The organism is Ancylobacter sp. SL191, assembly GCF_026625645.1.
Lineage (GTDB): Bacteria > Pseudomonadota > Alphaproteobacteria > Rhizobiales > Xanthobacteraceae > Ancylobacter.
In genome coordinates, this window is the sequence record NZ_CP113056.1 from 1,492,501 (window position 1) to 1,830,000 (window position 337,500).

Consider the following 337,500-nt stretch of genomic DNA (forward strand, 5'->3'; position numbering starts at 1 on the left):
TACCAAACCTAACCAAACTCCGAATACCTGGAAGTACTGCGCGGGAGACAGACGGCGGGTGCTAACGTCCGTCGTCGAGAGGGAAACAACCCTGACCTACAGCTAAGGCCCCCAAGTCGTGGTTAAGTGTGAAAGGATGTGAGAGTCCGAAAACAACCAGGAGGTTGGCTTAGAAGCAGCCATCCTTTAAAGAAAGCGTAACAGCTCACTGGTCTAGGATTCTTGCGCCGAAAATGTAACGGGGCTCAAACCACGCGCCGAAGCTTAGGGTTTGCCTTCGGGCAAGCGGTAGCGGAGCGTTCCGTAAGCCTGCGAAGGAGGACCCGTGAGGGCCTCTGGAGGTATCGGAAGTGCGAATGCTGACATGAGTAACGACAAACAGTGTGAGAGACACTGTCGCCGAAAGTCCAAGGGTTCCTGCGTAAAGCTAATCTGCGCAGGGTTAGCCGGCCCCTAAGGCGAGGCCGAAAGGCGTAGTCGATGGGAATCAGGTGAATATTCCTGAGCCTGTGGGTAGTGACGAATCCCGTGTGTTGTCAGACGAATTGGTTCTGTTCTGGCTTCGAAGGGGTTCCAGGAAATAGCTCCCACATTATAGACCGTACCCGAAACCGACACAGGTGGACTGGTAGAGTATACCAAGGCGCTTGAGAGAACTATGCTGAAGGAACTCGGCAATTTACCTCCGTAACTTCGGGATAAGGAGGCCTTCCACTTGGGCAACCAGGTGGGAGGGGCACAGACCAGGGGGTGGCAACTGTTTAGCAAAAACACAGGGCTCTGCGAAATCGCAAGATGACGTATAGGGTCTGACGCCTGCCCGGTGCCGGAAGGTTAAGAGGAGAGGTGCAAGCTTTGAATCGAAGCCCCGGTAAACGGCGGCCGTAACTATAACGGTCCTAAGGTAGCGAAATTCCTTGTCGGGTAAGTTCCGACCTGCACGAATGGCGTAATGACTTCCCCGCTGTCTCCAGCATAGACTCAGTGAAATTGAATTCCCCGTGAAGATGCGGGGTTCCTGCGGTCAGACGGAAAGACCCCGTGCACCTTTACTGCAACTTTGCACTGGCATTCGTGTCGGTATGTGTAGGATAGGTGGTAGGCTTTGAAGCGAGGGCGCCAGCTCTCGTGGAGCCATCCTTGAAATACCACCCTTATAGATATGGATGTCTAACCGCGGCCCGTTATCCGGGTCCGGGACATTGCATGGTGGGCAGTTTGACTGGGGCGGTCGCCTCCCAAAGAGTAACGGAGGCGCGCGATGGTGGGCTCAGAGCGGTCGGAAATCGCTCGTCGAGTGCAATGGCATAAGCCCGCCTGACTGTGAGACTGACACGTCGAACAGAGTCGAAAGACGGCCATAGTGATCCGGTGGTCCCACGTGGACGGGCCATCGCTCAACGAATAAAAGGTACGCCGGGGATAACAGGCTGATGATGCCCAAGAGTCCATATCGACGGCATCGTTTGGCACCTCGATGTCGGCTCATCACATCCTGGGGCTGGAGCAGGTCCCAAGGGTTCGGCTGTTCGCCGATTAAAGTGGTACGTGAGCTGGGTTCAGAACGTCGTGAGACAGTTCGGTCCCTATCTGCCGTGGGTGCAGGAATATTGAGAGGATTTGTCCCTAGTACGAGAGGACCGGGATGAACGTACCTCTGGTGGAGCTGTTGTGGCGCCAGCCGCAGTGCAGCGTAGCTATGTACGGTCGGGATAACCGCTGAAAGCATCTAAGCGGGAAACCCACCTCAAAACGAGTATTCCCTTGAGAACCGTGGAAGACGACCACGTTGATAGGCCGGGTGTGTAAGTATGGCAACATATTGAGCTTACCGGTACTAATCGTTCGATTGGCTTGATCGTTCTCATCCTCGATGTCCATCATCAGGATCAAAGAACTGAAGACCAGAATGGGCGCTACGCCCCTTGCTTCGCAAATGCTGTGTTTCGCCGGCCTGGTGGCTATGGCGAGGAGCCCCAACCCGATCCCATCCCGAACTCGGCCGTTAAACTCCTCAGCGCCGATGGTACTATGTCTTAAGACCTGGGAGAGTAGGTCGCTGCCAGGCCTGCAAAACACAGCAACAGCTTCTTCGCAAACCAACCAAAACGCCGCCCGCGCAGAAATGCCGGGCGGCGTTTTTGCGTGCGCTAATGGCGAAAGTGGGGGGCGAGGGCAGCTCGAGCCGCGCGACCGGTTCGCCGCCGGTCAATATCACCTCTCAATGCGAGGCTGCCGGACGCGCCCTTGGCCTCCGGGCGCCTCCGAAAGACCGCCCCCTCTGCTGGACCGACCATCACGCCGTGCGATCGCCAAGGCGCTGCCGTCTGATCCGGCCTTGCCGGGCCCGCGTAATCTCCCCATGACCTCCGTCCTTCCTCATTCGCACGTTCCGCCGATGCGGCGCGTGGCATTGTGGCGAGAACGCCGGCTAATGATCCTCGGGCTCGCCCTAATCCCGCTGCTCGGGATGGCTATGCTCGCGTTTATGTCGCCGCTCACCCTGCTCAACACCGCCGCCCGGTTCGGGGCCTATGATCGCGTGACCGGAATCGCCTATGGCGCCGATCCGCGCCAGCGGCTCGATGTCTACCGGCCGCGCGGGGAGGGGCCGCATCCGGTCGCCGTGTTCTTCTATGGCGGCAGCTGGCAGGAGGGCGACCGGGCGCTTTACCGCTTTGTCGGCGCCGCGCTGGCGAGCCGGGGCATCCTTACCCTGATTCCCGATTATCGCGTCTATCCGCAGGTGCGCTTCCCGGAGTTTCTCGATGATGCGGCGGCGTCGGTGCGCTGGGCGCGCAACCATGCGTCGGCGCAAGGCGGGGATCCCGACCGTCTCGTGCTCCTCGGCCATTCGGCCGGGGCGCATATTGCCGCGATGCTGGCGCTCGATCCGCAATGGCTGGAGAGCGTCGGGCTCAGCCCGCGCGACCTTGCCGGGATGGCGGGTCTCGCCGGTCCCTATGATTTCCTGCCGCTGAAAGATCCGGTGCTGCAGATCATTTTCGGGCCGGAGACCAAGCGCGACCGCACCCAGCCGATCAATTTCGTCGCGCCTGACGCTCCGCCCCTGCTGCTGATCGCCGGTGCCAAGGACCGAACGGTCGATCCCGGCAACAGTACGCGGCTCGCCGAGCGCGCCGCCCGGGTCGGGGCGCAGGCGCGCGCGGTGATCTATCCAAACCTCGATCACCGCACGATTCTGGGCACGCTGTCGCCGCTGCTGCGGCCGCTGGCGCCGGTACTCTATGACATGACGCGCTTTGTCGACACGGTCACCACCAAGGCAAAAGCCGGCTAAGTGTCGTCCGCGTGACCCCTTCAGCTCCGCGCATTGCCGCCGCTGGCGCCGCGCCGGCGCGCGCCGAGAACATTGCGGATCGAGAAGCTGGAATGGATGCGCAGCACGCCGGGAAGCGTCGACAATATGTCGGTGTGGATGCGCTCGAAATCGCCGGCGTTCTGCGCCTCGACCCGCAGCAGGTAATCCGAGCCGCCGGTCATCAGATAGCATTCGCGGATCTCGGGATGGCGGCGCACCGCCGCCTCGAAGCGGTTCAGGTAGTCCTCGGTCTGCCGCTCCAGGGTGATGTTGACGATGACCGCCAGCGCCGGCTCGCCGGCATTATGGTCGATCAGCGCGGTGTAGCCGCGAATGACGCCGGCGCGCTCCAGAAGGCGGATGCGGCGCAGGCAGGTGGAGGGCGACAGGCCCACCTCCGCCGCCAGCTTGGCATTGCTCATGCGGGCATTGAGGCGCAGCAGGCGCAGAAGATTATGGTCGGTGGCGTCGAGCGTGGCCATGGGTGTCGTGGGCGATCCTGCGAAAGTCTCGCAGATTATGCCGTTCTTGCGCGCCAAATGAAACAAGCGTGCATCAAATGACCGCCTCTTGCTGATATCGCGCGGTATCCTGTCGGTATTCTTTTCAGCGGGCCTCGGCGATTGGCGGGCGCCCACGGGTCGCATGAGGCGAAGACCATGTCGCGTGAGACGTATGTGACGTCCGATTGGGACATCGCGCCCGGCCAGCTCACCATCGATCTCGGGGCGCTGCGGCGCAATTACGCGGCGCTCGCCCGGCGTGCAGCGCCGGCGCGGGTGGCCGGCGTTGTGAAGGCCAATGCCTACGGGCTTGGGGCTAACCTCGTTGCGCCGGCGCTCTATGCGCAGGGCTGCCGGGATTTCTTCGTCGCCCAATTCTCCGAGGCGCTGGCGCTGCGGCCGCTCCTTCCCGCCGATGCGGCGGTCTATGTGCTGAACGGCATCGCCCCCGGCGCGGAAGAGGCGGCGCGGGCGGCCGGTGTCATTCCCGTTCTCAATTGTCTCGAGCAGGTCGATGCCTGGTCGGCGCTTGCCCGCGCCCGCGGCGTTGAACTGCCGGCGCTGATCCAGCTCGACAGCGGCATGTCCCGCCTCGGCCTCGCGCCTTATGAGGTGGAGGCGCTCGCCGCCGCCCCCGCGCGCCTCGCCGGGGTGCGCCTGCTTTATGTGATGAGCCACCTCGCCAGCGCGGATGAGCCGGCCAGTGTGCAGAATGGCGAGCAGCTCGGCGCGATGAACCGGCTGGCGGCGGCCTTTGCCGGCGTACCGCTGTGCTTTGCCAATTCCGGTGGCATCTTCCTCGATCCGGCCTTTCGCGGCGCGCTGGTGCGGCCGGGCATCGCGCTGTATGGCGCGGCGCCGACGGCCGGCGTGCCGAACCCGATGGAGCCGGTGGTGCGGCTGGACATCCGCGTCGTGCAGAGCCGCAGCGTGCCGGCCGGTGCGAAGGTCGGCTATGGCGGCGCGCATGTGGCGGAGGCGCCGATGCGGTTGGCGACGCTGGCGGCGGGCTATGCCGACGGCATTCCGCGCCATCTCAGTGGCTGCGGCGCGCTCTATCTCGGCGAGACCCGCCTGCCCATGATCGGCCGTGTCTCCATGGACAGCCTGACGGTCGATATTTCCGCCTTGCCCGAGGGCGCGGTGAGCGCCGGGCAGATGCTGGAATTCATCGGCCCGCACCAGACGCTCGATCAGATCGCGGCGGCGGCCGGCACCATTTCCTATGAGATACTGACCCGCCTCGGCACGCGCTACCAGCGCCGTTATGCCGGGGCCGAGGCTGCGTGACACCGAGCGGAAGCACATCATGAAGATCGTCATTCTCGGCGCCGGGGTCATCGGCGTCACCACCGCCTACTATCTCGCCCGCGACGGCCATGAGGTCACGGTGCTGGACCGCCAGCCCGGTCCGGCGCTGGAGACCAGCTACGCCAATGCCGGCGAGGTCTCGCCCGGCTATTCCTCCCCCTGGGCGGCGCCGGGCATTCCGGTGAAGGCGATGAAGTGGCTGTTCATGAAGCACGCCCCGCTCATCATCCAGCCGCGCATGGATGTGGCGACGCTGCGCTGGATGGCGCAGATGCTGCGCAACTGCACGGCCGAGCGCTACGCGGTGAACAAGGGCCGCATGGTCCGCCTCGCCGAATATAGCCGCGACTGCCTGATGGAGATGCGGGCGGCGACCGGCATTTCCTATGACGAGCGGATGCAGGGCACGCTGCAGGTGTTCCGCACCCAGAAGCAGATCGACGGCATCGGCAAGGATATCGAGGTGCTGAAGGCCGACGGCGTCGCCTTCGAGCTGCTCGACCCCGCCGGCTGCGTCGCCGCCGAGCCGGGGCTCGCCCCGTCGCGGCACAAGATCGTCGGCGGCCTGCGCCTGCCGGGCGACGAGACCGGCGACTGCTTCAAGTTCACCAGCGCGCTGGCGACGCTGTGCGAGGGGCTCGGCGTCACCTTCCGCTACAATGTCGGCATTGACGGGCTGCGCGTCGAGGGCGGTCGCATCGCCGCCGTGCGCACGGGGCAAGGCGAGGTGGCCGGCGATGTCGTCGTCGCCGCGCTCGGCAGCTACACGCCGGCGCTGCTCGCCCCGCTCGGGCTCGACCTGCCGATCTACCCGGTAAAGGGCTATTCCATCACCGTGCCGATCGTCGATGCGGCGCGCGCGCCGGTCTCCACCGTGATGGACGAGACCTACAAGATCGCCATCACGCGCCTCGGCGACCGCATCCGCGTCGGCGGCATGGCGGAAATCGCCGGCTTCAACCACGATCTCTCCCCCGCGCGCCGGGCGACGCTGGAGCATTCGGTCGAGGATCTCTTCGGCGGCGCCGGTGACCAGTCGCAGGCGACCTTCTGGACCGGGCTGCGGCCGATGACGCCGGACGGGACGCCGATCATCGGGCCGACGCGGGTGCCGAACCTGTTCATCAATGCCGGCCACGGCACGCTCGGCTGGACCATGTCCTGCGGCTCGGGCCGGGTGCTGGCCGACCTCGTCTCCGGCCGCAAGCCGGCGATCGAGGCGGGCGATCTGGCGCTGTCGCGCTACGCCTGAGGCCGGCGCGGCGCGGGAGAGTTTCTTTAAAAGAAAAATTTATTCCATCTGATTGACCGGCGAACGCGCCGCGCCTACAAGCGTCCTAGAACCAATCTCTAGGGAGCGCTCCCGCATGTGCGGCATCGTTGGCCTGTTCCTCAAGGATCCGAAGCTGGAGCCGGAGCTCGGCGCCCTGCTGTCGGATATGCTGGACATCATGTGCGACCGCGGGCCGGATTCGGCCGGCTTCGCCGTTTATGGCGCGGGCACGCCGGGCTTCGTGAAGCTCACGCTGCGCGGCCCGGCCGGCACCGACTTCGCCGCCATCGGCGCGCAGATCGGCCATCCCATCCTGCCGCGTGATACTCATGCGGTGCTGAGCGTACCGGTGGCGGAAGAGGGGCTCGTGCGCGCCGCCCTCGCGCGCATCGCCCCGGAGCTGCGCGTCGTCGGCGCCGGTAGCCGGATGGAGCTCTACAAGGAAGTCGGCCTGCCGCTCGACGTCGCCCGCCGCTTCAAGCTGGAGACCATGGCCGGCACCCACGCCATCGGCCATACCCGCATGGCGACCGAGAGCGCCGTGACCACGGATGGCGCCCACCCCTTCTCCACCGGCCCGGACCAGTGCCTCGTGCATAATGGCTCGCTGTCGAACCATGCCGGCGTGCGCCGCCGCCTCGCCCGCGAGGGTGTGAAGGTCGACACCGAGAACGATAGCGAGGTCGCCGCCGCCTACCTCACCTACCGCATGCGCGGGGGTGACAGTCTGGGCGAGGCGCTGGAGCATTCGCTGGGCGATCTCGACGGCTTCTACACCTTCGTCGTCGGCACCGAGAGCGGCTTCGGCGTGCTGCGCGATCCCATCGCCTGCAAGCCGGCGGTGATGGCCGAGACCGACAGCTATGTCGCCTTCGGCTCGGAATACCGCGCGCTCGCCAACCTGCCGGGCATCGGCACCGCCCGGCTGTTCGAGCCGGAGCCGGCCAAGGTCTATTTCTGGGACCGCGCCGCATGAACGCCCTGAACCGCGCCATTCCCCGCGTCCCGGACGAGAGCACCGTGAACTTCGATCTTGCCACCGCGCCGCTGCGCGAGCTGAACGCCGCCCTGCACAAGCTGACGGCTGAAAGCAACGAGACCTATTGGAAGGTCGCCAACCCCGCCGGCCTGCACGCCATCGCGGCCGGCCTCAACGCCCCCGTCACCGTCGAGATCGACGGCCCCGTGGGCTATTACTGCGCCGGCATGAACAAGCTGGCCCGCGTCATCGTCAACGGCAATGCCGGTGTCGGCGTCGCCGAGAACATGATGAGCGGCTTCGTCCATGTGAAGGGCGATGCCAGCCAGGCGGCGGGCGCCACGGGCGTCGGCGGCATGCTGGTGATCGACGGCAACGCCTCGGCGCGCTGCGGCATCTCCATGAAGGGCATCGACATTCTGGTGAAGGGCTCGATCGGCCATATGAGCGCCTTCATGGCGCAGGCCGGTTCGCTCGTCGTGCTGGGCGATGCCGGCGAAGCGCTGGGCGACAGCCTCTATGAGGCCAAGCTCTTCGTGCGCGGCTCGGTCGCCTCGCTCGGCGCCGACTGCATCGAGAAGGAGATGCGCGAGGAGCACAAGGCGCTGCTGGCCGAGAAGCTCACCGCCGCCGGCATTCTCGGCGAGGTCGATATCGGCGAGTTCCGCCGCTATGGCTCGGCCCGCACCCTCTACCATTTCCACGTCGACAACGTGTCGAGCTACTGAGGGGCGCGCCATGACCGACCACAGCAACACCCCCCGCACCACCCCGCGCGTCTCCGCCACCTTCGACGAGTACACGCTCTCGGAGATCCGCCGCGCGGCCGCGACCGGCATCTATGACATTCGCGGCGCCGGCGCGAAGCGCAAGCTGCCGCATTTCGACGACCTGCTGTTCCTCGGCGCGTCCATGTCGCGCTACCCGCTGGAAGGCTATCGCGAGCGCTGCGACACCTCGGTCGTGCTCGGCACGCGCTTCGCCAAGAAGCCGATCGAGCTGAAGATCCCGATCACCATTGCCGGCATGAGCTTCGGTTCGCTCTCGGCCAATGCCAAGGAAGCGCTCGGGCGCGGCGCCTCGGCCATGGGCACCTCGACCACCACGGGCGATGGCGGCATGACCAATGAGGAGCGGGGCCACTCGACCCAGCTCGTCTACCAGTATCTGCCCTCGCGCTATGGCATGAACCCGGACGATCTGCGCCGGGCCGACGCCATCGAGGTCGTGGTCGGGCAGGGCGCCAAGCCCGGCGGCGGCGGCATGCTGCTCGGCCAGAAGATCACCGAGCGCGTCGCCAAGATGCGAACCCTGCCGCAGGGCATCGACCAGCGCTCCGCCTGCCGCCACCCGGACTGGACCGGGCCGGACGATCTTGAGATCAAGATCGAGGAACTGCGCGAGATCACCGACTGGGAGAAGCCGATCTATGTGAAGGTCGGCGCGGCGCGCCCCTATTACGACACGGCCCTCGCCGTGAAGTCGGGCGCCGATGTGGTGGTGGTCGATGGCATGCAGGGCGGCACCGCCGCCACGCAGGAAATCTTCATCGAGCATGTCGGCATTCCCACACTCGCCGCCGTGCGTCAGGCGGTGAAGGCGCTGCAGGATCTCGGCATGCACCGCAAGGTGCAGCTCATCGTCTCTGGCGGCATCCGCAACGGCGCGGATGTGGCCAAGGCTCTGGCGCTCGGCGCGGATGCCGTCGCCATCGGCACCGCGGCCCTCGTCGCCCTCGGCGACAATGACCCCCATTATGCCACCGAGTACGAGGCCCTGGGCACCAAGCCCGGCGCCTATGACGACTGGCACGAGGGCCGCGACCCGGCCGGCATCACCACGCAGGATCCGGCGCTGATGGCGCGGCTCGACCCCGTTGCCGCCGGTCGCCGCCTCGCCAATTACCTCGCCGTGCTGACGCTGGAGTGCCAGACCATCGCCCGCGCCTGCGGCAAGAGCCACGTCCACAATCTGGAGCCGGAAGATCTGGTGGCGCTCACCATCGAGGCCGCGGCCATGGCCAATGTGCCGCTCGCCGGGACCAACTGGATCCCGGGCGCCAACGGCAGCTTCTGACCCGACCTCACCCCGCGCCACGGCGCGGGGTTTGCATTCCATACCACCTCAACGAGCCCCAAAGGGGCCGGGGAACAGCACGCAACCGGATTGCATCCATGGCCAGCGATTACACCGACCTGAAGCACGCCGCCAATGAACTTGGCATCAAGTACTTCCTCATCTCCTATGTCGATCTGTTCGGCGGGCTGAGGGCCAAGCTGGTTCCCGCCGCCGCCATTGGCGGCATGCAGAAGGCCGGCGCGGGCTTCGCCGGCTTCGCGACCTGGCTAGACATGAGCCCGGCCGATGCCGACCTGTTCGCCGTGCCGGACGCGTCGAGCCTCATCCAGCTTCCCTGGAAGCCGGAAGTGGGCTGGCTCGCCTCCGACCTGGTGATGAATGACGAGCTGGTGGCGCAGGCGCCGCGCAATGTGCTGAAGCGCACCATGCTCGCCTCCGAGTCGGTCGGCTACCACATGAAGACCGGCGTGGAGTGCGAGTTCTTCCTCACCAATGCCGACGGCACCAAGATCTCCGACGGCGCCGACACCGCGACCAAGCCCTGCTACGACCAGTCCGCCCTGATGCGCCGTTACGAGGTCATCAAGGAGATCTGCGACAGCATGCTCACGCTCGGCTGGCGCCCCTACCAGAACGACCATGAGGACGCGAACGGCCAGTTCGAGATGAACTGGGACTTCGCCGATGCGCTGGTGACGGCTGACCGCCACGTCTTCTTCAAATACATGGCGCGCTCCATCGCCGAGAAGCACGGCTTCCGCGCCACCTTCATGCCCAAGCCCTTCATCGACCTCACCGGCTCGGGCTGCCACATGCACACCTCGCTGTGGAATGGCGACGAGAACCTGTTCGCTGACGAGGATGGCGAGCTCGGCGTTTCCGACCTCTGCTACAATTTCATCGGCGGCCTGATCCATTCGGCCGACGCCATGTGCGCCTTCACCAACCCGACGGTGAATTCCTACAAGCGTATCAACGCCCCGCGCACCATCTCCGGCGCTACCTGGGCGCCGAACACGGTGACCTATACCGGCAATAACCGCACCCACATGATCCGCATTCCCGATGGCGGGCGGCTCGAGCTGCGCCTGCCGGACGGCGCGGCCAACCCCTATCTCGCCCCGGCGGCGATGCTGGCGGCCGGTCTCGACGGCATCCAGAACCAGCGCGATCCGGGCAAGCGGCTCGACATCAACATGTACACGGACGGCCACAAGGTGCGCGGCGCCAAGAAGCTGCCGCTCAACCTGCTCGACGCCATCCGCGCGCTTGAGAAGTCGTCCGTGCTGCGCAACGCGCTCGGCGCGCCGCTGGTCGATGGCTACATCAAGCTGAAGAACGAGGAATGGAACGCCTATTCGCGCCATCTCACCCAGTGGGAGCGGGACAACACGCTGGATATCTGACCCGCTTTACCGGGCGGGGACACGACAGAGCGGCGCTCGGGGGAAACCCCGGGCGCCGTTTTCGTTTGGGAGCGGCGACAGCTTCGCGCAAGGGAATGAATCGAAAAACGGGTCGAGCGCATGCCTGGCGCCGTGTGGGCTGGGCAGTATCAGAACCCGTCTTCCATCGTATGGATCGCCCATGTCCTTTAAAAACCTGCCGTTGATCGGCAAGATTTCGTCGCTTCTCCTGCTGCTGGCCGCCTTCGCCTCCGGACTGATTTATTTCGCCGGATCCCAGATGCAGGATATCGATGACGGCTATAGCGACGCGCTTGAGGGCCCGGCCCGTGCGACCATCGCCAGCGCCCGCGCCAACCGCTTCGTGGTCTGGTACAATCAGGCCGTCTACCAGTCCATTACCTCCGTCTCGAACGAGGACAACCAGCGCGCCATCGATGTGCAGAAGCAGGCCATTGAGAGCTTCCACAAGCGCATGGAAGCGGTGAAGACCTTCTATCCGGCCAAGACCGCCGCCGTGGACGAGCTGGTTGGACGCTTCGATCAGATGATCTCCGGTCCGTGCGGCGATATCGTCAAGCGCGCCAATGCCAGCACCAACGCCGAAGAGAATACGGCGCTCGGCATCCAGTACACCGACACCTGCATTCCGATCTCGCGCGGCATCGTCGCCGATGTCGCCAAATTCGTTGAGAGCAACGAACAGTACATGCAGGATCTCGCGGCGACACTGGGCGAGGAGACCCGCAGCACCGTCACCACGGTCTATGCCGGCACCGCTGGCGCGCTGCTCCTCGTCCTGCTCATCGCCTTCTTCGTCACCCGCCTCGGCATCGTCCGCCCGATCACCGGCCTCAGCCAGACGCTGAGCGAACTGGCCGAAGGCAAGTTCGACATGACCATCACCGGCACTGAGCGCAAGGATGAGATCGGCCGCATGGCCAAGGCCGCCGAGGCGCTGCGCGCTGCGTTGGAGCAGGCCGAGCGCGACCGCGAGGAGGCCCGCATGGCCGAGCTGCGCGCCGCCCAGCGCGTGGTCGCCGAGCGCAACGCCATCGCCGACGATTTCGAGGTGAAGATGGGCGCGCTGGCCGACCAGTTCGCCAGCTCTTCAGGTGAGGTCTCCGTCGCCGCCCGCAACCTCTCGGCCACCGCCGAGGAGACCTCGCGCCAGGCCGTCGCCGTGACCAATGCCGCCTCGGAAGCCTCGACCAATGTGCAGACCGTGGCGAGCGCCACCGAGGAAATGAGCTCCTCGATCCGCGAGATCGGTTCGCAGGTGACGCAGGCCGCCAACATCGCCGTGTCCGGCTCGGACGAGGTGAACCGCGCCGCCAGTGAGATCCGCGAACTGTCCGAGGCCGCCAACAAGATCGGCGAAGTGGTCAACCTGATCACCGACATCGCCGGCCAGACCAACCTGCTCGCGCTCAACGCCACCATCGAGGCGGCGCGCGCCGGAGAGGCGGGCCGCGGCTTCGCGGTGGTCGCGCAGGAGGTCAAGCAGCTTGCCGAGCAGACCGCCCGCGCCACGCAGGAAATCGGCGTGAAGGTGCAGGGCATCCAGCAGTCCACCAGCCGCACGGTGACCTCGATCGAGAAGATCGTCGGCACCATCACCCAGATCCGCGACGTCACCTCGATGATCGCCGCGGCGGTGGAAGAGCAGACCGCCGCCACGCAGGAGATCGCCAGCAACACCCATATGGCGGCGAATGGCACCGGCGCGGTGAACGACAACATCGCCGGCGTCGGCCGCTCGGCGGAGATGACGGGGGCGGCTTCGACCCAGCTTTCCTCGCTGTCGAACTCGCTCTCGGCGCAGGCCGGCGACCTCCAGCGCGAGGTGGCGGACTTCGTGCGCAACCTGCGCGCCGGCTGATCGCTCCGCGCGTCACCTAAAAACAAACCGCCCCGCAGCGACGCGGGGCGGTTTTCGTTTGCGCGGCGCGCGCTCGACGGCCGGGCGGCTAGGGCGCGAGCGACAGTTTGGCGCAAGGCAAGAGAGCGACAAACGGGCCGAGCGCCGTGCCCGGCGTCGGGTCGGCCGGGCAGGGTTGAAATCCGCCCCGCACCCCCACTGGATCGCCCATGTCCTTCAAGAACATGCCACTCATCGGCAAGATCTCTTCACTCCTGTTGCTGCTGGCCGCCTTCGCTTCCGGACTGATCTACTTTGCCGGCACCCAGATGCAGGACATCGATAACTCCTATAGCGAGGCGATCGAGGGCCCAACTCGTGCGACAATCGCCAGCGCCCGCGCCAACCGCTTCGTGGTCTGGTACAATCAGGCCGTCTACCAGTCCATTACCTCCGTCTCGAACGAGGACAACCAGCGCGCCATCGATGTGCAGAAGCAGGCCATTGAGAGCTTCCACAAGCGCATGGAAGCGGTGAAGACCTTCTATCCGGCCAAGACCGCCGCCGTGGACGAGCTGGTTGGACGCTTCGATCAGATGATCTCCGGTCCGTGCGGCGATATCGTCAAGCGCGCCAATGCCAGCACCAACGCCGAAGAGAATACGGCGCTCGGCATTCAATACACAAATACCTGCATCCCGATCTCGCGCGGCATCGTCGCCGACGTCGCCAAATTCGTTGATAGCAACGAACAGTATCTTGAGGATGTGGCCACGAAGCTGAACGAGGAGACTCGCAGCACCTTGACGCTGGTCTATGCCGGCACCGCGGGCGCGCTGCTCCTCGTCCTGCTCATCGCCTTCTTCGTCACCCGCCTCGGCATCGTCCGCCCGATCACCGGCCTCAGCCAGACGCTGAGCGAACTGGCCGAAGGCAAGTTCGACATGACCGTTGCTGGCACCGACCGCAAGGACGAGATCGGCCGCATGGCCCAGGCCGCCGAGGCGCTGCGCCGGGCGCTTGAGGAAGCCGAGAAGGCGCGCGAGGAGGCCCGCATGGCCGAGCTGCGCGCCGCCCAGCGCGTGGTCGCCGAGCGCAACGCCATCGCCGACGATTTCGAGGTTAAGATGGGCGCGCTGGCCGACCAGTTCGCCACCTCTTCCGGTGAGGTCTCCGTCGCCGCCCGCAACCTCTCGGCCACCGCCGAGGAGACCTCGCGCCAGGCTGTCGCCGTGACCAATGCCGCCTCGGAAGCCTCAACCAATGTGCAGACCGTGGCCAGCGCCACCGAGGAGATGAGCTCCTCGATCCGCGAGATCGGTTCGCAGGTGACGCAGGCCGCCAACATCGCCGTGTCCGGTTCGGACGAGGTGGGCCGTGCCGCCAACGAGATCCGCGAACTCTCGGATGCCGCCAACAAGATCGGCGAAGTGGTGAAACTCATCACCGACATCGCCGGCCAGACCAACCTGCTCTCGCTCAACGCCACCATCGAGGCGGCGCGTGCCGGCGATGCCGGTCGCGGCTTCGGCGTGGTCGCGCAGGAGGTCAAGCAGCTCGCCGAGCAGACCGCCCGCGCCACGCAGGAAATCGCCTCCAAGGTGCAGGACATCCAGCAGGCGACGAGCCGCACCGTGACCTCGATCGAGAAGATCGTCGGCACCATCACCCAGATCCGCGACGTCACCTCGATGATCGCCGCGGCGGTGGAAGAGCAGACCGCCGCCACGCAGGAGATCGCCAGCAACACCCATATGGCGGCGAATGGCACTGGCGCGGTGAACGACAACATCGCCGGCGTCGGCCGCTCGGCGGAGATGACGGGGGCGGCCTCGACCCAGCTTTCCTCGCTGTCGAACTCGCTCTCGGCGCAGGCCGGCGACCTCCAGCGCGAGGTGGCGGACTTCGTGCGCAACCTGCGCGCCGGCTGATCGCTCCGCGCGTCACCTAAAAACAAACCGCCCCGCAGCGACGCGGGGCGGTTTTCGTTTGAGGGTCGGTGAGGAGAGGGCGCCGGGCCCTCCCTCAGACCCGTCCCTCAGAACCGGACGCTCAGCCGTGCGTTGAAGCCGTTCTCGCTGACGCCGTCGCCATACTGGCCGGTATAGGCGATGCCGAGCGTCGCGGTGGCGCTGATCAGCATGTCGAGCCCGGCCTCGATCACCGCCGCGTCTTCCGCGATCGGCGCGCCGGTGACGGTGAAGGCGTCGGAACCGGCAAAGGCCTGCGTCACCGTCGGGTCAATGTCGCCAAAGGCGTGCCGCCAGCCCAGCGCGCCGCGCAGCGTCGCCGCCGTCGAGCCGAAGGCGATCTCCTTGGCAAGGCGCACGCCCAGCGTGGTGAAGGTCGTGTCCATGGTCTGCGAGTCGCCCGTCAAGGCCGCCGCGCCGCCCTCTTCCGTGTAGCCGTCCTGATGCAGGCTGACATAAGAGAGGTTGGCGAAGGGCTCGAAGGCGATGCCGGCCGCGTCGATCCGGTAGCCGAGTTCGCCGAAGGCCTGCACCGTCCCGGCGTCATAATCCGCCGACAGGCTGTCGGAATAGCCGGTGAAGGCGACCGAGCGGTTGGTCGAGATGTCCTGCCACGTATAGGCAAGGCCGGTGCGCAGCGCGAGCGGGCCCCAGGCGTTGCCGCCATAAAGGCCGATATGCCAGTTGTCGCTGGAACCCGAGGAGTTGCGGCCCGAGATCGAGAAGTCGGTGTAGCTGTAGCCGCCGGCCACGCCGAGGCGCCAGCCGTCGCCGACCAGCGTGTCGGCGCCGATCAGGAAGCCGCCGGTGGAATCGGAGACGCCGGCGGCGTTGGAATTGCCGTCCATCTCGCCCCAATTGCCGAAGGCGGTCGACCACAGCGCGAAGCGCTCCACCGGCGCGAGGGTGGGCGTCGCCTTCACCGGCATGGCGAGATCGGCGGCGACCTTCACGGGCGAGGGCGCGGCATAGGCCAGCGCGCCGCTCGAGGTCTCGACCACATTGACCACCGTGCCGGCGGAGGCCCCGACACCGCCCTGCGCCGCCCGCAGCCGGTCATTCAGCGCGCCGCGGATGAGCGAGGACTGTTCCATGAACAGGCTCTGCGTCGAGGCATGCACCTCGCCGGAGAGCTGGTCATAGGCCCATTGCGCCTCGCTGGCCGAGGTGAGGAACAGGAGCGAATTGTACAGCGCCAGCGAGGCCCCCGTCTGCGGCAGCGTGCCCAGCGCCGCCGAGGTGGCGATCTGGTTCGGCGTCACCGCGACGCTGGTGAAGGCGTTGTCGGAGGCCGAGATCACCACATTGATGCCGTTGGCGAGATCGTTCACGTCCACGGTCAGGAACAGCGAATCCGTGGTCACCGCGCCGAAGGCCCCGACCACGCCGCCGGTCGCGGCGACGATGGTGTAGACCTGCGCCGACTTGTAGCTCGCCTGCGGGTCCAGCGCGACGAGGTTCACCGTCGCCCCGTTCAGGAAAGCCTGGCCGGAGGCAGTGATGAGGTCGCTATTGCCGGCGCCGTCCAGCTCCACGACATAGATCGAGCCGGCCGCGAAATTCACATCGCCGGTGACGACCAGGGTGCCGATCGAGTTGCCCGGCGTCACCGTGCCACCCGCCGCCACGGTGAGCGACTGCATCGTGCCATTGCCGCCGAGAGTCGCGCCGCTGCCGACGGTGACTGCGAGATCGGGAATGGCCGCATTGAGCTTCACCGTGCCGCCGATCACATCCAGCGTGCCCTCGAAGTCCGGGGAATCGACGGTGAAATTGGTTACGCCGGCGAGGTGGCGGATGGCGCCGCCGGTGCCGGACAGCTCGTTATTGAAGGTGAGCCCGGTGCTGGTGTGGTTGAACACTAACGTTGCGTCGCCCGCGCCGAAGAACACGCCATTGGTGCCGAGCACCGTGCCCGGCGCGACCGGAGCCTCGCCTTCGGCGGCGCCGATATTGAGCACGCCGACGGAGCCGACCTCATTGGCGATATGCACGAGATTCGCCGCGGTCAGCGTCGCGCCGTTCTGAACGGTGACGGTGCCGTCGCCCCTGAAGCCGACCCGGAAGTTGCCGGAGAAGCCGTCGCGGGAGAGTACCTGGAACACGGTGCCTTCGCCCGTCAGCAGCAGCGTGCCGATCGACCCGGCATCGACGCCGACGCCAGCCGTATAGGCGGTGGCCACGGCGCCGTCCGACACGGTCGCGGCGCCATAACCGCCATCGCCATTGCCGGTGCCGCCGATATAGATGCTCAGCCAGTTGTGCCAGATCGTGCCGGCGCCGGTGACGGTGAGTGTGGTGACCGCCGCCGTGCCCGCGCCACCGATATAGGTCGCGTCGGCGTTCAGCGTGGCGCCGTTGCTGATGAGCGAGGTCGCGCCTTCATCCGGGCTGAAATAGCCGGCGGCCGCGTCCCAGTCCACGGGAGGCGTGGTGTTGCTTGTGCCGAGCAGCATGGTGGTGCCCGGCCCGGTGACGGTGATCGTCGCGCCGAGGCCGGCATAGATGCTGCCGTCATAGGTCTGGAAGCTGGCGCCGTTCTCGACGGTGAGCGAGCCGGTCGCCCCTTCACCGCGCCCCACATTGACGCCGCCCGTATTGTACCAGGTCGTGCCGGTGCCGGTGACGGTCAGTGAGCCCGTGCCCGACATCGGTGCCGGTGCCCGCGCAAAGACAAACCCGCCGCCGCCAATGTTCAGGGTCTCGCCATTGGTGACAACAGCTCCGCCGGAGACGGTGACGCTGCCCGTACCGATGGGGCCGATATTCGTCGTGTACAGATTGTCCCAGGTGGTGCCCACGCCGTCTATCGTGACGGTGCCATTGCCGGTCTCGTACTCACCGATCGTGACGTTGTTGGTATTCAACGTCCCGCCGCTTGAGAGCTGCAGCGTGCCGGTGCCCGACTGGCCGACGATGACGTAGTCGCTCTCGTCGGTCCAAGTGGAACCCGTGCCGCTGATGATGACCGTGCCGGTCGAGCCCTGGTCCTGACCGATGATGCCGCCATAGGGATCGGAGACGAAGCCGACCACACCGAGGGTCGTCATCGTCACGCCCGGAGCGATGGTCAGCGTGCCGCTCTCGCCATCGGCGATACCGACATAGGCGGCATAGAAGGTTTCCGTCGCGCTGAGCGTCTCGCTCTGCCCCGGTGGGGGGGCGCTGACGTACAGAGTGTCATAGCCGTTGGCGAAAGCGGCTGCGCTCGACAGAGAGCAAGCAATCAGCGCGGTGGACGCGAGCAGCGTCCTCCGGAAATCGAACTTGGACATTGCACCCCCGCTCCCCGCCTTTTTCTGGCAGGTGAGTACCTAGACCGGCGTGGCCGGCCAACCCGCCCCTGCCGCCAGAGCACCCCAGTGCCCCAGAGGAAGAGTCCTCTTGCCGTAACATTCAGCAATATTCGAACGGTACCAATATGCCCCGACGCATCAAGAGGGGGAAAACTTCCCTAGGGAACCCTAGGGGCAAAGAAGCCGACGAGTGTGGCGTGGCTGCACCACCCTGGATAGCAGCTTCGTTCGCCCGCACGCCCTGTTGCTGGCCCTTTCAACGCGCCGGAGCGGGCTCGGCGCGCGGCGCGGTGGAGCCGGCGAAGCGCCGGGCCCCGGCGACGCAGGCGACGATGCCGAGCGTCACCGCCAGCATGGTCGCGTTCACCGCCTCGCCGAGCAGCAGCCCGGCCAACGCCAGGCCGAAGAACGGCTGGAGCAGCTGCAACTGGCCGACCGCGGCGATGCCGCCACGCGCGAGGCCGCGATACCAGAAGATGAAGCCAATCAGCATGGAGAACAGCGAGACATAGGCAAGCCCCGCCCAGGCGCTCACCGGCACCTGCGCCAGCGAGGCCGGCCACAAAGAAGCGGTCAGCACCAGCATCAGCGGTAGTGCCAGGACCAGCGCCCAGGAAATGACCTGCCAGCCGCCGAGCCGGCGCGAGAGGCGGGCGCCTTCCGCATAGCCGAGGCCGCAGACGATGATCGCCGCCAGCATCAGCGCATCCCCCAGCGGCGCGGCGCCGACGCCTTCGCGCAGGGCGAAGCCGACCACCAGCGCGCTGCCGAGCAGCGAGAACAGCCAGAAGGCCGGGCGCGGCCGCTCGCCGCCGCGCAGCACGCCGAACAAGGCGGTGGAGAGCGGCAGCAGGCCGATGAAGACCACGGAATGGGCGGAGGTGATGTGCTGCAGAGCCAGCGCGGTGAGCAGCGGGAAGCCGACGACCACGCCGAGCGCGACGACCAGCAGCGGCACGATGTCCGCCCGCGCCGGCCGGCGCTCGCGCAGCAGCACGAGAAGGCCGAGCGCCAGCAGCCCGGCGATGCTCGCCCGCGCGGTGGTGAGGAAGACGGGATCGAAGGCGAGCACGGCGGCGCGCGTCGCCGGCAGCGAGCCGGAGAAGATCACCATGCCGGTGAAGCCGCTGATCCAGCCGCCCGTCCTGTCGCTCGTCCCGACGCTTGCGCTCACCGTCATCATTCGCTCCCTGGCCTCGAAGCGTCATGCGCCGTGCGGCGTGGACGCTCCAGAGACGGTCCCATACAGTTGACAAGAACTGTATGGGTGTCGGGGGCAGTACGCATGGCGGCGACGCGGATCGAGGCGGTGATGGCGGCTCTGCGCGGGCGGATCGGGCCGCGCGGCCTTGCCGCCGGGGCGAAGCTGCCCTCGGTGCGGGCGCAGGCGCGGGCGATGAAGGTCTCGGTCTCCACCGTGGTCGAGGCCTATGAACGGCTCGCCGCCGAGGGCGTCATTCAGGCGCGGCCCGGCTCGGGCTTCTATGTGACGGGTGTGGCGGCGTCGGCGGGACTGGCGATCCCCGGTCCGCCGCGCGAGCGCGAGGTCGACCCGCTCTGGATCTCCCGCCAGTCGCTGGAGGCCGGCGAGGCGGTGCTGAAGCCCGGCTGCGGCTGGCTGCCGGCGTCGTGGATGCATGAGGCGGGGCTGCGGCGCGCCTTGCGGAGCCTTGCCCGCGCGCAGGCGGCGACGCTGACCGACTACGCCACGCCGCTCGGTCTGCCGGCGCTGCGCGAGGTTCTGGCCCGTCGCCTCGCGGTGAGCGGCATCGAGGCGGGGCCGGAGCAGATCCTGCTCACCGAGTCCGGCACGCAGGCCATCGACCTGATCGGGCGGCTGCTGCTGGAGCCGGGCGCCACGGTGCTGGTGGACGATCCCTGCTATTTCAACTTCCACGCGCTGCTGGCGGCGCATCGGGTGAATGTGGTGGGCGTGCCCTACACGCCGAACGGGCCGGATGTGGAGGCGTTCGAGCAGGCGCTCGCCACCCATGCGCCGCGCCTCTACATCACCAATTCGGCGATCCACAATCCGACCGGCGCGGTGCTCTCCCCGGTCGTCGCCCATCGGGTGCTGAAGCTCGCCGAGCGGGCGGACCTGCTCATCGTCGAGGACGACATCTTCGCCGATTTCGAACCGACGCCGGCGCCGCGCCTCGCCGCTTTTGATGGCCTCGCGCGGGTGATCCACATTGGCAGCTTCTCCAAGACGCTCTCGGCCTCGGTGCGCTGCGGCTATATCGCGGCGCGGCCGGACTTCATCGACGCGCTGGCGGATCTGAAGATCGCCACCAGCTTCGGCGGCGGGCGGCTCGCCTCCGAACTGCTGCTCGCCGCGCTCACCGATGGCGGCTACCGCAAGCATATGGAAAGCGTGCGCGCCCGGCTTGCCGTGGCGATGGCGCGGAGCGTCGACCGGCTGGAACCGCTCGGCATCACGCCCTGGCTGGTGCCGCGCGCCGGCATGTTCCTGTGGTGCCGGCTGCCGGAGGGGCGCGACGCGGCGAGCCTCGCCCGCGCCTGCCTCAAGGAGGGTGTCGTACTCGCGCCCGGCAATGCGTTCAGCCGGGGCCAGACCGCCAGCGGCTTCCTGCGCTTCAACGTGGCGCAGACGCTGGATGAGCGCGTCTTCGCGGCGCTCGCGCGAGGGCTCAGCGACTAACCCGCCATCGCATCCAGTTCGGTGACGGCGGCGGCGAGGCGGGCGAGGTTTTCGCCCGTATAGGTGCGGTAGTCGAAATCAATGGTCGAGTGCATTTCCGAGACCATGCTCCATAAGGCCTCGCGCAGCAGCGAGGCGACCAGCATGGCCTGCAATTTCAGCATCAGTGCGTCATCCGGCGCGCGGTCGTAATAGAGGCCGAGCATGTCCGCCCGCTGGGCGGCGTCGAAGCCATTGTTCGAGGCGAGGCCGCCGAGATCGAACAGCGGCGTGTTGAAGCCGGCATAGTCCCAGTCGATCAGCCAGAGCCGCGCGCCGTCGTCGATGAAATTGGCCGGTAACAGGTCGTTATGACCGAACACGATCTCGCTCGGCCCGACCAGCGTCTCGACCCGCGCGGCCAGCGCGGCATAGGCCGGCAGGTCGTCCTTCAGCCGGTGGTCGCCGTCGCGCAGCGCGTGGAGATAGGAGCGCAGCACGTGGAAGGTCCAGAAGGCCAGCGCCGGCCCGCGCAGATGGCGGGTGACCTCTATATGGGCGCGGCGCACCAGTTCGACGACGCGCGGCAGGTTCGCCCGCACATCGGCCTCGCCATAGGTCCGGCCCTCGATGAAGTCGATGACCAGCAGCCCCGGCTCGGCATGGCGCAGGCGAGGGGAGATGCCTGCCGCCTCCGCCGCGCGGGCGGCGGCGAGCTCGTTGAAGCGCATGACATTGTGGCGGGGAATGTCGTCGCCGAGCCGCACGACGTATTTCGCCCCGTCATCCTCCACCACGAAATTGGTGTTGGTGATGCCCCCGCCGAGCGGGCGCGGCTCGACGCGGGAGCCCCAGATCGGCAAGGCGCGGATGCGGTCGGCGGCGGTGGTCATGGCGGGCTATCCGGTGGGCGAGAGAGGATGCGTGCTGGCGCCAGGCGAGGCAATCGGCGTGCCGCGCCTGAGCCACCCGAGCGCCGTCATGGCCGGGCTTGGCCCGGCCATCCACGACGTGGGCTGGTCGCCAAGCGGAAGTCGTGGATGCCTGGCCCAAGGCCGGGCATGACGTTGCTCTCTCAGCTGAAAATGCGTGCATTCTCCGGGTCGTAGAGCGCGCCGAGATGGAGCTTGGCCGGCACGCGCTCGCCGGCGACTTCCAGCTCATAGCTGCCGGTGAGCAGGAAATCATCGTCGAGCCCGCCTTCCGGCCGGCGTACATAGCCATAGCCGATGGGCAGGCCGACCGTCGGCCCGAAGCCGGCCGAGGCGAGCCAGCCCATGCGCACGCCGTCGCGGTAGATGGTCTCGCGCCCGAGCAGGATGATGGCGGGGGCCGCCACGGTGAAGCCGGCGAGGCGCTTGGTGAGCGGCTGCGCGGCCTTGGCCTCCAGCGCCTCGCGGCCGATGAAGGGCAGGCCGGAGCCGAGCTTCACCGCCCAGCCGAGCCCGGCCTCGATCGGCGAATGGTCCGGCCCGACATCCGAGCCCGAGGCCCAGTAACCCTTTTCCAGCCGCAGGCTTTCCAGCGCGCGGTAGCCGATATTGGTGATGGTGAATTCCGCCCCCGCCGCCATCAGCGCCTCATAGACGCTGGCGGTGAATTCGGTCGGCATGTGCAGCTCATAGCCGAGCTCGCCGGCATAGGTGAGGCGCAGCGCCCGCACCGGCGCGCCGGCGAGGCGGATCTCGCGCAGCGACGCATAGGGGAAGCCGGTATTCGACACATCGTCGCCGGTGAGCTTTTCCAGGAGCGCCCGGCTGTTCGGGCCGATCAGCGTCAGCACGCCATAGGCCGAGGTGATGTCGATGAGATGGGCGTCGAGTTCCTCGGGTATGTTGCGGCGGATCCAGTCGAAGTCATGGGTCGCCGCGCCGGTGCCGGCGATCAGGTAGTAGGAGGTCGGCGACAGCCGGGCGACGGTGATGTCGCATTCGATGCCGCCGCGCCGGTTCAGCATGGGCGCGTAGGTGACGGAACCCACGGGGCCCGCCACATCCGCCGCGCTGATGATCGACAGCGCCGCCTCGGCATCGCGGCCAACAGCCAGGAACTTGGCGAAGGAGCTCTGGTCGAGGATGGCGAGCGAGGCGCGGGCGGCGCGGTTCTCGCGCGCCACCGCATCCGCCCAGTTCGGCCGGCCATAGGTGTAGATGTCCTTTGCCGTTTCGCCATCCGCCGCGAACCAGTTCGGCCGCTCCCAGCCGAGCTTCTCGCCAAACACCGCGCCCTGCGCGGCCAGCCGGTCATAGAGCGGGGAGCGGCGCAGCGGGCGCCCGCTGGCGTGCTCCTCATGCGGCCAGGCAATGGTGTAGTGCTTGCCATAGGCTTCCAGCGTGCGGGCTCGCACCCAGGCGACATCCTGATGGTTGCGGCCGAAGCGGAGAATATCGACGGGGGAGAGGTCATAGGGCGGGCGGCCATCGCCGGCGATCCATTCCGCCAGCGCCTTGCCGGCGCCGCCGCCCGAGGCGATGCCGAAGGCGTTGAAGCCGGCGCCGACATAGAAGCCGGTCAGCTCCGGCGCCTGGCCGAGAATGAAATTGCCGTCCGGCGTGAAGCTCTCCGGGCCGTTGATGAGTTCCTTGACGCCCGCCGTCTCCAGCGCCGGCACGCGGCCGAGCGCCAGCTCCATGATCGGCTCGAAATGATCGAAGTTCGAGGGCAGGAGCTGGAAGTTGAAGCCCTCGGGAATGCCGCCCTCGGCCCAGGGAAGTGGGTTCGGCTCATAGCCGCCCATGACGAGGCCGCCGACCTCTTCCTTGTAATAGGTCAGCCGATCGGGATCGCGCAGGGTCGGCAGGTCCGGCGTCACGCCCTCGATCCGCTCCGTCACCATGTACTGGTGCTGCACCGAGACGAGGGGGACATTGACGCCGGCCATGGCGCCGACCTCGCGCGCCCATTGCCCGGCGCAGTTCACCACGATCTCGCAGGCGATGTCGCCGCGGGTCGTGCGCACCGTGGTGACGCGGCCCTTCTCGACCGTGAGGCCGGTGACGGTGGTGTCCTCGCAGATGGTGACGCCGTTCATCCGCGCGCCCTTGGCGAGCGAGGCGGTGATGTCGGAAGGGTTGGCCTGCCCGTCGGTCGGCAGGAAGGCGGCGCCGACGACATCGGACACATCCATCAGCGGCCAGAGCTTCTGCGCCTCCAGCGGGGTGAGCAGGTGCATCTCCAGCCCGAAGGAGCGGGCGGTGGTGGCCTGGCGCTTCACCTCGGTCCAGCGCTCTTCATTGCAGGCGAGGCGCAGGCCGCCATTCATCTTCCAGCCGGTGGCAAGGCCTGTCTCGGCCTCCAGCGTGCGGTAGAGCTTCACGCTCTCGCCGAGCAGCTGGGTGATGCCGGCATTGGAGCGCAGCTGCCCGACAAGGCCGGCGGCGTGGAAGGTGGAGCCGGAGGTGAGCTTGTGCTTCTCGACCAGCACCGTGTCGCGATAGCCCATCTTGCCGAGGTGATAGGCGGTGGAGGCACCGATGATGCCGCCACCGATGATGACGATGCGGGCCTGGATGGGGACGGCGGACATCGCGGGGCTTTCCTGCTGCGAAGGATGCCGGAAGGGTCGGGCGAGGCAGCGGGGTATGTCAACACATTTCCACACAATGCCACATGATTTGTGGGTTTGGTGGAGGTGTGTTGGTCTTCACGGCGCGGTGCAGGACGGCACGGCGCGGCGCCCGCTCCTCGTCCCCGGTCCCTTGCCCCCGTCCCTTGCCCGCGCCCCTCGTCCGTTGTCATCCCGGACGGCCAAAGGCCGATCCGGGATCGCGTGCCGCCTTGGTCACACCGTCCCCGCCCCAACGCCGTCATCCCCGGACTTGATCCGGGGATCCACGACTTGGGGCCGTGCGCGGCGAGCCAAGTCGTGGATGGCCGGGCCAAGCCCGGCCATGACGGTGTGCGGGGGATGAGAGCGTCATGCGATCCCGGCTCTCCGGCTTCGCCTGCGGCCGGGATGACGAATGGACGACCCCGCACCAAAACCCCCGCGCCGCATCGCGGCCGGGGCTCTGCGCCGTTCCCATCCGCCCGTGGAAGGGCGCGCGGGGCACCGGGGCGGACGCCAACGGCGGCCGCCTGCACCTTTGTTTTGAAAGGTGGTGCAAGCCTTCACTCAGCCAACCGACACGCCGTCCCCGGCGCCCCGCACGCGGTGTTTTCTGGCTTGCTTCGGGAGGCCCCTGGAGGAGTCAGACTTGCTATCCTCCACTGAAGGCGGCGCCCACGCGCTTGAAGGCGCGTAGCATCCCGCCCGTGAACGGCGCTACGCCGCACGGGAACACCCGACTTGGGCCGCGACGCCTCCGGGTGCGTTACTCCCGCCGACGCCGCCACCGCCCCCATCCCCCACGCCGGCCGCTCCGGACGCACCCCTCGGTGAGGACAGGTGCGGGCAGGATGACGGAGATTGGGGTGAATGTCTAGGTTTATTTTCCTAGGCAGATCTCTCGCCACGCCGGTGCGTCGGCGCCTCTGCCCATCGCCGCGCCTGTAACCGTCATCCCGGACGGCCGCAGGCCGATCCGGGATCGCGTCCTGCCCCATAGAGCGCCGTCATCCCCGGGCTTGGCCCGGGATCCACGACTTGGCCGGGCGCGACAGCGGCAAGTCGTTGATGGCCGGGTCAAGCCCGGCCATGACGTCGTTAAGGGTGGCGGCGTCGCCCCCGAGGTTGGCCACCCGTTCCGTCCCCGCGCGTCCCGCCCTCACCCCGTCATCCCCGGACTTGATCCGGGGATCCACGACTTGGGGCCGTGCGCGGCGAGCCAAGTCGTGGATGGCCGGGTCAAGCCCGGCCATGACGGTGTGCGGGGGGATGAGCGCGTCGGATGACGATCCCGTCTCTCCGGCTTCGCGGAGCCTGCCCTTGGGCTTGCCAAAGGCAAGACCCGAGGGGCCGGGATGACGACGGGTGGGGCCGGAATGACGGCAGGGCGGCAACGCGTGACGCCGGCCCCATTATGCAGCGCCATCCCGGACGGCCGAAGGCCGAGCCGGGATCGGGGGTCTTTCCTCACACCCGCTAACTTGATGCGGCGGTCCGCCGCTCACCCCCGCCCCTCCGGCAGCAGGATCGCGACCTCGGCCGCCGCGCATTGGGCGATGAAGCTGTCGGGGGGCGGCAGGTCGGTGACGATGGCGTCGACCGCGGCCAGCGGGCAGACGGTGACGGAGGCCTCGCGGCCGAACTTGCTGTGGTCGGCGATGACCCAGGTTTGCTCGGCCTGCGCCATGGCGGCGCGGGAGAATTCCGCCTCGAACAGATGGAAGTCGGCCAGCGCGCCGTCGCTGGTGATGGCGCCGACCGACAGGAGGGCGTAGCGCAGCTTGAACTGGCCGATGAAGGCGATGGCCGAGGCACCGAAGGCCGCCGCGTCCTCCCCGCCGAGCTCGCCGCCGGCCATGAAGACGCGGTTACCGTTGCGCGAGGCGAGGCGGTAGGCGATGTGGGCGGAATGGGTGACGATGGTCAGCCGCGCGCGGGCGGTCAGCGCGTCCGCGACATAGGCGGAGGTGGTGCCATTGTCGAGAAACAGGCTGTCGCCATCCTCGATCCGCGCCGCCACCAGCCGGGCGATGGCGAGCTTGGCCTCGCGGTTCACCTGCATGCGGCGCTGGAAGGGCGGCTCCTCGGCGCGCTCGGGCACCATCACCCCGCCATGGAAGCGCAGCAGCTCGCCCTCCGCGATCAGCGGCTCGATGCTGCGCCGGATGGTCTCGGTGGAGACGCCGAGCCGCACCGCCAGCTCGGTGATCGAGCAGCTGCCCGTGCCGCGCACGATCTGCATCAGCTCGCTGCGACGCTTCGCGGACATGGGCAGCTCCCGCCTGTGTGATCCTCTCACCTGAATGCCACGAAATCCCACAGCCACGCCATGAAAAGCCGAGGCTTGCGGGCGGTGTGCGCGCGGTTTTGCGGGCCCCTTGGCCGCAGGCCGCCGCTCGGTCTGTTCATGGCGAGAAAATGCGTTTCTCTTGGAGAAATATTCTTGACAGCCTCGCGGGTGGGTGCAAGCATCCTCATTGTGAGCCTGAACCGTGGCCGTGCATTCGTCCGGTGGCGGTGGCTTGTTTCCAGTGAAACTGTCCAGCGTCCTGCCGTCCGCCTCGTGGAACGAAGGTTTCCTCTGCCATGACCGCTGCCTTTCCGCGCAATTCCATTCTGAACGAGCGGCATATCGCGCTCGGCACCAAGTTTGAATCTTCCTGGAACGGGATGCCGCTGCCGCAATTCTATGCAACCGATCCTTATGAGGAAGTCGCCACGATCCGCTCCAAGGCCGGGCTGATCGATGTGTCGTCCCTCAACCTCGTCAACGTCTCCGGCCCGGAGGCCGAGGCGCTGCTCAACGCTGTGCTGACCTCGGACATCGCCAAGATGAAGCCGGGCCAGTCGGCCATCAGCAACATCGTCGACGATGAAGGCTCGCTGATCGACGACGTGCTGGTCTATCGCAACGGCCCGCAGGATTTCCGCCTGTCGCATGGCTCGGGCAAGCTGGAGGAGGTGCTGGCGCAGTTCAGCGCCGGGCGCGACGTGACGGTGGCCAATGATGGCGACACCCATGTGCTCTCGCTGCAGGGCCCGCTGGCGCTGGAGATCCTCAAGCCCTACGCCTCGATCGACCTGACGACGCTGAAGTACTTCGAGCATGCCCCCGCCATCCTGTTCGGCCGCGAGGTGACGCTGGCGCGCGGCGGCTATTCGGCCGAGCGCGGCTATGAGGTGTTCTCCAAGGCGGCCGACACCGTGTTCATCTGGGACGCGATCCTGGAAGCCGGCAAGCCTTATGGCGCCATGCCGGTGTCCTGGCAGAGCCTCGACATTGTCCGCGTCGAGGGGGCGCTGCTGTTCTTCCCCTATGACATGCCGAAGGGCGACGAGACCCCCTGGGAGGTCGGTGCCGACTGGACGGTGGATCTCGACAAGCCGGCCTTCCGTGGCAAGGAGGCGCTGATCCGCCGGAAAGCCGAGGCGCGCGTCGTGCAGCGTGGCATGGAGATCGACCATCACGAGCAGATCGAGCCCGGCGCCAAGCTGTTCAAGGACGGCGTGGAGGTCGGCTCGCTGAACTCCTCGATCTATAGCCGGCACCTCATGCGCTCCATCGCGCTGGTGCATGTGGTGCCGGAACTGGGCGCCTTCGGCACCGAGTTCGAGGTGGTCGGCCCGCAGGGCAGCTTCACCGGCCGGCTGGTGAAGACCCCGTTCTACGACCCGCTGCGCCTGCGCACCCATCCGCTCGAGGAGCGGTGAGGCTTTTTTGCAGCGTCATCCCGGACGGCCAAAGGCCGATCCGGGATCGTCGGCAGAAGGGAGAGCGATCCCGGCTCTGCGCGGCTCTTCGGCCGGGATGACGCCATGGGATGCGACAAGGCCGGAGCTCCTATGCTCCGGCCTTGTCGTTTCAGCCGGTCCGCGCCCGCTTACGCCCGCACGCGGCTCTTGGTCGGGTCGTAATGCGGGAAGGGGACGATGCTGGCCGTGATGCGCTTGGCGTGGCCGTCGAGCTTGCCAATCTCGACGCTCTCCGCTCCCGCTGCGCTGACATCGAGCCTCGCCAGCGCGATGATGTGGCCGAGCGTCGGCGAGCGGGTGGCGCTGGTGACGACGCCGACCTGCGCGCGCCCGTTGAAGATCGGGTCGCCATGGCCGACCGGCTCGTTGCTGGCGATGGCGAGGCCGACCAGCTTCTTTGAGGGATGCTCGCGCCGGCGGGCGAGCGCGGCCTTGCCGATGAAGTCGTCCTCCTTGGAGGCGGGCACGGTGAAGCCGATGCCGGCCTCGAACGGGTCGGTCTGATCGCAGAACTCATAGCCGGCAAAGGCGAGCCCGGCCTCGATGCGGACCATGTCGAGGGCGAGGAGGCCGAGCGGCTCCAGCCCATAAGGCGCGCCCGCAGTGATGATCGCGTCCCACAGCTCCGCGCCGCGGTTCGGATGGCACCAGATCTCGAAGCCGAGCTCACCGGTATAGCCGGTGCGCGAGACCATGACGGGGATATCCGCCCCGGTCTCGGAGGTCACCTTGCCGATGGTGAAGCGGAACCATTTCAGCTCATCGGCGCTCGGCTGGTGCGCGGGGGTGGTGAGGATGGCGCGCAGGATATCGCGCGATTTCGGGCCCTGAAGCGCGAGATTGTGCAGCTGGTCGGTGGAGGATTTCACCACGGCGTGGAGGCCGTGTTTCGCCGCCAGCTCCCGCAGCCAGACGCCGCAATAATCATCGCCGCAGACTAGGCGGAAATTGTTCTCGCCGAGCCGGAATACCGTGCCGTCGTCCAGCATGCCGCCATGCTCGTAGCACAGCGCGGTATAGACCACCTGCCCGACGGCGAGCTTGCGGATGTCGCGGGTGACGGCGAGTTGCACCAGCCGCTCGGCATCCGGGCCGAGGATCTCGAATTTGCGCAACGCCGACAGGTCCATCACCACGGCGCGCTCGCGGCAGGCCCAGTATTCCTCGATCGGGCCTCCGGCGTTGAAGCAGTCCGGCAGCCAGAAGCCCTTATACTCGCTGAATTTGCGCGTCAGCGCCGAGGTTCGGGCGTGGAAGGCGGTCTCGCGCGTCAGCCGCGGGGCGGAATCGGGCGTCATGCGGTGGGCGATCCCTCTGGAGAAGCTGTTGGCGCCGTCATAGACGCGCACATGGATGTCGGTCGGGTGCCAGGCATTGGAGGCGTCGATATCGTCGGCGCAGGAGGAGGAGGCGCAGACGAGATCGGTGAGCGCGCGCAGCAGCACATAGTCGCCCGGCCGCGACCAGGGCTCGTCCATGCCGATGCGGTCGCCCGGCGAGACGAAGGTGTTGTAGAAGAAATTGACCGCCGGCCAGCCCATTTTCGGCGCGATGCCATAGGGCGCGAGCGCGCGGTTGAAATTGTCCGTGCAGTTGTCGTGCCCGGGATAGCCCATATCGTCGTAATATTTGGCGTTGCAGGCCAGCATGAAGGTGTCGTGCCGGCCGACCGTGTCGCGGATCACCTCGACCAGAGTGGTCTGGTCCTCGTCGAAATATTTCGAGTGCAGGCCGGGGCCGGGGCTGGCCGAGCCCATCAGCGTGCGGGTGGTGGTCGGGTCCAGCCCCTTCTCGCGGCCGGCGCGAAGCTTGGCGGCGTCGAAGGCGAGGAAATCCGAGCATTGCTGCCCGTCCACGTCGATGATCTGGATGTAGTCGCCGGCCTTCACCTCATAGGCGCTGGCCGAGGCGGCGCGGATGCGCAGATCGAGCGTGGGTTCCGCGAGCGGCGGGGGCACCGTGCCGCTGGAGGGCGCGGCGGGCTCGATCTCGACGATCAGGTCGGTCGGCGCGTCCTGCGCGGCCGGGTCCATCGGCCCGCCCGGCGCGATAAGCACGCAGCGCAGAGGAGCGGGGGCGGTGAGGCTGACCGCGCTGCCCGGCGCGGCATGCGCGCCGAAGAGGGAGAACGCCGCCGCGCCGGCGCCGAGAACGGCGCGGGCTGATTCCGGCAGCGTCTCCGCCAGCGTCGCCGCCAACGTCTCGGGCGCGGGGGTGAGATCGCCGAGCGGGCCATCCAGTCCCGCGACGACGAGGAGGCCGGGCTGGCCACCCTCGGGGTCGAGAATATGGGCGCGGTCGCCGGGCTTCAGCTCGAAGCTGATGAAGCCGCCTCCTTGTGCCACATGGCGCAGCCGCGCGGGATTGATCCGCCGCGCCGCCGTGCCGGCCGACCCCGGCGGGATGTTGCCGAGCTGGATGTTCATGGCGTTTCCTCCCGCGGGGCGACGTCGGCCTATTCGGCCGCCACCGCCGGTGGATTGATGAAGGCCTCGAAGGAATCATCCAGCGCTTCCAGCCACTTGGTGTGGTGCGGCGGCGCCTGGTTGCCGGTCATGATCGAGGTGTAGGAATTGTCCCGGTAGCCCATGATGTCACGCTCCTTGTCGTGCTCCCACACCTTGAACAGGGCGGCGGCAGCGTCGAGGTCAAACATCGGGTAGTCGGTGGCCGGGATCAGCTCCTTCATATAGTCGGTCTGGAAGTCGATGGCGTCGAAGGCGGTCTCAATGGTGCCTTCCTTCGCCAGCCAGCGGGCGATGTCGGCGGCGATGTCGGCATCCGAGGGCAGGGTGATGCGGCCGAGGATGATGTCGCGCACATACCAGGCCTGCGCGTCGAACATGTTGAACGTGTAGTACTGGTCCTGCATGCCGAGATAGAACAGCTTGTGGTTCGTCTCCCACATCACGCCCTTGTAGAGATCGGGCGGGTTCATGCGGTTGGCGCTCTTCAGTCGCATCTCGTCCGGCAGGAACGGGTAGTGGTGCAGATAGCCGGTGCACAGGATCACCGCATCGACGTCCGTGCTGGTGCCGTCGATGAAATGCGCCGTGCGGCCGTCGAACTTCTCCAGCAGCGGCTTCTCGGTGAAGCAGCTCGGCCATTTGAAGTTGGAGCGGCGGGTGCGGTAGCTGAAGGTGATCGACTTGGCGCCGTATTTGTAGCACTGGCTGGCAATGTCCTCGGCCGAATAGGACGAGCCGACGACCAAGAGATCCTTGCCGACGAACTCGTCGGCGGCGCGGAAGTCATGGGCGTGCATGACGCGGCCGGGGAACATCTCGATGCCCGGAAAATGCGGCACGTTCGGCGTCGAGAAATGGCCGCTGGCGACCACGACATAATCGAACACCTCGGAATAGAGGTGGTCCGTCACATGGTCCTTCACCGTGAGGGTGAACTTGCCGGTCTCGTCGGAGTAATCGACCCAGCGCACCGGCGAGTTGAAGCGCACGCTCGGCTTCAGCCCGGCCTTCTCGACCCGGCCCATGATGTAGTCATGCAGCACGGCGCGCGGCGGGTAGGAGGGGATCGGCCGGCCGAAATGCTCCTCGAAGCTGTAGTCGGAGAATTCCAGGCATTCCTTCGGGCCGTTCGACCAGAGATAGCGGTACATCGAGCCGTGGACCGGCTCGCCATACTGGTCGAGCCCGGTGCGCCAGGTATAGTTCCAGATGCCGCCCCAGTCGGACTGCTTCTCGAAGCAGACGAATTCGGGCACTTCCGCCCCCTTCTTCTGCGCGGACTGGAAGGCTCGAAGCATGGCCATGCCCGACGGGCCGGCACCGATAATGGCGACGCGGATGCTCATGTGCGTGTTCCCGTTGTCCTGGTCGACACTGGTCTCTGGACGGTTCTCTGGAGGTGCCGGTTGACCCGTCCTTAGGGCGGCGGGCCTTTTGCCGGTCTTTGTGCAAAGCCTCGCTGATATTTCTTTCTTGTCAATATAGTTTCCTGATGAGAATTTGGCGGGCGTCGCGCCGCCGCGATCATCAGCGCGCCTAAACAATGAGCAGGCGCGCTCCTTGACGGCCAAAGTTTCCTGAGAAACACTTCTGTTTATCGCAAGGAAACTTTTTGCCTCCCGTTTGAGGCATGTTCCGGGCGAGCATCCTTCGTGCCAATCGGCTCGCGAGACCGCTCCCATGCTGATTTCCAACATCAAGAGCCGGCCCGTTTATGAGCGCCTGGCGATTGACGGTGCCGGGCGCCGCCATCTGGTGCTGAGCGACGCGCCGCGCCCGCTCGGCGCGGTGATCGACGGCAGCGAGAGCGCCGGCGCGCCGCTGGCCTATTGGGTGGTGGCCGGCACCTCCGCCGTCGACGGCCAGCCGCAGGCGGGCGCTGCCGGCAATGCGACGGAGGTCGAGACCCGCGCCTTCCGCGCCGCCGCCCATCTGTTCGACCGGCTCACCCATCGGCTCGGGCAGGAGACGGTGGGCCTGCGGCTCTACGCGGTGGGCGAGGAGGGCTTCATCTGGGAAGTCGCGAAGCTCGCCCGCGCCGCCGGGCTGGAAACCGAGGAATGCCGCACCGCCCATGCCGGCTCGCTGCGCCGCCGGGTGTTCTGCGTCCATTGCAAGACCATCACCGAGGGCGTGACCACCAGCCTCGCCGCCTGCGCCGGCTGCGGCGCGCAGCTCGTGGTGCGCGACCATTTCTCCCGGACCCATGCCGCCTTCATGGGCGTGCAGGCCGATGCCGAGGCGCCGGGCGACCTGCCCCCGGTGGAGGAGCTGTTTCCATGACCGCCACGCCCAAAGGACCGACCATCGCCCTGCGGGTGGCGGCCGTCACCCCGCTCTCGCCGACGCTGAAGGCCTTCACCTTCGTGCCCGCCGCTGGCGGCCTCGTGCCGCCCTCAGGGCCGGGCGCGCATCTGCGCCTGTTCCTGCGCGACGGCGGCAAGCTCCACAAGAACGCCTATTCGCTGATCGCCAACCCGGCCGATCGCAGCCATCTGTCGATCATCGTGCGCCGCGTCGCCGCCTCGAAGGGCGGTTCGGCCTTCCTGCATGAGCAGCTGGGCGAGGGCGATGTGATCGAGGCGGGGCTGCCGGCCAACCTGTTCCCGGTGACCCGCACCGCGCGCCGCCATCTCATGGTCAGCGGCGGCATCGGGGTGACGCCCTTCCTCGCCTATATCGCGGCCTTCGCGGCGGAGGGCACGCCCTGGGAACTGCATCATTTCTGCCGGCCGGATGAGCGTGAGGTGTTCGCCGCGCTGCTCGCCCCTTATGCCGGGGGCAGTCTCCACATCCATTGCGACGGCACGCTGGACGGGCTCGACGCGGCGCTGCGGCGCCAGCCGCTCGGCACGCATCTTTATACCTGCGGGCCGGAAAGCCTGATGGGCGCGGTCTTGGGGCAGGCGCAGGCGCTTGGCTGGCCCAAGGTGCGGCTGCATTCGGAATCCTTCGGCGGGGCGGTGGCGGGCGGCGCGCCCTTCATCGCCGTGCTGAAGCGTTCCGGCATCGAGGTCGCGGTGGATGCCGAGACCGGGCTGCTCGACGCCATCGAGGCGGCGGGCGTCGAGGCGCCGTGCCTGTGCCGGGGCGGGGCCTGCGGCCAGTGCCTCATTGAGGTGGCCGACGGCGTGCCGGAGCATCGCGACCATTTCCTCGACGCGGAGGAGCGCGCCTCCAACCGCTTCATCATGACCTGCGTGTCGCGTTCGCGAACGCCGCGCCTCGTCCTCGACCTCTGACGGCAACGGAGACCCGCCATGAACATTCCGTTCAAGCCGAACGAGACCTTCCGGGACGATTACAGCTACGCCAATTCGGACGCGGCGGTGCTGCGCTTCCCGTTCCCGTTCCCCGAGGACACTTACATGTACTCGGTGAATATCGAGCCGCATGTGCCGGGCGGGCCGACCCCGGCCTTCGACAACCCGTTCGATGTCGACGAGCACTATGTCGCCGAATGCCGCGAGCGGGCGAAGGTGCTGGAGCAGGATCCCAGCCGCTGCAAGGTGCTGCCGCACATGATGGCGGCGGAATGGGACACGCTGGAGCTCATCATGGAGAGCTTCGCGGCATCCTATCCCGAGCACTTCACCCTGACCCGCGAGGGCACCAGCTGGACCTGGGAGAACCGCCCGCTCGGCATCCGCGACAGCTTCACCTTCGGTGACGCCTCCACCCTTCCGCTGCCGCCTTTCGAGTACATCACCCGGCAGGCGCAGGGCGACTTCACCCTGCAGGACCAGCGCGAGGACAATCTGTTCATCGATGGCGGCATGGTGACGACGCAGGCCGACTGGTCGATGGACTTCAATGTCGGCATGACCTTCCACCAATGGCACGGGCCGGTGCCGCTGGCGCATGAGAAGGGCGTGTTCGACCGCGCGCTGAAATTCCTGCTGCGGCTCCAGTTCGGCGCGCCGGTGCGCCGGCTTAACTGGACGATGACGGTCAATCCGCGGCTCGACACCAGCCCGGAGAACTACCCGCAATGGGGCCCGGACCGCACCACGCTGACGCCCGACAACGTCGCCCGCAAGCTGCATCTGCGGGTGGAGTTGCAGACGCTGTTCCGGCTGCCGCGCTCCAATGCCATTCTTTTCGGCATCCGCTGCTACCTGTGCAGCATCGAGGATCTCGCCCGCGTCGAGCTGTGGGGCAAGCGCCTGCACCGCGTGCTGCGCGACCTGCATCCCGACATCGCCGACTATAAGGGCACGACGCGCTACCGCGAGATGGCGGTGGCCTATCTCGCGCCCTTCGACGACGGTGCCGCGCTGCCCACGGGTACGGCGCCGCGCCAGTCCATCCTGACGCCTCGGGGCTGAGCCTTCATGCGGATGCCCCTGCGGAGCATGACCCGGCCGCCGGCCGCGCCGGAGGGCGAGGTTCGGGTGGACGAGACCGTTGCCGTTATCAACGCCGCGATCGCGGCGGCGGCGCCCGCGTCCCCGGCGGCGCCGTCGAGCGAGCCGCGCGTCGCCAACCTCACCGTCGAGCAGGCCATCGGTGCGCAGATCCGCCAGCACCGCAAGCGGCTCGACATCACCAGCGCCGAGCTCGCCGCCACCGCCCGGATCTCGCCCGGCATGATCTCGAAGATCGAGAACGGGCAGATCTCCTCCTCGCTGGCGACGCTGACCGCCATCGCCAGCGCGCTGAACGTACCCATCGCCTCATTGTTCGCCGGCTATGACGACCGGCGCGACTGCTCCTTCGTCAAGGCCGGGCAGGGCGCGGCGACCGAGCGGCGCGGCACCAAGGCCGGGCACATCTATGAGCTGCTGGCGCAATCGCTGGGCACCGATGTGGCGATGGAGCCCTTCCTCATCACCTTGCCGGAGGGCGCCGCGCCATATTCGGCCTTCCGCCATAGCGGGGTGGAACTGATCTACATGCTCACCGGCTCGGTCGGCTACCGCCACGCCGACAAGCTCTATCACCTGGAGCCGGGCGACACGCTCTACTTCGACGCCTCCGTGCAGCACGGGCCGGAGGAACTCTATGCGCTGCCGATGAGCTACCTGTCGATCATCGTCTACCCGAAGGAGTGAGCGCCGGGGCGCCTGCCCGCACCCGGCCCGCCTGGGTGGCCCGCAATTTGCCTCTCAAGAAAGAGATGTTCCTCTAAGGACACTTTGACGACGAAAGACCGTCTCCACGAACGATCCTTTGACGACGCGTTGCCTCCAAAAATCCATCCGAGGGAATAAGCACGATGCGCGTTCACCGTCTTCTCAAGGCCGCTATCCTGGGCGGCATGCTGGCCGCCTCCAGCCTCACCGCTCCGCTGGTCGCCCAGGCGCAGGAATCCAAGGATCCGATCATCATCGCCCTGCATGACTGGACCGGGCAGCACATCACCTCGCACATCGCCGGTGAGCTGCTGAAGGCCAAGGGCTACAAGGTCGACTACGTCACCATCGACTATCTCACCGGCCTCACCGCCATGGAGAATGGCGACGTGACGGTGATGACCGAGCTGTGGGCGACCACGGCCGGCGACGCGATGAAGGCGTCGGACGCCACCGGCAAGACCGAGAATCTCGGCCCGCTCGGCCCGGCGGCCAAGGAAGAGTGGTGGTATCCGCTCTACATGAAGGAGAAGTGCCCCGGCTTGCCGGACTGGAAGGCGCTGCTGAAGTGCGGCGAGGCCTTCTCCGCGCCGGAAACCGCGCCCAAGGGCCGCTATCTCGGCATGGAAGCGACCTGGGGCGGGCATGACCCCGAGCGGATCGAGGCGCTGGGCCTGCCTTTCGTGGCGGTCGATGCCGGCACGGAATCGGCGATGTTCGCCGAGCTGAAGTCGGCCTATGAGCGCAAGGCGCCGATCATGCTGTGGGTTTACTCGCCGCACTGGGTGCCCTCCGTCTTCGAGGGCGAGTGGGTGCAGTTCCCCGAATATACCGCCGCCTGCTACACCGACCCGAAATGGGGCATCAATCCCGACAAGGCGTTCGACTGCGGCAAGCCGCATGGCGACATCTTCAAATACACCTCCGCCGAGACCAAGAAGAAGTGGCCCGGCGCCTATGCCGTGCTGAAGAAGCTGAAGGTCGACGGGCCGGAGCTGAACCTCATGGTCAAGGAAGTCGACGTCGACGGCAAGCCGCTCGACGAGGTGGTCGCTGCCTATGTGACCAAGCACAAGGCCGAATACTGATCCCGGCCGATCGGACCCGGCCGGCACAGCGCCGGCCGGCCTGAGCGCGGATGCCGCCGCCCGCGAGCGGCGGCATCGACCCCGCCGTACCGACCACAGATGAGGGCCCCATGGCCATGGTTTCGCTCGCCCAGGGGGCGCCCGCCCAAGGTTCAGCCCCGCAGGCGCCGGCACTCCCGACCGGCAAGGCCCGGCTCGCGGCCGATGCGCCGCCCGCCCTGGTCTGCCGTAATCTGTGGAAGGTGTATGGCGCCAACGCCGAGACCTTCCTGCGCGAAAACCCGGAAGCGACGCCCGCCGAAATGCGCGCCGCCGGCCTGTTCGCCGCCGTGCGCGACGCGACGCTGGAAATCCGCCAGGGCGAGATCTTCATCATCATGGGCCTGTCCGGCTCGGGCAAATCCACCATCGTGCGCTGCCTCTCGCGCCTCGTGGAGCCCACCGCCGGCGTGGTCTTCTACGAGCACCAGAACCTCCTGCGCATGAGCCCGGACGAGCTGATCCAGCTGCGCCGGCATAAAATGGGCATGGTGTTCCAGAACTTCGCCCTGCTGCCCAACCGCACCGTGCTCGGCAATGTCGCCTTCCCGCTGGAAGTGCAGGGCGTGGGCAAGGAGGAGCGCGAGGAGCGCGCCCGCAAGGTGATCGACCTCGTCGGCCTCACCGAGCGCGCCGGGCACTACCCGCGCGAGCTGTCCGGCGGCCAGCAGCAGCGCGTTGGCATTGCCCGCTCGCTCGCCGCCGAGCCGGCGCTGTGGTTCCTCGACGAGCCGTTCTCCGCGCTCGATCCGCTGATCCGCCACGAGATGCAGAACGAGTTCCTGCGCCTGCAGCGCATGCTTTCCAAGACCATCGTCTTCATCACCCATGATTTCGACGAGGCCATCCGCCTCGGCGACCGCATCGCCATCATGAAGGACGGCGTCATCATTCAGGTTGGCACGCCCGAGGAACTGGTGCTGAAGCCGGCCTCCGACTATGTCGCCGCCTTCACCCGCCATGTCGCCCGCGCCAAGGTGCTGACCGCTGGCGGCGTCTGCGTGCCGGTGACGCCCGGCGAGCCGCTCGGCCCGGTGGTGCCCGCGCAGGCGCTGCTGGCCGAGGTGGCGGCGACGGTGCTTGCCGCCGACGCCCCGGCCGCCGTGGTCGACGCCGACGGCGCGCTGCTCGGTAAGCTGGACCGGGCGAGCCTCATCGCCGATCTCGTCGGGAGCAGCCAGTGAGCGAGGTCGCGCTGCCGCAGAGCCGGGCGCTGGCCCGCATCCCCACCGGCTGGATCGTTGCCGGTCTGGTCGCGCTCGCCGTGCTGGTGCCCTATGCGGCGCCACAGACCTTCGCCTGGGCCAAGGCCTACCCGGCGGCGTGGATCGTGCCGGTGAGCGACTGGCTGAAGGCCTTCCTCTACTGGCTGGCGCGCGACCTCTCCTTCGGCCTGTTCACCTTCAAGGAGATGACCCGCTTCATCTCCGGCCTGTTCGGCTATGCGCTCGCCGTGCCCAAGGCGCTGCTCTCCACCGGCATCACCTTCGGCGACGAGGCCGGCGCGCTGCATATTCCCCGCCTCTCCTGGGCCGGGCTGATCGTCGCCGTCACGGTGTGGAGCTATCTGCTGGGCGGGCTGCGCCTCGCCATCCTCGGCTTTGTCGGCTTCACCTACATTCTGGTCTTCGGCCAGTGGGACAGCGCCATGGTGACGCTGTCGCAGGTGCTGCTCGCCGTGCTCTGCGGCGTCGCCGGCGGCATCGGGCTCGGCATCCTCGCCTACCGCGTGCCGCGGCTGGAGAGCGCGGTGGTCGCCGCGCTCGACTTCATGCAGACCGTGCCGACCTTCGCCTATCTCGTGCCGCTGGTCTTCCTGGTCGGCGTCGGCCCGGTCTCCGGCATGCTGGCGACCATCCTCTACGCCATGCCGCCCATGGTGCGCGTGACCATGATGGCGCTGAAGCGCGTGCCGCCGGAGCTGGACGAACTCGCGCGCATGACCGGCTGCCAGCCGCGCCAGGTGCTGTGGAAGGTGCTGGTGCCCTCCGCCCGCGACGACCTGCTGGTCGGCGTCAACCAGGTCATCATGCTCACGCTGAACATGATCATCATCGCCGCCATGATCGGCGCCGGCGGCCTCGGCTTCGACGTGCTGAACGCGCTGCGTCAGGCCAACGGCCTCGGCAAGGGGCTAGAGGCGGGCCTCGCCGTGGTGGCGCTCGCCATCGTGCTCGACCGGATGAGCCGCGCGCTGGTGGAGCTGCGCCCGGTGCATGGCGCCGCCGCCACCCGCCGGCGCCAGCTCTTCTGGGCCGGCCTTGCCGCGCTGATCGCCTTCACCGTGCTCTCCCTCGCCTTTCCCGCGCTTGAGGCGCTGCCGGCCGAGTACCGGATCTCCACCGGCTCGATGTGGTCGGATGTGGTGAGCTGGGTGAACGTCAACCTGTTCTCCACCGCCGACGCGCTGCGCACCTTCCTGCTGCTCTACATCCTCGTGCCGGTGAAGACCTTCCTGATCGGCTTCCCGTGGATCGGCCTGCTGGCGGTGGTCGGCGGCGGGGCGTGGGCGCTGGGCGGCTGGCGCTTCGGTCTCGGCATGGCGGCGCTCATGGCCTTCATCCCGATGGCGGGCCTGTGGGAGCGCGGCATGACGACGATCTATCTGTGCTCGATTTCCGTCATCATCGCCACGCTGATCGGCCTGCCGCTCGGCTTCCTCGGCAGCCGCTCGGAGCGCATGCACCATTTCCTCGGGGCGATGTGCGACACGCTGCAGACGCTGCCTTCCTTCGTCTATCTGCTGCCGGTGGTGATGCTGTTCCGCATCGGCGACGTCTCGGCGCTGGTGGCGATCGTGCTCTACGCCATGGTGCCGGCGATCCGCTTCACCGACCATGGCCTGCGCCGCGTGCCGCCGAGCCTGCAGGAGGCCGGCACCATGGCCGGCTGCACCGGCGCCCAGCGCCTCGCCAAGGTCGAGCTGCCCTATGCGCTGCCGGAGATCATGCTGGGGGTGAACCAGGTGATCATGATGGCGCTGTCCATGCTGGTGGTATCGTCCTTCGTCGGCACCAATGATCTCGGTAAGCAGATCCAGGTGGCCATCTCGCAGGCCGATCCCGGCAAGGGGCTCTCCGCCGGCCTCGCCATCGCCTTTCTCGGCATCATCGCCGACCGCATGATCGGCCGCTGGGTCGCCAATCGCCGCGCCCGTCTGGGGTGACCGACGGGCGGTGCGGGTCTCCGCTGGAACCGGGACAGACGGTCGTCGGACATCTATGAAAAGATGTCCTTGCTGATTTTTGCATGGACGCCCCAGTTTCCGTCGGCCACCTGGGTCACGCCGAAATCCACCGCGACCGACATCAGCGAGATCGCCTCGTCCTCGTCGAGACCATAGCGTTCCATCAGGAACTTGCGGGCGGCACGGAAGGCGCTGCGCAGGGCGCGGCTCAGCGAGGAGCGCTTGAAAACCTCGGACTGGGCGTTGCGCCCGAGCTCGCGCAGGTAGTTCGTATAGCTGAAGCCATGCAGCAGCCAGGCGTCGGGCGTCTCGATCAGCGGGGCGCCGAGCCCGTTCAGGAAGGATTTCTCGGTCTCCCCGCGCTTGTGCAGCACGAGGCGGACCTCGCCGGTCAGCGAGCATTCCAGCGCCGTGCCGCTGATCTCGCCGTCGCCCTGGGCGAGATGGGGGTCGCCAATGGACAGCAGAGCGCCGGGCACAGCCACGGGCAGATAGACGGAGGAACCCTTGCCGGCGCGCCAATTGTCGATATTGCCGCCGAAATAGCCGGGCGGCACCGAATCCACCATGTCGCTCTCGCGGGGAGCCACCGCGATGAAACCGAAATGCGGGCGGACGGGAATTCGCACGCCCGTCAGCACCTTCTCGCGCTTCTCGATCCGGCTGTGATCGACGGGGACGCCGGGATAGTCGATGGTTTCGTGCACCACGCCGAACGGGTCGATCTGCGGGGCCCAGCGGAAGGAATAGACCGCCTCTGCGAACCCGCTCTCGCCAGCGGCATCGGTGCGGTAGATGGTGATGACCTCGCGCTTGCGCGGCTCGTCCAGAACATCGTCATGGTGAAAGCCCCACGCCGCCGCCGCGTTGGAGCCAAACGCATAGCCGGCATAGGCCGGGTTTGCGCTCGGGCGGGGCTTCAGGTCGAGAATCTCCACCTCCAGCACGTCGCCCGGCTCGGCGCCGTGAACGAAGATCGGGCCGGTGCAGATATGCACGCCGAAGCCCTCGCCGGCGCCACGTCCGAAAATGGAGGCGTTGACCGGCCCGGCGCCGCGACGGTCGACGGCCTTGTAGTCGGCGGTCCAGCGAAACACGCTCTCCGCGCCGGGATCGCCCGCGATCATGCGCTCATGATCGTCATAGGCGTGCTGCGTCAGGGTCTCGATGGTCACCTGCGCGCCGGAGCGCACGCGCAGGGCGGGGGGAATGGTGCGCGAGAGATAGCCCCAATGCACCGTATCGCGCGACACAGGCAGGTGATGATGACCGGGCTCGACGAGCTCGCGCGGGCGCACCGGTGCCGGAAGGTCCGGGGCATCGGCGCCGATGGCCGCCGCCGGCGCGGGACGGACAGGGCGTGAGCCGGAATGCATGGGGCGGCCCCGCGTCCACCGGGTTTCCACCGTCGCGCCGGAGGACTTGCGGTAGTCGCGCGGTGAGATGCCATAGGCCGCGCTGAACACACGGCTGAAATGCGCCTGATCCGCGAAGCCCCAGCGGAAGCCGATCTCGGCGATGGAGCGGTCCGCATGCTGGGGGTTCACCAGGTCGAGCCGGCACTGCTCCAGCCGGCGGTGACGCACATGATCGGAGAAGGAGCGGTCCTGCCCCTCGAACAGCCGCTGGATATAGCGGGCGGACAGGCCTTCCGCGCTGGCGATATCGTTCACCGTCAGCTCCGGTTCACGCAGGCGCGCCTCGATCTGGGCGCAGATGCGGGCGAAATGCGCGGCCTGCACCTGGGTCGCGTTATCCTCCTCTGGCCGCGCCTCCGCCAGCAGCGCGGAAAGGACGAGTTCGGTGATCGCCGGCTCCGCGGCCATCACGTCGCCATCCTCCATCACCGCGAAATGCGCGGCCAGCGCCCGCATCAGCGGCCGGGCGACGGCCGCCGAAACGGTCTCGCCGAGCACCAGCGTCGGCACGGTCGCGGCGCGACCAAACCGGCCCACCAGCCGCTCGCGGGGCAGACACAGCAGCAGGAGCTCGAAATCGTTGCGGAACTGGACCGAAAAGGGCATGGCCGGGTCGCACACCCAGAGGTCGCCATCGGCGAATTCGGCGGCGCGTCGGCCGGAGTCGGTGAGGTGACCGCGCCCATAGGTCACGAAGCCGATGAGAATCGCCGCCTCGCTCCCCTGCGGCTCCCGTGACTTCGGCGAGGCCTTGGCCACGGCCGCCAGATTCTGCGCGCTGGAGCGCAGCAGGGCAAAGGTCGCCTGCGTGGGCGAGCGCTTGATCGAAACTTCGCCGAAATGGAAGGCGTCGGCATGGGTACGTTGCGCGGCGAGACCCAGCGAGGCCAGCGTCTCGCGCCATGCCGCCTCCTGCTTGGAGGCCGGAAAGGCGTTGATCGAGATGGGAACGGCTCGGTTCATGGCAGCGAAACTCATGGGCGAAGGAATGGCGCAGGCGGCGCCCGATCTCCAGTGAAGCACTTTGACGAATGGCGCACAAAAACTTGTCGCGGTGCGAGGCGCCGGCGGTGCACAAATCCTCGTCAACTTGAATTAAATATCTGAATTATATCGATATTTATGAACATCGGGGCTGTGCTACCTCCGCCTCTTCTGTGCACTTGCCTCTTTAGGGGCATTGCCGATGCCGCGCCGCAGCGGCTTAGTGGCGCCCGATCACGGCGCCGCATGTGGCGCCATCCGGACAAGGGGAACAACAATGGATCGTCGTGGATTCCTGGGCGCCGGTCTGGCGGGTACGGCCGCCGTCGCCACCATTGCCGCGCCGCATGTCGCGCGCGCCCAGCAGAGCTTCAGCTGGAAGATGACTAACGCCTATGGTCCGGGGGCGCCCTTCTATGTCACCGGGCCCGGCAGCCCGACCTATTTCTGCGATCTGGTCGGCAAGATGTCCGGCGGGCGGCTCACCATCCAGCATTTCGCCGCCGGCGAGCTGATCCCGGCGCTGGAAGGCTTCGACGCCGTCTCCTCCGGTACGGTCGAGATGAACGCCGCCAACTCCTATTTCTGGGCCGGCAAGGTGCCGGCCGCGCAGTTCTTCACCTGCGTGCCGTTCGGCCTGAACTTTCAGGGCCAGAACGCCTGGATCTATCACGGCGGCGGCCTCGCCCTGTGGGAGGAGCTCTACGCGCCGTTCAACCTCGTGCCGATGCCGCTCGGCAATACCGGCGTGCAGATGTCCGGCTGGTTCCGCAAGCCGATCGAGAAGGTCGAGGATTTCAAGGGCCTGAAGATGCGCATCCCCGGCCTTGCCGGGAAGGTCTATGCGCAGCTCGGCGTCGATGTGAAGCTGCTGCCCGGCGGCGAAATCTTCCCGGCGCTGGAGCGCGGCGTGATCGACGCGGCCGAGTTTGTCGGCCCCTATCAGGATCGCCGCCTCGGCCTGCAGAAGGCGGCCAAGTACTATTACACCACCGGGTGGCACGAGCCGAACAACGTCACCGAACTGGTCATCAACAAGGCCGCCTGGGAAAGCCTGCCGGACGACCTGAAGGAAATCGTGCGCGCCGCCGCCATGGCCTGCAATGTGCTGAGCCACACCTGGTGCGAAGCGGTGAACGGCGAGGCGATGACCGACCTCGTGAAGAACCAGGGCGTGATCGCCGGACCGCTCCCGGCCGATGTGGTCGCCAAGCTGCGCGAGGTTACCAAGACCACGCTCGACGGCATGGCCGCTGCCGATCCGAAGGTGAAGAAGGTCTACGACTCCTTCAGCAAGTTCGCGGCCGAGCACAGCCAGTGGGCCGGGCTCTCGGAGGCCGTGTATCAGACGCAGATCCGCAAGGGCTCATGAGTTCGGATTCATGACCTCAATGCTCGAAAAATGCGCCCGTGGCCTCGACGTGATCGTCGAGGCCTGTGGCTGGGTCGCGGCATGGACGGGCTTCGCGCTCGTCCTCGTCATGGCCGGCAATGTGCTGATGCGCTACGCCTTCAACACCGGCTCGGTGGCCATGCAGGAGTTGGAGTGGCACCTGATGTCGCCGCTCACCCTGCTCTGCATCGCCTACACCATCAAACATGAAGGCCATGTGCGGGTGGACATCCTGTTCGCCCGGCTGCCCCCGCGCGTGCAGCAGGGGATCGACCTGTTCTCGGCCCTCGCGGTCGTGGCGCTCTCGGTCATCATCATCCTTCTGTCCTGGCGCTATGTGGCCCAGTCCTACCGGATCAGCGAGGGCTCGCCCGACCCCGGCGGTCTGCCCTACCGCTTCATCCTCAAGGCGATGATTCCCGCGGGTTTCGCGCTGCTGCTGCTGCAGAGCCTGTCGGCCACGGCCCGCGCGCTTGCCGCCCTTCTTTCCCCGGTCCGCATTCCACCGGCGCAGCCGCCGGAGCAGGTTTCCGCCAATGCCCTATAATGAGATTTTGGCGATCGCCTGCATCGCGTCTTTCTTCGTCATGCTGTTCGTCGGTGTGCCGGTGGCGCTCACCCTGGCGATCAGTGGCTTCTTTTTCGGCTGGCTCGGCTTTGGCACCACGCTGTTCAGCCTGCTGCCGGCGCGTATCTATGGTGTCACGGCCAACTACACGCTGATCGCCATCCCGCTTTTCGTCTTCATGGGCGTGATGCTGGAGAAGTCGCGCCTCGCCGATGAACTGATGGAGGTGATCGGCCATCTCTCCGGCAGCCTGCGCGGCGGCATGGGGCTCGGCATCATCCTGGTCGGCATGATGATGGGCGCGACCACCGGCATTGTCGGCGCCACCATCGTGACGCTCGGCTTGCTGACCCTGCCGACGCTGCTGCGGCGCGGCTATGACAAGAGCCTGTCCTGCGGGGCGATCTGCGCGTCGGGCACGCTCGGCCAGCTGATCCCGCCCTCGACCATCCTGATCCTGCTCGCAGACATTCTCGGCGAGTCGGTGGGCACGCTGTTCGCGGCCGCGCTGATGCCCGGTTTGCTGCTCACCGGCATTTTCTGCGCCTACATGCTCGCCGTCGGCATCTTCTGGCCGGAAAAGGTGCCGGCCATTCCGCTCGAGGAGCGGCGGGCCATGCCGCGCAAGGAGCTGTGGCTGAAGGCGCTGAAGGTCGGCCTGCCGCCGATCGGTCTGGTGCTGGCCGTGCTCGGCTCGATCATTGGCGGCATCGCCGCGCCGACGGAAGCCGCCAGCATGGGCGCGCTCGGCTCCATCCTCGTCGCCGCGGTCGCCGGCCGGTTCACGCTGAAGACGCTGGTGGACACGGTGCAATCGACCGCACGCATCACCGCCATGATGTTCTTCGTGCTGATCTGCTCGCAGGTCTTCGCCCTCTCCTTCCGCGGACTTGGCGGCGAGCGACTGGTGCATGATGCCTTCGCGCTGGTGCCCGGCGGGACGGACGGCATCCTGATCTTCATGCTGCTCATCATCTTCGTGCTCGGCTTCTTCATCGAGTGGATCGAGATCAGCTACATCGTGGTGCCGATGTTCCTGCCGCTGATGCAGCACGCCGGCGTGGATCTCGTCTGGGCGGCGGCGCTGATCGCCACCGTGCTTCAGACCTCGTTCCTGACGCCTCCCTTCGGCTGGGCGCTGTTCTACCTGCGCGGCGTCGCCCCGCCCGAGGTGCGCACCGCCGACATCTACCGTGGCGTCCTGCCCTTCATCGGGCTGCAGCTGATCGCGGTCGCCCTCGTCTTCACCTTCCCCGCGGTGGCCACCTGGCTGCCCAAGGCGATCGGCTGGTAAAGGGCGCGTGACATGCTGAACACGGTTCGTGCCCGCCGGGGCATGGTGACCTCGCCGCACCATCTGGCGAGCGAGGCGGGGCTGCGCGTGCTGCGCGAAGGCGGCAATGCGGTCGAGGCCACGGTAGCCATGGCCGCCGCCCTGGCAGTGGTCTACCCGCACATGACGGCGATTGGCGGCGATGGCTTCTGGCTTATTGGCGCATCGGGTGAAACGCCGGTCGGCATTGATGCCTGTAGCCGCGCCGCCGGTGCGGCGACGCCGCAGCTTTATGCGCAGGCGGGGCTGACGGCGATCCCGCAGCGCGGACCGCTGGCCGCCAACACGACCGCCGGCACCGTCGGCGGCTGGGGCGAGGCGTTGCGGGTGAGCGGCGAGCGCGGCGGGCGGCTGCCGCTGTCACGCCTTCTGGAGGACGCGGTCTGGCACGCCCGCAATGGCTTCGCCGTCACCGCCAGCCAGAGCCAGCTGACGGCCGACAAGCTGCCGGAACTCGCGGATGTGTCGGGCTTTGCCGACGTCTTCCTGGCGGACGGCGCGGCCCCGGCGACGGGCGCGACGATGACGCTGCCGGCGCTGGGCGAGACGCTGGAGCGCCTCGGCCGCGAGGGCCCGGAGAGCTTCTACCGTGGCACGCTCGCTCGCGACATCGCCCATGATCTGGCCGCCGCCGGCTCGCCGGTGACGCGCGATGATCTCGCCGCCTGCCACGCCACGCGCGTCACCCCGCTGCAGGTCGACCTGCCCGGCGTCCGGCTGTTCAACTTCCCGCCGCCGACGCAGGGGCTGGCCTCGCTGATGATCCTCGGGATTTTCAGCCGGCTCGGCGTGCGAGAGGCCGAAGGCTTCGCCCATCTGCATGGGCTGATCGAGGCGACCAAACAGGCCTTCCTGGTGCGCGACCGCGTGGTCGGTGACCCTGATACGATGAGCGAGGATCCGCGCGCCTTTCTGGCCGGTGACGTGCTCGATCGTCTCGCCGCCCGGATCGACTCCGGGCGAGCCCTGCCTTGGCCAGCGCCGCCCTCGGCGGGCGACACCGTATGGCTGGGGGCGATTGATGGGAACGGATTGGCGGCGAGCTTCATCCAGAGCATCTATTTCGAGTTCGGATCCGGCGTCGTTCTGCCCCAAACGGGCATCGTCTGGCAGAATCGCGGATCGAGCTTTGCCCTTGCGGGCGACGGGCCGCGCATGCTCGCGCCCGGCCGCAAGCCGTTCCACACGCTGAACCCGGCCATGGCGCAGTTCGCGGACGGGCGGCACATGGTCTATGGCACGATGGGCGGCGAAGGACAGCCGCAGACGCAAGCGGCGCTGTTCTCGCGCTATGGCCTGTTCGGTCAGGAACTTCAGGCGGCCATCACCGCGCCGCGCTGGTTGCTTGGCCGCACCTGGGGCGCGGAGACCGTGACGCTCAAGCTGGAGGATCGCTTCCCGCCGGACCTTATCGCGGCGCTGCGCAGTGCCGGGCACGATGTGGAGATGGTGCCTGCCTTCGACGCGATGATGGGCCATGCGGGCGCCATCGTCCGCCGCGCGGATGGAACGCTCGACGGTGCCGGAGACCCGCGCAGCGACGGCGCCGCTATGGGGTTTTGATCGGACCGAAGCCGATCAGCCTGGCTCGGATACCCTCGCGAATTGATGCATAGGCGGGCCTCGCAATTGTCCGGCTGTGCTGAGTGGAGTGCCTGTCCGACTGCCGGCAGAGCGGGCGACGTCCATCGACCTTGCCCGCCGTTACCCGGGCTGCCGATCAGTTGGAACGCTCGTCCCTCTCGATCTGCACCGGACCGCGCTCATTCACATAGGTGTTGCGGCCCTCGACGATCGGGGCGCGCGGCGTGAAGGGGCGTCTTCCGTTTGAGTTCCAGCCGGCGACGCAGCGCGCGTTGCCCCCGCTCTTCGCCGCCACCGACCCGGCCGCCCGAGACGGCGCCTATTCCCGGCTTGACCGATCGAGGGGAACGCACGGCTCTTCCACCGAAGAGGCGCCGCCCGCGCAGGCGCTGGCTGCTGCCGTCGCAGGGCGGTTGAGGGAACCGTCCGAGACTCTTACCGGGGTAAGGTTCTCGTAGAGACCACCCACGCGCTGAACCGGCAAGAGGAACGACTTCAGGCAGCGGAAGCCTTGCGGATGCTGATCGAGCGGATCGTGCTCACGCCCGGCGATGAACGAGGCGAGATGTTCGCGGCATTGCACGGCGAACGGCGCACCATCCTCGAATGGACCGAGCGCCAGGCCATCGGAAAGACCGCTAAAACAACAAAACCCGCAGCCGAGGCTGCGGGTTTGTCTGTATCAGTGGTTGCGGGGGTGCGCAGTCACCGATACCGACACTCGCTGGAAGTAGCTGTATAGCGGCATAGAAGCTAAGTATGAGGTTGCGTTGCCCTACCCTCAGTCGCTTCCTGAACGCTACGGTTCAAGGGCATGAACCACCTCGACGCAGAAGCCGTCGACGACAAAACTCGATTTAGCGGATTCCGGCGACCGAGCTCTTGCTCGACGGGCCCCGCTCCAGACCGTCGACAAGATGTCCGGTTGCCTGACAGCACGATCGCGCCTGCGTAGGAGCTCGTACCAAGAAAGCCAGGCGGCGCTCTGATTCTGACGCTCTGGCCCTGAGAACCGTGCGGCATTCTTGGTCAGAATGAAAATCCGGATTGCCTGAACCTCGCCGGCCAATGACGGAGGCGCCCCCAAGCGAGACGCTGTTTCGCGTGGTGAGAGACCGCTGGAGAGCTCGGCCAATTTGGCGATCCAGTTATTTCCCTCCTTTGACAGATTGGTGAAGCGGCTCTCGCGCTCGGCCAACGAGTTCTCAAAGGTATCCTGCCATTTGAGCTGGAATACTCCCATCGTTCCGCACTGCCGATCAATGAGCACGGCGTCGATGTCGGTATCGATGTTGCCTCCACGTCGTAACTTGACCGTAGTGGGCGCAAACCAGAAGCGCGGCTCTGGAAAGGCCACCTGAAGGTCGCTGCGGAACTGCGTCTCCCGCGCACCGACGGCACGGTCCCAGTCCGGCCTGAATCTCCGGCGCAGCTTCGCTGTAATCCATCCGAAGGGGTTGTTGAGGCCGCCAAAAACAGGTTCATGCCAGAAGGTGTCTCCCGCGCGCACGAGCAGGGCTTGCGGGCAATCCAATGTGCGTCGAATCTCCGGAAGATCGTCTGGTGTTACTGACAGCACGTCCAATAGGACAGCCGCCGTCGCGTCATCCAAGTCAAGCAGACCACCCCATTCCTTCTTCAGGGTTCGTTCCTCCGCATGGATAGTCAAAGCCGTACTGGGAACGGAGGGATCCTTCGCCAGGAGTGTCGTGACGAAAGCGGCGTGCTTGAAGCAGCGCGCTATACCCGCGACGACGACTCTCCTGTACTCACCGAAGGTGAGTGGCCCAAGACGCGCAGAATTTGGCAGGCAGTCGCTTCCTGGCAGCGTGGCGGCCCGAAGTTCGGCCTCGAACTCGAAGCATTCTTCCAGTTCGCGCGACGACGAGTATCGGATGCCAAACAGCGGATCCGACTGCGCTCGCGCTCTCAACTCGGCGGCAATGGCTTCGCCGTAGCGTTGATGAAATGCCTCAAGGATGGGGCGCTGCTGAAACTGAACTCTTTTAGAGTGCCACTGTATTGCGTCCCGGTCGAGAGCTTCGAGATCCTGCCCGTGAATGCGAAATCGAAGTTGGTTTGCGCTGACGACTTCGACCGTAGCTAGATCGCGTCGGACCAGTTGCGCGTACCGCCTGAGAAGAGTGACGAGGCCGCAGCGGCGGATGAAGCCCATGGCCCACGCGGTGCGCTCTGGCACGGATCGGTCCCACATCATGCCGGGCCCTGCCATCGCTGTCGGGCCGAGTAGATCGAAGGCGTGAGCCAGTCCCGTCCACACGAGGTCGAGATGGCCGGGCGCTCCGGGAATCTGCCTGCCAGGGTCGAACGCCCGCGCATAACCGACCAAGTCGGCTTCGCGGATGACCTCGAGAAGCAGCAGCCGCTCGAAGCCGCGACAGCTCTCCTTGAATGCCGTCTCATTCGCGGTGATCTGATCAATCACATCGATGAGCAATTGCGGCAGATTGACCATCAGTGCTCCGTCCGCATTGGTCGCCTCCTTCCGGCGACGGGTTACGAGGCGGCGAATCGTTCGCGGTGCTTGAGCAGATACGCGGGATGGGGCCAGATGTCGGGGGACTTGGGGAGGTGGATGCGGTCGCCCGCCTGGCCGAAGAGCTGCCGGAACTCCGGCGGCACCTTGTTGTGCGAGACCAGTAGGCGATAGTCGTCGGTCAATGAAATCAGGTGTCGATCGAATAACCAGTGGACCGTGCCACAAAGGGCAATTCCGTTTTGGACGACGTCTGGTCCACCTTCGGCTACTGGCCAAACATGGGCGGCTTGCACCTCCGAGCGGCCCCCACCGTTGACGATGCGGAGCCGGGTGACTGCGCAGGTGTCTTCGTAGGCGTCGATGACGACCCTACGGAAGCCCGCGTCCCGCACGATCCGGCTGGTAAGGGCCTGATCAATCTGCCACTCGCGCTCCGCTGGCCCAGCATCCACTAGACCGGCACGAATTTCTCGCAGATATGCCGGGTCGATTCCGAGCCGACTAGCATTAGCCGGCGCGAGCGTGTCTTCCAAACCTACAGTGATGAGCCTTGCGAAATCGGCTTCAGAGATCAGCCGTACCGATCGACCACGCAGATAGACGCCTACCTGCGTGGTTGGCATTTCCCGAAGGGTCTGCTCGGCGTAATGCCCTTCGCGCCGCCACGCCACTGGTCGGTCGAATTCCAAATAGTCGCTCAGCCGGGCAAAGCTCAGCGCTGGTGATCTCGGATCCGGCTCTACAGCTGTGACGCGGGCGGTCGCGAAGTAGGCCAAGTTGCCTCCGTCCGCTCGCGGTCGCCTCAGCACGACCCAATCGCCAACGGTCTGCGTAACCAGGCTCAGATAGCGGCGCGGAAACTGATAGTGACGCATGAGATCGTCATCGTATCCTGAGCGTGGCTTTGTATCGAAGATCGCCTTCATGCCGAATTTGTCATGCCCAAGATGCTTCGAAGTCGCGTGTCCAGCCCGGCGCCAGATCTCGTCTCACATTCCCAGATCACCTCCGACCGCCACCCGGCGGCCTTCAGCGCTTCAAGCACGGTCTGGTCTCGTGCCCTGTTACGATCGATTTTCAAGGTCCAGAACTCGACGTTGCTTCCGGGTAGCTTCGCCCGCGGGCACCCCGCGTGACCATGCCAGAAGCAGCCGTGCACAAATATCGCGAGGCGGTGTCGAGGAAAGACGATATCGGGCGTTCCCGGCAGATCCCGCCTGTGCAACCGAAACCGAAAGCCCATTGCATGCGCCGCCCGTCGTACGCGAAGTTCGGGCGCCGTATCTCGCCGCCCGACCCGCGACATATTCAAGCTTCGCTGTTCCGGACTAACAGTATCCATTAATTTGCCGGCATATCTACGAAGTCTAGCCCGATGCGAGAAAGATGCTGTCCCGTAGAGTGAAGCACCCGTGTCGCGTTGAGGCTCCGAAGTTGATCGACCACCTCGAACCGTTCCTCAACAAGTTCTCGGCTGCCGCCGTGCTGCCCGACAAGGCGCGAAGCTCGGAAAAATGTTCGACCCTCCTCGCTGGTGATGCGCCCCTCGTCCGTTGCGAACAGGAACTCGTAGACTGGCTGCCCCATGCCGTTTACCAGCTTGAAAACCTTCTGCTGACCCTCCAGCTCCAGAAAAACATGGTTGGCGCGCGAAGCTTCGTTCAGAGCGCTGCTGACAGATTCAAAGGGTAAGAGTCGTAATGCAACCACAGCCGTCAGCGGATGGATTTCGTGAGCCCAGGCCTGTTGCTCGCCTGGCTTTCGTGCCACGAGATCGCAAGCCGGTGAGGCGGCGACCCAATAGCCGCTGCCATCGTTGTTCCTGAAAATGGTGCCAGTGGTGATATGCGACCTGCGAAAGCGTTCAGTCGAAAGAAAGCTATTCAAACGAAACAAAACGTCTGATTGGTTTATCTTTCCCGTGGTCCGCGCAAGCGTCGCCGCGCCTCTTACCATTTCGGCTTTGCCGACTTGTGGCCAGGACTGCGTGGTCCAGCCGATGCTCCGCAGCTCTCCGAGCAGTGCATGACTGGCGAGATCGATAATCTTGGAATCCGTCGACAGACGTCGCCGGATCCCATCGACGATTTTGTCAACGATGCTCATCAGCGGTACTCGGACATCCGGGCTTTTATCCAAGTCCAAGGTGCCGAGCGCTTGAAGCAGATAGTACCAAAGAGCGGTCTGGGTCTCGGGTTCGCTGAGATGCTCGTCTTCCGTCGCGAGCGCCTCAAGCTCCAGCACATTTTGAATTTCAGAAATGATGATCTGAATTAGGTTCGGGCGCCATGCTAGCAGCGCTTTACCAAGGCACGCCATGATCCCGTATGGATCGGTTGGGTCCTCGGCCAGATCATCTCGCTTCTGCAGGATCGCGATGAACGAATTATGTGATTGAACCCATCTGACACCATCTACCGATCCTCCGACAGCGCGTCGCCGAGGTTCGCCCGCCCACTTGCCTGCATGGCGGGCCATTTCCCGATGGATCATAGCCTTGATGATATCCGCCGTAGCGATCCTGGGTACTTCCAGATCCGTCAACTCCTTCTGCGCCGCTTCTCGCACGGCCTTCGGGATGTCCTTGAACTCTTGACGGGCAGCAAAGGCCATTACCGCCTCCTGCATGGGCTCCGGTAGCTTCTGGGCGTCCGACAGCCGGTCCCAATGCTCCTGTGCCTCGCCGGTAAGGGCTCCAGGAAGACCGGTCCAATCTCCCGCGAGGCTGGACAGAACAGACAACCAGACTTCGTCTTGCTTTGGATCGGCAGTGTAAACAACGACGGTATTGAAGTGCTTTGAGCTTGCAAGTTGTCTTAGAACAGATATAGCTCGCTCATTATCTCCTTCGGCAGGACCAAGATTGTAATCAAGGATAATCAGATCACTCTTGCGAAAGAGTTCAGTTTTTACGTCATCTATTTCATTTTCAATGTCACAGATCATATGCCGCGCTCGAAACCCCTCGTAGAGTGTTAGAGCGCGATCTTTTTGTTTAAACTTCGACGTGCCATCCTCGCCCTTGATCATATCGGCAAGGCTCGGAAACTCGTCGTCTATCATCAGCACGGTGCGTAGAGGCTTCGTTTCGAAGGTCTCTTTGACCGCGGCGGCATATGCCCCATCAGCCATTCGCCACTACCCCCTTGAACTCAATGATGAAATTGGCCCCGTCGAGAACAGCGGGATCGTTCCGCTCTGCGTACCGGATCTTGTGTCCGGCTACAGCCAAATTTGCTCGACTGAGATAAAGTCCCACGCCGCGTCCTGATCGGCGTCGCGAGAAAAAGATGTCGAAAAGCCGCGCAACGTCTTCCGGGTCGACACCAGGCCCCGAGTCTCCAACAATGACGAGGCCATCCTTAAAGTCTATTTTGATCTGACGTTCTAGCGACAGGGACGACCAGTAAACGGCATTGTTGATAAGGTTGATGAAGACCGGAAAAATTCGCGACGGAATATCCGTGATTTCGATACCGCGAAATGATTTTGTGACTGAAAATTCAATTCTCTGTTCAGTAAAGACGCGTGAGAAAAATTCCTCTAAATACAACGCAATTTTTTCGCCGGAGATGCGTTCACGGGTACGATATCCGCCGATTTTTAGCGGCGAAAGGAACCGAAGCCGATCTGCCAATCCGAGGTGTGCCCTGAGTGCAGCTTCGTAAGCATTGGTGTTCCTGCAAGCCGCTGGAAGCTTATTGAGGTTCCGGCGGACTTCGGATTCCAGCGTTTCGAATTCATGTCCGATAATTTCGACGGTAATCCCAATCTGGGCGACAGCTCTGATATCTCGAAGCTGATCTTCCAGTTCGGCCCGATCATCCTCAGTAATGGCATAGGCTCCCTCTATATCTATCCCATCAATTAATTGATCAAGCGTGGCAATAAATGATCGGTATTTTCCTGCAAAAATTTCTCCTAATTCAGTGCGATTAACGTCGATGAGATTAAGCAAACTAAGAAGGTTTGTGTTCGTCACCGTTCCGTTGAGCACATGTCCTACTCGCCGTTCTAGTTCACCTTGGTCTGTCGCCTGATGATTGCGCCAGATTTGCCGAAGGTGGTTCATCCGCTCGTCGATCGCCGCAGCGTGTTCGTCAAGCTGAACCGTGATTGAGCCACCCTGCTCTCTAAGGCGTCGGGCCAAAACCTCATGCGGCGCTTCTCCGCCTAGGGTACTATCAACCTCTGCAGTCAACTGCGCCAGCTCTTGAATCCGGTCGAGGAGCGCCTGATAGTCGTCTCGGTAGAGTCGCCACTGCTCTTCCAGGTCACCGAGCCTTGCGAGGGGGATCGGTGGCCGCAGGTTTTCACTAATGGTCCTAACATCCCGGAAGCGCGCAGCCAGTACAGTTGCTTGCACCCTGTCCTTCGATACAAGCGTGTCCTTCGCAAGCGCCACGAGGCTGTCAGCCCGCTTGATGGCTTCGTCAAGGGGCGCGGATTGTTCACGCAGGAACTGGCGCATTCCTTTGCGGCGTCGAGTCCTTGCTCTGTCCGCAGCTTCCTTCTGAAGCGCCTTTCGTTCCATGATACCGGGTAGTACTTCGTGCCTTAGAGCGGAGTCCGATCCAAAGTACTTCCTTGCCGCATCCTTGAGAAATTCGACGACTAGGAGCCGCATTTCACGGAACGCCCTATTGTCTACGAGGCCTTCACGTCCCGCCTTGTCTCGGAGGGCTGGATTTCCAACGCGGGTCACGCCGATACGCCCGAAACTCCGCCGGTGGGCCCAAAACTCCCGGCCGGCATTCTTGCTGCGGCGCTCTTCCATGCCGAGGAAGTCGGCGTCGGGACGGCCGTATGGCATGACCCTCAGATAGTCCCTATAAAGTGAGACGCCAGCATAATGTTTCGCTTGGGCTTCGATCAGTGCATGTTGCGTCTCGCTATGGGTAGATCGGCGCTCATCGACCTCGAATGTGCCGATAGCGAACTTGAATGGACCGAGCTTGTCCCGCCCTCGCATCGGAGGAGGAAATTTCGGCACGAACGTTTTGATACCTAGATCTTGGCCGTACGCTACGATGCGGCCAGAGAAAGTTCCTCGTTCGTCAAATTCTCCATCGATGTAGTGCTCAAGATCCCGCAAGCCATCTATACCGAATACATCTGAAGCGCCTATTATCCTAGCGTTGTTCTCGCCGCGATGGATGTACACCTCGTAGTCGAAATCTGGACGACTTTCCGAATAAGGATCTGTAAAGCCAGTTAATGTCTGTCGTAGCCGATCCTTGACCTCTTCCACTTCATCGCCGCTTTCCTGAGGTCGCACCCAAACCCCTAGCTCATGGTTCAGATCGATCATGAACATCGCGGTGCCGTGTTCTGCGAGCCCGAGAAAGACAGGCCACTCCTCGAGATGGCGGCGTGTAAGCGCCATACTCTGCCAGGAATCGCGGATAGTCTCAGACGTGGTTACGGTCGCTCCGTGGCGCCTTTCGTATTCTGAGAAGCGCTGCCATCCGGCAGTCAGTCGCTCCCCCCGCTCGCTTCCTGGCCCTCCAAGGTTCGAGCTCAAAGTTTCTAGGAGGCTCGCTAATCCAACGGTTACGGCCTCGGGCGACGAGAACTGCTCAACGGGCAACCGAATGTCGTCCAAAGCGATGAATGGGTTCTCGAATAGCCTCCAGTCGACAGCGACGACGATGAAGTCCGACGTTGCCTTCTTGGATACTAGGATGGTGCACGGTGCCAAAAACGCGACCGACAGCCGACCAATTCCCTTTTCTCCTTGGCGTGGCCTGAGCGGGAGGCCCAAAGTCTCCGGCGAACTCTCGTCGAATTCCTCGATCTTGCTTTCCGTGCCGATCACCAGCCAACGCCGAACTACGTCGTCGTAGTCCATGCCGACCCCGTCGTCGAAGATCGCAGCGATATTAGGCTGGCCATCGAAGACGTGCAGCGAGACGTTTCGGGCATACGCGTCGTAAGCGTTCTTCCAGAGCTCGCTTATGGCCGTCGGAGCATCGGCAATCTGGCCGCGACCCAAGTGATCGATCGTACGCGCTCTTGTCTGGAATGCGACGCCGTTAGTCATGCGGCTTGATCGACGTCTGCGGGGGCTTTCCGATATTCCCGAACGGCGTCCCTGAGCGGAGTGAGCAGCTTTTCCGCCATGAGTACTGGTACGGCGTTTCCGACTTGTACGCCGCCCGCCATGATGCCGCCATCGAACGTGTACCAATCGGGAAACGACTGGATGCGTGCGGCCTGTCGCAATGTGATGCCGTGGTGCTCCGTAGGATGCACAAACCTCCCCTTGGAAGGATTGATGCAGGCGGTCGTCATCGTAGGGGCAGGGGCACGAGGATCGATCCGTCCGTAGACATCGTGGTGCCCCTTATGTTCCTTGTGGCAGGGTAGGGTACGACCGGAGTCGCGCCGGGACCCGCCGTTTTCCGGTGTCCGTTTGAACGTCTCGATCAATTCTTCGCCGTGGTTCATGTGCACGTCGTTCAGGTCTCCGGCTAAGGCGGGAGAGCTGAAGGCGACAGAAGCAGTCCGCCATTCCGGCAGGCCCAACTCGTTTCCGGGCGGACCGTTTGATGCTGCAGGGGGCCAGTTGGGAGCAGACGCGATACGCGTTCGGTCGAAGCCTAACAGGAAGACCCTGCGGCGATTCTGCGGTACGCCGTAGTCCCGCGCGTTGAGAACGGCGGGATCGAGGACCGCGTAATTGGCCGCATCGGCGAGCTCGTAGAATGCGGACAAGAACTTGGCGTGCTTTGGCCACAGTAAGCCAGGTACATTTTCGACGAGGAAGAACAGTGGTCGGAGAACTCTTACGTACTCAAAATATCGGAGCAGGAGCGAGTTTCTCGGATCGTCGACGCCAGCGTCGTTGAGGCGATGGGCTGAGAAGCCTTGGCACGGCGGCCCACCTAGGAGAATGTCACAGCCCGAGGCGGCAAGTACCGTTTCGTCCCTTACCGTTTGCGGCTCAAGATGCGTGATGTCCACCGGAAAGATGCGTGCCTTCGTGAGGCCTGTGGTGATGAGGTTGGCGGTGTAGGAGGCACAAGCATACTTGTTATTCTCGACGGCTGCGACCACCTCTATACCGGCAAGATGAGCTCCCAAGGAGAACCCGCCAGCTCCGGCGAATAGGTCGCACGCTCGCACCGGCTCAGCATGAGGCCGCTCCGGTGGCTGCTGATCGCTCAAGGCACTATGAACGCCCGACACTCGCCCCTCTTGAAATCCTTCGCGTTAGTTTTCAGAGATCAGTAGCGGGAATTCTCGCGATGCGCGAGGGGCATTTCAGGCGCCGTCAAGGAGCTGAGTGTGATTTAGCATTAATAGGCGGGATCGGTTCGATCGCGTCGCGATCGCGTGTCTGCTCGTGAATGACCACCATTAGCAAGGATGGTGGCGTTTTCGAGCGTAACGTTTGAACCAGGATGGGCGGCGCAGGCCGCTGCTTCAGCGAGAGGATGCGGACTTGCCTCCGAACGGATTCAACGAAAACAGGCTCCCTTTGCATTGGATTAAAGCGGGGCACGCGTCGGCTATCTATCGTCGCGTATAGTGCGGGATCGCGTCTTCCGCTACATGGTGCTGCACGCCTACGATGACCGCTGCGCCATCAGCACCTTGAAACTCATCAATGGTGGCGGGCGGGCCGAGGTCGCAGCGGCTCATATTCAGCCCGTTCAGGCGAACGGACCGGATATCGTCAGCAACGGATTGGCTCTGTCAGGTACGGCGCACTGGATGTTCGATCGCGGGTTAATCAGCCTGTCGGATGATCTCAACGTGCTGGTCTCACGGCATGCCAACGATCCTGATGGCGTGCGCGCCTTTATCAACCGGAGCGGACGCGCCATTGTCCCGCAACGGGCGTTCGAGCGTCCGCATCCCCACTTCTTGCGTTGGCATCGCGAGCACTGTTTCAAGCAGTGAAGCCGACAGCATCGGGACAGTGCAACTGCATCAAGCGCGCAACATCCCTGCGGATGCGCCGCAACTCCGGCCAAGGGAAATGCCGCCCCTCAGCGCCATCCGCCCCGACGGCGATCAGCACGTCGAGCTTCGCGGAGAGGCCGCGCAGAGACGTCGCGTTTGCCGCAAAGAGCCTCGCAATCAGTCGCTCTTCATCGGCGGATGCCGCCGCCTCTTTCTGCCGGGTGACGGAATAGCCGATGGCGCGGTCTGCGTCGTCCCAACGCTGCTGATGTGCGCGCAGCACTGCGGCGACTTCGGCGCGCCGCGTGCAAAGCGCCGGCACATCACCCGCAAGCTCATCGAACTGCCACAAGGAGTTGATGCGCACCGGTGATGGCAGTTCGGCTGCAGCCAGAACCGCCTGCGGAAAGCCGATAGTCCGCGCGAGTTCGGACTCCAGACGTTGCTGTTTCCGGCACAGAGCGAGCGTGCGCCGATGCGCCGCGCGCCACGCCTTCCACGCCATGACGGCGGCATCCGTCGTGCCGCCATCCTGCGGTGCGGCTGCAGCCGCACTCTTGAAGGAAGAGCCGCCGACCGTCGCCAGGGCGGCAGAGAGAAGGTCCCTCCGGGATGGTCGGGACAGACTCATGCTAATCTCAGAATCAGCCATGATCCGAGCTCCAGACAGCTTGGGTTGTGGTCAGGCCAAGTGGAGCGTTGCAACCGCTCCGCTTGGCCGCTTCACTGCAGGGCAGCGAAGAAGACGAGTCTGAATCGCCGAGAAATTATGTCAAGGTATAAATTTGCTAACGTCTGAACAGGTTCGAATGGCGCGCGCGGCGCTGCGATGGGGCGTACGTGATCTCGCCAACCATGCCGGCATAACTGCTGCGACGGTGACACGGATCGAGAACGACTACGCCGCTCACGCAAGCACGCTTTTGGCCATTCGAGCGGCGTTTGAAGCCGCCGGCATCGAGTTTATTCCAGAGAATGGCGGCGGCGCCGGTGTGCGCTTCCGCAAGCCGTCAGCGCCGGCCTAGGCCTCAGCGACCGCGGCTCCTGCGCAAGATCGCTGCGACTTCAGTGCGATTCGGCGGCAGTTCCTTTGCAGCTTTTCCGCACCGCGACTGCCAGTCTTGAGCAGGGCACCGATAGCCGCTTCGCTTCAGGCAAGGCGCTGAATGGCGACGTCGCTGCCCACGTGGCGGCGCCTGCCCCAGTTTGGCATCGCATTTCCGGCGGGTCTGACGAACAGCCGGTAGCGCTCGGCACCCACGGCGCGTTTTCTGCCGCTCTGTCATAGTATATCAGCGATGTGGCGTGATCTCATTTGGGCCCGGGAAAGCGAGACAGCTTGAGGGCAGGATAAAAGCCCGCACATTGCGCGGCGGTCGGGTCGTTGCGTTTGCTGATTATTTATCTGATTTCGACACATTGCGCCGTCCGACAGCAACGTGCGGGCTTCTCGGGAAGCTTGTTGACTGAACGCTTCGCCGCACATTGTCTTGGTCCGATACCCCCTGCAGGGCATCGCCCCCTGGTTTCGGATCGCGGGGCCTGCCACTTCTGGGGCGTAGCCGAACGAACGGCTTCTCGGCAGAAACGCCGCCCCTAACCGAGGCGAGTCGCCTCTCCATAACGTGCCTGCACTGACCGCCGATGCCCCGTACGAGCTTCGCGCGCATGCTGGTGAAGTTCTGCCAGCAGCGTGCCACGACCGTCCTGTCGCCTCGCGACGCCGACCTGTTCCAGAACTGGCTGCTCGATCTCCTCGCCGCGCGCGTGCCACCGCCCATGACCGAGCGCGATTATGACTGGCATGCGATCGCTCAAGCCTGCGATGTGGATCATGCTGATCTGCAGCGAGCCGGCCCCGTGCTGGCGCCTGGCCTTGATGCGCTGCGCCGTGAATTGGCGCGCCGCGGCCACGTCACGGTGAAGCGTGCCGCGGCGCGCCGGGCACGGTCCGGCTCGGAGCGGGGCGCGCTCCATCGTGATGCCGACCACCTGGACGCTGCGCCGCGCCGACGCGGCCCTCGCGCGAAGCCCAATGTCGAGTTTCCCGAGAGCGACGGCCGGCCCTGGACCGACCCGCCCTCATTCGCCGATGCGCTCGATCTTCACATGCGCCGCCATGGCGACACTGCGGTGCATCTCGCACGTGTCCTTGAGGCGAGCGCCGCTCGGGTCGATGCCACGGCACTCAATCTGTGGCGCCGCGGCGTGAAGGTGCCCCGCGCCTCACGAAGCCTCGCGGCGCTGGAGCTCATAGAGCGGCGCTACCGCCTGCCGCCGGGCTACTTCCGCTCGAAGCTGCCGAACGGAGATCGCTGCACCTCGGCGGGGACCATTGCCGGCATCAGCCGCGCGGAGAGACGACGCCTCGCCTGGCACCTGCCGCATGATTTTGATCGGCGCCCGTTGAGGGAGAGGGAGGAGATCCTTGAGTGGGTGCAGCGCGTGGTGATTTCGGGGACGACCGACTATCGGCGCTTCCAGGCTGCCGCCATGAAGCAGCGCTACTCGATCCGCTTTCCCGGCCTGCTCGATCAATCCTCCCGGCCGCGCGGGCTGTACCGGTTTTGCCGGGAAGAGGATGGATCGCTGCCGGATCCGGACCTCGCGAGTGCGGCGCTCGATGCGCCGGCCCAGCTGGCCGAGGAGATGGCCGATCTCGTCCGGTTCAAGACGGCGACGCTGACGGCCTTCGGCTATCAGCGCAGCGGCGTCTGGGGAGAGGAGACGGCGTCCCAGAAGGTCGAGCATCTCGGTCTGATGTTCGGTGCGCTGGCAGCCTCACCCAGCGGCGCGGTCCATGGCTTCGGCGTGCCGCTGGAGAATCTGAGCTTCAGCCTTCTGGTCTTCCCGATCGTGTGGGACTGGTACATCCAATGGCGGGAGCGTCGGCGCGGCTTCTACACCGCGTGGGAAGTCGACATGCTGCGGATCGCTGCCGCGCTCACCCGCGCCGAGACGGGCTGGCTGCGGCAGAACCCGCAGTTGGCCGAGCGCATCCGTCCTATTCCCAATCTGATCACCGAGCGCGACGTTGCCGCTGCCCGTGCTGACTGGGACGCAGCCTGCGAGCAGATGCATCGCCATGGCCTCGCCCGCGCACGGGAGGTGCAGCGCGTAGCCCGTATACATCGTGACCCCTTCGAGCCGATCATCGCGGTGCTGGAGGCGGACAGCCCGGTCGCCGAGTATCGCAAGATCACTGAGGAGATCCTGCGGCTGATGCCGGACGAGAAGCGCTACCCGCGCGCGGCGGCCGAGGCGGTGCGGGCCTTCCTCATGCTGCGGCTCGGCCTGCATCTCGGGCTGCGGCAGAAGAACCTGCGTCAACTCCTCGTCTGTCCGCGCGGCCGGCTACCAACCTCGGAGCGCCGCCTCGCGGAGATGAAGCGTGGCGAGTTGCGCTGGAGCGAGCGCGACCAGGGATGGGAGGTGCTCATCCCCTCCGTCGCCTTCAAGAACGCGAATTCGTCCTTCTTCGGCAGTAAGCCGTTCCGGCTGATCCTGCCGGACCTCGGCGGCCTCTATCACTATCTGGAGGCCTATATCGACCGACACCGCCGGGTGCTGCTGAAACATGCAGCCGACCCGGGCACGCTGTTCGTCAAGACGGTGAAGCTGACCAGCAAGGATCCCGCCTACTGCCAGAACACCTTTTATGAGGCCTGGCGCCTGGCGATCCAACGCTATGGCATCCACAACCCCTACACCGGCCGCGGTGCCATCAAGGGCCTGCTGCCGCACGGGCCGCACAATGTTCGCGACGTGCTCGCGACTCACATCCTGAAGAAAACCGGCTCCTATGAGCAGGCGAGCTACGCCATCCAGGACACGCCGGAGATGGTCGCCAAGCACTACGGGCGCTTCCTGCCCCAGGACAAGGCCGCCCTCGCGGCGCAGATCCTCAACAAGGTGTGGGAAGCGGCGTGAGGGTAGAACGCCTGATGCGCGAATCTCGTCGCCGTCCGCTCTGCGCGAGGGCGCACTGCCGCATGGGCGATCCGCTCCCGCGGCAGGGCAGAGGCGGGCAGCGCCGTAAGGGAAGTTTGACGAGCCGCTCATTCGAGACAGGAATGGCGCATTCGACGCCCTTGCCTTGACCGGGGCGCTTGTAACGCCTCAGTCAACGCATCCCATTTACACGTGATGGTGTCCTTTTCGCCGCACGACCATCGTTTGGGGCTTTCCCGTGCGCTAGGGAAGGTCTTCGGTCGTTCCCGAGCCTTTCCGGCTCGGGATTTTCGGACGCAATGACTCTCAAGCGGCACAGGAACAACCCCAAGGCACTCGGACCGTTAGCCGGACCGGAGACGGCGCTGGCCCGCGCCAAACGTGCCGAAGAGGCGGTTCTGGGTCTTGCCCGGATCATCGGTCGCCAGATCGCCCGCGAGCAGTTTGATCGGCACATCGCGTTGGAGCGGAAGGTCCGGAGGAAACGTTCGAAGGGCGAGGAGGTGTAATTCCAGCTTTGCTCATAAACAAATTATACGTATAATTCTGGCATTCAATCTGAAAGGATGCCCGCCATGGCGAGAGTCGGCTCCCTTGAATTCCAGCGCAAGTTCGGCGAGTTCCAGCATCAGGCCCAGCGCGAGCCCGTGGAGATCACGCGGCACGGACGCCGCGAGTTCGTGCTGATGTCCGCTGACCATTATGACTGGCTACGGGCCGCCGCGCAGCGGACCCACCGCACGGCCGACGCCATCGATGTGGTGATCGACGCGGTGGAGCGCGCAGAGATGGACGCCGAGCACGCGCACCTGAACGACCTTTTGAAGTAAAGCGCTCGCCGTGGCGTTTCCTCAGCCAAAACCCGGCCTCATCCTCCGCTATGATTACCTTTGGACGCACGAGGCGGCTGCCGGCCGCGATCAAGGCAAGGATCGCCCGACCTGCCTCGTCGCCGCGACCGATTCCCTTGTCCGCCCTCGCTATGTAGTCTTGCTGCCGATCACCCATACGCCGCCGTCCGGCGATACGGTGGGGATCGAGATCCCGGCGAAGGTGAAAGAGGCTATCGGCCTCGACAGCGAGCCGAGTTGGGTGATCGTATCGGAGCACAATATCGACGAATGGCCGAATGGCGGGCTGTCGCCGGTTCCTGGCAAGCCGGGTGAGTTCAGCTACGGATTCATCCCGCCAGGGCTGTTCGCGAAAATCAGGGCCAGCTTCCTCGAACTGGCACGAGCGAAGAAAAGTGGTGCCGTCCGCCGCTGACCATGGAGACACGAAAGGAAGGTCTATGACCCGCGTCGCGCTCTATGCCCGCTATTCCTCAGATCATCAGCGGGAAAACTCAATCGAAGATCAGCTTCGCCTCTGCCGGGAGCAGGCAAGGCGCGAGACGTGGAACGTGGTCGCCACTTACAAGGACGCAGGGATTTCCGGTTCGAGCATGATTCTGCGACCTGGCATCCAGATGCTGTTGCAGGACGCGCAGGCGGGACAGTTCAATGTGGTGATGGCCGAGGCGATGGATCGCATCAGCCGCGACCAGGCCGACATTGCGACGCTCTTCAAGCACCTCAAATTCGCCGGCGTGCCGATCGTCACATTGGCCGAAGGCGAGATCAGCGAATTGCATGTCGGCCTGAAGGGCACGATGAACGCGCTGTTCCTCAAGGACCTTGCCGCAAAGACGCATCGCGGCCTCCGTGGTCGTATCGAGGACGGCAAGTCGGGCGGTGGGCTCTGCTACGGCTACAAGGTGGTGAAGAAGCTCGACACATACGGCAATCCCGTTCGGGGAGACCGTGAGATCGACGAGGTCGAAGCCAACATTGTTCGACGTGTGTTTCGCGAGTTCGCGGATGGTGTAGGTCCGCGCACAATTGCGCGCCGACTGAACGAGGAGGGCATTCCCGGCCCGAGCGGCAAACTGTGGAGCGACACAACGATCCGCGGTCACGTCAAGCGCGGAACCGGCCTCGTAAACAATGAGCTTTATGTCGGCCGCTTGCTCTGGAACCGGCTTCGATATGTCAAAGACCCGTCAACCGGGAAGCGCGTCTCGCGAATGAATCCGCGCTCGGAGTGGATCGTCAAGGACGTCCCCGAGCTCCGCATCGTCGACGACGAGCTGTGGCAAGCCGTGCGCGAGCGGCAAGGCGAGATCAACGAGAAGTACGTGAATGTCACTGAGGCGATCCGTGATCACCATATCAAGAATCGACTGAACGGGGGACGCCGGCCGAAATCGTTGCTCTCGGGGCTGATATTCTGCGGCTGCTGTGGTGGCCCATACTCGATGCGCGGATCCGACCGCTTCGCCTGCTCAAACCACGTCAGCAAGGGTAGCTGCTCCAACAGCCGGACTATCCCACGCGAGGAGTTGGAGCGCCGCGTGCTGGCCGGTCTCAAAGGCCGGATGATGGCACCTGAGGTCGCGGCAGAGGCGATGCGTGCTTATGCCGAAGAGACGAACCGGCTCAATCGGGAACGCCGCTCGAATGGCGACGCCTGGAAAGCAGAGCTGGTCAAGGTGGAGAAGCAGATCAGGGGCATCATCGAGGCCATCAAGGCTGGCATGTTCCACGAGAGCATGAAGGTTGAAATGGACGCGTTGGAGGCCCGAAAGAAGGAGCTTTCGGAGCTGCTGGTCGATGTTCCCAGCGACGTGCCGGACATGCTGGCGAGGGCCTCGGTCATCTATGCGAGCAAGGTCGCGACTCTGACCCACGCGCTGAACAGGCCGGAAGAAAGGCCTCAGGCATCGGAAGCTTTGCGGATGCTGATTGAGCGGATCGTGCTCACGCCCGGCAATGAACGAGGCGAGATGTTCGCGGCGCTGCACGGCGAACTGCGCACCATCCTCGAATGGACCGAGCGCCAGGCCATCGGAAAAACCGGTAAAACAACAAAACCCGCAGCCGAGGCTGCGGGTTTGTCGGTATCAGTGGTTGCGGGGGCAGGATTTGAACCTGCGGCCTTCAGGTTATGAGCCTGACGAGCTACCGGGCTGCTCCACCCCGCGTCAGAGCCGGGGGCACCAGGGCGCCGCCGACGCCGGGTATCTAGCAATCCGCATGGGCAATTGAAAGGGGGGCGGCGTCGTTTTTGTCATCGCGCCGTCGCAGCCTGTGCCAAGATGGCGGCCAAACCGTTGCGCCGCAAGGACAAAGCGAGATGAGCGAAACTGTGCATGGCCGCCCTGCGTCGGCCGATACCCTGCCGCCCGCGCCCTCTCCCACGGAATTCGCGGGGCCGTTCGCCCAGGCCGCCGGGGAGGCGGAGGCGGCTCTGGGGCTGGAAGACCCGGTGCGGGCGGTGCATGAGCTGCGCAAGGCGTTCAAGCGGCTGCGGGCGCTGCTGCGGCTGATCGGCGGCGAGCATCGCGATGAAGCTAAGGCGTTGCGCGCGGCGCTGGGGGAGGTGGCGCGCCGGCTGGCGGGCGCGCGTGACACGCAGGCGCGGCGGGACGCGCTGGCTGATCTCGCGGCAAAATCATACCTCACACCGGCGGCGCATCGCGCGGCGGCCCGGGCGCTGGCGGCCGGCGGTGCGCATGAGGCGGTGGGGCTTGCGCCGCACCGGGAAGATCTTACCGCTCTCGTTGTCGCCTGCCGGGAGGCGGGGCCGCGTTTTGCCGCCCGCATGGACCGATCCGCGCTGCTGCGCGCCCTGCGCGACGAATATGCCCGCGGCCGGCGGCTTGTCCGCTCGATCGATCCCGGCGATCCCGAGAGCCTGCATGAGCTGCGCAAGGCGGTGGTGGCGCAGCGCTACCAGATGGAGCTGGTAAGCGAGGCCTGGCCGGCGCTCGGCAAGCTGTGGGTGGCTGAGCTGCAAAGGCTGCGCGACAAGCTCGGCAAGCATCAGGATCTCGCCGTGCTCGCCGCCGAACTCGCCGCTTTGCCGGCAGGGCGGCAAAGCTGGCGCCAGCCGCTGACCGATGCCATCGCCGCGCGGCAGGCCCGGCTGGTGCTCTCCGCGCTGCGGCTGCACCGCAGGCTGTTCGCGGAGACGCCCCGCGCCTTCCGGCGCCGCCTCAAGGTTTATTTGAAAGCTGTATCCGAAAAGGAATAAAAGGACGGCGTCGGCACCTCGCCTCCCGGAGTGCGTCCATGTTTGTCCGCCAGATGCATTACCTCGTCGCCCTGTCGCGCGAGAAGCATTTCGGCCGCGCCGCGCAGGCCTGCAACGTCACCCAGCCCACGCTCTCCGCCGGCATCCGCAAGCTCGAAGAGGAACTGGGGCTGCCCATCGTGGTGCGCGGCCACCGTTTTCTCGGCTTCACCGCCGAGGGCGAGCGCGTGCTGGCCTGGGCGCGGCAGATCGCGGCGGATTATGAGAGCCTGCGGCAGGAGCGGGCGGAGACCGGGGCGCGGCTCTCCGGCACGCTGCGGCTCGGCGCCATACCGGCCGCCACCGCCGCCGCGCCGGCGCTGCTGGCGCCGTTCCGCGACCGCTTTCCCGAGGTGAAGGTGCAGATGCTCACGCTGAGCTCGGCGGCGATCCAGCGCGGTCTCGACGAGCTCGATCTCGATGCCGGCATCACCTATCTGGAGAACGAGCCGCTGAACCGGGTGCGGCGGCTGCCGCTCTATGTCGAGCGCTACGTCTTCGTGACGCGGGCGGAGGAGCCGCTGGCGCGCCGCCGGTCGCTGCGCTGGGAGGAGGCCGCCCGGCAGCCGCTCTGCCTGCTCACGCCGGACATGCAGAACCGCCGCATCATCGACCATGTGATGGCGGAGGCCGGGCTCGCCTCGCAGCCGGCGATCGAGACCAACTCCTTCATGGGCGTGTGGTCCTTCGTGCGGCGCGGGCCGTGGACCAGCATCGTGCCGGAGGCGAGTTTCCGTGGTCTTGGCGATGCCGGCGATCTCGTCGCGGTGCCGCTGGTCGATCCCGTGCATGTACAACCGGTGGGTCTGGTGCTGACGGAGCGCGATCCGCTCAGTCCTGTGGCCGGCGCTTTGCTGAAATTCGCGCGTTCTTGGCGGAATGGCGAGGCTGGAGATGCAGATTTACTTGAGACTGATTTGAAATAGACGTTCTTCATCGGCGCCGTCTATCAATCGTTGCTTCCTTTCGATTTGCGCGCCGGCGCCCCGGCGGGCAGTCTCCCCCCATCGGTCCGGGGCGGTTCGCAGAGCTGATCCGGCCGATGTGGAGGATGCCCGCCGCACAGCGCTCCGATCCAGCGGCAAGCTGGAGCGCCTGCCGGTACCTAAGTCTTTGATGGCTTGAAGGGTCTGCCGTGCGCACGGCGGAAGCGTCCCCGCTTACCCCAGGAGAGGAGACGCCCCCATGGCGAAGGTTCTGTGCGTTCTTTACGATGATCCGATCGACGGCTACCCGACCAGCTATGCCCGCGACGACCTGCCGAAGATCGACCATTATCCCGGCGGCCAGACGCTCCCCACCCCGAAGGCGATCGACTTCACGCCCGGCACGCTGCTCGGCTCGGTCTCCGGCGAGCTCGGCCTGCGCAAGTACCTGGAATCGCAGGGCCACACGCTGGTCGTGACCTCCGACAAGGACGGCCCGAACTCGGTGTTCGAGAGGGAACTGGTCGACGCCGATGTGGTGATCTCCCAGCCCTTCTGGCCGGCCTATCTGACGCCCGAGCGCATCGCCAAGGCGAAGAACCTCAAGCTCGCGCTCACCGCCGGCATCGGTTCGGACCATGTCGACCTGCAGGCGGCGATCGACCGCAACATCACGGTGGCGGAAGTCACCTACTGCAACTCGATCAGCGTCGCCGAGCATGTGGTGATGATGATCCTCGGCCTCGTGCGTAACTACATCCCCTCGCATGACTGGGCCCGCAAGGGCGGCTGGAACATCGCCGATTGCGTGGCGCATTCCTATGATCTGGAAGCGATGAGCGTCGGCACCGTCGCCGCCGGCCGCATCGGCCTCGCCGTGCTGCGCCGCCTCGCGCCCTTCGACGTGAAGCTGCACTACACCGACCGTCATCGCCTGCCGGAAGCGGTGGAGAAGGAGCTGAACCTCACCTTCCACGCCACGCGCGAGGAGATGTACCCGCATTGCGACGTGGTGACGCTCAACTGTCCGTTGCACCCCGAAACCGAGCACATGATCAATGACGAGACGCTGAAGCTGTTCAAGCGCGGCGCCTATATCGTCAACACGGCGCGCGGCAAGCTGTGCGACCGCGACGCCATTGCCCGCGCCATCGAGAGCGGGCAGCTGGCGGGCTATGCGGGCGACGTGTGGTTCCCGCAGCCGGCGCCGCAGGATCACCCCTGGCGCACGATGAAGTGGAACGGCATGACGCCGCATATTTCCGGCACCTCGCTGACCGCCCAGACCCGTTATGCGGCCGGCACGCGCGAGATCCTCGAATGCTTCTTCGAGGGCCGGGCGATCCGCGACGAGTACCTGATCGTGCAGGGCGGCGCGCTCGCCGGCACCGGGGCGCATTCCTACTCCAAGGGCAATGCCACCGGCGGCTCGGAAGAGGCCGCGAAGTTCAAGAAGGCGGGCTGACCCTCCGCCTCGACGGGCGGTGCTGGACGCGGCGCCGCCCGCTTCAATACTGACGGCGCCGTCCCTTCGGCGCCGTCGCCCCCCGAATTTCCTCTCGGCGCCGGCCCGCGCAAGGCTGGCGCCTTTCTTTTTGGGCGCGCATGTGCGTCATCCCGGCCGAGCGCAGCGAAGAGCCGGGATCGCTCGCCATTCGGGTCACGATCCCGGATCGGCCTTTCGGCCGTCCGGGATGACGATGGGGTGGGGAGCCGTGACGAGGCGCGCCCGCGCCGTCAACCGCCGACAGTGCGAAGATACCGTATGGGACGGCCCGGCGCGACGGCCTGCGCGGCGCGGACGATGCCCTGCGCGTCCAGCCCGTAATGGCGGTATAAATCCACCAGCGTGCCGGTCTGGCCGAATTTTTCCACCCCCAGCGCCCGGGTGCGGTGGCCATGGACGGCGCCGAGCCAGCCGAGCGTCGCGGGATGGCCGTCGACGAGCGTTATGAGCGCGCAGCCCGCCGGCACCTCGGCGAGCAGCGCTTCGACAGGACTGGGCGGCGTCGGTGCCCCTTCCTCGCGCGCCCGCTGCGCGGCGTTCCAGCCGGCATGGAGACGGTCCGCCGAGGTGATGGCGAGGAGCCCCACATCGCGCCGGTCCTCCGCCATGAGCCCGACCGCCTCGATGGCTTCGGGCGCCAGCGCGCCCTGATAGGCGATGACGACCTGCGCGTTCGGCCCCGGCCGGCGCAGCCAGTAGCCGCCCTTGATGATGTCGGCCGCCAGCGCCGGGCTCATGGTCCGCGCGGGCTGGTCGATGCTGCGGGTGGAGAGGCGCAGATAGAGCGACTGGCCGTCCTCTTCCTGAAGATTGACCAGCCCGTGCCGCAGGATGACCGCGAGTTCGTCGACAAAAGCCGGCTCGAAGCTCGCCAGCCCGTCCTGCGCCATGCCGATCAGCGGGGTGGCGATGGACTGGTGCGCGCCGCCTTCCGGCGCCAGCGTCACGCCCGAGGGCGTCGCGGCGATGATGAAGCGGGCGTCCTGGTAGCAGGCATAGTTCAGCGCATCGAGGCCGCGCTCGATGAAGGGATCGTAGAGCGTGCCGATGGGCAAAAGCCGCTCGCCGAACAACGAATGGGAGAGGCCGAGCGCCGAGAGCATGATGAACAGGTTCATCTCGGCGATGCCGAGCTCCAGATGCTGGCCCTTGGGCGAGAATTCCCAGTTGAAGGTGGAGGGGATGCGCTCCTTTTTGAAGGTATCCGCCAGTTCCTCGCGGGCAAACAGGCCGCGCCGGTTCACGAAGCCGCCGAGATTGGTCGAGACCGTCACATCCGGCGAGGTGGTGACGAGGCGGCTGGCGAAGGCGCTGTCCTGTTTGCCGATCTCGTTGAGGATGAGGCCGAAACCCTGCTGGGTGGACATGGCCGGCTGCAGCGGCACGTCGAGCGTCTCCGGCACGGCGATGCGCGGCGCCTGATGCCGGCGGGGGCCTTGGGCGTTGAAGGGCACGGCCTTGAGGAAAGCGTCGAGCGTCGCGGCGGGCGGCGTCAGCCCCTCGAACTTCTCCCATTCATGACCGGGGCGCACGCCATGGCGGGCACGCAGGCTTTCCACCTGCGCCGGTGTCATGAGACCGGCATGGTTGTCCTTATGCCCGGCGAGCGGCAGGCCGAAGCCCTTGATGGTGTAGGCGATGAAGCAGACCGGCCGGTCATGGGTGCGGGCCTGCGCGAAGGCGTCGATCAGCGAGGGCAGGTCATGCCCGCCGAGATTGGCCATCAGCGCGGCGAGTTCCTCATCCGAGCGCCGCTCGATCAGCGCGGTGACCGGGCCCTGGTCGCCGATCTCATCCAGCAGGCGCCGCCGCCAGGCCGCGCCGCCCTGGAAGGTGAGGGCGGAATAGAGCTGGTTCGGGCAGGAATCGATCCAGTCGCGCAGCTTCTCCCCGCCCGGCTCGGCGAAGGCGGCCTGCTGCAGGCGGCCATGCTTCAGGATGACGACATCCCAGCCGAAATTACGGAAAATGCTCTCGAAACGCTGCCACAGCCCCTCGCGCACCACGGCGTCGAGGCTCTGGCGGTTGTAATCAACGATCCACCAGGTGTTGCGCAGGCCGTGCTTCCAGCCTTCCAGCAGCGCCTCGAAGATGTTGCCCTCGTCCATCTCGGCATCGCCGACGAGGGCGATCATTTTGCCTTCCGGGCCATGGCCCAAACCCGCTCCTGACAGCCCCTTAGCGGTCAGATAATCCTGCACCAGCGAGGCGAACAGCGTCTGCGCCACGCCGAGGCCGACCGAGCCGGTGGAGAAATCGACGTCGTCCACGTCCTTGGTGCGCGAGGGATAGGACTGCGCCCCCTTATAGCCGCGGAAATTCTCCAGTTTCGCCCGCGTCTGGTTGCCGAGCAGGTACTGGATGGCGTGGAAGATCGGGCTGGCATGGGGCTTTACCGCCACCCGGTCCTGCGGCCGCAGCGCGTTGAGATAGAGCGCGGTCATGATGGTGGCGAGCGAGGCGGAGGAGGCCTGATGGCCACCGACCTTCAGCCCGTCCACATTCGGCCGGATGTGGTTGGCGTTGTGGATGGTCCAGGTCGCCAGCCAGAGGATCTTGCGCTCCAGCTCCTCCAGCAGCGCGAGATCGGCGGTGGTGTTTGCGGTGGTGTTGGCGGTCGGCTTCTTGGCGGCCATGCGCGCGCTCCCGGTGACGCTAGGTCAGATAGGCTAGCGCCGGCCGCCTGCGGGTTGCAGCTATTCTTGGCCAGTTGTGCGGGATAGATTGGTGAAACCAGCCATCATGGCGGGCCTTTGGGGTGATTTATGCCAGATGCCGTCGATGCCATCGACCGCCGCATCCTCGCCGCGCTGCAGGAGGACGCGCACATCACCATGGAGAAGCTCGCCGCTCTGGTCGGCCTCTCGCCCTCGCCCTGCGCAAGGCGGGTGCGCAACCTCGAGGCGGCCGGTGTCATCAAGCGCTATGTGGCGGTGGTCGATCAGGACAAGGTCGGGTTGCCTATCAGCGTTTTCGCCTCGATCAAGCTGGAGCGCCAGCGCGAGGATGAGCTCGACCGCTTCGAGAAGGCGATCGCCCGCTGGCCGGAAATCGTCGAGTGCTATTTGATGACCGGCCAGCGCGACTATCTTTTACGTATCGTGGTCAAGGACTTGCCGGCCTATGAGGCCTTCCTCAAGCGCACGCTGACGCGGCTCGACGGCGTTGCCTCCATCGAATCCAGCTTCGCGCTGAGCCAGGTGAAGCACGCGCAGGGTCTGCCGATCGAGTGACTTCCCATTGAGGGGCAGGCTGCCTATCCTGCCGGCCCTTCGGGTCAGGCGAGGCAGCATGAGCACGAGCAGCACGGGCCGTATCCGCATCGGTGTGGGCGGCTGGACCTTCGAGCCGTGGCGCGGGGCGTTCTATCCCGAGGGCCTGACGCAGAAGCGCGAGCTGGAATATGCCGCGTCCAAGCTCACCGCCATCGAGATCAACGGCACCTATTACGGCTCGCAGAAGCCGGCGAGCTTCGCCAAATGGTATGATGAAACCCCCGAGGATTTCGTCTTCACGCTGAAAGGCCCGCGCTTCACCACCAATCGCCGCGTGCTCAGCGAGGCCGGCGAATCCGTCGAGCGGTTCCTGTCCAGCGGGCTGACCGAGCTGAAGCACAAGCTGGGGCCGATCAACTGGCAGTTCATGGCCACCAAGAAGTTCGACCCGGCCGATTTCGAGGGCTTTCTCAAGCTCTTGCCGAAAAGCGTCGAGGGCCGCGACCTCCGCCACGCGGTGGAGGTGCGCCATGACAGCTTCAAGAATGCGGAGTTCGTGGAGATGGCGCGGGCCTATGGCGTGGCGGTCATCTTTGCCGGGGACTCGGAATTTCCCTCCATCGCCGATGTGACGGCGCCCTTCGTCTATGCGCGGATCATGGGGACGCAGGAAGACGAAGCGTCGGGGTATAAAAATACCGCTCTCGACCATTGGGCCGGCATCGCCAAGGCGTGGGCGGCGGGCGAGACGCCGGCACCGCTGGCCAACCAGTTGCTCGCGCCGGCGGCGGAGACAACGCCGCGCGACGTTTTCCTCTTTGTCATCAGCGGCTTCAAACCGAAAAACCCCGCCGCCGCGATGGCGCTGATCGAGCGGGTGTAATCGAAAGACGTCATCCCGGACGGCCGCAGGCCGATCCGGGATCGCGTCGGAAGTCGTTCTCGTCAAAGGCGTGGATGGCCGGGCCAAGCCCGGCCATGACGTTATGAGGGCGATGCCTCACTTACCCGTCGGCCAGCGCCAGTCGCGCACTTCCGGTAGATCGATACCGTGGGCGCGGATGTAGCGGGCGTGCTCGGCCAGCTTGTCGCGGATCGCCTGCTGCACATAGGCGTCACGGGCGAGCTTCGGCACCCGGTCGATCACGTCATCGACGAGGTGGAAGCGGTCGAGCTTGTTGCGCACCACCATGTCGAAGGGCGTCGTGGTCGAGCCCTCCTCGATATAGCCGCGCACATGCATGTTGGCGTGGTTGGTGCGGCGATAAGCGAGGCGGTGGATGAGCCAAGGATAGCCGTGATAGGCGAAGATCACCGGCTTGTCGGTGGTGAACAGCGCGTCGAACTCCGTGTCGGAAAGCCCATGCGGATGCTCGGTTTTCGGTTGCAGCGTCATCAGGTCGACGACGTTGACGACGCGCACCTTGAGGTCTGGGAAATAGCCGCGCAGCAGGTCCACGGCGGCCAGCGTCTCCAGCGTCGGGACGTCGCCGGCGCAGGCCAGCACGACATCCGGCTCGCCGCCCCGGTCATTGCTCGCCCATTCCCAGATGCCGATGCCGGTCGAGCAATGGTTGATCGCCGCGTCCATGTCGAGCCATTGCGGTGCGGGCTGCTTGCCGGCGACGATGACGTTCACCCGGTTCCAGCTCTTCAGGCAATGCTCGGTGACGCAGAGCAGGGTGTTGGCGTCCGGCGGGAGATAGACGCGGACAATCTCCGCCTTCTTGTTCACCACATGGTCGATGAAGCCGGGATCCTGATGGCTGAAGCCATTATGGTCTTGGCGCCAGACATGCGAGGTGAGGAGGTAATTGAGCGAGGCGATGGGCCGGCGCCATTCCACTTCGCTGGCTGTTTTCAACCACTTGGCGTGCTGGTTGAACATCGAGTCGATGATGTGGATGAAGGCCTCGTAGCAGGAAAACAGGCCATGGCGTCCGGTAAGAAGATACCCTTCCAGCCAGCCCTGGCACATATGCTCCGACAGAATCTCGGTGACGCGGCCATCAAGCGCGAGATGGTCGTCGCCGGGGATGGTCTCGGCGTTCCACGCGCGGTTGGTCACCTGGAACAGCGCCTGCAGCCGGTTCGAGGCGGTCTCGTCCGGGCCGAAGACGCGGAAATTGCGGGTGGCGAGGTTCGCCTTCATCACGTCGCGCAGGTAAGTGCCCATGATCGCTGTGGATTCCAGCTCCACCGCGCCGGGTGAGGGCACCTTCACGGCGTAATCCGCGAAGTCGGGCAGGCGCAGCGGGCGGCGCAGCACGCCGCCATTGGCGTGCGGGTTAGCGCTCATGCGCTTCTCGCCCTCGGGCGCGGTGGAGGCGATCTCCGGCAGAAGTTTACCGGTATCATCGAACAGTTCCTCCGGCCGGTAGCTCTTCAGCCAGTCTTCCAGCAGCGTCAGATGCTCCGGCTTCGACATGTCGGCGAACGGCACCTGATGCGAGCGCCACGTCCCTTCCGCCTTCTTGCCGTCCACGAGCTTGGGCCCGCTCCAGCCCTTGGGGCTGCGCAGGACGATCATCGGCCAGCGCGGGCGCTCGCTAACCCCTTGCTCGCGCGCGGTTTTCTGGATCTCGGCGATCCTGGCGAAGGCCTCGTCCATCGCCGCCGCCATAAGCTGGTGCATGGTGGCGGGGTCGTCGCCCTCGACGAAGATCGGCTCATGGCCATAGCCGACCATCAGCGCCCGCAATTCCTCATGCGGGATGCGGGCGAGCACGGTGGGGTTGGCGATCTTGTAGCCGTTGAGGTGCAGGATCGGTAGCACCGCACCATCGCCCACCGGGTTCAGGAACTTGTTGCCATGCCATGAGGTGGCAAGCGGGCCGGTTTCCGCCTCGCCGTCGCCGACCACGCAGGCGACCACCAGATCGGGGTTGTCGAGCACCGCGCCATAGGCGTGGGACAGCGAATAGCCGAGCTCACCGCCCTCATGGATGGAGCCGGGCGTCTCCGGGGCGGCGTGGCTGGGAATGCCACCGGGGAAGGAGAACTGCCTGAAAAACCTGCACAATCCCTCCTCGTCCTGGGAGATGTCGGGGTACAGTTCGCTGTAGGTGCCCTCCAGATAGGTCGAGGCCACCACACCCGGCGCGCCATGGCCGGGGCCGGCGATGAAAAGTATATTGTTACCTCTCTCGCGGATGATGCGGTTGAGGTGGACATAGATGAAATTGAGCCCCGGCGTGGTGCCCCAATGGCCCAGCAGGCGCGGCTTAACGTGTTGCAATGTCAGCTTTTCCCGCAGCAGCGGGTTGCCGAGCAGGTAGATCTGCCCGACCGAGAGGTAATTGGCGGCGCGCCACCAGGCGTTCATGCGGGCGACGAGGTCGGCACTCAGCGGACCCGTGGGGGCGCGAAGCTCGTTCGTCCCAGGTTCGTTCGTCATCGTGTCGGTCTCCTAAAGGGCGGTTCAGGATCGTGGAGCGTCAGTGCAGTCAGGTGGAGTGTCAGTGCAGTGAGGTGACCAGTCAGGCCGGTGTGTCCGGTGTGGACAGGCCGGGAAGCAGCACCGCCGCCCCCTGGAAGCGGCCGGCGCGCAGATCGGCCAGCGCCTCGTTGGCGCGGGCGAGCGGGTAGGTCACCGTCCTCGCCCGCACCCCCGCCACCGGGGCGAGGGCGAGGAACTCGGTGGCGTCCTCGCGCGTGAGATTGGCGACGGAGAGTAACTGTCGCTCTTCCCACAGGATGGAATAGGGGAAGGACGGGATGTCGCTCATATGAATGCCGCCGCACACCACGCGCCCGCCCTTGCGGACCGCCTTGAGGGCGGCGGGCACCAGCGCGCCGACGGGGGCGAAGATGAGGGCGGCGTCGAGCGGCGCTGGCGGCGCCTCCTCCGACGCGCCCGCCCAGACGGCGCCGAGCGAGAGGGCGAGCGCCTGCGCGCTCACATCGCCCGCACGGGTGAAGGCATAGACCTCCCGCCCCTGAAAGCGGCAGATCTGCGCGATGAGATGGGCGGCGGCGCCGAAGCCGTAAAGGCCGACGCGGCGGGCCTCGCCGGCGAGCTTCAGCGTGCGCCAGCCGATCAGCCCGGCGCACATGAGGGGCGCGGCCGCGACCGGATCGTCGAACCCGTCCAGCGGGAAGCAAAAGGCGGCGTCGGCGACCACATGGGTGGCGAAGCCCCCGTCGCGGGTGTAGCCGGTGAACAGCGGATCGTCGCACAGGTTTTCGCGCTGGCTCGCGCAATAGGGGCAGGTGCCGCAGCTATGGCCGAGCCAGGGGATGCCGACGCGGCGACCGATCCCCGGCTCCGTCACGCCGTCGCCCCGCGCTTCCACGATGCCGACGATCTCATGGCCGGGAATGATGGGCAGCGGCCCCGGCGGCAATTCGCCGTCGACGACGTGGAGATCGGTGCGGCAGACGGCGCAGGCCTCCACCCGCACGCGGATCTCGCCCGGCCCCGGCCGGGGCAGCGCGCGTTCCTCCAGACGGAGCGGGGCGCCATGGGCGTGCAGCACCATGGCCAGCATCCGGCCCGCTATGGTCTCGCCCGTCATGGCCATTCCTCGCTGCGCCCTTGATGAACTTAATGCGCGACAACGGCCTTCCACCATGCGCAGTACTCCGCACCTGATATGTAGCCGGCGAATGATCCTATGGGCCGCCGCATCATGCCCGCGTGTTGCGGCTCAGGATTGACACGCGTCAAGGACGACCTTGTCGCGCCCGCTAGAGTGCGCTGCGGGGCATACAGAGGTCGACGCCATGGCGAATATGATGAAGGCGGCGGTGGTCCGCGCATTCGGCAAGCCGCTCACCATCGAGGAGGTGCCGGTTCCGGTGCCCGGTCCCGGCGAGGTGCTGGTGAAGGTGGTCGCCTGCGGCGTCTGCCACACCGACCTGCACGCCGCCGATGGCGACTGGCCGGTGAAGCCGTCCCCGCCCTTCATCCCCGGTCATGAGGCCGCCGGCTATGTCGCCGCGCTCGGGCCGGGCGTCACCGGGCTGAAGGAGGGCGATCCGGTCGGCGTCGCCTGGCTGCACGATGCCTGCATGTGCTGCGAATATTGCGAGACCGGCTGGGAGACGCTGTGCGAGCACCAGCACAATACCGGCTATAGCTGCGATGGCGGCTTCGCGGAATATGTCATCGCCGCCGCGCCCTTCGTGGCGCGCCTGCCCGAGGGCGTCGATTTCGCCGCCATGGCGCCGATCCTGTGCGCCGGCGTCACCACCTATAAGGGGCTGAAGGAAACCGAGGCCAAGCCCGGCGAGTGGGTGGCGATCTCCGGTGTCGGCGGGCTCGGCCATATCGGCATTCAATACGCCAAGGCGATGGGCCTGCATGTGGTGGCGCTCGACATCGCCCCGGAAAAGCTGGCGCTCGCCCGCGAGGCCGGCGCCGATCTGGCGGTCGACGCCTCCTCGCCCGACGCGGTGGCGGAAATCCTCAAGGTCACCGGCGGCGGCGCCCATGGCGTGCTGGTCACGGCGGTCTCGCCGCCCGCCTTCAACCAGGCGCTGAGCTATGTGCGGCGCAAGGGCACGGTGAGCCTGGTCGGCCTGCCGCCCGGCCATTTCGCCACGCCGATCTTCGATGTGGTGCTGAAGCGCATCACCGTGCGCGGCTCCATCGTCGGCACGCGGCGCGATCTCGCCGAATCCGTCGCCTTCGCCGCTGAGGGCAAGGTGAAGGCCGAGATTCATAAGGCGCCACTGGAGAGCATCAATGATATCTTCGACGCGCTGAAGGCCGGCAAGGTCGATGGCCGCATGGTGCTCGATTTCACCTGACGCGGGCCGAGGCGCGCGAAGGGTCTGGCCAGGGGTGGCGGATTGACGGCGACGCTTCCATGCGGGTGGGCGTCGCCCCTTAAGTCCTTAAGGGAGGTCTGATGTCCGTTCGGCCGTCACGCGGGCGTAACCGCGCGCTTGCATTCATTCTGGCGGGGGCGTTGCTGGCCCCGCTGGTTCCCGCCACGCCCGCCGCGGCGCAGGAGAGCGGGCTGAAAGCGCGCCTGCAATCGCTGGTCGACCGCTTCAATGGGCGGGCCCTGCCGGCGGAGTTCTTCAAGACCAATGGCCGGCTTGAATCCGAGCAGGTGCTGATCGCCTCGAAATTCGCCGGGCGCGTCGCGCAGGTGCTGGTCGAGGAAGGCCAGACGGTGGATGTGGGCGTTGAGATCGCCCGCATGGACACGACCGAGCTCACCGCCCAGCTCACCGGCGCGCAGGCCGATGTGCGTCGCGCCGAGAAGGCCATCGCCGAGGCGGACGCCGCCATCACCCAGCGCGAGGCCGAGCGCGTGCTCGCCGAGCAGGAATATGAGCGCGCCGCCAAGCTGAAGCAGAGCGGCTTCGGCACCATCCAGTCGGCCGATACCCGCCAGAGCCAGCTCAATGTCGCCATCGCCGCGCAGAAGGCGGCGGAAGCCTCGCTCGCCGAGGCCGATGCCAGCGCGGACACAGCGCGGGCGGAGGTGGCGCGTATCCAGTCGCAGCTCGACGATGCCGTGCTCAAGGCGCCCCGGCGCGGGCGGGTGGAGTACAAGCTGGTGCGCACCGGCGAGGTGGTGGCGGCGGGTGCGCCCATCGTCACCCTGCTCGATCTCGGCGATGTCTACATGACCGTGTTCCTGCCCGCGCGCGTCGCCGGGCGGCTCGGCATGGGGGATACGGCGCGCATCGTGCTCGATCCCGCGCCCGATTACGTCATCCCCGCCACGGTGAGCTTCGTCGCCTCCGGCGCGCAGTTCACGCCGAAGACGGTGGAGACCTCCGACGAACGCGAAAAGCTGATGTTCCGGGTCAAGCTGCGGCTCGCCTCGGACCTGCTCCGGCAATATGAGGACCGGGTGAAGACCGGGGTGCGCGGCGTCGCCTATGTGCGCACCGCCCCCGACGCCACCTGGCCCGACTGGCTCAACATCAAGCTGCCGCAATGACCGCCGGGGAGAGCGCGCCAGCGGGCGCTGTGCTGACGCTTCGCGGCGTCACCCATCTCTATGGCACGACGCATGCGCTGGACGGGGTGGACCTTGCCATTCCCGCCGGCTGCATGGCCGGGCTGATCGGCCCGGACGGCGTCGGCAAATCCACCCTGCTCTCGCTCGCCGCCGGGGTGACGCGGCTGCAAAGCGGCACGCTGGAGGTGCTGGGCGGCGACATGACGACCGCCGCGTGGCGCCGGCAGGCTGGCGCCCGCATCGCCTTCATGCCGCAGGGGCTGGGGCGCAACCTCTACCCGACGCTGTCGGTGGCGGAGAATCTCGATTTCTTCGGCCGGCTGTTCGGGCAGGGCGCGCAGGAGCGGGCCGAGCGCATCGCCGAACTCATCGCCGCGACGGGGCTGGCGAAGTTCGCTGACCGGCCGGCCGGCAAGCTCTCCGGCGGCATGAAGCAGAAGCTCGGCATCTGCGCGGCGCTGATCCATGATCCCGACCTCGTCATTCTCGACGAGCCGACCACCGGCGTCGATCCGCTGTCGCGCCGGCAGTTCTGGGAGCTGATCGACCGGCTGCGGGCGCGTCGCCCGTCCATGAGCGTCCTCGTCGCCACCGCCTATATGGAGGAGGCCGAGCGCTTCGACTGGCTGGCGGCGATGAATGCCGGCAAGGTGCTGGCGACCGGCAGCCCGGCGCAGATCCGCGAGAAGGCCGGCGCGGCGACGCTGGAAGCGGCCTTCATCGCTTTGCTGCCGGAGGCCGAGCGCGCCGGGTCCGGGGACATGCCCGATCTGCCGCACCGGCCGAGCGAGGGCCCGCCCGCCATCGAGGCGACCGGGCTTACCCGCCGCTTCGGCGATTTCGTCGCGGTGGACCATGTGAATTTCCGCATCGAGAAGGGCGAGATCTTCGGCTTTCTCGGCTCGAATGGCTGCGGCAAGAGCACGACGATGAAGATGCTCACCGGCCTGCTGCCGGCGAGCGAGGGCGAGGCGAAGCTGTTCGGCGCGCCGATGGCGGGCGGCGACATGGCGACCCGCAAGCGCGTCGGCTACATGTCGCAGGCCTTCTCGCTCTATGCCGAACTCACCGTGCGGCAGAATCTCGATCTGCACGCGCGGCTGTTCGAGATTGCCGACGGGCCGGCCCGCATCGCCGAGATGGAGACGCGCTTCGACCTCGCCGATGTCGGCGATGTGCGGCCGGACAGCCTGCCGCTCGGCATCCGCCAGCGCCTGCAACTCGCCGTGGCGCTGATCCACCGGCCGGAAATCCTCATCCTCGACGAGCCGACCTCCGGCGTCGACCCGGTGGCGCGCGACGGCTTCTGGCGCGAGCTGATCAAGCTCGCCCGCGAGGATGGCGTGACGATCTTCCTCTCCACCCATTTCATGAACGAGGCCGAGCGCTGCGACCGCATCTCGCTGATGCATGCCGGGCGGGTGCTGGCGGTCGGCACGCCGGAGGAGCTGAAGCGGCAGCGGGGCATGGACAGCCTGGAAGAGGTGTTCATCGCCGTGCTGGAAGAGGCGGGCATGGGCCGCGAGGAGGGGGCGGTGGAGCTTGCCACCCGGCCCGCCCATGTCACCCGCCCGCGCCGCTTCGATCCCGGCCGGCTCTGGGCCTATGCCTGGCGCGAGGCGCTGGAGCTGATGCGCGACCCGGCACGCCTGGCCTTCGCGCTGCTCGGGCCGCTGTTGCTGCTCTTCACCTTCGGCTACGGCATCTCCTTTGATGTCGAGAACCTGCCCTATGCGGTGCTGGACCAGGACCAGAGCGCGCAGAGCCGGCAATTGCTGGAGAGCTTCGAGGGCTCGCGCTATTTCGAGCGTCACGCCGCCATCGCCTCGTCCGACGAGCTCGACCGGCGCCTTGCCAATGGCGAACTGAAGCTCGCCATCGAGGTGCCGCCGGATTTCGGCCGCGACCTGCTGCGCGAGCGCGTGCCGGAAGTGGGCGTGTGGGTGGATGGCGCCATGCCGTTCCGCGCCGAGACCACGCGCGGTTATGTGCAGGGCATCAGTCAGAGCTACCTATCGGACGCGCAGATGCGCACCGACGGGACCGAGACCTCGCTCTACCCGATCTCGGTCGAGCCGCGCTACCGCTACAATCAGGCGTTCAAGAGCGTGAACGCCATGGTGCCGAGCGTCATCATGCTGATGCTGGTGCTGATCCCCGCCATCACCACCGCGCTCGGCGTGGTGAAGGAGAAGGAGAGCGGCTCCATCGCCAATTTCCAGTCGACGCCAGTCACCAAGCTGGAGTTCCTGCTGGGCAAGCAGCTGCCCTATGTCGGCGTCGCCTTCTTGAGCTTCATCACGCTGGTGATCGCCGCGCAGCTGGTGTTCGACGTGCCGGTGAAGGGCTCGCTGCTGACGCTGGCGCTTGGCTCGCTCATCTATGTCTGCGCCACCACCGGCTTCGGCCTGCTGGTCTCCAGCTTCGTCTCCAGCCAGGTGGCGGCGGTGTTCGCCACCGCGATCATCGCCATCATCCCGGCGGTGAATTTCTCCGGCCTGCTGGTGCCGGTGTCCTCGCTCTCTGGCGCCGGGCGCTATATGGGCCTCGCCTTCCCCGCCGCCTGGTATGAGCAGGTGAGCGCCGGCACCTTCACCAAGGGGCTGGGCTTCGGTGATCTGTGGTGGGACATCGCGGTGACCGGGCTGCTGGCCCTCGCCTATATCGGCGCGGCGATGGCCGCTTTGCGCAAGCAGGGAGCCTGAGCATGATCGCCTCGCTCAAGCGCATCTGGCGGCTCGGCATCAAGGAGCTGTACAGCCTCAAGGCCGATCCGGTGCTGATGGCGCTGATCGTCTATACCTTCACCATCGCCATCTACACGGTGGCGTCCGGCGCCAAGTTCGAGGTCGAGAACGCCGCCGTGGCGGTGGTGGACGAGGACCAGACCGCGCTCTCGCGGCGGATGCGCGACGCGCTGCTGAAGCCCTTCTTCAAGGAGCCGGTGCTGATCGAGGCCAGCGAGGTCGACCGGGCGATGGATGAGGGCCGCTTCGTCTTCGTGGTCAGCATCCCCCCGAAATTCGAGCATGACGTGATTGCCGGGCGCGACCCGGTGGTGCAGCTCGACATCGACGCCACCGCCATGTCGCAGGCCGGCAATGGCGCGACCTATATCCAGAGCATCCTGCTGCAGGAGGTGGCGGCGGCCTATCCCTCCTCCACCGGCACGGCGCCGGTCAGCGTCGTCACCCGCGCTAAGTTCAACCCGAACCTGAAATCCGAATGGTTCAACGCGGTGATGCAGGTCATCAACAACGTGACCATGCTGGCGGTGATCCTGTGCGGGGCGGCGCTGATCCGCGAGCGCGAGCACGGCACGCTGGAGCACCTGCTGGTGATGCCGGTGACGCCGACCGAGATCATGCTGGCCAAGGTCTGGGCCAACGGCCTCGTCATCGTGGTGGCGGCGACGCTGTCGCTGATCTTCGTGGTGCAGCAGCTGCTCGGCGTGCCGATTGGCGGCTCGGTCACGCTCTTCGTGGCCTCCATGCTGGTCTACCAGTTCTCGGTGACCTCGCTCGGCATCCTCATCGCCACGGTCTCGACCTCGATGGGCCAGTTCGGGCTGATCGTCATGCCGGTGCTCATCATGATGAACCTGCTGTCGGGCTCGACCACGCCGATGGAGAGCATGCCGGAGGTGCTGCAATATGTGATGCAGCTCTCGCCCTCGACCCATTTCGTCGCGCTGTCGCAGGCGATCCTCTATCGCGGGGCGGGGATGTCCATCATCTGGCCGCAGATCCTGGCGCTGATCGTGATCGGCGGGGCGTTCTTCACGCTGGCCCGGCTGCGATTCCGCCGAGCGTTGCAGGCGGCGCAATAGGCCATTCACCCCCTTGCGCGGGGGTGAGCGGGTCCGTCTAATCCCTTGCTGCCGGCGGCAAGGACAAGCGGCAAGGACGAAGGCGGCGCGGCGGAGCGGAAGGTGAGCCCTTTGACAGGGCGCCGTCCGTTCCTGCCCCGGAGTCCCTCATGTCGACCGATGCCGCCGCCCATCCCCTCGCGCCGTTTCGTCTCGCCGCCGAGCCCTATTACCGGCCGGTGGCGGACGAGATCGCCGTCTTCGAGGCCGCCTTCGCCCACCGCCTGCCGGTGATGCTGAAAGGCCCGACCGGCTGCGGCAAGACGCGCTTCGTCGAGTACATGGCGTGGCGGCTCGCCCGCCCGCTGGTCACCGTCGCCGCGCATGAGGACATGACGGCGGCCGATCTTGCCGGGCGCTTCCTGCTCAATCCCGAAGGCACGGTCTGGCAGGACGGGCCGCTGACGCTGGCGGTGCGCCATGGCGGGCTGTGCTATCTCGACGAGATCGTCGAGGCGCGGCAGGACACCACCGTCGTCATCCACCCGCTGACCGACGCGCGGCGCGTGCTGCCGCTGGAAAAGCGCGGCGAGCTGATCGCCGCCCACCCTGATTTCCAGCTCGTGATCTCCTATAACCCCGGCTACCAGAGCGCGGTGAAGGATCTGAAGGAGTCCACCAAGCAGCGCTTCATCGCCATCGACTTCGACTATCCCTCAGCGCCGCTGGAAGCCGAGATCGTCGCCCGCGAGGCGGGGGTGGATGAGGGGATGGCGCAGGTGCTGGTGGCCATCGCCGCCGCCTCGCGCCGGCTGCGCGGGCAGGGGCTGGATGAGGGCGCCTCCACCCGCATGCTGATCCATGCCGGGCGGCTCGCTTGCGCCGGCGTGCCGCTGGAGGCGGCGGTGAACGCGGCGATCGTGCTGCCCATCACCGACGATGCCGATGTGCGCGCAGGCCTGCGCGCGGCGATTTCCGCATGCCTGCCGTGACGCTGACGGCGCCCGGGCCGGCCGCCGGGCAACTGGCGGCCCTGCTCGCCGGGCGCGAGACCTTGCGCGCGCCGCTGGACGCGGCGGCGGCGGGCTTTTCCGCCCGCCATGGCGACATGGCCGGCGAGATATGGGCGGAGGGGGCGCTGGCGCTGCTCACCGCCAATGCCGGGGCCGGGGCGCTGCTGGCCTATGCGCGGCTCAGCGAGGCGGGCGACCTCGGCCCGTCCGCCCTTCGTGCCGCGGCCGATGGCGCGGTGCGGGTCTGCCGCGCGGCCGGCGGGCGGGCGGCCGAAGTTACGCTTGACGCGTTCGCGCGGCTGCTGCCGGCGGGCGAGGCGGTGGATTTCTGGGCCGCCTTCGCCCGCCTTGCGGAAGGCGCGCCCGATGAGGTCGCGCCCTTCGCGGCGCGGGCCGGGCAGGTGTGGCGGCGGGGTGAGGGCGCTGCCTTCCGGCACTTCGTCGAGACCGGGCTGAAGGCGGCCGGCCGCAGCGCGGCGCGCCGGCGGGCCTTCTTCACGCTGGACGATCCGCTGGCGCTCGGCCTCGTCGCCCGGCTCGGCGCGGCGCTGGGCCTTGAGGACATGGACGGCCAGCTGCGCCGCGTGCTGCTGGCGCTGTGGGGCGGGGCGCCGCAGCTTCAGGCCCTGCCACCGCCGCCGCCCGGCACGGCGCAGCGGGTGAACATCGCCGGCCCGGTGCTGCGCCTGCCCGCCGCCTGGCCGGGGCTCGACGCCAAGGGGGCGCGCCATCTCTATCTCGCCAGCGCGGTGCATGCCGGGGCGCACCTGTTCTTCGGCAATCCGCGCTTTCAGGTCGGCAAGGACAAGCCGGTGCAGATCGCGCTGGCGACGCTGGTTGAGGATGCGCGCATCGAGCATCTCGCCCTGCGGCTCTATCCGGGCCTGCGCCGGCTCTGGGCGCCCTATCACCGGGCGAGCGCCGAGGATGGGCCGACGGTTCACGCGCTGCTGGCGCGGGTGGCGCGCGGGCTGTTCGATCCGGCCTATCGCGATCCCGACGCGCTGGTGGAGAAGGCGCAGGCGCTGTTCGCCGATGCCGCGGGCCGGCTGGACGATCCCGCCATCAGCCGCGAGATCGGCACGCGGCTCGCCAATGACGTTAGTCAGCGCCGCCTGCGCTTCGACGCGCGCGGCCATGTCGTCGAGCCGGCCTATCGCGATGACGGGCTGGGTCTGTGGGATTTTTCGCAGGTCGACCCGGAGGTGACCGCCGAGGTGGAGATGATGGTCGAGGCCGCGCGGCTCGAGCGGCGCGAGGGTGAGGATGGCAAGCCCGACGCGCCGCCCTCGCCCTCGGCTGGGCGGGCGCGGCCGGTGAGCGCGGCGGCGGAGGGCGTCACGCTCGCCACCTATCCGGAATGGGACGCGCAGGCCGGCATCGAGCGGCCGGACTGGGTGACGGTCAAGGCCATGGCGCCGGTCGAGGGCGACGCGCGGGCGCTGCGCCGGGCGCTGGACGAGGCCGCGCCGCTGCGCGCCCGCATCGCCCGGCTGGTCATGGCGGCAAAGCTCGGCCGCCCGAGCCGGCTGACGCGCCAGAGCGAGGGCCACGAGCTCGACATTGACGCGGTGATCGCCGAGGCCATCGCCCGCCGGGCGGGTGAGGTGCCGGAGCTGCGGGTGTTCCGCTCGTCCGTGCTCACCCGGCGCGATCTTGCCGTGCTGGTGCTGATCGACATTTCCCAGTCCACGCGCGATCGCCTCGCCGGCGGGCACAGCGTGCTCGACGTGGAAAAGCTCGCCGTCGCTTTGCTGGCCGAGGCGCTGGCGGCGCTCGGCGACCGCTTCGCGCTGATGGGCTTCGCCTCGAACGGGCGCGGCGAGGTGCGGGTGCATCCCGTGAAGGGCTTTCATGAGCCGTGGGAGGCGGAGGGTTTCGCCCGGCTCGCCGGCCTCGGTGCGGGCCTGTCCACAAGGCTCGGCGCCGCGCTGCGCCATGCCGGGGCGGAGATCGCCCGCGTTCCCAGCTTCCGCAAGCTGGTGCTGGTGCTCACCGATGGCGAGCCGTCCGACATCGACGCCACCCCCGCCGACCTCGCCGCCGATGCCCGCCGGGCGGTGCTGTTGCTGCGCGCGCGCGGCATCGACAGTTTCGGCGTGACGCTGGCGCCTGCCGGGGCGGGCAGTGAGGGGCCCAGCGCGGCGGCGATCTTCGGCAAGGCGCATGTGCTGCCGATCCATCGCATCGAGGATCTGCCCGCGCGCCTCTCCGACCTCTATTTCCGCCTCGCCCGGCGGTAGGGAGCTGAAACGCCGCCCTTCACCCCATGCGCCGTCATGCCCGGCCTTGGGCCGGGCATCCATGACTTTGGCGCGCGGCTGCCGCCGGTCGCACCCGGTCCGAAGACGTGGATGGCCGGGACAAGCCCGGCCATGACGTGGTTTTGGGGGGCGCCGCCTGCGAAAGCTGATGCTGCGGAAAGCGGCGACGCCCGCCACCCTCGCACGCCGTCATGCCCGGCCTTGGGCCGGGCATCCATGACTTTGGCGCACCCTCGGCCGTTGGTCGCGCGCCCGGTCCGAAGACGTGGATGGCCGGGACTAGACGGCCATGACGTTGTCTCGTGGTGGGAGCCCCCCCGCCCCTCACCGATGCGCTGTGTCGGGGTTGGGGATGCCGTCGATCGGGCATTCCTCGGTGCCGACCATCGGGCGCGTGAAGGATTCCACCATCTCGCGCGTGCCCTCGGGGTCGGCGACCCACTTCTTGTAGAAATCGTAGGGGCAGTCGGCGACGCCCTTGTCGCCGTCGCCGGAATTGATCATGCCAGTATAGCCGCGATGGACCAGCTTGAAGAGGTGGTTCTCCGACTGCATGTTCTTGCGCGCGTCGCGGATCAGCGAGGTGGAGAGCGCGGCGTACTGGATGCCGTACTCCTCCTCGCCGCATTCGCCGAGCGTGCGCCCGTCGAAGCCGACGATCGCCGAATGGCCGAAATAGGAATAGACGCCGTCGAAGCCGGCCGCGTTGGCGACCGCGACATAGGTGTTGTTGGCGAAGGCCATCGCCTTGGACATCAGGATCTGCTGCTCCTTGGCCGGGTACATGTAACCCTGGCAGCGCACGATCAGCTCGGCCCCCTTCATCGCGCAGTCGCGCCAGATTTCCGGGTAATTGCCGTCATCGCAGATGATGAGCGAGACCTTCAGCCCCTTCGGGCCTTCCGAGACATAGGTGCAATTGCCGGGATACCAGCCCTCGATCGGCACCCAGGGCATGATCTTGCGGTATTTCTGCACGATCTCACCCTTGTCGTTCATCAGGATGAGCGTGTTGTAGGGCGCCTTGTTGGGGTGTTCCTCATGGCGCTCGCCGGTGAGCGAGAACACGCCCCACACCTTCGCCTTGCGGCAGGCCTCCGCGAAGATCTCGGTCTCCTCGCCCGGCACGGTGGCGGCGGTCTCGTACATCTCCTTGGAATCATACATGATTCCGTGGGTCGAATATTCCGGGAAGATCACCAGATCCATGCCCGGCAGGCCGATCTTCATGCCGACCAGCATGTCGGCGATCTTGCGGGCATTGGCCAGCACCTCGGCCTTGGTGTGCAGGCGGGGCATCTTGTAGTTCACGACGGCCACGCCGACGGTGTCTTTGCTGCTGGAAACATCGCCGTGCAACATGGTCTTCTCCTCGCGTGAACGCGCACGCCGCCGCGCGCGCAAGCGGCGGGGCCATTGCGTCTCAAAGGGTTTAATTGTCGCGGCGGCCGGAGTCGTGATGAAGGGCCATCCGCCGCGCGCCGGCAGATTGGCGGCAGGCGGGCGCGGGCGGCAATACGTCGTTCAACGGTGGTGCGCCGGCTCAGGCCCCGGCAGTCTCGCGCAGGGCCGCGCGCACGCTCGCGAGGATTTCGTCGGAGAGCGGGGCGTCCGCCTCCTTCACCGCGCGGGCGAGCGAGACCGCGCCGACCATGGCCGAGACGGTGGCGATGGCTTTGGCGCGGCGCGCGGCCGGGTCGCTCTCCTCCAGCCGCGCCTCGACCTGCGCGATGCAGGCCTTGAGGCCGGCGGCGAAATCCTGCTGGATATGGGTGTCGTGCCGGGCGATCTCGGCGCCGAGGGCGGAGAGCGCGCAGCCCTCGCCCGGCGTGTCGCGGTGGGCGCAGCTCAGATAGCGGTCGAAAATCACCGAGAGGCTCGGCGCCCTCTGCCATTTGGCGAGGCTCTGGGCGAAGGCTTCCCGGCAGGCGGCGCCGGCGAGTTCGGCCTTGGAGCGGAAATGGCCGTAAAAGGCGCCATGGGTCAGCCCGCTCGCCTGCATGATCTCGGCGACGCCGACCGCGTCGATGCCGCGCGCGCGAAACAGCCGCGATGCCGCCTGCAGGATCGAACCGTGATGCTCGGCCACCTTCGCCTTGCTGACGCGCAAGCGTTCCTCCACCGCAAATTGCCGCCCGCCCCCTTGGCCAGACAGCATGATTTGGCGGCGAAGCAAATCAGAAACAACACGGACCGGTGGTCGCACCGGTCCGTCGCAGGTTTTCGCGCTATGTGCCGCTAGGGCAGACGGCCCTCAGGCGGGGCAGGCCGCCAGACGGGCGCGGCGGTCGAGCGCGCCGCTCCACAGGGTGAGCAGGAGCGCGCCGCCCACCAGCAGCGCCCCGACCCAGGGCGTCGCCCCGAGGCCGAGCGGGGAGGCGACGACGCGCCCGCCCACCCAGGCGCCGACCGCAATGCCGAGATTGAACGCGGCGATGTTGAGCGCGGAGGCGACATCCACCGCGCCGGGCCGGTAGCGGCCGGCGAGCTCAACCACATAGATCTGCAGGCCGGGCACATTGGCGAAGGACAGGAAGCCGAGCGCCGCGAGCGTGGGCAGCGCCAGCCAGGGCGAGACGGCGGTGAACGCGAACAGCGCCAGCACGCCGGCCTGCGCCAGGAACAGCACGGTGAGCGCCTTCACCGGATCACGGTCGGCAATGCGCCCGCCGACGAGATTGCCCGCCGCGATGGCGAGGCCGTAGAGCACGAGGATCAGGCTGACGCTGGCGCTGGAGAAGCCGGTGATGTGCTCGAGGATGACGGCAAGATAGGTGAAGGCGACGAAGGTGCCGCCATAGCCCAGCGCCGTCATGCCATAGACGATGAGCAGGCGCCCCGAGCCGAGCACGCGCAGCTGCTCGATCAGCCGGGCGGGTTCGGCGCGCGACAGGGTGTTCGGCAGCAGCGCGGCGATGGCGAGAAAGGCGATGACGCCGAGCCCCGCGACCGCCCAGAAGGTGGCGCGCCAGCCAAAGCTCTGGCCGATGAAGGTGCCGAGCGGCACGCCGGTGACGATGGCGACGGTGAGGCCCATGAACATCAGTGCGATGGCCGAGGCCCGCCGGTCCGCCGGCACGAGATCGGCGGCGATGGTGGCACCAACCGAGAAGAACACGCCATGGGCGAAGGCGGAGACGACGCGGGCGACAAGCAGCGTCTCGTAACCGGGGCTCAGCGCTGCCGCCGAATTGCCGATGACGAACAGCGCCATCAACCCGAGCAGCAGCGGCTTACGCGGCACGCGGCCGGTCAGCGCGGTGAGGACCGGCGCGCCGAAGGTGACGCCGAGCGCATAGACGCTGACGATCAGCCCGGCGCGCGGCAGGTCGATGGCAAGATCGGCGGCGACGGTGGGCAGCAGGCCGACAATGACGAATTCGGTGGTGCCGATCGCATAGGCGGCGATGGTGAGGGCGAACAAGGCAAGGGGCATCAAGGGTCTCCGGCGCCGCCGACAGCACGGGTTGCAGCCCCGGCAAGGGTTGCGGCGCGAACAGGGGGTTGGAAGCACTATGCGGGCCAGCCCCTTGCGCGATAAGCCGCGATGTCGGACCAAGGACTGTGAATTGAATTCATAGACGGTGATGAGCGGGCGAATGGATAATCGCGCGGGCGAGATGCAGGTGCTGGTCGAGGTGGTCGAGCGCGGCAGCTTCTCCGCCGCCGGGCGCCGGCTCGGCCTCTCGCCTTCCGCCGTCAGCAAGCTGGTGACGCGGCTGGAGGAGCGGCTTGGCACCCGCCTGCTGGTGCGCTCGACCCGCGTGGTGACGCTCACCCCGGAGGGCGAGGCCTATGCGGCGCGGGCCCGGCGCATTCTCGGCGAGATCGATGAGGCGGAGCGCGTGGTCTCCGCCGGCGCCGCCGCCACGCCGCGCGGGCGGCTGCGGGTGAGCGCGACGGTGGGCTTCGGCGAGCGCTGCCTCGTGCCGCTGGTGCCGGAATTTCTCGGGCGCTACCCGCAGGTGCAACTGGACCTGTCACTGACCGACGAGGTGATCGATCTGGTGGCGGAGCGCGCCGACATCGCGCTGCGCGCCGGGCCGATGCGCGATTCCACGCTGATGGCGCGCAAGGTGCTGGAGAGCCGGCGCGTCATCGTCGCCGCGCCGTCCTATCTGGCGCGGCACGGTACGCCGCGCACCCCGCAGGAACTCACCACGCATAATTGCCTGCGCTTCAATTTCCGCCGCTCCATGGATGACTGGCCGTTCCGCGACCCGTCGAGCGGGGAGAGCTACGCGCTCACCGTCACCGGCAATCTCGAAGGCAATAGCGGCGCCATGGTGCACCGCCTCGCGTTGGACGGGCTGGGCCTTGCCCGCATCGCCCGCTATGTGGCGGAGGCGGACATCGCGGCCGGGCGGCTGGTGCCGGTGCTGGAGGCGTTCAACGCCGGCGACATCGAGTTGCTGCACGCGGTGTTCGTGGGGCACGATTATCTCGCCGCCCGCATCCGCGCCTTCGTCGATTTTCTCAGCGCGCGGATCGGCTGAACGCTTTAGCGCACGGTGATGCCCGGCGCGCCCGCAATGGCCTGCCCGATGATCGCCGCGCGGGAGAAGCCTTCGGCCCGGATCTGCGCGAGAAGGCGCGGGGCGGCCGAGGCTGCGCAGGCGACGAGCAGGCCGCCGGCGGTCTGCGGGTCGGTGAGCAGATGGCGCTGCGCCTCCGGCAGATCGGCCGGCAGGGTGACTCCTCGCCATAGCTCGCCCAGTTGCGGTGCGAGGCGCCGGTGACGAAGCCGGCCTGGGCCAGCGCGGGGGCCTCATCGAGGAAGGGCAGGGCGTCCATCTCGATCTCCAGCCGCAGCCCGGCGCCGCGCGCCACTTCCAGCCCATGGCCGAGAATGCCGAAGCCGGTCACATCGGTGACGGCGTGGACATCGCTGTCCCTGCCGAGCGCCGTGCCGACCTTGTTGAGCTGGGTCATCGCGCCGACCATCTCGGCATAGGCGGCCGGCGACAGCGCCTCCTTCTTGAAGGCGGCGGAATAGATGCCGACGCCGAGCGGCTTGGTCAGGATCAGCGCGTCGCCCGGCTGCGCCGTGCTGTTGCGGCGGATGTGCGAGGGGTGGGCGGTGCCGATGACGGCGAGGCCATAGATCGGCTCGGGGGAATCGATGGAATGCCCGCCGGCGATGGGGATGCCGGCCTCGGTGGCGATGGAGGCGCCGCCCTTGAGGATCTCGCGCACCAGCGCCGGGTCGAGCTTGCCGAGCGGCATGCCGAGGATGGCCAGCGCCAGCAGCGGCTTGCCGCCCATGGCGTAGACGTCGGAGATCGCGTTGGTCGCGGCGATGCGGCCGAAGGTGAAGGGGTCGTCCACCATCGGCATGAAGAAGTCGGTGGTGGCGATGAGGCAGGTCTCCTCATCGAGCTGCCACACCGCCGCGTCGTCGCCGGTCTCGGTGCCGACGAGGAGCCGGGTGAACGCCCCCGCCGCCGGCTGTTCGGCCAGCAATTCGCGCAGCACCGAGGGCGCCAGCTTGCAGCCACAGCCCCCTCCATGGGCGAGGCTGGTGAGGCGGAACGGGGCGGGGGTGTCGGTCGGCTTGTCGAGCATGTCGTCTACCTCTGCAAGGCGTCATCCCGGATGGCCGAAGGCCGATCCGGGATCGCATGAAATTGGCGAGCGATCCCGGCTCTACGGCTTCGCCCGCTCCACATGATCGCCGTCATGCCCGGCCTTGGGCCGGGCATCCACGACTTGGGCACGGGCAAGTCAGAAGGCGTGGATGGCCGGGCTGATCCCCGGATCAAGTCCGGGGACGGCCATGACGTCGCGCAAACGCACGCTCACACCGCGATCTCGCTGGCCTTGATGGTGTAGCGGAAGGCGTCCGGGTCGAGGCAGTCCTGGCGGAGGCTCGCGACTTCCGCCTGCGGGTACATGAGGAAGCCGAGCTTGGGGCCGGAGGAGCCGGGCAAGGCGATGTCGTGGCCGTCATTATAGGCGAGCCAGTTGCCCTCCCACGACCCGAACAGCGCCTTGCGGGCGGCGATGACCTTGGCATCGTCCATGGCGTTCTTGCCCGGCGGCTCCTCCAGCACGACCTTGCGCACATCCGCCGGATCGGTGGCGATCCAGCCGAAGCCGTCCAGCCATACCTCGGCGCGGCAGTGCTGCGCCTTCGAGATGGTCGGCGAATTGGCGCCGAGGCTCTTGTAACCGAAGGCGGAGGGGGCGACGCGGATGCCATAGATGTCGCGGGCGGGAATGCCGGCGGCGCGGTTGAGGCCGACGAACAGCGCGTTGAGATCGGCACATTTGCCGCCGAGATTGCCGCTGGTCAGCAGCGCGGCGATGTCGCCCGTGCCGCAGCCGCGCGTGGCGGCGTTGCGGTAGGTGTTCTCGACCACCCATTCATAGATGGCGCGGGACTTTTCGAGATCGCTCGCCTTGCCGGCGGTGATCGTGTCGGCGGTCGTTTTGACGATGCCGTCGGTCGGGATGAGGTCGGTCGCCTTGAGGAACAGCGCGCGCTCTTGCGCCGTCAGCGGCGTGACGGTGCCGGGCTTGGAGAGGTCGGTGGCGCGGTCGCGGGTGGCGAAGGTGGAGACGATCTCGACCTTGGGCGCGGTCTCGCCGGCGGCCCAGACGAGGTGCAGCATGTCGCTGCCGTAATGGGGATCCTTCACCACGGTGGCGCTGGCGGCGTTGGTGGTCCAGCGGTTCGCGCCGGGCTTGAACCAGTCGGCGGCGCTGTAGGCGGGCAGCGGCACCCAGGCCTGGGCGGGGCCCGCCTTGCCGTCGAGCGGGGCGACGTCGAGCGTCGTCACCACCTCGAATTGCCGCCATTTACCGGGCGAGGGGGCGAAAATGGCGGCGCCCGCCGCAGCGCCAGCGGTCGCGGCGCTTTGAGCGAAGGCGTGGGCGGGAAGCGTGGTCGCGGCGGCGAGCGCGGCGCCGCATTTCAGGAAATCACGACGGCTGGTCATGAGGGGGCTCCCGGTCGGTGAGAGGAGGCAGCGGCGCCGCATCCGGCGTGGCTGTTGAGGTGGAAAGGTGGTCCAGCGCCGCGCGGGCGTCCGGGTGGTCCCAGTCGATGGGGCCCTCGGCGGTCCGGCGGATGATGTGGGCGGGGTCGAGCAGCAGGGTGGCGGGCAGGACGGTGACGCCGAAGGCGCGGCTTGCCGCGCGGTCCTCGTCGATCAGCACGGGGAAGCCGAGGCCCGCGTCCTTGAATTGCCGGTCGAGAAAGCGGCGCACGCGCACCGGCACCTCGCCGACATCGACCGCCAGAATCATCGGCCCGGTGGTCGGGTCAAGCCGGGCGGCGAGGTGGGAGAGGCCGGAAAGCTCCTCCCGACAGGGTTCGCACCAGGTCGCAAAGAAGTGAACCACGACCGGCCGGCCGTGCAGCGCAGCAAGGCTCAGCGGCGGTCCGTCGAGGCTTGGCAGGGTGAGGGCCGGAGCCGCGCTTCCGGGCCCGGGCAGGGATGCGGCGAGCGCGCTCGCTCCCGTCGTTTCTGACGCAAGGGAAGCAAGGGCAAGCCCGATCAGGAATTTCGTCGCGCCCCGCCACGCGGGAGCCTTCAAGGCGAACACGGCGCGATGCTGCGCCCGGCCTGCGGCTGCGTCAATCCGTCCTTTGACGGTTGCCCCGGACGCTGCATCGCAGCATTGCAGGATGGCACGGCGATGAATCTGGTATGCCAGGAAGCGACTGATTTTCCACGGCTTTTTCCGCAGCGTCAGTGCTGCATCGATTTGACATTAGACCAGCTCGAAACTAGCCTGACGATTGGATTACCCTATCGGCCGATGGGGATGGGAAGGTAACTCGGGAGGGTCGCCATGAATATGGAACTCTCGCGCCGGACGTTCTTGAAAACGTCGGGAGCGGGCATCGCGGGTACGACGCTGGGAGCCTTCGGCTTCAGCGAGGCGGAAGCGGCGGTGGCGGCCTATATCAAGCCGTTCCATCTCGCCAACACCGCGGAGACCCGGAACACCTGCACCTATTGCTCGGTCGCCTGCGGCATCATCATCTATTCCAAGGGTGACCTGCGGAAGGGTGAGAAGGCCGACATCGTCCATATCGAGGGCGACGCCGATCACCCGACCAATCGCGGCACGCTCTGCCCCAAGGGCGCGGCGCTGCGCGACATCGTGAAGTCCGAGACCCGGCTCACCCAGCCGATGATCCGCAAGGCGGGTTCCGACAAGTTCGAGCCGATCTCCTGGGAGGCGGCGCTCGACAAGATCGCCCGCGCCATGAAGGACGATCGCGACGCCAATTTCGTCGCCACCAACAAGGACGGCGTGACCGTCAATCGCTGGCTGACCACCGGCTTCCTCGCCGCCTCGGCCACCACCAATGAGACCGCCTTCGCCACCTACAAGGTGGTGCGCTCAACCGGAATTCTGGCGTTCGATAACCAGGCACGCGTCTGACACGGCCCGACGGTGGCGAGTCTCGCCCCAACATTTGGCCGTGGAGCAATGACCAACTCCTGGACCGACATCAAGAATACCGACCTCGTCGTGATCATGGGCGGCAATGCCGCTGAAGCCCATCCCTGCGGCTTCAAATGGGTCACCGAGGCGAAAGCCAATCGCGGCGCCAAGCTGATCGTCGTCGATCCGCGCTACACGCGCTCGGCCGCGGTGGCGGACTATTATGCGCCGATCCGTCCGGGCAGCGACATCGCCTTCCTGATGGGCGTGATCAACTGGTGCATGCAGAACGACAAGGTGCAGTGGGCGTACACCAAGGCCTTCACCAACGCCTCCTATGTCGTGAAGGAGGGCTTTGCCTATCAGGACGGTCTGTTCACCGGCTATGACGAGGCCAAGCGCGACTACGTCAAGGACACGTGGGAATACGAGATCGGGCCGGACGGCTATGCGGTGGTCGACGAGACCCTGCAGAATCCGCGCTGCGTCTGGAACCTGCTGAAAGCACACGTCGCCACCTACACGCCCGAAATGGTCGAGCGCATCTGCGGCACGCCCAAGGACAAGTTCCTGAAGGTCTGCGCGATGATCGGCGAGTGCTCCTCGCCCACCAAGACCATGACGAGCATGTACGCGCTCGGCTGGACCCAGCATTCCAAGGGCGCGCAGAACATTCGCGGCATGGCCATGCTGCAGCTCATCCTCGGCAATATCGGGGTGCGCGGCGGCGGCATGAACGCGCTGCGCGGTCATTCCAACATCCAGGGGCTGACCGATCTGGGGCTGATGAGCAACCTCATCCCCGGCTATCTGAACATCCCCACCGAGAAGGAGCCGGACCTCACCACCTATATGTCGACGCGTGCTTTCAAGCCGCTGCGGCCGAACCAGATGAGCTACTGGCAGAACTACCGCAAGTTCTTCGTCAGCTTCATGAAGTCGATGTACGGCTCGGCGGCGACGGCGCAGAATGAGTGGGGCTATAGCTACCTGCCCAAGCTCGACGTGCCCTCCTATGACATCCTGCGGGCTTTCGAGCTCATGAAGCAGGGCAAGATGAACCTCTATTTCTGCCAGGGGTTCAACCCGCTTCAGGCGTTCCCGAACAAGGCGAAGCTCGCCGAGGCGCTCTCCAAGCTCAAGCTCCTGGTCATCATGGACCCGCTGGAGACCGAGACCGCGCGCTTCTGGGAAAACCACGGCATCTACAACAAGGCGGACCCGGCCAGCATCAAGACCGAGGTGATCCAGCTTCCCACCACCTGCTTCGCGGAGGATGAGGGCTCGCTGGTCAATTCCGGCCGCTGGCTGCAATGGCACTGGCCGGGCGGCTCGCCTCCGGGCGAGGCGCGCACGGATGTGGCGATCATGTCCGGCATCCATCTGCGGCTGAAGGAGATGTATCGCAAGGAGGGCGGCGCCTTCCCCGATCCGATCCTCAACCTCAACTGGGCCTACAAGAACCCGGAGGAGCCGACCCCCGAAGAGCTGGCGCGGGAAATGAACGGGTCGGTGCTGACCGACGTGTTCGACCCGAACGATGCGACGAAGAAGGTGCTGGAGGCCGGCAAGCAGTTGGCCGGTTTCGGCCAGCTGCGCGACGACGGCTCGACCGCCTGCGGCTGCTGGATCTTCTCGGGCTGCTGGACCGAGGCCGGCAACATGATGGCGCGCCGGGACAATTCCGACCCGGACAATACCGGCGCCTTCCTGAAATGGTCGTTCGCCTGGCCGGCCAACCGGCGCATCCTCTACAATCGCGCCTCCTGCGACCTCGACGGCAAGCCGTGGGATCCCTCCCGCAAGCTGATCGAGTGGGATGGCGCCAAGTGGAGCGGCTATGACGTGCCGGACATCGCGCCGACCGCCAAGCCGCGCGATGTCGGCCCCTTCATCATGAACCCGGAGGGCGTCTCGCGCCTCTTCGTGCGCAAGATGATGCGCGACGGGCCGTTCCCGGTTCATTACGAGCCGTTCGAGAGCCCGGTCGCCAATGTCATCGCCCCGAAGATCGTCGGCAATCCGGTGGCGCGCGTGTTCAAGGATGACTGGGCGCAGTTCGCCAAGACCGGCTCGCCGGACTTCCCCTATGCGGCGACCAGCTACCGGCTCACCGAGCACTTCCACTACTGGACCAAGAACAACCATGTGAACGCGGTGCTCCAGCCGCAGCAGTTCGTCGAGATTTCCGAGGAACTGGCGCGGGAGAAGGGCATCGAGAAGGGTGGCTGGGCCCGGGTGTGGTCGACGCGCGGCGAGATTCTCGCCAAGGCGGTCGTCACCAAGCGCATCAAGCCGATGATGATCGACGGCAAGACCGTCCATGTGGTCGGGATCCCCATCCACTGGGGCTTCGTCGGCGCGGCGCGCAAGGGTTTCTCGGCCAATGTGCTCTCGCCCTTCGTGGGCGACGCCAATATCGAGACGCCCGAGTTCAAGGCCTTCATGGTCAATATCGAAGCGTCCACCGGGCCGGTGGCATAGGGAGGCGGCGCAGATGTTTCCCCCAATTCCCAACCCGTCGACCGCCCCCGATGCCGCCGCGCAGAAGTTCGGCGAGAAAGACATTCTTCGCCGCTCGGCCTCCGAGGTCACGCCGCCCGCGCAGCGGCTGACCGAGGTCGCCAAGCTGATCGACGTGTCCAAATGCATCGGCTGCAAGGCCTGCCAGGCCGCGTGCCTGGAATGGAACAACCTGACCGAGGAGATCGGCTTCAACCACGGTGTCTATGACAACCCGATGGACCTGACGCCGAACACCTTCACCCTGATGCGCTTCACCGAATGGGTGAACCCGGAGACCGAGAACCTCGAATGGCTCATCCGCAAGGATGGCTGCATGCATTGCGAGGATCCCGGCTGCCTGAAGGCCTGCCCTTCGCCGGGCGCCATCGTGCAGTATTCCAACGGCATCGTGGACTTCCAGCACGAGAACTGCATCGGCTGCGGCTACTGCATCAAGGGCTGCCCGTTCAACATCCCGCGCATCTCCAAGGTCGATCACACCGCGTATAAATGCACGCTGTGCTCGGACCGCGTGGCGGTGGGCCAGGGTCCAGCCTGCCAGAAGGCGTGCCCGACCCAGGCCATCGTCTTCGGCACCAAGGACGAGATGAAGGACTGGGCCGCGCACCGCATCACCGACCTGAAGTCGCGCGGCTATGAGAATGCCGGCCTCTACGACCCGCCGGGCGTCGGCGGCACGCATGTCATGTATGTGCTCCAGCACGCCGACCAGCCCTCGCTCTATGCCGGGCTGCCGGACAATCCGCGCATCTCGCCGATCGTCGAGACCTGGAAGGGCGTGACCAAATATGTCGGTCTCGCCGTGATGGGCTTCGCCGCCGCCGCGGGCTTCCTCCACTACATGGTCGCCGGCCCGAACAAGGTCGGTGAGGAGGATGAGGAGAACGCCGAGAAGCTGCTGGCCGGCACCGCACCGCCGCCCAACGAGGCTTCCCGTCCCGAGGGGAGGGTGTGATGGCCGTGATCCCGCATCATGACGTGCCTGATGATGTCGAGCCGGGCGATGCTGTCCGGCCCGGCCACCCCGTGCAGGTGAAACGCTACACGGTGGGCGCGCGCATCAACCACTGGATCACCGCCGTCAGCCTGGTGCTGCTGGCGCTGTCCGGCCTCGCGCTGTTCACGCCGAAGCTGTTCTTCCTCACCAGCCTGTTCGGCGGCGGGCAGTGGACGCGCACGCTGCACCCGTGGATCGGCGTGGTGCTGTTCGTCTCCTTCGCGCTGCTGTTCATCCGCTTCTGGCGCGCCAATCTGCCGGCGCGCGAGGATGTCGACTGGGTGGCGCATTCGGCCGATTTGCTCGCCGGGCGCGAGGAGAAGATGCCGGAGGTCGGCAAGTACAATGCCGGCCAGAAGGGCGTGTTCTGGGCGATGTCCGGCCTCATCATCGTGCTCATCGGCTCGGGCATCGTGATGTGGGACCAGTATTTCTATGACCTGACCACCATCCCGCAGAAGCGCTGGGCGATCCTCGTCCATGCGATGGCAGCGGTGGTGATCATCTGCGTGTGGATCATCCACGTCTATGCGGCGATCTGGGTGAAGGGGACGATCGGCGCGATGACGCGCGGCGAGGTCACCGGCGGCTGGGCGTGGCGCCATCATCGCAAATGGCTGCGCGAGCTGGTGAGCCGTCCCGGCAAACCCCCGCGCGCGCCGGCCGAGTAAGCGGGCGGCAACCGTCATCCCGGACGGCCGAAGGCCGATCCGGGATCGCGTGCCGCGAACAATGCCGATCCCGGCTCTGCGCGCGCCGCGCTTGGCCGGTATCGACCAATCTATTCCGCGCTTCATTCCACGCGCGGATCTGCAGCAGGGCGTTGCCGCGAGAACCCCGCGGCGGCCCAGGAAACACGTGGCCCGTGTGGTTCGTGAGGACATGATGCCTGAAGATCTTCAGCCCGATCCTTCCGTGATCGGTGCCGTCTCCACCCCGCCCTTCGTGGTCCTGCCCGATCCCGCGACGCTGTTCGGCGCCCGCGCTGTGCGGCTGCGCAGCTATGCGGCGGTGAGCCCGATGGCGCCGTTCCTGAATTTCGTGGCTGATATCGTCGATGGCCAGCACGGCATCGTGCCGACCCTGCCGCCCGTCGCCGCGCCCGATCCGCAGGCGCTCGAGCGCGCCCGCGGCTTCGAGATGCCGCCCATCGACCGCGCGGGCGTGAAGCTCGACGACACGCTGGACGCCACGCTCGACGCACTGTTCGACGCCGCCGCCAAGGTGAAGATGCCGGAGGAGGCCGAGGCGGCGCTCACCCGCGTGCGCCTCGCCGACGGGGCGCTGCGCGCGCAGATGGTCCGGGACGTGCTCGCCCATGACATGCCGGTGGAGACGCTGGCCGAGCACGTCTATGTCGCCGCCGCGCTGCAGGTGCATGCCGCGCGCCTTGCCGCGACGCTCGACTCAAAGGCGCTGGTGCCGGTGGGCGATGGCGTGTGCCCGGCCTGCGGCGGGCCCCCCGTCGCCTCGCTCATCGTCGAGTGGCCGAACGCCCATGGCAACCGCTACTGCGCCTGTTCGCTCTGCTCCACGCTGTGGAACTATGTGCGCATCCGCTGCTGCGCCTGCGGCTCGACCAAGGGCATCGGCTATCAGGGCATCGAGGGCGGGCCGGAGACCATCAAGGCCGAGACCTGCGACGAGTGCCGCACCTATGTGAAGGTGCTCTACCAGAACAAGGACATCACCATCGAGCCGGTAGCCGACGATATCGGCTCGCTCGGGCTGGACATGATGATGCGCGAGGGGCCGTACCGGCGGGCGGCGTTCAACCCGTTCCTGCTCGGCTATTGAGGGCGCGGCCATGGATACGCCCGCTCCCCCCACCCTGCGCGACCTGCCCGCCGTCGATGCGGTGCTGAAGACGGCCGCCGGCCAGCTCGCCATCGCCCGCTTTGGCCGGGTGCCAATGACGCAGGCGGTGCGCGGCGCGCTGGACGAGGTGCGCGCCGGCCTCATCGCCGGGAAACTGGCGAGCCTGCCCTCGCCCGACCATGTGGCACTTGCCGCCACCAGCGCGCTGGAAGGCGCCTCCCGCGCCTCGCTCGCCCCGCTGTTCAACCTCACCGGCACGGTGCTGCACACCAATCTCGGCCGCGCGCTGCTGGCGGAGGAGGCGGTGGCGGCGGCAACCGCCGCGATGCGCAGCGCGGTGGCGCTGGAGTTCGACCTTGCCACCGGCACGCGCGGTGAGCGCGACGACCATGTGCGCGATCTGCTGATCGAGCTGACGGGAGCGGAGGACGCCACCGTCGTCAACAACAACGCCGCCGCCGTGCTGCTGGTGCTCAACACGCTCGGCCTCGGCCGGGAAGCCATTGTCTCGCGCGGCGAGCTGATCGAGATCGGCGGCGCCTTCCGCATGCCGGACATCATGGCCCGCGCCGGGGTGAGGCTCGTCGAGGTCGGCACCACCAACCGCACCCATGCCCGCGATTATGAGGGCGCGCTCACCCCCGAGACCGGGCTGGTGCTGAAGGTCCATACCTCCAATTACCGCATCGAGGGCTTCACCAAGGAGGTCAGCGCGCGCGAGCTGGCGGGTATTGCCGGGGCGCGCGGCGTGCCGCTGGTGAACGATCTCGGCTCCGGCACGCTGATTGATCTCGCCCGCATCGGTCTCGCCCATGAGCCGACCGTGCGCGAGGCGGTGGCGGAGGGCGCCGACCTCGTGACCTTCTCCGGCGACAAGCTCTTGGGCGGGCCGCAGACCGGTTTCATCGTCGGGCGCAAGGATCTCATTGCACAGGTCAACCGCAACCCGATGAAGCGGGCCTTGCGGGTCGACAAGATCCGCCTCGCCGCGCTGGAGGCGACGCTGAAGCTCTACCGTGACCCGGACCGCCTCGCCGCCCGTCTGCCGACGCTGCGACTGCTCGCCCGCACGCGCGACGACCTGCGCGTGGTGGCCGAACGGCTGAGCGCGCCGGTGGCGGCGCGGCTCGGGGCAGGCTTCACCGTCGAGGTGGCCGCGTGCGCCAGCCAGATCGGCTCCGGCGCGCTGCCTTTGGAGACGCTGGCCAGCGCCGCGCTCGCCATCCGCCCGGCCGGCGATAGCTCGGGCGGGGCGCTGAACGGCCTCGCCGCGCGGCTGCGCGGTTTGCCGGTGCCGGTGATCGGGCGCGTCAATGAGGGCGCCTTGCTCCTCGATCTGCGCTGCCTTGAGGATGAGGCGGGCTTCCTCGCCAGCCTCGACGCGCTGGGGGGCGGCGCCATGATCATCGGCACGGCCGGGCATATCGACCATGGCAAGACCGCGCTGGTCGGCGCGCTCACCGGGGTCGATACCGACCGGCTGAAGGAGGAGAAGGCGCGGGGCATCTCCATCGACCTCGGCTTCGCCTATCTGCCGACCGAAGCCGGCACGCTTGGCTTTATCGACGTGCCCGGCCATGAAAAGTTCATCCACACCATGCTCGCCGGGGCGAGCGGCATCGACGCGGCGCTGCTGATCGTCGCCGCCGATGACGGGGTGATGCCGCAGACCCGCGAGCATCTGGCGCTGATCGACCTGCTCGGCATCCGCCAGGGCATCGTCGCGCTGACCAAGGCGGACCTCGCCGACGAGGATCGCCGGGCGCAGGTGAGCGCCGAGATCGCCGCGCTCATCGAGGGCACCGGACTTGAGGGCGTGGAGATCGTGCCGGTCTCGTCCGTCACCGGCGAGGGGGTGGACGATCTGCGCGAACGCCTCATCGCGCTCGCCCGTGCTTTTCACGGCCGCGCGGGGGAGGGGCGTTTTCGCCTCGCCGTGGACCGCTGCTTCACCCTCGCCGGTGCCGGCACGGTGGTGACGGGCACGGTGCTGTCCGGCGCCGTGCGGGTGGGCGACAGCGTGAGCGTCAGCCCCCCCGGCCTCACGGCGCGCGTGCGCTCCATCCATGCGCAGAACCGTCGGGCGGAGGAGGGCCGCGCCGGGGATCGCTGCGCGCTCAATCTCGCCGGCGAGGGCATCACTCATGACGCCATCCATCGCGGCGACATGGTGCTCGACCCTGCTTTGCACGCGCCAACTTTGCGGATCGACGCGAGCGTCACCGTGCTGGCGGGTGAGCCGAAGCCGCTTGACGCGTGGTTCCCGGTGCGGCTGCACCATGCCTCGGTGGAGGTCGGCGCGCGGCTGGTGCCGCTGTCGGATGAGGCGATCGCGCCGGGCGGGGCGGGGCTCGCGCAGCTCGTGCTCGACCGGCCGATCGCCGCGGCAGTGGGCGACCGTTATGTCATCCGCGACACCTCCGCCCAACGCACCATTGGCGGCGGGCGGTTTCTCGATCTGCGCGCCCCCGCCCGCAAGCGGCGCACGCCGGAGCGTCTGGCGCAGCTCGCCGCGCTCGAAGGGGATGACCCGCAAGCGGTGCTGGCGCGGCTGCTCGATCTCGATCCGTACCATCTCGATCTCGACGCCTTCGCCCGCGACCGGGCGCTGGAGGCGGGCGCGCCGGAACGTCTGGCGGTGGCGCTGGGGCTGATCGTCTTCGGGTCGCCCGGCGCGCGCATCGTCCTCTCGGCGCGGCGCTGGGCGCTGTACCGCGAGGCGCTGCTGGAAACACTCGCGGGCTTCCACGCCGCCAACCCGGACCTTGCCGGCATGGGGGTGGAGAAGCTGCGGCTTTCCCTCACCCCGCGCCTGCCCAAGCCTGCCTTTACCGAGGCGTTGCGCCGGCTCGCCGTGGAGGGCGGGCTGGTGCTGGAGGGGGCCTGGGTGCGCCTTGCCGGCCATGAGGTGCGGCTCACCCACGCGGATGAAATTGTCTGGGAGGCCATCGCTCCCCGGCTCGGCGGCGCGGAGCGCTTCCGCCCGCCGCGCGTGCGCGACCTCGCGGGGCTGCTGGGCGAGGCGGAGGGGGATGTTCGCCGGCTGATGAAGCTGCTGGCGCGGCTCGGCCGGGTGGACGAGGTGGCGCACGATCATTTCTTCCTGCGCGCCAGCGTCGCCGAGCTGGTCGGCATGGCGGCCGAACTCGCCGCGGCCTCACCCGACCGGCAGTTCGGCGCCAGCGCCTTTCGCGACCGCGTGGAGCGCGACGCCGCGCCGGCCGGCCGCAAGGTGGCGATCCAGATTCTGGAGTTTCTCGATCGCCACGGCGTGACGCTGCGCCGGGGCGACCAGCGCCGCATCAACCCGCACCGGCTGGACCTGTTCGGCGCGATCGGCGACAGTAAGGTTCCCGCGACAGGCGGGCGATGGAAGAGCGTCCCATCCGGTGATGGGGCCGGACTTCAAATCCGGTAGGGGCCGCGAGACGGTCCTTGGTGGGTTCGACTCCCACTCTCTTCCGCCATTTCTTCCCGCAGCCCGGCGACGGCCTCAGCAGGCGTCGCGGATCAGTAAGCGTCGCGGGTCTTGCGGGTGGCGGCATCGACGGCGAGCACGCCGCTCATGGCTTCCTTGTTGCCCTGCAGCGAGAGCGCCTTGAACAGGCGGTTGGCCGACCTGAAGTCGCGGATGTGGTAGTAGCTCCACGCCCGCAGCATCATCAGATCCTGCTGCTCCGGGCCGAGCCGGGCACGCTCGTCGAGCGCGATGATCGCCTCGACATAGCGCCCGTCGCGGTAGAATTCGAGCGCGCGCTGGGCGAGAAGGTCGCCGGTGAGCTGGAGCGAGCGGCGCGGGTTCTGCGGCGCTTCGAGCGCGGCGGCCTGCGCCTGATTGGTCATGCCCTTGCGGATATAGGCGAGCGACTTGCCATAGGCGGCATCCTCGGCGACGCGGCCCGAGCCGTATTTGATGGCGTAGTCGAAGGAGGGGATCGCCTCCATCGGCCGGTTGAGCTCCATGAGCTGCCAGCCGCGGGCCACCGCCTCGCTGGCCGCCCCGCCGGAACCGCCGCCCGCCGCCGCATTGCCCGAGCGGGCGGTCGACTGGGCGAGGTTGCGCCGGCGCGGCGGGGTGGGCACGGCCTCGCTGGCATAGCCCTGATCGGCGGTCACGGCGGGGATGGGCGCAAAGCCGGCGCCGGGCTGCGCGGCGTAGCTTCCGCCCTGCTGCGGGATCGGCTGGAACTGCGCCGTGCCGGGGGTGCGCACCGCGCCCTGGTACTGAACACCCTGGGTGCCCTGGAACTGCTGGGGGATCGGCTGGAACGCCTGCCCGGCATAGGACATGGCGGTGGTGGCGCTCGGCGCCGTCGGGTAGTTCACCGCGCCCGGCGCATAGGTGCGGCCGGCGCCGATGGTCGGCTGGCCGATCGGCGGCGGGGTGAGCGTCGGGGTCGGGGTCATGCGGGCGGCGGCGGCCACCAGCGGATCGGTGATGCGCAGCTGCGAGGTCTGGGCGTTGCGCGCCTCGAGCCGGGCGCGGACATTGGGATCGACCAGCGCGACGATGCGCTCGGAGCGGGCGCCCCAGGCCTGCACGATGGCCGCAAGGCGCGCCCGGTCGCCGAGGCGCCAGAAGGTCAGCGCCAGGCCATAGGCGGAGGGCTCGTCATTCGGATCCCAGTTCAGCGCGGTCTCGAACCAGGACTGGGCGGTGACGATCTGCCCGGTATTATAGGCGTACCAGCCCAGCGCCTGCGCGCCCGGCACGTACTTGTCGCGCATGACGACGGGGCTGAAGCGCGCCAGCACGATCTCGTCCAGCACCGGCGGCGGGTCGGCCGTCAGCAGGCTGATGACGACGTCGAGATAGGCCTTGTTGTTCTCGGGCGCGGAATCGCGCCACTCGAAGGCGATCGGCTCGGCTTCCAGCGCGCGGCCGAGGAAGTTCAGCGCCAGCACATAGCCTTCCGCCGACTTGGGGCCGCCCTTGCGGTCGAGCGCCATCTTGAACCAGTCGAGTGCGCGCCGCGCCTCGTCATGGCGGAACAGGTACCAGCCGAGCAGCAGCGGGTCGCCCGGCTGGTCATTCTGCTTGGCGAGCACTTCGAGCCGCTTGATGTCGGCCTCGGGGACCGAATATTCCGGGTTCTCGGCGGCGGCGCCCATGCGGCGGCGAATGAGATCGTCGCGCAGCACGTCGAATTCCGGCTTGCCCTCGGCATCCTTGCGCTCGAGCTTCATCAGATTGGCGATCTGATCGTCGGTCAGCAGCGGGATGGCCTTCTGCATCGTCGCCAGCCGTTCATTGGCGTCGTTGCAGTTGGTCAGCACATAGGTGTAGGCGTCGAGCGCGCGCGGCACCTGATTGGTCTTGGCGAAGGCCTCGGCCACGCGCCAGAGAATGTCGACATTGGTGCAGGTCAGGATGCCCGGCTGGTCGGTGGCGAGCCGCAGCACGGTGTTCCACTGCTGGCCGTCCGAGGCGTTGATGAGGCGCTGGCGGGTCTCGGCCTCGTTGAGCCGGGCGAGAAGGTCGGCCGGCGGCTCCCAGGACGAATCCGCGGCCTGCTTGGCGGCGATGGCGCTGCGCACATCGCTGTACTTGCCCTCGGCATACATCTTCCACATGCGCTCGAGCTCGACATCGGACTGCGGCCCGAACAGGTCGCCGGGCGGGGACCAGTCCGGGTAGAGCGCGCGCAGGCGGGCGATTTCGGCTTCGAGGCGGCGCGTATCACCCTGGGAGGCGAAGTAGCGCAGGGCGGTCTCGTCGACCTTGGGGCGGTTGGTGGTCGATCCGGAGCCTGTCGGGAGCTCGATCTGCTGAGCGATCGCGGGGAGGACGGCGCCTCCCAGCATGATCAGCAGAGCAGCTCGCTTTAGAGACATCTCGGATACTTCTCCGCGACCAAGGCCCAGCCCAAAAGAAACAAAGTCGACGGGTAGTAGAGCGTAGGCTCAAACCGCCGCAGATCGTCCGGGATCGGGGTCGCCGCGAGGGCACAGGCCAAAACCGCGCCGAGCATGCGATAGCCCGGTTCGGTCAGCCGCGTGACCACGCGCCCGGTGGGAATGTCGACAACCGCGGGGGTTCCCCCGTTCTCGGTCAGCCAACTCCTCCGGAACGAATCCTGAAGCTCTGCGTCCGCAATCCCTGCCCTCAACAGGTAAAGAGATATCCTTAACGAATTGTAACCGAAGACCGGGGGAAACCCCTCGGCCACGGTTACCGGTGCATTCGTCGGGGCGGATATCCAGTCGGGCGGCAGGCGCGCGGGACCAAGCTGCGCAATGCGCAGAAGCTCGATGCCGGAGCGCGACAGGGCGTCCCAGTCGGTCTCCGGCGCGAGTTGCTTCATCACCGGAAAAGCTTCGAATATCCAATAGGATAGATTCAGTATAGGGCCGTCCGGCCGGTCTTTTGAACTGAAGCCAATGGCACCGGGAAGAAGAATCGACCGGCTGCCGTCGCGCACGACCAGCTTGCGCCCGAGCGCGCGGGCGATCTTCTGTGCGCTGTCGATATACGGCTGGTATCCCCAAGTCCTGCCCGCCCGAGCCAGTGCATAGGCTATTAACAGATCGCCGTCGCTCGCGGCGTTGACGTCGGTCACATGCGGCTTTGAAGCAGGATCCCAGCGCCATGCAGCGAGTCCGTCGTCGCGAATCAGCAACTCGGTACGCGTGAAACTCCATATGCGCTCAAAGTTACTTCTGTCACCAGCCAAATAGGCCAGCAACATTCCGTAACCCTGACCCTCGCTGTGGCTGATGCCGCCATTGGCGGTGTCGACGACCCGGCCTGAATCGTCGACGAACGCCTTCATGTAGGCGTTCCAGGCGTCGATCGGTAACAGGATGTTCTGGGCCTTCACTGGAAACACCCCGCAGACGAGCACGAGAATGCCGGCTACGAGGTATCTCATCATGTGGGGCGTCCCAGTCGTCGCAGCAGGAAGGCGGTGGCGATGCCGAGCACGGTGCCGGCCACGAGCAGCATCAGGGCATAGGGCATGATGTTGGTCGAGAGCCAGTTCGCCGCGATCATGCGGAAATTACCAAAGGTCAGCGGCTGGGTGACGATGAAGCGGTAGCTCGTCACGTCGCGCCGTTCCACCTCGCCATTGGCCGACTGGAAGGCGACCGCCTGCCCGCCGATGCGGTTCCAGACGGGATCGGCGGTGAAGCGCACCATGTTGGCGGCCAGCGCCTCGGAGGTGCGCCCGGTCACCAGCGTCCACGCCGAGCGGCCATTGGTGCTGTTGCCCTGCGCCATCAGCACCGAGGTGCGCGGCGGCGGCTCCCAGCGCGTGCGCTGCCCTTCCTGGATGCGCAGCGAGTTGAAGCCGATGGAGAAGGTGCGCTGCAGCCAGGCCTCGAAGCCATCGATGATGGCGTAGAAGCCGCCGCGCCCCTGCACGCTGTCACGCCAGCGTTCATAGACCTCGGGCGTGGTCTGCGCGGCGGGCGGTGGCGGGGTCGACGGCGTCGGTGCGGCATCCCCGGCCTGCCGGTTGCGGAACCGCTCCAGCACGTTGTCGTAATTGGCGCTGTCCGTCGAATTGGCGGTGCCGCCCTCGTCGCCAGCCGAGACCACCCAGTTGGCGCGCACGGATTCGGCGATGCTCACCTGGTCGAGCACGCCGGCGGAGATCTGGTCGATGCCGCCGACAAAGATGGCATTGCGGTCGCCGAGCGTCACCGAGGCGGGGGCGGCGTCGATCGGCAGCGGCGCGCCGTTGGATTGCGCGAGGCGGGCCATCAGCGTCGAGGCGGCGGAGAGGGTGAAGGCATCCTGCCGCGCCAGCACCACGGCGATCGGGCTGCCGTCGAGTTCATAGGGGAAGGCGTCGCCGGTAAAGGCGGCGAGGTCCGGCATGCGCCCGATGCGGGCGAAATTCTCCATGGAGAATTCGGAGCTGTCGAACAGCACGAAACGGTTGTCGGCCGGCAGGGTCGCGCCCGGCAGGCAACGGGCGTCGGATTCGGTGTCGAGCACCACTTCCAGCCAGAGCCGGTTGATGCCCGCACGGAAATTGCGCAGCGGGATGAAGATCGGCTCATGCTGGAACAGCCCGCCGCCGCGCGCGGTGATCGGCAGGGTCGAGGCGATCTGCTGGTTCACATAGATGTCGACATGGCTGCCCGGCCGCACCGCGGCGGTGAAGGCGGCGTCGAGATAGAGGTTGGCGTTGCCATAGGCCTCGGCGAAGAAGTCGGGCGGCAGGGCGATCTGGAACTCGGCGCGGTAGCGGCGGCCGGAGAACTCCTGCGTGCTGACGCCGAGATCGGCGAGCCGCACGGTGCGTGCGCCGTTGAACAGTGGGGCACTCGGCGCCCAGCGGGTCAGCGTGTTGATCGCGTCGGTCTGCGGGATGGTGATGTCGTTCAGCCGCTCGATGGCACGGTCGACATCGGCCGGGGTCGGGCCGGAGATGACGAGGGTCGGCGCGCCGAGCCGGTCATCCTCCAGGAAGGTGGTGATGGGCCGCTGGCGCGCATCGCCCGGCGCGTTCGCCATGAGGCGCGGCAGCTCGGCGGCAGTGCCGATCACCACGGTGAGGCCGCCCGGCGGGGTGGGGCCCTGCGCGCCCTCGGCAAGGGTGACGGAGGGGTTGGGGAACTGGCCGCGCACCGACAGGCCCTGCACGACACGCAGCACGCGGGTCGAGCCGCCGCCCTCGATCGGGCCGGGCGTGACCACACGGATGGTGGTGATGCCCTTGGAATCGAAGCCGACCGCCGGCAGGTCGTCGAGCCCGCCGGTGAGCGGGGGGCGCCCGCCGGCGAAGGACAGGCCAGTGCCCTCGCCATTGATCTCGGTCCACAGCTCATAGGTGGCGTTCACCGCGCAGTCGGTGCGGTGGCGCTGGACCACGTCGATGCGGATGAGGTTGGCACCGGCGCGCAGCGTGCCGCGCTGCACGGCGACCGAGAAGCGCGAGGGCTCCTGCGAGGAGGCGATGGGCGTCTCGATGATCGCCTGGCCGTTGATGGTGACGCGGATGCGCGAGGTCTCCGGCATCACCACGACGGCGTTGATGTAGCTGAGCAGGAAGGTCGCCTGCCGGTTCGCCTCTTCCTGGGTGAGGTTGATCGTCCAGGCGCGGGCGGCGGCCTCGCCGGCGAAGATCATGCGCTGCTGCGGGATGATGAAACGGTCGGGCCGGGGCGGCGCCGCCGGCGCGGCAGGTGTGGCGACGCGCGCGGCGGCGGGCGCCGGTTGGCCGGGGCGCATCTGGAACGGGGCGGCGGTGGGCGCCGGGGCGCCGGCCTCGCCGGGCACGCCGAGGCCGGTGGCGGGCAGGCGCTCGCCCCGTACCGGCGCGGCGGGACCGTCCTGCTCGGCAAGGCCGGGCGCGGTGCTGCCCGGCGCGGGCGCGCGGTTGCCGGCGGGCGGGGCCATCGGCACGCCGCCGGGGGCGGTGGTTGCGGGTGCGCTGTAGCCGGAGACCGGCGGCGTCATCGAGAAGCCGGTGCCCTGACCGGCGGCGCCGCTCTGCTGCGCGGCTGCGGCACCGGCGAGGGCGGCCAGGAAGCCGAGCGCCGCGATCGGGTGGAGAGCGCGCATGGTCATTATCCGCGTTTGGCCGGGGCGAGCACCGGGCGCTGGCGTCGCTCCCGCCACAGCTTGTGCAGGTGAACCAGATAGGACAGGCCGCGGCCGGTATGAAAGATCGAAATTCGAAGGAAATTGATAGTACCGCGCAGAACCCCCGGATTGCGGCGCCGGGACTCCTGGAATTTCTTCCACTGGTCGGAATTTGCGAAGATCAGGTCGGCGATCAGCCGGTGATGCATCGGCTCGGTGGGGGCGAATTCGGTGCCGACCAGCGTGCCGTCCGAATCACGCTCGACGTTGCGGATGGTGACCGGCATCGTGTCGATGGCGATGTTGGAGGCGATCGGCTTGAAGCGCAGCACCGCCGCATGGCCGCGCTCCAGCTCCGGCAGGGTGACGTTCGGGTTCGGCCGCACGCGCGCGCCACCGAGCGAGCCGTCGTCGATCATCGCCCCGTAGGACACGCCGTCGATGACGAGTTCGCAGCGCCGCATCAGGTCGACGCGGTGGGTGCGGCGCCGGTTGCGCCGCTCCGACACCACGCCGAGCGCGCAGCCGGCGATGATGATGTTGAGCACGTTCCACGCGCCGACGACGATGATGACATCGGCGTTGAACGGCTCGGTGACCAGCCGCCAGATGGTGACCAGCAGGCCGACGATCAGGATGCCGTAGACGATGAAGAACGGCCGGCCGATCTCCGACACATGGCCCTCTTCCAGCGTCTCGCCCTTGGCGGTGACGTTGAAGGTCGGCTTGTGCGGGTTGGCGATGACCGAGATCAGCGCCGGGAACAGGTAGATCGACTGGATGTATTCGTAGAGCTCGGAAATCCACGGCCAGCGGTAGCGGCCATAGAGGTAGTTCTGCATGAGCAGGTTCACGAGCATGTAGGTCGTCGTGTAGGCGAAGAACTCGGCGCCCGAGGCGTTGAAGATTTCCAGCGAGAAGAACAGGTAGAACAGCGGCGAGATGAGGAACATCAGCCGCGGGTAGGAAAACAGCCAGAACAGCGTGCTGGACATGTAGCAGAGGCGCTGCGGCAGCGAGAGGCCGCGCTTGCCGGGCGGGAAGTGGAACCGCAGGATCTGCATCATCCCCTGCGCCCAGCGCGAGCGCTGGCCGATGAAGCTGGCGAAGGTCTCCGGCTGCAGACCGGCGATGAGCGGGCGGTCGACATAGATCGAGTGCCAGCCGCGCGAATGCAGCTCGAGCGCGGTCTCGGCGTCCTCGGTGATGGTGATGCCCTGGAAGCCGTTGGTCTCCGCCAGCGCCCGCCGGTTGATGACCGCCGCCGAGCCGCAGAAGAAGGCGGCATCCCATTTGTCGAGGCCGCGCTGGATGATGCCGTAGAACATCTCGTTCTCGGACGGCATGTGCTCGAACGTGTCGAGGTTGCGCTCCAACGGGTCGGGATTGATGAAGAAGTGCGGGGTCTGGACGAGGAACAGGTTCTCGTCCTGCAGGAAGAAGCCGACCGTCTCCTTCAGGAAGTCGCGCGTGGGTGCGTGGTCGGCGTCGAACACCACGACGAGGTCGCCGGTGGAGTGCTGGAGGCCGTTATTGAGGTTACCGGCCTTGGCGTGCTCGTTGCGCGCGCGGGTCAGGTAGCGGCAGCCGAGGCCCTCGCACATGGCGGTGAGTTCCGCCCGGCGCTGCTGCGCCTCGGTGGCCTTGGTGATGTCGTCCTGCTGGCACTTCTGGTCGGTGCCGCCATCATCCAGCAACCAGACGGTGAACTTGTCGGCGGGGTAGTCGAGGCTCAGCGCGGCCGAGACGGTGGAGGCGAGCAAATGCGGGTCTTCATTATAGGTGGGAATGAAGACGTCGACGGTCGGCTCCTCGCCCGGCGGGATGGGCGGGGAGACCCGCGAGGGCATGGGCGAGGACACGACGAACAGGCTGAGGAACAGCATGAACACGCTGTACATCTCGGCGATGTAGAGCATGAAGCCGGGGATGAAGTCCTCGATCTGCGAGATCGGCGGCAGCGTCGAGGTCGTCCGCCAATAGACGTAGCGCAGCACGATGGCGGTGCCGAGCGCCAGGGCGATCATGCGGAAGACGCCGACCGGCGGGCCGAAGGTCTTCAGCAGGATCATGGCCAGCACCACGATGCAGCCGGCGATCAAGTGGGCCTGGAGGCTGATCGGCAGGGTGATGAGAAACACCACGATCAGCGAAGAAATAGCCCACAGGCCGGCAACCCATGCCTTGCGCATCGTGTCTTTAGCCTCGGTTCCAGCCGTGCGGGGCCGCACACTACCCACTGTGTCTTACGCTCCAGAGGTTGAGGAAATCTATCCAACGGGCCGCTGGCTTTGTCCGTGCTCGATTCCACCGGAGGGACGGGCAGGATAGAGTCCGCCGACGCACGTGATTCGGGGGCGTCTCGCGTCGATTCGTTGGAAAGCGGGCGGAGTGGGGGGTGTCGTCACGGCGACGGCTCAAGCGCTTGAAGGGCTCATGATTGGACGGAACAGGCGCATAGCTCGCCTCGGGTGTCTTGCGGTGTCCGTCGCCCTTGCCATGGCGGGGTGCGCCCCGTACCCGCTGGTCGGCCAGAATCCGCAGGTCGCCACCGCGACCGTTGAAGTGCCCGTGGCCGAGGCGTTGATCCTCCCCGAGCCGGGCTCGACGCCGCGCGTCGTCACCGTGCTGGAGACGGACTATCTCAACGCGGTCGAGCAGGAGATCGTGCTAGAGACGCAGGCCCGCACGCCCGGCCAGAACGCGATCCATGTCGTGTTCTTCGGCCCGGTGAAAGGCCGCACCGGCTGGGAAAATCTCAAGCAGGACGACTATCTGAACGACGAATTGCTGGACAACGAGATGCTGGAGCGCGTGCCCGGCGTCGCCATGCATGTCTCCAACTATTTCGTCCAGAACCGCTACGGGCCGTTCAACTACGCCATCGGCAATGCCGGCAATGGCGAATTGTGCATCTATGCCTGGCAGCGCATCCAGTCGCAGGTGCCGCTCTATGTGATCTGGCGCGACCGCGGCATCCTGTCCATGCGCCTGCGCCTCTGTCAGGTCGGCGCCAGCGAGCAGGATCTGCTGCGCGTCATGTACCGCTATTCGATCAACGGCTATTTCCTGCCGCAGGCCTGGCAGCCCTATGGCAAGCCGATGGGCGAGCCGGCCGGCCTTGGTCAGATCGGCGGGCCGATGGCCTATCCCTCCGGCCTGCAAGGCGACGGCACCGTGCTTGGCGGCTGGATGGGCGGCGAGCCGCAGCAGACCGCCGCGCCGGCGGAGACCTCGCGCGCCCGCAGCACGCGCCGCTATGGCACGGCCGTGCCGCAGGCCCAGCCTGTCTATCAGCCCGGCGCGCCCGGCGCCTATCCGCAGGGCAACCTCGTCGATCCGGTGGAAGGCTATCCGCAGGTGCCCGGACCGGCCGTATCGAGCCAGCTCGCGCCGAGCACCACGCCGAAGGTGACGCCCGGACAGGTGCCGGCCGGCACGGTGATCGACCGCGCCCCGGCCCGCCCGGTGCAGTCGCCCAGCCAGAGCACGCCTTTCGCCACCCCGCCGACCCTGCCGGGCGTCACGCCGTCCTCCACCCGCACGACGCCGGCGACCTCGACCGTGGGCGAGCCGGTGCGGCTGGTGCCGGGAGCCACGACCTACCCGACCCCCAGCCAATAGGCCCCACGCGGGTCACGATGACGTGAGCTGAGGCGCGCAACACGGCGCGGATCCTTGCCGCGCAAGCTCTCGCGGGTAAGAGCCGTCGCCGTGGTGCCATTTTCTTCATGAATGGCAAACCATGATGGGCGCGATGACGGCCGGCATCGGTGTCCCGCAGGCGACGCCGGGTGGGCCCCGTGCGCGGCGGATCGCCGTCGGGAGCTTGAGTGTGCGTTCGACCAGACTGATGGCCCGGCTGGGCCTTTTGCTTGTTCTCGGCCTTGCCACCGCGCTGGGCGGCTGCGCGTCGATGGATTCCGACGATCGCGGCGCGGTGCCGCTGAGCCCGGCCATCGTGGCGGACATGACCAAGAAGGGCATGACGCCCGAAGACCCGATCATGATCCGCATCTACAAGCAGGAGAGCGAGCTTGAGGTGTGGAAGCGCACCCGCACCGGCCAGTACGCGCTCTTGAAGACCTACCCGATGTGCCGCTGGTCCGGGAAGCTCGGCCCGAAGACCCGCGAGGGCGACCGGCAGGCGCCGGAGGGCTTCTATGAAGTCACGCCGGCGCAGCTCAACCCGCGCTCGCAATATTACCTCTCCTTCAATCTCGGCTACCCGAACCAGCTGGAAACCGCGCTCGGCTACACCGGCAGCGCCCTGATGGTGCACGGCGCCTGCACCTCCGCCGGCTGCTACGCCATGACCGATAATGGCGTGACGGAAATCTACGCCATCGCCCGCGAGGCGCTGAAGGGCGGGCAGCAGAGCTTCCAGGTGCAGGCGCTGCCCTTCCGCATGACGCCGGCCAATTTCGCCGCGCATCGGCGCGACCCGAACCTGGCTTATTGGCGCAACCTTCAGGAGGGGGTGGAGTATTTCAACGTCACCCGCCGCCCGCCGATGGTGACCGCCTGCGCCGGGCGCTACCGCTTCAATGACGGGCCGACGCCGTTCGATGCCACGCTCGATCCGCTCGGGCCTTGCCCGGCGGTGCCCGGCAGCGTCGAGGTGGCCGAGGCGGTAAAGCAGCGCCAGGCGGCGGAGGATGCCGAGGCGGCCGCTCTCGCCGCGGCTATTCCGCCCGCACCGTCCTATGTCGATGGCGGCATGCACCGCAGCTTCCGCGACATTCTGCGCTCCTCCGGCCCGGAAAAGCTCGCGGCCTTTACCTCGCGCAAGATCCCGGTGAGCCAGCCCGACGCGGCGCTGGCCGATCCCTATTCCGGCCGTGCCCTCGCGGCGGCGCCGGCGAGTAGTCCCCCCGCCACCAATGCGCCGGCCGCCGCCTCACTCGGCACGCCGGCCGCGACCGCCGCGCTTCAGTAAGGCGGCGCGGGTGAATTCCCCCCTGGTGCAGGTGCGCACGGCGACCGACGCCGACATGGATGCGGTGCAGGCGATCTACGCCCATCATGTGCTGACCGGCACCGCCTCCTTCGAGGAGGTGCCGCCGACCCTCGACGAGATGCACGCCCGCCGCGCCGCCATCCTCGGCCATGGCCTGCCCTATCTGGTGGCGCAGACGCGCGAGGGTGTCGTCGGCTATTGCTACGCCACGCTTTACCGGCCCCGCCCGGCCTATCGCCACACGCTTGAGGATTCCGTCTATGTCGCACCGGGCCAAGGCGGGCGCGGCATCGGCACGGCGCTGATGGGCGCGCTGATCGCCCGCTGCGAGGCCGGGCCGTGGCGGCAGATGGTGGCGGTGATCGGCGACAGCGCCAATGCCGGCTCCATCGCCCTGCACAGCCGTCACGGCTTCGCGCCGGTCGGGGTGTTCCGCGATGTCGGCTTCAAATTCGGCCGCTGGCTCGATTCGGTGCTGATGCAGCGCCCGCTGGGCGCTGGCGCGACCTGCCTGCCGCCTCCCAAGCCGGACCTCTGAAACGAAAAAGGCCCTCCATGCGGAGGGCCTTTCTGTTGGTCGGTGAGGTCGGCTTCAGGCCGGACGGCGCGCGCCGCCATTGCCGCCGCGACGCTCGCCGGGCTTGCCGGCACCGCCCGCACCCTTGCCGCCCTTGGCGACGGGCTTGGAGCGGGTGACGGCGCCGCCGCGATTCTCGCGGGCGGCCGCGCGCGGCTTGGCCGCTTCCGCCGGCTTGTTGCCGGGCAGGCGGGCCAGCATCACCTTGTCGATGGTGACGAGGCGCATCACGTTGGTGGTGCCCGGCGTCGCGAAGGGCACGCCCGCGGTGATGGCGATGCGGTCATTCTCCTTGGCGAAGCCATGCTCGAGCGTGACCTGCGTCGCCTTGGTCGCCATCTCGCCGAAGGTGTGGATCTCCTCCGGCGCATGGACGACATGCACGCCATAGGACAGCACCAGCCGGCGGGCGGTGGAGAGCTGGCTGGCGATGCCGACGATCGGCACGCGCGGCCGCTCGCGCGCGGCGTGCAGCGTGGTGGTGCCGGAGAGCGTGTAGGTGACGATGGCCGCCGCATCGACCGACATCGCCGCCTGATAGGCCGCGTGCGTCACCGCGTCGGCGACCGTGGTGCCGGCCTCCGGGCGCTGCGATTCGATGATGGCGCGGTAGCCAGGGTCGCGCTCCACGTTCTTGATGATCTGGTCCATCATCGCGACCGCCTCGACCGGGTACTGGCCGGCGGCGCTTTCGGCGGAGAGCATCACCGCGTCGGCGCCGTCATAGACGGCGGTGGCGACGTCGGAGACCTCGGCGCGGGTCGGCACCGGGGCGGAGATCATCGATTCCAGCATCTGCGTGGCGACGATCACCGGCTTGCCGAGACGGCGCGATTCGCGGATCACGCGCTTCTGCAGCGCCGGGATTTCCGGCAGCGACAGCTCGACGCCGAGATCGCCGCGCGCCACCATGATGCTGTCCGACAGCTCGGTGATGCGGGTGAGGTGCTCGACCGCCTGCGGCTTCTCCAGCTTCAGGTTGATCTGGGCGCGGCCCTGGATCAGCTCCTTGGCCTCGATCACGTCCTCCGGGCGCTGCACGAAGGACAGCGCGATCCACTCGACGCCGAGGTCGAGGGCGAAGAACAGGTCGGAGCGGTCCTTGTCGGTCAGCGCCGAGACCGGCAGCACGACGTCAGGAACGTTGAAGCCCTTATTGTTGGACAGCCGGTTGCCGGCGATCACCTGGGCCTCGATGAAGCCATTGCCCTTCTTGACCACGCGGACGCGGACCTTGCCGTCGTCGAGCAGCACGGTCGAGCCCTCATGCAGGACTTCGAGAATCTCGGGATGCGGGATCGGCACGCGCTTCTCGTCGCCCGGAGTCGGGTCGGCGTCGAAGCGGATGGTGGTGCCGGCGGTCAGGGTGATGGCGCCGTCGACAAACTTGCCGAGGCGAAGTTTCGGCCCCTGCAGATCCGCGAGTACGCCAATGGGACGGCCGACCTCGGCTTCCAGCGCCCGCACGGCCCCGAGCACACGGCCGTGGTTCTCCTGCGTGCCGTGGCTGAAATTGAGCCGGAAGACGTCGACGCCGGCCATGTAAAGGGCCTTGATCATCTCCGGGCTCGAAGAAGCGGGTCCAAGGGTCGCCACGATCTTCGTCGCGCGTTCCCGCCTGATCACCATGTCATCCTCCGTCGTGGCGTGCGCCGCTGGTCGCCAGCACGCCTTCATATGGACCAAAACACCGCCGCTGTCTCTGGCGGGTTATCTTGCACTGCAACGTGTCTGTGCCGCGACGCGGCGTTCAATTCTTCGCGGGGACAGCGAGGCGGCGCGCTTGACCTGTCGGTAACTTCCGCCCTTACTGGACGTGCATCGCAGGCGCTCTGGCACCCTTGCCTCGTGTCGGATCGCGTGAGACCTCCGGCCGGGCGACCTGGCGCTCCGGGGTCGGAGGGGGCGGGTGCTCTGGCACCCGTGGCGGCGCGCCGATGGCGCGCACGGCCTGTGGTTCCCATGCGAGGCCGAGGTCGTCAACCATCTTCGCGACGGCCTGACGGAATCATCTTGCTGGCATTCGGAATTCTGTATACCAATTCGGGGTGAGGCCGACCGGCTTCCCGTGTGCGCCTTTGGCGACCGGGCGGCGGCGGCTTCCGCGAGAGACCGCCGGGGGCCACCTCATGCCCGGTGCCGCCAACGCCGGTGCGGTCGACAAGCGAATAACAGCCGACGAAACGGCCTTCGGGAGGAGGAAGATATGCGCCTTTCCGTGTTGAAGGAAACGGCCGCGACAGAGCCACGGGTTTCGGCGTCTTTGGAGACGGTGAAGCGATTTGTGGGTCTGGGCGCGGAGGTTGTGGTTGCGTCGGGGGCGGGGCTCGCTTCGGGCGTGAGCGATGCGGAGTTTGCCGGCGCGGGAGCGTCGATCGCGGCGGATAATGCGGCGGCGATTTCCGGCGCGGATGTCGTGCTGGCGGTGCGCCGGCCGGAGGCCGCGGCGCTCAAGGGCGTGAAGCCCGGCGCGCTGGTGATCGCCATCGCCGACCCCTATGGCAATGAGGCGGCGCTTGCCGAGATCGCGGCGATGGGCGCCAGCCTGTTCGCCATGGAGCTGATGCCGCGCATCACCCGCGCGCAGGTGATGGACGTGCTGTCCTCCCAGGCCAACCTTGCCGGCTACCGCGCGGTGATCGACGCTTCCGCCGAGTTCGGCCGGGCCTTCCCGATGATGATGACGGCGGCCGGCACGGTGCCGGCGGCGCGCGTCTTCGTCATGGGCGCGGGCGTCGCCGGTCTTCAGGCGATCGCCACCGCCCGGCGCCTTGGCGCGGTGGTCTCGGCGACCGATGTGCGCCCGGCGGCGAAGGAACAGGTCGAGTCTCTCGGGGCGAAGTTCATCGCCGTCGAGGACGAGGAGTTCAAGCAGGCCGAGACGGCGGGCGGCTACGCCAAGCAGATGTCGGCGGAGTATCAGGCCAAGCAGGCGGCGCTCACCTTGAGCCACGTCGCCAAGCAGGACATCGTCATCACCACGGCGCTGATCCCCGGCCGCCCGGCCCCCAAGCTCATCTCGGCCGAGATGGTGGCGGCGATGAAGGCGGGCTCGGTGATCGTCGACCTCGCGGTCGAGCGCGGCGGCAATGTGGTCGGCGCGGTGCCCGGCGAGGTCGTGACGACCGACAACGGCGTCAAGATTGTCGGCCATCTCAACGTGCCCGGCCGTCTGGCGGCGACCGCCTCGCAGCTCTACGCCAAGAACCTCTACGCCTTCGTCGAGACGCTGATCGACAAGGGGTCGAAGGCGCTTGCCGTGAAGTGGGACGACGAGCTGGTGAAGGCGACGCTGCTGACCAAGGACGGGGCCATCGTGCACCCGAACTTCAAGCCGGCCGAGGCGAGCGCGGCCTGACCGCGCCGGCCTCCCGCGGGCCGTCCTTCCGTCGTCATCCCGGACGGCCGCAAGGCCGAGCCGGGATCGTCCGCCCCCACCTTGTCATCCCCGGCCCCGGACTTGATCCGGGGGTTGACCCGGGGATCCACGACCGGGCGCTCCGCCTGGCTTCGTCCCTCCAGCGGCTCCGCTGGATCCCCGGGTCAAGCCCGGGGATGACGGCGAGAGGGATGGGGATGACGGCGAGAGGGGCGGGGGACGGTCGGACGGGATCGGGTCGGATCGGCAGGGCCGGGGTCGGGCACCCGACAGGGCGCCCCGCGCCCACCAGACCTTCCGGGCGCTTGGCGCCTGACATGACGAAACATCCGGGCGGTTGCGCCCGGCACCTTCAGGGGACAGGCCGGTCGCGGCGCGGCAGATGCAGCGACCCGGCGTCGAGGCTTCAGGGGATTAGGAAATGGCCAATCCGGTAGCGGGCGATCCGATCGCCCAGAACGCGGTGGAGGGCGCGCGCACCGCCGCGGAAGTGGCGCGGCAGGCGGCGGAGGCGGCGCAGGCCTATGCGGACGCGGCGACCCAGCATTATGCGGAGATCGCGGGGAACGCGGCGCACGCTTTGTCGGGCGGGGCGATCGATCCCTTCGTGTTCCGCCTCGCCATCTTCGTGCTGGCGGTGTTCGTCGGCTATTACGTGGTGTGGTCGGTGACCCCGGCGCTGCACACGCCGCTGATGAGCGTGACCAACGCCATCTCCTCGGTGATCGTGGTCGGCGCGCTCTTGGCGGTCGGCGTCGACACGGTGGCGGAAGGCACGGGCTGGGCGCGGGGCTTCGGCTTCCTCGGCCTCATTCTGGCGGCGGTGAACATCTTCGGCGGGTTCCTGGTGACCAGCCGCATGCTCGCCATGTACTCGAAGAAGAAGTGAGGGCGCCCCGATGAACGCCAATATCGTCGCGCTGCTCTACCTCGTCTCGGGCGTCCTGTTCATCATGGCGCTGCGCGGGCTCTCCAGCCCCGCCACCTCGCGCCAGGGCAATCTGTTCGGCATGGTCGGCATGACCATCGCCATCCTGACCACGCTCGCGGCGTCCCCGCCGGCGGGTCTGGGCGGCTGGGCGCTGGTGATCGGCGGCCTCGCCATTGGCGGCGGCGCCGGCGCCTATATCGCCAAGAACATCGCCATGACGCAGATGCCGCAGCTGGTCGCGGCCTTCCACTCGCTGGTCGGCCTGGCCGCGGTGATGGTGGCGGCGGCCGCGCTCTACGCGCCGGAAGCCTTCAACATCGGCCTGCCCGGCGAGATCCACGCCCAGGCGCTGATCGAGATGAGCCTCGGTGTCGCCATCGGCGCGATCACCTTTACGGGTTCCGTGATCGCCTTCGCCAAGCTCAACGGCAATATGAGCGGCAAGCCGATCCTGCTGCCGGCCCGCCACCTCATCAACATCGCGCTGGCGGCGCTGATCGTGGTGCTGATCGGCGTGCTCACCGTGACCGAGAGCCACACCGTGTTCTGGCTGATCGTCATCGCCAGCCTGATCTTCGGCGGCCTCCTGATCATCCCGATCGGCGGGGCGGACATGCCGGTCGTGGTGTCGATGCTGAACTCCTACTCCGGCTGGGCGGCGGCGGGCATCGGCTTCACGCTGGGCAACACGGCGCTGATCATCACCGGCGCGCTGGTGGGCTCCTCCGGCGCGATCCTGTCCTACATCATGTGCAAGGGCATGAACCGGAGCTTCGTCTCGGTGATCCTCGGCGGCTTCGGCGGCGACGCCGCGGCCGGTCCGGCGGGGGCGGTCGAGACGCGGCCGGTCAAGCAGGGCTCGGCCGAGGACGCGGCCTTCATCATGAAGAACGCGGCCAAGGTCATCATCGTGCCGGGCTACGGCATGGCGGTGGCGCAGGCCCAGCACGCGCTGCGCGAGATGGGCGACCGGCTGAAGGCCGAGGGCGTCGAGGTGAAATACGCCATCCACCCGGTGGCGGGCCGCATGCCCGGGCACATGAACGTGCTGCTGGCCGAGGCCAACGTGCCCTATGACGAGGTGTTCGAGCTCGAGGACATCAACTCGGAGTTCGCGCAGGCGGATGTGGCCTTCGTCATCGGCGCCAATGACGTGACCAACCCGGCGGCGAAGACCGACCCGACCTCGGCGATCTACGGCATGCCGATCCTGGACGTGGAAAAGGCCAAGACCGTGCTGTTCATCAAGCGCGGCATGGCGGCCGGCTATGCCGGCGTGGAGAACGAGCTGTTCTTCCGCGACAACACCATGATGCTCTTCGCCGACGCCAAGAAAATGGTCGAGGATATCGTCAAGAACCTCGGGCATTGAGGCATTAGTTAAAAAATCGAAATAACGGCCGGGGGATCTCCTCCGGCCGTTTTTGTTTGTGCTTGGTCTTGCTTAACCGGCTGTCAACCAAGTTCGGCCTAGCTTGCGCCCATGACGCGCGGCGTATCCTGGTTTCTCGTAGCCCCGCTCGTCCTTCTGGGGCTTTCCGGTTGCAAGTTCGGGCTGTTCGATCGGCGCGAACCCTGGCGCTCGGAAGCTGAGGAACGGTGTCTGGCGGGGGGCGAGGTCAAGCCCTCCGCCTACATCATCCCGATCCGGGAGATTGACGGCGCCGGCACCTGTGGCATGGACCATCCCTTCCGGGTGCTGGCCTTCAACCAGGGCACGGTGGAGGTGGCGCCAAAGGCGACGCTTGCCTGCCCGATGACCTCCGCCGTCGACCGCTGGATGCTCGAGGACATACAGCCCGCCGCCATGGCCTGGTTCGGCCAGCCCGTGGCGAAGGTGAAGCAGATGTCCTCCTATTCCTGCCGCAACATGAATGGCGGGCCGGCGGGCAAGATCTCCGAACATGCCTTCGGCAATGCGCTGGACATTGGCGGCTTCGAGCTGGCCGATGGCCGCATCATTCTGGTCAAGACCGGCTGGAAGGGTCGCCCGGACGAGCAGGGCTTCCTGCGCACCGTGCAGGCAACCGGCTGCCAGCGTTTCACCACCACGCTCGGGCCGGGCTACAACATCTATCATTACGACCACATCCATGTGGACCTGATGCGCCGCGCCGGGCGCACCTCGTGCAACCCGAACGTCACGCCGCCGCGCCCGCCCAATCTGCCGGTGTTCAAGGCGCCGCCGCTGCTGCGGCCGATGCCGGCCGGGCCGATGGCCAATGCGGCGGAGGGTGAGGCCGAGCCGGGCACGCAGGAGGATTTCGGTCCGGGCAGCGCGCCCGCCGCCGCTCAAGGCTCGCTTTATCCGGCAGCCGGCTATCCTGCCGCCGCCCCGGCCTATCCCGCGCCCGTCGCTCGTGCGCCGGCCGCGCCGGCGGCGGCGCCCGCGCCGCTGGGAGCGCCCGGCGAGCCGATGCCGCTGACGCCGCAGCCGGGCTATGGCGCGACCTATGGGCATGGCGTCGATCCGAATTACCGCACGCCCGCGCCGCCGCCGGCCGTCCGGCCCGCGACGGGCTATCCGGCCCAACAGGCCTATCCGCCGCAAGGCTATCCGGTTGGCGGCTATCCGGCGGGTGGCTATCCCGGTCAACCGGCGCCGGCGGCCTATCCGGCGCAGGGGTATCCGACCCAAAATTATCCGGCTCAAGGTTACCCAGCGCCCGCGCCGAAACCCGCCGCGGCGCCCAAGCCCGCGCCCGCCACGACGCGGCCGCCCGGCGTGCCATTGCCGCCGGCCGCCATTCCGCTCGCCAAATGGCTGGGGCTGGACACGACGCCGACCGGTTCAACCGGCACGGCTTCGTCCAGCAATGTGCGCTCCTTCACCAATGAGCGGCGCTTCGCCAGCCCGATCCCCGGCCCGGAGGCCGAGGGCGGCACGGACTGAGGTCCGGCTGACCGGCGATCAGTCCAGCAGCGTATCGAGGCCGCGCCGCACCCCGGTCCAGCCGCTGACCTTGCGCGTCGCCAGCAGCGTGCCGGCGACATAGGGCGCGGCCGAGGAACCGGCGTCGTGGCGGATGGTGAGCCGCTCGTCCGGCGCGCCGAAGATCGCCTCCACGCCGAGCACGAAGGAGGGAAGCCGCAGCGCATGGACGCGCACCTCATGCGCTCCCTCGCCAAAGGCGCCGCCGCGCGTTTCCGGCACGCCGACCACCTCGGAAACCGGGCGGCTGGTCGCGCCCTGCCGCACGCCGGCCAGCGCCTCGGCGAGTTCCCGGCCGGTGCCGGAGGGTGCGTCGGGCTTGGCCGCAGAGGCGTAGTCGATGAGCTCGACATCGGCGACATATTTCGCCGCTTCCAGCGTGAAGCGCTTCAGCAGCGTCGCGGTGACCGAGAAATTACCGGCGGCGAGCAGGCCGCGCCCGCGCGCCATGGCTTCCGTGTCGAGCTCGGCATAATCGGCGGCGCCGAGACCGGAGGTGCCGATGACGACATGCAGCCCGCCCTTCAGCGCGGCGAGCGCATGGGCCTTCACCACATTGGGCTTGGTATAGTCGATCAGCACATCGGCCGGGGTGGCGAGCGCCTCCTCGATGCGGGCGACGACCGGCACGCCGGAGGGCTTGCCGTCCAGCGCGACGCCGAGATCGGTGCCGGCATGGTTGCGCGAGATGGCCGCGACGAGTTCGAGATCGGGCGCCCGGGCGATGGCGGGCACGAGGGCGCGGCCGACCCAGCCGGTGGCGCCTGCGAGAATGATGCGGATCATGCGGTGTCCCCTTGGTTGCCGGAAGGCATAGCAAAGCCGGCGCCCGCCGGCCATGTGCCGGAAGGGCAGGGCCTTGACGGTCCTTGCGCGGGGGGATTGGGTGCCAGCCGGCCTGTAAGCCGGGTTCTGTAAGGCGGGATTGCTCCCGCGCGACGGCCATTCCTCTGGGACGCCAGTTACCTGGCGCCTCGAGCAGTCAACCCGGGCGGCTGTCCGAAGACAGGACATGAGGCGAACCTCGCGCCACCCCTATACGACTTTGCTCCCGGTGGGGTTTGCCCTGCCGCTTCCGTTGCCGGACGCGCGGTGCGCTCTTACCGCACCGTTTCACCCTTGCCGCGGGCGAACCCGTGGCGGTCTGATTTCTGTGGCACTTTCCCTGGGGTCGCCCCCGCCGGACGTTATCCGGCACCGTGTCTCCGTGGAGCCCGGACTTTCCTCGGCATTCTTGCGAATGACGCGGCCGTCCGGCCGGCTGGCGGGGCAGCAATGGGGGAGGCGGCGGGCGCCGTCAAGGGCGCGGGGCGATCTCTCCGGTGGGCGGCGGGCTGGCGGCGGCGCGCCATTCGGTCGGGCTGAGGCCGGTCAGGCGGCGGAATTCGCGGTTGAAGTTGGATTTGGTGCGGAAGCCGGCATCGAGCATGGCCTGCGTCACCGGCGCGCCGGCGGTCAGCGCCGCGCAGGCCGCCTCGACCCGGAAGGCGTTGACGAACTGGCTGACATTGCGCCCCTCCACCCGGTTCACCGCGCCAGACAGCGCCTTGGCGGGCACACTCAGCCGGCGGGCGAGGCGGGCGAGGGTGAGGTCCGGGTCGGCGGCGAGCTTCTGCGCCTGCAACAGCGCGCGGGCGCGGGCGACCAGCGCGCGGTCGGCTTCAAGCGCCGCGCCATCGCTGGCCGGGGCGGGCGACAGGGGAAGGGCGTCCGCCTCCTCATCGGGCTCGTCGCCGGCGCGTTCCAGCCCGGCGAGGCCGAGCGCCAGCAGGAGCAGCGAGGAGGTGAGGCTGACGATGACGCCGCGCCAGGCGATGGCGCCGGCGAGATCGGCGAGGGTGATGGCGAGATCGCTGAGCGCCGAGCCGAGCAGCAGCAGCGCCAGCAGCCGCCAGGCGGTGAGCGAGGGCCCGCCGCTCTCCAGCCGGATGCGCGGCAGCGCATCCTCGCCGCCGCGCAAGGCCAGCAGCATCGCCGCGCCATAGGCAATGAAGACGAGGACGATCACCGCGTCGAGCGTCACCGGCGCGAAGGCGAGGCAGAAGGCGGTGAACACCGGCGCGCCGAGATGCACCCAGTCGCGCGCGGGATCGACCGGCCGCACCGCGCTGGCGAGGAAGGCGAGATAGGCGGCGACCGGCACCAGCGTCGCGGTCACCGGCTGCACCGGCCGCAGCGCCTCAATGCCGTAATATTGCGTGGCGGCCACGATCAGCGATTGCAGGGCCGCGAGGCCGACCAGCGCGCGCTGCCAGCCATTGCCCTCGCCGCGCAGGAGGAGCCGCAGCAGCAGATAGAGCAGCAATGCCGCCGCGAAGACCGGGACGGGGAAGGCGGGCATGGCGGCCAAGTGGGCCGTAAATGGGGCGGTGAAATGGGCGGGCTCGGGCATGGCGGGCTCGGTAGGCCGGCGCGGGGGAGGCCGGGGAGGGGGCGTGCTCCCTTCTTCCGTCCTCAAGCCGGTTCCTGTCGACCTCTATCCGGTTTCAGGTCTCCTCGCGGGACGATTTTCGCTGCTGTGCGCTCCGGCATCCCGCCACGGAGACCCCCCATGACCACGTTTCCCGCCCGTCCGTCCACCCGCCGCCCGCACTCTCGGCAGGTGCTCGCGCTTGCGCTACTTCTGGCGCCGCTGTCCGGCCTTCCGGCCGCGGCGCAGGAGGCGAGCCCGTTGACGAGCCCCGCCGCGCCGATCCCCGGCCATGAGCGGCTCGACATTGCCGCGCCGCTGCGCGGGGCGCCGCTCAAGGCGTCGGTCTGGTACCCGACGCAGGGGCGGACCTACCGCGCGCCGATCGGCGACAATGCCGTCTTCATCGGCGCGCCCGCCTATATGGGCGCGCCCTATCCGGCCGGAAAGCTGCCGCTGGTGCTGCTCTCGCATGGCTCCGGCGGCAATATCGACAGCCTGTCCTGGCTGGCGAACGGGCTTGTCGCGCAGGGTTTCATCGTTGCTGGCGTCAACCATCCCGGCAGCACCTCCGGCGACAGTTCGCCCCGCCGCAGCGTCCGGCACTGGGAGCGGGCGCAGGATGTGCGCGCGCTGCTCGACGGCCTGCTTACGGACCCGGAACTCGGCCCGCATATCGACACCAGCCGGATCTCGGTGCTCGGCTTCTCGCTCGGCGGGGTGACGGCGATGACGCTCGCCGGCGCGCGCCCGGACCGCGACGCCTTCGCCCGCTACTGCGCCGTGCCGGCCGAGGGGAAGAAGGACTGCCTGTTCTTCTCCAAGGGTGGGGTGGCGTTCGACGAGGTGCCGAAGGGGCCCTTCGAGCAGGATCTGCGCGACCCGCGCATCAGCCGTGTGGTGGCGGTCGATCCGGCCATGGCCAAGGTCTATACGCCGGACAGCCTGAAGGGCATCACCGTGCCGGTCGAGGTGGTCAGCCTGGGGAACCCGGTCTGGGAGGCCGTGGATGTCGGCCCGACCGGCGGCAACTTCGCCGCGTTCATCCCGCATTTCGTGCATGAGACCATCGCGCCGGCGGACCATTACAGCTTCCTCGCTTTGTGCAAGCCGGCGGCGCCGGAACTGCTCAAGGCCGAGGGCGAGGACCCGATCTGCGCCGACCCGGCGGGGGCGGACCGTGCCAGCGTGCATCAGCAGGTGATCGCGCGGGTGGCCCGCTTCCTCACGGCGGCGGCGCCGGGGAATTGATCACGCGCGGGGCGGGCGGCGCTACGCACAACCTGTCGTCCGCCCGCCCTGCACGCGAAACGCGTCGGCCGGATTAATTGGCCGCCATGATGGTGCGGGCCTTGCCGCAATAGGCCCGCGCGGCGGACGACATGCGGGTGGCGCCATGGCCACCCTGGTAGCGCATCACGGTGCCGCAGGTATCGCCACCCGCCAGCCGATAGGCCCCGGCGAGGTAGCGCATGCCGAACTTGATGTTGGTGGCGGGCTCGTAGAGCGCCGCGCGCGAGCCGGTGTAGCCGACGCCGCGCGCGGTCTGGTGCTTGATCTGCATGAGCCCGACCTCGCCGGCGCGCCCCGTCGTCCGCACGTTCCAGTTGCTCTCGATGCGCACCACGGCGCGGGCCAGCGCGACGGGAATGCCGTTCGCCTTCGCCTCGCGGTCGACCAGCGCGACCAGTTTATCCGTTCCCGTCACAGATGTTTCCGGATGAAGGCTCTCCAGCGAGGACGAACGATCGTTGTTCGACGCGGCATGGGCGAGAGTGGCACCGCTCAGACTGATGAGTGAAGTCACAAGGGAAGCACAGACGAGACGCGAGATCAGCATTACCGGGCTGTAGCCTTTTCAGGATGATGACGAGGCCGGCGAAAAGCCTGGACAATCTGACCCGAATGAGGCTCGGCTGGCCCATGTCTCGCCCTAGACATGAACGGTCCGCTAAAGTCGCGGTGCGTGCGCACCTATTGCGGCGCAACCTGGGCGTTCAGTGACTTTCGTTGCGGGCGGGGCTCCTCGTGCGCAACTTCCTGTCGCGCGTTGCCGCCCATTCAGCCATGGCGAAATTTCAGGCGTCGCCGGCGTCTGTTTCAGGGCGCGACATGCAGAGCCGGTAGAGCGTCTGCAGCGTCGAGACATCGGCGATGCCGTCCACGCGCGAGCGGCGGAAATGCCGCTGGAAGGCCCGCACTACCGCTTCCGTCTGGTCGCAATAGGTGCCGCTCACCGGCACCTCATAGCCATAGAGCGCCAGCATCGCCTGCAGCGCCTCGATCGGCTGGCCGTGCTCGCCGCGCATGAAGAAGCGCCCATCGACCGGCGGCGTCTCCTCCACCAGATGGCCGACACCGAAGCGGTGCAGCGCCTCCCAGGGGAATTTTTCGCCGGGATCGTTCTTGCGCGCCGGGGCGACGTCGGAATGGGCGAGCACCCGGTCGGGTGGGATGGGGTGGCGGGTGAGGATGTCCTTGCACAGCGCCGTCACCGCCTCGATCTGGATCGCGGGGAAGGGCGGGTAGCCGAAATCATGGCCGGGATTGGCGATCTCGATGCCGATGGAGCGCGAATTGATGTCGCGCGCCCCGCCCCAGCAGCTCACCCCCGCATGCCAGGCGCGCCGCGCTTCCGGCACGAGCTGAATGATCCGGCCATCCTCGAACACGACATAGTGAGCCGAGACCTGCCGCTCGGGACTGCGCAGCCACTCCACCGCCTGCGCGGTCGATTCCAAGCCGGTGTAGTGCAGCAGCAGGATGTCAGGCCGCGTAACGCCCACACGCTCGCCATGGTTCGGCGAGGGCAGCACCTCGGCGGCAAGCGGGGAATCGGCGGGGAAGGTGGGGGCAGCGTCGGTCATGACGCGAGCTAAGCGCGCGGCGCGCCCGATTCAACAGATTCTTAAGGTTCATGGAGCGTTAATCGGCAATCCCCGGTCACGGCGGGAATCACCCAGGGCAACGGCGCCCTGGGCAGGTTCCGCCAAGGCCGTTCCATTGACGCCCATCACAGCCCATGGTATCCCAAATCATCCCGTTGCAGTTCCATGTCAGCCCGGCCGGCGGTGCCCTCAAGGCGCCTGTCGAGAGGCTGTGTGCGACCGCCGGGTGGTGTGCGCAGGCGTGGACTGGCGCGGGAGTTTCCGGAGCCGATGGATCGTTTCGTATCGACCTATCCGATGCGGCTCGATTCCAAGGGCCGGATGTCGATCCCCGCGCCCTTCCGGGCGCTGATCGCGCGCGACGGGCTGGAGCATGTCTATTGCCATCCCGCGCTCGACCTGCCGGCCCTTCAGGCCGGCGGCGGGCGGCTGATGGCGGGGATCGACAGTCTGATCGAGCGCTATCCGCCCTATTCGGAGGCCCGCGAGGAGCTGGCCACGGCGCTCTATGGATCGATCGAGACGCTGCGTCTCGATCCGGAGGGCCGGGTGGTGCTGAGCGAGACCTTGAAGACGCACGCGCAGATCGCGACCGAGGCCGTGCTGGTCGGCCTCGGCGATTCATTTCGAATCTGGGAGCCCAGCCGCTTCCGGGCGCATCTGGCCGAGGCCAAGGCGAAGGTGCGCGCGCTGAAGGAAGAGCTGGGGTCTCAGGGGGCGGCGCGTGTCACACGCGCCGAGGGGGCATGATGGCGGGTCGCGGCGGTTCGGAGACGGACGCTGCCGGCGGACCGGCCCGCCATCTGCCGGTCCTGCTCGCGGAAGTCGTCACCCATCTCGCGCCGGAGGATGGCGGCGTCTATGTCGACGGCACCTTCGGCGCCGGCGGCTACACACGCGCCATTCTCGCCGCCGCCGAGTGCCGTGTGGTCGCCATTGACCGCGACCCGACCGCCATTGCCGGCGGGCAGGCCATGGTCGAGGCGAGCGCCGGCCGGCTCACCCTTGTGCATGAGCGCTTCAGCGAGCTGGAAGAGGTCGCCGAGCGGCTGGGCCTCACCGGCCGGATCGACGGCGTGGTGCTCGATATCGGCGTCTCCTCCATGCAGATCGACGAGGGCGAGCGCGGCTTTTCCTTCCGCCGCGACGGGCCGCTCGACATGCGCATGTCGAAGGAGGGGCCCTCGGCCGCCGATCTCGTGGCGACGCTTTCCGAGACCGATCTCGCCAATCTCATCTACCGCTTCGGCGAGGAGCGCCATTCGCGCGCCGTCGCCCGCGCCATCCTTGCCGCGCGGCAGGTCGAGCCGATCACCCGCACGCTGCAGCTCGCCGACATCGTCGCCAAGGTGGTGTGGGCCAAGCCCCATGAGCCGCATCCGGCGACGCGGACCTTTCAGGCGCTGCGCATCGCGGTGAATGACGAGCTGGGCGAACTCGCCCGCGCGCTCACCGCCGCCGAGCGGGTGCTGAAGCCCGGCGGGCGGCTGGTGGTTGTCACCTTCCACTCGCTGGAAGACCGCATCGTGAAGACCTTCCTCGCCAACCGGGCGAAGGCCAATGCCGGTTCGCGCCACCTGCCGCTCGCGGTGAGCGCGCCGACCAGCTTCCGGCTGGTGGCGCGCGGCGCGGTGGAGGCGGGCGAGGCGGAGCTGGCGGTGAACCCCCGTGCGCGCTCCGCCAAGCTGCGGGCCGGTGCGCGCACCGAGGCGCCCGCCCACGCGCCGGGCGATCTCGCCTCGCTCCTGCCGCCCACCCCGGACGCCAAAAGCCGCCGCTGAGGTCGAGACATGTTTCGCGTACTCAATGCCGTCTCGCTCATCGCCCTGCTGGCCGCGGCCGGCGCGGTCTATCACGTGAAGTATTCGGCGGCGTCCGAGGCGCAGAAGATCGCCCAGCTGCGCGACGAGATCCGCGCCGAGCGCGACCGCATCGCCTTGCTCAACGCCGAATGGGCCCGCCGCACCGCGCCCGACCGCATCCAGGCGCTGGCCGAGAACCATCTCGACATGCGCCCGCTCGATGTCGATCACATGGACCGCCTCGCCAGCCTGCCCGGCAAGCCCGACCAGAACACCGACGCGCTGGGCGGCATGATCGAGGCGCTGGTGGACGGCCCCAATCCCAACCCGGCCCCGCCGGCGGCCAAGGCCCCGGCGCCGAGCGCGGCGCGCACCAAGCCGACACCGGTCGCCCGCCTGCCGGATGATGCGCCGCTCCCCGAACCGACCGGCAACGGCCAGCCGCTGCCGCTCTCGGCGATGCCGGCCGCCGGCAATATGGCGCCGTTGCGGCCCGGCTTCGCCGGACCGCAGGGCTCGCTTGCCGGTTCGCTCAATCCCGCCGCGGCGCGTCCGCTCCTGCCGCCCGCCGCGGTCGGCCAGTAGTATCCGGAGGTTGCCCTGATGGCTGCGTTCCTCTCCTCCCTGTCCGCCCGCCTCAAGGCGCTGCCGCGGGCCGTGCTGCGGCTGCCGGCGACGCTGCTGCGCGGTCTGGTCGCCACCGCCCGCATGGCCGCCGGCCGCGGCCGGCCCGAGCCGCACGCCGTGGCGCGTGCCCGCATCATCCTGTGCATGCTGGTGTTCTCCGGCGTCTATCTCGGCATTGCCGGCCGCCTCGCCATGTTTGCTTCGGCGCCCGAGGGCACGCTGGCGCGGCGCGGCGTCGCCTCCGACGCGGTGGCCTCGGCCCGGCCGGACGTGCTCGACCGCAATGGCCTGGTGCTCGCCACCGACGTGAAGTCCTCCTCGCTGTTCGGCGAGCCGCGCCGGCTCATCGACGTCGACGAGGCGGTCGAGGCGCTCACCGCCGTGCTGCCGGACATCAACGCCGACGAACTGCGCCAGCGGCTCGCCTCCAATCGCGGTTTCGTCTGGCTGAAGCGCGAGATCACCCCGCAGCAGCAGCGCGAGATCCACAATCTCGGCCTGCCCGGCATCGGTTTCATGACCGAGAACCGCCGCGTCTATCCTGGCGGCACGCTGGGCGCGCATGTGCTCGGCTCGACCAATATCGACAATCAGGGCATTGCCGGCGTCGAGAAGTGGATCGACACGCGCGGCCTTGCCGATCTGCACCTTGCCGGCTTCGCCTCGGACCGCCAGCAGGAGCCGGTCGAGCTCGCCATGGATCTGCGCGTGCAGCATGTGCTGCGCGACGAACTGTTCGAGGCCAAGGAGAAGTTCAAGGCCATCGCCGCCGCCGGCACGGTGGTGGATGTGCGCACCGGCGAGATCATCGCCATGGTGTCGTTGCCCGATTTCGACGCCAATGACCCCGCCCGCTCGCTCGACCCGAAGAACCTCAACCGCCTGACCACCGGCGTGTTCGAGATGGGCTCGACCTTCAAGGCGCTGACCTTCGCCATGGCGCTGGACAGCGGACGCTTCACCATCAATTCGACGCTGGACGCGCGCGGGGCGCTGCAATTCGGCAAGTTCCGCATCCACGACTACCACGCGGAAAACCGCGTGCTGACGCTGCCGGAAGTCTTCCTCGTCTCGTCCAATATCGGCACGGCGAAGATGGCGCTGGCGCTGGGCGTCGACGCGCATAAGGCGTTCCTCAAGAAGGCCGGCCAGCTCGACCGGCTGCGCACCGAGCTGCCGGAAAGCGCCTCGCCCATCGTGCCCAAGCGCTGGGGCGAGCTCAACACCGCCACCATCTCCTTCGGCCATGGTCTCGCTGTCGCGCCGCTTCAGGCGGTGATGGCGGTGAACGCTATGGTCAATGGCGGCATGCTGATCCCGCCGACGTTTCTCAAGCGCACGCCCGAGGAAGCGCAGGCGCTCGGCACCCGCATCATCAAGCCGGAGACCAGCGCCAAGATGCGCTATCTGCTCCGGCTCAACGCCGAGAAGGGCTCGGCCAAGAAGGTGAACGTGCCCGGCATGTATGCCGGCGGCAAGACCGGCACGGCGGAGAAGGTCATCAATGGCCGCTACTCCAAGACCAAGCTGCTGACCACCTTCACCGGCATCTTCCCGATGGACGACCCGCATTACCTCGTCCTCGTCATGCTCGACGAGCCGCAGGCGGCGGAAGGCACCTATGGTTTTGCCACCTCCGGCTGGAACGCGGCGCCGACCACCGGCAAGATCATTTCCCGCATCGGCCCGATGCTCGGCATCATGCCGCGTACCGACGTGCCGACGGCGGAAAGCCTGCTGACCAATTACACGCTGGCGCAGGCGCCGTAAGCGGCACCGCTGATTTCCGCTGCGTCAGAGTGCGCGGAATCGGCTATGCCGGACATGGCTGGACAACAGGACGACGGGAATGCCCGACCGGATCCGCCCCACCGCCGACTGCGCGCGCCGGCTCACCTTGGGTGAGCTGATCGGCGACGACGCCGATTACAGCGCCGCCGACCCCACGCTCGATGTCGCCGAGCCGGTGCTCGACAGCCGCACCGCGCGGGCCGGCGACGTGTTCTTCGCGCTCGCCGGGAGCAAGGCCGACGGCATGGCCTATGCCCGCGACGCGGTGGCGCGCGGCGCCGTCGCCGTGGTCGGCGAGAGCGAGGCGCCGGGGCTCGATCCGGCGATTTCCTATGTGCGGGTCGGCAATGCCCGCCGCGCGGTGGCGCTGGCGGCGGCGCGGGCCTTCCCCAAGCAGCCCGCCACCATCGTCGCCGTCACCGGCACGTCGGGGAAAACATCCGTCGCCGCCTTCACCCGGCAGATCTGGGCGCGGCTCGGCCATGCCAGCGCGAGCCTCGGCACGCTCGGCGTCGTCGCGCCCTCCGGCGCGGTCTATGGCTCGCTCACCACACCCGACCCCATCGCCCTGCATCGCACGCTCCACCAGCTGGCGCAGGAAGGGGTGACGCATCTGTGCCTGGAGGCTTCCTCGCACGGGCTCGACCAGCACCGGCTGGACGGCGTGCGGCTCACCGCCGGCGCCTTCACCAACCTGTCGCGCGACCATCTCGATTATCACCCGAGCATGGAGGCCTATCTCGAGGCCAAGATGCGGCTGTTCCGGGCGCTCGTCCCGCGCGGCGGCGGGGCGGCGATCTGGGTCGACACCACCGAGGGCAGCCATGTCGCGCAGGTCGCTGCCGAGCATGAGCTGAACGTGCTCGGCATCGGCAATGCCGGGGCCGGCATCACCCTGCTGGCGCGGCAGGATGAAGGGCTCGGCCAGCGTCTCGACATCGAGGCGGAGGGTGAGCGCCGCACGCTGAAGCTGCCGCTGGTCGGCGCCTTCCAGGCGTCCAACGCGCTGATCGCCGCCGGTCTCGTCCTGCTCACCGGCGGCCCGCGCGCGGCGACATTTGAGGCGTTGGAGACGCTGGAGGGCGTTCCCGGCCGGCTGGAACTGGTCGGCACGCATAAGGGCGCCGGAATTTTCGTCGATTACGCCCACAAGCCCGACGCGCTCGCCACCGCGCTCGACGCGCTGCGCCCCTACGCCACCGGTCGGCTCATCGTCGTGTTCGGCTGCGGCGGCGACCGCGACACGGGCAAGCGCCCGCTGATGGGCGCCATTGCGGCGGAGAAGGCGGATGTCGCTATTGTCACCGACGACAATCCGCGCAGCGAGGATGCCGCCAGCATCCGCGCCGCCGTGCTCGCCGCCGCCCCCGGCGCCCGCGAGATCGGCGACCGGGCGGAGGCCATTGGCGCCGCCATCGCCATGGCCGGGGCAGGGGATGTCGTGCTGATCGCCGGGAAGGGTCACGAAACCGGCCAAATCATCGGCGACCGCGTGCTGCCCTTCTCCGACCGCGACGTCGCGGCGGGATTGATCGAGGAGTGATCGCCATGGCCGCTTCCGCGCCGCTCTGGACCCCGCAGGCGCTGGCCGAGGCGACCGGCGGCACGCTCGCTCCGGCCATCACCGGTGTCTCCATCGACACCCGTACGCTCCAGCCGGGCGACGCGTTCTTCGCCATTCGCGGCGACAATAGCGACGGCCATGCCTATGTCGGCAAGGCGGCCGAGGCGGGCGCGGCTCTGTGCGTGGTCGAGCGCGGGCGGGCCGGGGAGATGCCGGCGGGCGTGCCCCTGCTCGCGGTGGACGATGTGCTCGGCGCGCTCGAAGCCGCCGGCCGGGCGGCGCGGGCGCGCAGCCAGGCCCGCATCGTCGGCGTCACCGGCTCGGTCGGCAAGACCACCACCAAGGAGGCGCTGCTGCTCGCGCTCGGCGCGGACGGGCCGACCCATGCCTCGGCGGCCTCCTATAATAATCACTGGGGCGTGCCGCTCTCGCTGGCGCGCCTGCCGGCGGGCAGCGCCTATGGCGTGTTCGAGCTCGGCATGAACCATGCCGGCGAGATAACCCCGCTGACCCGGATGGTGCGCCCGCATGTGGCGGTCATCACCACCATAGAGCCGGTGCATATCGCCCAGTTCCCGAGCATCGAGGCCATCGCCGATGCCAAGGCGGAGATCTTCCTCGGTGTGGAGCCCGGCGGGGCGGCGGTGCTCAACCGCGACAACCCGCATTTCGACCGGCTGGCGGCGGCGGCGCAGGCGGCCGGCATCGCCACCATCATCGGCTTCGGCGAATCGCCGGAGGCGCAGGCGCGCCTCGTCTCCCACGCGCTCCAGCCCAATGGCGCGACCGCCACCGCCGATATTCTCGGCGAGACGGTGAGCTTCAAGGTCGGCCTGCCCGGCCGCCACATCATTCAGAACATGCTGGCGGTTCTGGCGGCGGCCAAGCTCGCCGGCGCCGATCTTGCGCTCGCCGCGCTGGCGCTCGCCAGTTTCGGCCCGCCGCCGGGGCGCGGCGTGCGCACGCGGCTCGCCGTCAAGGGCGGGCTGGCATTGCTGATCGACGAGAGCTACAACGCCAATCCCGCCTCGATGCGCGCGGCGCTCGCCGTGCTCGCCGGCATGCCGGTGAGCGGGCGCGGGCGGCGCATCGCCGTGCTCGGCGACATGCTGGAACTCGGCCCGCAGGGCGACGTCATGCACGCCGGGCTCGCGCCCGCGACCGCCGGGATCGATCTCGTCTTCTGCGCCGGGCCGTTGATGCGCTCCCTGTGGGAAACCCTGCCGGAGAGCCGGCGCGGCGCCTGGGCGCCCGATGCCGCCGCGCTCCTGCCGCAGGTCGCCGAGCGGCTGCGCGCCGAGGATGTGGTGACGGTCAAGGGCTCCAATGGCAGCCGTATGGGCGTGCTTGCCCGCGCGCTGGCCGAGCGCTTCAAGCCGAGCGCCGACCTGCTGGCGGCGGAGACGCCGGAATGAGCGGTGTCCGGGTATCGGGAGACGCGCGTGAGGCCGCGCGTCCCGTCGCGGGCCCTCTTGCGCTTTCTGCCGGCAGCGGGCATGGCCCCGCCCGCCGACTCGCCGTGACCACGCCGTGCCGGCCCGCGTCCCTTTCGGAAGGTTGATACCCGATGCTGCAATGGCTGGCCCAGTTCCAGGAGAGCCTCCCGGCTCTGAACGTCTTTCGCTACATCACCTTCCGCACCGGTGGGGCGATCATCACCGCGCTGCTCTTCGTCTTCATGTTCGGCCCGGCCATCATCGCGCTGCTGCGCTTGAAGCAGGGCAAGGGCCAGCCGATCCGCACCGACGGGCCGCAGTCGCACCTGCTCACCAAGAAGGGCACGCCCACCATGGGCGGGCTGATGATCTTCTCGGGCCTGATGGTCGCGACCGTGCTTTGGGGCAACCTGTCCAACCCCTATGTCTGGGTGGTGCTGTTCGTCACGCTCGGCTTCGGGCTGATCGGTTTCTATGACGACTATCTGAAAGTGACCAAGCAGACCCATAACGGCCTCTCCGGCAAGGCGCGCCTCGCCATTGAGGGGCTGATCGGCGGCATCGCCGCGGTGGTCATCATGCATATCGGCCGCGAGCCGCTCTCCTCCTCGCTGGCCTTTCCGTTCTTCAAGGATCTGCTGGTCGATCTGAGCTGGTTCTTCGTGGTGTTCGGCGCCTTCGTCATCGTCGCCGCCGGCAATGCGGTGAACCTGACCGACGGGCTCGACGGCCTCGCCATCGTGCCGGTGATGGTGGCGGCGGGCAGCTTCGGGCTGATCTCCTACCTGTCCGGCAACGTGCTGTTCGCCGATTATCTGCAGATCCACTATGTCGCCGGCGTCGGCGAACTGGCGGTGATCTGCGGCGCCTTGATCGGGGCCGGCATCGGCTTCCTGTGGTTCAACGCCCCGCCGGCGCAGATCTTCATGGGCGACACCGGCTCGCTGGCGCTGGGGGGCCTCCTCGGCACCATCGCGGTCGCCACCAAGCACGAGATCGTGCTGGCGGTGATTGGCGGGCTGTTCGTGCTGGAAGCGGTGTCGGTGATCGTGCAGGTCGCCTCGTTCAAGCTCACCGGCAAGCGCGTGTTCAAGATGGCGCCGATCCACCATCATTTCGAGCAGAAGGGCTGGACCGAGCCGCAGATCGTCATCCGCTTCTGGATCATCGCCGTGGTTCTGGCGCTGATCGGCCTGTCGACCCTGAAGCTGCGCTGAGCGCGGCGGCAGGCTTCGGCGAAGCGAAGAGCGCGGCCCGCCATCCCCGCACATCGTCATGGCCGGGCTTGACCCGGCCATCCACGACTTGCCTGCGCCGCGCTGGCCCAAGTCGTGGATCCCCGGGCTGATCCCCGGATCAAGTCCGGGGACGGGGATGACGGGGTTCTGGGAGGGCGACCGCGTGAGCACGGCGGCACCCGATCCCGGATCGGCCTTTGGCCGTCCGGGATGACTCTGCATAATGCGGCCGTCATCCCGGCCTCCATCCTGCCCCCCATCTCGTCGTCATCCCGGCCCCTCGGGTCTTGCCTTTGGCAAGCCCAAGGGCAGGCTCCGCGAAGCCGGAGAGCCGGGATCGTCATCCGACGCGCTCATCCCCCCCGCACACCGTCATGGCCGGGCTTGGCCCGGCCATCCACGTCTTGCCTGCGCCTCGCTCGGATCAAGTCGTGGATCCCCGGATCAAGTCCGGGGATGACGGCGTTGGGGGACGGCGTGACCAAGGCGGCACGCGATCCCGGATCGGCCTTTGGCCGTCCGGGATGACGCTTCACAAAGATGCCGTCATCCCGGCCGGAGGCGTAGCCGGAGAGCCGGGATCGTCATCCGTTGGAGAGCCTGCGGCGCGTACATCGGGCAAGCCGGAGCGCGATCCCGGCTCGGCCTGCGGCCGTCCGGGATGACGGTTACAGGCGCGGCGATGGGCAGAGGCGCCGCTGAACAAGCGCGGCGACAGAGCTTCCTAGGAAAATAAACCTAGACATTCACCCCAATCTCCGTCATCCTGCCCGCACCTGTCCTCACCGAGGGGTGCGTCCGGAGCGGCCGGCGTGGGGGATGGGGGCGGTGGCGGCGTCGGCGGGAGTAACGCACCCGGCGGCGTCGCGGCCCAAGTCGGGTGTTCCCGTGCGGCGTAGCGCCGTTCACGGGCGGGATGCTACGCGCCTTCAAGCGCGTGGGCGCCGCCTTCAGTGGAGGATAGCAAGTCTGACTCCTCCAGGGGCCATTCGGAGCAAGCCATAAAACACCGCGTGCGGGGCGCCGGGAGCGGCGCGTCGGTCGGCTGAGTGAAGGCTTGCACCACCTTTCAAAACAAAGGTGCAGGCGGCCGCCGTTGGCGTCCGCCCCGGTGCCCCGCGCGCCCCTCAAGGGCGGATGGGAACGGCGCAGAGCCGAGGCCGCGACAGCGGCGCGGGGGTTTTGGTGCGGGCGGTGAGGGTGGGGCCTACGGGCCTTACCCGAACGTGACTCCCACCCTCACGACGTCATGGCCGGACTTGATCCGGCCATCCACGTCTCCCCGCCGCGGCGCCCGGCCCCAAGTCGTGGATCCCCGGGTCAAGCCCGGGGATGACGGTGTTCTGGGAGGGATGCCGCGTGACCAAGGCGGCACGCGATCCCGGCTCGGCCTTTGGCCGTCCGGGATGACGAGGGCGGGAACCGCGTGAGCGTGGCGGCACGCGATCCCGTCAGGGCTCACGCCTCATCGACCGGGCGCGGGCGGCGGTCGGCGCCGATGGCGACGAAGGTGAAGCTGGCCTCGGTCACCTTGTTCAGCGTCTCGCCCTCGCGCGGGCGGCGCCAGGCTTCGATGCGGATGCGCAGCGAGGTGCGCCCCACCGACAGGACGTCCCCAAAGAAGCTCACCTCATCGCCGACCAGAACCGGGCTGAGGAAGCTCATCGCCTCCACCGCCACCGTGGCGACGCGGCCCTTGGCCCGGCGCGTGGCGACGTTGCCGGCGGCCAGATCCATATGCGCCATCAGCCAGCCACCGAAGATGTCGCCGGCCGGGTTGGTGTCGGCGGGCATGGCGATGGTGCGGATGACCGGGGAATGGGGCGGCGGCTCGGCGGTGGCGGTCATGGTCGGTTCCCGGTTGAGGCGTCGGCGCGGGCGCGCGGGGCATCCCTTGATACCGTGCCGCCGCCCGCCTCGCGATCCGCACTTCGGCGAAGACATGCTCGCGCCCGCGGCGGGGACGATCCCGTCCACTCGATATCGGAACGGCACGCCTTGGAGCGAGCATCCGGTCGTCGCACTCAGGGCAGCGCCAGCACCTTCTTCACATTGTTGGCGTGCACCTCCTCATAGGGCGCGAAATAGCTGAGGTGCCCGGCCGCGATGTCCTCGGCGATGAAGGTGCTGAGATCCTGATCGGCGAAGGACATGACCGAGCGGGTGCGCAGCAGCTTCTGCACATAGCGGATCGTCGCGTCGATCAGCGAGGGACCATAGCCGCCGGCCGCGATCACCTCCGCCGCGCCGTGATTGGGCAGGATGCGCTGATAGCCCCAGCCGCGCACGCGCTTCAGTTCCTCCACATGGACGGCCAAGCGCTCGGGCTCGGCGACATAGGTGATCGGTTCTTCCAGCGTGTCGCCGGCGAGCATGATGAACTCGTCCGGCAGCAGCAGGATCAGCCCGTCATGGCTGTGGATCTCCGCCGGCTCCAGGAGCACGCGCAGGCTGCCGACCGACAGCTCGGTCGGGCCGGTGATGATGCGGTTGGGCATGACCAGCGGGCGGATCGGCGGGTTGCCGCTCTCCAGCGCCGCGCGGTGCTCCGTCAGCGCCGCCTGCGTGCGGTCCAGCGCGATGATCTCGCAATCGGCGAAGACCTCGTTGCCGGCGACGTGATCGTCATGCCAGTGGCTGAGCACGACGCGGATCGAGGTCACGCCGGCGCGCTCCAGGGCCTCGCGCATCAGCCGGGCATGGGTGAGCGAGATATGGGTGTCGTAGAGCAGCGCCTCGGAGCCGTCGACGATGGCATAGACGCAGACGCCGAGCGCATAGGCCCCGTCATCCAGCCAGTTCGGCCCGGCCGCGAAGGCGCGGGCGCCGGCGATGCGCCCGTCATAGAAGGCGAGGATGTTGGGGTGCGGGCGCAGCACCTTGAGCGTGGAGCCGAGGGGGAGAAGGGTGGGGGAGGGGGCAGGCGGAGAGGCGGGCTTGCTCATCGTCATCCTTTGCGTCGCCGGCAGGCGCGCGATCATTTCATCAGCCGGGGAAATGCGCTAGCGAGGGAGCGCGTCCCGATGGCGCGCGTCAGCCGAGGTTGTCCCATGATCCCCGTGACTTCGTTCAAAGACCGTGCCGTCGCGCTGTTCGGCCTCGGCGGCTCGGGCCTCGCCACCGCCCGCGCGCTGATTGCCGGCGGGGCGCGGGTGACGGCCTTTGACGATGCGGCGGCCTCGGTGGAGAAGGCGGCGGCGGAGGGCATCCCGACCGGCGATCTGCGCGCGCTCGACTGGCGCGACATTGCCGCGCTGGTGCTGGCCCCCGGCGTGCCGCTGACCCATCCCGAACCGCATTGGAGCGTGAGGCTGGCGCAGGGCGCGGGCGTCGAGGTCGTCGGCGACATCGAGCTGTTCTGCCGCGAGCGGCGCCTCGGCCTGCGGCGCGCGCCCTTCGCGGCGATCACCGGCACCAATGGCAAGTCGACGACCACGGCGCTGCTGGCGCATCTGATGAAGGTCGGCGGGCGCGACGTGCAGATCGGCGGCAATTTCGGGCCGGCCATCCTCGGTCTGGAGCCGCCCAAGCAGGGGCGGGTCTATGTGATCGAGTGCTCCTCCTACCAGATCGACCTCGCGCCCAGCCTCGATCCGGCGGTCGGCATCCTGCTCAACCTCTCGCCGGACCATCTCGACCGCCACGGCACGATGGAGCACTACGCCGCCGTCAAGGAGCGGCTGGTGGCGCAGGTGGAGGCCGGCGGCACGGCGGTGATCGGCGTCGATGATCCGTGGTGCCGCGCCATCGCCGACCGCGTGGCGGCGAGCGGCAAGGGGCTGGTGCGCATCTCCGTCCTCGAAAAGCTGGAGGACGGCATCTATCTCGACGGCACCGACCTCGTGATGGCGGAGGGCGGGCGTACCGTGTTCACCCTGCCGCTCGCCGGCATCGGCTCGTTGCGCGGCAGCCATAACGCGCAGAACGCCGCCGCCGCTTTCGCTAGCGCCCGTGCGCTGGGCCTTGCGCCGGAGGTGATCGCGGTCGGCATCAAGAGCTTTCCGGGCCTCGCCCATCGCATGGAGCAGGTGCGCAGCATCGGCAAGGTTCTGTTCGTCAACGATTCCAAGGCGACCAATGCGGATGCCGCCGAGCGCGCGCTGGTGTCCTTCGACAACATCTACTGGATCGCTGGCGGCAAGCCGAAGGAGGGCGGCATCGCCCCGCTCGCGCCGCTCTTTCCCCGCGTGAAGAAGGCCTATCTGATCGGCGTCGCGGCGGAGGATTTCGCGGCGACCCTCGGGGACGGCGTTCCCCATGAGATGAGCGGCACGCTGGAGGTTGCGGTGGCGAGCGCCGCGCGCGATGCGGCCAATGCCGGGCTCGACCATGCGGTGGTCCTGCTCTCGCCGGCCTGCGCCAGCTTCGACCAGTTCCGTAATTTCGAGGTACGGGGCGATGCTTTCCGGGCGCTCGTCGCCGCGCTCTGAGTGCGGCGATCGACGCGATCATCCTTCGCTTCACGCATGGGCATTAAGCCGGCGTCAACCTTAATCGTTCGATAGTCCGGGAAGCGTTTTTCCGGAGTAGAGCTACATGATCTCGCGTGCCGAACGGACGGTGGTGGGCGAATGGTGGTGGACCATTGATCGCCTGCTGCTTGGCGCCCTCGCCGCGCTGATGATCATCGGCATCGTGCTGGCGCTGGCCGCCAGCCCGCCGGTTGCCGCGCGGCTCGGCATCGCTGATCCGTTCCACTTCGTGAACCGGCAGGTGATGTTTCTGGTCCCGGCGCTCATCGTGTTGCTGGGCACCTCATTCCTCTCTCCGCGCAACATTCGCCGCGTCTCGCTGGTGCTGTTCTTCCTCTTTCTCGGCCTCGTCTGCGCCACGCTGGTCATCGGCCCGGAGGTCAAGGGTGCGCGGCGCTGGTTGAACGTCGCCAGCATCACCGTACAGCCCTCGGAGTTCCTCAAGCCGAGCTTCGTCATCATCGCCGCCTGGCTGTTCTCCGAAAGCGTGCGGCGCCCGGAAATGCCCGGTCAGTTCCTCGCCATCGGCCTGCTCGGCATCGTGGTGACGCCGCTGGTGATGCAGCCGGATTTCGGCCAGACCATGCTGGTCTCGCTGGTGTGGGGCGGCCTGTTCTTTCTGGCGGGGCTGCGGATGATCTGGGTGATCGGCCTTGGCGGCGTCGGCGCCTTCGGCCTGTTCGTCGCCTACACGCTGGTGCCGCATGTGACCAAGCGCATCGACCGCTTCCTCGACCCGGAATCGGGCGACACCTACCAGATCGACATCGCCACCGACAGCTTCCTCAATGGCGGCTGGCTCGGCCAGGGGCCGGGCGAGGGCACCTACAAGAAGATCCTGCCGGACGGGCACACCGACTTCATCTTCGCGGTCGCCGGCGAGGAGTTTGGCGCCATTCTCTGCATGATGATCGCGGGGCTGTTCGCCTTCATCGTGCTGCGCTCGCTGACGCGGGCGATGAATGACGAGGATCCGTTCGTGCGCTTTGCCATTGCCGGGCTCACCATGCTGTTCGGCCTGCAGTCCTGCATCAACATGATGGTGAACCTGCATATGATGCCGGCCAAGGGAATGACGCTGCCCTTCGTCTCCTATGGCGGCTCCTCGCTGCTGTCGCTCGCCTATGGTATGGGCATGCTGCTCGCGCTTACCCGCCGCCGCCCGCGCACGGCGACGCTGGCAGAACTGGAACGGCTGGGCACCCGGCTCGGCAGCACAGCGGTACGCCCGGCATGAACGATTCCATCCGCACGCCCCGCGCCCCGCGCCCCGCGATGACCCGCAAGCCGCTGGTACTGCTGGCGGCCGGCGGCACGGGCGGGCATCTCTTCCCGGCCGAGGCGCTGGCGGATGCGCTAAGCGCCTGCGGCATCGACATCGACCTCGCGACCGACGAGCGCGCGGCGCGCTATGCCGATGTGTTCCCCGCCCGCAAGCTGCATGTGCTGCCGGCCGACACGGTGCGTGGCCGCTCGCCTGTCGCGCTTGCCCGCACCGGCCTTGCCCTGGCGCGCGGGGTGCTCAAGGGCTACCAGCTGATGCAGGAGCTGAAGCCTGCGGTGGTGGTCGGCTTCGGCGGCTATCCTACGGTGCCGCCGCTGCTCGCCGCCCGCTTCGCCGGCCGCCCGACCATCATCCACGAGGCCAATGCGGTGATGGGCCGGGCTAATGCCATGCTCGCGCCCCGCGTGACGGCCATCGCCACCGGCTATCCCGGCATCTTCGCCGACAAGCCCGCGCTGGCCGCCAAGGCGCAGCACACCGGCAATCCGGTCCGCCCGGCGGTGATCGACGCCGCGACGCCCTATGAGGCGCCGCTGGAAAACGGCCCGTTCGATCTCCTGGTCTTTGGCGGCAGCCAGGGCGCGCGGGTGATGAGCGACGTCGTTCCCCACGCCATTGCCCAGCTTCCGCCGGTGCTGCGCGACCGGCTGCGCATCACCCAGCAGGCGCGGGCGGAGGATAGTGGCTTCGTGCGCGAGATCTACGCCAAGACCGGCGTGCGGGCGGAAGTCGCCCCGTTCTTCCGCGATCTGCCGGCGCGGATGAGCAACGCTCATCTGGTCATCGCCCGCGCCGGCGCCTCGACGATTGCGGAACTGTGCGTGATCGGCCGGCCCTCCATCCTCGTGCCGCTGCCCGGTGCCATCGACCAGGACCAGCTCGCCAATGCCACTGCGCTCACCAAGGGCGGCGGCGCTGTGCTGGCGCGCCAGAGCGGTTTCACGCCCGATACGCTGGCCGAATTGCTGATTTCGCTGATGCGCGCCCCCGGCCAGCTCGCCGCGATGGCCCAGCGGGCACAGACCATGGGCCGCGCGGACGCGACGGCGCGGCTGGCGGATCTCGTTATCCGCACCGCCGGCCTGAAGGTTTGAACCCGTGGCCGGGCGGTCCGCCATCGTCGGGATGACGCGGCCGGTCGCCTCGTCTATTCCTGCCCGCCTTGACGTTGCGCCCGCGCCCCAGGATGTGGCGGGCCGAAGGAAGATCGCATGAAGCTCCCGCTCTCACTCGGCCCCATCCATTTCGTCGGTATCGGCGGTATCGGCATGAGCGGCATCGCCGAGGTGCTGCACAATCTCGGCTACACCGTCCAGGGCTCGGACGTGGCTGAGAGCGCCAATGTGAAGCGCCTGACCGAGAAGGGCATCAAGGTGCTGATCGGCCATGCGGCCGGCAATATCGAGGGGGCGGAAGTGCTCGTCGTCTCCTCCGCGATCAAGCGCGACAATCCCGAGCTGGTCGCCGCCCGCGCCAAGCGCCTGCCGGTGGTGCGACGCGCCGAGATGCTGGCCGAGCTGATGCGCCTCAAGAGCTGCGTCGCCATTGCCGGCACCCATGGCAAGACCACCACGACCTCGCTGGTCGCCACCCTGCTCGACGCGGGCGGCTTCGATCCCACCGTCATCAATGGCGGCATCATCAACGCCTACGGCACCAATGCTCGGCTGGGGGATGGTGACTGGATGGTGGTGGAGGCCGATGAGAGCGACGGGACGTTCCTGAAGCTGCCGGTCGAGGTGGCGATCGTCACCAATATCGACCCCGAGCATCTCGACCACTTCAAGACCTTCGAGGCGGTGCAGGCGGCGTTCCGCAGCTTCATCGACAACCTGCCGTTCTACGGCTTCGCGGTGATGTGCACCGATCATCCGGTGGTGCAGGATCTCGTCGGTCATGTCGAGGATCGCCGCGTCATCACCTATGGCGAAAATCCTCAAGCCGATGCGCGACTTGTCGATCTCGACCTGCGCGGGGGCGTGTGCCGCTTCGCCGTGATCTTCCGCGACCGCACCGGCCACACCGTGCATGAGCTGCGCGATCTCGTGCTGCCCATGCCCGGCCGGCACAATGCGCTCAATGCCACCGCCGCCATCGCCGTGGCCCGCGAGCTGGGGGCGAGCGACGTGCAGATCCGCGCCGCGCTGGCCGGTTTCGGCGGGGTGAAGCGGCGCTTCACGCGGACCGGTGAGGTGGACGGTGTGTCCATCTTCGACGATTACGGCCACCATCCCGTCGAGATCGCCGCCGTGCTGCGCGCCGCCCGCGCCTCGACGGACGGGCAGGTCATCGCCATCGTCCAGCCCCACCGCTACACGCGGCTCCAATCGTTGTTCGACCAGTTCGCCACCTGCTTCAACGACGCCAACCACGTCATCGTCGCCGATGTCTATGCGGCGGGTGAGGCGCCGATCCCCGGCATCGACCGCGATCACCTCGTCGAGGCGCTGCGCGCGCGCGGCCATCGCTCGGTGACGGCGCTGGAAGGCCCGGACGCGCTCGCCGGGCTGGTGAAGGGCCTGGCAAAGCCCGGCGACTACGTGGTCTGTCTCGGCGCCGGCAACATCACCCAATGGGCCTATGCGCTGCCGGGCCAGCTTGAGGCGGGGCCGGTGTCGGGCAAATCATGCTAGACTTCACGACCATGGACCTCTCGCGCGACCAGCTTATCCGGTCACTTCTCGCGCTGCAGCCACGCCTGCGTGCAGAGGGCGTGACCCGGCTTGCCCTGTTTGGCTCACGCGCCCGGGAAGACCATCGCAGGGACAGCGATATCGATGTCGCCATAGACGTGGAACCCGACCGGAAATTCTCCCTGATCGACTTGGTCGGCGTCGCACAGGAGATCGAGTCCGAGACCGGTCTGTCGGCCAATATCTTCATGCGCCGCAGTCTCGATGAAGGCTTTAGGCGCACCCTTGAACGCGACGCCATCGAGATTTTCTGATGGACGAGCGTGCAATCTTCCGGCTTCGGGACATGAAGGCGTCCATCGACAATATCCATGACCTGCTTGATGGGCGCTCCTTCGAGACGATGTATGGCGATGCGGCTACGCGCGCCGCCTTCGAGCGGTTCCTAGAAATCCTGAGCGAAGCCTCGCGCCACATTCCCCTCGCGTGGAAAGAGGCGAGCGCAGACCGCATCCCTTGGAAGAAGATAGCCGACCTCGGCAATCATATCCGGCACGCCTATCACAAGCTCGATGCCGAGCTGCTCTGGAACATCTATGAGAACGACCTCGATGCGCTTGAGGACGCCATTCTCGCAATGCTGACCCGGTACGAGGCGGGTGTCTAAATGTTGCTCCGTTGGCTGATCCCCGCACCATGACCTTCCCCGACATCACCGCGGACCTCTCCACCCGCCTGCCCGCCTTGCGCGGGCGGCTGATCGCGAATCAGCCTCTGGCGGAGCTGACCTGGTTCCGCGTCGGCGGCCCGGCGCAACTCCTGTTCACCCCGGCGGACGAGGCCGATCTCGCCTATGTCCTTGCCCACCTCCCGGCGGAGATTCCCGTCACGGTCATCGGCCTCGGCTCGAACCTCATCGTGCGCGATGGTGGCGTGGCCGGCGTGGTCATCCGGCTCGGACGGGGCTTCAACGAGATCACCGTCGAGGATGGCTACCGCGTGCGGGCGGGCACGGCGGTGCCCGACGTGAAGCTCGCCCGCGTGGCCGCCGATGCCGGCATTGACGGGCTCGCCTTCTACCGGGGTATTCCTGGCGGTCTGGGCGGGGCTCTGCGCATGAATGCGGGCGCCCATGGTGGCGAGACCAAGGATTGCCTGATCGAAGCGCGGGCGGTCGACCGCACCGGCAAGGTCCATGTGCTGGCGAACGCCGATTTTGGCTTCAGCTACCGCCATTCCGGCGCGCCGGCCGATTTCATCTTCACCAGCGCGCTCTATCAGGGCCGCCCCGGCGACCCCGCGACGATCCTGGCCGAGATGGACCGTATCACGCAGGCCCGCGAGGCCTCCCAGCCGATTCGCGAGAAGACCGGCGGCTCGACCTTCAAGAACCCGCCCGGCCACAAGGCCTGGCAGCTCGTCGACGCCGCCGGCTGCCGGGGCTTGCGCGTCGGCGGGGCCGAGGTCTCGCAGATGCACTGCAATTTCCTGATCAACACTGGCGGGGCGACGGCTGCCGACATTGAAGGCCTCGGCGAGGAAGTGCGCCGGCGCGTGAAGGCCCAGTCCGGCATCGAGCTGGAGTGGGAGATCAAGCGGATCGGCGTTCCGGCCTGACTGACGCCCCAGACTGACGCCTTACCGGCGCGAGGAGAAGACCATGTCCAAGCACGTCGCCGTCCTTCTGGGTGGCTGGTCGGCGGAGCGCGAGGTGTCGCTGCGCTCGGGTGAAGCCTGCGCCAGGGCGGCCGAGAGCGTCGGCTACCGCGTCTCGCGCGTCGATGTCGGGCGCGACATCGCGCAGGTGCTGACCGGGCTGAAGCCGGACGTGGTGCTTAACGCCCTGCACGGTCCGTTCGGCGAGGACGGCACCATTCAGGGCGTGCTGGAGATCCTCGGCATCCCCTACACCCATTCGGGCGTTCTCGCCTCGGCGCTGGCCATGGACAAGGCGCAGGCCAAGATCGTGCTGGCCGCCCATGGGGTGCCGGTGCCGCATGGCCGCCTGGTCACCCGCGCGGAGGCCGCCAAGGCCCATGTGCTCCCGCGCCCCTATGTGCTGAAGCCGGTGCGGGAGGGCTCCTCGGTTGGCGTCTTCATCGTTAACGACGATCAGGAATACCCGCCGCAGGAACTGAATCGGCCCGACTGGCCGCATGGCGAACTGCTTCTGGCCGAATCCTACATCCCCGGATTGGAGCTTACCTGCGCCGTGATGGGCGGTGACCCGCTCGATGTGATCGAAATTCAATCCGCCGTAAGGTTCTATGATTACGAAGCAAAATACGCTCCGGGCGGATCCGTTCACATTCTTCCGGCCCGGATTTTACCGAAAATTTACCAAAAGGTACGGATGCTAGCGGCTAGGGCGCATGAGGCGCTCGGCTGTCGGGGCATTAGCAGGGCTGATTTCCGCTATGACGACCGGACCGGGGACGAATCCGGTTTGTTCTGTCTGGAGGTCAACACCCAACCCGGAATGACCGAGACCTCTCTCGTGCCCGAACTGGCAGCCCATGCGGGCCATTCGTTCGGTGAGCTTGTACGATGGATGGTGGAGGACGCTTCGCTCAACCGCTGACCCCCAGGCAGACGTCTGCCGGGGTCGGACGGAGCAGCGCGGCCAAGGTTGAGACGAGGCGGAACGGCAGCGATGGCCGGGCTTTCGCACGTCCTGCCACGTCCGGCGCCGCCGACCGGGGCCGGGTGCGAATCATTGACCGCACGATCATCGGCGGGCGCCGCTTCTTCGTCGGGCTGTCCGCCTCGCGGGCTCTGAGCTGCGGCGCCGGCACCTGGCTGGTGGCGCTGCTCTTCGCCGCGACCGGCGCCTATGGCCTCCAGCAGGGCGGGCACATGCCGGTAGCGGTCGAGACCGCCCGCGACATGGCTGATTCGGCCGCCAACCTCGCCGGCTTCCGAATCGCCAATGTGAATCTCTCCGGCCAGAACCACGTCACCCCCGGCGATATCCTTGCCACGGCCGGCGTGAAGCCGACCTCCTCGCTGCTGTTCCTCGACGCCGAGGGCGCGCGGATGCGGCTTGAGGAACTCGCCTGGATCAAGCGCGCCACGGTGCAGAAGCTCTATCCCGACCGGCTGGACATCCAGGTGGTCGAGCGCGAGGGCTTCGCGCTCTGGCAGAAGGACGGCAAGATCAACGTCATCGCCCGCGACGGCACGGTGATCGCCCCCTATTCCGACGACGCCCGCTACATCCGCCTGCCCATCGTGGTCGGCGACGGCGCGGAAAAGCATGTCACCGAGATCGTCGACGCGCTCAGCCTCGTTCCGGGCGTGCGGGACCAGGTGCGTGCGGCCATCCGCGTCGCCGACCGGCGCTGGACGCTGAAGATGCGCAGCGGCATCGACGTGCGCCTGCCGGAAAAGGACATCGCCACCGCCTTGCAGGAACTCGCCGTGCTCGACCGCGACAAGCAACTGCTCAGCCGCGACATCACCATCATCGATCTGCGTCTGCCCGACCGTGTGTCGGTGCGTCTGTCGGATGCTGCCTATGAGGCGCGTCAGGCGGATCTGAAGGCGCAGGCGAAGGCCAAGAAGGGCGGCAACACGTGAGACCCCGGGCTCCGTTCGAGATCGCCCCCAAGATGCGCCCCCTCGCGCCGCGCCGCAGCGGTGTGGTGGGCGTGCTGGAAATCGGCACCTCCAAGATCGTCTGCATGATCGCCCGGCTGAAGCCGCGCGATGCCACGACGAGCCTGCGCCGGCGCACCCATTCGGTGGATGTGCTCGGCATTGGCCATACCTCGTCGCACGGCATCAAGGGCGGCGCGGTGATCGACATGGAGCGCGCCGAGCACGCCATCCGCCGCGCGGTCGACGCCGCCGAGCGCATGGCCGGCGCGCAGATTGCGTCCGTCGTCGTCTCCATGGCCGGCGGGCGTCTCGCCTCCGAGCACTTCGCCGCCGAGGTCGACCTGCCCGAGCCGGCGGTTGCCGAGGGCGACATCCGCCGCGTGCTCGACGCCGCCTCCACCTTCGCCGTCGGCGAGGGCCGGACCATCCTGCACGCGCTGCCGGTCGGCTATGCCATTGACGGCGTGTCCGGCATTGGCGAGCCGCGCGGCATGCTCGGCCGGCGCCTCGGCGTCGATCTGCATGTCGTCACCGCCGAAGCCGCGGCGGTCCGCAACCTGCTCCTGTGCATCGAGCGCTGCCATCTCGGCGTCGAGGCGATGGTCGCCGCCCCCTATGCGGCGGCGCTGGCCACGCTCGCCGATGACGAGACCGAGCTCGGCGTGACGCTGATTGATTTCGGCGCCGGCACCACCACGGTCGCCGTGGTGGAGAACGGCCATTGCGTCCATGTGGATGGCGTCGCGGTGGGCGGCCAGCACGTCACCAATGACGTCGCGCGCGGCCTCTCCACCCGCCTCGCCGATGCCGAGCGCCTGAAGAGCCTGCATGGCGGCGTCACCGTCGTCGGCGCCGATGACCGCGAGATGCTCACCGTCCCGCCGATCGCCGACGACCATCACGACCTGCCGCGCGCCATTCCGAAGTCGCGCCTGCTCAAGATCATCCGCCCGCGCGTGGAAGAGATCACCGAGCTGGTGCGCGACCGCCTCGTCACCTCCGGCCACGCCGCCGGCGCCGGGCGCCGCATCGTGCTCACGGGCGGCGCGGCCCAGCTCACCGGCCTTGCCGAGATGGTGGCCGGCGTGATGGGCGGGCAGGTGCGCATCGGTCGCCCGCTCGGCATTTCGCGCCTGCCGGAGGCCGCGCGCGGCGCCCCCTTCGCGGTCGCCACCGGGCTTCTCGTCTATCCGCAGGTTGCGGGGCTCGAGCATTTCGAGGCCCGCCGCCGCCGGCTCTCCCACGGGGAATCGGACGGGTACTTCTCGCGCGTCGGTCATTGGCTTCGGGAGGCCTTCTGACGTGCTTCATCATATCCGCGCCGGCGGAACCGGCACCACTGAGATCGAGACGGGATTCGAGCCCGCCGGCGTTTGGGGACAACAGCCATGACCATCAATCTGCAGGTACCTGACATCCGCGAACTGCGTCCCCGCATCACCGTGTTCGGCGTGGGTGGCGCCGGCGGCAACGCCGTCAACAACATGATCACGGCCGGCCTGTCGGGCGTCGACTTCGTTGTCGCCAACACCGACGCGCAGGCGCTCACCCTCTCCAAGGCCGAGCGCATCGTGCAGATGGGCGTGGCGGTCACCGAGGGCCTCGGCGCCGGCTCGCAGCCGGAAGTCGGCCGCGCCGCGGCGGAAGAGGCGCTGGACGAGATCCGCGACCACCTCGCGGGCGCCCACATGGTCTTCATCACCGCCGGCATGGGCGGTGGCACGGGCACGGGCGCCGCTCCGGTCATCGCCCGCGCGGCCCGCGAACTCGGCATCCTCACCGTCGGCGTCGTGACCAAGCCCTTCCACTTCGAGGGCCAGCGCCGCATGCGCATCGGCGAGATGGGCATCAACGAGCTGCAGAAGGGCGTCGACACCCTCATCGTCATCCCGAACCAGAACCTGTTCCGGGTGGCCAATGAGAAGACCACCTTCGCCGACGCCTTCGCGATGGCCGACCAGGTGCTCTATTCGGGCGTTGCCTGCATCACCGATCTGATGGTCAAGGAAGGCCTGATCAACCTCGACTTCGCCGACGTCCGCGCCGTGATGCGCGAGATGGGCAAGGCGATGATGGGCACCGGCGAGGCCTCCGGCGAGAAGCGCGCTCTGCACGCGGCCGAGGCGGCGATCGCCAACCCGCTGCTCGACGAAGTGTCGATGCGCGGCGCCCGTGGCCTGCTCATCTCGATCACCGGCGGCAAGGATCTCACCCTGTTCGAGGTGGACGAGGCGGCGACCCGCATCCGCGAGGAAGTCGACCCGGACGCCAACATCATCCTCGGCGCCACCTTCGACGAGACGCTGGAAGGCCTCATCCGCGTGTCGGTCGTGGCCACCGGGATCGACCCGGCGGTCATTCCCGAGCAGATCCCGCACAGCTTCGCGAACCTCTCGGATCTCGGCGGTCGCAAGGTCTCCAATGCCGGCCGCGCCGCCGTCGAGGCCCGCCGCGACGCCGCCCTGCGCTCGGTCGCGTCCGCGCTCACCGAGGAGCATGCGGCCTATGCCGATCACAGCTACGAGCCGACCTTCGCGGCGTCCTCGGGCAGCGATCACGTCTATGGCGAGCCGGACTACGCCCAGCACGCGCCGGCGGCGATCGACGACGTGACCATTCGCCCGCTCGCGCCCAAGCCCCAGCTCTATGCCGAGCCGGAGCCCGAGCCGATGAACGAGGCGGCTTATGAGCACGAGACGCACGAGCCCTTCATCCCGCCGCAGGCGGAACGCCCGGAAATGCGCAGCCCGCGCATGCCGCGCGTGGAGGAGCTGCCCATGCCGGCGCAGAACCAGATCCGCGCCGCCCGTGGCGAGCCGACGGAGCATCACCACGCCGAGAAGAAGCGCATGACGCTGCTTCAGCGCCTCGCCAATGTCGGCCTCGGCCGCCATCAGGACGAGGAAGAGGTCGACCCGCCGGCCGAAATGCGCCCGATGGTCCGCCGCGCCCCTGCGCAGCCGGAGCCGCGCCCGCTCGCCGAGCGCCGCCCGGAAGCGTCCGAGTTCGCCAAGCGCCCGGCGGCCCGCCCGATGGACGCCCATGGCCGTCCGGCGGCGCGCGCCTCCGAGGATGACCACCTGGATATTCCGGCCTTCCTGCGCCGCCAGGGCTGAGCCGGCTTCCTGACAGGCAGGGGCGGGTGACCGCCCCTGTTACACAGCCGATGATGCAATGCAGCGCCCGGGTCTGGAGCTCGGGCGCAATTCATTGATTGTAAACAAATATCTGATGTGCTGCAGGCGCGACGGGACGGTAACAGACGGTAAGCAAGCGTGATTTGGCACCCCCTGGGGGCGCCGGTATGTTGCCCACCAACGACAAGCCCTCGGCGTGGATTCGCAACCGAACCCCGGAACCGATGGCGGATTGAAGTTGGCACTGGGAATTGGGGGGAGCGGATGACGTATCGTGGTCCGCTCGCTGGGTCTGGAATGAACGCTGTACGGCAAACAACCATCGGCGACATTGTCACGCTTTCGGGCGTGGGTGTGCATTCCGGCAAGGAAGCGCGGTTGAGCCTGGCTCCCGCTCCGGCCGATACCGGCATCCTCTTTCACCGCACCGATTCGTCCCAGTCCGTTCGCGCCTCCCGGCATGCTGTTCGCGGCAGCGATCTGGCGACCGTGCTGCGCGATGAGAATGGCCCCGCCGTCTCCACCGTCGAGCACCTGCTCGCCTGCTTCGCCGGCCTCGGCATCGACAATGCCCATGTCGAGATCGACGGGCCTGAAGTTCCGATCCTGGACGGCAGTGCAGGCGAATTCGTGGCAGCCATCGACGATGTGGGCGTCGTCGAGATCGCCGCGCCCCGCCGCTATCTGCGCGTGCTCAAGACCATCCGCGTCGAGACCGAGACCGGCTTCGGCGAGCTGTCCCCCTATGATGCGGGCTTCCGGCTCGAGGTCGAGATCGACTTCGCCCACGCCGCTATCGGCCGCCAACGTTACGCCGCCACCCTGTCGCCGGACGTGTTCCGCAGGGAGCTCGCCGCCGCTCGTACCTTCGGCTTTGTCGCCGATGTGGAGCGTCTCTGGCAGGCCGGCTACGCGCTCGGCGCCTCGCTCGACAACACGATCTGCCTCGACACGAATGGCGTGCTGAACACGACCGGCCTGCGCTTCGCGGACGAGTTCGTGCGCCACAAGGCGATGGACGCGGTCGGTGACCTTGCCATCAGTGGCCTGCCCCTGATGGCCCGCTTCCGCTCCTACAAGGGTGGCCACAAGCTGAACTTCGCCGTGGTCGATGCCCTGCTCTCCGACCGCTCGGCCTATGAGATCGTCGAAGCTAAGCTCCCGGCCCGCCGTAGCGTGCGTGGCAATGTCGGTCTCGTCGACGTGGCAGTGCCGGCCTACGCGCCGGAGCTGTGAGCCGGTCCGCGCGGCTTTTGGGCGTTCCTCCCGCGTTCATCCTGCAATCGGTGGCGACCGGCCGGGCACTCGCCATAATCCGGACGGAAAGCGGCTATAGCGCACATCTGCGCCCTGCCGGCAGGCGACCAGATTGGGATCGAGAGTTGTGATGCGTCTTCTCAGCCACGTCCGTTCCGGCGGGCCCGCCGCAAACCCCGCCCGCCCGGCAACGGCGCGCTCCGCGCTTTTCGCGATGCGCCTCGTGGGGCTGGTGCTGGTGGGGGCCTCGCTCGGCGGCTGCGCCGGCCTGTTCGACACCAACAAGGAAGAGACGATCTACCCGGATGTGCCGGCCGAGCAGCGCTACAACGAGGCGCTGACGCTGATGCAGAAGGAAGACTATGCCGAGGCGATCAAGCGCTTCGAGGATGTCGACCGCCAGCATCCCTATTCCGACTGGGCCCGCAAGGCGATGCTGATGATCGCCTACATCAACTACACGATGGGCCAGTATGACGAGTGCATCGGCGTCGCCAAGCGCTACCTGACGCTGCACCCCGGCTCGCCGGACGCCGCTTACGCGCAGTATCTGGTCGCCTCGTCTTATTTCGACCAGATCCCGGACATCTCCCGCGACCAGCAGCGCACCGAGCGCGCCATGGACGCGCTCGACGAGATCGTGCGCAAATATCCCGACAGCGAGTACGCGGTCTCCGCCAAGAAGAAGCTCGAGGTCGCACGCGACCAGCTCGCCGGCAAGGAGATGATGGTCGGGCGCTATTATCTCGAGCAGCGCAACTATGCCGGCGCGATCAACCGCTTCAAGGTGGTCGTCACCCGCTACCAGACGACGCGCCATGTCGAGGAAGCCCTGTATCGCCTGACCGAGGCCTATATGGCGCTCGGCGTGGTGAGCGAAGCGCAGACCTCGGCCGCCGTGCTCGGCTATAATTTCCCGGACAGCTCCTGGTACAAGGACGCGTACAAGCTGGTGCAGTCGCGCGGCGTGAACCCGCAGCTCAACCAGAATTCCTGGATCACCAAGGCCTTCAAGGGCCTCGGCCTGGGCTGACATTCGCCGGCGGGCCGCCTCGGCGCGCCCGCGCAGATTGTCGCGAACAGAAGAAGAACAGATGCGGACGGCGCGCGGACCTGCTAGAAGGCGGGGCCGACCCCGTCCCTCGCGCGGATTCGTTCTGGAGCGTCACGCATGCTGGCCGCCCTGTCGATCAGGGATATCGTCCTCATCGAGCGTCTCGACCTGAGTTTCCAGCCGGGCCTCACCGTCCTCACCGGCGAGACCGGGGCGGGAAAATCCATTCTGCTGGATGCCTTTACGCTGGCCCTTGGCGGGCGCGGCGACGGCTCGCTGGTGCGCCAGGGGGCCGCCCAGGGGCAGGTGACCGCCGAATTCGACCTGCCCGCCGATCATCCCGTCCGCGCCGTGCTGGCCGAGGCGGGCATCGATGATGATGGCGCGCTGGTGCTGCGGCGCGTGCAGCATGGCGATGGGCGCACGCGCGCCTTCGTCAACGACCAGTCGGTGAGCGCGCAGATGCTGCGTCAGCTCGGCCGACGGCTGGTGGAGATCCACGGCCAGCATGACGACCGCGCTTTGGTCGATCCCGCCTCGCACCGCCAGCTGCTCGACGCCTTTGGCGGGCTGACCAGCCTCGCGGAAGAGGTCAGCGGCCTCTGGCGCAGCTGGCGCGCGGCGCGGCGCGAGGCAGAAGTGGAGAGGGCGCGGCTCGAGGAGGCGGCGAAAGAGGCTGATTACATCCGCCACTCGCTCGACGAACTCACTGCTCTTTCAGTGGAATTCGGCGAGGAGGAGCAGCTTTCCAAGCGTCGCTCGGAGATGATGCGCTTCGAGAAGATCGCGACCGATCTTGCCGATGCGCAGGACGCGGTGGGGGGCGCGAACTCGCCGGTCCCCGCCCTCGCGGCGGCGGTGCGGCGTCTGGAGCGGCGGGCGGGCGAGGTCGAATCGCTGGTGCGCCCGGCGGTCGAGGCCATCGACGCTGCGCTTAACTCCTTGGAAATGGCCAATTTTCACCTCGAGGCGGCGCTGCGGGAGGCGGATTTCGACCCGCGCGAGCTGGAGCGGATCGAGGAGCGGCTCTTCGCCCTGCGCGCCGCCGCGCGCAAATTCGCCTGCACGGCCGATGATCTGCCGAACGTCGCCACCCGTTTCGCCGATCAGCTCGACGCGCTCGACCATGGCGCGCAACGCCTTGACGTGCTTGAGAAAAATTCCGCGCAGGCGGAAATTGCCTATCGCGCGAGCGCCCGCGACCTCTCCGCCCGCCGGCATCTGGCGGCGGCCGCGCTCGACGCGGCGGTGAACGCGGAACTGCCGCCGCTGAAGCTGGAACGCGCCCGTTTCATCACGGAGTGTCAGGCCGATGAGGTGGACGGTCAGGCCGATGGGTACGACCGGATCGAGTTCTGGGTGCAGACCAATCCCGGCACGCGGCCCGGCCCGATGATGAAGGTCGCCTCGGGCGGCGAGCTTGCCCGCTTCCTGCTCGCGCTCAAGGTGGTGCTGGCCGACAAGGGCTCGGCGCCGACGCTGGTGTTCGACGAGATCGACACCGGGGTGGGCGGCGCGGTGGCGGACGCCATCGGCGCGCGGCTCGCCCGGCTCGGCGGGCGGGTGCAGGTGGTCGCCGTCACCCACGCCCCGCAGGTCGCCGCGCGCGCCGGCAATCATTTCCGCATCGCCAAGGAAATGGTGGCTGAGCATGACCGGGTGGCGACCCATGTCGCCCCGCTCGCCCCCGCGCATCGCCGCGAGGAAATCGCCCGCATGCTCTCCGGCGCCGAGGTCACGGCCGAGGCGCGGGCGGCGGCGGACCGGCTGCTCTCCACCGCCGAATCCGCTAGAAACCCGGCATGACCACGGATGACACGCTTCCCCCCGTCGCGACGCTGACCGCCGAGGCGGCGGCCAAGGAACATGCCCGGCTTGGCGAGGAGATCGCCGGCCATGACCGGCGCTATTATCAGGACGACGCCCCCACCGTCTCGGACGCGGAGTATGATGCGCTGCGCCGGCGCTATGAGGCGATCGAGGCGCAGTTTCCCGAGCTGAGGGGCATCGACAGCCTCTCGGAGAAGGTCGGCGCCGCGCCTTCGGCGAAATTCGCCAAGGTGCGCCACCGCGTGCCCATGCTCTCGCTCGGCAATGCCTTTGCCGATGAGGAGGTGGAGGAATTTGTCGCCCGCATCCGCCGCTTCCTCGGCCTCCCGGTGGACGAGCCGATTGCCATCACCGCCGAGCCGAAGATCGACGGCCTGTCCTGCTCGCTGCGCTATGAGAAGGGCGTCTTCGTGCAGGCGGCGACGCGCGGCGACGGCTTCGAGGGCGAGGATGTCACGGCGAATGTCCGCACCATCGGCGAGATCCCGGAGCGCCTCGCGGGCGAGGATGTGCCGGACATCTTCGAGGTGCGCGGCGAGGTCTATATGGGCCATGCCGATTTCGCGGCGCTGAATGCGCGGCAGGAGGCGGCGGGCAAGCCGCTCTTCGCCAATCCGCGCAACGCGGCCGCCGGGAGTCTCCGCCAGCTCGACCCCAAGATCACGGAAAGCCGCCCGCTGAAATTCTTCGCCTATGCCTGGGGCGAGGTCAGCGACGGGGGCCTTCCGGCCCAGACCCAGTTCGGCGTGATCAAGGCCTTTGCCCGCTGGGGCCTGCCGACCAACCCGCTCACGGTGCTCTGCCAGTCCGCCGAGGAGCTGCTCGCCCATTACCGGCGCATCGGCGAGGGGCGGGCGAGCCTCGGCTATGACATTGACGGCGTGGTCTACAAGGTGGACAGCCTCGCGCTGCAGCAGCGGCTCGGCTTTGTCTCGCGCAGCCCACGCTGGGCCATCGCCCATAAATTTCCCGCCGAGAAGGCGGTCACAAAGCTTGAGCGCATCGAGATCCAGGTCGGGCGCACCGGCGCGCTGACCCCGGTGGCCAAGCTCACGCCGATCACCGTCGGCGGCGTCGTGGTGGCCAACGCCTCGCTGCACAATGAGGACTATATTCGCGGCATTGGCGGCAAGGGCGAGCCGATCCGCGGCGGCATCGACATTCGCGAGGGCGACTGGGTGACGATCCAGCGCGCCGGCGACGTGATCCCGCAAGTGGTGGACGTGGTGCTGGAGCGCCGTCCCGCCGACGCCAAGCCCTATGCCTTCCCTACCCTGTGCCCGGCCTGCGGGTCGCACGCCGTGCGCGAGGAGGGCGAGGCGGTGCGCCGTTGCACCGGTGGCCTCATCTGCCCGGCGCAGGCGGTGGAGCGCATCCGCCATTTCGTCGCCCGCGACGCCTTCGACATTGAAGGGCTGGGCGAGAAGCAGGTGCAGGCCTTTTATGACTGGGGCATGGTCACGCAGCCGGCGGACATCTTCACGCTGGAGGCGCGCGACGCCCGCTCGCTGACGCGGCTGAAGAATCGCGACGGCTGGGGCGAGACCTCCACCAAGAACCTGTTTGCCGCCATCGAGACCCGCCGGCGCGTGCCGGTGAACCGCTTCCTCTATGCGCTCGGCATCCGCCATGTCGGCGAGACCAACGCCAAGAGGCTGATGCGGCATTTCTCCACCATCGAGGCGCTGGGCGAGACGGCGCTCGCAGCCCTCATGCCCGGGCCCGAGCACCCGAAGGGCAATGAGCCCTGGGCGGAGATCGTCGGCATTGAGGGCATCGGCGCGGTGGTGGCCGAGGCGGTGGTGGATTTCTTCCAGGAGCCGAACAACCAGGCGGCGCTCGCCGCGCTGCTGGCGGAAGTGACACCCGAGCCGATGGAGGCGGTGGCGGCGGCCAGCGCGGTCGCCGGCAAGACGGTCGTGTTCACCGGCGCGCTGGAGAAGATGACGCGGGATGAGGCGAAGGCCATGGCCGAGCGGCTGGGGGCGAAGGTCGCCGGCTCGGTGTCGAAGAAGACCGATTATGTCGTGGCCGGCGCCGATGCGGGCTCCAAGCTCGCCAAGGCGCGCGATCTCGGCGTCGCGGTGATTAGCGAAGACGAGTGGCTCGCGCTGGCCGGCGCGGGCTGACGGCGCCTTTTCCCGGCCGCAACGCTTTCTGGAAGGCTCTCATGAGCACAACCGCGCTTCTCATCATCGACCTGCAGAACGACTATTTCCCCGGCGGCCGCTTCCCGCTGGTCGGCACGGAAGAGGCGGCGGCGAAGGCCGGCGATCTGCTGGCCGCCGCCCGCGCGGCCGGCGCGCCGGTGGTGCATGTGCGCCATGAAATGGCGGGCGACGAGGCGCCGTTCTTCGAGCGCGGCACGCCTGGGGCGGACATCCATGCGAGCCTCACGCCATTGGGGGGCGAGCCGGTGGTGGTGAAGGAGGCGGTGAATGCCTTCCTCAATACCGATCTCGACGCCGTGCTGAAGGGCCGGGAGGTGGGGTCGCTCGTCATCGTCGGGGCGATGAGCCATATGTGCGTGGATGCGGCGACGCGGGCGGCGCTCGATCTCGGCTATGAGGTGACGCTGGCGCATGACGCAACCGCGACGCTCGACCTGTCCTTTGGCGGCAAGGACGTGCCGGCGGCCTCGGTGCAGACGGCATTGATGGCGGCGCTGGAATTTGCCGGCGCGAAAGTCGTGCCGGCCAGCGCGGCGGCGGACGCGCTCACGGGCTGAGCCGTCCGGCTGAACCGTCCGGGCATAAAAAAAGGCCGCCGCGGGGGGAGCGCGACGGCCTTTAGCTGATGGCACGCGACGGTCAGATGCGGCCGGTCAGCATCATCACGATAAGGATCACCAGAAGAATGGTGACGATACCGCTCGGGCCATAGCCCCAACTGCGGCTGTAGCCCCAGCTCGGCAGTGCGCCGACAAGTATCAGAACAAGAATAATGATCAGAATGGTGGTCATGCCAGCCTCTCCGTCTGCCCCAGCACATTGGTCGCAGGAGTAACGCCGGCACGAGATGATGGTTCCATTGAACCATCCTCGAATGAACATTTGTTGTCAGTGGCAGGGCGCCCAGCGCGGGGCGCCCGGAACTGGGGGCTCCGCGCCGGGGCGGCGCGCAGGGGCTCAGCGCAGGGCGTTCAGAGTCGAGCTATTAGAGCCGACGTTCAGAGCGGGGCGGTGGCGGCGTCAAGCCAGGCGCGGGTCGGCGCATCGACCAGCGGGCCGATCTCGGCGCGGACGCGGGCGTGATAGGCGTCGAGCCAGGCGCGCTCGTCGGGGGTGAGCAGCGCGAGGTCGAGCACGCGCCGGTCGAAGGGGGCGAGTGTCAGCGTCTCGAAGGCGAACAGCGTGCGCTCGGCGCCTTCCGGCGGGCTCGCCTCGCGGACGATTTCCAGATTTTCCAGCCGCACCCCGAAAGCGCCGGTCTTGTAGTAGCCGGGCTCGTTGGAGAGCACCATGCCGGCCACCAGCGGCACCGTGCCGACCTTGGAAATGCGCGCCGGTCCCTCATGCACGGAGAGATAGGCGCCGACGCCATGGCCGGTGCCGTGGTCGAAATCGAGGCCGGCGCTCCACAGGAACTGCCGGGCGAAGGGGTCGAGCTGCGCGCCGGAGGTGCCGACCGGGAAGACCGCGCGGGCAATGGCGATGTGGCCCTTGAGCACGCGGGTGAAGCGGTCGCGCATCTCGGCGCTCGGCGTGCCCACCGCGATGGTGCGGGTCACGTCGGTGGTGCCGTCCTCATATTGCGCGCCGGAATCGATGAGGAAGAGCTCGTCCATGCCGATGCGCCGGTTGGTCGCCTCGGTGACGCGGTAATGCGGCAGGGCGGCGTTGGGGCCGGCGCCGGCGATGGTGGGGAAGCTTACGTCCTTCAGCGCGCCGGTCTCGCGGCGGAAGGTCTCCAGCGCGGCGACCGCGTCGATCTCGGTGAGGTGGCCCTTGGGGGCCTCCTGATCGAACCAGCACAGGAAGCGCGCCAGCACCGCGCCGTCGCGCGTATGGGCGGCGCGCATGCCGGCGAGCTCGGCCGCGTTCTTCGCCGCCTGCATCAGGGCGACCGGGCTCACGCCGGACGAGACCGTGCCGCCTGCCGCCTCGATGCGCGCGGCGAGGAGCGCCGGCGCGGTCGCCTGATCGAGCCGGATGACCGCGCCGCCGGCGGCGATGAGCTCGAGGCCCTTTTCCAGCAGCGCCGGCTCGTGGATCTCCGCCACGCCCGCCAGCGCGTCGCGCACCGTGTTGGAGAGCTTGCGCCCGTCGATGAACAGCGAGGCGCGCCCCTCGCGCGGCACGATCGCCCAGGCGAGCGGCAGCGGGGTGAAGGACACGTCGGCGCCGCGTATGTTGAAGGTCCAGGCCACCGCGTGCGGGTCGGAGAGCACGAGGGCGTCGAGCTTCTGTGTGGTGAGCGCGGCGCGGATGCGGGCGAGCTTGCCGTCGGTCGTCTCACCCGCCAGCGCTGGATCGCGCAGGGTGACGGCGCCGAGCGGGGCGGCCGGCCGGTCGGCCCAGACGGCGTCGACCGGGTTGGAATCGACCGCGACCAGCGTCGCCCCGGCATTCGTCGCGGCGCGGCGCAGCTTCTCCAGCCCGTCGACGGTGATGAGCCAGGGGTCGTAGCCGAGATGCGCGCCGGCGGCGAGGTTCTGCTCCAGCCAGCGCTCGGGCGTGATCTCGGCGAGCGGGACGACGGTGAAGGAGGCGGTGTCGATCTGCTGTGCCGCCTGCAGCGTGTAGCGCCCGTCCACCACCAGCGCCGCCGCCTCGCGCAGCACCAGCGCGATGCCGGCCGAGCCGGTGAAGCCGGTCAGCCAGGCGAGGCGCTCGTCGCAGGGCGGGACATATTCGTTCTGGTGGGCGTCGGCGCGGGGAATGAGGAAGCCGTCGAGCCCGCGCCGTTCCAGCTCCGCCCGCAGGAGGCGCAGGCGCTCCGTACCCAGGCTCGGCGCGGCGGGGGCGGCGAAGGATTGCAGGCGGGCTTCATACATGATCGGCACTCTTCTGGACGGCACGCTTCTGGCGCTACTTGGCAGGCGAGGGGCAGGGATCAGTGACGGGAGGCGATGCCGCGCCCGGCGTCAAGCAGCGACTTGGCGCCGAAGGCGACGAACAGCACCCCGGTGACGCGGGTAATGATCCGCCCGTGGCGCTGGAACATGCGGCGCACCGGGGCAAGGCCCGCCGCCCAGATCAGGATGATGTCGGCGAGGATGAAGCCCACCAGCGCCGCCGCCAGCAATTGCGGCGCCGCGTCCCAGGTGAGGCCCGAGGCGTAGCTGGCGGTGAGGGCGGTGAACATCGACACCGAGACCGGGTAGGCCTTCGGGTTGGTGAGGCCGAACAGGATGCCGGTCATCAGCGGCCGGCGGGCGCCCACCGCGCCGTCGCCGCCGTCCCGCGCGCGGATTGCCTTGATGCCGAGATAGCAGAGGTAAAGCCCGCAGCCGATGCCGAGCAGGTCGAACAGGGTCGGCCCGAGCTGGTTAACACCGATGATGGCGGCGAGCGCGAGCGCCGACCAGAACAGGTCGCCCACCAGATGGCCGCCAACGAAGCGCGCCCCCGCCGGGCGGCCATGCGCCGCGGCGAGCGAGAACAGCGCGAGGAAAGCCGGCCCGGGCATAAGCACGTATAAGGCGCCCGCGAGCGCGGTCATCAGGTAAAGGCCATAGGACATTGGGTAAGACCTTTGGTGACGACCGCTGGGGGAGGGCCGCTGGACGGATGGCAAGGTTTGCATCAGCATCGGCGGCAACACGGGCGGCGTCAATCGTCGCGGCGGCAGAGGGGGATACCGGCGATGGGGTAATCCCGCCGGTGGCGACGCTGCGCATTTCCGGACCGGCCCTGTGGCGCGGACTGGGGCTTGCGCTCGCTTGGCTGTCGCTGCTCCCGCTGGGTCTCGCCCCAAGCCAGGCGCAGGTGCCGACGACCGCCCCGGCAGAGATGCGCGCCGAGGCGCACACCGCGCCGCCGCTGCGCGTGGGGGCGACGCTGCTCAACATGCCCTGGGAGTTCTACAATGCCGCCGGCGACGTGATCGGCTTCGAGGCCGATCTCGTGCGGGCCATCGGGGACCAGCTCGGCCGACCGGTCGAGATCACCGACCTGCGTTTCGCGGAGCTGTTCACGGCGCTGCAGGAGGGGCGGATCGATATCGCCATATCCTCGCTCAGCATCACGCCCGAACGCCTGAAAGGCTTCGACTTCACCCAGCCTTATTACCGCACCACCCAGGCTCTGGTGGTGATGCGCCGTTCGCCGGTTCGCGCGCTGGGCGACCTGAAGGACCGGAGGGTCAGCGTCATCCCTCAGACCACCAGCGACCAATGGGTGAGCGCGCACCGCGCGCAGTACCGCATCGGCGACGTCCACCATGTGCGCACGCTGGATGAGGGGCTCGCCGCGCTCAGCCGCCGCGAGGTCGATGCCCATATCGGCGACATGCCGGCGCTGCTCTACCGCCTGCTCGGGCGCAGCGATCTCGCCGTGGTGGCGCGGCTCGGCACGGAGGAAAGCTACGGCCTGATGCTCGCCAAGGGCTCGCCGCTCACCGAGCCGGTGAACGCCATCGTGTCCCGGCTGAAGACCGACGGCACGCTGGCGCGCATCCACCAGACCTGGTTCGGCAGCCTGCCCGCGCCCGGCTCGCCGGTCACGCAGGTTCTGCCCCGGCCCTGAGGGCGCTGTCGCCGCGCGTGGAAAAAGCGGTGCAGAATCGCCGATTCGTTGCTGCCCTCGCCAAACGGGCATGGCGATGCCATTTTGTTCTCCCAATCTTTTGTCCCAAGAATCAAAAACCATGACTGCGAGCGGGCCCTTGGCCGATCCCCGGAACCAGCCGCCGGACGATGAGTTCGATATTCCCTTCGACCTGCCGGCGCGTGTGGAAGCTCCCGCGCCGAAGCCGGGCGGCATTGCCGCGCGGGCATCGGCGCTGGCCAGTCCCGGCCGGCCGGCGGCCAGCGGCGTCTATCTCGACGGGCTGAACCCCGAGCAGCGCGCCGCCGTGGAGGCGACCGAAGGCCCGGTGCTCGTGCTCGCCGGCGCCGGCACCGGCAAGACCCGCGTGCTCACCACCCGCATCGCTCACATTCTCTCGCTCGGCCGCGCCTGGCCCTCGCAGATTCTCGCCGTGACCTTCACCAACAAGGCCGCGCGCGAGATGAAGGAGCGCATCGGCGCCATGGTCGGCGAGCAGGTGGAGGGCATGCCGTGGCTCGGCACCTTCCACTCCATCGGCGTGCGCATGCTGCGTCGCCATTCGGAACTGGTGGGGCTGCGCTCTGGCTTCACCATTCTCGACACGGACGACCAGATCCGGCTGCTGAAGCAGCTGCTTCAGGCGGAGGCGATCGACGAGAAGCGCTGGCCGGCGCGGCTGCTCGCCAACACCATCGACGGCTGGAAGAATCGCGGCCTGTCGCCCGATCAGGTGTCCGCCGGCGAGGGCGCGGCCTTCGCCAATGGGCGCGGGCAGAAGCTTTATGCCGCCTATCAGGCGCGACTGAAGGCACTGAACGCCGTCGATTTCGGCGATCTCCTGCTGGAGAGCATCCGCCTGCTGCGCGAGAACCCGGACGTGCTGGCGGAGTACCACAAGCGTTTCCGCTACATCCTGGTCGACGAGTATCAGGACACCAACGTCGCCCAGTATCTGTGGCTGCGGCTGCTGGCGCAGGGCTCGCGCAATGTGTGCTGCGTCGGCGATGACGACCAGTCGATCTATGGCTGGCGCGGTGCCGAGGTGGACAACATCCTGCGCTTCGAGAGCGATTTTCCCGGCGCGACCGTGGTGCGGCTGGAGCGCAATTACCGCTCCGACGGGCATATTCTCGGCGCCGCCGGCCACCTCATCGCCCATAATGAGGGCCGGCTCGGCAAGACGTTGTTCTCGGAGGGCCAGTCCGGCGAGAAGGTGACGGTGACCGGCGCCTGGGACAGCCAGGAAGAGGCCCGCGCCATTGGCGAGGAAATCGAGCAGCTTCAGCGCCAGGCCCATCCGCTCAATCAGGTCGCCATTCTCGTGCGCGCCTCGTTCCAGATGCGCGAATTTGAAGACCGTTTCGTCACGCTGGGGCTGAATTACCGCGTCCTTGGCGGCCCGCGCTTTTATGAGCGGGCGGAAATCCGCGACGCGCTGGCCTATCTGCGCGTCATCGTCTCGCCCTCCGACGACCTTGCCTTCGAGCGCATCGTCAATGTGCCCAAGCGCGGCCTTGGCGACGCGGCACTGCGGCAGATCCACGACCATGCCCGTGCCGCGCAATTGCCGCTGATCGAGGCGGCGCGCGAGCTTGTCGGCAACGAGGAGCTGAAGCCCAAGGTGCGGCTCACCCTGCGCGATCTCGTCGGCGCCTTCGACCGCTGGCGCGAGCAGATGGCCACCCTGCCGCAGCATGAACTCGCCGAGATCGTGCTGGATGAGAGCGGCTACACCGAGATGTGGCAGAAGGACCGCTCGGCGGACGCGGCCGGGCGGCTCGACAACCTCAAGGAACTGGTGCGTTCCATGGAGGCGTTCGAGAACCTTGTCGGCTTCCTCGAACACATTTCGCTGGTGATGGACGCGGAAGGCGCCGCCGGGCAGGACGCCGTCAACATCATGACGCTGCATTCGGCCAAGGGGCTGGAATTCGACACCGTGTTCCTGCCGGGCTGGGAGGAGGGCGTGTTTCCCAACCAGCGCGCGCTCGACGAGCAGGGCCGCGCCGGGCTGGAGGAGGAACGCCGCCTCGCCTATGTCGGCCTCACCCGCGCCCGCAAGCGCGCCAAGGTGTTCTTCGCCTCCAACCGGCGCATCCATGGGCTCTGGCAGTCCAGCGTGCCCTCGCGCTTCCTCGACGAATTGTCGGAAAAGGATGTGGAGGTGACGGAATCGCGCGGCGGCTCCGGCTGGGGCGGCGGGCAGGGCCAGGGGCGCTATGGCTATGGCCCCAGCCGCTTCGACGAGGCGCAGAGCTTCGGCTCGTCCTATTCCACCCCCGGCTGGCAGCGCGCGCAGAACGCGCAGAACGCGGCGCGGGCGGGCGGCGGGAGCTTTGGCGGCGGCGGGTCGTCGGGCGGCGCCTCGGGCGGTTCTTCCGGCGGCTTTACCGGCGGGCGGGATTCGGGCGGCTTCGACAACCGCCCCACGCGCTTCGCCGCCTCCACCGCCGCGCGCGGCACGCGCATCATCGAGGGCGAGCTGATCGCCAAATCCACCGGCACGCCGGCCCGTTTCGACCTCGGCGCGCGCGTGTTCCACCAGAAGTTCGGCTATGGCGAGGTGGTGGCGGTGGAGGGCAACAAGCTCACCGTCCAGTTCGACAAGGCCGGCGAGAAGAAGGTGGTCGACAGCTTCGTGCAGGCGGCGTGAGGGCTTGGTGTCGGGCGATCCGGCATCTCGACGACAACCATCTTCGTGCCGTGTGTTTGCGTTGCAAATGGCCGGGACGCAAACATGCTGACCAACAGTCGAGACATCCGGCGGCGACTTGAGCGCGAGGGATGGGTGCTGGACCGCATCAAGGGATCGCACCACGTCTTCCGCAATCCGTCCAACGGGGCGATAATCGTCCTGCCGCATCCGAGGAAGGATCTCGGGCAAGGTCTGTTGCGCGCCATCTACAAGGCGGCCGGTTGGACGATCGACTGAGCGGGATGCCGATGTCTCATTATATCGCCATTGTCGAGGATGCCGGCCCGGACCAGGCGGTCGGGTTGTGGTTCCCCGATCTGCCCGGCTGTTTCTCGGCCGGGGACGATGTGGATGCGGCGCTGCTCAACGCCGAGGATGCGCTGATCGCCTTTGCCGAGGCGCTGGCGGCGCAGGGACGGGCGCTGCCCGTGGCCCGCAGCCTTGCCGCGCTGAGGGGTGATCCGGCCCTGGCGGACGATCTCTCCAGCCACATGGTCGCGCTGGTGCCGTTCCGCGCCGGAAGGCTCGCGGCGGAATAGGCATCTGGCATTCCCCCGCGCCCTCGCTTACAGAGCGCCATCCAGCCCGCGACGCGAGGAGTGCCATGCTCGAAGGATTGCCGCCCAACGGGGCCTCGCATGTGATGCGCCTCGACGCGCCGGAAGAGGCGGCGCGCCACATCGCGGAATTTCTCGGCGAGAGCTTCGATCCGGCGGAGGTGGCGACCAGCGCCTTCGAGATCGAGAATGTCGCGGAAGGTTCAGGCTGGGCGGTCGAGGTCTATTTCGGCGAGGAGCCGGACGAGGCGATGGTGCGCGAGCTGATCGCCATCGTCGCGCCGGATCTGGCGGAGAGCGCGGTGTTCTCCACGCTGGAGAAGAAGGACTGGGTCGCCGCCTCGCTGGAAGGGCTGGCGCCGGTCGCCATCGGCCGCTTCCTCGTGCATGGCTCGCATGACCGGCATGTGGTCGGGCCCAACCATATCGGCATCGAGATCGAGGCGGCGCTGGCCTTCGGCACCGGCCATCACGGCACCACCAAGGGGTGCCTCGCCGCCATCGACGCCTTCGGCAAGAAGCGCCGGCCCTTCCGCACGCTCGACGTCGGCACCGGCACGGGCGTGCTCGCCATGGCGGCGGCGCGGCTGTTCCACACGCCGGTTCTGGCCAGCGACATCGACCGCGTCGCGGTGGCGACCGCGCGGGCCAATGCGCGCGCCAACCATGCCGGGCCGGAGATCACCTTCCTGCACGCGCCGGGCCTCGGCGCCGGCGCCTTCAAGCGCGGCGGGCCTTACGACCTGATCCTCGCCAACATCCTGCTGGCGCCGCTCAAGCTGATCGCCCGGCCGCTGGCGAAGCTGCTGGCGCCCGGCGGGCGGGTGGTGCTGTCGGGGCTGCTGCCGTCCCACGCCAATGCGGCGCTCGCGGCCTATCGCGCGCAGGGGCTGCGCCTCGTGCGCAAGCGCACCATCGAGGGCTGGGTAACGCTGGAACTCGCCGCCGATGCGGGACGTCCCCGCCGCGGGTGAGGGGGCCGCTCCGGCGGCCTAAAGGTTCACGACAGCCGGATCGGCATGTTGATCGGGCGGCCGAGGCCGTCCGGCAGCGGCAGGGCGCCATGCGCCGCCCGCATCAGCGCGAGGCGCTCCAGAACCTCGTCCGGGAAGGGCGAGACGCGGCGGCTGCCGGGCTCGACATGCTGGGCGATCTGCTCGCAGGTGGCCGCCGTCCAGCCTTCGCCGGCATGGTGCAGCTCCTGGAACAGGTGCATCCGCTTCTCGTCATAATTGATCAGCCGCAGTGTGACGCGCACCTGATGGCCGACCTGCAGCGACCGCTCGAAACGCTGATGCGCCTCCACGGTGAAGAAGGAGGCCGGCGCCCGGCTGGTCAGATGCGGGCCGAGGCCGACGAGGAACACAGCCTCGTCCACCGCCTGCTCGAACAGCAGGGTGTAGTAGGTCGAATGAAGGTGCCCGTTGTGATCCACCCAGCCCGGCTCGACCGTCATGACGGAGGAGACGAACGGCGCGAAGAACACGGGCTCGAAGTCGATCCCGTCCAGCATGACACGACCCCCGAGAAGCGAGCGACTTCCGCGCTGCCTTATTGACAAGCATTGTGCCGCCTTTCAGAGCAGTCGTCACCTGCCCTGATGGCGATTGAATGACTGAAATCTTGCGATCTCGCGGTTTTTGCGCTTCGTCGGGCGGATTCGCACGGTGCGCGCGTCTCGCGCCGCCGGACGATCGGGTGTAAGCCCTGCGCCAAAGGCCGGGCAGGGAGGATGACATGGCTGAGATGCTGGATGAGGGCCGCGCAGCGACGGCGGCGGATGGGTCAGAGGTCGCCACGGTGATCGCTGAGCTCGCCGGCCATTTCGGCGACCGCCTCGCGCTCGGCCGCGCCATCCGTGAGCAGCACGCCAACACCATCACCTGGCTCGCCAATGAGGCGCCGGACGCGGTGGTGTTCGTCGAGAGCACCGAAGAGGTGCAGCGCGTGGTCCGCGCCTGCGCCAAGGTCGGCGTGCCGGTCATTCCCTTCGGCGCCGGCTCCTCGCTGGAGGGGCAGGTGAACGCCCCGCGCGGCGGCATCTCCATCGATCTCTCGCGCATGAACCGCGTGCTGTCGGTTCACCCGGAAGATCTCGACTGCGTGGTCGAGCCGGGCGTGACGCGCAAGCAGCTCAACGAGCATCTGCGCGATGCCGGCCTGTTCTTCCCCATCGACCCTGGCGCGGATGCCTCGCTCGGCGGCATGGCCTCGACCCGCGCCTCCGGCACCAACGCGGTGCGCTACGGCACGATGAAGGACAATGTCATCGCGCTCACCGCCGTGCTGGCCAATGGCGAGGTCATCACCACGGCGCGCCGGGCCAAGAAGTCGGCGGCGGGCTATGACCTCACCCGCCTTTTCGTCGGCGCGGAAGGCACGCTCGGCATCATCACCAGCCTGACGCTGAAGCTCTCGGGTATCCCTGAGGCGATCTCGGCGGGCGTGTGCGCCTTTCCGACCATCCGCGCGGCCTGCGACGCGGTGATCCTCACCATCCAGTCCGGCCTGCCGGTCGCGCGCATCGAACTGCTCGACGAGGTGCAGGTGCGCGCCTGCAACGCCTACTCCAAGCTGAACCTCGCCGAGGCGCCGACGCTGTTCGTCGAGTTCCACGGCACCGAGGCGAGCGTTCATGAGCAGGCCGAGCGCTTCGGCGAGATCGCCCGCGATTTCGGCGGTGGCGACTTCAGCTGGGCGACGCGGCCGGAAGACCGGACGAAGCTCTGGCAGGCCCGGCACGATGCCTATTGGGCCTGCCTGCCGCTGAAGCCCGGTGCCAAGGCGCTGGCGACCGATGTGTGCGTGCCGCTGTCGCGCCTCGCCGATTGCGTCGACGAGACCAAGCACGACATCGAGGAAATGGGCATGATCGCCCCGATCGTCGGCCATGTCGGCGACGGCAATTTCCACACGGTGACGCTGGTCGACATGGACGACCCGCACGATGTCGCCAAGGCCAAGTCCTTCATTTCGCGCATGATCGAACGCTCGCTCGCCATGGGCGGCACCGCCACGGGCGAGCATGGCGTCGGCCAGGGCAAGCGCAAATATATGGAAGCCGAGCACGGGGCTGAGACTCTGGCGGCGATGCGTGCCATCAAGGCCGCGCTCGACCCGCGGGACATCATGAACCCCGGCAAGATGCTGCCGTGAGTGGCGCCGACCCCGTTCGCCGCGTAAAGCCCGCCCCGGCTTTTGCGCTTGCGGGCCGGGCGCCGGGCGCGGCAGCATAGAGGTGCGAAAAATCTCAACAATCTCGCGGTAAACCGGCGGGAAGCGGCCGCGTCCCGAGCCGCGAGACCGGCCCATCGGCGCCGGACGACCGGAGGAGAGGCGTGCAGAACCTTCTGCTGACCATAGCGAGCGCCATCATCCTGGCCGTCGTCGCGGCCTTCGCGGCTCCGTTCGTGGTCGACTGGACGCAGTTCCGCGCGACCTTCGAGGCGCAGGCGGCGCGCACGCTCGGCGTGCCCGTGGTCATTCGCGGGCCGATCGACGCCCGCCTCCTGCCCAATCCGAGCTTCACCCTGCGCGATGTCGCCATCGGCCTCGACGCGGGCGGCACCGGCATCGTCGCGGGTGAGCTGAGCGGGCGCCTCTCGCTCGGCCAGTTGCTCAGCGGGCGCATCGTCGCCGACCGGGTGACGCTGGAGCGCGCCCGCATCCGCGTGGTGATCGGCGGCGATGGCCGCGTGGCGCTGCCCACCGGCACCAGCCGGCCCGCGCCGCTCTCCATCGCCGATCTGCGCCTGCAGAACAGCGCGGTGGAGCTGATCGACCGCGCCGGCGGGCATGACCTGACGCTGTCCGCCGTCAATCTCATGGGCGATCTTGGCGGCCTTGCAGGGCCGCTGCGGCTGGAGGGACAGGTGGAGGCGGCGGGCGTGCTCCGCACGGTGCGGCTCGCCTTGGCGGCAGCCGAGGGGCCGGCGCGGCTGCGCCTCGGCGTGCAGGATGTCGGCTCGCCCTTCGCGCTCGATCTCGACGGCGTGCTGGCCTTCACCGGCGGGCGGCCGGGTTTCCAGGGCAAGGCGTCGCTCGCCTCGCGCACGCCCGGCGCCGGCGGGCCGCCGCTGCGCGACGGCGATGGCGCGGTGCCCGTCCGCGACCCGCTCGCCGGCTGGAGCCTTTCCGGCACGGTGAACGCGACCTATCAGGCGGTCGACATCACCAACCTCGCGCTTCAGCTCGGCAGCGGCGAGGTGCCGGTGGAGTTGTCGGGCAGCGGGCGCTATGTCGCCGCCGCGCTCGCAACCGCTCCGGCCACCGCTCCCGCCGCCGGCACGACCGGCGATGCTGGCGGCTCGCGGCTCGACCTCACCTTGGCGGCGCGCCAGATCGACCTCGGCGCGGCGACCGGCGGGGCCGCCCCGCTTGCCGCGCTCACCCGCGTCGCCCAGACCGTGGCGCCGCTGGCGGGCATCGCCCGCTCCGGTTCGCTCGACCTCTCCACCGACACCGTGCTGCTCGGTGGTGCGCCGATGCGCGCGGTCAAGCTCGGGCTCGACTGGTCGCCCGCCGGCTGGCGCGCCCGCAGCATCGAGGCGCGGCTGCCCGGCCGGGCGAGCCTTGCTTTGTCGGGCCGTCTGCCGCAGGCCGCCGGCGCTGGCCAGCCGATCCGTCCCCCGGCCGACGCCGCGCTGTTCACCGGCGACATGGCGCTCGCCGCCGAAGACCTGCCCGCCTTCGCCGGCTGGGCCGCGCCCGAGGCGACCGCGCTGCTTGCCGGCCTGCCCGGCGGAGCGGTCTCGCTCAAGGCGGCCATCGCGGTCGGCGCGGACCGGGTGGCGCTCGACCGGTTGACCTTCACGCTGGGCGATCAGCTCAGCCTCACCGGCACCGCCGCCTATGCCTTCCCGGCCGATGGCCGACGCGGCAAGGTGGACGCGGTGCTGGCGACCAAGGGCGTCGATCTCGACCCGCTGCTGCCGCCGCTGCGCCGGATGATCGGCTTTGGCGGCCAGCGCTTCGATGTCGGGCTGAGCTTTTCCGGCACGGATGTGCGCCTTGCCGGGGTCGGCGCCGCCGGTGCCGATGTCATCCTCAAGGCCGATGGCGGCGGGCTCGGCATCGAGCGGCTCGCCATTCGCAATTTCGGCGGGCTGGACCTCACCGGCTCCGGGCGGCTCACCGCGGCGGCGGAGAGCGACGGGCGCTTCGAGGCGCGGCTCACCGGCACGCGGGTCGACGGGCTGCCGGCGCTGACCCGCGCGCTTGGCCTGCCGCAGGGCGAGGCACTGGTCGCCGCGCTCGGACCGAGCCTCGCCCCGCTGGATCTCACCACCACGCTCACCTCCGACAAGGGGCGTCTCGCGCTAGAAGCGCGCGGCCGGCTCGGGGTGTTGAGCGGGGAGGGCTCGGCCGGCTTCGGCACGGGGCAGCCCTTGCAGATCGAGGCGGCGCTGACGGCGGCGGATGGCAGCGCGGTGCTCGGCAAGCTCGGCGTTCCCGCCCTGCGCCCCGGCCTCGGCGTGGCGCAGGCGACGGTGTCCGTGGGCACCCGCACCGAGGCGCGCCTCGCCTTTGCCGGCGGCACGCTGGAAGCGCTCGGACAGGTGACCGTCGAGGCCGATGGCCGCGTGGCGCCGGACCTTGCCGTCACGCTGCGCGGGGCGGACCTTGCCCGGCTGTTCCCGGCGCTGACCAATGGCGGTGTCGCCCGCGTGCCGGCCGAACTCACCGCCACGCTCGGGCGCGAGGGCCCGGTCTGGCGGCTCGAGGCGCTGACCGGCACTATCGGCGGCGAGCGCATTGACGGGCGCGCCGCCTATATCCCCGGCGAGAGCGTGCCGCTGACGCTGGAACTGGCGCTCGACCGCTGGAGCCTGCCCGCCGCGCTGGCGCTCGGTACGGGGACGGTGGCGCCGCCGCCCGGTCCGCCGGCGAGCGGCTGGCCGGATGGGCGCTTCGGCCCGCCGGCGCTCGGCCCGCTCACCGCCTCGGTGAAGCTCAGCCTGCGCCAGCTCGACCTGCCGGCCGGGCTGGTGCTGGACCTCGCCAAGCTGAATGCCCGCGTGAGCGAGGGCGTGGTCGCGGTGGAGGAGCTTTCCGGCACGCTGGCCGGCGGGCGGCTCGCCGCGCGCTTCGACCTGCGCCGGCGCGGCGACAATCTCGCGGTCGACGGCCATCTCGCCATCACCGATGCCGAAAGCGGGCCGCTGCTGCGCGCCGCCGGCGTCGAGCGGCCGGGCGCCAGCGCGGGGGTGACGCTCGCGCTCGACCTCACCGGCGCCGGGCGTTCGCCGCGCGGCATAGCCGCCAGCCTGCAAGGGCAGGGCAGCCTGGTGCTGGAGGGGCTGGAGATCCCGTTCAACGACCCGCGCGCGCTGCAATATGTCATGCTCGCCACCGAGCGCGGCCTGCCGCCCGAACAGGCGCGCATCGTGCAACTGCTCAATGAGGGGCTCTCGCGCGGGGCGCTCAAGCTGCCGCGCATCGAGAGCGCGCTGAGCGTGGTGAACGGCGTCGCCCGTTCCTCCACCGCCCGCGCGGCGCTGGGCGACCAGCGTTTCGCGCTGACCGGCGCCTTCGATATTCCCGCGCTGTCCTTCGAGACGACGCTGGAGATGGACGACATGTCCGGCGCCAGCCCCACCGCATCCGGCGCCCCGCCCGGGGCCGGCGTGCAATGGCGCGGGCCGCTCAACGCGCCCGAGCGGCGTTTCGACATCACCGCGCTGGTCGCGGCGATCAACATGCGGGCGCTGGAGCGCGAGACCAAGCGGCTTGAGGCGGAATATGGCCGCACGCCGCTGACCGATGGCGGCCAGTCGACCCAGCCACCCGCTCAGGCCCCCGCGCCTCAGGTCGCCCCGCAGGCCGCGCCGCAACCGGCACCCCAGCCGGCCCCGCGCGCGGCAGCGCCCGCGCCGTCGCCGCGTCCGGCCGCGCCGCGCCCGGTGCCGCTCAACCTGCCGCAATACCCGCAGCCCGGCGCCGCCGCGCCGCCGCTCGCGCCGCCGGTGGATATTCCGATGGATCCGCTGCGCAGCCCGATCATGGCGCCGCCGCTGGCGCCGTGACGCCTCAGGCGGTGACGAAGGCGTCCGCCGTGTAGCCCTGCAGGTAAAGCAGGGCGGTGAGGTCGCCATGGTCGATGCGGAACCGCGCGGCCGCCGCCACGGCGGGCTTGGCGTGATAGGCGACGCCGAAGCCGGCTTCCCCGATCATGGCGAGATCATTGGCGCCGTCGCCGACCGCCATCGTGTCGGATTCGCCGAGACCCAGCGCCTCCCGCATCTCGACCAGCGCGGCGAGCTTGGCCTCGCGCCCGAGGATCGGTTCCTCGACGAGGCCGGCAAAGGCGTCGCCGTCGGTCACCAGCACATTGGCCCGGTCGGCGTGGAAGCCGATCATCGCGGCGACGCGCTGCGTGAACAGGGTGAAACCGCCGGAGACCAAGAGCGTGTGCGCGCCATGCGCCTTCATGGTGCGCACAAGCTCCGTGCCGCCGGGGGTGAGGCGGATGCGCTCGGCAATGACGTCATCGACCACGGCGAGCGGGAGACCTTTCAGCAGCGCCACGCGCTCGCGCAGCGCCGGCTCGAAGGCGATCTCGCCGCGCATGGCCCGCTCGGTGATCTCGGCCACATGCGCCTTCATCCCGGCATAGTCGGCCAGCTCGTCGATGCATTCCTGGCCGATCATGGTGGAGTCCATGTCGGCGAGAAACAGCTTCTTGCGCCGCCCGGTTGCCGGCACCAGCGCCACATCGAGCGGCCGGCCGTCCAGCGCGGCGCGCAGGGCGGCGATGTCGGCATCGGGCCCGACCGCGAATTCGGCGGCGATGCCGGGATTGAGCACCCGCGCTTCGCCCGCGCCCGGCACCGCCGCGCGGGCGCTCTTTAGGGTGTCCGCGTCCAACGCCGGGGCGGCGGGGTTGGCGATCAGCACGGCGACGAGGGGAGCGGTCTCGGACATGGCGGCAACACGCGGCTGGAACTGAGGAATCAACGCAGGACTTGCCGCCGAAGCGGCAACGGGCAAAAAGCGGTGGGCGGCACGGGTGAGTGCGCCAACAGGGAGACGGGCGTGACGACAAAGGCGGAGCGCCCGCGCGCGGTGCTTATTGCAGGGCCGACCGCGAGCGGCAAGTCGGCGCTGGCGCTGGAACTGGCCGAACGGGTCGGCGGCGTGGTCATCAATGCCGACTCCATGCAGGTCTATCGCGACCTGCGCGTGCTCACCGCCCGCCCCACCGTGGAGGAGGAGGCGCGCGCGCCACACCGCCTCTACGGCCATGTGGACGGGGCCGCCGACTACTCGGTTGCGCACTGGCTGGAGGAGGCTCGCGCGGCCATCATTGAGGCCGAGACGTCCGGGCAATTGCCCATCGTGATCGGCGGCACGGGCCTCTATTTCAAGGCGCTGACGCAGGGGCTGGCGCCCATGCCGTCGATTCCTGCCGAGGTGCGGGCGCGGGTGCGCGGGCTCGACCTGCCGGCACCGGAGCTCCACGCCAGGCTGATGGCGGTGGATCCGCAGACGGCGGGGCGGCTGCGCCCGTCCGACACGCAGCGGCTGATGCGGGCGCTGGAGGTGTTCGAGGCGACCGGCCGCCCGCTGGCGCAGTGGCAGGCGGAGCGGGCGAGCGAGCCGGTGCTGCCCGGGGATGATGCGCTGAAGCTCTTTCTCGCCACCGACCGCACGGCGCTGCGCGACGCCATTGCCCGCCGCTTCCACCTGATGATGGAGGCGGGCGCGCTGGAGGAGGCGCGAGCCCTGCTGGCGCGGGGCCTGCCCGAGGACCGCACCATCCTCAAGGCGCATGGCGTGCCGTGGTTCGCGCGCCATCTCGCGGGTGAGATCGAGCTTGAGGCGGCGATCGAGGGCGGCATTCTCGACACGCGCCGCTATGCCAAGCGGCAGGACACCTGGTTCCGCCATCAACTGGAGGGCTGGACCGCGCTGCCAAAGGCGGAAGTGCAGGTGCTTCTGCGGGAGGTCTTCCCTTAAGCCCGCGCCGCCCGTCTCACGGGCAGCGGGCGCAGGCGTAGTGCCACCTCGCTGGCGAGCGCGACCGCGAGGCCGGCGCCGAACACCCACCAGGCCGGGCGGATCGAGTAGGAAAAGGCGAGATTGGCGGCGAGCACGCGGGCGGGGTCGATGCCCGTCGCGGCGAGATACCAGCCGGCTTCCAGCAGCGCCGTCAGCACGCCGGCCATAAAGGCGAGAGCCACGAGGTTTGCCAGCCCCGTGCCGCGTCCAAAGCGCTGCATCAGCCGCCACCCCATGAGCCAGACGAAGAGCCCCGCCATCAGCGTCGGCTCGGTCACGTCGAGCTTCTGTTGCATGAAGAAATGCAGGATGCCGAGGGCGGTGGCCGGGTAGATCAGCGCGTGCAGGTGCTTCCAGCGCTCGCCGCCAAGCCGGCGCACCGCGCCATCCCACGAGGTGGACGCCATCGCGGCGAAGGCGAGGAGGGCGATGAAGCCGATGGTGAGATAGATGCGCAGCACGATCTCCCGCGCCGCCATGCCGAGATCGCCGAGATCGACCAGATAGACCGCGAAATGAATGGCGAGCAGCAGCGCCGCGCCAAGGCCGAGCGTGCGTCGGGCGTTCAAAAGCTTCGGCCAGTTGAACAGCCGCCGGGCCGGGGTGACGGCGAGGGTGACGAGCAGCAGGCGGATGGTCCAGTCGCCGATGAAGCGGATCACCTCGATGAGCGGACGGGCGCCGAGTGCCGGTTCGCCGGGCAGCGCGCCTCCGCCTCCAAGCGCGCCGCCGCCCAGTCCGCCACCACCCAGACCGGGAGGAGCGCCGAAGGGGGTGGGCGGGGCGAAGCCGCCGGAGAGCGCGCGCACGGCCAGTAGCGCCAGCGGCAGCAGTACGACGAGCAGCGCGCCGATCTTCTCAGGGCTCAGCTTACCGGAGGGTTCGCGCAGGAAGGGCATGAAGCGGGCGGTCCATGGCAGGAGGGTCTGCCCGCCTATACGCCCTCAGAGGCGGCGTAATTTCAACGCCGCCCTGCACGATGGCGTGAGGGCACGCGCGAGGGGCCCGGCATCGTGCCTATCCGAACCGCCCTCGGGTTTGTCATCCCGGACGGCCGCAGGCTGACCCGGGATCGCGTCCCGACTGGCCGCGAAGCCGGCGTCAGTCCTCGGCGAAGATGCGGGTGACGTGGCCCATCTTCCGGCCGGGGCGGGCTTCCGTCTTGCCATAGAGGTGCAGATGCGCGCCGGGCTCGGCCAGCACTGCGTGCCAGGTGTCGGCCTCGTCGCCGATGAGGTTGGTCATCTCCACCCGGCCGCGCCGGTCGGTGGCGCCGAGCGGCCAGCCGGCAATGGCGCGCACATGCTGCTCGAACTGGCTGGTCTCGCAGCCATCCAGCGTCCAGTGGCCGGAATTGTGAACGCGCGGGGCGATCTCGTTGACGATGACACCCTGCGTGCCCTCGACCACGACGAGGAACATCTCCACCGCGAAGACGCCGACATAACCGAGCGCCTCGCCGATGCGGCGGGCGATCTCGGCGGAGACGGCGACGACCGCCGGCGAGACATCGGCCGGCACGGTGGAGCGGTGGAGGATGTGGTGGCGGTGCTCGTTCTCCGTCACCTCGAAGGCGGCGAAGCGGCCATCCTCGGTGCGGGCGGCGACGACGGAGACCTCGCGCTCAAAGGGCACAAAGCCTTCCAGAATCGCCGGATGACGGCCGATGGCGGCGAAGGCGGCGGCAGCATCGTCACCCGCGCGGATGATGACCTGGCCCTTGCCGTCATAGCCGAAGCGGCGGGTCTTCAGCACGGCGGGACGGCCGATCTCGGCCAGCGCGGCCTCGAGCTGGGCCTCGTCATTCACCTCGGCGAAGGGCGCGGTCTCGATGCCGAGGCGGGAGACGAAGGTCTTCTCCTCCAGCCGGTCCTGCGTGATGCCGAGCGCGCGGGCGCCGGGATGCACGGGCACATGGCCGGCGAGGAAGGCGGCGGTCTCCACCGGCACGTTCTCGAATTCATAGGTGACGACGTCCACCGCCTTGGCAAAAGCCTCTAGCGCGGCGAAATCGTCATAGGCGGCCTGCGTCACCGCATCGGCGACCTGAAAGGCCGGGCTGCCATCCTCGGGGGCGAAGATGTGCGTCTTCAGCCCCAGCGGGGCGGCGGCGAGAGCGATCATGCGGGCGAGCTGACCCCCGCCGAGAATGCCGATGGTGTCGCCGGGCTTGAGAATGCGGGTCATCAGACGGGGCGCTCCGTGACGGCGGCGGTGCGGGCGGCGCGCCACGCGTCGAGGCGCTCGGCGAGCGCGGTGTCGGTGATGGCGAGCACGGCGGCGGCGAGCAGCCCGGCATTGGTCGCGCCGGCCTTGCCGATGGCGAGCGTGCCCACCGGAATGCCGGCGGGCATCTGCACGATGGAATAGAGGCTGTCGAGGCCGGAGAGCGCCTTGGATTCGACCGGCACGCCGAACACCGGCAGGCTGGTGAGCGCCGCCACCATGCCCGGCAGATGCGCGGCACCGCCGGCGCCGGCGATGATCGCCTTGTAGCCGGCGGCGCGGGCGCCCTTCGCGAAGCTGAACATGCGGTCCGGGGTGCGGTGGGCCGAGACGATCAGGCAGTCATGGCCGATGCCGAGCGCTTCCAGCGTCTCGGCGGCGTGGCGCATGGTCTCCCAGTCGGACTGGCTGCCCATGATGATGGCGATCGGGCGCGCGTCGCCTGCCGTCTGGTCGCTCATGCTGGTCCGGTTCCCCCGAAAAAGAAGGCGCGGATTATAGGAATCGCCGCCCTCCCGGCAAGCACGAAGGCGCGGGCGTCGTCAGGGCATGGTGCCGCGCCCTCCTCTAAGCTCCCGCGCCTCCCCCGCCGACATGAAAAAGCGCGGGTCAGGTGGCATCATGCTTAACACGACCTTTACCGGCCCACGGCAACAGTGCGCGCAAGGGTTTGCCCGGCGACAGCGTGGCCGCGAGGGTGTGTCTTCCGGGCGACGCCGGTGGCCGGAAGACACGAGTTGCGCGTTCGTGAGTTGAAGCGGTGCGACCCAAGCGCGGATGAGTGCGTTCCCGTCGCGAGAGTGGATGGGACGAGTGGAGAGAGCGATGGCCGGGCGTGGCGTGACTATCGGCGTGAGTTTCGAGGCGGGCCGCGCGCGGCATCTGGCGGGCACGGCGCTCGCGCTGCTGATGGCTGGCGTGACGCTGATGCCGCTCGCCGCGTCGGCGCAGGAGAATTCCGGTGCGGCCATCGCTACCGAGCGCGCCGGCAATGGCACCGGCCAGCCGGTCGCCGCCTTCGATCCCGGCCGCGCCGGCATGACCAGCGCCGGGCAGGGTGCCGCGCTGCTGGCCGCGCTGGGCCATGACCCCGCGCCCTTCGATATCAACGACACCCGTCCGAAGACCGAGGCGCCGGCCAATCCGGCACCCGCCAGCGCGGCCCCGGCCGATCCGGTGACCCCGGCGCCTTCCGTCGGAAATGGCGCGCCGGAGACCGGCACCGGTACGGCGACGCCCGCCCCCGTCACGCCGGCGGCCGCGACCCCGGCCGCTCCGGCCACGGGCACCTCCACCCCGGCGACGGTCAGCGCGCCGCAGGCGCCCCGGCCGGATGCGGGCGTTTCCGAGCGGCTCACCGCGCTCGTCACCGACCGGCTGTCGCGCTACGCCCAGCGCCCGGCCGAGCAGCAGGCGCTTGCCGCGTTTTATGCCGCCCGCAACTTTCAGCCCATGTTCGTCGCGCAGGGCATGGTGACCCCGCTCGGCCTCGCCGCCCTCGGCGCCTTCACCGGCGCGGCGGCGGAAGGGCTGAACCCCGCCGACTACACCGTGCCGCCGCTGCCGGCCCGCCCGGACGAGGCGGCGCTGGCCGATTACGAACTGCGCCTGGCCGCCACCACGCTGGTCTATGCCCGCCATGTGCAGAGCGGGCGCTTCGATCCCAAGCGCATCTCCAAGGATGTCGATCCGAGCCCCTCCGTGCCGGACCCGCTCGACGTCCTCGCCACCGTCTCGGCGGCGGAGAATGCGGGCAAGGCCTATGCGTCCTTCGCCCCGTACTATGACGAGTACCGGCTGCTGAAGACCCAGCTCGGCCGCCGTCTGGCGGAAGGGGCGGGCGTCGTTCACGCGCCGATCCCGGCCGGCCCCTCGATCCGCCCCGGCGACCGCGACCCGCGCGTGCCGCTTCTGCGCGCCCGGCTGGGCATTGGCGGGGCACCGGATGATGTCGTCTACGACGCCTATCTCATGGAAGCGGTGCGGGACTTCCAGCGGCTGGCCGGCGCCAATCCCGATGGCATTGTCGGGCGCGGCACGCTCGCTGTGCTGAACGAAGGCGCGGGCGACAGCCTCGACGACATCATCGCCAACATGGAGCGCTGGCGCTGGCTGCCGCATCAGGTCGCGCCGACCTATGTGATCGTCAACATTCCCGAATACATGGTCCGCATCGTCGTCAACGAGCAGACCATCCATGAGACGCGCGTGGTCGTCGGCAAGCCCGAGAACCAGACGCCGCTGATGTCCGAGCAGATGCAGTACGCGGTGTTCAACCCGTCCTGGAACGTGCCGCCGGGCATCATCAAGAACGAGATGCTGCCCAAGCTGCAGGCCGACCCCTATGCGCTCGACCGCCAGGGCATCGACGTGGTGCGCAACGGGCGCATCATCGATCCGGGCACGGTGGACTGGAGCCGGGGCTCGCAGGGCTATGCGTTCCGGCAGGCGCCGGGCGAGCGCAACGCGCTGGGCCGGATGAAGTTCATGTTCCCCAACAAGCACTCGGTCTATCTGCACGATACGCCGAGCCGCGCGCTGTTCGCCCGCGACCGGCGCGCCTTCAGCCATGGCTGCGTGCGCGTGTTCGAGCCGCTGAAATTTGCCGAGGTGCTGTTCAGCGTCGGCCTGCCCGGCGATGGCTGGAGCCAGCAGCGAATCAACTCGCTCATTGGTGGCGACGAGAAGTACCTGAACCTGAAGCAGCGTTTCCCGGTCCACCTCGTCTATTTCACCACCTATGTGGATGCCGAGGGGCAGCTGGTGTCGCGCGAGGACATTTACGGAATCAACGACGCGACCAAGGCGATGCTCGGGCTCAACGGCACGCGCGTGGCGGATCGTGGCGGAGTCGTGGCGCCGCGGTGACGGCGCGGGTTTTGTTGCTACCGTAACGGAAGTATTGCGTGGTTTAACGTGTTGTTTCAGACACTGTTAACCACGAATGCAGTTCAAAACGGTACAACATTACGAATTTTTTAGGTTGGCACTCTTTTGCCACAGTCTCCCCCTAGCCATGCTTCCGCAAGGTATGGCTTGGGGCGTAACGGCCCCTTAACCAAACCCGACAAGACTATGTTCACCATGTCCGGCCCGGTCGCTCCCGACCGTGTCGTCTCAGGAAACGTTCCTTTCGGGTTTCGGGTACGGGTACGTGCGCATCACATCGGTTCTTCGCAGCAAGCGCGCCGGCAAGTTCTCCGCCGCATCGCGCGCCATCAAGACGGTTGCCCTCACGGCGCTCGTCACTCTCGGCAGTGCCGACATGCTGCAGAACGCGGTGGCCAATGGCGACACGCGAACCATCACGCTACACCATGTCCATTCCGGCGAGAGCGCCACGGTCACCTTCAAGCGCAATGGCCGCTATGACCCGGCGGCGCTGAAGCAGCTCAACGTTCTCCTGCAGGACTGGCGGCGCAAGGAGTCCACCAATATGGACCCGCGCCTGTTCGACATCGTGTGGGAAGTCTATCGCGAGACCGGCGCGACCCAGCCGATCCAGGTGATCGGCGGCTACCGCTCGCCCGAAACCAATTCCATGCTCCGCCAGCGCTCGCGCGGCGTCGCCAAGACCAGCCTGCACATGCAGGGCAAGGCGATGGACTTCTACATTCCCGGCGTGCCGCTGGCGAAGATCCGCGAAGCCGGCCTGCGGCTGGAGCGCGGCGGCGTCGGCTTCTACCCCACCTCCGGCTCGCCCTTCGTGCATATGGACACGGGCGGCATCCGCCACTGGCCGCGCATGACGCGGCCCGAGCTCGCCCGTGTCTTCCCCGATGGCAAGACCGTGCATGTGCCCGCCGATGGCAAGCCGATGCCGGGCTACGCGCTGGCACTGGCCGAGGTCGAGGCGCGCGGTTCCGAGCCCGGTGGTGCCGGGGCGGCCTTTGCCGGCCTGTCCGGTGGCAATGATCCAAAGCGCCCCGGCGCGGGCGGCAAGAACATTTTCGCGGCCCTGTTCGGCAAGGATGACGAGGAGGAGGCGGACACGACCCCGGCCGCCGCGCCGACCCGTCAGGCTCCCGCCGTGCGCGCTCCGGCGCCGGTCGCTGTCGCGGCGGCGGACGATGCCGAGGAAGCCCCAGTGCCCGCCAATGCGGCCCCCACGGCCGCTCAGGCCGTCGTCGCGGCGGCCGCGCCCGTCGCCGTGCCGCTGCCGGCGCCGCACCCGCTCGGCCGCACCGTGGTGGCATCCGCGCCGGTCGCGACGCCCGCCACCGCGCCGTCGGGCTCTCCGGCGCTGGCCGCGCTTGCCGCCGCCGTACCGCTGCCGACGCCGCGCCATCAGCCGCCGGCCGACGCCACCGGGGTCCAGCCCGTCGTCGTCGCCAGCGCCGGCAGCTTCGCGCCGCTGCCGCCGGCCCGGCCGGGCGAGGTCGCGCGCGGCACGACGCCGGGCGCGACGGTCGGTCTTCCCGAGATCATCGTCGGCTCGCAGGGCTCCGCCCCGCCGCTCGCCTATGCCTCCGCCGCCGGCGACATGATCTTCCCGAGCGAGCGCCTTCAGCCCGGCCGCGCGCCGGCGCCGCGCGCCGCCGCCACCCCGCCGACCGCCTCCGCCGCTGCGGCGCCCGCCGCTGCGCCGAAGCCCGGCACGGCCGCGCACAATGCGGAGATGCAGGCGGAAATCCGCCGCCTGTTCAGCAGCCCGACCGTCTCGCGCAACGCCGTGCTGCGCACGCCGGAACTGCGGCGCTTCGCGGCCTTCGTCGCCCCGCCGCGCCAGGTGGTGGCGGGCGGCTTCACGCAGGGTGCGTCGACCAGCCTGCCGACCACCCATTTCGCCGCCGGCGCCGCCGTGGTCGCCGTGCCGGTTGTGGCGATGGTCTCCGGCGCCGCGCCGCTCAAGAAGCCGCTCTGAGAGACATCTGTTGCCTCACATGAAAAAGCCGGCCGGGGATGACCCGGCCGGCTTTTTCATGTCGGGAGTTTGAGCCCGGTCAGCTCAGCATGCCCAGCGCCTGCATGTAGAGGTCGACGATCGCCTCATGCTCGGCCCGCTGGTCGGCATCCTGCTTGCGGATCTTCAGGATCTCGCGCAGCGCCTTGACGTCGAAGCCGGTGCCCTTGGCCTCGGCGAAGACGTCCTTGATGTCCTCGGCGATGGTCTTCTTCTCTTCCTCGAGGCGTTCGATGCGCTCGATGAAGGATTTGAGCTGCTCCTTGGCGAAGCCGGCGGCGGCATCGGACAGCGGCTGGTCGTTGGGAATGTCGGACATGGCGTCTCCGGGGGAACGGGCCGACCGCGGGCAGCAAGGTCCGGCGGCGTGTGGGTGAAAGCTGGGCCGGACAGGAAACCCAAGGATGGGGCGCCGTCAAGGCGGCGGGCCATCACCAGCGCCGGCAGGCTCCGGCTGCACCCGCTATCCACCGGCGGCCTGTGGATGAACCGCTCAGTGCTGGCCCGGTCCCTTGAAGGCGGCCTTCTGCTCCGGGCTCGCCTCGCTCTGGTGGCGCGCCTTCCATTCCTCATAGGGCATGCCGTAGACGGCGACGCGGCTCTCTTCCTTTGTGAGGGGCAGGCCGCGCTGCTGGGCCGCGTCGAGATACCAGTTGCCGAGGCAGTTGCGGCAGAAGCCGGCGAGATTCATCAGGTCGATGTTCTGCACGTCGGTGCGGGTCTGCAAATGCGCCACCAGCCGGCGGAAGGCGGCGGCCTCCAGCTCGGTACGGGTGGCCGCGTCCAGCGCGGCAGCGGCGGCGGGTGTGTCGCTCATGTGGGCCTCCCGGTGATCCGGTCCGTACGGTGCGCTCAGGCGAGCGTGTCTGGCGGATAGATAGGCGCGACCGGGCCGGTGCGCGAGCCATGCCACTCGATGCGGTGCAGCGCCTCCCCCTGGAGGATCGCCGGGAGCAGGCCGGCGAGCCGCTCGGCCCATGCCTCCTGCCCGTCCTCATCGGCGATGAGATCCTGGCGGACTTCCAGCAGCGTGCTGGCGAGCCCTCGCCGCGTGGCGTGGCGGTAGAGGCAATCGCCCTTGAGCGCGCCGTCATAGGGCTCGTTGTCGCCGACGATGAGGTCGCCCGGTGCTTCCAGCGCCTCGATCAGCTCGCGGGTAAAGCGCGGATCGGCGTCCCACAGCACGGCGGCGTGCCAGGGGCGGGCGAGGCCGCGCCACACGGGGGTGAAGCTGTGCATGGAGAGGATGGTCGGGATGACGCCCGCCGCCAGCGCCGTGTCGATCTCCGTGGCGATCGCATCGTGATAGGGGCGATGGAAGCGGGCGATGCGCCGCTCGATCTCCGCCGCGTCGGCATGGCGGTTGCCGGGGATGATGGCGCCGTCCGAAATGCGCATCACCAGTGTCGGGTCGTCCTCGCCGCGATTGGGGTCGATCAAGAGGCGGGAGAAACAGGAGAGCACCGCCGGGCAGCCGAGGCGCTGGGCGAGCTGGCGCGTCACGCCGGCGGCGCCGATATCGTAGCCGATATGGCGGGCGAGCTGCTCCGCCGGCAGGCCGAGCGATCCGTAGCCGGGCGGCAGGGCGTTGGAGGCGTGGTCGCACAGCAAGATCAGCCCGGTAGCCGGATCGCCGGCAAGGCGTTCGACAGGCGGGAGGTCGTCCGGCCCCTTCATCTGCCCGGCATCGGGCGAGAGACGCGGATCGAGCGGCTCGTCGAGGGGCTGGGCGGGGTCGTGCGTCGGGAGGCGGCGCATATTTGCCTGTGCGATGCGACTAAGTGCGTAGAGGATAGTGACGTGGCATTCTGAGTGCCATAGGAATACGCCCGTTTCGCGTCGCGCGGGAGCGGGGGATTCGAGCCGGCGCGCGCTAAGGCATCATGGCGGACCAACCGCCGGCAGTGGCCCGATCGGGCTGGGTAGGGATTCGAGATGAGCGACACGTCGGCGCGTGCCTTTCTGGACAAGCTGTTTACCGCTGCGGTGGCGGCGGCCCATCCCTCGACCTGCCTGCCCCCCGTGCTGCCGCCGGCCCCGGCCAAGGGCCGCCTGATCCTGCTCGCCGCCGGCAAGGCCGCCGGCTCGATGCTGGAAGTCGCCGAACAGCATTATCTCGATGCGGGGCTCGATCCCGCGCGCCTCGCCGGCATCGGCGTCGCCCGCCATGGCTATGGCCGCCCGACCCGGCGGCTGGAGATGGTCGAGGCCGGTCATCCGGTGCCGGATGCGGCGGGCCTTGCCGGCGCGCAGAAGGCGATCGACCTCGCCGCCTCCGCGACCGCGGATGATCTGGTGCTGGTGCTGCTCTCGGGCGGCGCCTCGGCGAACTGGATCGCCCCGGCCCATGGCGTCGATCTCGACGACAAGCGCTCGCTGACCCGCGCTTTGCTGCGCTCGGGCGCCAACATCACCGAGATCAACACGGTGCGTAAGCATCTCTCGCGCATCAAGGGCGGGCGTCTCGCGGCGCTGTCGCAGCCCGCGCGGGTGGTGACGCTCGCCATCTCCGACGTGCCGGGCGACGATCCCGCGGTGATCGGCTCCGGCCCCACCGTGCCCGATCCCTCGACGCTGGCGGACGCCCGCGCCGTGCTGGCGCGCTACACTATCGAACCGCCAGCCTCGATCGCGGCGGCGCTGCAGGATGCGGCGAACGAATCGCCCAAGCCCGGCGACGCGGCCTTCGCGAACGCCGCGTACCACCTCATCGCCCGCCCGGTGGATTCCTTCATCGCCACCGAGCGCCTGGTGCGCGAGGCGGGGCTGGAGCCGATCCTGCTCGGGGACAATCTGGAAGGCGAGGCCCGCGAGGTCGCCGCCGCGCAGGCTACCAGGGCGCGCGAGCTGAAGGCCGCCGGCAAGCGGGCCGTCCTCCTCTCGGGTGGCGAGCTCACCGTCACCATGCGCGGCCAGGGCCGGGGCGGCCCGAACCAGGAATTCGCGCTGGCGCTCGCCGTCGCGCTCGACGGCGCGGCCGGCATCTATGCGGTGGCCGGCGATACGGACGGCACCGATGGCGGCGGCGGCGATGCCACCGATCCCGCCGGCGCCTATGTCGTGCCGGATACGCTGGCGCGCGCCCGCGCCGCTGGTCTCGATCCTGCCGCCTTTCTCGCCAATAACGATTCCACGGGGTTCTTCGAACCTCTGGGCGATCTTCTGACGCCGGGCCCCACCTGCACCAACGTCAATGATTTCCGCGCCGTTTTCATCGACAGCTAAGCCGAACCCCTCCCGCTGCCGGCGGGCGCGGGCGCGCGTGCTGTTGGCGGCGGGCGTGCTGCCGGTGCTTGCCGCGACGCTGGCGCCGTCGCCGGCTGCCGCCGATTTCCGCCTGTGCAACCGCTCCTCCAGCCGCGTCGGCATCGCGCTCGGCTACAAGGACGGCAATAGCTGGGCGACCGAGGGCTGGTGGAACATCGGTGCCAATAGTTGCGAGACGCTGCTGCGCGGCGATCTGGTCGCGCGCTACTACTATGTCTACGCGATCGACTACGATCTCGGCGGCGAATGGTCCGGCAAGGCCTATATGTGCACCCGCGAGAAGGAGTTCACCATTCGCGGCATCGCCGATTGCCTGGCGCGCGGCTATGACCGCACCGGCTTCTTCGAGGTGGACACGCAGGAGCAGAAGAGCTGGACGGTGCAGCTCACCGAGCCGCAGCGTTCCGCCGCTCCGGCGCCCGGCGATGGCCGCGCCACCCCTCCGGCGCCGCCGAAGAAGCCCTGACCACGTATTCGCTGCCTGACCAGGCTTTCGCGGTACGCGTCACCGCATGAAAAAGGGCCCGCCATTGGCGGGCCCTTTCCGTTTCGCGGGTGCTTGGCGGTCGCCCTCAGTCCACCGGCAGGGCGGTGAAGCGCACCTGACCCTCGGGGTCGGTGATCATGAGCAGGGCCGAGCGGCGCCCGTCCTTCTTCAGCGTGGCCAGCCGGTTCTCGATGTCCTTGGGCGTTGCGGTCGCCTCCTGGTTGACCTCGACGATGAGGTTGCCCGGCGCGATGCCCCGCTCGGCGGCGACCGAGCCGGCCTCGACCGACATGACCACCACGCCCTTGAGCTCATCCTTGATCTTGAAGCGGGTGCGCAGCTCGGGCGTCAGTTCGGCAAGTTCGAGGCCGAGCAGCTTCTGCGTCGCGACCTTGGGCGCCTCCGGCTTGGCGTCGGGGGCGTCCGGTGTCGCGGCGGCGGTCTCGGCCTCGTTGAGGCGTCCGACCGCGAGCTTCAGCTTCTGCTCGGCGCCCTTGCGGATCACCACCACCTCGACTTCCTTGTCGACCGGCGTATCGGCGACGATGATCGGCAGGGAGCGGGTGTCCTTCACCTCCTTGCCGTCGAAGGAGACGATCACGTCGCCCGCCTTGATGCCGCCCTTGGCGGCCGGCCCATCCTCGGTGACGGCGCCGACCAGCGCGCCGCGCGCCCGGCCGAGGCCGAGGCTCTCGGCGATTTCCGGCGTTACCTGCTGGATGCGCACGCCGATCCAGCCGCGCCGCGCCTCGCCGAACTCCTTGAGCTGGGCGATGATCGGGATGGCGGTGTTGGAGGGTACGGCGAAGCCGATGCCGATGGAGCCGCCGGAGGGCGAGATGATGGCGGTGTTGATGCCGATGACATCACCGTCCATGTTGAACAGCGGGCCGCCGGAATTGCCGCGATTGATGGCGGCATCCGTCTGCAGGAAATTGTCATAGGGCCCGCTATTAATGTCGCGGTTGCGGGCCGAGATCACGCCGACGGTAAGCGTGCCGCCAAGGCCGAAGGGGTTGCCGATGGCCATCACCCAGTCGCCGACGCGCAGCACATCGGAATTGCCGAACTTCACCGCCTTGAGCGGCTTGCCTTCTTCCGGCGTTACCTTGAGCAAAGCGAGGTCGATCTTGGTGTCGCGCCCGACCAGCTCGGCTTTCAGTTTCGAGCCATCGGCGAAATTGGCGTAGATCTCATCCGCATCGGCGATGACGTGGTTGTTGGTGACGATGAAGCCGCTCGCGTCGATCACGAAGCCAGAACCGAGCGAGGAAACGCGGCGGGGGGCGTTGTCGTCGCCCTGCTGCTGGCGGCGCTTGAAGAATTCCTCGAAGAACTCCTCGAAGGGCGAGCCGGGCGGCAGTTCCGGTGTCGGCACGCTGCGCGAGGGCGCCACCGTCTGCGAGGTCGAGATGTTGACCACCGCGTCCATCACATTGGCAGCGGTGTCGGCGACCGAATCGGGGCCTTTTACGGCCGCCGCACCGGCCGGGTGCCCGGCGAGGCCGAGCGTGCCGCCGACGATACAGGCGAGCAGCAGCGCGGCAAGCCGGCGACGCAAGGGGCGCGCGCGCCGCGAGCCGGAGCGATCCCGCCGGGGCGTGCCCGCCGCCGCATCAAACCCGTTGGTCATGCTGCCTCCTTCGCCGCAGGGGGAGGCGCCGCCGTCCCCGCTCTCATTACCGAGGGGCTGACGCTAGCCCGGCGCCAAGCCGATGCAAGCCAAAAGCGCGCGAGCGGCACAGCAGAGGCGTCGCAGCGCAGGCCCCCACGCAAAAGGGGCGCCCGGTGGGGCGCCCCTTGCGAAATCGCGACGCGGCCTCAGCCGCGGATGATCCAGACCACGACGACGCCGATGACGGCGCCGATGAGGCCGGTGAGGCGCAGAGGCGGATCGGGCAGTTGCCCGATCGACTCCATGGCCCGGCGGACGGCGCCGGGAGCCGCCGCCAGCATCAGGCCCTCGATCACGAGAACCAGCGCCAGGGCGACGATGAGATCCGACATTGCTCCGCCGGATCAGTTGGCGGGCGCTGCCGGGGCGGCGCCCGCAGCCGGAGCCACCGTCGGCGGCGTGCTCGGCACCGGGCTACCCGCCGGGTTCGGCGCGTTGAAGAAGCGGAAGAACTCCGAGGTCGGCGAGAGCAGCATCCGCGTCTCACCCTTCTTCAGCGACGCCTCATAGGCCTGCATCGAGCGGTAGAACTCGAAGAAGCCGCGGTCCTGGTTATAGGCCTGCGCAAAGATGTCGTTGCGCTGGGCGTCGCCTTCACCGCGCAGCTGGTCGGCCGTCGCATTGGCCTCGGCTACGATGATGGTGGAGTCGCGATCGGCGCGGGCGCGGATGGTCTGGCCGGCTTCCGCACCCTGGGCGCGGATTTCGGAGGCCTCGCGCTGACGCTCGGTCTGCATCCGCTGGAACACCGCCTGGCTGTTGGCTTCCGGCAGATCGGCGCGACGGATGCGGACATCGAGCACGCTGATGCCGAAATTGCCGGCCTCGCGGTTCACCTGATCGCGGATGCGCGCCATCAGGGTCTCGCGCTCGTCACGTACCACCTGGGTGAAGGTGGATTCACCCAGAACGCGGCGCAGCGCCGAGTTCAGGATGGTGGCGAGGCGGGAATTGGCGCCCTCGACATTGCCGACCGACTGGTAGAAGCGCAGCGGGTTGACGATGCGGTAGCGCGCGAAGGCATCCACGACCAGACGCTTCTGGTCGGCCGCGATGACTTCCTGCGAGGGATTTTCGAGATCGAGGATGCGCTTGTCGATGAAGATCACGCTGTCGACCAGCGGGATCTTGGCGTTGAGGCCGGGCTGTTCGATCACGCGCACGGGCTCGCCGAAGCGCAGCACGAGCGCCTGCTGCGTCTGGTAGACGCTGAACAGGGCCGAGTAGAGGATGATGGCGCCGACCGCGACGAGAACGGCGAGAACGATACCAAGGCTGTTCTTCATTGGGCCGCTCCCTGGCCGGCGGTCGTGGGGGCGCGACGGGCGTCGAGGGCGCCCAGCGGCAGGTAGGGCACCACGCCCTGGCTGCCGGCGGTGGACTGGTCGATGATGACCTTGTCCATGCCGTCGAACACGCGCTCCATGGTCTCGAGATAGAGGCGCTCGCGGGTGACGTCGGGGGCCTTCTGATAGGCGGTGAGCACGCTCAGGAAGCGGGACGCCTGACCGCGCGCCTCGATGATCGCGCGCTCCTTGTAGCCCTGCGCACCCTGAGTGATGCGGGCGGATTCACCGCGCGCTTCCGGGACGACGCGGTTGGCATAGGCCTGCGCCTCGTTCTGCAGACGCTCGGCGTCGGCGCGGGCGGCCTGCACATCGCGGAAGGCGTCGATGACCTGCGAGGGCGGGTCGACCTTCTGCAACTGGACCTGCGTGACGAGGACGCCGGAGCGGTAGCTGTCGAGCGTCTTCTGCATCAGGTCGTGCACCGCCGTCTCGATGTTCTGGCGGGCGCCGGTGAGAATGGGCTGGATGTTGGTGCGGCCGACCACCTCGCGCATGGCGCTTTCCGCCACGGCCTTGATGGTGCCTTCCGGGTTCTGGACGTTGAACAGGAAGTCGGCGGCGCCGATATCCTCGGTGGAGCCGCTCGCGGCCGGCTTCACCATCCAGAAAACGGCGAAGTCGACGTCGACGATGTTCTCGTCGCCGGTGAGCATCAGGCTCTCTTCCGACACATCGCGCATGGCGGCGCCGCGGCGGGGATCGTCCCCGGTGCGGATGCCGATGTCGATGCGGTTGACGCGCGTGACCTGCGGGGTCAGCACGGTCTCGATCGGGTAGGGCAGATGGTAGTTCAGGCCGGGATTGGTCGTGCCGACGAACTTGCCGAAACGCAGGACGACGCCCTGTTCGTCGGGCTCGACACGGTAGAAGCCGGAGAGCAGCCACGCGACCAGCGCGATCACGACAACGGCAAGGATGCCTTTGCCGCTGCCGACGCCCCCCGGGAGAGCGGTGCGGAGCTTTTCCTGGCCCCGACGGATCAGATCTTCGAGATCAGGAGAGTTGGGCCCTGACGATTGTGGGCCGGTACCCCAGGGACCACGCGGACCACCACCCCATGGTCCACCGCTCTGGTTCTTCCACGACATTCCGCGGCCACTCCGTTTGCGCGCCCGACAGCTGTGGGGCTCGCAAACGCAGAACCACCAGACGCCACCGTGCAGAGGGTTGCGTGTCCTTCCGACGGAAGGCACGACGACGGCGGTTATAGGTGACGTGGCACCCGCTTACAACGCGCCTTCGCATGGCGGCATATGGGGAACGCGCTTGGCTTACGCAACGGTAGAGCGCATATGCGAGCCATTGCTCGCGTGCTCAACCTGCTCCCGGCCCGATGGCGGGTTGCGGTAGTGCGCCAGCACGTAGAGCCGGATCGCCGATGACAGGTTGCCCTGATTGCGGCCCGAATCGATCGAAGCCACAATTTCCGACAGCGTCGTGCGACGGCTCGCCGCTATTTCCTTCAGCGCATCCCAGAACTGATCTTCCAGACTTACGCTTGTCTTGTGTCCTGCGATAACAATGGATCGCTTGACCACGGGACTTTTCATGTCTCGCCCTCTCGAACTCGCCTGTGCCCATCCAGCGACGTTTCTTTGCTTCGCTCTAAGGCCGCTTCCGCTGTGCGCTGGGCCTTTGTGCGGCCGAACTCCAAACGTCGGGCGGCGGCCTTTTGTTCCGCCTCTTCGCGCGCAATTCGCTTTCGATGGCGGTGAAGATTCACGATGTCCGACATTGGTACTCCGCTCCGCATCATGATGTGGCGTCGTCTTTGATAGCCGTCAATGCCGAAATTCAGAATCCGATCACCAAACATTGCATCAGGAAAGGTGATCTTTGAGCACTTTTCGGGCTTTTTAACAGGTTTTGCGGCGTCGGAGCGTATTCAGAAGCCTGAGAAGCCCAGGATAGTGCGAAAATACACGTAAGAAGTAATCTATTTCGTTGGGTCCGTGCCGCAATGGCTGTCGTGCCGCGTCGGAGGACTGGCATCCCAGACTTTTACGTTCATCACGCGTTCGTGATCGTCTGTTCGTCATAAATTCGGCGCGCGTTCGCCCTGCGGGACGCAGGTACCGGAGCCGAGAATTCCGGTCTTGCGCGTGTCACGGGTACCCGTTACCGGTAATATATTCCGTTAGGACATGGTCCATGCCGGTAGGGGTTGCAGCGGGTTCCCGAAGGCCGATTTACCTGGTCTACGGCTTCTATGTTCACCCGGGATCCGACTGGCGCGCGGTCATGGCCGGCCAGATCGCGGATCTGCGGCGCTATGGGCTGCTCGACCGTGCCGAGCTCAGCATCATCATCACCGACCCCCACAACACCGCGGGAGTGGCTGACTTCGCGGCTGGCCTGTGCGAGGCGGCGGCCACCATCATCGTTCACGATGAAAACCGTTATGAGTACTGGGCCCTTCATCACCTCTGGACCCTGGCCTGCGCGCATCCCGACGGGCGGGTCGCCTATCTCCACTCGAAGGGCATCAGCCGGAACATCCGCGTGCGCAGCCGGGTCGAGCGGGCGCTCACCCGCGGCACCTTCGAGCACTGGGAGCGGTGGCTGACGCTGATGGAGCGTGACCGCATCGCGCTTGCGGGCATGTTTCCGGCGAGCGGTGGCTGGGTCTGGTACAATTTCTGGTGGGCCACCGCGTCCTATCTGGCCAGCCTGCCCGAGCCGGAGGTGACCGCTGACCGCTATGCCTATGAAAGTTGGGTAGGCCGCGGCGCGTGCGGCGCCGCCAGCGAAGGGCTGTCGACGTTTTCAGGCCGTGTCCGGGCCTATTCCGCAGGCGAGGCGGACAGTCAGATGCACCGGATGACCCAATGGTCGGTCTCCCAGCACCCCTGGCTCCGCCGGCTGATCGCGGCGGTGCGCTGAGCTTTCCCACGGCCCAGTGAGAGGCGTGGGGCGACATCGCGCCGGTGCAATGTCCGCCCGAGGTCGCATTCCGCCGGTTTCGTCCGCATGGTAAGTGCTGCGCGTCCAAGTGGCGCAGGCGCCACATTATCAGCCAGCCGACCTCAAGAGGTTTTCAAGATGAGCAGCACCCGCATCGAGACCGATACGTTCGGGCCCATCGAGGTGGCGAGCGACAAATATTGGGGCGCGCAGGCGCAGCGCTCGCTCGGCAATTTCAAGATCGGCTGGGAAAAGCAGCCGCTGCCCATCGTCCATGCGCTCGGCGTCATCAAGCGGGCGGCGGCGGAAACCAACCGCGACCTCGGCCATCTCGACGCCAAGCTGGCGGATGCCATTATCGCCGCCGCTCAGGAGGTGATCGACGGCACGCTCGACGCGCATTTCCCGCTCTCAGTCTGGCAGACCGGCTCCGGCACGCAGACCAACATGAACGCCAATGAGGTGATCTCGAACCGCGCGATCGAGATGCTCGGCGGGGAGAAGGGCTCGAAGAAGCCGGTTCACCCGAACGACCATGTCAATATGAGCCAGTCGTCGAACGACACCTACCCGACCGCCATGCATGTCGCGGCGTCGGTGGAGGTCGTGAAGACGCTTCTTCCCGCGCTCACCCATCTGCGCGACGCGCTCGCCGCCAAGTCCAAGGCGTGGGAGCACATCATCAAGATCGGCCGCACCCACACGCAGGATGCGACGCCGCTCACGCTCGGCCAGGAATTCTCCGGCTACACCCAGCAGGTGACGAACGGCATTGCGCGCATCGAGCAGACGCTGCCGGCGCTGATGGAGCTCGCCCAGGGTGGCACCGCCGTCGGCACCGGGTTGAACGCTCCTATCGGCTTTGCCGAGAAGGTGGCCGAACGCATCGCCGCCATCACCGGCCTGCCCTTCACCACGGCGCCGAACAAGTTCGAGGCCCTCGCCGCGCATGACGCGATGGTGTTCACCCATGGCGCGATCAACACCGTGGCGGTATCGCTGTTCAAGATCGCCAACGACATCCGTCTGCTCGGCTCCGGCCCGCGCTCGGGCCTCGGCGAGCTTGCCTTGCCGGAAAACGAGCCGGGCTCCTCGATCATGCCGGGCAAGGTGAACCCGACCCAGTGCGAGGCGCTGACCCAGGTGTGCGTGCAGGTGTTCGGCAACAACGCCGCGCTCAGCTTCGCCGGCAGCCAGGGCCATTTCGAGCTGAACGTCTACAATCCCGTCATGGCCTATAACTTCCTCCAGTCGGCGCGCCTGCTGGCCGATGCGGCGGTCAGCTTCACCGACAATTGCGTCGTCGGCATCGAGGCCCGCGAGGACAACATCAAGGCGGCGCTGGAGCGGTCCTTGATGCTTGTCACGGCGCTGGCGCCGAAGATCGGCTATGACAACGCCGCCAAGATCGCCAAGACGGCGCACAAGAACGGTACCACGCTGCGCGATGAGGCTGTCGGTGGCGGCTATGTTACCAATGAAGAGTTTGACGCTGTTGTCCGCCCGGAGAAGATGATTTCGCCGGGTTAATCTACCGTTCATGCAGATGAATGCCTGTTCATTTGCGTGTCTAAAGATTAACGCGCCGCATTACCGAAGTTTCATTTGAGATTTCGGGATGCGGCGCGCAACATCTGTCTCATCAAGCAAGGAGATGAGGCCGATGAAACGCACAATCATTGCCGCGACCGCCGCCGCCCTGCTGGCCAGCGCCGCCTTCGGCGTGGCCGCGCCGAACTTCAAGGGCGACGGTCCCCGCCTGACCCCGCAGCAGATGGCGGAAAATGCCGGCGCGATGAGCGACGCTCATATCGCCGCGCTCAAGGTCGGGCTGAAGCTCACCCCCGAGCAGGACAAGCTCTGGCCGGCGCTGGAAGCGGCGCTGCGCGACTATTCCCAGCAGCGCATCGACCGGCGGCTTGAACACCGCGAGGAGCGCGCCGAACAGAAGGGCCCCGGCGATCGGCCCGACGTCATCGTGCGGCTGCGTGAGCGCGCCGATGGCATGCTGGAGCGTGGCGAGGGCCTGAAGAAGGTGGTGGACGCCGCCGACCCGCTGTTCAAGACGCTCGACGAGCAGCAGCAGCGCCGCTTCGCCATCCTGTTCAAGCAGGTTGAAGGACCGCGCATGGCGCGCTGGGACCGTCATCACGGCCCGCATGGTGGCCCCGGACGCGGTGGTCCGGACCGTGGCGGTCCCGGCTTCCACCCGATGCCCCCCGGCGGACCGGGCGGCCCTGGTGGCCCGGACGGCCCCGACGGCGAGCCGCTCTGATCCCCCGCTTTGACGTCATCCCGGACGGCCGCAAGGTCGCTCCGGGATCGGCGGCGGCCCCCGCTGTCCCGGCACTCGGCCGGGATGGCGTCTGGGCGGCTCAGTCTTCCGCTAGAGCCTTCAGCGCGTCGCCGGTGACCCGCTGGACGGTCCACTCGTCCATCGGCGCCGCACCGATGGAGCGGTAGAAGCGGATGGCGGGCTCGTTCCAGTTGAGTACCCACCACTCGAAGCGCCCGAGACCCTCCTCGACGCAGCGCCGCGCGAGGTGGCGCATGAGCGCCCTGGCGATGCCGCGCCCGCGATAGGCCGGCCGTACATACAGATCTTCCAGATAAAGCCCGTGGCGGCCGCGGAAGGTCGAGTAGTTGTAGAACCACAGGGCGAAGCCGGCCGGCGCACCGTCCCATTCCGCGATGTCGCAGAACACGCGGGGGTTCGGCCCGAACAGGTCGCGCTCGATATCGGCCAGGCCCGCCTCGACCTCGTGCAGCAGCTTCTCGTAATCGGCGAGTTCGCGCACGAAGGCGAGGATGAGCGGGGCATCGGCCGGTGTGGCCGGGCGGATGGACAGGCTCATGGCCGCCTCAGACCGCCACCGGCGCCTTGATGGCCGGGTGCGGGTCGTAATTCTCGATGGCGACATCCGCGAAGCGGAAGGCGAACAGGTCGTCCACCGCCGGGTTGAGCCTCAAGCTCGGCAGGGCGCGCGGGCTGCGCGAGAGCTGCTCATGCACCTGCTCCATATGGTTGGTGTAGATGTGCGCGTCGCCCAGTGTATGGACGAAATCGCCGGGCTTCAGCCCCGTCACCTGCGCCACCATATGGGTCAGCAGCGCATAGGAGGCGATGTTGAAGGGCACGCCGAGGAAGATATCGGCCGAGCGCTGGTAGAGCTGGCAGGAGAGCCGGCCATTGGCGACATAGAACTGGAACAGCAGGTGACAGGGCGGCAGCGCCATTTGCGGCACATCCGTCGGGTTCCAGGCCGAGACGATCAGCCGGCGTGAATCCGGGTTGCGGCGGATGTCGGCGACGACCTGCGCGATCTGGTCGATCACGCCGCCCTTGCCGTCCGGCCAGGAGCGCCACTGATGGCCATAGACCGGGCCGAGATCGCCCTTGTCGTCGGCCCACTCATCCCAGATCGAGACGCCGTTTTCCTTGAGATAGGCGATGTTGGTGTCGCCGGCGAGGAACCACAGCAGTTCGTGGATGATCGAGCGCAGGTGCAGCTTCTTGGTGGTGACGAGCGGAAAGCCCGCGCCGAGATCGAAACGCATCTGGTGGCCGAACACGGAGAGCGTGCCGGTGCCGGTCCGGTCATCCTTGCGGATGCCCTCGCGCAGCACGCGTTCCAGAAGCTCGTGATATTGCCGCATGGTCTCTCTCGTCATCGCTGCCGGTGGTGCCTCGACCCACTATATATAGCGCAAGCCTGCCTCCGCCGCAGCCCAAGCCGCGCCCCGCACACAGCAAAAGCGCCCGCTTCCTCATGCTGCGGCGGTATCGGGGGAACCTCGTGAGCCCCCGCCGGCTTGTCCTTGGCGCGCACCATTCACCGAGGGAGGAGACCCCATGTCCAGCAACGCGACCACGGACGACAAGGCGGCGACGCTTGCCGGCACCACTATCGAGCGGACCGACAGCACCACGGCGCTCGCCAAGGAGCATCATCGCCTCGCCATGCATCTCAACCTGCTGGAGAAGGACGCGACACACCCTATCGACCTCGTGGTGGAAGGCTCGCACATGAATCCGGCCTTGGTGCTGCGCGACGGGCAGGCGCTGCGCAGCGCCCACTCCGACGTGCGGCTCGACTATGAGTTGATGCGCGAGGTGCTGATGGAGGTGATCCGCACCCGCATCGCCGAGCTGGATGAGAAGCTCGGGGGCTCGCAGGGCGGCAACAAGCCGATCGAGCGCCTGCAATATGGCGACCAGACGGAGGCGTGAAAACGCTGTCCGGCAGAAGGGGCGGGATGACGCAAGCCCGCCCCCCTTCCAACCGGCCGCCCGAACGCCTATATTCCCCTCCGCCGGTGCAAGCCGGCTATGGCGATAAACGGACATCGTAATAAACCCATCGGACCCGGGGGCAGTACCCGGCGCCTCCACCCGAGCCCATCCCACGCTGGTGGGTTCCGGCGGGGGCGAAACAGGATCGACGAGGGCGTAAAGGGTTTTCTTTCGCTCGGCATGGTACCGCCGTCATCGGACCAAACTTATAGTTGCCAACGACAACTATGCTCCGGTTGCTCAGGCCGCGTGAGCGGTTTGATCTCTGGGAAATAAGTCCTTGCGGGTAGCACTGTAAGGCGGGGTTCGGAGGCACCTGGCAACAGAAGCCTCCACTTCCTTTCAAGGACCGGCTGGCGGTCGAGGCTGGAATCGGGTTCATTGCCGGCATGAGCGTCGATCTTATTCGCTATGATTTGTTGGTTCAGGACGCGCTGCGCGCCGTGGTGCGCCGCGTCCTCGTGGACGTTGCGCGCGACGGTCTGCCTGGCGACCATCACCTGTACATCTCCTTCGACACGACGAACCTGGGCGTGCGCCTCTCGCCGCGCCTCAAGGAACGCTATCCCGAGGAGATGACGATCGTTCTCCAGCATCAGTTCTGGGATCTGATCGTCACCGAGGCCTATTTCGAGGTCGGGCTGTCCTTCAATGGCATCCCCGAGCGGCTGCATGTGCCGTTCGACAGCCTCAAGGGCTTCTTCGACCCTTCCGTGAAGTTCGGCCTTCAGTTCGAGCCTTCGGGCGCGGCGGAGGACGACGAGGAGGGCGAGGCCACACCTGCCCCGGCGGCGGCGCCGACACCGATTGGTGTCCCGCGCCCCACCTCGGTGCCGTCAACGCGCGCGCCCTCCGCTGGCGAGGCAAAGCCGTCGCGCCCCGCCGCCAAGGTCGAGTCCGTCAAGGCGGAGCCCGCGCGCCCGGTGGCGGCCAAACCGGCCGAGGCCGCCGGCAAGCCCGTTCCGGCCGCGAAGCCCGCCAAATCGGATGCGGCCAAGGCGGAATCTCTCAAGGAGACAGCCAAGCCGGACGCCCCCAAGCCTAACGCCGGCAAGGCGGAGGCTGCCAAACCCGCCGCTGCGGCGACGGAGGCGGAGGCTGATGGCGAGACCAAGGGCGCGCAGGTCGTGCGCCTCGATGCCTTCCGCAAGAAGTAGCTTTCCGTGAGCGGCCATCATGAGGTGATCGTCGTCGGGGCCGGCGCTGCCGGCCTCGCGGCAGGCGCGCGGCTTCATCAGGCCGGTGTCGATGTGCTGGTGGTGGAGGCCGCGCCGCGCACCGGCGGGCGGGCCTATACCGACAGCTCGACCTTCGGCGTGGCCTGGGATCGTGGCTGCCATTGGCTGCATTCGGCTTCGGTCAACCCGTTGCGCCAGGCCGCTGATGAACTCGGCATCCCCTATATGGTCCGCACCAACCGGCAGGCGCGGGCGACGCATCTGGGGGAGCGTTGGGCCGATGAGGTGGAGCGTGTGTCCATCTGGGAGGCCATTGACGGCATGTTCACCGCCGTTCACCAGGCCGGCGACGAGGGCCGCGATATCGCCGCGAGCGCGGTGATCGACACCGCCACGCCCTGGCTGCGGTTGACCCGCCACTGGCTGACGCTGATGGCCGCCACCGAGGCGGAGCGGGTGTCGACTCTCGATTACGCCGCCTATTCCGACACGGTGGAAAACTACCCGGTCGAGACGGGCTATGGCGACCTTGTCCAGGCGGTCGCCCGCCGCGCCGCGCCGGCGCTGCCGATCCTCACCAACTGCCCGGTCGCGACCGTCGACTGGTCCGGCGCCGGTGTCGCGCTGGATACGCCGCGCGGCCGGCTCACGGCGCGGGCCGTCATCATCGCCGTGCCGACCCCGGTGATCGCGCGCGGCAGCCTCGCCTTCGCCCCGCATCTGCCGGTGGACCTCGCGGAAGCCTTCGCGGCGCTGCCTCTGGGCGCGGCGGAGAAAGTGGCCGTTCATTTCGACCGCGACGTGTTCGGCCTGCCGCCAACCACCTATATCGACACGCTCGATCTGCGCGATCCCGCCCGGCACCCGATCAACTTCACCCTCAATCCCTTCGGAGCGCCGATGGCGATCGGCCAGCTGGCCGGCGACAATGCCGCCCGGCTCGTCGCCGCCGGGCCGAAGGCGATGGAGGATTTCGCCCTTGCCGCCCTCACGGACGCCTTCGGCGCCGACATTCGCCGCCATGTGACGGGCGTCGCCACCACCGAGTGGGTGGCGGACCCGCTGATCGGCGGCGCCTATAGCTGCGCGCTGCCGGGCCTTGCCCATATGCGCGCAAGGCTGCGGCAGGCGCTGGCTGATCGTGTCTTCTTCGCTGGAGAGGCAGTCTCCGCCCACGCCTATTCCACCGCTCATGGCGCGCATCTGACCGGCCTTGCCGCCGCCGAGGCGGCGCTCGCCCAGCTCAAGGGCCGTGCGGCGTGAGCGCGCCCGGCGGGCTGGTGCTCACCCTCGTCGTCGCGGTCGCCGAGAATGGCGTGATCGGGCGCGGCGAGGAATTGCCCTGGCACATTTCCGGCGATCTCAAGCGCTTCCGCGCCATCACCTGGGGCAAGCCGATCCTGATGGGGCGGCGCACTTTCCAGTCCATCGGCCGGCCGCTGCCGGGCCGCACCAGCGTGGTCATCACCCGCGACGCCGGCTTTGCCGCGCCGGAAGGCGTCATCGTCGTGCCCTCGCTGGCGGCGGCGCTGGCGGCGGGTGCGGCGGAGGCGGCAAGGCTCGGCGTTGACGAGATGGCGGTGGTGGGCGGCGCGCAGATCTACGCGCAGGCCCTGCCGCTGGCGCAGCGGCTGCGGCTGACGCAGGTCCATGGCCGGCCCGACGGCGACGTGCATTTCCCGCCCTTCGATCCCGCCGACTGGCGCGAGACCTATCGCGAGGGGCCGATCAAGGGCGAGAAGGACGAATTCGCCTTCAGCTTCGTCGATTACGACCGGGCCTGATACGACCGGCCTGACACGAATAGGCCTCAGCGCCCGTCAGATCGGCCGGCCCTCGACGGTGAGGGACAGTTCCTCTTCCATCTCGCCGACCTCGTCGAGATGGGGATAGGCGGCGAGCGCCTGACGGGCGGCTTCGAGCGCGTGCTTCTCGTCGCCGATCTCCTTGCAGATGATGGCGATGCCAGCCCAGGCGCCGTAGTGGCGCGGCTCGCGCGCCACGACCTGACGCAGATCGAGCAGCGCGTCGGAGAAATCCTGCTTGAGATAGAACACGGTCGCCCGCTTGTTCCAGGCTTCCAGATGATCGGGCGCCACCACGAGCACGCCATCGAGCAGCTGGATGGCGAGGTCATAGTCCTTCGCCTCGGTGGCCTGCGCCGCCCGGTTCATCAGCAGATCCGCCGTGTCGCTGCCCGAGGGGGTGAGCGCGATGTCGATGCGGGCGGCAATCTGCTTGGCGGATTCCTCGTCCGGTGCCGCCTTCAGCGCCGCGAACAGGGCATCGAGCCGCTTGGCGCGGTCGGGCTCACTCGTGGCGCTCTCGACCGGGGAGGTGGTGCTGCGCCCCTCGCCCTCGGCGGGGGCTTCCTTCGCCTTGGGAATCTCGACTTGGACGGGCGAGCCCTTGCCCGGCAGATCCGTGCCGGCATCCGGTTTGCCCGGCGTGGCATGAGGGTCTGGGGCCGGAGCGGCGGGCGACTGGATGAGGAGAAGCGGCACGCGGCCGGTCGTCTCGGCCGCGGCGGGAAGGCCGATCAGCGAGACGGCGAGGGCAACGGCAAGGGGCGAGACAGCAGAAAGGGCGCGCATGGCTCCAGTGTAGGAGCGATGGCGCCCTCGTCAACGCGCGTGAGCGCACCCCGAGAAAACGTGAACGCGGCCACCAGGGCCGCGTTCAAACCGTATCAGAGGCGCCGGAAACCGGCGCCGGCTCTCAGCCCTGGCGGGCCTTGAAGCGCTTCTGGGTCTTGTTGATGATGTAGACACGGCCCTTGCGGCGCACCAGACGGTTGTCGCGGTGACGGCCGAGCAGCGACTTGAGCGAGTTACGGATCTTCATGACACTTAACCTTCGGATCGATACGCCTGCGCATGAGACGGCGCCTATGGTCGCGCCCCGATCCGCCAGCTTCACCTAAATTCGAGGCCCGGCTGATAGCGGAGGGGAGGGGGGCTTGTCAATCGAGCGGGCGGTTCCCACACGGCGTTTTCCGCCCCGGTGCGCGCTTATCCCATGCCCCGCCCGGCCTTGAAGGGCGCCATGCCGGCGCGGGCCAGCTCGTCCGCGCGCTCATTCATCGGGTCGCCCGCATGGCCCTTCACCCAGTGCCAGCGGATCTCGTGGCGGGCGATGGCAAGTTCGAGGCGCTCCCACAGGTCGACATTCTTCACCGGCTTCTTGTCGGCCGTGCGCCAGCCATTGCGCTTCCAGCCGGCCATCCATTTGGTGACGCCGTTGCGCAGATATTCGCTGTCGGTGTGCAGGTCGACCGTGCAGGGCCGCTTCAGCGCCTCCAGCGCCGAAATCGCCGCCATCAGCTCCATGCGGTTATTGGTGGTCGGGGAATCGCCCCCGCAAAGCTCTTTCTCTGTCCCCGCATAGCGCAGGATCGCCCCCCAGCCGCCGGGGCCGGGATTGCCGGAGCAGGCGCCATCGGTCCAGATGGCGACGATGCCCTTCGGCGACTCCTTGGGCGGCTCTTTGGCGTCATCGCCGAAGATGCGGGCGGTGCCGGGCGCCGTCTTCACGCCGAAGGCCCCATTACGCCGTAATCGCGCGGGCTCTCGACGGAGCGGTGGAAGCGCAGCTTGCGCAGATATTCCAGCGGGTCGTGCGGACGCACCAGAGCGCCGGGCGGCACATTGAGCCAGTCGACGAGGCGCGTGAGCAGGAAGCGCAGCGCCGCCCCGCGCGCCAGCACCGGCAGCGCGGCGATCTCGGCCTCGCTCAGCGCCCGCTCGGCCTGATAGGCGGCGATCATCGCCCGGCCCTTGGTGAGGTTGTAGGCGCCGTCCGGCTCGAAGCACCAGGCGTTGAGGCAGATGGCGAGGTCATAGGCGAGAAGGTCGTTGCAGGCGAAATAGAAGTCGATCAGCCCCGATAGCCGGCCGTCGGTGAAGAACACATTGTCGGGGAACAGATCGGCATGGATGACGCCCGCCGGCAGGCCGGTCGGCCAGGCGCCTTCCAGCAAGGCGAGCTCGTCGGCGATCAGCGCGCGCAGGCCCGCCGCCACGGTGTCCGCGCGCTCGCCCGCCGCGTCATAGAGCGGGCGCCAGCCGGCGACCGAGAGCGCATTGACGCGGCTATACGCGGTGAAATCGGCGCCCGCCTTGTGCAGGCCGGCGAGCGCCGTGCCGAGCGCGGCGCAATTGGCGGCGGTCGGTCGCCGCACCGAGGTGCCCATGAGAAAGGTGGCAATCAGCGCCGGGCGGCCGGCAAGCGTGCCGAGCGCGACGCCCGCGCGATTGCGCACCGGCTGCGGGCAGTCGATGCCCCGGCTGGCCAGATGCTCCATCAGCCCGATGAAGAAGGGCAGGTCGGCCGGGTTCACCCGCTTCTCATAGAGGGTGAGGATGAAGCTGCCGGCTTCGGTCTGGAGCAGATAGTTCGAGTTCTCCACCCCTTCCGCGATGCCCTTGAAGGCGCGCAGACGGCCGAGCTCATAGGTCGCGAGGAAGGCTTCGAGCTCTTCCGGGGTCACATCGGTATAGACGGCCATCGGTGCCTGTCGGGTGTGGAAGAGCCTATTCGGCGGCGTCGGGGCGAAGCTGCCGGGGCAGCGGGAAGAACACGTCCTCATTCACCGTGTACACGGTCTCGACCGCGACCTGATAGCGCTCGGCGAAGGCGTCGATGATTTCCTCAACCAGAATCTCCGGCGCCGAGGCGCCGGCGGTGATGCCGAGCGAGGCGATGCCGGTGAAGCGGGGCCAGTCGATCTCGCTGGCGCGCTGCACGAGATCGGCGATGCGGCAACCCTCGCGCTCGGCCGCTTCGCGCAGGCGCTGCGAGTTGGAGGAGTTCGGCGCGCCGACCACGATCATCGCGTCCACCTGCGGGGCGACGCGCTTCACCGCCTCCTGCCGGTTGGTGGTGGCGTAGCAGATGTCTTCCTTGTGCGGGGCCACCATGGCCGGGAAGCGCTGCTTGAGGATCGCCACGATTTCCGCCGTGTCGTCGATGGAGAGGGTGGTCTGGGTGGTGAAGGCGAGGTTTTCCGGGTCGCGCGGGGTGAAAACGCGCGCCTGCGCGGCGGTCTCGACCAGCGAGACGGCGCCCTCGGGCAACTGGCCCATGGTGCCGATCACCTCCGGGTGGCCGGCATGGCCGATCAGCACGACCTCGCGCCCTTTCTTGTGATGCACGGTCGCTTCGCGGTGGACCTTTGTCACCAGCGGGCAGGTGGCGTCGATGGCGAAGAAATTGCGCTGGGCCGCATCCTCCGGCACCGACTTCGCGACGCCATGGGCGGAGAAGATCACCGGCGCCGCCGTGCCGGCCGGCACCTCGTGCAACTCCTCGACGAAGACCGCGCCCTTCGCCTTCAGCCCTTCGACCACATATTTGTTATGGACGATCTCGTGCCGGACATAGACCGGCGGGCCATAGAGGGCGAGCGCCCGCTCCACCGCGTCGATGGCGCGCACCACGCCGGCGCAGAAGCCGCGCGGGGCGCAGAGCAGAACGCGCAGATGAGGTTTCTCGGCGGTGGGCATCGCGTCGTCCAGCGGGGCGCGTCCAAGGGGAGGCGCGGTGACAATACGCCTTCCGTCATGGGTGCCGCCGCCCGCCCTGTCAAGCGCGGGGCAGGGTCGCCTCCGCCTAGGTTGGCCGCTTCTTGAAGGCGCCGACGATGGTGAGCGTCACCTCGTCCGACACCATGGGCACGGCCTCGCCCAGCCCGAAATCGCTGCGCTTCAGGCTGGCGGAGGCGGTGAAACCGACATTCTCCGCCTTATGCTGGGGGTTATAGCCGGCGCCGATGAAGCGCGCCTCGAGCGTCACCGGCCGGGTGACGCCGTGCAGGGTCAGCTCGCCCGCGATGGTCGCCTCGGTGCCGCGCACTGTGACGCGCGTGGATGTGAACGTCGCGGTGGGGAATTTCGCCGCGTCGAAGAACTCGGCGGAGGCGAGATGCTCGGCAAAGCGCGGCGAGGTGACGACCAGCCCTTCCATCGGGATGGTGATGGCGAGCTTGGCCGCCTCGGGCGCCTTGGGGTCGAGCAGCAGCGTGCCGCTCATCCGTCCGAACATGCCGCTCAGCGGGGTGAAGCCGAGATGATCGACCGACCAGATCACCTGCGTGTGGTTGGCGTCGACCTCATAGGTGCCGCCGCTGATGCGGGAGACGTCCGGCTGGCCGGGCCGCTGGGCCGCGTCCTGCGCCTGTGCCGGGCTCAGCGCGCCCAGCGTCGCCGCCGTGAGTGCCGCGAGAAACCAACGCCTCATCCTGTCCTCCCCTGCCGTGCCGCGTTTTGCGTCGTTCCGGGCGGGGAGATTAGGGCGGGGATACCGCAGCGGCAAGGCCGGGCATGGATTATCACAAGTGAAATGGACTTTATTATCAAACGCTTATGAGTGTTGGCGGGTCGCGTCGCTGCCGCCTGCGCGCGGATGGCCTCACGCGGTCTACGCAATCATTTGCAGGATGGCGCGCGCCGGCCTATATTCCCGCCATCCCGGTCATCGTCAGACGGTCCGAGGCTGCGCCCCCGAGGGGTGGGCGGAGCGCGTGAGAGAGTCTGCGCGACCGAATGAACCAATTGGATGGAGACGCGTCCCATGGCGAACGCCCCCCTCATGCCGAAGGCCACCGCCGTGTGGCTGGTGGAGAACACCGCGCTGACCTTCGACCAGATTGCGGACTTTTGTAAGCTGCATGTGCTGGAAGTGAAGGGCATCGCCGACGGCGAGGTCGCGCAGGGCATCAAGGGGCTCGACCCGGTGAACACCGGGCAGCTCGCCCGCGAGGAAATCGAGAAGGCCGAGAAGAACCCGAACTACCGGCTGAAGCTTCAGGAATCCAAGGTCCGCCTGCCGGAGCCCAAGCGCCGCCGCGGCCCGCGTTATACGCCGGTGTCGAAGCGTCAGGATCGCCCGAACGCGATCCTCTGGCTGCTGCGCAACCACGCCGAGCTCAAGGACGCGCAGATCATGCGCCTCGTGGGCACGACCAAGACCACGATCGAAGCGATCAAGGAGCGCACCCACTGGAATGCGCAGAACCTGACGCCGATGGACCCGGTCACGCTCGGCCTGTGCTCGCAGATCGACCTCGATATCGAAGTTCAGCGCTCCTCCAAGGATCGCCCCGCCGGCGCGCAGGTCGAGGACAGCACCACGCTGCTGCCGGCCGAGATCACCACCGGCGCTGGCGCTCACGACGAGCCCTACACCGCGTCGCGCAAGCCGCGCGAGGAGCCGATCGACCTCGAGACGGTGTTCGCCAAGCTCGGCGGCTCGCGCAAGAGCGCGGCCGAGGAGGAGTGATCCTCCGACGACCGCTGATGACGTCATCCCGTAACGGCCGCAGGCCATATCCGGGATGACGTCATCTATCTTTCTGAAGCGATCCCGGCTCTGCGCGTCGCTTGGCCGGGATGACGTTCGGAACAGATTCTCTACGCCGCTGTCACCTTGGCAAGGCCGCGCGCGCTGAGCACGGCGGCGATCTCGTCCAGCGTCGCCGGATCGTCGATGGTAGCCGGCATGTTCCAGCTCTGCGCGTCGGCGATCTTTTTCATCGTGCCGCGCAGAATCTTGCCGGAACGCGTCTTGGGCAGGCGGTTCACCGTGATCGCCAGCCGGAAGGCGGCGACCGGGCCGATGCGCTCGCGCACCAGCGCGACGATCTCCGTTTCGATCTGCGCCGGCGAGCGGGTGACGCCGGATTTCAGCACCAGGAAACCGCAGGGCACTTCGCCCTTCAGCTCGTCATGAATGCCGATCACCGCGCATTCGGCGACATCCGGGTGCGCGGCGAGCACTTCCTCCATGCCGCCGGTGGAGAGGCGATGGCCGGCGACATTGATGATGTCGTCCGTGCGGCCCATGATGAAGAGTTGGCCGTCATCGTCGCAGAAGCCGGCATCCGCCGTCTTGTAGTAGCCGGGATAATCGGTGAGGTAGCTCTCGCGGAACCGTTCATCCTGTCGCCACAGCGTGGGCAGGCAGCCGGGCGGCAGCGGCAGCTTGATGGCGATGGAGCCCATCCGGTTGGCGGCGACGGGATGGCCGCCTTCGTCGAGAATGTCGACCTGATAGCCGGGCATCGGCACGCCGGTCGAGCCGACCGTCACCTCCAGCGGGTCGATGCCGACCGGGTTGCCGGCGATGGCCCAGCCGGTCTCGGTCTGCCACCAGTGATCGACCACGGGCACGCCGAGCCTGGCCTTGGCCCATTCCACCGTGTCGGGGTCGGCCCGCTCGCCGGCGAGGAACAGGGTGCGCAGCGAGGAACGGTCATAGTCCTGCATCAGAAGACCCTCGGGGTCTTCCTTCTTGATGGCGCGCAGCGCGGTTGGCGCCGTGAACAGCGCGGCGACCTTGTACTGCTCGATCACCCGCCAGAACGCGCCGGCATCGGGCGTGCCGACCGGCTTGCCCTCATAAAGCACCGTGGTGCAGCCGGTGAGCAGCGGGGCGTAGACGATGTAGGAATGGCCGACCACCCAGCCAATATCCGAGGCCGACCAGAACACCTCGCCCGGCGCCACGCCATAGAGCCCTTCCATCGACCAGCGCAGCGCCACCATGTAGCCGCCGGTGTCGCGCACCACGCCCTTGGGCTTTCCCGTCGTGCCGGAGGTGTAGAGGATGTAGAGCGGATCGGTCGCCGCCACCGGCGCGCAGGCGGCGCTCACCCCCGCCGCGAGGGCCTCGTCGCGGCGCGTCGCCCAGTCCTGATCGCGTCCCGGCACAAGGCTCGCCGCGACCTGCGGGCGCTGGAAGATCAGGCAGGCCGCCGGCTTGTGGGTGGCGATGGTGAGGGCGAGGTCGAGCAGCGGCTTGTAATGGACGACGCGGCTCGGCTCTATGCCGCAGGAGGCGGACAGCACGATCTTCGGCTGGGCATCGTCGATGCGGCTCGCCAGCTCCGCCGCCGCGAAGCCGCCGAACACGACGGAATGCACCGCGCCGATGCGGGCGCAGGCCAGCATGGCGAACACGGCTTCCGGGATCATCGGCATGTAGATGACGACGCGGTCGCCGGCCTCCACACCCATGGCGCGCAGCACGCCGGCAAGCGTCGCTACCTCGGTCTGCAAGTCGACGTAGGTGATGGTGCGCTGGGTGCCGCTCACCGGGCTGTCATAGAGGATCGCCGCCTGTGCCCCGCGCCCGGCGGCGACGTGCCGGTCGACCGCGTTGTGGCACACATTGGTCATGCCGCCGGCGAACCAGCGCCCATAGACCCCGGCTTCGGGATCGAACACGCGGCGCGGCGGTTCCATCCAGTCGATGGCCTCGGCAGCCTCGCGCCAGAACCCTTGCGGATCGGCGATGGAGCGGGCGTGGATGGCGGCGTAGCGGCCCGATGGAGGGCGCGCGGGGTCGGTCGCAGGCGCGGCGCTCATGGTGGCGTTCTCCCAGAGGGGCGATTTTTCTTCTGTTACCCTCAATTTCACGGCTCGCGGGCGGGTATTCAAGAACGCTCAAATGCGTACGACCTTGGTCGACCCTACGTCATGTCCCCGTGGTTGAGTCTGAAACGCGAACCGCCGGCCCTTGTCAGGCCGGCGGCGGAGTTCTTTCGCGTTGATCGCGGGCGGGTGTCCGGTGGGCCTGCATGCCGTCCATACGGGCCGCGCTCGCTCGGGTTGCGAGCGCAGGCCCCGGAGCATTCTCGCCGAAAGTTGCTCGACCTTCGCGGCGTGGCATGCTCGCGTCCGGCAGAAGGCGGCCCTTCATCTCGATCGGGATGGGGCCACCGGCACTGGCTTGGCCTTAATGCAGCGTCGCGCCCTTGAGCCGCGAGATTTCATCCTTCAGATGAAGCTTCCGCCGTTTCAGATCGGCCACCCGTACATCGTTGGACGACGGGCGGGTCATTTCTTCACGCAGTTCCTTCTCCAGAGCCTGATGGCGCCTTTCCAGTTCCGCGACATGCGCTTGCAAAGACATGGGCATCTCCCTGTCATTCGGAAACGAGCGTCATGAGTGTGTCACGCAAGCCGCGATCTGTCGACGAAACGATGCGCTGCGCCGCACCATGGGCGGTCGCCTGTTCGGGGATGTTGCAGGGGCTGGCCTGGCCAGCAATACTCGGCCGCAAGCTTCGGCAGACCGGAGCGAGTCGGGTCGCGGGTCGAAGGTTTGATACAGATAACGGCGGATGAGGAAACCGAGCTGAGGGCTCTCCTCGAGCGCCTTAAGCAGGAGCATCGTGATCTCGATGCGGCCATTGCGACACTGCAGCAGATGCCTGGCAGCGATCAGCTTCAATTGGCCCGGTTCAAGAAGCGCAAGCTGGTGCTGAAGGACCGCATCAGCTTCGTTGAGGACCAGATCTGCCCGGACATCATCGCGTAAGCGTGATGCTGCACCGCAACCATCCCGGCACGCGGCCGGGATGGCGTCAGGGCGGCGCGATCAGAACTGCGTGAGCAGCACGTCGGCGTTGGTCGTGTCGGCCTTGCTCGGCACCGGCTCGACATTGAGGATCAGCACCTCGCCGTCATCGACCAGCATGGAATAGCGCTTGGAGCGCAGGCCGAGGCCCGCGCCCGAGGCGTCGAGTTCGAGGCCGAGCGCCTTGGCGAATTCACCGTTGCCGTCCGAGAGGAAGACAATCTTGTCGCTGGCGCCGGACGCCTTCTGCCAGGCTTCCATGACGAAGGGGTCGTTCACGGCGGTCACCGCGATGGTGCTGACGCCCTTGGCGAGGAAATCGTCCACGCGGGCGATGAAGCTCGGCAGGTGGTTCTTGTGGCAGGTGGGCGTGAAGGCGCCGGGCACCGCGAAGAGCACGACCTTCTTGTTCTTGAAGAACTCCTCGGTGGAGGTCGGCACCGGCCCGTCGGCGGTGGCGATGCGGAAGGTGGCGCTAGGCAGCTGATCGCCGACCTTGATCGTCATGGGTGTTTCCTTTCGTGCGCGAAGACGGATATGCGCGGGATCGTTCAGGCCAGCCGGCAGGCCCGTACCGCCGCGGGCACGGGCCGCCGGTCGGCCGGGCGACGGTAGAATAGCCATTTCCCGCGTCGCGGGAAGCCGTATCAGGGAGCGGAAAGCGGGGCCGTCACCTCGACCGCGCCGGCGCGGTCGGTGAGGGTGAAGCGCAGCAGCGTCGTCGCGATATCGCCGCCCGAGGGCACGCCATCGACCGGCAGGGTGAACACCGCGCGCCCGTCCGGCCCGGCGCTGCGCTCGGGGAGCGGCAGGGCCCAGTTGTCGTCCGGCCCCTCGACGAAGAGATCGGCCGTGCCGGCATCGCCGACGCGGGCAAGGATGCGGATGCGGCGCTGCTCGCCGCTGCCCTCCAATGTCGCGCTCTCGATGGCCGGCGCGGCGCCCGCCCCGAGGGTCGCGGTGAGCGGAACGGCGGCGAGGGCGGCGGTGAGGGTTGGCGAGGGCGCCCCGGCGCCGGAGGCAGGCACGTCGAGTGTCACATTGGCGGTGGCGGGCTGGCAGATCTTCTCGCACACCGCGAAATCGAGCGCGAGCCGCAGCTCGACCGGCTTGCCGGCCTCGCGCGGGGTGACCTTGAAGGGCAGGGTGACGTCGCTCTTGTAGCCGATGGAGAGGCTTCCCCCCTCGTCGAAACGCACGGGCGCCGGCCAGAGCACTTCGACCGCGCCGACATTGCTCGATCCCGACCAGTCGAAGCGCGGCGGCACGCCGGCATCGCCCGGGTAGCGCCAATAGGTCTTCCAGCCGGGGGTGAGGCGGATCTGAACGCCGCCGGTGAGCGCGCCTCCCTCGGACGCCGCGACCAGCCGCACCGCCGTGCCGGAGGGCGCCGACCAGCCCGACGCGATTTCGGCCCGTGCGGGCGCTGTGGCCGCAAGGCCGGCGGTGATGAGGGCTGTGAGGAGGGCGCGACGGACAACCATGATTGAGGCGATACCCTGCCGGCCGGCGCATGGAAAGCGGACGCGCCGCACTTTCGTGTGAGGGCTCCGGCGCGGCGGGTGGCCACGCCCGGCGGGGCTTGAAAATGCCCCGGCGAGGTTTACGCTTTCCCACATGTGGATCGGACGGGAAGGCCGTGGAAGTTCCGGCGGCGGTTCGAGCGGAACCTTTCTCGAAGGGCAGATGCTGGTCGCCATGCCGGGCATGCGCGACGAGCGTTTTGCGCGCGCGGTGATCTATCTGTGCGCCCACTCGCCCGAGGGAGCGATGGGCATCATCGTCAACCAGCCCGCCAGCAACATCAAATTCACCGATCTGCTCGTGCAGCTCGACGTCATCCCGCAGGATGAACGCATCCATTTGCCGCGCAGTGCCGGCGGGGTGCGGGTGCTGAAGGGCGGGCCGGTGGAGACCGGGCGCGGCTTCGTGCTGCACAGCGCGGATTTCTTCATCCAGGATTCGACGCTGCCGATCGATGACGGCATCTGCCTCACCGCGACGCTCGACATTCTGAAGGCGATCGCCGCCGGCGGCGGGCCCGCCAATGCGGTGCTGGCGCTCGGCTATGCCGGCTGGGCGCCGGGCCAGCTTGAGAACGAGATCCAGCAGAATGGCTGGCTGCACTGCCCGGCGGACCGTTCGCTGGTGTTCGACGCCGATGCCGGCGCCAAATATGAGCTGGCGCTGCGCAAGATCGGCATTGATCCGGGCATGCTGTCCTCGGAGGCCGGTCACGCCTGACGGCCCGGACACGTCGCCCCGATAGGATTGCCGAAAACACATGGGCGCAGGCGACGTGTCCTCGGATTCAGTCGCCTCAGTTTGAGGGTGCGGCCTTTGCCGCGGCGGGCACGCTCGGCGGGCCCTCCTGCGCCGCGCCGGCGGGTGCAGCTGGCGTGCGTCCAGCCTCGCCCGGCGCCCCATTGCCTTGTGCCGCGCGCGGCACGGCGACGGTCGGCGGCGTGGCGGGCGCCGGCCGGGCCGGGGCGCCATTGGCGGCGGGGCGCGGCGTGCCGTTCGGCGGGGGCGCTGGGCGCGCGGGACGGGGCGCGGCGGCGCCGGCCGGAGCCGCCCGCACCGGGGCCGGGGCCGGCTGGCCCACCGTCGTGTCGCCGTCCTTGGCGGCGTCCTTGCCCTTGCCGCGCGCCAGCAGCCGGCCGCCGAGCGAGGCAGGGGCAGCATCCGGCTGCAGGCGCTTGCGGGCTTCGTCGGCGGTCAGCGGTTCGCCGAACAGCTTGCCCTGGCCATAGCGGCAGCCGAGCTTGGCGAGCGCGGCGGCGGCCTGTTCGCTCTCGATGCCCTCGGCGACAATGTCCATGCCGAGATCATGCGCCATGTTGATGATGGTGCGCAGGATCACCGGCCGCTGCGCCTTGTTGCCGTTGCGCCCCAGCGCCTTCATGAAGGTGCGGTCGACATTGATCGTGTCGAAGGGGAAGCGCTGGAGATAGGCCAGCGACGAGTAGCCGGTGCCGAAATCGTCGAGCGACAGGCCGGCGCCGAGTTCGCGCATCCGCATCAGGATCTGCGCGGCATATTCCGGGTTCTCCATCACCAGAGATTCGGCCAGTTCCAGCTTCAGCGTGCCGGGCGCGACGACGTTGCGGGCGAGGATCGCCTTGATGTCCTGCAACAGGTCGTGCCGCAGCATCTGCCGCGAGGAGATGTTGACCGAGACGAAGATCGGCTCGCCGCGCATGCCGCGCTGCCAGCCGCCAAGCTGGCGGGCGGCGCTGTCGAGCAGGAACAGATCGATGTCGACGATGAGGCCGGTATCTTCGGCGATCGAGAAGAAATCGTCCGGGCCGAGCGTGCCGAGGGTCGGGTGCAGCCAGCGCGCCATCGCCTCGAAGCCGGCGATGGCGCGCGTGGCGAGGTCGACCACCGGTTGATAGACGATGTTGATCTCGCCGCGCTCCAGCGCCTGGCGCAGATCGGCTTCCATGGTCAGCCGGTCGAGCTTGTGCGTGCGCATGCTCGGGCGGAACACCTCGATGCGGTCGCCGCCGACGCGCTTGGCGAAATACATCGCCAGTTCCGCGTCCTTCAGCATCTCGTTGGGGGCGCGCTTCTGCCCGTCAGCCAGCAGCAGGCCGATGGAGGCGGTGATGAAGATCTCGCGGTCGCCGAAGGTGATGGGCGCGCGCAGCGTGCGGCGCAGCGTGTCGGCGAAGGCGGTGATGCGTTCGGGGTCTTTCTCCGAGAGCAGGATCAGCGCGAAATGGTCGCTGCCGAGCCGTGCCAGCGTGTCCTGCTGCTTGGTGAGGCGCATCAGCCGGCGCGCGACGGTGAGCAGGATCGAGTCGCCCGCCGGCATGCCGAGGCTGGCATTGACCTGCTTGAAGCGGTCGAGGTCGATCAGCATGATCGTCGGCTTCAGCGTGTCGTCGGCGCGCACGAAGCCGTTGGCGGAGGCGAGGCGATCGAGGAACAGCTCGCGGTTGGGCAGGCCGGTCAGGTTGTCATGCACCGCGTCGTGCAGCATCCGCTCCTCGGCGGTGCGGCTGTCTGTGACGTCGGAGAGCGTGCCGATGCAGCGCACCACCTCGCCATCCGTGCCCACCACCGGGCGGGCGCGCAGGTTGAACCACATGTAATGGCCGTCCTGCGCCCGCAGGCGGAAATCCTGGTCGATACGCCCGCGCCGCTGGTCGAGCAGGCCGTCCAGCGTGGCGCGAAAGCGATCGCGGTCGGCGGGGTGGATGATGTCGAGCCAGCCCGCGGCTTCGGTCTCCAGCGCGCCATGCTTGAGGCCGAGCATGTGCTCGGCTTCCGGGCTGACATGGATGCGGTCTGTGTCGACGTCCCAATCCCACACGATATCGCCGGAGCCGGCGACGGCGAGCGCCCGGCGCTCGAGTTCCTGCGCGCTGCCGGCGACCGAGCCGATGCCGGCGAAGGCGTGCTGCATGACCGTGAAGCCGATCAGCATGACGATGAGGACGAGCCCGCCCAGCAGGGCCGGGGCCACGAGGTCATTGCCGATATGGCCGGACACCGCCATGCCGGCGGTAAGCACCCAGACCACCAGCAGGAACAGGGTGGGGATGATCAGCACCGCGCGGTCATAGCGGTGCAGCGCCAGCCACAGCACCACCGCGAAGCCCATGAAGGACACGACCAGCAGCGAGGGCCGGGCGATGCCGGCGGCGGCGGAGGGATCGAGCAAAGCAAGGCCGACAAGAGCGGCCAGGAACACGAGCCAGCCGGCGGTGATGTGGGCGTAGCGCACATGCCAGCGGTTGAGGTTGAGATAGGCGAAGAGGAACACGACCAGCGTCGCCGCCAGCATCGCCTCGCCCGCCGCGCGCCAGAATTGCTGCGCCAGCGGCGAGATGCCGAACACTTTCGACCAGAAGCCGAAATCGAGGCCGATATAACCCAGCACCGCCCAGGCCAGCGCGGCGGCGGCCGGGAACATCGCGCTGCCCTTCACCACGAACAGGATGGTGAGGAACAGCGCCAGCAGGCCGGCAATGCCGATGACGATGCCATTATAGAGGGTGAAGGAGTTGACCTTGTCCTTATAAGCCTCGGGCTCCCACAGATAGAGCTGCGGAAGGCCGGAATCGGCGAGCTCGGCCACCAGCGTGACCGTCGTGCCGGGGTCGAGCGTGATGAGGTAGACATCCGCATCCGGCGCGTTTTGGCGCTCAGGCCGGAAGCCCTGGCTCGCGGTGACGTTCAGGATGCGGCGATTGCCCAGATCAGGCCAGAAAACGCCTGAGCCGACCATCCGGTAATGCGGCGCGACGATGAGGCGGTCGACCTGCTCGTCGGTGTTGTTGGCCAGCGCGAACACCGCCCATTTGCTGCCATCCGGCCCCGGCGCCACGGAGCGCACCTCGATACGGCGGACGATGCCGTCCGAGCCGGGGACGGTTGAGACCTGGATGCGGTCGGTGTCGCTATTGTGGCGCTCGACGGCGGGCGCGAGGTCGACCACCAGCGCGTCGAGACGGATCGCCACCGCCTCGAGCGCCATCGCGCCCGAGCTCGGGAGCGCGCTCGCCAGAACGAGCGCGACAAGGGCGAATGCCAGCGGCCCGAGCACCCGCGCAAGGGCGGGCAGGGGCTGCGGGAACCGACGGTGGAAGGCCAAACGGGTACCCCTGCTTGTGGCGTCAGCCATATCGAAGACCGCGGCGAAGTCCGCACGGGAGTCCGCCCGCCGCCGGCTCCCTCGCGGCGACGCGCCACGATGAGTAGCGGCGCCGGGCGGCGGGGGCAAGGCATGCGGGCGCGCACACTCCGGCCGATCGGCGGAAGGCGCGCGCAGGCTCGTCCGTGCGGGAGGACCGGGCGGGCGACCATCTGCGTAAATCATGAAGCATTTGCGGCAAAGGCGCGGGCGCGTCGATGGACTCACGGGAAAGGCGGGCGGGGCTCACGGCGCGGGAGACCCCGCCGCCGGGGGGGCCGGCGTGAGACCGGCAGGCACCGATGAGCCCGCCATGCCCGTGGGCTGTGTGCCGGTCGCCTGCCAGGCCTTCAGCCGCGCATCGACCTCGGCCCGCTCCTGTGGCGTCAGGTTCTCCACCAGCTTGTCGAGCATGGGATCATCGAGCTTCTGCGCCTTGGCGGTGAGGTGCCAGGCCGCCGCCGCGATCTTGTCCTGCGGCACGCCGCGCCCGGCGGAGAGGATGCGCGCATAGCGGTTCTGCGCGATCGGGTTGCCAGCGAGCGCGGCCTTGCGGAAAAGCTCGGCCGCGCGGGCCTCGTCCTTCTGCACCCCGGTGCCGTTGAACAGCATGATGGCGAGTTCGGTGGTGGCGACAGTGCTGCCGAGATCGTCGCCCCGGCTGAGCAGGCGCGCGGTCTCGCGCGGATCCTTCGGCACGCCATTGCCATCGCGATAGAGCGTGGCGAGGGCGTAGACGGCGTCCGGCTGGTCGGCCTCGGCGGCGCGCTTGAACCATTCGGCGGCTTCCGCCGGCTCGCGCGGGGCGACCGCGCCCTGAAGGTAGATCAGGCCGAGATTATAGGCCGCCGCCGCATTGCCCTTGGCCGCCGCCTGACGCAGCAGGGCGACGCCGTCATCCTTCTGGTCCGGCGCACCAGAAATGAGCTTCATCGAGCCGAGGGTGAACAGCGCGTCCGCATTGCCCTTGGCGGCCGCCGCCTCGAACCATTTCTGCGCGGCTTCCTTGTCCTGCGGCACGCCATAGCCTTGCGAGAGAATTTCACCGGCCAGCACCATGGCCGCCGTGTCGCCCTGCTTGGTGGCGCGCTGGACGGCGAGGTCGAGCGCGGTGCGGTAGCGCCCGCGCTGGAAGGCGGCATAGGCGGGATCGGGCTTGGGCGGTGTCTTCGGCTGGGTCGCCTTCGGCTTGGCCAGCTTGATCGCGGGCGCGGCCTTGGCGGGTGTCTTGCTGCCCGGCGGCACCGCGTCGACGCCCGGCGGGGCATCGCTCGGCGCGGGATTGATCACCGGCAGGCTGATCGGGCCGTCCGAGGCGGGCGACCCGTCCTGCGCCCACGCGGCAAGCGGCGCTACCAGCAGGGTCGCCAGCGCGACGCCGTGCAGCGCAGGCCTCAGCAGGCGGGCGGGCCAGCGCATCAGGCGGACGCTCCAGCCAGTGCCTCGGCGAGCGCGGCGCGCTCAGCCAGCAGCGTGTGCTCGATGGCGATGAAGTCGGCGCCGGCGATGGCGAGCGCCTGCACCTCGTCCAGCGAACCGGCATAGGCGACGCAGGGCGGCTCGAAGAGCTGCACCCACCAATCGGTGCGCTCGAGCGTCGTCTCGAAAGGCGGGCGGCGTCCCTGCGCGTCAGGCTCGCCGAACATCACGTAATCCGCGCCGGCTTCGGCCGCCGTCATGGCGTCGTGCTTGGTGCGCAGGCCGCCGGCGCCGGCGATGCCGTTCGGGCGCAGGGCGGCGAGCGCGCCCTTGAGCGCAACCGGGCCGTCGAGATGGGCGCCATCGGCCTCGAGCGCGAGGGCGAGCGCCGCGTTCGCCTCGATCAGGCAGGCCGCGCCGATGGCGTGGCTGGCGGCGACCAGCGGGCGCAGCCGGTTGGACGGCTTGTCATCCGCGCCGGCCTCGGGGCGCAGCAGCACGGCGGCGATGTCCAGCGTCTCGCCGGCGGAGCGCAGGGCCGTGGCGGCGGCTTCCCCTCCGGCGGCGTCACCGGGCGCGGCGACGAGCACATAAAGGCGGGGAAGGGTACGGGCAGGTTCTTGGACAGGTCGGACCATGAGATCAGCCATGTTGCAGGATGGCGGCGAAAGCGCGGCAGCCGTCGCCTGTCTAGAGCCCTTCGCGCCGCAACGGAATCGCGGTGGCGACGAAAAGCGCCTCGAAAGCGCCCCCCATGCGAAAAAACGCCGATGTGCGCGCTTCCGGCTTAACCCATTCTTCGCCGTGCCGGCAGCTCGCGCGTCTGTGCGCGCCGGGCTGCTTCACCCGGTCACATCTGCGGTGGTACAGACTTCCGGTGCGCTCCGCCGGATCGCTTCGGCCGTACCCAGCAAAAATGGGGGAAACATGCCCATCCGCCACGCCCGCATCGCCCTTCTGCTCGCCGCAAGCACACTCGGCGTCGTGCCGGCCCTTGCCCAGCAGCCGGCGGGCCAGCCCACCGCGCCGCCGGCCGCTGCCGCGCAAGATTCCGCTGTGCCCGCGACGCTGGCCTGGCCGCGCAGCTTCGATCTCGGCGACCAGATGATTCAGCTCTATCAGCCTCTGGTCGAGCAGTTTGACGGCAATACGCTCACCGGCCGCGCCGCCGTCGCCATCGGGCCGAAGACCGGCACGCCGACCTATGGCATCGCTCATTTCACCGCGCATGTGACGATCGACAAGCCGGCGCGCCTTGCCCAGCTCAACAACATCGCCGTCACCAAGGTGGACGTCCCGACCGACCCGTCGCAGGACGTGACGCTGATGAGCGCGCTGCAGTCGCACCTGCCGCCCGAAGGCATGACGGTCGCGCTCGACCATCTTCTCACCAGCTACGCCGCGTCCAAGGAGATCACCAAGGACATGACGCAGCCGGTCGAGAACACGCCGCCGCGCGTGCTGTTCGCCGACAAGCCGACCATTCTCGTGCTGGTGGCCGGCGATCCGGTCCTGCGCCCCGTTGATGGCGCGGCCGGCTTCCAGCGGGTGATCAACACCCATCCGCTGATCCTTGTCGACGCCAACGGCGGCTATCACCTGCAGGCGGCCGGCGCCTGGTACGCGGCCAAGGCCATTACCGGGCCGTGGGCGCTCGACACCCGTCCCGACGCGTCGGTCCAGGCAGCGGGTAGCATGGCGAATTATGCCGAGGCCGCCCAGTCGCTGCTGCCGGCCAGCGGCCAGCCGCCGAAGGTGCCGCCGGCCATCGTCGTCTCCACCCAGCCGGCCGAGCTCGTCATCACCGACGGCGCCCCGCAGATGGTGCCGGTGAACGGCACGGCGCTGCTGCGCGTCGGCAATGCCGACCACGCCATCATTCTCGATCCGACGAGCAACCAGTATTACATCCTGATCTCCGGCCGCTGGTTCCGCGCCGCCGGGCTGAACGGCCCGTGGAGTTTCGTGCCCGGCGCCAGCCTGCCGGCGGACTTCAAGAAGATCGCCCCGACCGACCCGGCGGCGAACGCGCTGGTCGCCGTGCCCGGCACGCCGCAGGCGAAGGAAGCGGCCATCGCCGCCACCATCCCGCAGACCGCGACCATCGCGCGCAACACCCAGCTCACCGTGCAGTATGACGGCGGGGCACCGCGCTTCGTGCCGATCAAGGGCACGCGGCTGTCCTATGCGGAGAACACCCGCACCCCGGTCATCATGGTCGACCCGACGCGCTATTATGCGCTGTTCAAGGCGGCCTGGTTCGTCGCGGGTGCGCCGGAGGGCCCGTGGTTCGTGACCGCGACGGTACCGGCGGCGATCTACACCATCCCGCCCTCGTCGCCGCTGCATTATGTGACCTATGTGAAGGTCTATGCCGCGACCCCCGATGTGGTGACGGTCGGCTACACGCCGGGCTATCTCGGCGTGGTGCTCTCGCCCGACAACACGGTGGTCTATGGCACCGGCTATGACTGCATCGGCTATGTCGGCAGCTTCTGGTATGGCTGCCCGGCGACCTATGGCTACAATGCCGCATTCGCCTGGACGACCGGCTTCGCCTTCGGCTTCGCGGCGGGCTATCCGTGGGGTGCGTGGGGCCCGGCCTGGGGGCCCTATTGGGGCCCCGGTCCGTGGGGTGGGCCCTGGGCGGGTGTGAACGTCAACCAGACCAACATCTATGGCCAGTGGGGCGCCAACGCCACCATCACCCATGCCTATGGCTATAACCCGTGGACCGGGACGCAGGGCGTCGCCAACGCGGTGAACGGCGTGACGGCCAATGGCACCGCCTTCCAGGGCCGCTCGGGCGCCGCCTTCAACCCGTGGACCGGAAACTATGCGGCCGGGCGCGAGGGCTCGTTCTTCAACCCCAATACGGGTGCGGAGGGCGCGGCGCGGGCGGGCGTGGTCGGCAATGTCGACAGCGGCAATTTCGCCGCCGGTCGGCAGTCCGCCGCCTATAACCCGACCACTGGCTTCGGCCATGCCTCGGAGAGCGGTGTGGCGGTCAATAACGGGCAGGTCAGCGCCGACAGCCGCGGCATCGTTGGCAACACCAAGACCGGCAATGCGGTCGCCTGGAACAACGGCAACGTCTATACCGACCATGATGGCAGCATCCATCAGTACGACCCGGCGAGCGGCTGGCAGAACCACACCGCCAATGGCTGGCAGTCGGACAGCGACGCGTCGCAGATCGACCGGCTGAACCAGCAGCGCAGCTTCCAGCAGTTCGGCAATGACCGGGTGGACAGCATCGCCCGCGCCGGTGGCTTCCAGAATGCCGGTGCCGATTACGGCCGCTCCTTTGGCGGCGGCGATTACGGCGGCTTCCGTGGCGGCGGGGACTTCGGCGGTGGATTCCGGGGTGGCATGGGCGGCTTTGGCGGTGGCTTCCGCCGTTGAACCTCACCTGATGTGGAAATCCCCGGCTTTGGCCGGGGATTTTTTTGGCTCCGTCGCCTCAGCCCATGCGGCCCGTCACATAGCGGGCGGTGCGTTCGTCGCGCGGCGCCGCGAAGATCTGCTCGGTCGTGCCGAATTCGATCAGCTCGCCAAGATACAGAAATGCCGTGTAGTCCGACAGGCGGGCGGCCTGCTGCAGATTGTGCGTGACGATCACGATGGTGCTGTCGGCTTTCAGCGTCTCGATGGTGGTTTCGATCTTGGCGGTTGAAATGGGATCGAGTGCTGAACAGGGCTCGTCGAGAAGAATGACCTCGGGCCGCACCGCCATGGTGCGCGCGAGGCAGAGGCGCTGCTGCTGCCCACCCGACAGGCTGAGCGCATCATGGTCGAGAAGATGATGGACCTCGTCCCACAGTGCGGCGCGGCGCAACGCGTCCTCCACCCGCACATCGAGGTCGGTGGCGGAGAGTTCCTCGTTGAGGCGCAGGCCGATGGCGACATTGTCGTAGATCGACATCGGGAAGGGCGCTGGCTTCTGCGTGACCATGCCGACGCGCCGACGCAGGGTGAGCACGTCCGTGCCCGGTGCGAGGATATCGGTTCCATCGAGCAGGACCGATCCCGTCACATGCTGCTCCTCATAGAGGTCGGCCATACGGTTCAGCACGCGCAGCAAGGTGGACTTGCCACAGCCGGACGGACCGATCAGCGCGGTGATGCGATTGGCGTGAATGGGTAGGGAAACATCCGTCAAAGCCGGCTTGTGGCCGAATGAAAAGCCGACATGACAGATGTCGAGTTTGACCGAATCCTGGCGCTTCGCTGCGGGACTACGGCCGGAAAGCTGGCCGACATCGAACTCAAATCGTGTGGGATCGGTTCTAGGATCGTGTCGCACGCTGCTTCCTCCCGTGGAAGGCGAGTGAACAGTGCTTTGGCCCCGCTTTCGTTGCGGAAAGTCAAGTGACGTCGAGTGTTTCCAAGCAATTATAAGAGCCGGCAAATAAAAATGCCGCCCCTGGGGGCGGCATTCTTCGTCGCAGCGCCAATGCTGGAGAAACGGCTCAGGCCGCTTTCTTCTGCTCGATCTCCGGCGTCCACTGACCGAGCGCGGCGAGGTAGTTCATCTTCGCGCGGTGGGTGAAAGCGGCCTGGCCGGCGGCGATGTTCTCGGGCTTGCCCGACCACGCCTTCTGCGGCGCGGCCTGCAGGGCGCGGCCATAGGAGAAGGTGAGGTTCCACGGCAGCCCGCCGCCACGGATCATCGCGTCGAGATGGGCGGTGGCTTCCTCGTCCGACTGGCCGCCCGACAGGAAGGCGACGCTCGGAATGGCGGTCGGCACGCAGTTCTTGAGGCAGCGCACGGTCTTTTCCGCCACTTCCTCGACCGAGGCCTGCTTGCCCGACTTCTTGCCGGCGATGACCATGTTCGGCTTCAGCACGGTGCCTTCGAGCTTCACGCGGCCGTAGAAGAGCTGCTGGAAGACCTCCTTCAGCACCCACTCGGTGACCTCGTAGCAGCGGTCGATGTCGTGGTCGCCGTCCATCAGGACTTCCGGCTCGACGATCGGCACGATGCCGGCGGCCTGGGCCAGCGCCGCATAGCGGGCGAGGGCCTGGGCATTGGCGAGGATCGAGGTGTAGCTCGGGATGTGCGGCCCGATATCGATCACCGCGCGCCACTTCGCGAAGCGCGCGCCGAGGTCGTAATATTCCTTGAAGCGCTCGCCGAGGCCGTCGAGACCCTCGGTGATGGTCTCGCCGGGGCAACCGGGCTGGGGCCGCGCGCCGGCATCGACCTTGATGCCGGGGATGGAGCCGGCCTTCGCGATCAGTTCGGTCAGCGGCGTGCCGTCCGCCGCCTTCTGGCGGATCGTCTCGTCGAACAGGATGACGCCGGAAATGTACTTCGTCATCGCCTCGTCGGAGCGGAACAGCATCTCGCGATAGTCGCGACGGTTCTCAAAGGTCGATTCGACCCCGATCGCGTCGAAACGCTTCTTGATGGTGCTCGAGCTTTCGTCGGCGGCGAGGATCCCCTTGCCACCTGCTGCCAGTTTGTACGCGACCTCTTCGAGGCTAGCCGTCATCTCTCTCTCCCGCGCGAAACAGATGAACCCGGCCCTCATCGGGAAAATCCGGGTCGATCCGAGTTATAGCACCCGGCCCGTTCCTGTCTCGGTATCCCGAGCTTCTCGACGGGCCGGATGAAGGCTTTAGCGCCGTAGCGCCTCGACACCCGGCAGCGCCTTGCCCTCGAGCCATTCGAGGAAGGCGCCGCCCGCGGTGGACACATAGGTGAAACGCTGCGCCACCCCGGCATGGTTCAGGGCCGCAACGGTGTCGCCGCCGCCGGCGACCGAGAGCAGCTCGCCCGCATCCGTCAGATCGGCCGCCGCCTGCGCCACCGCGACCGTCGCGGTGTCGAAGGGCGGCAGCTCGAAGGCGCCGAAGGGGCCGTTCCACACGACGGTCTTGGCCGCCTTGAGCTTGACGACGACGTTCGCGGCGGAGGCCGGGCCGGCGTCGAGCATCATCTCGTCGGCCTTGATGTCGTCGACCGAGGCGACACGATGGGCCGCATGCGCCTTGAACTCGGTGGCCGCCAGCGCGTCTACCGGCAGGATCACCTCGCAGCCGGCCGCCTTGGCCTTGTCGAGGATGTCCAGCGCCGTGGCGGCAAGGTCATGCTCGCAGAGCGATTTGCCGACATCCTTGCCCTGGGCGGCAAGGAAGGTGTTGGCCATGCCGCCACCGATGACGAGCATGTCGACCTTGGCGACGAGGTTGCCGAGCAGTTCGAGCTTGGAGGACACCTTGGCGCCGCCGACGACCGCCATGACCGGGCGCTCGGGGGCTTCCAGCGCCTTGGCCAGCGCCTCGATCTCCACCTGCATGCAGCGTCCGGCAAAGGCCGGCAGCGTGTGGGCGAGGCCCTCGGTGGAGGCGTGGGCGCGGTGGGCGGTGGCGAAGGCATCGTTGACATAGAGATCGCCCAGCGCGGCGAGCGCGGCGACGAAGTCTGGGTCGTTCTTCTCTTCCCGCTTGTCGAAGCGGGTGTTCTCCAGCAGCAGGACCTCGCCCGGCTTGAGCGCGGCGACGGCGGCCTCGGCGACCGGGCCGATGGTGGCCGGGGCGAAGGCGACGGGCTTGCCGAGACGGGAGGCGACCTCGCCGGCGATGGGCGCCAGCGTCAGTGCCGGATCCTCGCCCTTGGGGCGGCCGAAATGGGCCAGCAGGATGACCTTGCCGCCCTTGTCCGCGATCTCGCGGATGGTCGGCAGCACGGCCTGGATGCGGGTGTCGTCGGTGACCTTGCCGGCATCGACCGGCACGTTGAGGTCCACGCGCACGAGCACGCGCTTGCCCGCGACGTCGGCGTCGTCGAGCGTACGGAAGGCGGATGCCTCGCTCATTGGGGTTCTCCCTCGGTTGGGTTGATCTGGAAACGAAGCGGCCGGGCCTCCTGGGGAGGGCCCGGCCGGGCGGCTCAGATCAGCTTGCCGAGGGCAACCGCCGTGTCCGACATGCGGTTGGAGAAGCCCCATTCATTATCGTACCAGGACAGCACCCGGACGAAATTGCCTTCCAGCACCTTGGTCTGGTCGAGGTGGAAGATCGAGGAATGCGGGTCGTGGTTGAAGTCCGAGGAGACGTTCGGCTGGTCGGTGAAGCCGAGCACGCCCTTCAGCGGCCCGGAGGTCGCGGCGGCCTTGATCGCCTCGTTGATCTCTTCCTTCGTCACCGTCTTCTTGGCGACGAACTTGAAGTCGACCACCGAGACGTTCGGGGTCGGCACGCGGATCGAGGTGCCGTCCAGCTTGCCGGCGAGCTCGGGGAGCACGAGGCCCACCGCCTTGGCGGCGCCCGTCGTGGTCGGGATCATCGACAGCGCCGCGGCGCGGGCGCGGTAGAGATCCTTGTGCATGGTGTCCAGCGTCGGCTGGTCGCCCGTGTAGGAATGGATCGTCGTCATGAAGCCGTGGTCGATGCCGACCGCGTCGTTCAGCACCTTGGCCACCGGCGCGAGGCAATTGGTGGTGCAGGACGCGTTGGAGATGACCAGGTGATCCTTGGTCAGCTTGTCGTGGTTCACGCCGAACACGACGGTCAGGTCGGCGCCGTCGGACGGGGCGGAGACCACGACCCGCTTGGCGCCGGCCTGGAGATGGGCGGCGGCCTTGTCGCGGGCGGTGAAGATGCCGGTGCACTCAAGCGCGATGTCCACGCCGAGTGCGGTGTGCGGCAGCTCCGCCGGGTTGCGGACGGCGGTGACCTTGATCGGGCCGCGGCCCACATTGATAGTGTCGCCGTCGACGGTCACGGTGCCGGGAAACTTCCCGTGGACGCTGTCGAAGCGGAAGAGGTGGGCATTCGTCTCGACCGGGCCGAGATCGTTGATGGCGACCACCTCGATGTCCGTGCGGCCGGATTCAATGATGGCGCGAAGAACGTTCCGGCCAATGCGTCCGAAACCGTTGATGGCAACCTTGAGCGTCATGCGTCTATCCCCAGGTGAGCTTCTTCATGTCGAACCAACCGCGCGCAAGGGTCTTAGCGCGGTCGCCGTTACGACACCAGCCGCGCATTTCGCCGCTGCCACCTGAGCGCGGGGCTGGCGCAGTTTTCATGCGCCAGCCGCATAGCTTGCCTCGTGGCGAGCGGATCAGCCCTTCAGACGGCTCAGCGCGGTGGCGACGACGCCTTCCACGGTGATGCCGAAATGGGCGTAGACTTCCGGCGCCGGCCCCGAGGCGCCGAAGCCGTGCATGCCGACGAAGGCCGCGTCGGAGCCGACGATGGCGTCCCAGCCCTGCCGGATGGCCGCCTCGATCGCGATCTTCACCGGCGCCTTGCCGACCACCTGCCGGCGGCTCTCCTCCGGCTGGTTGAGGAACAGCTCGAAGGAGGGCACCGAGACCACGCGGGTCGGGATGCCCTGGGCTTCCAGCTGCTCGCGCGCGGCGACCGCCATGGAGACTTCCGAGCCGGAAGCGAAGAGCGAGACCTTGGCGTCGTCGGACGCCGCGACCAGCTCATAGGCGCCGCGCGCGGTGAGGCAGCGCTCATTGCCGGCATCGGTGCGCAGCAGCGGCAGGTTCTGGCGGGTTAGCGCCAGCACGGTCGGGCCGGTCTTGTGCTCCAGCGCCAGCTTCCACGCCTCGGCCGTCTCCACCGTGTCGCAGGGACGGAAGACGAGGAGGTTCGGGATGGCGCGCAGCGCGGCGATCTGCTCGACCGGCTGGTGGGTCGGGCCGTCCTCGCCCACGCCGATCGAATCATGCGTGAAGACATAGACGACGCGCACGCCCATCAGCGCGGCCATACGGATCGAGGGGCGGCAATAGTCGGAGAACACCAGGAAGGTGCCGCCATAGGGGATGAAGCCGCCATGCAGGGCGATGCCGTTCATCGCCGCCGCCATGCCGTGCTCGCGGATACCCCAGTTCACATAGCGGCCGTCATATTTCGGCGGCTCGACATAGACCGAGGTGGCCTTGGTCTTGGTGTTGTTGGAATGGGTGAGGTCGGCCGAGCCGCCCACCATTTCCGGCAGCGCCGCGGTGAGCGCCTCGAGCGTGATCTCGGACGACTTGCGGGTCGCCACCGCGCTGCCGTCGGCCCGCGCCTTGGCGATCACGCCGGAGACCGCCTCGCCGAGCTTGGAGGGCAGCTCGCCACGGATGCGGCGCTCGAACTCGCCCCGCTTTTCCAGGTCGGCCGCGCCTAGGCGCTCGTTCCACGCCTTGTGCGCCTGACGCGAGCGCAGGCCGGCAAGGCGCCAGGCGTCGAGCACGTCGCTCGGGATAACGAAGGGGTCGTAGTTCCAGCCGAGCGCCTCGCGGGTAGCGGCGATCTCGGCGGCGCCGAGCGGGGCGCCGTGCACGCCGTTGGTGCCCTGCTTGTTCGGGGCGCCGAAGCCGATCGTGGTGCGGCAGGCGATCAGCGAGGGCTTGTCGCTGGCCTTGGCGCGCTCGATGGCGGCGAAGATGGCGTCCGGATCGTGGCCGTCGACGCGGGTGGCTTCCCAGCCCGAAGCCTCGAAGCGGGCGAGCTGGTCGGTCGCGACGGAGAGCGAGGTCGGGCCGTCAATGGTGATGTGGTTGTCGTCCCACAGCACGATCAGCTTGTTCAGCTTCTGGCGGCCGGCGATCTCGATGGCTTCTTCCGAGATGCCTTCCATCAGGCAGCCATCGCCGGCGATCACATAGGTGTAGTGGTCGACGAGATCGGAGCCGAACTGCGCCGCCAGCATGCGCTCGGCGAGCGCGAAGCCGACCGAGGTGGCGATGCCCTGGCCGAGCGGGCCGGTGGTCGTCTCGACGCCGACCGTGTGGCCATATTCCGGGTGACCGGGCGTGCGCGAGCCGAGCTGGCGGAAGTTCTTGATGTCGTCGATCGTCATCCCTTCGTAGCCGGTGAGATACAGCAGCGAGTAGAGAAGCATCGAGCCGTGGCCGGCAGAGAGAATGAAGCGGTCACGATCCGCCCAGTGCGGGTCGGTCGGATCGAACTTCAGCACCTTGCCGAACAGGACGGTGGCGACATCGGCCATGCCCATGGGCATGCCGGGATGGCCGGAATTGGCGGCTTGGACGGCATCCATCGAAAGGGCCCGGATGGCGTTTGCCATGCGGTCGTGCTTTTCGCGGTTCGACATGAGGCCTATGTCTCCGAGGGGAACGCGTTGTCTCTAAAGGGCGAGGCGATTGGACGGGCCTCACGGGCGGCCGCAAGGTGCCGGCGGAGCCTGCCGCAATGCGGGATCGGGCGCGCGAGTGATAGCACCGCCCCGCCCCGTGTCAAAGGCCGCGCGGGAGCGGGTGCGCCCGCCGGCGGTTGACGCCCTCCCGCCCCACAGGCTCAATGGTGCCGGAATCACATGCGAATTCGGGCTGGAGCCCTTCGGCTTCACACCTGCGCGCGGAGCCCCGATGTCGATGAACCCGCCGGCTGCCCCTTCCGGGCCCCTCGAGGCCGCCCTGCGCCGCTTCGACGGCGCCGTCGATGCTCTGGAGGCGGCGATCCAGCGCCGGCTCGAAGTCGAGCGCCAGGAGGCCGCGTTGGCCCAGCAGCTCCACATTCTCGGCGCCGACCGCTCACGCCTCGCCGACGCGCTCGACGGCGCGCAGGCCCGTGCCGTGCAGCTCGAAGGCGCCAATGACGAGGTCTCGCGCCGCCTCGGCAGCGCGATGGAAACCATTCGCGCGGTGCTGGCCGCGCAGCAGCGCTGAAAGGTCTCCCATGGCCCACGTCACCGTCACCATCGGCGGGCGCGCCTACCGCATGGCCTGCGACGACGGCCAGGAGGACCATCTCACGCGCCTCGGCGTCGAGGTCGACCAGCGCATCGACCAGCTGCGCGAGGCCTTTGGCGAGATCGGCGACCAGCGGCTCAGCGTCATGGCGGCGATCACGCTGGCGGACGAGTTGAGCGAGGCGCGCCGGCGCCTGCGCGAGGTGGAGAAGGACGCGGCGGCCGAGCGCGTGGCGCGCGAGGCGGCCTCCCGCCGGCTCGGTGAGGCCGAAGCGCAGCTCGCCGGCACTATCCTTACCGCCGCCGAAAGGCTGGAACAGCTCGCCCGCGAACTGGGGCCGAGCCCGTCCGGTGGCGTCGGCATGGGATAAGCGGGAGCGGCCACCCGCATGTGGCGCGACCCTGGCACGCCCGGCGCGCGACTTGACGGCACGCGCGGGCGCGGGCAGAGGTGCGGGTTCATCCCGCCGCCCAGCCCGAAAGAGCCCGCCATGATCCGTTCGCCCCTCATGACCGTCATGATCCAGGCTGTCCGCAAGGCCGGACGCTCGCTCGTGCGCGATTTCGGCGAGGTGGAGAACCTTCAGGTTTCGCTCAAGGGCCCGGCGGATTTCGTCTCCAACGCCGACCGCAAGGCCGAGCGCATCCTGCAGGAGGAGCTCTCCAAGGCCCGGCCGAATTTCGGCTTCATCCTCGAGGAGAGCGGCGACATTGATGGCTCCGACGAGAGCCACCGCTGGATCATCGACCCGCTCGACGGCACCACCAATTTCCTGCACGGCATCCCGCTCTTCGCCATCTCGGTCGGGCTGGCCCGCGACGGCGTTCCGGTGGCGGGCGTCATCTACAATCCCGTCACCGACGAGATGTTCATCGCCGAGAAGGGCGCCGGCGCTTTCATGAATGAGCGCCGCATCCGCGTCGCGGCGCGCCGGAGCCTGTCGGAATCGGTGATCTCCTGCGGCCTGCCGCATATGGGCCGGGGCGATTTCGCCCAGTTCGGCCGTGAGTATGCCGCGATTGCCCCGCGCGTTTCCGGTCTGCGCCGCACCGGGGCGGCTGCGCTCGATCTTGCCTGGGTCGCCGCCGGCCGTTTCGATGGCTTCTGGGAGCGTGGTCTCAGCCCGTGGGACATGGCGGCGGGCATCGTCATCGTCCGCGAAGCGGGCGGCTATGTGAGCGACCTCGACGATGCCGACAAGATGCTCGCCAAGGGCGACATCATCGTCGGCAATGAGACCATAAGGCGCGATCTGCTGGCCCTTCTGCGCAAGGCCTGACACCCGCCGGGAACCCGTAACTTTACGGGAAAGCTGCGCATTCCATTTCCGGCGGTCTGTGGCATAGTCCGGGCCGTCGGGGTGGCACGCGGGCGCGCTCCACCCCCCTTCAGGAGACGGCCCCCGGCATGGACGCGACGGACCCCTTTCACAAGATCTCTTCGCCCCGCATCTTTCTGGTGCGGATGTTCGTCTTCGTCCTTCTCTGCGTCGCTCTCGCCTCCATCCTGCATGAGCAGATCTGGCAGGCCTTCCTCAACAATCCCGGCCTCAATGGCGTGATCTTCGGCGTGCTGTTCATCGGCACGGTGTTCGCCTTCCGCCAGGTTGTCCGGCTGCTGCCGGAAGTGGAGTGGGTGAACGGCTTCCGCCTTGTCGACCCCGGCCTCGAGGTGCGCCGCTCGCCCCGCCTGCTCGCGCCCATGGCGTCGCTGCTGGGCGACCGGGTCGGGCGCATGTCGATCTCGCAGTCGACCATGCGCGGCATCCTCGAATCCATCGGCACACGGCTCGACGAGGCGCGCGACCTGCTGCGCTACCTCACGGGCCTCCTGGTCTTCCTCGGTCTGCTCGGCACCTTCTGGGGTCTTCTGGAGACGGTCGGCTCGATCAGCCGCGTCATCGGCTCGCTCAATGTCGGGCCGGAATCGAGCTCGGTGCTGGAGACCATGAAGACCGGCCTTGCCGCCCCGCTCGGCGGCATGGGCATCGCCTTCTCCTCCTCGCTGTTCGGCCTTGCCGGTTCGCTGGTGCTCGGCTTCCTCGATCTTCAGGCCGGGCAGGCGCAGAACCGCTTCTACACCGACCTTGAAGACTGGCTGTCCACCACGGTCGAGGATCTCGGCCAGGAGGGTGGTCGCCCTCGGCCCGTTCCCGTGCCGCCGACCTATGTACCCGCCGCCCCGATTGCGGCCGCACCGCTTCCTGCGCCCGCGACCCTGCTGCCGCCCCCCGACCTCGCCCAGCTCACCGAGGCGATCTCGCGGCTCGACCGCACCATGACGGAAGCCGGCTCGCAGCGCGTGACCACCGCCATGGCGCATCTGGCCGAAAGCCTGCAGGGCCTCGTGCAGCACATGCGCTCCGAGCAGCAGATGGTGCGCGACTGGGTGGAGGCGCAGGCCGAGCAGCAGAAGGAAATCAAGAAGCTGCTCGAGCGCCTCGCCACTGATCGCGAGCGTGCGTGATGGCACTGGGACGTTCCCGCCGCGGCGACCGCACGATCGACTACTGGCCCGGCTTCGTCGACGCGTTGTCGACGCTGCTGCTGGTCTTCGTCTTCCTGCTGACCGTCTTCGTGCTCGCGCAGTTCGTGCTGACGCAGGAACTCGGCTCGAAGGACGACGCCATGTCGCGGCTGCAGGCGCAGATCCGCGAGCTGACCAACCTTCTGGCGCTGGAGCGCGCCAATGACGCCGACAGCGAGAGCCAGATCGGCGCCCTGCGCGCCAGCCTCGCCCAGATCGAGCAGGAGCGCGACGTGCTGCGCGAGGCGGCCACGGCCGTCGCCACGCCCGAGGAGATCGCGCAGGCGCAGGACCGTGCCGCCGCGCTCGCCCGCCAGCTTGGCAGCGAGCAGGACGCCACCGCCCAGGCGGCGGCGCAGATCGCTATCCTCAACCAGCAGATCGCCGCGCTGCGCCGGCAGATCGCCGCGCTGGAGGACGCGCTCTCCATCTCCGAGCAGAAGGACAAGGAGAGCCAGTCGCGCCTCGCCGATCTCGGACGCCGGCTCAATGTCGCGCTCGCCCAGCGTGTGCAGGAGCTGACGCGCTACCGCTCGGAGTTCTTCGGGCGGCTGAACGCTATTCTCGGCAACCGGCCGGGCATCCGCGTGGTCGGCGACCGCTTCGTCTTCCAGTCGGAAATCCTGTTCGACCGCGCCTCGGCCTATCTGCGGCCGGACGGCGTCCCCGCGCTCGACAACATCGCCAAGGCGGTGCTGGAGCTGGAGCGCGAGATCCCGCCGGATATCGCCTGGGTGCTGCGCGTCGACGGGCACACCGACGACCGGCCGATCCAGACGCCGCAATATCCCTCCAACTGGGAGCTGTCGGCGGCGCGTGCCATCGCTGTGGTGCAGTATCTCGTGAGCAAGGGCATCGAGCCCCGCCACCTCGTCGCCGCCGGCTTCGGCGAGTACCAGCCGATCGACGGCTCCGGCACCGATGAGGCCCGCGACCGCAACCGCCGCATCGAGCTGAAGCTCACCGAGCGATGACCGCCGCCGCCCCCGATCTGGTGATTTTCACATGGGGGCGGATGCCGGCCATGGCCGATCTCTGGGTCGAGGCGTGGCAGGAGACGCTGCCGGAGATCGATTTCGAGGCCCGGCGTGGCTGGCTTTGCCACCGCATCGGCGCACTGGTGGACGAGGGCACGGTGATCTGGGTCGCCACGGTGCCCGCCTTGGACGGCGTGCCCGAGAAGACGCTCGGCTTCGTTACCGTCCAGCCGAAGACCGGCTATGTCGACCAACTCGTCGTCCATCCCGACCATTGGGGCGCCGGCATTGCCCGTCGCCTGCTCGACGCCGCGGACGCGCAGACGCGCATTCCGCTCACCCTCGACGTGAACGAGGAAAATGAGCGCGCCGTGCGCTTCTACGAGAAGGCCGGCTTCGCGATCGTCGGCCGGGGCGTGAACCCCACCTCCGGCCGCCCGACGCTCAGGATGGCCCGCACGGCGGGGTGAGGCCGCTGCCTTTACTGTTTTCGCGCTCGACTCGAACCCGCACCTGGCGATGATCTTGATTCAAGGAGACGCGGCGTCAGGCAGATGGGTGCGAAAGAACGCCACAACCCGCGTGTTGAAGTCTTCGTGGAAGGCGGCGCGGTCGAAGTTCGGACCGTCCGAGCAAAGGTCAGGCTCGGCCTTCGCCAACACGGGTGGGCAGAGCGTCAGGAAGGCGAAATGGCCGGCTCCCGCCACCATGTGCCTCTCGGCTGTCGCGGGCAGGTGGCGTGCAACGGTCGCGACATCCTCCGGCAATGCCCCATCTGGGCTGCCGCTCTCGGAACCCCAGAGCTGCACAGGCGCCGTCACCGCGCTCACGCTCTCCGCCGTCGGGAAGACGCTGGCGAGGGGATCGGCGATGACGAAAGCCTGGATGCGTGGGTCACGGCGCAAGCCGTCCGCCGGCACGCTTACCATTGAAGGCACTGGCGGGCAGGCGCCGCCGCCCGGCTCCGCGCATGGCAGGCGGAGCCGTCGGAAATCGGGGATCGCGCCGGCGAGGACAAGTCCGGTATAGCCGCCGCGCGAAAACCCGAAAAAGCCGATGCGCCGGGCGTCGATGGGAGCGGCATCCGGTGACCGCTCAAGCATGAAGTCGAGCAAGCGGTGGACGTCGGTCGGCCGGCTCCTCAACGCCATCAGACTGCGCCGCTTTTCCCGGTTCGTGGCGGTGTCGTCGGGATGGTTGAGGGCGACGACGATGAAGCCGGCGTTCGCCAGCGTCTCCGCTGTGTCATGGTGCCCCAGATAACTGCCGCCATAGCCGTGGGACAGGACGATAAGCGGCAGGCGGCTCCCCATGATCGGGCAGTTTCGGACCGCCGGAAGGGTGAAGGGCCCTATCTCGATCTGTTCAGCCGGCTGCGCGCAGGGCGACCATTCAGCCACGCGAATGGCCGGGCCGTCCGTGTCGGCGGGAATCTCGAAGAGCCGGAGCCCCGCGCCAGAGGCGACGGTGGCCAATGAACTCAACGCGGCGGCAAGTACGAGGCGTCGAAGGAGCACGTTGCATTTCCCTGATGACGTCAACAGGTCCGTTGCCCTACCCGCCGTTCCCCTCGCCGAACTGCAGCGCGGCGAGGCGGGCGTAGAGGCCGCCCTGCGCGACGAGGCTGGCATGGGTGCCTTCCTCCACCACCCGGCCATGCTCCATGACCAGGATCCGGTCGGCAGAGAGCACGGTGGCGAGGCGGTGGGCGATGACCAGCGTGGTGCGGCCCTGCATCGAACGGTCGAGCGCTTGCTGCACCAGCGTCTCACTTTCCGCGTCGAGCGCCGACGTCGCCTCGTCCAGCAGCAGGATCGGCGCGCGGCGCAAAATGGCGCGGGCGATGGCGAGACGTTGGCGCTGGCCGCCCGAGAGCGTTACCCCGCGCTCGCCGACCGGCGTGTCCCAGCCTTCCGGCAGGCGGGCGACGAACTCGTCGGCGCGGGCGAGGCGCCCGGCCTCCTCCACCTCGGCATCGCTGGCCTGCGGGCTGCCGAGGCGGATGTTGTCGCGGATCGAGGCGGCGAAGATGGCGACATCCTGCGGCACCAGCGCCAGGCGCTCGCGCACCTCGCTCGGGTCGGCGGCGGCGATGTCCACGCCGTCGACGCTCACCGAACCGGCGGTCGGGTCGTAGAAGCGCAGCAGGAGCTGGAACAGCGTGCTCTTGCCGGCGCCCGAGGGGCCGACAATGGCGACGCGCTCGCCGGGCTTCACCGCGAAGCTCACCCCGTCCAGCGCGGTGAGGTCGGGCCGGCCGGGATAGGCGAAGCGCACATTCTGGAAGGCGACCTCGCCACGCGGCGGCTGAGGCAGCGCGCGGGGGCTGGCGGGCGGCGCCACCGCCGGGCGTTCCTCCAGCAGCTCGGCGATGCGTTCCGTCGCGCCGGCGGCCTGCGAGATCTCGCCCCAGACTTCGCCGAGCTGGCCGAGCCCGCTCGCCGCCAGCACCGCGTAGAGCACGAACTGGCCGAGCGTGCCCGCGCTCATCGTGCCCGCCAGCACCGCATTGGCGCCGGCCCAGAGGATGCCGACGACGCTGGCGAAGACGAGAAAGATGCCGAAGCCGGTGAGCCAGGCGCGGGCCTTCACCGCCTGCGCGGCGGCATTGAAGGCGTGCTCTACCTCGCCGGCGAATCGGGCATCGGCGGCCGGTTCGGCGGTGTTGGCCTGCAGCGCGCGCACCGCGCCGATGGCCTCGGCGGCGAAGGCGGAGGCCTCCGCCAGCGTGTCCTGCGCGCCGCGCGAGCGCTTGCGCACGCCACGGCCAGCGCCGATCAGTACCGCGACGATGACCGGAATGGCGATCAGCAGCGCCGCCGACAGCCAGGGGCTGGTCACCACCATCATCACCGCCGCGCCGATGAACAGCACGATGTTGCGCAGCGCGACCGAGGCGGAGGCGCCGACCGCCGACTTGATCTGGGTGGTGTCAGCCGTGAGGCGCGAGATGAGTTCGCCCGATTTCGCCTGGTCGTAGAACCGCCCGTCCAGCGTCAGCAGATGGGCGAAGACCTGGGAGCGCAGATCGGCGACGATGCGTTCGCCCAGCGTCATCACAAGGTAGTAGCGCGCCGATGACGCCACCGCGAGCACGGCGACCACGCCGATCATCACCGCGAAATAGCGGTCGATGAAGCCGGCATGCTGCACGTCGAATCCGAAATCGATCATGCGCCGCACGGCGATGGGCACGACAAGGGTCGCCAGCGCCGCGACGATCAGCGCCAGCAGGGCGGCAGTGGCCCGCCCGCGATAGCGCAGTATGTGCGGCCACAGCGCCGCCAGAGGCTTGAGGCGCGGGCGCGCGGCGTTCGGGGCGGGAGGCGGCACGGCGAGGGCGGGGCTTGGCGTCGGGGCCGTTTCCACGGGGTGTCGAGGGGCGGCTTGTGTCACAGTCATGTCTCGGTTATAGAGCCGCTCGGATTTCCGGCAGGATCGTTTAATGAGATCGCCGCGTGGCTCCCGAAAGGGGCCGGCCGTGCGGCGGCGAGGATGCACCCCATGAAGAGCAACATCCATCCCGACTACCACTTCGTGAAGGTGGTGATGACGGACGGCACCGAGTACACGACGCGCACGACCTGGGGCAAGGAGGGCGACGTCCTCCAGCTCGACATCGACGCGAAGTCCCACCCCGCCTGGACCGGCGGCACGGGCCAGCTTCTTGACCGCGCCGGCCGCGTGTCGAAGTTCCAGAAGAAGTTCGCGGGCTTCCTCAAGGCCTGATTGGCTCTTGGGGCGCCGGTTTCCCGTCGGGGAGGCGCGCATCACGAAAAACCCCGCCGCGACCGGTTCGCGGCGGGGTTTTTCGCGTTCCTGCATGGGACACGGCACGATCGGTCGCGGCGATTTATCGCGCGCTGAAAAGGCTGATGCTCAACGGTGTGGATCGCCGTCGGTGGTCCCGTCCAAGCGGCGCGGGCGCGGCACTGATCCGGGGCCTGTCGAGAATCGCGGCCGAATCGCCGACGCGCCGGCCTAATGCCGCTCGAAGGCGGAGCGCAGCAGGCCGAGATGGGAGGCGACGGCGTTGGGCTGGGCGCTCTCCCCGCCGCGTATGGCGGCGTCGAACTGGGCGATCTGGCGCTGGAGATCGTAGCTGCGGCCGATCAGCGCGATCATCTCGTCGGGCAGCAGCGCCTCCTGCGCCGCATCAGCGGGCGTGCCCCGCAGATCGATCTTCAGCCGCTCGCGCAGGGCCGTCTCGACGGAAATCTCGCCCTCGGCGACGGCGCGCTGGAGCAGCAGCCAGGAGGCGAGCTGCATCAGCCGGGTGGAAAGGCGCATGCTCTGCTGGGCATAGGCGGCAAGCGCCCCGCGCGTCAGATCGCGGCTGGCCTTGCGGCCTTCCCCGTCGAGATAGGCGGCGGCTTCTTCAACCAGCCGCATCCCCTCGCGAAACAGGGCGGCGAAGGCGGGGGAGGCGATGCGCCGCTCAGCGAGCTGGATCGGCTGATCGTCCCTGCTATCCGCTTTGTCCATGACGTCCGATCTGCCTGCTGCCCTGCCGTGCCGCGCCTGATGGCCATCCGACCCTCAGCACGATAACGCGTGAGACGGGGAATGGCAGCCGATGATGGCGCAGGATTGGCGAAAAACCGGGCGAAAAAAGAGCCGCCCAGAGGCGGCTCTAAAGTCTAGACAGGGATGCGTCAAACAGAGTGGACAGGGGCCACTCACGGTCAAAATGGACCATGCACAGTAATAGATCGGAAAGCTTAATGGAGAGTTAAAAACCGCTCCGCCGGGCCTATCCAGTGCTTCACCGCTTGAAGAAGTTCTCGGCCGCGACGCGCGAGGCGCGCTTGCCCGAGAGGGTGGCTTTCAGCCGCTCGATCTCGGCTTCCAGCAGGGCGACGCGCTCCTCGATCTCGGTCTCCGAGAGCACCGACAGGTCGCTGCCGATCTCATGCGCGGCCGGCTTCTTCTTCGGCGCGGCGCCGAAAACATCGTCCTCGATGGCCATGGCGGGTCTCCTTCTGCTCTGCCGGGAACTTAGGAGAGGCGGGCGCCGGTTGCCAGTGCGGGCGGCTTGACCTAGGTAGCCTTCCATCATCGACCACGCGAGGGATGCACCGTGACCGATCTGCCCGCCACCATGACCGCCATCGGCCTGCCGACTCCCGGTGGCCCCGAGGCCCTGGTTCCCGAGCAGCGGCCGGTGCCCGCGCCCGGCAAGGGCGAAATCCTCGTCAAGGTGGCCGCCGCCGGCGTCAACCGGCCGGACGTGATGCAGCGCAAGGGTCTCTATCCGCCGCCGCCCGGCGCGCCGGATATTCCCGGCCTGGAGATCGCCGGCGAGGTGGTGACGCTCGGTGAAGGGGCCAGCCGCTTCGCGCTTGGCGACAAGGTGTGCGCGCTGGTCTCGGGCGGGGGCTATGCGCAGTACTGCGTGGCGGATGAGGCTTCCGCGCTCCCCGTGCCGGCCGGGCTTTCCATGGTGGAAGCGGCGGCGCTGCCGGAAACCTTCTTCACCGTCTGGACCAATGTGTTCGACCTCGCCGGGCTCAAGGCGGGTGAGAACTTCCTCGTTCACGGCGGCACGTCCGGCATCGGCACGACGGCGATCCAGCTCGCCAAGGCGTTCGGCGCGACGGTGTTCACCACCGCCGGCAGCGCCGAGAAGTGCGAGGTCTGCCGCCAACTCGGCGCCGATGTCGCCATCGACTACAAGACCGAGGACTTCGTCGCAGTGGTGAAGGAAAAGAGCGGCGGCAAGGGCGCCCATGTCATCCTCGACATGGTGGGCGGCTCCTACATAGCCCGCAATTACGAGGCGGCCTCGCCGCAGGGGCGCATCGTGCAGATCGCCTTCATGGAAGGCTCCAAGGTGCAGATCGACTATATGCGCCTGATGCTGAAGCGCCTCTCGCATATGGGTTCCACGCTGCGCTCGCGCCCCAAGGCCGAGAAGGCGGCGATTGCCGCTTCGCTCGCCGAAAAGGTCTGGCCGCTGATCGAGGCCGGCAAGGTCAAGCCGGTGATGGACCAGACCTTCCCGCTGGAGGAGGCGAGCAAGGCCCATGCCCGCATGGAGAGCAGCGCCCATATCGGCAAGATCATGCTGACGGTGGGGTGAGCCTTTCCCGTCATCCCGGACGGCCCCAGGCTGCGCCGGGAGCGTCGCCGGAAGGGTCAGCGATCCCGGCTGAACGCGTCGCGTCGGCCGGGATGACGCAGGGCGCTCGCGAAAACCTGTTCGCCATCCGCCCATCGCCACTGGCAATCCGCCGCGCCGCGTCCTAGATTTGTCATGCGGGGCTGCGAGGTTCGTCAGGAGAACATATTCCCCGGGGCCTTATCGATCTCAAAGGGAGCTGTCCCTGACCGGACCCGTGGGTCCGGACACACGGCGCCCACCTACGTTGTAGGTTCCCGGGATCGATCCTCCAACGGCCATTGTGGCTCCGCACTCATCTGATCATGCCACATTCCCCCGACGCATCCCCCGACAAGGCCAGCCTGCGCGCCATCGCGCTCGCCCGCCGTGCCGCGCTCGACGCGCCGACGCGGGCCGCCGCGGCGGAAGCCGCCGCCGATCACGCCATGGCATGGCTGGGCGAGGTGGCGGGCGAGATCGTCTCGGTCTTCTCTCCCATCGGACAGGAAATCGCCACCGAGCCGCTGATCCGCCGCCTGCGCGCGGCTGGCGCCAAGATCGCGCTGCCCGTCGTGCTGGCGTCGGGCAAGCCGCTGATCTTCCGGCTGTGGGAGCCCGGCGTCGAGCTTGTCGCCACCTCCGGTCCCGGCCGGATGCGCATTCCCGCCCCACCCGAGAGCGCGCCCGCCGTGGCGCCGGATGTGCTGATCGTGCCGCTCGCCGGTTTCGATGCACGCGGCCATCGCCTCGGCTATGGTGCCGGCTTCTATGACCGCACGCTCGCTCTGCTGCGCCGCGCCAAGCGCATCGAGGCGATTGGCTACGCCTTCGCCGTGCAGCAACTCCCCGACGTTCCCGACGAGCCGCATGACGAACGGCTTGACGCCGTCGCCACCGATGCCGGCATCATCCGCGTGGTAGCGGAGGACTGATTAGTGCGCATTCTGTTTCTCGGTGACGTGGTCGGGCGGGTCGGCCGGCAAATGGTGCTCGATCATCTGCCCGGACTGCGGCGCGATTGGGCGCTGGATTTCGTCGTGGTGAACGGCGAGAATGCCGCTGGCGGCTTCGGCATCACCGAGGCGATCTATGACGAGTTTCTCGAGGCCGGCGCCGATGCCGTCACCCTCGGCAACCATGCCTTCGACCAGCGCGAGGCGCTGGTGTTCATCGAGCGCGCGCCCCGCCTCATTCGCCCGGCCAACTACCCGCCGGGCACGCCCGGACGCGGGGCGGCGCTGATCGAGGCGCAGAACGGGGCGCGGGTGCTGGTCGTCAACATGATGGGCCGCGCCTTTATGGACCCGATGGACGACCCCTTCGCCGCCATCGACCGCGAGCTCGACGCCGGCCCGCTCGGTCTCGTCTCCGACGCGGTCATCATCGACTTCCACGCCGAGACCACCAGCGAGAAGCAGGCCTTCGGCCATTGGTGCGACGGGCGCGCGAGCCTCGTCATCGGCACCCATACCCATGTGCCGACCGCCGACCACCGTATCCTGCCCGGGGGCACCGCCTACATGACCGATGTCGGCATGTGCGGCTGCTATGACGGGGTGATCGGCATGGACAAGGAAGAGCCGCTGCGCCGCTTCACCCGCAAGATCGGCTCCTCCCGCTTCGAGCCGGCGCAAGGGTCGGGCACGCTCTCGGGCCTCGCGGTCGAGACGGATGGCGCCGGGCGCGCTGTGGCGGTCGCTCCGGTGCGGATCGGCGGGGCGCTGGCGCCTTCCGTGCCGGATTTCTGGTAGGCGCTTTCCGGCGAGGCCTGATCCCAGCGCCGTTGTGCGCTGCGCCTTTACGCGCGCCCGCCCTCTCGCCTATAAGCCGCGCACCCAATCTGTCAGTGTTGAGACGCCTGCGGGGCTTTCCGCCGGCGCGACGTGGAGGCGGCCATGGCCGGGCATTCGCAATTCAAGAACATCATGCACCGCAAGGGCAAGCAGGACGCGGTGCGCTCCAAGCTGTTCTCCAAGCTGGCGCGTGAAATCACCGTGGCCGCCAAGCTCGGCCTGCCGGACCCGGCGATGAACCCGCGCCTGCGCGCCGCCATCCTCGCGGCCCGCGCCGAGAACATGCCCAAGGACAATATCGACCGCGCCATCAAGAAGGCGCAGGGCGGCGACGCGGAGAACTATGACGAAATCCGCTATGAGGGCTACGGCCCCGGCGGCGTCGCCGTCATCGTCGAGGCGCTGACCGACAACCGCAACCGCACCGCCTCGGAAGTGCGCTCCAACTTCACCAAGTCCGGCGGCTCGCTGGCCGAGACCGGCGCGGTGTCCTTCATGTTCGACCGCATCGGCGTGGTCGAGTTCGATGCCGCCAAGGCCTCGGCCGACGCCATGCTGGAAGCCGCCATCGACGCTGGCGCCGACGACGTCTCCTCCGACGAGAACGGCCATGAGGTGACCACCTCGATCGAGAACCTGCATGAGGTCGCCCGCGCGCTCGAAGCCAAGTTCGGGGAGCCCCGCAAGTCCGGCCTCGTCTGGCGCCCGCAGAACACCGTGGCGGTGGATGACGAGGTGGCCGAGAAGCTGGTACGCCTCGTCGACACGCTGAACGACAATGACGACGTGCAGAACGTCTACGCCAATTTCGAGCTGTCCGACGCCTTCATGGCAAAGATGGGCGACTGAGCGCCCGTTGAGCGAACGTCATCCCGGACGGCCGGAGGCCGATCCGGGATCCGCCATCTTCACCACCTCATATCCGCCTCACCGCGTCATCCCCGGGCTTGACCCGGGGCTCCACGTCTTTGGCTGGGTTGGTGGCGGGACATGGCTGGCTTGCGGCGTCCTACCGCCCCAGCAGTCCATCGAAGATCGGCAGGCTGGCGAGGGCCGCCAGACCGATGATCCCGTAGGCGACGCGGCGGAAATGGTCGTCACTGGCGCCCCGGAAGGCGCGGTTGCCGGTGAACAGCCCCACGGCATAAGCCGGTCCTAGGATCAGCGACAGCAGCCCGACCTCGTGCGTGATCATGCCGCTCACCGCATAGGCGGTGCCAGAGGAGAGCGTCGCCAGCGCGAAGAAGCCGAAAAGGTTCGCCCGCACCACGGACGACGGCTGGCCGCTGCCGAGCCAATAGGCCACCACCGGCGGGCCGGACATCTGCGCGGCACCGCCGAGCACCCCCGCCAGCAGGCCGACGCCAAAGGTGGTGGGCAGGCCGTGGCCGCCGCTGTGCCGCCAGCCGGAGACCAGCAGCGCCAGCATCGCCAGCGATAGGGCGGCGAAGAACCAGCGCAGCACCAGCGGGTCGATCCAGCCGAGAATGGCGACGCCCAGCGGCACCGTTAGCACCGCGCCGGCCGCCAGCGGGGCGACCTGCCGCCACATGCAGGCGCGGAAGGCCTGAATGAGAAAGGGCAAGGTGAGCGCGGTGTCGATCACCAGCAGCGTCGGCGCGGCGATGCGCGGCCCGTAGACGGCGCTGACCAGCGGCACGAAGATCAGCGCGCCACCAAAGCCGGAGAAGCCGCGGGTGACGCCGGCAATGAGAGCGGTGAGGACGGCCCAGACGAGGACCACGTCGAACGTCATGGGAAAGGCACCGCGAGCGCCGGATGGCGCGACCCGCTGAGACCTATAAGCCGCTCCCATGCGGGTCAATGCCGCCGGGCGGCCGCGATCCATGAGTTTTCACGAAGCTGCGGATCGACAAAACTGATTTGCGCCCGCCCGCCGCGCGCCCCACATTCGGCCCCGACACGCCGCCGCGCGGCACCCCTCAGAGCGTCGCCCCGCGCGGGCGGCCCGGAACGTCATCATGACCAAGCCTGTCGCGTCCGCCGCCCCCGTTCGAGCGGCCGACACCGATTTTCGTGACCGCCTGCTGGGCTATGGCGGCGCGCTGCTCGCCATCACCATCTGGGGCGGCTGGATCGTCTCCACCCGCCATGCGGTGCATGGCCATCTGCCGCCGGCGACCGTCGGCTGGCTGCGCTTTGTCGTGGCGGCGGTGGTGCTGGCTCCCGCCTGGCTACGGGTCGGCCTTTGGCCGAAGCGCAACGCGCTGCCCTTCATGATGTGCTTCCTCGGCGCGGGCGGCATTTTCTTCTTGGTCGTCGCCAATGCCATGCGCTTCGTGCCCGCCGCCGATGTCGGCCCACTCCTGCCCGGCACCATGCCGCTCATCGTGGCGGCGATTTCGGTGCTGGTGCTGCATGAAAGGCTGAGCACGGCGCGGCTGATCGGTTTCATCTGCATCGCGCTCGGCGTCGTGACCCTCGGCGGGCGCGGGCTGCTCTACCCGGAGGATGGCGCCTGGCGCGGCCATCTCCTGCTGCTCACCGGCGCCGGCATGTGGGCCTGCTACACGCTGGCCTTCCGCCATACCGGCATGAAGGTCACGGAGACGGTGGGCCTTGTCGGCCTCTGGTCGACGGTGATCCTCACCCCCGTCGGCCTGCCGGGTGTGATCGACGCGGTGCAGGCGGGCTATGGGCGGGAGGTGCTGATCCAGCTCGTCATGCAGGGCTTCCTCGCCGGCGTCGTTGCGCTGATCGGTTTCGGTACGGCAATCGAGAAGCTCGGCTCCTCGCGCGCGGCGGCCTTCACCGGGCTGGTGCCGGCGCTCGCCGCGCTGATCGCCATTCCCGTGCTGGGCGAACATCCCGATATGGCGGCGATCATCGGCGTCATCGCCACGGGCGTCGGCGTCGCGCTGGCGAGCGGGGCCTTCGCCTTGCGCCGCCGGGCCGCGCGTTAACCGGCGGTTCACCATGCCGGCCAGCGGCGGCCTCGCGTGGGGCTCACGGCCGGTCTCGGCACTAGGCGTTCGTCCTTTGTTCGACTACGCCTAGGGCATGGCGCCCGCTCCGATTCGCATTCTCGGCCTTGATCCCGGCCTTCGCCGCACTGGCTGGGGGGTGATCGAGGCTGTCGGCACGCGCCTTGTCTTCATTGCCTGCGGCACGGTGATGCCGCCGGAGGAGGGGGAGCTGGCGAACCGCCTCGCCTATCTCCACACCGAGCTCGCGAGCGTGCTGCGCGCCTTTACGCCGGACGAGGCGGCGGTGGAGGAAACCTTCGTCAACATGAACCCGGCCTCGACGCTCAAGCTCGGCCAGGCGCGCGGCGTGGTCATGGTCACGCCGGCCCTCGCGGGCGTCCCGGTCGCCGAATATGCCGCGCTCTTGGTGAAGAAGACCGTGGTCGGCGCGGGCCGTGCCGACAAGGCGCAGATCCGCATGATGATGAAGGTGCTGTTGCCGCAGGCCGATTTCGAGACCGACGACGCGGCGGATGCGCTTGCGGTTGCCGTCACCCACGCCCAGCATAGGGGCATGGCGGCGCTGAAGGCCCGTACCGCCGCGCAGCTCGGCGCCCGGGTCGTGGCGCGATGAAGGACGTTACCCCGTGATCGGCAAACTTAAGGGCATCGTCGATTCCTATGGCGAGGACCATGTGATCCTCGACGTGCAGGGCGTCGGCTATCTCGTCCATTGCTCGGGCCGCACCCAGCAGGCGCTGCCCGCGCCGGGCGAGGCCGCGACCCTGTTCATCGAGACCTTCGTGCGCGAGGACATGATCCGCCTCTACGGTTTCGTCTCGCCGGCGGAGAAGGCGTGGTTCCTGCTTTTGCAGAATGTGCAGGGCGTCGGCGCCAAGGTGGCGCTCAACGTGCTCTCGACGCTCTCGCCCTCCGAGCTCGCCAATGCGGTGGCGGTGGGCGACAAAGCCATGGTGTCCCGCGCCAATGGCGTCGGCCCCAAGGTCGCCGCCCGTATCGTCGCCGAGTTGAAGGACAAGGCGCCGGGCTTCTCGACCGTCGATCCGATCGTCGCGGGACTCGCCGCGCAGCTTGAGGACCGCAATGCGCCCGCGCCGGTGGCCGATGCGGTCTCGGCGCTGGTCAATCTCGGCTACGCCCAGCTTCAGGCCAGCGTGGCGGTGGCGGCGGCGCTGCGCGAGGCGGGGGAAGGGGCCGATACGGCGCGGCTCATCCGCCTCGGCCTCAAGGAGCTCGCCCGATGATGCTGCGCTTCTCCCGCGCCGGGGCCGGGCGCAAGGCGAGCGCGCCGCCCTGGACCTGGCAGGCGCGCATTCCCGCGCTGATCTTCGCCTATGGCGGGGCGACGCTGGCGGTGCTTTTGGGTGAGCGGCTGCTGCACAGCGCCATGTCGGCCAATTACGCCGCCATCGCCGTGGTGCCCGGTGAGATCGCGGCCGGCATACTGGCCTTTGCGCTCGCCTTCCGCCCGCGCGCCTTCCTTTTCGTGCTCGGGACGGTGACGCTGGTCGCCCTGCTGCCGCTCGGCGTCATCGTGCTCTCGATGGATTTCGGCGAGTACCGCGCCATCGTCGAACAACGCGCGCTGATCCTCGCGGGCGTCATGGCGCTGGCCAATCTCATCGTCACCAGCCTGCTGATCGCCGGTGGCGTGTTTCCCGCGCGCGACGGAGAGGCGGCATGACCACCAAGCGCCTCATCACCCCCGACAAGCGTGAGGAAGACCTCACCGAGGCGTCGCTGCGCCCGCAGAATCTGGCTGAATTCGTCGGCCAGGAACAGGCCCGCGCCAATCTCGATGTGTTCATCCGCGCCGCCAAGGCGCGCGGCGAAGCGCTGGACCATGTGCTGTTCGTCGGCCCGCCCGGCCTCGGCAAGACTACGCTGGCGCAGATCGTGGCGCGCGAGCTCGGCGTCGGCTTCCGCTCGACCTCCGGCCCGGTCATCGCCAAGGCGGGCGACCTTGCCGCGCTGCTGACCAATCTCGAAGAACGCGACGTGCTGTTCATCGACGAAATCCACCGGCTCAACCCGGCGGTGGAGGAAATTCTCTACCCGGCGATGGAGGATTACGAGCTCGACCTCATCATCGGCGAGGGCCCGGCGGCGCGCTCTGTGAAGATCCAGCTGTCGAAATTCACCCTGGTCGGCGCCACCACGCGCTCGGGCCTGCTCACCACGCCGCTGCGCGACCGTTTCGGCATTCCGATCCGGCTGAATTTCTACACGGTGGATGAGCTGGAACTGGTGGTGACGCGCGGCGCGCGGGTGCTGGGCATCCCGATCTCCAAGGACGGCGCGCGCGAGATCGCCCGCCGCGCCCGCGGCACGCCGCGCATCGCCGGGCGCCTCTTGCGCCGGGTGCGCGATTTCACGCTGGTCGCCGGCAAGGAGATCATCGACCGCGAGGCGGCCGACCGGGCGCTCGGCGCGCTGGAGGTGGACGGCGTCGGGCTCGACCAGATGGATCGGCGCTATCTCTCGGTGATCGCGCTCAATTATGCCGGCGGGCCGGTGGGTGTCGAAACCATCGCCGCCGCGCTCTCCGAGCCGCGTGATGCGATCGAGGAGATCATCGAGCCCTATCTGGTGCAGCAGGGTTTCATCCAGCGCACCCCGCGCGGGCGCGTGCTCACCGCGCACGCCTTCCGCCATCTCGGCCTGCAGGTGCCGACGGCGGCCAATCAGATCCCGCTGTTCGACGAGGGCGAGTAGCCTTGTCGAGCCCTCGCCCCCATGGGGCAGGGGGAAAGACGGCTCGACGCGCCCCGGCGCGTGATGTAAGCCCCTTTCACATGAGCGGGTCCACGACATGAGCTGGTCCAAGAACGGCGAGACCCGTGGCTATCATCACGGCAACCTGCGGGAAGCCCTGATCAAGGCCGCGCTGGATCTCATCGCCGAGAAGGGCATTGCCGGCGCCACCTTCGCCGAGGCGGCGCGTCGCGCGGGCGTGTCGCCGGCCGCGCCCTACCGGCATTTCCGCGACCGCGACGAATTGCTGGCCGCCGTCGCCGCCGCCGGCTTTGAGCGTTTCGCCGGGGCGCTGGAGGCGGGCTGGAATGGCGGCACGCCGACGCCGCAGGAGGCCTATGAGCGGATGGGCCGGGCCTATCTCGCCTTTGCCCGCGAAAACCCGTCCGATTACGTCGCCATGTTTGAATCGGGGCTGCCGGCCGACGCCCATCCCGCCCTGGCGCAGGCGAGCCAGCGCGCCTTCGGCGTGCTGCGCGAGGCGGCGGATGTGCTGGTGGCCTCCATGCCGGCTCCCGGCCGCCCGCCGGCGCTGATGGTGGCGCTGCATACCTGGGCGCTGGCGCATGGCGTCGCCTCGCTGTTCGGCCGGCCGGATGCCAGCCGCCGCAAGCTGCCCATGTCGCCCGAAGATCTGCTGGAAGCCGGCTTCCTCGTCTATCTCAAGGGCGTCGGCGCGCCGGGCGCGTGACCATCTCCTGATAGCGGATGCGTGATCGGGCGGGGCGATCCTTGACAAGCGCCATTCTCGCTCCTACCTATGTAAATGTGATTAACATTAACCCAGGAACGGACGCCATGGAGCTCGCATACAAGCTCGACAGTTACGGCAAGCCGGCCTGGATCGCGCTCACGGTCCTAGGCTTCATGGCCTGGTGGCCGCTGGGTTTGGCGATCCTGGCCTTCACCATAGGGAGTGGACGGATGTTTTGTGGCAGCAGGCGCGGCTTCGGCCGCTGGAACGGCGAGGGCATGGAGGCCTTCCGCAACGCCTTCGGCGGTCGTCGCGGCTTCTCCTCCTCGGGCAACAGCGCCTTCGACGAGTATCGCGAGGACACGCTGCGCCGCCTCGAGGAGGAGCAGAAGGAGTTCAAGGGCTTCCTTGATCGCTTGCGCCAGGCCAAGGACAAGGCGGAGTTCGATCAGTTCATGGCCGACCGCCGCAACCGTCCCGCCCCGACGCCGCCCACGGACGGCGCCAACTGATCTCACGGCGGCGGGCTTCCGACGCCCCCCGGCGAAACCCGCTGACGTGATGGACCGCGCCCTTTGTTCACAAGGGGCGCGGTCTCGTTTATGAGGGCGCCATGAACCAGCGACCCGACCCCTTCTCCCCCGACGTCCTCAAGGCCGACCCCTTCCTGCACCTTGCCGGGCGGCTGGTGCCGGGCGGCCATGTGCTGCCCGTGCGGGTGTATTACGAGGACACGGATTTTTCCGGCATCGTCTATCACGCCAACTACCTGAAGTTCATGGAGCGGGCGCGCTCGGACCATCTGCGCCTCATCGGCGTGGTGCAGGGCGCGCTGTTCGGCGCCGCGCTGGAAGAAGCGCCGGGCTTCGCCTTCGTCGTGCGCTCCATGGAGCTGCAATTCGTCCGCCCCGCGCGCATCGACGACGTGCTGGAGATCCACACCAGCCCGATCGAGGTGGCCGGCGCCTCCATCACCCTTCAGCAAAAGGTGATGCGCGGCACCGAGCTGCTGGTCGAGGGCAAGGTGAAGGTCGCCTTCGTGGCGCAGGGGCGCGCCCGCCGCATCCCGGATGCGCTGCGGGCCGCCATGAAGGCCGCGCTGGGCGAAGCCCCGGAAGCCTGATCACGCCTGATTCTGCGCCCTCGGGGGGCGCCCGGTGTCACTTTCGGGTCACGCGGCTGTTGCGATGCGGCAACGCTAACCGGGCATTAACCTTAATGCGCTGATGTAACCGACGGCTGCGGGAGCGGTCCGACGTTGGTCGCCCAAGTTTGGACAGACTCGCTCGCTTCATGGCGCACGGGTCCCTTCACAGCCATTGACGGCATTCGCTGCTGCCCGGCAGCCGATGCGGGCGGCATCGCGACTTTTACGATTGAGGCAGGATTGGCCTGATGACGCTGAAGAAGCTTTTGGTTGCGGTGATGCTGTTCATGGCGGCATCGGCGTCATTCGCCTATGGCCAGGCGCAGACGGCCCCGGTCAACGCCGCCCCCACCGCGCAGGTGCAGGGGCAGGCGGCCCCCGTGCTGCCCGGCACCGCCGTGGCGCCCGACGGCGCCGGCCTTGGTCAGGATCTCTCGCTGATCGGCCTGTTCATGCAGGCCGGTATCGTGGTGAAGATCATCATGGTCGGGCTGGTCATCGCCTCGGTCTGGGTCTGGGCGATCATCATCGACAAGACCATCCTGTTCCAGCGCATGAAGAGCCAGATGGACCGCTTCGAGGCGACTTTCTGGTCCGGCCAGAGCCTCGAAGAGCTGTACCGCTCGCTATCCTCGCGCCCGAACCACGCCATGGCGGCGATCTTCGTGGCGGCGATGCGCGAATGGAAGCGCTCCTATGAGGGCGGCGCGCGCTCCTTTACCGGGCTTACCCAGCGGCTCGACAAGGTGATGGACGTGACCATCGCCCGCGAGGTGGAGCGTCTCGAGAACCGGCTGCTCTGGCTGGCCACCGTCGGCTCGGCCGGCCCCTTTGTCGGCCTGCTCGGCACGGTCATCGGCATCATGACCAGCTTCCAGTCGATCGCGGCCTCGAAGAACACCAGCCTCGCGGTTGTGGCGCCCGGTATCGCGGAAGCCCTTCTTGCGACAGCAATCGGCCTCTTCGCCGCCATTCCCGCGACGATTTTCTATAACAAGTTCGTCGCGCAGGTGAACCGGCAGGCCCTGCGGCTTGAGGGCTTCGCGGACGAGTTCTCCGCCATCCTGTCACGCCAGATCGACGAGCGGGGCTGACGCGCATGGGCATGTCCTCGGGAGGCAGCGGCGGCTGGACCTCGCGGCGTTCGCGCCGCCGGGGCGGCGGAGCCGTCATGTCCGAGATCAACGTCACCCCCATGGTCGACGTGATGCTCGTGCTGCTCATCATCTTCATGGTCGCCGCGCCCATGCTGACCGTCGGCGTGCCACTGGACCTGCCGCAGACGCAGGCCCAGGCGGTGTCGCAGGACCATCAGCCGCTGGTGATCTCCATCAACAGCAAGGGTCAGGTGTTCCTGCAGGAGACCGAGATCCAGGTGAGCGAACTCGTGCCCAAGCTCATGGCCATCGCCAAGGCCGGCTATGACGAGCGCATCTTCGTGCGCGGCGACAAGTCGGTCGATTATGGCGCGGTGATGCAGGTCATGGGCCGGCTCTCCGGCGCCGGCTTCAAGCGCGTCGCCCTCGTCTCCGAAGTCGAGCAGGGGGGCTGATCGGTCATGCGCGCGGGCCTCGTCTCCTCGGCGGCACTTCACGTCGGCATCATCGGCTTCATGCTGGTTTCCTTCTCGTCCGCCCGTCCGCTGGACGCGATGCAGGAATCCATGCCGATCGACATCGTCTCCGATGCCGAGCTGAGCCAGATGATGGCCGGCAAGAAGGACGCGCCGAAGGCCGAGAAGCCCAAGCCCGTGGTCGAGAAGGTGGCACCCACGCCCAAGCCCGCCGAGCAGCTCGACGCCAAGGTTGACGACAAGAAGCCCGAGGTGAAGGCCGCCAACGAGCCGGTCGCGCCGCCGCCGCCCCCGCCGGCGGAAGCCAAGCCTGAGCCCAAGCCCCCGGCCGCCGCGCAGGCGACGCCCCAGCCCGCCCCGCCCAAGGACGCGGAATCGCTGGCCGCCAAGCCGCCGGAAGCGCCGAAGGACGAGCCCAAGCCTGACCAGCAGGCGCAGGCCAAGCCCGCCCCGGCGCCGCCGAAGAAGCCGAAGGACATTCCCCCGAAGGTGGTGCAGCAGCCGCCGAAGGATCAGCAGGAATTCAAGCCGAACGAGATCGCCGCGCTGCTCGACAAGCGCACGGCCACCCGCCAGGCCTCGATCGGCGACACGATCAACAACACCGCCGCGCTCGGCGCTTCGGTCGGCACGGCGGCGACGCTGTCGCAGACCGAGATCGACGCCCTGCGTGCGCGGCTGATGCAGCTGTGGAACCCGCCGGCCGGCGCGGCCAACCCGGAGGAGCTGATCGTGACGATCCGCATCCGGCTCAATCAGGACGGCACGCTGTCCGGCCCGCCCATGGTGGTCACCTCCGGTTCCAGCCCGTTCTTCATGACCGCGCGTGACAGCGCCATCCGCGCCATTTTCCGCGGTCAGCCGTTCAACATGCTCAATCCGGCCAAGTACGAGGCGTGGAAGGATATCGAAGTCACCTTCGATCCACGCGAGATGGTGCGGGGCTGAATCGCGACCATGCCCTTTGATTCGTCGAGATATTCATCATGACCCAGATTATCCGCCCGGGTTTTGCGGGCCCCACCATTGGCCGGCGCGGCCTGATTACGGGCGCCGGCGCGCTCGCGGGCGTTGGTCTTCTGTCGCGGCCGGCGGAAGCCGTGCTGAAGCTCGACGTGACGCAGGGCACCGTGCAGCCGCTGCCCATCGCCATTACCGATTTCGTCGGCGGCGGTAGCCCGCAGGATGTCGAAGCCGGCAAGGGCGTCACCCAGATCATCTCGGCCGATCTGCGCCGCTCCGGCCTGTTCGCCCCGCTCGACCCGGCCGCCTTTGTCGAGAAGATCACCAACCCGGACGCCTCGCCGCGCTTCCAGGACTGGCGCGTCATCAACGCCCAGGCGCTGGTCACCGGCCGCATGACCCGCCAGCCCGACGGGCGGGTGAAGGCCGAGTTCCGCCTGTGGGACGTGTTCGCCGGCCAGCAGCTGATTGGTCAGCAATATTTCACCCAGCCGGAAAACTGGCGCCGCGTCGCCCACATCATCGCCGACGCGATCTATGAGCGCCTGACCGGCGAGAAGGGCTATTTCGACACGCGCATCGTCTTCGTCGACGAGAGCGGGCCGAAGGAAAAGCGCGTGAAGCGCCTCGCCATCATGGACCAGGACGGCGCCAACGTGACCTATCTCACGCGCGGCGACGATCTCGTGCTGACGCCGCGCTTCTCGCCGACCAGCCAGGAAATCACCTACATGAGCTATGGCCGCGGCGAGCCGCGGGTCTATCTGCTCAACATCGAGACCGGCCAGCGCGAGGTCGTCGGCAATTTCCCGAATATGAGCTTCTCGCCGCGCTTCGCCCCTGACGGGCAGCGGGTGATCCTCTCGCTGCAGCAGGGCGCCAACTCGAACATCTTCGTGATGGACCTGCGCTCCAAGGCGACGACGCGCCTGACCGACACGCCGGCCATCGACACCGCGCCCTGCTACTCGCCCGACGGCACGCAGATTTGCTTCGAGAGCGACCGTGGTGGCGGCTCGCAGATCTATGTGATGAACCCGGATGGCTCGAACCAGCGCCGTATCTCCTTCGGCGACGGGCGCTATTCGACGCCGGTGTGGTCGCCGCGCGGCGACGTGATCGCCTTCACCAAGCAGGCCGGCGGGCGCTTCGCCATTGGGCTGATGCGGCCGGACGGGCAGGGCGAGCGCATCCTCACCGAGGGCTATCACAATGAGGGCCCGACCTTCGCGCCGAATGGCCGCGTCATCATGTTCTTCCGCGATCCGGGCGGGGCGGCGGGTCCGCAGCTCTTTACGGTCGACATCACCGGCTATAACGAGCAGCGCATCCCGACGCCGAGCTACGCCTCGGACCCGGCATGGTCGCCTCTTCGCTCGTGATGCGGTAGGGAACGGTTAACCATAAGAGAAGGTTGATGCACCGGGCGGCAATTCGGTGCATTCCGTCAAGGTTCCGTAAAGCATGACGGACCCATTCATTAACGCCAGCGAATAGGTCGGGCAGCGCCCGGCACGGGATATTCAGGAGTCCGCGGTTATGATCGGTATGTTGCGCAAGCTGGGCGGAGCGCGCATCGCCCTTATTTTCGGCATGGCGATGCTTGCCGCCGCCTGCGCCAAGAATCCCATGGACGGCGCCGGCCAGGCGCTGGGTTCGGCGCCTCCCGGCAGCCCGCAGGAGTTCATCGTCTCCGTCGGCGACCGCGTCTTCTTCGAGAGTGACCAGACCGACCTGACCCCGCAGGCACAGGCCACCCTCGACAAGCAGGCGCAGTGGCTCAACCACTACGCCAAGTACACCTTCACCATCGAGGGCCATGCCGACGAGCGCGGCACCCGCGAGTACAACATTGCCCTGGGCGCCCGCCGCGCCGAGAGCGTGCGCAACTATCTGATCGGCCGCGGCGTCGCTGCCAGCCGGATGCGCACCATCTCCTACGGCAAGGAGCGCCCGGTCGCGGTCTGCAACGACATCTCCTGCTGGTCGCAGAACCGGCGCGCCGTCACCGTTCTCAACGGCGCCGGTACCTGACCGACCCTCGATTGACGACAACGAGGCCCGGCTGGCAACAGCCGGGCCTTCGTGCTTTTGCAGGGCGAGCGCCGCGATCCGCCGGTCCGCGCGCGGGATTTCGCGCTGATCTTGCCGCCGAACCCGGCATCGGGCAGGCTCGGAGTCACACTTTGGACGCGATCCGCCCCGTATCTAGCGCCGTGCCCGGCCGTACCGGCGGGCGCATCCCCCGCCTGTCACCCGAGTCGTCGTTTTCGCCATGATGGTCCGCCTTCCGCGTTGCCTCGCCCTGTTCGCCCTTGCCGCGGCCCTGATCGGGCCGCTCGCGCTGCGCGACGCCCATGCCCAGGCCGACAACAATTTCTTCGGCAACCTGTTCAAGCCGCCGGGCCAGGTGCGCCAGGGTACCCAGCCGCAGCCTGACGCCATGCCGGCGGACGATCCGGGCACTGTGTCCACGCGCGTCGACCGCATCGAGAACCAGCTGCGCACGCTGACCGGCCAGATCGAGGAGCTGCAGTACCGTAACCAGCAGCTCGAACAGCAGATCAAGGCGCTGCAGAGCGAGATCGACTTCCGCAGCCCGGGCGGCGCCCCGCCGCCGGCCGCCGGGGCCGCCGTCCCGCGCGCGCCCGCCGCCGATCCCTCGACCGGTCGGCGCACCGATGTGTTTGATCCCAATGCCCAGGCCGGCGCCCCCGGTGCGCCGCGCCCGCTCGGCACGACCGCGCCGTCCGGCGCTGTTCCCGGCGCGGCCGGCACGCCAATGGATCTCGGCCAGCTCTCGGGCCAGGTGGCGGCCGGCGGTGCGCCGGTCGGGGCGACGCCGCCCTCGACCAGCAGCCCGAAGGATCTGTTCGACCTCGCCTATGGCTACATGCTGCGCCAGGACTATGCCCAGTCCAGCCAGACCTTCGAGCAGTTCCTCAAGCTCTACCCGAATGACCGCGCCGCGCCCGACGCCTATTACTGGCTTGGCGAGACGCAGTATCAGCGCAAGACCTACAAGGAAGCGGCGCAGAATTTCCTGAAGGTCTCGACCGATTACCCGAACGCGGTGAAGGCGCCGGACGCTCTGCTGCGCCTCGGCCAGTCCCTCGCCGCCATCGGCGAGAAGGACGCCGCCTGCGCCACCTTGAACGCCGTCGGCAACAAATATCCGCGCGCCTCCACCACCATCAAGCAGGGTGTGGCGCAGGAGCAGAAGCGTGTCGGCTGCTGAGGCCGGCACCGCCTTTGATCCCGCCGGTCTCGATGCCGGCACCCTCTGCGCCGGCTTTGCCGCCCATCCCCACGTGCTGCTCGCGGTTTCCGGCGGGCCGGATTCCACCGCGCTGATGTGGCTCGCTGCCCGCTGGCGGCTGGAGAGCGGCGCGCCGACGCGGCTCTCCGTCGCCACGGTCGATCACGGGCTACGGCCCGAATCGGCGGATGAGGCCCGCGAGGTCGGCCGCCTCGCCGTCGGGCTTGGCCTCACCCACGCGGTGCTCGATCTCCCGTCGCCCCTGCCGGGCGCGCGGCTGCAGGAGGCGGCGCGGCATGCGCGCTATGAGCGCCTTGCCGCCCATGCCCGCGACATCGGCGCCAGCGCCATCGCCACCGCGCACACGCTGGACGACCAGGCCGAGACCGTGCTGTTCCGGCTGATGCGGGGTTCCGGGCTCACGGGCCTGGCCGGAATGGCGGGCGCGCGCGCGCTGGACGACCTCGTGCTGCTGCGCCCGCTGCTCGGCTGTCCGAAGGCGGCGCTCGTGGCGCTGTGCCGGCAGGCCGGACTGCCCTTCGTCGAGGATCCATCCAACCATAATCCGCGCTTTGCCCGCGCGCGGCTGCGGGCGCTGATGCCGGCGCTGGCCGCCGAGGGGCTGGACGCCGCCCGTCTCGACCGTCTCGCCGCGCGCCTGCGCCGGGCGGATGCCGCGCTGGAGGCGGCAACCGACGCTGCCGCGGCGCGCCTCGGTGTCGCAGGGGAGGGCGCCACGCTCGACCGCGCCGGCCTGTGTGCCCTGCCGGAGGAGATCGCCCTGCGCCTGCTCGCCCGCGCCATCGCGGCGCGCGGGGAGGGTGTGCTGGAACTGGCGAAGCTCGAGGCGCTGCTGGCGTGGCTGCTCGCTCTGCCGGAGGGCGCGCGGGGGGCCCGTACGCTCGCCGGCGCATTGGTCCGCGTCTCGCTGAGGCGCGTATCCATCACGCGTGCGCCGGCCCGCCGGAGCCCGCCGATTCACTTTTAACGCGGAATTGCGCGGGTGCGGTGGCCCGCAAGCCCCGGCCCATCTTGGCAAGGATCAATGCGGAACCTAAATTACCCTGAGATAAGGGAGGTCCGCCAGCGCCGGCGGAACCCGCGCGCCGGGTCGCACCCGACGCCGAAAGGAACGTGATGAACGCCAATATACGGAATTTTGCCCTCTGGGTGATCATCGTTCTGCTCCTTCTGGCGCTTTTCTCGCTGTTCCAGAATCCGGCGCAGCGCCAGGCGGCGAACGACATCAGCTTTTCGCAGCTGCTGAACGAGGTCGATCAGGGCCGCGTGCGCGACGTGGTGATCCAGGGCCCGGAGATTTCCGGCGCCTTCACTGACGGGCGCACCTTCCAGACCTATTCGCCCAACGATCCCTCGCTGATCCAGCGCCTCTACGGCAAGGGCGTGTCGATCACCGCCAAGCCGCTGCAGGACAGCGTGCCGTGGTTCGTCAGCCTGCTGATCTCCTGGCTGCCCTTCATCGCGCTGATTGGCGTGTGGATCTTCCTCTCGCGCCAGATGCAGGGCGCGGGCGGCAAGGCCATGGGCTTCGGCAAGAGCCGGGCCAAGCTGCTGACGGAAGCGCATGGGCGCGTGACCTTCGAGGACGTCGCCGGCATCGACGAGGCCAAGAGCGACCTCACCGAGATCGTCGACTTCCTGCGCGACCCGCAGAAGTTCCAGCGTCTCGGCGGGCGTATCCCGCGCGGCGTGCTGCTGGTCGGCCCGCCCGGCACGGGTAAGACGCTGCTGGCCCGCGCCATCGCCGGCGAAGCCAATGTGCCGTTCTTCACCATCTCCGGTTCCGACTTCGTCGAAATGTTCGTCGGCGTCGGCGCCAGCCGCGTGCGCGACATGTTCGAGCAGGCGAAGAAGAACGCGCCCTGCATCATCTTCATCGACGAAATCGACGCGGTCGGCCGTCATCGCGGCGCCGGCCTCGGCGGCGGCAATGATGAGCGCGAGCAGACGCTGAACCAGCTCCTCGTCGAGATGGACGGCTTCGAGGCCAATGAGGGCATCATCCTCATCGCCGCGACCAACCGCCCGGACGTGCTCGACCCGGCGCTGCTGCGTCCCGGCCGCTTCGACCGTCAGGTCATCGTGCCGAACCCGGACGTGGTCGGCCGCGAGCAGATCCTGAAGGTGCATGCCCGCAAGATCCCGGTCGCGCCGGACGTGAACCTCAAGGTCATCGCCCGCGGCACGCCCGGCTTCTCCGGCGCGGACCTCGCCAATCTCTGCAACGAAGCCGCCCTGATGGCCGCGCGCCGCAACAAGCGCATGGTCACGATGAGCGACTTCGAGGACGCCAAGGACAAGGTGATGATGGGCGCGGAACGCCGCTCGCTCGTCATGACCGAGGACGAGAAGGCGTTGACCGCCTATCACGAGGGTGGCCATGCCATCGTCGCGCTCAAGGTGCCGGCGACCGATCCGGTCCACAAGGCGACCATCATCCCGCGCGGCCGCGCCCTCGGCATGGTCATGCAGCTGCCGGAGCGCGACAAGCTCTCCATGAGCTATGAGCAGATGACCTCGCGCCTCGCCATCATGATGGGCGGGCGCGTGGCGGAAGAGCTGATCTTCGGCCACGACAAGGTCACCTCGGGTGCCGCGTCCGACATCGAGCAGGCCACCCGCCTCGCCCGCATGATGGTCACGCGCTGGGGCTTCTCGGACAAGCTCGGCCAGGTCGCCTATGGCGAGAACAATGACGAGGTGTTCCTCGGCATGTCGATGCAGCGCCAGCAGAACGTTTCCGAGGCGACGGCGCAGACCATCGACAGCGAAGTGCGCCGCCTGGTCGACGAGGGCTATGCCGAGGCGACCCGTATCCTGACCGAGAACAAGGACCAGCTCGAGATGCTGGCCCGTGGCCTCCTGGAATACGAGACGCTCTCCGGTGACGAGATCATCGGCTTGCTGGACGGCAATGCGCCGGTGCGTGACACCACGATCGAGCCGGCCAATACCCGCGCCTCGGTCGTGCCCACCGCCGGCAAGAACCGCCCGCCGCGCCCCGACGCGGGCATGGAGCCGCAGCCGCAGGCGTGAGCCTGAGCGCTGCTCTTCCCGTCGATCTCCAAGCCCCGGCCTCGTGCCGGGGCTTTTTCGTTGGCGGCCCGGCCCGTCACATCCGGTCGCGTCTGAGGGGCGGCATCCCCCCGACCACGCCCCCGTCTATGGCATTTCATGGCCGAAAATTTCGTGATGTATTCCTCTGCGTCGGCGCCAGGCGTCGCCCGGATAGACTCCGGATTCCTGTTGTTGCACGGTGGCATTTGCTTTATGTAGATACCACCTTCGACCGGAATTTCGAGTATGTCTAAAGTAAGCGTCTCCTCCCCGGACAGCGGTCACCTGCTTTCGGCACTCGTTCCTCCTCTGGCTCTCGACCGCATGGGGATGAATAGTCCCGTTTTACGCATGAAGCCGGTCAATCTTCATGTAGAAACGCCGGCTTGGCTGCAGCATATACCTTTCGCGTGGTGGATTGTTGCACAAGTCCGGCCCCGTCTACTGGTCGAGCTGGGGACGCATGCGGGTAATTCCTATTTTGCCTTCTGTCTTGCCATGCGACAGATCGGGATGAATGGGCAGGCCTTCGCGGTTGATACTTGGCGGGGCGACGAGCACGCCGGCGCTTACAATGACGAGGTGTTCGAGAAGGTCGACGCCATCAACAAACAGCAATTCGGCTCTTTCTCCTCGCTGCTGCGCATGACCTTCGACGACGCGCTGCCCCGCTTCAAAGACGGTTCGATCGACCTGCTGCATATTGACGGGCTGCACACCTATGAGGCGGTGCGCCATGACTTCGAGACGTGGCGCCCGAAAATGGCCGCTGATGGCGTCGTGCTGTTCCATGACACGGCGGAATATGGTCGCGGCTTCGGTGTGCACCGGCTCTTCGCCGAGCTCGCCCGCGACTACCCGCATTTCGAGTTCAAGCACAGCCACGGCCTCGGCATTCTCAGCATGTCGCCGCAGCCGCGGGGCGATCTCGGCCTGATGCTGCGCCCGGCGGGCTGGCGCGAGAGCCCGCTGGGCTTCTTCCGCCTGCGGCGCGAGCGCAGCATCCGCCGTCATTTCCGTGACATGGGCGCGTCCCTGCGCGCCTGACGGGTCTGGCGCCATGGTCCGGCGGGCATCTTCGCCCGTCGGGGGACGAGGCCTGTCACCACCGCTCTGTCCGGGCGCGCTATTGGCACGCGGATTGAATGATCTTCGCTACGTCACCGGGCGCCGCCGCGCCGGTGGATCCGAGCGGAGGTCACGACATGACGCAGGCGACGCACCCGGTCGATGAGAGGCTGCCCTGGCCGCGCCTCGCCACGCTCGGCCTCCAGCATGTGCTGGTGATGTATGCCGGCGCGGTCGCCGTGCCGCTCATCATCGGCCGCGCGCTCAAGCTGCCGCCGGAAGACGTCGCCTTCCTCATCAGCGCTGATCTCTTCGCCTGCGGCATCGCCACGCTGATCCAGAGCCTCGGCGCGCCCGGCCTCGGCATTCGCCTGCCGGTGATGATGGGCGTCACCTTCGCCGCCGTCGGGCCGATGCTCTCCATGGCGGCCTCTCCCGATATCGGCCTGCTCGGCATTTACGGCGCGGTCATCGCCGCCGGCGCTTTCGGCATGGTGGTGGCGCCCTTCATCTCACGCCTGCTGCCGCTGTTTCCGCCCGTCGTCACCGGCACCATCATCCTCGTCATCGGCATCTCGCTGATGCGGGTCGGCATCAACTGGGCTGGCGGCGGCCTGCCGATGCTCACCAAGGTGGTCGATGGTGTGCCCGGCGCTTTTCCCAACCCGAATTACGGGCAGGTGCAGGGGCTCGGCCTCGCGCTCTTCGTGCTGCTGGCCATTCTCGCTTTAACGAAATGGGGCCGGGGCTTCGTCGCCAATGTCGCGGTGCTGCTCGGCATCGTCGCCGGCTGCGTGCTCGCCACGGTTCTCGGGGTGATGCACTTTGAGAAGGTGGTGGAGGCGCCCTGGTTCGGGCTGGTGCTGCCGTTCCATTTCGGCGCGCCGAGCTTCCACCTCGTGCCGGTGCTGACCATGTGCCTGGTCATGATCGTGGTGATGATCGAGTCGCTCGGCATGTTTCTGGCTCTGTCGGAGATGACCGGCCGGCCGGTCGACCGCGCCGCGCTCACCGCCGGGCTGAGGGCCGATGGCGCGGGCACGCTGATCGGCGGCATCTTCAACACCTTCCCCTACACCTCCTTCTCGCAGAATGTCGGGCTGGTCGGGGTCACCGGCGTGCGCTCGCGCTATGTCACGGCGACCGGCGGGCTCATCATGCTGGCGCTCGGGCTGATGCCGAAGATGGCGGCCATCGTCGAGGCAGTGCCGGTGGTCGTGCTCGGCGGGGCCGGGCTGGTGATGTTCGGCATGGTCGCGGCGACCGGCACGCGTATCCTCGCGCAGGTCGATTTCCGCACCAACCGCTTCAATCTCTACGTCGTCGCCCTTTCCGTCGGCTTCGGCATGATCCCGCTGGTGGCGCCGAACTTCTTCAAGAACCTGCCGCACGCCCTGCACCCGCTGCTGGAATCCGGCATCCTGCTGGCGGCGCTGGTGGCGGTGCTGCTCAATGCCTTCTTCAACGGCGTGCGCCGCGGGCAGGCGGCCGAGCGCGAGGTGGCGGCGGCTGCCGCCGCGGTCGAGCACGGCTGAGTTGCGAAAGATACGCTCACACTTTGTGAAACCCGTTGCGCTATCCTCGGTGCTAGAGGAAGGCTGAGCGAAGGCCGGTCACCGGCCCGCTCGCGGATCATCGGCCGTAGGCGCCCCAGAGGGCGGCGGCCGCACGAGGCAGACCATGGCGCGTAAATTCTTCGGCACGGACGGCATTCGCGGCCGCGCCAACGGCATCATCACCCCGGAGCTGGCGTTGCGCGTCGGCATGGCCGCCGGACTCATCTTCCATCGTGGCGATCACCGCCATCGCGTGGTCATCGGCAAGGACACGCGGCTCTCGGGCTACATGATCGAGAACGCGCTGGTCGCCGGCTTCACCTCGGTCGGCATGGATGTGCTGCTGCTCGGCCCGATGCCGACGCCGGCGGTGGCCATGCTCACCCATTCCATGCGCGCCGATCTCGGCGTGATGATCTCCGCCTCGCACAACCCGTTCGATGATAACGGCATCAAACTGTTCGGGCCGGATGGCTACAAGCTCTCCGATGCCATCGAGAGCCAGATCGAGGAGCTGATCACCGGCGATATGTCGGCGCGGCTCGCCCAACCTGCCGCCATGGGCCGGGCGAAGCGGCTCGAGGGCGTGCATGCCCGCTATATCGAATTCGCCAAGCGCACCTTGCCGCGCAACCAGTCCTTCGAGGGCATGCGCGTCGTCGTCGATTGCGCCCATGGCGCGGCCTATCGCGTGGCGCCGGAGGCGCTGTGGGAGCTCGGCTGCGAGGTGATCGCCATTGGCGACAAGCCGGATGGCTTCAACATCAATCGCGAGGTCGGCTCCACCGCACCCGAGGCGCTCGCCGCCAAGGTACGCGAGGTTCGCGCCGATATCGGCATCGCGCTCGATGGCGACGCCGACCGGGTGCTGATCGTCGACGAGAAGGGCCATCTGGTGGATGGCGACCAGCTCATGGCGGTGGTCGCCGAGAGCTTCAAGGAAGATGGCCGCCTGTCGCGCGACGGCATCGTGGCGACCGTGATGTCCAATCTCGGCCTTGAGCGGCACCTCGCCGGGCTCGGCCTGACGCTGGCCCGCACCCCGGTGGGCGACCGCTATGTGCTGGAGCACATGCGCGCCAACGGCTTCAATGTCGGCGGCGAGCAGTCCGGCCACATCATCCTGTCGGATTATTCGACCACGGGCGACGGCCTCGTAGCGGCGCTTCAGGTGCTGGCCATGGTGGTGCGCCGGCAGCGTCCGGTGTCGGAGGTCTGCCACCGCTTCGACCCGCTGCCGCAGATCCTGAAGAATGTCCGCTACAAGAAGGGCCGGCCGCTGGAGGATGACAGCGTCATCAAGGCCATCGCCGCCGCCGAAGAGAAGCTCAACAGCCATGGCCGCCTGCTCATCCGCCCGTCGGGCACCGAGCCGGTGATCCGCGTCATGGGCGAGGGCGACGACCGCGATCTTGTCGAGGCGGTGGTGAACGACGTCGTGGAAGCCGTGGGTCTCGCGGCGGCGTGACGCCACGCCTCCCCCCGTCATCCCGGCCGACGCGACGCGCAGAGCCGGGATCGTCCCCCCGTCTCTGAGCGGGCAAACGATCCCGGATACGGCCTTTGGCCGTTCCGGGAAGACGCGCAGCGGGGGGCGGTGCTACCCGTCCAGCCTTCTGAGCAGGCCGCGATAGATCTCGTCATCGTCGCACAGGCCGGCGAGGCGGCCGAGATTGTCGACCAGCAGGATCGGCAGCTCGGTGTGGCGCTTGAGCTCGATCGCCGCCTTCAGCTTGAGATCGACCGGGGCGACGATGCAGTCGGCGTCATGCGCCAGCTTGTCGTCGATCACGCCGGCCTCGCCATCGGCGGTAGCGAGCAGGCCGGCGCGGCCATCCACATCGAGCGAAAGCGGCCGACCCTCGCCATCCACCCGCAGCCGCACATGGCCGCCCTTGTCGAGCACCACGGAATCGCCCTCGCGCGGCAGGCTGGCCGCCGGGCGCATCACCGCCGTGCCGCGCAGCACGTTGAGTGGGTTCATGTGCTTCACGAATTCCGCGACATAGGCGTTGGCCGGGCGCAGCAGGATGTCTTCCGCCGTGCCCGCTTGCACGATGCGTCCGCCTTCCATGATGGCGATCTTGTTGCCGAGCTTCAGCGCCTCGTCGAGATCGTGGCTGACGAAGACGATGGTCTTCTGGATGCGCCGCTGCAAGTCGAGCAGCTCGTCCTGCAGCTTGTCGCGGATCAGCGGGTCGAGCGCCGAGAAAGGCTCGTCCATCAGCAGGATATCGGCATCGGTGGCGAAGGCGCGGGCGAGGCCGACGCGCTGCTGCATGCCGCCGGAAAGTTCGTTGGTGTATTTCTCTGCCCAGTTGGTGAGGCCGACCATGGCGAGCTTTTCATCGACGATGCGCCGGCGCTCGGCCGGGGGCGTACCGCGCAGTTCCAGCCCAAAGCCCACATTGTCGCGCACCGTGCGCCAGGGTAGCAGGCCGAATTGCTGGAACACCATGGAGACGGTGTTCATGCGGATGTCGCGCAGCGTGTCCTCGTCGCAGCGGGCGACGTCGATCATCGCCCCCTTGTGCTCGACCATCACCGCGCCGCGCGCCACCTCGTTAAGGCGGTTGATGGCGCGCAGGATGGTGGACTTGCCCGAGCCCGAGAGCCCCATCAGCACGCAGATCTCGCCGCGCTCGATGGAGAGGCTGACGCCGGCCGCGCCCAGCACGGCCCCGGTGAGGTTGAGGATTTCCTCGCGGGTGCGGCCCTCGTCGATGAGACCCAGCGCGCGCTTCTGCTCGGCGCCGAAGACGATGTCGATGTTGCGGAATTCAACGGCAGCCATGGGTCACCCTTTCCGGGAGCGGCGTTCGGGCCGCTTGCACACGCGGTCGAGCACGATGGCGAGCACGACGATGGCGAGCCCCGCCTCGAAGCCCATGGCGATGTTCACCGAGTTCAGCGCCCGCACCACCGGCTTGCCGAGCCCGTCCGCGCCGACCAGCGCCGCGATCACCACCATGGAGAGGCTGAGCATGATGCACTGGGTGATGCCGGCCATGATGGTCGGCAGCGCATAGGGCAGCTCCACCTTGAACAGGAGCTGCGTCTTGGTGGCGCCAAACGCCTTGCCGGCCTCATAGAGCGCCGGCGGCACCGAGGAGATGCCCAGATGCGTGAGGCGGATCGGCGCGGGAATGGAGAAGATCACCGTCGAGATCAGGCCGGGCACCGCGCCGAGGCCGAACAGCACCAGCGTCGGGATCAGGTACACGAAGGTCGGGATGGTCTGCATGAGGTCCAGCACCGGGCGGATGGCGGTGTAGAGCCAGGGCCGGTGCGCGGCGGCGATGCCGATCGGCACGCCGACCACGACGCAGACGAAGGTGGCGCAGATGACGAGGGAGAGCGTCTCCATCGTCGCCGTCCAGTAGCCGAGATTGGTGACCAGCAGCAGCGCGCCGACGATGAACACGACGAGGCCGATGGAGCGATGCACCAGCCAGGCGCACAGCCCGAACAGCGCGATCAGCAGCAGCGGCGGCACGAAGAGCAGCGCGGCGGTGAAGCCGCCGATCAGCGCTCCCAGCACCAGCGAGATGAAGTCGAAGAAGCCCTGCCCATGGGTGGTCAGGAAGTCCACGAAATTCCGCAGCCAGAGGCCCAGCGGAATCTTGTGCTCGGTCAGCCAGTCATACATGGGTCGCTTCCCTCGCGGCGATGAGCGGATTGAGCCGTATCGAGGCCGACGAGCCTGTGGCGCATCATCCCCCGTCATGGCCGGGCTTGGCCCGGCCATCCACGTCTTTCGAGAGGCACGGTTTCGGAATGTCGCCCTGGGACAAGGCGTGGATCCCCGGGCCAGGCCCGGGGATGACGTTGCGACAGGCCCCTGTCGTGCGAGAGGTCCGGCTAAGCCGTCACAGGCCGAGGCTCTTCTTCACCGCCGGCACGGCGGGCTTGCCGTCGATGGTGGTCACGCCGGCGAGCCAGGGCTCCCACACGGTCGGGTTGGCCTTGAGATACTTCTCCGCCGCCTTGGCGGGGTCCATGCCGTCGAGCAGGATGTAGCCCATCACCACATTCTCGGTCGCGAGCGAGAACTTGAGGTTCTTGATGAGGGTGCCGACATTCGGGCACTCGGAAACATAGCCGGCGCGGGTGTTGGTGTAGATGGTGGCGCCGCCATAGTTCGGGCCGAACACGTCATCGCCGCCCGACAGGTAGCTCATCTTGTACTTGGAATTCATCGGGTGGGGCTCCCAGCCGAGGAAGACGACCGCTTCCTTGCGCTTGGAGGCGCGCTCGACCTGCGCCAGCATGCCCTGCTCGCTGGATTCGACGAGATCGAAGCCCTTGAGCCCGAACTTGTCGTCCTTGATCATGTCGAGGATCAGCCGATTGCCGTCATTGCCCGGCTCGATGCCATAGATCTTGCCGCCGAGCTTGTCCTTGAACTTGGCGATGTCGGCGAAGGACTTCAGCCCCTCGTCATAGAGATAGGTCGGCACGGCGAGGGTGTATTTGGCGCCCTCGAGATTGACGCCGATCACCTCGACGCTCTTGTCGTCGCGGTAGGGCTTCAGGTCGGCTTCCATGGTCGGCATCCAGTTGCCGAGGAAGACGTCGATGTCCTTGGTCTGCATCGACTTGTAGGTCACCGGCACCGAGAGCACCTGTGTCTTCGGCGTGTAGCCGAGCGCTTCCAGAATGTCGGAGGCGAGCGCGGTGGTGGCGGTGATGTCGGTCCAGCCGACATCGGCGAACCGCACGGTCTTGCACGCCGCGGGTTCGGCGGCCTGAGCCGCGTGGAAGCCCGGCGCCGCGCCGAGCGCGAGGCCGAGGGCGGCGGCGGCCAGAAGGTGGAAGCTGCGCATCGTTACTGTTCCCGTTTTCGCCTGCGTTATGCCTGGATCATGGAACCGGGCCCGCGGGACGCCAAGGCCCGCCTGACCGGATTCAACAAGTCGGGGTCGCGGCGCATGCGCCGGAAAGGCGGCCGCCCTTGCCCGGACGGTGCCTCGATACGAGCGACCCACACGGAGCCGGCGATGGAAAACGTCGCCGGGCACCGGCACGCGGCCTCTGGAAGGCTTCTTTTGAATGACTATTCAATACCTGGCCTGCGACTTTGTCACGCGCAATTTTTACCCCAAACGCTGCGAAAACTGCCTGTTTTCGGGCATTTTGACGGAATTCGTCATCGCATTTGAAGTCTTGCGACGCGTGCGTTGCGATCTCGCAGTTGCGGGATGAGGAGGGTTTGCCACGGCAGGCGAGATATGTATTGTACAGTCATTCAATAAATGGACGTGCTCAGGGAGGTGCCGGTGGCGAAAGCGAATGCGCGTTCCCGCGCGGCGTCTGTCGACCTTGCCCGCGAGGCCGCTGCGGACCTTGCCGCCGGCGAGGCGGGCGCGCCGACGGCTGACCGGCGCCGCGAGCCGGAGGATGTGCGCCGCCGCCAGCTCATCGAGGCGACCATCGATTCGCTGGCCGAGATCGGCTTCAACGCTTCGACGCTGGCGCAGATCGCCCGCCGGGCCGGCGTGTCGCCCGGCCTCGTGGCGCATTATTTCGGCGACAAGGACGGGCTGCTGGAAGCGACGCTCCGCCATCTCTCGCTGCGGCTCTACCGCGCGACGGCGCTGCGGCTGCGGGAGGCCCGCTCAGCGCGGGCGCGCGTTCAGGCGCTGATCGACGCCAATCTCGCGCCGGAGGAATTTGACCAGCGCACCTCGAGCGTCTGGCTCGCCTTCTGGGGTCAGGTGCTGCATTCCGAGCGCCTGCGCCGGGTGCAGCGGGTCTATCAGGCCCGCATGCTCGCCAATCTGCGCCATGATCTGCGGGCGCTGGTCGCCCCGCATGAGGTCCACCGCCTCGCCATCACCATCGCCGCCGTGATCGACGGCCTGTGGCTGCGCTCCTCCCTCTCCGCCGCCGGCGAGACGGATTCGGTGAGCGCCCGTCAGGTCGCGAGCGCCTTCGTCGATGCCCAGATCGCCGCCGCCGCGCCGGCCGCGCCCGCCACCGGAACCTCTCCCATGACGACACCCATCCCCCGCCACGCCAGCCACATTGCCGGGCGCTACCACCCGACCGGCGGCGCCACTTTCGAGACCCGCAACCCCGCCACGGGCGAGGTGCTGGCCGAGATCGAGATCGCCGGCGAGGCGGAGGTGGAGGCCGCCGTCACTGCGGCCCGCACCGGGCAGAAGCGTTGGGCGGCGATGACCGGGGCCGAGCGCGGGCGCATCCTCAAGCGCGCGGCCGATCTGCTGCGCGCCCGCAATGACGAGCTCGCCCATCTCGAGACGCTCGATACCGGCAAGCCGATCCAGGAAACCATTGCCGTCGACGTGCTCTCGGGCGCCGACTGCATCGAATATTACGCCGGCCTCGCCGCCGGGCTCTCGGGCGAGCATGTCGATCTCGGCCCCACGGCTTTCGGCTATACGCGCCGCGAGCCGCTCGGCATCTGCGCCGGCATCGGCGCGTGGAACTACCCCATCCAGATCGCCTGCTGGAAATCCGCCCCGGCGCTCGCCTGCGGCAATGCGATGATCTTCAAGCCGGCGGAACTCACCCCGCTGACCGCGCTGAAGCTCGCGGAGATCTATGTCGAGGCCGGCGTGCCGGAGGGCGTGTTCTCCGTCGTGCAGGGCTTCGCCGATACGGGTCGCCTGCTCACCCGCCACCCTTCCATCGCCAAGGTCTCGCTCACCGGCGAGGTCGGCACCGGCAAGAAGGTGATGGTCGATGCCGCCGGCACGCTGAAATATGTGACGCTGGAACTCGGCGGAAAATCCCCGCTCATCATCTTCGCCGATGCCGATCTCGACGACGCGGTCTCCGCCGCGCTGCTGGCGAATTTCTACTCGGCCGGCGAGGTCTGCTCCAACGGCACCCGCGTCTTCGTCGAGGAGAGCGTGCGCCCGGCCTTCCTCGAGAAGCTCGTCGCCCGCGTCGAGAAGATGGTGGTCGGCGACCCGCTCGACCCGGCGACCCATGTCGGCGCGCTGATCTCGCCCGAGCACATGGAAAAAGTGCTCGGCTATATCGAACGCGGCAAGGCGGAGGGGGCGAAGCTGCTCACCGGCGGGGCGCGCGTTACCGCGGGCGGGCTCGACAAGGGCGCCTTCGTCGCCCCCACCGTGTTCGACGGCTGCGCCGACGGCATGGGCATCGTGCGCGAGGAAATCTTCGGCCCGGTGATGGCGGTGCTGTCCTTCACCGACGAGGCGGAGGTGATCGCCCGCGCCAACGACACCGATTTCGGCCTCGCCGCCGGTGTGTTCACCAAAGACCTCGCCCGCGCCCACCGCGTCATCGCGCAGCTGGAAGCCGGCACCTGCTGGATCAATACCTACAACATCACGCCGATCGAGCTGCCCTTTGGCGGGTCCAAGCAGTCGGGCCTCGGGCGGGAGAACGGCAAGGCGGCGATCGAGCACTACACGCAAGTGAAGAGCGTCTACGTCAATCTCGGCCGCGTCGAGGCGCCCTACTGATGGCCGCGCCCGTGGACATGGCCGACTACATCATCATCGGCGCCGGATCGGCCGGCTGCGTGCTCGCCGACCGGCTGAGCGCGGATGGCACGAACCGGGTCACCGTGCTCGAATTCGGCGGCTCCGACCGGTCGATCTTCATCCAGATGCCGACCGCCCTGTCCATTCCGATGAACATGGCGAAGTACAACTGGATGTATGAGAGCGAGCCCGAGCCCGGCCTCGGCGGGCGGCGGATGCACTGCCCGCGCGGCAAGGTGCTCGGCGGCTCCTCCTCGATCAACGGCCTGGTCTATATGCGCGGCGCGGCGGCGGATTTTGACCGCTGGGCGAGCGAGGGCGCGGCCGGCTGGTCCTATGCCGACGTGCTCCCCTATTTCCGCCGCGCCGAAGGCCGGCGCGACGGCGGCGACGAGTATCGCGGCAGCGACGGCCCGCTCGCCACCCGCTACGGACCACTGGAGAACCCGCTCTACCGGGCCTTTCTCGATGCCGCGCAGCAGGCGGGCTACCCGGCCAGCGACGACGTGAACGGCTACCAGCAGGAAGGCTTCGGCCGGATGGACATGACGGTGAAGGACGGCGTTCGCTGGTCCGCCGCCAATGCCTATCTGAAGCCGGCTATGAAGCGTCCGAACCTGCGCGTCGAAACCCATGCCCGCGTCGAGCGCATCCTGTTCGAGGGGCGCCGGGCGGTCGGCGTGCAGTGGTCGCGCGGCGGTCAGACGCATACGCTGCGCGCGGCGCGCGAGGTCATCCTCTCCGCTGGCCCCATCGCCTCGCCGCAAATGCTGAAACTCTCCGGCATCGGCGACGCGGATGAGCTGAAGAGCCATGGCCTCGAGGTCATCGCCCACCGGCGCGGCGTCGGCGAGAATCTTCAGGACCATCTGGAGATCTATTTCCAGCAGGCCTGCACCCAGCCGGTCAGCCTTTATTCGCAGATGGGCCTCGTTGCGCGTGGCCTCATCGGCGCAAAATGGCTGCTCACCAGAAAGGGGCTCGGCGCCACCAATCATTTCGAGGCCTGCGGCTTCATCCGCTCGCGCGCCGGCATTCCCTCGCCGGACATCCAGTACCATTTCCTGCCGCTGGCCGTGACCTATGACGGGCAGGGCATGGCGAGCGAGCATGGCTATCAGGCCCATGTCGGGCCGATGCGCTCGAAAAGCCGGGGCTGGGTGCGCCTGCGCTCGGCCGATCCCGCCGACAAGCCGCGCGTGCAGTTCAACTACCTCACCCACCCGGACGATCTCACCGAGTTCCGCGCCGCCGTGCGCCTCACCCGCGAGATCTTCAACCAGCCGGCCTTCGCGCCCTATCGCGGCCGCGAGATCCAGCCGGGGGCGGATGTCACCAGCGACGAGGCGATCGACGCCTTCCTGCGCGCGCATGTGGAGAGCGCCTATCACCCCTCCTGCTCGGCCAAGATGGGCGCGCCGTCCGATCCGATGGCGGTGGTCGACCCGAAAATGCGAGTGATCGGCGTCGAGGGGCTGCGCGTGGTGGATTCCTCCACCATGCCTTCCATCACCAACGCCAATCTCAACGCGCCGACCATCATGATGGCGGAGAAGGCGGCCGACCACATCCTCGGACGTCCGCTGCTCGCCCCGTCCAACGCGCCGACCTATACCGCGCCGAACTGGCAGACCGCGCAGCGTTGAATCGGCGAGCGGGCGCCGACAAGCGCCCGGTTTCACACGGGTTTCACAGAGCGCGCGCCAGATGGTTCACCTGCACAGAGGGTGAGCCATGCGCGTTTCGGTGGTGATTCCGGCCTATAATGAAGCCGGCAACATAGCCCGTCTGGTGGCGGAAGTGGGCACGGTCGTGCCGGCGGCGCTGCTGGGCGAGATCATCGTGGTTGATGACGCCAGCGACGATGCCTCGCTGGCCGAATTGCGCGCGTTGGGCGAGCCGCGCCTGCGCATTCTCTGCCATGGCCGCCGCGCCGGCCAGAGCGCGGCGCTGCGCTCCGGCATCCGCGCCGCCGCCTGCCCGGTCATCGTCACGCTGGATGGCGACGGGCAGAACGACCCGGCCGATATTCCCGCCTTGCTGCGCCGGCTCGGCAGTTTGGACGGCGGCGCGCCCGCTCTGGTCGGCGGCATCCGGCAGAACCGCCGCGCCGCAGGCTCCCGCCGTTTTGCCTCGCGCTTTGCCAATGGGCTGCGTGGGTCTCTCCTCAAGGATGAGTGCCCGGATACCGGCTGCGGCATCAAGGCGTTCCGCCGCGCCGCCTTTCTGGAGCTGCCCTATTTCGCCACCATGCACCGCTATCTGCCGGCGCTGTTCCTGAGCTATGGCCACAAGGTGGCCTATGTGCCGGTGAATGACCGCCCGCGCCTTGCCGGCCGGTCGAAATACACCAATCTCGGCCGGGCGCTGGTCGGGCTGCATGACCTGTTCGGCGTGGTCTGGCTGCGCCGGCGCACCGTGCTGCCGCCGGTGAGCGAGGATAGCGGAGCCGCTCTGGTGCGGCTCACGCCGTCGCGGCTGGCCGAGCCGGCGAGCGAGGCGCCGCTGGCGCACGAGACCGGGCTGGCGGCGTCCGCCGCGTCCTGAGCGATTTCCCGCGAGTAGAGAGAGCGCCGGCCTGCCGGGTCGGCTGGATCAGCCGGCGGTCGAGGGCTGGCCGGCGGGAAGCCGCGGGCCGGTGAGCCGCGCCCCGGCCTGCCGCAGGCGGGCAGCGGTGCCGCTGGCGAGCAGCGCCGCCTTCTGGCGGATCGCGCCGACACCGGCACCGAGCGCCGCCGCATGCGCCGCCCGCTGGCGGGCCCAGGCTTCGCCCAAGCTGGTCAGCCGCGCTTCCAGCACCTCGTCGCGCCACAGCGCCTCGTGGCGCACGAAGATGAGATAGCGCAGCACGGCGGCGATGGTCAGCATCAGCGCGATGGAGACCGTCACGTCCGAGAGGTAATGCGCGCCGAAGGCGATGCGATTCAGCGAGGTGGCGGCGACGAAGACGGCCACCAGCGCGGTCACCTGCCAGCGCCATTCGCGCGGCACGAACAGCGCGAGCGGCAGCAGGCAGGCGACGGTGGCCGCCTCGCCCGAACTGAAGGAGCGGTTATAGAAGGCGTGCTCGGCCATCACCCACGCTTCCTGAAACGGGTAGGGGCCGCCGAAATCCACCGTGTTCACCGGGCGTGGCCGGCCCCACAGCGTCTTCAGCACACCGTTCACCAGGAGGCCGGGGCCGAGCAGGAACAGGCCGATGAAGAAGCAGGAGAAGCGCGGCGAGACCAGGCAGGGCTTGGCCGGGTAGATGAGCTTCAGGGCGAGGCACAGCCCGAGCATCACCGGCAGGGCGACGGAGAGATTGGAGGCGAGGTTGCGGAAATCGATCAGCCCGCGCATCCGCGCGGCGGCAAAACCCTCGCCGGGCGTGTAGAATAGATAGGTAAAGTTGCGGTCGATTGTCGGGAAAAGATAAAAAATAGCAGAAATTAACAGTGTAAATACGGCACCCGCAACCATAGGATGCGCCCTGCACCAGTCGCACAGGCGTTTAGGCGCCGCTTTGTTCATGTTGACCCGCCCCCGGGAACAGAAAACTACGTCACTCATTTCAAAGAAGCACGGCAACGTGAAGCTGGTATGAAGAAAAGGTAAAAGTATTACATAGCCGGCGAAGGGCGCCGGCTCAGGCCGCGTCCGCCGCCCGCTGCCGCCGTTCGCGCCGGATGAAGACGAGGTTGCGGACATAGATCAGCAGGCCGGCCGCCTGACCGACAATGAACACCGGATCCTGCCGGTACAGCGCATAGGCGAGCAGCGTTACCCCGCCGCCCAGCGAGAACAGCCAGAACGCCGCCGGCACGATGCTGCGCCGCGCCCGCTCACTGGCGATCCATTGGGTGAGGAAGCGGGCGGTGAACAGGCCTTGCCCGATGAAGCCGACCACCAGCCACGGGTCGATGCGGCCGACGCTGGCCAGCGCGTTGGACAGGTTGGCGGAGAGATCGGCGGCGAGAAGGCTCATATCAGCGCGCTCATGGGGTGCCGGGGGCATAAAGGGTGAGGGCGAGCCGGCGCGTGGTGGCGAGGTTGAGGCCCTCCACCGTGGTCAGCGCCACCGGCGTCAGCCCGAGCGCCGCAGCCCGCGCTTTGAAGGCCGCCTGCTGGTTCGCCCCGACGAACACCGCGCGGCAGCCTTGCGTATCTTTCAGGAAATCCGCCGCCTGCGCGCCGCTGCCGTGCTGCGTCGTGGCGCCGAGATGAAACAGCACGCTCGCCTCGCCAAAGCCTGCCACCATCAATTGCGGGGCGGCGCAGGGCACGAGGTGGGTCGCGGCGGCGAGGCGCGGGCTGATGAAGGCGCTGTCGAGCTGCGGCAGCACCAGCCCGAAGGCCAGCGCATAGCTCGCCGCCGCCTGACCGAGCAGCACCGGCAGCGCGGCGAGCGGGCCTTGCCGGAGCGCCCGCACCAGCGCCAGCGCGCCGATGGTGAACACCCCGAGCGCCAGCGCCAGCACCAGCGGGTCGATGCGCCCTTCCAGCCCATAGAGCAGCGCCGGCACCGCCACCGCGCCGACCATGCCGCCCGCCGCTGAACTCGCGGTGAGCAGCCGTCCCCAGAGCGGGGCGGGGGCATCGCGGCGCGCCCACAGCGCCGCGCCGGTCAGCAGCGCGATGGCCGGATAGGCCGGCAGCGTGTAGTGCGGCAGCTTGGTGGCGATCAGCTCGAACACGATCCAGAAGGGCAGCCCCCAGGCGAGGCAAAAGCGCACCGTCGGCTCGGCGCGCGCCCGCCACACCCAGGGCAGAGCGAGGATCGCCAGCGCCGCGCCGGGCCAGAAGGCGACGAGGAAGGCCGCAAGATGCGCGCCGGGCGGGGCGCCGTGCGATTCTTGGCCCGTCGCCACCTTGCCCAAGAGGTCATTGCCCACCGCCTCATGAAAGAAATCGGTGCCCGACTGGAGATAGATGGCGATCAGCCAGGGCAGCACCATCAGCGCCATGACTGGCAGGCCGAGTGCGGGGCGCAGGCGCTTGAGCCAGCCGGCCCGCCGGTCGGCGATCACCAGCGCGCACGCGGTGAGCCCGGCCAGCAGCGGCACGATCGGCCCCTTGATGAGGATGGCAAGGCCCAGCGCCGCCCAGAACAGCAGGATCTCGCTGAGCCCCAGCGGGCGGCGCGCGAGATAAGCCCGCGCCAGCACCATCTGCACGCCGACCGCGCAGGCGAGTTGCATGGCGTCGGTCTTGGCGAGCCGCGCCTCGCCATTGAGGATGAGCGAGGCGCCGAGCAGCGCCGCCGCGATCAGCCCGGCCTCCTCGCCGAACAGCCGCCGGCCGATCACATAGGTGCCGAGCGCCGCCAGCAGCGCGCCGATGAGCGAGGGGATGCGCAGCGCCCAGACCGGCGCCTCGCCGCGGAACCCCAGCGCCCGCGCGCTCGCGCTTTGCAGCCAGTAAATGCCGATGGGTTTCTTGAACCGCGTCTCCGCGCCGAGCCGTGGCACGACATAATCGCCGCTCGCCAGCATCTGGCGGGAGGCCTGGGCGAAGCGCGCCTCGTCGCGGTCCACCACCGGCAGGGCGAAGAAGCCGGGCAGGAAGCAGGCGAGCAGGAACAGCACCAGCAGCGGCAGGCGCCAGCGGGCCGGCAGCGCGAAGCCCCACGCGCCGACCGACTGTTCCGACTGTTCGCTCACCCGATCCGCCATACCCGCCCCCGTGTCGCTCACGGATGGCGCGGGCTCATGTCGCCCGCGTGACAGGCGGCGATCTCCGGGCGCGCATCAACCGCGCTTGAGGCCGAGGCTCGCGAGATGGGCAAGGATTTCCCGCGCGGCCTCCTCGGGCGAGGGATCGACCAGCAGCTTGCCGCCGCCGGCCGCCGCCTGCGTCGCCGCCTTCAGCCGCTCGGCGGCGGAAGCGCCGGAAGCCGCCTTGGCGATCAGCTTCGGGCGGGGGCGGTAGGGGCGTTCTTCTATCTCCACCGCCTGCGGCGCGGTGATGCCGGGGGCCGTCGCGATCCCCCCGCGCCGGCGGGCGGCGAAGGCGAAGGGCAGCGGCGCCGACGCGGCGGGATGGACGGTGAGAAGAGCCGGCAGCCGCAGCATCACGCGCCGGCGGGCGCCACGCGGCAAGGCCTGCTCGACGGCGAGCGTCCCCGCCTCCGGCCCCGCGCCCAGCCCCGCCGCATCGGCGAGGATGGGCCGGCCGAGCGCGCGGGCGAGGGCGTAGGGTAGCAGCCCGGCATCCTCCCCGCCCTGGCCGCTGCGCCCGGCAAGGATGAGGTCCGGCGGGTTCTCGGTGAGCGCCGCGACAAGGCTCGGCAGCGGGTCGTCGCCGTCAGCGATCACCCGATGATCGAGCCGTCCGACGCCGTGGCCGAGCGCATCCGCGAGCGCGCCCAGTTCGGGCCCGGCATGAAGCACCGTCACCTCGCCGCCCAGTTCGACCGCGAGGCGGAGCGCCTGCAATTCGACCGGCACCGGCGCCGGCTGGCCGGAGACGCGGTGGCGCCCGGCGGAGAGCAGCACGACGATCCTCATGCGTCCTCTCCCGCGAGAAGCCGCAGCAGCGCCGGCATCACCTCCTGCGCGTCGGCGACGATGGCAAGGCCCGCCCGCTCGATCATCGCCGCGTGCAGATCGGTGTTCACCGCCACCACATGCTCGCAGCCGGTGATGCCCTGCAGGTGCTGCGGCGCGCCGGCAATGCCGAGGGCGAAATAGCAGCTCGCCGTCAGCACCGTGCCGGAGGCGCCGACCTGCGCGGCGCGCGGCATCAGCCCGGCATCGCACACCATGCGGCTCGCGCCGGGCGTGGCCTGGAGCGCGGCGACCAGCGCGCGGAAGGCGTCGAAATCGCTGATGCCATTGCCGGCGGAGACGACGAACTCCGCTTCCGCCAGCGCCACCGTCGCCGGGTCGGCGGGAATGAACTCGGCCGCCAGCACCGCGCCCGGCGCGCGCGGCGGGAAGGTGAAATCGAGCATGGCCGCTTCGTGCCGCGTGCCAGCATGGGGCGCCACCGCGTCGGCGGCGAGGCTGATGAGGCGCGGCGGGGCCCGGCGCTGCTCGGCCTTGCGGGCGCGGGCGGCGCGGGTCACGGATTTCGGCGACAGGCTCTCCGCCCCGGCGAACAGCGCCTCGCCAGAGAGCGCGGCGACACGGCGGGCGAGATCGCCACCATCCGCGCTGTCGGGGAACAGCGCATGGCGCAGCTTGAGGCTCTCCAGCACGGCGGCGACGGCATCCGCCTTGCCCTCCGGGTCGTAGCCGGCGGTGGGCAAAGCGAGCACGCGGTCGATGCCAGCGGCGCCGAACTCGTCCGAGGGCGTCTCGACCAGCGCCAGCACCGCCCCGCCGCCGTCATCCGCCAGAAGCCGCGCGGCGCCGATCACCTGCCGGTCATGCGGGCTGAGCCGCCCGCCCGGCGCATCCGGCACCACGGCGACGAGATAGGCCGGCTCGGGGATAAGGCGCAGGCGCGGCGCGGCTTCCGCTGGGGCTATCGGCGCAGCGGCGACGGCCGGCGCGACACTCGCGATCCGCTGCGTGCGGTCGAGCCGGCGGCGCATCGTTCCCGGCACGAGCTGCTGGTTCGTCTCCGCGCGCGGGTCACGGCGCAGGCGGGTGGAGAGCGTGGGCGTGGCGGCAAGGTCGAAGCGCGGGCGGGCGGCACCGCCGAGGCGAAGGGCGGCGCGCTCAGCACGCGGGTCGCGGCGAACCCGGCTCATGCGGGCACCCGTGCGGTCCGCATCGTCGCGTCCGGCGCCTTGACGGTGGCGGCCTCGACCGCCCGCAGCACCAGCTCGGCAATGTCGGCCACCTCCGGCCGCTCGCCGGTCACGCCTTCCAGCATGGCCGAGCATTGCGGGCAGGCCACCGCGACAATAACCGCGCCTGTCGCCGCCGCCTGACCCATGCGAATATCCGGGATGCGCCGTTCGCCCTCAATGTCGGAGACCGGCGCCCCGCCGCCCCCGCCGCAGCACATGGAGCGCTTGCCGGAACGTTCCATTTCCAGCCGCTCCAGCCCGAGACGGTCGAGCAGCCGGCGCGGCGCGTCGATCTCGCCATTATAGCGGCCGAGATAGCAGGGGTCGTGATAGGTCACGCGCGCCTCGGTGAGCGCGCCCACGGTAAGCCGCCCGCCGGCCACCAGCTCGTCGAGGAAGGCGGTGTGGTGGACCACCTCATACTCGCCGCCAAAGGCCCGGTATTCGTTGCGCAGCGCGTGCAGCGCGTGCGGGTCGGCGGTGAGGATGCGGGTGAAGCCATAGCGCGAGAGCGTCGCGATATTGGCGCGGGCGAGGCGCTGGAAGGTGGCTTCGTCCCCCAGCCGGCGCGCGAGGTCGCCACAATCGCGCTCCTCCGGGCCGAGCACCGCGAAATCGACGCCCGCCTTGTGCAGGAGCGTCACCAGCGCGCGCAGCGTGCGGCCATAGCGCAGCTCATAGGCGCCCTCGCCGAGCCAGAGCAGCACCTCGGCGGGGCCTTTCTCCGTGGGACGGGCGGCGATCAGCGGCAGGGTCAGCCCGGCCGCGAAATCGGTGCGCGCGGCGAGCGGGCGGCCCGCCGTCTCGTCGGCATAGCGCAGCTCCATCAGCGGCGGGGCGGCCTTGAGGGGGAGGGCGCCGAGTTCCAGCGTCTGGTAGCGGCGCAGTTCGACGATGGCATCGACATGCTCGATCATCATCGGGCATTCCTCGACGCAGGCGCGGCAGGTGGTGCAGGACCACAGCGTATCCGGGTGGATCATCGCCCCGGCGCCGACCAGCGGCAGCGCCGGCCCGCCGACTCCCGCCACAGGCCGCGCATGGGGGTAGGGGCTGCCGGCATAGGCGGCATTGCTAGCGTTCGGTTCGATGGCGGCGGCGAGATCCTGAATGAGCCGCTTCGGGTTCAGCGGCTGGCCGGCGGCGAAGGCCGGGCAGGCCGTCTCGCAGCGCCCGCACTGGATGCAGGCATCAAAGCCGATCAGCCGGTTCACCGGAAAATCGGCGGGGGTGGCGGCACCTAACCGGGGCGCGTCGAGATCGAGTGCGGCCAGCGCGGTGGCCCGCTCGCCCTCGAAGCGGCCGGGACGGGGATGCAGCACGAGATGGGCGGCGCCGGCAAAGGCATGGCGCATCGGCCCCCGGTCGATCTGGAGGACGAGGCCGATTCCCCCGGCGGTGGCAAACACGAATCCGAACCAGCCGATGGGGGCGAGCGGCGGGAGCACGCCGGCGAGCGCCACCAGCAGGCCGCCGCCCGTATAGGCCGCGAGATAGAGCGGCAGGCGCTGGAAGCGTCCACCGGAGAGCCGGGCGGGCTTCACCGGCAGGCGGCGCCGCCCGACCATGAACCCGCCCGCCAGCGCGGCGGCGAAAGCGAGCCCGACGACGGCCCAGAACAGCCGGGAGGCACTGAGCGCCGGGATGAGCCCGGCAAGGGCGAGCAGCGAGCCGCCGAGCAGCCCGCCAGCGGCCAGCGCATGCATGCGCGCCGCATAGGGGTCGCGCCCGACCACATGGTGGACATCGACGAGGTAGCGGCGGGGCAGAGCCTTCAGTCCGGCGATCACCCTCACTGCACTGACTGCACTGATCGTCCATCCGACTGCACTGACCAGCCGCGCCTCAGAGCCGCGTTGCCAGAGCCGCACGCGCCGTCCCGCCAGCCCCGCCGCCAGGGCGGCGAGGGCCAAAATCAGCAGCGAAAAGGCGGTCCCGGCGGGGATCATGCCGCGCGTCCTTCGTCAGAGATCTTTGCACAGACGCAAGGAATCATACAGCGCGGCGTGAATGTTACGCCCGGTCCAGGCATCCCCCACGCGGTAGAGCGCGAAGCCCTCCTGCCCCGTCCAGCGCTGCGGCTGGCCGGCGATGAGGGCGTCGAGATCGGTCTCGCCATCATTGACTGAGCGGGTGCGCAGGCTCTGGAACAGCCCTTCGACCGGCAGCGTGCCGTAATCGACCACCACCCGGTCGATCACGCGCTCTTCCTCCGCGTCGGTCATGGTGTTGCGCAGTGCGGCGATCAGCCGGTTACCTTCGGGGTAGATTTCGATCAGCTCCATATTCGGCGTCATCACCACGCCGAGCTTGTAAAGCTCACGCAAATGAATGGGTTGGTTAGTGGTGCCGACCTCCTGGGCGATCTGCAGATCATGCGTTGCCAGCTCCACGAGGCAGCCTTTCTTGGCCAGCGCCTCGGCGGTGGAGGCGGCGTTATGGCCGCCGATCTCGTCGTAGAGTAATACCGTGCCGGTGGGCTCGACCTTGCCGGTCAGCACGTCCCAGGTGGAGACCACATGCTCATGGCCCTTGGCATGGCCGGCATTGGGCAGGCCACCCGTGGCCATGATGACGACATCGGGGTTTTCCGCCAGGATTGCCGCCTCGGTGGCCTCGGTGCCCAGGCGAATGTCGACGCCCTTCTTTTGCACCTGTGCAAAGAGCCAGCGCGGAATCCCCGACAGCGCCTCGCGCCAGCCGGCCTTGGCGGCGATGTTCACCTGCCCGCCCGGCACGGTCTCCTTCTCGAAGAGCACCACCGAGTGCCCGCGCTCGGCGCAGACCCGCGCCGCCTCCAGCCCGCCGGGACCGGCGCCGACCACCACGACCTTGCGGAATTCGCTCGCCTTTTCAATGACATGAGGCATGGTTGCCTCACGCCCGGTCGCGGCGTTCTGCAGGCAGAGCGCGTCGCCGCCGACATAGATGCGGTCGATGCAATAGCCCGCGCCGACGCATTGGCGGATGTCGTCATCCCGCCCCTCCATCAGCTTCTTCACCAGATGCGGGTCGGCGATATGCGCCCGCGTCATGGCAATCATGTCGACATGCCCCTCCGCAACAGCGCGCGCGCCGGTCGCGAGGTCGGTCACACGCTGGGCGTGGAAGATCGGCACCTCCACCTCGCGCTTGATCGCGCTCGGCAGGTAGAGGAAGGGCGCCACCGGAAACGACATATTCGGCAAGGAGATAGCGTGCGCGATGTGGTCGCGCGCCTGCCCGCCGACGATGTTCAGGAAGTCGACGAGGCCGCGCCGGGAGTATTCCGCAGCGATGGCGACGCAGTCCTCATGGCTGAGACCGTCGGCGATCAGCTCGTCGCCCGACATGCGCATGCCGATGACGTAATCATCGCCCACCGCCTCACGCATGGCTGAGAGCACCTCGATGCCGAAGCGCATGCGGTTCTCGAGGCTGCCGCCATATTCGTCGGTGCGCTCATTGATCGAGGGCGACCAGAACTGATCGACCAGATGACCATGCGCCGCCGAAATCTCGCAGCCGTCCAGCCCGCCCTGTTTGCAGCGCCGCACCGCATCGGCGAAGCTCTTGATGACACGGCGAATATCGTTCTTGTCCATGGCCCGCGGCACGGTGCGCGAGGCCGGCTCGCGGCGGGCGGAGGCGGAGATGGTGGGGAGCCAGTTCTCGGTGTCCCACTTGGTGCGCCGGCCCATATGGGTCAGCTGGATCATCAGCTTGGCGCCGTGGCCATGCACCCGGTCGGCGAATTGCTGGAAATAGGGAATGACGCTGTCATCGGCGACGGAGATCTGCGCCCAGGGCGCCGCCGGGCTGTCGATGGCGACCGAGGAGGAGCCGCCGAACATGGTCAAGCCTATGCCGCCCTTCGCTTTTTCCATGTGGTAGAGCTGGTAGCGCTCCTGCGGCTTGCCGTCCTTGCCATAGCCCGGCGCGTGCGAGGTGGACATCACCCGGTTGCGGATGGTGAGGCCCTTGATGGTCAAGGGTTTCAGCAATGCCTCGGCATTGGCGATCATGGCGGGCGCGCGCTCCTAGGGTCTCGGGTTCCCGGTCCCGATCATCAACGATACGTCGCATTCGCCCCACCCGAACAGAAGATTTGCGCCACGCTGTCGGTAGCGTTGCGACTGTCCCGTCAGCGGAAGGCGATGCGCAGCGCCGAGGGGCCGGCCAGGGCGAAGACCAGCAGCGCCAGCGGTACCGAGAAGATGAAGCCGGCATAGCTGAAGCCGAGCGCGCCGACGATGCCGCCGAGGAAGAAGCAACCGAGGAAGTAGCTGAGCAGCTTTAGCTTTTCGCGGTCAGCCAACACCAGCGGGCGCTCCGTGCCGCGCCGGCGGTGGTTGGAATAGACGAGCTTGCCGAGCTCGATGCCGATATCGGTGACGATGCCGGTCATGTGGGTGGTGCGGATCTTGGCGCCGGACAGCTTGGTCACGGTGGCGTTCTGCAGCCCCATGATGAAGCAGAGCACCGCCACCTCGACGCCCAGCGCCAGCGAGGAGTGGCGCGTGTAACTGCCGAGCAGGCCGAAAGCGAGCAGCAGCACGGCTTCGAGCGTCAGCGGCAGCGCATATTCCCGCCCGGCGTGATGCAGCCGGCCCCAATTGACCAGGATCGCGGAGGTCGCCGCCCCGAACAGGAAAGCCGCCAGCGCCCCGCCACCCGCCACCACAAGGTCGGTCGCGCCCAGCACCGCATGATCCGCCGCCGCCGAGATGATGCCGGACATGTGCGAGGTGTACTGCCCGACCGCCAGCAGCCCGCCGGCATTGGTGGCACCGGCGACGAAGGTCATGGAGAGGCCGAGCCACGCGTCCGCCACGGGGGTGCGCTCAGGCGCCAGCACGCCGGCGGCAAGGTCGGAATAGCGGGCGGCAAGATGGCGATAGCCGTTCGGCTTCACGGGCATGTTCATCGCGGGCAGCGCGGGTCAAGACCGCGTCCTCGGCAGAGACGGGGCGAAGTTCCCCGAATTCCTTTGTAATACCAGATGCTGCGCCGCGCCATAATGGGCAACGCTTACTCGGGAGAGGCGCTCGCCTTTCTCTCGCCATGCCGCTCCGCGCTCGGCGGGCGGCCGAAGCGGCGGGCATAGGCGGTGGAGAAATGCGCCGCCGACTGGAAGCCGCAGGCGAGACCGACATCGGTCACCGGCAGCGGCGACAGGCGCAGCAATTCCCGCGCCCGCTCCAGCCTCAGCCCGAGATAATAGGCCGCCGGGCTTGTGCCGAGATGGCGGCGGAACAGCCGCTCAAGATGGCGCGGCGACACATCGAGCCGGTGAGCGAGGTGCCGGATGTCGCTCGGTTGCTCGATCGCCCCCTGCATCAGCCGCACGGCGCGGGCCAGCGTCGGGTCGGGCAGGGAGGGGCGCGGGCGCGCCTCGCTCCGGCTCGCGCGAGCGCCGTCGCGCCGCACGATGAACTGCTCGGAGACGCGGTCCGCGAGCCCGCGCCCGCCGCGGGCCTCGACAAGCGCGAGCATCATGTCGAGAGGTGCGATGCCACCGGTGCAGGTCAGCCGGTCCCGGTCGATGACGAACGCGTCCTCGACGAAGGCGACATCGGGGAACTCCTCGCGAATGGCGGCGAGGTTCTCCCAGTGCACGGCGCAGCGGTAGAAATCGAGCAAGCCCGCCTCCGCCAGCACGAAGCTGCCCGTGCAGAGCGCGCCGAGCGCCACGCCGCGCCGGGCGAGGCGCCGCAGCGTGTCAGCGACCGCCGGGCTCGCCGCATGGCGCACATCGATGCCGCCGCAGACCAGCAGCAGGTCGAGCGGCCCGGCCTCGTGCAGCGCCATGGTGGGCGAGAGCGTCAACCCGTTGCTCGCCACAGCCGGCGCTCCGTCGTGCGTCACGATACGCCAGGCATAGGTGTCGGTCTCGGTCACGTAATTCGCCATCCGCAGCGCCTCCAGCGCGTTGGCACAGGCGATCATCGAATGGTTCGGCAGGGTGAGGAAGCCGATGCGGGTCAGGGCGGAGAGGTCGATCACCGGATCATGTCCTGTTGCCGCCGGTTGCTGAGCGTGACTGTAGCAAGGCACCGCGCAGAAATACCCCGGCACGGTCATGGCCGGGAACGAATGCCGCCGCAAAAATGTCCGGCCCCGCCGACGAAATGAAGGCGATCCGCCGCGAGGGCGATTCACCAGGGAGATCTATCCCCATGCGCCACACTTGGTCGTCACTCACCGCCTTCCAGGCCTGGTTGCCGGGCCGCGTGCTGCTGCCGGCGGGCTTTGCCGTGCTCGTCGCCGTCAGCATCTATCTGGTTGGCGATGGACGTGGCTATGAGCGCGCGATCAGCGAGGCGGTCGCGCCGAAGAATGCCGCGCAGGTAGTGGCAAGCGATCCCGCCGACGATCTCTCGGCCGCGAACCTCGCCAAGACCGATCGGCTGGACATCCCCGTGCTCCTGCGGGCGATCGAGCCGGAGGCGGTGTACAAGCCGCCGCAGGCCCATGCGGCGGCGGCCAAGCCCGTCAAGTCGGTGGCGACGACGGAAATCCCGGCGGGTGTCGAGCGCTTCGACCAGTGCGGGGCCGGCTGCGAGACACGCGACCCGATGATCGTGCGCACCTCCTATCCGGTGGGCCCCGCCGCGACGCCCTTCGTCGCGGCACCCGCAGCCGAGCCCGCGCCCAAGCCGGAAGAGGCTGGTATCCTTGGCCTGCCGCCGCTGCCGGGTCCGGGCGAGATCGTCGACCGCACGGTCAAGGGCACCACGGCCGCCTATGACGCGGTGAAGGATGGCGCCGTCTCGACCTATGACACGGTGAAGGGCGCGCTTGGCGATGCCTTCGGCCTGACGCGCTGAGACCTCAGCGCGTCAGGTTGGACCCCTGCCGCTTCAGCGGTCGACCACCAGATCGCTGGTTGGCTTGGAGCAGCAGAGCAGCGCCATGCCGGCGTCGATCTCGCGCTGGCGAATGCCGCCACCATGCTTCATCTCCACCGTGCCGGAGACGAGCTTCGACTTGCAGGTGCCGCACAGGCCCTTGGAGCAGGACGACGGCAGCCGGACCCCGGCCCGGCGTGCGGCATCGAGCACGAACATGTCGGAGCGGCACTCGATGGTGCGCTTCTGCTTGACGAACTCGATGGTGTAGCTCGCGACCGGCGGCGCCACTGCGTCCTGCACCGCTTCCACCGCCTCGGCGATCGAGACGTCGGCTGCGACATCGGGTTCGGCCCGGGCAAGCTCGGCGAAGTCGAAGCTTTCCTCATGGTGGCGCGACATGTCGAAGCCCGCGCCTTTCAGCATCTCCCGCACCGCCGCCATGAAGGGCGAGGGGCCGCAGGCGAAGATTTCGCGCTCCTTGAAGTCTGGCGCGATGTGGTTAAGCAGGCCGAGATTGAGCCGGCCGCGCAGGCCATGCCAGGGATTGAGCGGCCCATCGGCCTCGCAGATCGGCGCGAAGCGGAAGCTGCCGCGCTGGTTGCGCGCCATCATTTCCAGCTCGCTGCGGAAGATGATGTCATCGGGTGAACGCGCCGCGTGGACGAAGACGAGATCGCGCGGCTCGCCGAGATCATGGAAGGTCCGCGCCATCGACATCAGTGGCGTAATGCCGGAGCCGCCGGAGAGGAACAGATAGCGCGGTGTCGGCGAGGGCGTGCCTTGCGTGAAGCAGGAGAAATCGCCCATCGGCCCGACGGCGCGCAGCTCGCCGCCCACCTTCACATGGTCATGCAGGAAGTTCGACACCGGCCCGCCCGGTACGCGCTTCACCGTGATGGCGAGCGTGTGCGGGCGCGTGGGTGCCGAGGCGATGGTGTAGCAGCGGTTGATCGCCTCGCCATTGATCGAGAGGTCGAGCGTAAGGAACTGGCCCGGCGCGTAGCGGAAGACGCAGGGCTCCTTCGGCGCGAGCACAAAGGTCTTCACATCCGCCGTCTCGTCGCGGATCTCGCGGACGATGAGCACATCGTCCGCTTCCGGGTTCCACTCAGGCAGGCTGCCGGCGAGGCGCAGCGCCGCCGGATCGGGCGACGGCGCAGGATTCAGGGCATCCATCATCAGCGGCCGATATGCTCGGCCATGCGGCCGATGTACCAGTTGCAGAATTTGTCCACGAGCATCTCGGTGTGCGGGGAATAAGGGCCGGGCTCATAGGCCGGGCTGCGGGCACCTTCCTGGCAATAGCCGACCAGCGTCGAATCCTGGTCATTGGTGGCGTCCCACACGCCGGTGAGGTTCTCGATGTCGTAATCGACGCCTTCCACCGCGTCCTTGTGAACCAGCCACTTGGTGCGCAGCAGCGAGCGTTCGGCATCGAGCGGCAGCACCGAGAACACCACGGCATGGTCGGACATGAAGTGGTGCCAGGAGTTCGGCTGGGTCCAGAAGTGCAGCGCGCCGTGCTTGGGATCGTTGATCTTGCCGAGCAGTTTCTTGCAGGCGGCCTTGGTGTCGGAGGTGTGGCTCTCGCCATCGCCTGCAAGCGGCAGACGCTCGGTGCGGAAGCCGGTCACCATATCGTCGAGGTGTTCCATCATGGTGGATGGGAAGCCGCAGCTCTCCCATTCACGATGCGAGGTGGTGACCAGCTTGGCGTAGTCCTCGGCTTCCTTGCGGCCATGCTCGTCGAGCTCCTCCGGCGCGAAGCCGAAGCCATAGGCGAAGAGCGGCACGGTCAGCTCGGGGTGATTACCGGAGCAGTGGTAGCACTCGCGGTTGTTCTCCATCGTCAGCTTCCAGTTGCCCGGCTCGATGATGTCCTTCTCGAAGGCGACCTTGGCGTTCTTCAGGTCGTGCGGGGCGAGATAGGGCGCCATCTTGGCGGCCATCACATCGAAATCGGCCGGCGGCTCGTCAGCGAGGCAGACGAACAGCAGCCCTTCCAGCGAGCGCACATGCACGGGCTTGAGGCCGTGGCAGGAGGGGTCGAAGCCTTCGCCCATATGCTCGGCGAAGAGCAGCTTGCCGTCGAGGCCGTAGGTCCAGGAATGGTAGCGGCAGACCAGATTGCCGACCGTGGTCTTGTAGTCGTGCACGATCGGCGCGCCGCGATGGCGGCACACATTGTGGAAGGCGCGGACCTCGCCATCGTCATCGCGCACCAGGAAGATCTTGGTCTTGCCGATGTCGAGCGTCATGGCGTCGCCCGGCTCGGGAATGTCAGGGTCGACGCCGACGAAGAGCCAGTGATGGCCGAAGATCACGTCCATGTCCGCCTCGAAGATGTCGGGGCTGGTGTAGAACGGAGCTTCCAGGCTGTAGCCGGGTTTGCGGCGGTGGATGAGCGCTTTCAGCGGGGTCTGCGTGCTGTCGAGCATCGGTCTGTTCTCCCTCGCGGGTGAGCCCCGCTGTCGTCTGGAATTGTTCGACGGAACGGGAGACGAGACTTTCACGCATGCGACAGTCGCTTTGCTGCAAGCGACATTCGGGCGAGGAGGCCGCGCGTGGCGGCCCCCTGTCCGGTGTGCGCGTCACATGGCCGGAAAAATGGCGATGTCGTGCACCTTGCCGGACACGCCGCCGATCATCCCGAGCACCGTCGCCTTGCCGCTGGCGAGATCGACCCGGTAGAGCGTGCCGTCCGCCATCAGCCAGCCCTCGCTCGTGCTGCCGGCCGGGATGTCGAACGCGTAGCTGCCGGCACTGATGCCCAGCTTGCCGACGGAGTTCAGCACGCCATCATTGGGCGGCGCCTGCTTCACCAGCTTGCCGGCGGCCGCGTCGACATCGAACAGGGCGGTTTCCTTGGCGCCCTTCACCGAATTGGTATAGGCGCCGGCGACGATCTTGGGCGTTCTCGCCTTGTTCATGTCAGCGTCGGCGTATTTCAGCGCGCCATCCTTGGTCACCTTGCCGTCATCGACATTGGCCCGCAGATTCGTGCCGTCGCTGCCGATGACGCGCAGCCGGTCGGCGACCGGGTTGAAGTCGACCGTCGCCACGGTGCCGGCGGGCAGCATCGTGTCGAGCTTCGACTTGGGGCTGGTGGCGCCGCTCATGGGGTTGATGGTCACGAGCGTGCCGTCGTCGAACAGGCCGTAAAGCATGCCATCGGCCGGGCGCACGTCGATGCCGACGAGCGTGCCCGTCCCGGCGATCTTCATCGGCGCGCCGGCCTTGGCGGCCTTCACGTCCACGATGGCGATGCTGTTGCCATCAAGCAGGGCCGCGACGGACTGGGCGCTGGCGGCGGTCGTGGTCATCGCCAGTCCGGCGACGGCGAGGGCGATCATCGTGCGGTTCATGGGGCGTACTCCGTTGGGCCGAGCGTGTCTCGGCGGACAGAGCGGCTACACGCGGCCTCGGGCGCGGGACGCAGCCGAGACGAAAAAATTCTGCCGCTGCATCCGTAGCGTTTCCTTCGGCGTATCAAACCATGAGCAACCTTGCGGAAACCGCTGGTGACGAGCCTGCCGCGCATCGCCCATGACACCGTTGAAGACGAACTGGCCGAGGCGCTGCATGGTTGCGCGCGCGGCGAGCGGGCGAGCCTTCATCGGCTCTATGAGCATCTGGCGCCGAAGATGACGGGCGTGGCGCTTCGCATGCTGCGCCGGCGCGACCTTGCCGACGAGGTCGTTCACGACACGTTCCTGCGCATCTGGGAAAAGGCCGGAAGCTACGATCCGTCGCGCGGCAAGGCCTCCACCTGGGCATTCACCGTGTTGCGCAACACGGCGCTCAATGTCCTTAGGGGGGAGCGGCGCATCGAGCTGGTGGAGGATTACGACGCCATTGAGCCCGCGTCTGAAGAGGCGGACGCGGAGAGCCTTCTGGTGGCACTGTCGGAAACCAGCGCTCTGAAACGCTGCCTTGACCGACTTGAGCCCATGAGGCGGCGGGCGATCCTTCTCGCCTATCTGCGGGGCCTGACCCATGGCGAACTGGCCGGCCGGCTCGGCGTGCCGCTAGGCACCGCCAAGGCGTGGATCCGCCGGAGCCTTCGTACGCTGAAGGACTGCCTGGCATGAGCCCGCAGGAGCGCGAGCGACTCGCCAGCGAATATGTGCTGGGCCTTCTGGATCCCGAGGAGGCGCGGGACTGCGAGGCGCGGCTGGCCGTCGATGAACGCCTTGCCGCGCTGGTGGAGGAATGGCGCGAGCGGGTGGCCGAGCTCGACGCGACCGCGCCCTTCGTCCGTCCTGATCCGGCTCTGTGGTCGCGGATTGAAGCCTCACTGCCGGCGCGGGCTACACCCGCCATCGAGCCGACGACCCTGCCGCTTTCCGGCACCCGCGCGACGCAGCGCAAGCGGGGCGCGCCCTGGTGGAACAGCCTTCCTCTCTGGCGCGGTGTCGGCCTCGCCGCTTGTGCCGCAACCGTGCTGCTGGCGGCGGGCATTGGCTATGTCGCCCAAAAGGCGGCACAGGCCCCGGTCCTGGTGGCCGTGCTTCTGTCCGACCAGAACCAGCCGGCGGCGGTGGTCAACGCCTTCCGGGATGGACGCACGGAGCTTCTGGCGCTGAGCGAGCTGAGGGCGCCGGAGGGCAAGTCGCTGCAGGTCTGGACCCTGTGGGACCGGGCGCGCGGCCCGGTCTCGGTCGGGCTGCTCGACGCCTTGCGGACCATCCCGCTGAACGTCGATAGCCTGCCGCGGCCGGCCGCCGAACAGCTCTATGAAATTACGCTGGAGCCAGCCGGCGGTTCGCCAACGGGCCGGCCCACGGGGCCGATCCTGATGAAGGGTAATGCGAGCCCGACGGGCGCGGGGATTTGACGGCCCGATCAGTCGAACAGCCGGCTCGCCGCCATGCTCTGCGTCGCCGGGCCGGGCGCGCGGGCGCGGGCGTCGGAGGGCGTGAAGCCGTGCTGCGCCTTGAACTGGCGGGAGAAATGCGCGCAGTCCGAGAATCCGGCTTCGAGCGCGATGTCGGTCACCGACCGGCCAGTCGTGTCGAGCAGGAAGCGCGCATAGCGCAGCCGCAGCCGCCGGTAGAACTCCGCCGGGCGCTGGCCCATGATGGTCTGGAACAGGCGCTCGAGCTGGCGTGTTGACAGATGCAGCCGGCGGGCGATGTCGGCGATGGGCAGCGGGTCGGCGAGGTGCTGCTCCATCAGCAGCAGCGCCCGGCGCACGCGGTCATCCGCCACGAGATCGGCAATGGGCGGGTGCGGCTGGGATTCGGTGCCGGGCCGCTGGCGGTCGAGCAGCAGAACGTGGCGGCTCTTCTGCGCCACGGAGCGGCCGAGGAATTTCTCCACGAGGGCGGTCGCGAGGTCCGCCGCCCCGCCGCCGCCGGCGCAGGTGATACGGTCGCCGTCGATCACGAACAGACGGTCGGCGACCGGCGTGTGGTGCGGGAATTCGTCGAGGAAGTCCTGATAGTGATACCAGGACACGCAGCAGCGGCGTCCGGTCATCAGCCCGGCGCGGGCCAGCACGAAGCTGCCCGTGCACACACCGACCAGAGAGACGCCGGCCCGCGCGGCGCGCTTGAGATAGGCAATGCTCTCCTCGTCGAGCTGGCTGCCGCCATGCAAAAGCCCGCCGACGACAATGATGTAGTGGAAGCTGGACGGGTCCGCGAGCGGCCCGGACGGCGAGACAGTGACGCCGCAGCTCGCCCTGATCGGCTCGGGGCGCGACGCCATCACCTGCCAGCGCGCGAGGATGGGCCGCGAGCGGTCGCCATCATCAGCGGCGAGGCGGAACTGGTCCACCATCAGCGAGAAGGCGGACAGGGTGAAGTTGTCCGTGAGGATAAAGCCGACATTCAAGGCGGGCGCGGCCGCCGCGCTGGTGGCCGCCATGGTGCCGAAAGGGGTGGGTCGCTGCTGGGTCATGGCTTGCTCCGGATCACAGCATAGCAAATTTGCTGCATGTCTTAGCAAGACCGGTGCCGTCCCGACGGTGCGCTTCGGTTTCTTCAGCATTCCGGGAGGTTCACCGCGAGGCCGCCGAGCGAGGTTTCCTTGTATTTCGAGGCCATGTCGCGCCCGGTCTCGCGCATGGTGACGATGACCTTGTCGAGCGAGACGATGTGCGTGCCGTCGCCATGCAGCGCCAGCGAGGCCGCATTGACCGCGCTGATGGCGCCAAAGGCGTTGCGCTCGATGCAGGGCACCTGCACCAGCCCGCCGATCGGATCGCAGGTCATGCCGAGATGATGCTCCATGCCGATCTCGGCGGCGTTCTCGATCTGCGCATTGCTGCCGCCGAGCGCGGCGGCAAGGCCTGCCGCCGCCATGGAGCAGGCGACGCCGACCTCGCCCTGGCAGCCGACTTCCGCGCCGGAGATTGAGGCGTTCATCTTGAACAGAGCGCCGATGGCGGTGGCGGTGAGTAGGAACTGGTGCATCCCGGCGCGGTTCGCGCCCGGACAGTGGTCGCGGTAATAACGCAGCGTCGCCGGAACGACGCCGGCCGCGCCATTGGTCGGCGCCGTCACCACGCGCCCGCCGGCGGCGTTCTCCTCATTCACCGCGATGGCGTAGAGGCTCACCCAGTCCATCACCTCATGCGGTGTTTTGGAGTTCCGGGCGATGAGTGTGTCGCGGATCGCCTTCGCCCGGCGCTTGACCTTCAGCCCGCCCGGCAGCTCGCCGGCGGTTGATATGCCCCGGTCGATGCAGGCCATCATGGTGTCGATGACGAGATCAAGATGGCGTTCGACCTCCGCCTCCGGGCGGCGCGCCTGCTCATTGGCGCTCATCATCTCGGCGATGGAGAGGCCGGAACGCTCGCCCTGCACCAGAAGATCGCGGGCGTTGCGGAAAGGGTGGGGAATCGGCACCTCGCCCGAGGCAGCGGCGGGCGCGCCGACTTCCGCCTCCGGCACCACGAAGCCGCCGCCGATGGAGCACCAGCGTTTCTCGACGAGCAGCGCCCCTGATGCGTCGAACGCGCGGAAGGCCAGCGTGTTGGGATGCTTGGGCGCGGCGGCATGGCCGTCGAACAGAATGTCGGCCCCGGCCTCGAATGCGATGGTCCGCGTACCGGCGAGAGTGAGGCGCCGTGCGGCCGTCGCCTCGGCGACGAGCGCGTCGGCGCGGTCGGGGTCGATGCTATGCGGGCGCTCACCGGCCAGGCCGAGGACGACCGCCTTGTCGGTGCCATGCCCCTTGCCGGTCCAGGCAAGAGAACCGAACAGGGCGGTCTCGACGCGGGTGACCCGCTCAAGCAGGCCGGCCGAGGCTAGGCCATCGGCAAAGGTCGCGGCGGCGACCATCGGCCCCACCGTGTGCGACGAGGAGGGCCCGATACCGACCTTGAAGAGCTCGAACGCACTGATCATCGACGCTGCCGCCCCCGCCTGCCGCTGTCGCGGTCTGTTCTTGGTATCACGCCCTCAGGACCGGATCGTTGCCGGCCGGCGTCAGTTCAGCTCGCGCCGGCCCTCTTCCAGCAGGTCCCACACATAGGGCGCGAAGGAGCGCCAGACGTCGATGCGGAAGGTCTCCGACCCGGTGCGCGAGAGCACGATCTCCGCCTTGTGGAACAGGGTGCGGGTGCACATGCCGACCGGAAACCGCACGAGATCGAGCGGCAGCGGGCAACCCTGGTTGAGCACGAAAGCGGCCTTCGGGCCGGTCAGTTCCAGTCCGACGCTACGCGAGGACACATCGACAAGGGAGTGCGGCACACCAGCAGTCGCGGCCTCGATGGCGGCCGCGATTGGCGCGGCCTCGGCGCCCGGCGCCAGCAGGATCCAATCGTCCGGTCCCAGCCAAAGCGCCGAGCGCTGCTCATTGGTGGTGAAACGGCAAGCCTCGCGCGGCAGGGCGACACCGAAGGCGTCGCCCGCCGGACCGATGGCGCCCTCGCGCCCCCGGAAGGCGAGGCGCGCCGCGGACGGCAGAACCTTGAGCGAGGCCGTGGCCCGGCGGGGCGAGCGTAGGGCGAGCGCGGCGAGCGGATCGGCGGATACGGGCATGGTCCGAGTCCCGGTGGGGGAAGAGGTCTCAAGCATTCAGGCGCTCTCCCTTGGGGTCGTAGAACATCGGCTCGACCACCTCGACCTCGATCACGCTGCTGGGCATGGGCACGGCGAGCTTCTGCCCGATGCGTCCGCGCCCGCCCTTGATGACCGCGAGAGCGATGGACCGATCGAGCACCGCGCTGTGATAGGCCGAGGTCACATGGCCGAGCATCGGCACCGGCACCGGTGCGTTTGCGTCAGCGACGACCTGCGCGCCTTCCTCCAGCACGATGGCCGGATTGGTAGTCAGCAGGCCGACGAGCTGCTTGCGGTCCGGCGCCGACATCGAAGTACGGGCGAGCGAGCGCTTACCGACGAAGTCCTTCTTCGCCTTGCCGACTGCCCAGCCGAGATTGACGTCGTCCGGTGTCGCCGTGCCGTCCGTCTCCTGGCCGACAATGATGTAGCCCTTCTCGGCGCGCAGGACATGCATCGTCTCGGTGCCATAGGGCGTGATGCCGAAGCGCTCGCCGGAGGCGTAGATGGCCTCCCAGATGAAGCGGCCATATTCAGCTGGCACGTTCACCTCGAAGCCGAGTTCACCGGTGAAGGAGACGCTGAACAGCCGGGTCGGCACGCCGCAGATATGCCCCTCCCGCACGCTCATATGCGGGAAGGCGTCCTTCGACAGGTCGATCCCCTCGACCAGCGGCTCCAGCACGGCGCGGGCATTCGGGCCCTGCACGGCGATCACCGCCCATTGCTCGGTGGTGGAGGTGAGCCACACGTCGAGGTCGGGCCACTCGGTCTGGAGATAATCCTCCATATGGGCGAGCACGCGCGGTGCGCCGCCGGTCGTGGTGGTGACATGGAAGCGGTCCGGCGCCATGCGGCCGACCACGCCGTCATCCATCACGAAGCCATCCTCGCGCAGCATGACGCCGTAGCGCAGCCGGCCGGGCTCAAGCTTGGCCCAGGCGTTGGTGTACATGCGGTTCATGAACTCGGCGGCGTCCGGGCCGACGATCTCGATCTTGCCGAGGGTCGAGGCGTCGAACATGCCGACCGAAGCGCGCACCGCCTTGCACTCGCGGGCGACGGCGGCGTGTATATCCTCGCCGGCCTTGGGGAAGTACCAGGCGCGCTTCCACAGGCCGACATCCTCGAAGGCGGCGCCGTGTTCGGCCGCCCAGTCATGGATCGGCGTCTTGCGCACCGGATCGAACAGGTCGCCGCGCGCCTCTCCGGCGAAGATGCCGAAGGTGGTGGGGGTGAAGGGCGGGCGGAAGGTGGTCAACCCGATCTGCGGCACCGGCGTCCCGAGCGCCTCGGACACGATGCCGAGTGCGTTCATGTTGGACGTCTTGCCCTGATCGGTCGCCATACCGGTCGTGGTGTAGCGCTTCACATGCTCGATGGAGCGCATGCCCTCGCGGGTGGCGAGCTTGATGTCCTTGGAGGTGACATCGTTCTGCCAGTCAACGAAAGCCTTGGCGAAGGCAGGGTTGCGGTTGTGCGGGGTGGCGCCGATGAAGCCGTCATTGCCGAGGTCCGGCGCTTCGGCCTTGAAGGAGCGGGACGAGGGGCCGTTCACCGGCGTCGCACCGCGCTGCGGCGAGACGGTGTCGCGCGCCGCCTTGGCCGCGGCCTCACCCGCGGCATAGCCGTCTTCCAGCACGGCGTTGAGCCCATAGACGCCCCGGCACGCACCCGCGGAACGCTCGCGCTCGACCGAGATGCCCGGCAGATATGACCCCGAGGCGGCGTCCCAAACCAGCTTGCCGCGCGACTGGGAGAACAAATGGAGGCTCGGCGTGTAGCCGCCCGACATCAGCACCGTGTCGCAGGCAATGGTCTGGGAGCGACCGACCTCGCCGCCGGATACCTTGGCGAGATCGGCGGAGGCGACGCGCAGACGACCAGACGTGCAAGTGACGACAGTGCCTGGCCGCACATCGATGCCGGCGGCGAGGGCGCGGCTCGGCAGTTCGCCATGAAGCTCTGCGCGCAGATCCGCCACCGCCGCGATGGTGACACCGGCGGCCTTGAGTTCCAGCGCGGCCCGGTAGCCGGAATCGCAGGCGGTGAAGATCACCGCCCGCTCGCCGGGCTTGGCACCATAGCGGCTGACATAGGTGCGTCCGGAATCGGCCAGCATCACACCCGGCCGGTCATTGTCGGGGAACACCAGCGGGCGCTCATGCGCACCGGCGGCGATCACCACCTCGGTCGCCCGCACCTGCCAGAGCCGTTCGCGCGGGAGGTCGCGGTCGGGGGCGGCGAGGTGCTCGCTCACGCGCTCGGCCAGCGCGATCATGTTGTGGGGGAAGTAGCCAAAGCCGGTGGTGCGCGGCAGAAGCGTGACGTTTTCATGCTGCGCCAGGGTGGCGAGCGTGTCGGCCAGCCAGGCTTGCGCCGGCTTGCCCTCAATGGTCGCGCCGACCTCCGCCAGCAACGAGCCGCCGAGTTCCGCCTGCTCGTCGCACAGGATCACCCGCGCGCCGCTCTCCGCCGCCGCCAGCGCCGCCGCGAGGCCGGCCGGGCCGGCGCCGACGACCAGAACGTCGCAGAAGGCGTAGTTCTGGGTGTAGCGATCCGGGTCGGGCAGGGTAGGTGCCTTGCCGAGGCCCGCCATGGCGCGGATCTTCGGCTCGTAGAAGCGCTTCCACGCCCCCGCCGGCCACATGAAGGTCTTGTAGTAGAAGCCGGCCGGAAGGAACGGCGCTGCGAGATCATTGATCGCGCCGGCATCGAAGGCAAGCGTCGGCCAGCGGTTCTGGCTCTCCGCCTTCAGCCCCTCATAGATTTCCACCTGCGTCGCGCGCAGGTTCGGGGCGGTGCGGGCGCTGTCGCGGGCGACATCGACCAGCGCGTTCGGCTCGTCCGAACCCGCCGAGATGATGCCGCGCGGGCGGTGATATTTGAAGGACCGGCCGATGAGATGCACGCCATTGGCGATCAGCGCCGAGGCAAGCGTATCGCCCTTGTAGCCGCTATAGGTCTTGCCATCGAAGCGGAACGAGACGGGGGCGGCGCGGTCGATGCGCCCGCCGGACGGGGTGCGGAAGCGGTTGGTCATTTCGCCTGATCTCCCGCGCTATCCGGGCACGTTTCGCCGGCTTTGTAGGTGACGACGAAGAAGTCGCTCACCGTGTCGCGCACGGCATTGAAGAAGCGGCCGCAGCCATGGACGTGGCGCCAGCGTTCGGCGTGCAGGCCCTTGGGGTTGGTGCGGTTGTAGAGGAAATCGGCCCATTCCTCGTCGGAGAGGGTGGACGGGTCGGCCGGGCGGGCGATGTGGGCCTCGCCGCCATAGCGGAATTCCAGCTCGGGCCGGGCGCCGCACCAGGGACAGGTGATGATGAGCATCGCGTCCTCGCTCAGTGCGCGACGGCGGCCGCGGCCGCCTCGTCGATCAGGAAGCCGTCGCGGAACCGCTCCAGCGTGAAGGGGGCGTTGATCGGGTGCGGCGCGTCTTTCGCGATGGTGTGAGCGAAGACATTGCCGGACCCCGGCGTCGCCTTGAAGCCGCCCGTGCCCCAGCCGCAATTCACATAAAGGCCGGGCACCGGCGTCTTGGCGATGATGGGCGAACGGTCCGGTGTCACATCGACGATACCGCCCCAGTTGCGCAGCATGCGCAGGCGGCGGAACTGCGGAACGAGCTCGCAGATGGCGTCGAGCGTGTGGGTGGTGATGTGCAGCGCGCCGCGCTGGGAATAGGAGGTGTAGGCGTCCGTGCCGGCGCCGATGACCATTTCGCCCTTGTCGGACTGCGAGATATAGGCGTGGATGGTGTTGCTCATGACGACCGTCGGGAAAGCCGGCTTTACCGGCTCCGACACCAGGGCCTGCAGCGGGTAGCTCTCCAGCGGCATGCGCAGGCCGGCCATCGCCATCACCACGCTGGTGTGGCCGGCGGCGGAGACGCCGATCTTCTTTGCCTTGATGAAACCCCGCGAGGTCTCGACGCCTTCCACCGCACCATCGACGCCGCGCCGGATGCCGGTGACTTCGCAGTTCTGGATGATGTCGACGCCGCGCGAATCCGCCGCGCGGGCGAAGCCCCAGGCCACCGCGTCGTGCCGCGCCGTGCCGCCGCGCCGCTGCAGCGCGCCACCAAGGATCGGGTAGCGCATGGAGGAGATATTCAGCGGCGGGCAGAATTCCTTGCACTGCTCGGCGGTGAGCCACTCATTATCGACCCCGTTCAGCCTGTTGGCATGAACATGGCGCTTGAAGCTCTGCACGTCATGGATGTTGTGGGCGAGCATGAGCACGCCGCGCGCCGAATACATCACGTTGTAGTTCAGATCCTGCGACAGGCCTTCCCACAGCTTCACTGAATGCTCGTAGAGCGCGGCGCTCTCGTCGAAGAGGTAGTTGGAGCGCACGATCGTGGTGTTGCGGCCGGTATTGCCGCCGCCCAGCCAGCCGCGCTCCAGCACCGCGACGCGGGTGATGCCGTGCTCCTTGGCGAGGTAATAGGCCGCCGCAAGGCCATGGCCGCCGGCGCCGATGATGATGACGTCGTATTCCGACTTGGGCTCGGGATTGCGCCATTGGGGCTGCCAGCTCTTGTGGCCGCCGAGGGCGCGGCGGAAGAGTTCGAGGCCGGAGAATTTCTGCAAATTTGCCTCCGACATGACGTCGTCTGACCGATGATGCTCCATGGTCGCGCGCTGGCTCGAAACAGGCGAGCATTGTTTCGGCGCAGTCGTTGAACAGATGCGACACGAGATGCGACAGCCGGTGCCGAGAGGGCGCCCGAAGCTGATCACGCGGAGGTTATCGGCGGCGCCGGCTTTTCCTTGCGGAAGCCATGATGCGTGCCTACCTCCGAAGCGACTCTTTGAGAACAGGATCCACAATGTTCAACAGCGGCAGCTTCGACGCCAAGCGCCTTCTCGACCAGTTCCTTTCCCCGCAGACCGGCGCCGGCGGCGTGCCCGCCCCCACCGGTGGCACCGCGCCGACCGGCGGGTTCCTTGGCAGCTTGTCCGGCGTTGCCAGCGCGCTTGGCCAAAAGGGTGGCAGCGGCGGTGATTTGCTGAGCCAGGCCAAGGGCTATTTGTCGAATAATGGCGGCTCGCTCGCCTCGGGCGCGGCGGCCGGTGCGCTGGTCTCACTGGTGCTCGGCAACAAGTCCGGCCGCAAGGTGGCGAAGAAAGCCGTGGCTCTCGGCGGCCTCGCCCTCGTCGGAACCCTCGCCTACAAGGCCTATCAGAACTATCAGCAGGGCGGGCAGCCGCAGCAGGCGGCAACGCCGCTTCCCACCCATGGCGCCAGCCTGCCGCCGCCGGACTCACCCTTTAACCCCGCGCAGGCCGACCGCACGCAACTCCCGCTGACCCTGCTGCGTACGATGATCGCCGCGTCGCTCGCCGACGGGCATATCGACGAACAGGAGCGGGTGGCCATCACCGGCAAGCTGAACGATCACGGAGCCCAGCTTGACGAGGCCGAGCGGTTTCTCACCGCTGAGCTGGCCAATCCTGCGACGGTTGAGACGCTTGCGCGCGAGGTCACCACGCCGGAAGAGGCCGCCGAGGTCTATCTCACGGCGCTGCTCGCCATCGAGGCGGATACCAGCTCGGAGCGCGCCTTCCTCGCCCGGCTGGGCATGGCTCTGAAGCTCGATCCTGCCTTGACGCCGCATCTTGAGGCCGCGGCCCGCTCGGCCAAGCAGGGCTGAGGCGCGTTCGCGAAGCGTTAAGGTTAAGCGCTCCTTAAAGTTTCGCTGCGATTCTGCCGCCCAACGACGTCTGCCGGAGATATCTCCGGCACCGCGGGAGTGGGTGTATGCGTAATGTCGGGGCTCTGTGCGCAGCAGCGAGGGTGACCGCCCGAGCCGTCGGCATCTTGTTGCTGATGAGTACGGGCGTTTATGCCGCTGATCTTGGCACGGAGGCTGACGATCTACTCGCGAAAGCGCCCGTGATCGACGACGAGAGCGGCTGGTATCTGCGCGGCGACATCGGATACGTCATCAATGAAGTGCCGGACGGGTCGCAGCTCGATTTCGCACCCGCGACGGCGCACCACATCGACGATTCCTGGCTGATCGGCCTTGGTATCGGCGCGCGTCTGAGCGACTGGCTCCGTGTCGATCTTACCGCGGATTATCGGGGCCAGGCGGCGACAAGCACGGGCGATCTGAGCGCCGATTTCAGCGCCGCAACGGCGTTGGCCAATGTCTATATCGACCTCGGCACCTGGAAGGGCATCACGCCCTATGTCGGTGCCGGCGTCGGCGCCGGCTATGTCTCGCTCGCCGATATCGAGTGGCTCGGCGCCAATATTGGCGACCGGGATGGCTGGGGGCTTGCCTGGGCGCTGATGGCGGGTGTCTCGGTAGATGTCGCGCCGCGTTGGCAGGTCGATGTCGGCTACCGGTATCTCAGCCTCGAGAATATTGACCTCGGCGCCGCTCTCCCCGACATGCAGCAGGATGCTCACGAGATCAGGCTCGGCGCCCGCTACATGCTGGACTGACGGGTCAGGGCACGGTCGAGTGCCTCCTCTGGCCGAACCTTTTCCCCGGCGATGCCCTTTTGACCGCTGAATGCGGATGCGGGCGAAGCTAAAAATCCGCTTGCGCGATGAGGGGGGCGGGAGTACATCCCCGCTCGGGCTACCCTTCCCCACCGAAGGGCACCCATCTGGAAGGATGGCTAAAATGACGATGAACGCTCTGCCGGCGGCGAAGCCGGCCAATCCCAATTTTTCGTCTGGTCCCTGCGCCAAGCGTCCTGGTTGGACGCTGGAGGCCTTGAGCGATGCTCCGCTCGGCCGCTCGCACCGCGCCAAGGTCGGTAAGACCAAGCTGAAGCTTGCGATAGACCTCACCCGCGACGTTCTGCAGATCCCCGCCGACTATCGCATCGGCATTGTGCCGGCGTCCGATACCGGCGCGGTCGAGATGGCGCTTTGGTCTCTGCTCGGCGCCCGCCCGGTCGATCTGCTCGCCTGGGAAAGCTTCGGTGAAGGCTGGGTGACGGACGTCGTCAAGCAGCTCAAGCTCAAGGATGCCCGCGTCCTCAAGGCCGGCTATGGCGACCTGCCGAACCTTGCCGAAGTTAATTTCGACCATGACGTGGTCTTCACCTGGAACGGGACGACCTCCGGCGTGCGCGTTCCGAATGGCGACTGGATCGCTGCCGACCGTCAGGGCCTGACCATCTGCGACGCGACCTCGGCCGCCTTCGCGCAGGAACTCGACTGGGCCAAGCTCGATGTCGTCACCTATTCCTGGCAGAAGGTGCTGGGTGGTGAGGCCGCGCATGGCATGCTCATCCTCTCGCCGCGTGCGGTCGAGCGTCTTCAGAGCTACGTGCCGGCCTGGCCGCTGCCGAAGATCTTCCGCCTGACGTCGGGCGGCAAGCTGATCGAAGGCATCTTCCAGGGCGAGACGATCAACACCCCGTCCATGCTCTGTGTCGAGGACTATGTCGACGCGCTGAACTGGGCCAAGTCGGTTGGCGGGCTCGAGGGCCTCGTTGCCCGCTCGAACGCCAATTTCAAGGTGCTGGCCGACTGGGTCGCGAAGACCGACTGGGTCGACTTCCTCGCCAAGGAGCCGGCGACGCGCTCCAACACCTCTGTCTGCCTCGTTGTGGCCGATCCCGAGGTGAAGGCGCTCCCCGCCGATGCGCAGGAGGCCTTCGCCAAGGCGCTCGCCGCCGTGCTGGAGAAGGCGGGCGTGGCCTATGACATCGGCGCTTACCGCGATGCACCCGCGGGCCTGCGCATTTGGGCCGGTGCGACCGTCGAGGCGTCCGATCTTGCGGCGCTGCTGCCCTGGCTCGACTGGGCCTATGCCGAAGCGAAGGTTGGCCTGAAAAAGGCCGCCTGATCCCTCATCGCGCGTTCCCGCCGCTGACGCGAGGGGACGGCGAAGGGACAGGGCGCGAGCCCGGCGGCGACACGGCTTTTCTCTCCCGGCCGTTCCGCCGTCGGCGACCGTCGCGCCATGCCCGACGAACGCTTCGTCGTCCTCTCCCGCCAGCGGCGGGTCGACCCTTTCCAGCCCGCGTGGCGGGCGACCTCATTCCATCGGATGGACCCCAACCATGGCTCCCCGCGTTCTTATTTCCGACGCCCTCTCCCCGGCCGCCGTGCAGATCTTCAAGGATCGCGGCATCGAGGTCGATTTCCAGCCGAACCTCGGCAAGGACAAGGACAAGCTCGCCGAGATCATCGGCGACTATGACGGCCTCGCGATCCGTTCCGCCAGCAAGGTGACCCCGAAGATCCTGGCCAATGCCAAGAAACTGAAGGTCGTCGGCCGCGCCGGCATCGGCGTCGACAATGTCGACATCCCGGCTGCCACGGCCAAGGGCGTGATCGTGATGAACACGCCGTTCGGCAACTCGATCACCACGGCCGAGCACGCCATTGCCATGATGTTCGCGCTGGCTCGCGAGATTCCCGCCGCCGACGCCTCGACCCAGGCCGGCAAGTGGGAAAAGAACCGCTTCATGGGCGTCGAACTCACTGCCAAGACGCTTGGCATCATTGGCTGCGGCAATATCGGTTCCATCGTTGCCGACCGCGCCCTCGGCCTGAAGATGAAAGTCGTCGCCTATGACCCCTTCCTCTCGCCCGAGCGCGCGCTCGACATCGGCGTGGAGAAGGTGGAGCTCGACGATCTCCTCGCCCGCGCCGACGTCATCACCCTGCACACGCCACTGACCGAGAAGACCAAGAACGTCCTCTCCGCCGAGGCGATCGCCAAGACCAAGAAGGGCGTGCGGATCGTCAACTGCGCCCGCGGTGGACTTGTCGACGAGGCGGCGCTGGCAGAGGCGCTGAAGTCCGGCCATGTCGCCGGCGCGGCCTTCGACGTGTTCATCACCGAGCCGGCGACCGAGAATCCGCTGTTCGGTCTGCCGAATGTCATCTGCACCCCGCATCTCGGCGCCTCGACCTCCGAAGCGCAGGAGAATGTGGCCCTGCAGGTTGCCGAGCAGATGAGCGATTATCTGCTGCGCGGCGCCATCTCCAACGCGGTGAACTTCCCCTCGATCACCGCCGAGGAAGCGCCCAAGCTCAAGCCCTTCATCGAACTCGCCGAGAAGCTCGGCTCCTTCGCCGGCCAGCTCACCGAGACCGACATTAAGACCATCCGCATCACCTATGATGGCGCGGTGGCGGGCCTCAAGATCAAGGCGCTGACTTCGGCCGCCGTGGCCGGCCTGCTGCGCCCGGCGCTTGCCGATATCAACGTCGTCTCCGCCCCGAGCGTCGCCAAGGAGCGCGGCATCGTCATCGAGGAGACCACGCGCGACGTCGCCGGGGACTATGAGAGCCTCGTCACGCTCACCGTGGTGACCGACGAGATGGAGCGTTCGATTGCCGGCACTGTGTTTGCCGATGGTCGCCCGCGCATCATCGACATCAAGGGCATCAAGGTGGACGCCGAATTCGCGCCGTCGATGCTCTATGTGACCAATGAGGACAAGCCGGGCTTTGTCGGCCGTTTCGCCAGCCTTTTGGGTGATGCCGGCATCAACATCGCCACTTTCGCCCTTGGTCGCGACCATCAGGGCGGCGATGCCATCGCGCTGGTCGAGGTCGATGGGCCGGTCCCGGCGGAGCTGCTCGCCAAGGTGCAGCAGCTTCCGTCCGTGAAGCAGGCCCGCCCGCTGCACTTCTGACGGCTAGACCCATGAAAAAGCCCGCCGGGACGCTGTCCCGGCGGGCTCTCTTTTTTGTGGAGATATCAGCCCGGGAAAGCGGCGCGGTGCAGCTTGGCGGCGGCCTTCGAGAGCGCGACGATCTGCTCCCAATCGCCCAGATTCACCGCCTCATTCGGGCAGACCCAGGAGCCGCCGACCGCGAGAATGTTCGGCTGCGACAGATACTTGCCGACATTGTCCGGGCCGATGCCGCCGGTGGGGCAGAAGCGCAGGTCCGGCAGCGGGCCGGCCAGCGACTTGATGAGATTGGCGCCGCCGACCGATTCGGCCGGGAACAGCTTCAGCACCGGGAAACCCATGGCGTGCAGCGCCATCGCCTCGGTGGCCGTGGCGCAGCCGGGCATGACCGGCACGGGAGCTTCGGCCAGCGCCTCGGCGAGCGCGGGCGGGCAGCCGGGGCTGACGAGGAAGCGCGCGCCCGCATCGATCGACTTCTGCACGAGATCGGGCCGGGTCACCGTGCCGGCGCCGACGATCGCGTCCGGCACCTCGGCGGCAATCGCGGCGATGGCTTCCAGCGCCACGGGCGTGCGCAGCGTTACCTCGATGAGCGGCAGGCCGCCCTCGACGAGCGCGCGGGCGAGCTTCACGCCGGCGGCAACGCTCGGCACCGTCACGACGGGCACGACAGGGGCGCGGGCGAGGAGGAAGCTGGGATCAGGAAGCGACATCGGACACCTTCAGGCTGTTTGCGCCCATCAAGACCGGCGGGTGCCGGCTTGTCGAGACCCTGTCATGCGAATTCTGCCGCATCTGCGAAGCGGCGGTGCACAAGCCCCCCCGTCTTGGAGTTTCGCCGGGCGGTGCGAGGCGGTAGCGTGAGGCATCTCCGGGCCGTCGCCGCAGCCGAGTCGTTCGCCATGTTCAACATCGATTCCGCCTATCCCCGCGACCTCATCGGCTATGGCCGCAACCCGCCGGACCCGAAATGGCCGGGCGGCGCGCGCATCGCCGTCCAGTTCGTCATCAATTACGAGGAGGGCGGCGAGAACTGCATCCTGCATGGCGATGCCGCGTCCGAGGCCTTCCTGTCGGAGATCGTCGGCGCGCAGCCCTGGCCGGGCAAGCGCCACATGAACATGGAGTCGATCTACGAGTATGGCGCACGCGCCGGCTTCTGGCGGCTGTGGCGGCTGTTCACCGCGCGCAACCTTCCCGTCACCGTCTATGGCGTGGCCACGGCGCTGGCCCGCAACCCCGACGCGGTAGCGGCGATGAAGGAGGCGGACTGGGAGATCGCCAGCCATGGGCTGAAATGGATCGACTACCGCGACCACAGCTATGAAGCCGAGAAGGCTGATTTCGACGCGGCGATGGAGCTGCACACCCGCGTGGTTGGGGAGCGCCCGCTTGGCTGGTACACGGGCCGCACATCGGAGCATTCACGCCGGATTGTGATGGAGGAGGGCGGCTTCCTCTATGATTCCGACATCTATTCCGACGACCTGCCGTTCTGGGTCGAGGGGCCGAAGGGGCCGCATCTGAGCATCCCCTACACACTCGACACCAACGACATGCGCTTCGCTATCCCCGCCGGTTTCAGCCATGGCGACCCGTTCTTCGCCTATCTCCGGGACAGCTTCGACGCGCTCTACGCCGAAGGGGCTGAGGCACCGAAGATGCTTAGTGTCGGCCTCCATTGCCGGCTGGTCGGGCGGCCCGGACGCATCCTCGCCTTGCAGCGCTTTCTCGACCATATTGCCCGGCATGAGCGGGTCTGGGTGCCACGCCGGATCGACATTGCCCGCCACTGGCATGAGCACCATAGGCCCGACAACCATCCGCCGGAGTAGCGCCATGCGCCGTTTGAACGCCGTCCTCGCCGGCCTGCTGTTGGGCATCGGCACCGCGCAGGCGGCCGACCGCATCGTGATCCCGATCCCCAAGGGCAGTTCGGTCATCACCACCAAGGTCACCTACACCTGCGACACGCTGAAGGTGCTGACGGCGACCTATATCAATGCCCCGCCGACCTCGCTGGCGACGGTGGCCTTCAAGGACGAGTTCGTGGTCATGGCCAATGTGCTGGCGGGCTCCGGTGCGCGCTATGCCGGTGACCGATTCATCTGGTGGACCAAGGGCAATTCGGGCAGCCTCTATGATCTCACCAAGGGCGAGGATGCGCCCCCGATCGCCACCTGCACACAGGATTGATGAAGATTAGCCCCTCGGTCGCCCCTGGCCGGTCAGGTGGGGGAGGTGCCCCTGAAGGACGTAGATCAGCAAGGCGGTCGACCAGCCGAACATGAGGATGCCGCTGCCCGCGGCCATGGGGCCGAGCAGACGCGTGCGAGTGCCCTGCAGCACGTCGCCATAGCCGAGCGTCGTGTAGTTCACGAAGGCGGAGTAATAGGCATCGGACGGGTCGGCTACGAGGCCAAGAGCGGCATAGAGGCTACCCCACATCCCAACTTCGAGAAGGTGCGCCGTTAGCAGGATGACGTTGGTTGTTAGGAGCGCCAGCGTCAGTCGCAGACGGGGATTACCCCACAGCCGGCTCTCGAAGGGGCGAACGACCGCGATGAGCAGAAAGGTCGCGCCGAGATGCACGAGCATCACAGCGATGTTCATGGCTATGCCAAGGACGAGTTCGCTGAGCATGATGGGTATGTCTCTCCGAATCAGCCGTGGGCACTATGACCGGCACCCTTCATATTCGCTGCCTGCAACCCGGAGAAATCCAGCTGGCGGTCGACTGGGCGGCGGCGGAGGGCTGGAATCCCGGCCTCGCTGATGCTGCCTGCTTCGGCTCGGTCGATCCGGATGGGTTCCTGGTGGCGGAGCAGGAAGGCGCGCCGGCCGCCGTCATCTCCGTGGTCAATTACGACGCGCGCTTCGCCTTCCTCGGCTTCTACATTGTGCGGCCCGACCTGCGCGGGCAGGGCATTGGCTGGACCCTGTGGCAGGCGGGTCGTGCCCATGCCGGAGAGCGGACCATTGGCCTTGATGGCGTGATGGCGCAGCAGGAGAATTACGCGTCGCAGGGGTTTCGTTTCGCCTATCGCAACATCCGTTTTGCCGGGCGGGTGGTGGGCGGCGGCGAGGAGGGGGCTGTTGATCTCGCGCGGGTGCCTTTTGCCAGCGTCGAGGGGAGCGATGCGGCGGTGTTTCCGGCGCCCCGTCCTGCATTTCTGCAATCCTGGCTCGGGACGCCCGGCCATGTCGGGCGCGCCGTGCTGCGCGACGGACGTCTGGCCGGCTGGGGCGTGATCCGGCCGGCGCGGCAGGGCTTCAAGATCGGTCCTCTGGTCGCCGAGGATGCGGCGAGCGCCGAGACGCTGTTCGGCGCGCTCGCTTCCGCTGTGGGGCCGGCGGACATCATCCTCGACGTGCCGGAGCCGAATGCCACAGCGCTCGCTCTTGCCCACCGACACGGATTGCAGCCGGTCTTCGAGACGGCGCGCATGTATACCGGGCCCATCCGCGAGGTGGCGCTGGATCGGCTCTATGGTGTCACGAGCTTCGAGCTCGGCTAGGCCTGCGTCGGCAACGGGCTGCGCGGGGCGAAGATCGTCGCGATGAACACGCCGGAGAGCACGAGCGCATAGCCGGCCGCGTGGTAGAGGTGTGGCGTCTCCCCCAGGAACAGGATCGCGAGCGCCGATCCGAACACCGGCATCAGGTGGAAGAACGGCGCCGCCCTGTTCGGCCCCACGAGTTGGACCCCGCGGTTGAAGAACAGATAGGCCAGCACCGAGGGGAAGATCGCCACATAGGCGATCACCGCCAAAGAGCGCAGATCGAAGATGATCGGCGCACCGACGGCCCGCTCGGCGATGAAAAGCGGGGTGAGCATGAGGGCGCCGGGTCCAAGGGTGAAGCCGAGAAAGCCGAGCTGCGACATGGCCGGCCGGCGCGCCAGCATCGACGAGTAGATGCCATAGACCACCATGGCGGCGATCATCCACAAATCACCCCGGTTGAACTCGATGCGCATGAGCACATCCGGGTCGCCCCGGGAGATGATGGTGAGCACACCCATGAGGGACAGCGCGATGCCACCGGCCTGTCCGGCTGACAGCCGGTCGCCATTCAGCACGAAGGACCAGAAGGCGATCAGCAGCGGCCCGATGGACTGGATCAGCAGGGCGTTCAGCGCCGGCGTGAACTGCACGGCGTGATAGGCCATGGTGTTGAACAGCGTGATGCCGGTGAAGGCGAGCACCGCCAGCACCTTCCAGTGCCTGAGCGCCACCGGCCAATCGCTGCGGATCGCCCGCCAGGCGAAGGGCAGCAGGATCAGGAAGGCGAGCACCCAGCGCAGCCAGGCCAGCGTCACTGGCGGCACATGCCCGGCGGCATGGCGACCAAGCACGATGTTGCCAGCCCAGAACAGCGAGACGAGCGAGAGGAGCAGATAGGGGGCGTCGAGCAGGCGACGGAACATGGCACGCCACAACCGAGGGACTGCTGGACTCTCTAGAGCATTTTCGCCGTTGATGAACCGTCAGGTCTGATGAATTTCGCTGATGCCCGGCGGGAAGGCGCGCTGGAGTCTTGCAGAACTAGGCAGCCTTGACGCGCGCCACGGTGCCCCAGGGGTCGGCGACGCTAAAGGCCTCTGCGCTCCGCTGCACTTCTACCCCGGCGCGGGCGAGCCGGTCGGCGACCGCGTTGACTGCATCGACGTTCGGCAGAACGATCTCGTAGTGAACAAGGCCCGTGCTGCCGGCGGGTGCGGCACTGCCGCCTCGGCTGTGCCAGATGTTGAGGCCGAGATGGTGATGATAGCCACCGGCGCTGACGAAGAGCGCGCCGGGATAGCGGTCGGTCGTCAGGTCGAAGCCGAGCGTGTCCACATAGAAGCGATGAGCGGCTTCGAGGGCGCCGACCTGAAGGTGGACGTGGCCGATGATGGTGCCGGCCGGCATCGGGGTCTCCAGCGTGGCAGTGCCGGGCAGCTCGGCGAGCACGGCGCGCATGTCCAGCGGCTGCGTCGCCATCTCGATGGTCTTGCCCTGCCAGCGCCATTCACTCGGCTGGCGATCGCGGTAGATCTCGATGCCGTTGCCGTCGGGATCGTCGAGATAGAGCGCTTCGCTGACGAGATGATCGGAGGCGCCGATCGGGATCTGCTGGGCGATCAGCCGTCGCAGAACCACCGCGAGCGCCGGCCGGTCCGGCACGAGGATGGCGACATGGAACAGGCCGGTGGTGCCGCGGGGCCGGACTGGGGCATCGGGCGCCACCTCGAGCTCGATCAGCGTTTGTCCGCCCGCGCCGAGCTGGACCAGGCCATTCGCCTCACCGAGAACGCTCAGGCCCACCGTGCGGGTGTAGAATGCGACCGAGCGAGCCGCGTCGCGTACACGCAGGCGCACCGCGCCCAAGACCAGCTCGGAGGGGAGCGCCTGAGGCGCAGCGGTCGTCGGGGTGGGGGTCATGGGGGGCTCGGCGATATGGATGGTGTGGGTATTGCTCGGCCCGGGGCGGGGGATTTGCAAGGGGTTGCGCTTGCGTTGATGCAATAATGGGCTGTCGCGCGCGCCGTAGCGGGGGGATGCGGCGTTTGTGCCGGGGGCGGGGCGGACATCTCCTTGCCTCCCCCGGCCTCATCCCTTAAGACGGGGCAGCCCCGGACGGACCGCTTCGCCGGGGTTTTGTCTGTGCGGGCATTGGCGCTTTTGCCGGCTCGCACCTCGCAATCAGGAGCGCGGCTCGTGGCGAATGTGGTCGTCGTCGGATCCCAATGGGGCGACGAGGGTAAGGGTAAGATCGTCGATTGGCTCAGTGAGCAGGCCGACGTCGTCGTCCGCTTCCAGGGCGGTCACAATGCGGGCCATACGCTGGTCGTCGGCAACAACACCTATAAGCTCTCCCTGCTGCCCTCCGGGCTGGTGCGCGGCGCGCGCCTGTCGGTGATCGGCAATGGCGTGGTGCTCGACCCCTGGGCGCTGGTGGACGAGATCGGCCGCATCACCGGCCAGGGCGTGACGGTCACGCCCGAGCGCCTGCGCGTTGCCGAGAATGTCGCCCTCATCCTGCCGCTGCACCGCGAACTCGACGCCATCCGCGAGAACGCCGCCGCCTCGGGCACCAAGATCGGTACCACCAAGCGCGGCATTGGCCCGGCTTACGAGGACAAGGTGGGCCGCCGGGCGATCCGCCTGATGGACCTCGCCTATGAGGCGACGCTCGATGCCAAGATCGAGCGCCTGCTGGCGCATCACAATCCGCTGCGTCGCGGTCTCGGCATCGAGGAAGTCGACGCCGACAAGCTGCGCGCCGAGCTGATCGAGATCGCCCCGAAGGTTCTGCCCTATATGGATCGCGTCTGGTCGCTGCTCGACGATGAGCGCCGCCATGGCTCGAAAATCCTGTTCGAGGGCGCGCAGGGCGCGCTGCTCGACGTCGACCACGGCACCTATCCGTTCGTGACCTCGTCCAACACCGTGGCGGCGCAGGCAGCGACCGGCTCCGGCCTCGGTCCGAACGCCATCGGCTATGTGCTGGGCATCACCAAGGCCTACACCACCCGTGTCGGCGAAGGCCCGTTCCCGTCGGAGTTGCATGACGAGATCGGCCGCAGGATCGGCGAGCGCGGGCGCGAATTCGGCACCGTCACCGGGCGTCCCCGCCGTTGCGGCTGGTTCGACGCGGCGATCGTGCGCCAGACCGTGCGCACCTCCGGCATCACCGGCATCGCCCTGACCAAGCTCGACGTGCTCGACGGTTTCGAGGAGCTGAAGGTGTGCGTGCGCTACCGCCTCAATGGGCAGGAGATCGATTATCTCCCGGCCGGGCAGGACGCGCAGGCCAATCTCGAGCCGGTCTACGAGACCATTGAGGGCTGGAGCGGCTCCACCGCCGGCGCCCGCTCCTGGGCCGATCTTCCGGCCGAGGCGGTGAAATATGTGCGCCGTATCGAGGAACTGATCGGCTGCCCCGTCGCGTTGCTGTCTACCAGCCCGCAGCGGGATGATACGATCCTGGTGCAGAATCCCTTCGAGTCGTGAACGCGAAGTGACATCGTAGCGTAATGGCCGATTACTATCCGCTCCTCGCGCGTGCCATTGGTGGCCTCCCGGATCGTTCCGAGGCGGGTCGCCGGACTGTCTATGACCGGGCGCGACGGGCGCTGCTGGCGCAGCTGCGCAATGCCGATCCGCCGCTGCGCGATCAGGATATCGAGCGGGAGCAACTCTCGCTCGAAGAGGCCATCCGGCGTCTGGAGCAGGATTATGCCGGTGCGGATGAGCCGGTGGCGGAGGCCGTTGTGTCGCCGGTGCCGGTCGCCGCTCCCATTGCTGCGCCTGCACCGGTGCCGGCTGAACCGGCGCCGCCCGCGGCGCCCCGTGTGCCGCAGGCCGCGCGCGACGCTTTCTCGGCACCCCGTCGCCCGGCAGCGCCAGCTCCGGAAAGCGATGATGACGAACTGACCGCGCTTGCTGCTGGCCGGGCAGGGCGCGATTCCTGGGCCGACGATCCAGCCCTGTCGGCGACGCAGGATTTCTCCGGTCTTCGGCCCGATGAGGACGGCGGCGACGGCTTCAATGCCCGTCTCACCGGCGAGCGCCATGCTGCTGTCGAGGACGACACGCCCGCCAAGGGCGGGCGTGGCCACCTCATCGCCCTTGCCGTGGCCGCCCTTCTGCTGGTTGGCGCGGGCGTGGTCGGCTTCACGCAGCGCGATGCCATCCTCGCCCTGATCAAGGGTGGCGGCGCCTCGGCGCCTGCGCCGGTGGCGGATACCGACACGGCGGCGCCGTCCGGCCCCGAGGTCACCAAGTCCAACGATCGCATTGCCCAAGCGGCCTCGGACAGCACGCGCACCGCCCCGGCGGCGGCGCCCATCGCCGCTCCGCAAGGGGCGGGTGTGGGCGTTGCCCAGCGCGCCGTAATGTTCGAGGAAAGTGCCGGCGGCGGCGAGCAGAGCCTGCAGCAATATGTCGGCAATGTCGTCTGGAGCACCGAGACCTTCCAGGGCCAGAACGGTACGGGGCCGGATATCGGTATCCGCGCCGTGGTCACCGTTCCCGATCGTAATGTGAAGGTGACGCTGCGGCTGCGCCGCAATCAGGATCCGGGCATTCCCGCCTCGCACATCATCGAGGTGCAGTTCGAGTTGCCGCCGAATTTCGATCTCGGCAATGCCGGCACCGTGCCGGGCATGCGCGCCAAGGCGTCGGAGGGCGCGCAGGGCGTGCCGCTGATCGGCCTGCCGGTTCGCGTCGCGCCGGGCTTCTTCCTCATCGGCCTCTCGGCTATCGAGGCCGACCGCCAGCGCAATCTTGGCCTGCTCATCACCCGCAACTTCCTCGATCTGCCGGTGGTGTTCGAGAATGGCCGGCGGGCGATTCTGGTGCTGGAAAAGGGCGTGCCGGGCGATCAGGCGTTCCGCGAGGCCTTCTCGAAGTGGGGCCTGCCGGTCCCCGCCGCGACGGCCAACTGAGGCGCGTCGCCCTTCTCATCTCGTCTGACGTTATGCGCATCGGTGGGGCTATACCCCGCCAATGTGGGCTCTTGCCATGCGTTCAGTGCAAAGCGGCTCCGTGGTATTAGGTATACCACGAAACGGCGACTTCGATTACGTTGCGCTGCAATAGGATCGAGGAACGGAGCCGCGCATGTTTGAGTCCGTGTTTCCCGTGCTGCCGCTGCTCATCGCATGTCATGCCTGGATGACCATCATGCTCGTCCAAACCCTTGATAGCGAAGACGTTGCGGTGTTGGCACCCGAGTGCTTCCCGGTCTGAGGCGGGCGGCGCCACGCGCCTAATGGCAGCGAACGACCCGGACACTTCGGGCCCTGTCGGCATGAAAAACCCCGCGCCGGGCATCCGACGCGGGGTTTTCCGTCAGCTTATGTTGCGCTGCGTCAGGCAGCGACGCGCTTGTTCAGCACATCGACCAGCGTCTTGCCGAGGCGCGCCGGGGAGGGGGAGACCACGATCCCGGCCTCTTCCATCGCCGCGATCTTGTCCTCGGCGCCGCCCTTGCCGCCGGAGATGATCGCGCCGGCATGGCCCATGCGGCGGCCGGGAGGAGCGGTGCGGCCGGCAATGAAGCCAACCATCGGCTTCTTGCGGCCACGCTTGGCTTCGTCCTTGAGGAACTGCGCCGCTTCTTCCTCGGCCGAACCGCCGATCTCGCCGATCATGATGATCGACTCGGTCGCGTCATCCGCCAGGAACATCTCAAGCATGTCGATGAACTCGGTGCCCTTCACCGGATCGCCACCAATGCCGACCGCCGTGGTCTGACCGAGGCCTTCCTGCGAGGTCTGGAACACCGCCTCATAGGTCAGCGTGCCGGAGCGCGAGACGACGCCGACATTGCCCTTCTTGAAGATGTTGGCCGGCATGATGCCGATCTTCGACTCGCCGGCGGTGACGATGCCGGGGCAGTTCGGGCCGACGAGGCGGGACTTGGAACCGTCCAGCGCGCGGCGCACCTTCACCATGTCGAGCACCGGAATGCCCTCGGTGATGCAGACGATGAGCGGGATCTCGGCCGCGATGGCCTCGCAGATCGCATCGGCCGCGCCCGGCGGCGGGACGTAGATGACCGAGGCATCGGCGCCGGTCTTCTCACGCGCTTCGGCGACGGTGTCGAACACCGGCAGGCCGAGATGGGTGGAGCCACCCTTGCCCGGCGAGGTGCCGCCGACGACCTTGGTGCCATAGGCCAGCGCCTGCTCGGAATGGAACGTGCCATTCTTGCCGGTGAAGCCCTGGGTGATCAGCTTGGTGTCTTTGTTGATGAGAATGGACATCAGGCGGCTCCCTGCACAGCCTTGACGATCTTCTGGGCGGCGTCGTCGAGATCGTCCGCCGGGATGACGTTCAGCCCGCTGTCGCGGATGATCTGCTTGCCTTCCTCGACATTGGTGCCTTCGAGGCGCACCACCAGCGGCACGGACAGGCCGACCGCCTTGACCGCCGCGATCACGCCGCGCGCGATGACGTCGCACTTCATGATGCCGCCGAAGATGTTGACGAGGATGCCCTTCACCTTCGGGTCGGCGGTGATGATCTTGAACGCCGCCGTCACCTTCTCTTCCGTGGCGCCACCGCCGACGTCGAGGAAGTTGGCCGGGCTCTCGCCATAGAGCTGGATGATGTCGAGCGTTGCCATGGCCAGGCCCGCGCCGTTGACCATGCAGCCGATCGTGCCGTCGAGCGCGATATAGGCGAGGTCGTACTTCGAGGCTTCGATTTCCTTGGCGTCTTCCTCGGTCTCGTCACGCAGCGCCATCACGTCGGGGTGGCGGTAGAGCGAGTTCGAATCGAAGGAGATCTTGGCGTCGAGGCACTTCAGCTTGCCGTCCTTGGTGACGACGAGCGGGTTGATCTCGAGCATCGCCATGTCCTTGCCGACAAAGGCGGCGTAGAGCTTGGCGACAACATCGCCGGCCTGCTTGGCGAGGTCGCCGGTGAGGCCAAGCGCCTGCGCCACGGTGCGGCCGTGATGGGGCATCACGCCGGTGGCGGGGTCGATGGAGAAGGTGTGGATCTTCTCGGGAGTCGAGTGCGCGACTTCCTCAATGTCCATGCCGCCTTCGGTCGAGACGACGAAGGCAACGCGCGAGGTGGCGCGGTCGACGAGGGCGGAGAGGTAGAACTCCTTCTCGATCTCCGAACCTTCCTCGATATAGACGCGGTTCACCTGCTTGCCGGCCGCGCCGGTCTGCAGGGTGACGAGGGTCTTGCCGAGAATCTGCTTGGCGTTGGCCGCCGCGTCAGCCGCCGACTTGACGACGCGCACGCCGCCCTTCTCGCCGGCATCGGCCTCGACGAACTTGCCCTTGCCGCGGCCGCCCGCGTGAATCTGGCTCTTCACCACCCAGACCGGGCCGGGGATCTGCGTCGCCGCGGCATCCGCCTCGGCCGCGTTCAGAATGGCGACTCCGTTGGGCACCGGGACTCCGTATTCGCGGAGCACTCCCTTGGCCTGATACTCATGGATGTTCATTAGTCCAGCTCCTCCACAACCCCGCGGCCGGGCGCGCGCCGGGCGCTCCCGTCGATTGGCGTATCCTATTTCCCTATAGGCGCTGATGCGCCGAGACGCTACTGCACGAAAGTGTTGCTGAGCGTCCCGATGCCCTCGATCACGATGTCTACCGCGTTGGAGGGTTCTTTCATCGTTCCCACCCCGATCGACGTGCCGCAGCAGATGAGGTCGCCGGGGTTCAGCGTCATGTCGTGGGAGATCCGGCTCACCAGCTGGCGGGCCGAGAAGATCATGTCGCTGATCGGGTAGTTCTGGCGCTCCTGGCCATTCAGCACGGTGCGCACGACGAGGCTGGACGGCTCGACACCGGTCGCCACGACCGGGCCGAACGGGCCGAAACCGTCGAAGCTCTTGGCCCGCACCCACTGGGCGAAGGTCGCGTCCTTGTTGATGATGTCGGCCGCCGTGATGTCGTTCACGCAGGTGTAGCCGAAGATATGGTCGCCGGCTTCGTCCTCGGAAACGGAGGTCGCCGTCTTGCCGATGATGATGCCGAGCTCGCCCTCATAGACGATTTTGCCGTCATAGGAGCCGGGCCGCGTCACCGTGGCGCCGGGGGTGGTGAGGCTGGAACCGGCCTTGAGCAGATAGAGCGGATCCTGCGGCACCGGCGAATTCAGCTTGGCTGCCAGCGCGTGGAAATTGTTCCACAGCGCCAGGATCTTGGTCGGCTCGGTCGGCGCCAGCAGCGCGACCTCGGAGAGCGCGATGCGCTCCCCGGTCGGCTGGGCCCCGTTGAACATGTTGCCGGAGTGAACGGAGATGATGTCGCCGTCGAGCGTGCCGAAACCGGTCACGCCCGCGCGGCTGTAACGAACCCAATGTGCCATCGTGCAGGAAACTCAGTTGTAGCAGCCGGCGATCTGCGCGCGCTGGCGAACCAGGGCGAGCACGATGTCGATGGTCGGGGTCGGGATGCCCGCGAGACGGCCCATTTCCTGGACCACCGTCACCAGCGCGTCGATCTCCATGGCGCGCGAGCGCTCGAGATCCTGCAGCATCGAGGTCTTGTGGGCGCCGACGGCGCCCGCGCCATCAATGCGGCGCTCGACGCCGACGCGGAAGTTCACGCCGGACTGCACGGCGATCTCCTGCGCCTCCAGCATCATCGCCTTGGCGACGGCGCGGGTGCCGGGATCGGAGGCGATCACGTCGAGGGTCGCGTGGGTCAGCGCGCTGATCGGGTTGAAGCAGAGATTGCCCCACAGCTTCAGCCAAAGCTCGTCGCGAATGTTCGGCAGCACCGGGGCGCGCATGCCGCCGGCGGCGAAGGCCTCGGAGAGCTTGGTCGCGCGCTCGGTGATCTCGCCCGAGGGCTCGCCCAGCGGGAACTTGTCGCCATAGACGTGCTTGATGACGCCCGGCTCGACCACTTCCGTCGCCGGATAGACGATGCAGCCGATGGCGCGCTCGGGGCGCAGACCATTCCACTGCTTGCTGCCCGGATCGACGCTTTCGAGGGTCTTACCCTCGAGGTGGTCGCCATGCTTGTAATAGTACCAGTACGGCACGCCGTTGACGGCGGTGACGACGGCGGTGTCGTTGCCCAGCAGCGGCTGCATGGCGTCGACGACGCCCGGCACCGAATGCGCCTTGAGGGCGACGATGACGTAATCCTGCGGGCCGAGTTCGGCCGGGTTATCGGAGCAGGGAATGTGCTCCACGCGCTCTTCGCCATCGATGAGCAGCTTCAGGCCATTCTTCTTCATGGCCTCGAGGTGCGCGCCACGCGCCACCAGGCTGACATCGACGCCGGCACGCTTCAGCTGAACGCCGACATAGCCACCGATCGCGCCAGCACCATAGATGCAGACCTTCATTGGACTCCCTCCTGCGACCGTGCTGCCCCCGCGGCGCACGGCATCTTTGTTTGGTATTTTGTATGCCATGATTAGGGAGGTTTCGACCCTAGTCAAGAGCGATGTGTTGGGCGTGATAATACGTCGCGCATGTTGTGCCGCTTCGCGGTCTTCGCGGGGCGTGTTTGCGACGCACACGATAGATTACGTCGCCGGGCGGCGGCTTGTCCACCGTGTAAAGGCCAGAACAATTGTCTTCCGTATGGCGCAAAAGACTACGTAAGGCCGATCTATCGACTGGCGGGACAGCAATGCTTACTGTTTTTGAAAATGGTTCGGGGGCGCATGCGCCCCCGAACTCCGGCTATGTCTGATCGGACGTGCCCGCCACTCACGCGTCGGGGGCGACCTGGTGGTTGGCGAGCAGCTCGAGCGCCTTCACCAGCGCCGAGTGATCCCACGCCGCGCCGCCATTGGCCGCGCAGGCGCTGAACAGCTGCTGCGCCAGCGCCGTCGAGGGCAGCGACATCTGCATCTGCCGCGCGCCGTTCAGCGCGAGGTTCAGATCCTTCTGGTGCAGCTCGATGCGGAAGCCCGGATTGAAGGTGCGCTTGATCATGCGCTCGCCATGCACTTCCAGGATGCGCGAATTGGCAAAACCGCCCATCAGCGCCTGGCGCACCTTGGCCGGGTCGGCACCGGCCTTCGAGGCGAAGAGCAGCGCCTCGCCCACGGCGAGGATGTTCAGCGCGACGATGATCTGGTTGGCCACCTTGGTGGTCTGGCCGTCGCCATTGCCGCCGACGAGGGTGATGTTCTTGCCCATCTTCTCGAACAGCGGCTTCACCGTCTCGAAGGCGCCCTCGGGGCCGCCGACCATGATGGTGAGCGAGGCGGCCTTGGCGCCGACCTCGCCGCCGGAGACCGGCGCATCGAGATAGTCGCAGCCGAGATCGTTGATCTTCTTGGCGAATTCCTTGGTCTCGACCGGCGCGATCGAGCTCATATCGACCACGATCTTGCCCGGCGTCAGCCCCGCCGCGATGCCGTTCTCGCCGAACAAGGCGGCCGCCACATGCGGGGTGTCCGGCACCATGGTGATGATGATATCGGCGTGCCTGGCGACTTCCGTGCCGGTCGCGCAGGCGACGCCGCCCTTGCCGGTCAGCTCCGCCGGAACCGGCTTGATGTCGTAGAGATACAGCTCATGGCCCGCATCGATCAGGTGCCCCGCCATCGGCGCGCCCATGATGCCGAGACCGACAAATCCAACCTTCGCCATCTCAGATGTCCTCGTTTCCTAGACTATGTTGTTGACCGCGCCGCTCACGCCGTCGGGGCGAGAGCCTTGATCCAGCCGAGGCCGGCGGCGGTGTCGCCCTTCGGCTTGTACTCGCACCCGACCCAGCCGGCGTAGCCGATGGCGTCGAGGTGGCGGAACAGGAATGCGTAATTGATCTCGCCCGTGCCCGGCTCGAAGCGGCCCGGATTGTCGGCGAGCTGGATATGCGCGATCTGCGGCAGGTTCGCCTCGATGGTCCGGGCGAGATCGCCTTCCATGATCTGCATGTGGTAGATGTCGTACTGGATGAACAGGTTGTCCGAGCCGACCTCGTCGATGATCGCCTTCGCCTGCTTCGTGTAGTTCAGGAAGAAGCCGGGAATGTCGCGGGTGTTGATCGGCTCGATCAGCAGCTTGAGACCGGCGTCCTTGATCTTCGGCGCGGCATACTTGAGATTTTCGACAAAGGTCTTGTGCAGGACATCCCGCTCGACGCCCGCCGGAGCGATGCCGGCGAGGATGTTGACCTGCGGCGAGCCCAGGGCGGTCGCGTAGGTGATCGCCTTGTCGACGCCGGCGCGGAATTCGTCGACGCGGTCGGGCAGAATGGCAATGCCGCGCTCGCCGGCGCCCCAATTGCCGGCCGGCAGGTTGTGCAGCACCTGCTGCAGGCCATTGGCCTTCAGCCTGGCGACCAGTTCCTCGACCGGGAAATCATAGGGGAAGAGGTACTCGACGCCGGTGAAGCCGGCGGCGGCGGCCTTCTCGAACCGGTCGAGGAAGGGCACCTCGTTGAACAGCATGGTGAGATTGGCGGCAAAACGGGGCATGAACCGCTCCTGGGCAGGGATCACGAAAACGGGGCTGATGGCCGGGCGGACCGGCTGACACAGCTATGGACGCAGCCTGCAGCGTTTGCATGAAACCGCGTCCGCGCGAAAGCCAGACGACGACAGCGCCCCTTCCGCACCGCCCTGCGGGGGGAGGGGCGCAGCGCGTCAGGCGTTTTCCTTGGTGCTCTCGAGCGGCAGGTCGAGGACTTCCTCGAACTCGTTCACCGCGTCGATCTCGGTGCCCATGGCGATGTTGGTCACGCGCTCGAGGATGAACTCCATGACCACCGGCACCTGATGCTCCTGCATCAGCGCCCTGGCGCGGGTGAAGGCATCCTTGAACTCGTTGGGCGAGGAGACACGCACCGCCTTGCAGCCGAGGCCCTCGGCGACCGCGACATGGTCGACGCCATAGCCGGCATTCTCGTCGGCATTGATGTTGTCGAAGGCCAGTGAGACCTCGAAGTCCATGTTGAAGCCGCGCTGGGCCTGACGGATCAGGCCGAGATAGGAGTTGTTCACGACGACATGGATGTAGGGCAGCTTGTGCTGGGCGCCGACGGCGAGCTCCTCGATGAGGAACTGGAAGTCGTAATCGCCGGACAGCGCAACGATTTCCGCGTCCGGGTCAGCCGCGCGCACGCCGAGCGCGGCGGGGAGGGTCCAGCCGAGCGGGCCGGCCTGGCCGCAATTGATCCAGTTGCGCGGCTCGTAGACGTGCAGCATTTGCGCGCCTGCAATCTGGCTGAGGCCGATGGTCGAGACGTAGCGCGTGTGACGGCCGAACGCCTCGTTCATCTCCTCATAGACGCGCTGCGGCTTCAGCGGCACGTTGTCGAAATGCGTCTTGCGCAGCATGGTCTTCTTGCGGCCGAGGCATTCGGCGGCCCAGGCTGAGCGGTCCTTGAGCGTGCCGGCCGCCTTGTATTCCTTGGCGACCTCGAGGAAGAGGTCGAGCGCCGCGCCGGCATCCGAGACGATGCCGAGATCCGGGCCGAAGACGCGGCCGATCTGGGTCGGCTCGATGTCGACATGGATGAACTTGCGGCCCTTGGTGTAGACGTCGACCGAGCCGGTGTGACGGTTGGCCCAGCGGTTGCCGATGCCGAACACGAAGTCCGAGGCCAGCATGTTCGCATTGCCGTAGCGGTGCGAGGTCTGCAGGCCGCACATGCCGGCCATCAGGTCGTGATCGTCGGGAATGGTGCCCCAGCCCATCAGGGTGGGGATGACCGGAATGCCCGTCAGCTCGGCGAATTCAACCAGCTTGTCCGAGGCGTCGGCGTTGATGATGCCGCCGCCGGAGACGATGAGCGGGCGCTCCGCCTCGTTCAGCATGGCGATGGCCTTCTCGGCCTGCTTGCGCGTCGCCTTGGGCTTGTAGACCTCGAGCGGGGAATAGGTGTCCTCGTCGAACTCGATCTCGGCGAGCTGGACGTCGATCGGCAGGTCGATCAGCACCGGGCCGGGACGGCCGGAACGCATGACGTGGAAGGCCTGCTGGAACACCATCGGCACCAGCGCCGGCTCGCGGACCATGACGGCCCACTTGGCGACCGGCTTGGCGATCGACTCGATGTCGACGGCCTGAAAGTCTTCCTTGTAGAGGCGGGCGCGGGGCGCCTGGCCGGTGATGCACAGGATCGGGATCGAATCGGCGGAGGCCGAATAGAGGCCGGTGATCATGTCGGTGCCGGCGGGGCCGGAGGTGCCGATGCACACGCCGATATTGCCCGCCTTGGCGCGGGTATAGCCCTCGGCCATGTGCGAGGCGGCCTCGACGTGGCGGGCGAGGATGTGGCGCGTCTTACCGTGCGCGCGCATGGCGGAATAGAACGGGTTGATCGCGGCACCCGGAACACCGAAGGCGGTCGTCACGCCTTCCTTTTCGAGAATGCGGATCGCTGCATCGACGGCACGCATCTTGGCCATGGCACTTCCTCCTGTCGTCGTCAGCCAACCGGCATCGCCCCGCTCTGCGCAGGGCCGGCGGTGCCCGGCCGGCCGTCTCGACTGTTCAAAATCTCCGGTTTCGGCGGCCGCAGGGCAGGCGAGCGGCGCGAGGGCCATGCTGCGGAGCGGCAGGATTCTTTCCGCGGTGCGGAATGAATTTCCGAAATCGCGCAAAACATGCCACGCCCCTCTCATTTCCGCAATACGGGATATATTTCTGATTTGCGAAAAAGCGGCGGATGCGCCTTTATGATAGGGCGAGCCCGTTCGGCGCCGGTGGCATAAGGCCGGTGAGCCGCCGCCCGCCCGCCAGCCGCGCCCAGGAGATCACGCCGCGATGACCGATGCCGTCTCGACCACACGCCGCCGCGGACGGCCGCCCACCGGCGAGGCCGGGGGCGAGGTGCAGTCGCTCGACCGGGCCATTGCGCTGCTCGAAGTCCTTGCTTTGTCTGATGGATTGTCGCTGAGCGAGGTGGCCCGCGCCGCCGAGCTGCCGACCTCCACGGTGCATCGCCTGCTCACCACGCTGGAGCGGCGGGGGCTGGTGGGGCATGACGCGGCGACCGGGCACTGGGTCGTCGGCGTCGGGCTCTTCCGTATCGGCTCGGCCTACTTACGCATCCGCAAGCTGCCGGAAATCGGCCGCGTGCTGCTGCGCGAGCTCTCCCACGGGGTGAACGAGACGGTGAATCTTTCCCTGATCGACGGGGAACATCTGGTGTGCGTGGCGCAGGTGGAGAGCCACGCGGCGGTGCGCGCCTTCTTCCGGATCGGCGGTTTTCTGCCCATTCACGCCTCGGGCGGGGGCAAGGCGATTCTGGCCGCGATGAACCCGGAAGCGCGCCGCGCCTGGTTAGGGGGCGACCAGCTGCCGCGCTACACCGAACACACCCATGTGAGCCGGCGCGCGCTGCAGTCGGACCTCGCCATCATCGCCGAGCGCGGCTTTTCCATTGACGATGAAGAACATACGCCGGGCATGCGCTGCGTGGCGGCGGCGGTGCTGGATGAATGGCGCGAGCCGGTCGGGGCGATCTCGATCTCGGCCCCGACGGTGCGGATGCCGCCCGAGCGCATCGCCGATCTCGGCGGACAGGTGAAGGAAGCCGCACGCCGGCTCACCGCCCGCTATTCCGGGAGCTAACCGGCGGGTCGGTCGCGGGACGGCTCGGGCGGTCTCGCCCGTAGAGGTGTAAAAATACCTCTTCGATGAATTGTGGCGGTGCGTGGCACGCCCCTGCCGGTCGCCGACGCGCCCGGCTTTCTTGCATTTTTGCCTATGAGCGGACACACCGGCCTGACTGGTCACGACTGGCCGGTCAGTGCAGTCAGATGGACGATCAGGCCGACGAGTGCAGTGAGGCCGACCGACGTGAGCCTCGCCGAGCCTCGGCCGCGAGCCCTTCCCCCGAACCCTCGTCGCGAAAGTTTCGCCGCCCGTCGACGCCGGGGACACAGCCCGACCGGACAAAAAAATGCCGGCGCTTGGAAGCGCCGGCACCAGTCGCCTAGGAGGAACCGAACGTCGGGAAAACCCTTCGTTCCGCTCCGGGAGGCTCTGAGGTCCATCCCGCCCGCCGCGATGTGCCGCGCAGCCTTGAACGGGACAGCCGATAGGGCTTCCGCGCCTCCAGCCCGTGATCGGGGCCTCTCGCGGAAGGGGCGGGCGGCACCCAAGGCGCCGCCCGAAGGTTCTGGATCAGACCGGAGGTCCGATCACAGGGTCGTCTAGATCAGACGGTGGTCCAGATCAGACGGCCTTGGCGTCGTGCATCGCGGAAATTTCTTCCTGCGAATAGCCGAGATCGGCGAGCACTTCGTTGGTGTGCTGGCCGAGCAGCGGCGAGGCGGTGATCTCCACCTCGACGTCCGAGAACTTGATCGGCGAACCGACGGTCAGGTACTTGCCGAGCTTGGGGTGATCGACCTCGACCACGGTGCCGCTCTTGCGCAGCGACGGGTCGTTGGCGATTTCCTTCATCGACAGCACCGGAGCGCAGGGGATGTCGAACTTGCGCAGGATGTCGATGGCCTCGAACTTCGTCTTGTCGGCGAGCCAGGACTCGATGAAGGCGAAGATGTCGAAGATCTTGTCCTGACGGGCTTCGGCGGTGTTGTAGGCCGGATCGTCGATCCACTCCGGCTTGCCGAGAGCCTTACAGATCGGCGCCCAGGCGTGGCCCTGAATGGTGAAGTAGATGTAGGCGTTCGGGTCGGTCTCCCAGCCCTTGCACTTCAGCACCCAGCCCGGCTGGCCGCCGCCGCCGGCATTGCCGCCGCGCGGAACCACGTCCGAGAACTCGCCGTGGGGGTACTGGGGGTACTCTTCGAGATAGCCCAGCGCGTCGAGGCGCTGCTGGTCACGCAGCTTGACGCGGCAGAGGTTGAGCACCGAATCCTGCATGGACACGGCGACCTTCTGGCCCTTGCCGGTCTTCACCTTCTGGTGGAGCGCGGTCAGGATGCCGATGGCCAGGTGCATGCCGGTGTTGGAGTCGCCGAGAGCGGCAGCCGACACGGTCGGCGGGCCATCCCAGAAACCGGTGGTGGAAGCGGCACCGCCGGCGCACTGCGCGACGTTCTCGTAGACCTTCAGGTCTTCATAGGCGTGGCCTTCGGAGAAGCCCTTCACCGAGGCGAGGATCATGCCCGGGTTGAGCGACTGGATGTGCTCCCAGGTGAAGCCCATGCGGTCGAGAGCGCCGGGGCCGAAATTCTCGACCATGACGTCCGACTCCTTGATGAGCCGGGTCAGGACTTCCTTGCCCTGCGCCGTCTTGGTGTCGAGCGTCAGCGAACGCTTGTTGGAGTTCAGCATGGTGAAGTACAGCGCGTCGGCGTCCTTGACGTGACGCAGCTGCGAACGGGTGACGTCGCCGGCGCCTGGGCGCTCGACCTTGATCACGTCGGCACCGAACCAGGCCAGAAGCTGCGTGCAGGCGGGACCAGCCTGGACGTGCGTGAAATCGATGATCTTAATACCTTCGAGCGGCTTAGACATCGTGGTCGACTTCCCTTTCAGCGTTAACAGTCCGGTCGGAGGCTCACCCTGCCGCCGGATTGAGATCCCCATCCCTCTTGGATGGAGACACTTCCTTCTCCCCACGCCGCCGACCGGGCGAACCCGTTGGCCGGAGGCAACTCCCAGGTGGTGATCGACGTCGGTTCGAGCCGGTTGTTCTCGCTCACCCTGGCATCAGACCGCCGACCGGGCGCGCGAGCGCCGGCCGGGGCCTGTATCCTCACCGCCACCGCCCCGAGAGGCCGCGGCGGGGAAATTCGTGTCACTCAGCCGCGAGGCGCACCGTCTCGCCGACCGCGCCGGAGGTCTTGATGCGCTCGATCTCGGCCGCATCGAGGCCGAGCACGCTCGCGAGGATCTCCTCGGTGTGCTCGCCCAGCAGCGGCGAACGCTCGACCGCGACGTCGTTGTCCGACAGCTTGATCGGGTTGCCGACGGTCAGGTACTTGCCGCGCGCGGGGTGATCGACCTCGACCAGCGTGCCGGTCTCGTAGAGCGAACGATCCTCGGCGATCTCCTTCATGGAGAGCACCGGGCCGCAGGGAATGTCGTACTCGTTGAGGATCTCCATCGCCTCGAACTTGGTGTGGGCCATGGTCCACGATTCGATGCGGGTGAAGATCTCGTTGAGGTGCGGCAGACGCGCGGCCGGGGTGGCGTAGTTCGGGTCGGTCTTCCAGTCGGGCTCGTGGATGACGTCGCAGATCTTCGACCAGACCGGGGCCTGGGTGATGAAATAGATGTAGGCGTTGGGATCGGTCTCCCAGCCCTTGCAGCGCAGGATGCGGCCCGGCTGGCCGCCGCCCGAATCATTGCCGGCGCGCGGCACGGCGTCGCCGAAGGGGATGCCCTCGCCGAACTGGCTGTATTCGCGCAGCGGGCCGCGCTCGAGGCGCTGCTGGTCGCGCATCTTGACGCGGCAGAAGTTCAGCACGGCGTCCTGCATGGCGCAGAGCACCTTCTGGCCGCGGCCGGTCAGCGTGCGCTGGTAGAGCGCGGTGACGATGCCCAGCGCCAGGTGCAGGCCGGTGCCGGAATCGCCGATCTGCGCCGCGGTGACGAGGGGAAGCCCGTCGCGGAAGCCGGTGGTGGAGGCCGAACCGCCCGTGCACTGGGCGACGTTCTCATACACCTTGCAGTCTTCAAACGGGCCGGGGCCGAAGCCCTTCACCGAAGCGAGGATGATGCGCGGGTTCAGCTCCTGGATGCGCTCCCAGGTGAAGCCCATGCGGTCCAGCGCGCCCGGCGCGAAATTCTCGACCATCACGTCGCAGATTTTCACGAGATCCTCGAGGACTTTCTTGCCCTCGGGATTCTTGGTGTCGAGCGTGATGGAACGCTTGTTGGAGTTCAGCATCGTGAAATAGAGGCTGTCCGCATTGGGGACATCACGAAGCTGGGCGCGGGTCACGTCGCCTTCACCGGGACGCTCGACCTTGATGACATCCGCCCCGAACCACGCCAGAAGCTGGGTGCAGGTGGGGCCGGACTGAACGTGGGTGAAGTCTAGGATCCGGACTCCGTCCAGGGCCTTTCCCATGGCATTTCCTCTCGAAGTATTTGCCGCGGCTCTGTTTTTTTGGCCGGCCGCTTGGCAAGGTTGGAAGGTGGGCGCGGGCGGGATTTTCCCCGCCCGCGCCCGGTTGGATTACTTCTTCTTCACGACGCTCTGCGGGTTCAGGCTGCCGATGTTGCCGGACTCGCTGCCGGCCGCCGGGTCGATCACCGCGTTGATGAGGGTCGGCTTGCCGGAGTTCATCGCCTCGTCGACGGCGCGCTTCAGCTCGTCCGGGGTGGTGGCGTTCACGCCGACGCCGCCGAAGGCTTCCATCATCTTGTCGTAGCGGCTGTCCTTCACGAACACCGTGGTGCCCGGATCGCGGCCGGTCGGGTCGGTGTCGAGGCCGCGATAGATGCCGTTATTGTTGAAGACGACGATGCAGACCGGCAGGTTGTAGCGGCAGATCGTCTCCACCTCCATGCCGGAGAAGCCGAAGGCCGAGTCACCCTCGACCGCCAGAACCGGCTTGCCGGTCTCGACGGCGGCGGCGACGGCGAAGCCCATGCCGATGCCCATCACGCCCCAGGTGCCGACGTCCAGGCGCTTGCGCGGCTGGTACATGTCGATCACGCCGCGGGCGAGGTCGAGCGTGTTGGCGCCCTCATTGACGAGGATCGCGTCAGGACGCTCCTTGATGACCTGCTTGAGAGCACCCAGCGCCGAGTGGAAGTCCATCGGGGTGGAGTTCTTCAGCAGGCGCTGGGACATCTTGGCGATGTTGACTTCCTTGCGGGAGTTGATCGCGTCGATCCACTCCTTGGAGGGAGCGGTCCAGCCGGACTTGATGCCGTCGAGCAGGGCGGACACCACCGAGCCGATGTCACCGACCAGCGGCGCGGCGATCTCGACGTTGGAGTCCATTTCCTTGGGCTCGATGTCGACCTGGATGAACTGCTTGGGCGCATCGCCCCAGGTCTTGCCCTTGCCGTGCGACAGCAGCCAGTTGAGGCGCGCGCCGACGAGGAGGACGACGTCGGAGTCCTTGAGGACGGTCGAGCGGGCGGCGCCGGCCGACAGCGGATGGGTGTCGGGCAGCAGGCCCTTGGCCATCGACATCGGCAGGAAGGGGATGCCCGAGGTCTCGACGAATTCACGGATGGTCTCGTCGGCCTGCGCGTAGGCCGCGCCCTTGCCGAGGATGATGAGCGGCTTCTTGGCGCCCTTGAGGACGTCGAGCGCGCGCTTCACCGCGTCCGGGCCCGGGATCTGCGCCGGGGCGGCGTCGATGACCTTGACCAGCGACTTGGCGCCGGCGTCGGCGGTCATGACCTGCGAGAAGAGCTTGGCCGGCAGGTCGAGATAGACGCCGCCCGGACGGCCGGAGACCGCCGCGCGGATCGCGCGGGCGACGCCGATGCCGATGTCGGCGGCGTGCAGCACGCGGAAGGCCGCCTTGCAGAGCGGCTTGGCGATGGCAAGCTGGTCCATTTCCTCATAGTCGCCCTGCTGGAGGTCGACGATCTCGCGCTCGGAAGAGCCGGAGATGAGGATCATGGGGAAACAGTTGGTGGTGGCGTTCGCCAGGGCCGTCAGGCCGTTGAGGAAGCCCGGCGCCGAAACGGTGAGGCACACGCCCGGCTTCTTCGTCAGGAAGCCGGCGATGGCGGCCGCGTTGCCGGCGTTCTGCTCGTGGCGGAACGACACGACCCGGATGCCCTCGGCCTGGGCCATGCGGCCGAGGTCGGTGATCGGAATGCCGGGCACGCCGTAGATCGTCTCGATACCGTTGAGTTTCAGCGCATCAATGACGAGGTGGAAACCGTCCGTGAGCTCCTGCTCGACCTCGGTCGCCGTGTTCACGTCGATCACTTGTGCAACTGCAGACATCCCGTATTCCCTCCCAAACTTCCTCGGCGGGTTTTGCCGCCCTTAATCCAAGTCAATGTCCGATACGTCTCGTCAGTCCAGGTCAACATGGCTCTCGACGTGCCGCGCGAGGCGGAGCGTATGGTCTCGCACCAGACGCTCGGCGCGGTCCGCGTCCCGCGCCTCGAGAGCAATGATGATCTCCTGATGGTCGGCCGCCGAACGCTGCGCCCGGTCCATCTCGAAGATCGTGCGATGGCGGATGGCCCGTACATGGAAGAACAGGTTATCCGTCATCGCCGCGAGCAGTGAGGAGCCGCTCAGCCGGATCAGCGCCTGATGGAACGCGATATTCGCGGAGGAATATTCGTCGCACCGGTCGCGCTCGATCCCGGACAGATCGAACTCCTTGAAATACGTCCTCAGCTCGGCGATCGCCTCATCGCTCGCGCGTTGAGTGGCGAGGCGGGCCGCCATGCTTTCCAGCGCCGCCCAGGCCTCGATCATCTCGATGATCTCGGCCTTGGAACGGCGTACCACCAGAATTCCCCGCCGGGGCACGGCGCGGAGCAGGCCTTCCTGCTCCAGCATCGCGACCGCCTCGCGGATCGGCGTCCGGCTTGCGCCGAGACGCTCGGAAATGTCCCGCTCGTCGAGCAGCACCGGCTCACTGGAGCCGTAGATGTTCATGTTGGTAATGGCTTCCTTGAGAGCGGCGTAGGCCTTGCTCTTGAAGCTCTCCTTGGCCGGCAGGCGCTCAATGGCCAGGCCATGATCGCCGCTTTGCCAGCGCTTGTTCAGAACTGCCTTGCTGCTCACGGACGCTCCTCTGCGGAGGTCTTCCGCCGGGGATTTCAAGAAATTTGGCATACCAAATACCAACGTGTCAATTGGAATCCCCCTGAAGAACAGGGTAGGGGAGCTCCTTCTTCCCAAAGGTCAGCTTCGCGCCGACCGTTGATTCACAAGGTGTTCCAAGGCGTCATTACCGAATTGCGTATGCAGTATACCACGGGTCAAAAGCGCTGGCGAGGCCGCCTGAACAGTTTGCCCCAGAGTGGATGCAAAAGTTCGCGAGGTGACGGTGGGGAGGGGGGCGTTGCGGGGGGAGCGTGTGTGGCGTCATCCCGGATGCCGCAAGGCCGAGCCGGGATTGCGTGCCGCGAACCGGGCAAGCGATCCCGGCTCTGCGCTACGCTTCGGCCGGGATGACGTCGCGAGCGTCGCGCGGGAGCTGTCCCTGACGCCGTCATCCCCGGGCTTGGCCCGGGGATCCACGTCTTCTCGCCGGCACACGGCAAGTCATGGATGGCCGGGCCAAGCCCGGCCATGACGGTGTTCGGGCGGCACACGGCCACGGTCCCTCACGCCGTCATCCCGGACGGCCGCTAGGCCGATCCGGGATCGCTGTCCCCATGAAGCCCGCACGCGATCCCGGCTCTGCGCTGCGCTTCGGCCGGGATGACGCCGTTGGGGGGGGGGGCAGCGGCGACAGGGGAGCGGTGCCCGGTCGGGCCCACCCCTCAGGACGGGAAGCGGCCGTGCTTTTCCACATGGGCGGCGAGGCCGAGCGTGTGCTCGCGCACCAGGCGCTCGGCGAGGTCGGCGTCGCGGGCGACGAGGGCGGCGATGATGGCGCGGTGCTCCTGCAGCGAGCGCTCGGAGCGGTTCTCCTGCCGGACCGAGACGGCGCGGATGCCGCGAATGTGGATGAACAGATTGGCGGTCATCTCGCCGATCATCTCGCAGCCGCCGAGACCGATGATGGTCTGGTGGAAGCGGATATTGGCGTCCGAGTACTCGTTCATATGCTCGGTCGGCGCCTCGGCCTCGAAATCATGGAACATGTCGCGCAGGCCGGTGAGCTCGCGGTCGCTGGCGCGGCTGGTGGCGAGGCGCGCGGCCATGCTTTCCAGCGCCGCCCAGACGATGATCATGTCGATGATCTCGCGCTTGGACTTGCGCACCACGAAAATGCCCCGGCGCGGCACGGAGCGCACGAAGCCTTCCTGCTCCAGCACCGTGAGGGCCTCGCGAATCGGCGTGCGGCTGACCCCGAGATCCTGCGAGAGCTGGCGCTCATCGAGGCGGATTTCGCCCTCCTGGCCATAAAGGTCCATCTCGGTGATGGCCTTCTTGATGGCGTCGTAGGCGAGGGTGCGCAGGCTGGTATTCGCGGCGAGCGGCGCGATGTTCAGGCGTGAATTGGGATCGGCGCTTTCCACGGGCTTCCTCTCAGTTCGTTCTCTTGTTGTTTTTGTTGTCCACGGCCATTGCCCGTCATCGGCGGCAACAGTCGATTGGCGTTTGTTGACGCGCTTCTTGCTGCCCTTCTTGGCGTGGGCGATTCTCACCCTTAGGCAGGCATGTTGAGCATCATATATCATATACCGCTTGTCCATCCGACCATTGCCGGATGACGTTCCGGCGCCGTCGCGCCGCCGGGATTTCGCACCACCTTACCTCTGTCCCTCTGCAGGCCGGCCCGCCGGGCGTGCCGGCTGCCGGGCGCGTGCGCGTGCCCGAGCGAGGTGACGGCGCCATGTCGACCCGCGCTAGGCGGGTGCCGGCGGGCCGTTTCCGGCGCCGTCCACAGCTCTGAGGAGGGGGTGCCGCGTGCTCCCCGATGCCCGCGCGCGGCGCCACCCGCATCCCGGCGAGCACGGGATGGGCCGAGGCTGGAGCCGTTCCAGCGTGGTTTCATCGGGCTTTGCGAGTGCTTCCCCAAGGGAAGAAATGACCAAGTATTCCGCTACGTCACATTCCCATAGGTCAGTCTTCGTCTGTAAAAATATCGCATGGCTGGTATGCAAAATTTTGCATAATCAAAAAAAGCAGAGTATGTTCCCTACAGTCTGCTGGCGGTTGCCTCTGCGGAGGCGTTTCGTTCAGCGCGAAACAAGAAGAACAAGATAGAACTTGCTCAACCTTACGTTTGGAAACGTTCGAGGATAAAATGGCTACTGCCGCAACGTCATCTCAGAATAGCAGCCGCTGGCTGCAGCTTGTGTTCGGCGTCATCTGCATGTGCATGATTGCAAACATGCAGTATGGCTGGACGTTCTTCGTGAACCCGATGCAGGAGCGTCACGGCTGGGATCGCGCGGCGATCCAGGTGGCCTTCTCGATCTTCATCGTCACCGAGACCTGGCTGGTCCCGATCGAGGGCTGGTTCGTCGACAAGTACGGCCCGCGCGTCGTGGTGCTGTTCGGCGGCCTCATGTGCGGCATCGCCTGGCTGCTCAACTCCTACGCCGACTCGCTGACCCTGCTCTATGTCGCGGCGGCCATTGGCGGCATCGGCGCCGGCGCGGTCTACGGCACCTGCGTGGGCAACTCGCTGAAGTGGTTCCCGGATCGTCGCGGTCTCGCCGCCGGCATCACCGCCGCCGGCTTCGGCGCCGGCTCGGCGCTGACCGTCATCCCGATCCAGAACATGATCAAGAACCAGGGCTATGAAGCCGCGTTCTTCTACTTCGGCATCGGCCAGGGCATCGTAATCCTCTTCCTCGGCCTGTTCCTGGTCGCGCCGAAGAAGGAGCAGATCGCCGTCTTCGCCGCGAATGTCGCCAAGACCGTGAAGCAGAGCGCCCGTGACTTCTCCCCCAAGGAGATGCTCACCACCCCGCTGTTCTGGGTCATGTACGCCATGTTCGTGATGATGGCGGCCGGCGGCCTGATGGCCACCGCGCAGCTCGGCCCGATCGCCAAAGACTTCCAGATCGCCGACGTGCCGGTGACGTTGCTCGGCCTCACCCTGCCGGCGCTCACCTTCGCTGCCGCGATCGACCGCGTGCTGAACGGCCTCACCCGTCCGTTCTTCGGCTGGGTGTCCGACCAGATCGGCCGTGAGAACACCATGTTCGTGGCCTTCGCCATCGAGGGCGTCGGCATCTACGCGCTCTCCGTGTTCGGCTCGAACCCGGTGCTGTTCGTGATCCTGACCGGCCTCGTCTTCTTCGCCTGGGGCGAGATCTACTCGCTGTTCCCGGCGATGTGCGGCGACGCCTTCGGCTCGAAGTTCGCCACCACCAATGCCGGCATGCTCTACACCGCCAAGGGCACCGCGGCGCTGATCGTGCCGTTCACCAGCATCATCACCACGATGACCGGCAGCTGGCACGCGGTGTTCGTCGCCGCCGCGGCGCTCAACATCATTGCCGCCGTCATGGCGCTGGTGATCCTGAAGCCGCTCTCGGCCGCCCATCGCCGCCGCGTGGCAGCGCACAATGCCAATGTGAGTGCCGTCCCCGCCGAGTGAGGCGCGACGACCTTCCATCATCGCCTTCGCAAGGGCCCGCCACTGGCGGGCCCTTTTTCTTTGGCAGGATCCGGCGCGTCTTCGGTTCCGCCCTCTTGCATTGGCCTTGCCGGGCGCGTCCCCGGAGGCGGCGTTTCGCGTTTCGCGTTTCGTGTTTCGCGTTTCGCGTGGCGCGGGCCGGCTGTTTTTCGCGTCGCCGTGCGGAATCTCTGGCCGTCCTATGGTCGGTCGTGCGCGATTGCCGCGTGCCCGCGACGGTCATTTTTCATCATTCCAAAGACGAATCGGGCGCGATTGCGGCGCCCTACGGGCATCCCATTCCCCCGTTCAGCGACGTCATCAGGTTGTCACTCTGTCGACGAGCAGTTCAAATACCCCAGAGTTTCTTGTTCACGTCTGGCTGATAACAGACGAAGAACGCAGGGTAATATGAGAGTTTTCAGCGAGTATCTATGTTAAGTGAGCACTGCTGACCCAAAATAACTTGGAAAATAGTGCGCCTTACGGAACTGTAGAGCGCCAACAAATCCCAATTGGCATACATAATATTGTCGATTAAGATCAGGGTTCAGCGGGTCGGAACCGGGCCCTTGCGTCAACCTGAGCGCGGCACGCCGCAGGGGGACGAGGCAGGCCCGGAAACGGCAAAACAACCTTGTAGGACCATCGCCGCGCATGCGGCTGCCTTGAGGCGGCGGACACGTCGCCCAAGGCCAAAAAACCGGCGCCGCGCCCCAACGGCATGAGCGACCGCAACGATAAGCCGATCCGCGGCACATCTTGATTTGGGAGAGGAGATCGCCCTTGAGCACGTATAACCAGACCACCGCGGCCGCTGGGCCGGGTGCCGATTTCTCCGAAAGCCGCCGCTGGCTCCAGCTCGTCGTCGGTGTCGTCTGCATGATCGCCACGGCGAACATCCAGTACGCCTGGACGCTGTTCGTGCCGGAAATCCAGAAGAGCTTCGGCTGGGAACGCGCGTCGATCCAGATCGCGTTCACCATCTTCGTTCTCGTGCAGACCTGGCTCGCCCCGATCGAGGGCTACTTCATCGACAAGTTCGGCCCCCGCTTCATGGTCGCCTTCGGCGCGCTCATGATCGGCACCGCCTGGGTGCTGAACTCGCAGGCCACCACCCTGATGGGCTTCTATGTCGGCGCGGCCGTGGGCGGCATCGGCGTGGGCTCGATCTACGCGACCTGCATCAACAACGCGCTCAAGTGGTTCCCGGATCGCCGCGGTCTCGCCGTCGGCCTCACCGCGGGCGGTTATGGCGCCGGCTCCGCCGCCACCATCCTGCCGATCGCTTCCATGATCGAATCCGCCGGCTTCCAGGAGACCTTCTTCTTCTTCGGCCTGCTGCAGGGCGGTCTCGCCTTCATCGCCGCCTGGTTCCTCGCCTCGCCGAAGGTCGGCCAGGTCAAGCCGTCCACCAAGCTGACCCAGAGCTCGCGCGACTACACCCTGCCGGAAGCCCTGAACAGCAAGCTGTTCTGGCTGATGCTGCTCATGTTCACCTGCGTGGTGACCGGCGGCATGATGGCGGTCGCCCAGCTCGGCGTCATCGCGCAGGATCTCGGCGTGAAGGAGTTCAAGGTCGACCTGTACTTCTTCGTGATGGCCGCCCTGCCGCTCGCCCTGATGCTCGACCGCATCATGAACGGCATCTCGCGTCCGCTGTTCGGCTGGATCTCCGACCATATCGGCCGTGAGAAGACCATGGTGATCGCCTTCTCGCTCGAAGGCATCGGCATCATCGCGCTCGGCTATTTCGGCCACAATCCGTGGGCGTTCCTCATCCTCTCCGGCGTCGTCTTCCTCGCCTGGGGTGAAGTCTACTCGCTGTTCTCGGCGCTGGCGGGCGACGCCTTCGGCACCAAGCACATCGCGAAGATCTATGGCGTGCTCTACTGCGCCAAGGGCATCGGCGCCCTGTTCGTCCCGGTCGGCAACCTGCTGATGGAAGCGACCGGCACCTGGTCGACCGTGCTCTACACCGTCGCCGGCATGGACCTGTTCGCGGCCTTCCTCGCCATCGCGGTTCTGCCGAAGGCGCTGAAGAACCACGTGGCCCGCTCCACCGCGCTCAATGCGGCGGATGCGTCGTCCGCCCGCTCGGCCTCGGCGCACGCCTGATCGGCTCTTACAACGATGACGGTGCGGGCTCCTTCGGGAGCCCGCATGCGTTTCAGGACCGAAAATCTCCGGCGCCGGCGGCGACGGTTTCGGCCAGAGCGAGATCGGCGAGGAACTCCACCTTGAGGCTGGCGGTGGCGCCGAGCCCGGCCAGCCCCGCGCGGTCGAACCAGCGCGTCTCCAGCGCGTCATCCGCCGCCAGCCCTTCGCCGCTGCGCCATTGGCAGAGCACGGCGATCATCGCGAAATGATGCGCGAGCCGTCCGGTCTCATCATGCTCGATGAAGTCCAGCACGGTCAGCAGGCGGGGGGAAGCGGCGACGATGCCGGTCTCCTCGGCGAGCTCGCGCAGCGCCGCCTCCAGATGCGTCTCGCCCATTTCCATCCGCCCGCCGGGAAAGCCCCAGCGCCCCTGATCGGGTGGATTGGCGCGGCGTACCAGCAGCACCTCGCCGCCGCGCAGGACGACCGCCAGCACGGCGGGGACGGGACGGGTCGGCGTGGCGGCGCTCATGCGCCCGCTCCCGCCTGATCGAGCGCGGTTGCCACCCGCCGCGCCGTCTCTTCTCGCCGGGTCTGGAACGAGGCGGTTTCCGCGCGGATCTGCGCGACCAGTGCCGGGTCGCTGCTCGCCGGCGAGCCGCCGGGGAAGGGCGGGGCAGGGTCGTATTCCATGAAGAGCTGGGCGTGCCGCGCCCGTGCCTCGCCGAAAATGTGAGCGGTCAGAGCGAGGGCGAAGTCGATGCCGGAGGTGACACCCGCGCCAGTGACGACCGCGCCGTCCACCACCACGCGCTCGGCCACCGGCACCGCGCCGAGGAGGGCGAGCTGATCGAGCGACAGCCAGTGGCAGGTGGCCCGCCGCCCCTTGAGCAGCCCGGCGGCGGCGAGCACCAGCGATCCCGTGCAGACCGAGGTGACATAGCGCGCCCCCGCCGCCTGCCGGCGCAGGAAGCCCAGCACCTCCTCATCCTCCATCAGCGCGAGCTGGCCGGGGCCACCCGGCACGAAGAGGATGTCGGCCTGCGGGCAATCGGCGAAATCATGCGTCGGCAGGATGGTCAGTCCCCGGCAGTCGGCGACCGGCGCACGCGTCTTCCACACCAGATCCAGCGTGAGCTCGGGAAAGCGGCCGAACACCTCATAGGGACCGGTGAGGTCGAGCTGGGTGAGGTCCGGGTAGAGCAGCATGACGACGTGCATGGGCGGTCTCCGCGATAAGGCCCGCGATCATCGCCATCGCGCCGGGAGCGTCAATCGTCGCGCGCGCGTGCGCGCGTTTCATTTCCTGTACAGTCCGAATCACGAGGAAACATTCACCCGCCAACGGGGATGCCCATGCCACCGTCCATCTCGCGCCTCTCCACCACGCGGTGCGCCAAGCCGCTTCTCGCCCTCCTCGCTCTGGCCGGTGTTGTTCTGGCAGGCGCGGGGCCCGTGAGCGCGCAAGGCGCGCCGGCCGCCGCCTGCGGCAATTCCGCCGCCGGATTCAATGAATGGCTCGACGGCTTCAAGCGGCAGGCGGTGGCGCAGGGCGTCTCGCCCCGCACCGTGGCGGCGGCGCTGAACGGGGTGACCTATGACGCGCAGGTGGTCGGCACCGATCGCGGGCAGAAGGTGTTCGCGCAGAGCTTCTTCGAGTTCTCCGACCGCATGGTCGCCAACTACCGCATCCAGCAGGGCCGGCAGCTGATCCAGAAGAATCAGGCGCTGTTCGACCGGATCGAGCAGCAATTCGGCGTGCCCGGCGCGGTGCTCGTCGCCTTCTGGGGGCTGGAGACGGATTTCGGCGCCTTCATGGGCGACAAGAACACCATCCGCTCGGTCGCCAGCCTCGCCTGGGACTGCCGGCGGGCGGAGATGTTCCGCACCCAGCTCATGGCGGCGCTGAAGATCATCGATCGCGGCGACCTGACCCCGCAGACCATGCGCGGGCCGTGGGCCGGCGAACTTGGCCAGTTCCAGTTCCTGCCCGACCATTATCTGAATTACGGCATCGATTTCGACGGCGACGGCCATATCGACCTGCTGCGTTCGGCCCCCGACGCGCTCGCCTCCGCCGCCAACTACATCAAGGCGCTCGGCTGGCAGCGCGGCCAGCCCTGGCTGGAGGAAATCCGCGTGCCGCCGAACCTGCCCTGGGATCAGGCGGACCTCGCGATCAAGCTGCCGCGCTCGCAATGGGCGCGCTTCGGCGTGGTACGGGCAAGCGGCCAGCCGCTGCCGGCGGACAATCTGCCGGCATCGGTGCTGCTGCCCGTCGGTCGGACCGGTCCGGCCTTCCTCGTCTACGCGAATTTCGACATCTTCACCGAGTGGAACAACTCGCTGGTCTACGCGACCTCGGCGGCCTATCTCGCCGCCCGCGTCGCCGGCGCGCCGGCCTATAATCGCGGAGCGGGCAAGGCCATCCCGGTGCTTTCGCAGGCGCAAGTGGTGGAGCTGCAGCGCCTGCTCAATGCGCGCGGCCACCATGTCGGCCGGGTCGACGGCATCACCGGAGCCGCGACGCGTCAGGCGGTGAAGGTGGAGCAGATGCGCCTCGGCCTGCCGGCCGATTCCTATCCGACGCCGGATTTGCTCGCGGCGCTGCGCGCGGGGCGGTGAGGGCGCGCGGCTTGTGCGGGGAATGGGGGCTGGAAGGACGTCATGGCCGGGCTTGGCCCGGCCATCCACGACTTGGGGCAGGAACCGTCCGAAGGACGTCGTGGATCCCCGGGCCACGCCCGGGGATGACGGCCCGACGGGGCGGCTTGGCCCCGCCCTTACAGCACCGGTACGCCCTGCTGCTTGGCCTTTTCGTCCGGCTCGACATGGATGTTGACCAGCACATCCGCCACTTCCGCCTCCAGCGCGTCCTCGATGCGGTCGCAGATGGCGTGGGCTTCGCAGACCGGCATGTCGCGGGGCACGACGAGGTGGAAATCGACGAAGATCATCCGCCCGGCCTGCCGGGTGCGCAGATCATGCGCCTCGATGGCGCCGATCGCCTGCGCGGCGATGACCTTGCGGATCTGGGCCAGCGTCTCGGCCGGTACGGCCTGGTCCATCAGCCCGCCGACGCTTTCCTTCAGCACCTTGTAGCCCGACCACAGGATGTTGAGCGCGACGAGGCCGGCGAGGATGAGGTCGAGCCGCTCCCAGCCCGAAAAGGCCGCGACAACGACGCCGATCAGCACGCCGGCGGAGGAGATGACGTCGGTGAGCAGATGCTGGCCATCGGCGATCAGCGCCGGGGAGCGCACGCGCCGGCCGGTGCGGATCAGCGTCGCGCACCAGACGGCGTTGATGACGCCGGCCGCCGCGTTGATGGCGAGGCCCATGGGGGCGGCGTTGAAGGCATGGGGCTCGAGCCAGCCGAGATAGACCTCGCGCATGATCGAGATCGCCGCGACGACGATGAGCACGCCGACGATGACGGCGGAGAAATACTCGGCCTTGGCGTAGCCATAAGGATGGGCGGCATCGGCCGGGCGGGCGCTGACGCGCAGCGCCACCACGGCGGCGATGGCGGTGGCGACATTGACGATGCTTTCCAGCGCGTCCGAATAGAGCGCGACCGAGCCGGTAAGCAGGAAGGCGGCGTATTTCAGCGCCAGCACCAGAAGACTGATGCCGACATTGATCATCGCGACCCGCGCGGAGACTGCCATGCGCCCTATCCCTTGAGGCTGCTCACGGCGCCCGGCGCCCTGGGACGATGCGCTTAGGGCCTGCGCGTCAAAAAATCAACAGCGTCAAACACTTGCAACTGGTTCGCAGAAGCGGTTGCAAGCCGGCGGGCGCTCTCGGGGGATAAAAGCCGGGCGATTTCCGGGTGTTGGCGGATCACGCCCCCTGTGGATCAGGCGTTGGCTGGACGCGGCATGATCGCGCCGCGATGGCGGATGACGCGCCCGGCCAGCGCGTGGCCGGCCTCCGCTGCCGCCACGGGCGTCGCGCCGGTGAGGCGCGCGGCGAGATAGGCGGCGTTGAAGCTGTCCCCGGCGGCCGTGGTATCCACAGGCTGGACCGGGGCGGGGATCGGCACGAAATGCGAGGCGCCGCCCGCCATCACCAGCGCCCCCTCGGCGCCGTTCTTCACCACGACTTCCGGCACGCCGAAAGTGGCGAGCCGTTCGGCGGTGGCGGCGGGCGAGCCGTCGCCCCACAGCATCACCTCATCCTCGAAGGTCGGCAGGGCGATGGAGCTGCGCTTCAGCGCCTGCGCATAGACGGCGCGGGCGCGGGCAATGTCGCCGCCCCAGGCGCGCGGGCGGAAATTGGTGTCGAAGACGATGCGGGCGCCGCGCTCGCGGGCGAATTCCAGCGTCGCCAGCAGCCGGCCGAGGCCATTATTGGAATAGAGCGAGAGGGTGATGCCGGAGAGATAGATGACGCTCGCCTCGATCAGCGCTTCCGCCACCACTTCCCAGCCCGGCAGCTCGAACAGGTCGCGCGCGGGAGAATTGTCGCGCCAGTACGAGAAGGTGCGCTCGCCGCGCGCATCGGTGTCGATGACATAGAGGCCCACCGTGCGGCCGGGCACGCGCAGCATCAGCCGGGTGGCGATGCCTTCCGCCTCGGCGGCGGCGCGGATGGCGTCCGAATAGGTGTCGTCGCCCAGCGCGGTGACATAGCTGGTCGTGATGCCGGCGCGGGCGAGATAGACGGCGGTGTTGAAGGTGTCGCCACCATAGGCCGCGCCGTAGCGCCCATCGGCGCCGCGGGAGAATTCCGCCATGACTTCGCCGATGGAAATGACCTGCGGCGCGCCGGTCGGGCTCGAACCATTCGGGGCCATCGCGCCCTCCTGCCTTGCGTTTCGATTCGCCGGCAGACTCGCCTCATTCGCCGTGGGGAGCAAGTTCCCCCGGCGGCCGCCCGCCGGGGGAAGGCGTCAGAACTGCACGCCGCGCGTCAGCGCGCCGTCGATGACGAGATTGGTGCCGTAGACGAAGCTGGCGGCCGGGCTCGCGAGGAACGCCACGCCATTGGCGATCTCCTGCGGCGTCGCCATGCGGCCCGTGGGGTTGAGCGCCAGCGCTTCCTTGAACAGCGCCGGGTTGCCGTTCTCGATCATCTCCCACACGCCGCCCTTGAAATAGGTGTTGCCGGGCGAGACCGTGTTGGCGCGGATCTTCTTCGGCGCGAGCTGGTAGGCGAGGCCCTGCGTGTAATGGATCAGCGCCGCCTTGAAGGTGCCGTAGGGCCCGGCGGCGAAGTCGATCTCGCGGCCCGACACCGAGGAGATGGTGACGATGGAGGCGGCGCTGCTTTTTTCAAGGTAGGACAGGGCGGCGTTGACGAGGCGCACCGTGCCCATGAGGTCGGTGTCGAAGCACTTCTTCCAGCTTTCCTCGTCATTGGCGATGGACAGCGCGCTGACGTTCGCGACGACGATGTCGAGCCCGCCGAACTTGGCCGCCGCCTCTTCCGCGAAGGCGGCGAGCGCCGCGCCATCGGCCACGTCGACGCCGGCGCCGAAGGTGGTGACGCCCTTTTCCGCGAGGCGCGCGGCGGTCGCTTCCGCTTCGCTCGCGTTGCGGCTGCACAGCGCGACATGGCAGCCTTCGCCCGCCAGCGTTTCCGCGATGGCGAGGCCGATGCCCTTGGTGCCGCCGGTGACGATGGCGCGCAGTCCCTTCAGTCCGAGATCCATGACGTTCTCCCACATTCCTCTGCCGCAGGGCGCGCGATAGCGCCCGGCGCGGCGGCGCGCCCATGCAAGAGACGTGCAGGGTGAACCGTCAAGAGCGGCAAGCGGCGGGCCGGGCGCCGTCCCCTCACGGCTGCGTGGGCGGAATGCCGATGATGCGGACGGGGCCGGAAGGCGGCGGCGCCTCCGCTGGGCTCTCGGGAACTGGCGGCGCCATGATGCTGGGCACGCTGGACGGAGGCATGGCGCCGGAGGGCGTCGTGCCCGAGGCGGGGGCGACGGGGGTCGGTTCAGTGGGGGCGGCGGCGGCAGGTCCAGGCGGGGGCGGCAAAAAGGCGGGCAGGGCGTAGCGCGCTTCGAGATCGCCGGCGCGGGCATCGTTGAGCGTCGCGAGACACACGAGGCGCTGCTCGATCACGCCGATGCCGCCGAGGCGCCCGCCCACCGTCTTTTGCCCGGCGCCGCCTTCATAAGGGGCGATGCTCTGGCACTCGAAATTGCGCCAATGGGTGAATCGCTCCTGCGATTCATTGAACAGGCTGGTCCAGCGCGCCCGCTGCGGCGGCTGAAGATCCTCGCGCGCGGCGATGGCGGCGCGGGCGCCGCTGAGTGCCGCCTGAAGCCGCGCCTCGCTCACATCCTGCCGCCGGTTGAGGCAGTCGAGATGGGCGCGTGGCGAACCCTCGCCCCTCGCGCAGGCTGCCGGCTCGCTGTCCTGCGCGAGGGCGGGAAGGGAAATGACAAGAGCGAAACCGAGTAACAGCGCGCCCCTCATGCCGCGCGGGCCTTGGCGAGGAACTGGCCCATGCGCTCCAGCGCGTGGGCGATGTTCTCCGCCGAATTGGCGTAGGAGAGGCGGATATAGCCCTCGCCATGGACGCCGAAATCCGGCCCGCCAATGGTGGCGACGCCGGCCTCGTCCAGCAGTGCGCCCGCCAGTTGCTTGGCCGAGCTCCAGCCGGTGCCGGATATGTTCGGGAAGGCGTAGAAGGCGCCCTTCGGCGTCGCGCAGGACACGCCGGGCAGCGCGTTCAGCCCTTCCACGACAAGGTGGCGGCGCCGGTCGAACTCGGCGAGCATGGCGCCGACGCAGTCCTGCGGGCCGGTGAGCGCGGCGAGCGCCGCGAATTGCGCGGGGGCGTTGACGCAGGACCAGGCGTTCACCGCGAGCTTGCGCATCGCCTCGAACAGCCCTTCCGGCCAATAGGACCAGCCGAGCCGCCAGCCGGTCATCGCATAGGTCTTCGACCAGCCATTGAGCAGGATCAGCCGGTCGCGGATCTCCGGGTAGGCGAGCAGCGTGGTGTGCGCCTGCCCGTCGAACAGGAACTGGTCGTAGATCTCATCCGACAGGATGGCGACCTGCGGGTGCGCGGCGAGGCCGGCGACAAGTTTGTCGATCTCCGCCTTGGGCGTCACGCCGCCGGTCGGGTTGGCGGGCGAGTTGAGGATGAGAAGGCGCGTCTTCGGGGTGATGAGGGCGAGCGTTTCCTCCGCCGAGAAGGCAAAGCCGTTCGCCTCGCGGATCGGCACCGGAATGGGCGTCGCGCCGGTGAACTCGATCATCGAGCGGTAGATGGGAAAACCGGGGTCGGGATAGAGGATCTCCGCGCCCGGCTCGCCCAGCATGAGGATGGCGGCGAACATCGTCACCTTGCCACCGGGCACGATCACCACGCGGGCCGGGTCGATGGTCTCGTTGAAGCGGCGATGAATGTCGGCGGCGACCGCCTCGCGCAGCGGCGCGATGCCGGTCGAGGGCGTGTAGCCGTGATGGCCGTCGCGCAGCGCCTTCACCGCCGCCTCGACGATATGGTCCGGCGTGGCGAAATCCGGCTGGCCAATGCCGAGATTGATGATGTCGCGACCTTGGGCAGACAGGGCGGCGGCGCGGGCCAGCACGGCGAAGGCGTTCTCCTCGCCGATGCGCGAAAAGGCGGCGATGGGATGAGGCGAAAGGGGGCTGGCGGACGTCATCCTCGCTCCTTGCAACTTTCGTCGGATGCCCTCGGGCAATGCGACCGGCAGAATTCACTTGTGATTTTGGCCAAGCTGTCCCACGGACAGAACGCGGCTTCAAGGCCGCACTGGCGGCCCGATGCCCCCGGTTGGGGCTTCCCGCAAGAGGTGGAGGTCGGCGCGTGGCGGACGAGAAGAACCTGCCTTTGGGTGAGGTTGTGGACACAGCGCCGGCCCCGCGCCCGGCGCGCGCGGTGATCGTCGGCACGCTTGTCGACCTCGTGCCTTTCGAGGTAGCGACCCACGCGCCCGAGCTTTTCCCGGCGACCCACGGGCCGGAATCGGCGGCGATCTGGGCCTATCTGCCCAACGGGCCTTATCCCGACTACGCGGCCTTTGAGAGCTATTATGCGGCGGCCGCGGCGAAGGACGATCCGCTGCTGTTCGCCATCGTCGACAAGGCGACCGGCCGGGCGGTCGGCCACGCGACCTTTCTGCGCATCGACCCGCCGAACCGCTCCATCGAGGTCGGGCACATTCTCTATACGCCGGCGCTGATGAAGACCCCGGCCGGCACCGAGACGATGTATCTGATGGCCCGCCACGCGCTGGAGACGCTGGGCTATCGCCGCTATGAGTGGAAGTGCAACGCGCTCAACGCCCCCTCGCGCCGCGCGGCGGAACGCTATGGCTTCCGCTTCGAGGGGATTTTCCGCCACCACATGATCGTCAAGGGCCGCAACCGCGACACGGCCTGGTTCTCCATGCTGGCAGAGGAATGGCCGCAGGTCGCAATCGGCTTCGAGAGCTGGCTGGCGGCGGAGAATTTCGACGCGGCGAGGGCCCAGCGCGTGGCGCTCGGGGTGTTCAACGCCGACCGGCTGGAGGCGGAGGGGCGCACGCTGAGGCGCGCGACGAGCGACGACCTTCCCGCCATTGAGGCGGTGCAGCAAGCGGCCTATGCCCGCAACCGCATCCTGCTCGGTGTCGAGCCGGTGCCGCTGCTCTGGGACTATAAGGACGTGCTGCGCACCCGCGAGGTGTGGGTGGCCGACGGCGCGGCGGAAGGCCGGGCGGGGCTCGACGGCGTGCTGATCCTGCACGCCCGGCCGGATGATCTGCTGATCGACAGCGTGGCCACCGCGCCGACGGCGCAGGGCAGCGGGCTCGGCAATGCGCTGCTCACGGCCGGCGAGGCGCGCGCCCGCGCGCTCGGGCGCACCACGGCGCGGCTTTATACCGGCGAGCCGCTCTCGGCCAATATCCAGTGGTATCGCCGCAAGGGCTTCGTCATCGAGCGGGTGGAGCAGCTGCCCGACCGCCGGCTGGTGCATATGGCGAAGGTGCTCGGCTAGGCGCCGGAGGCGACCCGTCATGGCTGATCCCAGCCCGGCGGAGCCTCGCTCACGCGCCCTTTCCTTGCGTGCGGGCGCGGATCGCTTACATTCGGCACAGCTTCAGGACTGGACGTTCGATCATGAGTTATGTGGAGGCCGCGGGCGCGCCGCTGCGCAAGACCGGCCATATCAAGCTGCACGGGCCTGAGGGCTTCGCCGGAATGCGCAAGGCCGGCCAACTGGCCGCCGAGGCGCTCGACCTCGTGCATGAGATGGTGCAGCCGGGCATCTCGACCGATGCCATCGACGCCGCCGTCTTCGAATTCGCCATGGACAACAACGCGCTGCCGGCGACGCTGATGTATCGCGGCTACCGCAAGTCCACCTGCACCTCGATCAATCATGTGGTCTGCCACGGTATCCCCAATGACAAGCCGCTGCGCGAGGGCGACATCGTCAATGTCGACGTGACGCTGATCGTCGATGGCTGGTACGGCGATTCGAGCCGCATGTTCCCGGTGGGGGAGATTCCCCGCCGCGCCGAGCGGCTGCTGGACGTGACCTATGAAGCGCTGATGCGCGGCATCGCCGAGGTGCGGCCGGGCAATCATGTCGGCGACATCGGCGCGGCGATCCAGGATTTCGTCGAACCGCTGCATATGAGCGTGGTGCGCGACTTCTGCGGCCATGGCGTCGGCCAGCTCTTCCATGACGAGCCGAACATCGTGCATGTCGGCCGGCGCGGCGAGGGGCCGGAATTGCTGCCGGGCATGATCTTCACCATCGAGCCGATGATCAATCTCGGCCGGCCGCATGTGAAAGTGCTGTCCGATGGCTGGACGGCGGTGACGCGCGACCGCTCGCTCTCGGCGCAGTTCGAGCATGCGGTGGGGGTGACGCAGACCGGGTGCGAGATCTTCACGCTCTCGCCCAAGGGATACCACAAGCCGATTTTCAGCAACGGGTAAGGCCGGTCGGGGGGCTGGATGGGGAAGCGGCTGGATGAGGAGGCGCTCACGGCTGCGGCCGGTGACGGCTTCGCGGATTCGGCGCTCTCCGACACGTCGCCTCATTTCGTCGGCCATCGCGAAAGGCTGCGCGAACGCTTCCGCCAGGCGGGGGCGGAAGCGCTGGCCGATTACGAGATGCTGGAGCTGGTGCTGTTCCGCGCCGTGCCCCGCGCCGATGTGAAGCCGCTCGCCAAGCGGCTGATCGAGCGCTTCGGCTCCTTCGCCGAGGTCATTACCGCGACACCCCAGCGCCTGCGCGAGGTGAAGGGGGTGGGCGAGGCGATCATCACCGAGTTCAAGATCGTCGCCGCCTCGGTCGAGCGCGTCACGCGCGAGGGCATGCGCGGGCGCCCGGTTCTTTCCTCCTGGAGCGCGGTGCTGGCGCATTGCCGGGCCTCGATGGCCTTCGCCGAGAAGGAGCAGTTCCGCATCCTGTTCCTCGACAAGCGCAACCAGCTCATTCTCGACGAGGTGCAGCAGCGCGGCACGGTGGACCACACGCCGGTCTATCCGCGCGAGGTGGTGAAGCGCGCGCTGGAACTGGCGGCGAGCGCGGTGATCCTCGTCCACAACCACCCGAGCGGCGATCCCACCCCCTCCAATGCCGACATCCAGATGACCAAGACGATCATTGATGTGGCCAAGCCCCTCGGCATCGAGGTGCATGACCACATCATTGTCGGCAAGGACGGCCATGCCAGCCTGCGCGGCATGCGGCTGATCTAACCTTGGTCAGGCCGGCACGCGCTCCCAGCTCGGGAAAGGGTCCGGCAGATGGGTGAAGGCGCTGGCGTCGAAATCGCGCGGCGAGCGCGGGCCGACGAGGCACTCGTCCAGCGCCGCGCGGATCGCCGCCTCGTCGAGATTCACCCCGATGAAGACGAGTTCCTGCCGCCGGTCGCCATAGCCGGGCGTCCAGTGCTGGCGCAGCCAGGAGCGCCAGTCGGGCTGCGTCGGCCAGTGCTCGGTCGGGATCGCCGCCCACCACTGGCCGATGGAGCCGGTGCGGCAGATGGCACCGGCGAGCGACATTTCCCCGACGCGGCGCGGGCGGGTGGCGAGCCAGAACAGCCCCTTGGCACGCACGAGGCCGGGCCATGTCCTGGCGAGGAAGGCGTTGAATTTTTCCGGGTGGAACGGTCGGCGGGCGCGGTAGACGAAGCTGGAGACGCCGTATTCCTCGCTCTCCGGCACATGGTCGCGGAAGCCGTTCAGCTCCTTGTACCAGGTCGGGTGCTCATGGGCCTTCTCGAAGTCGAAGCGCCCCGTGCCCAGAATGTCCTTCAGCGGGACATGGGCGAAATCGGTCTCGATGATCCGCGCATCCGGGTTCAGCGCCTTCACCACGCCGCGCACCTCATTCCGGCGGGCGGCGGGCACTTCCGAGATCTTGTTGAGCACGATGACGTCGGCGAATTCGATCTGGTCGGTGATGAGATCGACCAGCGTGCGCTCATCCTCCTCGCCCGCCGTCTCGCCGCGGTCGCGCAGGAAGTCGCGCGAGCCGAAATCGCGCAGCAGGCTCGCCGCATCGACCACCGTCACCATGGTGTCGAGCCGGGCGAGGTCGGAGAGCGAGAAGCCCTCCTCGTCGCGGAACTCGAAGGTGGCGGCGACGGGAAGCGGCTCGGCGATGCCGGTGGATTCGATGAGCAGGTAGTCGAACCGCCCCTCGCCGGCGAGGCGCCGGACCTCGGCGAGAAGATCGTCGCGCAGCGTGCAGCAGATGCAGCCATTGGTCATTTCGACCAGCTTTTCCTCCGTCTGCGACAGGTTCGCCGCGCCCGAGCGCACCAGCTCGGCGTCGATGTTCACCTCGGACATATCGTTGACGATGACGGCGACCCGCATCCCCTCGCGATTGGCGAGGACGTGGTTCAGCAGGGTGGTCTTGCCCGCGCCGAGGAAGCCGGACAGCACGGTGACCGGAAGGCGTTGGTCGGACATGGATGCGCTCCAGAGATTAATTGATACAGTGTATCATTTCTCATGGATGAGCCGGTCGGGCAAGCCCCGCGCGCGCCGCCAACAAAAACGGCGCCGTCTCCGGCGCCGCTTGAACGTGTCGATAGCCCCAAGGAATCAGGCGACGCGGACGATGCCCGGCGGCTGCCAGGTGCCCTTGCCGGCCGGCAGGATGGAGGGGTTCCCGGTCTTCGGCCAATAGAGGCGCATGACCAGATAGATCGGCCCGTCCGGCGCCGGCAGCCAGTTGGCCTGCTTGTCCGCGCCGGGGGAATCCTTCTGGATGTAGAGCGTCACCGAGCCGTCCGCATTGGTCTTCAGCGACGGCAGCATCGGCGAGTTGATGAGGTAGCGGTCGATCGGGTTCTTGATGAGGAGCTGGGTAGTGCCGTCATACATCGTCACCGACCAGAAGGCGTTGACCGGCGGCAGGCCGTCCTTCGGGAAGGTCAGCGTGTAGCGGTGCTTGGAGCCGTCGAGCGGCTGGCCGTCCTTGTCCGTGCGCGCGGCCGGGTAGACCGCCTCGGCGGCGTCATTGCCGTAAATGCCGAGCTTGGCGGCGGCGGCGCGCAGCAGCCAGTCGCCATGGTAGAACTCGGCATCACCGAATTCCGAACCGATGCGCCAGCCATTCACGTCCGTGCCGATCTTGGCCACGGCTTCCTCCAGCCGCGCCTGCCCGTCCTTCAGCCCGGTGACGATCTCGGCCTGATCCGCCTCGGCCATTTCATGCACGCGGAAGCTGCGCTCCGGCCCGACGCCGATGCGCTTCAGCTGCTCGCGGATCCAGCGTTCCTCCGGCCGGGCCGGGGCGGCGCGCAGGGCGAAGTCGAGATAGGCGAAGAATTCCTGGTCGAGGCGGTCCTTGGAGAAGGCCGGGTAGCGGAAATGCTGGGCCGGCTTGGGTTCGCCCGTGCCGAGGAAGGTGCTGAGCGGGCGCAGCTGATAGCCAGCCTGCACCTTCTTCACATTGTCGAGGTCGCCCGCGTCGAACAGCTGGGTGCGGAAGATCACCAGCGAGAAGAAGGTCGACGACCGGAACACGCCGTCAATGCCGGGCGGGGTGCGGCCGAACCAGCGCGGGCCGACCACCAGATAGGTGCCGCCGCCATTGCCCGTCGTCCGGCTGCCGGCATAACCGTAATTGTAAGTATTCCCGTCGACAAACTGCACGGAGACATAGCGCTTGGCATCGACCGGCGGCACGGTGACGACCATCGGCTCCGCCCGCAGATCCAGCCACGCCATGGAATAGGGCGTGTCGCTGTTCGGCGTGACGATCGAGGTGTCGCGATAGGTGAAGACCCGCGCCTCGTTGCTGATCGTGTTGAACGGCGCCTTCCACTGGCCGGACTTGGGGTCCAGCACATAGTCGAACATGACGCCGTAATTCATCACCAGTGGCAGGCCGTAGATGAAGCCGGCGGCCGCGATCTGCCGCAGGCTCGGCTGCGTCGCGCCCGGTGCGGTCTCGGCCAGGGCAGGGCCGGAAAGGCCGGCCGCGGCAAGCGTCGGGACGAGGGCGGTGGCGGCGGTGGTGCGAAGCAGGTCGCGACGGTTGAGCACGGGAAACTCCTTGGCGCCGGATCGGGCAGAGGGAAAGCTACCGAGCGCAGGATTACGGCGTATTGTTGAAGAATTACAGCAGATGGGCTGCGGTATCCGGTGCCCGCGCGCCTTGCCGGCGCGTCACGGGTGCTCGCGCAAGGCTGCCCCGCATTGGGGCACTAGGACCGGAGCACTGAGACCGCTAGGCTGCGCGCCAAACACAGGTGCCCAGGCCATCATGCCCTTTGACGTTACCTTGAGCGATGTGGAAGCGGCGGCGGCACGGATTGCCGGCGCGGTGCCGCAGACGCCCTTCGTCCACTCCGAGACGCTGTCGCAGAAGCTCGGCGCCGAGGTGTGGCTCAAATTCGAGAACCTGCAATTCACCGCTTCCTTTAAGGAAAGGGGCGCGCTCAACAAGTTGCTCGCGCTCACACCGGACGAGCGGGCGCGCGGCGTGATCGCGGCCTCCGCCGGCAACCATGCGCAGGGCCTTGCCTATCACGCGCGCCGCACCGGCGTGGACGCGACCATCGTCATGCCGACGACCACGCCGAACCTGAAGGTGGAGCGCGTGCGCGAGCATGGCGCCCGCGTGGTGCTGCATGGTGGCGGGTTCGCCGAGGCGGCCGCCGAGATGACGC

Annotated in this window: 279 protein-coding genes, 2 tRNA genes, 2 rRNA genes, 3 other RNA genes and 3 pseudogenes (2 of these 289 cut by a window edge); 162 read left to right on the forward strand and 127 right to left on the reverse strand. The window is 67.8% G+C overall.

Going from position 1 to position 337,500, the window contains the following annotated elements:
* The 3 genes from OU996_RS06825 to OU996_RS06835 form a co-directional block, all read left to right on the forward strand.
* A 23S ribosomal RNA gene (locus OU996_RS06825) occupies nucleotides 1-1,862 on the forward strand (it extends 959 nt beyond the left edge of the window).
* A 91-nt stretch (nucleotides 1,863-1,953) separates the two neighbouring features.
* A 5S ribosomal RNA gene (gene rrf, locus OU996_RS06830) occupies nucleotides 1,954-2,068 on the forward strand.
* A gap of 408 nt (nucleotides 2,069-2,476) precedes the next feature.
* Entirely contained in the window at nucleotides 2,477-3,301 is an 825-nt protein-coding gene (locus tag OU996_RS06835; RefSeq protein ID WP_267584876.1) for an alpha/beta hydrolase, read from the forward strand.
* Between the two features lie 20 nt (nucleotides 3,302-3,321).
* On the opposite strand, the gene OU996_RS06840 is transcribed toward OU996_RS06835, so the two are convergent.
* A complete protein-coding gene (locus tag OU996_RS06840; protein WP_267584877.1) occupies nucleotides 3,322-3,804 on the reverse strand; it encodes an Lrp/AsnC family transcriptional regulator in 483 nt (160 codons plus the stop codon).
* Between the two features lie 177 nt (nucleotides 3,805-3,981).
* Here OU996_RS06840 and alr point away from each other — a divergent pair, with 177 nt between their 5' ends.
* The 8 genes from alr (at nucleotide 3,982) to OU996_RS06880 (ending at nucleotide 14,665) form a co-directional block, all read left to right on the forward strand.
* Nucleotides 3,982-5,115, forward strand: coding sequence for an alanine racemase (alr, locus tag OU996_RS06845; protein WP_267584878.1), 1,134 nt, complete (start codon nucleotides 3,982-3,984; stop codon nucleotides 5,113-5,115).
* Between the two features lie 19 nt (nucleotides 5,116-5,134).
* Nucleotides 5,135-6,388 (forward strand): D-amino acid dehydrogenase, encoded by a 1,254-nt coding sequence (locus OU996_RS06850; RefSeq protein WP_267584879.1) that lies wholly within the window; start codon nucleotides 5,135-5,137, stop codon nucleotides 6,386-6,388.
* A gap of 115 nt (nucleotides 6,389-6,503) precedes the next feature.
* Nucleotides 6,504-7,385 carry a class II glutamine amidotransferase gene (locus OU996_RS06855; protein ID WP_267584880.1) on the forward strand — a complete coding sequence of 294 codons (882 nt, stop codon included), beginning with the start codon at nucleotides 6,504-6,506 and terminating at the stop codon, nucleotides 7,383-7,385.
* Complete coding sequence (locus OU996_RS06860; protein ID WP_267584881.1) at nucleotides 7,382-8,116, forward strand: protein glxC; 735 nt, start codon at nucleotides 7,382-7,384, stop codon at nucleotides 8,114-8,116. The genes OU996_RS06855 and OU996_RS06860 overlap by 4 nt, the downstream gene beginning before the upstream one ends.
* 10 nt (nucleotides 8,117-8,126) lie before the next feature.
* On the forward strand, nucleotides 8,127-9,464 hold the full coding sequence (locus OU996_RS06865) for an FMN-binding glutamate synthase family protein (protein WP_267584882.1): 1,338 nt from the start codon (nucleotides 8,127-8,129) through the stop codon (nucleotides 9,462-9,464).
* Nucleotides 9,465-9,562: 98 nt separating this feature from the next.
* The gene (gene glnT, locus OU996_RS06870) at nucleotides 9,563-10,873 is read left to right on the forward strand and encodes a type III glutamate--ammonia ligase (RefSeq protein WP_267584883.1); all 1,311 of its coding nucleotides are present in this window, start codon (nucleotides 9,563-9,565) and stop codon (nucleotides 10,871-10,873) included.
* 181 nt (nucleotides 10,874-11,054) lie between these two features.
* A complete protein-coding gene (locus OU996_RS06875) occupies nucleotides 11,055-12,755 on the forward strand; it encodes a methyl-accepting chemotaxis protein (protein ID WP_267584884.1) in 1,701 nt (566 codons plus the stop codon).
* 209 nt (nucleotides 12,756-12,964) lie between these two features.
* On the forward strand, nucleotides 12,965-14,665 hold the full coding sequence (locus OU996_RS06880; protein WP_267584885.1) for a methyl-accepting chemotaxis protein: 1,701 nt from the start codon (nucleotides 12,965-12,967) through the stop codon (nucleotides 14,663-14,665).
* Nucleotides 14,666-14,772: 107 nt separating this feature from the next.
* On the opposite strand, the gene OU996_RS06885 is transcribed toward OU996_RS06880, so the two are convergent.
* The gene (locus tag OU996_RS06885) at nucleotides 14,773-17,979 is read right to left on the reverse strand and encodes an autotransporter domain-containing protein (protein ID WP_267584886.1); all 3,207 of its coding nucleotides are present in this window, start codon (nucleotides 17,977-17,979) and stop codon (nucleotides 14,773-14,775) included.
* Nucleotides 17,980-18,256: 277 nt separating this feature from the next.
* A complete protein-coding gene (locus OU996_RS06890) occupies nucleotides 18,257-19,180 on the reverse strand; it encodes a DMT family transporter (RefSeq protein WP_267584887.1) in 924 nt (307 codons plus the stop codon).
* Nucleotides 19,181-19,285: 105 nt separating this feature from the next.
* On the opposite strand from OU996_RS06890, the gene OU996_RS06895 reads away from it, so the two are divergent.
* Nucleotides 19,286-20,662, forward strand: coding sequence for a PLP-dependent aminotransferase family protein (locus tag OU996_RS06895; protein WP_267585625.1), 1,377 nt, complete (start codon nucleotides 19,286-19,288; stop codon nucleotides 20,660-20,662).
* Here the strand turns inward: OU996_RS06895 and OU996_RS06900 are convergent.
* The 3 genes from OU996_RS06900 to OU996_RS06910 form a co-directional block, all read right to left on the reverse strand.
* The gene (locus OU996_RS06900) at nucleotides 20,659-21,534 is read right to left on the reverse strand and encodes a choline kinase family protein (protein ID WP_267584888.1); all 876 of its coding nucleotides are present in this window, start codon (nucleotides 21,532-21,534) and stop codon (nucleotides 20,659-20,661) included. The two genes, OU996_RS06895 and OU996_RS06900, sit on opposite strands and share 4 nt — an antisense overlap.
* A gap of 182 nt (nucleotides 21,535-21,716) precedes the next feature.
* The gene (locus tag OU996_RS06905) at nucleotides 21,717-24,167 is read right to left on the reverse strand and encodes a GcvT family protein (RefSeq protein ID WP_267584889.1); all 2,451 of its coding nucleotides are present in this window, start codon (nucleotides 24,165-24,167) and stop codon (nucleotides 21,717-21,719) included.
* Between the two features lie 1,522 nt (nucleotides 24,168-25,689).
* Nucleotides 25,690-26,457 (reverse strand): DeoR/GlpR family DNA-binding transcription regulator, encoded by a 768-nt coding sequence (locus OU996_RS06910; protein WP_267584890.1) that lies wholly within the window; start codon nucleotides 26,455-26,457, stop codon nucleotides 25,690-25,692.
* A 317-nt stretch (nucleotides 26,458-26,774) separates the two neighbouring features.
* Between OU996_RS06910 and OU996_RS06915 the strand changes: the two genes are divergently transcribed.
* Nucleotides 26,775-27,899, forward strand: coding sequence for an aminomethyltransferase family protein (locus OU996_RS06915; RefSeq protein ID WP_267584891.1), 1,125 nt, complete (start codon nucleotides 26,775-26,777; stop codon nucleotides 27,897-27,899).
* Nucleotides 27,900-28,069: 170 nt separating this feature from the next.
* On the opposite strand, the gene OU996_RS06920 is transcribed toward OU996_RS06915, so the two are convergent.
* Together OU996_RS06920 and OU996_RS06925 are read right to left on the reverse strand one after the other, a co-directional pair.
* Nucleotides 28,070-30,367, reverse strand: a complete 2,298-nt coding sequence (locus OU996_RS06920) for a DUF1989 domain-containing protein (RefSeq protein ID WP_267584892.1) — start codon at nucleotides 30,365-30,367, stop codon at nucleotides 28,070-28,072.
* 29 nt (nucleotides 30,368-30,396) lie between these two features.
* A complete protein-coding gene (locus OU996_RS06925) occupies nucleotides 30,397-31,755 on the reverse strand; it encodes a flavin-containing monooxygenase (protein WP_267584893.1) in 1,359 nt (452 codons plus the stop codon).
* A gap of 334 nt (nucleotides 31,756-32,089) precedes the next feature.
* Here OU996_RS06925 and OU996_RS06930 point away from each other — a divergent pair, with 334 nt between their 5' ends.
* The 7 genes from OU996_RS06930 (at nucleotide 32,090) to OU996_RS06960 (ending at nucleotide 39,777) form a co-directional block, all read left to right on the forward strand.
* On the forward strand, nucleotides 32,090-32,692 hold the full coding sequence (locus OU996_RS06930; RefSeq protein WP_267584894.1) for a dimethylamine monooxygenase subunit DmmA family protein: 603 nt from the start codon (nucleotides 32,090-32,092) through the stop codon (nucleotides 32,690-32,692).
* Complete coding sequence (locus tag OU996_RS06935) at nucleotides 32,689-33,651, forward strand: PDR/VanB family oxidoreductase (RefSeq protein ID WP_267584895.1); 963 nt, start codon at nucleotides 32,689-32,691, stop codon at nucleotides 33,649-33,651. The genes OU996_RS06930 and OU996_RS06935 overlap by 4 nt, the downstream gene beginning before the upstream one ends.
* Nucleotides 33,652-33,669: 18 nt before the next feature.
* Entirely contained in the window at nucleotides 33,670-34,737 is a 1,068-nt protein-coding gene (locus OU996_RS06940) for a heme-dependent oxidative N-demethylase family protein (protein WP_267584896.1), read from the forward strand.
* Between the two features lie 27 nt (nucleotides 34,738-34,764).
* Nucleotides 34,765-35,463, forward strand: coding sequence for a helix-turn-helix domain-containing protein (locus OU996_RS06945; protein ID WP_267584897.1), 699 nt, complete (start codon nucleotides 34,765-34,767; stop codon nucleotides 35,461-35,463).
* A 164-nt stretch (nucleotides 35,464-35,627) separates the two neighbouring features.
* Entirely contained in the window at nucleotides 35,628-36,572 is a 945-nt protein-coding gene (locus OU996_RS06950) for an ABC transporter substrate-binding protein (protein WP_267584898.1), read from the forward strand.
* A gap of 110 nt (nucleotides 36,573-36,682) precedes the next feature.
* Nucleotides 36,683-37,795 carry a quaternary amine ABC transporter ATP-binding protein gene (locus tag OU996_RS06955; protein ID WP_267584899.1) on the forward strand — a complete coding sequence of 371 codons (1,113 nt, stop codon included), beginning with the start codon at nucleotides 36,683-36,685 and terminating at the stop codon, nucleotides 37,793-37,795.
* Nucleotides 37,792-39,777: an ABC transporter permease gene (locus OU996_RS06960; RefSeq protein WP_267584900.1), complete on the forward strand. Its 1,986-nt coding sequence runs from the start codon at nucleotides 37,792-37,794 to the stop codon at nucleotides 39,775-39,777. Before OU996_RS06955 ends, OU996_RS06960 begins: the two co-directional genes overlap by 4 nt.
* Before the next feature lie 53 nt (nucleotides 39,778-39,830).
* Here the strand turns inward: OU996_RS06960 and OU996_RS06965 are convergent, their stop codons facing one another.
* Nucleotides 39,831-42,179, reverse strand: coding sequence for an acetamidase/formamidase family protein (locus OU996_RS06965; protein ID WP_267584901.1), 2,349 nt, complete (start codon nucleotides 42,177-42,179; stop codon nucleotides 39,831-39,833).
* Nucleotides 42,180-42,477: 298 nt separating this feature from the next.
* Between OU996_RS06965 and OU996_RS06970 the strand changes: the two genes are divergently transcribed.
* Genes OU996_RS06970 through OU996_RS06985 form a run of 4 tightly spaced genes read left to right on the forward strand, consistent with a single transcriptional unit; the run spans nucleotide 42,478 to nucleotide 47,057 of the window.
* Entirely contained in the window at nucleotides 42,478-43,572 is a 1,095-nt protein-coding gene (locus OU996_RS06970; RefSeq protein WP_267584902.1) for a TRAP transporter substrate-binding protein, read from the forward strand.
* A 10-nt stretch (nucleotides 43,573-43,582) separates the two neighbouring features.
* Complete coding sequence (locus OU996_RS06975; protein ID WP_267584903.1) at nucleotides 43,583-44,140, forward strand: TRAP transporter small permease subunit; 558 nt, start codon at nucleotides 43,583-43,585, stop codon at nucleotides 44,138-44,140.
* Nucleotides 44,130-45,455, forward strand: coding sequence for a TRAP transporter large permease (locus OU996_RS06980; protein WP_267584904.1), 1,326 nt, complete (start codon nucleotides 44,130-44,132; stop codon nucleotides 45,453-45,455). Before OU996_RS06975 ends, OU996_RS06980 begins: the two co-directional genes overlap by 11 nt.
* A 12-nt stretch (nucleotides 45,456-45,467) precedes the next feature.
* Entirely contained in the window at nucleotides 45,468-47,057 is a 1,590-nt protein-coding gene (locus OU996_RS06985; protein WP_267584905.1) for a gamma-glutamyltransferase family protein, read from the forward strand.
* Nucleotides 47,058-47,214: 157 nt separating this feature from the next.
* Here OU996_RS06985 and OU996_RS06990 read toward each other — a convergent pair whose 3' ends face one another.
* On the reverse strand, nucleotides 47,215-47,373 hold the full coding sequence (locus tag OU996_RS06990) for a hypothetical protein (RefSeq protein ID WP_267584906.1): 159 nt from the start codon (nucleotides 47,371-47,373) through the stop codon (nucleotides 47,215-47,217).
* Nucleotides 47,374-47,595: 222 nt separating this feature from the next.
* On the opposite strand from OU996_RS06990, the gene OU996_RS06995 reads away from it, so the two are divergent.
* Nucleotides 47,596-47,820 carry a hypothetical protein gene (locus OU996_RS06995; RefSeq protein ID WP_267584907.1) on the forward strand — a complete coding sequence of 75 codons (225 nt, stop codon included), beginning with the start codon at nucleotides 47,596-47,598 and terminating at the stop codon, nucleotides 47,818-47,820.
* Between the two features lie 57 nt (nucleotides 47,821-47,877).
* On the opposite strand, the gene OU996_RS07000 is transcribed toward OU996_RS06995, so the two are convergent.
* The 6 genes from OU996_RS07000 to OU996_RS07025 are packed head-to-tail and all read right to left on the reverse strand — an operon-like array spanning nucleotide 47,878 to nucleotide 56,706.
* Nucleotides 47,878-49,554, reverse strand: coding sequence for a hypothetical protein (locus tag OU996_RS07000; RefSeq protein WP_267584908.1), 1,677 nt, complete (start codon nucleotides 49,552-49,554; stop codon nucleotides 47,878-47,880).
* Between the two features lie 41 nt (nucleotides 49,555-49,595).
* Complete coding sequence (locus OU996_RS07005; RefSeq protein ID WP_267584909.1) at nucleotides 49,596-50,504, reverse strand: HNH endonuclease; 909 nt, start codon at nucleotides 50,502-50,504, stop codon at nucleotides 49,596-49,598.
* Nucleotides 50,501-50,920 carry a very short patch repair endonuclease gene (locus OU996_RS07010; protein ID WP_267584910.1) on the reverse strand — a complete coding sequence of 140 codons (420 nt, stop codon included), beginning with the start codon at nucleotides 50,918-50,920 and terminating at the stop codon, nucleotides 50,501-50,503. The genes OU996_RS07005 and OU996_RS07010 overlap by 4 nt, the downstream gene beginning before the upstream one ends.
* Nucleotides 50,920-52,710, reverse strand: coding sequence for a response regulator receiver domain (locus tag OU996_RS07015; RefSeq protein ID WP_267584911.1), 1,791 nt, complete (start codon nucleotides 52,708-52,710; stop codon nucleotides 50,920-50,922). The genes OU996_RS07010 and OU996_RS07015 overlap by 1 nt, the downstream gene beginning before the upstream one ends.
* On the reverse strand, nucleotides 52,703-55,621 hold the full coding sequence (locus OU996_RS07020) for an ATP-binding protein (RefSeq protein ID WP_267584912.1): 2,919 nt from the start codon (nucleotides 55,619-55,621) through the stop codon (nucleotides 52,703-52,705). Before OU996_RS07020 ends, OU996_RS07015 begins: the two co-directional genes overlap by 8 nt.
* Nucleotides 55,618-56,706 carry a DNA cytosine methyltransferase gene (locus tag OU996_RS07025; RefSeq protein ID WP_267585626.1) on the reverse strand — a complete coding sequence of 363 codons (1,089 nt, stop codon included), beginning with the start codon at nucleotides 56,704-56,706 and terminating at the stop codon, nucleotides 55,618-55,620. The genes OU996_RS07020 and OU996_RS07025 overlap by 4 nt, the downstream gene beginning before the upstream one ends.
* 429 nt (nucleotides 56,707-57,135) lie before the next feature.
* Here OU996_RS07025 and OU996_RS07030 point away from each other — a divergent pair, with 429 nt between their 5' ends.
* The gene (locus tag OU996_RS07030; RefSeq protein WP_420712710.1) at nucleotides 57,136-57,486 is read left to right on the forward strand and encodes an HNH endonuclease; all 351 of its coding nucleotides are present in this window, start codon (nucleotides 57,136-57,138) and stop codon (nucleotides 57,484-57,486) included.
* Here OU996_RS07030 and OU996_RS07035 read toward each other — a convergent pair.
* Complete coding sequence (locus OU996_RS07035; protein ID WP_267584913.1) at nucleotides 57,476-58,141, reverse strand: hypothetical protein; 666 nt, start codon at nucleotides 58,139-58,141, stop codon at nucleotides 57,476-57,478. The two genes, OU996_RS07030 and OU996_RS07035, sit on opposite strands and share 11 nt — an antisense overlap.
* A gap of 157 nt (nucleotides 58,142-58,298) precedes the next feature.
* On the opposite strand from OU996_RS07035, the gene OU996_RS07040 reads away from it, so the two are divergent.
* The 6 genes from OU996_RS07040 to OU996_RS07065 all read left to right on the forward strand — a co-directional run bounded on the left by OU996_RS07040 (nucleotide 58,299) and on the right by OU996_RS07065 (nucleotide 64,429).
* Nucleotides 58,299-58,514, forward strand: coding sequence for a helix-turn-helix domain-containing protein (locus tag OU996_RS07040; protein ID WP_267584914.1), 216 nt, complete (start codon nucleotides 58,299-58,301; stop codon nucleotides 58,512-58,514).
* 619 nt (nucleotides 58,515-59,133) lie between these two features.
* Nucleotides 59,134-61,419: a hypothetical protein gene (locus tag OU996_RS07045; RefSeq protein ID WP_267584915.1), complete on the forward strand. Its 2,286-nt coding sequence runs from the start codon at nucleotides 59,134-59,136 to the stop codon at nucleotides 61,417-61,419.
* 320 nt (nucleotides 61,420-61,739) lie between these two features.
* The gene (locus tag OU996_RS07050) at nucleotides 61,740-61,949 is read left to right on the forward strand and encodes a hypothetical protein (protein ID WP_267584916.1); all 210 of its coding nucleotides are present in this window, start codon (nucleotides 61,740-61,742) and stop codon (nucleotides 61,947-61,949) included.
* A 66-nt stretch (nucleotides 61,950-62,015) separates the two neighbouring features.
* Nucleotides 62,016-62,270 (forward strand): type II toxin-antitoxin system prevent-host-death family antitoxin, encoded by a 255-nt coding sequence (locus OU996_RS07055; protein ID WP_267584917.1) that lies wholly within the window; start codon nucleotides 62,016-62,018, stop codon nucleotides 62,268-62,270.
* A 10-nt stretch (nucleotides 62,271-62,280) separates the two neighbouring features.
* Nucleotides 62,281-62,706, forward strand: a complete 426-nt coding sequence (locus tag OU996_RS07060) for a hypothetical protein (RefSeq protein WP_267584918.1) — start codon at nucleotides 62,281-62,283, stop codon at nucleotides 62,704-62,706.
* Between the two features lie 25 nt (nucleotides 62,707-62,731).
* A complete protein-coding gene (locus OU996_RS07065) occupies nucleotides 62,732-64,429 on the forward strand; it encodes a recombinase family protein (protein WP_267585627.1) in 1,698 nt (565 codons plus the stop codon).
* On the opposite strand, the gene OU996_RS07070 is transcribed toward OU996_RS07065, so the two are convergent.
* Nucleotides 64,386-64,462 (reverse strand) — tRNA-Met (locus tag OU996_RS07070). The two genes, OU996_RS07065 and OU996_RS07070, sit on opposite strands and share 44 nt — an antisense overlap.
* Before the next feature lie 152 nt (nucleotides 64,463-64,614).
* On the opposite strand from OU996_RS07070, the gene OU996_RS07075 reads away from it, so the two are divergent.
* The 3 genes from OU996_RS07075 to OU996_RS07085 all read left to right on the forward strand — a co-directional run bounded on the left by OU996_RS07075 (nucleotide 64,615) and on the right by OU996_RS07085 (nucleotide 67,944).
* Nucleotides 64,615-65,514, forward strand: a complete 900-nt coding sequence (locus OU996_RS07075; protein ID WP_267584919.1) for a CHAD domain-containing protein — start codon at nucleotides 64,615-64,617, stop codon at nucleotides 65,512-65,514.
* A 38-nt stretch (nucleotides 65,515-65,552) separates the two neighbouring features.
* On the forward strand, nucleotides 65,553-66,479 hold the full coding sequence (locus tag OU996_RS07080) for a LysR family transcriptional regulator (protein ID WP_267584920.1): 927 nt from the start codon (nucleotides 65,553-65,555) through the stop codon (nucleotides 66,477-66,479).
* 259 nt (nucleotides 66,480-66,738) lie between these two features.
* Nucleotides 66,739-67,944: an NAD-dependent formate dehydrogenase gene (locus OU996_RS07085; protein ID WP_267584921.1), complete on the forward strand. Its 1,206-nt coding sequence runs from the start codon at nucleotides 66,739-66,741 to the stop codon at nucleotides 67,942-67,944.
* A 272-nt stretch (nucleotides 67,945-68,216) separates the two neighbouring features.
* On the opposite strand, the gene OU996_RS07090 is transcribed toward OU996_RS07085, so the two are convergent.
* On the reverse strand, nucleotides 68,217-70,622 hold the full coding sequence (locus OU996_RS07090) for a transketolase (RefSeq protein WP_267584922.1): 2,406 nt from the start codon (nucleotides 70,620-70,622) through the stop codon (nucleotides 68,217-68,219).
* A 129-nt stretch (nucleotides 70,623-70,751) separates the two neighbouring features.
* Between OU996_RS07090 and OU996_RS07095 the strand changes: the two genes are divergently transcribed.
* Nucleotides 70,752-71,219 carry an Lrp/AsnC family transcriptional regulator gene (locus OU996_RS07095; protein ID WP_267584923.1) on the forward strand — a complete coding sequence of 156 codons (468 nt, stop codon included), beginning with the start codon at nucleotides 70,752-70,754 and terminating at the stop codon, nucleotides 71,217-71,219.
* Between the two features lie 58 nt (nucleotides 71,220-71,277).
* Nucleotides 71,278-72,084 (forward strand): DUF72 domain-containing protein, encoded by an 807-nt coding sequence (locus OU996_RS07100; protein WP_267584924.1) that lies wholly within the window; start codon nucleotides 71,278-71,280, stop codon nucleotides 72,082-72,084.
* 117 nt (nucleotides 72,085-72,201) lie between these two features.
* On the opposite strand, the gene OU996_RS07105 is transcribed toward OU996_RS07100, so the two are convergent.
* Nucleotides 72,202-74,598, reverse strand: a complete 2,397-nt coding sequence (locus OU996_RS07105; RefSeq protein ID WP_267584925.1) for a phosphoketolase — start codon at nucleotides 74,596-74,598, stop codon at nucleotides 72,202-72,204.
* An 82-nt stretch (nucleotides 74,599-74,680) separates the two neighbouring features.
* On the reverse strand, nucleotides 74,681-75,691 hold the full coding sequence (locus OU996_RS07110) for a zinc-dependent alcohol dehydrogenase family protein (RefSeq protein WP_267585628.1): 1,011 nt from the start codon (nucleotides 75,689-75,691) through the stop codon (nucleotides 74,681-74,683).
* Nucleotides 75,692-75,926: 235 nt separating this feature from the next.
* Between OU996_RS07110 and adhP the strand changes: the two genes are divergently transcribed.
* From adhP to OU996_RS07140, 6 genes are all read left to right on the forward strand, one after another.
* A complete protein-coding gene (adhP, locus tag OU996_RS07115; RefSeq protein WP_267584926.1) occupies nucleotides 75,927-76,955 on the forward strand; it encodes an alcohol dehydrogenase AdhP in 1,029 nt (342 codons plus the stop codon).
* A 101-nt stretch (nucleotides 76,956-77,056) separates the two neighbouring features.
* Complete coding sequence (locus OU996_RS07120; RefSeq protein WP_267584927.1) at nucleotides 77,057-78,106, forward strand: HlyD family secretion protein; 1,050 nt, start codon at nucleotides 77,057-77,059, stop codon at nucleotides 78,104-78,106.
* Complete coding sequence (gene rbbA, locus OU996_RS07125) at nucleotides 78,103-80,832, forward strand: ribosome-associated ATPase/putative transporter RbbA (protein WP_267584928.1); 2,730 nt, start codon at nucleotides 78,103-78,105, stop codon at nucleotides 80,830-80,832. Before OU996_RS07120 ends, rbbA begins: the two co-directional genes overlap by 4 nt.
* Nucleotides 80,833-80,834: 2 nt before the next feature.
* Nucleotides 80,835-81,956: an ABC transporter permease gene (locus tag OU996_RS07130; RefSeq protein WP_267584929.1), complete on the forward strand. Its 1,122-nt coding sequence runs from the start codon at nucleotides 80,835-80,837 to the stop codon at nucleotides 81,954-81,956.
* A gap of 149 nt (nucleotides 81,957-82,105) precedes the next feature.
* Nucleotides 82,106-82,927, forward strand: coding sequence for a CbbQ/NirQ/NorQ/GpvN family protein (locus tag OU996_RS07135; protein WP_267584930.1), 822 nt, complete (start codon nucleotides 82,106-82,108; stop codon nucleotides 82,925-82,927).
* Nucleotides 82,915-85,191: a nitric oxide reductase activation protein NorD gene (locus OU996_RS07140; RefSeq protein ID WP_267584931.1), complete on the forward strand. Its 2,277-nt coding sequence runs from the start codon at nucleotides 82,915-82,917 to the stop codon at nucleotides 85,189-85,191. The genes OU996_RS07135 and OU996_RS07140 overlap by 13 nt, the downstream gene beginning before the upstream one ends.
* A gap of 345 nt (nucleotides 85,192-85,536) precedes the next feature.
* On the opposite strand, the gene OU996_RS07145 is transcribed toward OU996_RS07140, so the two are convergent.
* From OU996_RS07145 to OU996_RS07155, 3 genes are all read right to left on the reverse strand, one after another.
* A complete protein-coding gene (locus tag OU996_RS07145) occupies nucleotides 85,537-86,574 on the reverse strand; it encodes an aliphatic amidase (RefSeq protein WP_267584932.1) in 1,038 nt (345 codons plus the stop codon).
* A 181-nt stretch (nucleotides 86,575-86,755) separates the two neighbouring features.
* Nucleotides 86,756-87,322 carry a TetR/AcrR family transcriptional regulator gene (locus tag OU996_RS07150; RefSeq protein WP_267584933.1) on the reverse strand — a complete coding sequence of 189 codons (567 nt, stop codon included), beginning with the start codon at nucleotides 87,320-87,322 and terminating at the stop codon, nucleotides 86,756-86,758.
* A 144-nt stretch (nucleotides 87,323-87,466) separates the two neighbouring features.
* Nucleotides 87,467-88,648, reverse strand: coding sequence for an MFS transporter (locus OU996_RS07155; RefSeq protein ID WP_267584934.1), 1,182 nt, complete (start codon nucleotides 88,646-88,648; stop codon nucleotides 87,467-87,469).
* 163 nt (nucleotides 88,649-88,811) lie between these two features.
* Here OU996_RS07155 and OU996_RS07160 point away from each other — a divergent pair, with 163 nt between their 5' ends.
* On the forward strand, nucleotides 88,812-89,708 hold the full coding sequence (locus OU996_RS07160; protein WP_267584935.1) for a LysR family transcriptional regulator: 897 nt from the start codon (nucleotides 88,812-88,814) through the stop codon (nucleotides 89,706-89,708).
* Between the two features lie 5 nt (nucleotides 89,709-89,713).
* Here the strand turns inward: OU996_RS07160 and selD are convergent.
* The 3 genes and pseudogenes from selD to OU996_RS07175 form a co-directional block, all read right to left on the reverse strand.
* Nucleotides 89,714-90,777 (reverse strand): annotated as a pseudogene (gene selD, locus OU996_RS07165) (selenide, water dikinase SelD).
* Between the two features lie 233 nt (nucleotides 90,778-91,010).
* The gene (locus OU996_RS07170; protein WP_267584936.1) at nucleotides 91,011-92,153 is read right to left on the reverse strand and encodes a transglutaminase-like domain-containing protein; all 1,143 of its coding nucleotides are present in this window, start codon (nucleotides 92,151-92,153) and stop codon (nucleotides 91,011-91,013) included.
* On the reverse strand, nucleotides 92,137-92,763 hold the full coding sequence (locus tag OU996_RS07175) for a TlpA family protein disulfide reductase (protein ID WP_267584937.1): 627 nt from the start codon (nucleotides 92,761-92,763) through the stop codon (nucleotides 92,137-92,139). The genes OU996_RS07170 and OU996_RS07175 overlap by 17 nt, the downstream gene beginning before the upstream one ends.
* Nucleotides 92,764-93,012: 249 nt before the next feature.
* Between OU996_RS07175 and fdnG the strand changes: the two genes are divergently transcribed.
* From fdnG to OU996_RS07210, 8 genes and pseudogenes are all read left to right on the forward strand, one after another.
* Nucleotides 93,013-96,099, forward strand: a complete 3,087-nt coding sequence (gene fdnG, locus OU996_RS07180; protein WP_267584938.1) for a formate dehydrogenase-N subunit alpha — start codon at nucleotides 93,013-93,015, stop codon at nucleotides 96,097-96,099.
* Between the two features lie 13 nt (nucleotides 96,100-96,112).
* On the forward strand, nucleotides 96,113-97,096 hold the full coding sequence (gene fdxH, locus OU996_RS07185) for a formate dehydrogenase subunit beta (RefSeq protein WP_267584939.1): 984 nt from the start codon (nucleotides 96,113-96,115) through the stop codon (nucleotides 97,094-97,096).
* A complete protein-coding gene (locus OU996_RS07190; protein WP_267584940.1) occupies nucleotides 97,096-97,809 on the forward strand; it encodes a formate dehydrogenase subunit gamma in 714 nt (237 codons plus the stop codon). The genes fdxH and OU996_RS07190 overlap by 1 nt, the downstream gene beginning before the upstream one ends.
* 211 nt (nucleotides 97,810-98,020) lie before the next feature.
* Entirely contained in the window at nucleotides 98,021-98,935 is a 915-nt protein-coding gene (gene fdhE / locus OU996_RS07195; RefSeq protein WP_267585629.1) for a formate dehydrogenase accessory protein FdhE, read from the forward strand.
* Nucleotides 98,936-98,945: 10 nt separating this feature from the next.
* A pseudogene (gene selA / locus OU996_RS07200) lies at nucleotides 98,946-100,343 on the forward strand (L-seryl-tRNA(Sec) selenium transferase); the annotation flags it as partial.
* 72 nt (nucleotides 100,344-100,415) lie between these two features.
* Nucleotides 100,416-102,200, forward strand: a pseudogene (gene selB, locus OU996_RS07205) (selenocysteine-specific translation elongation factor); the annotation flags it as partial.
* Entirely contained in the window at nucleotides 102,189-102,374 is a 186-nt protein-coding gene (locus OU996_RS21425) for a SelB C-terminal domain-containing protein (RefSeq protein ID WP_420712750.1), read from the forward strand. The pseudogene selB and the gene OU996_RS21425, both read left to right, overlap by 12 nt.
* Nucleotides 102,328-102,423: transfer RNA gene (locus OU996_RS07210), tRNA-Sec, on the forward strand. Before OU996_RS21425 ends, OU996_RS07210 begins: the two co-directional genes overlap by 47 nt.
* Nucleotides 102,424-102,466: 43 nt before the next feature.
* On the opposite strand, the gene OU996_RS07215 is transcribed toward OU996_RS07210, so the two are convergent.
* Genes OU996_RS07215 through bcsA form a run of 4 tightly spaced genes read right to left on the reverse strand, consistent with a single transcriptional unit; the run spans nucleotide 102,467 to nucleotide 110,686 of the window.
* A complete protein-coding gene (locus OU996_RS07215; protein ID WP_267584941.1) occupies nucleotides 102,467-104,791 on the reverse strand; it encodes a hypothetical protein in 2,325 nt (774 codons plus the stop codon).
* Nucleotides 104,782-105,831: a glycosyl hydrolase family 8 gene (locus OU996_RS07220; RefSeq protein WP_267584942.1), complete on the reverse strand. Its 1,050-nt coding sequence runs from the start codon at nucleotides 105,829-105,831 to the stop codon at nucleotides 104,782-104,784. The genes OU996_RS07215 and OU996_RS07220 overlap by 10 nt, the downstream gene beginning before the upstream one ends.
* On the reverse strand, nucleotides 105,828-108,473 hold the full coding sequence (locus OU996_RS07225) for a cellulose biosynthesis cyclic di-GMP-binding regulatory protein BcsB (RefSeq protein ID WP_267584943.1): 2,646 nt from the start codon (nucleotides 108,471-108,473) through the stop codon (nucleotides 105,828-105,830). Before OU996_RS07225 ends, OU996_RS07220 begins: the two co-directional genes overlap by 4 nt.
* Before the next feature lie 5 nt (nucleotides 108,474-108,478).
* On the reverse strand, nucleotides 108,479-110,686 hold the full coding sequence (gene bcsA, locus OU996_RS07230) for a UDP-forming cellulose synthase catalytic subunit (protein WP_267584944.1): 2,208 nt from the start codon (nucleotides 110,684-110,686) through the stop codon (nucleotides 108,479-108,481).
* A gap of 289 nt (nucleotides 110,687-110,975) precedes the next feature.
* Here bcsA and bcsN point away from each other — a divergent pair, with 289 nt between their 5' ends.
* From bcsN to OU996_RS07245, 3 genes are all read left to right on the forward strand, one after another.
* Nucleotides 110,976-112,118 (forward strand): cellulose biosynthesis protein BcsN, encoded by a 1,143-nt coding sequence (gene bcsN, locus OU996_RS07235; protein ID WP_267584945.1) that lies wholly within the window; start codon nucleotides 110,976-110,978, stop codon nucleotides 112,116-112,118.
* 229 nt (nucleotides 112,119-112,347) lie between these two features.
* Nucleotides 112,348-113,433, forward strand: a complete 1,086-nt coding sequence (locus OU996_RS07240) for a L,D-transpeptidase family protein (RefSeq protein WP_420712751.1) — start codon at nucleotides 112,348-112,350, stop codon at nucleotides 113,431-113,433.
* Nucleotides 113,434-113,443: 10 nt separating this feature from the next.
* On the forward strand, nucleotides 113,444-113,992 hold the full coding sequence (locus OU996_RS07245; protein ID WP_267584946.1) for a GNAT family N-acetyltransferase: 549 nt from the start codon (nucleotides 113,444-113,446) through the stop codon (nucleotides 113,990-113,992).
* Between the two features lie 54 nt (nucleotides 113,993-114,046).
* Here OU996_RS07245 and pyk read toward each other — a convergent pair whose 3' ends face one another.
* Entirely contained in the window at nucleotides 114,047-115,660 is a 1,614-nt protein-coding gene (gene pyk / locus OU996_RS07250; protein ID WP_267584947.1) for a pyruvate kinase, read from the reverse strand.
* A 577-nt stretch (nucleotides 115,661-116,237) separates the two neighbouring features.
* On the opposite strand from pyk, the gene OU996_RS07255 reads away from it, so the two are divergent.
* The 4 genes from OU996_RS07255 (at nucleotide 116,238) to OU996_RS07270 (ending at nucleotide 121,234) form a co-directional block, all read left to right on the forward strand.
* Entirely contained in the window at nucleotides 116,238-117,389 is a 1,152-nt protein-coding gene (locus OU996_RS07255) for a Re/Si-specific NAD(P)(+) transhydrogenase subunit alpha (protein ID WP_267584948.1), read from the forward strand.
* A gap of 442 nt (nucleotides 117,390-117,831) precedes the next feature.
* Complete coding sequence (locus OU996_RS07260; protein WP_267583759.1) at nucleotides 117,832-118,299, forward strand: proton-translocating transhydrogenase family protein; 468 nt, start codon at nucleotides 117,832-117,834, stop codon at nucleotides 118,297-118,299.
* 10 nt (nucleotides 118,300-118,309) lie between these two features.
* Nucleotides 118,310-119,713 (forward strand): NAD(P)(+) transhydrogenase (Re/Si-specific) subunit beta, encoded by a 1,404-nt coding sequence (locus OU996_RS07265; protein WP_267583758.1) that lies wholly within the window; start codon nucleotides 118,310-118,312, stop codon nucleotides 119,711-119,713.
* A 111-nt stretch (nucleotides 119,714-119,824) separates the two neighbouring features.
* Nucleotides 119,825-121,234 (forward strand): extensin family protein, encoded by a 1,410-nt coding sequence (locus tag OU996_RS07270; protein ID WP_267584949.1) that lies wholly within the window; start codon nucleotides 119,825-119,827, stop codon nucleotides 121,232-121,234.
* A gap of 18 nt (nucleotides 121,235-121,252) precedes the next feature.
* On the opposite strand, the gene dapB is transcribed toward OU996_RS07270, so the two are convergent.
* The 3 genes from dapB to OU996_RS07285 form a co-directional block, all read right to left on the reverse strand.
* Complete coding sequence (dapB, locus tag OU996_RS07275; RefSeq protein ID WP_267584950.1) at nucleotides 121,253-122,059, reverse strand: 4-hydroxy-tetrahydrodipicolinate reductase; 807 nt, start codon at nucleotides 122,057-122,059, stop codon at nucleotides 121,253-121,255.
* Nucleotides 122,060-122,158: 99 nt separating this feature from the next.
* Nucleotides 122,159-122,538: RNase P RNA component class A (gene rnpB / locus OU996_RS07280), an RNA gene on the reverse strand.
* A gap of 32 nt (nucleotides 122,539-122,570) precedes the next feature.
* A complete protein-coding gene (locus OU996_RS07285) occupies nucleotides 122,571-123,665 on the reverse strand; it encodes a helix-turn-helix domain-containing protein (protein WP_267584951.1) in 1,095 nt (364 codons plus the stop codon).
* 159 nt (nucleotides 123,666-123,824) lie between these two features.
* On the opposite strand from OU996_RS07285, the gene OU996_RS07290 reads away from it, so the two are divergent.
* Nucleotides 123,825-124,934, forward strand: coding sequence for an alpha/beta hydrolase family protein (locus OU996_RS07290; RefSeq protein ID WP_267584952.1), 1,110 nt, complete (start codon nucleotides 123,825-123,827; stop codon nucleotides 124,932-124,934).
* Nucleotides 124,935-125,007: 73 nt separating this feature from the next.
* On the opposite strand, the gene OU996_RS07295 is transcribed toward OU996_RS07290, so the two are convergent.
* The gene (locus OU996_RS07295) at nucleotides 125,008-125,391 is read right to left on the reverse strand and encodes a lytic transglycosylase domain-containing protein (protein WP_267584953.1); all 384 of its coding nucleotides are present in this window, start codon (nucleotides 125,389-125,391) and stop codon (nucleotides 125,008-125,010) included.
* Nucleotides 125,392-125,761: 370 nt separating this feature from the next.
* Entirely contained in the window at nucleotides 125,762-126,550 is a 789-nt protein-coding gene (locus OU996_RS07300; protein WP_267584954.1) for an N-acetylmuramoyl-L-alanine amidase, read from the reverse strand.
* Between the two features lie 291 nt (nucleotides 126,551-126,841).
* On the opposite strand from OU996_RS07300, the gene OU996_RS07305 reads away from it, so the two are divergent.
* The 7 genes from OU996_RS07305 (at nucleotide 126,842) to mraY (ending at nucleotide 135,008) form a co-directional block, all read left to right on the forward strand.
* Nucleotides 126,842-127,321, forward strand: coding sequence for a division/cell wall cluster transcriptional repressor MraZ (locus OU996_RS07305; protein WP_267584955.1), 480 nt, complete (start codon nucleotides 126,842-126,844; stop codon nucleotides 127,319-127,321).
* A complete protein-coding gene (gene rsmH, locus OU996_RS07310; RefSeq protein ID WP_267584956.1) occupies nucleotides 127,318-128,352 on the forward strand; it encodes a 16S rRNA (cytosine(1402)-N(4))-methyltransferase RsmH in 1,035 nt (344 codons plus the stop codon). The genes OU996_RS07305 and rsmH overlap by 4 nt, the downstream gene beginning before the upstream one ends.
* Before the next feature lie 9 nt (nucleotides 128,353-128,361).
* On the forward strand, nucleotides 128,362-128,958 hold the full coding sequence (gene ftsL, locus OU996_RS07315) for a cell division protein FtsL (RefSeq protein ID WP_267584957.1): 597 nt from the start codon (nucleotides 128,362-128,364) through the stop codon (nucleotides 128,956-128,958).
* Between the two features lie 123 nt (nucleotides 128,959-129,081).
* The gene (locus OU996_RS07320; protein ID WP_267585632.1) at nucleotides 129,082-130,770 is read left to right on the forward strand and encodes a peptidoglycan D,D-transpeptidase FtsI family protein; all 1,689 of its coding nucleotides are present in this window, start codon (nucleotides 129,082-129,084) and stop codon (nucleotides 130,768-130,770) included.
* A 79-nt stretch (nucleotides 130,771-130,849) separates the two neighbouring features.
* Nucleotides 130,850-132,334 carry a UDP-N-acetylmuramoyl-L-alanyl-D-glutamate--2,6-diaminopimelate ligase gene (locus OU996_RS07325; protein WP_267584958.1) on the forward strand — a complete coding sequence of 495 codons (1,485 nt, stop codon included), beginning with the start codon at nucleotides 130,850-130,852 and terminating at the stop codon, nucleotides 132,332-132,334.
* 5 nt (nucleotides 132,335-132,339) lie between these two features.
* Nucleotides 132,340-133,770: a UDP-N-acetylmuramoylalanyl-D-glutamyl-2,6-diaminopimelate--D-alanyl-D-alanine ligase gene (locus tag OU996_RS07330; RefSeq protein ID WP_267584959.1), complete on the forward strand. Its 1,431-nt coding sequence runs from the start codon at nucleotides 132,340-132,342 to the stop codon at nucleotides 133,768-133,770.
* Between the two features lie 152 nt (nucleotides 133,771-133,922).
* Complete coding sequence (gene mraY, locus OU996_RS07335; protein WP_267584960.1) at nucleotides 133,923-135,008, forward strand: phospho-N-acetylmuramoyl-pentapeptide-transferase; 1,086 nt, start codon at nucleotides 133,923-133,925, stop codon at nucleotides 135,006-135,008.
* 1,479 nt (nucleotides 135,009-136,487) lie between these two features.
* On the opposite strand, the gene OU996_RS07340 is transcribed toward mraY, so the two are convergent.
* Nucleotides 136,488-136,877: an acyl-CoA thioesterase gene (locus tag OU996_RS07340; protein WP_267584961.1), complete on the reverse strand. Its 390-nt coding sequence runs from the start codon at nucleotides 136,875-136,877 to the stop codon at nucleotides 136,488-136,490.
* Nucleotides 136,878-137,053: 176 nt separating this feature from the next.
* Nucleotides 137,054-137,974: an MBL fold metallo-hydrolase gene (locus OU996_RS07345; protein ID WP_267584962.1), complete on the reverse strand. Its 921-nt coding sequence runs from the start codon at nucleotides 137,972-137,974 to the stop codon at nucleotides 137,054-137,056.
* A gap of 105 nt (nucleotides 137,975-138,079) precedes the next feature.
* Here OU996_RS07345 and murD point away from each other — a divergent pair, with 105 nt between their 5' ends.
* From murD to OU996_RS07425, 16 genes are all read left to right on the forward strand, one after another.
* Nucleotides 138,080-139,459: a UDP-N-acetylmuramoyl-L-alanine--D-glutamate ligase gene (gene murD / locus OU996_RS07350; protein ID WP_267584963.1), complete on the forward strand. Its 1,380-nt coding sequence runs from the start codon at nucleotides 138,080-138,082 to the stop codon at nucleotides 139,457-139,459.
* Nucleotides 139,460-139,565: 106 nt separating this feature from the next.
* The gene (ftsW, locus tag OU996_RS07355) at nucleotides 139,566-140,738 is read left to right on the forward strand and encodes a putative lipid II flippase FtsW (protein WP_267584964.1); all 1,173 of its coding nucleotides are present in this window, start codon (nucleotides 139,566-139,568) and stop codon (nucleotides 140,736-140,738) included.
* A gap of 38 nt (nucleotides 140,739-140,776) precedes the next feature.
* Entirely contained in the window at nucleotides 140,777-141,880 is a 1,104-nt protein-coding gene (gene murG, locus OU996_RS07360; protein WP_267585633.1) for an undecaprenyldiphospho-muramoylpentapeptide beta-N-acetylglucosaminyltransferase, read from the forward strand.
* A 117-nt stretch (nucleotides 141,881-141,997) separates the two neighbouring features.
* On the forward strand, nucleotides 141,998-143,419 hold the full coding sequence (gene murC, locus OU996_RS07365) for a UDP-N-acetylmuramate--L-alanine ligase (protein WP_267584965.1): 1,422 nt from the start codon (nucleotides 141,998-142,000) through the stop codon (nucleotides 143,417-143,419).
* 11 nt (nucleotides 143,420-143,430) lie between these two features.
* Nucleotides 143,431-143,733 (forward strand): nucleotidyltransferase family protein, encoded by a 303-nt coding sequence (locus OU996_RS07370; RefSeq protein ID WP_267584966.1) that lies wholly within the window; start codon nucleotides 143,431-143,433, stop codon nucleotides 143,731-143,733.
* Nucleotides 143,733-144,086 (forward strand): DUF86 domain-containing protein, encoded by a 354-nt coding sequence (locus tag OU996_RS07375; RefSeq protein ID WP_267584967.1) that lies wholly within the window; start codon nucleotides 143,733-143,735, stop codon nucleotides 144,084-144,086. The genes OU996_RS07370 and OU996_RS07375 overlap by 1 nt, the downstream gene beginning before the upstream one ends.
* Before the next feature lie 29 nt (nucleotides 144,087-144,115).
* Nucleotides 144,116-145,036: a UDP-N-acetylmuramate dehydrogenase gene (gene murB, locus OU996_RS07380; protein ID WP_267584968.1), complete on the forward strand. Its 921-nt coding sequence runs from the start codon at nucleotides 144,116-144,118 to the stop codon at nucleotides 145,034-145,036.
* A 43-nt stretch (nucleotides 145,037-145,079) separates the two neighbouring features.
* Complete coding sequence (locus OU996_RS07385; RefSeq protein WP_267584969.1) at nucleotides 145,080-146,000, forward strand: D-alanine--D-alanine ligase; 921 nt, start codon at nucleotides 145,080-145,082, stop codon at nucleotides 145,998-146,000.
* 125 nt (nucleotides 146,001-146,125) lie between these two features.
* Nucleotides 146,126-146,998 carry a cell division protein FtsQ/DivIB gene (locus tag OU996_RS07390; RefSeq protein WP_267584970.1) on the forward strand — a complete coding sequence of 291 codons (873 nt, stop codon included), beginning with the start codon at nucleotides 146,126-146,128 and terminating at the stop codon, nucleotides 146,996-146,998.
* A gap of 32 nt (nucleotides 146,999-147,030) precedes the next feature.
* Entirely contained in the window at nucleotides 147,031-148,320 is a 1,290-nt protein-coding gene (gene ftsA / locus OU996_RS07395) for a cell division protein FtsA (RefSeq protein ID WP_267585634.1), read from the forward strand.
* 87 nt (nucleotides 148,321-148,407) lie between these two features.
* Complete coding sequence (gene ftsZ / locus OU996_RS07400) at nucleotides 148,408-150,135, forward strand: cell division protein FtsZ (protein WP_267584971.1); 1,728 nt, start codon at nucleotides 148,408-148,410, stop codon at nucleotides 150,133-150,135.
* A 318-nt stretch (nucleotides 150,136-150,453) separates the two neighbouring features.
* Nucleotides 150,454-151,392 (forward strand): UDP-3-O-acyl-N-acetylglucosamine deacetylase, encoded by a 939-nt coding sequence (gene lpxC / locus OU996_RS07405; RefSeq protein ID WP_267584972.1) that lies wholly within the window; start codon nucleotides 150,454-150,456, stop codon nucleotides 151,390-151,392.
* A 235-nt stretch (nucleotides 151,393-151,627) separates the two neighbouring features.
* Nucleotides 151,628-152,446, forward strand: coding sequence for an outer membrane protein assembly factor BamD (locus OU996_RS07410; protein ID WP_267585635.1), 819 nt, complete (start codon nucleotides 151,628-151,630; stop codon nucleotides 152,444-152,446).
* A 138-nt stretch (nucleotides 152,447-152,584) separates the two neighbouring features.
* A complete protein-coding gene (gene recN / locus OU996_RS07415) occupies nucleotides 152,585-154,273 on the forward strand; it encodes a DNA repair protein RecN (protein WP_267584973.1) in 1,689 nt (562 codons plus the stop codon).
* On the forward strand, nucleotides 154,270-156,426 hold the full coding sequence (gene ligA / locus OU996_RS07420; RefSeq protein ID WP_267584974.1) for an NAD-dependent DNA ligase LigA: 2,157 nt from the start codon (nucleotides 154,270-154,272) through the stop codon (nucleotides 156,424-156,426). The genes recN and ligA overlap by 4 nt, the downstream gene beginning before the upstream one ends.
* A 41-nt stretch (nucleotides 156,427-156,467) precedes the next feature.
* Nucleotides 156,468-157,025: a cysteine hydrolase family protein gene (locus tag OU996_RS07425; RefSeq protein WP_267584975.1), complete on the forward strand. Its 558-nt coding sequence runs from the start codon at nucleotides 156,468-156,470 to the stop codon at nucleotides 157,023-157,025.
* 82 nt (nucleotides 157,026-157,107) lie between these two features.
* On the opposite strand, the gene OU996_RS07430 is transcribed toward OU996_RS07425, so the two are convergent.
* From OU996_RS07430 to OU996_RS07440, 3 genes are all read right to left on the reverse strand, one after another.
* Nucleotides 157,108-157,260: a DUF3309 domain-containing protein gene (locus OU996_RS07430; protein WP_267584976.1), complete on the reverse strand. Its 153-nt coding sequence runs from the start codon at nucleotides 157,258-157,260 to the stop codon at nucleotides 157,108-157,110.
* A gap of 206 nt (nucleotides 157,261-157,466) precedes the next feature.
* Complete coding sequence (locus OU996_RS07435; RefSeq protein WP_267584977.1) at nucleotides 157,467-159,293, reverse strand: aminopeptidase P family protein; 1,827 nt, start codon at nucleotides 159,291-159,293, stop codon at nucleotides 157,467-157,469.
* Nucleotides 159,294-159,352: 59 nt separating this feature from the next.
* Nucleotides 159,353-159,982 carry a LysE family translocator gene (locus tag OU996_RS07440; RefSeq protein ID WP_267584978.1) on the reverse strand — a complete coding sequence of 210 codons (630 nt, stop codon included), beginning with the start codon at nucleotides 159,980-159,982 and terminating at the stop codon, nucleotides 159,353-159,355.
* Nucleotides 159,983-160,122: 140 nt separating this feature from the next.
* On the opposite strand from OU996_RS07440, the gene OU996_RS07445 reads away from it, so the two are divergent.
* The 5 genes from OU996_RS07445 (at nucleotide 160,123) to OU996_RS07465 (ending at nucleotide 165,236) form a co-directional block, all read left to right on the forward strand.
* A complete protein-coding gene (locus OU996_RS07445) occupies nucleotides 160,123-160,986 on the forward strand; it encodes a substrate-binding periplasmic protein (protein ID WP_267584979.1) in 864 nt (287 codons plus the stop codon).
* A gap of 139 nt (nucleotides 160,987-161,125) precedes the next feature.
* Nucleotides 161,126-163,663: an ATP-dependent helicase gene (locus OU996_RS07450; protein ID WP_420712713.1), complete on the forward strand. Its 2,538-nt coding sequence runs from the start codon at nucleotides 161,126-161,128 to the stop codon at nucleotides 163,661-163,663.
* A gap of 84 nt (nucleotides 163,664-163,747) precedes the next feature.
* Entirely contained in the window at nucleotides 163,748-163,942 is a 195-nt protein-coding gene (locus OU996_RS07455; protein ID WP_267584981.1) for a type II toxin-antitoxin system HicA family toxin, read from the forward strand.
* 11 nt (nucleotides 163,943-163,953) lie between these two features.
* Nucleotides 163,954-164,244, forward strand: coding sequence for a type II toxin-antitoxin system HicB family antitoxin (locus OU996_RS07460; RefSeq protein WP_267584982.1), 291 nt, complete (start codon nucleotides 163,954-163,956; stop codon nucleotides 164,242-164,244).
* A 65-nt stretch (nucleotides 164,245-164,309) separates the two neighbouring features.
* Nucleotides 164,310-165,236, forward strand: coding sequence for a 50S ribosomal protein L11 methyltransferase (locus OU996_RS07465; RefSeq protein ID WP_267584983.1), 927 nt, complete (start codon nucleotides 164,310-164,312; stop codon nucleotides 165,234-165,236).
* 26 nt (nucleotides 165,237-165,262) lie between these two features.
* Here OU996_RS07465 and OU996_RS07470 read toward each other — a convergent pair whose 3' ends face one another.
* Nucleotides 165,263-165,775: a thioesterase family protein gene (locus tag OU996_RS07470; protein WP_267584984.1), complete on the reverse strand. Its 513-nt coding sequence runs from the start codon at nucleotides 165,773-165,775 to the stop codon at nucleotides 165,263-165,265.
* 233 nt (nucleotides 165,776-166,008) lie between these two features.
* Between OU996_RS07470 and OU996_RS07475 the strand changes: the two genes are divergently transcribed.
* Nucleotides 166,009-167,418 carry an FAD-binding oxidoreductase gene (locus tag OU996_RS07475; protein ID WP_267585636.1) on the forward strand — a complete coding sequence of 470 codons (1,410 nt, stop codon included), beginning with the start codon at nucleotides 166,009-166,011 and terminating at the stop codon, nucleotides 167,416-167,418.
* A gap of 182 nt (nucleotides 167,419-167,600) precedes the next feature.
* Nucleotides 167,601-171,287 carry an AsmA family protein gene (locus OU996_RS07480; RefSeq protein ID WP_267584985.1) on the forward strand — a complete coding sequence of 1,229 codons (3,687 nt, stop codon included), beginning with the start codon at nucleotides 167,601-167,603 and terminating at the stop codon, nucleotides 171,285-171,287.
* Nucleotides 171,288-171,291: 4 nt separating this feature from the next.
* On the opposite strand, the gene serB is transcribed toward OU996_RS07480, so the two are convergent.
* Nucleotides 171,292-172,185, reverse strand: a complete 894-nt coding sequence (serB, locus tag OU996_RS07485; protein WP_267584986.1) for a phosphoserine phosphatase SerB — start codon at nucleotides 172,183-172,185, stop codon at nucleotides 171,292-171,294.
* 111 nt (nucleotides 172,186-172,296) lie between these two features.
* On the opposite strand from serB, the gene miaA reads away from it, so the two are divergent.
* Entirely contained in the window at nucleotides 172,297-173,220 is a 924-nt protein-coding gene (gene miaA / locus OU996_RS07490) for a tRNA (adenosine(37)-N6)-dimethylallyltransferase MiaA (RefSeq protein WP_267584987.1), read from the forward strand.
* Here the strand turns inward: miaA and OU996_RS07495 are convergent.
* The 3 genes from OU996_RS07495 to purE form a co-directional block, all read right to left on the reverse strand.
* A complete protein-coding gene (locus OU996_RS07495; RefSeq protein ID WP_267584988.1) occupies nucleotides 173,217-174,161 on the reverse strand; it encodes a sulfite oxidase heme-binding subunit YedZ in 945 nt (314 codons plus the stop codon). The two genes, miaA and OU996_RS07495, sit on opposite strands and share 4 nt — an antisense overlap.
* Before the next feature lie 202 nt (nucleotides 174,162-174,363).
* Nucleotides 174,364-175,449: a 5-(carboxyamino)imidazole ribonucleotide synthase gene (locus OU996_RS07500; protein WP_267584989.1), complete on the reverse strand. Its 1,086-nt coding sequence runs from the start codon at nucleotides 175,447-175,449 to the stop codon at nucleotides 174,364-174,366.
* On the reverse strand, nucleotides 175,449-175,949 hold the full coding sequence (purE, locus tag OU996_RS07505) for a 5-(carboxyamino)imidazole ribonucleotide mutase (RefSeq protein ID WP_267584990.1): 501 nt from the start codon (nucleotides 175,947-175,949) through the stop codon (nucleotides 175,449-175,451). Before purE ends, OU996_RS07500 begins: the two co-directional genes overlap by 1 nt.
* Before the next feature lie 364 nt (nucleotides 175,950-176,313).
* On the opposite strand from purE, the gene OU996_RS07510 reads away from it, so the two are divergent.
* On the forward strand, nucleotides 176,314-178,356 hold the full coding sequence (locus OU996_RS07510; protein ID WP_267584991.1) for a L,D-transpeptidase family protein: 2,043 nt from the start codon (nucleotides 176,314-176,316) through the stop codon (nucleotides 178,354-178,356).
* Between the two features lie 286 nt (nucleotides 178,357-178,642).
* On the forward strand, nucleotides 178,643-180,352 hold the full coding sequence (locus OU996_RS07515) for a DUF882 domain-containing protein (RefSeq protein WP_420712714.1): 1,710 nt from the start codon (nucleotides 178,643-178,645) through the stop codon (nucleotides 180,350-180,352).
* A gap of 79 nt (nucleotides 180,353-180,431) precedes the next feature.
* Here OU996_RS07515 and OU996_RS07520 read toward each other — a convergent pair whose 3' ends face one another.
* From OU996_RS07520 to OU996_RS07530, 3 genes are all read right to left on the reverse strand, one after another.
* The gene (locus tag OU996_RS07520) at nucleotides 180,432-180,710 is read right to left on the reverse strand and encodes a DUF2312 domain-containing protein (RefSeq protein WP_213757108.1); all 279 of its coding nucleotides are present in this window, start codon (nucleotides 180,708-180,710) and stop codon (nucleotides 180,432-180,434) included.
* A gap of 174 nt (nucleotides 180,711-180,884) precedes the next feature.
* On the reverse strand, nucleotides 180,885-181,208 hold the full coding sequence (locus OU996_RS07525; protein WP_267584992.1) for a DUF1244 domain-containing protein: 324 nt from the start codon (nucleotides 181,206-181,208) through the stop codon (nucleotides 180,885-180,887).
* Nucleotides 181,209-181,243: 35 nt separating this feature from the next.
* Entirely contained in the window at nucleotides 181,244-182,149 is a 906-nt protein-coding gene (locus tag OU996_RS07530; RefSeq protein WP_420712715.1) for an N-formylglutamate amidohydrolase, read from the reverse strand.
* Nucleotides 182,150-182,326: 177 nt separating this feature from the next.
* Between OU996_RS07530 and OU996_RS07535 the strand changes: the two genes are divergently transcribed.
* Together OU996_RS07535 and OU996_RS07540 are read left to right on the forward strand one after the other, a co-directional pair.
* Nucleotides 182,327-183,616: a glycerate kinase type-2 family protein gene (locus OU996_RS07535; protein WP_267584993.1), complete on the forward strand. Its 1,290-nt coding sequence runs from the start codon at nucleotides 182,327-182,329 to the stop codon at nucleotides 183,614-183,616.
* Nucleotides 183,585-184,124: a DUF1036 domain-containing protein gene (locus OU996_RS07540; protein WP_267584994.1), complete on the forward strand. Its 540-nt coding sequence runs from the start codon at nucleotides 183,585-183,587 to the stop codon at nucleotides 184,122-184,124. Before OU996_RS07535 ends, OU996_RS07540 begins: the two co-directional genes overlap by 32 nt.
* Before the next feature lie 106 nt (nucleotides 184,125-184,230).
* Here the strand turns inward: OU996_RS07540 and OU996_RS07545 are convergent, their stop codons facing one another.
* The 6 genes from OU996_RS07545 to OU996_RS07570 form a co-directional block, all read right to left on the reverse strand.
* Nucleotides 184,231-185,778: a Do family serine endopeptidase gene (locus OU996_RS07545; protein ID WP_267584995.1), complete on the reverse strand. Its 1,548-nt coding sequence runs from the start codon at nucleotides 185,776-185,778 to the stop codon at nucleotides 184,231-184,233.
* 188 nt (nucleotides 185,779-185,966) lie between these two features.
* Nucleotides 185,967-186,152 carry a DUF2065 domain-containing protein gene (locus tag OU996_RS07550; protein ID WP_267584996.1) on the reverse strand — a complete coding sequence of 62 codons (186 nt, stop codon included), beginning with the start codon at nucleotides 186,150-186,152 and terminating at the stop codon, nucleotides 185,967-185,969.
* Nucleotides 186,153-186,164: 12 nt separating this feature from the next.
* Nucleotides 186,165-187,106: a protease modulator HflC gene (hflC, locus tag OU996_RS07555; protein WP_267584997.1), complete on the reverse strand. Its 942-nt coding sequence runs from the start codon at nucleotides 187,104-187,106 to the stop codon at nucleotides 186,165-186,167.
* The gene (gene hflK, locus OU996_RS07560) at nucleotides 187,103-188,257 is read right to left on the reverse strand and encodes an FtsH protease activity modulator HflK (RefSeq protein WP_267584998.1); all 1,155 of its coding nucleotides are present in this window, start codon (nucleotides 188,255-188,257) and stop codon (nucleotides 187,103-187,105) included. Before hflK ends, hflC begins: the two co-directional genes overlap by 4 nt.
* A gap of 183 nt (nucleotides 188,258-188,440) precedes the next feature.
* Nucleotides 188,441-188,719 (reverse strand): ribbon-helix-helix domain-containing protein, encoded by a 279-nt coding sequence (locus OU996_RS07565; protein ID WP_267584999.1) that lies wholly within the window; start codon nucleotides 188,717-188,719, stop codon nucleotides 188,441-188,443.
* Entirely contained in the window at nucleotides 188,716-188,985 is a 270-nt protein-coding gene (locus OU996_RS07570) for a DUF4169 family protein (RefSeq protein WP_324290745.1), read from the reverse strand. Before OU996_RS07570 ends, OU996_RS07565 begins: the two co-directional genes overlap by 4 nt.
* Nucleotides 188,986-189,320: 335 nt before the next feature.
* On the opposite strand from OU996_RS07570, the gene OU996_RS07575 reads away from it, so the two are divergent.
* The 3 genes from OU996_RS07575 to OU996_RS07585 all read left to right on the forward strand — a co-directional run bounded on the left by OU996_RS07575 (nucleotide 189,321) and on the right by OU996_RS07585 (nucleotide 192,348).
* Complete coding sequence (locus OU996_RS07575; RefSeq protein WP_267585001.1) at nucleotides 189,321-190,052, forward strand: hypothetical protein; 732 nt, start codon at nucleotides 189,321-189,323, stop codon at nucleotides 190,050-190,052.
* A 159-nt stretch (nucleotides 190,053-190,211) separates the two neighbouring features.
* Entirely contained in the window at nucleotides 190,212-191,603 is a 1,392-nt protein-coding gene (gene fumC, locus OU996_RS07580) for a class II fumarate hydratase (RefSeq protein ID WP_267585002.1), read from the forward strand.
* Nucleotides 191,604-191,736: 133 nt separating this feature from the next.
* Nucleotides 191,737-192,348 carry a Spy/CpxP family protein refolding chaperone gene (locus OU996_RS07585; RefSeq protein ID WP_267585003.1) on the forward strand — a complete coding sequence of 204 codons (612 nt, stop codon included), beginning with the start codon at nucleotides 191,737-191,739 and terminating at the stop codon, nucleotides 192,346-192,348.
* Nucleotides 192,349-192,448: 100 nt separating this feature from the next.
* On the opposite strand, the gene OU996_RS07590 is transcribed toward OU996_RS07585, so the two are convergent.
* A complete protein-coding gene (locus OU996_RS07590; RefSeq protein WP_267585004.1) occupies nucleotides 192,449-192,928 on the reverse strand; it encodes a GNAT family N-acetyltransferase in 480 nt (159 codons plus the stop codon).
* A 7-nt stretch (nucleotides 192,929-192,935) separates the two neighbouring features.
* The gene (locus tag OU996_RS07595; protein WP_267585005.1) at nucleotides 192,936-193,730 is read right to left on the reverse strand and encodes a thymidylate synthase; all 795 of its coding nucleotides are present in this window, start codon (nucleotides 193,728-193,730) and stop codon (nucleotides 192,936-192,938) included.
* A gap of 196 nt (nucleotides 193,731-193,926) precedes the next feature.
* On the opposite strand from OU996_RS07595, the gene OU996_RS07600 reads away from it, so the two are divergent.
* From OU996_RS07600 to OU996_RS07620, 5 genes are all read left to right on the forward strand, one after another.
* Nucleotides 193,927-194,304, forward strand: coding sequence for a hypothetical protein (locus tag OU996_RS07600; protein ID WP_267585006.1), 378 nt, complete (start codon nucleotides 193,927-193,929; stop codon nucleotides 194,302-194,304).
* Between the two features lie 42 nt (nucleotides 194,305-194,346).
* Nucleotides 194,347-194,704: a transfer-messenger RNA gene (ssrA, locus tag OU996_RS07605) on the forward strand.
* Nucleotides 194,705-194,756: 52 nt separating this feature from the next.
* The gene (locus OU996_RS07610; protein WP_267585007.1) at nucleotides 194,757-195,524 is read left to right on the forward strand and encodes an SspB family protein; all 768 of its coding nucleotides are present in this window, start codon (nucleotides 194,757-194,759) and stop codon (nucleotides 195,522-195,524) included.
* Between the two features lie 6 nt (nucleotides 195,525-195,530).
* Nucleotides 195,531-196,808, forward strand: a complete 1,278-nt coding sequence (locus OU996_RS07615; RefSeq protein ID WP_267585008.1) for a flavin monoamine oxidase family protein — start codon at nucleotides 195,531-195,533, stop codon at nucleotides 196,806-196,808.
* The gene (locus tag OU996_RS07620; RefSeq protein WP_267585009.1) at nucleotides 196,805-197,329 is read left to right on the forward strand and encodes a dihydrofolate reductase; all 525 of its coding nucleotides are present in this window, start codon (nucleotides 196,805-196,807) and stop codon (nucleotides 197,327-197,329) included. Before OU996_RS07615 ends, OU996_RS07620 begins: the two co-directional genes overlap by 4 nt.
* Before the next feature lie 36 nt (nucleotides 197,330-197,365).
* Here OU996_RS07620 and OU996_RS07625 read toward each other — a convergent pair whose 3' ends face one another.
* From OU996_RS07625 to OU996_RS07650, 6 genes are all read right to left on the reverse strand, one after another.
* Nucleotides 197,366-198,139: a tetratricopeptide repeat protein gene (locus OU996_RS07625; protein ID WP_267585010.1), complete on the reverse strand. Its 774-nt coding sequence runs from the start codon at nucleotides 198,137-198,139 to the stop codon at nucleotides 197,366-197,368.
* A gap of 124 nt (nucleotides 198,140-198,263) precedes the next feature.
* Nucleotides 198,264-198,389, reverse strand: a complete 126-nt coding sequence (gene ykgO / locus OU996_RS07630; RefSeq protein WP_013167868.1) for a type B 50S ribosomal protein L36 — start codon at nucleotides 198,387-198,389, stop codon at nucleotides 198,264-198,266.
* A 167-nt stretch (nucleotides 198,390-198,556) separates the two neighbouring features.
* Nucleotides 198,557-199,051, reverse strand: coding sequence for a ribonuclease HI (gene rnhA / locus OU996_RS07635; RefSeq protein WP_267585639.1), 495 nt, complete (start codon nucleotides 199,049-199,051; stop codon nucleotides 198,557-198,559).
* A 23-nt stretch (nucleotides 199,052-199,074) separates the two neighbouring features.
* Nucleotides 199,075-200,052 (reverse strand): homoserine kinase, encoded by a 978-nt coding sequence (locus OU996_RS07640; RefSeq protein WP_267585011.1) that lies wholly within the window; start codon nucleotides 200,050-200,052, stop codon nucleotides 199,075-199,077.
* A 25-nt stretch (nucleotides 200,053-200,077) separates the two neighbouring features.
* The gene (gene ispH, locus OU996_RS07645; RefSeq protein ID WP_267585012.1) at nucleotides 200,078-201,049 is read right to left on the reverse strand and encodes a 4-hydroxy-3-methylbut-2-enyl diphosphate reductase; all 972 of its coding nucleotides are present in this window, start codon (nucleotides 201,047-201,049) and stop codon (nucleotides 200,078-200,080) included.
* Between the two features lie 106 nt (nucleotides 201,050-201,155).
* The gene (locus tag OU996_RS07650) at nucleotides 201,156-201,782 is read right to left on the reverse strand and encodes a YceI family protein (RefSeq protein WP_267585013.1); all 627 of its coding nucleotides are present in this window, start codon (nucleotides 201,780-201,782) and stop codon (nucleotides 201,156-201,158) included.
* Nucleotides 201,783-202,115: 333 nt separating this feature from the next.
* Here OU996_RS07650 and OU996_RS07655 point away from each other — a divergent pair, with 333 nt between their 5' ends.
* Entirely contained in the window at nucleotides 202,116-202,823 is a 708-nt protein-coding gene (locus tag OU996_RS07655; RefSeq protein WP_267585014.1) for a DUF1013 domain-containing protein, read from the forward strand.
* A 131-nt stretch (nucleotides 202,824-202,954) separates the two neighbouring features.
* On the opposite strand, the gene OU996_RS07660 is transcribed toward OU996_RS07655, so the two are convergent.
* Together OU996_RS07660 and OU996_RS07665 are read right to left on the reverse strand one after the other, a co-directional pair.
* Nucleotides 202,955-204,910, reverse strand: coding sequence for a propionyl-CoA synthetase (locus OU996_RS07660; protein ID WP_267585015.1), 1,956 nt, complete (start codon nucleotides 204,908-204,910; stop codon nucleotides 202,955-202,957).
* 370 nt (nucleotides 204,911-205,280) lie between these two features.
* Nucleotides 205,281-205,457 (reverse strand): YdcH family protein, encoded by a 177-nt coding sequence (locus OU996_RS07665; protein ID WP_267585016.1) that lies wholly within the window; start codon nucleotides 205,455-205,457, stop codon nucleotides 205,281-205,283.
* 201 nt (nucleotides 205,458-205,658) lie between these two features.
* Here OU996_RS07665 and OU996_RS07670 point away from each other — a divergent pair, with 201 nt between their 5' ends.
* The gene (locus OU996_RS07670) at nucleotides 205,659-205,865 is read left to right on the forward strand and encodes a YdcH family protein (protein WP_267585640.1); all 207 of its coding nucleotides are present in this window, start codon (nucleotides 205,659-205,661) and stop codon (nucleotides 205,863-205,865) included.
* Between the two features lie 60 nt (nucleotides 205,866-205,925).
* Here OU996_RS07670 and OU996_RS07675 read toward each other — a convergent pair whose 3' ends face one another.
* Nucleotides 205,926-206,411, reverse strand: coding sequence for a peroxiredoxin (locus OU996_RS07675; RefSeq protein ID WP_267585017.1), 486 nt, complete (start codon nucleotides 206,409-206,411; stop codon nucleotides 205,926-205,928).
* A 140-nt stretch (nucleotides 206,412-206,551) separates the two neighbouring features.
* On the reverse strand, nucleotides 206,552-207,388 hold the full coding sequence (locus tag OU996_RS07680) for a protein-disulfide reductase DsbD domain-containing protein (protein ID WP_267585018.1): 837 nt from the start codon (nucleotides 207,386-207,388) through the stop codon (nucleotides 206,552-206,554).
* 133 nt (nucleotides 207,389-207,521) lie between these two features.
* Between OU996_RS07680 and OU996_RS07685 the strand changes: the two genes are divergently transcribed.
* Nucleotides 207,522-208,148, forward strand: coding sequence for a YqgE/AlgH family protein (locus OU996_RS07685; protein ID WP_267585019.1), 627 nt, complete (start codon nucleotides 207,522-207,524; stop codon nucleotides 208,146-208,148).
* A 76-nt stretch (nucleotides 208,149-208,224) separates the two neighbouring features.
* Here the strand turns inward: OU996_RS07685 and OU996_RS07690 are convergent, their stop codons facing one another.
* The 3 genes from OU996_RS07690 to OU996_RS07700 form a co-directional block, all read right to left on the reverse strand.
* Nucleotides 208,225-211,392 (reverse strand): putative bifunctional diguanylate cyclase/phosphodiesterase, encoded by a 3,168-nt coding sequence (locus OU996_RS07690; protein ID WP_267585641.1) that lies wholly within the window; start codon nucleotides 211,390-211,392, stop codon nucleotides 208,225-208,227.
* A gap of 402 nt (nucleotides 211,393-211,794) precedes the next feature.
* Complete coding sequence (locus tag OU996_RS07695; protein ID WP_267585020.1) at nucleotides 211,795-212,967, reverse strand: sel1 repeat family protein; 1,173 nt, start codon at nucleotides 212,965-212,967, stop codon at nucleotides 211,795-211,797.
* On the reverse strand, nucleotides 212,967-213,605 hold the full coding sequence (locus OU996_RS07700; protein WP_267585021.1) for a thiamine phosphate synthase: 639 nt from the start codon (nucleotides 213,603-213,605) through the stop codon (nucleotides 212,967-212,969). Before OU996_RS07700 ends, OU996_RS07695 begins: the two co-directional genes overlap by 1 nt.
* A gap of 289 nt (nucleotides 213,606-213,894) precedes the next feature.
* On the opposite strand from OU996_RS07700, the gene OU996_RS07705 reads away from it, so the two are divergent.
* Entirely contained in the window at nucleotides 213,895-216,372 is a 2,478-nt protein-coding gene (locus tag OU996_RS07705; RefSeq protein WP_267585022.1) for a carbohydrate-binding family V/XII, read from the forward strand.
* Nucleotides 216,373-216,430: 58 nt separating this feature from the next.
* Here OU996_RS07705 and pstB read toward each other — a convergent pair whose 3' ends face one another.
* The 5 genes from pstB to tkt all read right to left on the reverse strand — a co-directional run bounded on the left by pstB (nucleotide 216,431) and on the right by tkt (nucleotide 223,036).
* On the reverse strand, nucleotides 216,431-217,168 hold the full coding sequence (gene pstB, locus OU996_RS07710) for a phosphate ABC transporter ATP-binding protein PstB (RefSeq protein ID WP_267585642.1): 738 nt from the start codon (nucleotides 217,166-217,168) through the stop codon (nucleotides 216,431-216,433).
* 271 nt (nucleotides 217,169-217,439) lie between these two features.
* Complete coding sequence (locus OU996_RS07715; protein WP_267585023.1) at nucleotides 217,440-218,465, reverse strand: class I fructose-bisphosphate aldolase; 1,026 nt, start codon at nucleotides 218,463-218,465, stop codon at nucleotides 217,440-217,442.
* 126 nt (nucleotides 218,466-218,591) lie between these two features.
* Nucleotides 218,592-219,791, reverse strand: coding sequence for a phosphoglycerate kinase (locus tag OU996_RS07720; RefSeq protein WP_267585024.1), 1,200 nt, complete (start codon nucleotides 219,789-219,791; stop codon nucleotides 218,592-218,594).
* Nucleotides 219,792-219,865: 74 nt separating this feature from the next.
* Nucleotides 219,866-220,876 carry a type I glyceraldehyde-3-phosphate dehydrogenase gene (gap, locus tag OU996_RS07725; RefSeq protein ID WP_267585025.1) on the reverse strand — a complete coding sequence of 337 codons (1,011 nt, stop codon included), beginning with the start codon at nucleotides 220,874-220,876 and terminating at the stop codon, nucleotides 219,866-219,868.
* A 165-nt stretch (nucleotides 220,877-221,041) separates the two neighbouring features.
* Complete coding sequence (tkt, locus tag OU996_RS07730; protein ID WP_267585026.1) at nucleotides 221,042-223,036, reverse strand: transketolase; 1,995 nt, start codon at nucleotides 223,034-223,036, stop codon at nucleotides 221,042-221,044.
* Nucleotides 223,037-223,316: 280 nt separating this feature from the next.
* Here tkt and OU996_RS07735 point away from each other — a divergent pair, with 280 nt between their 5' ends.
* The 6 genes from OU996_RS07735 (at nucleotide 223,317) to OU996_RS07760 (ending at nucleotide 227,607) form a co-directional block, all read left to right on the forward strand.
* Nucleotides 223,317-223,610 (forward strand): DUF4164 domain-containing protein, encoded by a 294-nt coding sequence (locus tag OU996_RS07735; RefSeq protein WP_267585643.1) that lies wholly within the window; start codon nucleotides 223,317-223,319, stop codon nucleotides 223,608-223,610.
* 10 nt (nucleotides 223,611-223,620) lie between these two features.
* Entirely contained in the window at nucleotides 223,621-224,004 is a 384-nt protein-coding gene (locus OU996_RS07740) for a cell division protein ZapA (protein ID WP_267585027.1), read from the forward strand.
* Between the two features lie 120 nt (nucleotides 224,005-224,124).
* Nucleotides 224,125-224,913 (forward strand): inositol monophosphatase family protein, encoded by a 789-nt coding sequence (locus tag OU996_RS07745; RefSeq protein ID WP_267585028.1) that lies wholly within the window; start codon nucleotides 224,125-224,127, stop codon nucleotides 224,911-224,913.
* A 128-nt stretch (nucleotides 224,914-225,041) separates the two neighbouring features.
* Nucleotides 225,042-226,100, forward strand: a complete 1,059-nt coding sequence (locus tag OU996_RS07750; protein ID WP_267585029.1) for a flagellar motor protein MotA — start codon at nucleotides 225,042-225,044, stop codon at nucleotides 226,098-226,100.
* A complete protein-coding gene (locus tag OU996_RS07755) occupies nucleotides 226,100-227,134 on the forward strand; it encodes a peptidoglycan -binding protein (RefSeq protein WP_267585030.1) in 1,035 nt (344 codons plus the stop codon). The genes OU996_RS07750 and OU996_RS07755 overlap by 1 nt, the downstream gene beginning before the upstream one ends.
* A 50-nt stretch (nucleotides 227,135-227,184) precedes the next feature.
* Nucleotides 227,185-227,607: a GNAT family N-acetyltransferase gene (locus OU996_RS07760; protein ID WP_267585031.1), complete on the forward strand. Its 423-nt coding sequence runs from the start codon at nucleotides 227,185-227,187 to the stop codon at nucleotides 227,605-227,607.
* 60 nt (nucleotides 227,608-227,667) lie between these two features.
* Here OU996_RS07760 and OU996_RS07765 read toward each other — a convergent pair whose 3' ends face one another.
* Both OU996_RS07765 and OU996_RS07770 read right to left on the reverse strand, forming a co-directional pair.
* Entirely contained in the window at nucleotides 227,668-228,612 is a 945-nt protein-coding gene (locus tag OU996_RS07765; RefSeq protein WP_267585032.1) for an alpha/beta hydrolase family protein, read from the reverse strand.
* Nucleotides 228,613-228,691: 79 nt separating this feature from the next.
* Nucleotides 228,692-230,539, reverse strand: a complete 1,848-nt coding sequence (locus OU996_RS07770) for an ABC transporter transmembrane domain-containing protein (RefSeq protein WP_267585033.1) — start codon at nucleotides 230,537-230,539, stop codon at nucleotides 228,692-228,694.
* 102 nt (nucleotides 230,540-230,641) lie between these two features.
* Between OU996_RS07770 and rpmE the strand changes: the two genes are divergently transcribed.
* Nucleotides 230,642-230,866, forward strand: a complete 225-nt coding sequence (gene rpmE / locus OU996_RS07775) for a 50S ribosomal protein L31 (protein ID WP_213757152.1) — start codon at nucleotides 230,642-230,644, stop codon at nucleotides 230,864-230,866.
* Between the two features lie 252 nt (nucleotides 230,867-231,118).
* Here the strand turns inward: rpmE and OU996_RS07780 are convergent, their stop codons facing one another.
* Nucleotides 231,119-231,622, reverse strand: a complete 504-nt coding sequence (locus tag OU996_RS07780) for a DUF1465 family protein (RefSeq protein ID WP_267585034.1) — start codon at nucleotides 231,620-231,622, stop codon at nucleotides 231,119-231,121.
* Nucleotides 231,623-231,902: 280 nt separating this feature from the next.
* Nucleotides 231,903-232,106, reverse strand: coding sequence for a DUF1192 domain-containing protein (locus OU996_RS07785; RefSeq protein WP_267585035.1), 204 nt, complete (start codon nucleotides 232,104-232,106; stop codon nucleotides 231,903-231,905).
* Nucleotides 232,107-232,217: 111 nt separating this feature from the next.
* On the opposite strand from OU996_RS07785, the gene OU996_RS07790 reads away from it, so the two are divergent.
* The 5 genes from OU996_RS07790 (at nucleotide 232,218) to OU996_RS07810 (ending at nucleotide 235,882) form a co-directional block, all read left to right on the forward strand.
* Nucleotides 232,218-233,219, forward strand: a complete 1,002-nt coding sequence (locus OU996_RS07790) for an NAD(P)H-quinone oxidoreductase (protein ID WP_267585036.1) — start codon at nucleotides 232,218-232,220, stop codon at nucleotides 233,217-233,219.
* A 176-nt stretch (nucleotides 233,220-233,395) separates the two neighbouring features.
* Nucleotides 233,396-233,552: non-coding RNA, 6S RNA (gene ssrS / locus OU996_RS07795), on the forward strand.
* An 11-nt stretch (nucleotides 233,553-233,563) separates the two neighbouring features.
* Nucleotides 233,564-234,172, forward strand: a complete 609-nt coding sequence (locus OU996_RS07800) for a 5-formyltetrahydrofolate cyclo-ligase (RefSeq protein ID WP_267585037.1) — start codon at nucleotides 233,564-233,566, stop codon at nucleotides 234,170-234,172.
* A 3-nt stretch (nucleotides 234,173-234,175) separates the two neighbouring features.
* Complete coding sequence (locus OU996_RS07805) at nucleotides 234,176-234,991, forward strand: TIGR00282 family metallophosphoesterase (protein ID WP_267585038.1); 816 nt, start codon at nucleotides 234,176-234,178, stop codon at nucleotides 234,989-234,991.
* Nucleotides 234,992-235,135: 144 nt separating this feature from the next.
* A complete protein-coding gene (locus OU996_RS07810) occupies nucleotides 235,136-235,882 on the forward strand; it encodes a YebC/PmpR family DNA-binding transcriptional regulator (protein ID WP_267585039.1) in 747 nt (248 codons plus the stop codon).
* Nucleotides 235,883-236,042: 160 nt separating this feature from the next.
* Here the strand turns inward: OU996_RS07810 and OU996_RS07815 are convergent, their stop codons facing one another.
* A complete protein-coding gene (locus OU996_RS07815; protein ID WP_267585040.1) occupies nucleotides 236,043-236,789 on the reverse strand; it encodes a sulfite exporter TauE/SafE family protein in 747 nt (248 codons plus the stop codon).
* Between the two features lie 226 nt (nucleotides 236,790-237,015).
* Between OU996_RS07815 and OU996_RS07820 the strand changes: the two genes are divergently transcribed.
* From OU996_RS07820 to glmM, 19 genes are all read left to right on the forward strand, one after another.
* Nucleotides 237,016-237,957 carry a DMT family transporter gene (locus OU996_RS07820; protein ID WP_267585041.1) on the forward strand — a complete coding sequence of 314 codons (942 nt, stop codon included), beginning with the start codon at nucleotides 237,016-237,018 and terminating at the stop codon, nucleotides 237,955-237,957.
* Between the two features lie 97 nt (nucleotides 237,958-238,054).
* On the forward strand, nucleotides 238,055-238,594 hold the full coding sequence (gene ruvC, locus OU996_RS07825; protein ID WP_267585042.1) for a crossover junction endodeoxyribonuclease RuvC: 540 nt from the start codon (nucleotides 238,055-238,057) through the stop codon (nucleotides 238,592-238,594).
* 13 nt (nucleotides 238,595-238,607) lie between these two features.
* Nucleotides 238,608-239,225: a Holliday junction branch migration protein RuvA gene (gene ruvA, locus OU996_RS07830; RefSeq protein ID WP_267585043.1), complete on the forward strand. Its 618-nt coding sequence runs from the start codon at nucleotides 238,608-238,610 to the stop codon at nucleotides 239,223-239,225.
* On the forward strand, nucleotides 239,222-239,665 hold the full coding sequence (locus tag OU996_RS07835; protein ID WP_267585044.1) for a hypothetical protein: 444 nt from the start codon (nucleotides 239,222-239,224) through the stop codon (nucleotides 239,663-239,665). Before ruvA ends, OU996_RS07835 begins: the two co-directional genes overlap by 4 nt.
* A complete protein-coding gene (ruvB, locus tag OU996_RS07840) occupies nucleotides 239,662-240,696 on the forward strand; it encodes a Holliday junction branch migration DNA helicase RuvB (protein WP_267585045.1) in 1,035 nt (344 codons plus the stop codon). The genes OU996_RS07835 and ruvB overlap by 4 nt, the downstream gene beginning before the upstream one ends.
* Before the next feature lie 97 nt (nucleotides 240,697-240,793).
* On the forward strand, nucleotides 240,794-241,426 hold the full coding sequence (locus tag OU996_RS07845; RefSeq protein ID WP_267585046.1) for a TetR/AcrR family transcriptional regulator: 633 nt from the start codon (nucleotides 240,794-240,796) through the stop codon (nucleotides 241,424-241,426).
* A gap of 107 nt (nucleotides 241,427-241,533) precedes the next feature.
* Entirely contained in the window at nucleotides 241,534-241,941 is a 408-nt protein-coding gene (locus tag OU996_RS07850) for a DUF2852 domain-containing protein (RefSeq protein WP_267585047.1), read from the forward strand.
* Nucleotides 241,942-242,042: 101 nt separating this feature from the next.
* Entirely contained in the window at nucleotides 242,043-242,552 is a 510-nt protein-coding gene (gene ybgC, locus OU996_RS07855) for a tol-pal system-associated acyl-CoA thioesterase (protein WP_267585048.1), read from the forward strand.
* Between the two features lie 272 nt (nucleotides 242,553-242,824).
* Complete coding sequence (gene tolQ / locus OU996_RS07860; protein ID WP_267585049.1) at nucleotides 242,825-243,670, forward strand: protein TolQ; 846 nt, start codon at nucleotides 242,825-242,827, stop codon at nucleotides 243,668-243,670.
* 5 nt (nucleotides 243,671-243,675) lie between these two features.
* Nucleotides 243,676-244,128 (forward strand): protein TolR, encoded by a 453-nt coding sequence (tolR, locus tag OU996_RS07865; RefSeq protein WP_267585050.1) that lies wholly within the window; start codon nucleotides 243,676-243,678, stop codon nucleotides 244,126-244,128.
* A gap of 6 nt (nucleotides 244,129-244,134) precedes the next feature.
* A complete protein-coding gene (locus tag OU996_RS07870) occupies nucleotides 244,135-245,097 on the forward strand; it encodes a cell envelope biogenesis protein TolA (RefSeq protein ID WP_267585051.1) in 963 nt (320 codons plus the stop codon).
* 38 nt (nucleotides 245,098-245,135) lie between these two features.
* Nucleotides 245,136-246,494, forward strand: coding sequence for a Tol-Pal system beta propeller repeat protein TolB (gene tolB, locus OU996_RS07875; RefSeq protein ID WP_267585052.1), 1,359 nt, complete (start codon nucleotides 245,136-245,138; stop codon nucleotides 246,492-246,494).
* Between the two features lie 166 nt (nucleotides 246,495-246,660).
* Nucleotides 246,661-247,146, forward strand: a complete 486-nt coding sequence (gene pal, locus OU996_RS07880; RefSeq protein ID WP_420712752.1) for a peptidoglycan-associated lipoprotein Pal — start codon at nucleotides 246,661-246,663, stop codon at nucleotides 247,144-247,146.
* Nucleotides 247,147-247,387: 241 nt separating this feature from the next.
* Nucleotides 247,388-248,350, forward strand: a complete 963-nt coding sequence (ybgF, locus tag OU996_RS07885; protein WP_267585054.1) for a tol-pal system protein YbgF — start codon at nucleotides 247,388-247,390, stop codon at nucleotides 248,348-248,350.
* On the forward strand, nucleotides 248,337-249,359 hold the full coding sequence (gene tilS, locus OU996_RS07890; RefSeq protein ID WP_267585055.1) for a tRNA lysidine(34) synthetase TilS: 1,023 nt from the start codon (nucleotides 248,337-248,339) through the stop codon (nucleotides 249,357-249,359). Before ybgF ends, tilS begins: the two co-directional genes overlap by 14 nt.
* Before the next feature lie 149 nt (nucleotides 249,360-249,508).
* On the forward strand, nucleotides 249,509-251,428 hold the full coding sequence (ftsH, locus tag OU996_RS07895) for an ATP-dependent zinc metalloprotease FtsH (protein ID WP_267585056.1): 1,920 nt from the start codon (nucleotides 249,509-249,511) through the stop codon (nucleotides 251,426-251,428).
* Between the two features lie 372 nt (nucleotides 251,429-251,800).
* Nucleotides 251,801-252,496 (forward strand): class I SAM-dependent methyltransferase, encoded by a 696-nt coding sequence (locus tag OU996_RS07900; protein ID WP_267585057.1) that lies wholly within the window; start codon nucleotides 251,801-251,803, stop codon nucleotides 252,494-252,496.
* 158 nt (nucleotides 252,497-252,654) lie between these two features.
* Nucleotides 252,655-254,052 carry a nucleobase:cation symporter-2 family protein gene (locus OU996_RS07905; RefSeq protein ID WP_267585058.1) on the forward strand — a complete coding sequence of 466 codons (1,398 nt, stop codon included), beginning with the start codon at nucleotides 252,655-252,657 and terminating at the stop codon, nucleotides 254,050-254,052.
* Nucleotides 254,053-254,197: 145 nt separating this feature from the next.
* On the forward strand, nucleotides 254,198-255,541 hold the full coding sequence (gene glmM, locus OU996_RS07910) for a phosphoglucosamine mutase (protein ID WP_267585059.1): 1,344 nt from the start codon (nucleotides 254,198-254,200) through the stop codon (nucleotides 255,539-255,541).
* Nucleotides 255,542-255,673: 132 nt separating this feature from the next.
* Here the strand turns inward: glmM and choV are convergent, their stop codons facing one another.
* The 3 genes from choV to OU996_RS07925 all read right to left on the reverse strand — a co-directional run bounded on the left by choV (nucleotide 255,674) and on the right by OU996_RS07925 (nucleotide 258,899).
* Nucleotides 255,674-256,867: a choline ABC transporter ATP-binding protein gene (gene choV / locus OU996_RS07915; protein WP_267585060.1), complete on the reverse strand. Its 1,194-nt coding sequence runs from the start codon at nucleotides 256,865-256,867 to the stop codon at nucleotides 255,674-255,676.
* A 3-nt stretch (nucleotides 256,868-256,870) separates the two neighbouring features.
* The gene (gene choW / locus OU996_RS07920) at nucleotides 256,871-257,722 is read right to left on the reverse strand and encodes a choline ABC transporter permease subunit (RefSeq protein WP_267585061.1); all 852 of its coding nucleotides are present in this window, start codon (nucleotides 257,720-257,722) and stop codon (nucleotides 256,871-256,873) included.
* 220 nt (nucleotides 257,723-257,942) lie between these two features.
* Entirely contained in the window at nucleotides 257,943-258,899 is a 957-nt protein-coding gene (locus OU996_RS07925; protein ID WP_267585062.1) for a choline ABC transporter substrate-binding protein, read from the reverse strand.
* Between the two features lie 453 nt (nucleotides 258,900-259,352).
* Between OU996_RS07925 and betB the strand changes: the two genes are divergently transcribed.
* From betB to OU996_RS07940, 3 genes are all read left to right on the forward strand, one after another.
* On the forward strand, nucleotides 259,353-261,533 hold the full coding sequence (betB, locus tag OU996_RS07930) for a betaine-aldehyde dehydrogenase (protein ID WP_420712718.1): 2,181 nt from the start codon (nucleotides 259,353-259,355) through the stop codon (nucleotides 261,531-261,533).
* Entirely contained in the window at nucleotides 261,533-263,200 is a 1,668-nt protein-coding gene (gene betA / locus OU996_RS07935; protein ID WP_267585063.1) for a choline dehydrogenase, read from the forward strand. The genes betB and betA overlap by 1 nt, the downstream gene beginning before the upstream one ends.
* 88 nt (nucleotides 263,201-263,288) lie before the next feature.
* The gene (locus OU996_RS07940; RefSeq protein WP_267585064.1) at nucleotides 263,289-264,101 is read left to right on the forward strand and encodes a glycosyltransferase family 2 protein; all 813 of its coding nucleotides are present in this window, start codon (nucleotides 263,289-263,291) and stop codon (nucleotides 264,099-264,101) included.
* A gap of 48 nt (nucleotides 264,102-264,149) precedes the next feature.
* On the opposite strand, the gene OU996_RS07945 is transcribed toward OU996_RS07940, so the two are convergent.
* The 9 genes from OU996_RS07945 to OU996_RS07985 all read right to left on the reverse strand — a co-directional run bounded on the left by OU996_RS07945 (nucleotide 264,150) and on the right by OU996_RS07985 (nucleotide 275,259).
* Nucleotides 264,150-265,016: a phosphatase PAP2 family protein gene (locus tag OU996_RS07945; RefSeq protein ID WP_267585065.1), complete on the reverse strand. Its 867-nt coding sequence runs from the start codon at nucleotides 265,014-265,016 to the stop codon at nucleotides 264,150-264,152.
* Between the two features lie 166 nt (nucleotides 265,017-265,182).
* Complete coding sequence (locus tag OU996_RS07950; protein ID WP_267585066.1) at nucleotides 265,183-265,521, reverse strand: lipid-A-disaccharide synthase N-terminal domain-containing protein; 339 nt, start codon at nucleotides 265,519-265,521, stop codon at nucleotides 265,183-265,185.
* 10 nt (nucleotides 265,522-265,531) lie between these two features.
* Nucleotides 265,532-267,229: an ArnT family glycosyltransferase gene (locus tag OU996_RS07955; protein ID WP_267585067.1), complete on the reverse strand. Its 1,698-nt coding sequence runs from the start codon at nucleotides 267,227-267,229 to the stop codon at nucleotides 265,532-265,534.
* Nucleotides 267,230-267,283: 54 nt separating this feature from the next.
* Entirely contained in the window at nucleotides 267,284-268,042 is a 759-nt protein-coding gene (locus tag OU996_RS07960; protein WP_267585068.1) for an electron transfer flavoprotein subunit beta, read from the reverse strand.
* Nucleotides 268,039-269,232, reverse strand: coding sequence for an electron transfer flavoprotein subunit alpha/FixB family protein (locus OU996_RS07965; RefSeq protein WP_267585069.1), 1,194 nt, complete (start codon nucleotides 269,230-269,232; stop codon nucleotides 268,039-268,041). Before OU996_RS07965 ends, OU996_RS07960 begins: the two co-directional genes overlap by 4 nt.
* Nucleotides 269,229-271,223 carry a DUF3483 domain-containing protein gene (locus OU996_RS07970; RefSeq protein ID WP_267585070.1) on the reverse strand — a complete coding sequence of 665 codons (1,995 nt, stop codon included), beginning with the start codon at nucleotides 271,221-271,223 and terminating at the stop codon, nucleotides 269,229-269,231. The genes OU996_RS07965 and OU996_RS07970 overlap by 4 nt, the downstream gene beginning before the upstream one ends.
* 15 nt (nucleotides 271,224-271,238) lie before the next feature.
* Nucleotides 271,239-273,278, reverse strand: a complete 2,040-nt coding sequence (locus tag OU996_RS07975) for an NADH:flavin oxidoreductase (protein WP_267585071.1) — start codon at nucleotides 273,276-273,278, stop codon at nucleotides 271,239-271,241.
* A 119-nt stretch (nucleotides 273,279-273,397) separates the two neighbouring features.
* Nucleotides 273,398-274,180, reverse strand: a complete 783-nt coding sequence (locus OU996_RS07980) for a YoaK family protein (RefSeq protein ID WP_267585072.1) — start codon at nucleotides 274,178-274,180, stop codon at nucleotides 273,398-273,400.
* A 104-nt stretch (nucleotides 274,181-274,284) separates the two neighbouring features.
* Nucleotides 274,285-275,259 (reverse strand): GlxA family transcriptional regulator, encoded by a 975-nt coding sequence (locus OU996_RS07985; RefSeq protein WP_267585073.1) that lies wholly within the window; start codon nucleotides 275,257-275,259, stop codon nucleotides 274,285-274,287.
* A 173-nt stretch (nucleotides 275,260-275,432) separates the two neighbouring features.
* Between OU996_RS07985 and OU996_RS07990 the strand changes: the two genes are divergently transcribed.
* Nucleotides 275,433-276,083 carry a hypothetical protein gene (locus OU996_RS07990; protein WP_267585074.1) on the forward strand — a complete coding sequence of 217 codons (651 nt, stop codon included), beginning with the start codon at nucleotides 275,433-275,435 and terminating at the stop codon, nucleotides 276,081-276,083.
* A gap of 33 nt (nucleotides 276,084-276,116) precedes the next feature.
* Here the strand turns inward: OU996_RS07990 and OU996_RS07995 are convergent, their stop codons facing one another.
* From OU996_RS07995 to OU996_RS08005, 3 genes are all read right to left on the reverse strand, one after another.
* Complete coding sequence (locus tag OU996_RS07995) at nucleotides 276,117-277,283, reverse strand: hybrid-cluster NAD(P)-dependent oxidoreductase (RefSeq protein WP_267585645.1); 1,167 nt, start codon at nucleotides 277,281-277,283, stop codon at nucleotides 276,117-276,119.
* Between the two features lie 2 nt (nucleotides 277,284-277,285).
* Nucleotides 277,286-278,545, reverse strand: a complete 1,260-nt coding sequence (locus OU996_RS08000; protein WP_267585075.1) for an aromatic ring-hydroxylating oxygenase subunit alpha — start codon at nucleotides 278,543-278,545, stop codon at nucleotides 277,286-277,288.
* A gap of 153 nt (nucleotides 278,546-278,698) precedes the next feature.
* The gene (locus OU996_RS08005; protein ID WP_267585076.1) at nucleotides 278,699-279,472 is read right to left on the reverse strand and encodes a DUF4394 domain-containing protein; all 774 of its coding nucleotides are present in this window, start codon (nucleotides 279,470-279,472) and stop codon (nucleotides 278,699-278,701) included.
* A gap of 156 nt (nucleotides 279,473-279,628) precedes the next feature.
* On the opposite strand from OU996_RS08005, the gene OU996_RS08010 reads away from it, so the two are divergent.
* Nucleotides 279,629-280,198: a sigma-70 family RNA polymerase sigma factor gene (locus OU996_RS08010; protein ID WP_267585077.1), complete on the forward strand. Its 570-nt coding sequence runs from the start codon at nucleotides 279,629-279,631 to the stop codon at nucleotides 280,196-280,198.
* The gene (locus OU996_RS08015; RefSeq protein ID WP_267585078.1) at nucleotides 280,195-280,944 is read left to right on the forward strand and encodes an anti-sigma factor; all 750 of its coding nucleotides are present in this window, start codon (nucleotides 280,195-280,197) and stop codon (nucleotides 280,942-280,944) included. The genes OU996_RS08010 and OU996_RS08015 overlap by 4 nt, the downstream gene beginning before the upstream one ends.
* Before the next feature lie 8 nt (nucleotides 280,945-280,952).
* On the opposite strand, the gene OU996_RS08020 is transcribed toward OU996_RS08015, so the two are convergent.
* From OU996_RS08020 to OU996_RS08045, 6 genes are all read right to left on the reverse strand, one after another.
* Nucleotides 280,953-282,011, reverse strand: coding sequence for a GlxA family transcriptional regulator (locus OU996_RS08020; RefSeq protein WP_267585079.1), 1,059 nt, complete (start codon nucleotides 282,009-282,011; stop codon nucleotides 280,953-280,955).
* Nucleotides 282,012-282,094: 83 nt separating this feature from the next.
* Nucleotides 282,095-283,462: an L-serine ammonia-lyase gene (locus OU996_RS08025; RefSeq protein ID WP_267585080.1), complete on the reverse strand. Its 1,368-nt coding sequence runs from the start codon at nucleotides 283,460-283,462 to the stop codon at nucleotides 282,095-282,097.
* Nucleotides 283,463-283,543: 81 nt separating this feature from the next.
* Complete coding sequence (locus OU996_RS08030; RefSeq protein ID WP_267585081.1) at nucleotides 283,544-284,101, reverse strand: sarcosine oxidase subunit gamma; 558 nt, start codon at nucleotides 284,099-284,101, stop codon at nucleotides 283,544-283,546.
* Between the two features lie 28 nt (nucleotides 284,102-284,129).
* Nucleotides 284,130-287,165 (reverse strand): sarcosine oxidase subunit alpha, encoded by a 3,036-nt coding sequence (locus tag OU996_RS08035; protein ID WP_267585082.1) that lies wholly within the window; start codon nucleotides 287,163-287,165, stop codon nucleotides 284,130-284,132.
* Nucleotides 287,162-287,455, reverse strand: coding sequence for a sarcosine oxidase subunit delta (locus OU996_RS08040; protein WP_267585083.1), 294 nt, complete (start codon nucleotides 287,453-287,455; stop codon nucleotides 287,162-287,164). The genes OU996_RS08035 and OU996_RS08040 overlap by 4 nt, the downstream gene beginning before the upstream one ends.
* An 11-nt stretch (nucleotides 287,456-287,466) precedes the next feature.
* A complete protein-coding gene (locus OU996_RS08045; protein ID WP_420712720.1) occupies nucleotides 287,467-288,732 on the reverse strand; it encodes a sarcosine oxidase subunit beta family protein in 1,266 nt (421 codons plus the stop codon).
* A 224-nt stretch (nucleotides 288,733-288,956) separates the two neighbouring features.
* Between OU996_RS08045 and OU996_RS08050 the strand changes: the two genes are divergently transcribed.
* The 4 genes from OU996_RS08050 (at nucleotide 288,957) to serA (ending at nucleotide 293,745) form a co-directional block, all read left to right on the forward strand.
* Nucleotides 288,957-289,781, forward strand: coding sequence for a tellurite resistance TerB family protein (locus tag OU996_RS08050; protein ID WP_267585084.1), 825 nt, complete (start codon nucleotides 288,957-288,959; stop codon nucleotides 289,779-289,781).
* 242 nt (nucleotides 289,782-290,023) lie between these two features.
* A complete protein-coding gene (locus OU996_RS08055; RefSeq protein ID WP_267585085.1) occupies nucleotides 290,024-290,581 on the forward strand; it encodes an outer membrane protein in 558 nt (185 codons plus the stop codon).
* Nucleotides 290,582-290,765: 184 nt separating this feature from the next.
* A complete protein-coding gene (locus OU996_RS08060) occupies nucleotides 290,766-291,941 on the forward strand; it encodes a phosphoserine transaminase (protein ID WP_267585086.1) in 1,176 nt (391 codons plus the stop codon).
* 217 nt (nucleotides 291,942-292,158) lie between these two features.
* Entirely contained in the window at nucleotides 292,159-293,745 is a 1,587-nt protein-coding gene (gene serA, locus OU996_RS08065; RefSeq protein WP_267585087.1) for a phosphoglycerate dehydrogenase, read from the forward strand.
* A 65-nt stretch (nucleotides 293,746-293,810) separates the two neighbouring features.
* On the opposite strand, the gene eda is transcribed toward serA, so the two are convergent.
* The gene (eda, locus tag OU996_RS08070) at nucleotides 293,811-294,458 is read right to left on the reverse strand and encodes a bifunctional 4-hydroxy-2-oxoglutarate aldolase/2-dehydro-3-deoxy-phosphogluconate aldolase (RefSeq protein ID WP_267585088.1); all 648 of its coding nucleotides are present in this window, start codon (nucleotides 294,456-294,458) and stop codon (nucleotides 293,811-293,813) included.
* Between the two features lie 189 nt (nucleotides 294,459-294,647).
* Here eda and puuE point away from each other — a divergent pair, with 189 nt between their 5' ends.
* Together puuE and OU996_RS08080 are read left to right on the forward strand one after the other, a co-directional pair.
* Nucleotides 294,648-295,580: an allantoinase PuuE gene (puuE, locus tag OU996_RS08075; RefSeq protein ID WP_267585089.1), complete on the forward strand. Its 933-nt coding sequence runs from the start codon at nucleotides 294,648-294,650 to the stop codon at nucleotides 295,578-295,580.
* A gap of 4 nt (nucleotides 295,581-295,584) precedes the next feature.
* Complete coding sequence (locus OU996_RS08080; RefSeq protein WP_267585090.1) at nucleotides 295,585-295,941, forward strand: MliC family protein; 357 nt, start codon at nucleotides 295,585-295,587, stop codon at nucleotides 295,939-295,941.
* Between the two features lie 6 nt (nucleotides 295,942-295,947).
* On the opposite strand, the gene OU996_RS08085 is transcribed toward OU996_RS08080, so the two are convergent.
* Nucleotides 295,948-296,388 carry an ion channel gene (locus OU996_RS08085; RefSeq protein ID WP_267585091.1) on the reverse strand — a complete coding sequence of 147 codons (441 nt, stop codon included), beginning with the start codon at nucleotides 296,386-296,388 and terminating at the stop codon, nucleotides 295,948-295,950.
* A gap of 35 nt (nucleotides 296,389-296,423) precedes the next feature.
* On the opposite strand from OU996_RS08085, the gene OU996_RS08090 reads away from it, so the two are divergent.
* On the forward strand, nucleotides 296,424-297,263 hold the full coding sequence (locus OU996_RS08090) for a GNAT family N-acetyltransferase (protein WP_267585092.1): 840 nt from the start codon (nucleotides 296,424-296,426) through the stop codon (nucleotides 297,261-297,263).
* On the opposite strand, the gene OU996_RS08095 is transcribed toward OU996_RS08090, so the two are convergent.
* Nucleotides 297,260-298,174 (reverse strand): DMT family transporter, encoded by a 915-nt coding sequence (locus OU996_RS08095; protein ID WP_267585093.1) that lies wholly within the window; start codon nucleotides 298,172-298,174, stop codon nucleotides 297,260-297,262. The genes OU996_RS08090 and OU996_RS08095 overlap by 4 nt on opposite strands.
* A gap of 118 nt (nucleotides 298,175-298,292) precedes the next feature.
* A complete protein-coding gene (locus tag OU996_RS08100; RefSeq protein WP_267585094.1) occupies nucleotides 298,293-299,171 on the reverse strand; it encodes a VOC family protein in 879 nt (292 codons plus the stop codon).
* Between the two features lie 276 nt (nucleotides 299,172-299,447).
* Here OU996_RS08100 and OU996_RS08105 point away from each other — a divergent pair, with 276 nt between their 5' ends.
* From OU996_RS08105 to OU996_RS08115, 3 genes are all read left to right on the forward strand, one after another.
* Entirely contained in the window at nucleotides 299,448-300,743 is a 1,296-nt protein-coding gene (locus tag OU996_RS08105; protein ID WP_267585095.1) for an adenylosuccinate synthase, read from the forward strand.
* A gap of 23 nt (nucleotides 300,744-300,766) precedes the next feature.
* Nucleotides 300,767-302,179, forward strand: coding sequence for a hypothetical protein (locus OU996_RS08110; protein WP_267585096.1), 1,413 nt, complete (start codon nucleotides 300,767-300,769; stop codon nucleotides 302,177-302,179).
* A 175-nt stretch (nucleotides 302,180-302,354) separates the two neighbouring features.
* On the forward strand, nucleotides 302,355-302,483 hold the full coding sequence (locus tag OU996_RS08115) for a hypothetical protein (RefSeq protein WP_267585097.1): 129 nt from the start codon (nucleotides 302,355-302,357) through the stop codon (nucleotides 302,481-302,483).
* A 122-nt stretch (nucleotides 302,484-302,605) separates the two neighbouring features.
* On the opposite strand, the gene sucD is transcribed toward OU996_RS08115, so the two are convergent.
* The 7 genes from sucD to gcl all read right to left on the reverse strand — a co-directional run bounded on the left by sucD (nucleotide 302,606) and on the right by gcl (nucleotide 310,589).
* Nucleotides 302,606-303,502, reverse strand: coding sequence for a succinate--CoA ligase subunit alpha (gene sucD / locus OU996_RS08120; RefSeq protein WP_267585098.1), 897 nt, complete (start codon nucleotides 303,500-303,502; stop codon nucleotides 302,606-302,608).
* Nucleotides 303,502-304,701: an ADP-forming succinate--CoA ligase subunit beta gene (sucC, locus tag OU996_RS08125; RefSeq protein WP_267585099.1), complete on the reverse strand. Its 1,200-nt coding sequence runs from the start codon at nucleotides 304,699-304,701 to the stop codon at nucleotides 303,502-303,504. Before sucC ends, sucD begins: the two co-directional genes overlap by 1 nt.
* A gap of 98 nt (nucleotides 304,702-304,799) precedes the next feature.
* Nucleotides 304,800-305,573, reverse strand: a complete 774-nt coding sequence (locus tag OU996_RS08130; protein WP_267585100.1) for a fumarylacetoacetate hydrolase family protein — start codon at nucleotides 305,571-305,573, stop codon at nucleotides 304,800-304,802.
* Nucleotides 305,574-305,585: 12 nt separating this feature from the next.
* Complete coding sequence (locus OU996_RS08135) at nucleotides 305,586-306,563, reverse strand: 2-dehydropantoate 2-reductase (protein ID WP_267585101.1); 978 nt, start codon at nucleotides 306,561-306,563, stop codon at nucleotides 305,586-305,588.
* 370 nt (nucleotides 306,564-306,933) lie between these two features.
* Nucleotides 306,934-307,824 carry a 2-hydroxy-3-oxopropionate reductase gene (glxR, locus tag OU996_RS08140; protein ID WP_267582750.1) on the reverse strand — a complete coding sequence of 297 codons (891 nt, stop codon included), beginning with the start codon at nucleotides 307,822-307,824 and terminating at the stop codon, nucleotides 306,934-306,936.
* Nucleotides 307,825-307,868: 44 nt separating this feature from the next.
* On the reverse strand, nucleotides 307,869-308,654 hold the full coding sequence (gene hyi / locus OU996_RS08145) for a hydroxypyruvate isomerase (protein WP_267585102.1): 786 nt from the start codon (nucleotides 308,652-308,654) through the stop codon (nucleotides 307,869-307,871).
* Between the two features lie 168 nt (nucleotides 308,655-308,822).
* Nucleotides 308,823-310,589: a glyoxylate carboligase gene (gene gcl, locus OU996_RS08150; protein ID WP_267585103.1), complete on the reverse strand. Its 1,767-nt coding sequence runs from the start codon at nucleotides 310,587-310,589 to the stop codon at nucleotides 308,823-308,825.
* A 358-nt stretch (nucleotides 310,590-310,947) separates the two neighbouring features.
* Between gcl and OU996_RS08155 the strand changes: the two genes are divergently transcribed.
* Nucleotides 310,948-311,757 carry an IclR family transcriptional regulator gene (locus OU996_RS08155; RefSeq protein ID WP_267585104.1) on the forward strand — a complete coding sequence of 270 codons (810 nt, stop codon included), beginning with the start codon at nucleotides 310,948-310,950 and terminating at the stop codon, nucleotides 311,755-311,757.
* 606 nt (nucleotides 311,758-312,363) lie between these two features.
* On the opposite strand, the gene frc (OU996_RS08160) is transcribed toward OU996_RS08155, so the two are convergent.
* The 5 genes from frc (OU996_RS08160) to OU996_RS08180 all read right to left on the reverse strand — a co-directional run bounded on the left by frc (OU996_RS08160) (nucleotide 312,364) and on the right by OU996_RS08180 (nucleotide 319,227).
* Nucleotides 312,364-313,614 (reverse strand): formyl-CoA transferase, encoded by a 1,251-nt coding sequence (frc, locus tag OU996_RS08160; protein ID WP_267585105.1) that lies wholly within the window; start codon nucleotides 313,612-313,614, stop codon nucleotides 312,364-312,366.
* Nucleotides 313,615-313,897: 283 nt separating this feature from the next.
* Entirely contained in the window at nucleotides 313,898-315,175 is a 1,278-nt protein-coding gene (gene frc / locus OU996_RS08165; RefSeq protein WP_267585106.1) for a formyl-CoA transferase, read from the reverse strand.
* A gap of 108 nt (nucleotides 315,176-315,283) precedes the next feature.
* Complete coding sequence (gene oxc / locus OU996_RS08170; protein ID WP_267585107.1) at nucleotides 315,284-317,023, reverse strand: oxalyl-CoA decarboxylase; 1,740 nt, start codon at nucleotides 317,021-317,023, stop codon at nucleotides 315,284-315,286.
* Nucleotides 317,024-317,095: 72 nt separating this feature from the next.
* On the reverse strand, nucleotides 317,096-317,821 hold the full coding sequence (locus OU996_RS08175) for a GntR family transcriptional regulator (RefSeq protein ID WP_267585108.1): 726 nt from the start codon (nucleotides 317,819-317,821) through the stop codon (nucleotides 317,096-317,098).
* Between the two features lie 704 nt (nucleotides 317,822-318,525).
* A complete protein-coding gene (locus tag OU996_RS08180) occupies nucleotides 318,526-319,227 on the reverse strand; it encodes a GntR family transcriptional regulator (protein WP_267585109.1) in 702 nt (233 codons plus the stop codon).
* 731 nt (nucleotides 319,228-319,958) lie between these two features.
* Between OU996_RS08180 and oxlT (OU996_RS08185) the strand changes: the two genes are divergently transcribed.
* Both oxlT (OU996_RS08185) and oxlT (OU996_RS08190) read left to right on the forward strand, forming a co-directional pair.
* A complete protein-coding gene (oxlT, locus tag OU996_RS08185; RefSeq protein ID WP_267585110.1) occupies nucleotides 319,959-321,263 on the forward strand; it encodes an oxalate/formate MFS antiporter in 1,305 nt (434 codons plus the stop codon).
* Nucleotides 321,264-322,163: 900 nt separating this feature from the next.
* Nucleotides 322,164-323,399: an oxalate/formate MFS antiporter gene (oxlT, locus tag OU996_RS08190; protein WP_420712753.1), complete on the forward strand. Its 1,236-nt coding sequence runs from the start codon at nucleotides 322,164-322,166 to the stop codon at nucleotides 323,397-323,399.
* 52 nt (nucleotides 323,400-323,451) lie between these two features.
* Here the strand turns inward: oxlT (OU996_RS08190) and OU996_RS08195 are convergent, their stop codons facing one another.
* Nucleotides 323,452-323,913: an NUDIX hydrolase gene (locus OU996_RS08195; protein WP_267585112.1), complete on the reverse strand. Its 462-nt coding sequence runs from the start codon at nucleotides 323,911-323,913 to the stop codon at nucleotides 323,452-323,454.
* Entirely contained in the window at nucleotides 323,910-324,602 is a 693-nt protein-coding gene (locus tag OU996_RS08200) for a DJ-1/PfpI family protein (protein WP_267585113.1), read from the reverse strand. The genes OU996_RS08195 and OU996_RS08200 overlap by 4 nt, the downstream gene beginning before the upstream one ends.
* Nucleotides 324,603-324,737: 135 nt before the next feature.
* Here OU996_RS08200 and OU996_RS08205 point away from each other — a divergent pair, with 135 nt between their 5' ends.
* Entirely contained in the window at nucleotides 324,738-326,006 is a 1,269-nt protein-coding gene (locus tag OU996_RS08205; RefSeq protein ID WP_267585114.1) for a lytic murein transglycosylase, read from the forward strand.
* A gap of 158 nt (nucleotides 326,007-326,164) precedes the next feature.
* Here OU996_RS08205 and OU996_RS08210 read toward each other — a convergent pair whose 3' ends face one another.
* The 5 genes from OU996_RS08210 to OU996_RS08230 form a co-directional block, all read right to left on the reverse strand.
* Nucleotides 326,165-327,052 (reverse strand): cation diffusion facilitator family transporter, encoded by an 888-nt coding sequence (locus OU996_RS08210; RefSeq protein WP_267585115.1) that lies wholly within the window; start codon nucleotides 327,050-327,052, stop codon nucleotides 326,165-326,167.
* A 191-nt stretch (nucleotides 327,053-327,243) separates the two neighbouring features.
* Nucleotides 327,244-328,182, reverse strand: a complete 939-nt coding sequence (locus tag OU996_RS08215) for a sugar kinase (RefSeq protein WP_267585116.1) — start codon at nucleotides 328,180-328,182, stop codon at nucleotides 327,244-327,246.
* Nucleotides 328,183-328,278: 96 nt separating this feature from the next.
* Nucleotides 328,279-329,040, reverse strand: coding sequence for an SDR family NAD(P)-dependent oxidoreductase (locus tag OU996_RS08220; protein WP_267585117.1), 762 nt, complete (start codon nucleotides 329,038-329,040; stop codon nucleotides 328,279-328,281).
* 124 nt (nucleotides 329,041-329,164) lie between these two features.
* A complete protein-coding gene (locus OU996_RS08225) occupies nucleotides 329,165-329,812 on the reverse strand; it encodes a lysozyme inhibitor LprI family protein (protein ID WP_267585118.1) in 648 nt (215 codons plus the stop codon).
* Nucleotides 329,809-331,014, reverse strand: coding sequence for a pyridoxal phosphate-dependent aminotransferase (locus OU996_RS08230; RefSeq protein WP_267585119.1), 1,206 nt, complete (start codon nucleotides 331,012-331,014; stop codon nucleotides 329,809-329,811). Before OU996_RS08230 ends, OU996_RS08225 begins: the two co-directional genes overlap by 4 nt.
* Nucleotides 331,015-331,178: 164 nt before the next feature.
* Between OU996_RS08230 and OU996_RS08235 the strand changes: the two genes are divergently transcribed.
* The 3 genes from OU996_RS08235 to radC all read left to right on the forward strand — a co-directional run bounded on the left by OU996_RS08235 (nucleotide 331,179) and on the right by radC (nucleotide 334,069).
* The gene (locus tag OU996_RS08235) at nucleotides 331,179-332,351 is read left to right on the forward strand and encodes a GNAT family N-acetyltransferase (RefSeq protein ID WP_267585120.1); all 1,173 of its coding nucleotides are present in this window, start codon (nucleotides 331,179-331,181) and stop codon (nucleotides 332,349-332,351) included.
* A 122-nt stretch (nucleotides 332,352-332,473) separates the two neighbouring features.
* Nucleotides 332,474-333,301 (forward strand): type I methionyl aminopeptidase, encoded by an 828-nt coding sequence (map, locus tag OU996_RS08240; protein WP_267585121.1) that lies wholly within the window; start codon nucleotides 332,474-332,476, stop codon nucleotides 333,299-333,301.
* A gap of 18 nt (nucleotides 333,302-333,319) precedes the next feature.
* Nucleotides 333,320-334,069 (forward strand): RadC family protein, encoded by a 750-nt coding sequence (gene radC / locus OU996_RS08245; protein ID WP_267585122.1) that lies wholly within the window; start codon nucleotides 333,320-333,322, stop codon nucleotides 334,067-334,069.
* Nucleotides 334,070-334,075: 6 nt separating this feature from the next.
* Here the strand turns inward: radC and zigA are convergent, their stop codons facing one another.
* The gene (gene zigA / locus OU996_RS08250; protein WP_267585123.1) at nucleotides 334,076-335,290 is read right to left on the reverse strand and encodes a zinc metallochaperone GTPase ZigA; all 1,215 of its coding nucleotides are present in this window, start codon (nucleotides 335,288-335,290) and stop codon (nucleotides 334,076-334,078) included.
* Between the two features lie 135 nt (nucleotides 335,291-335,425).
* A complete protein-coding gene (locus OU996_RS08255) occupies nucleotides 335,426-336,874 on the reverse strand; it encodes a DUF1254 domain-containing protein (RefSeq protein ID WP_267585124.1) in 1,449 nt (482 codons plus the stop codon).
* Nucleotides 336,875-337,094: 220 nt separating this feature from the next.
* Here OU996_RS08255 and OU996_RS08260 point away from each other — a divergent pair, with 220 nt between their 5' ends.
* Nucleotides 337,095-337,500, forward strand: partial view of a threonine ammonia-lyase gene (locus tag OU996_RS08260; protein WP_267585125.1) — the start only. Its footprint extends 812 nt past the window's final position; only the first 406 of its 1,218 coding nucleotides appear in the window; its start codon is at nucleotides 337,095-337,097; the stop codon falls past the right edge of the window.

Coding starts and splice junctions, on each gene's coding strand:
- OU996_RS06835 (WP_267584876.1), top strand. CDS start 2,477: ATGCTCGCGTTTATGTCGCCGCTCACCCTGCTCAACACCGCCGCCCGG.
- OU996_RS06840 (WP_267584877.1), bottom strand. CDS start 3,804: ATGGCCACGCTCGACGCCACCGACCATAATCTTCTGCGCCTGCTGCGC.
- alr (WP_267584878.1), top strand. CDS start 3,982: ATGTCGCGTGAGACGTATGTGACGTCCGATTGGGACATCGCGCCCGGC.
- OU996_RS06850 (WP_267584879.1), top strand. CDS start 5,135: ATGAAGATCGTCATTCTCGGCGCCGGGGTCATCGGCGTCACCACCGCC.
- OU996_RS06855 (WP_267584880.1), top strand. CDS start 6,504: ATGTGCGGCATCGTTGGCCTGTTCCTCAAGGATCCGAAGCTGGAGCCG.
- OU996_RS06860 (WP_267584881.1), top strand. CDS start 7,382: ATGAACGCCCTGAACCGCGCCATTCCCCGCGTCCCGGACGAGAGCACC.
- OU996_RS06865 (WP_267584882.1), top strand. CDS start 8,127: ATGACCGACCACAGCAACACCCCCCGCACCACCCCGCGCGTCTCCGCC.
- glnT (WP_267584883.1), top strand. CDS start 9,563: ATGGCCAGCGATTACACCGACCTGAAGCACGCCGCCAATGAACTTGGC.
- OU996_RS06875 (WP_267584884.1), top strand. CDS start 11,055: ATGTCCTTTAAAAACCTGCCGTTGATCGGCAAGATTTCGTCGCTTCTC.
- OU996_RS06880 (WP_267584885.1), top strand. CDS start 12,965: ATGTCCTTCAAGAACATGCCACTCATCGGCAAGATCTCTTCACTCCTG.
- OU996_RS06885 (WP_267584886.1), bottom strand. CDS start 17,979: ATGTCCAAGTTCGATTTCCGGAGGACGCTGCTCGCGTCCACCGCGCTG.
- OU996_RS06890 (WP_267584887.1), bottom strand. CDS start 19,180: ATGACGGTGAGCGCAAGCGTCGGGACGAGCGACAGGACGGGCGGCTGG.
- OU996_RS06895 (WP_267585625.1), top strand. CDS start 19,286: ATGGCGGCGACGCGGATCGAGGCGGTGATGGCGGCTCTGCGCGGGCGG.
- OU996_RS06900 (WP_267584888.1), bottom strand. CDS start 21,534: ATGACCACCGCCGCCGACCGCATCCGCGCCTTGCCGATCTGGGGCTCC.
- OU996_RS06905 (WP_267584889.1), bottom strand. CDS start 24,167: ATGTCCGCCGTCCCCATCCAGGCCCGCATCGTCATCATCGGTGGCGGC.
- OU996_RS06910 (WP_267584890.1), bottom strand. CDS start 26,457: ATGTCCGCGAAGCGTCGCAGCGAGCTGATGCAGATCGTGCGCGGCACG.
- OU996_RS06915 (WP_267584891.1), top strand. CDS start 26,775: ATGACCGCTGCCTTTCCGCGCAATTCCATTCTGAACGAGCGGCATATC.
- OU996_RS06920 (WP_267584892.1), bottom strand. CDS start 30,367: ATGAACATCCAGCTCGGCAACATCCCGCCGGGGTCGGCCGGCACGGCG.
- OU996_RS06925 (WP_267584893.1), bottom strand. CDS start 31,755: ATGAGCATCCGCGTCGCCATTATCGGTGCCGGCCCGTCGGGCATGGCC.
- OU996_RS06930 (WP_267584894.1), top strand. CDS start 32,090: ATGCTGATTTCCAACATCAAGAGCCGGCCCGTTTATGAGCGCCTGGCG.
- OU996_RS06935 (WP_267584895.1), top strand. CDS start 32,689: ATGACCGCCACGCCCAAAGGACCGACCATCGCCCTGCGGGTGGCGGCC.
- OU996_RS06940 (WP_267584896.1), top strand. CDS start 33,670: ATGAACATTCCGTTCAAGCCGAACGAGACCTTCCGGGACGATTACAGC.
- OU996_RS06945 (WP_267584897.1), top strand. CDS start 34,765: ATGACCCGGCCGCCGGCCGCGCCGGAGGGCGAGGTTCGGGTGGACGAG.
- OU996_RS06950 (WP_267584898.1), top strand. CDS start 35,628: ATGCGCGTTCACCGTCTTCTCAAGGCCGCTATCCTGGGCGGCATGCTG.
- OU996_RS06955 (WP_267584899.1), top strand. CDS start 36,683: ATGGCCATGGTTTCGCTCGCCCAGGGGGCGCCCGCCCAAGGTTCAGCC.
- OU996_RS06965 (WP_267584901.1), bottom strand. CDS start 42,179: ATGAACCGAGCCGTTCCCATCTCGATCAACGCCTTTCCGGCCTCCAAG.
- OU996_RS06970 (WP_267584902.1), top strand. CDS start 42,478: ATGGATCGTCGTGGATTCCTGGGCGCCGGTCTGGCGGGTACGGCCGCC.
- OU996_RS06975 (WP_267584903.1), top strand. CDS start 43,583: ATGACCTCAATGCTCGAAAAATGCGCCCGTGGCCTCGACGTGATCGTC.
- OU996_RS06980 (WP_267584904.1), top strand. CDS start 44,130: ATGCCCTATAATGAGATTTTGGCGATCGCCTGCATCGCGTCTTTCTTC.
- OU996_RS06985 (WP_267584905.1), top strand. CDS start 45,468: ATGCTGAACACGGTTCGTGCCCGCCGGGGCATGGTGACCTCGCCGCAC.
- OU996_RS06995 (WP_267584907.1), top strand. CDS start 47,596: ATGCTGATCGAGCGGATCGTGCTCACGCCCGGCGATGAACGAGGCGAG.
- OU996_RS07000 (WP_267584908.1), bottom strand. CDS start 49,554: ATGGTCAATCTGCCGCAATTGCTCATCGATGTGATTGATCAGATCACC.
- OU996_RS07005 (WP_267584909.1), bottom strand. CDS start 50,504: ATGAAGGCGATCTTCGATACAAAGCCACGCTCAGGATACGATGACGAT.
- OU996_RS07010 (WP_267584910.1), bottom strand. CDS start 50,920: ATGGATACTGTTAGTCCGGAACAGCGAAGCTTGAATATGTCGCGGGTC.
- OU996_RS07015 (WP_267584911.1), bottom strand. CDS start 52,710: ATGGCTGATGGGGCATATGCCGCCGCGGTCAAAGAGACCTTCGAAACG.
- OU996_RS07020 (WP_267584912.1), bottom strand. CDS start 55,621: ATGACTAACGGCGTCGCATTCCAGACAAGAGCGCGTACGATCGATCAC.
- OU996_RS07030 (WP_420712710.1), top strand. CDS start 57,136: ATGGTGCTGCACGCCTACGATGACCGCTGCGCCATCAGCACCTTGAAA.
- OU996_RS07035 (WP_267584913.1), bottom strand. CDS start 58,141: ATGGCTGATTCTGAGATTAGCATGAGTCTGTCCCGACCATCCCGGAGG.
- OU996_RS07040 (WP_267584914.1), top strand. CDS start 58,299: ATGGCGCGCGCGGCGCTGCGATGGGGCGTACGTGATCTCGCCAACCAT.
- OU996_RS07045 (WP_267584915.1), top strand. CDS start 59,134: ATGCCCCGTACGAGCTTCGCGCGCATGCTGGTGAAGTTCTGCCAGCAG.
- OU996_RS07050 (WP_267584916.1), top strand. CDS start 61,740: ATGACTCTCAAGCGGCACAGGAACAACCCCAAGGCACTCGGACCGTTA.
- OU996_RS07055 (WP_267584917.1), top strand. CDS start 62,016: ATGGCGAGAGTCGGCTCCCTTGAATTCCAGCGCAAGTTCGGCGAGTTC.
- OU996_RS07065 (WP_267585627.1), top strand. CDS start 62,732: ATGACCCGCGTCGCGCTCTATGCCCGCTATTCCTCAGATCATCAGCGG.
- OU996_RS07075 (WP_267584919.1), top strand. CDS start 64,615: ATGAGCGAAACTGTGCATGGCCGCCCTGCGTCGGCCGATACCCTGCCG.
- OU996_RS07080 (WP_267584920.1), top strand. CDS start 65,553: ATGTTTGTCCGCCAGATGCATTACCTCGTCGCCCTGTCGCGCGAGAAG.
- OU996_RS07085 (WP_267584921.1), top strand. CDS start 66,739: ATGGCGAAGGTTCTGTGCGTTCTTTACGATGATCCGATCGACGGCTAC.
- OU996_RS07090 (WP_267584922.1), bottom strand. CDS start 70,622: ATGGCCGCCAAGAAGCCGACCGCCAACACCACCGCAAACACCACCGCC.
- OU996_RS07095 (WP_267584923.1), top strand. CDS start 70,752: ATGCCAGATGCCGTCGATGCCATCGACCGCCGCATCCTCGCCGCGCTG.
- OU996_RS07100 (WP_267584924.1), top strand. CDS start 71,278: ATGAGCACGAGCAGCACGGGCCGTATCCGCATCGGTGTGGGCGGCTGG.
- OU996_RS07105 (WP_267584925.1), bottom strand. CDS start 74,598: ATGACGAACGAACCTGGGACGAACGAGCTTCGCGCCCCCACGGGTCCG.
- OU996_RS07110 (WP_267585628.1), bottom strand. CDS start 75,691: ATGCTGGCCATGGTGCTGCACGCCCATGGCGCCCCGCTCCGTCTGGAG.
- adhP (WP_267584926.1), top strand. CDS start 75,927: ATGGCGAATATGATGAAGGCGGCGGTGGTCCGCGCATTCGGCAAGCCG.
- OU996_RS07120 (WP_267584927.1), top strand. CDS start 77,057: ATGTCCGTTCGGCCGTCACGCGGGCGTAACCGCGCGCTTGCATTCATT.
- rbbA (WP_267584928.1), top strand. CDS start 78,103: ATGACCGCCGGGGAGAGCGCGCCAGCGGGCGCTGTGCTGACGCTTCGC.
- OU996_RS07130 (WP_267584929.1), top strand. CDS start 80,835: ATGATCGCCTCGCTCAAGCGCATCTGGCGGCTCGGCATCAAGGAGCTG.
- OU996_RS07135 (WP_267584930.1), top strand. CDS start 82,106: ATGTCGACCGATGCCGCCGCCCATCCCCTCGCGCCGTTTCGTCTCGCC.
- OU996_RS07140 (WP_267584931.1), top strand. CDS start 82,915: ATGCCTGCCGTGACGCTGACGGCGCCCGGGCCGGCCGCCGGGCAACTG.
- OU996_RS07145 (WP_267584932.1), bottom strand. CDS start 86,574: ATGTTGCACGGCGATGTTTCCAGCAGCAAAGACACCGTCGGCGTGGCC.
- OU996_RS07155 (WP_267584934.1), bottom strand. CDS start 88,648: ATGCCCCTTGCCTTGTTCGCCCTCACCATCGCCGCCTATGCGATCGGC.
- OU996_RS07160 (WP_267584935.1), top strand. CDS start 88,812: ATGGATAATCGCGCGGGCGAGATGCAGGTGCTGGTCGAGGTGGTCGAG.
- OU996_RS07170 (WP_267584936.1), bottom strand. CDS start 92,153: ATGACCAGCCGTCGTGATTTCCTGAAATGCGGCGCCGCGCTCGCCGCC.
- fdxH (WP_267584939.1), top strand. CDS start 96,113: ATGTTTCCCCCAATTCCCAACCCGTCGACCGCCCCCGATGCCGCCGCG.
- OU996_RS07190 (WP_267584940.1), top strand. CDS start 97,096: ATGGCCGTGATCCCGCATCATGACGTGCCTGATGATGTCGAGCCGGGC.
- fdhE (WP_267585629.1), top strand. CDS start 98,021: ATGATGCCTGAAGATCTTCAGCCCGATCCTTCCGTGATCGGTGCCGTC.
- OU996_RS07215 (WP_267584941.1), bottom strand. CDS start 104,791: ATGTCTCTAAAGCGAGCTGCTCTGCTGATCATGCTGGGAGGCGCCGTC.
- OU996_RS07220 (WP_267584942.1), bottom strand. CDS start 105,831: ATGATGAGATACCTCGTAGCCGGCATTCTCGTGCTCGTCTGCGGGGTG.
- OU996_RS07225 (WP_267584943.1), bottom strand. CDS start 108,473: ATGCGCGCTCTCCACCCGATCGCGGCGCTCGGCTTCCTGGCCGCCCTC.
- bcsA (WP_267584944.1), bottom strand. CDS start 110,686: ATGCGCAAGGCATGGGTTGCCGGCCTGTGGGCTATTTCTTCGCTGATC.
- OU996_RS07240 (WP_420712751.1), top strand. CDS start 112,348: ATGGCCCGGCTGGGCCTTTTGCTTGTTCTCGGCCTTGCCACCGCGCTG.
- pyk (WP_267584947.1), bottom strand. CDS start 115,660: ATGGTGATCAGGCGGGAACGCGCGACGAAGATCGTGGCGACCCTTGGA.
- OU996_RS07255 (WP_267584948.1), top strand. CDS start 116,238: ATGCGCCTTTCCGTGTTGAAGGAAACGGCCGCGACAGAGCCACGGGTT.
- OU996_RS07260 (WP_267583759.1), top strand. CDS start 117,832: ATGGCCAATCCGGTAGCGGGCGATCCGATCGCCCAGAACGCGGTGGAG.
- OU996_RS07265 (WP_267583758.1), top strand. CDS start 118,310: ATGAACGCCAATATCGTCGCGCTGCTCTACCTCGTCTCGGGCGTCCTG.
- OU996_RS07270 (WP_267584949.1), top strand. CDS start 119,825: ATGACGCGCGGCGTATCCTGGTTTCTCGTAGCCCCGCTCGTCCTTCTG.
- dapB (WP_267584950.1), bottom strand. CDS start 122,059: ATGATCCGCATCATTCTCGCAGGCGCCACCGGCTGGGTCGGCCGCGCC.
- OU996_RS07285 (WP_267584951.1), bottom strand. CDS start 123,665: ATGCCCGAGCCCGCCCATTTCACCGCCCCATTTACGGCCCACTTGGCC.
- OU996_RS07290 (WP_267584952.1), top strand. CDS start 123,825: ATGACCACGTTTCCCGCCCGTCCGTCCACCCGCCGCCCGCACTCTCGG.
- OU996_RS07300 (WP_267584954.1), bottom strand. CDS start 126,550: ATGACCGACGCTGCCCCCACCTTCCCCGCCGATTCCCCGCTTGCCGCC.
- OU996_RS07305 (WP_267584955.1), top strand. CDS start 126,842: ATGGATCGTTTCGTATCGACCTATCCGATGCGGCTCGATTCCAAGGGC.
- rsmH (WP_267584956.1), top strand. CDS start 127,318: ATGATGGCGGGTCGCGGCGGTTCGGAGACGGACGCTGCCGGCGGACCG.
- ftsL (WP_267584957.1), top strand. CDS start 128,362: ATGTTTCGCGTACTCAATGCCGTCTCGCTCATCGCCCTGCTGGCCGCG.
- OU996_RS07320 (WP_267585632.1), top strand. CDS start 129,082: ATGGCCGCCGGCCGCGGCCGGCCCGAGCCGCACGCCGTGGCGCGTGCC.
- OU996_RS07325 (WP_267584958.1), top strand. CDS start 130,850: ATGCCCGACCGGATCCGCCCCACCGCCGACTGCGCGCGCCGGCTCACC.
- OU996_RS07330 (WP_267584959.1), top strand. CDS start 132,340: ATGGCCGCTTCCGCGCCGCTCTGGACCCCGCAGGCGCTGGCCGAGGCG.
- mraY (WP_267584960.1), top strand. CDS start 133,923: ATGCTGCAATGGCTGGCCCAGTTCCAGGAGAGCCTCCCGGCTCTGAAC.
- OU996_RS07340 (WP_267584961.1), bottom strand. CDS start 136,877: ATGACCGCCACCGCCGAGCCGCCGCCCCATTCCCCGGTCATCCGCACC.
- OU996_RS07345 (WP_267584962.1), bottom strand. CDS start 137,974: ATGAGCAAGCCCGCCTCTCCGCCTGCCCCCTCCCCCACCCTTCTCCCC.
- murD (WP_267584963.1), top strand. CDS start 138,080: ATGATCCCCGTGACTTCGTTCAAAGACCGTGCCGTCGCGCTGTTCGGC.
- ftsW (WP_267584964.1), top strand. CDS start 139,566: ATGATCTCGCGTGCCGAACGGACGGTGGTGGGCGAATGGTGGTGGACC.
- murG (WP_267585633.1), top strand. CDS start 140,777: ATGACCCGCAAGCCGCTGGTACTGCTGGCGGCCGGCGGCACGGGCGGG.
- murC (WP_267584965.1), top strand. CDS start 141,998: ATGAAGCTCCCGCTCTCACTCGGCCCCATCCATTTCGTCGGTATCGGC.
- OU996_RS07370 (WP_267584966.1), top strand. CDS start 143,431: ATGGACCTCTCGCGCGACCAGCTTATCCGGTCACTTCTCGCGCTGCAG.
- OU996_RS07375 (WP_267584967.1), top strand. CDS start 143,733: ATGGACGAGCGTGCAATCTTCCGGCTTCGGGACATGAAGGCGTCCATC.
- murB (WP_267584968.1), top strand. CDS start 144,116: ATGACCTTCCCCGACATCACCGCGGACCTCTCCACCCGCCTGCCCGCC.
- OU996_RS07385 (WP_267584969.1), top strand. CDS start 145,080: ATGTCCAAGCACGTCGCCGTCCTTCTGGGTGGCTGGTCGGCGGAGCGC.
- ftsA (WP_267585634.1), top strand. CDS start 147,031: ATGCGCCCCCTCGCGCCGCGCCGCAGCGGTGTGGTGGGCGTGCTGGAA.
- ftsZ (WP_267584971.1), top strand. CDS start 148,408: ATGACCATCAATCTGCAGGTACCTGACATCCGCGAACTGCGTCCCCGC.
- lpxC (WP_267584972.1), top strand. CDS start 150,454: ATGAACGCTGTACGGCAAACAACCATCGGCGACATTGTCACGCTTTCG.
- OU996_RS07410 (WP_267585635.1), top strand. CDS start 151,628: ATGCGCCTCGTGGGGCTGGTGCTGGTGGGGGCCTCGCTCGGCGGCTGC.
- recN (WP_267584973.1), top strand. CDS start 152,585: ATGCTGGCCGCCCTGTCGATCAGGGATATCGTCCTCATCGAGCGTCTC.
- ligA (WP_267584974.1), top strand. CDS start 154,270: ATGACCACGGATGACACGCTTCCCCCCGTCGCGACGCTGACCGCCGAG.
- OU996_RS07425 (WP_267584975.1), top strand. CDS start 156,468: ATGAGCACAACCGCGCTTCTCATCATCGACCTGCAGAACGACTATTTC.
- OU996_RS07430 (WP_267584976.1), bottom strand. CDS start 157,260: ATGACCACCATTCTGATCATTATTCTTGTTCTGATACTTGTCGGCGCA.
- OU996_RS07435 (WP_267584977.1), bottom strand. CDS start 159,293: ATGTATGAAGCCCGCCTGCAATCCTTCGCCGCCCCCGCCGCGCCGAGC.
- OU996_RS07440 (WP_267584978.1), bottom strand. CDS start 159,982: ATGTCCTATGGCCTTTACCTGATGACCGCGCTCGCGGGCGCCTTATAC.
- OU996_RS07455 (WP_267584981.1), top strand. CDS start 163,748: ATGCTGACCAACAGTCGAGACATCCGGCGGCGACTTGAGCGCGAGGGA.
- OU996_RS07460 (WP_267584982.1), top strand. CDS start 163,954: ATGTCTCATTATATCGCCATTGTCGAGGATGCCGGCCCGGACCAGGCG.
- OU996_RS07465 (WP_267584983.1), top strand. CDS start 164,310: ATGCTCGAAGGATTGCCGCCCAACGGGGCCTCGCATGTGATGCGCCTC.
- OU996_RS07470 (WP_267584984.1), bottom strand. CDS start 165,775: ATGCTGGACGGGATCGACTTCGAGCCCGTGTTCTTCGCGCCGTTCGTC.
- OU996_RS07475 (WP_267585636.1), top strand. CDS start 166,009: ATGCTGGATGAGGGCCGCGCAGCGACGGCGGCGGATGGGTCAGAGGTC.
- serB (WP_267584986.1), bottom strand. CDS start 172,185: ATGTCCGAGACCGCTCCCCTCGTCGCCGTGCTGATCGCCAACCCCGCC.
- OU996_RS07495 (WP_267584988.1), bottom strand. CDS start 174,161: ATGCCCTTCCTGCGCGAACCCTCCGGTAAGCTGAGCCCTGAGAAGATC.
- OU996_RS07500 (WP_267584989.1), bottom strand. CDS start 175,449: ATGACCCGCATTCTCAAGCCCGGCGACACCATCGGCATTCTCGGCGGG.
- purE (WP_267584990.1), bottom strand. CDS start 175,949: ATGAGCGACCAGACGGCAGGCGACGCGCGCCCGATCGCCATCATCATG.
- OU996_RS07510 (WP_267584991.1), top strand. CDS start 176,314: ATGGCCGGGCGTGGCGTGACTATCGGCGTGAGTTTCGAGGCGGGCCGC.
- OU996_RS07520 (WP_213757108.1), bottom strand. CDS start 180,710: ATGTCCGACATTCCCAACGACCAGCCGCTGTCCGATGCCGCCGCCGGC.
- OU996_RS07525 (WP_267584992.1), bottom strand. CDS start 181,208: ATGAGCGACACACCCGCCGCCGCTGCCGCGCTGGACGCGGCCACCCGT.
- OU996_RS07530 (WP_420712715.1), bottom strand. CDS start 182,149: ATGCGCCGCCTCCCGACGCACGACCCCGCCCAGCCCCTCGACGAGCCG.
- OU996_RS07535 (WP_267584993.1), top strand. CDS start 182,327: ATGAGCGACACGTCGGCGCGTGCCTTTCTGGACAAGCTGTTTACCGCT.
- OU996_RS07540 (WP_267584994.1), top strand. CDS start 183,585: ATGATTTCCGCGCCGTTTTCATCGACAGCTAAGCCGAACCCCTCCCGC.
- OU996_RS07545 (WP_267584995.1), bottom strand. CDS start 185,778: ATGACCAACGGGTTTGATGCGGCGGCGGGCACGCCCCGGCGGGATCGC.
- OU996_RS07550 (WP_267584996.1), bottom strand. CDS start 186,152: ATGTCGGATCTCATCGTCGCCCTGGCGCTGGTTCTCGTGATCGAGGGC.
- hflC (WP_267584997.1), bottom strand. CDS start 187,106: ATGAAGAACAGCCTTGGTATCGTTCTCGCCGTTCTCGTCGCGGTCGGC.
- hflK (WP_267584998.1), bottom strand. CDS start 188,257: ATGTCGTGGAAGAACCAGAGCGGTGGACCATGGGGTGGTGGTCCGCGT.
- OU996_RS07565 (WP_267584999.1), bottom strand. CDS start 188,719: ATGAAAAGTCCCGTGGTCAAGCGATCCATTGTTATCGCAGGACACAAG.
- OU996_RS07570 (WP_324290745.1), bottom strand. CDS start 188,985: ATGTTTGGTGATCGGATTCTGAATTTCGGCATTGACGGCTATCAAAGA.
- OU996_RS07575 (WP_267585001.1), top strand. CDS start 189,321: ATGCCGGTAGGGGTTGCAGCGGGTTCCCGAAGGCCGATTTACCTGGTC.
- fumC (WP_267585002.1), top strand. CDS start 190,212: ATGAGCAGCACCCGCATCGAGACCGATACGTTCGGGCCCATCGAGGTG.
- OU996_RS07585 (WP_267585003.1), top strand. CDS start 191,737: ATGAAACGCACAATCATTGCCGCGACCGCCGCCGCCCTGCTGGCCAGC.
- OU996_RS07590 (WP_267585004.1), bottom strand. CDS start 192,928: ATGAGCCTGTCCATCCGCCCGGCCACACCGGCCGATGCCCCGCTCATC.
- OU996_RS07595 (WP_267585005.1), bottom strand. CDS start 193,730: ATGCGGCAATATCACGAGCTTCTGGAACGCGTGCTGCGCGAGGGCATC.
- OU996_RS07600 (WP_267585006.1), top strand. CDS start 193,927: ATGTCCAGCAACGCGACCACGGACGACAAGGCGGCGACGCTTGCCGGC.
- OU996_RS07610 (WP_267585007.1), top strand. CDS start 194,757: ATGAGCGTCGATCTTATTCGCTATGATTTGTTGGTTCAGGACGCGCTG.
- OU996_RS07625 (WP_267585010.1), bottom strand. CDS start 198,139: ATGCGCGCCCTTTCTGCTGTCTCGCCCCTTGCCGTTGCCCTCGCCGTC.
- ykgO (WP_013167868.1), bottom strand. CDS start 198,389: ATGAAGATCCGTAACTCGCTCAAGTCGCTGCTCGGCCGTCACCGCGAC.
- OU996_RS07640 (WP_267585011.1), bottom strand. CDS start 200,052: ATGGCCGTCTATACCGATGTGACCCCGGAAGAGCTCGAAGCCTTCCTC.
- ispH (WP_267585012.1), bottom strand. CDS start 201,049: ATGCCCACCGCCGAGAAACCTCATCTGCGCGTTCTGCTCTGCGCCCCG.
- OU996_RS07650 (WP_267585013.1), bottom strand. CDS start 201,782: ATGAGGCGTTGGTTTCTCGCGGCACTCACGGCGGCGACGCTGGGCGCG.
- OU996_RS07655 (WP_267585014.1), top strand. CDS start 202,116: ATGGCGAACGCCCCCCTCATGCCGAAGGCCACCGCCGTGTGGCTGGTG.
- OU996_RS07660 (WP_267585015.1), bottom strand. CDS start 204,910: ATGAGCGCCGCGCCTGCGACCGACCCCGCGCGCCCTCCATCGGGCCGC.
- OU996_RS07665 (WP_267585016.1), bottom strand. CDS start 205,457: ATGTCTTTGCAAGCGCATGTCGCGGAACTGGAAAGGCGCCATCAGGCT.
- OU996_RS07675 (WP_267585017.1), bottom strand. CDS start 206,411: ATGACGATCAAGGTCGGCGATCAGCTGCCTAGCGCCACCTTCCGCATC.
- OU996_RS07680 (WP_267585018.1), bottom strand. CDS start 207,388: ATGGTTGTCCGTCGCGCCCTCCTCACAGCCCTCATCACCGCCGGCCTT.
- OU996_RS07685 (WP_267585019.1), top strand. CDS start 207,522: ATGTGGATCGGACGGGAAGGCCGTGGAAGTTCCGGCGGCGGTTCGAGC.
- OU996_RS07690 (WP_267585641.1), bottom strand. CDS start 211,392: ATGGCGCTCGAGGCGGTGGCGATCCGTCTCGACGCGCTGGTGGTCGAC.
- OU996_RS07695 (WP_267585020.1), bottom strand. CDS start 212,967: ATGCGCTGGCCCGCCCGCCTGCTGAGGCCTGCGCTGCACGGCGTCGCG.
- OU996_RS07700 (WP_267585021.1), bottom strand. CDS start 213,605: ATGGTCCGACCTGTCCAAGAACCTGCCCGTACCCTTCCCCGCCTTTAT.
- OU996_RS07705 (WP_267585022.1), top strand. CDS start 213,895: ATGCCCATCCGCCACGCCCGCATCGCCCTTCTGCTCGCCGCAAGCACA.
- OU996_RS07715 (WP_267585023.1), bottom strand. CDS start 218,465: ATGACGGCTAGCCTCGAAGAGGTCGCGTACAAACTGGCAGCAGGTGGC.
- OU996_RS07720 (WP_267585024.1), bottom strand. CDS start 219,791: ATGAGCGAGGCATCCGCCTTCCGTACGCTCGACGACGCCGACGTCGCG.
- gap (WP_267585025.1), bottom strand. CDS start 220,876: ATGACGCTCAAGGTTGCCATCAACGGTTTCGGACGCATTGGCCGGAAC.
- tkt (WP_267585026.1), bottom strand. CDS start 223,036: ATGTCGAACCGCGAAAAGCACGACCGCATGGCAAACGCCATCCGGGCC.
- OU996_RS07735 (WP_267585643.1), top strand. CDS start 223,317: ATGAACCCGCCGGCTGCCCCTTCCGGGCCCCTCGAGGCCGCCCTGCGC.
- OU996_RS07740 (WP_267585027.1), top strand. CDS start 223,621: ATGGCCCACGTCACCGTCACCATCGGCGGGCGCGCCTACCGCATGGCC.
- OU996_RS07745 (WP_267585028.1), top strand. CDS start 224,125: ATGATCCGTTCGCCCCTCATGACCGTCATGATCCAGGCTGTCCGCAAG.
- OU996_RS07750 (WP_267585029.1), top strand. CDS start 225,042: ATGGACGCGACGGACCCCTTTCACAAGATCTCTTCGCCCCGCATCTTT.
- OU996_RS07755 (WP_267585030.1), top strand. CDS start 226,100: ATGGCACTGGGACGTTCCCGCCGCGGCGACCGCACGATCGACTACTGG.
- OU996_RS07760 (WP_267585031.1), top strand. CDS start 227,185: ATGGCCGATCTCTGGGTCGAGGCGTGGCAGGAGACGCTGCCGGAGATC.
- OU996_RS07770 (WP_267585033.1), bottom strand. CDS start 230,539: ATGACTGTGACACAAGCCGCCCCTCGACACCCCGTGGAAACGGCCCCG.
- rpmE (WP_213757152.1), top strand. CDS start 230,642: ATGAAGAGCAACATCCATCCCGACTACCACTTCGTGAAGGTGGTGATG.
- OU996_RS07780 (WP_267585034.1), bottom strand. CDS start 231,622: ATGGACAAAGCGGATAGCAGGGACGATCAGCCGATCCAGCTCGCTGAG.
- OU996_RS07785 (WP_267585035.1), bottom strand. CDS start 232,106: ATGGCCATCGAGGACGATGTTTTCGGCGCCGCGCCGAAGAAGAAGCCG.
- OU996_RS07800 (WP_267585037.1), top strand. CDS start 233,564: ATGCCACATTCCCCCGACGCATCCCCCGACAAGGCCAGCCTGCGCGCC.
- OU996_RS07810 (WP_267585039.1), top strand. CDS start 235,136: ATGGCCGGGCATTCGCAATTCAAGAACATCATGCACCGCAAGGGCAAG.
- OU996_RS07815 (WP_267585040.1), bottom strand. CDS start 236,789: ATGACGTTCGACGTGGTCCTCGTCTGGGCCGTCCTCACCGCTCTCATT.
- OU996_RS07820 (WP_267585041.1), top strand. CDS start 237,016: ATGACCAAGCCTGTCGCGTCCGCCGCCCCCGTTCGAGCGGCCGACACC.
- ruvC (WP_267585042.1), top strand. CDS start 238,055: ATGGCGCCCGCTCCGATTCGCATTCTCGGCCTTGATCCCGGCCTTCGC.
- OU996_RS07835 (WP_267585044.1), top strand. CDS start 239,222: ATGATGCTGCGCTTCTCCCGCGCCGGGGCCGGGCGCAAGGCGAGCGCG.
- ruvB (WP_267585045.1), top strand. CDS start 239,662: ATGACCACCAAGCGCCTCATCACCCCCGACAAGCGTGAGGAAGACCTC.
- OU996_RS07845 (WP_267585046.1), top strand. CDS start 240,794: ATGAGCTGGTCCAAGAACGGCGAGACCCGTGGCTATCATCACGGCAAC.
- OU996_RS07850 (WP_267585047.1), top strand. CDS start 241,534: ATGGAGCTCGCATACAAGCTCGACAGTTACGGCAAGCCGGCCTGGATC.
- ybgC (WP_267585048.1), top strand. CDS start 242,043: ATGAACCAGCGACCCGACCCCTTCTCCCCCGACGTCCTCAAGGCCGAC.
- tolQ (WP_267585049.1), top strand. CDS start 242,825: ATGACGCTGAAGAAGCTTTTGGTTGCGGTGATGCTGTTCATGGCGGCA.
- tolR (WP_267585050.1), top strand. CDS start 243,676: ATGGGCATGTCCTCGGGAGGCAGCGGCGGCTGGACCTCGCGGCGTTCG.
- OU996_RS07870 (WP_267585051.1), top strand. CDS start 244,135: ATGCGCGCGGGCCTCGTCTCCTCGGCGGCACTTCACGTCGGCATCATC.
- tolB (WP_267585052.1), top strand. CDS start 245,136: ATGACCCAGATTATCCGCCCGGGTTTTGCGGGCCCCACCATTGGCCGG.
- pal (WP_420712752.1), top strand. CDS start 246,661: ATGTTGCGCAAGCTGGGCGGAGCGCGCATCGCCCTTATTTTCGGCATG.
- ybgF (WP_267585054.1), top strand. CDS start 247,388: ATGATGGTCCGCCTTCCGCGTTGCCTCGCCCTGTTCGCCCTTGCCGCG.
- ftsH (WP_267585056.1), top strand. CDS start 249,509: ATGAACGCCAATATACGGAATTTTGCCCTCTGGGTGATCATCGTTCTG.
- OU996_RS07900 (WP_267585057.1), top strand. CDS start 251,801: ATGAAGCCGGTCAATCTTCATGTAGAAACGCCGGCTTGGCTGCAGCAT.
- OU996_RS07905 (WP_267585058.1), top strand. CDS start 252,655: ATGACGCAGGCGACGCACCCGGTCGATGAGAGGCTGCCCTGGCCGCGC.
- glmM (WP_267585059.1), top strand. CDS start 254,198: ATGGCGCGTAAATTCTTCGGCACGGACGGCATTCGCGGCCGCGCCAAC.
- choV (WP_267585060.1), bottom strand. CDS start 256,867: ATGGCTGCCGTTGAATTCCGCAACATCGACATCGTCTTCGGCGCCGAG.
- choW (WP_267585061.1), bottom strand. CDS start 257,722: ATGTATGACTGGCTGACCGAGCACAAGATTCCGCTGGGCCTCTGGCTG.
- OU996_RS07925 (WP_267585062.1), bottom strand. CDS start 258,899: ATGCGCAGCTTCCACCTTCTGGCCGCCGCCGCCCTCGGCCTCGCGCTC.
- betA (WP_267585063.1), top strand. CDS start 261,533: ATGGCCGCGCCCGTGGACATGGCCGACTACATCATCATCGGCGCCGGA.
- OU996_RS07940 (WP_267585064.1), top strand. CDS start 263,289: ATGCGCGTTTCGGTGGTGATTCCGGCCTATAATGAAGCCGGCAACATA.
- OU996_RS07945 (WP_267585065.1), bottom strand. CDS start 265,016: ATGGTTGCGGGTGCCGTATTTACACTGTTAATTTCTGCTATTTTTTAT.
- OU996_RS07950 (WP_267585066.1), bottom strand. CDS start 265,521: ATGAGCCTTCTCGCCGCCGATCTCTCCGCCAACCTGTCCAACGCGCTG.
- OU996_RS07960 (WP_267585068.1), bottom strand. CDS start 268,042: ATGAGGATCGTCGTGCTGCTCTCCGCCGGGCGCCACCGCGTCTCCGGC.
- OU996_RS07965 (WP_267585069.1), bottom strand. CDS start 269,232: ATGAGCCGGGTTCGCCGCGACCCGCGTGCTGAGCGCGCCGCCCTTCGC.
- OU996_RS07970 (WP_267585070.1), bottom strand. CDS start 271,223: ATGATCCCCGCCGGGACCGCCTTTTCGCTGCTGATTTTGGCCCTCGCC.
- OU996_RS07975 (WP_267585071.1), bottom strand. CDS start 273,278: ATGATCGCCAATGCCGAGGCATTGCTGAAACCCTTGACCATCAAGGGC.
- OU996_RS07980 (WP_267585072.1), bottom strand. CDS start 274,180: ATGAACATGCCCGTGAAGCCGAACGGCTATCGCCATCTTGCCGCCCGC.
- OU996_RS07990 (WP_267585074.1), top strand. CDS start 275,433: ATGCGCCACACTTGGTCGTCACTCACCGCCTTCCAGGCCTGGTTGCCG.
- OU996_RS07995 (WP_267585645.1), bottom strand. CDS start 277,283: ATGGATGCCCTGAATCCTGCGCCGTCGCCCGATCCGGCGGCGCTGCGC.
- OU996_RS08000 (WP_267585075.1), bottom strand. CDS start 278,545: ATGCTCGACAGCACGCAGACCCCGCTGAAAGCGCTCATCCACCGCCGC.
- OU996_RS08005 (WP_267585076.1), bottom strand. CDS start 279,472: ATGAACCGCACGATGATCGCCCTCGCCGTCGCCGGACTGGCGATGACC.
- OU996_RS08015 (WP_267585078.1), top strand. CDS start 280,195: ATGAGCCCGCAGGAGCGCGAGCGACTCGCCAGCGAATATGTGCTGGGC.
- OU996_RS08020 (WP_267585079.1), bottom strand. CDS start 282,011: ATGACCCAGCAGCGACCCACCCCTTTCGGCACCATGGCGGCCACCAGC.
- OU996_RS08025 (WP_267585080.1), bottom strand. CDS start 283,462: ATGATCAGTGCGTTCGAGCTCTTCAAGGTCGGTATCGGGCCCTCCTCG.
- OU996_RS08030 (WP_267585081.1), bottom strand. CDS start 284,101: ATGCCCGTATCCGCCGATCCGCTCGCCGCGCTCGCCCTACGCTCGCCC.
- OU996_RS08035 (WP_267585082.1), bottom strand. CDS start 287,165: ATGACCAACCGCTTCCGCACCCCGTCCGGCGGGCGCATCGACCGCGCC.
- OU996_RS08040 (WP_267585083.1), bottom strand. CDS start 287,455: ATGCTCATCATCACCTGTCCCTGGTGCGGCGCCCGGCCCGAGCTGGAA.
- OU996_RS08045 (WP_420712720.1), bottom strand. CDS start 288,732: ATGTCGGAGGCAAATTTGCAGAAATTCTCCGGCCTCGAACTCTTCCGC.
- OU996_RS08050 (WP_267585084.1), top strand. CDS start 288,957: ATGTTCAACAGCGGCAGCTTCGACGCCAAGCGCCTTCTCGACCAGTTC.
- OU996_RS08060 (WP_267585086.1), top strand. CDS start 290,766: ATGACGATGAACGCTCTGCCGGCGGCGAAGCCGGCCAATCCCAATTTT.
- serA (WP_267585087.1), top strand. CDS start 292,159: ATGGCTCCCCGCGTTCTTATTTCCGACGCCCTCTCCCCGGCCGCCGTG.
- eda (WP_267585088.1), bottom strand. CDS start 294,458: ATGTCGCTTCCTGATCCCAGCTTCCTCCTCGCCCGCGCCCCTGTCGTG.
- puuE (WP_267585089.1), top strand. CDS start 294,648: ATGTTCAACATCGATTCCGCCTATCCCCGCGACCTCATCGGCTATGGC.
- OU996_RS08080 (WP_267585090.1), top strand. CDS start 295,585: ATGCGCCGTTTGAACGCCGTCCTCGCCGGCCTGCTGTTGGGCATCGGC.
- OU996_RS08085 (WP_267585091.1), bottom strand. CDS start 296,388: ATGCTCAGCGAACTCGTCCTTGGCATAGCCATGAACATCGCTGTGATG.
- OU996_RS08090 (WP_267585092.1), top strand. CDS start 296,424: ATGACCGGCACCCTTCATATTCGCTGCCTGCAACCCGGAGAAATCCAG.
- OU996_RS08095 (WP_267585093.1), bottom strand. CDS start 298,174: ATGTTCCGTCGCCTGCTCGACGCCCCCTATCTGCTCCTCTCGCTCGTC.
- OU996_RS08100 (WP_267585094.1), bottom strand. CDS start 299,171: ATGACCCCCACCCCGACGACCGCTGCGCCTCAGGCGCTCCCCTCCGAG.
- OU996_RS08110 (WP_267585096.1), top strand. CDS start 300,767: ATGGCCGATTACTATCCGCTCCTCGCGCGTGCCATTGGTGGCCTCCCG.
- OU996_RS08115 (WP_267585097.1), top strand. CDS start 302,355: ATGTTTGAGTCCGTGTTTCCCGTGCTGCCGCTGCTCATCGCATGTCAT.
- sucD (WP_267585098.1), bottom strand. CDS start 303,502: ATGTCCATTCTCATCAACAAAGACACCAAGCTGATCACCCAGGGCTTC.
- sucC (WP_267585099.1), bottom strand. CDS start 304,701: ATGAACATCCATGAGTATCAGGCCAAGGGAGTGCTCCGCGAATACGGA.
- OU996_RS08130 (WP_267585100.1), bottom strand. CDS start 305,573: ATGGCACATTGGGTTCGTTACAGCCGCGCGGGCGTGACCGGTTTCGGC.
- OU996_RS08135 (WP_267585101.1), bottom strand. CDS start 306,563: ATGAAGGTCTGCATCTATGGTGCTGGCGCGATCGGTGGCTATGTCGGC.
- glxR (WP_267582750.1), bottom strand. CDS start 307,824: ATGGCGAAGGTTGGATTTGTCGGTCTCGGCATCATGGGCGCGCCGATG.
- hyi (WP_267585102.1), bottom strand. CDS start 308,654: ATGCCCCGTTTTGCCGCCAATCTCACCATGCTGTTCAACGAGGTGCCC.
- gcl (WP_267585103.1), bottom strand. CDS start 310,589: ATGGCCAAGATGCGTGCCGTCGATGCAGCGATCCGCATTCTCGAAAAG.
- OU996_RS08155 (WP_267585104.1), top strand. CDS start 310,948: ATGACCGATGCCGTCTCGACCACACGCCGCCGCGGACGGCCGCCCACC.
- frc (WP_267585105.1), bottom strand. CDS start 313,614: ATGTCTAAGCCGCTCGAAGGTATTAAGATCATCGATTTCACGCACGTC.
- frc (WP_267585106.1), bottom strand. CDS start 315,175: ATGGGAAAGGCCCTGGACGGAGTCCGGATCCTAGACTTCACCCACGTT.
- oxc (WP_267585107.1), bottom strand. CDS start 317,023: ATGTCTGCAGTTGCACAAGTGATCGACGTGAACACGGCGACCGAGGTC.
- oxlT (WP_267585110.1), top strand. CDS start 319,959: ATGGCTACTGCCGCAACGTCATCTCAGAATAGCAGCCGCTGGCTGCAG.
- oxlT (WP_420712753.1), top strand. CDS start 322,164: ATGATCGCCACGGCGAACATCCAGTACGCCTGGACGCTGTTCGTGCCG.
- OU996_RS08195 (WP_267585112.1), bottom strand. CDS start 323,913: ATGAGCGCCGCCACGCCGACCCGTCCCGTCCCCGCCGTGCTGGCGGTC.
- OU996_RS08200 (WP_267585113.1), bottom strand. CDS start 324,602: ATGCACGTCGTCATGCTGCTCTACCCGGACCTCACCCAGCTCGACCTC.
- OU996_RS08205 (WP_267585114.1), top strand. CDS start 324,738: ATGCCACCGTCCATCTCGCGCCTCTCCACCACGCGGTGCGCCAAGCCG.
- OU996_RS08210 (WP_267585115.1), bottom strand. CDS start 327,052: ATGGCAGTCTCCGCGCGGGTCGCGATGATCAATGTCGGCATCAGTCTT.
- OU996_RS08215 (WP_267585116.1), bottom strand. CDS start 328,182: ATGGCCCCGAATGGTTCGAGCCCGACCGGCGCGCCGCAGGTCATTTCC.
- OU996_RS08220 (WP_267585117.1), bottom strand. CDS start 329,040: ATGGATCTCGGACTGAAGGGACTGCGCGCCATCGTCACCGGCGGCACC.
- OU996_RS08225 (WP_267585118.1), bottom strand. CDS start 329,812: ATGAGGGGCGCGCTGTTACTCGGTTTCGCTCTTGTCATTTCCCTTCCC.
- OU996_RS08230 (WP_267585119.1), bottom strand. CDS start 331,014: ATGACGTCCGCCAGCCCCCTTTCGCCTCATCCCATCGCCGCCTTTTCG.
- map (WP_267585121.1), top strand. CDS start 332,474: ATGAGTTATGTGGAGGCCGCGGGCGCGCCGCTGCGCAAGACCGGCCAT.
- radC (WP_267585122.1), top strand. CDS start 333,320: ATGGGGAAGCGGCTGGATGAGGAGGCGCTCACGGCTGCGGCCGGTGAC.
- zigA (WP_267585123.1), bottom strand. CDS start 335,290: ATGTCCGACCAACGCCTTCCGGTCACCGTGCTGTCCGGCTTCCTCGGC.